The organism is Nakamurella multipartita DSM 44233 (assembly GCF_000024365.1).
Taxonomy (GTDB): domain Bacteria; phylum Actinomycetota; class Actinomycetes; order Mycobacteriales; family Nakamurellaceae; genus Nakamurella; species Nakamurella multipartita.
In genome coordinates, this window is sequence record NC_013235.1 from 4,925,322 (window position 1) to 5,386,694 (window position 461,373).

General features: G+C 69.7%; 390 protein-coding genes, 3 tRNA genes and 8 pseudogenes (1 of these 401 cut by a window edge). 198 read left to right on the forward strand and 203 right to left on the reverse strand.

The window, feature by feature from the left end:
* The 7 genes from NAMU_RS22040 to NAMU_RS22070 form a co-directional block, all read right to left on the reverse strand.
* On the reverse strand, window positions 1-31 hold the beginning of the coding sequence (locus NAMU_RS22040) for a SurA N-terminal domain-containing protein (protein WP_015749548.1). 854 nt of this gene lie to the left of the window's left edge; 31 of the gene's 885 nt are visible here — the first part of the coding sequence; its start codon is at window positions 29-31; its stop codon lies off the left edge, out of view.
* A 150-nt stretch (window positions 32-181) separates the two neighbouring features.
* Window positions 182-1,966: a sugar transferase gene (locus tag NAMU_RS22045; protein ID WP_015749549.1), complete on the reverse strand. Its 1,785-nt coding sequence runs from the start codon at window positions 1,964-1,966 to the stop codon at window positions 182-184.
* 286 nt (window positions 1,967-2,252) lie between these two features.
* Complete coding sequence (locus NAMU_RS22050) at window positions 2,253-2,711, reverse strand: adenylyltransferase/cytidyltransferase family protein (protein ID WP_015749550.1); 459 nt, start codon at window positions 2,709-2,711, stop codon at window positions 2,253-2,255.
* Window positions 2,712-3,187: 476 nt separating this feature from the next.
* Window positions 3,188-3,709 (reverse strand): hypothetical protein, encoded by a 522-nt coding sequence (locus NAMU_RS30120; RefSeq protein ID WP_015749551.1) that lies wholly within the window; start codon window positions 3,707-3,709, stop codon window positions 3,188-3,190.
* Window positions 3,710-3,812: 103 nt separating this feature from the next.
* Window positions 3,813-4,577 (reverse strand): CDP-alcohol phosphatidyltransferase family protein, encoded by a 765-nt coding sequence (locus NAMU_RS22060; RefSeq protein WP_041371307.1) that lies wholly within the window; start codon window positions 4,575-4,577, stop codon window positions 3,813-3,815.
* Window positions 4,578-4,747: 170 nt separating this feature from the next.
* Window positions 4,748-6,007, reverse strand: coding sequence for a DUF1972 domain-containing protein (locus NAMU_RS22065; RefSeq protein ID WP_083785925.1), 1,260 nt, complete (start codon window positions 6,005-6,007; stop codon window positions 4,748-4,750).
* 2 nt (window positions 6,008-6,009) lie between these two features.
* Window positions 6,010-6,321, reverse strand: a complete 312-nt coding sequence (locus NAMU_RS22070; protein ID WP_041369291.1) for a hypothetical protein — start codon at window positions 6,319-6,321, stop codon at window positions 6,010-6,012.
* A gap of 476 nt (window positions 6,322-6,797) precedes the next feature.
* On the opposite strand from NAMU_RS22070, the gene ppc reads away from it, so the two are divergent.
* Window positions 6,798-9,635: a phosphoenolpyruvate carboxylase gene (gene ppc, locus NAMU_RS22075; protein WP_015749555.1), complete on the forward strand. Its 2,838-nt coding sequence runs from the start codon at window positions 6,798-6,800 to the stop codon at window positions 9,633-9,635.
* A gap of 48 nt (window positions 9,636-9,683) precedes the next feature.
* Here the strand turns inward: ppc and NAMU_RS22080 are convergent, their stop codons facing one another.
* The 3 genes from NAMU_RS22080 to NAMU_RS30125 form a co-directional block, all read right to left on the reverse strand.
* Window positions 9,684-10,559, reverse strand: a complete 876-nt coding sequence (locus NAMU_RS22080) for a protein-glutamate O-methyltransferase CheR (protein ID WP_015749556.1) — start codon at window positions 10,557-10,559, stop codon at window positions 9,684-9,686.
* 81 nt (window positions 10,560-10,640) lie between these two features.
* Window positions 10,641-12,059 carry a polysaccharide biosynthesis tyrosine autokinase gene (locus NAMU_RS22085; protein WP_015749557.1) on the reverse strand — a complete coding sequence of 473 codons (1,419 nt, stop codon included), beginning with the start codon at window positions 12,057-12,059 and terminating at the stop codon, window positions 10,641-10,643.
* A gap of 139 nt (window positions 12,060-12,198) precedes the next feature.
* Window positions 12,199-13,251, reverse strand: coding sequence for a glycosyltransferase (locus tag NAMU_RS30125; RefSeq protein WP_015749558.1), 1,053 nt, complete (start codon window positions 13,249-13,251; stop codon window positions 12,199-12,201).
* Window positions 13,252-13,476: 225 nt separating this feature from the next.
* Here NAMU_RS30125 and NAMU_RS27750 point away from each other — a divergent pair, with 225 nt between their 5' ends.
* Window positions 13,477-14,880 (forward strand): hypothetical protein, encoded by a 1,404-nt coding sequence (locus NAMU_RS27750; protein WP_015749559.1) that lies wholly within the window; start codon window positions 13,477-13,479, stop codon window positions 14,878-14,880.
* Here the strand turns inward: NAMU_RS27750 and NAMU_RS28580 are convergent.
* From NAMU_RS28580 to NAMU_RS22105, 3 genes are read right to left on the reverse strand one after another with little or no spacing between them, the layout of a single operon-like run.
* Window positions 14,781-15,686, reverse strand: coding sequence for a glycosyltransferase family 2 protein (locus NAMU_RS28580; protein WP_245544941.1), 906 nt, complete (start codon window positions 15,684-15,686; stop codon window positions 14,781-14,783). The two genes, NAMU_RS27750 and NAMU_RS28580, sit on opposite strands and share 100 nt — an antisense overlap.
* A 53-nt stretch (window positions 15,687-15,739) precedes the next feature.
* Window positions 15,740-16,657 carry a glycosyltransferase family 2 protein gene (locus NAMU_RS22100; RefSeq protein ID WP_217180567.1) on the reverse strand — a complete coding sequence of 306 codons (918 nt, stop codon included), beginning with the start codon at window positions 16,655-16,657 and terminating at the stop codon, window positions 15,740-15,742.
* A gap of 23 nt (window positions 16,658-16,680) precedes the next feature.
* Window positions 16,681-17,841 carry a glycosyltransferase family 4 protein gene (locus tag NAMU_RS22105; protein ID WP_015749562.1) on the reverse strand — a complete coding sequence of 387 codons (1,161 nt, stop codon included), beginning with the start codon at window positions 17,839-17,841 and terminating at the stop codon, window positions 16,681-16,683.
* Window positions 17,842-17,976: 135 nt separating this feature from the next.
* On the opposite strand from NAMU_RS22105, the gene NAMU_RS22110 reads away from it, so the two are divergent.
* Window positions 17,977-19,149, forward strand: coding sequence for a glycosyltransferase family 4 protein (locus tag NAMU_RS22110; RefSeq protein ID WP_015749563.1), 1,173 nt, complete (start codon window positions 17,977-17,979; stop codon window positions 19,147-19,149).
* On the opposite strand, the gene NAMU_RS22115 is transcribed toward NAMU_RS22110, so the two are convergent.
* The 3 genes from NAMU_RS22115 to NAMU_RS29520 all read right to left on the reverse strand — a co-directional run bounded on the left by NAMU_RS22115 (window position 19,138) and on the right by NAMU_RS29520 (window position 26,184).
* Window positions 19,138-20,514, reverse strand: a complete 1,377-nt coding sequence (locus NAMU_RS22115; RefSeq protein WP_015749564.1) for a lipopolysaccharide biosynthesis protein — start codon at window positions 20,512-20,514, stop codon at window positions 19,138-19,140. The two genes, NAMU_RS22110 and NAMU_RS22115, sit on opposite strands and share 12 nt — an antisense overlap.
* Window positions 20,515-20,701: 187 nt before the next feature.
* Window positions 20,702-25,399 (reverse strand): PKD domain-containing protein, encoded by a 4,698-nt coding sequence (locus tag NAMU_RS22120; RefSeq protein ID WP_015749565.1) that lies wholly within the window; start codon window positions 25,397-25,399, stop codon window positions 20,702-20,704.
* A gap of 29 nt (window positions 25,400-25,428) precedes the next feature.
* Window positions 25,429-26,184 (reverse strand): hypothetical protein, encoded by a 756-nt coding sequence (locus NAMU_RS29520; protein ID WP_015749566.1) that lies wholly within the window; start codon window positions 26,182-26,184, stop codon window positions 25,429-25,431.
* Window positions 26,185-27,187: 1,003 nt separating this feature from the next.
* Between NAMU_RS29520 and NAMU_RS22130 the strand changes: the two genes are divergently transcribed.
* The 3 genes from NAMU_RS22130 (at window position 27,188) to NAMU_RS22140 (ending at window position 32,719) form a co-directional block, all read left to right on the forward strand.
* A complete protein-coding gene (locus NAMU_RS22130) occupies window positions 27,188-29,506 on the forward strand; it encodes a right-handed parallel beta-helix repeat-containing protein (RefSeq protein ID WP_138180400.1) in 2,319 nt (772 codons plus the stop codon).
* 177 nt (window positions 29,507-29,683) lie between these two features.
* A complete protein-coding gene (locus NAMU_RS29525) occupies window positions 29,684-31,213 on the forward strand; it encodes a fascin domain-containing protein (protein ID WP_138180402.1) in 1,530 nt (509 codons plus the stop codon).
* A 189-nt stretch (window positions 31,214-31,402) separates the two neighbouring features.
* Entirely contained in the window at window positions 31,403-32,719 is a 1,317-nt protein-coding gene (locus tag NAMU_RS22140; RefSeq protein WP_015749569.1) for a UDP-glucose dehydrogenase family protein, read from the forward strand.
* Window positions 32,720-32,959: 240 nt separating this feature from the next.
* Here NAMU_RS22140 and NAMU_RS22145 read toward each other — a convergent pair.
* Window positions 32,960-34,149 (reverse strand): IS3 family transposase gene (locus NAMU_RS22145; protein ID WP_086008611.1). Its coding sequence is split into 2 segments (ribosomal slippage): window positions 32,960-33,868 and window positions 33,871-34,149, totalling 1,188 coding nucleotides; the frame shifts between segments, so codons are not numbered across the junction.
* Window positions 34,150-34,225: 76 nt separating this feature from the next.
* Here NAMU_RS22145 and NAMU_RS31960 point away from each other — a divergent pair.
* Window positions 34,226-34,529 (forward strand): annotated as a pseudogene (locus NAMU_RS31960) (phosphoenolpyruvate carboxylase); the annotation flags it as partial.
* A 125-nt stretch (window positions 34,530-34,654) separates the two neighbouring features.
* Here NAMU_RS31960 and NAMU_RS30675 read toward each other — a convergent pair.
* A complete protein-coding gene (locus tag NAMU_RS30675; protein ID WP_015749570.1) occupies window positions 34,655-34,957 on the reverse strand; it encodes a plasmid mobilization protein in 303 nt (100 codons plus the stop codon).
* Entirely contained in the window at window positions 34,954-35,241 is a 288-nt protein-coding gene (locus NAMU_RS29540) for a BrnT family toxin (protein ID WP_138180404.1), read from the reverse strand. The genes NAMU_RS30675 and NAMU_RS29540 overlap by 4 nt, the downstream gene beginning before the upstream one ends.
* A 262-nt stretch (window positions 35,242-35,503) precedes the next feature.
* Here NAMU_RS29540 and NAMU_RS22160 point away from each other — a divergent pair, with 262 nt between their 5' ends.
* The 9 genes and pseudogenes from NAMU_RS22160 (at window position 35,504) to NAMU_RS22190 (ending at window position 48,874) form a co-directional block, all read left to right on the forward strand.
* Window positions 35,504-35,941 (forward strand): helix-turn-helix transcriptional regulator, encoded by a 438-nt coding sequence (locus tag NAMU_RS22160; protein WP_015749571.1) that lies wholly within the window; start codon window positions 35,504-35,506, stop codon window positions 35,939-35,941.
* 546 nt (window positions 35,942-36,487) lie between these two features.
* A pseudogene (locus tag NAMU_RS31965) lies at window positions 36,488-37,802 on the forward strand (UDP-glucose dehydrogenase family protein).
* 331 nt (window positions 37,803-38,133) lie between these two features.
* Entirely contained in the window at window positions 38,134-39,507 is a 1,374-nt protein-coding gene (locus NAMU_RS22170; RefSeq protein ID WP_015749572.1) for a glycosyltransferase family 4 protein, read from the forward strand.
* A gap of 311 nt (window positions 39,508-39,818) precedes the next feature.
* Complete coding sequence (locus tag NAMU_RS28585; protein WP_015749573.1) at window positions 39,819-41,693, forward strand: RCC1 domain-containing protein; 1,875 nt, start codon at window positions 39,819-39,821, stop codon at window positions 41,691-41,693.
* Window positions 41,694-41,965: 272 nt separating this feature from the next.
* Window positions 41,966-43,363, forward strand: coding sequence for an oligosaccharide flippase family protein (locus tag NAMU_RS27755; RefSeq protein ID WP_052308046.1), 1,398 nt, complete (start codon window positions 41,966-41,968; stop codon window positions 43,361-43,363).
* A 420-nt stretch (window positions 43,364-43,783) separates the two neighbouring features.
* Window positions 43,784-44,623, forward strand: a complete 840-nt coding sequence (locus tag NAMU_RS29545) for a hypothetical protein (RefSeq protein WP_015749575.1) — start codon at window positions 43,784-43,786, stop codon at window positions 44,621-44,623.
* Window positions 44,620-46,149, forward strand: coding sequence for an O-antigen ligase family protein (locus NAMU_RS28590; protein WP_015749576.1), 1,530 nt, complete (start codon window positions 44,620-44,622; stop codon window positions 46,147-46,149). Before NAMU_RS29545 ends, NAMU_RS28590 begins: the two co-directional genes overlap by 4 nt.
* A gap of 199 nt (window positions 46,150-46,348) precedes the next feature.
* Window positions 46,349-47,730 (forward strand): annotated as a pseudogene (locus NAMU_RS22180) (ISL3 family transposase).
* A gap of 20 nt (window positions 47,731-47,750) precedes the next feature.
* A protein-coding gene (locus tag NAMU_RS22190; protein ID WP_086008602.1) for an IS3 family transposase occupies window positions 47,751-48,874 on the forward strand; the annotation gives its coding sequence in 2 pieces (ribosomal slippage) (window positions 47,751-48,018 and window positions 48,018-48,874; 1,125 coding nt in all).
* 264 nt (window positions 48,875-49,138) lie between these two features.
* On the opposite strand, the gene NAMU_RS28595 is transcribed toward NAMU_RS22190, so the two are convergent.
* From NAMU_RS28595 to asnB, 3 genes are all read right to left on the reverse strand, one after another.
* Window positions 49,139-49,516, reverse strand: a complete 378-nt coding sequence (locus NAMU_RS28595) for a transposase (RefSeq protein WP_083785930.1) — start codon at window positions 49,514-49,516, stop codon at window positions 49,139-49,141.
* A gap of 126 nt (window positions 49,517-49,642) precedes the next feature.
* Window positions 49,643-50,629 (reverse strand): NAD(+) synthase, encoded by a 987-nt coding sequence (gene nadE, locus NAMU_RS27760; RefSeq protein ID WP_015749579.1) that lies wholly within the window; start codon window positions 50,627-50,629, stop codon window positions 49,643-49,645.
* On the reverse strand, window positions 50,626-52,626 hold the full coding sequence (gene asnB / locus NAMU_RS22200) for an asparagine synthase (glutamine-hydrolyzing) (RefSeq protein ID WP_015749580.1): 2,001 nt from the start codon (window positions 52,624-52,626) through the stop codon (window positions 50,626-50,628). Before asnB ends, nadE begins: the two co-directional genes overlap by 4 nt.
* Window positions 52,627-53,696: 1,070 nt before the next feature.
* On the opposite strand from asnB, the gene NAMU_RS29550 reads away from it, so the two are divergent.
* Window positions 53,697-54,386: a hypothetical protein gene (locus NAMU_RS29550; RefSeq protein ID WP_138180408.1), complete on the forward strand. Its 690-nt coding sequence runs from the start codon at window positions 53,697-53,699 to the stop codon at window positions 54,384-54,386.
* A gap of 209 nt (window positions 54,387-54,595) precedes the next feature.
* A complete protein-coding gene (locus NAMU_RS22205) occupies window positions 54,596-56,017 on the forward strand; it encodes an IS1380 family transposase (protein WP_015749582.1) in 1,422 nt (473 codons plus the stop codon).
* Between the two features lie 190 nt (window positions 56,018-56,207).
* On the opposite strand, the gene NAMU_RS31970 is transcribed toward NAMU_RS22205, so the two are convergent.
* On the reverse strand, window positions 56,208-57,464 hold the full coding sequence (locus tag NAMU_RS31970) for a Coenzyme F420 hydrogenase/dehydrogenase, beta subunit C-terminal domain (RefSeq protein WP_015749583.1): 1,257 nt from the start codon (window positions 57,462-57,464) through the stop codon (window positions 56,208-56,210).
* Window positions 57,461-58,624, reverse strand: a complete 1,164-nt coding sequence (locus tag NAMU_RS28605; RefSeq protein ID WP_245544943.1) for a polysaccharide pyruvyl transferase family protein — start codon at window positions 58,622-58,624, stop codon at window positions 57,461-57,463. The genes NAMU_RS31970 and NAMU_RS28605 overlap by 4 nt, the downstream gene beginning before the upstream one ends.
* A 561-nt stretch (window positions 58,625-59,185) precedes the next feature.
* On the opposite strand from NAMU_RS28605, the gene NAMU_RS29555 reads away from it, so the two are divergent.
* Window positions 59,186-60,505 (forward strand): hypothetical protein, encoded by a 1,320-nt coding sequence (locus tag NAMU_RS29555; protein ID WP_015749585.1) that lies wholly within the window; start codon window positions 59,186-59,188, stop codon window positions 60,503-60,505.
* Between the two features lie 1,164 nt (window positions 60,506-61,669).
* The gene (locus NAMU_RS31975; RefSeq protein ID WP_407669259.1) at window positions 61,670-62,875 is read left to right on the forward strand and encodes an asparagine synthase-related protein; all 1,206 of its coding nucleotides are present in this window, start codon (window positions 61,670-61,672) and stop codon (window positions 62,873-62,875) included.
* Here the strand turns inward: NAMU_RS31975 and NAMU_RS28615 are convergent.
* Window positions 62,868-63,902 (reverse strand): glycosyltransferase family 2 protein, encoded by a 1,035-nt coding sequence (locus NAMU_RS28615; protein WP_083785933.1) that lies wholly within the window; start codon window positions 63,900-63,902, stop codon window positions 62,868-62,870. The genes NAMU_RS31975 and NAMU_RS28615 overlap by 8 nt on opposite strands.
* The gene (locus NAMU_RS27765; RefSeq protein ID WP_052308047.1) at window positions 63,833-64,678 is read right to left on the reverse strand and encodes a glycosyltransferase family A protein; all 846 of its coding nucleotides are present in this window, start codon (window positions 64,676-64,678) and stop codon (window positions 63,833-63,835) included. Before NAMU_RS27765 ends, NAMU_RS28615 begins: the two co-directional genes overlap by 70 nt.
* A gap of 991 nt (window positions 64,679-65,669) precedes the next feature.
* Between NAMU_RS27765 and NAMU_RS22230 the strand changes: the two genes are divergently transcribed.
* The 3 genes from NAMU_RS22230 (at window position 65,670) to NAMU_RS29560 (ending at window position 69,702) form a co-directional block, all read left to right on the forward strand.
* Window positions 65,670-66,866, forward strand: a complete 1,197-nt coding sequence (locus NAMU_RS22230; RefSeq protein WP_217180570.1) for an IS701 family transposase — start codon at window positions 65,670-65,672, stop codon at window positions 66,864-66,866.
* A 290-nt stretch (window positions 66,867-67,156) separates the two neighbouring features.
* Window positions 67,157-67,978, forward strand: a complete 822-nt coding sequence (locus NAMU_RS22235) for a glycosyltransferase (protein ID WP_015749590.1) — start codon at window positions 67,157-67,159, stop codon at window positions 67,976-67,978.
* Window positions 67,979-68,385: 407 nt separating this feature from the next.
* Window positions 68,386-69,702, forward strand: coding sequence for a fascin domain-containing protein (locus NAMU_RS29560; RefSeq protein WP_138180414.1), 1,317 nt, complete (start codon window positions 68,386-68,388; stop codon window positions 69,700-69,702).
* Between the two features lie 169 nt (window positions 69,703-69,871).
* Here the strand turns inward: NAMU_RS29560 and NAMU_RS22245 are convergent.
* The 6 genes and pseudogenes from NAMU_RS22245 to NAMU_RS29565 form a co-directional block, all read right to left on the reverse strand.
* Window positions 69,872-70,813 (reverse strand): annotated as a pseudogene (locus NAMU_RS22245) (IS1380 family transposase); the annotation flags it as partial.
* Window positions 70,814-70,859: 46 nt separating this feature from the next.
* The gene (locus NAMU_RS22250) at window positions 70,860-72,629 is read right to left on the reverse strand and encodes a site-specific integrase (protein ID WP_217180571.1); all 1,770 of its coding nucleotides are present in this window, start codon (window positions 72,627-72,629) and stop codon (window positions 70,860-70,862) included.
* Window positions 72,630-73,355, reverse strand: a complete 726-nt coding sequence (locus NAMU_RS30680) for a hypothetical protein (protein ID WP_217180573.1) — start codon at window positions 73,353-73,355, stop codon at window positions 72,630-72,632.
* Window positions 73,352-74,608: a tyrosine-type recombinase/integrase gene (locus NAMU_RS22255; protein WP_041371323.1), complete on the reverse strand. Its 1,257-nt coding sequence runs from the start codon at window positions 74,606-74,608 to the stop codon at window positions 73,352-73,354. The genes NAMU_RS30680 and NAMU_RS22255 overlap by 4 nt, the downstream gene beginning before the upstream one ends.
* A gap of 78 nt (window positions 74,609-74,686) precedes the next feature.
* Window positions 74,687-75,166, reverse strand: a pseudogene (locus tag NAMU_RS22260) (IS1380 family transposase); the annotation flags it as partial.
* A gap of 317 nt (window positions 75,167-75,483) precedes the next feature.
* Window positions 75,484-75,900, reverse strand: a complete 417-nt coding sequence (locus NAMU_RS29565) for a hypothetical protein (protein WP_138180416.1) — start codon at window positions 75,898-75,900, stop codon at window positions 75,484-75,486.
* A gap of 537 nt (window positions 75,901-76,437) precedes the next feature.
* Between NAMU_RS29565 and NAMU_RS22265 the strand changes: the two genes are divergently transcribed.
* Window positions 76,438-76,707, forward strand: a complete 270-nt coding sequence (locus NAMU_RS22265; protein ID WP_015749595.1) for an acyl carrier protein — start codon at window positions 76,438-76,440, stop codon at window positions 76,705-76,707.
* A gap of 21 nt (window positions 76,708-76,728) precedes the next feature.
* Here the strand turns inward: NAMU_RS22265 and NAMU_RS31530 are convergent, their stop codons facing one another.
* The gene (locus NAMU_RS31530) at window positions 76,729-77,388 is read right to left on the reverse strand and encodes a CatB-related O-acetyltransferase (protein WP_148234215.1); all 660 of its coding nucleotides are present in this window, start codon (window positions 77,386-77,388) and stop codon (window positions 76,729-76,731) included.
* Window positions 77,389-77,694: 306 nt separating this feature from the next.
* Between NAMU_RS31530 and NAMU_RS28625 the strand changes: the two genes are divergently transcribed.
* The 5 genes from NAMU_RS28625 (at window position 77,695) to NAMU_RS22275 (ending at window position 82,863) form a co-directional block, all read left to right on the forward strand.
* Window positions 77,695-79,254, forward strand: a complete 1,560-nt coding sequence (locus NAMU_RS28625) for a class I adenylate-forming enzyme family protein (RefSeq protein WP_217180575.1) — start codon at window positions 77,695-77,697, stop codon at window positions 79,252-79,254.
* 118 nt (window positions 79,255-79,372) lie between these two features.
* Window positions 79,373-80,119 carry a hypothetical protein gene (locus NAMU_RS29570; RefSeq protein ID WP_138180418.1) on the forward strand — a complete coding sequence of 249 codons (747 nt, stop codon included), beginning with the start codon at window positions 79,373-79,375 and terminating at the stop codon, window positions 80,117-80,119.
* Complete coding sequence (gene acpS / locus NAMU_RS28630; RefSeq protein WP_083785934.1) at window positions 80,116-80,520, forward strand: holo-ACP synthase; 405 nt, start codon at window positions 80,116-80,118, stop codon at window positions 80,518-80,520. Before NAMU_RS29570 ends, acpS begins: the two co-directional genes overlap by 4 nt.
* 168 nt (window positions 80,521-80,688) lie before the next feature.
* Entirely contained in the window at window positions 80,689-80,961 is a 273-nt protein-coding gene (locus tag NAMU_RS22270; protein ID WP_015749600.1) for a PqqD family protein, read from the forward strand.
* A gap of 36 nt (window positions 80,962-80,997) precedes the next feature.
* Window positions 80,998-82,863, forward strand: a complete 1,866-nt coding sequence (locus NAMU_RS22275) for an ABC transporter ATP-binding protein (protein ID WP_015749601.1) — start codon at window positions 80,998-81,000, stop codon at window positions 82,861-82,863.
* A gap of 50 nt (window positions 82,864-82,913) precedes the next feature.
* Here the strand turns inward: NAMU_RS22275 and NAMU_RS22280 are convergent, their stop codons facing one another.
* The 5 genes from NAMU_RS22280 to NAMU_RS28645 all read right to left on the reverse strand — a co-directional run bounded on the left by NAMU_RS22280 (window position 82,914) and on the right by NAMU_RS28645 (window position 87,151).
* Window positions 82,914-83,855 carry an HPr kinase gene (locus tag NAMU_RS22280; RefSeq protein WP_015749602.1) on the reverse strand — a complete coding sequence of 314 codons (942 nt, stop codon included), beginning with the start codon at window positions 83,853-83,855 and terminating at the stop codon, window positions 82,914-82,916.
* Window positions 83,852-84,343, reverse strand: coding sequence for a lasso peptide biosynthesis B2 protein (locus NAMU_RS28635; protein WP_083785935.1), 492 nt, complete (start codon window positions 84,341-84,343; stop codon window positions 83,852-83,854). The genes NAMU_RS22280 and NAMU_RS28635 overlap by 4 nt, the downstream gene beginning before the upstream one ends.
* On the reverse strand, window positions 84,331-85,569 hold the full coding sequence (locus tag NAMU_RS31980) for an asparagine synthase-related protein (RefSeq protein ID WP_015749603.1): 1,239 nt from the start codon (window positions 85,567-85,569) through the stop codon (window positions 84,331-84,333). The genes NAMU_RS28635 and NAMU_RS31980 overlap by 13 nt, the downstream gene beginning before the upstream one ends.
* Window positions 85,570-85,576: 7 nt before the next feature.
* Window positions 85,577-85,726, reverse strand: a complete 150-nt coding sequence (locus NAMU_RS29575; RefSeq protein ID WP_015749604.1) for a lasso RiPP family leader peptide-containing protein — start codon at window positions 85,724-85,726, stop codon at window positions 85,577-85,579.
* Window positions 85,727-86,017: 291 nt separating this feature from the next.
* Window positions 86,018-87,151: a nucleotidyltransferase domain-containing protein gene (locus NAMU_RS28645; RefSeq protein ID WP_015749605.1), complete on the reverse strand. Its 1,134-nt coding sequence runs from the start codon at window positions 87,149-87,151 to the stop codon at window positions 86,018-86,020.
* A gap of 760 nt (window positions 87,152-87,911) precedes the next feature.
* Between NAMU_RS28645 and NAMU_RS22290 the strand changes: the two genes are divergently transcribed.
* Window positions 87,912-88,469, forward strand: coding sequence for a hypothetical protein (locus NAMU_RS22290; protein ID WP_138180420.1), 558 nt, complete (start codon window positions 87,912-87,914; stop codon window positions 88,467-88,469).
* A gap of 134 nt (window positions 88,470-88,603) precedes the next feature.
* On the opposite strand, the gene NAMU_RS22295 is transcribed toward NAMU_RS22290, so the two are convergent.
* Window positions 88,604-88,858: a hypothetical protein gene (locus tag NAMU_RS22295; protein WP_041369305.1), complete on the reverse strand. Its 255-nt coding sequence runs from the start codon at window positions 88,856-88,858 to the stop codon at window positions 88,604-88,606.
* 395 nt (window positions 88,859-89,253) lie between these two features.
* On the opposite strand from NAMU_RS22295, the gene NAMU_RS31985 reads away from it, so the two are divergent.
* The 5 genes from NAMU_RS31985 to NAMU_RS22315 all read left to right on the forward strand — a co-directional run bounded on the left by NAMU_RS31985 (window position 89,254) and on the right by NAMU_RS22315 (window position 90,629).
* Window positions 89,254-89,415 (forward strand): DUF433 domain-containing protein, encoded by a 162-nt coding sequence (locus tag NAMU_RS31985; protein WP_407669260.1) that lies wholly within the window; start codon window positions 89,254-89,256, stop codon window positions 89,413-89,415.
* Complete coding sequence (locus NAMU_RS31990; protein WP_407669261.1) at window positions 89,394-89,531, forward strand: DUF433 domain-containing protein; 138 nt, start codon at window positions 89,394-89,396, stop codon at window positions 89,529-89,531. Before NAMU_RS31985 ends, NAMU_RS31990 begins: the two co-directional genes overlap by 22 nt.
* Window positions 89,532-89,587: 56 nt before the next feature.
* The gene (locus tag NAMU_RS22305) at window positions 89,588-89,848 is read left to right on the forward strand and encodes an acetyl-CoA carboxylase biotin carboxyl carrier protein (protein WP_052308050.1); all 261 of its coding nucleotides are present in this window, start codon (window positions 89,588-89,590) and stop codon (window positions 89,846-89,848) included.
* Window positions 89,849-89,914: 66 nt separating this feature from the next.
* A complete protein-coding gene (locus NAMU_RS28655; protein ID WP_217180580.1) occupies window positions 89,915-90,238 on the forward strand; it encodes a type II toxin-antitoxin system VapB family antitoxin in 324 nt (107 codons plus the stop codon).
* Window positions 90,207-90,629 (forward strand): ribbon-helix-helix domain-containing protein, encoded by a 423-nt coding sequence (locus NAMU_RS22315; RefSeq protein ID WP_138180421.1) that lies wholly within the window; start codon window positions 90,207-90,209, stop codon window positions 90,627-90,629. Before NAMU_RS28655 ends, NAMU_RS22315 begins: the two co-directional genes overlap by 32 nt.
* A gap of 183 nt (window positions 90,630-90,812) precedes the next feature.
* Here the strand turns inward: NAMU_RS22315 and NAMU_RS22320 are convergent, their stop codons facing one another.
* On the reverse strand, window positions 90,813-91,040 hold the full coding sequence (locus NAMU_RS22320; RefSeq protein WP_015749610.1) for a hypothetical protein: 228 nt from the start codon (window positions 91,038-91,040) through the stop codon (window positions 90,813-90,815).
* Window positions 91,041-91,292: 252 nt separating this feature from the next.
* Here NAMU_RS22320 and NAMU_RS22325 point away from each other — a divergent pair, with 252 nt between their 5' ends.
* On the forward strand, window positions 91,293-91,598 hold the full coding sequence (locus tag NAMU_RS22325) for an AbrB/MazE/SpoVT family DNA-binding domain-containing protein (RefSeq protein WP_169312539.1): 306 nt from the start codon (window positions 91,293-91,295) through the stop codon (window positions 91,596-91,598).
* Window positions 91,599-91,713: 115 nt separating this feature from the next.
* Here NAMU_RS22325 and NAMU_RS22330 read toward each other — a convergent pair whose 3' ends face one another.
* Window positions 91,714-92,070: a TA system antitoxin ParD family protein gene (locus NAMU_RS22330; protein ID WP_015749612.1), complete on the reverse strand. Its 357-nt coding sequence runs from the start codon at window positions 92,068-92,070 to the stop codon at window positions 91,714-91,716.
* Window positions 92,071-92,237: 167 nt separating this feature from the next.
* On the opposite strand from NAMU_RS22330, the gene NAMU_RS22335 reads away from it, so the two are divergent.
* The 4 genes from NAMU_RS22335 to istB all read left to right on the forward strand — a co-directional run bounded on the left by NAMU_RS22335 (window position 92,238) and on the right by istB (window position 96,415).
* On the forward strand, window positions 92,238-92,819 hold the full coding sequence (locus tag NAMU_RS22335) for a type IV toxin-antitoxin system AbiEi family antitoxin domain-containing protein (RefSeq protein ID WP_015749613.1): 582 nt from the start codon (window positions 92,238-92,240) through the stop codon (window positions 92,817-92,819).
* 115 nt (window positions 92,820-92,934) lie between these two features.
* Window positions 92,935-93,786: a nucleotidyl transferase AbiEii/AbiGii toxin family protein gene (locus NAMU_RS22340; protein WP_015749614.1), complete on the forward strand. Its 852-nt coding sequence runs from the start codon at window positions 92,935-92,937 to the stop codon at window positions 93,784-93,786.
* Window positions 93,787-93,974: 188 nt separating this feature from the next.
* Complete coding sequence (istA, locus tag NAMU_RS22345) at window positions 93,975-95,627, forward strand: IS21 family transposase (RefSeq protein WP_407669262.1); 1,653 nt, start codon at window positions 93,975-93,977, stop codon at window positions 95,625-95,627.
* Window positions 95,624-96,415 (forward strand): IS21-like element helper ATPase IstB, encoded by a 792-nt coding sequence (gene istB, locus NAMU_RS22350; protein ID WP_015745763.1) that lies wholly within the window; start codon window positions 95,624-95,626, stop codon window positions 96,413-96,415. Before istA ends, istB begins: the two co-directional genes overlap by 4 nt.
* A gap of 196 nt (window positions 96,416-96,611) precedes the next feature.
* Here the strand turns inward: istB and NAMU_RS22355 are convergent, their stop codons facing one another.
* The 7 genes from NAMU_RS22355 to mfd form a co-directional block, all read right to left on the reverse strand.
* Window positions 96,612-97,427, reverse strand: a complete 816-nt coding sequence (locus NAMU_RS22355; RefSeq protein ID WP_015746597.1) for an ExeA family protein — start codon at window positions 97,425-97,427, stop codon at window positions 96,612-96,614.
* Window positions 97,424-98,905: a DDE-type integrase/transposase/recombinase gene (locus tag NAMU_RS22360; RefSeq protein WP_015746596.1), complete on the reverse strand. Its 1,482-nt coding sequence runs from the start codon at window positions 98,903-98,905 to the stop codon at window positions 97,424-97,426. Before NAMU_RS22360 ends, NAMU_RS22355 begins: the two co-directional genes overlap by 4 nt.
* A gap of 111 nt (window positions 98,906-99,016) precedes the next feature.
* Entirely contained in the window at window positions 99,017-99,430 is a 414-nt protein-coding gene (locus NAMU_RS22365; RefSeq protein WP_245544824.1) for a hypothetical protein, read from the reverse strand.
* Window positions 99,431-100,095: 665 nt separating this feature from the next.
* The gene (locus NAMU_RS22370) at window positions 100,096-101,538 is read right to left on the reverse strand and encodes an AAA family ATPase (protein WP_015749616.1); all 1,443 of its coding nucleotides are present in this window, start codon (window positions 101,536-101,538) and stop codon (window positions 100,096-100,098) included.
* Between the two features lie 251 nt (window positions 101,539-101,789).
* Window positions 101,790-102,017 (reverse strand): hypothetical protein, encoded by a 228-nt coding sequence (locus NAMU_RS22375; RefSeq protein WP_015749617.1) that lies wholly within the window; start codon window positions 102,015-102,017, stop codon window positions 101,790-101,792.
* A complete protein-coding gene (locus tag NAMU_RS22380) occupies window positions 102,018-102,569 on the reverse strand; it encodes an ADP-ribosyltransferase family protein (RefSeq protein ID WP_041369309.1) in 552 nt (183 codons plus the stop codon).
* A 159-nt stretch (window positions 102,570-102,728) separates the two neighbouring features.
* The gene (gene mfd, locus NAMU_RS22385; RefSeq protein WP_083786064.1) at window positions 102,729-106,244 is read right to left on the reverse strand and encodes a transcription-repair coupling factor; all 3,516 of its coding nucleotides are present in this window, start codon (window positions 106,242-106,244) and stop codon (window positions 102,729-102,731) included.
* Window positions 106,245-106,419: 175 nt separating this feature from the next.
* Here mfd and NAMU_RS22390 point away from each other — a divergent pair.
* The 4 genes from NAMU_RS22390 (at window position 106,420) to NAMU_RS22405 (ending at window position 109,569) form a co-directional block, all read left to right on the forward strand.
* Window positions 106,420-106,490: transfer RNA gene (locus NAMU_RS22390), tRNA-Gln, on the forward strand.
* Window positions 106,491-106,670: 180 nt separating this feature from the next.
* Window positions 106,671-108,182, forward strand: a complete 1,512-nt coding sequence (gene glmU, locus NAMU_RS22395) for a bifunctional UDP-N-acetylglucosamine diphosphorylase/glucosamine-1-phosphate N-acetyltransferase GlmU (RefSeq protein WP_015749620.1) — start codon at window positions 106,671-106,673, stop codon at window positions 108,180-108,182.
* Window positions 108,183-108,240: 58 nt separating this feature from the next.
* Window positions 108,241-109,215 carry a ribose-phosphate diphosphokinase gene (locus tag NAMU_RS22400; RefSeq protein ID WP_015749621.1) on the forward strand — a complete coding sequence of 325 codons (975 nt, stop codon included), beginning with the start codon at window positions 108,241-108,243 and terminating at the stop codon, window positions 109,213-109,215.
* Window positions 109,216-109,218: 3 nt separating this feature from the next.
* Window positions 109,219-109,569: a hypothetical protein gene (locus tag NAMU_RS22405; RefSeq protein WP_015749622.1), complete on the forward strand. Its 351-nt coding sequence runs from the start codon at window positions 109,219-109,221 to the stop codon at window positions 109,567-109,569.
* Here NAMU_RS22405 and NAMU_RS22410 read toward each other — a convergent pair.
* On the reverse strand, window positions 109,542-110,639 hold the full coding sequence (locus NAMU_RS22410) for an LCP family protein (RefSeq protein ID WP_015749623.1): 1,098 nt from the start codon (window positions 110,637-110,639) through the stop codon (window positions 109,542-109,544). The genes NAMU_RS22405 and NAMU_RS22410 overlap by 28 nt on opposite strands.
* 780 nt (window positions 110,640-111,419) lie before the next feature.
* Between NAMU_RS22410 and NAMU_RS22415 the strand changes: the two genes are divergently transcribed.
* The 3 genes from NAMU_RS22415 to NAMU_RS22425 are packed head-to-tail and all read left to right on the forward strand — an operon-like array spanning window position 111,420 to window position 114,642.
* Window positions 111,420-112,799: a DUF6421 family protein gene (locus tag NAMU_RS22415; protein WP_138180848.1), complete on the forward strand. Its 1,380-nt coding sequence runs from the start codon at window positions 111,420-111,422 to the stop codon at window positions 112,797-112,799.
* 42 nt (window positions 112,800-112,841) lie between these two features.
* A complete protein-coding gene (locus NAMU_RS22420; RefSeq protein ID WP_015749625.1) occupies window positions 112,842-113,561 on the forward strand; it encodes an SDR family NAD(P)-dependent oxidoreductase in 720 nt (239 codons plus the stop codon).
* Window positions 113,533-114,642: a threonine aldolase family protein gene (locus NAMU_RS22425; RefSeq protein WP_015749626.1), complete on the forward strand. Its 1,110-nt coding sequence runs from the start codon at window positions 113,533-113,535 to the stop codon at window positions 114,640-114,642. Before NAMU_RS22420 ends, NAMU_RS22425 begins: the two co-directional genes overlap by 29 nt.
* 115 nt (window positions 114,643-114,757) lie before the next feature.
* Here NAMU_RS22425 and NAMU_RS27770 read toward each other — a convergent pair whose 3' ends face one another.
* The 10 genes from NAMU_RS27770 to iolC all read right to left on the reverse strand — a co-directional run bounded on the left by NAMU_RS27770 (window position 114,758) and on the right by iolC (window position 126,511).
* Window positions 114,758-115,465, reverse strand: coding sequence for a M23 family metallopeptidase (locus tag NAMU_RS27770; protein WP_015749627.1), 708 nt, complete (start codon window positions 115,463-115,465; stop codon window positions 114,758-114,760).
* A gap of 5 nt (window positions 115,466-115,470) precedes the next feature.
* Window positions 115,471-116,478: a Gfo/Idh/MocA family oxidoreductase gene (locus NAMU_RS22435; protein WP_015749628.1), complete on the reverse strand. Its 1,008-nt coding sequence runs from the start codon at window positions 116,476-116,478 to the stop codon at window positions 115,471-115,473.
* A 129-nt stretch (window positions 116,479-116,607) separates the two neighbouring features.
* Entirely contained in the window at window positions 116,608-117,432 is an 825-nt protein-coding gene (locus tag NAMU_RS22440; RefSeq protein ID WP_015749629.1) for an ATP-binding cassette domain-containing protein, read from the reverse strand.
* Between the two features lie 7 nt (window positions 117,433-117,439).
* Entirely contained in the window at window positions 117,440-118,432 is a 993-nt protein-coding gene (locus tag NAMU_RS22445) for an ABC transporter permease (protein WP_322785898.1), read from the reverse strand.
* A gap of 142 nt (window positions 118,433-118,574) precedes the next feature.
* Window positions 118,575-119,588: a substrate-binding domain-containing protein gene (locus NAMU_RS22450; protein WP_015749631.1), complete on the reverse strand. Its 1,014-nt coding sequence runs from the start codon at window positions 119,586-119,588 to the stop codon at window positions 118,575-118,577.
* 477 nt (window positions 119,589-120,065) lie between these two features.
* Window positions 120,066-121,628, reverse strand: a complete 1,563-nt coding sequence (locus NAMU_RS22460; RefSeq protein WP_015749632.1) for a CoA-acylating methylmalonate-semialdehyde dehydrogenase — start codon at window positions 121,626-121,628, stop codon at window positions 120,066-120,068.
* A gap of 150 nt (window positions 121,629-121,778) precedes the next feature.
* A complete protein-coding gene (gene iolD, locus NAMU_RS22465) occupies window positions 121,779-123,692 on the reverse strand; it encodes a 3D-(3,5/4)-trihydroxycyclohexane-1,2-dione acylhydrolase (decyclizing) (RefSeq protein WP_015749633.1) in 1,914 nt (637 codons plus the stop codon).
* Window positions 123,689-124,624 carry a 5-deoxy-glucuronate isomerase gene (gene iolB, locus NAMU_RS22470; RefSeq protein ID WP_015749634.1) on the reverse strand — a complete coding sequence of 312 codons (936 nt, stop codon included), beginning with the start codon at window positions 124,622-124,624 and terminating at the stop codon, window positions 123,689-123,691. The genes iolD and iolB overlap by 4 nt, the downstream gene beginning before the upstream one ends.
* A 5-nt stretch (window positions 124,625-124,629) precedes the next feature.
* Entirely contained in the window at window positions 124,630-125,565 is a 936-nt protein-coding gene (locus tag NAMU_RS22475) for a Cgl0159 family (beta/alpha)8-fold protein (protein WP_015749635.1), read from the reverse strand.
* Window positions 125,558-126,511, reverse strand: a complete 954-nt coding sequence (gene iolC, locus NAMU_RS22480) for a 5-dehydro-2-deoxygluconokinase (protein WP_015749636.1) — start codon at window positions 126,509-126,511, stop codon at window positions 125,558-125,560. Before iolC ends, NAMU_RS22475 begins: the two co-directional genes overlap by 8 nt.
* A gap of 204 nt (window positions 126,512-126,715) precedes the next feature.
* Here iolC and NAMU_RS22485 point away from each other — a divergent pair, with 204 nt between their 5' ends.
* From NAMU_RS22485 to NAMU_RS22495, 3 genes are all read left to right on the forward strand, one after another.
* Window positions 126,716-127,453, forward strand: coding sequence for a GntR family transcriptional regulator (locus tag NAMU_RS22485; RefSeq protein WP_015749637.1), 738 nt, complete (start codon window positions 126,716-126,718; stop codon window positions 127,451-127,453).
* Window positions 127,454-127,523: 70 nt separating this feature from the next.
* Window positions 127,524-129,017 carry an aldehyde dehydrogenase family protein gene (locus tag NAMU_RS22490; protein WP_041369316.1) on the forward strand — a complete coding sequence of 498 codons (1,494 nt, stop codon included), beginning with the start codon at window positions 127,524-127,526 and terminating at the stop codon, window positions 129,015-129,017.
* 110 nt (window positions 129,018-129,127) lie between these two features.
* Complete coding sequence (locus NAMU_RS22495; protein ID WP_015749639.1) at window positions 129,128-130,351, forward strand: CaiB/BaiF CoA transferase family protein; 1,224 nt, start codon at window positions 129,128-129,130, stop codon at window positions 130,349-130,351.
* Between the two features lie 248 nt (window positions 130,352-130,599).
* Here the strand turns inward: NAMU_RS22495 and NAMU_RS28660 are convergent, their stop codons facing one another.
* From NAMU_RS28660 to NAMU_RS22510, 3 genes are read right to left on the reverse strand one after another with little or no spacing between them, the layout of a single operon-like run.
* Complete coding sequence (locus NAMU_RS28660) at window positions 130,600-132,822, reverse strand: alpha/beta fold hydrolase (protein WP_015749640.1); 2,223 nt, start codon at window positions 132,820-132,822, stop codon at window positions 130,600-130,602.
* Window positions 132,819-133,355 carry a VOC family protein gene (locus tag NAMU_RS27775; protein ID WP_245544836.1) on the reverse strand — a complete coding sequence of 179 codons (537 nt, stop codon included), beginning with the start codon at window positions 133,353-133,355 and terminating at the stop codon, window positions 132,819-132,821. The genes NAMU_RS28660 and NAMU_RS27775 overlap by 4 nt, the downstream gene beginning before the upstream one ends.
* 42 nt (window positions 133,356-133,397) lie before the next feature.
* On the reverse strand, window positions 133,398-136,553 hold the full coding sequence (locus NAMU_RS22510) for an AAA family ATPase (RefSeq protein WP_169312541.1): 3,156 nt from the start codon (window positions 136,551-136,553) through the stop codon (window positions 133,398-133,400).
* Between the two features lie 345 nt (window positions 136,554-136,898).
* On the opposite strand from NAMU_RS22510, the gene NAMU_RS22515 reads away from it, so the two are divergent.
* Together NAMU_RS22515 and pth are read left to right on the forward strand one after the other, a co-directional pair.
* Window positions 136,899-137,522 carry a 50S ribosomal protein L25/general stress protein Ctc gene (locus NAMU_RS22515; RefSeq protein WP_015749643.1) on the forward strand — a complete coding sequence of 208 codons (624 nt, stop codon included), beginning with the start codon at window positions 136,899-136,901 and terminating at the stop codon, window positions 137,520-137,522.
* Window positions 137,523-137,527: 5 nt separating this feature from the next.
* Complete coding sequence (pth, locus tag NAMU_RS22520; RefSeq protein ID WP_015749644.1) at window positions 137,528-138,115, forward strand: aminoacyl-tRNA hydrolase; 588 nt, start codon at window positions 137,528-137,530, stop codon at window positions 138,113-138,115.
* Here the strand turns inward: pth and NAMU_RS22525 are convergent.
* The 14 genes from NAMU_RS22525 to rsmI form a co-directional block, all read right to left on the reverse strand.
* On the reverse strand, window positions 138,112-138,942 hold the full coding sequence (locus NAMU_RS22525; RefSeq protein ID WP_015749645.1) for a tryptophan-rich sensory protein: 831 nt from the start codon (window positions 138,940-138,942) through the stop codon (window positions 138,112-138,114). The genes pth and NAMU_RS22525 overlap by 4 nt on opposite strands.
* 232 nt (window positions 138,943-139,174) lie before the next feature.
* Window positions 139,175-140,866, reverse strand: coding sequence for a fatty acyl-AMP ligase (locus tag NAMU_RS22530; RefSeq protein ID WP_015749646.1), 1,692 nt, complete (start codon window positions 140,864-140,866; stop codon window positions 139,175-139,177).
* Between the two features lie 118 nt (window positions 140,867-140,984).
* Entirely contained in the window at window positions 140,985-142,145 is a 1,161-nt protein-coding gene (locus NAMU_RS22535) for an esterase/lipase family protein (RefSeq protein ID WP_138180423.1), read from the reverse strand.
* Window positions 142,146-142,565: 420 nt separating this feature from the next.
* Window positions 142,566-144,419, reverse strand: a complete 1,854-nt coding sequence (locus NAMU_RS22540) for an ABC-F family ATP-binding cassette domain-containing protein (RefSeq protein WP_015749648.1) — start codon at window positions 144,417-144,419, stop codon at window positions 142,566-142,568.
* Window positions 144,419-145,372 carry a 4-(cytidine 5'-diphospho)-2-C-methyl-D-erythritol kinase gene (locus tag NAMU_RS22545; protein WP_015749649.1) on the reverse strand — a complete coding sequence of 318 codons (954 nt, stop codon included), beginning with the start codon at window positions 145,370-145,372 and terminating at the stop codon, window positions 144,419-144,421. The genes NAMU_RS22540 and NAMU_RS22545 overlap by 1 nt, the downstream gene beginning before the upstream one ends.
* Entirely contained in the window at window positions 145,369-146,277 is a 909-nt protein-coding gene (rsmA, locus tag NAMU_RS22550; protein WP_015749650.1) for a 16S rRNA (adenine(1518)-N(6)/adenine(1519)-N(6))-dimethyltransferase RsmA, read from the reverse strand. The genes NAMU_RS22545 and rsmA overlap by 4 nt, the downstream gene beginning before the upstream one ends.
* Before the next feature lie 172 nt (window positions 146,278-146,449).
* A complete protein-coding gene (locus NAMU_RS22555; RefSeq protein ID WP_015749651.1) occupies window positions 146,450-147,649 on the reverse strand; it encodes a resuscitation-promoting factor in 1,200 nt (399 codons plus the stop codon).
* Between the two features lie 358 nt (window positions 147,650-148,007).
* Window positions 148,008-149,294, reverse strand: coding sequence for a resuscitation-promoting factor (locus tag NAMU_RS31535; protein WP_015749652.1), 1,287 nt, complete (start codon window positions 149,292-149,294; stop codon window positions 148,008-148,010).
* A 530-nt stretch (window positions 149,295-149,824) separates the two neighbouring features.
* Entirely contained in the window at window positions 149,825-151,312 is a 1,488-nt protein-coding gene (locus tag NAMU_RS31540; RefSeq protein ID WP_015749653.1) for a ubiquitin-like domain-containing protein, read from the reverse strand.
* A gap of 278 nt (window positions 151,313-151,590) precedes the next feature.
* Window positions 151,591-152,433: a TatD family hydrolase gene (locus NAMU_RS22570; protein WP_015749654.1), complete on the reverse strand. Its 843-nt coding sequence runs from the start codon at window positions 152,431-152,433 to the stop codon at window positions 151,591-151,593.
* Window positions 152,430-154,265, reverse strand: coding sequence for a methionine--tRNA ligase (gene metG, locus NAMU_RS22575; RefSeq protein WP_015749655.1), 1,836 nt, complete (start codon window positions 154,263-154,265; stop codon window positions 152,430-152,432). The genes NAMU_RS22570 and metG overlap by 4 nt, the downstream gene beginning before the upstream one ends.
* 161 nt (window positions 154,266-154,426) lie before the next feature.
* Window positions 154,427-155,890: an NADP-dependent phosphogluconate dehydrogenase gene (gndA, locus tag NAMU_RS22580; RefSeq protein ID WP_015749656.1), complete on the reverse strand. Its 1,464-nt coding sequence runs from the start codon at window positions 155,888-155,890 to the stop codon at window positions 154,427-154,429.
* Between the two features lie 81 nt (window positions 155,891-155,971).
* The gene (locus NAMU_RS22585) at window positions 155,972-156,454 is read right to left on the reverse strand and encodes a GatB/YqeY domain-containing protein (RefSeq protein ID WP_015749657.1); all 483 of its coding nucleotides are present in this window, start codon (window positions 156,452-156,454) and stop codon (window positions 155,972-155,974) included.
* Between the two features lie 55 nt (window positions 156,455-156,509).
* Entirely contained in the window at window positions 156,510-157,361 is an 852-nt protein-coding gene (gene rsmI, locus NAMU_RS22590; RefSeq protein WP_015749658.1) for a 16S rRNA (cytidine(1402)-2'-O)-methyltransferase, read from the reverse strand.
* Window positions 157,362-157,384: 23 nt separating this feature from the next.
* On the opposite strand from rsmI, the gene NAMU_RS22595 reads away from it, so the two are divergent.
* Complete coding sequence (locus NAMU_RS22595; RefSeq protein WP_015749659.1) at window positions 157,385-159,064, forward strand: dolichyl-phosphate-mannose--protein mannosyltransferase; 1,680 nt, start codon at window positions 157,385-157,387, stop codon at window positions 159,062-159,064.
* A 15-nt stretch (window positions 159,065-159,079) separates the two neighbouring features.
* Here the strand turns inward: NAMU_RS22595 and NAMU_RS22600 are convergent, their stop codons facing one another.
* Entirely contained in the window at window positions 159,080-159,925 is an 846-nt protein-coding gene (locus tag NAMU_RS22600; protein WP_015749660.1) for a DUF72 domain-containing protein, read from the reverse strand.
* Window positions 159,922-160,251: a thiamine-binding protein gene (locus NAMU_RS22605; protein WP_015749661.1), complete on the reverse strand. Its 330-nt coding sequence runs from the start codon at window positions 160,249-160,251 to the stop codon at window positions 159,922-159,924. The genes NAMU_RS22600 and NAMU_RS22605 overlap by 4 nt, the downstream gene beginning before the upstream one ends.
* A gap of 179 nt (window positions 160,252-160,430) precedes the next feature.
* On the opposite strand from NAMU_RS22605, the gene NAMU_RS22610 reads away from it, so the two are divergent.
* Window positions 160,431-162,950 (forward strand): rhomboid family intramembrane serine protease, encoded by a 2,520-nt coding sequence (locus NAMU_RS22610; protein WP_015749662.1) that lies wholly within the window; start codon window positions 160,431-160,433, stop codon window positions 162,948-162,950.
* A 43-nt stretch (window positions 162,951-162,993) separates the two neighbouring features.
* Here NAMU_RS22610 and NAMU_RS29580 read toward each other — a convergent pair whose 3' ends face one another.
* Together NAMU_RS29580 and NAMU_RS22620 are read right to left on the reverse strand one after the other, a co-directional pair.
* On the reverse strand, window positions 162,994-163,761 hold the full coding sequence (locus NAMU_RS29580; RefSeq protein ID WP_015749663.1) for a hypothetical protein: 768 nt from the start codon (window positions 163,759-163,761) through the stop codon (window positions 162,994-162,996).
* 159 nt (window positions 163,762-163,920) lie between these two features.
* Entirely contained in the window at window positions 163,921-164,847 is a 927-nt protein-coding gene (locus NAMU_RS22620; RefSeq protein ID WP_015749664.1) for a cation diffusion facilitator family transporter, read from the reverse strand.
* Between the two features lie 247 nt (window positions 164,848-165,094).
* Here NAMU_RS22620 and NAMU_RS22625 point away from each other — a divergent pair, with 247 nt between their 5' ends.
* The 4 genes from NAMU_RS22625 to NAMU_RS22640 all read left to right on the forward strand — a co-directional run bounded on the left by NAMU_RS22625 (window position 165,095) and on the right by NAMU_RS22640 (window position 170,705).
* A complete protein-coding gene (locus NAMU_RS22625; RefSeq protein ID WP_015749665.1) occupies window positions 165,095-166,732 on the forward strand; it encodes a circularly permuted type 2 ATP-grasp protein in 1,638 nt (545 codons plus the stop codon).
* Window positions 166,726-167,700: an alpha-E domain-containing protein gene (locus tag NAMU_RS22630; protein ID WP_015749666.1), complete on the forward strand. Its 975-nt coding sequence runs from the start codon at window positions 166,726-166,728 to the stop codon at window positions 167,698-167,700. The genes NAMU_RS22625 and NAMU_RS22630 overlap by 7 nt, the downstream gene beginning before the upstream one ends.
* Entirely contained in the window at window positions 167,697-168,665 is a 969-nt protein-coding gene (locus NAMU_RS22635; protein ID WP_217180590.1) for a transglutaminase family protein, read from the forward strand. Before NAMU_RS22630 ends, NAMU_RS22635 begins: the two co-directional genes overlap by 4 nt.
* Before the next feature lie 225 nt (window positions 168,666-168,890).
* Window positions 168,891-170,705 carry an AMP-dependent synthetase/ligase gene (locus NAMU_RS22640; protein ID WP_138180425.1) on the forward strand — a complete coding sequence of 605 codons (1,815 nt, stop codon included), beginning with the start codon at window positions 168,891-168,893 and terminating at the stop codon, window positions 170,703-170,705.
* A 63-nt stretch (window positions 170,706-170,768) separates the two neighbouring features.
* Here NAMU_RS22640 and NAMU_RS22645 read toward each other — a convergent pair whose 3' ends face one another.
* Complete coding sequence (locus tag NAMU_RS22645) at window positions 170,769-172,076, reverse strand: L,D-transpeptidase (RefSeq protein ID WP_015749669.1); 1,308 nt, start codon at window positions 172,074-172,076, stop codon at window positions 170,769-170,771.
* A gap of 210 nt (window positions 172,077-172,286) precedes the next feature.
* On the opposite strand from NAMU_RS22645, the gene NAMU_RS22655 reads away from it, so the two are divergent.
* The gene (locus NAMU_RS22655) at window positions 172,287-173,030 is read left to right on the forward strand and encodes a DUF998 domain-containing protein (RefSeq protein ID WP_015749670.1); all 744 of its coding nucleotides are present in this window, start codon (window positions 172,287-172,289) and stop codon (window positions 173,028-173,030) included.
* Here NAMU_RS22655 and mmuM read toward each other — a convergent pair.
* Window positions 172,963-173,925: a homocysteine S-methyltransferase gene (gene mmuM / locus NAMU_RS22660; protein ID WP_015749671.1), complete on the reverse strand. Its 963-nt coding sequence runs from the start codon at window positions 173,923-173,925 to the stop codon at window positions 172,963-172,965. The genes NAMU_RS22655 and mmuM overlap by 68 nt on opposite strands.
* A 211-nt stretch (window positions 173,926-174,136) precedes the next feature.
* Between mmuM and NAMU_RS22665 the strand changes: the two genes are divergently transcribed.
* Both NAMU_RS22665 and NAMU_RS22670 read left to right on the forward strand, forming a co-directional pair.
* Entirely contained in the window at window positions 174,137-175,003 is an 867-nt protein-coding gene (locus NAMU_RS22665) for an SDR family oxidoreductase (protein WP_015749672.1), read from the forward strand.
* Between the two features lie 107 nt (window positions 175,004-175,110).
* Window positions 175,111-176,337, forward strand: a complete 1,227-nt coding sequence (locus NAMU_RS22670) for an aminotransferase family protein (RefSeq protein ID WP_015749673.1) — start codon at window positions 175,111-175,113, stop codon at window positions 176,335-176,337.
* 338 nt (window positions 176,338-176,675) lie between these two features.
* Here NAMU_RS22670 and NAMU_RS22675 read toward each other — a convergent pair whose 3' ends face one another.
* The 3 genes from NAMU_RS22675 to NAMU_RS22685 all read right to left on the reverse strand — a co-directional run bounded on the left by NAMU_RS22675 (window position 176,676) and on the right by NAMU_RS22685 (window position 179,445).
* Window positions 176,676-177,434 (reverse strand): CE1759 family FMN reductase, encoded by a 759-nt coding sequence (locus tag NAMU_RS22675; RefSeq protein WP_015749674.1) that lies wholly within the window; start codon window positions 177,432-177,434, stop codon window positions 176,676-176,678.
* Window positions 177,431-178,546 carry an LLM class flavin-dependent oxidoreductase gene (locus NAMU_RS22680; RefSeq protein ID WP_015749675.1) on the reverse strand — a complete coding sequence of 372 codons (1,116 nt, stop codon included), beginning with the start codon at window positions 178,544-178,546 and terminating at the stop codon, window positions 177,431-177,433. The genes NAMU_RS22675 and NAMU_RS22680 overlap by 4 nt, the downstream gene beginning before the upstream one ends.
* 113 nt (window positions 178,547-178,659) lie before the next feature.
* On the reverse strand, window positions 178,660-179,445 hold the full coding sequence (locus NAMU_RS22685; protein ID WP_015749676.1) for a lipoate--protein ligase family protein: 786 nt from the start codon (window positions 179,443-179,445) through the stop codon (window positions 178,660-178,662).
* 88 nt (window positions 179,446-179,533) lie between these two features.
* Here NAMU_RS22685 and NAMU_RS22690 point away from each other — a divergent pair, with 88 nt between their 5' ends.
* A complete protein-coding gene (locus NAMU_RS22690; protein ID WP_015749677.1) occupies window positions 179,534-180,340 on the forward strand; it encodes a serine hydrolase domain-containing protein in 807 nt (268 codons plus the stop codon).
* An 8-nt stretch (window positions 180,341-180,348) separates the two neighbouring features.
* Here the strand turns inward: NAMU_RS22690 and NAMU_RS22695 are convergent, their stop codons facing one another.
* Window positions 180,349-181,218: a hypothetical protein gene (locus tag NAMU_RS22695; RefSeq protein ID WP_015749678.1), complete on the reverse strand. Its 870-nt coding sequence runs from the start codon at window positions 181,216-181,218 to the stop codon at window positions 180,349-180,351.
* Window positions 181,219-181,284: 66 nt separating this feature from the next.
* Here NAMU_RS22695 and NAMU_RS22700 point away from each other — a divergent pair, with 66 nt between their 5' ends.
* Together NAMU_RS22700 and NAMU_RS22705 are read left to right on the forward strand one after the other, a co-directional pair.
* Window positions 181,285-182,538, forward strand: coding sequence for an MFS transporter (locus NAMU_RS22700; protein ID WP_015749679.1), 1,254 nt, complete (start codon window positions 181,285-181,287; stop codon window positions 182,536-182,538).
* A 32-nt stretch (window positions 182,539-182,570) separates the two neighbouring features.
* Window positions 182,571-184,124 carry an ATP-dependent DNA ligase gene (locus NAMU_RS22705; protein ID WP_015749680.1) on the forward strand — a complete coding sequence of 518 codons (1,554 nt, stop codon included), beginning with the start codon at window positions 182,571-182,573 and terminating at the stop codon, window positions 184,122-184,124.
* Here the strand turns inward: NAMU_RS22705 and NAMU_RS22710 are convergent.
* On the reverse strand, window positions 184,116-184,505 hold the full coding sequence (locus NAMU_RS22710) for an MmcQ/YjbR family DNA-binding protein (RefSeq protein WP_217180592.1): 390 nt from the start codon (window positions 184,503-184,505) through the stop codon (window positions 184,116-184,118). The genes NAMU_RS22705 and NAMU_RS22710 overlap by 9 nt on opposite strands.
* Before the next feature lie 125 nt (window positions 184,506-184,630).
* On the opposite strand from NAMU_RS22710, the gene NAMU_RS22715 reads away from it, so the two are divergent.
* The 5 genes from NAMU_RS22715 to NAMU_RS22735 all read left to right on the forward strand — a co-directional run bounded on the left by NAMU_RS22715 (window position 184,631) and on the right by NAMU_RS22735 (window position 189,904).
* Window positions 184,631-186,334, forward strand: a complete 1,704-nt coding sequence (locus NAMU_RS22715; protein ID WP_015749682.1) for an FAD-dependent oxidoreductase — start codon at window positions 184,631-184,633, stop codon at window positions 186,332-186,334.
* Complete coding sequence (locus tag NAMU_RS22720) at window positions 186,331-187,812, forward strand: ATP-binding protein (RefSeq protein ID WP_015749683.1); 1,482 nt, start codon at window positions 186,331-186,333, stop codon at window positions 187,810-187,812. Before NAMU_RS22715 ends, NAMU_RS22720 begins: the two co-directional genes overlap by 4 nt.
* Window positions 187,809-188,993, forward strand: coding sequence for an L-2-hydroxyglutarate oxidase (gene lhgO, locus NAMU_RS22725; protein WP_015749684.1), 1,185 nt, complete (start codon window positions 187,809-187,811; stop codon window positions 188,991-188,993). Before NAMU_RS22720 ends, lhgO begins: the two co-directional genes overlap by 4 nt.
* A 182-nt stretch (window positions 188,994-189,175) precedes the next feature.
* Complete coding sequence (locus NAMU_RS22730; protein WP_015749685.1) at window positions 189,176-189,523, forward strand: UBP-type zinc finger domain-containing protein; 348 nt, start codon at window positions 189,176-189,178, stop codon at window positions 189,521-189,523.
* A 108-nt stretch (window positions 189,524-189,631) separates the two neighbouring features.
* The gene (locus tag NAMU_RS22735) at window positions 189,632-189,904 is read left to right on the forward strand and encodes a hypothetical protein (RefSeq protein ID WP_015749686.1); all 273 of its coding nucleotides are present in this window, start codon (window positions 189,632-189,634) and stop codon (window positions 189,902-189,904) included.
* 54 nt (window positions 189,905-189,958) lie between these two features.
* Here the strand turns inward: NAMU_RS22735 and NAMU_RS22740 are convergent, their stop codons facing one another.
* Window positions 189,959-191,227 (reverse strand): threonine/serine exporter family protein, encoded by a 1,269-nt coding sequence (locus NAMU_RS22740; protein ID WP_015749687.1) that lies wholly within the window; start codon window positions 191,225-191,227, stop codon window positions 189,959-189,961.
* A 22-nt stretch (window positions 191,228-191,249) separates the two neighbouring features.
* Complete coding sequence (locus NAMU_RS27780; protein ID WP_015749688.1) at window positions 191,250-192,065, reverse strand: SAM-dependent methyltransferase; 816 nt, start codon at window positions 192,063-192,065, stop codon at window positions 191,250-191,252.
* Window positions 192,066-192,186: 121 nt separating this feature from the next.
* Between NAMU_RS27780 and NAMU_RS22750 the strand changes: the two genes are divergently transcribed.
* On the forward strand, window positions 192,187-192,927 hold the full coding sequence (locus NAMU_RS22750) for a hypothetical protein (protein WP_015749689.1): 741 nt from the start codon (window positions 192,187-192,189) through the stop codon (window positions 192,925-192,927).
* A gap of 18 nt (window positions 192,928-192,945) precedes the next feature.
* Here the strand turns inward: NAMU_RS22750 and NAMU_RS22755 are convergent, their stop codons facing one another.
* Window positions 192,946-193,728 carry an alpha/beta fold hydrolase gene (locus NAMU_RS22755; protein ID WP_015749690.1) on the reverse strand — a complete coding sequence of 261 codons (783 nt, stop codon included), beginning with the start codon at window positions 193,726-193,728 and terminating at the stop codon, window positions 192,946-192,948.
* Between the two features lie 235 nt (window positions 193,729-193,963).
* On the reverse strand, window positions 193,964-194,164 hold the full coding sequence (locus tag NAMU_RS22760; protein ID WP_015749691.1) for a hypothetical protein: 201 nt from the start codon (window positions 194,162-194,164) through the stop codon (window positions 193,964-193,966).
* A gap of 107 nt (window positions 194,165-194,271) precedes the next feature.
* Here NAMU_RS22760 and NAMU_RS22765 point away from each other — a divergent pair, with 107 nt between their 5' ends.
* Both NAMU_RS22765 and NAMU_RS22770 read left to right on the forward strand, forming a co-directional pair.
* Window positions 194,272-194,658, forward strand: a complete 387-nt coding sequence (locus NAMU_RS22765) for a DUF1304 domain-containing protein (protein ID WP_015749692.1) — start codon at window positions 194,272-194,274, stop codon at window positions 194,656-194,658.
* A gap of 14 nt (window positions 194,659-194,672) precedes the next feature.
* Complete coding sequence (locus NAMU_RS22770) at window positions 194,673-195,602, forward strand: aldo/keto reductase (protein WP_015749693.1); 930 nt, start codon at window positions 194,673-194,675, stop codon at window positions 195,600-195,602.
* A gap of 6 nt (window positions 195,603-195,608) precedes the next feature.
* Here NAMU_RS22770 and NAMU_RS22775 read toward each other — a convergent pair whose 3' ends face one another.
* Both NAMU_RS22775 and NAMU_RS22780 read right to left on the reverse strand, forming a co-directional pair.
* Window positions 195,609-196,025 (reverse strand): GatB/YqeY domain-containing protein, encoded by a 417-nt coding sequence (locus NAMU_RS22775; RefSeq protein WP_015749694.1) that lies wholly within the window; start codon window positions 196,023-196,025, stop codon window positions 195,609-195,611.
* On the reverse strand, window positions 196,022-196,927 hold the full coding sequence (locus NAMU_RS22780; RefSeq protein WP_015749695.1) for a LysR family transcriptional regulator: 906 nt from the start codon (window positions 196,925-196,927) through the stop codon (window positions 196,022-196,024). The genes NAMU_RS22775 and NAMU_RS22780 overlap by 4 nt, the downstream gene beginning before the upstream one ends.
* A gap of 72 nt (window positions 196,928-196,999) precedes the next feature.
* Here NAMU_RS22780 and NAMU_RS22785 point away from each other — a divergent pair, with 72 nt between their 5' ends.
* Entirely contained in the window at window positions 197,000-198,073 is a 1,074-nt protein-coding gene (locus NAMU_RS22785; RefSeq protein ID WP_015749696.1) for a TDT family transporter, read from the forward strand.
* On the opposite strand, the gene NAMU_RS22790 is transcribed toward NAMU_RS22785, so the two are convergent.
* A complete protein-coding gene (locus NAMU_RS22790; protein WP_015749697.1) occupies window positions 198,070-198,759 on the reverse strand; it encodes an ABC transporter ATP-binding protein in 690 nt (229 codons plus the stop codon). The two genes, NAMU_RS22785 and NAMU_RS22790, sit on opposite strands and share 4 nt — an antisense overlap.
* Window positions 198,756-199,811 carry an FtsX-like permease family protein gene (locus NAMU_RS22795; protein WP_015749698.1) on the reverse strand — a complete coding sequence of 352 codons (1,056 nt, stop codon included), beginning with the start codon at window positions 199,809-199,811 and terminating at the stop codon, window positions 198,756-198,758. The genes NAMU_RS22790 and NAMU_RS22795 overlap by 4 nt, the downstream gene beginning before the upstream one ends.
* A gap of 164 nt (window positions 199,812-199,975) precedes the next feature.
* Here NAMU_RS22795 and NAMU_RS31545 point away from each other — a divergent pair, with 164 nt between their 5' ends.
* From NAMU_RS31545 to NAMU_RS22810, 3 genes are read left to right on the forward strand one after another with little or no spacing between them, the layout of a single operon-like run.
* Window positions 199,976-201,160 (forward strand): ATP-binding protein, encoded by a 1,185-nt coding sequence (locus NAMU_RS31545; RefSeq protein ID WP_217180597.1) that lies wholly within the window; start codon window positions 199,976-199,978, stop codon window positions 201,158-201,160.
* The gene (locus NAMU_RS22805) at window positions 201,157-201,780 is read left to right on the forward strand and encodes a response regulator (RefSeq protein WP_015749700.1); all 624 of its coding nucleotides are present in this window, start codon (window positions 201,157-201,159) and stop codon (window positions 201,778-201,780) included. Before NAMU_RS31545 ends, NAMU_RS22805 begins: the two co-directional genes overlap by 4 nt.
* Before the next feature lie 46 nt (window positions 201,781-201,826).
* Window positions 201,827-202,909, forward strand: coding sequence for an adenosine deaminase (locus NAMU_RS22810; protein WP_015749701.1), 1,083 nt, complete (start codon window positions 201,827-201,829; stop codon window positions 202,907-202,909).
* Here the strand turns inward: NAMU_RS22810 and NAMU_RS22815 are convergent.
* Both NAMU_RS22815 and NAMU_RS22820 read right to left on the reverse strand, forming a co-directional pair.
* Window positions 202,885-203,403 (reverse strand): TrmH family RNA methyltransferase, encoded by a 519-nt coding sequence (locus NAMU_RS22815; protein WP_015749702.1) that lies wholly within the window; start codon window positions 203,401-203,403, stop codon window positions 202,885-202,887. The genes NAMU_RS22810 and NAMU_RS22815 overlap by 25 nt on opposite strands.
* 126 nt (window positions 203,404-203,529) lie before the next feature.
* Window positions 203,530-204,399, reverse strand: coding sequence for a LysR family transcriptional regulator (locus NAMU_RS22820; RefSeq protein ID WP_015749703.1), 870 nt, complete (start codon window positions 204,397-204,399; stop codon window positions 203,530-203,532).
* Between the two features lie 88 nt (window positions 204,400-204,487).
* Between NAMU_RS22820 and NAMU_RS22825 the strand changes: the two genes are divergently transcribed.
* Together NAMU_RS22825 and NAMU_RS22830 are read left to right on the forward strand one after the other, a co-directional pair.
* Complete coding sequence (locus NAMU_RS22825) at window positions 204,488-204,859, forward strand: nuclear transport factor 2 family protein (RefSeq protein ID WP_015749704.1); 372 nt, start codon at window positions 204,488-204,490, stop codon at window positions 204,857-204,859.
* A gap of 143 nt (window positions 204,860-205,002) precedes the next feature.
* Window positions 205,003-205,758 (forward strand): expansin EXLX1 family cellulose-binding protein, encoded by a 756-nt coding sequence (locus tag NAMU_RS22830; protein ID WP_015749705.1) that lies wholly within the window; start codon window positions 205,003-205,005, stop codon window positions 205,756-205,758.
* 19 nt (window positions 205,759-205,777) lie between these two features.
* Here the strand turns inward: NAMU_RS22830 and NAMU_RS22835 are convergent, their stop codons facing one another.
* Window positions 205,778-206,368, reverse strand: coding sequence for a TetR/AcrR family transcriptional regulator (locus NAMU_RS22835; protein WP_015749706.1), 591 nt, complete (start codon window positions 206,366-206,368; stop codon window positions 205,778-205,780).
* A 117-nt stretch (window positions 206,369-206,485) separates the two neighbouring features.
* Between NAMU_RS22835 and NAMU_RS22840 the strand changes: the two genes are divergently transcribed.
* Complete coding sequence (locus NAMU_RS22840) at window positions 206,486-207,508, forward strand: NADP-dependent oxidoreductase (protein WP_015749707.1); 1,023 nt, start codon at window positions 206,486-206,488, stop codon at window positions 207,506-207,508.
* A 4-nt stretch (window positions 207,509-207,512) separates the two neighbouring features.
* On the opposite strand, the gene NAMU_RS22845 is transcribed toward NAMU_RS22840, so the two are convergent.
* Window positions 207,513-208,130, reverse strand: coding sequence for a GyrI-like domain-containing protein (locus NAMU_RS22845; protein ID WP_041369330.1), 618 nt, complete (start codon window positions 208,128-208,130; stop codon window positions 207,513-207,515).
* 175 nt (window positions 208,131-208,305) lie between these two features.
* Between NAMU_RS22845 and NAMU_RS22850 the strand changes: the two genes are divergently transcribed.
* The 3 genes from NAMU_RS22850 (at window position 208,306) to NAMU_RS31995 (ending at window position 209,904) form a co-directional block, all read left to right on the forward strand.
* Complete coding sequence (locus NAMU_RS22850; protein WP_015749709.1) at window positions 208,306-208,887, forward strand: dihydrofolate reductase family protein; 582 nt, start codon at window positions 208,306-208,308, stop codon at window positions 208,885-208,887.
* 36 nt (window positions 208,888-208,923) lie between these two features.
* On the forward strand, window positions 208,924-209,385 hold the full coding sequence (locus NAMU_RS27785; protein ID WP_015749710.1) for a GyrI-like domain-containing protein: 462 nt from the start codon (window positions 208,924-208,926) through the stop codon (window positions 209,383-209,385).
* Window positions 209,386-209,652: 267 nt separating this feature from the next.
* A complete protein-coding gene (locus tag NAMU_RS31995; RefSeq protein WP_407669263.1) occupies window positions 209,653-209,904 on the forward strand; it encodes a helix-turn-helix domain-containing protein in 252 nt (83 codons plus the stop codon).
* A 117-nt stretch (window positions 209,905-210,021) separates the two neighbouring features.
* On the opposite strand, the gene NAMU_RS28665 is transcribed toward NAMU_RS31995, so the two are convergent.
* On the reverse strand, window positions 210,022-211,458 hold the full coding sequence (locus tag NAMU_RS28665) for a UvrD-helicase domain-containing protein (protein WP_015749712.1): 1,437 nt from the start codon (window positions 211,456-211,458) through the stop codon (window positions 210,022-210,024).
* Window positions 211,451-213,139 carry an ATP-dependent nuclease gene (locus tag NAMU_RS28670; RefSeq protein ID WP_169312542.1) on the reverse strand — a complete coding sequence of 563 codons (1,689 nt, stop codon included), beginning with the start codon at window positions 213,137-213,139 and terminating at the stop codon, window positions 211,451-211,453. The genes NAMU_RS28665 and NAMU_RS28670 overlap by 8 nt, the downstream gene beginning before the upstream one ends.
* 612 nt (window positions 213,140-213,751) lie before the next feature.
* Here NAMU_RS28670 and NAMU_RS29585 point away from each other — a divergent pair.
* Entirely contained in the window at window positions 213,752-214,504 is a 753-nt protein-coding gene (locus NAMU_RS29585; RefSeq protein ID WP_138180429.1) for a hypothetical protein, read from the forward strand.
* A 103-nt stretch (window positions 214,505-214,607) separates the two neighbouring features.
* Here the strand turns inward: NAMU_RS29585 and NAMU_RS22865 are convergent, their stop codons facing one another.
* From NAMU_RS22865 to NAMU_RS29595, 6 genes are all read right to left on the reverse strand, one after another.
* Window positions 214,608-215,336, reverse strand: coding sequence for a M48 family metallopeptidase (locus NAMU_RS22865; RefSeq protein WP_015749714.1), 729 nt, complete (start codon window positions 215,334-215,336; stop codon window positions 214,608-214,610).
* Complete coding sequence (locus NAMU_RS22870; RefSeq protein WP_015749715.1) at window positions 215,323-218,409, reverse strand: type I restriction endonuclease subunit R; 3,087 nt, start codon at window positions 218,407-218,409, stop codon at window positions 215,323-215,325. Before NAMU_RS22870 ends, NAMU_RS22865 begins: the two co-directional genes overlap by 14 nt.
* Window positions 218,406-219,641, reverse strand: a complete 1,236-nt coding sequence (locus tag NAMU_RS28675; protein WP_015749716.1) for a restriction endonuclease subunit S — start codon at window positions 219,639-219,641, stop codon at window positions 218,406-218,408. The genes NAMU_RS22870 and NAMU_RS28675 overlap by 4 nt, the downstream gene beginning before the upstream one ends.
* The gene (locus tag NAMU_RS22880) at window positions 219,641-222,073 is read right to left on the reverse strand and encodes a type I restriction-modification system subunit M (protein ID WP_015749717.1); all 2,433 of its coding nucleotides are present in this window, start codon (window positions 222,071-222,073) and stop codon (window positions 219,641-219,643) included. Before NAMU_RS22880 ends, NAMU_RS28675 begins: the two co-directional genes overlap by 1 nt.
* 246 nt (window positions 222,074-222,319) lie before the next feature.
* Entirely contained in the window at window positions 222,320-225,373 is a 3,054-nt protein-coding gene (locus tag NAMU_RS29590; protein ID WP_138180431.1) for a hypothetical protein, read from the reverse strand.
* 36 nt (window positions 225,374-225,409) lie between these two features.
* Window positions 225,410-225,904 (reverse strand): hypothetical protein, encoded by a 495-nt coding sequence (locus tag NAMU_RS29595; protein WP_138180433.1) that lies wholly within the window; start codon window positions 225,902-225,904, stop codon window positions 225,410-225,412.
* A gap of 412 nt (window positions 225,905-226,316) precedes the next feature.
* Here NAMU_RS29595 and NAMU_RS22885 point away from each other — a divergent pair, with 412 nt between their 5' ends.
* The 6 genes from NAMU_RS22885 (at window position 226,317) to NAMU_RS22910 (ending at window position 230,499) form a co-directional block, all read left to right on the forward strand.
* On the forward strand, window positions 226,317-226,652 hold the full coding sequence (locus NAMU_RS22885) for a hypothetical protein (RefSeq protein ID WP_138180435.1): 336 nt from the start codon (window positions 226,317-226,319) through the stop codon (window positions 226,650-226,652).
* Entirely contained in the window at window positions 226,649-226,858 is a 210-nt protein-coding gene (locus NAMU_RS22890; protein ID WP_015749720.1) for a hypothetical protein, read from the forward strand. Before NAMU_RS22885 ends, NAMU_RS22890 begins: the two co-directional genes overlap by 4 nt.
* Window positions 226,859-226,923: 65 nt before the next feature.
* On the forward strand, window positions 226,924-227,493 hold the full coding sequence (locus NAMU_RS22895; protein ID WP_041369336.1) for a hypothetical protein: 570 nt from the start codon (window positions 226,924-226,926) through the stop codon (window positions 227,491-227,493).
* Between the two features lie 80 nt (window positions 227,494-227,573).
* Window positions 227,574-228,134: an MT-A70 family methyltransferase gene (locus NAMU_RS22900; protein WP_015749722.1), complete on the forward strand. Its 561-nt coding sequence runs from the start codon at window positions 227,574-227,576 to the stop codon at window positions 228,132-228,134.
* Window positions 228,121-228,330 carry a hypothetical protein gene (locus NAMU_RS22905; RefSeq protein WP_015749723.1) on the forward strand — a complete coding sequence of 70 codons (210 nt, stop codon included), beginning with the start codon at window positions 228,121-228,123 and terminating at the stop codon, window positions 228,328-228,330. The genes NAMU_RS22900 and NAMU_RS22905 overlap by 14 nt, the downstream gene beginning before the upstream one ends.
* 459 nt (window positions 228,331-228,789) lie before the next feature.
* Entirely contained in the window at window positions 228,790-230,499 is a 1,710-nt protein-coding gene (locus NAMU_RS22910; protein ID WP_052308056.1) for a type IV secretory system conjugative DNA transfer family protein, read from the forward strand.
* On the opposite strand, the gene NAMU_RS22915 is transcribed toward NAMU_RS22910, so the two are convergent.
* Window positions 230,419-231,723, reverse strand: coding sequence for an ISL3 family transposase (locus NAMU_RS22915; protein ID WP_015746559.1), 1,305 nt, complete (start codon window positions 231,721-231,723; stop codon window positions 230,419-230,421). The genes NAMU_RS22910 and NAMU_RS22915 overlap by 81 nt on opposite strands.
* 188 nt (window positions 231,724-231,911) lie before the next feature.
* Here NAMU_RS22915 and NAMU_RS22920 point away from each other — a divergent pair, with 188 nt between their 5' ends.
* The 8 genes and pseudogenes from NAMU_RS22920 to NAMU_RS32000 all read left to right on the forward strand — a co-directional run.
* Complete coding sequence (locus NAMU_RS22920; protein ID WP_041369340.1) at window positions 231,912-232,517, forward strand: TraM recognition domain-containing protein; 606 nt, start codon at window positions 231,912-231,914, stop codon at window positions 232,515-232,517.
* A gap of 285 nt (window positions 232,518-232,802) precedes the next feature.
* Complete coding sequence (locus NAMU_RS22925; RefSeq protein WP_169312543.1) at window positions 232,803-233,564, forward strand: replication-relaxation family protein; 762 nt, start codon at window positions 232,803-232,805, stop codon at window positions 233,562-233,564.
* Window positions 233,561-234,619: a DNA-methyltransferase gene (locus NAMU_RS22930; protein WP_015749726.1), complete on the forward strand. Its 1,059-nt coding sequence runs from the start codon at window positions 233,561-233,563 to the stop codon at window positions 234,617-234,619. The genes NAMU_RS22925 and NAMU_RS22930 overlap by 4 nt, the downstream gene beginning before the upstream one ends.
* A 109-nt stretch (window positions 234,620-234,728) precedes the next feature.
* Window positions 234,729-235,109 (forward strand): hypothetical protein, encoded by a 381-nt coding sequence (locus NAMU_RS22935; protein ID WP_015749727.1) that lies wholly within the window; start codon window positions 234,729-234,731, stop codon window positions 235,107-235,109.
* Between the two features lie 244 nt (window positions 235,110-235,353).
* Window positions 235,354-236,082, forward strand: coding sequence for an antirestriction protein ArdA (locus NAMU_RS22940; RefSeq protein ID WP_015749728.1), 729 nt, complete (start codon window positions 235,354-235,356; stop codon window positions 236,080-236,082).
* Window positions 236,072-236,575 (forward strand): helix-turn-helix domain-containing protein, encoded by a 504-nt coding sequence (locus tag NAMU_RS22945; protein WP_217180601.1) that lies wholly within the window; start codon window positions 236,072-236,074, stop codon window positions 236,573-236,575. Before NAMU_RS22940 ends, NAMU_RS22945 begins: the two co-directional genes overlap by 11 nt.
* Window positions 236,576-236,646: 71 nt before the next feature.
* On the forward strand, window positions 236,647-237,321 hold the full coding sequence (locus NAMU_RS22950; RefSeq protein WP_015749730.1) for an ImmA/IrrE family metallo-endopeptidase: 675 nt from the start codon (window positions 236,647-236,649) through the stop codon (window positions 237,319-237,321).
* Window positions 237,318-238,130 (forward strand): annotated as a pseudogene (locus NAMU_RS32000) (recombinase family protein); the annotation flags it as partial. The gene NAMU_RS22950 and the pseudogene NAMU_RS32000, both read left to right, overlap by 4 nt.
* A 324-nt stretch (window positions 238,131-238,454) precedes the next feature.
* Here NAMU_RS32000 and NAMU_RS22960 read toward each other — a convergent pair.
* From NAMU_RS22960 to glp, 7 genes are all read right to left on the reverse strand, one after another.
* A complete protein-coding gene (locus NAMU_RS22960; RefSeq protein WP_041369343.1) occupies window positions 238,455-238,658 on the reverse strand; it encodes a hypothetical protein in 204 nt (67 codons plus the stop codon).
* Window positions 238,659-238,829 carry a hypothetical protein gene (locus NAMU_RS30135; RefSeq protein ID WP_169312544.1) on the reverse strand — a complete coding sequence of 57 codons (171 nt, stop codon included), beginning with the start codon at window positions 238,827-238,829 and terminating at the stop codon, window positions 238,659-238,661.
* A gap of 166 nt (window positions 238,830-238,995) precedes the next feature.
* A tRNA-Ala gene (locus tag NAMU_RS22970) sits at window positions 238,996-239,071 on the reverse strand.
* Between the two features lie 211 nt (window positions 239,072-239,282).
* Entirely contained in the window at window positions 239,283-240,116 is an 834-nt protein-coding gene (locus NAMU_RS22975) for a 2-phosphosulfolactate phosphatase (protein ID WP_015749731.1), read from the reverse strand.
* 25 nt (window positions 240,117-240,141) lie between these two features.
* The gene (gene sepX, locus NAMU_RS22980) at window positions 240,142-241,266 is read right to left on the reverse strand and encodes a divisome protein SepX/GlpR (RefSeq protein WP_015749732.1); all 1,125 of its coding nucleotides are present in this window, start codon (window positions 241,264-241,266) and stop codon (window positions 240,142-240,144) included.
* A gap of 169 nt (window positions 241,267-241,435) precedes the next feature.
* On the reverse strand, window positions 241,436-242,113 hold the full coding sequence (locus tag NAMU_RS22985) for a GNAT family N-acetyltransferase (RefSeq protein WP_015749733.1): 678 nt from the start codon (window positions 242,111-242,113) through the stop codon (window positions 241,436-241,438).
* Between the two features lie 5 nt (window positions 242,114-242,118).
* The gene (gene glp / locus NAMU_RS22990) at window positions 242,119-243,342 is read right to left on the reverse strand and encodes a molybdotransferase-like divisome protein Glp (RefSeq protein WP_015749734.1); all 1,224 of its coding nucleotides are present in this window, start codon (window positions 243,340-243,342) and stop codon (window positions 242,119-242,121) included.
* A 108-nt stretch (window positions 243,343-243,450) separates the two neighbouring features.
* Between glp and NAMU_RS22995 the strand changes: the two genes are divergently transcribed.
* From NAMU_RS22995 to mscL, 5 genes are all read left to right on the forward strand, one after another.
* Entirely contained in the window at window positions 243,451-244,050 is a 600-nt protein-coding gene (locus NAMU_RS22995; protein WP_015749735.1) for a 5-formyltetrahydrofolate cyclo-ligase, read from the forward strand.
* A 118-nt stretch (window positions 244,051-244,168) separates the two neighbouring features.
* Entirely contained in the window at window positions 244,169-244,528 is a 360-nt protein-coding gene (locus NAMU_RS23000; RefSeq protein ID WP_015749736.1) for an FmdB family zinc ribbon protein, read from the forward strand.
* A 41-nt stretch (window positions 244,529-244,569) separates the two neighbouring features.
* Window positions 244,570-245,787, forward strand: a complete 1,218-nt coding sequence (locus tag NAMU_RS23005; RefSeq protein ID WP_015749737.1) for a PQQ-dependent sugar dehydrogenase — start codon at window positions 244,570-244,572, stop codon at window positions 245,785-245,787.
* An 81-nt stretch (window positions 245,788-245,868) separates the two neighbouring features.
* On the forward strand, window positions 245,869-246,528 hold the full coding sequence (locus NAMU_RS23010) for an SAF domain-containing protein (protein WP_015749738.1): 660 nt from the start codon (window positions 245,869-245,871) through the stop codon (window positions 246,526-246,528).
* A 132-nt stretch (window positions 246,529-246,660) separates the two neighbouring features.
* Window positions 246,661-247,101, forward strand: coding sequence for a large conductance mechanosensitive channel protein MscL (gene mscL / locus NAMU_RS23015; protein ID WP_015749739.1), 441 nt, complete (start codon window positions 246,661-246,663; stop codon window positions 247,099-247,101).
* A gap of 55 nt (window positions 247,102-247,156) precedes the next feature.
* Here the strand turns inward: mscL and NAMU_RS23020 are convergent, their stop codons facing one another.
* Complete coding sequence (locus NAMU_RS23020; protein ID WP_015749740.1) at window positions 247,157-247,369, reverse strand: hypothetical protein; 213 nt, start codon at window positions 247,367-247,369, stop codon at window positions 247,157-247,159.
* A 70-nt stretch (window positions 247,370-247,439) separates the two neighbouring features.
* Here NAMU_RS23020 and NAMU_RS27790 point away from each other — a divergent pair, with 70 nt between their 5' ends.
* Entirely contained in the window at window positions 247,440-247,838 is a 399-nt protein-coding gene (locus NAMU_RS27790; RefSeq protein WP_015749741.1) for a hypothetical protein, read from the forward strand.
* On the opposite strand, the gene NAMU_RS23030 is transcribed toward NAMU_RS27790, so the two are convergent.
* A complete protein-coding gene (locus tag NAMU_RS23030) occupies window positions 247,839-248,333 on the reverse strand; it encodes a MogA/MoaB family molybdenum cofactor biosynthesis protein (RefSeq protein WP_015749742.1) in 495 nt (164 codons plus the stop codon).
* 209 nt (window positions 248,334-248,542) lie between these two features.
* Between NAMU_RS23030 and NAMU_RS23035 the strand changes: the two genes are divergently transcribed.
* From NAMU_RS23035 to NAMU_RS23080, 10 genes are all read left to right on the forward strand, one after another.
* Window positions 248,543-249,139, forward strand: coding sequence for a BioY family transporter (locus NAMU_RS23035; RefSeq protein WP_015749743.1), 597 nt, complete (start codon window positions 248,543-248,545; stop codon window positions 249,137-249,139).
* 134 nt (window positions 249,140-249,273) lie between these two features.
* Window positions 249,274-250,389, forward strand: a complete 1,116-nt coding sequence (locus NAMU_RS23040; protein WP_015749744.1) for an ANL family adenylate-forming protein — start codon at window positions 249,274-249,276, stop codon at window positions 250,387-250,389.
* Entirely contained in the window at window positions 250,386-251,573 is a 1,188-nt protein-coding gene (locus NAMU_RS23045; protein ID WP_015749745.1) for a thiolase family protein, read from the forward strand. The genes NAMU_RS23040 and NAMU_RS23045 overlap by 4 nt, the downstream gene beginning before the upstream one ends.
* A 2-nt stretch (window positions 251,574-251,575) precedes the next feature.
* On the forward strand, window positions 251,576-252,256 hold the full coding sequence (locus NAMU_RS23050) for an energy-coupling factor ABC transporter ATP-binding protein (RefSeq protein WP_015749746.1): 681 nt from the start codon (window positions 251,576-251,578) through the stop codon (window positions 252,254-252,256).
* A gap of 40 nt (window positions 252,257-252,296) precedes the next feature.
* Window positions 252,297-252,893, forward strand: a complete 597-nt coding sequence (locus tag NAMU_RS23055; RefSeq protein ID WP_041371393.1) for an energy-coupling factor transporter transmembrane component T family protein — start codon at window positions 252,297-252,299, stop codon at window positions 252,891-252,893.
* A 322-nt stretch (window positions 252,894-253,215) separates the two neighbouring features.
* The gene (locus NAMU_RS23060) at window positions 253,216-254,673 is read left to right on the forward strand and encodes a serine hydrolase (protein ID WP_015749748.1); all 1,458 of its coding nucleotides are present in this window, start codon (window positions 253,216-253,218) and stop codon (window positions 254,671-254,673) included.
* Between the two features lie 93 nt (window positions 254,674-254,766).
* A complete protein-coding gene (locus NAMU_RS23065) occupies window positions 254,767-255,576 on the forward strand; it encodes a DUF4397 domain-containing protein (protein ID WP_015749749.1) in 810 nt (269 codons plus the stop codon).
* A 9-nt stretch (window positions 255,577-255,585) separates the two neighbouring features.
* Window positions 255,586-256,389, forward strand: a complete 804-nt coding sequence (locus NAMU_RS23070) for a class F sortase (protein ID WP_015749750.1) — start codon at window positions 255,586-255,588, stop codon at window positions 256,387-256,389.
* A gap of 75 nt (window positions 256,390-256,464) precedes the next feature.
* On the forward strand, window positions 256,465-256,989 hold the full coding sequence (locus NAMU_RS23075) for an RNA polymerase sigma factor (RefSeq protein ID WP_015749751.1): 525 nt from the start codon (window positions 256,465-256,467) through the stop codon (window positions 256,987-256,989).
* Window positions 256,973-257,752 (forward strand): anti-sigma factor, encoded by a 780-nt coding sequence (locus tag NAMU_RS23080; RefSeq protein ID WP_041369350.1) that lies wholly within the window; start codon window positions 256,973-256,975, stop codon window positions 257,750-257,752. The genes NAMU_RS23075 and NAMU_RS23080 overlap by 17 nt, the downstream gene beginning before the upstream one ends.
* A 29-nt stretch (window positions 257,753-257,781) precedes the next feature.
* On the opposite strand, the gene NAMU_RS23085 is transcribed toward NAMU_RS23080, so the two are convergent.
* The 3 genes from NAMU_RS23085 to NAMU_RS23095 all read right to left on the reverse strand — a co-directional run bounded on the left by NAMU_RS23085 (window position 257,782) and on the right by NAMU_RS23095 (window position 259,908).
* Window positions 257,782-258,309, reverse strand: a complete 528-nt coding sequence (locus tag NAMU_RS23085; RefSeq protein WP_015749753.1) for an O-acetyl-ADP-ribose deacetylase — start codon at window positions 258,307-258,309, stop codon at window positions 257,782-257,784.
* Between the two features lie 29 nt (window positions 258,310-258,338).
* Complete coding sequence (locus NAMU_RS23090) at window positions 258,339-258,986, reverse strand: HAD-IA family hydrolase (RefSeq protein ID WP_015749754.1); 648 nt, start codon at window positions 258,984-258,986, stop codon at window positions 258,339-258,341.
* 67 nt (window positions 258,987-259,053) lie between these two features.
* Window positions 259,054-259,908, reverse strand: coding sequence for an SDR family oxidoreductase (locus tag NAMU_RS23095; RefSeq protein ID WP_015749755.1), 855 nt, complete (start codon window positions 259,906-259,908; stop codon window positions 259,054-259,056).
* Between the two features lie 162 nt (window positions 259,909-260,070).
* Here NAMU_RS23095 and NAMU_RS23100 point away from each other — a divergent pair.
* Window positions 260,071-260,146: transfer RNA gene (locus NAMU_RS23100), tRNA-Arg, on the forward strand.
* Window positions 260,147-260,501: 355 nt separating this feature from the next.
* On the opposite strand, the gene NAMU_RS23105 is transcribed toward NAMU_RS23100, so the two are convergent.
* Together NAMU_RS23105 and NAMU_RS23110 are read right to left on the reverse strand one after the other, a co-directional pair.
* Window positions 260,502-260,930, reverse strand: coding sequence for a pentapeptide repeat-containing protein (locus NAMU_RS23105; RefSeq protein ID WP_015749756.1), 429 nt, complete (start codon window positions 260,928-260,930; stop codon window positions 260,502-260,504).
* A gap of 159 nt (window positions 260,931-261,089) precedes the next feature.
* Window positions 261,090-261,683, reverse strand: a complete 594-nt coding sequence (locus NAMU_RS23110; protein WP_015749757.1) for a helix-turn-helix domain-containing protein — start codon at window positions 261,681-261,683, stop codon at window positions 261,090-261,092.
* Between the two features lie 288 nt (window positions 261,684-261,971).
* Between NAMU_RS23110 and NAMU_RS23115 the strand changes: the two genes are divergently transcribed.
* Together NAMU_RS23115 and NAMU_RS23120 are read left to right on the forward strand one after the other, a co-directional pair.
* Window positions 261,972-262,427 (forward strand): hypothetical protein, encoded by a 456-nt coding sequence (locus NAMU_RS23115; protein WP_015749758.1) that lies wholly within the window; start codon window positions 261,972-261,974, stop codon window positions 262,425-262,427.
* 172 nt (window positions 262,428-262,599) lie between these two features.
* Window positions 262,600-263,721, forward strand: a complete 1,122-nt coding sequence (locus NAMU_RS23120; protein WP_015749759.1) for a hypothetical protein — start codon at window positions 262,600-262,602, stop codon at window positions 263,719-263,721.
* Between the two features lie 97 nt (window positions 263,722-263,818).
* Here the strand turns inward: NAMU_RS23120 and NAMU_RS23125 are convergent, their stop codons facing one another.
* Window positions 263,819-264,451 carry a DUF5666 domain-containing protein gene (locus tag NAMU_RS23125; RefSeq protein WP_015749760.1) on the reverse strand — a complete coding sequence of 211 codons (633 nt, stop codon included), beginning with the start codon at window positions 264,449-264,451 and terminating at the stop codon, window positions 263,819-263,821.
* Between the two features lie 152 nt (window positions 264,452-264,603).
* Between NAMU_RS23125 and NAMU_RS23130 the strand changes: the two genes are divergently transcribed.
* Both NAMU_RS23130 and NAMU_RS23135 read left to right on the forward strand, forming a co-directional pair.
* Window positions 264,604-265,311, forward strand: coding sequence for a response regulator transcription factor (locus NAMU_RS23130; protein WP_015749761.1), 708 nt, complete (start codon window positions 264,604-264,606; stop codon window positions 265,309-265,311).
* Window positions 265,304-266,839, forward strand: coding sequence for a HAMP domain-containing sensor histidine kinase (locus NAMU_RS23135; RefSeq protein WP_015749762.1), 1,536 nt, complete (start codon window positions 265,304-265,306; stop codon window positions 266,837-266,839). The genes NAMU_RS23130 and NAMU_RS23135 overlap by 8 nt, the downstream gene beginning before the upstream one ends.
* On the opposite strand, the gene NAMU_RS23140 is transcribed toward NAMU_RS23135, so the two are convergent.
* Window positions 266,814-267,905, reverse strand: a complete 1,092-nt coding sequence (locus NAMU_RS23140) for a maleylacetate reductase (RefSeq protein ID WP_015749763.1) — start codon at window positions 267,903-267,905, stop codon at window positions 266,814-266,816. The two genes, NAMU_RS23135 and NAMU_RS23140, sit on opposite strands and share 26 nt — an antisense overlap.
* 170 nt (window positions 267,906-268,075) lie before the next feature.
* On the opposite strand from NAMU_RS23140, the gene NAMU_RS23145 reads away from it, so the two are divergent.
* Window positions 268,076-268,510, forward strand: a complete 435-nt coding sequence (locus tag NAMU_RS23145) for a phospholipase A2 (RefSeq protein WP_015749764.1) — start codon at window positions 268,076-268,078, stop codon at window positions 268,508-268,510.
* A 19-nt stretch (window positions 268,511-268,529) separates the two neighbouring features.
* On the opposite strand, the gene NAMU_RS23150 is transcribed toward NAMU_RS23145, so the two are convergent.
* Entirely contained in the window at window positions 268,530-269,801 is a 1,272-nt protein-coding gene (locus tag NAMU_RS23150; RefSeq protein WP_015749765.1) for a S1C family serine protease, read from the reverse strand.
* A 235-nt stretch (window positions 269,802-270,036) separates the two neighbouring features.
* Between NAMU_RS23150 and NAMU_RS23155 the strand changes: the two genes are divergently transcribed.
* Complete coding sequence (locus tag NAMU_RS23155; RefSeq protein ID WP_015749766.1) at window positions 270,037-270,579, forward strand: RBBP9/YdeN family alpha/beta hydrolase; 543 nt, start codon at window positions 270,037-270,039, stop codon at window positions 270,577-270,579.
* A 36-nt stretch (window positions 270,580-270,615) separates the two neighbouring features.
* Here NAMU_RS23155 and htpG read toward each other — a convergent pair whose 3' ends face one another.
* Entirely contained in the window at window positions 270,616-272,589 is a 1,974-nt protein-coding gene (gene htpG, locus NAMU_RS23160; RefSeq protein WP_015749767.1) for a molecular chaperone HtpG, read from the reverse strand.
* Window positions 272,590-272,675: 86 nt separating this feature from the next.
* On the reverse strand, window positions 272,676-273,881 hold the full coding sequence (locus NAMU_RS23165) for a saccharopine dehydrogenase family protein (protein WP_015749768.1): 1,206 nt from the start codon (window positions 273,879-273,881) through the stop codon (window positions 272,676-272,678).
* 133 nt (window positions 273,882-274,014) lie between these two features.
* Here NAMU_RS23165 and NAMU_RS23170 point away from each other — a divergent pair, with 133 nt between their 5' ends.
* The 3 genes from NAMU_RS23170 to NAMU_RS23180 all read left to right on the forward strand — a co-directional run bounded on the left by NAMU_RS23170 (window position 274,015) and on the right by NAMU_RS23180 (window position 277,119).
* Complete coding sequence (locus NAMU_RS23170; RefSeq protein WP_015749769.1) at window positions 274,015-275,541, forward strand: APC family permease; 1,527 nt, start codon at window positions 274,015-274,017, stop codon at window positions 275,539-275,541.
* Window positions 275,538-275,966, forward strand: a complete 429-nt coding sequence (locus tag NAMU_RS23175) for a universal stress protein (RefSeq protein ID WP_015749770.1) — start codon at window positions 275,538-275,540, stop codon at window positions 275,964-275,966. The genes NAMU_RS23170 and NAMU_RS23175 overlap by 4 nt, the downstream gene beginning before the upstream one ends.
* Window positions 275,967-276,123: 157 nt before the next feature.
* Entirely contained in the window at window positions 276,124-277,119 is a 996-nt protein-coding gene (locus NAMU_RS23180; RefSeq protein ID WP_015749771.1) for a LacI family DNA-binding transcriptional regulator, read from the forward strand.
* A 4-nt stretch (window positions 277,120-277,123) separates the two neighbouring features.
* Here NAMU_RS23180 and NAMU_RS23185 read toward each other — a convergent pair whose 3' ends face one another.
* The 6 genes from NAMU_RS23185 to NAMU_RS23210 form a co-directional block, all read right to left on the reverse strand.
* The gene (locus tag NAMU_RS23185) at window positions 277,124-278,125 is read right to left on the reverse strand and encodes an alpha/beta fold hydrolase (protein WP_015749772.1); all 1,002 of its coding nucleotides are present in this window, start codon (window positions 278,123-278,125) and stop codon (window positions 277,124-277,126) included.
* Between the two features lie 134 nt (window positions 278,126-278,259).
* Window positions 278,260-280,089 carry a glycoside hydrolase family 13 protein gene (locus NAMU_RS23190; RefSeq protein WP_015749773.1) on the reverse strand — a complete coding sequence of 610 codons (1,830 nt, stop codon included), beginning with the start codon at window positions 280,087-280,089 and terminating at the stop codon, window positions 278,260-278,262.
* 7 nt (window positions 280,090-280,096) lie between these two features.
* Window positions 280,097-281,293 (reverse strand): ABC transporter ATP-binding protein, encoded by a 1,197-nt coding sequence (locus NAMU_RS23195; RefSeq protein ID WP_015749774.1) that lies wholly within the window; start codon window positions 281,291-281,293, stop codon window positions 280,097-280,099.
* A gap of 57 nt (window positions 281,294-281,350) precedes the next feature.
* Window positions 281,351-282,304: a sugar ABC transporter permease gene (locus NAMU_RS23200; RefSeq protein ID WP_015749775.1), complete on the reverse strand. Its 954-nt coding sequence runs from the start codon at window positions 282,302-282,304 to the stop codon at window positions 281,351-281,353.
* Entirely contained in the window at window positions 282,301-283,896 is a 1,596-nt protein-coding gene (locus NAMU_RS23205) for an ABC transporter permease subunit (RefSeq protein WP_015749776.1), read from the reverse strand. The genes NAMU_RS23200 and NAMU_RS23205 overlap by 4 nt, the downstream gene beginning before the upstream one ends.
* 33 nt (window positions 283,897-283,929) lie before the next feature.
* Window positions 283,930-285,264: a sugar ABC transporter substrate-binding protein gene (locus NAMU_RS23210; protein ID WP_015749777.1), complete on the reverse strand. Its 1,335-nt coding sequence runs from the start codon at window positions 285,262-285,264 to the stop codon at window positions 283,930-283,932.
* A gap of 433 nt (window positions 285,265-285,697) precedes the next feature.
* Here NAMU_RS23210 and NAMU_RS28685 point away from each other — a divergent pair, with 433 nt between their 5' ends.
* From NAMU_RS28685 to NAMU_RS23235, 4 genes and pseudogenes are all read left to right on the forward strand, one after another.
* Window positions 285,698-286,258 carry a Rieske (2Fe-2S) protein gene (locus tag NAMU_RS28685; RefSeq protein ID WP_015749778.1) on the forward strand — a complete coding sequence of 187 codons (561 nt, stop codon included), beginning with the start codon at window positions 285,698-285,700 and terminating at the stop codon, window positions 286,256-286,258.
* 63 nt (window positions 286,259-286,321) lie between these two features.
* Window positions 286,322-287,080 carry a response regulator transcription factor gene (locus NAMU_RS23225; protein WP_015749779.1) on the forward strand — a complete coding sequence of 253 codons (759 nt, stop codon included), beginning with the start codon at window positions 286,322-286,324 and terminating at the stop codon, window positions 287,078-287,080.
* Window positions 287,058-288,662: a sensor histidine kinase gene (locus tag NAMU_RS23230; protein WP_169312545.1), complete on the forward strand. Its 1,605-nt coding sequence runs from the start codon at window positions 287,058-287,060 to the stop codon at window positions 288,660-288,662. The genes NAMU_RS23225 and NAMU_RS23230 overlap by 23 nt, the downstream gene beginning before the upstream one ends.
* 78 nt (window positions 288,663-288,740) lie before the next feature.
* Window positions 288,741-289,250 (forward strand): annotated as a pseudogene (locus NAMU_RS23235) (VOC family protein).
* Between the two features lie 13 nt (window positions 289,251-289,263).
* Here the strand turns inward: NAMU_RS23235 and NAMU_RS30140 are convergent.
* Window positions 289,264-290,265: a hypothetical protein gene (locus NAMU_RS30140; protein WP_015749781.1), complete on the reverse strand. Its 1,002-nt coding sequence runs from the start codon at window positions 290,263-290,265 to the stop codon at window positions 289,264-289,266.
* A 189-nt stretch (window positions 290,266-290,454) separates the two neighbouring features.
* On the opposite strand from NAMU_RS30140, the gene NAMU_RS23245 reads away from it, so the two are divergent.
* Together NAMU_RS23245 and NAMU_RS23250 are read left to right on the forward strand one after the other, a co-directional pair.
* Window positions 290,455-291,363: a DNA-3-methyladenine glycosylase family protein gene (locus NAMU_RS23245; RefSeq protein WP_015749782.1), complete on the forward strand. Its 909-nt coding sequence runs from the start codon at window positions 290,455-290,457 to the stop codon at window positions 291,361-291,363.
* A 98-nt stretch (window positions 291,364-291,461) separates the two neighbouring features.
* On the forward strand, window positions 291,462-294,293 hold the full coding sequence (locus tag NAMU_RS23250) for a BTAD domain-containing putative transcriptional regulator (protein ID WP_015749783.1): 2,832 nt from the start codon (window positions 291,462-291,464) through the stop codon (window positions 294,291-294,293).
* On the opposite strand, the gene NAMU_RS23255 is transcribed toward NAMU_RS23250, so the two are convergent.
* On the reverse strand, window positions 294,274-294,603 hold the full coding sequence (locus NAMU_RS23255; protein ID WP_015749784.1) for a hypothetical protein: 330 nt from the start codon (window positions 294,601-294,603) through the stop codon (window positions 294,274-294,276). The genes NAMU_RS23250 and NAMU_RS23255 overlap by 20 nt on opposite strands.
* A 206-nt stretch (window positions 294,604-294,809) precedes the next feature.
* Here NAMU_RS23255 and NAMU_RS23260 point away from each other — a divergent pair, with 206 nt between their 5' ends.
* The 5 genes from NAMU_RS23260 to NAMU_RS23280 all read left to right on the forward strand — a co-directional run bounded on the left by NAMU_RS23260 (window position 294,810) and on the right by NAMU_RS23280 (window position 301,692).
* Window positions 294,810-296,030 (forward strand): alpha/beta hydrolase family protein, encoded by a 1,221-nt coding sequence (locus NAMU_RS23260; protein ID WP_015749785.1) that lies wholly within the window; start codon window positions 294,810-294,812, stop codon window positions 296,028-296,030.
* A gap of 103 nt (window positions 296,031-296,133) precedes the next feature.
* On the forward strand, window positions 296,134-297,441 hold the full coding sequence (locus NAMU_RS23265; RefSeq protein ID WP_015749786.1) for a bifunctional glycosyltransferase family 2/GtrA family protein: 1,308 nt from the start codon (window positions 296,134-296,136) through the stop codon (window positions 297,439-297,441).
* Window positions 297,442-297,443: 2 nt separating this feature from the next.
* Window positions 297,444-299,549: a glycosyltransferase family 39 protein gene (locus NAMU_RS23270; RefSeq protein WP_015749787.1), complete on the forward strand. Its 2,106-nt coding sequence runs from the start codon at window positions 297,444-297,446 to the stop codon at window positions 299,547-299,549.
* Window positions 299,550-299,650: 101 nt separating this feature from the next.
* Window positions 299,651-300,412, forward strand: a complete 762-nt coding sequence (locus tag NAMU_RS23275) for a MerR family transcriptional regulator (RefSeq protein ID WP_015749788.1) — start codon at window positions 299,651-299,653, stop codon at window positions 300,410-300,412.
* Window positions 300,413-300,675: 263 nt separating this feature from the next.
* Entirely contained in the window at window positions 300,676-301,692 is a 1,017-nt protein-coding gene (locus tag NAMU_RS23280) for a type IV toxin-antitoxin system AbiEi family antitoxin domain-containing protein (protein WP_015749789.1), read from the forward strand.
* Window positions 301,693-301,824: 132 nt separating this feature from the next.
* Here NAMU_RS23280 and NAMU_RS23285 read toward each other — a convergent pair whose 3' ends face one another.
* The 3 genes from NAMU_RS23285 to NAMU_RS23295 all read right to left on the reverse strand — a co-directional run bounded on the left by NAMU_RS23285 (window position 301,825) and on the right by NAMU_RS23295 (window position 305,797).
* Window positions 301,825-303,027 carry a polysaccharide deacetylase family protein gene (locus NAMU_RS23285; protein WP_015749790.1) on the reverse strand — a complete coding sequence of 401 codons (1,203 nt, stop codon included), beginning with the start codon at window positions 303,025-303,027 and terminating at the stop codon, window positions 301,825-301,827.
* Between the two features lie 205 nt (window positions 303,028-303,232).
* Complete coding sequence (locus tag NAMU_RS27800; protein ID WP_015749791.1) at window positions 303,233-304,147, reverse strand: neutral zinc metallopeptidase; 915 nt, start codon at window positions 304,145-304,147, stop codon at window positions 303,233-303,235.
* 129 nt (window positions 304,148-304,276) lie between these two features.
* Window positions 304,277-305,797 carry a long-chain-fatty-acid--CoA ligase gene (locus tag NAMU_RS23295; protein ID WP_015749792.1) on the reverse strand — a complete coding sequence of 507 codons (1,521 nt, stop codon included), beginning with the start codon at window positions 305,795-305,797 and terminating at the stop codon, window positions 304,277-304,279.
* Window positions 305,798-306,360: 563 nt separating this feature from the next.
* On the opposite strand from NAMU_RS23295, the gene NAMU_RS23300 reads away from it, so the two are divergent.
* Both NAMU_RS23300 and NAMU_RS23305 read left to right on the forward strand, forming a co-directional pair.
* Window positions 306,361-307,674 (forward strand): citrate synthase, encoded by a 1,314-nt coding sequence (locus tag NAMU_RS23300; RefSeq protein ID WP_138180866.1) that lies wholly within the window; start codon window positions 306,361-306,363, stop codon window positions 307,672-307,674.
* 93 nt (window positions 307,675-307,767) lie between these two features.
* Window positions 307,768-309,147: a cryptochrome/photolyase family protein gene (locus NAMU_RS23305; protein ID WP_015749794.1), complete on the forward strand. Its 1,380-nt coding sequence runs from the start codon at window positions 307,768-307,770 to the stop codon at window positions 309,145-309,147.
* Between the two features lie 91 nt (window positions 309,148-309,238).
* Here the strand turns inward: NAMU_RS23305 and NAMU_RS23310 are convergent, their stop codons facing one another.
* The 3 genes from NAMU_RS23310 to pdxH form a co-directional block, all read right to left on the reverse strand.
* The gene (locus tag NAMU_RS23310; protein WP_015749795.1) at window positions 309,239-309,835 is read right to left on the reverse strand and encodes a hypothetical protein; all 597 of its coding nucleotides are present in this window, start codon (window positions 309,833-309,835) and stop codon (window positions 309,239-309,241) included.
* Window positions 309,836-309,904: 69 nt separating this feature from the next.
* Window positions 309,905-311,242, reverse strand: a complete 1,338-nt coding sequence (locus NAMU_RS23315) for an MFS transporter (protein ID WP_015749796.1) — start codon at window positions 311,240-311,242, stop codon at window positions 309,905-309,907.
* 4 nt (window positions 311,243-311,246) lie between these two features.
* Window positions 311,247-311,924, reverse strand: a complete 678-nt coding sequence (gene pdxH, locus NAMU_RS23320) for a pyridoxamine 5'-phosphate oxidase (RefSeq protein WP_015749797.1) — start codon at window positions 311,922-311,924, stop codon at window positions 311,247-311,249.
* 342 nt (window positions 311,925-312,266) lie between these two features.
* Here pdxH and NAMU_RS23325 point away from each other — a divergent pair, with 342 nt between their 5' ends.
* The 3 genes from NAMU_RS23325 to sepH all read left to right on the forward strand — a co-directional run bounded on the left by NAMU_RS23325 (window position 312,267) and on the right by sepH (window position 315,776).
* Window positions 312,267-313,379: a citrate synthase 2 gene (locus tag NAMU_RS23325; RefSeq protein WP_015749798.1), complete on the forward strand. Its 1,113-nt coding sequence runs from the start codon at window positions 312,267-312,269 to the stop codon at window positions 313,377-313,379.
* A gap of 124 nt (window positions 313,380-313,503) precedes the next feature.
* Complete coding sequence (gene serC / locus NAMU_RS23330; protein ID WP_015749799.1) at window positions 313,504-314,631, forward strand: phosphoserine transaminase; 1,128 nt, start codon at window positions 313,504-313,506, stop codon at window positions 314,629-314,631.
* A gap of 113 nt (window positions 314,632-314,744) precedes the next feature.
* A complete protein-coding gene (gene sepH, locus NAMU_RS23335) occupies window positions 314,745-315,776 on the forward strand; it encodes a septation protein SepH (RefSeq protein WP_015749800.1) in 1,032 nt (343 codons plus the stop codon).
* Here the strand turns inward: sepH and NAMU_RS23340 are convergent.
* A complete protein-coding gene (locus NAMU_RS23340) occupies window positions 315,713-317,032 on the reverse strand; it encodes a glycosyltransferase 87 family protein (protein WP_015749801.1) in 1,320 nt (439 codons plus the stop codon). The genes sepH and NAMU_RS23340 overlap by 64 nt on opposite strands.
* Window positions 317,033-317,502: 470 nt before the next feature.
* On the opposite strand from NAMU_RS23340, the gene NAMU_RS23345 reads away from it, so the two are divergent.
* Window positions 317,503-319,398: an ABC transporter ATP-binding protein gene (locus tag NAMU_RS23345; RefSeq protein WP_015749802.1), complete on the forward strand. Its 1,896-nt coding sequence runs from the start codon at window positions 317,503-317,505 to the stop codon at window positions 319,396-319,398.
* Window positions 319,395-321,245 carry an ABC transporter ATP-binding protein gene (locus tag NAMU_RS23350; protein ID WP_015749803.1) on the forward strand — a complete coding sequence of 617 codons (1,851 nt, stop codon included), beginning with the start codon at window positions 319,395-319,397 and terminating at the stop codon, window positions 321,243-321,245. Before NAMU_RS23345 ends, NAMU_RS23350 begins: the two co-directional genes overlap by 4 nt.
* A 28-nt stretch (window positions 321,246-321,273) precedes the next feature.
* On the opposite strand, the gene NAMU_RS23355 is transcribed toward NAMU_RS23350, so the two are convergent.
* The 5 genes from NAMU_RS23355 to NAMU_RS23375 all read right to left on the reverse strand — a co-directional run bounded on the left by NAMU_RS23355 (window position 321,274) and on the right by NAMU_RS23375 (window position 327,682).
* Window positions 321,274-324,063 (reverse strand): ATP-binding protein, encoded by a 2,790-nt coding sequence (locus tag NAMU_RS23355; protein ID WP_015749804.1) that lies wholly within the window; start codon window positions 324,061-324,063, stop codon window positions 321,274-321,276.
* Window positions 324,064-324,137: 74 nt separating this feature from the next.
* On the reverse strand, window positions 324,138-324,782 hold the full coding sequence (locus NAMU_RS23360; protein WP_015749805.1) for a hypothetical protein: 645 nt from the start codon (window positions 324,780-324,782) through the stop codon (window positions 324,138-324,140).
* Window positions 324,783-324,846: 64 nt separating this feature from the next.
* Window positions 324,847-326,067 (reverse strand): alpha/beta hydrolase family protein, encoded by a 1,221-nt coding sequence (locus NAMU_RS23365; RefSeq protein WP_015749806.1) that lies wholly within the window; start codon window positions 326,065-326,067, stop codon window positions 324,847-324,849.
* 180 nt (window positions 326,068-326,247) lie between these two features.
* On the reverse strand, window positions 326,248-326,811 hold the full coding sequence (locus NAMU_RS30685; protein ID WP_015749807.1) for a DUF2537 domain-containing protein: 564 nt from the start codon (window positions 326,809-326,811) through the stop codon (window positions 326,248-326,250).
* A 64-nt stretch (window positions 326,812-326,875) separates the two neighbouring features.
* Window positions 326,876-327,682, reverse strand: a complete 807-nt coding sequence (locus NAMU_RS23375) for a TrmH family RNA methyltransferase (RefSeq protein ID WP_015749808.1) — start codon at window positions 327,680-327,682, stop codon at window positions 326,876-326,878.
* Between the two features lie 523 nt (window positions 327,683-328,205).
* Here NAMU_RS23375 and NAMU_RS23380 point away from each other — a divergent pair.
* From NAMU_RS23380 to NAMU_RS27805, 4 genes are all read left to right on the forward strand, one after another.
* Window positions 328,206-328,652: a helix-turn-helix domain-containing protein gene (locus tag NAMU_RS23380; protein WP_217180610.1), complete on the forward strand. Its 447-nt coding sequence runs from the start codon at window positions 328,206-328,208 to the stop codon at window positions 328,650-328,652.
* Window positions 328,649-330,466: a PHA/PHB synthase family protein gene (locus NAMU_RS23385; RefSeq protein ID WP_015749810.1), complete on the forward strand. Its 1,818-nt coding sequence runs from the start codon at window positions 328,649-328,651 to the stop codon at window positions 330,464-330,466. The genes NAMU_RS23380 and NAMU_RS23385 overlap by 4 nt, the downstream gene beginning before the upstream one ends.
* A gap of 90 nt (window positions 330,467-330,556) precedes the next feature.
* A complete protein-coding gene (gene fabG / locus NAMU_RS23390) occupies window positions 330,557-331,303 on the forward strand; it encodes a 3-oxoacyl-ACP reductase FabG (RefSeq protein WP_015749811.1) in 747 nt (248 codons plus the stop codon).
* Window positions 331,304-331,593: 290 nt separating this feature from the next.
* Window positions 331,594-332,547, forward strand: a complete 954-nt coding sequence (locus tag NAMU_RS27805; RefSeq protein ID WP_015749812.1) for an endonuclease domain-containing protein — start codon at window positions 331,594-331,596, stop codon at window positions 332,545-332,547.
* Between the two features lie 191 nt (window positions 332,548-332,738).
* Here NAMU_RS27805 and NAMU_RS23400 read toward each other — a convergent pair whose 3' ends face one another.
* Window positions 332,739-334,700: a 3-oxoacyl-[acyl-carrier-protein] synthase III C-terminal domain-containing protein gene (locus NAMU_RS23400; RefSeq protein ID WP_015749813.1), complete on the reverse strand. Its 1,962-nt coding sequence runs from the start codon at window positions 334,698-334,700 to the stop codon at window positions 332,739-332,741.
* On the opposite strand from NAMU_RS23400, the gene NAMU_RS30145 reads away from it, so the two are divergent.
* Window positions 334,699-334,857: a hypothetical protein gene (locus NAMU_RS30145; protein WP_169312546.1), complete on the forward strand. Its 159-nt coding sequence runs from the start codon at window positions 334,699-334,701 to the stop codon at window positions 334,855-334,857. The genes NAMU_RS23400 and NAMU_RS30145 overlap by 2 nt on opposite strands.
* Before the next feature lie 72 nt (window positions 334,858-334,929).
* On the forward strand, window positions 334,930-335,751 hold the full coding sequence (gene fabG / locus NAMU_RS23405; protein WP_015749814.1) for a 3-oxoacyl-ACP reductase FabG: 822 nt from the start codon (window positions 334,930-334,932) through the stop codon (window positions 335,749-335,751).
* Between the two features lie 10 nt (window positions 335,752-335,761).
* Here fabG (NAMU_RS23405) and NAMU_RS23410 read toward each other — a convergent pair whose 3' ends face one another.
* The gene (locus tag NAMU_RS23410; protein WP_015749815.1) at window positions 335,762-336,253 is read right to left on the reverse strand and encodes a MarR family winged helix-turn-helix transcriptional regulator; all 492 of its coding nucleotides are present in this window, start codon (window positions 336,251-336,253) and stop codon (window positions 335,762-335,764) included.
* A gap of 111 nt (window positions 336,254-336,364) precedes the next feature.
* Between NAMU_RS23410 and NAMU_RS23415 the strand changes: the two genes are divergently transcribed.
* Entirely contained in the window at window positions 336,365-336,664 is a 300-nt protein-coding gene (locus NAMU_RS23415) for a DUF2530 domain-containing protein (RefSeq protein ID WP_015749816.1), read from the forward strand.
* A 72-nt stretch (window positions 336,665-336,736) separates the two neighbouring features.
* Here the strand turns inward: NAMU_RS23415 and NAMU_RS30150 are convergent, their stop codons facing one another.
* Both NAMU_RS30150 and NAMU_RS27810 read right to left on the reverse strand, forming a co-directional pair.
* Window positions 336,737-339,775 carry a sacsin N-terminal ATP-binding-like domain-containing protein gene (locus NAMU_RS30150; protein ID WP_015749817.1) on the reverse strand — a complete coding sequence of 1,013 codons (3,039 nt, stop codon included), beginning with the start codon at window positions 339,773-339,775 and terminating at the stop codon, window positions 336,737-336,739.
* A 10-nt stretch (window positions 339,776-339,785) separates the two neighbouring features.
* Window positions 339,786-341,000 carry a DUF3027 domain-containing protein gene (locus NAMU_RS27810; RefSeq protein WP_217180611.1) on the reverse strand — a complete coding sequence of 405 codons (1,215 nt, stop codon included), beginning with the start codon at window positions 340,998-341,000 and terminating at the stop codon, window positions 339,786-339,788.
* 130 nt (window positions 341,001-341,130) lie between these two features.
* On the opposite strand from NAMU_RS27810, the gene NAMU_RS23430 reads away from it, so the two are divergent.
* The gene (locus NAMU_RS23430) at window positions 341,131-343,281 is read left to right on the forward strand and encodes an MFS transporter (RefSeq protein ID WP_174299012.1); all 2,151 of its coding nucleotides are present in this window, start codon (window positions 341,131-341,133) and stop codon (window positions 343,279-343,281) included.
* Window positions 343,278-343,835, forward strand: a complete 558-nt coding sequence (locus NAMU_RS23435) for a DUF2771 family protein (RefSeq protein WP_015749820.1) — start codon at window positions 343,278-343,280, stop codon at window positions 343,833-343,835. Before NAMU_RS23430 ends, NAMU_RS23435 begins: the two co-directional genes overlap by 4 nt.
* 48 nt (window positions 343,836-343,883) lie before the next feature.
* On the opposite strand, the gene NAMU_RS32005 is transcribed toward NAMU_RS23435, so the two are convergent.
* Window positions 343,884-344,273: a cold-shock protein gene (locus NAMU_RS32005; protein ID WP_015749821.1), complete on the reverse strand. Its 390-nt coding sequence runs from the start codon at window positions 344,271-344,273 to the stop codon at window positions 343,884-343,886.
* Between the two features lie 175 nt (window positions 344,274-344,448).
* Here NAMU_RS32005 and NAMU_RS23445 point away from each other — a divergent pair, with 175 nt between their 5' ends.
* Window positions 344,449-344,709 (forward strand): hypothetical protein, encoded by a 261-nt coding sequence (locus NAMU_RS23445; RefSeq protein ID WP_015749822.1) that lies wholly within the window; start codon window positions 344,449-344,451, stop codon window positions 344,707-344,709.
* On the forward strand, window positions 344,706-345,083 hold the full coding sequence (locus tag NAMU_RS23450; RefSeq protein WP_015749823.1) for a VOC family protein: 378 nt from the start codon (window positions 344,706-344,708) through the stop codon (window positions 345,081-345,083). The genes NAMU_RS23445 and NAMU_RS23450 overlap by 4 nt, the downstream gene beginning before the upstream one ends.
* Before the next feature lie 46 nt (window positions 345,084-345,129).
* Here NAMU_RS23450 and NAMU_RS23455 read toward each other — a convergent pair whose 3' ends face one another.
* The gene (locus tag NAMU_RS23455; RefSeq protein WP_015749824.1) at window positions 345,130-345,750 is read right to left on the reverse strand and encodes an HAD family hydrolase; all 621 of its coding nucleotides are present in this window, start codon (window positions 345,748-345,750) and stop codon (window positions 345,130-345,132) included.
* A gap of 203 nt (window positions 345,751-345,953) precedes the next feature.
* Here NAMU_RS23455 and NAMU_RS23460 point away from each other — a divergent pair, with 203 nt between their 5' ends.
* Window positions 345,954-346,523, forward strand: coding sequence for a VanZ family protein (locus tag NAMU_RS23460; RefSeq protein ID WP_015749825.1), 570 nt, complete (start codon window positions 345,954-345,956; stop codon window positions 346,521-346,523).
* A gap of 3 nt (window positions 346,524-346,526) precedes the next feature.
* Here NAMU_RS23460 and NAMU_RS23465 read toward each other — a convergent pair whose 3' ends face one another.
* Entirely contained in the window at window positions 346,527-347,354 is an 828-nt protein-coding gene (locus NAMU_RS23465; RefSeq protein ID WP_015749826.1) for an HAD-IIA family hydrolase, read from the reverse strand.
* Between the two features lie 85 nt (window positions 347,355-347,439).
* Between NAMU_RS23465 and NAMU_RS23470 the strand changes: the two genes are divergently transcribed.
* On the forward strand, window positions 347,440-349,047 hold the full coding sequence (locus tag NAMU_RS23470; protein ID WP_015749827.1) for a GAF domain-containing sensor histidine kinase: 1,608 nt from the start codon (window positions 347,440-347,442) through the stop codon (window positions 349,045-349,047).
* Between the two features lie 34 nt (window positions 349,048-349,081).
* On the opposite strand, the gene NAMU_RS23475 is transcribed toward NAMU_RS23470, so the two are convergent.
* Together NAMU_RS23475 and NAMU_RS23480 are read right to left on the reverse strand one after the other, a co-directional pair.
* Window positions 349,082-349,783 carry a response regulator gene (locus NAMU_RS23475; protein ID WP_015749828.1) on the reverse strand — a complete coding sequence of 234 codons (702 nt, stop codon included), beginning with the start codon at window positions 349,781-349,783 and terminating at the stop codon, window positions 349,082-349,084.
* A gap of 111 nt (window positions 349,784-349,894) precedes the next feature.
* A complete protein-coding gene (locus tag NAMU_RS23480) occupies window positions 349,895-350,470 on the reverse strand; it encodes a DoxX family membrane protein (protein WP_015749829.1) in 576 nt (191 codons plus the stop codon).
* 193 nt (window positions 350,471-350,663) lie between these two features.
* Here NAMU_RS23480 and NAMU_RS23485 point away from each other — a divergent pair, with 193 nt between their 5' ends.
* Both NAMU_RS23485 and NAMU_RS23490 read left to right on the forward strand, forming a co-directional pair.
* Window positions 350,664-351,650 carry an LLM class F420-dependent oxidoreductase gene (locus tag NAMU_RS23485; RefSeq protein WP_041371445.1) on the forward strand — a complete coding sequence of 329 codons (987 nt, stop codon included), beginning with the start codon at window positions 350,664-350,666 and terminating at the stop codon, window positions 351,648-351,650.
* A gap of 7 nt (window positions 351,651-351,657) precedes the next feature.
* Window positions 351,658-352,206 (forward strand): hypothetical protein, encoded by a 549-nt coding sequence (locus NAMU_RS23490; protein ID WP_015749831.1) that lies wholly within the window; start codon window positions 351,658-351,660, stop codon window positions 352,204-352,206.
* 19 nt (window positions 352,207-352,225) lie between these two features.
* Here NAMU_RS23490 and NAMU_RS23495 read toward each other — a convergent pair whose 3' ends face one another.
* From NAMU_RS23495 to NAMU_RS31620, 4 genes are all read right to left on the reverse strand, one after another.
* Entirely contained in the window at window positions 352,226-352,660 is a 435-nt protein-coding gene (locus NAMU_RS23495; RefSeq protein ID WP_015749832.1) for a hypothetical protein, read from the reverse strand.
* Between the two features lie 16 nt (window positions 352,661-352,676).
* On the reverse strand, window positions 352,677-353,048 hold the full coding sequence (locus NAMU_RS23500) for an SHOCT domain-containing protein (RefSeq protein WP_015749833.1): 372 nt from the start codon (window positions 353,046-353,048) through the stop codon (window positions 352,677-352,679).
* Between the two features lie 10 nt (window positions 353,049-353,058).
* A complete protein-coding gene (locus tag NAMU_RS23505; protein WP_015749834.1) occupies window positions 353,059-353,484 on the reverse strand; it encodes a DUF6325 family protein in 426 nt (141 codons plus the stop codon).
* Between the two features lie 130 nt (window positions 353,485-353,614).
* Window positions 353,615-354,244 (reverse strand): helix-turn-helix transcriptional regulator, encoded by a 630-nt coding sequence (locus tag NAMU_RS31620; protein WP_015749835.1) that lies wholly within the window; start codon window positions 354,242-354,244, stop codon window positions 353,615-353,617.
* A 301-nt stretch (window positions 354,245-354,545) separates the two neighbouring features.
* Between NAMU_RS31620 and NAMU_RS23515 the strand changes: the two genes are divergently transcribed.
* Together NAMU_RS23515 and NAMU_RS23520 are read left to right on the forward strand one after the other, a co-directional pair.
* The gene (locus NAMU_RS23515; protein ID WP_015749836.1) at window positions 354,546-355,052 is read left to right on the forward strand and encodes a DUF1269 domain-containing protein; all 507 of its coding nucleotides are present in this window, start codon (window positions 354,546-354,548) and stop codon (window positions 355,050-355,052) included.
* 156 nt (window positions 355,053-355,208) lie between these two features.
* Window positions 355,209-356,672, forward strand: coding sequence for a DUF2252 domain-containing protein (locus NAMU_RS23520; RefSeq protein ID WP_015749837.1), 1,464 nt, complete (start codon window positions 355,209-355,211; stop codon window positions 356,670-356,672).
* 181 nt (window positions 356,673-356,853) lie between these two features.
* Here the strand turns inward: NAMU_RS23520 and NAMU_RS23525 are convergent, their stop codons facing one another.
* Entirely contained in the window at window positions 356,854-358,407 is a 1,554-nt protein-coding gene (locus tag NAMU_RS23525; protein ID WP_012814020.1) for an IS1182-like element ISNml3 family transposase, read from the reverse strand.
* Window positions 358,408-358,555: 148 nt separating this feature from the next.
* Between NAMU_RS23525 and NAMU_RS23530 the strand changes: the two genes are divergently transcribed.
* On the forward strand, window positions 358,556-359,305 hold the full coding sequence (locus tag NAMU_RS23530; RefSeq protein ID WP_041371449.1) for an IclR family transcriptional regulator: 750 nt from the start codon (window positions 358,556-358,558) through the stop codon (window positions 359,303-359,305).
* On the opposite strand, the gene NAMU_RS23535 is transcribed toward NAMU_RS23530, so the two are convergent.
* Window positions 359,277-360,434, reverse strand: a complete 1,158-nt coding sequence (locus tag NAMU_RS23535; RefSeq protein WP_015749839.1) for an XdhC family protein — start codon at window positions 360,432-360,434, stop codon at window positions 359,277-359,279. The two genes, NAMU_RS23530 and NAMU_RS23535, sit on opposite strands and share 29 nt — an antisense overlap.
* Before the next feature lie 91 nt (window positions 360,435-360,525).
* Between NAMU_RS23535 and moaA the strand changes: the two genes are divergently transcribed.
* From moaA to NAMU_RS30690, 4 genes are all read left to right on the forward strand, one after another.
* Window positions 360,526-361,596, forward strand: a complete 1,071-nt coding sequence (gene moaA, locus NAMU_RS23540) for a GTP 3',8-cyclase MoaA (protein WP_015749840.1) — start codon at window positions 360,526-360,528, stop codon at window positions 361,594-361,596.
* Complete coding sequence (locus tag NAMU_RS23545) at window positions 361,589-361,891, forward strand: MoaD/ThiS family protein (RefSeq protein WP_015749841.1); 303 nt, start codon at window positions 361,589-361,591, stop codon at window positions 361,889-361,891. Before moaA ends, NAMU_RS23545 begins: the two co-directional genes overlap by 8 nt.
* Before the next feature lie 38 nt (window positions 361,892-361,929).
* On the forward strand, window positions 361,930-362,658 hold the full coding sequence (locus tag NAMU_RS23550) for a hypothetical protein (RefSeq protein WP_015749842.1): 729 nt from the start codon (window positions 361,930-361,932) through the stop codon (window positions 362,656-362,658).
* Between the two features lie 264 nt (window positions 362,659-362,922).
* Window positions 362,923-363,870, forward strand: coding sequence for a hypothetical protein (locus tag NAMU_RS30690; protein ID WP_015749843.1), 948 nt, complete (start codon window positions 362,923-362,925; stop codon window positions 363,868-363,870).
* A 106-nt stretch (window positions 363,871-363,976) separates the two neighbouring features.
* Here the strand turns inward: NAMU_RS30690 and NAMU_RS23560 are convergent, their stop codons facing one another.
* The 5 genes from NAMU_RS23560 to NAMU_RS23580 all read right to left on the reverse strand — a co-directional run bounded on the left by NAMU_RS23560 (window position 363,977) and on the right by NAMU_RS23580 (window position 370,478).
* Window positions 363,977-364,675: a hypothetical protein gene (locus NAMU_RS23560; RefSeq protein WP_015749844.1), complete on the reverse strand. Its 699-nt coding sequence runs from the start codon at window positions 364,673-364,675 to the stop codon at window positions 363,977-363,979.
* Window positions 364,672-365,571: an ABC transporter ATP-binding protein gene (locus NAMU_RS23565; protein ID WP_015749845.1), complete on the reverse strand. Its 900-nt coding sequence runs from the start codon at window positions 365,569-365,571 to the stop codon at window positions 364,672-364,674. The genes NAMU_RS23560 and NAMU_RS23565 overlap by 4 nt, the downstream gene beginning before the upstream one ends.
* The gene (locus tag NAMU_RS23570; RefSeq protein WP_015749846.1) at window positions 365,568-365,993 is read right to left on the reverse strand and encodes a GntR family transcriptional regulator; all 426 of its coding nucleotides are present in this window, start codon (window positions 365,991-365,993) and stop codon (window positions 365,568-365,570) included. Before NAMU_RS23570 ends, NAMU_RS23565 begins: the two co-directional genes overlap by 4 nt.
* 82 nt (window positions 365,994-366,075) lie before the next feature.
* A complete protein-coding gene (locus NAMU_RS23575) occupies window positions 366,076-368,361 on the reverse strand; it encodes a glycoside hydrolase family 31 protein (protein WP_015749847.1) in 2,286 nt (761 codons plus the stop codon).
* A gap of 170 nt (window positions 368,362-368,531) precedes the next feature.
* Window positions 368,532-370,478 carry an ABC transporter ATP-binding protein gene (locus tag NAMU_RS23580; RefSeq protein ID WP_174299013.1) on the reverse strand — a complete coding sequence of 649 codons (1,947 nt, stop codon included), beginning with the start codon at window positions 370,476-370,478 and terminating at the stop codon, window positions 368,532-368,534.
* A gap of 114 nt (window positions 370,479-370,592) precedes the next feature.
* Here NAMU_RS23580 and NAMU_RS23585 point away from each other — a divergent pair, with 114 nt between their 5' ends.
* Entirely contained in the window at window positions 370,593-371,450 is an 858-nt protein-coding gene (locus NAMU_RS23585; protein ID WP_015749849.1) for an alpha/beta fold hydrolase, read from the forward strand.
* On the opposite strand, the gene NAMU_RS23590 is transcribed toward NAMU_RS23585, so the two are convergent.
* The 3 genes from NAMU_RS23590 to NAMU_RS23600 form a co-directional block, all read right to left on the reverse strand.
* On the reverse strand, window positions 371,440-371,817 hold the full coding sequence (locus NAMU_RS23590; protein ID WP_169312548.1) for a PH domain-containing protein: 378 nt from the start codon (window positions 371,815-371,817) through the stop codon (window positions 371,440-371,442). The genes NAMU_RS23585 and NAMU_RS23590 overlap by 11 nt on opposite strands.
* 123 nt (window positions 371,818-371,940) lie before the next feature.
* A complete protein-coding gene (locus tag NAMU_RS23595) occupies window positions 371,941-372,273 on the reverse strand; it encodes a GNAT family N-acetyltransferase (RefSeq protein WP_015749851.1) in 333 nt (110 codons plus the stop codon).
* 27 nt (window positions 372,274-372,300) lie between these two features.
* Window positions 372,301-372,738, reverse strand: a complete 438-nt coding sequence (locus NAMU_RS23600; protein WP_015749852.1) for a molybdenum cofactor biosynthesis protein MoaE — start codon at window positions 372,736-372,738, stop codon at window positions 372,301-372,303.
* A gap of 275 nt (window positions 372,739-373,013) precedes the next feature.
* On the opposite strand from NAMU_RS23600, the gene NAMU_RS23605 reads away from it, so the two are divergent.
* Window positions 373,014-374,264 (forward strand): IS110 family RNA-guided transposase, encoded by a 1,251-nt coding sequence (locus tag NAMU_RS23605; protein ID WP_015746517.1) that lies wholly within the window; start codon window positions 373,014-373,016, stop codon window positions 374,262-374,264.
* Window positions 374,265-374,275: 11 nt separating this feature from the next.
* On the opposite strand, the gene NAMU_RS23610 is transcribed toward NAMU_RS23605, so the two are convergent.
* The 3 genes from NAMU_RS23610 to NAMU_RS23620 form a co-directional block, all read right to left on the reverse strand.
* Window positions 374,276-374,746 (reverse strand): MogA/MoaB family molybdenum cofactor biosynthesis protein, encoded by a 471-nt coding sequence (locus tag NAMU_RS23610; protein ID WP_015749853.1) that lies wholly within the window; start codon window positions 374,744-374,746, stop codon window positions 374,276-374,278.
* Window positions 374,743-375,180 (reverse strand): cyclic pyranopterin monophosphate synthase MoaC, encoded by a 438-nt coding sequence (gene moaC / locus NAMU_RS23615; protein WP_052308241.1) that lies wholly within the window; start codon window positions 375,178-375,180, stop codon window positions 374,743-374,745. The genes NAMU_RS23610 and moaC overlap by 4 nt, the downstream gene beginning before the upstream one ends.
* 80 nt (window positions 375,181-375,260) lie before the next feature.
* On the reverse strand, window positions 375,261-376,244 hold the full coding sequence (locus tag NAMU_RS23620; RefSeq protein WP_245544947.1) for a LacI family DNA-binding transcriptional regulator: 984 nt from the start codon (window positions 376,242-376,244) through the stop codon (window positions 375,261-375,263).
* 366 nt (window positions 376,245-376,610) lie between these two features.
* On the opposite strand from NAMU_RS23620, the gene NAMU_RS23625 reads away from it, so the two are divergent.
* Window positions 376,611-378,137 (forward strand): PTS mannitol transporter subunit IICB, encoded by a 1,527-nt coding sequence (locus NAMU_RS23625; RefSeq protein WP_015749856.1) that lies wholly within the window; start codon window positions 376,611-376,613, stop codon window positions 378,135-378,137.
* Window positions 378,138-378,177: 40 nt separating this feature from the next.
* Window positions 378,178-378,615, forward strand: coding sequence for a PTS sugar transporter subunit IIA (locus NAMU_RS23630; protein WP_015749857.1), 438 nt, complete (start codon window positions 378,178-378,180; stop codon window positions 378,613-378,615).
* A gap of 119 nt (window positions 378,616-378,734) precedes the next feature.
* Here the strand turns inward: NAMU_RS23630 and NAMU_RS23635 are convergent, their stop codons facing one another.
* Together NAMU_RS23635 and NAMU_RS30155 are read right to left on the reverse strand one after the other, a co-directional pair.
* Window positions 378,735-379,334, reverse strand: coding sequence for a nucleotidyltransferase family protein (locus tag NAMU_RS23635; RefSeq protein ID WP_041369368.1), 600 nt, complete (start codon window positions 379,332-379,334; stop codon window positions 378,735-378,737).
* Window positions 379,331-379,507 carry a hypothetical protein gene (locus tag NAMU_RS30155; RefSeq protein WP_015749859.1) on the reverse strand — a complete coding sequence of 59 codons (177 nt, stop codon included), beginning with the start codon at window positions 379,505-379,507 and terminating at the stop codon, window positions 379,331-379,333. Before NAMU_RS30155 ends, NAMU_RS23635 begins: the two co-directional genes overlap by 4 nt.
* Window positions 379,508-379,680: 173 nt before the next feature.
* On the opposite strand from NAMU_RS30155, the gene NAMU_RS23640 reads away from it, so the two are divergent.
* Window positions 379,681-381,957 (forward strand): helicase-associated domain-containing protein, encoded by a 2,277-nt coding sequence (locus NAMU_RS23640; RefSeq protein WP_015749860.1) that lies wholly within the window; start codon window positions 379,681-379,683, stop codon window positions 381,955-381,957.
* A 404-nt stretch (window positions 381,958-382,361) separates the two neighbouring features.
* Here NAMU_RS23640 and NAMU_RS23645 read toward each other — a convergent pair whose 3' ends face one another.
* The 4 genes from NAMU_RS23645 to NAMU_RS23660 form a co-directional block, all read right to left on the reverse strand.
* Complete coding sequence (locus NAMU_RS23645) at window positions 382,362-383,423, reverse strand: IS30 family transposase (RefSeq protein WP_083785683.1); 1,062 nt, start codon at window positions 383,421-383,423, stop codon at window positions 382,362-382,364.
* A 97-nt stretch (window positions 383,424-383,520) separates the two neighbouring features.
* On the reverse strand, window positions 383,521-384,915 hold the full coding sequence (locus NAMU_RS27820) for an NADase-type glycan-binding domain-containing protein (protein ID WP_015749861.1): 1,395 nt from the start codon (window positions 384,913-384,915) through the stop codon (window positions 383,521-383,523).
* Window positions 384,916-385,185: 270 nt separating this feature from the next.
* Entirely contained in the window at window positions 385,186-385,647 is a 462-nt protein-coding gene (locus NAMU_RS23655) for a MaoC/PaaZ C-terminal domain-containing protein (protein WP_015749862.1), read from the reverse strand.
* Window positions 385,648-385,675: 28 nt separating this feature from the next.
* A complete protein-coding gene (locus tag NAMU_RS23660) occupies window positions 385,676-386,419 on the reverse strand; it encodes an LppU/SCO3897 family protein (protein ID WP_015749863.1) in 744 nt (247 codons plus the stop codon).
* A gap of 58 nt (window positions 386,420-386,477) precedes the next feature.
* Here NAMU_RS23660 and NAMU_RS23665 point away from each other — a divergent pair, with 58 nt between their 5' ends.
* Window positions 386,478-387,443: an aldo/keto reductase gene (locus NAMU_RS23665; RefSeq protein WP_015749864.1), complete on the forward strand. Its 966-nt coding sequence runs from the start codon at window positions 386,478-386,480 to the stop codon at window positions 387,441-387,443.
* A 22-nt stretch (window positions 387,444-387,465) separates the two neighbouring features.
* On the opposite strand, the gene NAMU_RS23670 is transcribed toward NAMU_RS23665, so the two are convergent.
* Window positions 387,466-390,051, reverse strand: coding sequence for a DEAD/DEAH box helicase (locus NAMU_RS23670; protein ID WP_015749865.1), 2,586 nt, complete (start codon window positions 390,049-390,051; stop codon window positions 387,466-387,468).
* Between the two features lie 76 nt (window positions 390,052-390,127).
* On the opposite strand from NAMU_RS23670, the gene NAMU_RS23675 reads away from it, so the two are divergent.
* On the forward strand, window positions 390,128-390,772 hold the full coding sequence (locus NAMU_RS23675; RefSeq protein ID WP_015749866.1) for a Pr6Pr family membrane protein: 645 nt from the start codon (window positions 390,128-390,130) through the stop codon (window positions 390,770-390,772).
* Between the two features lie 7 nt (window positions 390,773-390,779).
* Here NAMU_RS23675 and NAMU_RS27825 read toward each other — a convergent pair whose 3' ends face one another.
* Genes NAMU_RS27825 through NAMU_RS23690 form a run of 3 tightly spaced genes read right to left on the reverse strand, consistent with a single transcriptional unit; the run spans window position 390,780 to window position 393,187 of the window.
* Window positions 390,780-391,241: a hypothetical protein gene (locus tag NAMU_RS27825; protein ID WP_015749867.1), complete on the reverse strand. Its 462-nt coding sequence runs from the start codon at window positions 391,239-391,241 to the stop codon at window positions 390,780-390,782.
* Window positions 391,242-391,271: 30 nt separating this feature from the next.
* A complete protein-coding gene (locus NAMU_RS23685; protein WP_015749868.1) occupies window positions 391,272-392,069 on the reverse strand; it encodes an IclR family transcriptional regulator in 798 nt (265 codons plus the stop codon).
* 11 nt (window positions 392,070-392,080) lie between these two features.
* Window positions 392,081-393,187, reverse strand: a complete 1,107-nt coding sequence (locus NAMU_RS23690) for a D-2-hydroxyacid dehydrogenase (RefSeq protein ID WP_015749869.1) — start codon at window positions 393,185-393,187, stop codon at window positions 392,081-392,083.
* Between the two features lie 282 nt (window positions 393,188-393,469).
* On the opposite strand from NAMU_RS23690, the gene NAMU_RS23695 reads away from it, so the two are divergent.
* The 3 genes from NAMU_RS23695 to tkt all read left to right on the forward strand — a co-directional run bounded on the left by NAMU_RS23695 (window position 393,470) and on the right by tkt (window position 398,071).
* Window positions 393,470-394,894 (forward strand): MFS transporter, encoded by a 1,425-nt coding sequence (locus NAMU_RS23695; RefSeq protein WP_015749870.1) that lies wholly within the window; start codon window positions 393,470-393,472, stop codon window positions 394,892-394,894.
* A 51-nt stretch (window positions 394,895-394,945) separates the two neighbouring features.
* On the forward strand, window positions 394,946-395,698 hold the full coding sequence (locus tag NAMU_RS23700) for a fumarylacetoacetate hydrolase family protein (protein ID WP_015749871.1): 753 nt from the start codon (window positions 394,946-394,948) through the stop codon (window positions 395,696-395,698).
* A gap of 165 nt (window positions 395,699-395,863) precedes the next feature.
* Window positions 395,864-398,071: a transketolase gene (gene tkt, locus NAMU_RS23705; protein ID WP_407669170.1), complete on the forward strand. Its 2,208-nt coding sequence runs from the start codon at window positions 395,864-395,866 to the stop codon at window positions 398,069-398,071.
* Between the two features lie 63 nt (window positions 398,072-398,134).
* On the opposite strand, the gene NAMU_RS23710 is transcribed toward tkt, so the two are convergent.
* Window positions 398,135-398,905, reverse strand: coding sequence for a FadR/GntR family transcriptional regulator (locus NAMU_RS23710; RefSeq protein ID WP_052308066.1), 771 nt, complete (start codon window positions 398,903-398,905; stop codon window positions 398,135-398,137).
* Between the two features lie 194 nt (window positions 398,906-399,099).
* Between NAMU_RS23710 and NAMU_RS23715 the strand changes: the two genes are divergently transcribed.
* From NAMU_RS23715 to gndA (NAMU_RS23725), 3 genes are all read left to right on the forward strand, one after another.
* Window positions 399,100-400,497 carry a GntP family permease gene (locus NAMU_RS23715; protein WP_015749874.1) on the forward strand — a complete coding sequence of 466 codons (1,398 nt, stop codon included), beginning with the start codon at window positions 399,100-399,102 and terminating at the stop codon, window positions 400,495-400,497.
* A 98-nt stretch (window positions 400,498-400,595) separates the two neighbouring features.
* Window positions 400,596-401,153 (forward strand): gluconokinase, encoded by a 558-nt coding sequence (locus NAMU_RS23720; RefSeq protein WP_217181012.1) that lies wholly within the window; start codon window positions 400,596-400,598, stop codon window positions 401,151-401,153.
* A 22-nt stretch (window positions 401,154-401,175) separates the two neighbouring features.
* The gene (gndA, locus tag NAMU_RS23725; protein ID WP_015749876.1) at window positions 401,176-402,636 is read left to right on the forward strand and encodes an NADP-dependent phosphogluconate dehydrogenase; all 1,461 of its coding nucleotides are present in this window, start codon (window positions 401,176-401,178) and stop codon (window positions 402,634-402,636) included.
* Window positions 402,637-402,789: 153 nt separating this feature from the next.
* Here the strand turns inward: gndA (NAMU_RS23725) and NAMU_RS23730 are convergent, their stop codons facing one another.
* From NAMU_RS23730 to NAMU_RS23740, 3 genes are all read right to left on the reverse strand, one after another.
* Window positions 402,790-403,626 carry a permease prefix domain 1-containing protein gene (locus NAMU_RS23730; RefSeq protein ID WP_015749877.1) on the reverse strand — a complete coding sequence of 279 codons (837 nt, stop codon included), beginning with the start codon at window positions 403,624-403,626 and terminating at the stop codon, window positions 402,790-402,792.
* Window positions 403,608-403,949, reverse strand: coding sequence for a PadR family transcriptional regulator (locus tag NAMU_RS23735; RefSeq protein WP_015749878.1), 342 nt, complete (start codon window positions 403,947-403,949; stop codon window positions 403,608-403,610). The genes NAMU_RS23730 and NAMU_RS23735 overlap by 19 nt, the downstream gene beginning before the upstream one ends.
* A 91-nt stretch (window positions 403,950-404,040) precedes the next feature.
* The gene (locus tag NAMU_RS23740) at window positions 404,041-405,729 is read right to left on the reverse strand and encodes an MFS transporter (RefSeq protein WP_015749879.1); all 1,689 of its coding nucleotides are present in this window, start codon (window positions 405,727-405,729) and stop codon (window positions 404,041-404,043) included.
* Window positions 405,730-405,908: 179 nt separating this feature from the next.
* Between NAMU_RS23740 and NAMU_RS23745 the strand changes: the two genes are divergently transcribed.
* The 4 genes from NAMU_RS23745 to NAMU_RS23760 all read left to right on the forward strand — a co-directional run bounded on the left by NAMU_RS23745 (window position 405,909) and on the right by NAMU_RS23760 (window position 411,476).
* Window positions 405,909-406,727 carry a hypothetical protein gene (locus tag NAMU_RS23745; RefSeq protein ID WP_015749880.1) on the forward strand — a complete coding sequence of 273 codons (819 nt, stop codon included), beginning with the start codon at window positions 405,909-405,911 and terminating at the stop codon, window positions 406,725-406,727.
* A 288-nt stretch (window positions 406,728-407,015) separates the two neighbouring features.
* Complete coding sequence (locus tag NAMU_RS23750) at window positions 407,016-408,680, forward strand: DNA repair helicase XPB (RefSeq protein WP_015749881.1); 1,665 nt, start codon at window positions 407,016-407,018, stop codon at window positions 408,678-408,680.
* Between the two features lie 46 nt (window positions 408,681-408,726).
* Entirely contained in the window at window positions 408,727-410,391 is a 1,665-nt protein-coding gene (locus NAMU_RS23755; protein WP_015749882.1) for an alpha-keto acid decarboxylase family protein, read from the forward strand.
* The gene (locus NAMU_RS23760) at window positions 410,388-411,476 is read left to right on the forward strand and encodes an aminotransferase class V-fold PLP-dependent enzyme (protein ID WP_015749883.1); all 1,089 of its coding nucleotides are present in this window, start codon (window positions 410,388-410,390) and stop codon (window positions 411,474-411,476) included. Before NAMU_RS23755 ends, NAMU_RS23760 begins: the two co-directional genes overlap by 4 nt.
* A gap of 24 nt (window positions 411,477-411,500) precedes the next feature.
* Here the strand turns inward: NAMU_RS23760 and NAMU_RS23765 are convergent, their stop codons facing one another.
* A complete protein-coding gene (locus tag NAMU_RS23765; RefSeq protein ID WP_015749884.1) occupies window positions 411,501-412,220 on the reverse strand; it encodes a PIG-L deacetylase family protein in 720 nt (239 codons plus the stop codon).
* 93 nt (window positions 412,221-412,313) lie between these two features.
* Here NAMU_RS23765 and NAMU_RS23770 point away from each other — a divergent pair, with 93 nt between their 5' ends.
* Window positions 412,314-412,826 carry a hypothetical protein gene (locus tag NAMU_RS23770; protein ID WP_015749885.1) on the forward strand — a complete coding sequence of 171 codons (513 nt, stop codon included), beginning with the start codon at window positions 412,314-412,316 and terminating at the stop codon, window positions 412,824-412,826.
* A 6-nt stretch (window positions 412,827-412,832) separates the two neighbouring features.
* Here NAMU_RS23770 and NAMU_RS23775 read toward each other — a convergent pair whose 3' ends face one another.
* Complete coding sequence (locus NAMU_RS23775) at window positions 412,833-413,534, reverse strand: GntR family transcriptional regulator (protein ID WP_015749886.1); 702 nt, start codon at window positions 413,532-413,534, stop codon at window positions 412,833-412,835.
* 93 nt (window positions 413,535-413,627) lie between these two features.
* Here NAMU_RS23775 and NAMU_RS23780 point away from each other — a divergent pair.
* From NAMU_RS23780 to NAMU_RS23800, 5 genes and pseudogenes are all read left to right on the forward strand, one after another.
* Window positions 413,628-414,386, forward strand: a pseudogene (locus tag NAMU_RS23780) (LamB/YcsF family protein).
* A complete protein-coding gene (locus NAMU_RS23785; protein ID WP_015749887.1) occupies window positions 414,383-415,021 on the forward strand; it encodes a 5-oxoprolinase subunit B family protein in 639 nt (212 codons plus the stop codon). Before NAMU_RS23780 ends, NAMU_RS23785 begins: the two are co-directional and overlap by 4 nt.
* Window positions 415,018-415,884 (forward strand): 5-oxoprolinase subunit C family protein, encoded by an 867-nt coding sequence (locus NAMU_RS23790; protein ID WP_015749888.1) that lies wholly within the window; start codon window positions 415,018-415,020, stop codon window positions 415,882-415,884. Before NAMU_RS23785 ends, NAMU_RS23790 begins: the two co-directional genes overlap by 4 nt.
* Window positions 415,885-415,924: 40 nt before the next feature.
* A complete protein-coding gene (locus NAMU_RS23795; protein WP_015749889.1) occupies window positions 415,925-417,259 on the forward strand; it encodes an MFS transporter in 1,335 nt (444 codons plus the stop codon).
* Window positions 417,260-417,306: 47 nt separating this feature from the next.
* The gene (locus NAMU_RS23800; protein ID WP_015749890.1) at window positions 417,307-418,653 is read left to right on the forward strand and encodes an acetyl-CoA carboxylase biotin carboxylase subunit; all 1,347 of its coding nucleotides are present in this window, start codon (window positions 417,307-417,309) and stop codon (window positions 418,651-418,653) included.
* A gap of 28 nt (window positions 418,654-418,681) precedes the next feature.
* Here the strand turns inward: NAMU_RS23800 and NAMU_RS23805 are convergent, their stop codons facing one another.
* Entirely contained in the window at window positions 418,682-419,722 is a 1,041-nt protein-coding gene (locus NAMU_RS23805) for a zinc-dependent alcohol dehydrogenase family protein (RefSeq protein WP_041369375.1), read from the reverse strand.
* Window positions 419,723-419,894: 172 nt separating this feature from the next.
* On the opposite strand from NAMU_RS23805, the gene fdhA reads away from it, so the two are divergent.
* Window positions 419,895-421,124, forward strand: a complete 1,230-nt coding sequence (gene fdhA / locus NAMU_RS23810; RefSeq protein ID WP_015749892.1) for a formaldehyde dehydrogenase, glutathione-independent — start codon at window positions 419,895-419,897, stop codon at window positions 421,122-421,124.
* A gap of 80 nt (window positions 421,125-421,204) precedes the next feature.
* Here fdhA and NAMU_RS23815 read toward each other — a convergent pair whose 3' ends face one another.
* Entirely contained in the window at window positions 421,205-421,432 is a 228-nt protein-coding gene (locus NAMU_RS23815; RefSeq protein WP_015749893.1) for a hypothetical protein, read from the reverse strand.
* Between the two features lie 160 nt (window positions 421,433-421,592).
* Window positions 421,593-422,534 carry a DMT family transporter gene (locus NAMU_RS23820; RefSeq protein ID WP_217180617.1) on the reverse strand — a complete coding sequence of 314 codons (942 nt, stop codon included), beginning with the start codon at window positions 422,532-422,534 and terminating at the stop codon, window positions 421,593-421,595.
* A gap of 28 nt (window positions 422,535-422,562) precedes the next feature.
* Between NAMU_RS23820 and pdxR the strand changes: the two genes are divergently transcribed.
* The 5 genes from pdxR to NAMU_RS23845 all read left to right on the forward strand — a co-directional run bounded on the left by pdxR (window position 422,563) and on the right by NAMU_RS23845 (window position 433,933).
* Complete coding sequence (gene pdxR, locus NAMU_RS23825) at window positions 422,563-424,089, forward strand: MocR-like pyridoxine biosynthesis transcription factor PdxR (protein WP_015749895.1); 1,527 nt, start codon at window positions 422,563-422,565, stop codon at window positions 424,087-424,089.
* 191 nt (window positions 424,090-424,280) lie between these two features.
* Entirely contained in the window at window positions 424,281-428,279 is a 3,999-nt protein-coding gene (gene eccCa, locus NAMU_RS23830) for a type VII secretion protein EccCa (RefSeq protein WP_174299014.1), read from the forward strand.
* Between the two features lie 110 nt (window positions 428,280-428,389).
* A complete protein-coding gene (eccD, locus tag NAMU_RS23835; protein WP_138180449.1) occupies window positions 428,390-430,255 on the forward strand; it encodes a type VII secretion integral membrane protein EccD in 1,866 nt (621 codons plus the stop codon).
* Between the two features lie 45 nt (window positions 430,256-430,300).
* Window positions 430,301-431,680: a type VII secretion protein EccB gene (eccB, locus tag NAMU_RS23840; RefSeq protein WP_015749898.1), complete on the forward strand. Its 1,380-nt coding sequence runs from the start codon at window positions 430,301-430,303 to the stop codon at window positions 431,678-431,680.
* A gap of 81 nt (window positions 431,681-431,761) precedes the next feature.
* Entirely contained in the window at window positions 431,762-433,933 is a 2,172-nt protein-coding gene (locus tag NAMU_RS23845) for a bifunctional lysylphosphatidylglycerol flippase/synthetase MprF (protein WP_015749899.1), read from the forward strand.
* An 11-nt stretch (window positions 433,934-433,944) separates the two neighbouring features.
* Here NAMU_RS23845 and NAMU_RS23850 read toward each other — a convergent pair whose 3' ends face one another.
* Window positions 433,945-434,160 (reverse strand): hypothetical protein, encoded by a 216-nt coding sequence (locus NAMU_RS23850; RefSeq protein ID WP_041369379.1) that lies wholly within the window; start codon window positions 434,158-434,160, stop codon window positions 433,945-433,947.
* 26 nt (window positions 434,161-434,186) lie between these two features.
* Here NAMU_RS23850 and NAMU_RS23855 point away from each other — a divergent pair, with 26 nt between their 5' ends.
* A complete protein-coding gene (locus NAMU_RS23855) occupies window positions 434,187-434,726 on the forward strand; it encodes a CGNR zinc finger domain-containing protein (protein ID WP_015749900.1) in 540 nt (179 codons plus the stop codon).
* 7 nt (window positions 434,727-434,733) lie between these two features.
* Here NAMU_RS23855 and NAMU_RS23860 read toward each other — a convergent pair whose 3' ends face one another.
* Genes NAMU_RS23860 through NAMU_RS23875 form a run of 4 tightly spaced genes read right to left on the reverse strand, consistent with a single transcriptional unit; the run spans window position 434,734 to window position 445,643 of the window.
* Window positions 434,734-437,061 carry a transglutaminase-like domain-containing protein gene (locus NAMU_RS23860; RefSeq protein WP_015749901.1) on the reverse strand — a complete coding sequence of 776 codons (2,328 nt, stop codon included), beginning with the start codon at window positions 437,059-437,061 and terminating at the stop codon, window positions 434,734-434,736.
* Window positions 437,058-438,419, reverse strand: coding sequence for a DUF58 domain-containing protein (locus NAMU_RS23865; protein ID WP_015749902.1), 1,362 nt, complete (start codon window positions 438,417-438,419; stop codon window positions 437,058-437,060). Before NAMU_RS23865 ends, NAMU_RS23860 begins: the two co-directional genes overlap by 4 nt.
* A gap of 10 nt (window positions 438,420-438,429) precedes the next feature.
* A complete protein-coding gene (locus NAMU_RS23870; protein ID WP_015749903.1) occupies window positions 438,430-439,422 on the reverse strand; it encodes an AAA family ATPase in 993 nt (330 codons plus the stop codon).
* 11 nt (window positions 439,423-439,433) lie between these two features.
* Entirely contained in the window at window positions 439,434-445,643 is a 6,210-nt protein-coding gene (locus NAMU_RS23875) for a fibronectin type III domain-containing protein (RefSeq protein WP_015749904.1), read from the reverse strand.
* Between the two features lie 435 nt (window positions 445,644-446,078).
* Between NAMU_RS23875 and NAMU_RS23880 the strand changes: the two genes are divergently transcribed.
* The 3 genes from NAMU_RS23880 to NAMU_RS23890 all read left to right on the forward strand — a co-directional run bounded on the left by NAMU_RS23880 (window position 446,079) and on the right by NAMU_RS23890 (window position 448,576).
* The gene (locus tag NAMU_RS23880) at window positions 446,079-447,389 is read left to right on the forward strand and encodes a hypothetical protein (RefSeq protein ID WP_015749905.1); all 1,311 of its coding nucleotides are present in this window, start codon (window positions 446,079-446,081) and stop codon (window positions 447,387-447,389) included.
* A gap of 71 nt (window positions 447,390-447,460) precedes the next feature.
* Window positions 447,461-447,661, forward strand: a complete 201-nt coding sequence (locus tag NAMU_RS23885) for a PspC domain-containing protein (RefSeq protein WP_015749906.1) — start codon at window positions 447,461-447,463, stop codon at window positions 447,659-447,661.
* Window positions 447,662-447,688: 27 nt separating this feature from the next.
* On the forward strand, window positions 447,689-448,576 hold the full coding sequence (locus tag NAMU_RS23890) for a D-hexose-6-phosphate mutarotase (RefSeq protein ID WP_015749907.1): 888 nt from the start codon (window positions 447,689-447,691) through the stop codon (window positions 448,574-448,576).
* A 42-nt stretch (window positions 448,577-448,618) separates the two neighbouring features.
* Here the strand turns inward: NAMU_RS23890 and NAMU_RS23895 are convergent, their stop codons facing one another.
* From NAMU_RS23895 to NAMU_RS23910, 4 genes are all read right to left on the reverse strand, one after another.
* Window positions 448,619-449,800 carry a lysylphosphatidylglycerol synthase domain-containing protein gene (locus tag NAMU_RS23895; protein ID WP_015749908.1) on the reverse strand — a complete coding sequence of 394 codons (1,182 nt, stop codon included), beginning with the start codon at window positions 449,798-449,800 and terminating at the stop codon, window positions 448,619-448,621.
* 178 nt (window positions 449,801-449,978) lie between these two features.
* Window positions 449,979-451,289, reverse strand: a complete 1,311-nt coding sequence (locus tag NAMU_RS23900) for a nucleotide disphospho-sugar-binding domain-containing protein (RefSeq protein ID WP_015749909.1) — start codon at window positions 451,287-451,289, stop codon at window positions 449,979-449,981.
* Between the two features lie 7 nt (window positions 451,290-451,296).
* Window positions 451,297-453,435: a glycosyltransferase gene (locus NAMU_RS23905; protein WP_015749910.1), complete on the reverse strand. Its 2,139-nt coding sequence runs from the start codon at window positions 453,433-453,435 to the stop codon at window positions 451,297-451,299.
* A gap of 175 nt (window positions 453,436-453,610) precedes the next feature.
* On the reverse strand, window positions 453,611-454,279 hold the full coding sequence (locus NAMU_RS23910) for a nucleoside/nucleotide kinase family protein (RefSeq protein WP_138180451.1): 669 nt from the start codon (window positions 454,277-454,279) through the stop codon (window positions 453,611-453,613).
* A 317-nt stretch (window positions 454,280-454,596) separates the two neighbouring features.
* On the opposite strand from NAMU_RS23910, the gene NAMU_RS27830 reads away from it, so the two are divergent.
* Entirely contained in the window at window positions 454,597-457,239 is a 2,643-nt protein-coding gene (locus NAMU_RS27830; RefSeq protein ID WP_015749912.1) for a DUF6777 domain-containing protein, read from the forward strand.
* Window positions 457,240-457,407: 168 nt separating this feature from the next.
* Here NAMU_RS27830 and groL read toward each other — a convergent pair whose 3' ends face one another.
* Window positions 457,408-459,033, reverse strand: coding sequence for a chaperonin GroEL (gene groL, locus NAMU_RS23920; RefSeq protein WP_015749913.1), 1,626 nt, complete (start codon window positions 459,031-459,033; stop codon window positions 457,408-457,410).
* 272 nt (window positions 459,034-459,305) lie between these two features.
* On the opposite strand from groL, the gene NAMU_RS23925 reads away from it, so the two are divergent.
* A complete protein-coding gene (locus tag NAMU_RS23925; protein WP_015749914.1) occupies window positions 459,306-461,036 on the forward strand; it encodes a Mur ligase family protein in 1,731 nt (576 codons plus the stop codon).
* 10 nt (window positions 461,037-461,046) lie between these two features.
* Here the strand turns inward: NAMU_RS23925 and NAMU_RS23930 are convergent, their stop codons facing one another.
* The gene (locus NAMU_RS23930; protein WP_015749915.1) at window positions 461,047-461,337 is read right to left on the reverse strand and encodes a hypothetical protein; all 291 of its coding nucleotides are present in this window, start codon (window positions 461,335-461,337) and stop codon (window positions 461,047-461,049) included.
* Between the last annotated feature and the right edge of the window lie 36 nt (window positions 461,338-461,373).

Here is a 461,373-nt window from a genome sequence, read left to right on the forward strand (position 1 = left end):
TGAGCAGGAGTTGCTGACGACGGATTCTCACACCGGACACCTTCGCACATCGACCTCGAACGGATCGGGCCGGACATGGTGGGGCGGGCGGACCTTTCGGGACCGCCCGCCCGCCGGCTGGCTGCCGTACTTGCCCGCGGCGATCCGAGCCGTCCGCAGGGGCTCGACCGCAGCGGATCGATCAATAGGCCCCGGACGAGCCGAGGACCGCCTTGGCGGTGCGCCACAGGATGGCCAGATCACCGGTGATGGACCAGTTCTCCACGTAGTACACGTCGAGCCGGACGCTGTCGTCCCAGGTCAGGTCGGACCGGCCGGACACCTGCCAGAGCCCGGTCATTCCCGGCTTGACCAGCAGCCGTCGCAGCGCGTCATCGCCGTACAGGTCGACCTCGGAACGCAGCGGCGGGCGCGGACCGACCAGGCTCATGGAGCCCGCGACCACGTTGAACAGCTGCGGCAGCTCGTCGATGCTGAACCGGCGGATGAACTTGCCGACCGGGGTGATCCGGGGGTCGTTCTTCATCTTGAACAGGACCTGGTTGCCGGCGTCCCGCTGCTCGGCCTTGAGCGTCTCCAGGCGCGACTCCGCGTCGATCACCATCGACCGGAACTTGATCATCCGGAAGGTCTCGCCGTTGATCCCCACCCGGTCCTGCCGGAAGAAGACCGGTCCCTTGCTGGTGGCCTTGATCGCCACCGCGACCGCCAGCAGCACCGGCGAGAACAGGACGACCAGCGCGAGGCTGCCGAACACGTCGAAGACGCGCTTGACGATGCGGTTCGCACCCCGATAGGTGGGATGGTCGACGTGGATCAGCGGCAGCCCGGCAACCGGCTGGGTGTGCACCCGCGGGCCGGCGATGTTGGTCAGGGCGGGCGCCAGGATCAGCTCGGTGTCCGTGCCCTCCAGGTCCCAGCTGAGCCGGCGAACGGCGCTCGGGCCGAAGCTGGCGGACGCGGTCACCGCGACCGCATCGGCCCCCAGTTCGGTGGCCACCTCGGCGACGTCGGCCGGCACGCCGAGCACGGGCACCCCGGCGAAGTGGGTGGCGTCCGGGGCCGCCGGATCCGGGCTCACGCACGCCCCGACCACCCGGTAGCCGGCGCGTGGCGAGCGGGCGAGGTCGGCCACCAGTTCGCCGACCGCATGACGGTCGCCCACGGCAACCACCGTAGCCATCATCGCGCCGTTGTCCCGACGCCGGTACAACCAGCGGCGCCACACGTATCGGCTGGCCAGCAGCATCGTCAGGCCGGCCGGCAGCATCATGATGACGTAGCTGCGGGGCATGTCCAGGTCGAACAGGAACGATCCGATGGCGGCCAGCCCGAAGACGCTCAGCGAGGCCTGGATGACCCGCTTGTACTCGGTGGGACCGTGCCCGGTGACGGTGCCGTCCCGGCTGCCGGACCAGTCCAGGGCGAGCAGCCAGACCACGACGAGCAGCGCGGTGGCGGCGACGAACGCCAGGTTGGTCGGCTCGGAGGAAATCCGGGTGGGGATCGGCGGCGCGACGATGTGCACGCCGAAGGCCGCCCAGATCAGGCAGATCAGGTCGGTCAGGAACAGCTTGCGGGCGTAGCGATCGCTCCAGGTCCGTCGCACCCCTCGGGTGCTGGCCGGCGGGACCGTGACCGTCCGGCCGACCTCGAGATCCTCGTCCTGCTGGTCTCGGAACTGGCGGATGCTGAACTCGATCGTGTCTTCGCAGTCCTCGGCCAGACCGGCTGCGGACCGATCGGCGGCCGCCGGTTCGACGTTCCGTCCGGTCGTGGTCGACGCGGTGCCGCCAGCCGGCAGCCGCATGACGACCCCGTCGATCTCGGGCAACTCATTGGCGACCGAAGGCTGGACGGCGCTGCCCTGCACGACCGTGAGCACGGCGGGCGCCCCCGGACGACCGCGATGGCGCCGACCGGGCAGGCTCAGCTTGCGGCCCCCGGTCGGGTCGGTCAACGCCATGATGTGTCCTTACCTGCAGCACCAGATCGATCTGAACCGGACGGGAGACCGCGCTCCCCAAGGGGTGGGCTCGGATGCACTCGAACCCGCGAATCAGATAAATGTAACGCGACGTAATCAGCTGGGCCACAGCTTGGCCACATCATTACCCCTATCGTGTGACGCCGCCCACCCGCCGAGCATGTGCCTGTTGCAGGCAGTGGGGAGCGTACCCGAGTCCCCAACATCCGGTTTGACCAGGTTTGACCCCGCCGATCGCCGCAGGTCAGCACGTTCGGGCAGCCGATCACGCCGTAAGCCCGCCGGCCACATCGCGGTCCTGCTCGGCCACCACCGCCGAGAGCGCCCGCCGCAGCAACGTGCTGGAGGTATGCACCGTGTACGGGAAATAGACGACCTCGACGCCGACCTCGGCGAACTCGCGTTCCAGGCGCTCGCCCTTGGCCGTGCCGCGCCAGTCGTCACCCTTGAAGATCAGGTCGAACGGGGTGGTCCGCCAGGTCTGCACCTTGTCGGGGACGACCTCCAGGATCGCCTCGTCGACGAAGGAGATGTGCCGCACGATCTCCAGCCGCTCGGCCTGCGGCACGATCGGCGGGCGCCCCTTGGCCAACTCGCACATCTCGTCGGACACGACGCCAGCGATGAGGTAATCGCATTGGCTCTTGGCGTGCCGAAGGATGTTCAGGTGGCCGATATGGAACATGTCGTACACGCCCGGCGCATAGCCGACCCGCTGACGCATGCCGATCCCCCTCGTAAGCTCATCACTCAATGTCACTGCATGGGCCACTGTCAGTAGTCCGAAAGTGTGAATCTAGCGATCGAAGCCCCCGCTCCGATCACCCTGCGCTTCATAGTAGTCGCCCCGACCACGGAAGGGCCACCGATAAGCCTTCCGAGTTGAGAACTACCGGTTGTGGTGACTACAGGCGGTAAGAGGTCCGGGTGATACGGACGAATACCCCACTATCGTGGGAACGTCGGTATCATTCGAGTGAACAGGTCCCCCTAATGGCCCTCGAGACGCGCTTTCGCCCCGACCAGGCTCAGGGAGAGGCTGACCAGGCTCGACGTAAACGACTGCCGACGACCCGTTTGGCGGCGCCTGGCCACCTGAATGGCGCAACGGTCGATTCGGGGTTCCCCGAACGGGGACCCACTCACCCAGCGGTCCGAACGGGTCTCACCGGACCCACCCGGGCCGATCGAAGCGCTGGCTCAGGCGCAGCGGGCTTCCTTCAGGTCGGCCTCGAGCGGATCTCCGCTGGGCGACAGACCGGTCTGGCTCAGCTGCACGGTGACCGTTCCGCCGAGGGCATCGGTGACCGGGGTGGATGTCGTCTCCAACACCTGGAGCACGGCGTCCTCGCCCTTGCGGTAGACGTTGATCGCGACGTAGACCCCGTTGGGACAGGGACCGGAGGTGGTCACGTCCAGGGCCCAGCAGGAATCCGCAGCCGCGTCGGCACACTCGAAGGTCGAGGCGTCCTTGAACGTCGGCGAGACCAGCACGGCGGCCGCGGCCGTCGTCGTCGGCGGCGGCGTGCTGGTGACGGTCGCGGTGACTGTCGCCGTGGTGGGCACGGTCGTCGCGGTGGTCACGGTGACGAGCTCGGTCACCGGAGGCTGGGCGACCGACGGAGTCCCGGCGGTCGAACAGGCGCTCACCACGAGCACGGTCGCCGACGCGAACAGGAGCATCAGCCCCGCTCGGCGGCGCGATGATGCGGACTGTGTCATGCAGACCTCCCGCGTAGTCCCGACGACCGGGCCGAAGCCCGAGAGCGATTGCGGCAAAGCACGTGTCGAGCCGAGCTGGCCGACCGGGCGAGGTGCCCGGGGTTCAGCCGGCGGCGCCGTCGACGGTTCGCCCATCCAGGGCCCGCATGTCGCGATACCACTTGATGCTGGCCAGGAACAGGTAGCCGGCGCTGCCGGCGAACAGTAGCGCGTAGGCGGCGAAGAAGGCGACCGGCCAGGCCAGCAGCGCGAAGATCAGGCACAGAACGCCGTAATCGGTCGGGATGACCAGCAGCGAACGAACAGTGGAGGCCGACCGGCTCGGGTCGGCGACGGCGTCCTGGCCCGAGGCCAGTCCGCTGGTCCGGCGGAGCTGGTCGTTGAGGATCATGCCGAAGAACGACACGGCGGCGACCACGGTGAACCCGATCGGCACCAGCAGCCAGCCGGTTCCGGGCACCGCGGCCGAGCGGAACAGGAAGATCAGGACGGCCAGGTGCAGGCTGGAGATCTTGACCGCGTCGACCATGTGGTCGAGCCACTCCCCCGACCGCGACCCGCCGCCGCGGAGCCGGGCCAGCTGACCGTCGGCCGAGTCCAGCGCATAGCCCAGCACGAGTCCGGCGGTGACCGCGATCGCGAGCGGGATGGACGGCGGCATCAGCGCCAGGACAGCGATGGCCGCGAACGAGCACAGCGCGGATGCGGCGGTCACCGCATTGGGGGTCAGGCCGGCCTGATACGCCGCGGCGGCCAGGTAGCGGCCCAGCCGGCGGTTGACAAATCGTGAGTAGGCCGGCGCGCCCTTACCCGGCTTCTGCCGAGACTTCAACCGGTAGAGCGATTCTCGGTAACCCATCGAGGTCATCACCGGTGGCCGGCTGGACGCGATACGTCCGGCGACCGGCCGGGTCACTTCGTCGGTGGCGGACATGGCGGGCATGGGTCCTTCGGCTTCGGGCGCGTGGTCGGGGACGGGCTCGGCGGACGGCCGGCCGGGTGTCGGGGTCATGGGGCTCGGGGTCCCGATCGCGGCACTCATGCCGATCGGAGCGAGGGCTCCGAGCCGGTCCGCACGCGCACCGGCTCCGCCGACCCGGCGATGCCGATCTCCGCCAGCCAGGCATCGAGCGGGGCCGCGGCCACCGCGTCGGTCCGAGGACCGGCCAACGCCCGATCGCGTCCGGCCAGGCGAAGGCACAGGTCCTCGTAGCGGTCGGTCACATCGTCCCAGTCGTACTTGGTCGCCTGGATCCGAGCCTGGGTACCCAGTTCGACGGTGCTGGCGATGTCCAGTTCGGAGGCCTCGATCTGCGCGCGAACCCCGGCCACGTCGGAGAAGAACCGACCGGCCCCGCCCAGCACCTCACGGTTGAAGTTGACGTCGAACGCAGTGGTCGCGGCCGAGGCCCCGAGTGCCCGCAGCAGCGAGGGGTTGGTCCCACCCACCGAATGCCCGTGCAGGTAGGTGAAGGCGTTGGCGTAGAGCTGGTCCAGCAGCTGCTGGTCCCACACCCCACCGAGGAACCGCACCCGGCCATCGGCCAGTTCGTGCACTCGCTGGGTGTAGGCGTCCGCGTACGGCGCGGACCCGACGACGATCAGCGGGAGCTCGGCCGCACTGGCCGAGTAGCCCTCCACGATCATGTCCACGTGGTTCTCCGGCTCGAATCGGGCCACCACCAGGTGGTATCCGCCCGAGGTCAGGCCGAGCTCGGCCAGCCGGTGGTCGCCGACGGTGTCCAGGATCGGGGCGCCGTAGGTGATCAGATCGGTGGGCATGGCGAACTTGTCCAGGTAGTAGTCCTGGATGCCGACCGCGTCGGCGATCAGCGCGTCCGACCACTTGACCGCCAGTCGCTCGGCCATCAGGTAGTAACGACGGCCGGCGCCGCCCCACTTGTCGCGCTTCCATTCCAGCCCGTCCACGTGGGTGGCCACGGGGATCCGGGCCGCCCGCAGAGCCGGCAGGAAGGGCGCGTTGGCCGCGTTGAAGACCACCGCCGCGTCGGTCCGATGGCGGACCAGGTGCTGCACCGAAAGCGCCGTGTGGCTCAAGGTCTCCAGCGAGCGCTTCTTCAGGGCCCCGAAGTGCACCAGGGACATGCCCTTGTAGCTGTCCAGCTCCGCGCTGCGATCCGAGCCGCGGCGCCGGCAGTAGACGACCACCTCATGGCCACGCTCGACGAGCCGGGAGCCGACCTCCTCGACACAGGTCTCGAACCCGCCGTACCGGGCCGGCACCCCGCGGGTTCCCACCAGCGCGATCCGCAGCGGGCGGGCCTGCTTCGACTTCATGATCATTTCTTGGCCCCGCCCGACTGGTCGATACTGGTTGACGCGTGCATGGTGGTGCGATCGATTCGATCTGGGGACAGACCGGAGACCCGGCGGGTGGCCAGAACCAGGCCGACCACCAGGGACAGCGATCCGACCAACAGCCAGCCCAACCCGACCATGCCGAGCCCGAAGAAGGCCGGTGTGGCCGCCGCGGCGCTGTCCGCCGACCCGGTCGCGGACTCCGCGTGCGCGACGGTGGCGGTCAACAGCAGCAGGCCGGTCCCCCCGGACACGACCCCCAGCCGGCGCCCCAGCCGGCCCCGCGTCGACACCGCCGGATCGGTACCCCCGGAGCCAAGATCCCCCCGCTCCATGCCACACCTCCCGTTGACGGCCGCGGCAGCGCCGCAACATGACACACTGTGATCAGTTCCCCCCGCCCGCGTGGTCGTGTGGCCGGAGCCAGGCGAACCATTCGGACTAGTCAAAATCTAGCACCTTCCTCAACAGGGCGCACTCAGCGTGGCGGATGCAACTCAAGCTTAACCCGTTTAGGTGACCTGTTGGTCCAGCTTCCACATCACAATTCGTCCTGACTACGGAATGTCAAGAGTCGGACTCGGCGGGTCAAATACACCAGACGGGTCATTCGAGGCCGGCGGCCGAGACCTTCGCGGCGAAGCGTGACGACTCTCACCCCGTCTGGGCCCGGCCCGAGGCGGCCGCCGAGGCGGCGGCGGGTCGACCCGACCCTCGGTCGGGGTCTCGTGTCACATGCTCGTTACGACGGTGCGCGAGGATTTGGCGCATGACACAGATCTCGGACACGCTCGGCCAGTCTGCTGCACTCGCCGACGTCCCCCCGACCTCGCCCGGTGTCGATCGCGATGCGGCCCTGCGCGCGGACGTGCGGCGGGTCGGCTCCCTGCTCGGCCAGACCCTGGTCCGCCAGCAGGGACCCGAACTGCTCGACCTGGTGGAGCAGGTGCGCGGGCTGACCAAACAGTCCCGCGAGGCGGCGGCCGCCACCGAGCGGCAGTCCGCCACCCTCAAGGTGCGAGAGATGCTGGCCGCCCTCCCGATTGCCGTGGCCACCGAACTGGTGCGCGCGTTCGCCACCTACTTCCAGCTGGCCAACGGCGCCGAGCAGGTCCATCAGGTGCGCGAGCTGCGGGCGCGGGAGACCGGCGACGATCATCTGGCCGCCGTCGTCCAGGAGATCGTGACGACCCTGGGCACCGACGCGCTGCGCGAGGCGGTCGAGGCACTCGAGGTGCAGCCCGTCTTCACCGCCCACCCGACGGAGGCCAGCCGCCGCTCGGTGTTGCTCAAGCTGCAGGCGTTGGCGGACATCCTCGTTGTGCCCACCCCGGCCGGGTCGGCCGCGCGGACCCGTCAGGACCGCAAGCTGGCCGAGGTCATCGATCTGCTGTGGCAGACCGACGAGATCCGCCAGTTCCGGCCGACGCCGGTGGACGAGGCGCGCAACGCGCTGTTCTACCTGGAGGCCATCGTCGGGGACACCATCCCGGCCCTGACCGACGATCTGGCCGCCGCGATGGCCCAGCACGGGGTCGAACTGTCGCCCGAGGCCACTCCCCTGCTGCTGGGCAGCTGGATCGGGGGCGACCGGGACGGCAACCCGAATGTGACCGCCGCCGTCACTCGTGAGGTGCTGGCCCTGCAGCATCAGTCGGCGATCGCCATCGCGATTGGCAAGATCGACGAGTTGTTGCTGGCGCTGTCCAGCTCGACCGTCATCGCCGGGGCCTCCGACGAGCTCGTCGCCTCCATCCGGACCGATCTGGACCACCTGCCGCTGCTGGACCCTCGCGTCAAAGAACTCAACAAGGACGAGCCGATCCGGCTCAAGCTGACCTGTGTCAAGGCCAAGCTGATCAACACCCGGGCCCGGGTGAACGCCGGCCGGGCGCACGAGCCGGGCCGCGACTACGCGAGCAAGGGCGAGTTGCTGGCCGACCTGGCCATCGTTCATCGGTCACTGGAGCAGCACGGCGGCGCCCTGGCCGCCGCCGGCATCCTGGCCACCGCCCAGCGCGCCCTCGCCGTCAGCGGGCTGAACGTGGCCTACATGGACATCCGCGAGCACTCCGAGGCGCACCACCAGGTGATCGCGCAGCTGGTCGACCGGTTGGGTGAGCTGGACCGGCCGTACGACTCGATGAGCCGGCCCCAGCGCATGCGGTGGCTGTCCAAAGAGTTGACCTCGCATCGACCGCTGACCACCCTGCCGGCCCCGCTGGATGCGGCCGGGACCAAGACGTTCTCGGTCTTCTCCGAGATCAAGGACGCCCAGGCGACCTACGGGCCGGAGGTGATCGTCACCTACATCACCTCGATGACCATGGGGGCCGACGACATCCTGGCCGCCGCGGTGCTGGCCCGGGAGGCCGGCCTGATCGACGTCTACGGCACCCCCGGCGATCCGACCCGGGGCCCGTTCGCCGCCATCGGCTTCGCCCCGCTGCTGGAGACCGTCGAGGAACTGCGCAAGTCCGCCGAGGTGGTCGACGAGCTGCTCTCGGACCCCACCTACCGGGAGATCGTCCGGCTGCGCGGCGACGTGCAGGAGATCATGCTCGGCTACTCGGACTCGAACAAGCAGTCCGGGATCACCACCAGCCAGTGGGAGATCCACAAGACCGAACGGCTGCTGCGCGACCTGGCCGCCCGGCACGGGGTGTCGTTGACGCTGTTCCACGGCCGTGGCGGCACCGTCGGCCGCGGCGGGGGCCCGACCTACGATTCGATCCTGGCCCAGCCGTACGGAGTGATTACCGGAGCCATCAAGTTCACCGAGCAGGGCGAGGTGATCAGCGGCAAGTACGGGATGCCGGACCTGGCCAAGGAGAACCTGGCGCTGACCGTGGCCGCCACCCTGCGGGCCACCACCCTGCACACCGAGTCCCGGCAGACCGCGCAGGAGCTGCGGGACTGGGACCAGTGGATGGAGCAGGTCAGCGACGCGGCTTTCGCCGCCTACGTCGGGCTGATCGACGACCCCGACCTGCCGGCCTACTTCCTGGCCTCCACCCCGACCGAGCAACTGGGTCAGCTCAACATCGGCTCGCGGCCGGCCCGCCGGCCCGACTCCGGCGGCGGCATCGGCGGTCTGCGGGCCATCCCCTGGGTGTTCGGCTGGACCCAGTCCCGGCAGATCGTCCCCGGGTGGTTCGGCGTCGGCTCCGGCCTGCGTGCCGCCCGCGAAGCCGGCGGTGAGCAGATGCTGCGCACCATGCACCGCAAGTGGCACTTCTTCCGCACCTTCATCTCCAACGTCGAGATGACCCTGGCCAAGACCGACATGGGGATCGCGGCCATGTACGTGGAGTCGCTGGTGCCCGCACCGTTGCGACGCCTGTTCGAGGTGATCAAGGCCGAGCACGATCTCACCGTCGCCGAGGTCCTGCGGGTCACCGGCGAGGCCGAGCTCCTGGACGATCAACCCGCCCTCAAGCGGACCCTGGGCGTACGCGAGCCCTATCTCGCCCCGATCTCCTACCTTCAGGTCGACCTGCTCAACCGCATCCGATCGCAGGCCGACGAGCAGGTCGACCCCCAGTTGCGGCGGGCCATGCTGCTCACCATCAACGGCGTGGCCGCCGGGATGCGCAACACCGGCTGATCTCGCCGGGCTGGGTGGCGGACCGGCCCCCCAGCCCGTCCGGCGGCCTCAGGCCGTCGGCTGGACCGGGGCGCCGACGCTAGCAACAAGATCGTCGATTTCGGGGATGTTCTCGGTGCAGGCGACTGTTTGGAAGCCGGATCCGACTTTGCGGTAGAGCCCTCCCCGCGGCGGCATCCCCGGGATCCGCGAGTTGTCGACCACCAGGAAGTGGCCGCCTTCGGCCAAGCTCTCGTGGATAGCGCACAGCGCCCTGGTGATGTCCGCGTCACTGAAGTAGAGACGGCGCAGCAGGTTCGCGACCTTGATGACGTCAGGTTTTTCACCCGACCAGGTCGTGAAGACGTCGTGCACCCGGTAGGACACTCGCGGGTCGTCGGCCATCCGCTGGCGGACGCGGGGATTGAGCAGCAGGACGTCCTGCCCCGGGCGTCCGGCCGCCCGGGCCCGGGCGATGAGCGGCTGGTACAGGACCCGGACGGCGCGGGACTGGCTGGGCCAGGCCAGTAGCCAGTTTCCGACAATCAGAATGCATTCGCCCTGCTCGTCGAAGAACACGACATGACGCCACGACTTGCTGGCCTTGATGGTGAAGAACAGGTCGGCGATCACGAAGGCCTTGAAGTCGACGATGTGATCCATCAGGTCGATGGACGTCGAGCCATCGGAAGCACCGATGTCCACGATCAGACTGTCCCGAAGGTCGACGGACTCCGTGAGCAACGCGTCGGCCAGCGGGTGCCGGTTCGAGCCGGTGATTTTGATCGTTCCGCCCACGTGGACCGCCGACATCGCGGACTTGAATTCGTCGGCCGACACGTCCGGGTCCAAGACCGCACGCGGATCGACCCAGACAAATCGAGCTAGTGGTCCAGTAATGAAGGACGGCCAGCGTCCCTTGACCAGGCGAATCGGCGCAAGCATGCGTGAAGATTATCCTTTCGCGATGATCGCAGTGCCAACCTAGGTCTGGCCAACCGTCATCATCTCTGGCTGGCGTGGACCTCACTGCACCTTGGACTTGAATGCCGGCGCCGATGAAGCGACCGTTCCCTCCACGTCCCCGTCCCCAGCCTTATCGGGGTCTGCGTAATAGGTGCCTTGATACGAGTCGTACCCATCCGAGCCGTTGGCCGGCACCATGTTGAGAACGATGCCGAGGATGCGCGAGTCGACCGATCGCAGCGATCTGAGCGCGCTAAGGATCTGGCTCCGCTTCGTCTTCCCGTACCGCACCACCAGCAGACATCCGTCTGCCTGCTTGGACGCCACGGCCGCGTCCGTGACCGGCAGGAGCGGGGGCGTGTCGATGACGACGATGTCGAAATCCTGGCGGAGCGCACGAATCAGCGTCGACATGGCCACGCTGCCGAGCAACTCGGCCGGGTTGGGCGGGATCGGACCGCTGCCGAGCACGGACAGCCCACCGGGCCCCCATTCCTGAATGGCGTCCTCGATCGAGGCAGCACCGGACAGGACGCTGGTCAGCCCGATCGCGCGCTCCACACCGAGGTAGTCCGCCACCTTGGGTCGCCTGAGGTCGGCCTCGATCAACAGGACCCGGCGACCGGACTCGGCGAACGACACGGCCAGGTTGGTGGCCGTGGTGGACTTGGCTTCATGGGGGACCGACGAGGTCACGACCAGGACCTGGACCGGTCGGTCCACATCGAAGAACTGCAGGTTGGTCCGCAGTTGTCGAAATGCCTCGGCTCGAATCGAACGAGCATTGTCCTGCTGAATCAAGGGGGATCGTCGGGCTGATTTGTCGAATGGAATGGCGCCCAGGACCGTCTCGCCCGTCACGTCGTGCAACACCGAGACCTGACGGACGGTGTTGTCGAGCAATTCCCGGGTGACCGCGATGACGACCCCCAACACCACACCGAGGCCCAGGCCGACGGCCAGGTTGAATGTCCGCCGGGGCGATACCGCTTGCGGGTTCAAGGTTGGGCCGGAAATGACCCGGAGAACGACATTGTCCGGTCCGATCGGATCGACGTCGCCGACGATTTTGCCGAACTCCGTCGCCAGACCCTGTGCGATGAGCAGCGATCGTTCAGGCGAGGAATCGACGACGGTGGCGGTGAGCAACACCGTGTTCAGATCGGCGTCGCCGGAGATGCGCGACGCCACCTGGCTGGTGTCCAGGTCGACCCCGGTCTTGTCGATGACCGCCTGAGCCGTGACGTCACTGCCCAGCAGCCCCACGTAAGAGGTGATGCGGCGGGTGGCGAACTGATCGGCCGCCAACGCAGAGGTGCCATTCCCGGCGGGCGTGCTGACGAACCAGGTGACGGAGCTCGCGTACTGCGGAGTCGCCCGGAGCGTGACCAGGGCGGCAGCGCCGACGCCGAGCGCGGCACACAAGAGGATGATCCACCACCCCTTGCGCAGCGCTCGCCCGTACTGACGCAATTCCATCGCGCGATTCCCTCCTGACCACCGGCGGTCTCTTCGGGTTGCTTTCACCCGTTCGGCCGCAGTCTCGTCCAGTCTGACACATTTGCCCGGCGCCGCCCTGGGCGATCATTCCCGAGGGTCACGACGGGGTGCGACAACGTCAATTGCGGCTCATTGTCCGCGGGGCGAAATTCCACCGAACCCGCCGAACTGCAGCGCGGTAGGCGGCAGCATGAGCGGCACCGATCGTGGCCCATCCGCGGGCCTGCAGGTTTGGTGCGGTGGATCGCTGGCTGGCCGCGGATCGAAGACGGTGCAGCGCATCAGCCAGCGTGGCCGGGCTGACCTGCGGTTCAGCGGTATCCAGCAGCTCCACCCACCCCGGCCCGACCTCTGCGCCAAGGTCAGCCGTCGTCACCGATTCGGGCACGATGACAGGTCGGCCCAGCGACAGGGCCAGCAGGGCGGCGCCGGAATTAACCATCTCCCGGTACGGCAGGACGACCACCTCGGCGCTGGTGACCTCGGCCACGAGCCGGGCATCGCTCGCGTGTCCGAACTCGATGGTCACGCGACCATCACCCGCGCGGGCCGTTTCGATCGCTGCCGCCAGCTCGGCCGAGTGCGGTTGTCCGACGATTCTCAGACTCAAGTCGGGATCTGACAGCGCCACGAACGCCGAGACCAGCGCGGGGACCTGTTTGTAAGGGCGGATCATGCCAAAGAAGAGCAGCCTTCCGGAAACCTCGGTCTCCCGCTTCTGGCCGGCAAACCAATCGGCGTAATCCCCGTGCGGAATCAGCAGTGAGGGTCGGCCGAGCGACCCGATGGTCACCGCGCTCAGATCGATCGTCAGTGTGGTCCAGCGGTCGAACAACGCAAGGATCCATCGTGCACGACGGCTCCGCTGCTCATGCGGCGCGATATTGTGCATCGTGCGAACCAACGCGCGACGGGTCACCTTGATCCGTAGCAGCACCGCAAGGCTGAGGATCTGGTGGACCAGCGCCCGCATCGGCGTTCGTCCGTGGAGCAGGGTCTCGGGCCAGTGCACGTGGAAAACCTCCCACCTGCCCAGCAGGGCCCGGAACCACGAGAAGGTGACCACTTCAACGTCCTCGGGAAGGCTCGCGACGAGCTGAATCAGGTACGGGTTGGTCGTCGGGCGAGGCTCCGGAAACGACTGCAGCACTCGAATCCGCCGGTCGTCCATCGTCCCCTCCAACGGCCCACAGCCACGGTCATCACCGCACTGATGAGAACTGACAGTAGCGGCCCCGAACGATCGGTGACCGACGACGCCGCAGAGTCCGACCTGAATCCGGACCCGGATACGAGCGCCAGTGGGTCTCACCGACCAACCCCCACCGGCGTTGACTCGTAGACTCGCGCCAGCAGCACATGCGCCGGCCGGGGCCGAGCTGGTGGGGGGAGGGCAATGGACCACATCACGACGCGGCCCGGCTCGACGACGCACCAGCCTGATCCGACCACGATGGTCCACGCGCCGTCCCCAGTCCAACAGGTCGTTCAGTCTCCGGCCACGGCCAGCAGCGCCGGGACGGCCGCCGCAGCAATTGCCGATCCTGCCCGGCTCGTCGAGCGGACGATCGCGGTCCTCGCGGTCTTCGCCCTCGGCGTCCGCATCCCGATTGCCCAAGGGATCACCCCCGGCTATCTGGTCGCCATCGCGCTCCTGCCAGTGTGGTACGGCTCGGTCCGGCGGTACTACGGGGGCCGGTGGATCTTCTGGCTGGCGTTGGCCTGCATCCCCTTCGCCCTGTTTCTGGTGCAGCTCAACTCGGTCGGGCATACCTTCGCCGCGTCCGTGTTCGTCGGGCAATCCGTCCTGGTCGTCGGATTCATCTGCGGGCTCGGGCTCTTCCTCTGGGCCCAGCGGATCGTGACGCGCGGCTTGATCGGCGCCGCGTTCGGAGCCGGGATGTTGGTAGGTGAACTCGTCCAACCGGGGGACCTCACCGCCACCAATCCGCTGAAGTTCGCCGTCGCGCTGCCGGCTTCAATCATCGTGCTTTCACTGTTGGAGGGAAGCCGCCACCTCGGACGCCAGCTGGTTGCCGTCCTGGCTCTCGGCATCGGCGGAGCACTCGTGGACGCCCGCTCGTTCTTCGCGATCTGCTTGCTCACTGCGGTCCTGGTGGGGTGGCAGATGCGCCCCCGCACCAGCAAACGCTCAGCGTCCTGGGGGTGGACCGTCCTGCTGATCGCGAGCGCTGGAGCAGTCGTCTACTACCTGGGGACCACATTGGCCGTCGACGGCTACCTCGGCGAGCAGACCCAGCAGCGCAGCATCGCGCAGATCGACGCCAGCGGCTCGTTGCTACTGGGCGGCCGGCCCGAGCTGGGTGCGACCGCCGCGCTGGTCGAACGAATGCCGTGGGGCTTTGGTGCCGGTACCGTCCCCAACCTCACGGATATCAACACCGCCAAGACTGGGATGGCGGCTCTTGGCTATGACCCGAACAACGGCTACGTCGAGCGTTACATGTTCGGCACCGGAATCAACCTGCATTCGGTCGTCGGTGACACCTGGGCTGCTTTCGGCATCCTCGGGGTACTGCTCGCCCTGTCCATTCTTTATCTGATGGTCCGCGGAGCGGCTACCCGGATCGCGCAGCGGCAGGCGAGCGCACTGACAATTCTGCTAGCCAGCTATGGCCTGTGGAACACCTTTTTCAGCCCGTTTTACTCATCCCTGCCGATGCTCACGTTCGGCTTGGCCTACCTTCTGCTCCCGATCACCGGCAAGGACCGCGCCAGCAATGCGAGCAGACCGGCGGCCGAGCCGGCCAGCGTCCACATCAGAGGTTTCGGGGATTGAACGAGCTGACGGCGACCACCCCGATAAAGAATCCGCTTCGAGGCGCCGGGAGTGGCGACCGCCCATCTCAACCGATCCCGGCCAGGCAGGTGTTTGGCCGCGAAAAGGAGCCGGTTGCGGCAGTTGTAGTAATAGTAGAGCGGGGACTTGCCCGCCGATGCGGACGCGATCTGGGTTCCACCGGCGTCGTGCTGAGCTAGCACGCCGATCAGCACCCGTAGTCGGCCACCGGCCCGAACGCATCGCCGCGAGAAATCGACATCCTCCCAATACAGGAAATAGTCCTCATCGAATCCTCCGGCCGCCGACCATAGGGAATGGCTGAGCATCAGGCATGCCCCGGACACCCAATCCTGCGGCCCCAATTCCCCGGTGGGGCCCAGATTGGGAACGGCGCTGACGTCACCCGTGCGAGGGTCTGTCCGCATGCCCCGAAACCACAGGCGCCCGGCACCGTCCACGATCACCGGGCTGACCAGAACCATCGGATCAGCCCGGATGGCGTCGCGCAGGGCCGAGACCCCATCGGGATCAATCCGGGCATCGGGGTTGAGCACCAACAGGTGCTTGGCCCCGTGCGTCAGTGCGTGCCGCACGCCGACGTTGACGGCTGCGCCGAAGCCGAGATTGGTCGTCATCGGCAGGAACGTCCAGCCGGCCGCATCGGCGATCGCCGCGTTGGCGCGACGATCCTGCGCCGACCGGAAGTTATCGACGACGATGACTCGGCCCGGCGGGCCCGGCAGGGTCATCGCGGCCAGGTTGCCCCGCAAGAGTTGGGGAGCTCCAAAGCTGACGACGATCACCGCCAACGGGTCGTCGTCGGGCAGTGGCTCACACGCAGGCGACGGTGAGGTCGTCACGAGGATGCCGACGGCCGGGCGTACTCGGCAAAGACGATGCCCCACGCACCGGCGACCATGCCCAGGCCTCGCACCCAGGTTCGGGTGCCACGTGCGCGATGCGTCATCGATCGGGTGAGTACGCCGACCATCCAGCGCACACCGCCGGCGGCGATCCGTGCGATACCGCTGCCGGTGAGCCGCGCTCGCGTGCCCACCCGAGCAACCCGCCCGTGGCTCAGCGCGATGGACGTGCGGCTCCACGCGTTACCGAACCGATAGGACCGTCGGACCACCCATCGCCGGCTCACCCGAGAAGCGGGCACCACGTCGACCACCATGGCCTCGTCGCACCAGACCAGGGGGCCGGCGCCGGCCGTCAACTGGCGGGTGAACAACGTGTCGGATCCACCGGTGATGCCGAACCGCTCATCGAACCGGACGCCAAGTTCTCGGACGCGACGGAGTTCGAGGAGCAGGTTGTTGGTCGCGGCGACGTCGACCCGGGTGCCGGTGGTGTGGCGCTGACGGACAAAGAAGCCGCCCGCGGTGATCCAGGCATCCGGCTCGATCTCGAACTCCGAGATCACCGGTCCGACGACGCCGGCCGGACGGCTACGCCGATAGGTCTCCAGCAGCAACGACAGCCAATTCGGGCTCGGCCGCTCGTCATCGTCGATGAAAACCAGGAGGTCGGCGTCCGCCTCGTCCAAGGCTCGGTTACGGGCGGCGGCAATCCCCGGGCGCGGTTCGACGACCGCTCTGACCAGCAAGTGGCCGAACGCCGTTGCTGCCGCCGCCCCGGCGCCCGCGGCATCGTTATCGACCACCAGCACAGTGGCCGCCACGTCCACCGCTTCAACCTGCTCGATCAGGAGTGGGAGCACCGCGGCCAGATCGTCGGGCCGACGATAGGTCAGCACGGCCAGGACCACTGACGGACCGCCCGATGGGCTCGTCATGGTCGGACCAGTCCGGCAACCCGGGCCAGCATGTCGCGGCGGTAGCGGGCCGGTGCGAAACGCTCGACGGCGATCCGGGCGTCGCGTTCGGCCAGCTCGGCGAATCTCGACCATTCGGAAAGGATCTCGTCGATCCCGCCGGCCAGGGCATCGGCATCACCGGGAGGCACCGACTTCACGGCCGCGAATCCCTCGGTTGCCTCGAGTAGCCCCTGGATCTGGGTCACCACCAGCGGACGGGCGCCCAGGACGGCCTCGATCGCACTGTTGCCGAAAGACTCGTCGGCCTGCGACGGAACCAGCACGACGTCGGCCTGCGCCATTTGCCGCCAGATATCCGACACGAAGCCATGAAAACGCACAGCGTCTGCCACTCCCTCCAGCTGCACCAACCGCCTCAGTTCGTCAGCGAACCATTCATAGCCGGCAAACGAATCACCGACCACATCCAGACTGGCCGGCGTTCCTCGACGGCGCAGGTGCGCCAATGCCTGGATCGCGATGGCGGGACCCTTTCGGGGGGAAAGTCGGCCGACAAACAGCAACCTCGCCGATCCTTGGATTGCCGGTCGAGGTGGCACCGGAGAGGCGGGCCCGGCCACTCCGTTGTAAATGACCGAGGTCCGCGGTCCCAGGCGCGCGAACGACCTGGTCAGCACGTCCCGAGTCCATCGACTGTTGGCCACCAGCGCAGTGGCCAGCAGCAGGGGCGCGGCCATCACCCGTTGCCGAACCATGGAAACCGAACCTTCGGCCTCATGCACATGGACCAGGACCGGCCGGCGCAACATCCGCCCCAACAATGTCCACAACGGGATGGTGATCGTGTTGGCGATCACCACGTCTGGCTGGCAGCGACGAATCAACGCCGCTCCTGACGGGATTGCTCTGGCCGTGTCGCCGACCAGGCGCAACGCACCACGGGGGCTCAGGACGCTCTTGCGCAGGACCGGCGTCGGACACACCTGGACGCTGGCCCCCCGATGGACCAGGACGGCAACCAATGGGCCGGCCGCCGGAACACTGACCGTCACCGCCCAGCCCGCCTCCACCAGCGCGCCCACCGTCTCGAGCAACACCCGATCGGATCCGTACAAGTCGGCGCCCGGATGCACGACCAGCGCGCGACGGCCGCTGCCGGACCCGACGGGAGGCATCGACGTCATCGCACAGGCGGGCGTTCGCGAACCGGCACGGTTACTGACCGTAGCAGCAACGACGGAGCGAGTCGCGACCGGCAACCGGCGTCAGGACACCAGGCCGCTCTCTCCGCCGCCCCTTAGGCTTTCGGTATGGGGGCACCAAGCGATCAGTCCGACAACGGTCGGTCACCCCGGGCCGTCCTGGAACGGCGCGTTCGCCTCTATCGGACGCTGCGGACCGCCCACCTCGAGCGGGCCTTGGAGCTCACGCCGGCAACCATCGTCTATCGCGAGCGACGCTACGACTTCGATGATGCTCTGGCCGCCCGCCTGGACATCGTCCAGGCCGGCCCGCTGAAGGCTGCTCTCCTACTTCTGCGCGACCGAGTCGATGAGTTGGAGATCAACGAGCCCCTGATGCGCTCGTCGGCCCGGACGACCGCGGCTGCCCTGGTGGCGCTCCGGCTGCGCAACGCACTGGCCCGCCGAAGGACAGCGGTGGTCACTTACGCGATCGAGAACCTTGACCCCTTCGCGGTCCAAGCGAGCGGTCTGCGCTCGCGACTGCGCCGAACCATCGATCTGCTCTTAACCAAGCTGATCTGGCGAAACGTTGACCGCATTGCATTCGGCACCGCCGGCGCCCGCGAGCTCTACCGTGCGCGGTTGCCCGGCGGGCGCGCGTCGGCGACTTTGATCCCGGCGCTGCCTGAGCCCTGCGCCAGCTGCCCGGTGCAGGACGCGGACGGCCTGCGGGTGCTGTTCCTCGGCGCGTTGTCCGAACGGAAAGGATTCCCGTTGGTGGTGGCGGCGTGGCCGCAGATCCGCGGGGCCGCCAATTCCGCCAGCATCACCGTCATCGGTAAAGGACCGATGGAAGGGCTGGCCCGTGACTGGGCGGCCCGTGAGCCCGAGGTTGACCTGATCATCGACCCGCCGCGATCGATCATCCACCAGGAGCTGCTCCGAGCAGCCGTCCTGGTTCTCCCGTCCCAGCCCCAACCCAGTTGGCGCGAGCAGGTCGGCCTGCCGATCACCGAGGCATTGGCCCACGGTGTGCCGGTGGTGACCACGACGGAGACCGGTTTGGCCGACTGGCTCGTCGAGCATGGCCACGGCGTCATCCCCGCTACTGGAAGCGCCGCAGAACTGGCGGTGGCCGTGGCGACACAGCTGAAGGAGTCGTCGAGCCGGGCCAGCATCCTGGATTCGCTGCCCCGGCGCGATGGGCGGCTGGCCGCCGACGACTGGCTATTCCGAACCCAGGACGGCACTGTGACATCCACGGATGGGATCAAAGACGCGCGGCACTCACTCGAGTAATTCGGACGGCGCCGTGCCCGCCGTCCCAGCCCGGGCGGCGGCCCTTCGACGGTTCAGGTCCTTCGTGACATACCAGAGGTTCGGCAGCACCTGGCAGAGCAGCGCCGACGTTGCCCCGGCCCAGACTGGGCCGGCTGCGCCAATCCATCTGATCAGGACGATCGACAATCCGATGTTCAACGGCAGGAGGATCATGATCGGTATCACCTGAAATCGCAGACCCCGTTCATCCGTCATGTACATGCCCAGCGGGTATTTGGCCGCTTGCACGCTGACCAGGACGACGAACGCCAACACCAGGCTCAGCCCTAGGTGCAACTGACCACTCGAGACGAAACGCACCAGCAATGGTGACAACAGCGCCATGATCACGGCGATCACCAGGCCACCGACCATGAACATGGCGGACGGACGCAGCGGCGATCGGATGTGGTCGGACGACCTGGCTTTGGCGTAGATGGGCCACAAGGCCAACCCGGCCGCCGAGATCGTCTGCAGAGCGATGCCGAACAGTTGCGACCCGAGGTTGTACTGCGCCAGATCATCGGAACCGGCGAAGTTGCTCAGCAGAATCCGATCCATCTGGGTGGCCACCGGAAGGATGATCATCTGCACGAGCATCGGGCCGACCACGGCGATCACCGGGAGTTTGGGGACGGCCCGGATCCGCGGGATATCCCGGATGGATCGGGTCAGCATCGGCGAGATCAAGCGACCGGAGATGACCAAGCAAATGATCGACACCAGGGCCGCGCCGACGTAGGACAGTACCGCGAGGTCGTTGCCAACGGGCAAGCCCAGCCAGACAGCGACCAGGACGCACAGGAAGATGAAGGGTGCCACCACCGCCTGGGCGGCGACCTGTGTGCCGTTCCGGCCGAGTCCGACCAGGATCCGTTGACCGACTGTCAACGGCAGCCCGCAGCCGAAAATCACCGCACAGATCAGTACAGTGCTGCCCCCGTCAGGCATCAGACCCTGGCCGAGCAGCGCCGGCCACAGCTGCAACAGCGAGATGACGACGGCGACGGCGATGATCACCGGCCCGGAGATCAAGAGAATACGGAAGGCCGTCACGATCGTCCGGTGGACGGTGTCGTCGGTTCGCGGGTCGGCCGAGCCGGCAATCACGTTGAAGACCACGGCAGCGATGCCCAGGTCGGCGAAGGGCAGCAGGGCGGGCAGGCTGGCCAGCAGGCCGTACTGGGCGTAGGCGTCGATACCGAAGTGCGACAGGATCATGCGGCTGGTCAGGATGCCGAGAACCCCGGACGTCCCCATCACGAGGACCTTCATGATCGCCGTCGAACCGACGCTGCGCCACAAGCTGGGCGGGGCGGCCGGCGCGACCGGATCGGCGGTCATGACGGCTCCCGGGTGGGTCGGCGGAGCAACACCTGCACCGATGACTCCATGCCCACTGCCCCCTCCGCCTTGCCCGTTCCTTCGTTGCCGCCCGCCGCGGACTCGCTCACCCATCGTCCACCGCAGCGGCGCCGGGGCGGCCGCCGTTTCCGACGACCGCCCCGTTCCCTCATCGCGGTTCCCGAGACTACTGCTGGACGGCGCTCACCATCAGGTTGTCGAAACCGACGACGACCGGGGCGTTCGTTGCCGTGCCGGACAGGTAGGGGTAGAGGGCTACTCCTCCGGCCGCGACCAGCGGGCTGGTGGCGTCGGTCGCGGACACCTGCCATGCGGCCGGCTCGGTCGTGCCGGCCTTCCACAGCTTGCCCTTCAGGCTCACCGTCGATGTCCCGGTGACCTGGAACCGGACTGTCACCACATCACCGGCCGCGTAGGTGAGACCCGGAACGGTCACCGTCTGCAGGTTGGTGGAAACTCCACCGACCACCTTGACCAGTTGAAGCTGAACCGCTCCGGAAGCGAGGAACTTCGAGGTCGTGCGGTACTCGGAGTTGCCGACCCTACGGACGGATTCGGACACATAAACCCCACCCCCGGTCGCCGGCTTGTCCAAGGACACGTCCATGGTCAGGTTGACGTCCGCGCTCGACAGGGCCCCCAGGGTGGCCGATGGGCCTACTCCCGGAGCGGTCAATTTGACCTTTCCGCTGCCTCCCGAGACCGAGAAGTTCGCCGCGCCGCCGGAAACCGTCCAGGCACCGCCGTTGTCAGCTGTTCCCCACGCGTTGCTGATCGTTCGGCCAAAAGCGTCCGCGGCCAGTGAGGTGGGAGCAGGAGAAGTCACAGTCACGGGTTTGGTCACGGTGGCCGTCGCACCGCTGTTGTCGGTGACCGTCAGCGTGACCTGGTAAGTGCCCGCGGTGGCGAAGGTGTGCGAGGCGGTGGGCGTGGACACGATGTCGGTGCTGTTGTCGCCGAAGTTCCAGGCATAGGCCGCGACAGTGCCGTCGGGATCCGTCGAGATCGATGTGATCGAGGCGGTCAGGCCATCGACCGCGGTGGTGAAATCGGCGGTCGGCGGCTGATTGGCGGGCGGCGGAGCGGTCACGGTGACATCGCGGGTGACCGTCGCGGTGGCCCCATTGTTGTCGGTCACCGTCAGGGTCACCTGGCGGGTCCCGGCCGTGGCGTAGGTATGGGTCGCGTTTTCGGTCGTGATGGCTGGGGTTGAGTCGCCGAAGTCCCACGACCAGGCGACAACGGTGCCATCCGAATCCGTCGAGGTGGACGACAGGTTAGCGGTCAGGCCGTCAGTGGTCGACGTGAAGCCGGCCGTCGGTCGCACGTTGGGCGGCGGCGCGGTCACCTGGACGGGCTGCGACAACGTCGAGCTCACGCCCTTGTCGTCGGTCACCGTCAGCGTGACCGTCTTGGTCCCCGCGGTCGCATAGGTGTGCGAGCCGGTCGGACCGGTTGCCGTGGCCCCGTCACCGAAGTCCCAGGCGTAGGACGCGACGGTTCCGTCCGGATCCGACGATCCCGAGGCGTCTACGGTCACCGCAAGATGGACGGCCGTCGCGGTGAACGACGCCACGGGGGCCTGATTTGGCGACGTCACCGACAGCGTGTGGCTGACCTGCGCAGTTGCACCCTTGTTGTCCGTGACGGTCAGGGTGACCGTCTTGGTTCCACCGGTGGCGTAGGCATGACTGGCGGTCGCCCCGGTTCCGGTCGCGCCGTCGCCGAAGTCCCACGCGTAGGACGCGATCGTCCCGTCAGAATCCGTCGAACCCGACGCATCCACGTTCGCGGTCAACCCGCTGGTTGTCGAGGTGAACGCGGCGGTCGGCGGTTGGTTGGTGACGACACCGGTTCCGCGGTTGAAGTGTGTACTCACCTGGCCGGCGGTCAGGACGGTCCCGTACACCGACGCTTCGTCGATGGAGCCCGCGAAGAAGCCGCTCCCCGAGTTCCAGCTACTGTCCCCACCCACTCGCCAGTATCCCGTGTAGGCCTGCGCCGCGGTCTGCGGGTTGGTGCCGATCAGCTGGCCATCGACGTACAGCTTCATCCCGTCGGTGCTGGACTGGGTCGCCACCACCTGGTGCCACTTGCCATCGTTCAGCGTCTTGGTCGTGCTGATGGTGTTGGCCACCCCCGTCCAGGTGCCGAAAGTCAAGCGACCGTCGGCCTCCATGTACACGTGGCGGTCGTAGTTGCTGGATCGGCCGCTGTTGCTGCTCCCGAACCCGATGATCTTGCCCCCACTGGTGGTCGTGGTCTTGAACCACGCCTCCTCGCTGTAATTCGTCGGATTGACAAAGCTCCTGGTCCCGACCGTGGCCCCATCGGAGCCGTTGTAGGTCGTGGCCGTGTTGGCGACCCCGGCCAGTGCACCGGCCACCCCGCGGGTGAATCCACCCTGGTAGGAGCCGGTTTGGTCGCCGTTGCTGCTCGAATCCGCCGCGGTGGTGCCGGTCGACTCCCCCAGCCGCCAATACAGCTGCGCACCGTCGTTGTAGACCGCCGCGCCATAGGGATCCGCCGGCGCCGCCGGGAAGGTCGACGTCCGCCCGCTCGCCACCCACTGGGCGTCGATGACCGCTCGGGTCAGCTCCGTCGGGTAGAGAGCGACCTCGTCGATGGTGCCGTTGAAGCTCGAGCTCGCAGGCTGGTTGGGCCAGCCGCCAATGTTGTCGCCACCCAACCGCCAGTAACCACTGAACGGCTGGCCCGTCGTGACATCGGTCCGGCTACCGACCAGGCGGCCGTCGATGAACAGTTTCATCCCACCGGCACCGAGCGACGCAGTGACCTGATGCCACTGTCCGTCGTTGTAGCCGGCGTCGCTGTTGACGATGGCCACGGAACCCGGGTAGACACCGAAGAAGATGCGCCCGGCGTTGTCCATATAGATGTGCCGGTCGTAGCTGGTCGAGCCGCCGGTCTGCTTGTTGCCGAAGCCCAGGATCTTCCCGCCGCTGGTGGTGGTCGTCTTGATCCAGGCCTGCGCGGTAAAGGTGTTCGGTGCGTTCACGGCATTCGCGGTGGACGCGGTCACTGCGTTGCCGAAGGTCGTCGACGTGTCGCCGGCGACGGCTCCGGCCACCCCCCGGGTCAGGGTGCCGCTGGCCGCGGCATCCGTGAAGCCGGCGTTGTCGTAGATCGTCGTTCCGTCGGCCTCATTGAGCGGCCAGTACGTGCTCGCGCCGTCTGCAAGTACTCGCTGGGTGTAGGCGGTCGGCCCGGCACCGGCGGTCGCCGTGAACGTCACGTTCTCACTCTGGACCGTGTTGCCGTTGGGATCACTGACCTTGAGCCGGTACTTGTAGCTCTGCCCGGGGGTAAGCCCCTTGTCCAGATAACCCATCCCGGGTCGATCCCAGAAGGTGCTGTCCGCCGTAGTGGTGAAAACGGTCTGGCCGTCGCGGGTCAAGGTGTACGTCAGGGACTTGTCGTCCCGGTCGGTGTTCGCCTGCCAGGAGACCCGGGCAGCACCGGCGACGGCGACCACGGTCGGATTGATCTGCGATGCCGCGTACTGCGGACCGGACTTGTTCGAGGCGATGCTGCGGACCGCGAACCGAACCAGGCCCTGCTGGGCCGTACCGTTGACCGACGGGAACTCGCCCCCCAGAACGACGTAGCTCCCGTTGCCGGCCACCGTCCATGCAGCCTGGGTCTGGCCAGTGAAGGAGCCGACCGCCAGATCGGGGAACCAGTTGATCATGGCCGGGGCCGGGTTTCCGTACCAGTCGTAGTAACCCAACGGATCGTGCCCGATCGTGGTGTTCGCGCTCGTGGTGAAGGCCAGCGCATGGCGCATGTTGACCGACCACGGGTCGGACTGCGGGAAGCCGCCGATGTTGCCGCAATAGTGGGCATGGCTCACCGTGTAGACATTGCCGTTGCCCACCCAGGCGTCATAGGTGTCGCCGTGACAGTCCTCGATCCACTGAACGGCGCCGCTGGCGGGGTCGGCCTTGAAAGTGCCTTCCAGGTTGCCGCCGGGCCCGAAGGCATATCCGGTGCCGTAGATCGAGGTCCCATCGGTGGTCAGGCTGTAAATGCCCGCGTTCGCCCCGGCGTTGCGGACCACGGTGTTGGTGGCCCACGGGATCAACGCACCCGTCGTCGCGTCTATCTTCGCCAACCCGTAGGCCGGTGATCCGTTCACGTTCGCGAACGAGCCACCCACGATGATCGACTGCCCGTCCGGGGACAGCACCAAAGCTCGGGCGGTGGCGTCGGCCGTGGGCGCCCAGGACAGCAGCGCACCGTTGCTGGCATTGAACGCCGCAAGTCTGGGTCGTGCGGTCGCGCCAACCTTGGAGAAGGTCCCGGCCACATACACGGTCGTGTTCGTCGCGACGATCGAGTTGACGGTGGCGTCGATCGCCGGGCTGAAGTTGCTGATCAGCTGGCCGGTCGCCGTGTCGAATGCGGCAATCCGGTACCGGTTGACGCCGCCGACCTGAGTGAAGGTGCCGCCGACGTAGAGCCGCTTGCCATCGGGCGACACCGCGACCGTCTTGGCCTGGGCGTTCAGCGACGGATTGAACGAGGTGACCAGGTTGCCCGTAGTCACGTCGTAGGCCAGCAGGTTGTTACGGCTGGTCTGGTTGGTACCGGGAGCCGCACCGGCCGGCCGGGCATTGGTGAATTGGCCCGCGACGTACACGGTGTTGCCGACGACAGTCTGATCCCAGGCCACACCGTCGATCTGGACCGTCGGCAACGCGTCCGCACTCACGGTCGACGAGGTCGGATTCACGACGTTCGGCGTGTCGGCCGCGGCCGACGGCGCGAGCACGACGGTTCCGACCAATCCTCCGGCAACCATTGCTGCCGTGGCCGCCAGCGCCGTCAGCCGCTTCGACATCGAAGTCCGCACTGGTTTTCTCCCTCTAGTCACTTGGTATCACCGCTGAAGACGACGACCGGCGCGGCGGCGTTGTAGCTGACACTGATGGTGGCCGGGTTGGAGTAGCCGGCCGGCACGGTGAAGAGGTAGACCCCACTCGCCGAAGCGCCCGCATCGATGGACCCGGAGAAGGGGGTGGCCCCCGATGTCATAGGGACGGCGGGCGTGCCGGCGGCGTCCTGCAGGTCGACGACGACGTTGCTGACGTCGATCAACTGGTTCGACCCATTGGTGATCGTGACCTCGACCCGGATGCCAGGTCCGGCGACCTCACCGGGCATCTGAGCCACCGCTGAGATCGACTCGATCGAGGTCAGCCCGACAGCGATTCCGTTGCCGAAATCGCCGGCGGCGTCCAAGGCTACCGGCGCATTAGACGGCGCAGTCCCCGTCGGAACCGTCTCCTGGATGTTTCCGGCGCCCCCAGGCGCGGGCACCTGCGTCGTCGCCGGCGGCGGCGCTGAGCTGCTCGCGGCGTCCCCGCTTGCACCCACCGGGCGGTCCGAAGCGCCGTCGGTCGCCGTAGGGTCAACCCCGGCGTACGGCATGCTCGCCGACGTCACGGCAGCCGCGGCACCGTCAGACGACCGCGGTGCCTCGGTGCCCGTCGAGGTACATCCGGCCAGGACCAACAGCGTGCAGGCGCCGACCGCGGCGGTCCACCCTCGCTTGGTCGCCAGCAGGTGCGATCGACGTGCACCTGATCGGCGGCCCCCCCGGCCGTCGAACGCGGGCATGTTCATGTCTGGCAATCTCCTTCAGTCCCCGTGCACACAGTCCGGCTGGTCGCCATGGAGCCGAGCAGGCAGCCTGCTCCGCCACGTGATCCCCGAACTCCCCCACCAACGCAATCCGCCCCAGAGATATCTCAGAACGTAGTCGAATCCTAGCAGTCGTTACGCCGAACGTGTACCCCGACGGCCACAAAGTTCCGCGAGCGACCAGACCGTCACTCCTGGTAACTCACAGCGGGGCTGCTCGAGCCTGAACAGTCGTCTCGGGCCTCACGGACGGGCGAAAGGTCGACATGACGGGGTTTGAGTATCGCGACCCGACCTCCAGGCGCACACCATCAACCGGTGTCCGCAACCAACGGACATGCTTGCCAGTCGGTCGTTCACCAGGCCACTCCGCCCGGGCGGACAAAAGACTCATTCGGGGCTAGAACGGCCCAGCCTCAGGCTGAATCACCCGTTTGCACCGCAAGGGCAAATGAAGAACTCGCTCCGGCGGGTTCATCGATACCGACTTCGCGTCGTCGTCCTGGCCACCGACCGGCTCGAAGCCTGTCGGTAACCGTTGGTGATGATCTACTCATTCGGGCGAACTCTGGTTGAGCACCAGCGCTGATGGCGCCACAGATGTGAGTGAACAGGTGACTGACACCACCCTAATGGGCGAGCTAGAGTCCGCCGAAGCCCCCAATGAGAGCAACAGGCGGGCCGAGCCCGCACACCGGCATATTCCGGACTATGCCGCGGCCATCGGCCTTGCACGACGAAAGGCGATACCACCGTGCCGCTCGCTCCGACCCCCAGGCCGTGCAGCTCGACGCTCCCCAGCCGTCGGCGGTGGCTTGTCCTGTGCGTCTCGCTCCTGCTGTCGCTCAGCGCGTTCCCTTTCGGCCCGGCTCAACCCGCCGCGGCCGGCCCCACCGTTCCTGCTTGGCCGGCGGTCGCCACAGACACGTTCAACCGGACCACCACCGGCGGGTGGGGGCCCGCCGAAGTGGGCGGTTTGTACACCGTGGACTACAGCGGCCGTCCTCCGGCCGATCACTTCTCGGTCGTCCCAGGGAAAGGTCTGATCGACCTGCAGCCCGGCCTGGCCGCGACAGCATCGCTATCAGCTGTGGCAGCCAGCGATATCGAACTCCGGACGACCTTCGACCTTCCGACCGTAGGAGGTGTGTACTACTCGGAGGAACTGCGCCGCCGCAGCAACGGCGACGCCTATCGGGTGCAGGTCAAGACGATGAACAGTGGGGCCATCGTGCTGGCCATCGTTCGCCGAGCCAGTGGCACCGACACCGCCCTCACGCAATTCGTCCTGCCGTTTCGGATCGTGGCGAACCAGAGCGTCATCTTGCAGGCCCAGGCGGTGGGGGCAAACCCGGTCGCAATCAGTGCGAAGGCGTGGCTGGAAGGCGCCTCAGAACCGGCGTGGCAGGCCACGGTTCAGGACTCCGCTTCGGACCGGCTGAGCTCGGCCGGCACCGTCGGCCTGTGGGTCTACCTGTCGAGCTCGGCACCGCCGACCCGGGTACAGGTCGCCTCCCTGAAAGCCTGGGCCCCCATCACTCCGCCGGCGACTTCGACCCTAAACACTTCCCCAGCCACGACCACCAGCACCGCAAGTCCCACGACAAGCACGCCGACTCCGACCTCAACGACGACGGCTCAGACCACCACAACGAGCCCGGCCGGGACCACGGCGGCCCGTGGATCGGTCCCCGTCGGGAGTGCTGCCTATCCAATTCCCGCCGGTGCCGTCTACGTCGATGGGGCCAATGGCCGTGACTCAGCGGCCGGCGGTCTGACCAGCCCGGTCAAATCGGTTGGGGCCGCGATCGCCAAGGCTCCGAGCGGTGGCACCGTCGTTGTTCGAGCAGGTATCTACAACGAATCGCTTCTGGTCACCAAGACCCTGACCATTCAGGCGTACCCCAAGGAAGCCGTCTGGTTCGACGGTTCGGTTCCCGTCAGCAACTGGGTGCAGACCGGGAACCGCTGGGTCTCCTCGGGGTGGACGGTTGTACCTGACAACTCTCTGGGTGGCGGTGACTCCTACTCTCGCTTTGTCGACCCGGCCTACCCGATGGCCAACGAACCCGATCAAGTGTTCTACGACGGGTCCAATCTCACGCAGGTGACGAACGCATCGGCTGTAGGACCCGGAACTTTCTCCATCGACCACGCGGCCAAGACCATCACGCTCGGCAACAATCCGAATGGTCATGAAGTTCGGGCCAGCAATCTCGGTCAAGCGTTCTATGTCACTTCAACCGGCAGCACCCTGCAGGGCTTCGGAGTGCGCCGGTACGGCACGCCGTACCTCTTGAGCGGCGCGGTTCGGATGGGGAACGCCAACAGCACTGTTCGTGACCTCGTTGTCCAGGACAACGCCACCATTGGCGTGATGATGCGCAATTCCAATGACCGTGCCGAACGGCTCACGTCGACGCGCAACGGCATGCTGGGCCTGGGCGCCACGACAGCGGACGGGCTAACCATCGTGGATTCGGTCCTGACCGAGAACAACACCGAAAGGTTCAAACCGGCTCCCGTGGCCGGAGGCTTGAAGGTCACCCGCTCGCGCAACCTGACCGTCAGCAATGTCGATGCGAGCCGCAACTATGCCACCGGACTCTGGTTCGACGAGTCGTCGGTCGGGATCACGGTCGTGAACAGCACGGCCGACGCCAACAAGAAACACGGGATCGAGCTCGAGCTTTGTGAGCGTGGGATCATTGCCAACAATAGCGCGACTGGCAACGGTGACACTGGCGTGTTGATCTTTGACACGGGTACCGTTCGCGTCTACAACAACAGCATCGGCGGCAACACGCTGTTCGGGCTGCAGTTGAAGCAGGATCAACGACGCCAGGCCGATGCGAGCTTTGCCGGGCACGATCCACGACAGCCCGTCCCGGATCCCACCAATCCGTGGCTGACCCGAAACATCACGGTCTCGAACAATGCGTTCGGCAACGGAGGCTACTTCCAGTTCTACGGGTTGGACGGGAAGACGGGCATCGGCGTCGACAGCATGAACGTCACCATCACCGGCAACCTCTTCAATAACCGCGCCGCAAAGACGGACCCAACAATGGTCGGCTGGGGTGGGACCGACAACGCCACCGTGACCAGATACGAAACGCCGGCGGCACTCGCTGCCGCCAAGAACTCGACGTGGTTGAACCGGCTGACGGCCACGAGTGTGACGATCGGGCGGATGTCGGCTGACATCCAACAGGCCCAGGACGTTGCCATCGCCCTACCGGCCGACATCGCAGCCGCGGTCGGCGTGCCCGCCGGAACCAGGAGGCTGGGGCCGCTCTCGTAGCCGCGTTGGCCCGGTTGTCCTGGACAGGATCGACAGTCCCACGCCGGCAACCCCAGCCGCTTCGAGCCCGTCACTTTGCGTGAGCTACTCATTGCGGAAGGTGACTGGGTTGGTTACCGTTCGTCTCGGTCTTCGCATGTCGCCCTCCCCGGACGACCTCAGCGGAAAGGCACGAACGTGATCGCGAATCAACAACCGTCCAACACGGTGTCAGGTGCCGACGCCCTGAGCGCCTCTGCGGTGACCGGGGTCCGCCCGCGCAGCCGCCGAGCGTTCCTCCAGATGGCGAGCCTCGCCTCGGCAACACTGCTCGTCTCGTTGGCGACACCGTCGAGCGCATCCGCCGCCGGCCGGCACCGAGCTCCGAGCACACTTATCGGCCTTCGTTCAATGGCCAATATGCTCTACGTGACCGCAGAGAACGCTGGAAATGCGCCCCTCATCGCCAACCGGGCAGCGTTGAGCGGATGGGAAACCTTCACGGTGGTCGACCTCGGAAACGGACTAGTGGCGCTTCGAGCTGCGGCAAACGGCCTCTTCGTCTGCGCTGATAACCAAGGCAAATCTCCGCTCATCGCAAATCGCACGACCATCTCGACCTGGGAGTCGTTCCAACTCGTCGACAACCACGATGGAACAGTCAGCCTGCGGAGCCAGGCCAACAACGCGTTTGTCTGCGCTGACTCGGCCGGCGCTTCACCCCTGATCGCCAACCGCCAGGCAGTCGGCGACTGGGAGAAATTCATGTTGATCAGCGTGACCAACACCAGTTCTGGAGCGGTGGCCCCGCCCACCGCGCCAAGCAGGGCCCAACTTGTCCCAGGCACCTATCGGCCCAGCAGCAGCACAACAGGACCCGTGTCCGGGTCGACTCTACGGACCATCAACGGCAATCTGAATATCGCAGCTCACCGGCAGGTCGTTGAGAACGTTGAGGTCTGGGGCAGCGTCAATCTGGGCGCGTACGAGTCGGTGATCGTCCGCAACTCGATTATCCACGGCACCGCCGCGACCGGCGCGCTGACCGCCTGCATCGTGGGCGCCAATGACAACCTTCGCGAACTCGTGGTCGAGGACTGCCGACTGACCGGGCAGAGCAATCCCTGGTGCGAAGGGATACGAGGTGCCAACTACACGATCCGACGCAGCGAACTGGACAACCTCCCCGATGCACTATCGCTGACCTCCCCGTTGGGGAATGTCACCGCCGAAGCCTGCTGGATCCACAACGGGCTGTATCAGGAATGGAGCGCAACAACACCCGGAATGCCGCCGGCCAGCGGTTATTACACGCATACCGACGGAGTCCAATTCCACCGGGGATCGAACTATGTGTTCCGGGGCAACATGATCGGAGGCACTCGAGTGCCGGGTGCCCATCACACTGGCATGGCCGCCCAGATAGCCTCCGGCGACGACCTCTACAACTCCTGCTTCATGATCAAGCAGGAGGTCGATGACTCGGCCGCCAACCGGATCACCAACGTGTTGATCGAGAAGAACTGGCTCATGGGCGGGGCAGCATCGATCAACATCGCCTCCGGTCGCGGGAACAACTTCAGCTCAACCGTCATCCGCAACAATCGGTTCATCAGGTCGACCTGGGGTAGCCAGTTGTACATACTCCGCGGGCCGGGGCTGGCCGTCCTGGACAACAATGTGTTCGACGACACCGGTGAACCGGTGACGATCAGTCGCGGTGTGTAGCCGACCGCCCGAGGCGCGGCAGTTCAGCCACCCTATGTACGCAGAGAGCGTCTCGAGGTCGATCTCACCTCACCTGAAAGGGTGATGATGGAGGTGAGTTGTCAGAACACGTGCCGATTTGTGGCACTATCGGTGCACGGCCTTGCGCCGTTCGATTGAAATGTCTCTTCACCCGGGGGTAGGCAAGACATGACGACCATGACGGTCATCGGCTGTGGATATCTAGGGGCGGTCCACGCCGCGTGCATGGCCACCCTGGGCCATGACGTCCTGGGAATCGACGTCGATGCCGGCAAGGTCGACCAGCTCAATCGGGGCGTTCCGCCGTTCTTCGAGCCCGGCTTTCCCGAGCTGCTGGCCGAGGCCCTCGAGTCCGGTCGACTCCGATTCACCTCCGACATGTCGCAGGCCACGGGGCGGCGGGTCCACTTCGTCTGTGTGGGTACCCCGCAGAAGCGCAACGAGTACGCCGCCGACCTCGCGTACGTGGACTCAGCGGTCAACGCGCTGGCCCCCCACCTGTCGCCCGACGCGCTGGTCGTCGGTAAGTCGACCGTGCCCGTGGGTACCGCCGCTCGCCTCGCCGATGTGGTGACCGAGGCACAGCCCGGGGCGATGTTGGCATGGAACCCCGAGTTCCTTAGGGAAGGGTTTGCGGTGCAGGACACCCTGCGCCCCGATCGGATCGTGTACGGGCTGCCCGACGGCGTCCCCGGCGATGCGGCCAAGGCGCTGCTGGACGAGGTGTACGGGAATGCCCTCACAGCGGGCACACCGCTCGTCGTCACCGATTACGCCACCGCCGAATTGGTCAAGGCCGCCGCCAATTCCTTCCTGGCCACCAAGATCTCGTTCATCAATGCGATGGCCGAGGTGTGTGAGGCCAGCGGCGCCGACGTCACTAAACTGGCCGACGCCATCGGTTACGACCCCCGGATCGGCCGGCGTTTCCTCAACGCGGGCCTCGGTTTCGGCGGTGGTTGCCTGCCGAAGGACATCCGGGCCTTCATGGCCCGAGCGGGCGAGCTCGGAGCCGACCAGGCCCTGGCGTTCCTGCGGGAGATCGATTCGATCAACATGCGTCGTCGGGTGCGCATGGTCGATCTCGCCCGTGAGTTCTTCGGCGGCTCCATCGTGGGACGCCGCGTCGCGGTCCTAGGCCTGGCGTTCAAACCGAACAGCGACGACATCCGCGACTCCCCCGCTCTGAACGTGGCCGCCCAGATGAAGCTGCAGGGGGCCTCCGTGGTCGTCACCGACCCGCAGGCGGTGGCCAATGCACACAAGGCGTGGCCGGACCTGGAATACGCGGACACTGCACAGACGGCCGCCAAGGACGCCGACCTGGTCATGGTGCTCACCGAATGGGATGAGTATCGCAAGCTGGACCCTGTCGAGTTCGGCACAATCGTCGCTGGTAGGCGGGTCTTGGACGGTCGCAACGCACTGAATCGGGAAGTCTGGCGAGCGGCCGGGTGGAACTATCGGGCGCTCGGGCGTCAGTAGCCGAGCCGGTCGCGGACTCTTGAATCACTCCGGTTTATCCGGAGGCTCTGGCCCGCCTCGTGTTTTCTGGTGTCGTCCGGCGGTGGTTCTAGGACGCTCCTGAATTATCCGTATGTCGGCCCCTGTTGATCTTGTGGGTTCGGGATGATCTTGGTGTGCAGGGTCGGTCGCGGGATCAGCGTGAGTTGTTGGATGCCGGGGTCTGCCCCCGGTCTGGTTGACACTCGGGGTTTGCAGTAGTCAGGCCGCTTCTGCGGCCTTGTAGATCATCTCAAACTCGACCGGGGTGAGCTTGCCGAGGGCCCGCTGGCGGCGTCGTCGGTTGTACTTGGTTTCGATCCAGGTGACGATCGCGAGGCGGAGGTCGTCGCGGGTGTCCCAACGGCGGGTGTTCAGGACGTTCTTCTGCAGCAGGGAAAAGAAGCTCTCCATGCTGGCGTTGTCGCCGGCGCCGTGGGAGCGGCCCATCGACCCCACCAGGTCGTTGTTCGCCAGCAGCCGCTGGGTCCGCTTGGCACGAAACTGACCGCCTCGGTCGGAGTGACAGACTGTCCCGGCCGGGCTGCGGAGCGCGATCGCGTTGCGCATCGCGGCCCGCGCCAGGGACGACTTCATCCGGGAGTCGATGGAGTAGCCCACGATCTTGTTCGACCACACGTCCTTGATCGCGCAGATGTAGAGCTTGCCTTCGCGGGTGGGGTGCTCGGAAATGTCCCACAGCCACACCTTGTTCGGGGCGTCGGCGAGGAACTCGTGACGTACGACGCCGTGCTCGTCGACGACCGCGAGGAGGTCGTCGTGTGGCGCGGGGCCGGTCGAGCCGGTCTTGGAGCGCTTCTTGTGGTGGCTGGCAGTGATGCCGGCGATGCGGCACAGGCGGTGCACCCGGTTCTCCCCGACCTGGATGCCGTGCTCGTCTTCGAGTTCGTCGGTGAGGAACCTGTAGCCCAACGTCGCATCGTCGCCATGGAGGTCGTAGAGCTTGTCGATGAGGTGGGCGTCGTCGTAGTCCCGCTGGCATACGGGGTCGCTGAGCCACTTGTAGTACCCGGCCCGCGAAAGGCCGAGCACCCGCAACGTCACCGCGACCGGCACCCTGATCGGGGCGCCGGTCGCAGCCATCTCTCGGACGAGCGGGAAGACTATTTTCCCGGCAGGTTCGCCTGCGACAGGTAGGCCGCTGCCCTACGCAGGACCTCGTTCTCCTGCTCGAGGAGGCGGTTGCGCTTCTTCAACTCGCGAAGCTCAGCACGGTCGACGTCGGTGAGACCGGGACGGCGACCGTCCTTGATGTCGGCCTGCTTCATCCAGTTCGCGAGCGAGCCTTCGGAGATGCCGAAGTCCTTCGCGATCTGCGTCAGCGTCGCCTGGCCCTTGCGGGCCACGGCCACGACGTCGTCGCGGAACTCCTTGGGATAGGGCTTAGCCACGAAAGACATCCTTCCGTCTGAGGCCGAAACCTCAGAGGTCAGGTGTCAACTGAACTCGGGGCAGACCCCCTCGCTGTACGTGTCGGCGCTGGTCCCGGCCGAACTGCGGCACCTGTTCGACGTCATCCGCGCCGAACACGACCGCACCGTCGCCGAGGTGCTGCGGGTGACCGGCGAGGCCGAACTGCTCGACGACCAACCCGGCCTCAAACGAACCCTGTCGGTCCGCGAGCCGTACCTGGCTCCCATCTCCCACCTACAGGTCGACCTGCTCGGCCGGATCCGCAACCTGTCCGACGACGACGTCGACCCCGGCCTGCGACGGGCCATGCTGCTCACCATCAACGGGGTCGCGGCCGGGGATGCGCAACACCGGCTGACCGGCACGCGCTCGGTAGGTTCTGCGCCAATTTGGCGCGAGGTGTCGTTGTCAGGGTTCCGCCAAATCAGCGCACACTGCAGGCTCCGGCCGGCCCGCGCGCCCGCCCAACCCGCCTTTCCGGCACTACGCGACGAACCGGCGGATCAGAGCGACATCGGCGCTAAGGCGTTCAACCGCTGAAGCCAAGGACTCCGGCCGACTGGCGGTCAGACCGGTGGTGATCCACGTCCGAAGCAGTGTCGACACCGGCAGCCCGGCTTGTTCGGCCAGCACTTCGACCTCGGCCGCGTCCTCCGGGGTCAAACGGACGGCAACCACCACCGACTTGTTCGGCCGGGTGGAGGAAGCGCCAGCCGGCATGGGATCCTCGGCCGTTACGTCCGCCTCAGTCGCGATGTCCTCAATCTCACGGGCGATGCCACTCATGGCCTGTTCCCTTCCTGATAAGTCCGTCGATCAGCGCTGTTGGCCCGCCAACTGTTCGCTCCCCACCATCCTGCCGACCCGTCCCGGCGCACCAGGATCACTACCAGCACGGCTGCCGATGTTGGCGAATAGCCGAACAGTCGCGCACTCTTTCCCGAACGACTCTTGGGATCCGGGTCGAACAGGAGCGCGTCCGGGTCGTTCAATGCCTCCGTGGCTTCGGCAACGGTGATCTGGTGCTTGGCCCACATGTGCGCTTCGCCATGCGTCCAATCAACATCCACCTACCCAAGTTTACGTTCGCAAACGCGTGTTGACAAGGACGAGGCCGAGCTGCTCGACGACCAACCCGGCCTCAACACAGCCAAGCTGCTCACCATCAACGGAGCGGCAGCAGGGATGCGCAACACCGTCTGACCGGCACTTTGACGCCTTTTACAACACAACACTACTGTTGTGTTGTGCTGGAGGTTGTGTCGTGTTGCCACCTCTTGATGCCGCCACCGGGAACCTCCCCGTCGCAATCGACCTTGTGGAGGAGCTGAAATGATTGCCAACGAGCGCCAGTACAAGATTTCGAAGAAGGAGCTCGAGAAGTTCGAGAGCGCGTACGCAGCGGCCCTTGCCAGCGCACCCGACCCCGGTGTTCATCGGCGTCTTCATCAAGCAATGCAGGAGGGCCTGGCCTCTCAGATAGACGACTTGCGCTCGCAGATCAAACGGTACGAAGCACTGAGAGCAGGCGATGTGAGAGGGACGGTCCTCACATCCATAGTCGCACTACTGCCTGCGTTGATCGAGGCCAGGATCGCGGCCGGGCTGACGCAGCTGGCTCTTTCGCAACTACTGGGAGTGGCCGAGCAGCAGGTGCAGCGCTGGGAGGCGACGGGCTATGCGGGTGTGAGTGTCGAAAAGGTCCAGGCAATCGCAGACGCAGTGGGACTGTCCGTCAGGGAAGAAGTCAGCTACACGGTGTCTGCCTGACCGTTTCGGGCCGCGCTGTGCCCAAGTCTTGGTCGATGGCGGGCGGCAGACTACTCATCCGCGGGGCCGACTCAAGGAATGCGACGAACTCCTCGTCGGTCAGCTCGATCACTCCGTCTGGGTCCGGACCAGGGGCAGAGGCAGAGGATCTCTTCCAGCGTGCGGACCTCATCGCTCGGGCACGAGCCATCGAATAGCCGCAGCTCCAGATCCTCGCCAGCCGGGTACCACCTCCTCGTGTCGCCGCCATGGCACTCCTGCTGCAGGCCACGCCACGCCCCGCCGATGCCGCTGCTGACACGCCTATCGGCGGCTACGAAATGATGATCGCCGGGCACGTACGGTCAGCAGGCCTGTGTCGATCCATCAGTGCAGTGGCGAGCGAGATGCGCAACACAAAGTCATCGCCACAGCGAGCGTGTTACGCTATTCGAGTGATATGCTGATCCTCTTTCCGGAGAAGTAGTCGTCATATGGCACCTATTAGTACACGGCCTTGCGCCGTTCGATTGACAAAGCGCTAGTCACGGGGGCACACAAGACATGGTGACGATGACCGTGATCGGCTGCGGCTACCTGGGTGCGGTGCACGCCGCCTGTATGGCCGAGCTCGGTCACGACGTGCTCGGTATCGACGTCGACGCCGCCAAGATCGCCAAGCTGAACGACGGGGTCGCCCCGTTCTACGAGCCGGGATTTCCCGAGGTACTGGCCCGCCAGCTGGCCGGCGGCCGGCTCCGGTTCAGCGCGGACATGGCCGACGCGCAGGGCCGGCAGGTGCACTTCGTCTGCGTCGGCACCCCCCAGAAGCGCAACGAGTACGCGGCCGACATGGCCTACGTGGACGCCGCGGTCACCGCGCTGCTGCCGCACCTGTCAGCCGGCGACCTGGTGGTCGGCAAGTCCACCGTCCCGGTGGGCACCGCGGCCCGGCTCGCCGGCCTGGTCGCCGACGCCGAACCGGACGCCCTGCTGGCCTGGAACCCGGAGTTTCTCCGTGAGGGCTTCGCGGTCGAGGACACGCTGCACCCGGACCGCATCGTCTACGGCCTGCCGGACGGCAAGGCAGCGCAGCGAGCCCGCGCACTGCTCGACGAGGTCTACGCCACCCCGTTGGGCAAGGGCACCCCGCTGGTGTCCACCGACTACCCCACCGCCGAGCTGGTGAAGGCGGCGGCCAACTCCTTCCTGGCCACCAAGATCTCGTTCATCAACGCGATGGCCGAGGTCTGCGAGCGCCAGCGGCGCCGACGTCACCCAGCTGGCCGACGCCATCGGCTACGACCCGCGGATCGGCCGACGATTCCTGAACGCGGGGCTGGGCTTCGGCGGCGGCTGCCTGCCCAAGGACATCCGGGCGTTCATGGCCAGGGCCGGTGAGCTGGGCGCCGATCAGGCGCTGGCGTTCCTGCGGGAGATCGACTCGATCAACATGCGCCGCCGGGTCCGGATGGTCGACCTGGCCCGCGAATCGCTCGGCGGATCGATCGTCGGCCGCCGCATCGCCGTGCTCGGGCTGGCGTTCAAACCGAACAGCGACGACATCCGCGACTCCCCCGCACTCAACGTCGCCGCGCAGATGCGGCTGCAGGGCGCCTCCGTGATCGTCACCGACCCACAGGCGGTGCCCAACGCACAGCGGGCCTGGCCGGACCTGGAATACGCCGACTCACCCTTCGACGCGGCCAAGGAGGTCGACCTGGTGATGGTGCTCACCGAATGGGACGAGTACCGCAACCTCGACCCGGCCGAACTGGGCAAGGTCGTCGCCGGCCGCCGGATCCTGGACGGCCGCAACGCGCTGGACCCGCAGGCCTGGCGGTCGGCCGGCTGGAGCTACCGGGCGCTCGGGCGACGGTGATCAACCCCGACAATCTGATGATCGATCGGATGGCATCGCAACATCTAGTCTGTTCGCACTTCGTACAATTCTAGCGGCGGGTGCCGCGGTGACACTACTCCTTTTAGGTGCACGGGTTCCACATCTCGACTACACTGAGCTATAGTACGTGTGAGTTGGCTGTGACAGGCTGACTGACGACTTGGCTAACCACCCTGGGTGAGGTCACGTCTTTCCCGCCGTGCCTGACCACACTCGCTGGAATCGGACGCCGATCCACTCGGAGGGATGATCGATGACCTCGCGTTCTGCTACGGCTACCGACGAGGCCTGCGTGACGAAACGGTTGAGAGTGTCTTCCGGTAAGTCAGGCCCCCCTCGGGTGCTGATCATCGTCCAGAATCTGCCAGTCCCTCTGGACCGGCGGGTGTGGCTGGAGTGCCAAGCGCTCAAGGCGAACGGCTACTCGGTCAGTGTGATCTGCCCGAAAGGTCCAGGCGACCCATCCCGCCAGGTTATCGACGGGATCGCCATCTACAAATACCGACCAGCGCCGGGCGCCAAGGGTTTGGGTGGCTTCGCTTTGGAGTTCATTTACTCGTGGCTGCGCACCGCAGCGCTGTCGATCCAAGTACGACGCGAGCGGGGGTTCGACGTCATCCAGGCGTGCAATCCACCGGATACCTATTGGTTGCTGGCCCGACTGTGGCGTCTGGGTGGCACAAAGTTCATCTTTGACCAGCACGACCTTAATCCTGAGCTATACCTTTCCAGGTTCGGAGAGCCGAAGGCCCTCGGCGGCAAACTGCAACTACGGGGGTTGCGCTGGCTGGAGCGGATGACCTACCACACCGCCGATCACGTCATCTCCACCAATGAGTCCTATAAGCGATTGGCCATCACGCGAGGCGGGAAGGCCGACAACCACGTCACCGTCGTCCGCAGTGGTCCGGACACCCGTTCGATGCGTCCCGTCTACCCTCCTACATTCATTCGCAGTGGCGCCGACAAACTGCTCGTATACCTCGGGATCATGGGCCCGCAAGATGGTGTCGAGATGATTCTGCACGTCGCCGACGATCTGATTCATCGGCGCGGGCGGACGGGGCTGCGGGTGGCTCTACTTGGATTTGGCGATTGTCTGGAGGATTTGAAGCGCCAATGCACCGAACTCGGTCTTGACCAGCACGTCATCTTCACCGGTCGAGCCGACAGAGCCATGATCGCTGACTACCTCAGTGCAGCCGACGTCGGGCTGTGCCCAGATCTCAAGACCCCACTCAACGATGTCTCGACGATGAACAAGACCATGGAGTACATGGCCTACGCGTTGCCGTCCGTGTCCTTTGATTTGATCGAGACTCGGGTCTCCGGCGCCGACACTGTGACATATGTGCCTTCCGGCGACAAATCGGCCTTCGCCGACGCTATCGAGGAGTTGCTGAACGATTCCGATCTCCGCGTATCGCGAGGAATCGCGGCGCGGGCTCGCGTCAGCAAAGTCCTGGATTGGGCTCCCCAGGCAAGTAGATACGTGAGCGTCTTTGACGATCTGACGGGCAAGTCAGCTGACCCGAGCGCGCACGTTGGGCCCGGTGACCAACCTGCCCCCCCGAAAGGTCGGACTTTCGTCGACTTGGAAGCTGAGGCCGAACTCAGGCGCTTCATCATCGAGCGGACGGGTTTGCCGGCCAACGATGCAAATCCGGCGGTCACGGTCGCCTGACTGAACCTGACCGACTCCAACATCGAGAGCGACAGCGGCGCGGCTACACGCGTCCTTGCGTTCTCTGACGGTCTCTCATCGATCGCCTGAATGGGGCTATCGTCGCCGATCGCGCTCGACCGTACCGACAACGGTCAGGGGTCAAGTAGTCTCTCCAGAGAGAGCTGATCACTCTTTAGGCTTATGCCCCGCCCGCCGTGTCGTGTTTCTTGCTAACTAGGCGTAGTCTCACGTGCAAACGGGGGATGCGCACTCGAGATGTCTGTGCACCAGCCTCGGAGGGTCGGTACATCCAGCCACGGAGGAATTGAATGGCATTGGGGATCTCTCGCCGCACGACACCCGTCAGGACGCGGCTACTATCGGTTGCGGCTGTGCTTGCCATGCTTGGCTCGGTCCTAGTCGCGCTCGCACCCGCGGCAGGCGCAGACCCGCAGCCCAAGACAATCGTCGCGTGGGGTCGAAACACCTGGGGCGAATCCAACATTCCGACTGGGATGAGCGATGTCAAAGCGATTTCGACAGCCGCGCACAGCCTCGTTCTCAAAAATGACGGTACGGTTGTTGCTTGGGGAGACAATGAAGCTGGCGAGACCAACGTTCCGGCCGGATTGTCCGATGTTGTTGCAATCGCCGCTGGCGGATTCCACAGCCTGGCGTTACGTAGCGACGGCACAGTCGTCGCATGGGGCGCGAATGTCTACAATCAATCGTCGGTACCCGCCGGCTTGACCGACGTCGTGGCGATTTCCGGCGGCCGGTATCACAGCCTGGCTTTGCGCGGGGACGGCACGGTCGTGGCCTGGGGTCAGAACAACTACGGTCAATCGAACGTCCCTGCCGGCCTGAACGATGTAGTCGCCATCGATGCAGGCGGCACCCACAGCCTCGCTCTGCGAAGTGACGGCACCGTCGTTGCGTGGGGCAACAATGCAAATGGACAGGCCACCGTGCCTGCTGGGTTGTCCGATGTCGTTGCAGTGGCCGCCGGATGGAACCATAGCCTGGCGTTGCGTGGGGATGGCACCGTTGTGGCCTGGGGCAGCAACGCCGACGGTCAGGCAACCGTTCCGGCTGGGTTGTCCAATGTGGTCGCCGTGTCCGCTGGCGCCACACACAGTCTCGTTGCGCTGGCTGATGGCACGGTAGTGGCCTGGGGCGGCAACGCCTATGGCGAGACCAGAGTTCCGGTCGGCCTGAGTGGAGTCACCGCCATCACCGGCAAGGCCATGAACAACATGGTTCTGGCCGATGACCCACCGCCAACCCCGGTCACCAACCTCGCCGCCCCAACCGTCACCGGCAGCAAGGTCCGTCTGACCTGGCAGTATCCCGCACAAGCTACCGATCGGGACATTCAAAGCATTGTTGTTCGTCGGTCGGCCGGCGTCACTCCACCGGCATCGCCGACCGATGGCGACAACATCCCTATGAGCAGACCACTCGTCGAATACACCACCGACATCCACTCCCTGCTGCCCGGCCAGCAGTTCACCTACGCCGTGTTTGCCATTGACAAGGCCGGAAATGTTGGTGCTCCCGCTAGCATCACAGTCCCCGCACAGTTCCCGAGCCCAGTGACAAGTGCGCAAGCCACCGCAAACAGCCCATTCGACATCTCGCTGACCTGGCACAACCCGACCGATGTGCCGTTGACGAAGGTTGTCGTCCGACGTGCGGACGGGGCAACTCCTCCACCGACGGCGACCTCTGGAAAGGGGATCTCGCTGTCACCGGCGCTGGCCGAATCGACCGAGAACGGCGGCCTACTGCCGAATCATCAATACAGCTACTCGATCTTCGTCAGGGATGGAATCGGCAACGACAGCGAACTCGGTCCCGAGAGCACCGTCACAATTACCACCCCGGCTGATCTGACACCCCCGCCCCCGGTCAGCGATCTTCAACTCCAGGCGAGTACTTCGACCACCGTCACCTTGGCTTGGGTCAACACTGCCTCGCCCGACAATGATCTCAACCGAATTGTCGTTCGCCGATTCGATGGTGCGACGAGCGATGTTTCCCCCACCGGGGGGCGTAACATCGGGGTCCGTCCGACGCTGGGTGAGTCGACCACTGATGGGGCAGTAGTCACGGGCCGTACCTACACGTACGCCGTGTACGAGCAGGATCGGTCAGGGAACTCGAGTACGCCTGCCGTGATCACCGTTTCAGTGCCGGCGTAGGATCTAGGCCCTGGGGGGACGGTACGTCGCTTGTGACGCACCGTCCCCCCAGGGCCTGACCAAATTTGTCCCAGCATGCTGTGGACTTGCAGTTGTCAGGCGGCCGGGTGAGGGACTGTTCGGGTGCTGGGCAGTTTTTGTGTGTAGCTACACTTTGGCAGAGTGGCAATTCTGAACGGCAGGGTCATGTGAACAGGTCGGCACCGGGGAGCACGAAGCGGACCAACCTTCGCGGAGCTGCGGCATGGTCTTACGCACAGAACCTCGGCCGTATGGCAATCACCAGCGGACTGACCCTTATCCTTGCCGCCTTCCTTGGCCCGAGGGTGTTTGGCGTCATGTCTCTTGCTCTCGCATTTACTGGCCTCATCGAAATGCTGCAGAAACAAGGGCTAGCCCCAGCAATTGTTTCTCGAAAAGAACTTACCGGGCCCCAGGCGGACACGGCATTCTGGTTGGTCGTCGGTATAGGGATGATCCTGACGGGCATCGGAGTCGTGATTGCGCCGGTTTGGGCCGGCATGAACGATCTTCCGGAACTCGCCGGAGTCGTACGCGTCCTCGCGTGTGGCATCCCGATCACCTCGCTCGTGGTCGTCCAGGAAGCCTTGCTAACCCGGGAACTCGCGTTCAAAGCGCTTGCCGTTCGTACCTGGGTCTCAGCCGCAATTGGCGGGATCGTCGGCGTGGTCGGGGCATTGTTGTCCTGGGGTGTTTGGGCTCTCGTCGCGCAGCAACTCACCACCTCCGTGGTCGCTGCCATCGTGCTCTGGGGAGTGGCCACTTGGCGACCGCGGCTGCGCGTTGACTTGGCCGCGGCCCGAACACTTTGGAGCTATTCGATGCGCTCGGCCGGTGGCAGCATCGGAGTATTTCTGGGCGGTCGGTTGGATGTGTTGATGGCCGGCCCGCTGTTCGGCCCCGTGATAGTTGGCCTCTACAGGATGGCCAACCGACTGACAACGCTTGTCGTCGATATTTCTGCCCGATCCATGCAGGCGGTAGCGCTGCCCGGACTCTCGGCGCTGCAAGATGACATACCAGCCTTCCGTGACCGCCTACTCTCCATGACTCGTGCGACCACGTTGCTTTGTATGCCGGCGCTGGGGATCGTCATCGGAATGTCTGACAGCATCGAAACCATACTCGGTGCGGAGTGGCACGGAGTGTCGTTGGCCATCCGTTTGGTTGCCATCGGTCAATTGGCAACGTCCGGATCACTGCTGATCGGGCCGGCTCTCCAAGCGGTCGGACGCCCAGGGCTTACCTCGCTCCTTGCCTGGTGCTGGGTCGGCACCAGCGCCCTAGCCATCGCAGGAGCGGCTGCATTCGGATCTTCAGCGCTGGTGTCGCTTTGTGCCGGCTTGAGCCTGAGCGCGATCATCAGCACCACCTCATTCGTCGCGGTCGGCATGCATATCTTCCGGTTCAAAGCCCGGAGAATGTGGGTAGCCTGGTTCCCCGGAATGGTCGGCGGGATCGCTGGGGCGCTCAGCTCCGCGGCAGTTGCCGCCGTCATCGCCGGCGCCCACAGCTGGGCGCGAGCCGTACTGGCGGGCGCGAGCGGGCTCGCCATGGCGGCCATCGCCGTTCTGCTGGCCGCACCCGACCTCAGGAGGGCGCTGCGAAGCCAAGTTCGACGCCGTCGGCAGCTTGCGCGTACGGTCTAGTGACCTGTCCGCTGACTTTATGCGGTGGATGGCCCGTCCTCAGGTGACTTGTCAACGATGTCCTTAGCCGGTGCTCCGGTGTTCCGCGCCCAGGTGGCCGTCGCCTGGGTGAGGTCCACCAACTCGAGGTTGGCCTGAAATGCAGCACCGTGGAGCTCCTGGCGTCGGTAGGCCTCACTACGTACAGTTGCCGCGCATTTCTGACACGTGATCACCGTTGACGGAGCCCGCCGGCCGGCCCCTTGACCCAGACCGGGACCGGAGCCATTCGGCGGTGACTTGTGTCACCTTCTGTCAGAGACGCCTCCGCTCTCCCACCCGAAATGACGATACCTCTCACCCATTCAGCGGGGTACTATGGGTTCGTCGCGACCATTCGAACTACAGGCTGTGGTCAGACAGTGACATCGGGAGGGTCCGTTGGACGTCTGGGGTATTACGATCGCGGCACTTCGACGGTGGTATATCTTCCTGGCAATCTTCGCACTCGCGGGGTTCGGTGCCTACTCCGCTGGCAAATCGGCGCATCCTGAGTACGAAGCGTCCGCATCTGCCTTGCTCACTCCCCCGCCTACGGTCGCACCGGTCGCTAACCCATTCGGGAATGTCGACGGAGCCAACCAGGCGCTCGCCATCATCCTCAACGGTCCAGACACCGAGACAGCACTCGCGCAACAGGGCCTGATCCCATCGTTCACCGTGACAAGTCAAGCACGAAGCTCGATCTTCAACATCGGCGTTCGCGGCGAGAACCCGAACCAAGTGGTCGCCACCGCGCAAGCAGCGCTGGACATCGCCACGACCCAACTCAAACAGCGTCAAACGGCCGGTGGGGTACCCGACGCCAACCAGATCGGGCTGCAGGTGTTGTCAGCACCGGTGATCACGAACGTTGTCACAGACGGCGCCCTTCGGGTTCAAGCAGTGATTCTCGTGCTCGGTGCTGCGGTTGCCTTGGCAGTCGCGGTATTATTTGACGACATTGTCGGGCTGCTTCGTCGGCGACGTCGGAACAAGAAGGTCGCCGCCCAGTCTGATTCCGCGGTACCGGGCCATCGCGAAATCACCGGCACGACGGCTTCACGTGTTCCAATGCCGCAGAGTGGGCCGACCGAAACCGGCGCCACTCGCCAATCCAGGCGTCTCCGGCCCCGAGATCCGGCGCCATCCCGCGGACCGGCCGGCGGGTCTACCAGCACGTCATATCAGCCCGCTGTCCAGGCCATCGGTTCCTCGTCCGCCAGCGGTTCCCGCCGGTGAGCAGCGGCGTACTCGACCGCCCTCGTACCAGCACCGGAACTTGGCAGCCGACCATCCTGCGCAAGCACCATGTAAGCAACGACACGGTGCTGCTGCTGCGGTCCTATCGGATCACCACTTTTGGCATTCTAATCGTCTTTCTCGCTCTGCAGTTCTTGATCCCCGCGCGGCTGGTCGTTAGCGGCATGGGTGCCGCGGGGCGCCCATCTGTCGCAGTTGGGATCTTGCTGGTCTTCCTCTGGGCCCTAGCCGCACTGCGTCCAAAAGGGTTGCCTGCAGGTCGGCAGCCGATCCGATGGCTAGTCGGCATCTACGTGGCCGTGCAATTGGCCACATATGCGGTCGGATTCGATCGCGGACCAACCCAGATCGAGGCCAACAGCGCAGACCGTTGGTTGATATTCACATTTGCGATGGCCGGTGTGGCGCTGGCCGTCTGTGACGGACTTGTAACACGACGTCAGCTTGATCTGCTGCTCCGCGCGATGGTGGGATTCGCGGCCGTAATGGCGATCGTCGGAATATTGCAGTACGCCCGAATTGTAAATCTCGTCCTCTACATCCGGATTCCTGGGTTGACGGCCAACAGTCAATTGCTCATACAGGGAGCCCGTGGTGACGGTGATTTCGCGCGGGTGGCCGGAACAGCGACACACTACATAGAATTTGGCGTAGTTTTGGCCATCATGCTTCCACTGGCGTTGCACTACGCCCTGTTTTCCAAACGAGCACGTTGGGCCCGCGTGCTCTCCTGGGTGCAGGTTGGTCTAATCGTCTCTGCGATTCCAATGTCCATATCGCGATCGGCCATGCTAACCACCGCGGTTGTACTCCTCCTCATGCTCTTTGTGTGGAAGTGGCGCTTACGTTACAACGTGATCGTCATAGGATCGATCGCACTAGTGACGTTCCATCTTGTCAACCGCGGCCTATTAGGGACCATCTGGGCGCTCTTCACTAATGTCAACAACGACCCCAGCATTCAGCACCGGCTCTCCGATACGGCCACGGTGGTTCAGCTTTTTGAATCGCGACCAGTCTTGGGTCGCGGCGCTGGGATGATCATCCCGGAGCAATACTTGCTGCTGGACAACCAATTCTACGTTACGTTGCTAGCAAGCGGTGTTGTTGGTGTCGCCACACTCGCAGCACTCTACTTGGTTCCCTATTTCCTAGCGCGCAGTATTCGACTGCGGACCCCCTGCGAGGCCGACCGGCACCTCGCGCAAGCGCTGGCTGTAACATTTCCTGCTGCGATGTTGGCCGCCGGAACATTCGATGCCTTCTCGTTCGCAACCTATGTCGGCGTATTCTTTGTCCTCATAGGGAGCGTGGGGGCGCTATGGAGATTTACCCGTGGCTCCGTGCCAAAGGGCGCTCCTCAGCCGCTATATTGGTCGCCAGACGACCGGTTCGTATGCGCGCCGCTCATGGCCCTTGATCATCCTCGCTGGAGTTCACCGTTCTTGCGGACTTCCGCCGCAAGAACAAAGAGTGAATCGGAAAAGCAACTAACGAGAGTGTAACATCCTAGCCAGTAAGCACTTCGTGGCCCAGGCCAATAGTGTCGCGTGAGGTCCGATTTGCGCTGACAAGGCCCCCCGCGACCGGTCCACGTGTTGTGAGAGTCTTGCCGCCCGTTGGACGGGCAGGGAGGCTCGGAATCGGGGTCTTCGGACTTGATAGGGCTCCGGGCCTCCGACCTGCGGCGGCGTGTCGGGTGAGATGAGGGCTCGTGGCCTTCGAAACTGGTTGTTCTCTACGCAACCTGCCGAAGGACCACGAGCATGGACCAGAGTAGTTCGCTGCTGTTGGACATCGACGGGCTGGTCGTCGACCAGGTCGTCCGCGACGACGTCGGCCGACGGGTCGTGCACTGCTCGACCGACCCGCAGCTGGCCGGCTGGTGCCCGGAGTGCGGTGAGCAGTCGAGGTCGCCGAAGGCGTGGGTGACGACCCGCCCGCGGGACGTCCGGCTGGGCGAGGATCGGCCGATCCTGTTGTGGCGCAAACGCAAATGGCGCTGCCAGGTCGACGGCTGCGAGCGGAAGGTGTTCACCGAGTGCCTGCCCGAGCAGATCCCCGCCCGGGCCCGGATCACCACCCGGGCCCGCCGACTGGCGGCCGAGGCGATCGGCGACCACACCCGGCCGGTGTCCGGTGTGGCGGCCGAATTCGGCATGGACTGGCGCGTTGCGCACGACGCGTTCGTCGCGCACGCCGCGCAGGTGTTGCCCGAGCAGCCGCCGCCGGTGACCGTGCTGGGCGTCGACGAGACCCGCCGCGGCAAGGCCCACTACGAGACCGACCCCACCACCGGGGCGAAGACCTGGGTGGACCGCTTCGACACCGGCCTGGTCGATCTGAGCGGCAACGGCGGGCTGTTCGCGCAGGTCAACGGCCGCACCAGCAAGGTCCTCATCGAGTGGCTGCAGGCGCAGGACCCGGACTGGCTCGCCAACATCACCCACATCTCGATGGACACCAGCGCGACCTACGCCCGGGCCGCCCGGCTGGCCCTGCCCGATGCTGTCGTGGTCGTGGACCGGTTCCATCTGTCCGCCCTGGCCAACAAGGCGGTCACCGACTACCGGCGGGAGTTGGCCTGGGCGCTGCGTGGCCGGCGGGGCCGCAAGAGCGACCCGGAGTGGGCGCAACGGAACCGGCTGCTGCGGGCCGCGGAGTCCCTGACCGACGACGAGCTGGCCAAGGTGCAGGATGCGATGCGTCGGGCGGACCCGTCCGGCGGCCTTGAGAAGTGCTGGCAGGGCAAGGAACTGCTCCGCAAGCTGCTCAAGCTGGCTGGCACGAACCCGGACCGCGGACGGATCTTCAACGCGCTGACCGCGTTCTATCTGCATTGCGCCGACTCCGGGGTCGCGCAGCTGCGGCGGCTGGCGTGGACGGTGCACGCCTGGCAGAACTCGATCATCGCCGGGCTGCACACCGGGATCAGCAACGGCCGCACCGAGGGCTACAACCGGATCGTCAAACACATCGGCCGGATCGCCTTCGGCTTCCGCAACCAGGACAACCAGAAGCGCCGGGTACGCTACGCCTGCACCCGGAAATCCCGGGCGTCAACCAGCCACGCGAAGCCCTGCTAACTCTGAAGAGCCCGGAATCGATGGCTACGAGGAAGCGGCATACGCCGGAGCAGGTCGTGCGGAAGCTCGCGCAGGCCGATCGGATGCTCGGCGAGGGCAAAGAGGTCGCTGATGTGTGCCGGGAGCTGCAGGTGTCGGAGCAGACGTACTACCGGTGGCGCAACCAGTTCGGTGGACTGAAGGCCGACGACGCGAAGCGGTTGAAGGACCTGGAGAAGGAGAACTCCACGCTGAAGCGGCTGCTCGCCGACGCGGAGCTGGAGAAGGCGGCGTTGAAGGAGATCGCCCGGGGAAACTTCTGAGCCCGGCACGCCGCCGCGCCGCCGTCCACCACCTGATCACGGTTCTCGGGGTGAGCGAGCGGTTCGCGTGTCGGGTGACCGGGCAGCACCGAGCCACCCAACGCCACCAACCGCCGGCGCAGACGCCGGCCGACCCCGACGCCACGCTCCGCAACTGGCTGCGGGCGTACGCGGCCAAGCATCCGCGGTGGGGTCACCGCCGCGCCTACCACGACGCACGCGCCGACGGTTGGGCGGTGAATCACAAGAAGGTGCAACGGCTTTGGCGGGAGGAAGGACTGCGGGTGCCGCAGCACCGCCGCCGCAAACGCGTCGGCACCAGCACCACACAGGAGCGGCCGACAGCAGACGCCCCGAACATCGTCTGGGCCGTGGACTTCCAGTTCGACGCCACCACCGACGGGCGGCCGGTCAAGATCGTGTCGCTCGTTGACGAACACACCAGGGAGACGTTCGGCGGTCTCGTCGACCGCTCGATCACCGCCGATCGGCTCATCGATGAACTCGACAGGGTCGCCGCGGTTCGCGGCTACCCGGCGGTGCTTCGCTGCGACAACGGCCCCGAACTGGCGTGTGCGGCGATGGCCGACTGGGCCGGGCAACGCGTCGGTCTGTCGTTCATTCCGCCCGGTGAACCGTGGCGCAACGGGTACATCGAATCGTTCAACGGCCGGCTCCGCGACGAATGCCTGAACATCAATCAGTTCTGGTCGCTCACCCACGCCCGAGTCGTCATCGACGACTGGAAGCTCGAGTACAACCAGCACCGCCGGCACTCAGCGCTGGGCTACCAGACACCGGCTGGATACGCTGCCAGCTGCACCCACCAATCCACCAACTGACTCTCAAACCAGGTGGACCAGTTCAAGGGGTCAGGTCAGCGCTTCTAGCCTTCTTCCCTCGCCGCTGGCCGACACACTGTTAACCTGTGTTGGCCAGTTCGCGCGCTGTCATTTTCGGGCTGACCCTGTCGGGCATCGCAAACCCAGCGCAACGCAATGCTGCGACCTTTACTATCTGTTCTTCTCGTCAAGCTTGCTGATGTTGGTCTGGGTGATCAACACCTTGGCCAGGATCTCGTCAGTGGTCGCGGTCCACACGAAGGGTCACGCGTGGCTGTTCCAGTGCGTGATGTAGTCCCGGATCCGGCCGATCAGTGCCTTCACCGATGCGAACGTGCCGTGGCGGATCGACTGGCGGGTGACGACAATGCCGAACCAGTTCTCGATCTGGCTGAGCCAGGAGGATCCGACCGAGGTGAAATGGAAGTCCACATTGGGGTTCTGGGCCAGCCAGGCTTCGACGTCTCCGCTTTTGTGGGTGGACAGGTTGCCCAGTACGACGTGCACTCGCGGCCGCTGTACGGTTCGACAGCGACCTTTGACGAACGCCAGGAAGTCGGCCCCCTCCCGGGTCGGCTTGCCACAGCACGATCCGCGGCCGTGGTCGCGGATCGTGCTGTGACATCCCGGCCCGTTCAGCATCCACCACCTGCAGCTACGACCGATCCTCCGCGTCCACCCACCCAGTCAACAACACAAGCAGTCAAGCCAAATCCTAGTCGACCTAGTGTAGTCAGAAGCGTGCGCAATCCCGGACTTTCTGAAAGTTCAGACGATTTCCTGAACCGGCGCAGCCAATTCAGGCGGAAGATGCATATACCGGGTTGAACGGCGCTTCTGATCGATGTCACCGTAAACTCGGCGTACCTGCTCAGACGTCAGGCCGACAGCCGCCGCCACGTCGCTGACTGGCACGTCGTTGTTCTTTCCATACAACACGAGGTCCATTTTGTCGTGCGGTAAAGAAAAATAGAACTCCTCCTGGGATTGAGGTAGAGAATATGTGTCGGTTGTTGATGGTCTCGCTATGACGGCCTTCGGAACACCCAGATGCTTCGCCAAGGCATAAACTTGCGATTTATAGAGGTGAGCGATGGGTTTAATGTCGGCCGCCCCGTCGCCGAGCTTAACGAAAAATCCCTGGTCGTACTCCAAACGGTTTGGCGTGCCAGAGGTAGCATAGTTTAGACGATCTGCATGGTAGTACTCGAACGCCTTACGAACACGCTGCTTGAAGTTTGTAGCAGCCACGATTCCCAGGTAGGCGTTCTGAGACAGACGATAAGAAGTCTCCAGGCCGGACGGATCGACGACAACGACCGAATACAGCCGGAGCTGATGCGAATCAACTACCGACGGAAGGACGATCTTCGATCGAAAGCCAGGTCCGTACTCGGGGCACACTAACCGTATTGCATCATCACGGCGGCGGTATGCTCCAAATGCCTCGAGTGGCGCCGTGATGTCCTCAACCACAGAATCGATCCCAAAAGTGTCCGAAACCGACTGGCTGATAGCCAGCGTTTCGTTCGAAGACTCTCGCTCAGGCATGTGGAGCCCGAACACTCGTTCCGGCCCCAACGCGCGGACCGCAAGGGCCGCGACGAGACTTGAGTCGATACCTCCTGACAGTGCAACTACTAGACCATGTCGCCGGACGCTGGCAAGATAGCTCGTTATGGACAAACGAATGCGCTCAAACTCGTACTCGAGGTCGAGAGTCAGAACGTCGGGCCCGAAAGCCGCCGCGGTCATGAAAAGCTCCCATCATTTACTAGATTGTCGATAACCGTTGTAGGGCTTGAAATGCGGGGGCCGTCGCCCTTGTGCTGACCTCCTTGTACAACAAATATCTCGTGCAGGAGCTGCGTTGATAGCACGGCCATGATCCGCATATTGTCGGTATTGCTCATTCGCAGTCCTTGTGTTCGCTGGCATTTTGCGACGAGCGCTTCGACAACCCTAGGCTGGAAGATGCCTGCGTCCTCGACCGCCGACGGGGACAACAACTCTGCCATCCAATCCGGTCTGGTACCTGGACCAAAGAACGACGATGCGTCGGGTGCACGGTAAGGCTGTTTGGGTCGGGTAAGGATGGACTCGGGAACAATGTCTTCAAACGCGCGCTTGAGGATGTGCTTCTCATCGAGTCCGAGCATTTTATGTCTTGCCGGCAACTTCGCAGCGAACTCGACCACGTCCTTGTCCAGAAAGGGAAAACGTCCTTCGACCGAGTTCGCCATCAGCATCCGGTCACCTTGCGATGCAAGGATGTAGCCTGGGAGAAGTGTCGTTGCCTCGAGCCATTGTGCACGACTAAGCAGGTCCCACCTGTCAGCGCCCGCTGACATCCGCGCGAGCAGCGGCGCGATCGGGTCGACGATGGAAGCGCGAAGATCGGGGCTAAGAAGATGGAGCAAGACTGCGGTTGAGTTCCAGCGAGGACGGTGCGATAAGGCAAGATCACTTGCCGTAAGGTCCAAGCCAAAGAATTGTCTCGCAAACGACGGTGCCGCTGTGGGTGATCGATGTAACCACGGGTATAGGAGCTCCACTCCGCGATCACGGACCTTAGATGATGGATCGCGCAACCAGAACTCCCGGAGTCGCGCTTCTCGGAAGATGTCATAGCCGGCCAGCACCTCGTCGGCCCCCTCGCCGGTGACAACCACCTTGTACCCCGAGTCGGCGACTAGGCGCGATAACAGGAAAAGTGGTGCCGGCGCCGACCGGAGCAAAGGATTCTCCGCGTGAAATACCACGTCCGGAAACACGTCCGCGATGTCTTTCGATTCGACAACGACTTCGTGGTGTTCGGTCCCTAATCTCCCCGCAAGTTCTTGCTGGTACTTCCCCTCATCGAACTCACGGTCAGCAAATCGAAGCGAGAAGGTCCTAACAGGCGCGGATGTGACCGACGCTACAACGGAGGCTGTGATGGTGGAGTCCAGGCCGCCCGATAGGTAGGCCCCGACGGGCACATCTGAACGTTCGAAGCGCAGGCGCGTTGCCGCCTCAACAAGGCGCCGAAGCTCGGTCGCGTTCTCTTCAATATCCTGGAGGACTTCTCGTCCCGCGTCGGGAAAATTCAAATGCCAGTACTGCCGTGTCCGCTCGCCGTGCTGATCGATCAGCATGTAGCACCCGGGTGGAACCTGTCTTATTCCGGTGAATACCGAGACGGGCGCTACCGTCGACCAAAGTGTCAGCGCCTGGCCAAGTCCCTCCGGATCAATACCACGCGCGACATCAGGATGCGCGAACAGGGCCTTTACCTCGGACGCGAAGATGATGTCTGATCCAGCTCTTGAAGTGTAGAGTGGTCGGACGCCGAGTCGATCTCGACTGAGGATCAATCGACGCGTGCGAGATTCCCAAAGGGCGAGCGCCCATTGTCCGTTGAACCGCTCGAAGGCGTCAGGTCCCCATTCTTCCCAGGCATGGACGATGACTTCGGTGTCGCTCACCGTTCTGAACCGATGACCGAGCGTCCGTAGCTCGGCCGCCAGTTCAAGGTAGTTGAATATCTCACCATTGAACGAGACCCAAACCGTGCCGTCCTCGTTTGCCAGAGGCTGCGCACCGCCTGCAGTGTCGATAATGGAGAGCCGTGAATGACCGAGTGCTATCCACCGGTCCCGGTAGTACCCGCTGCTGTCTGGACCCCTATGGCTCAACCGACCGATCATGCTGCAAATCAGATCGCGGTCTGGCGCGTCACGGAAACTGAGGATGCCCGCAATACCACACATTAGCGGCCAGCCAAATGCCTGCGCACGGTCGCTTCGAGGGAATCTGGGTCGCAAAGATGCTCAGGATCAAGTTCGTTGTCCGTCAGTACGATTCCAAAGGAATGTTCGACCGCGACGGCGATCGCGATTGCGTCATTTGCGGAGCCGCCCTTGATGAGAGGGAGTATCTCTGCCAGTCGGTGACGTAGCGGCTCCTCCACTTCCTGGACTCCTGCATCGTCTGCCGGGCGCGCAGATGCGCAGGGACCTGACGGATCAACCTCGGTCATGCCTCATGCCTCTTTGACTGGCCGTCTCTGGACACAGTTTGATTCATCCCCCTGCTTTGGCCATTCACCTCGATAGAGAGATAATGTACCAGATACGCGCACAACCACGAACCCGCTTCGAACCCGGTCGGCGGTCAGACAACCAGTTGGTGGGCCGCTGACGAGACGGGAGTAGGCGTGTTGACTGCCGGTAGTCGACATGGCACTGCCCGATAGGTCCGCGACCTAAGACATGGTGGTCGTTGATCGAGTGGCGACCTCGGTGGAAGCCCAACTCGCAACCGGACGAAGCACTGCGAACGGACGCAAAGACCCGTTGCCGAGCGTTGGCGTACCATGGAATCCGTCGCAACAGAGTCGGCGGCCGAGAGCGACTTGTTCCCCCAAATTCGGCCCTATCCGATGCTTCGAAGGACAGGGACTGTGATCAAAGCCGCTAAGGGTAGCAGCCATCGTGCTCGAATTCGCAAGCTTTGGATTGCTGGGATAGTCGCCTTGGCGCTCGTTGGTAGCACGATAGTCGTAGCGATGACACACAAGATGGCCTCCAGTTCTGGTGCGCAGTCCGAGGTGAGCCCTAGCGAGACCGAGACATCACAATCATCGGATGCGTCGGCTTCGTCACCGAGCCCATCATCATCATCACCGTCTAAGGAAGCACGCGGTGTTCCGCCCCCTTCCGCTGGATTTCCGCCAAATCTAGCGGGTTTTCCGTCACCGGAAAACACTGGTCCGCGATCGACGGGTCCTGAAATTGCTGGGCCGATAGCGACGTCAAGCTCAGGCCAAGTGATTGAAGACGTGACCGTGGACGGGAATATCACCATCCAACATGACGATGTTGTCGTACGCGATGTGAGAGTGATGGGCACCGGGAACTACATGATTAACATCCGGCCAAAATCGGATGGCGCTTGCCCGGCCAATATTCGAATAGAGTTTGTTGAAATTGACGGCGAGAATGCTCCGTCCGAGGCAATAGCGGTCTACGGAAGTGAAGCGAACTGCGGATTCACCTTTGATCATAGTAAGATTGTCGACACTGGCCGCGGTATTCGTATGGGTAGCAATGTAGCCGTCTCGAACTCTTACATCTACGTCAACAGGACATGGGACGGCGCGCATCGCACGGCATTGAGCGATAACGGCGGATCCAACCTGCAGATCAAAAATAATACGCTCTTCTGCGAACTTCCCGGGTGCTCGGCTGCGCTGAGCCTGTATGGAAGTCTAGCCCCTATTGAAAACGTTTTGATAGAGGGCAACTTGATGTCGACCACCGGACAGTACTGTATTCACGGAGGATCTGTTTCCTCTAAGGACTTTCCAAGCGGGTCCAATATACGGATTGTCAATAACCGGTTCTCGACGTCGCTTGGTGCGCGCTGTGGGAAAGCGGGCCCCGTGGCAAGTTTCGATGACGGCCAGGACGGCAACGCGCTTAGTGGCAACGTTTGGCACGAGAATGGAGAGCCAGTCGGTACCGAATAGCGAATAGCAGGCGGTCAGATGCGCACGATCCAGCAATCCGCTACTCGGAGGGAAACTACAAATGCAACGACAAACACTAGCCTCGACTTTGCGTGGGTGAGTCGATGAGTGTGGTCGACACGGCTGGTGGTATGCGAAAGTGCCTGTCTCGTAACGGATAATCGAACTTGTCTAAGGTTCCGATGTCCGCAGGGGAAGGCACTTTCTGGGTGAAGACTACAGCGATGGTCCCGCGGGTCAAGGTCAGCGCCGACGGGGCGGGGGTGGTGTCCCACGCCGGGGTCGGCATGCTGCGGGAACTGGCCGATCTGACCGGGCAGGTCAGCGCGGTGCTGGCGGACACCTACAAGGGTCCCTGGCTGCATGATCCGGGCCGCATGTACGCCGATCTGGCGGCCGCGGTCGCCGACGGCGCGGACAGCGTCTCGGGGATCGGCACACTGATCGACCAGCAGGCCCAGCACGGGCCGGTGGCGTCGGTGACCACGGCGTGGCGGCTGATCGACGGCCGGGTCGACGCCGCCCACCTGACCGGGGTGAAGCAGGCTCGGGCCGTGGCCCGGGAGGTGGCGTGGGCGGCCGGTGCGGCCCCACCCGCGGGGGTGGAGTTGGTGATGGACGTGGACGCCACGATCACCATCGATCATTCCGACGGGAAGCAGAACTCGGCTTCCACGTGGAAGAAGACCTACGGGTTCCACCCGTTGCTGGTGTTCCTGGACCGGCCGGATATCGCCGGCGGCGAGGCGCTGGCCGGGCTGCTCCGGGCTGGCAACGCGGGCAGCAACACGACCGCCGATCACATCGCGGTGCTGACCGAAGCGCTGGCCGCGTTGCCCGAAGCGTACCGGCCCCGGCCCGACGACCCCGCCGGCGCCGACGGTCCGCGGTTGCTGATCCGGTCCGATTCTGCCGGTGCCACGCACGGTTTCGCCGCGGCGTGCCGCAAGGCCGGGGTGAGCTTCTCGTTCGGGTTCCCGGTCACCGCCCCGGTCCGGGACGCCGTCGCGACGCTGGTCGAAGCCGAATCGGTGGCCGCCGAGCGGGGCTGGACGGTGTGGTATCCGGCGATCGAGCGCGACGGGAGCGTCCGGGACGGGGCCCGGTTGGCCGAGGCCACCGGCCTGGTCGACCTGTCCGCGTGGCCGCCCCGGACCCGGCTGATCCTTCGGAAGGAGCGGCCCCACCCGGGCGCCCAGCTCACCTTCGCCGACCAGGACGGGCATCGGGTCACCGCGTTCATCACCGACACTCCGATCGGCGCGGTGCCCGGCCAACTGGCCGGTCTGGACCTGCGGCACCGGCGGCACGCCCGGGTCGAGGACCGCATCCGGCAGGCTAAGGCGACCGGGCTGCGCAATCTGCCTTGCTTCTCGTTCGCGTCCAACAGTGCCTGGTTGGAGATCGTGCTGACCGCGACCGACCTGCTCGCCTGGTGCAAGCTCATCGCGTTCATCGACGAGCCCGACCTGGCCTGCTGCGAGGTCGCGACCTTCCGCTACCGGGTGCTGCACGTCGCCGCCCGGATCGGCCGCGCCGCCCGGAAGACGCACCTGCGGATCGACCGGACCTGGCGGTGGGCCACGGCGATCGCCACCGGCTGGCACCGCATCCGCGCCGCCTTCACCTGACACCCGGCCCCTGTCTCAACAACCCGAAAGGACCCGTCCCGGCGGTGGAACCGGCGGCCACCCGAGCCGACACTCGGACAATCGGGCAACCCGAAACACCGAAACCCCTGCTCTGAAAGCCTTCTCAGGCCAGCGACCACCGATCCAGGCCTACCGTGCAAGATCGAGGCTAGCGGGGTCCAGGTTCGGATCAATGAGTTTCGACATCAGCGCTTGCAGCAGCTGATTCGGGTTCGCGAAGTCGCTTGACACGAATCCGCTTGAGTGTCCCTAGTACCGACGAGAGCTTTTGGCGGGGCGTAAGGCGCAGCCATAGACGGAACGACGGTAGGTTGCTGAAACTTGGTGCCGCCACTCCCGCAATTCGGAGCGTATGGATTCTGCCCCACAATGCGCCCCGGGTAGCCTCCAAGTTTGGTTGAGACGCAGGCAGTAATTCGATCGGGATCGGGCCGCCTTCAAGCGCACCATCGGCCAACGCTTTGGTCAAGGCGACCCGGCCACGTTCAGTGCGAACGACAACTAGTGAACGACCGGGCTCGTCGTCCGAGATTTTCCGATACCAGGGATCGCCAACGGAAAGGTCAGCGAATTCCCCCGTGTGGTCCGGGCAGATCATGCAACGCCATTGGCGGCCCTTGCTCAGGGTACCGTCCCATGCTTCCGCGTATGTTGCAGCAGCTCGATATCCACTCCTGGTCTCGACCCGAAAGTTCCCGGGCCAACCGTCACCGCGGTAGTCCAATCGACAGACCGACTGAGGTTCGACCCCTAGCGACGTGATCATCTTCTCGGTTGTTCGTGTTGACGGTGTTCCGGCGCAAAATATTGCGATCGTCAAGCCAACCTTGTCATCCAGTTCTGTTCGCCGGCCAGCGGCAGCCCGCGTACCAGCCACGTCGCAAGGCTTGCCGACCACAACGCACGGTCCCGCTGCGCCCTCGACTAGGTCTAGCCGCTCCCCCGGGCTGGCCGGGGAGTACCTAGAGCCTGCGGATTCGAAGACGGCATCACTGGTCGTGTTGAGCACTGTTTCGTTGAGCAAGGGCGCGTCTGGACGCGCGCGTACCTGCAGCACCCCAACGGCAGCCCCTGACTCGAGCGCGTGTGCAGCTAGAGCCGAAACAACCCCCCCGGAAGACCCCCGACGCCGCACTCTCGGATCGGTGGACCAACATTCGAAGAGGTCAAGCACCGGCCCCCAGGTCCCCTTGAACGGCGCACCGGCAAGCTCGTCTGGCGTGTGAGCCAGCGCGCGTCCAGGGCAAACTTCGACAGCGTCGCCACGGACGCCACCGGTGATCGCGACGATCGGTAACGGACGGCGTCCAACGTTGGGGAGCTCGTGCATTGCAAGTCGCGGTTCAAGGTACGTACAGACACCGCAGCCGGTGCACAGATGCGCATTTACCACAGACTCGATCGAGTCGAGGCGCTTGCCGATCATGCGATCGTGCCTGGTATGACACCCATCGTCCAGGAGTGCACGGCGCCGAGTATGTCCGTCATCTGGTCGCGTGCGCGCTGAACAACCGGCGGGGCTGACCGCGCCAGGATTTCTCTGGTGAGTTCGCGGCGTGCGAATGCATCGAGCATGAGCCTGACGGCTTCTTCGCCCTCGGCACTTCGCGCGTCTGCGATCTCGCTAGCGAGACCACACGTCTGAAAGACACCACCGCTCTTGTCGCTATAAGCGAAACCAAAGGTTGGAATCTGCTGCGACAGCCCTGCGATCGTCGCGTGCATTCGGCTTCCGACAAGCCAATCGAGACGCGAAATGCACCACTTTAATTCTGCGGCGTCCAGAATCGCAGGCAGCGTGACAACTCGCTCTCGTTCGGTCGGTGTGAGCTGGGCCGACACCGCATTGATCGCGTTCATGTCGCTCTCCCCTGAACCGTCCGCTCTATGAACATGAGGGACGAACACGATCACGACACCATCAGCGATCAGCTTACGGACGAGCATCACAAATACAGAGATGTAGTCGCCGAGGATCCGAAACTGGCGCTGCCCTTCGGGGGTACTCAACAGCCCGCTGACGTTGATCCCCACCCGTACGATCGTCTCATCAGAGAGGCTCGCTTCGAGCCGGGAGTCCAGGTCGGGGCGCTGAGAGGGAAGCGCGAAGGCCACATCCACTCCGGATCGGCAACGCGCGTGGTCAACTCCGCGTCCAGCCAGCTCAAGTAGCCGCACGTGGCTCCGAGGGTCACGGGAGTAGGCAAGGGCGGCACCCCTGACCAGTCTCTCGGCCTTGCGACGGCCGGCTGCCGTGTCAAACGGTCCATAGGTCTGCGGCATCAGCACCAGAGGCGTGCCTACCCGCAATGCCGCTTCCTTCGGTGCGCTCACTGACGCTAGTCGGTCCCATCCATACATGTCGGTGAAGCTGTCTCCCCCCGAGATGTCAAGGACTGCATTCGCGCGCGCGAGACGGATGGCGACGTGATTCCCGCCCGAGCCCAGTGCCTGATCCCAACGGACTCGCGCCCAGCTCTCGGGACGGTGCAAGCGACGTGATCGGCGGACCCCGACTGCTTCAACGACCGTGTGCCCGTGCCAGACTTCGTCGGATCGGCGGACACCCCAGCCGTCATCGAGCATTGCAACGAGAGCTTGCTCACCCGCACGCGACGCCCAGTCATCGATTCCGCCGACCACCGATCGGCCCAATGCTTGAACGCCGCGGTTTCCGTTGCTCAACGGTGCTCCGGCGAGGACAAGTTTGACGACGCTCACCCGGCCATTATCCGTGCTAGATCGACCTTGGCCAGCTCGCCAGCATCGGCGGCTAGGCAAGCATCGCGAAGCTAGTCGTTGTAGTCAGACACCCACTACAGGTCAACGTGACCTTCGTCATGATTTCAGCCTCCGACGGCGTCGCGTATACCTCCTGAACGGCTGCTTTGGCTTCGGCGACCGCGCCGCTGGTGGGTGTTCCTCTACCTGTTCGCTGACTGTAACTCGCCGCGCACGATGAGTACTGATACGGTCACGTCTTCATAACGGCAACCACCAAGGGGGCGCCCTTCAGGGTGTGGTGAGCACTGAGAGCGAGCTTCCGAGCTCGGTAGAGTGAAACGAGGACGTCTGATCGTGAGAAGTGTCGTACATCGCATAGGCCCCACCCGATGGCCGATAGTCGCTCTTGGAGTGGCACTCGGCATGGTCGTACTGATGTTTGGGTTTACTCCAGCGTCAGCTGCTCCCGCGAGAGCCCAACACTCTGGCGACATCATCGTCGACGACGCGGGCGCTGTGGTCGAGAACCTAGACATCACGGGGTCGATCTTCGTCAAAGCCAACAACGTTACGATCCGCAACGTCACTGTTCGCTACAAGTACTACCACTCGATACGGATCGAGCCGGGCACCAAGGGTACGCGGATCTATGACACCGACGTCCAATGCCTCGGTGACCGCACCAACGGCGTGGTCTTCGGCGGCTATTACGCCGAGCGGGTCCACGTGAATGGATGCCGTCACGATTTCCTTTTCTCCGACGAGAATCCCGCCACTATTGTGGATAGCAGCATTGATGGAGTGCCGTATTCCAACGTATCCGGTACCACGAACTCATCGTCGACCGCCTCGACCACAAGGACATCGACGCCGACATCAAGCGCACCGACGACAACCAGCAGATCGACAACCAGTTCCCAAGCACCGAGCACTTCCGCGGCGTCTCCGGTCATTGATGCTGCGTGGCCCACCCCAGATTCCACCGGCCCACGACAGTCATCGCAACGCACCACCGGAAACCTCTCCTCATCCGCCGCCGGAGAACTCATCTCCCGCGTCACGGTCGCCGGCCGCCTCACAATCCGCCACGACAACGTCACCGTACGTGACGTGACAGTGAACGGAACCGGCACCTACATGATCCAAGTGCTCAAGAAATCAGACGGCACCTGCCCACGCAACGTCCGCATCGAGTACACCGAGATCAACGGCGCAAACGCCGCAGAAAATGACATCCCGCTGTACTCACCAGACTGCGGATACGTCTTCGACCACGGCTACATCCACAACGTCGGCCGCACATCACGACTGGTCAACGACACAACCATCAGCAACTCCTACGTCTTCTCGAACCGCACCGGATCCTCAGGCGCACACCGCGGCGCCGTCGGCACCAACGGCGGCAACAACAACCAGATCATCAACAACGTGCTGATGTGCGAGGGCGTCGGCTGCTCGGCAGCCATCCCAATGTACGGAGACTTCATGCCCGTAACAGGCCTGCTAGTCCAACACAACCTGCTAGCCACCACAGGCTCCTACTGCGCATACGGCGGCTCCGTCGACTCAAAGCCCTACCCGAACGGATCAAACATCCGCTTCATCGACAACCACTTCTCCACACGATACTTCCCAACCTGCGGACGATACGGCCCCATCATCGGCTTCGACAACGGAGTCCGCGGCAACGTCTGGACCGGCAACGTCTGGCACGAAACCGGCCGAGCAGTCAGCGCCAACTAAGCAGAACGAGTTTGCACTTGTTCCGCAAATAGCCAAATCAACCATAGGAGACTTAAAAAAGCCTCCTATGGTTGATTTGGTTTTGTGAACTCAAACAACGCCCGATATGGGTGGCTGAAAGGCAGGTGCGAGATAGACGGGCCAAGGGGCACGGGCAGTTGTGCTTCGGATAGCGGTCGTCTGCCCGGCCAGGGCGACAGAAGATCATCCGACGTGGGCTCCGCCCAGACCTGCGCCATCTACGTAAGGTACTGTGCGCGCAAGCACTCAAGAGACAAGCGCCGGGCAGAGGGCCCGACCATGAACCGGTTTTTCACCGCCGGTAGCCTACGCCAAGGACGGTGGCCTCGGGTTCCAAGGCGCGTGAAGTGAGGCTCATGCTGAGAGGTCATATGCCTGACAGGTCACCGACCACCGTGGTGCCGGCTGATCGCCAGCACGGGTGACACGGCACTAATCGAGCTTGATTCGCACCTAGGCTAGGGGGTTGGAGTGTCCCATGAGATCCTGCTCATCGCGGGTGGCTCAACTTCATCCGCACAGGATCATCGACGCCGGGTACTTGAGCACACTGCGTTACTCGTGCCGGGCGCAGACACATGGACCATCCATGTTAACAGCCACGTGAGCGTAGCGCTCGTCACCACCGTGCCAAGCAATGGCACCGTCGCTTACGCCGATACCGACGAGCGTGGGAGACTCATCATTCTTGGCGCATCCGAGGATGCCGTCAAGGCAGCACGGGACGGTCGCCAGGAGAGCCATCTATATGGAGCCGAGGCCGGTCATATCAAGGTCACACTTGGCAGCAATGGAGAGTTGGACATCACCTGTGACGGGGTTGGCTCCCTACCCTCGTTCTGGTCGTCGAGTCAGGGTGAGTTCCTATTCGCCACTCACCTAGCCTCAATGGTTAGTCTCGGAGTGCGCCCGATTCCGGACGAGGCTGGCATGGTTGAGTACCTTGTAACATTGCATCCGTTGAATAATCGGACCGTCCTGCGAGACGTCACATTACTTCCCGGTGGCGGGCGGATAACTTGGGCACCGAACTCGCGCCCACGCTTGAGCGTCAATAGACTTTATCTTCCCTCGGACGACCGCATGAGCGATGATGGCGCCATTGCCGAATTTGAGACCGTTTGGTCAACCGTGATGGTCGATATGGCCGGGCGCATTGGTACGAAGAGAGCTGGTCTTGGCCTTAGTGGTGGACTGGACAGCCGAGCGATCGCGGGCGGATGCGTGGATCACGGATTCCGACCTGCGACGTTTACCTATGGCAACGTGCACACGAATGAAGGGCGGGTGTCTTCACATGTCGCCGAGGTTCTCGGGCTCGACCACACCATAATACCGGTGCGACAGGACTGCTTACTCAGGGACACGTCCAGGGCCGTTAGCCTACTCGACGGCGCGCATAGTCCAGCAGAGATGTACGAATTGTGGTTCTGCGATGTCCTTAGAAACTTTGCCGACGTCGTTATCAATGGTCTCGACGGAGATGTATTCTGGGGCAATGACAAGGCCCTAGGGGTCGTCGGGTCAGACGGCATTCTCCACGCCCAGCTTCGCCGGTATGGTCCGGAGCTTGCCAGGCTTCGAGAATTCCTCGCTCCGGACTTCGGAAATTGGGCTACGGATCAATTTACGCGGAGTCTAGACGAGTCTATGACCGAGTGGGATCTGTCCTCGCGGGCTGACATGGTGGTATTCTGGCGAATTTACAACCGTCAGCTCAGGTGGGGGAACGCTCTCACTACCGCCCTACGGCGCTCGGGCCTACGAACAGAGCTTCCTTTCCGCGATTCTCGGTTCCTACGCTTCAGCGCCAGACTCACACCCGCACAGCGACGGAATGGTCAGCTCTACCTTGAAACGCACCGGAGACTCTTCTCGCAGATCTCAGGGATCGCGCGTAGTAGTGATGGGAACGCACCCGACCACCTGGATCATGTCTATTGGTCTGGAGAATCCCCTTATACTAGACAACTGGCGCGTTTGGCAATGCGGCACCCAGTATCGGCGGCGCGACGAGCGGCTCGCCAACTCGAAAAAGTGGCTGTGAACAGATCCCCCGATTGGTTGCCACTGGTTCCATGGAAGAATCGTAGCGTCTCGCGCTCTTCTATTTTTCCCGCGGATCTCTGGTTGAGGACCAGTCGCATCTACCGAGAACGACTGCTTGAATTGCTCGAATCGTCGCCAACTCTCTCCATCTTCTCATCGCTTGCCATAGACCAGTTCGCTGACAGCATCAGGAGTGGTCAGGCGAATAGTGGGGCACTCCTGCTCGCAAAGATTGCGACATTGCAGGCTTGGTTCGCGGATTACTCTCGGCGAGAGGCTTCCCGCCAATTGCTCACATGAGCGCAGGCGTGGACAATTCAGCAGGAGGGTTGGGTCCAACCTTCAGTAGAGCCTTAACCGCAGCGCGATGAGTGGGTCGGCCTAAGAGGCTCCTCACCGCTTCATTCCCCAACACGACCAACCAATAGAATAGGCTAGGAACCAATGAGTGACGCTTTCGGTAGAGTCGAGTCCGGTTGATCGCGACCAAGCTCCATAGGTATGGCGAGGTGCTCATTGAACCTCCGGGGTGCCTGACCTCCGCACTCATGACAAGGCAAAGGCGAGAGCCGGCATCTGCAAGGCGCAGCGCATAGTCAGTCTCCTCCGAGTAGAGCCAGAACCGCTCGTCCCATTCACCGATCGCATCGATGGTTGCCCGAGAGACAAGCATCGCTGCTCCAGTGGCCCAATCGGCGGTTGCGCCGTCGCAGTAGTATGCAGGATTTCTGATCATATCCCCGAGCTTGGGAAAGCGTGCTGCGCGATGCCCGCCGAGAAGAGCCTCTCCGACTGCGCGCATGATCGTGGGTTCGCGGCGAAGAGAGAACTTGAGGGTTCCGTCTACGGCCAGCACGGCTGGCACTGCAATCCCAACACCTGGAGCGCTTTCGACGGCGTCAAGCAACCTCACGACGCTGCCGGGCGAAGGAACTGCGTCAGGGTTGAGAATGTAGACCCCCCGGGAGCCTAGACCATTTCGCAGGGCAATGTTGATGCCACCAGCGTATCCTGAATTCGATCCTGCTTCGATCAGTCGCACCCACGGTGCTCTCTGCTTAACGATCGCGGGCGTGCCATCGCTCGAATCGTTATCGACAATGACGACGCGGCAGGTCGCGATCGATTCCAGCGCAGACGGCAGCGCAGCCAGCAATGCTTCGATAACAGCGGAACTGTTATAGGTAACACACACGACGACGACATCAGGTTCTGATGAACCAGTAGCCATCAGGTTCGCGGGCGGGGGCAACGAGGTTACCACTTGGCTGGCCGCCCCATAGCGAGCCTGATTCGGCGGCTTACCAACTTTAGTTTGCGTCGCCATCCGGAGTAGGTCCGGGGATCAAGCGATGCGGTTTGTAGCACTATGGCGCTCTGCTGAAGTTGAGCTGTCCACTGCTCGACCGTCATGACTCCGTTGGCTCTAGCGGACAACGGCATTCGATCTAATAGATCTTGGTCGCTATGGATCAATGTGTGCGGTGACCGCGGATCATCCATGTGATCCTCGGGCACGAACGGATAATAGAAGCCATTAACCGCGCCTGCCTCGGCCAAGCGCATGCAGTATCCTGTGAAGGACTCGCTTTCTCCGAGTGGCCCATTCGCATCGACCCTTGCGCGTGGCATCAGGTAGCCACTCCCTTGGACCCAGTTGTTGCGCATCAATGAGTGACCACCAGCAAAAGCCTGGATCTTTCGGCGCGCTAGCTCGGGTCGAAAATCTTCCTCGGGATGTCGCCAGCTTCCAATCACCCCAAACTCTGGGTTTGCCATGTGAGCTGAAGCGAAGGTGTCGAGCCAGCCGGGGGAAACAAGGCAATCGTCATCGACTTTGGACACGAACCGCGCCCGTGAATTCTGCCACAGCCAGTTCGTTGGCTCACGTAGCCGAACATTTTCACGACTGTGGTGATAATGTGCAACGCGGTCGTCAGAAACAAAGGGGCGAAGCGCCTCAATCGTCGCCTCGTCGTCGCCATTGTGCCACAGCCAAACCCGATCGTCATCGCCGAGGGTCTCAAGCAAGCGAGGAAGCGAGAGGCGGATGTACATCGCGCTGCGATACGTGATCATGACGATGTCGGCACGGCCGCCCATATATCCACCTCGTTCGGACTCGGGCCGGCGTCGCGACGAACCCGGCGAGCAGTTTCGAGCGTCGAGATTACCTTGCCCCGCGGTCAAGTTGGCGAACCAGCGCTCCAGGCCCGATTGATCCAAGTCCAGGTACTCCGGGGACCGCGCTAGCCGTTGGGGCAGGCTGTTGATCACTGTACCGCCCGGTGGGCCGAACGCGGTGAACGGGCTCGTGATACCGGATCGGGCGAAGTCAGGTCGCGCTCCAGCACGCGGCGTCACCGAAAGGCACGTTGTGATCGGGCTGACGCCCAACTCTACGAGGTCGCGTTCCCCACGGCACGTCCGCGGCCTCCGATGAACTAGCGGAGAACCGATGTGAGCTGAGGGCGAACCGACGCCGTCGGGCCCTTGTGCAGGTACCGTGGCTCTGTGCACGCCTGAACCGGTCCTTGCGATGCAGGTCGAGCCCGAACGCCAGCCAGATCCAACCGACCGACCGCGCACGCCGACAGATCGGATCTAACTGCCATCTCTTGCCTTACGAGTGCGTCGCATGCGCCAGTATGAGCAACCACCTACCCAACATGGCCGATGTCGATCATTCGGCTCGCGGAGCGTCGCACAGGCACAGGCCACCTAGTACTACAGGGCGTGATCTTCTAAGGTTGTGACGTTTCCGCAGGTCGTCGCGCTGTCGGCTCCTCCTCACGGGGGCCTGCCGTCGGGCTCCGTCCAGTCGGTCGCTCAACACCCGCTGACCGTCCCCCAGTCGCCGGGAACTGCGCTGGGCAACCTGTTCGTCGCGGCCTTGCCCTGGCGGCCGATCTTGACGGATTCCGGACACCCGCCGATTTCGAAGCGCCAAAACCGGCGACGTCGATCGTCGACCTAAGAATGAAAGTCGCGGTGTTTCTTTCGGCGCGCCTGCGATGATTCGACCGGACAAATGAAATCCTTGGGCATGCCGGTAATTCGTGTGTCGGAGCAGCCGATTGTGTACGATGGCGCGGTGACCCGAGCCGACCTGGATACATGGAATGCCGGCCTGGAGGACCTGCTCGCCCGGATGACCCCGATATTCTATCGAACCGAATCACGAAGACACGCCGAACAATACCTGCGTGGTCTGCTGTCGCCGCTGCAACGCAAGAACGGGTGGACGATCGCCGAACACGTCGGCGAATCCGAGCCCAAGGCCTTACAACGGTTCCTGAACATCTCACCGTGGGACGTCGAGCAGTTGCTGGTCCTGAACCGTGATTATGTCATGGGTCATCTGGCGTCTCCGGAGGCGATCCTGGTCGCCGATCCGACCGGGTTCGCGAAGAAGGGCAAAAAATCGGTCGGTGTCCAACGACAGTATTCGGGGACGTTGGGGCGGATCGACAACTGCCAGATCGCGACCTTCCTGGCTTACGTCACTCCCGGCCGGGACCGGGTGCTGATCGATCGGCGGCTCTACCTGCCGGAGAAGTCCTGGCTGGCCGACCCGGCGCGATGCGCAGAAGCGGGAGTGACTGCCGACACCGTGTTCCGGACCAGACCGGAGCAGGTCATCGAGATGATCAAGGTGGCCCGCGCGGCCGACGTGCCGTTCGCCTGGTTCACCGCGGACGAGGAATTCGGACAGAACCCGGGGCTGCGGGAATACCTCGAAAACACCGGCATCAGCTACGTGATGGCCATCCCGAAGAACACCACGTTCACCGACCACACCGGCCGTTCACGTCCAGTCTCAGAAATTCCCCTTTCGTTGAAGCCGACCGCCTGGCAACGTCGCGCCTGCGGCATCGGCGCGAAAGGATACCGCGTCTACGACTGGGTCCTGATCGAAACCGACGACCCTTCCAACCAATTCATGATCCGCCGCTCGACCGACAACGGTGAACTTGCCTTCTACCACTGCCACAACCCGAACCGCACCGGATTCGGTCAACTCGTCACCGTGGCCGGCGCTCGATGGCCGATCGAGGAATGTTTCGGCGCCAGCAAGAACGAAACCGGTCTTGATCAATACCAGGTCCGAAAACACAACGCATGGCATCGCCACATCACCCTGGCCATGCTCGCCCACTCCTTCCTCACGATCACCGCACATCAGGCCAAAAAGGGGGATCCGGACCACCACCCGACGGTTCCCCCGGACTCGCCGAAAAGCTCCGGCGCCTCATCGCGCTCACCGTCGCCGAAATACGTCGACTCCTGAACATCGACCGGCGAAACGACGCCGCCGTCAACCGTGCACTGACCTGGTCGACCTGGCGGCGGGCGCATCAGGCCGTCGCCCGCCGCTGCCACATCCGCGCCCGGCTGGCCCGTCAAGTCCTAATGATCTAGCCCTGTAGTACTAGACGACGACACAGTCCCGAACCGCTGTCGCGTTCGCTCTTTTGGTTGGCCGGAGGCCGAGAGCAAACTGGCAGTGACGCCTAGCGAACTGGTTGGCTCGGCAAACGCGGTTCGGTCGGTTGGGGTCAGACGAAGGATACTGCCTTCATGGTGAGCATCGTCATCCCCGCGCACAACGAAGAGCGGGGCATTCCTCGCTTGCTGGAAGCCCTCGGCGTACCGAACGAAGGGTCGTTTGAGGTGATTGTCGTCGCTAACGGCTGCAACGATGCCACCGTGGAGATCGCGACCAAGTTGGGCGCAACCGTCATCGAGACGCCGGAGCCGTCGAAGATTAAGGCTATCGCCCTGGGTGATACGGCCGCCACGACCTTCCCACGGTTGTACGTCGACGGCGACGTCATGATCGACACGGACAGCGTGGTGGCACTCTGCGAGCGGCTGACAGGCGGGGTCCACGCTGCCGGACCCGAGAGGATTCTGCCAATGGGGGGAGTGTCGTTGCCAGTCCGCTGGTACTACGACATCTGGGGGCGCCTCGACGGAGTACGGACGGAGCTATATGGACGCGGCGTCATTGCAGTCGATCAGATCGGGCACGCACGATTGGCGGACTGGCAGGATGTGATGGCGGACGATGGTCTGATTGCGATGAGTTTCGCGCCGCATGAGCGGGTGGTTGTGCGCAACGCCCGCGTGACGATCTGGCCACCGAAGACCTATCGAGATCTTCTCCGTCGGCGGATCCGGGTTGCGACAGGCAACGCGATGATGGCCGGCCAGCCATCGTTCGAACGTCCTTCGGGCGCCTCGGCAAGATGGATGCTCCGCCTAGCCGTGACGCAGCCGGTGCTCCTCCCCAAGATCGCTGTCTTTGCTGGGACCACCGCGATCGTCCGTCTTCGAAAGAGACTGTCCCGGCGCACTTCCGACCGAGTCTGGTTGCGCGATGAGAGTAGTCGGGTCTGATCGGAGAATCGTTCTCATTGGTGACCGTGACCGCACGACAATGGGCTGACTCGGTGCTGTGACCACCTGGTTGATGGCCGCCAGAAGTCGATCGGCCGCCGACCCACCACGACAGCAGACCGCGCTGACCACGACGGGAACGCGAACGTCGAATGCCCGTTGCTCCTTGTACCGAACCGCTCCACTTGCGTCGGGCTGGAAGTGACGTTCTCTTTGATCACTCATAGTGACGTAGCAATCGCACTCGGTAGTCGCTACCATGCGGTCAGCGTTGTCGTCCGGCAACGCCGCGAGGGGGGCCAAAGTTGCGTGCCGATGCGAGTTCGGGTACACGAACCAAGCTCAATCGACGTCATCTGAGATGTCTGCCCGCCTTTTCTTGCGCAGCGCTCATTTGGATCATGTGCGTGACGGCTGGATCCGCAGACGCTGTCGCGCTGCACGAACGCCCCCTCACGAGTTCAGCCGGGATTCAGAACGAGCGTGGTGAACCGACCAACGGAGCGGTGGCTCTCAGAGCGGAAGTCAATGGCCGCTATGTAGTCGCAGAGAACGCCGGCCAATCGCCCCTGATCGCAAACCGCTCTGCGGTCGGCCCGTGGGAAAGCTTCGACATGATCCAGATCAATAGCACAGATATCGCGCTGCGCGCCCAAGCCAATCGCAAATACGTCTGCGCTGAGTCGGGCGGTGCGAACCCCTTGATCAGTAATCGTGACGCTGCCGGCGCTTGGGAAACATTTCAATTAATTCACAATTCCGACGGCACTGTAAGCCTAAGATCACGCGCCAATGGTCGCATCGTCACGGCTGAAAGCGCCGGAGACGCACCCCTCATTGCGAATCGTACGGACGTTGGCCCTTGGGAAAAATTCACGCTTGTCCAGTTAGGCACTTCTCAGCCAAACCCCGGCGGAGCGGCGTCTCCGGTCATTGATGCTGCGTGGCCCACCCCAGATTCCACCGGCCCACGACAGTCATCGCAACGCACCACCGGAAACCTCTCCTCATCCGCCGCCGGAGAACTCATCTCCCGCGTCACGGTCGCCGGCCGCCTCACAATCCGCCACGACAACGTCACCGTACGTGACGTGACAGTGAACGGAACCGGCACCTACATGATCCAAGTGCTCAAGAAATCAGACGGCACCTGCCCACGCAACGTCCGCATCGAGTACACCGAGATCAACGGCACAAACGCCGCAGAAAATGACATCCCGCTGTACTCACCAGACTGCGGATACGTCTTCGACCACGGCTACATCCACAACGTCGGCCGCACATCACGACTGGTCAACGACACAACCATCAGCAACTCCTACGTCTTCTCGAACCGCACCGGATCCTCAGGCGCACACCGCGGCGCCGTCGGCACCAACGGCGGCAACAACAACCAGATCATCAACAACGTGCTGATGTGCGAGGGCGTCGGCTGCTCGGCAGCCATCCCAATGTACGGAGACTTCATGCCCGTAACAGGCCTGCTAGTCCAACACAACCTGCTAGCCACCACAGGCTCCTACTGCGCATACGGCGGCTCCGTCGACTCAAAGCCCTACCCGAACGGATCAAACATCCGCTTCATCGACAACCACTTCTCCACACGATACTTCCCAACCTGCGGACGATACGGCCCCATCACCGGCTTCGACAACGGAGTCCGCGGCAACGTCTGGACCGGCAACGTCTGGCACGAAACCGGCCGAGCAGCCAGCGCCAACTAACCTCGATTCTTCATGCCGGTGATTCGGCTGCCTGGGTCTGATCCAGAGCCCTCGCGGGGCAGTGATTTTGGCTTGCGGGCGGCGTTTGGTGACCGAGTGTCGGCTCGGGTGGCCGCCGGTTCCACTTCCGGTGGTTGGACTTTCGGGTCGTCGGGACGGTTGAGCGGGGTCAGGTGAACGCGACGCGGATGCGGTGCCAGGCGGCGGCGATCGCTGGGGCCCAGCGCCAGGTGCGGTCCAGGCGCAGCCGGACCTGTCGGGCGCCACGGCTGATCCGGGCGGCCACGTGCAGCACCCGGTAGCGGAAGGTCGCGACCTCGCAGCAGGCGAGATCGGGCTCGTCCGGGAAGCCGATGAGCTTGCACCAGGCCAGCAGGTCGGTCGCTGTCAGCACGATCTCCAACCAGGCGCTGTTGGACGACCAGGAGTGGCAGGGCAGATTCCGAAGCCCGGTCGCCTTCGCTTGGCGGATGCGGTCCTCCACCCGGGCGTGTTGTCGGTGCCGAAGGTCCAGCCCGGCCAGTTGACCGGGGACCACACCGATCGGGGTGTCGGTGATGAACGCGGTGATCCGGTGCCCATCGGCGTCGGTGAAGGTGAGTTGGGCCCCGGGGTGAGGCCTTTCCTTGCGCAGGATCAGCCGGGTCCGCGGCGGCCAGGCGGACAGATCGACCAGCCCGGTCGCCTCGGCCAACCAGGCACCGTCCCGGATGCTGCCGTCGCGCTCGATCGCCGGGTACCACACCCTCCACCCCTGCGCGGCGCCCAGCTCAGCGGCCTGCGCCAGGACCTCGACCGCGTCCCGGACCGGCGCGGTGACCGGGAACCCGAACGAGAAGCCGATCCCGGCGGCCCGGCACTCGGCGGCGAAACCGTGGGTGGCACCGGCGGAATCGGATCGGATCAGCACCCGCGGGCCGGTCGGGTCGTCGGGCCGGGGGCGGTACGCCTCGGGCAACGACGCCAACGCCTCGCCCAGCACCTGGATGTGGTCGGCGGTGGTATTGCTGCCCGCGTTCCCGGCCCGCAGCATCCCGGCCAGGGCCTCGCCGCCGGCGATGTCGGGGCGGTCCAGGAACACCAGCAGCGGGTGGAACCCGAACGTCCGTTTCTTCTCTGCACCAACCAAACCGGACATATCAGCTGGTATGGGGCGGTCAGTTCGGCGTGGTCCTTCCGTTCACGGCTCGCCCGGCGGAATCGCCGAAGGACGGCAGGCCGAGCGGGACGCTGCGGCGGTCGTCGGCGATCTGATCGACCTGCTCGAGCTTGTGCCGGGCGGCGTGCAGGCTGACCTGGAGTCCTTCGACCTCACCGAGCCACCCCTGCTGGCGGGCCTCGGCGATGCGGGCGATGAGATTGTCGCGGATCTCGACGAGCCGGTTACGTTTGTCCGGGTCCGGTCGCATGAGCGGGCATCTCAGGCATGCGTGTTCGTGGATGCAGGGGGTGGCGTAGGAGCGGCCGCAGGTGCCGAGGGCGAGTTTGCGGTGTTGGAAGTGGCCGAGGAACTCGTCCCATTCCTGCTCGGTCGGGACCCGGTATTCCTCGGCCGGACGCAGGGCGCGTCGGCGGGCGATGAACGCGCGGTGCCCGGTGATGACTTCCTCGGGGTAGACGGCCTTGTATCCCATGGTGGTGTTGATGTCTCGATGGCCGGCGACGAGTTGGGCGATGTGCGGGGGCATGCCGTGCAGCACGGCGTCGGTGATGAACAGCCGGCGGAAGTCGTGCGGGGTGAACCGCAGCGGTTGCCCGGCGGCGTCGGTGATGCCGGTGCCGTGCAGGGCCTGGGTGAGCCAGTCGGCGATGGTGCCGCCGGGGATGGCACGCTGCTCGAGGCTGAACCGACGCTGGAACAGCAGCGGCATCGGCGGGTTCCAGATCCGTTCATGGGAGTCGTAGGAGGCGACGCAGCCGACCGAGCCGTCGGGTCGGCGGATGCGTGTGATGATCGCGGCCAGCATATCGGCAAGTTCTGGGCTGACCACCAGCAGCCGTTCGGTGTCGCTCTTGGACGGCGCGATCTGCAGCAGCGGAACCAGTTCCCCGGTGTCGGGCAGGGTGTACTGGATGAGACTGTGATGGGACAGCTCGCTGAGCTCCTCGATGCGAACGCCGGTGTGTCGCAACGTTTCCACCGCGGCCCAGGTCCAGAACGCGCGGTCCTCCTCACCGGTCAGGTCGCGTCGCTTACCACCGGTGCTGGGTTCGGCCCAGACCCGTGCCGATCCGCTGCCGGTCACGGTGCGGCGCAATTGCTCGCCGGCGGTGGTGAAAGTTGCGCCGAGGTCGGTGTCGCGGGCGGCCTGCAGCCGGATGGCGGCGTCGACGCGGGTCGCGTGCACCTGCCGGGCCAGAAGAGGCAGGACCGGCAGCCGTTCCCGGGTCCGCTGGTCCATGCGCGACTTGCGGGACCGCAACTCCTTCTGCCGGGCCAGGTCCTCGGCGCGGATCGGACACGGCGCGGCCCATGGTGCCCAACGGCCCGGTTCCTCCATCGCCCACTGCGCGATGTCCAGGTAGAAGGCGCGGACCGCGGCGAGGTTGTCCGGCCCGGCCGCGCGGCGCTCCCGCACCTGGCCGACCTGCCCGTCCGGGCCGACGACCCGCCGGGTCTTGACCATCACGCGTTGCTTCCACGCGGCGGCGACGTCGGCAGGCAGGTGCAGCGAGTCGATGCCCGGGTGGTGCCGTTCCAGGTCGCGCCAGAACAAGCCGCCCAGCACGGCGGCCAGACCCGTCAGGCTGTTGTGGTCCAGCGTCGGCTGCCGTTCCTGCAGATACGCGACGAGCAGATCACGCACCGGCCGGCAGGCGATGCCGTGCCGGTCGATGAGCTGGGCCGGGCTGAGCTGGCCCTGGGTGGTGAACGCGCGCATCCGCGGCGGGGCGTCGGGGCCGAACACCCCCATCGTGTGCAGCAACTAGTAGAACCCCATGGCCGCGTTGCGGCGCACCGACCGGCCGTCGACCGCGGCCGACAACTCCAGGCAGTCGCCGATGGTGATGTCACGCAGGGCACCACCCTTGACCGCCAGAATCGTCGCCGCGCGGCGAAGCGCTGCCTTCCTCATAGTCCGGCCGGCGCCGGAGCTGTCGCACAACGCGGTGAGCTCGGCGAACCCGGCCGGGTCACGCAGCCGGGCCATCAACGGCACCAGGTTCTGCGGCGCCCGCGGAGTGAGCACCCACCCCATGCTCGGGCGGATCACGTCGGCGCCCACCAGGACCTGCGCGCACACCCGAAGGCCACTGCACACCGTCACCGAGTCGGCGCTTCGGCCCGGCCGTGCGGCCAGCACCGGCCGCACCCAGTCCGCGTTGCCCATCGCGTCGGCGCCGCTGGAGCGCCACCGCGCCTGCCAGGTGTCGCCGGGATGGCCGGACAACCAACCCAACACCCACCGCATACCGCGTTCCCGCCGATGCAAACCATCACGGCTGTCTGCGATGTCGGCGGTGAACGGCGGCGAGAGCAGCCGCGCCGACACCGCCTCGGCAGACAGCTCGGTCGCCGGCCACATCGGCACACCGGGCCGGGGTGGATAGGAGCTCCGCAGCCGCTGCATGTCCGGGCCGATCGCCGCGGCGGCCGGGCCCGACGTCCCCCGCTCCGCCGTCACGTCGTCGGAGGTGACCGAGGCGGTCATCGGGTCCGACCGGCGAACAGCACGTCCAGCGTGTCCTGGGCATACCCGCCGAGGCCGGCCTCACCCGGCAGTGGGCGAGCAGGATGCTCAACCTGCTGCTCGCTACGGCGATGGTGGGCCAGCATGCCGGCGATCACGTCGCCCGGCCGGGCCGTGAGGTAGATCTGCGTGGTGGACAGATGGGCGTGACCGAGGACCCACTGCACATCGGTCAACGGCACCAACGGGTCTCGCGCCATCCGATACGCCGCCGTGTGACGCAGATCGTGCAGGGTCCAGTTCGCGCCCAACGCGCCGGCCGCCCGGCCGAACATGGCCCGCGCCGCCGGATACGTCAACGGCCGCCGAGGTCGGCGCAGCGTCAGCCACAGCGGATCGTCCCGACCCGCGGGCGTCGTGTCGTCCAGCGTCGCCTGGTAGAGCCGCAGCCACACGAACGCATCCGGCGAGGCCGGCAGCTGCTGCACCGCGCGGCTGCCCTTGCGGACCACCGTGACCAACTGCTGGCCCGGGTCGACATCCCCGCGGCGGACGCCGAGCAGCTCCGCCGACCGCGCCCCGGTCGACACCCACAGCGCAACAAGGGCTCGGTCCCGGTGCGAGCCCAACTCGGCGAACAGCCGGTTGAACAACTCATCCGGGATGGACCGCGGGACCCGCCGCGGCGCCCGCGGTCGATACAACCCCACCCGCTCGTTTCGGAACGGCTCCATCGGGTTGTGGTGCGCGTTCGCCCGCCCACTGCTGCGCTCCCGCACCAGCGGGAACGGGTTCACGATCGGCCCGGTCCCAGCCTCCCGGTGGAACTCGTAGAACCCGCGCAGCACCGTCTCCGAATGGGCCCGGGTCGCCACCGCGTACCGATCACCCGGCCCGGCCCGCCCGGTCACCGCGTTGGGCTGACCGCGGACCACCCCGTCACCGGCACTCGACGGTTGGGAGGGCTTTTCCCGCAACGACAGCCAGCGACAGAAGTCGCGGGCCTCCACCCGGGTGGCCTGATCCCACGACACGTCGATCGCCCAACCGAACCGAAACCAGCGCAGCAGGTCCATCTCATACGACCGCTGCGTGGCCGCCGACCGCCCCGACGCCTGCAGGTCCTGCAGGAATGCGCGGACCGCCCCGACCACAGCACCGCCGGCATCGAGCAGCCGGACCGGCTCCCACACGTCATCGACCGCGACGACGGACCCCGCTGCCGGCACCACCAGCGACGCGAGATCACGTTCTCCACCAAGGGCATCGGCCATGCCCGGGACCATAGGTCGACGCCCACCGCCCTCTCGGCAACGCCACGCCCGGCCGGTGCGTTAGTTCGGTCAACAGGACCACGTCGCCGCCGCGTTCTCCTTCCGGTCGGAGTGGTCGATGGTGATCGTGGCGTCCACGTCCATCACCAACTCCACACCATCGGGTGGGGCGGCGCCGGCCGCCCACGCCGTACACCTCGCCGCCGCCCGAGCGGCCTTCACGGCGGTCAGGTGGGCCGCGTCGACCCGTGCGTCGATCAGCCGCCACGCCGTGCTGACCGAGGCCACCGGCCCGTGCTGGGCTTCCTGATCGCCAAGGGCCCCGATCCCCGAGACGCAGTCCGCGCCGTCGGCGACCGCCGCCGCCAGGTCCGTGAACACCCGCCCCGGGTCGTGCAGCCACGGTCCCTTGTAGGTGTCGGCGAGCACCGCGCTGACCCCGCCGGTCAAACCGGACAGATCGGCCACCTCGCGAAGCAGCCCGACGCCGGCGTGCGAGACCACGCCGTCGCCGTCCGCGCTGACCTTGACCCGCGGGACCATCGCGATAGTCTTCACTCAGGAAGTGCCTCTCTCGTGCGGATGTCGGAACCTTCAGCAAGTCCCATTATCCGTTACGAGACAGGCACTTTCGCCCATCAACCGGTCGTGTCGAGCAGGCTCAGACACTCATCCGTGAACGATCCAGGCTAACTACAGCCTCCTTTTTTGACTGTTGGAGCGCGTCACCGCAGCGCCACGGTCTCGGCCAAACAACTGCCCGCCGCCGGTTGCGGGAGGTCAGCACCAGAATAGAGCTCGGCCATCGCCTTGCACAGGCATCGCTCCCCTGCCAACGGGCCAAATGCATCCGACCAACCCGCGGCCGTCAGCGATTAGGGACACAGGACGTTCGGAGTCAATGCCTCGCCGTATTGGCCAGCACCTTTCTGTTCGGCATGCCCGAGGTACTCCCCGGTTTGATCACAGCTAAAGTCGACCCGTACAACATTGCCAAAGCGAACCCAGAGTTCGGTCGTGATTTGCCGGGCACTCATCGTCGACCAGCCACCACCGACTGCCACGTGAACACTGCGGATATGGTTCCCGGCAGCGTCATCTAACTCCGTGGCTGACACCGCCTGCCAGCTTGCGTCGGTCGCAGTGCTTGTCACGACCGATGCCTCCGAAGCTGCAGTCTGAACGATCAAGCTCGACGTAGCCTCACCTACGGTTTGGTCCGCAATCGGCGCCTGGTTAAACACCACACTAAACATGAAGATCAAGGCCAGGGCGGCCACGGTGCCGATCAAGACTTGCAACCAAAGAGGCAGACGCCGCGTTGAATCCGGCCCTTCTGAGACAGCCATCTTGTTGCGCCTCCAAGGCGGGTCTTGTGCCCATACCCTTGAGCCTAGAGCGTAGCGAGCGACCTCGACACCGCGGGCGACGTACCACCGCGCCGCTCGCGACCGGGCGGGTGCGGGCCCCAGCCGGGGAGCTGCTCAGCCGGCTCGCCCAGGTGTTCACGCCCAACTGCTGGCCGCGGGAGCGACCCAAAGAGGTACAGAATCCAATCGCCGCAGCCAACAGGGGTGGCTTTCGAGACCGTTGTCGGATAGAAGACATCATCGCGTCGGGCCGCTGGGGCTTGAGCGACAGCACACCGCCGGCCGAGGCAACCTTGGGCGGCGATTGAGGTCGTGCCTGGTCGGAGACCACCACTTGTGGACTCAGCCCGACCTCCGTGTGAGTCCACCGATGGGCGGACCAGATTGCCGAACCGCCAAGGTAGGATGGTAGGCCGTTGCATCCTCGGCCGACAGTCCGCAGAACACTAGGCAGGTACCATGGAATCAAGAGTCGCTGCTGACATCAGACAGTTCATCATCAGTACGTTCCTGTTTGGGGATGAAGCACGCATGCCGGCCGATACTGACTCTCTTCTGGAGACCGGTACTATCGATTCCACGGGAATTCTCGAATTGATCGAATTTCTCGAATCAGAATATCTGTTCAGTGTCGCCGACAGTGAGACTGTGCCGGAGAACCTCGGCAGCGTGGCCAACCTGGTCCGATACGTCGGAGAGAAGGCTGGTCAGGCCGCTGACGTCAGCTGACGCCGGCGATTCGACGACTGATCATTCACCGGCGCCAGCGGAACCATTGTGAGGATCAAATGCCTCTATAAAGCGCTGGATATCATCCGACATCATGAGGTCTAGGGTGGCCGAGATTCGACCGATGGGCCAATTCCACCAGGAAATTCGCTGGAGCGCAGCAATCTGATCAGCAGGGAACCTGAATCCAGCCACCCGACTCGGGTTGCCCGCCACAATTCCATACGGTGGAATATCATGCCGCACCACACTGCCGGCGCCGATCACAGCTCCATCGCCAATTGTGACACCTGACAGGATAAGCGCTTCATTCCCGACCCATACATCGTTCCCAATCGTCACCGATCCGCGCGTCGCGGATGTCCGCGACGCGAGATTTCCCGAAGAGTCTTGGAACTCCGGATACGCGGGGAAGCGATACGTTGAAACAAAGTCCGTCCGGTGCTCGCCGCCTAGCAAAATATGTACGCCGTAAGCAAGCGAACAGAACTGACCAATTTGTAAGGTGGCACCCGGCGTCCTGTTCGATACCGTGAGGTGGCCCCAAGTATAGCGACCGATCTCGAACTGCTCGAGGTCCTTGCGCTGATCCAGTCGGGTGGCGGCCGGTAGAGCAGAAGCTGAACCACGCTGCAGTAGGCGTCGCGCCCGCGTGACCAAGGATGACGGAATGCCGGTCACGCTGAATGCCGTCCCATACCGACGCGACCAAACTCTGGGCTCTCAGCAAACGCCGACCATGCCATCTACGTACCTTTCCGCAAGCTAGTTTCCCGGAGAGTCACTCGACCACTCCTTGTGAAGCACCTGACACTCACGGTGAGAACCTGGCGGCGCACGCCTCACCATTCGTCCGTTTCACCCCTATAGAGTATCCCCTCGTCACGATGATTGCCGACGATCGAAGAAGTCGGTATCCTGTGAGAGGGGTCACGAGCGTTGGCGTTCGCTATTGTCGCGCGTTGGCCGTTGAGGATCTTGGAGCGCATGTCGATGATGAACACCGCAGAGTATCTGCTTTCGCGAGCTGATTCGAGCTCGATCGCCATAGTTGACGGTGAGTCGACATTCACTTATGGACAGTTGCGCGCGACGGTTTCGCGATTGAGCGCCGACATTGCAGCTGTCGGCACCCGACCCGGAGAGCGCGTCGGGATCCTGGCCCGCAACTCGTTCTTCTGGGTTACGGCCTATCTCGCGACAATGTACTCCGGCCGAGTTGCCGTGCCCCTGCCGACCACCAATACGCCTGACCAGATGCGTCGTCACTCCGAGTTGGTCGATATTCAATCCTTCCTGGTTGATCGTCCTCAGATCCGACGATTCGCGACCGTGCTCGACCATAGCCCCACCATAGAGGATCCAGGTATCTACGACGGCTCTGACAGCGACGAGTGGGCACCGGTTCCTGTCGAACCAGACTCGGATGCGGTATTCCAACTCACGTCAGGGACCACCGCAGCGCCCAAGGCCGTGCGGGTCACCCACGCCAACATCCAGGCGAATACCGCATCAATCATCGAGTATCTTCGACTCGATGCGGACGATCGCATGTTGGTCGTGTTGCCCTTCTCCTACTGCTTCGGAGCGTCGCTTCTCCACACCCACCTATGTGTGGGTGGCAGCGTAGCGCTGTGTCATAGCCTGACATTCCCGGAGACGGTGATCGACGCTATTGACACGCACGGGTGCACCGGATTTGCTGGAGTGCCCTCGACATACCAACTACTATTGCGCGCGAGCTCCCTTCGGCACCGTCGGCTACCTACCCTGCGCCACCTCCAGCAAGCCGGCGGAAAGCTACCACCGAATATCGTTGATGACCTCGTCAGAGCGCAACCGCATGCCCGCACGTTCGTTATGTATGGACAGACGGAAGCGACTGCCCGACTCTCTTATCTCCCGCCTCAGGAGATCGAACGGCACCGCGGCTCGATCGGGAGGGGAATTGCCGGAGTCACCCTCCAGATATTGGACAGCGACGACCACGAGGTCGCATTTGGCGAGGTGGGAGAACTCGTGGCGACCGGGCCAAGCATTACCAAAGGATACTGGAACGATCCGGTAGCAACCGCAGAGAAGTATCGGGGCGGCGTTCTGCGCACAGGCGACCTCGCGACCGTCGATGAGGATGGGTTCATCTATATAGTCGACCGCCTTGGTGACTTCATCAAGTCATGGGGCTTCCGAGTATCGAGCCATGAGGTCGAAGATGCCGCCCTTCAAATCGCTGGTGTCTTTGCCGCGGCCGCTGTGGGAGTGCCTGATGAGGACGCTGGCGAGGCGATCGCACTCTTTGTCGTCTGCGACTCGGAATCAGTCGCCGATGGTCAAATTCTAAGTGAGCTCAGAGGCCGACTGCCCAAGCACATGGTACCGAGGTGGGTGCAGTCGCTGCCGGAGCTGCCACTAAATGCAAATGGAAAACCGATAAAAGCCGAACTTCGAGAGCTGTCGAGGTCCTTTCGGGAACGGCCACCCGGGCCGCGCGAAACCGGACGCAGATCTGCCGCGTCATCAAATACCGCAGGGATGAGAGGTCGCTAGCGTGACTAGACGGAGGAAACTTTGGCTGACCGCTGTTGCGGGGGTGGTCGCTATTGGCCTAGCCGGCGCATACCTTGTCCGGCCAGCGTCGTCGGTCGTACGCCAAGAGGCGTACCAGGTGCCGACGGCAACTGGTAGCCAGCTCGAACGGGCGGCAAGCTTGAAGATTTTCTTCGCGCACCAGTCGGTCGGTAGAAATATGATTGAAGCGGTTCCCGCGGTCTACGCCGCGGCCGGTATTCAACCCCCAGAAATTATCGCCTCTGACCAGGCTCAACTTGCAAGCTCCCATGGATATATTCAGCACGTCCTGGTCGGAAGGAATGGTGATCCACTCGGTAAGATCAACGAATTCGACCGGCTTATTCGCTCGGGAATTGGGAGCCAGGTCGACGTTGCTGCTCTCAAGCTGTGCTATGTCGACTTCCGTAGCGGAGACGACACGGAGAGAGTATTCGAAGCCTACAGCAACACGTTAGCCGCCCTTCAGCGGGACTTTCCATCAGTTACGTTCCTGGCAATCACTGTGCCGCTCACCACCGAACAGGGAATCCTCGGTCGGACAAAAGAGCGCCTCGGCTTGGGCGACCCCTACGGTCCTCAACACAACGTCACCCGCGAAACCTTCAACGCGAAGATCCGGGCTGAGTACGCGGATACCGGGCGGCTGTTCGATATCGCAGCCATGCAGTCGACGTCCTCAGACGGGATTCGTCTCGTTCGCACCTTTGCAGGTGCTGAATATTTTTCAATGGAGGAGGCATCTGCGAAAGATCCAGGGCATCTGAACTCGACGGGCTCCGCGCTTGCTACGAGCGCCTTTCTCAGGACGATCGCCGGCGCCGCGGCGGCTAGCGCTCAGTGAACGTCGCCATCGGGACCGACATCGTCGAGGTTTCTCGAGTGGCACGACTGCTTGCTAGCGGCGAGCAGCGCTTCATGCGCCACTGGTTCACCGACGAGGAAATCACATATTGCACGTCAAAGGCATTCCCCGCCAGGCATCTGGCAGCACGGCTCGCAGTGAAGGAATCCATGCTCAAGGCGTTGCGGTGGCGGTGGGCCAGTGCAGCGCGGTGGCCGGAGATCAGCGTCATGCCAAGTCCTGACGGTGCGCCTCTCGTTGAGGTTGCCGGTTCAATCGCTGAAGTCGTCCGGGTGCGCGGATTGCGCTGGACGGTGTCAATGGCGCATGAACGGGAATGGGCAACGGCGACGGTCGTCATGTGGAGCTCCAGCATTGGTGGGACGCCGATGGCGACCTAGTTTCATGCACTTCCCGAATCCCGCCCCACAAATAGGTGCGCAGAGGCTAGCTCGTTATTGCGTCCCAGACCCTGTCTATTGATCGCGAAGCCGATCCGAACCACCACCCGACTGCGGAACTGCTATAGTTGGCGAGTCGCCGACGCGGCGAGGAAGAAGGGGGTGCGGATGAGCATGACCGAGGAAACGATACGCATTCGACCAGACGATATTGTCTGGCAAGACCTCGACGGGGAATTGGTCATCCTGGACTTGAAGCGATCGGCCTACCTGGCCACAAATGCCACCGGCACCCTCCTGGCAAAGTATCTGACCGAACCTCGAACATTGGCCGAGCTGGCAGACCACTTGGTGGCCGAGTTCGGGATCGATCGGGAACTGGCGCTCGCCGACGCGCAGGCATTCGTCACGCAACTCCGAGAGAAGCATCTGCTTGCCTAGTATCAAGGTCTCGTTCCGAATGACGCGCTTCCGCCGATGAGCAACGACGACGAACCAGCGCCACTCGACCCCATCGAACTACGTCTGCAAGCGAAAGCTGGTCGTCGCAGCGCTGGCCGCCTTGGGTCACTTGTCCACAAATCGACACGGCTAATGTGGCAGGCAGGCCCTCGCAAGTCAATCGTCCTTACCTGCATACAGGTCATCAACGCAGCGCTACTTGCAGCCCAGGTCGTAGTCGTTGAGCGACTGGTTTCTGTGGTCATCGACCTGTCCTCCGGCGCAACCATGCGGGATCTGCTTCTGCCACTCGTGGCATTTGCGGTGTTGACCGCGATCACCACCGTCATCGGCTCGGTCCAAACGCAGATAGGCCGATTGCTAGCAGAATCAGTGGCGCGTCTGATGTGGCGCTCGGTGTCCGGTGTGGCAGCAGCTGTGACGCTACGTCATTTCGAGGCTCCCGACTTCTACGACCTCTTGCAACGGGTGCAAAGCAATGCCACGCGCCCCTTCCAGGTGACTCAGGCCCTTTTGCGCATTCTTGGTGGCCTGACCGCGACCGTCGGTGTCGGTGCCGTACTTTTCGCGATCCATCCCATCCTCGTCCCGCTACTGGCGGTTGGGGGTCTGCCGCTGATCCTTACCAACCGTGCCGAGAGCAGGCTCGAGTTCAAATTCGCCGTCGACCAAACCACTAACCAACGCGAACGCGCTTATCTCACTTTCTTACTGACTGGGAGAGTCGAAGCCAAGGAGATTCGCGCATTCGACTTGGGTGGACAATTCGCTGATAGACTGGACCGCCGACACGACGAGTACATCACGGCCATGCACGCGCATGTTCGTCATCGGCTGCGGCTCAATCTCGTCGGCAATCTGCTGAGCGCGATCCTCCTGAGCTGCACCATGATCATCGTTGCCTGGTTCATCGCAGATGGCCAAATCGACGTTAGTCAAGCCAGCGCCGCGATCGTGGCGATTCGCATGCTACAAGGCCAACTCCAGACGCTGCTCGGCGGAGTCCAAACCATCTTCGAGTCGGGCTTGTTCTTGGATGATGTCGAGTTGTTCCTTCGACTCGGCGCTGAGGCAGAGCGCGATGAGGACGGCGCACAACCGCCGTCAGAATTCGAGACAATCACGGTCGATAATCTCGGATTCCGATACCCTGGAAGCACCCAGCACGCACTCCGCAATGTGAATATGCATATCCGGTCCGGATCACTTGTGGCTTTGGTCGGAGAGAATGGCTCGGGAAAGACGACATTGGCCAAAATCCTAGCTGGCCTCTACGACTGCGAGGAAGGGGCCGTGCGATGGGACGGTGTTGATACTCGCGAGTTCTCGAGAAAGGCTATCCGATCGCGGGTGGCGGTCATCTTTCAGGACTTCGCACGTTACGCATTTACGGCGAGAGAGAACATTGCTACCGGAGATGGTGCGCATCCCATCAATGATGATCGGGTGGTTGCGGCGGCGCGATCTGCCGGGGCCGACGGATTCCTGTCTCGCCTCCCGAAGCAATATCATACTATTCTTTCCAGACTGTTTCGTGGAGGACGGGACCTCTCCGGCGGACAATGGCAGCGTGTCGCTATCGCCCGAGCTTACTATCGAGACGCACCTCTGGTCATTCTCGACGAACCAACTGCATCGCTCGATGCTCGTGCTGAGCACGACCTCTTCGCGTCGTTGCGGGCAGTCCTGAAGGGCAGAACCGCCATATTTGTTTCCCACCGCTTTTCGACGGTCCGTACGGCAGATCTCATCGTTGTGCTGCACGCCGGGCAGATTGTTGAGTCCGGATCTCACGACGAACTAATGGCACGGGGCGGCCGATATGCCGAGCTCTTCCGTCTTCAGGCTGCCGCTTACCTAGCAGATGTCGACGAGAATTAGTGCTGACAACATCTTCACAGGCACACGGCCAGCAACAATCGATAGTGAGATTACGAGCCGAATATCCGGACCTCGTCCGGCCTAGCGGCCGCGTCGGCGATAGTGCTGGCGATATCGTTGCGAAAGGGCGGTCCCCAGGGAACCTTGGCGCCAAAAACCGGAATCGTGTCAGCCACCGCGCTTGCTAGTCCGAACATCGTGCGAATGACTTTTGGATCCTGCCAGCCCAAGAGTCGCGGATACCGCATCAAGGAGACATGTGCCTCCGGCTTGCTTAGGCGGAACACCTCCAGCACGCTTTCCCGGTTGGGAAGTGGAATGAAGATGGCGTCCAGGCGGCGCTCGGACATCGTGACGTGCTCGGAACGCAAGGGAACCACTAGTCGTGCGTCCGCGCTCGTCCGGAATGATCCAACCGCCAAGGCTCGCGCCGCCTCGCGTAGTCTCACTTCGGGAGACCCGACCGCGACAGTTACCGGACGCTGACAAACGACCGGTAGCACGTCGTCGGTCAAGAGTTCGGCGCCCTGTTGGCACATCAGCGCCGCCAGTGTCGACTTTCCCTGACCCGACCGACCCAGGAATGCGATGGTTCGACCGTCCGCGCACGTGACAGCGCTCGAGTGCATCACGGGAATATCATCGAGATAGAGGAGGAGAGCTGGGATGGTCCCGGTGGCCATCACCTGCGCCATACCTAGGTCAGCATCGGGCAGCAGCGCAATCCTAATACTGTTTCTCTCAGCGTTGACGAAGATGTCGCACAGGCCATAGACCCTCATGGTCAATTCACCATCGGGCAAGCGTCCAACCGAGTACCAGCGGCGACCACGCGCTTGGTAATCGAGCAGTATCTTTCCCGGCGGCAGTTCAGCTGACTGGGAGGCCAGCTCCTCCAGTCGCAACCGGAGGTTGGGCTTGTCGGAATCAGTTGGCAGATGCAGTGGAAAGTCGGCATCTACGGCCCAGCCGTACATTCGGTAGGTGGTCATGAGACGGTCGCTGACTTTGCGGACACCCATTGCGCGTTGAAGTCTAGAGACGCATCTGGATCCAGGCTGACCCCGTCGATCTCCAGCCAGGCATGCGCCTTGAATCCGTCAGCGGTGCGCAGAACTCCAATCCGCACGGCGTGATCTCTGCGGCGCATCAGGCATGCGCCGATAATTGAGCGCCGCAGGCATGTCGAATTAAAGGGACCGATATCTAGGACCCGCCAGGCGATCGCTAGAGCACGGCGCTCCCGGTCAGTTAGGCGAAGTTCGGCATGCGAACTATCTGGCACGCCCGGCCCGCCTTCGAGCCGTACCCGAATCCTCAATAGATTCGCCGTCCGCTGAATGGCGATCGTTCGGAGAAGGAGTTCAACCATCGGCGCCAATACTGCAGCGCGCATGGCGACCATAATATCTGAAGCTGTTAGTCTGCGCAGCCGCGAAAGGACACGGCGGAACGAGAGTACTCGAGTCACGGCGAACATCTCAGAGAGTCTATTTCACTGGCGTGCTCGGCGGTCCAGGCGACATGAAGAAGGAAATCAGCCTGTGGGGCGGGAGATTCGCTGAGCCACTCCGCACGTAGCTTGTCGGCGTGAATTCGAGTCGTATCGATGCCTGATCCAGTCCAGGACTTCGCAAATTCGCGCTCCCCCGGACCCCATCGCGTTTCATTGAAGGATGCCTTCGTCGTGCGGGAAATGACCTGTCGAGGTAGGAGATCACCCACGAGATAGTCAAAGGTGAGGCTTCGACTGCCAAAACCAAACGGACCGCCCTCTCGAGCCAGCGCCGCGAGGAACGCCGGCTCAACAAACGGTGTGATCGGGCGGAGATCTAGCTCAGCAATCGTGGATTTGACATTTGTAAACAGCACTTGGGCGCCAGGCGACTGCAGTACCGTCCGCGTTCGGATATCCCATCGCAAAGGATCCTTCTGGTGCAATGCGGAGCGCAATTCTTCGGCTCCAGCGTCGGTATACCAGGATGGTACTTCGATCGACCACCGTCGCCGAAGCACAGCGCGTCTGCTTGCTCGAAGTACACTCCGGCGCGGTGGCCAGTTATGGGTCAGCTTCCTGAGCGGCGCTGCACGCCCTCCGGCGACGACGTTATCGCCACCCTCCCCGCTGACGAACGACGAACCTGACTCCAATCCGGCTAGCAGCGCTCCCTGCAATTGGGCGGCTTCCGGCCAAACGAGCCCATGTCGCCGCATGGCAGTCGTGGCTGTCTCTCCAAGCAACCGCTGTTCGTGGTGGATTCGGACGACAATCCGCTCGGTCATCCCGAGATAATTCAGCACGAGCTCCTGCCATTGGGCCTCGTCAGAACGCGGTGCATGGGGGTATACCGCAGTCACTGGAATCGGGGGCGGCAGTCCATCCCGACGGGCGACATGAGCCGCGACTGCGAGCAGGGCCGATGAATCGCGTCCACCCGAAAATGCCACATAGCATGGGCTCGCCACGAGCGCACCTCGAAGCGCATCCTCCATGACTTGCCTGGCGGTCCTGGAGTCGGTGGGTCGGCTGACCACAGGCGGTCGCCCTCGGTCCTCGAACGGAAACGCGAACTGTTCCTCGACCGAGGACAGCCTGGCAAATGTGACCGCGTCCGGCGCTGTCAAGGATCTCCCCCAATCGACACTGATGGTGGTGGCGGACGTTCGTCTGCCACCACCATCAGCTTCGGTCGACATGCCAGTCATGCTGGCGTCACGAGCCTACCGAAGGATCACCCCACGGATCGGGGATCGAGTGTCCCCAGAACTGGAAGGTGTCGCGTTCCGGACCCCACTGGATCTGACCCAGAGTGAGGTTCTCGACCGATCCCAGCTCGGTGATGACGGGCGAGACGTATGCCATGATTCACCTCCCCCCAGATCACGAACGGACTCACGCGAACCGGATCAAAGGGTCAGTCCGGCGGCGCAATGCAAAGGGTAGCGGCTGGGTGGCCAACCTACGCGCCGGATCACCCGATGTCACCAGCACATCACCCATTCGGTGACGCAACGTGGCCAGACCCGCGTCAAAGTCGTCGTTATGGTTGGCAACTGCTCACGTCTGATCACGATCATCGGGCGGTCGAGCCTTTCGGCCGCACGGCGCACAAGGACAGCACGCTGGTGGACGGAGTGGGGTGCCACATGTCCGCTACCTCTGACTCGAAGCCTCGACCGTGCGCAGAAAGCGGTCATAGGTCGCTGCGGAGGCGGGGACTCGGCCATGGTCGACTTGCGCATCACGCCGAACCCGGTCGGCGACGCCGAGAGCGGCATGCTGAACGGCGACGGAGAGCGTTGCCCGGAATGAAGCCCGCACGGCCCGGGCACCAAAGCGACTGAGGTCGTGGACGTGGCGCACCTGCGCAACCGGGGCGACCCGGTCGACAGCTGAGAACATCCCCCGCAGAGGGGCACTAATCCCAAGGGAATCGCTCAGGCCTTCGGGCAGTGGCGTTCCTAGATTCGCTTGAGCGCGATGTAGAACGAGCCAGACCTGAGCCTGGGCTCGCCATTGATGAGCCCGTTCGATCACCGTCTCCCAGTTGGTGACACTTCTCGCCACTGAATCCGTATCAACCAGTTGCAGCAGGCGAGCGGAGCCATCAAGCGCCGCATGGAGACATGTGTGGACGACCGTGTCCTCAGGGTTCAGCGTTGGAACGCTGGTGAGACCCACCGTCGCGGTCACGCGGCGTGAGAGGAGTCCGTCAGTCTGGATATCGAAGAGATCACGCCGGACGGCGCTATTGATCATCGACCAATGCAGGTCGAGCTGCAGTCCATGAGGACTAAGCCAATGCATTTCACCCGGCGGCCGGTCACGGGACAACATGTCGTCATAGTCCAAGAGCCGCCAGCCAGCCGCGCGCAGTCGCTCGCACGCGTCACGGAGCGCGCGCGGGTGTATCAACACATCGATGTCTGTGAAAGTTCGGAGTCCTGGCACAGGGTGGTGGTTCATGGAGAGGACCAGGCCCTTGAACGTCAGCCATGGCAATCCATCCAAGGCTTGCCTGATCGAACCCAATGTCAGCGTGGCCTTGAAAGTGGTCGCCAGCGCGCGATCACGATCCTCTCGGACCCGCCCCGCGACGACGTCATCGAGGCCGCGAGTCGCTACATATGCCAGGGGCGCGATCCGGTGCAGCCGCGCAGCGTCCACGAACTCGTCAATCTCCGTGGCGGACAGACCACTAGGTGGCCATGTCGCACGACACGCGGACAGCAGCGCGCGGGTGACTGACGGGTTCCGGGATGAAGCTCGACGGCGCCGAACGGCCATCCGATTACCCCCTCAATGACCAGAAGCTGCCTGCGTGACACGGGCACCGGCGCTCAACAACTGGCATCCAGAAGGCACGATCCTCGCATGTTCAGCCGCGCTCCGGTAATCACGTGGGGTCGGGTAGCCCGGCTCGGCCACGGAGAAGACACCGGCACGAGCGCGATCGCGAGTGGCTTGAGCGGTACCGACGTCACCGGTCGGTCCTTCGATCCCCTCGGCGACTCCTACCGCGTGCACAGCCGTCGGAACTCGACTCGCGCGCAGGTTCCCTCGCTCAGCTCAGTGATCAGCCATGTACTGGTCGGCCAGCTTCGCCAGACCATCGCGGCTCCGCCCCAGCTCCTAGCCACCGGCTAACGCAACGGCCTTCTTGAACGACCTCATCGTCTCCCGACCGAACAGACAGAAGCCGGTACCTCGCGTGCCGGCTCTGCGCGCCCCAGAGGTCGATCCAGCACCACGGATGTGGTATTTGGTCCCGAACGCCGACGTCCGAGGATGCAGAGTCCGTCCTACTCTTGCAGGACCAAGACGCGCCGGTTAGGCCGTTCAGGGTCCATGTGGAGGACTGCCGCACATCGCAGTGCCATTCAGGTATCGATCAGGGGGTCTTTGTTCCGCTGAACGAGTGAGCTTTTACTTCCACTGGCCGCTCGGTCTGTGTACTCTATGTGCAGAGAATGAGAATGTCGAGCGGACCAGTTCCCCGTTGCAGCCCGATGGTGACACCTTGGCATCGGAAGGGATGGTTCCCGACGTGAAGCGTCCACTCGCCGCGTTGGCGGTCCTGCTTCTCGGCACGCTGATCGTCAGTTGTGGTTCCGATCCCCAACCGGTCGCCGCGACGCCGAGTACCACGGTCGTCACCACCACGGTGCTGTCCAAGACCACGTCGGTGTCCAAGACGACGGTCACCACCACCGTGACCGCAACCCCCGGCGCGGGGCCGGCGACACTCAGCAGCGGCGGCGCCGTCACCGTGCCCGCCGGGTTCGACGCCTACGGGGTGTTCTTCGGCGGCCGATTCGCCGACATCACCGACGCCGAAAACACCGAGTGCGGCGCCAGCGCCTGCTGGCCGGTCGAGGCCTGGACAGCGATCGAATGCCCGGCCGGCATTCAGGTCAAGCTCACCGTGTACGACGGCCCGGCCGACAACGATGCCGCACCGGTGCTGCAGACCGTCACCCAGAAGCTCAAGCCGGCAGGCAGCATCGAGGCCGGTAGCACCACCCGAGTCCTGGTGAAGGCATCCCGGGCCAACGCGACGTCGGACCGGCTGTCCGCCGAACTCACCGACGTCGCCTGCGCGTAAGCCCGCGCTTTACACCTCCACAACCTTCTGGCGCCCCTCCCAGATGCGCCCAGAACTCGTTCCAGGTCCACCGCGGCCGGGCCCCGCCACAGACGATGCCTATCGATCTTGAGGCCCGCTCGACGCGACTTGTGTCACCGAATTGAACCCCAATCAACCCTGATATAGACCAGTTCCGCATCGCGGTCGGCACACTCAATCCTTCCGATACCGGCGATGTCGTCTTCCGGCTCAAGGACTCGGACAACCATCCCGGCCTCCGCTCCACTGGTGACCAGCTCCGTCGGGACCGGGGTCAATCCATCAGGCGTTCGAGCATTGAGATCGATCTGCGCCTGCAACTCCGGCCCAGCGCTGACGCGAAGGGCGCCCCGGATGTGGTCATACATGGTCATCCTTCCCATGCCGGTTGCTCCTGCGGCCAGCGTCCATGACTGCGCGAGCGGGACAAACCAGATCTCGCAGACGCAGTCCCATGTGACTCAGGAAGCCAGCCAGACCCTACCGAGCGATCGGCGGGACGGCCCCTCGACGACGTCCGGCCTCGCCGTCACCAAGTCCCCCACACTGCACCGGCCGCGCCTGACCGTGACCGGGTGATTCCGCGATAGCGTTCGGCCGCAGCCTCCTGTTGAACGACAGGCTCCAGCCAGCGCGGGGCGGTTCAGGTCGCGCGGTTCAGCGACTGACCTCCTCGATTGTCGAGTGCTGGCCGGCATCCCAAGGGCCGACTACCGCCCCGGTCGAGCCGACCTACAGGCGGAAGGCGTGCGACGCTGGACCGATGACGAGCACGGGTTCCCGCCTCGACCGGATCTCCGTCGACCCGGAGATCGTGCACGGAAAGCCCGTGATCCGAGGCACCCGCGTCACGGTCCAGGTGTCCTCGAACTGCTCGCCGCGGGCGAGACCATCGACGAGCTTCTGTCGGAATACGACGAATTGACGGCCGACGACGTCCGTGCCGCCCTCGAATACGCCGCATCAGTGGTCGGTGGTGCACAGGTCATCCCGCTGCGGCGGAATCACCGAGCCAGCACCCCGGGCGGTCGCCCGTCCTGATCACGGATGGTGTCCGTGCGCTCGCCCTCCGTGCTGGTCACCGATAGGCTGCGCCCATGAACGCAGCGGCTGCGAGCTCCTACGTGGTGACCTCACCGTTCGTCGGCGTCTTTCAGCGGAGGCCGGCGCCGGACTCGGCCCCATTCGTCGAGCCGGGGAGCGTCGTTGCGGAGGGTCAGACCGTCTGCGTCGTCGAGGCGATGAAGCTGCTCAATGAGATCGAGGCCGAACAGGCCGGCGTCGTGGAGCAAATCCTGGTCGAGGATCTCGCACCCGTCGAGTTCGGTCAGCCGCTGATGAGGGTCCGAGCGTCGTAGCCTCGAGCATGCCGCGAACCTGTCGGCGACGCTCGACCTTGCCAACAGCGGAGGTGACTCGTGTCGGTGACGCAGATCGATGTGGACGATGAGGCGCTGGCCGAGGTGCTACGGCGCTCGGGTCTGGCGACGAAGAGCGACGCGGTGAACGAGGCGCTGCGCCACTATGCGGCCACACTGCGTCGCGCCGCCGGGTTCGACGGCTACATCCAGCGGGCCCAGGGGTGGGACTACGAGGGCTGGAAGGAACTGCGGGCCCAGGACAAGGCTTGGTACCCCCTGAGCGGGCCGCCCGCGACAACCGGTCCGGGTCACGACCGGCCCGGCAGCGCCGCCGACGCCGGGCCAGACTGGAGCCATGGCGAGTCCGACCAACGTCCGGTTCAGTGAGCCCGTGCGCGCGGCGCTCGCACGATTTGCACACCGCACCGGTCAGCCCAGGTCCGCCGTGGTCAACACCGCAGTGTCCGAATGGTTGGCGATGCAGGCCCACCCGCGCGTCCGGTTCGTCACGCTTGAGACTGGCGAGCGCCGAGCGGCGCTGGTGGACGGACCTCAGGTCTGGACGGTCGCCGAGGCCTGGCTCGACCACCCACCGGCTGATCGAGACGCCGCGAGACTCGGTGAGGTACTGGGACTCTCGCCGGTCTCCACGGAAGCCGCGCTGGCGTACTGGGCCGACCATCGCCCGGAGATCGACGGGATCATCGAACGCCATCGCACCGCTCAGGACGAAGCCCTCGCCGCGTGGGAGCAGCGCCAACCACCTGCGCCGGGCTGAGACATTCCGCCGCCAAGCGTCGTACGGTCCACGCAACGGACCGCGACGTGCAACCGCCACCGGCACTGGACGCATGGGAAGCGTGAGCGCGTCGGGAGAAACCTGGAACTGGTCCTGCGAGCTCAGCGAAGACGACGAGATCCACGACTGGGGCCGAGGCGTTCACCCGCAACCCGGCCGAGGTCAGGCGTTGGCACGGTCGAGTACTACGGCGAACTCGCTGCGCTTCAAGTCGCGGATGAGCGCGGACGACGCCGCATTCAGCTTCAGCCACTCGCGGATGGCCTTCACGACGACATCCTTCGGCTCATCCGGCACGCCGAGGTGCTGCCGAAGCACACCCACCACATGGATCGGCTGCCGAGCGTTGGGCGCGCGGAAATCCAGGTCCTCCGTGAAACGGACGCTCACCTAGACCTGGTCGCGCTGCTGTTCTTCCCAACCCGGCGACGGGTAGGGCGCGCCGGCCCCGCGGACGTTGCGCGCTGTCGGTGGACGTCGCACGGCGCATGCGTGGTGCAACGTTCACTCTTGTGGTGCGACGTGGCCCGGGACTTCCCGGTAGGCGGGTAGGCGGACCGTCCCACCTCGACCGGGCGCGTGACATGTGTGCCGGCTGTTGCTTGCACTGGACCCAGCCCTTGGCGGTAAGCCTTGTCCTCGTTGTGGCTGCGGCTGTTGCACCAGGCGAGCCGGCTGCTGATCGAGTCCAGACAGGGCCGTGATCACCTCGACCGGATCGGTCAGATCACCGTCCCTATCGACGTCCGTCGACGCCTTCACCTGGTACCGGGCGGCAAGGTGTTGTTCCTGGAGAAGCCGAACGGCGAGGTTGTGGTCGCCAAGGCGGCGCTTGCTGCTCTCGCTCAGGCGCAGGAGGTGTTCGCAGATGCGGCTGCTGACTTCGGGGTGGCCGACGCAACCGACGTCCAGGAGGTCATCGATAGCTTGCGGGGGCCCGGTGCATGACACGTGTCCTCGTCGACACGAACGTCGTCATCTCCGCCCTACTGTTCCCGACCTCAGTTCCTGCGCAGGCTCTCGCGATCATCCTTGGTGTGGTGGCGGAACACCGTCGGCGCGCTCACTTCTTCGCAGCTGTCCGAACGACGGCGCCCCCCTTGCCGTCGCCGACGATCCAGGTATCACCGGCCGCGGTGAATTCGGCTGCGAAGTTCAGCTCGCCGATGCCGTCCGCGATGCGTTCATCCCACTCCGCCCGCACGACTGCCTGCCCACCCTCGTTCAGTGACGCGTAGGGACCGAGCCCGGCCAGCACCCGCTGAACCTCCCGGATGCTGACATCCGGGGACGCCTCCAGTTCCCGGCCTACCCGGGCCCAATGGGCGATCTGCTGCGCCGTGCTGCGACTCGCGACGGCCGCCGCGCGCCTGGCGGCCTCGTAGAGGTCGTCGGGTAGGCGGGTAGGCGGACTGCTCACAGTGCGAATGTAGCTAATTGCTACCGATCCGTACCCGACCCTGGTGATCCCTGGTCGACGGGCCGGCGGACCGGCTGCAACAGCCGCAGCCCACCCTTCTTGTTGAACAAGATCCTAGCCAGGATGGGCGTTCCTGAGTAGGATTATGTACACATCGAGGGGGAGCCGTGCCCGGATCGTCGGACAGAGAGCTGCCGAACACGTTCACCGCGGCGCAAGCCGAGCAGAGCGGATTGTCACGTCGCGGTCTTGCGTCATTGCAGCACGCAGGTGAGGTCGAGCGGATCGGCCACGGCCTGTTCCGGCGCACGTCCGCACCTCTGGTGGACCTGGACCTGGTGGAGATCGCGGTGAAAGCACACAAGCCGACCCTGTGCCTGGTCTCGGCGCTCGCGCGGCATGATCTCACCGATCAGATCCCCGCCAAGCACGACATTGCGGTTCCGCGCGGACAGTGGCAGCCGAAGGTGTCGGCACCGGTGCGCTGGCACAAGTTTGACCCGGTGACCTTCGATGTGGGCCGCACCGAGATCACCGTCGACGGCGACTACACGATGGGCCTGTACGACGCCCCGCGAAGCATCATCGACGCCTTCCGCATGCGCACTACCCTCGGACCGGACGTCGCCAACGAGGCATTACGACGGTGGCTTCGCCAAGGTGGACAAGCGAATCTGCTCCTGCGTCACGTCAAGTCCTTCCCGCGTACCCGGACCGCCGTGCTCACTGCACTGCAGATCCTGCTCTGATCCGGCCGAGCCGTGCTGACGGCGGCCATCGTCACTGGGAGAAGTCATCACCAACAAGCCCACTCGATCGACGGTCAGCGGCCGGGCCTACCTCGACCTGCAGAAACGGGCCAGGGTGGACGGCCGCATCGCCGCCGAGTACTTCAGGCTGTACGCGTTGGAGGGGCTCCTGCTGCGGCTCTCGCACTCCGTCCACCGCGACCGGTTCGTGCTCAAAGGCGGCGTGTTGCTGGCCGCCTACCAGCTCCGCCGGCCTACCACGGACATCGACTTCGCGGCCCTGGCCACCTCCAACGACCTTGAGGAAATCCGGCAGACCGTCATCGAGATCGCCCGGACTCCGCTCCCGCCCGACCTCGACGACGGTCTTGTCTTCGACCTGGGCGCGGTCACCGCAAGAGTGATCCGCGACCAGGATCAATACAGCGGCGTACGTGTACGACTGGGCGCCCGGCTGGTCACTGCCTGGGAACTGTTCCACGTGGACGTCAACGTCGGCGATCCCATCTGGCCGGCCCCCGCCGACGTCGAACTACCCCGGTTGCTCGACCAGCCGGCAATCCCGCTGCGCGGGTATCCGATGGAGATGGTCCTCGCCGAGAAGGTCGTCACCGCGCTACAACTGGGCATAGCCAGCACCCGGTGGCGGGACTACGGCGACATCTACCAGCTGACCGGCCGATACGACTTCAACTCAGGGCTGGTCCGAGATGCCGTCGCCGCCGTCGCCGCCTATCGCGAGATCGAACTCACGGCCTTGACCGACGAGCTGGCGGGCTACGCCGAACTGGCCCAGACCAAATGGTTCGCGTGGCGATCCCGGCAGGACCTGATCGATCGGCTACCGGCCTCCTTCACCCAGGTTCTTACCGCGGTCGCCGGCTTCGCCGACCCGGTGCTCAGCCCGACCGACGACGTCGGGTCAGCCCGATGGAGCCCGCAGACCCGATCCTGGGTCGACGTCTGACATATCGGCACGGCATTCCGCCCGCTGGATTGGTTGTGTCAGGTTTGAGTGGCCCCGCCGGAGCAGGGAATCGCAGGTTTGAGTGGCCCCACCTGCGACTCTCCGGGCAGGTTCTGTCAGGTTTGGGTGGCCCCACCTGATCGTCGTCGGAGGCGACGACGTCAGGAGGAGACGTGAGGTCCAAGGTCATGCTGTTCGAACAGATCCGGCGGGATTCCCGGGTGGAGGGCTTGTCGGTGCGGGCGTTGGCCAAGCGCCACCATGTGCACCGTCGAACGGTGCGGCAAGCGTTGGCGTCGGCGGCGCCGCCGGAGCCGGCCCGGCGCAGGTGGCAGTCCCGCAAGATCGACCCGTTCGTGACCGCGATCGACGCAATGTTGCGGTCGGATCTGACGGCCCCGCGCAAGCAGCGACACACCACGGTGCGGATCCTGGACCGGTTGGTCGAGGAGCATCAGGCGACCGGGTTGTCGTATTCGACGCTGCGGGCCTATGTCGCCCAGCGGCGGCGGGAGATCTGGGCTGAGGCGGGCCGGCCGTTGGCGGAGGTGTTCGTCCCGCAGACGCATCAGCCGGCCGCCGAGGGTGAGGTCGACTTCGCCGAACTGTGGGTGGATCTGCCCGCCGGTCGGACGAAGTGCTACCTGTTCACGATGTGGTTGTGCTTCTCGGGTCGGTCGGTGCATCGGGTGTTCCCGACTCAGTCGCAGGAGGCGTTCCTCGAGGGTCATATCGCCGCGTTCACCGAGCTGGGTGGTGTTCCAACGGTGCACGTGAAGTACGACAACCTCAAGTCCGCGGTCTCGGCCGTGCTGTTCGGCACCGACCGGCGGCGGACCGAGAACGAGCGGTGGGTGCTGTTCCGTTCGCACTACCAATTCGATGGGTTCTATTGCCTGCCCGGCGTCCACGGAGCCCACGAAAAGGGCGGTGTGGAGGGCGAAGGCGGCCGGTTCCGGCGCAACCATCTGGTCCCGGTGCCGAAGGTGAAATCGTTGGCCGAGCTGAATGTTCGGCTGGCCAAGGCGGACCGGGCCGATGACCACCGGCGGATCAACGGCCGGGTGCGCACCGTGGGCGAGATGTTCGCCATCGAGCAGCCCCTGCTCCGGCCGTTGCCGACCGAGGTGTTCGAACCGGGCCTGTCGTTGAACCCGCGGGTCGACCGGCACGCCCGGATCATGGTGCGTAACTGTCAGTACTCGGTGCCAGCCAAGTTCATCGGACGCCGGGTCCGGGTCCACCTCCGGGCGGGTGAGGTGATCGTGTTGGATGGCCGGACCGTCATCGCCACCCACGAGCGGTCGGGCCGTAAGGGCGCCCAGGTGTTGGACCTGGATCACTACCTGGAGGTGCTCAAGTACAAACCCGGCGCCCTGCCCGGGGCGACCGCCCTGGTCCAGGCTCGCGCCTGCGGGGCGTTCACCAGTGCGCACGAGGCGTTCTGGGCGGCGGCCCGCAAGGCTCACGGCGACGCCGCCGGCACCCGGGAACTGATCGACGTGCTGCTGCTGCATCGGCACATGCCGGCGGTCGACGTCGTCGCCGGGTTGACCGCCGCCCTGCGAGTCGGCGCGACCCAGGCCGATGTGGTGGCCGTGGAAGCCCGCAAACAGCAGCGTGGGGCCACGCAACCCGAGCATCCCGTCGGTCAGGACGACAGTGCCGGGCAGCGGGTGGTCAGTCTGACCGAGCGGCGGCTGTCCGACCCGACCGCGGTGATCGCCGGGCTGCCGCCGGATTCCCGGCCGTTGCCGTCGGTCGACCGTTACGACGAGCTGCTCACCCGCCGCAAGACCGCGCCGCCGGCGGCGGACCTGTCGAAAGGCAACGTGTCATGACCGCACCGATTCGCCGCCGCCGCGGCCTGACCGAGCAGGCCGCGTCCGCGGCGATCGACACGGCCTGCCGGCAACTACGCCTGCCGACCGTCCGCGGGCTGGTCACCGACATGGTCACCGTCGCGGAGAAGGAACAACTCACCTACCAGGGATTCCTCGCCGAGCTACTCCTGGCCGAATGCGACGACCGGGCCCGTCGCCGCTCTGTCCGCCGGGTCAAGGCGGCCGGCTTTCCACGAGAGAAGTGGCTGGCCGATTTCGACTTCGACGCGAACCCGAACATCAACTCGGCGACCATCCACACCCTGGCCGGATGCGGCTGGATCCGCGCCGGGCAACCGTTATGCCTGATCGGAGACTCCGGCACCGGCAAGTCGCATCTGCTGATCGGGTTGGGCACCGCCGCCGCGGAGAACGGGTTCCGGGTGAAATACACCCTGGCCACCAAGCTGGTGAACGAACTCGTGGAGGCCGCCGACGACAAGATCCTGGCCAAGACCATTGCCCGATACGGACGGGTTGATCTTCTCTGCATCGATGAACTCGGCTATATGGAACTCGACAAACGCGGCGCGGAGCTACTTTTCCAGGTTCTCACCGAACGGGAAGAGAAGAACTCCGTGGCCATCGCCTCCAACGATTCCTTCTCCGGCTGGACAAAAACGTTCACCGACGCCCGCCTCTGCGCCGCGATCGTCGACCGGCTCACCTTCGGCGGGAACATCATCGAGACCGGAACCGACTCCTACCGGCTGGCCCGGACCAAGGCCCAACAAGCCGCCAGCTAAGACCCATCAACGTCAAGCTCCAGGCGGGGATCCGCTAAACCAACCTCGCCCACGGGTGGAGCTGTTGACCGGCGCTCTACATGGCGATGTTGGCATCGTCGTTGTTGACGATGGTCTGGGTGTTGAAAGGCCCCGCCCGGTGGTGGTGGGCGGGGCCTTGGTGGTCATGGCGGCGGGGTCGTCGTCAATGTGAGGGTCATTCGCCTCCTGTTTCGGCGATCGCGGCCCGGGCTGATTTCTCGTCGACGATGGCCTGGTTGCGGGCGAACGCCGCGGTCAGGGCGTTGATCGCGAGGTTGTTGATGGCGCGGGGGTAGCCGCGGGCGGCGTTGTGGATCAGGGTGGTGGCGTCGCCGCTGAACAGGGTGTCGCTGCGGCCGGCGATCTTGAGGTGGTGGGTGAGGTAGTCCGCGGTTTCCTGGTCGGTCATCCCGGTCAGGGTGCAGCGCACCGAGATCCGTTGGTCCAGCGCGGCGAGCACGCCGAGGCGCAGCCGGTGCCGCAGGGTGGGTTGCCCGACGAGCAGCGCGGCGAACGGGCTGCCGGAGTCCATGTCGTGGTTGGACAGCATGCGCAGTGCTTCGAGTTGCTGGTTGTCCAACAGGTGCGCCTCATCGATCACGACCACGGGGGTGCGGCCGCGTTCGGCGTGTTCGGCCGCGAGGGCGTCGGCGGCTTGCGGGGCCAGGATCGAGGTGTAGAACGACGGGGTCCGGCCCAGGGCGGCGACGATGTGGTGGAGCATGCCGCGGACCCCGACGGACGGGTTGGGCAGGTAGATGACGACGTGCCGGCTGCTGTCCAGGGCGGCGGTGGCGGCGCGGACGGCGACGGTCTTGCCGGCGCCGACCTCGCCGGTGATCACGCCGAGGGCGTGTTGGTCGACGCACCAGCTGATCCGGGCGATCGCTTCGCCCAGTCCGCGGTGCCGATGCAGCATGCCCGGGGCCAGGTTCCGGCCGAACGGCATCCGGGTGAAGCCGTAGTGGGCCTGAAGGCGTTGCACGCTCACCGGGCCACCGCCTGACCATCGTCGTTGCCGTCGTTGCCGTCGTTGCCGTCGTTGCCGTTGAGGTCGGCCAGGGCGTCGTCGATGCTGCGCTGCCCGGGCAGCTCACCTGGGTAGAGGGCGTGATAGTTGATCTTCTGGTCGGCACTGATCTGTTGCTGGTGGTCCTGCGCGACCAGCGCCAGGTAGTCGATCCCCGTCCGCGGTGTCGTTGCCGGTTCAGGGGTCTCGGGTCTGGCCTTGGGATGGGTGTGCCGGGTGATCCGATGCGGCACCGCCGGCCCGTGGTCCCGGCCGTCGTAGCGGACCCGCAGGGTTTCCAGATCGAACGGGGAGAACACCAACTCGACTTTCCGACCGACCAGCCCCGCCTGAACCTGGTAGGTGTTGCCGTGCAGCGACACCGTCGCGGTCCTGGTGACCACGCGTTGTTCGGACCACAGGAACGCCTCGGTCAGATCCGCGGGGGTCGGCATCGCCGGAGACCGGCCGGCCCGCTGCCACCCGTCGGTCCAGCGTTGCAAGGGGCTCTGCCCGGTCTCGGAATGCACGTGGTGGTGATAGGACGCCTCGACCCAGGCGGTGAACAACCCGTTGAGTTCCAGCAGGGCGCCGGCGGGGGTCATCCCGGTATCCCGGATCTGGTCGGCGGTGCTGTCATCGATCTCGACCAGGAACTGGTCGCGCACGCTGCGGAACCAGCGTTCGATCTTGCCCCGCCCCTGCGGCTGCCCCGGACGGCTGTGGACGAGCCGGATCCCGAGCACCGCGCAGGCCCGCAGCAGCCAGTTGTCGACGAACGCGGACCCGTTGTCGACGTAGACCGAGCCGGGGACGCCGCGGCTGCCCAACGCGGGTTGCAGGGCCGCGGCCAGCCGGACGGTGTCCTCGGCGAACCCGAACCGATACCCCACGGCCACCCGGCTGTGGTCGTCCAGGAACGCGAACAAGTACGTTTTCCGGCCGGCGACCCTGGGCCCGTGCAGGGCGTCGCCGACCCACCGTTCGTTGCAATCGGCCGCTTCGAACCGGCCGAACACGGCCGGCCCGGCGCCGCCGGGCACCATCAGGTCCAGCCGGTGGAAATGCCGCAGCAGCGTCGTTTCCGACGGTGACCAGCCGGTCGAGGATCGCAGGATCCGGGCGACCTGGGCGACCGTGCGGGCCGGGTTCTCCCGTTTCAGACCGGCGGCCAGCTCGAACACGCCGGTGTCGATCCGGGTGCCGGGTTCCCGGGGCGACGGGCACAGACCTTCGAACCCGCCGGCCCGGTACCGGCGGATCCACCGGTCCAACGACTCCCGCGAGTATCGGACCCGGCCGCCGAACGGGCCGTCGTGTTCCCGGTCGGCGATCGCCCGAACGACCCGTCCGCGTTGCTTGGTCGACAGGCCCGGTTCCAGCGCCGGGCAGATCAACTGATATCGGAACAACGCGATCTGCTGCGCCCGTTCCCGCTGCTTGACCGTGTCCACACTCATCAACCACACCCGTCCTCGTCGTCGCTTCACCGCCCGGCAGGTGTTGCCGGGCAACGGCCTTCGCGACGATCCCGGACCAACACCGGTGACGTCAGGGGCAACTCGTGTTGATCAACACGGTGTCGAGAGCCGGGGCCAACCCGGGGACAGGAGCCGGCCGCCCGAGGACGCACAGGCGACCTGTCCGGCCGTCACTGTGCCGACCAAACCGGCCGACCCGAACCGGGACGCGATCGCCACCCAGGCCGCGGCGACCGCGGCCACCACGTCCCGCCAGGCGTCGCCAGTCGCGTCCGGGGCCGGCTGGTCCACCCCGGCCCGCCGGGCAGCGACGGTGAAGTGCACCCGCACCGGCTCCAACCGGGTGCTCATCCGTCGCAACCAGCCCCGGACCGTCGGCGCCGGCGCCCCGACCAGGACGGCGACCGCCCGGTGCCCGTGGCCGGCCGACCGGGCGACCAGCGCCGCCCAGATCACCGCGGCCGCGTCGGCCCGCCGCAGCAGCACCGTGACCGGCAGCAGCACGTGCGTGATCAGGCACGACGAACACCTGGCTCGGCGGGGCCGCAGTAACCCGACGCCTCGGACGTCACGCCGGCGAGCCCACCCCCAAGGGGCCAGCACACCTGGGCAGACCGGGCACGGCACGCCGCCGCCCGTCAGCCGGGACTCGACCAGATCCTGATTCGCCTCTACCGTGACCAACGGGTGCCTCCGTGCATCCGAGCACGGCCCTCCCGCACAGGTCTTCCCGGACACGTCGGCGGGAGGGCCGTTGTCCATTTCCGATGCTGGTCACACTGACGGTGACGACGACCGGACTCAACCCGCCAGCACACCCGCGCACGTTCGTCGGCAGCACCCATGACGAAAGACAGGTCAGCGGCCGTCATCCAGAGCGGTGGTCAACAGGAGCCAACCAAACCTGACATGGTGGGGCCAACCAACGTTGACAAACCCACTGGATCGACCACCACACCCGCTCGCCTGCTTGGGCCGTGTCGGCGATGGGCGCCAGGTTCAGACCGAAGAAGCTTCCCCAGCCGGTCGAGGCGTTCGCCGATGCGGCTGCTGACTTCGGGGTGGCCGATGCCACTGACGTCCAGGAGGTCGTCGATAGCTTGCGGGGGCCCGGTGCATGACGCGGTCGGCGCTGACGCCGACCTCCCGGATCACCGTCGCCAGGTTCGTCAACGGCCGTCGGCGGCCCAGGCAGAGAGCAGATCCCGTGCTGAGTACGAGATCGCGGTCTCGGGCGCCGCACCCGAAGGGCAGACGGCGACCAGTTCGGCACCCTCCGATCGGGGAACGGCCGCGGCCAAAAGCGCGCGGAGTTCGTCAGCGGTGACTCCGCCTCGCTCTCGCCATTTCACCGTGGCGAGAAACACGGATCGATCCCGGCTCATGCCAACGGCGTCGACTTCGACCTTCCCATTTCTGGTCCACCATGGCCGAACATCCTCGACGCTCGCGAATCGGGCGTCATCTCGAGCCAGCAGACTCAGGGCGTGGCGAACCGTCGGTTCGATCAGTGTGCCTCGCCAACTCCGCCAATCACGCTCGAACGCGGCTGTCGCGATGTCGCCTCTTCCTCGACCGATGGCGCCCAGATTCCGCTCGACGTAGCGGAACCAGAATCGAAGATAGGTGTCTGCGACGCGGTACCGACGCAGCCTGCTCGAGCTTGCCCAGGCAGGCTCGTCAATCTCGATGAGTCGCTTGGCAGTGAGCTGCGTAACGGCCCGAATAGCGGCCGTCTCCTCGGACTTCGTGGCCGTGCCGGTCGCACTGATCCCTGCTGCGACCGCACCCAGGTTCAGTTGACCTCGCTCAGCGGAGCCAACCGTCGACAGCACGCGGTATGCGGCCGTGCTGTCGGCAATTTGCGCGTCCAGGTTGAGTCGCGCCGTCACGACCAGCGGCGACGTCGCTTCCTGCAGGGATCGTGTCACCCACTCGTCGACCGAGCCACCGCTGATCACGAAGTCCGTGAGAAGCCGCGGGTATCCACCGGTCACCAGATGCGTGTCGAACACGTCGAACGCGCTCGCCGCGGGCAGTGCAAATGCAGTTTCTGCGGGGTTCAGCGGAGGCACGACGATCTCGCTGAATCGCCCGTAAAGGGGTCGATCGTGTTGAGCGAGCCGCTCCATCATGGCGATGTCGGATCCGATGAGCACGAGGAAGACGGGCAGCTTTTCGAGTGTGCGATCCCAGACCGACTGCACCGTCGCCTCAAGACTTGCGGTGTCGCCGTCCGCTGCCATCCAGGGAAACTCGTCGAGCACCACCACGACCGGACCGTCCGATGCGGCTACCGCCACTCGTCCGAACCACTCCCGCCAGTTCTGTGCAGGAAATGTGGGCTCATCCACTCCGGGCAAAGGATTCGCCGACGTCCCAAATGCTTCGGACGCGACGATCAACTGCTCCTGCGCCGGCTGTCGGTACAGCCCGGTGGCGAACACATAGGGCGTCTCACAATTCTCGACGAATCGTTCGACAACAGTCGACTTGCCCATCTGGCGGCGCCCGCGAATCGCGACCATTCTGCCGCGACCATGCTCGCGGACCGCTTGCAGCTCCGAAGTGAGCCGGGCCATCACGACCGGGCGGGGGATGAATGACGGCATCCTGTATGCCTACACACTCGTAGGCTACATGCATGATGGCTATCTGCGCGTAGGCGGAGGAGCTGCCGGTCTGGACCCGTGATCCAGGCACCCGGCAACGGCGCAGGTCGTCCCGTTCGTGGCCTGAGGTCCGTCCTCAGCAGTGAAGTTCATCGCGGACGCACGGTTGTCGTGCTTCCTTGTGGCACTCCGGCTCTGACCAGCCTCGACCACGACTCAAGCCGAGGTGTTCACCCGCAGCCCGGCCGAGGTCAGGCGTCGGCATGGTCGAGTACCACGGCGAACTCGCTGCGCTTCAAGTCGCGGATGAGCGCGGACGACGCCGCATTCAGCTTCAGCCACTCGCGTATGGCCTTCACGACGACATCCTTCGGCTCATCCAACACACCTAGATGCTGTCGTAGCACGCCCACCACATGGATCGGCTGCTGAGCGTTGGGCGCACGGAAATCCAGGTCCTCCGTGAAACGGACGCTCACCTAGACCACCTCGACTTCCAGTATCGGTACCTCCCCAGCGTACGACGCCGCACCGATTCGCAGGGCAATCGGCCCGATGAGCAGCAACTCGCGCTGGTACCGAAGGGCCGAATCACCAGCCAACGAGATCCACGCTGCATGTACCCCGGCGGGGAGTCGGATGCGGAACAGGACCGGACCACCCGGCAGCGGTGGTCTGGTGAACTCAGCCACCGCCACGCGAGGATCCAGCGTTACCGCGAAGAAGCCATCGAGGGTCAGTACCTCACCTCGAAGAGTCGGAAGGCTGTTGATCCCCACGCCGAACACGTTTTGGCACGACCGGATGCCACGCCATGCCTCGACATCCTGCGGAAGTTCGCCGGCGAGCACCGCGTTCGCCAAGGCGCTCGCTTCAGCAAGCGCAGCGTCGTCACCTGCACCGTCTCGCACCACCGCCTGAATCGAGCGATAGCGCCGATCCAAGCTCTGCCAGGCGTGGATGGCAGCGCGCTCAGCGTCGCTCAGCCGTGCGAGCCAGGGCTGATACGCCTGGTCAAGCAGCGCGGCCATGCGTCGCGGGCGAGCCCGGTCGCCGGGCAGGCCATGAGTCGCGCTCGGCACAGGCCGCACACCTCCCGCTCCCACTTCACCGCCCGCAGGCGTAGCGAGCGGGGCCAGCTGGGATCCGACCGACGACGACCGGCTTCCTCGATCAACATCCTCGACGCGTCAGCGCGCTGACGCACCCGCAGGCACCGGCGCGATGTCCTCGAGCACCCGGCCCAGGTACGTCAGCAGCTCCCGATCCCGCAGCGCCGCCGCCCCGATCCGGCCGCCCGCGGTGGGCGGCTTCAGCGTCAGCACCGACGCCGCCGCCCGGTACTTGGACCCCGGGTACAGCCGGGCCATCCGCAGCTGCCCCGACTCGGGCAACACGATCGGCGCGATCCGCAGCCCCGGCGGCCCCAACGTCACCTCGGTCACCCCCACCGACCGGCACACCTGCCGGAACTCGGCCACCGCGAGCAGGTTCTCCACCTGTTCGGGGATCGGCCCGTACCGGTCCGTCAGCTCGTCCCGCACCGCCGCCACCTCCTCCTTCGACGCCACCCCGGCGATCCGCCGGTACGCGTCCAGCCGCAGCCGCTCGGCCGGGATGTACTCGTGCGGCACGTTGGCGTCGATCGGCAGGTCGACCCGCACCTCGACCGGCTCCTCCTGCAACTCCTCACCGGCGGCCGCGGCGGCCTTCTTGAACGCCGTCACCGCCTCCCCGACCAGCCGCACATACAGATCGAACCCCACCCCGGCGATGTGCCCGCTCTGCTCGGCACCCAGGATCGACCCGGCCCCGCGGATCTCCAGATCCTTCATCGCCACCGCCATCCCCGCCCCCAGATCCGAGTTCTGCGCGATCGTGGCCAGCCGGTCGTGCGCTGTCTCGGTCAACGGCTTCTCCCCCGGATACAGGAAGTACGCGTACCCGCGCTCCCGACCCCGGCCCACCCGGCCCCGGAGCTGGTGCATCTGCGACAGGCCCAGCACCTCCGCGTGATCCACGATCAACGTGTTCGCGTTCGAAATGTCCAGGCCGGTCTCCACGATGGTCGTGCACAGCAGCACGTCCCATTCGCGGGCCCAGAACCCATCGATGATCTTCTCCAACCGGTCCTCGTTCATCTGCCCGTGCGCCACCGCGATCCGCGCCTCCGGCACCGCTTCCCGGAGCCGGCGGGCCACCGACTCGATGTCGGCGACCCGGTTGTGCACGTAGAACACCTGACCCTCGCGCAGCAACTCCCGCCGGATCGCCGCCGCCACCAGCTTCTCGTCATACGCGCCGACATACGTCAGGATCGGATGCCGCTCCTCCGGCGGCGTCGCGATCGTCGACATCTCCCGGATCCCGGCCAGGCTCATCTCCAACGTCCGCGGAATCGGCGTCGCCGACATCGTCAGCATGTCCACGTGCGCCCGCAACGCGGTGATGTGCTCCTTGTGCTCCACGCCGAACCGCTGCTCCTCGTCCACCACCACCAGACCAAGGTCCTTGTAGCGGATCGACGGCTGCAGCAGCCGGTGGGTGCCGATGACGATGTCCACCGACCCGTCGGCCAACCCCTTGACGGTCTGCGCCGCCTGCTCGTTGGACGTGAACCGCGACAACCCACGCACCGTCACCGGGAACGCCGACATCCGCTCCGAGAAGGTGGACAGATGCTGCTGCGCGAGCAGCGTCGTCGGCACCAGGATCACCACCTGCTTGCCGTCCTGCACCGCCTTGAACGCCGCCCGCACCGCGATCTCCGTCTTGCCGTACCCCACGTCGCCGGAGATCACCCGGTCCATCGGCACCGCCCGCTCCATGTCCGCCTTGACCTCGTCGATCGCCGCGAGCTGATCATGCGTCTCGGTGTAGGGAAAGGCGTCCTCGAGCTCGCGCTGCCACGGGGTGTCCGGCGCAAACGCGTGCCCAGGTGCGGAGGCCCGCGCCGCGTACACCTGGACCAGCTTGGCCGCGATCTGCCGGACGGCCTTACGGGCCCGGCCCTTGGTCTTGGCCCAGTCGGCACCACCCAGCTTGTTCAGCGTCGGCACCTCGCCCCCGACATAGCGGGAGAGCTGGTCCAGGGCGTCGGTGGGCACGAACAGCCGGTCGCCGGGCTGGTTGCGCTTGCTCGGGGCGTACTCGACGACCAGGTACTCACGGGTGGCGCCGCCCGAAGTGCGCTGCACCATGTCGACGTACTTGCCGATGCCGTGCTGCGAATGCACGACGTAGTCGCCGGGTTTGAGCGCGAGCGGGTCGACCGCGTTGCGCCGACGCGCCGGGAGCCGGGCCGCCGCGGCCTCCGGATTCACGCCCGTCGAGCCGGTCAGATCGGCCTCGGTCAGCACGGCCAGGCCCGATTCGCGCAGTACGAACCCGTGCTCGAGGCGCCCGCAGGTCACGGTGACGACGTCACTGCGCGGCGGTTCGGTCAGCTGCTCGGCCACCACGACGCCCATGTCGGCCTCGGCCAGCCGCTCCCCTGCCCGGGCGGCGGTGCCGGCCCCGGCCACCACCACCACGGTCGATCCGCCTGCGGCCTGCCGCTCCCGGGCGTCGTGGATCGCGGACGCCAGCTCGCCCCGATAGGCGGGTGCGCCCAGCACGGCCGGGCTGTCCGACTCCTGCAGCGCCTCCCCGGACTCGAAGGAGGCCACCCGCCAGATCGGCAGCTCGGCGTCCCGAACGACGTCGAGAACCTCGGCCAGCGACCGGTAAGCCGACGACCCGAGGTCGATCGGCGCCCGGCCGCCGGTGGCCGCCGCCATCCAGGATGCGGCCAAAAACTCCTCCCCGGTCCGGACCAGGTCCGCGGCCCGGGTCCGGATGCGCTCCGGATCGGCCAGCACCACGTGCGTGCCGGGCCGGACCAGGTTGGGCAGCAGCTCGAGATCGTCCCCGACCAGTACCGGGATGAGCGATTCCATCCCCTCCACGGTGATGCCGTTGGCCAGGTTGTCCAGCATCTGGGCCAGGGTCGGATCGCCGGTCTGCTGGGCGGACAGCTGCGCGGCGCGCTCCCGCACCTCGGCCGTCAGCAGGATCTCCCGGCAGGGCGGGGCCACGACCTGCTCGACCGCACCCAGGGACCGCTGGTCGGTGACCCCGAAAGTGCGCAAATCGGAAATCTCGTCACCCCAGAACTCGACCCGTATCGGATGGTCGGCGGTGGGCGGGAAGATGTCCAGAATGCCGCCGCGGACCGCGATTTCGCCACGCTTCTCGACCATGTCGACCCGGCCGTAGGCCAGCGAGACCAGCCGGTCGACCAGCTCGGTCAGGTCAACTTCCTGGCCCACCCGCAGGGTCACCGGCGCCATCTCGCCCAGATGCGGAGCCATTGGCTGGATCATCGACCGGATCGTGGCCACCACCACCGCGGGGTAACCGCCCGGGTGTTCCTCCGGGTGCGCAAGACGGCGCAGGGTGGCCAGCCGGCGGCCGACGGTGTCCGCGCGGGGCGAGAGCCGCTCGTGCGGCAGGGTCTCCCACGACGGGAACAGGGCCACCCGGTCGTCGCCGATCAGGTCACCGATCGAGGCGACCGCGGCTTCAGCCTCCCGGCCGGTCGCGGTCACCAGCAACACCGGCACGCCGGCGTCCGGGTAGCCGGCGGCCAGGGTCCCCACCACGAACGGACGAATGGCGGGGGGACCCGTCACCCGATGGGTGATCGACCCCGTGGCTTCGTTCATCGCGGCGAAGAAAGGGTCCGCCGATACCGCCGCCAGCAGACCACGCAGGGAACCCGAGCTCACGACCACTCCAGACCACGCCAAAAGCCCCTCGCCGAGGCGACGAGGGGTTGTCAGGACAGGCTACGCCGAGCACCGGTCAAGGACGGACCGCGTGAGAGGATGGCCACTGCGATCCGCCGTGGTGTAACGGCAGCACCTTGGATTTTGGTTCCAATGGTCCAGGTTCGAATCCTGGCGGCGGAGCGCCCGAGCAGGTCCGGGGCCGCCCAGTGACGCGCGGCGTGTGGTCAGGTGGCTGACGAGCCCGGACTACCATCGGGCAGGTACCTCGCCGCGGCGGTGGAACGCCGGCGAGAACATTGTCGGACCCGTCGTCGACCAGGCCACCACAGCCGCGAAGCCGTTTCGCAGGAGGAATGAGCCGTGCCCCCCAGGCCAGCCGACCCCACCACCAGCTCCGCCGCCACTGCCTCGGGCATCGCCGCGGTCATCGTGCTGGCGGCCGGGCAAGGCACCCGGATGCGCTCCCGCAAGCCCAAGGTGCTGCACGAACTGGCCGGAAAGCCGCTCATCTGGCACGCCCTGAGCTGCGCGGCCGCCCTGCGGCCGACCGCGCTAGTGGCCGTGCTGGGTCACGGGCGCGACGACGTCGGCGGCTACCTGACCGGCGCGGACGACCTGCCCACGATCACCACCGCGGTGCAGGACGAGCAGAAGGGCACCGGCCACGCGTGCGCGTGCGCGCTGGAGGTGACCGGCCCGCTGTCGGGCACCGTCATCGTGACCTATGGCGACGTGCCGCTGCTGCAGACCGCGACCTTGCAGGCCCTGGCCGACACCCACGCGAGCAGCGGCAATGCGGTCACCGTGCTGACCGCCACCGTCGACAACCCGACCGGCTACGGCCGGATCATCCGCGACGAGGGTGGCAATCTGCTCGGCATCGTCGAGCAGAAGGACGCCGACGAGGCCCAGCGGGCAATCCGGGAGATCAACTCCGGCGTCTACGCCTTCGACGGTGCCGTGCTGACCGACGGCCTATCCCGGCTGTCCGACGCCAACGCCGCCGGCGAGCGGTACCTGACCGACGTCGTCGGCATCGCCCAGGGCGACGGCCGCCGGGTGGGCAGCCTGCACGCCGCCGATCCGGTGGAGACCGAAGGGGTCAACGACCGGGTCCAGCTGGCCGAGATGGCCCGGGTGCTCAACGCCCGCCTGGTCCGCCGGGCCCAGTTGGCCGGCGTCACCATTCACGACCCGGCGACCACCTGGATCCATGCCGATGTCACCATCGGCACGGACACCGAGATCCTGCCCGGCACCCAGTTGCGGGCCGGCACCTCGATCGGCCAGGGCTGCTCCATCGGCCCGGACACCACACTGACCACCTGCACCGTCGCCGACGGCGCCTCCGTGGTCCGCTCGCATGCCGAGCAGGCGACCATCGGTGCCGGCGCCAGCGTCGGCCCGTTCAGCTACCTGCGCCCGGGGGCAGTGCTGCAGGAGCGCACCAAGGCCGGTGCGTTCGTCGAGATCAAGAAGTCCACCGTCGGGGCCGGTTCCAAGGTTCCGCACCTTTCTTATATCGGGGACACCACCATCGGCGCCGGGGTCAACATCGGCGCGGGCACCATCACCGCCAACTACGACGGTGACCACAAGTACCCGACCGTGATCGGCGACCAGGTGTTCGTCGGCAGCGATTCCACACTGGTCGCGCCGGTCACCCTGGGCGACGGCGCCTACGTGGCCGCCGGGTCCACCATCACCGGCGATCTGGGCCCCGGCGCCCTGGGCGTGGCCCGCGGCCGCCAGCACGTCGCCGCCGGCTGGGTGCTGCGCAAACGCGTCGGCACCCGGGCCGCTGCGGTCGCCCAGGCCGCGCTGGCCGACGAACCTGTCCAGCTCCCCACCCGGGACGAGCCGACCACATGAGCGTCCCGAGCAGCACCGCCCCGAGCATCATCGCCAAGGCCCAAGGAGATCGTCCGGCGTGAACTCTCTGTCGATCACCACCCGCAAGAGCCTGATGCTCTTCTCCGGTCGCGCCTACCCGGAGCTGGCCGAAGAGGTGGGCAAATACCTCGACGTCAGCGTCACCCCGCAGTCGGCGTACGACTTCGCCAACGGCGAGATCTTCGTGCGGTTCGAGGAGTCGGTCCGCGGCAGCGACGCCTTCCTCATCCAGTCCTGCGGCGTCCCCATCAACACCTGGGTGATGGAGACGCTGATCATGATCGACGCACTCAAGCGAGCGTCGGCCAAGCGGATCACGGTCGTGCTGCCCTTCTATCCCTATGCCCGGCAGGACAAGAAGCACCGCGGTCGCGAGCCGATCTCCGCCCGGCTGATCGCCGACCTGCTGCGCACCGCCGGCGCGCAGCGGCTGATGACCGTCGATCTGCACACCGATCAGATCCAGGGCTTCTTCGACGGCCCGGTCGACCACCTGTTCGCGCAGCCGCTGCTGACCGGCTACGTGGGCGCGCGCTATATCGGCGACAACCTGACCGTCGTCTCCCCCGACTCCGGCCGCGTCCGCACCGCCGAGCGCTGGGCCGACCGGCTCGGCGGGGCGCCGATCGCCTTCATCCACAAGACCCGCGACCCCAGCCGGCCCAACCAGGTCGTCGCCAACCGGGTGGTCGGTGACGTCGCCGACCGCACCTGCATCGTCGTCGACGACATGATCGACACCGGCGGCACGATCTCCAAGGCCGTCAAGCAGGTGCTGGAGGCCGGCGCCAAGAAAGTCATCGTGGCCGCCACCCACGGCGTCCTCTCCGACCCGGCGGCCGAACGGCTGGCCAACTCGGGCGCGGTCGAGGTGGTCCTGACCAATACCCTGGACATCCCGCCCGCGCACCAGTTCGAGCAGCTCACGGTGCTCTCGATCGCCCCGCTCATCGCCAAGGCCATTCACGAGGTCTTCGAGGACGGCTCGGTCACCTCGCTGTTCGACAGCTGATCATTGAACGTTCCGGACTCGTGGCGGTGGTGGGTCGACCCGCTGCTGCACGAGGAGCCTGGGGCGTCGATCCTCGCCCTCGTGGCGCTGGCGCTGATGGTGGTCGGCGCGATCGGCACGATCCGCACCGGCCGCTGGTCCAGCCGAGGCATCCTGCTGGTCGGCGCGGTGCTCTGGCCGCTGCCCGATCAGTCCTGGCAGGGCCCGGTGGTCGCTGCCCTGGGAGGTGGGCACGGCATTCATCTGACCGATCTGCTCAGCGTCGTGGCCGGCGTCATCGCCATCCTTCCCTGGCCCAGGCGGCGCCGCCGGGATGACGGGACCGGTCAGCCGACCCCGGCGGGGATCGGCTGATCGGCGATCAGCGCATCGAAGTAGGCGTTGATCCCGGCGCCGGCCCGCAGCCCGTCGGTCCCGGAATCGGGCACCGTCGGGACGGTGTAGTCGTTCACCTGGGCGTCCCCCGTGCCGCGCAGCGCGACGGCCAGCTCGGCCAGGTCGGACACGGTCACATTGTCGGTGACCGCGTTGTCGATGATCGTGTGCAGCGTGCTGTTGAGCCGAGCGGGGTCGCCGACCAGGTCGCTGCTGATGGCCTTCGCCAGCATGGCGCTGAGCAGTTGCTGCTGACGGCCGATTCGGCCCAAGTCACCGGTGGGATCGCCGGCCACCCGACGGGCCCGGACCAGCGCCAGCGCCTGGTCGCCATTGACCAGGCGGGTACCGCCGGCGTCGATGATGGTCTTCCCGTTGTCGACGACCGGCCCGGGGAAGGTCATGGTGACGCCACCCATGGCGTCCACGATCTTCTTGAAGCCTTCGAAGTTGAACACGATCAGTCGATCGATCCGCACGCCGGTCAGCGCCTGCACGGCCTTGATCGTGCAAGTCGGGCCGCCGACCGCGTAGGCATTGGTGATCTTCCATTCCGAGTACGGGTTGTCGAAGTCCCGATCGGACAGGCTGCCGCTGGAGTAGTCCCAGGCCTTGCAGGTGGGGGCGGTAATCATCAGATCACGAGGAATGGAGACCAGGTCGACACGCTGCCGGTCCGCGGAGACGTGCGCGATCATGATGACGTCGGACTGTGAGGTGCCGGTGCCGGGCGCGGTCTGGCTCGGCGGCCGGGTGTCCAGTCCGAGGATGAGGATGTTCTCGGCCGCCCCCGCGGTGTCCCCGGGGTCGGCTGTGCCGTCGGACTGCGCGGCCGCTGCGGACACGGGCGCAGTGCGGATGTTGGGGTCATCGGGGTACAGCGCCGCCACGGCGTTGCTCTGCAACTGATCGTCCGCCTGGCCCAGCAGCCACCATGCGGTGCCGCTGGCCGCCATGACCACCACCGCCAGCCCCGCCACCAGCGCGCGTCCCACCGCGACGGCCGACCGACTGATCCGCCGGGGTCGCCCTCCCTCGTTCACCGCCATGACTCTCACTCTACGTGTGCATTCAGACCTCCCTATCCCTCGATATGACGATCACGGTGCCCTTTCGAGTGACGCAGCTAGCGATCCCGCCACCCTCGGTGTCGAACCCGTCGCGGCCGAGGGGGTCTGATCATCGGGTGGCGTCACTCACGACCTACGCCCCTATGGTCAATTGACCGCAAGACTTCCTGTTGTTAGCCTGATGAGAAAGAAATTCTTGTTTCGGATTGCGGCGAGGAGGGCGAGACGATGAGCGCGTTTCCCAGCGTGATGGTGACGGCCGGCGACCACGATCCGGCCGCGGACGGCATTGCCGGTCGGGCGCGCACGGTCCTGGCCCACCACGGTTACCGGCTCGTCGAGGACGCGGCGGCGGCCGATGTCGTGGTGGCCACCGGGCCGTCGGCCGCGACGGCCATGCTGAGCGCCGCGACCACCGGGCTGGTTTTGATCGGCACGACCTGGCCGGCCCCCGTGGCCGACGTCCTCACGGTCGCCGGGATCGAGCCCGATCGCACCCTGGGCGAGGGCATGGGCAGCGCCGGCTCCCTCCAGGCCGCCGGCCCGGCGCCCGAGATGGCCGGCGTCGACCTGCTGGCCCGGGTCGACCCGGTCACGCTGACCGCGACCGGCACGCTCGCGGTGCGCAGCCCGGCCTTCCCGTTGCTGCACTCGATCGGCGACTCCGGTCGGGTCGTGGCCGCCGGATCTGACGACGGCAACCGTAGGGTCGTCGTGCTGGCGATCCAGCCCGGTTCCGGGCCGTCGGCCGACGAGCTGTTGTTCAATGCGGTCACCTACGCGGCCGGTCGTGCGTCGACCGCTCGTTCGGCGACCCGCTCGGCCGCGACGAGCCGAACCGCCGACCATCCCGCGTGGCAGCGACTCAAGGCCGCCGTCGGCGACCTGCAGGCCGTGCAGGCGACCGACGGGGCGATTCCGGACGCCCTGGCGCACGACGCGGCCCGGGCCGCCGTCGGCGTGATCACCGATGCCGTCGTCGAACTGGCGCCTCGGTTCCCGCACGACGCGGACTACCTGGCCGCCCTGGTCAAGGACCTCACCCGCTGGCAGGACAGTAGTTTCGCGGTGCCGGACTTCCTGGACTCACTGGTGGCGTTCCACCCCGAGCGCGACCGCACCGACGGACGCGAGCACCTCGTCCTCTTCCCGATGTACACCCAGAACGGCAGTCCCGACCGGCACCTGGAAGCCGTTCTCGTCCAGGTGATCTGGCCGGACTTCATCGCCGATCTGCAGGCCGGCGACTACTCCAACCAGCTGTACGTGCCGATCCGCTTCCTGGACTTCACTGCCGGTTACGACACCAACTCCGCGGTGCTGTTTCCGGAGACGGTGGCCATGCGAGAGGTCCCCAAGTTCACCTGGGGCGCCATCTTCGCCGACCGGGAGGCCGCTCGGTTCCGCCGGGTGGTGACCGCGGCCGCCGAGATCACCAGCCTGGCCATGCCTCCGGACGCCGCCCGACTCCTGGTCGACCAGCAACTGACCGAGCAGACGTTCGTGATGTGGGATCTCATCCACGACCGCACGCACATGCACGGGGATCTGCCCTTCGATCCGTTCATGATCAAGCAGCGGATGCCCTACTTCCTGTACTCGTTGGAAGAACTGCGCTGCGACCTGACCGCGTTCCGGGAGTCAGTCGCCCTGGAGCAGCAGGGAGTTCCGCACGCCCGCCTGGTCCAGTACGCGATCCTGTTCGACCGCATCTTCCGCTTCCCGATCACCGGCAGCCGGGTCCGCAACTACGACGGGCTGGGCGGGCAGCTGCTCTTCGCCTGGTTGCACCAGCACGACGTGCTGCACTGGACCGACAACCGGCTCTCCATCGAATGGGACCGGGTGGCCGAGCAGGTGCTCGATCTCGGCCGGCAGATCGAGGATCTCTACTGGCGATCGATCGATCGGCCCAAGGTGAACCACTGGCTGGCCGCCTACCGGTTGGTGTCGGCCACGCTGGAGCCGCATCCGGCCTCGGTGTGGGCCCGTGGGGCCGACGGGCTGGCCCTGGACGGCCCGCCCAAGGGGTTGACCGACGCCGTGCTGCCCGACGAGTTCCCGCTGTCGATGTTCTACGAAGCGCTCTCGCGCAAGCTGGCCCCGGTCATCGCGTCCACCAAAGGCATCACCGGGTGATGCCGGCGCATCCTTGCGGCCCTCGGCCCTAGAATCCGGCCGATGACTATTGATCTGCGCGAACTGGTGGTCGTGGTGACCGGCGCGACCGGTCCCGCCGGTGGTGCCGCCTGCTCCGCGTTGCGCGCGGCCGGGGCCACCGTGGTCGCCGTCGGGCATTCGCCGAGCCGGCTGGCTGCGCTGGCCGACATCGTGCCCGGCTTGCTGACCGAGTCGGTGGACCTGGCCGATCTTGACGCGGTCACCGCGCTCGCCGCCCGGGTGCGCAAGGGACAGGGTCGGGTCGACGGGTTGGTCCATCTGGTCGGCGGCTACCGGGGTGGCGACAGCTTCACCGCCAACAGTGAAGCGGACTGGCAGTTCCTCTCGTCGGGACTGATCGACACCTTGCGCCACGTCACGCTGGCCTTCCACGACGATCTGATCTCCGCGCCGGCCGGCCGGGTCGCCATCGTCAGCGCCCGCGCCGCGGGCAAGCCGTCGGCCGGGTCGGCGAACTACGCCGCCGCGAAGGCCGCCGCCGAGGCGTGGATGCTGGCCCTGGCCGACTCGTTCCGCTCCGCCACGGCGGCATCGCCGGACGGCGCGGCGGCGGTCATCTTCGTGATCAAGGCGCTGGTCACCGAGCAGATGCGCGCCCAGTCCCCGCAACGCCGATTCCCCGGCTTCACCGACGTGACCGACCTGGCGGACCGTATCGTCGAGCTGTGGGCGGCCGACGCACCGGATCTCAATGCCGCCCGTATCACCCTCGACCTCTGATCCCGACCTCGAAAGTTGCTCTGACGTGGATACTCTGCACGATCCGAACCGGCGCGGTTTCGCGTCCGACAACTACGCCGGTGCGCACCCGGAGGTCCTGGCGGCGATCGCCGCGGCCAACGGGGGGCACCAGATCTCCTACGGCGAGGACGTGTACACCGCACGGCTGCACGAGGTCCTGGTCGGCCATCTGGGTGAGGGCATCGAGGTGTTCCCGGTCTTCAACGGCACCGGCGCGAACGTCATTGCCCTGCAATCAGTTTCGCCTCGCTGGGGAGCGGTCATCTGCAGCGCGACCGCACACATCCACAATGACGAGAACGGCGCTCCGGAGCGGATCGGCGGGCTGAAGCTGCTGGCCGTCCCGACCCCGGACGGCAAGCTGACCCCGGAGCTGATCGACCAGCAGGCGCACGGGCGCGGCGACGAGCACCGGGCCCAGCCGTTGGTCGTCTCCATCACCCAGACCACCGAGATGGGCACCTGCTACACGCCGGCGGAGATCCGGGCGATTGCCGACCACGTGCACGAGTTGGGGATGGCGCTGCACGTCGACGGCTCCCGGATCGCCAACGCGGCCGCGACCCTGGATCTGCCGCTGCGCGCATTCCTCACCGACGCCGGCGTGGACATCCTCTCCTTCGGCGGGACCAAGAACGGTCTGCTGTTCGGCGAGGCCGTCGTCGCCCTGCGGCCCGAGGTGGCCCCCGGGCTGATCTACCTGCGCAAGATGAACATGCAGCTGGCGTCGAAGATGCGGTTCGTGTCCGCACAACTCATCGCCCTGCTGGAGGGCGATCTGTGGCTGCGGTCGGCAAGCCACGCCAACGCGATGGCGGCCCGGCTGGCCGCCGCGGTCGGCGAGGTGCCCGGGGTCCGGATCACCCAGCCGGTCCAGGCGAACGCGGTCTTCGCCGTGTTGGATCGCGACGTGGCCAACCGGTTGCGCGAGCGTTTCCGCTTCTACGACTGGGATCCGGCCACCGGTGAGGTTCGCTGGATGTGCGCGTTCGACACCACCGAGACCGACGTCGACGCCTTCGTCGCGGCGCTGATCGAGGAGTCGCGCGCGGCTGCGTGAGGCGCGTCGGTCGCCGATGATCCGCTCTCATCCTGCTGTTGATCATGGGAAGAATGCCGTTCTGACGCGGGCATAACGGCCTTCTTCCCATGATCAACAGCAGGTGGCGGGGGCTCTACGAGGTCGCGTTACCCGAGACGTAGGTCCCGCCTTCGGCCGGCACCCCGTTGGGATCCTGGGCGAGCACGTCCGGGTCGGTGAACGAGATCGGCAGCGACGTGGTGTACCAGTCGGCCCGGACGGTCTGCTCGACCTGGAAGTGCAGGTGTGGCACACAGCCGGTGAGCCCGGTCCGCCCGGAGAGCCCCAGTTGTTCGCCCCGCACGACCGGCTCCCCCGTCCTGGCCTTGGTCAGGATCTGCGGGTCCACTTCGCTCAGGTGCAGGTACAGCGCCGAGGTGCCGTCGCCGTGGTCGATCCGCACCAGATTGGTCTGGTTTCCCATGCTGTCACTCACCAGATAGCCCGGAGGCTGGTCAGCGACCGGCGCCAGCCCGCCACAGTGGTCCGCGGGCCAACTGCCGACCGCCAGCCCGACGATCCCACCACGGGCGGCCACCACAGGCGTACCCTCCGGCAGGTCGAAATCCCAGGCGTGCTGGCCGTCCTCGTCCCGGTGGCTGCCACACCCCGAGGAACACGCACCCCACTGGTCCACGATCAACGGCCCCTGCAGCACCGCGAAACTGCTGCCGCCCGGCCACGGCAGCAGGTAAGAGGTGTCGGGCCGGGAATCGGACCCGCAGGAGACGAGAAGGCCGGCCAGGAGCACCCCCGCCAGGGCGGCTCCCGACCGGCGCCAGCGCGCTCCGGCTCCGATCACCGACGTCAGGCGTACAGATCGGGCTGATCGCCGAGGTCGACGGCCACCCGCTCGCCCGAGTGCAGGGCTTCGACGGCCGCATCCGAGACCACCGCAGCGGCATAGCCGTCCCAGCTGCTCGGGCCGAAGGTTCCGCCGTCGCGCACCGCGTCGATCCACTCCTGGAACTCGACGTCGTACGCGCCGATGAACCGCTCCCGCCAGTCGGCGGGAACCTCATCGGCGACCAGGTTGTTGCGGCGCAGGGTGACCGGGCCGCCTGCGCCCAGCGAGGCGGTGCCGGTCTCACCGACGACCTCACCACGGATGTCGTAGCCGTAGCGGATGTTCACGTTCGTCTCGATGTCGACCAGGGCGCCGCCGGCCATCTCCAGCAGGATGAACAGCGGGTCCTCCAGTTCGCCGCCCAGGCTGTTCTTGCGCGGCTTGAACACCCGGACACCGATGATCTCGTCACCGAGAAGCCATCGGCTCACGTCGATGTCGTGCACCGCCGTGTCGGTGATGGCCATCTCCCGGGTGTAATGACCGGGCACGCTCGGGTTGCGGTGGGTCGAATGCAGCATGGTCGGGGTGCCGATGTCGCCGGAGTCGATGACCGCCTTGAGGGCACGGTAGGCGGCGTCGTAGCGGCGCATGTAGCCCACCTGCACCAGACGGCGGCCGAACGCCACCTCCGCATCGATGATGCGCCGGCACGCCGCCTGCGTGGTGGCCAGGGGCTTTTCGCAGAACACCGGCTTGCTGGCCGCGATCGCGGCCAGCACGTACTCCTCGTGGGTGGGGCCCCAGGAACAGACCACGACCGCGTCCACAGCCCGATCGTCGATCAGTTCCTGCCCGGTGCCGTGGGCGGTGGCGCCGCCGGGCACCGAGCCGGCGACCCTCTTAGCCTCGTCCAGGTTGACGTCGGTGACCGCAGTGACGGCGGCCCCGGCCAGCACGGTGGTGAGCCGGCGGATGTGGTCCTTGCCGATCATGCCGACACCGATCACACCGACATTGACAGTCACAAGGTGGTTCCTTCCTCGGAAAACCGGAACAGCGGGTGGTGCCGCCGCTGGGAGCGCCGGAAGCGCCGGAGACGTTGTCGAACAACGCATCCGGCGCTCCGGCAGCACCTCGGGGCCGCGATCACGGCGTCAGCGTTGGGTGGCTTGCAGCTCGTGGCTCAGTTCGGCGAGCTCGCGGCCGCCGGCCATCTCGGCCGTCAATTCCTCCAGCGTCACCTCGCTGCGGTGCTTGTCCAGCACACACCGGCCGAGCTTGAGGATGATGAAGTGGTTGCCGACCAGGTAGGCGTGGTGCGGGTTGTGGGTGATGAACACGACGCCCAGGCCGGCGTCGCGGGCCGCGGCGGTGTACTTGAGCACCACCCCGGACTGCTTGACCCCCAGCGCCGCGGTCGGCTCGTCCAGGATCAGCACCCGGGCCCCGAAGTACACGGCGCGGGCGATCGCCACGCACTGCCGCTGGCCGCCGGACAGGGTACCGATCGGCTGGTTGATGTCCTTGACCGTGATGCCCATCTTCTTGAGCTCAGTGTCGGCGATCTCCCGCATTTCCTTGATCTTCAGCGGGGCCAGCGGCCAGTTCCCGGCCCGCAGTTCGGATCCGAGGAAGAAGTTGCGCCACACCTCCATCAGCCCGACGACGGCCAGATCCTGGTAGACGGTGGCGATGCCGTGATCCAACGATTCCCGGGGCGAGGAGAAATGCACCTCCTTCCCGTCGACCTTCAACGAACCCTCGGTGTGTCCGTGCAGCCCAGACATGATCTTGATCAGGGTGGACTTGCCGGCACCGTTGTCGCCGAGCACGCACGTCACCTCACCGGCCCCGACGGACAGATTGATCCCGGACAGCGCCCGGATCGCCCCGTAAGACTTGCCGACCTGGTTCATCTCGATCAGCGGCTCACCCTTGCGCAGGGTCGGGTCCGCGTGATCGCTCAGTGTGTCAGTCATGGTTGGCTCAGGCCTTCCGACTCGTGGCGTACTTCTTGACCGAGAGATTCACGGCGACGGCGAGCAACAGCATCACGCCAAGGAAGGCCTTGAACCAGTTCGGGTCCCACCCGGCGAAAACGATGCCCTGCTGGGTCATGCCGAAGATGAACGCGCCCAGGGCGGTGCCCACGGCGGAGCCGTACCCACCGGTCAGCAGCGTGCCGCCCACCACCGCTGCGATGATGAACAGGAATTCCTGCCCCACACCGCCGCCGGCCTGGATCGTGTTGAACGCGAACAATTGGTGCATGCCCGAGAACCAGGCCAGGAAACCGACACCCATGAACAGGCCGATCTTCACCCTGTTCACCGGGACGCCGACAGCCCGGGCGCTGGCCGCGTTGCCACCCACCGCGAAGATCCAGTTGCCGATCCGGGTGCGGTTCAGAATCCAGGTCGCCAGCAGGACGAACAGGAACCACCAGATGACGGTGATCTTGACCTCGACCCCGAAGATGGTGAAGGACGAGGAGAAGAGCGCCTTGGCCGAGGGGAAACCCTCCATGTCGGAAACGTTCTCGGTCGACACAGCCCCCGTCACCAGCTTCGTCACACCCAGATTGACGCCCTGCAGCGCGAAGAACGTGCCCAGCGTGATCAGGAACGACGGAATTCCGGTCCTGACCACCAGGTAACCATTGATGAACCCGACGAACAGCGAGAAGATCATCGCCAGAATGACGCCGACCCACAGGTTCAGGTTGAATTGGTAGGACAGCATGGCGGCTGTCAACGCATAGGTCACCACCGCGACACCGGCGGAGAGGTCGAACTCGCCGCCGATCATCAGCAGACCGACCCCAACGGCAACGATCCCGATCAACGAGGATGCGTACAGGATGGTGGCGAGCGCCTCCGGCGACCGGAACGCCGGGGCGACCGCGAAGAAGAAGATGTAGATCACGACGGCCGCAATCAGCGCGCCGATCTCCGGGCGCGTGAGCAACCGGGTCAACAAGGTGGGCGACGACGACGGCGGCTGTGCCGCGGCCGCGGGCGACGACGACGCCGCCGGGGTCCTGCTCGGAGACTGACTCACGACGTGCTCCCTAGCTGGGTGGTCCGAGGGGGGGTTGGATCGCTCTGCCGACGCACCGTGATCATCGGGTGTTGTTGGCGACGTAGGTCATGATGTCGGCGATATTGCTGCTGTCCACGAAGGAGGGGCCGGTCAGGACCGGAAGTCCACCACCCAGATCGTTCCGGTTGGTCAGATAGAACCACAGCGAGTCCACTGCCATGTAGCCCTGAAGCCAGGGCTGTTGATCGACCGAGAATTCGATCTTGCCGTCCTGGATCTGCTTCGCCACGTCGGCATTGAGGTCGAAGGTGACGAGTTTGGCCGAGCTTCCGGCATCGCTGATCGACTGCTGAGCAGCCAGTGCGTAGGAGGCACCCAGCGCGACCACGTAGTCGATCGACGGATCCTGCTGCAGCTTCGCGCCGATCGTCGAGGTGACGGACGGGATGTCGGTTCCGTCGACCTGGATGTTCTCGGTCCCGGGCGCATTGGCCTTGACGCCCGCGCACCTGGCCTCCAACGAGACCGAGCCCTGCTCCTGAATCACACACAGGGGGTGCTTGGCACCGGAGTCGGCGATCCGCTTCCCGACTGCCTCGCCGGCCACTGTCTCATCGGAGCCGAAGTACATGATCGCGCCGAGCTGCTTGTACTGGTCGATGCCGGCATTGAGGCCGACCACCGGGATGCCGGCATTGGTGGCGGACGCCATCGCGCCTTCCATCGCGGCCGGGTTCACGAAGGTGGTGGCGATGCCATCGACCTTGCTGTCCACGGCGTTCTGGACCAGAGTGGCCTGACCGGGCGCGGTGGGGTCGGCCGAGTACTTCAAGTCGACGTTGTCCTTGGCCGCCGCCACCTTGGCACCGGCCTGGACCTTGTCCCAGAACGAATCACCAGGGGCTTGATGGGTGACCATCGAGATCGTCAGCCGGGGGGTGTCGGCCACGGCGCCGCCACCCGCTGCCGCAGCGGCGGAGGCGGCAGCCGCATCGGCGGCTCGCTTGCCGCCGGTGGCGCTACAGGCGGTGAGCGCGAGCAGGCCGACCGCCGCGACGGCGGTCAGCCCGACGGCCTTGTTTCGAATCGTCATCGATTCGGGTCCTTTCGTTGCGGGACACCGAGTCCCAGGGGATGCGATGGCTAAGGCCGGTTCCCGTGAGGGTCGGCCGGGTCGAGGGGCGATCAGGAGGAGCCAGGATCGATGATGATTCTCGAGCGGCTCGACACGGGACCCGGGCTGCCGCGCCGGGCGGCCCGCCGGCCGCCGACATCGTCGCGGGAACCGGTCGGGGTGGTGACCGGCAGCCCATCCAACGGGAGTTGACTTCCCGTCATCGGTGTGGCGCCCATCAGGTCCTCCGTTGGCGATCCGCTTCGATCGAACGTGATCAGCGTGGCCTGCGCCACTAGAAAAGTCAATACTTTGTTCTGACATTCTGACGTCTTGCCCACTCGTGATCGGACCCCGGGCGAGGTGCCCCGAGCGGCCCGGCTCGACCGGCCGATGGGTCGCCGGGGTCGCCGAGGTTCCGGCCCCGCACGGGTGCCGGAACGGGCGTGTGGGACGTCAGATGTTCTGGGGGAAACCGAGGTTCAGGCCGCCATGGCTGGGGTCGAGCCAGCGGGTGGTGATGACCTTGCCGCGGGTGTAGAAGTGGAAGCCCTCGGTGCCGTGGGCGTGGGTGTCGCCGAACAGCGATGCTTTCCACCCGCCGAAGCTGTAGTAGCCGACGGGGACGGGCACGGGCACGTTGATGCCGACCATGCCGACCTGGACCTCGTTCTGGAAGCGGCGGGCGGCGCCGCCGTCGTTGGTGAAGATCGCGGTGCCGTTGCCGTACGGGTTGCTGTTGATCAGGTCCAGACCCTGGTCGTAGGAGTCCACCCGCACCACGCTGAGTACCGGCCCGAAGATCTCGTCGGTGTAGATGCTCATGTCGGGGGTGACCCGGTCGAACAGGGTTGGGCCGAGCCAGAACCCGTCGGCCGCGCCGTCGAAGTGCTGGTTCGGGTTGCTGACCCGGCCGTCGATGACCAGTTCGGCGCCGGCATCGACCCCGGCCTGGACGTAGCCGGCGACCTTGTCCCGGTGCGCGCCGGTGACCAGTGGTCCCATGTCGCAGCCGCGGCGCCCGTCGCCGGTGCGCAGGGTGGCGACCCGTTCACCGATCTTGGCGATCAGCTCGTCGGCCACCGCGTCCACCACCACCAACGCCGAGATGGCCATGCACCGTTCGCCGGCCGAGCCGAAGCCGGCGTTCACCGCGGCGTCGGCGGCCAGGTCCAGGTCGGCATCGGGCAGCACCAGCATGTGGTTCTTGGCCCCGCCCAGGGCCTGCACCCGTTTGCCGTTGTCGGTGCCGGTGGCGTACACGTACTGGGCGATCGGCGTGCTGCCGACGAAGCTGATCGCCTTGACCCGCGAATCGGTCAGGAGCGCGTCCACCGCGACCTTGTCGCCGTGGAGCACGGTGAACACCCCATCGGGCAGGCCGGCCTCCTTCCACAGGTCGGCCAGCCAGTTCGCCGTCGAGGGGTCCTTCTCGCTCGGTTTGAGGACCACCGTGTTGCCGGCGGCGATCGCGATCGGGAAGAACCACATCGGCACCATCGCCGGGAAGTTGAACGGGGAGATGATTCCGACGACGCCCAGTGGCTGCCGGATCGAGGAGACGTCGACCTTGGTCGAGGCGTTCTCGGTCAGGCTGCCCTTGAGCAAATGGGCCAGGCCGCAGGCCAGCTCGACGATCTCCTGGCCCCGGGTGATCTCGCCCAGGGCGTCCGAGAGGACCTTGCCGTGCTCGCTGGTGATAATCTCGGCGGCCTCGTGCTTGCGGGCGTTGAGCAGCTCGCGGAACCGGAACAGGATCTGGGTGCGCCGGGCCAACGAGGTGTCCCGCCACCCCGGGAACGCCGCGGCCGCCGAGGCGATCACCGCGTCCGCGTCGGCCTCCGAGGCCAACGCGACCTGCTTGGTGACCTGGCCGGTGGCCGGGTCGTACACCGGCGCGGTGCGGGACGAGGTGCCGGCGAAGGGGGCCCCGTCCTTCCAGTGCGGCAGCACCCCGCCGGTCCCCCGTACCTGCTCGGCCGCGGCCGGAACCGCCTCAGGATCGCTGATCGTCGTCATGGCGCATGACATCCTTTCGGGACTGCCCACGCGGATTCAGCTACCCCCGCGCGGATGAAGTCGTTGACTGTGGTCACTGCTGTCACATTTGGTGCGAGTTGATCCGCGCCGGGGTAGTTGATCCGCGCGGGAAGCCGGGTGGGGGCACGGCTACAGGTAGGGCTTCTGGTCGGCGCGGGACTTCTCGTAGCGGATCCGGGCGTCCTGGGTGAAGTCCAGTGTGGAGACCTGCGCGACGGGCACGTCCCACCAGCCGTCGCCCTTGGGCGAGTGGAACTCCAGGTCGGTGTCCACGTGGACCAGGCACGGCTCGTCGCCGGCCTTCGCCGCGGCCAGCGCATCCTTGAGCTCGGCGAGGGTCCTCGTCCGGTAGACCGTGACACCCATGGACTCGGCGTTCAGGGCCAGGTCGACCGGCAGCTTCCCGCCGTCCAGCCGGCCCGATTCGGCGTTGCGGTACCGGTACTTGGTGCCGAACCGCTGCACCCCCAGCGACTGGGCCAGCGCGCCGATCGAGGCGTACCCATGGTTCTGCAAGAGCACCACGATGATCTTGATGCCCTCCTGCACCGCGGTCACCAGCTCGGTCGGCATCATCAGGTACGAGCCGTCGCCGACGGTGACGAACACGTCCCGCTCCGGGGCGGCCAGCTTGATCCCGATCGCTCCCGGAATCTCGTAGCCCATGCACGAGTACCCGTACTCGACGTGATACCCCTTGCGTTCCCGGGTGCGCCACATGCCGTGCAGATCGCCGGGCAGCGAACCGGCCGCGCAGACCACCACGTCGGTCGGCTCCATGGCCGCCTCGACCGCGCCGAGAACCTCGGCCTGGGCCAGGAACTCGTGGGTCTCGCCGTACCCGCTGTGGTGAGAGGCCACCACCTCGTCGTCCCACGCCTTGGCCCGGGCGGTGACCTCCGCCTGGAACTCCGGTCCGGACGAGTACCCCGACAGGGCCTGAGCCAACGCCGGCAGCGCCCGCTTCGCGTCGGCCACCACCGGGTACCCGGCCAGCTTGAACGCGTCCAACCCGGCCACGTTGATGTTCACGAACCGCACATCCGGGTGCTGCCAGATCGTCTTCGACCCGGTGGTGAAATCGCTGTACCGGGTGCCGATCCCGATCACCACGTCGGCCCGGCGGGCGAAGTGGTTGGCCGCCGGGGAACCGGTCGCGCCGATCGCGCCCAGGTTCAGCGGGTGGTCGAACGGCAACGATCCCTTGCCGGCCTGGGTCTCGCTGATCGGGATGCCGGTCGCCTCCACGAACGCCCGCAGCTCGTCGTTGGCCTCCGCGTAGGTGACCCCGCCCCCGGACACGATCAGCGGCGCCTTGGCGTTGCGGATGATCTGCGCGGCGGCGGCGATCACCTCGGGCTCGGGCACCGGACGGCCGATCCGCCAGACCCGCTCGGCGAACAGCTCCACCGGCCAGTCGAACGCCTCGGCCTGCACGTCCTCCGGCAGGGCCAGCGTCACCGCCCCCGTCTCCGCCGGATCGGTCAGCACCCGCATCGCGCCCAGCAGGGCCGCCGGCAACTGCTCGGGCCGCCACACCCGGTCGAAGAACTTGCTCAGCGGCCGGAACGCGTCGTTGACCGAGACGTCGTACCCGAAAGGCTGTTCCAGCTCCTGCAGGACCGGCGAGGCCACCCGGGTGGCGAAGATGTCGCTGGCCAGCAGCAGCACCGGCAACCGGTTGATGGTGGCCAGCGCGGCCCCGGTCAGCATGTTCGACGAGCCCGGGCCGACCGACGCGGTCACTGCGAACGTCTCCAGCCGGTCCTTCTGCCGGGCGTACCCGACCGCAATGTGCACCATCGCCTGCTCGTTGCGACCCTGGTGATAGGGCAGCAGCTCCGGCTCCGCCAGCTCGGCCTGCAGCAGCGCCTGCCCCAGACCGGCCACGTTGCCGTGCCCGAAGATGCCGAAGCAGCCGGCGAACAGCTTGCGCCGCACACCGTCCCGCTCGCTGTACTGATTGCCCAGGAACTTCACGACCGCCTGCCCGACGGTCAGTCGGACGGTCTGTCCCGCGTGCGACGCTGCTGCGCTGGTCACCGTGGTTCTCCTGCTTCCTGCTCGGGGGCCGTGTAGAAGGGCAGTCGGGGATCGGTCGGCCGGTCCGCCCAGGTGGCGCGGACCCAGCCGTGGTGGGGGTCGTCGCTGATGCCCCAGGCCCGCTCCTGGCCGGGGCCGGCCATCACGTTCAGGTAGTACATGTGGTGCGAGGGAGCGGCGATCGACGGGCCGTGCCAGCCGTGCGGCACCAGGACCGTGTCCCGCTCGGTGACCTCCGCCAGGAGCTCGACCGGCCGTTCGGCGGTGCCGTAGACCCGCTGGTAGCCAACGGGTGTGGCCGCCCGTGCGGCCGCTGCCGAGGCCGGTGCGGCGGAGGCGAAGCGGAAGTAGTAGATCTCCTCCAGCTCGGTCTCCGAACCGTCGATGCCGCCGGCCTCGTCGTGCTTGTGCGGCGGATAGGACGACCAGTTGGACGCCGGCGTGAGCACCTCGGTGGCCAGCAAATTGACGCATTCCAGGCCGGCGCCCATGCCGAAGTTGTTGACCTGCCGGGTGTGCGAGCCACTGCCGCGCAGCGACACGTCCACCCCGGCGGCCGGCTGGTATCGAAAGGGCAACGCCCGGTCGGCCCGCGCGCCGCACAGGGCGATCTCGCCGGCTCGGGTGCCGGTCAGCGTCACGGCGGAGTCGATGGGCAGGTAGGCGGTGTCGGTGACGGCGGTGAACACGCCGGCCCGTCCGGCCAGCGTGAGGGTCTGCCCGCCAAGGGTGACGTCGACGCCACCGGTCAGCGGCAGCACGATCCACTCGCTGTCGCCGGTGCCGAACTCGACGTGCTGGCCCTCGTCCAGGGTGATCACCCGCAGGCTGGAGTACCCCCAACCGGCCGTCTCGGGCGTGATCACCAGGTCCCAGATCCCGTCGGCCGTCGAGCCGGCCGGCCGGTACAGCCCGTCCCTGTCCTGGATCATGCCCGTCACCGGACCATCGACGCAGCCGTGTCGACCGCGGCCGCCACGTCGTCGTCGGCGGGGCAGAGCAGGGTGCGGCCGACAACCAGACCCCGGACCGAGGGTAGGGCCAACGCGGCTCGCCAGGAAGCGTAGGTCTCCTCCGGACTGGTGTCCGGGTCGCCGCCGAGCAGCAGGGTGGGCAGCGTGGTCGAGTCCATCACCCGGTCCATCTCCGGCACCACCGGCAGCTTCATCCAGGTGTAGGCCGACGTCCGGCCCAGCGCGCTGCAGACGCCGACCGACTTGATGACCGCGTCGGCCGACAGGTCGTTGCGGACCTTGCCGTCGACCCGGGAGGACCAGAACGGTTCGACCATGGCAGCCAGGCCGCGCTCGGCCAACTCGTTGACCGCCCGCGCGGTCTGCTCCATGGTCGCCGCGGTGCCCGGATCGTCCAGAGCGATGCGGGTCAGAGTCTTGCCCCCGTTGAGCCGCATGTCGGCGATACCCCGTGCGTCGTACCCGGTGAACCGGTCGTCGAGCTCGAACACGCTGCCCTGCAAGCCGCCTCGGTTCATCGACCCGAACACGACCTTGCCCTCCAGGGCGCCCAGCAGCAGCAGGTCCTCCAGGATGTCCGGGCTGGCCAGCAGGCCGTCGACACCCGGCCTAGACAAGGCGATCTCGAGCCGCTCCAGCAGCTGGATGCGGTTGCCCATGGCCAGCGGCCGGTGGCCGACACCGTTGGCGCCGCGGGCCGCATGGTCGGCGGCGATGATCATCAACCGGCCGTCGCCGTCGGCCAGGCCCCGAGTGGTCCGCGCGTCGGCGGCCCGCTTGATCGCGCCCGGATCCTGCACCCGGATCTCGGTCAGCGCCCGGTACCGCTCGACGTTCGTCGACCCCGACACCGGGGCGGGTGCCGTGGCCGTAATCGTCGTCGTGGTCGCCTCAGGCATGAGCCACCTCCGCGATCAGCGCCTGCACCTCGGCGGTGGTGGGCATGGCCGTCGAGCATTCGCGCCGCGTGGCCACGATGGCCCCGGCGGCGTTGCCGAACCGCAGGATGGTCTCCAGATCCCAACCGGAGAGCAACCCGTGACAGACGGCGCCACCGAAACTGTCGCCCGCGCCCAACCCGTTGACCACCGCCACCGGGGTCGGCGGAACCTCGACGACCTGATCCTTGGTCATGCCCAGCACGCCCTTGGGACCCTGCTTGACGATGGCCAGCTCGACCCCGGCGTCCAGCAGCGCCCGCGCCGCGCGCCGGGGCTCGGTCTCGCCCACCGCGATCTCGCATTCCTCCTTGTTCCCGATGGCCACCGTGACGTGCGGCAACGCGGCCCGCACCTGCGCCGAGGCGGTCTGCGGATCGCTCCAGAACATCGGCCGGTAGTCCAGGTCGAGCACGGTGAGCGGGCGGCGGGCCCGGGCCGTCCAGGCGGCGTGGTGGGCCGACCGGCTGGGTTCGGCGGACAGCCCGGTGACCGTGGCCCAGAAGATGTCGGCGTCCGCGATCGCGGTCAGATCGAGCTCGTCGGGCCTGATCACCAGGTCGGGAGCGATCGGCAACCGGTAGAACAGCAGCGGGAAGTGGTCCGGCGGGTACATCTCGCAGAACGTCACCGGCGTCAGCAGGTCGGCCACCTCGGTGATGTAGACGTCGTCGACGTTCATCTCGCGCAGGGCCCGGTGCACGAACCGGCCGAACGCGTCCGGGCCGGTGCGCGAGATCAGCGCCGTCCGCCGGCCGTGCTTGGCCGCGGCGATGGCCACATTCCCGGCGCTACCCCCGACGGACTTGCTGAACGTCTGGACGTCTTCCAGTCCGACGTTGTCCTGCAAGGGATACAGGTCGACGCCGACCCGTCCCATGGTCACCACTTCGAAATGCTGAGCCACTGCCAAGTTCCTTCCGTCCTGCACGCGTGGGTGACGCGTCGGGTCACGCGGGGCCGGCCCGGTGGTACCGGTGGCCGCGTGGCCTGCCGTCACAAACTCTGACCCGTCCCGACCCTGCTGTCAAGACTTTGATAGGACATATAGTCATATTCATGTCGGGCTGACATGCACTACGATCCAGACAACCAGAACCGGGGAGGACCGATGTCCGCGCTCACTGTCGACCTCGATCGGTCCAGCCCCGTTCCGCTGTACTACCAGGTGGCCCAGCAGATCGAGCACGCGATCAACGACGGGCAGCTGTCCCCCGGTGATCGCCTGGACAACGAGATCAGCCTGGCCGAGCAGTTCGGGCTCTCCCGGCCGACCATGCGCCGGGCCATCCAGGAGCTGGTGGACAAGGGGCTGCTCGTGCGCAAGCGCGGGGTCGGCACCCAGGTGGTGCACGGCCAGGTCAGCCGCCCGGTCGAGCTGACCAGCCTGTACGACGATCTGGCCGGCCACCACCAGGGCCCCCGCACCGACGTGCTGACCAACGAGATCGTCCGGGCCGGCGACGAGGTCGCCGCCGTCCTGGCGGTTCGCCCGGGCAGCAACGTGCTGCACCTGCGCCGGCTGCGGTTCGCGCACGAGGAACCGCTGGCGATCATGGAGAACTACCTGCCCGAGGACCTGATCGGCATCGGCGAGATGGATCTGGCCGGCCGCGGCCTGTACCAGCTCATGCGGACCAAGGGCGTGAACATCCGGGTGGCCAAGCAGAAGATCGGCGCCCGGACCGGGACGCCCGAGGAATGTGCCCTGTTGGGCGAGAAGCGCGGCAGCCCGGTCCTGACCATGGAGCGGGCCGCGCACGACGATTCCGGACGGGCCGTCGAGTGGGGCCGGCACGCCTACCGGGCGAGCCAGTACTCCTTCGAGGTCACGCTCGTCGAGCACTGATCGACCGCGGTCGCCGGTGCTCCGGCCCTGACGACGACGCTGAGACTGACGCGCCCAGCGGGCGCGCGAGATGGAGGATTTCGTGGCAACGACGCTCACCGCCGCCCCCGAGAGGGCGATGCTGATCGGGGGCGAGTGGGTCGCCGGCGTGGACGGGATCTGGACCGACGTGGTCTCCCCCGGCCGCCGCGGCACCGTGCTCGCCCAGGTCCCCGAGGGCAGCGCCGAGGACGCGGACCGGGCGGTCCGCGCGGCGCGGGCCGCCTTCCCGGCCTGGCGGGCCCTGCACTTCAAGGACCGGCAGAAGATCCTGCTGCAGATCGCCGACGCGCTCGAAGAGCACGCCGAGGAGCTGGCGCAGCTCACCGCGGCCGATACCGGCAATGCCCTGCGGACGCAGGCCCGTCCGGAGTCGCAGACCCTGGTCACCCTGTTCCGCTACTTCGGCGGCGTGGCCGGCGAGTTCAAGGGCACCGTGCTGCCGGCCGGGGACGACCAGCTGCAGTACACCCGGCGCGAGCCGCTGGGCGTGGTGGCCGGGATCCTGCCGTGGAACTCGCCGCTGATGATCGCCGGGATGAAGACTCCCGCCGCGCTGGCGGCCGGAAACACCCTGGTACTCAAGACCGCCGAGGACGCGCCACTGACCATCCTGCGGATGGCCGAGATCTGCTCGCAGTTCCTGCCGCCGGGCGTGCTCAACGTGATCACCGGCCGCGGCCCGGTGGTCGGCGAGGCGCTGCTGGTGCACCCCGACGTGGACAAGGTCTCGTTCACCGGATCCACCGGGGTCGGCCGGCACGTCGCCCAGACGGCCGGGCAGCGCCTGGCCCACGTGTCGCTGGAGCTGGGCGGCAAGAGCCCGAACATCGTCTTCCCGGACGCCGCGAGCGCCGAGAACATCGAGGCCACCGCGGCCGGCGTCCTGCTGGCCATGCGGTTCACCCGACAGGGCCAATCCTGCACCGCCGGCTCCCGGCTGTTCGTGCACGCGGACGTCTACGACACCTTCCTGGCCGCCCTGGTGGAGAAGGTCTCCGCGCTCAAGGTCGGCGACCCGCTGGACGAGGCGTCCGATATGGGCTCGATCATCAATCAGAAGCAGTACGAATCGGTGCTCGGCTACATCGAGAGCGGCAAGGCCCAGCCCGGCGTGGACGTCGCCCTGGACGGCACCACGCAGGACTTCTCCGGACTGGACGGCTACTACACCGGGCCGACCATTCTCGGCTCGGTGGCCAACGACTGGCGGATCGCCCAGGAGGAGATCTTCGGCCCGGTACTGGTGGCCATCCCCTGGCGGGACCGGGACGAGGTCATCGCGATGGCCAACGACTCGCACTACGGCCTGGGCGCGTACATCTGGTCGAACAACCTGACCGACGCGCTGGACACCGCGCACCGGGTCGAATCCGGTTGGGTGCAGGTCAACCAGGGCGGCGGGCAGGTCATCGGCCAGTCCTACGGCGGCTACAAGTCCAGCGGCATCGGGCGCGAGTTCTCCATCGAGGGCGCGCTGGAGTCGTTCACCCAGATCAAGCAGATCAACGTCAAGCTCGGCTGATCCGACCCCACCCCACCCCCCCCAACCCTGGAGTTGATCATGGGAAAAGGGCCGGAATCCGAGTCGGATAACGGCATTCTTCCCATGATCAACTGGAATTGGAGCGCACCGTGAACGGCGGTCCCCTGTCCGACATCGTCGTCGTCGACCTCACCCGGGCCCTGGCCGGACCGCATGCCGCGATGATGCTGGCCGACCTCGGCGCCCGGGTGATCAAGGTGGAGACCCCGGGCGGCGGTGACGACACCCGGGGCTGGGGTCCGCCGTTCGTGGCTCGCAGCGAGACCGGCCTGACCACGGAAATTCCTTCCGCGGAAGGCATCTCGACGTATTTCCTGTCCTGCAACCGGAACAAGGAATCGATCACCCTCGACCTGAAGAGCGCCGCCGGCACGCAGGCGCTGACCGAGCTGGTCCGGCGCGCCGACGTGCTGCTGGAGAATTTCCGGCCGGGCGTGCTGGACCGGCTGGGCTTCCCGCTGGACCGGCTGACCGAGCTCAACCCGGGCCTGGTGATGCTGTCCATCTCCGGCTTCGGCCACGACGGCCCCGAGGGCGGGCGGGCCGGCTACGACCAGATCGCCCAGGGCGAAGCCGGTCTGATGTCGATGACCGGCCCGGACCCGCAGACCCCGACCAAGGCCGGGGTGCCGATCGCCGACCTGCTGGCCGGCATGTACGGCGCCTACGGCGTGGTCGCCAAGCTGACCGAGCGGGCCCGCACCGGCCGCGGTGGCCTGGTCCGGACCTCGTTACTGGCCAGCGTCGTCGGCGTGCACGCCTTCCAGGGCACCCGCTGGACGGTGGCCGGCCAGATCCCGCAGGCCGAGGGCCCGCACCACCCGTCGATCTGCCCGTACGGCCTGTTCCATTCGGCCGACGGCACCGTGCAGATCGCGGTGGGCTCGGAGGGGCTGTGGCAGCGGCTGGCGCCGGCCTTCGGGCTGCCGCTGGATGCCCCCGGGTTCGCCACCAACGCCGACCGGGTCCGCAACGGCCCGGCCGTCCGGGCCGCGGTGAACGAGGCCTTCGCCGCCCACACCACCGCGGACCTGCTGGCCACGCTGGCCGAGATCGGCGTGCCCAGTGGCGAGGTGAAGAACCTGCAGCAGGTCTACGACTGGGAGCAGGCCCGGTCCCAGGGCTTGCTGATCGATGTCGAGCACCCGGTGCTGGGCCCGGTCCAACTGCCCGGGCCGCCGCTGCGCTTCTTCGACGGCGCCGGCCAGGAGTGGCACCGGGAGCACACCGCTCCCCCGCTGCTGGGCCAGCACACCGACGAGGTCCTGGGCTGGCTGGCCGACGCGGGCGACCCGATCGACGGCACCGGCTGACCCGTCCTCGCCCGTCCGCCGGCCCCGGTTTCGCCGGCCCCAGGTTCGCCGGCCTCGGGTTCGGCGGCCGGGTTCGCTGATCAAAGCCGGGTCAGCAGGCCGAGTATGCGCATGCTCGCGCGGGTTTGATCAGCGAAGCGCAGGCTCGGCCCCGGGTCCGCTGATCAAAGCCGCGCCAGCACGCCGAGTATGCGCATGCTCGCCCGGGTTTGATCAGCGAAGCGCAGGCTCGCCCCCGGGTTCGCTGATCAAAGCCGCGCCAGCAGGCCGAGCATGCGCATGCCCGCGCGGTTTTGATCAGCGAAGCGCGCCGGGGGACCCGTGGTCGCGACGACGACCGGCGCGGAAGTGAGACGGTTGACGGCGTCATCGAAGTCGGACGCCAGGTGGGGGTAGGCGGCCGCGCAGGACGGCTGGGCCGCGCAGGCGGCGAAGATCGCCGCGAACGAGCTCGCGGGCGCCGACCACCAGTGCTGCACGATGTTCAGGTTCGGCGGCGACACCGAGTCGAGCACCACGCTGCGGATCCCCTCCGGGTGGTCACGCAGCAGCACCGCTGCCAGCTTGCTGCCGTAGGAGACGCCGTAGACGTCCCACTGATCGATGCCCAGGGCCACCCGCAGATCGGCGATGTCGGCGGCGTTCTCGGCGGTGTTGTACGCGGAGAGGTCGACCCCCGCCGCCGCCCACCGGTCCCGGCAGGCCCGCACCGACTCGACCTCGTGGGCCGTGGCCGCGTCCGAGGAAAACGGCATGCTCGCCAAGTCGTTGACGGCCGTGTCGTACTCCGGGCAGTTCAGCAACGGGTCCGAGTGCAGCGTGCCGCGCTGGTCGACGAAGTAGACGTCGCGGTCCGCGTTCACCCCCTGCCTGGTCATCGCCGCGTAGCTGATCGAACCGGCCCCGCCCGGACCGCCGACCAGCACCACCAGCGGATCGGCGGCCGGGGTGGCCGAGACGGCCGGCGCGCGGGCGACGAACACCTTGATCGTCCGACCGTTCGGCCGGCTCCGGTTCTCCGGCACGGTCAGGTACCCGCAGGTCATGGTCGACGGGAAGTCGAACGCCGGCAGACCAGCCATATTGGGCCTGGGACAGGGACTTTCCGCGAAGGCCGCCGGCTGCGTGGCGGTCGATTCGGCCGCAGAGGTCGTCGCCGCGGCACCACCCGGCGGGTCGAGGTAGATCAGATCCAGGACTTTGACCATGAGTGAGTTGGCGGTCTGGGCCATCGTGTCGACGTTGACGGCCTGGTTCGTCCAGACCACGAGCGTCACGCCGTTGGCCTTGTCGACGCCCATGAAGGAGTTGTAGCCGGCGGTCTCCCCGCCGTGGTAGGTCAGGGTGATGTCGCCGATCGTCTGCCGGGTGATGCCGTCGCCGTACCACTGCCCGGCGGGGTTGTCCGGATTCTCCACCTGGGGGCTGTCCGCCCAGAGCTGCTGGTAGTGGTGGTCGAGCACGGCGCCGCCGGTCAGCGCGTCCATCCAGGTCGCGAGATCGGAAGCGGTGGAGACGACCCCGCCGGCCGCGAAGGCGAACGAGTGGTTGACGCCGGTGACGTCGGTCGGTGACCAGCCGCCGGCGTGAGCGGCGGCGACCTGCTCGGGCGTGTACTGCGGTTCCCCGAACAGCGCGACCGACGAGCTGCCGTACTGATAGCCGTGCGCGTAGGGCTCGGGCAGGGTGGTGTCCGAATCGGCCGGGAGCGCGGTATCCGTCATGCCCAGCGGACCGAACAGCCGCGCCTGGAACGAGTCGGCCAGCGACCGGCCGTCGACCTTTTCGATGATCATGCCGAGCAGCACGTAGTTCGTGTTGCTGTATTCGAACGCGGCGCCGGGCGCGAAGTTGACGGGTTGACCGAACGCGATGTCCAGCAGTTGCTGGGGCGCCCAGGCGCGGGCCGGGTCGTGGTCCAGGCTGTCCGCGATGATCGGCGAGTTGGTGTAGTTGTACAGGCCGGTACGCATTTGCAGCAGTTGCGCGACGGTGATCGTGTCGCCGCCGGGAACGCCGGCCACGTAGGCCGAGACCGGATCGTCCAGGCGCAGTTTGCCCTCCTGCGCGAGCTGCAGGATCACCGCGGACGTCATCGTCTTGGTGTTCGAGGCGATCCGGAAATGCGTTCTCGCATCGGGGGTCTGCGAGGTGCCCAGTTCGGTGGTGCCCGACCCGACGGTCACCTCCCCCTGCGGGGTGCGTACCAGGACCACGGCGCCGGGGATCAGCCAGTCCGTGATCGTTGTGTCGACCAGGGCCTGCAGGGCGGCCGGGTCGACGGTCTTGAGGACCGCGGCCGGGGCTCCGGCGGACTGCCCGGCTGACTCGGCCGGAGACTCGGCCGGCGACTCGGCCGGCGACTCGGCCGGCGACGACGCCGGGTCACCCGAGGCGCCGCTGCAGGCGGACAGGGCCAGCAGGATCACCGCGGCGATCGCGCCGCCGGACCGTCGGGTGGGGTTGGTCATCGGGGCCGTCCTCGCGGTGGGGAAGGGTGGGTCGAACCGCCGTGCAGCACCTGCCTGGCTCGCTCGACCCAGTCCGGGTCGACGATCTCGTCTCCGTCGCGGAGCATCGACGGGTCGAAATCCGCGTTGAAACAGTTGATCTCGCCTTGCAGCCCGTCGGGGTCGGCAAAGCGGAGGGACAGCATCGGGCCCAGTGGCCGGATGTCGCCGCTGGACGCGTCGGCGGCGAGCAGCCGATCGCGGATGGTGGTCAGCGCCGCGACGTCGGGAACGGCAAAGCCGAGGTGGTCCAGGCGGCCCCGTTCGAACATGGCCGAGGACCACCCGTGGGCGGCCGGGTCGTACCCCGCGATCTCGAACGCCTGGATCATCACCGACCCGGCCACCAGGACGGCCTCGCGGGCGTGCGCCGGGCCGAACACCACCGTCGTGCGCAGCCCGATGACGTCCTCGTAGAAGGTGCGGAACCGGTCGAGGTCGGCCGTGACGACCGCGACGTGGCTGATGCCGCACGGGCCGATCGCCTGGGTCACCACACCCGTACGGCGTTCACCCGGACGGAACGAATTGTTCCGTCAATCCGCGTCGGCGCGGACGGACCAGGTCAAGGCCGCGCCCGGCGTGGGCAGGTAAAGACAGTGCCGGCCGGTGCGCACCGCATCGTCCAGATGGGCGCCGAGCAGCGGGGCCTGGCGACCGATGGCGGCGATGGTCCTCCGGAGGTTGCGCACCACATTGACCCGCGCGCGTTCCGCGTCCGAACCGGTCGGCCGGTCCCGGCTGCCGAGCCCGACCGCTCGCCGCAGCTCGCGCAGCAGCATTTCCATCTCGGCGTGCGCCCGTTCGGCGCGCACCACCTCGTGCCCGGCATCGGCCTCGTCGACCTCGGCCTGCAACCGGTGCAGGCGACGCCGGTATTCCCGCTTGGCCTGCGCGTCCAGGGCCGGACCGAGGTCGGTGGCGGCCGGCGCGCCGGGTCCGCCGGCGAGTTCGACCGCGGCCACCTCGACGCCGGGTGCGCGCAGGAGACGGGCCAGCTGCCCGGGACCGGGGCTGTCCAGCAGCCGGGCGTCGCCCAGCGGCGTCCGCAGCAGCCACCCCGACCCGTCGCGGCGCATCGACGCGGTTCCGGCCGGGCCGGCCGGCACCCCGCTCGGCATGCCGGCCCGGTCCGCCGGGCGATCCGCCCGGCGGACCTCGATGGTCAGGGCGAGCGCATCGGCCTCGGCCCGCAGCACGTCGGGTGCCCACTGCGCTGGGCCCTCCCCCGCGGCGTCGACGGCGTCGGCCAGGTGGTCGAGGCAATGCACCAGCAACGGCGGCGACGGCATCGACCGGGCCAGCGCAACGGCGTCCCCGGCGTGCCGGACGGCGGCCGCGGGATCCCCGGCGAGCAGGGCCAACCGGGCCAGGACGTCGTCAACGGGCAGGCCGGCACTGTGTCCGCCGCCGACGTTGAGCAATCCCGCGTAGGGCAGCAGCGCCCGGTAGGCCGGCGTCGCGTAGCCGGCCGCGCCGGCCCGGGCCACGATGTCGCTGAACTCGCGGAGCAGGTGGTCCCCGGTCCACGAGCGGAGCAGCTGTTCGGGCCGGGAACCGAAGCGGTGCAACACCTCCTGCACCCCGGCCGGGTCGCCGAACAGTTGCGCGCCATACCCCTTCTGCACCTGGAAGACCGGGGACGGCACGTCCCCCAGCATGTCCATGGTGATCCGGTGGATCTCCTCGGCGCGCGGGTCGGGCCGGCCGTACAGATCGAACAGCATGAGCTGGTGCAACGCCTCGCAGCCGAGCACGACCACCGGCTCGATGCGACCGGAGCCCACCTCGACGGCCTCCAGCATGGACGCCCGGGCGGAGAGCAGGCTGCCGTTCAGCGCGAGCAGCGTGGTGCGTTGCACCCGCGTGATGTACCGCCACCACGGCGAGGGCAGCAGCGCCGCCAGTACCTCGGCCCGACCGAGAGCCTGTCCGGCGCCGCCGATGTCGCCGTCGTTGAGCAGCAGCCCGGAGCGCCGCTGGTGCCCGGAGATGGCCAGGTCCGATCGGCCGGCCCGTTCCGCGAGGCGGATCGCCTCGTCCGTGGCGACCATGGCCGCGGCCAACGCCGTGGGGCTGGTCGCCGGTCGGACCGAGTCGAGCAGCAGTTCGGCGATCAGCTCCGGATCAGCGAGGGATCGGGCCACCGCGACGGCCTCGGCCGACCAGGCGGCCACCCGCTCGGTCGCCTCGACGTCGGCGCCGCCGATGATGGTGAGCCGGCCCAGCAGGGCCGCGCGAAGGCGGCGTTCCTGAGCCGGCAGGGCGTCGAGCGCGTCCTCGAGCCGCCGCATCCGGGCCAGGTCCGGGACGAACGCTGAGGCCCACAGGTTGGCGCCGATTTCCGCCCGGGCCCGGGCGACCGGGTCCGCGGACGTCCGGGCCAACTCGGCCGCCTCCTGGTACAGACCCAGGGCCGGTTCGAGATCACCCAGCCAGCTGAGGATGTCGGCCAGGTCCACGGCCACGTTGGCGCGCAGCTCGGGCCGGCCGGCCCATCGGCCGGCGGTCTCGCGAGCCTCCCAGAGCAGTTCGGCGGCCCGCGCCGGCGCTCCGGCGGTGATCAATTCGACGGCGACCAGGCGCGCCTGGTCGACGGTGGCGGCGGCCGCCTCTCCGGTCGCGTCCTCCGCGCTCCCCACGGCAGCCCGTAGCCCGTGCCCGACGGACGCCGCCCGGCCGTCGATGCCGCCCACCGTCCGCCACGCCGCGGCCAGCCGACCGTGCAGCTCGGACAGGTCGACGTCCTGCTGGGCCGCCTCCGCCAGCAGCGCGTGGTGGAAGCGGACGCCGTCGGCGGACACCGCGTCCAGCACACCTCCGACCACGGCGGGCCGGAGCCGGGCGGCCAGTTCGTCGGCGGGACAGGCGCACGCGGCCGCCAGCACGGACAGCGGCGCGCCGGGGCCGCCCACCGCGGCGACTGTCAGCGCGTTCCTGGTGTCGGCAGCGAACCGGGCCAGCGACCGCCGCAGCACCTGCCCGATCACCGCGTCGCCGCTTGGAGCCCGGACGAGTTCCTTGACCAACAGAGGATTCCCACCGGTGCGGGCCAGCAGCTCGGCCGGGTCGATGGCGTCGACGGGGCGCTGCGACCCGGCGGCGTCCTGCGCCACCAATCGACGCACCCCGTCGATGTCCAGCCCGCCGAGCCGGATGGGCCGGGCGACCCGGCGCAGCCCGTCGATCGCCGGCGTGTCCGGCTCGTGGTCGCGGCTGGTGGCCAGCAGGGCCACCGGCGCCTCGCCGAGCGCCCGGGGCAGGCGTTCGAGCACCCAGATCGCGATCGGGTCGGCCCAGTGCAGGTCCTCCAGCACGACCAGCGACGGCCCCCCGGCGGCCAAAGCATCGGCCAACGCCTCCAGGTGCTCCCACCGGCGTTCCCCCACGGGCAGTGCGGGGTCGCCCCGGACCGCGAGGCCGAGCGCGCGGTCCACCTCCCGCCAGAGCTGCATCGGCCGCCGGGACGACGCGTCGGACTCACCGCGGAGCACCCGAAGGCCGACCGCGCGGGCGAGCCGGGACGCTTCGTCGGCCAGCCGGGTCTTGCCGATCCCGGCCTCGCCCATCAGCAACGCGATCGTCGGTCGACCGGTCCGGGCGGCCTCCAAGACCTGCCGGATCCGGTCGAGTTCGGCCTCCCGACCGATCAGGGCGTCGGCCCCGGCCTGGCCCGTGCCCGGCAGAGTCATCGACATCACCGTCCCGATCCGGCCCCGGCACGCCGTCGTGCCGGCGGGCGACCCACCGCGGGCCTGCCCGAATGGTCACGAGTCGTCCGCGGCTCATGATCTCCGCTGAGCCGGACGATGGCAACGCCCCGAGCCGACCGGTTGGTCCACCTCCGGCCCGCCGGGTAGAGTGGAACGGTTGCCTCGGCGAGGGCGGCCCGGTGCTCATGGGAGCAGTCATCCGGGTCAGCCGTGATCGACGCGGTGGGTGTGATTCCCGCGCGTCGCTGCGCGGTCGAATCTCCCGCCGCGGTCGCATCGTTGTTCGTCACGTGGATCGTCACCAAGTAGTCGAGGAGTACAGCTGTGTCCGAGGTTCGCCTCATCGCCGAGACCCGTACTGAGTTCGGTAAGGGCTTCGCCCGCCGCATCCGCCGCGCCGGCAAGGTTCCCGCCGTGCTGTACGGCCACGGCACCGACCCGCGTCACCTGTCCCTGACGGCGCGGGAGTTCGCCGCCGCCATCAAGGGCGGCGCCAACACCGTGCTCACCCTGCAGCTGGAGGGCGGCGACGAGCTGGCCCTGCCCAAGTCGGTCGTCCGGCACCCGTTGCGCGACTACTTCGAGCACGTCGACCTGCTGCTGGTCCGTCGCGGCGAGAAGGTCACCGTCGAGGTCCCCGTCATCGTCGAGGGCGACGCGGAGTCCGGCACTCTGGTGCTCAACGACCTGACCACGCTGTCCATCGAGGTCGAGGCCCTGAGCATCCCCGACAGCCTGTCGGTGGACCTGACCGGCGCCGTCGCCGGCACCCAGATCCTGGCCGGCGACGTCACCCTGCCCGCCGGCGCCTCGCTGATCACCGACGCGGAGGCCCTGGTGGTCGCCGTGACCGTCGCGCCGACGGCCGAGCAGCTCGACGCCGAGACCGAAGAGGCTGAGGCCGAGGCCGGCGTCGTCCGGGACGAGCCGCAGGCCGAGTCCAACTGACCGTGATGGTCGGTGCACCCGGCGACGGGCCGTTCCTCGTCGTCGGTCTGGGCAATCCGGGCAAGCAGTACGCGGGCAACCGGCACAACGTGGGCGCGATGGTCGCCGACGTGCTGGCCGGCCGGCTCGGGGCCGGTTTCAAGTCGCACAAAGCGGGCGCCGATGTCGTCGAAGGACGGCTCGGCGCCCGCCGCGTCATCCTGGCCAAACCCCGCTCTTACATGAACCTGTCCGGCGGGGCGACCGCGGCCCTGGCCAAGTTCTTCAGCGTCGTGCCGGCCCGGGTGATCGCCGTGCACGACGAGCTCGATCTGCCGCCGTCCACGATCCGGGTCAAGCAGGGCGGCGGCGAGGGCGGGCACAACGGGCTGCGCTCGATCTCGGCCAGCCTGGGCACCAAGGACTACCTGCGGGTCCGCTTCGGCATCGGCCGACCGCCCGGCCGGATGGATCCGGCCGACTTCGTGCTGCGGGACTTCTCCGCCGCCGAACGCAAGGACCTGGGCGTCGACCTGGAACACGCCGCCGACGCGGTGGAACTGCTGGTCGAGCAGGGCCTGGAAGCCACCCAGAACCAGCTGCACGCGCCCTAGGCGCTCGGCGTGGCGCGGCGGGCGCGCACGAACCCGAGCACCCCGGCGACGACGAGCACCGCGGCCACCACGATGGCGGCGACTGCGGTGATGGTGGATGCGGGCTCACCGGTCAGCCGGCCCACCGCGATCCAGCTGATGCCCCAGGCCATGGCCGCGGGGATCGCCGGGTTGCCGTTGCTGCGCGCGATCAGCAGCAGGCCGATCCCGAGGGCGACCAGCAGCACCAGCACGGCGGCCGCCCCGGCGAGGCCAGGCTCGGGGGTGACACCGCCGGCGACCAGCGCCGCGGTGATGTTGGCGCAGGTCGCGACGCTGACCCAGCCCACGTACAGGCCAAAGGTGCCGTCCACGATCACCGCATCGAGCACCCCACCGGCCCGGGTCCGGGCGCGCCGGCCGATCAGCAGGCCCAGCACCACTACCAGCGCCACGATGACGACGACGCTGGCCGCGAGCCACCCGGCCCGCACCACCAGCAGCCACGCCGCGTTGAGCAGCATGGACGCGGCGACCAGCCAGCCGATCCGGCGGTGCAACGGCGCGTGCAGCTGGCCCGGCAGCCACTGCCACACCGTGTAGATCGCCAGCCCCAGGTAGATGACCGACCAGATGCCGAACGCCGGCCCGGCCGGCGCGATCAGCGTGGCGTCGGCGGACAGCGCACCGCCGGCCGCCTGGGCCACCGGTGGTCCACCGAGCACGCCGGCGCCCACCAGGCTGCCGAACAGACAGGCCACCTCGCTGACCGTGACGACGGCCGCGCGCAGGATGTCGCGCCGCCCGTCCACGGCGGTGACGGGCTGGGCGGTGGTGGCGTGGGACACGGGATGCGGTCTCCTCGGGATGCGGCCGGCCCGATTAGGGTTGATCGGGTCGGTCGATCAGTTCCCCGGACCGACCGCCCCGACACCGGTTCCGCCCAACCCCTTCGCCCGCCGACTTGCCACAAACGGACCGCTGCCGGCGGGCCAGCGGTCCGTGTGTGGCAAGTCGGCGCCCGGCGGGGGCGGGCAGGCAGGGCGAGCAGGCGGGGGAAGGGCAGGCAGGCGGGGCGGCTCAGCCGGGCAGCGGCAGACCCTCGGGCGCCGGGGGCCGAACCGGCAGCGCCTCGGCCGGCGGTGGCGTGATCAACCGGGCCGCGGCGGAGCGCTGCAGCTTGCCGGACGGAGTCTTGGGCAGACTCCCGACCGGGAGCACCGACACCGTCGCCGGGCGGGCGCCGATCTCGGCGGTCACCGCCGACCGCACGGCCTGCCGGATGCGCTCGGCCGCGTCCTGGTCACCGGCCTCGCGGGACTCGACGGCCACCGCGAACGATTCGCGACCGCTGGGCGTCGTCCACCGCACCGCGACCGCGTTACCCGCTCGAACGCCGTCGATGCTCTGGGCCACCCGCTCGATGTCGGTCGGGTAGATGTTGCGCCCACCCATGATGATCACGTCCTTGACCCGGCCGCAGACCACCACCTCGCCGTCCACCAGGTAGCCGAGATCCCCAGTGTCCAGCCACTTGTCGGCATCCTGGGTGGCCACCGGCCCGTCCACGGTCAGGTACTGCTCGGTGATGCACTCGCCGCGCAGGTGCAGCACCCCGACCTCGCGGTCGCCGAGCACCGCGCCGTCGCGGCCCCGCACGGCGACCTCGATCCCGTCCAGCGGCGGGCCCAGCACCGGGAACGAGCGGCCCGATTCGGCCGGCACCGCCCGCCGGGCGATCTCCAACGCCTGCGCGTCGACGGTGTCCACCTTGAGCGGGGTGCCCCAGGGGTGGAAGGACACGGCCAACGACGCCTCGGCCATGCCGTAGGCGCAGACCACCGCGGTCTCCGGGAGCCCGAACGGTGCCCCCGCGGCCAGGAAGGCCCGGACCGCGGCGACGTCGATCGGTTCGGCCCCGTTCAGCGCGAACCGCATGCAGGACAGGTCCAGGCCCAGCTCCCGGGTGGTCGGCCGGGCCAGCACCCGCGCAGTCAGCGCGAAGGCGAAGTTGGGGGCGGCGGTGATGGTGCCGCGGTACTTGCTGATCAACGTCGGCCAGATCAACGGCGAGGCCAGGAAATCGGTGGGGGTGACGGTGACCAGCTCGATGCCCCGGCACATCGGCAGGGTCAGGAAGCCGACCATGCCCATGTCGTGGAACAGCGGCAACCAGGACACCATCACCTCGCCCGGCCGGATCTGGGCCGCCTGGCACATCGCCTCGATGTTGGCCCACAGGTTGCGGTGGGTGATCCGCACGGCCTTGGGGGTCGAGGTCGACCCGGAGGTCAGCTGCAGCAGGGCCGGCAGGTCCTCGCCGATCTCGACGTCCGGAGCCGGACCGCCGGGCTCGGCCAGCAGATCGTCGACGGTCAGCGCGAGCACGCCCGAACCGTCCAACAGTTCCGCGAACTCGGTGAACGGGTCGCCCAGCACGGCTGCCTTGGCCCCGACCAGGGACAGCACCGCGGCCGTGTCCTGCGCGTAGGTCATCAGATTGGTCCGGGCGGTGGGCTGGTGCAGCATCGTCACCGAGGCCCCGGCCAACCAGGCCGCCTGGGCGATCGGGGCCACCTCGAACGGCTTGGCGGCCAGCACCGCGACCGCGTCACCCGGCCCGATCCCGTGGGCGGCCAGCACCCGCGCCCCGGCGCAGGCCTTGGCGTGGACATCGGCCCAGGACGTGCGAACCGGCTCATGCGGCTCGCCAGTGGTCATGCCGGTGGGGCCCTGCGCCGCTGTGCACAGGGCGTCGGAGAACGCGCTCATACCTGCCACGGTAGGGCACGCGCCGGTCGAGGCCGGTGAGGTGCGATGACGGTGAGCCGGTGACGGGCGCCCGGCACGCTGAGACGACCGGTGGCGGCGGCCGGCAGACCCGGTCCCGTCAGGAGGTGCAGGGCTCGCCGGTGGGCGGGCCGCCCTGCTGCACGGACCGCACGAAGCCGGTCACGTCGGCCATCACGTCGTCGTTCCAGGTCAGCGCGGTCTGCCAGTCCAGGCCGAGCTCGAGGGAGATGTAGATGCTGTGGGTCAGCGGGTAGCGGCTACAGGTGCGCAGCGGGGCGGTCTGCTCCGGCAGCCCCTGGGCGGTGGCCGAGTACTGCGAGACCAGCCCGTCGAACGGCCAGATCTGCGGATCGCCGGCCGGTTCGGTGAGGTAGCCACCGCCGATCAGGTGGACGGGAATGGTGTCGAGCACGCCCAGCTGGGCCGCGTTCCAGCCGCCGTCGCCGAGCAGGTAGCTCGCCAGCTGCTGCCGGCCCAGCCCCAGGTCGCCCTTGGCCTCCTCCCGCATGACGGCCACCAGGTTCAGGCACACGGCGTTGTCCAGGCAGGTGGATTCGGGCAACTCGCCGAACACGATCCGGAACGGGACGGCCCCCTCCCACGGAGTGCCGACGGTGGTCAGCGAGCCGACCCGCACCGGGCTGCCCGTGTCCCGCAGGATGCGGGTCGCGGCCCGGGCCCACAGCCCGCCGTTCGAGTGACCCACCCAGTCGATCTCGGTCACGCCCTCGGTGTCGTGCAGGTAGTTGACGAAGTGGGCCAGATGCTCGCCCCCGTTGTCGATGTCGCCGTTGGACAGGATCGTCATGAAGGCCGGCAGCGGGGCCGGGCAGTCGCCGAACGCGCCGAAGGAGGTCGGGTCCGGCTCGATCACGGCACTGCGAGCATTCATGGCCGGCGCCGTGTAGACCTGCTGAGCGTCGGCCAGCAACGCCGCCCGCAGGGCGGTGTCGGTGTTGCCGGCAGCCAGGCCGGTGGTGCAGGCCTGGGTCGGGGTGGTGAACGGGCTCACCGCGTCGCCGCCGGAGACGATGACCACCGCGCGGTGGTCCGCCGTGGCCCCCGCGGAGGCCGAGACCGCCGAGACCGCCGTCGCCGCCGCCGAGACCGCCGGGGCGGACGAGGACGCCGCGGACGGCGACGAGCCGCAGGCCGTCAGACCGGCGACGAGCACGGCGGCCAGCACCCCGGGTAGCACGGGCCCGGTGGACATCGAGCGCCAGGGCCGGCGCAGCCGGGGGCGCGGATCAGGACGCACCGGTCACCGCCTTCGGGTGCCGCACTGGCCCGGCGCCGGCCGTCCGGACACCGCCGGGCAGCGGTGACCGATCCGCCGATCGGATCGATGGCCGCAGGCACCGTCGATTCGCCATTCGTTCCGCTGCCCGCACCACAGCCGAATCCGCCGAAATCCCCCGATCCACATTCGATGAGGGTAAATGGTGCACGCGCGGTTCGCGGGTTGATTCAACCGAATCGACCCGAGGCGGTGACGGTCCGAAAGTCGTTGCCCCACTGCGGGGTTGCTGATTGACTCAGGGTCACCGGCCGGGCCGGGAAATACCGGTACGGCCACACCGACCGAGTGACGTCGAATGCGCCGACAATGCACACCGTCAGCGCGTTGGCGAATCCCCGGAATTCGGGCCGGCCGGGCCGCGCTGCCCGGCCGGCCCCATCAGCCGTCGAGCGTCTCGGCCAGTTCCAGCCACCGCGTTTCCAGGTCCGCGATCTCGCGTTCCAGCTGACGCAGCTGGTCGGTCAGGGCGGCCAGACCTACGTAGTCACTCTGGTCGTGCGCGGCGAAAGCGGCGTGCGCCTTGGTGACGTCGGTCTGCAGCTTGGCCATCTTGCGATCGACCGCGGCGAGTTCCTTTTCCACCAGCCGGCGTTGGGCGCCGGCGGCGGCCGCGGGCTCGGCCGGCCGGCTGCCCTTGCCCGAGGCCGGCACCCCGGCCGTCGAGTTCGCCGGCGGACCGGCCGGACTCGCCGGCGCCCCGATCGCCGAGCTGGCCGTGCCGACCGCGAGCGCCTTGCGTTCCAGGTATTGCGCCACCCCGCCGGGCAGGTGGGTCAGCTGACCGTCGCCGAACAGCGCGAGCACCGAGTCGGCGACCCGCTCGATCAGGTACCGGTCGTGGCTGACCACCAGCAAGGTGCCCGGCCAGGAGTCGAGCAGGTCCTCCAACGCGGACAGGGTGTCCACGTCCAGGTCGTTGGTCGGCTCGTCCAGGATCAGCACGTTCGGCTCGTCCATCAGGATGCGCAGCAGCTGCAGCCGCCGACGCTCCCCACCGGACAGGTCGGCCACCGGCGTCCACTGCTGGGCGCTGGTGAAGCCGAACCGTTCGGCGAGCTGACCGGCGGTCAACGTCTTGCCGCCCAGGTCGACCGAACCGGCGACCTCGCTGACCGCCTCGATCAGCCGCAGCTGTCCGGGCAGCTCGGCGACCTCCTGGGACAGGTAGCCCATCCGCACCGTCGAGCCGATCCGCACCACGCCGGAATCGGGGGCGCGGGACCCGATGAGCAGCCGCAGCAAGGTCGACTTGCCCGACCCGTTGGCCCCCACGATGCCGATCCGGTCGCCCGGACCGACGATCCAGTCGACGTTCTCGAGCAGGATGCGCCCCGGCGGGGTGCCCGGCACCGCGGCCGTCGCCGCCTTCAGTTCGATCACGTCCCGGCCAAGCCGGCGGCGGGCAAAGGCGTGCAGCTGCACGGTGTTTCGCGGCTCGGGCTCGTCGGCGATCAGCGCCTCGGCGGCCTCGATGCGATATCGCGGCTTGGACGTGCGGGCGGGCGGGCCGCGCCGCAACCAGGCCAACTCCTTGCGGGCCAGGTTGCGGCGCCGTTCCTCCGCGGCCCGGTCCAGCCGCAGCCGCTCGGCGCGGGCGAAAACCCAGTCGGAGTACCCACCTTCGCGGGAGAGCACATCGCCGTCGACGACCTCCCAGGTGCGGGTGGCGAATGCGTCCAGGAACCAGCGATCGTGGGTCACCGCGACCACGGCACCGCGCCGCCGGCGCAGATGCTCGACCAGCCAGGCGATGGCGTCGATGTCCAGGTGGTTGGTCGGCTCGTCGAGCAGCAGCAGGTCGGCATCGGCGACCAGGGCCGCGGCCAGCACCACCCGGCGCTGTTCCCCACCGGACAGTTCGGCCACCAGCGAGTCGAGCCCAAGCCCGTGCAGGCCCAGGCCGTCCAGGACCGCGCGGACCGCGCTGTCGGAGGCCCAGGCGTGCTCGGCGTCGCCGAAGGCGGCCAGCACGGCCGAGTGCACGGTCGCGCCGGCCGGCAGGTCCACGGTCTGCGAGACCAGGGAGACGGTGCTGCCCCGGGGCGAGGAGATGCGGCCGCTGTCGGGGGCGTCGAGCCCGGCCAGCATGCGCAGCAGGCTGGTCTTGCCCGAGCCGTTCAGGCCCAGGACGCCGATGCGCTCGCCTTCCTGCACGCCGAGCGAGACCCCGTCGAACAGGGCGCGGACGCCGCGGACGAGGCGCACGTTCTCGGCGTTGATGACGTTGGCCATCAGCCGGTCCCTCCGTTGGGCAGGACCCGGGCCCCCGGGGCTGGGCCGGCGGCCACCCGCACGGATCGGCAGGTTCCGGACCCGGCCAGTTCGGCGGCCACCGCGCCGGCCGATTCCGCGTCGGCGCACAGCAGGGCGACGGTCGGCCCCGATCCGGAGACCAGCCCGCCCAGCGCGCCCGCCTGCTCCCCCGCCCGCAGGGTGCGGCGCAACCCGGGGGCCAGTGAGATCGCGGCGGCCTGCAGGTCGTTGCCCAACGCGGCGGCGATCTTGGCCGGCTCGCCGCTGGTCAGGGCGGCCAGCATGGTGTCCACCGGGCGCACCGGTGGGGGCCCGCCGCCCTGGGCCCGCAGCCGGTCCAGCTCGGCGAACACGGCCGGGGTGGACAGGCCGTGATCGGCGATGGCCAGCACCCAGTGCAGCCGGGCCCGGGTCATCACCGGGGACAGCAGATCGCCCCGCCCGGTGCCCAGCGCGGTGCCGCCGGCGAGCGCGAACGGCACGTCGGCCCCGATCTCCCGGCCGATCTCGATCAATTCCTGCCGCTGCACCCGCAGCTCCCACAGGGCGGCGCAGCCAACCAGCGCGGCCGCGGCATCGGCGCTGCCGCCGGCCATCCCGCCGGCCACCGGGATCTGCTTGGCGATGTCGATGGCCACCGGGCCACCGGACTTGGTGCGGGTGGCCAGCAGCCGGGCCGCGACCCCGGCCAGGTTCTTGGCCCCCACCGGCACGCCGTCCGGCGGCGTGGTGCGCACCGCGGACCGGCGGGCCGGTCGCACGGTGAGCTCGTCGGCCAGGTCAACGGCCTGGAACACGGTCACCAGATCGTGGTAGCCGTCCTCGCGCACGTCACCGACGGCCAGGTACAGGTTGATCTTGGCCGGCGCCCGGACCCGCACCGACGGACCCGCGGGCGCAAGCGCCGTCGGGCCGGAGTTCGAGGCCATCATTCGTGGGCGGCCGCGTCGATGAGTTCGCGCGCCTGCGCGATCCGGGTGAACTCGGCGATGCCCAGCACCTCGCCGCGAGCGCTCGGGTCGATGCCGGCCCGGGTGAGGATCTGCTCGGCGAAGGCGGGGCTGCCGGCCCAGTCGGCCAGCGCGGCCCGCAGGGTCTTGCGGCGCTGCGCGAACGCGGCGTCGATGACGGCGAACACGGCGGACCGGTCGCCGGTCCGCGCGGTGGGTGACCGGTCGAAGGCGACCAGGGCCGAGTCGACCCCGGGCACCGGCCAGAACACGGTCCGGCTCACCGAACCGGCCCGGTGCGCGCGCCCGTACCAGGCGAGCTTGGCGCTGGGCACCCCGTAGGTCTTGGAGCCCGGGTCGGCGGCGAGCCGGTCGGCGACCTCGGCCTGCACCATGACCAGGGCCCGGCGCAGGGTGGGCACCTCGGCCAGCAGATGCAGGATCACCGGCACGGCCACGTTGTAGGGCAGGTTGGCCACCAGCGCGGTGGGGTCCGCCGGCGCCATCCGGTCCGGGTCGGTGAGCGCCAGCCGGTCGGCGGTGATGGTCAGGGCGTCGGCGGTGATCACGTTGAGCGCCTGGTAGCGCCCGGGGGCATGCGCCCGGACGGTGGTCGGTAGTAGGGCGGCCAGCCGCGGGTCGATCTCCACCGCGGTCACCGCGGCCGCCGCGTCGACCAGGCCCAGGGTCAGCGACCCCAGGCCCGGGCCGACCTCGAGCACGTGATCGGTCGAGCGCAGGTCGGCGGCGGCGACGATCCGGCGCACCGTGTTGCCGTCGTGCACGAAGTTCTGCCCGAGCGTCTTCGTCGGCTGCAGATCGAGCACCTCGGCCAGCCGCCGCACCTCGACCGCGCCGAGCAGCGTCACCGGCTCCTGTTCGGTCACACCGCCACCTTTCCGGCCCCGCTGCGCGTCGCCTGCCTCACAGCGTTCATCCTCACACGTCCGGGGAGCTGTCCGGCGCCGGTCCCGGGCCCGACACCCGGGCGTCATCGGGCCGACATGACGAAGGGCCCGACCGGTCGGTCGGGCCCTCATCAAAGCGGTGCGAGGTGGATCAGCCGGCGGGCGGGCCGCTGGCGGCGTAGCCGCAGAGCCACGGCTCCAGCCCACGGGACTGGTAGAGCAACTTGGCCCGCGTCAACTGCTCCTCCGGGGAGGCATCCCCGGGGTTGCCCGAGCCGCCGACCGAGGCCCAGGTGGGCAGGTCGAACTGGAACAGGCCGTAGGTCGACAGGTAGCCGGCCGGGTTGTTGACCGCGTGCGGGTTGTTGGTCGACTCGCAGTAGGCCAGACCGTCCCAGTTCACGCCGAACTCGGTGTCGTGGAAGAACACCCGGCTGCCCTGCCAGTCCAGGGTGGACTTGGTGCCGACATGCACCTGGTTGGGGGTGGCCTCGAGCACCGTGGTGCGGGACAGCTCCTGACGGCCGGTCTCCACCCCGTTGGTGGTGGTGACCTGGGTGACGACCTGCTGCTGGCCGGGGGTACCCGCGGCGACGACCTGGGTGGTGCCCTTGTCCAGGTTGGGATCCTCGACGGTCTGGTCGGCCGGCGCGACCGCGACGGTGTCGGTGGTGGTGGTGACGGCGACCCGGGTCACGGTGATCGCGGTGCCGTCGGTGACCGGGGTGGTGCCGGCCGGGTCGACGGTGTCGGTCGCGGCCAGGGTGATGCCCTGGGCGGCCAGCACGTCGGCGACGGTCTGTCCGCCGGACTGGACGGTGGTGGCCGGAGCCCCGCCGACGGCCAGGCTGACGGTGTGCAGGGTGGAGGCGGTCAGGTCCAGACCGTCCAGCGGGATCTCCCGGGACCGGTCCGCGGACAGCTGGTAGGCCGACGGATCCTGGCCGAGCTGCAGCAGGGCCTCCTCGACGGTGTCGGCGGTCGTCCACAGCTGCTGCGTGGTCCCGTTGACCGTCAGGGTCAACAGCCGCGCGCGCTCCAGGGCGATGTGCGAACCGTCGGAGATGGCGGTGTCGGCGGCCGGCGCGAGCACGTCGTGCTCACCGGCGGACAGGCCCGCGGCGGACAGCGCACCGGCCACCGAGCCGGACAGCGTGGTGACCTGCTGGTCCTGGCCGTCGACGGTGATGACGACGTGCTTGGACATGGCGGCGGCGGTGGCGCCACCGACAGCCACGACACCGAGCGCGGCGGCCACGCCGACCAGCACCAGCTTGCGGCGCAGGCCCCGGCGGGCCGGCTGCTCGTTCGGCCCGGACGGGGCGTCAACGTTGTCTATTTGTAAGGTCACGGCTCTTCCGATGTGTTGTCAGCGGCATCCGGGCAGGGCACAGTGGGGCAACCGCAGCGATGTGGTCCCCTAGACCCTCAACACATCGAACAGGCGAATCTCGATCGCACCCGCTGCCACCTGGTGGGTCGTGGTCGAGCGCGGTGCCGCCTTGTCCTGCGACGTCCCCGGTGGGTTTGACTTCCCATCCCGGCTTCTATTACAAAACAATAACGGCGCTGGTCAGCGCCCGCAAGGGTCATGCGTGGTCTATCAAGCATGGCATATCTCACAATGCCTTCGATACGCACGAAAAATGCCCCCGCCGATGGCGGGGGCATTTTTCTAATTCTTTACTTTAGCCGATCAAAAGACTCGATCAGCCGGCGTAGGCGCAGGCCCACGGCGAGGAGCCACGGCTGGCCGCGACGTTCTCGGCCACGGCGATCTGCTGCTCCTTGGTGGCCAGGTCGGCGCGCGGGGCGTAGGCGGTGCCGCCGCCGCTGGCCCAGGTGGAGTTGTCGAACTGCAGGCCGCCGTAGTAGCCGTTACCGGTGTTGATCGACCAGTTGCCGGTCGACTCGCACTGGGCGATGCCCTCCCAGTTGATGCCACTGGAGCCGGAGGAGGACACCGGGGCCGCGCTGGAGCTGCTCGAGGAGGAGCTGCCCGAGTTCGAGCTGCTCGAGGACGAGCTGCCCGAGGACGAGCCGGTGCTGGCGGAGGAGGTGGAGACCGGCTTCTTGGTGCCGACGGTGATGACGGTGGCCTGGGCCGGGGTCACGGTGGTCCGCGAGACCTCGGTCTTGGCGCTCTCGGCCCCGTTGGTGGTGGTCACCTCGTAGGTCACCGAGTCGGTACCGGCCGAACCCTGCTGGGTCACGGTGCTGACGCCGCGCTCGACCGAGCTGTCCTCGACGGTCTGGTCGGCCGGCTGGGCCACGGCGACGTCCTCGGTCACGGTGGTCTTGGCGACCCGGGTGACCGCGACGACCAGGCCGTTGCTCAGCGGGGTGGAGGCGTCGGGGCTCACGGTGTCCAGCGGGCCCAGCACGATGCTCTGCTCGGCCAGCAGATCGCCGACGGTCTTGGCCGCGGAGGTGATCGGAGCGGCCGCCGCGGCACCGTCGGAAACGGTGGCGCTGAAAAGGGTGTCGGCGGTGACGGCGAGGCCGTCCAGCGGGATCTCGCGGGACCGGTCGGCGGAGAGCTTGTAGGCCGAGGGATCCTGGCCCAGCTCGGCCAGCGCCTCCTCGACGGTGCTCGCGGTGGTCCAGACCTCGCGGGTCTGCCCGTCGATGGTCAGGGTCAGCAGGCGACCGTGCTCGACGACGATCTGCGAGCCATCGGAGATCGCGGTGTCCAGCGCCGGAGCGACGGTGTCGTGCTCGCCGACGGTGACGCCGGCGGCGCCCAGGGCGCCCTCGACGGAGCCGGAGAAGGTGCCGACCTCCTGGGCCTGGCCGTCGACGGTGACCGTGACGTCCTTGTGGGCGGCCAGGGCAATGCTGCCGCCGGCCACCAGGGCCACGACGAGCGCCGCGGCGCCGACGAGCGCCGGCTTGCGCAGGCTGCGGCCGGTCTTCACCGCGGTGGTGGAGGTTTCGGTCTCGGCGGACTCGGTGGTCGGCTCGAAGATGTCGGTCGAGTTATCGGTGGCAGTCAAAGTAGTTAGTCCGTCTGTTCGAAGGTCCCGGGGCAGGGCCAACCCAGGGCTGAATGATCACTGAAAGTCGTCGTGATAACATTCCGGCGATTCGGTCCCGTCCGGCACCGCGTATTTACGGTGATCATGACGATTGATGACTCGAAGTCGTCCGTTGCGCCCGGTTTGGTTCGTTCCCATCCCAGCTGCTATCACGAAACGATAAACGAGCGGCAACGGTTTGGATACCCCTGTGCTTGAACTGTGGCGTAGCTGACACTTGCCCACGAATACAAACGTGATGGCGGTCACATAGACAGGAAGGGTTTTTGCCTTCCTTTTACCCAGCCTCATTCCCAGGCAAAGTGAATCGATCAAGTAGGTGCGGGCGGCAGGCCTCGTCAGCGCTTTTCAGGAGCACGATTCGAACGTCCGTATCGGCCAGCCGGGTAAAGTCGCCCGGACCCGTGCGGAATGGTGCCGACGACGGCATCATTACTGCGGACAATTCCGCTTCCCGGAAATTACGGGTACCGGCCTGGGCCGGTCATTCAGCCGGCCGCGTAGCCACAGGCCCAGGGCGAGAGCCCACGGGCGGCATAGACCTTCTCGGCAATGGCGATCTGCTGGTCCTTGGTGGCCAGATCGGCCCGCGGGGCGTAGGCGCCGCCACCGTTGCTCAGCCAGGTCCCCGAGTCGAACTGGAGCCCGCCGTAGTAGCCGTTGCCCGTGTTGATCGACCAGTTGTTGCCCGACTCGCACCTGGCGATGGCATCCCAGTTCACGCTCCAGCCCCCGGTCGGCGCCGGAGCAGTCGCGGCGGGCGCCGGAGCCGGCGCGGCGGACTGGCTGGCCGGGGCCGAACTGGCCGGGGCCTGACTGGCGGGAGCCGCTTGCGCGGCCGGCGCCGGCGCGGCCGGCTTGGTGCCGACGGTGACGATCCGGGCGCGCGGCGCCGTGACCACGGTGCGCGCGGTCTCCTCCCGGGCTCCGGCGACGCCGTTGGTGACGGTCGTGCGGTAGCTGACCTCGGCGACGCCGGCTCGGCCGGGCTGGCTCACGGTGGTCGTACCGGCGGCCAGCGAGTCGTCGGACACGGTCTGGTCGGCCGGCTGCTCGATGGTCTCGGTGACGGTCTCGTCGACGTAGGAGATCCGGGTGACGGTCACCTGCAGGCCGTTGCTCACGCCGGTCTCGACCGCCGGGGTGACCGTGTCGTCCGGCCCCAGGGTGACCCCGGCCGCGGACAGCACCCCGCCCACGGTGGTCTGGTCGGTGGGCGTGGACGTGGCCGGGTCGGCCCCGACGGCCAGGGTGACGGTGGGCAGCGTGGTGATGGTGATGGCGGCGCCGGCGGTGATCGGCTCGGACGCGGCCGGACTGACCCGCTGATCGGCGCGCAGGGTGATGCCGGCCTCGGCCAGCAGCTCCCCGACGGTGCGGCTGGTGCCGGTGACCTGCTGCGACGACCCGTCGACGGTGACCGTGACGGTGTGCAGGGTGTCGGCCGAGACGCTCAGCCCGGCCAGCGGGATCGGCCGGCTCCGGTCGGCTGAGAGCCGGTACTGGGCCGGGTCCTGGCCGAGCTGCTGCAGGGCCTGCTCGACGGTGCCCGCGGTGGTCCAGACCTGCCGGGTTTGCCCGTCGACGGTCAGGGTGAGCAGCCGTCCCCGCTGGATGACGATCTGCATGCCGTCCTCGAGCGCGGCATCGAGCCCGGGCGCGACGGTGTCGTGCTCACCGACGGCGAGCTGGGCATCGTCCAGCGCCCCCTGCACCGTGCCGGACATGGTCCCGACCTGGGTGGCGGCCCCGTCGTCGACGACGGTGACCGTCTTGTGCATCGCCAGGGCGATGCCCACCGCGACGCCCAGGACCAGCACCAGCACCGCCCCGGCCACCGCGGCGATCCGGCCCCAGGACCGCGGGGTGGACGGGGCCCAGTGCCGCCCGCTCGACGGGCCGGTGCCGGCCGGCGGCGCGTCCTCGTCGGTCGAGGGCAGGCCGGAATCGGCATCGGTGTCGGGCGCTGCGGTCACGGCACCTCCACGGTCGTCGGGACCGAGAGGGGGCGGTCACGCCCGGGTGCGCCCACGTGTGCGGGCACAAAAAAACAGGGCCTGTCCCCGACGGATCGGCCGCTGTTCCCCAAGCCGATCGATGTCGCCGACAGGTCCTGCCCCTGACGCAACCAGGCTTCCCCGACCCGGCTGTTATCACAGGAGGGTAACGGTGGGAGCACAGGAAGGCAACCGCCGGCGTGGCGATGGTCACTGAGTGGACAGTCCCGCTCCGCGCAACCGGCCGGCGGGCCGGCTCACCCGGGGAAGCCGAACACCGCCTGGGCGTTCGCGCGGACCTGGTCGCACAGCTCGAGCACATCCTGCCCGCGCAGCTGGGCCAGGGCCCGCACCGTGTACGGCAGGGCGAACGGCTCGTTGCGCTTGCCGCGGTGCGGATGCGGGGTGAGGAACGGGGCGTCGGTCTCCACCAGGAGCCGATCGGCGGGCACGATCTGCGCGGCGGCGGCCAGCTCGCGCGCATTGCGAAAACTGACCGGACCGGCGAACGAGAGGTAGTAGCCGGCGTCGGCGCACAGCCGGGCCATCGCCTCGTCCCCGGAGAAGCAGTGGAAGATCACCGCATCCGGCGCACCCTCGCGGTTCAGGACGGCCAGCACGTCCTCGTGCGCGTCCCGGTCGTGGATCATCACCGGCTTGCCCACCCGCTTGGCCAGGTCGATGTGCCAGGCGAACGCCTCGTCCTGGACCGCGTGCGGGGCGGCGTCCCAGTAGTGGTCCAGGCCGGTCTCGCCGATCGCCACCACCCGCGGGTCGATGGCGAGCGTCTCGATCTCGCGGCGGGCGGCGTCGTCCAGGGTGTCCGCCCGGGTGGGATGCAGCGCGACCGCGGCATACAGCTCCGGATGCCATTGGGCGGCCTGCACGGCCCAGCGGGCGGCGGCCAGATCGTCGGCGACGGTGACCACCCGGGTCACGCCGACCGCGGCGGCCCGGGCCATCGCCTCGGCGACATCGTGCTCGTCGCGGCAGCCGCAGGCGTCCAGGTGGGTGTGCGCGTCGGTGACCGGGGCCGGCAACGGCTCCGGCGGGGACGCGAGGGGCCGACCCGCCACCGCGGGATGCGGCTCGCCGGTCATGTGACGGGCGCCCACTCGGGACCGGTCTCGCCCAGGCCGGGATCGAGCTTGGTGAACAGCGGGGTGGGCTTGCTCAGCGGCCGGCCGACCTCGATGTCCCGGCGGGCCCAGACGGCCTGCTCGTGGGCGTAGTCACCGGTCAGCACCGGGTAGTCCACCACCTCGGGCACCCCGACTCCCTCGACGTCGTCGTCGAAGTCGGTGACCATCCGGATCTCCGGCTGCGCGGCCCACACACCCGCCCCGCCCAGCGCCTCGAACACGGCCTGCGAGGAATGCGGAAGGAACGGCGTCAGCAGCGTTTTCGCGTCGTCCACGACCTGCAGCGCGGTGTGCAGGACGGTGCCCTGCCGCTCCGGATCGTCCTTGAGCTTCCACGGCTCGGATTCGGAGATGTACTTGTTGGCCAGCCCGACCACCCGCATCGCCTCGGCCGAGGCCGCCTTGAACCGGCTGCGGGACAACAGGTCCCCGACAGTGGCGAAGGCCGCCTCGGACGCCCGGAGCAGCTCGACGTCGGCGTCGGTGCGGGCCGTGCCCGCCGGGATGCCGCCGAAGTTCTTGTGCGCCATCGATACCGACCGGTTGACCAGGTTGCCCCACTCGTTGGCCAGCTCGAAGTTGTTGCGCCGCACGAACTCTTCCCAGGTGAAGTCGGCGTCCTGGTTCTCCGGCCCGGCCGCGGCGATGAAGTAACGCAGCGAGTCGGGGCCGAACTCGCGCAGGAAATCACCGACGTAGATCACGGTGCGCCGCGAGGTGGAGAACTTCGAACCGCTCATGGTCAGGAACTCGCTGGACACCACCTCGGTGGGCAGGTTGAGCGTGCCGAACGAGCCCGCGGATCCGCCGTGCTCGCCCCGCCCGTCGTAGGCCAGCAGCTCGGCCGGCCAGATCTGCGAGTGGAAGGTGATGTTGTCCTTGCCCATGAAGTAATAGGCGCGGGCCTGCTCGTCGCCCCCGTGCCACCAGCGCTGCCAGGCGTCGGGATCCGGTTCGCCGTTCTTGCCGAACCGGCGGGCCCACTCGATCGACGCGGACAGGTACCCGATGACGGCGTCGAACCAGACGTACAGCTTCTTGTCCGGCCGGTCCCGCCAGCCGTCCAACGGCACCGGGATGCCCCAGTCGATGTCGCGCGTCATCGCCCGCGGCTTGAGGTCGTCGAGCAGGTTCAACGAGAACCGCAGCACGTTCGGGCGCCAGTCGGTGCGGGTGCGCAGCCACCCGCCCAGGGCGTCGGCCAGCGCCGGCAGGTCCAGGAAGAAGTGCTCGGACTCGGTGAAAACCGGCGTCTCACCGTTGATCCGCGAACGCGGGTTGATCAGGTCGATGGGATCGAGCTGGTTGCCGCAGTTGTCGCACTGGTCGCCGCGGGCCCCGTCGTAGCCGCAGATCGGGCAGGTGCCCTCGATGTACCGGTCGGGCAGGGTGCGGCCGGTGGACGGGGAGATGGCCGACATCGTGGTCTTGGCGACGAAGTAGCCGTTGCGGTGGACCGTCCGGAACAGCTCCTGCACGACCGCGTAGTGGTTGCGGGTGGAGGTGCGGGTGAACAGGTCGTAGCTCAGGCCCAGCCCGTGCAGGTCCTCCACGATGACCCGGTTGTACCGGTCGGCCAGCTCCCGGGCGCTCACGCCCTCCTGGTCGGCCTGCACCAGGATCGGGGTGCCGTGCTCGTCGGTGCCGGAGACCATCAGCACGTCGTTGCCGGCCATCCGCTGGTACCGGGAGAAGACGTCGGCGGGAACCCCGAAGCCGGAAACGTGGCCGATGTGCCGGGGCCCGTTGGCGTACGGCCAGGCCACCGCGGTCAGAACGGGCGTGCTCATTCCGAGCACCCTATCCCGCGCCCGACCCGCCCCCGGGCCGCCCTCACCCGCTGCTTGGCGCGCGGCGCCCGCCGGCGGGCTGATCATCTCGGCGGTTCGGGTGGTGCTTTGTCCGTTTCTGCGCCGCGTTGATCCGCCCGCCCGGGGCCGGGGGCTGGGGTTCAGGCGGTTTGGGTTTCGGTGCGGTCGCCGGACCACAGTGTGTGGAAGGTGCCGGGCTTGTCGACGCGCTGGTAGGTGTGGGCGCCGAAGAAGTCGCGTTGGCCCTGGATCAACGCGGCCGGCAGCCGCTCGGAGCGCAGCCCGTCGTAGTAGGACAGGGCGGCGGCGAACCCCGGGGTGGGCAATCCCGCGGTGGCCGCACCGGCCACGACCCGCCGCCAGGAGTCCTGCGCGTTCGCGATCGCGTCGGTGAAGTACGGCGCGAGCAGCAGCGACGCGGGCAGCTCGATCCCGGTGGAGACGTCGTAGGCCTCGGTGATCCGGTTGAGGAACTTCGCGCGGATGATGCAGCCGCCCCGCCAGATCCGGGCCACCGCCCCGACGTTGATGTCCCACCCGTACTCCGCCGCGCCGGCGAAGATCTCGTCCAACCCCTGCGCGTAGGCCACGATCTTCGAGGCGTACAGGGCGATCCGCACGTCCTCCACGAACGCGTCCACATCCGCGATCGGCCAGGTGCCGTCCGGGCCGGGCAACACCCCGGCCGCGGCCGCCCGGTGCGCCGCCGCCGAGGACAGGCCGCGGGCGAACACCGCCTCGGCGATCCCGCTGACGGGGATGCCCAGGTCCAGCGCGGTCTGCACGGTCCAGGTACCGGTGCCCTTCATCCCGGCCGCGTCCACCACCACGTCCACGAACGGCGCCCCGGTCTCGGCGTCGACCTGGGAAAGGACCTGCGCGGTGATCTCGATCAGGAACGAATCCAAATCGCCCTTGTTCCACTCGCCGAAGATCTGCCCGATCCGGGCGGGGGACAGCCCGGCGCCGCGGCGCAGCAGGTCGTAGGCCTCGGCGATCAACTGCATGTCGGCGTACTCGATGCCGTTGTGCACCATCTTCACGAAATGCCCGGCGCCGTCGGTGCCGATATGCGTGCAGCACGGCGCCCCGTCGACATGCGCCGAGATCCTCTCCAGGATCGGACCCAACGACTCGTACGACTTGGCCGACCCGCCCGGCATGATCGAGGGCCCGTTCAGGGCGCCCTCCTCCCCACCGGAGACCCCGCACCCCACGAAATGGATCCCGCGTTCGGCCAGCGCGGCCTGCCGGCGGCGGGTATCGGCGAACTTGGCGTTCCCCCCGTCGATGATGATGTCGTCCGGCTCGACCAGCGCGGCCAGCTCCTCGATGACCGCGTCGGTCGGCTCACCAGCCTTGACCATGATCAAGATCTTGCGGGGCTTGGCCAACGACGCCACGAAATCGGCGGCCGACTCCGACGGCACGAACACCCCGTCCCCGCCGTGCTCGTCGATCAACGCCTTCGTCTTGGCATACGAACGGTTGTGCACCGCCGTCACGAACCCGTTCCGGGCGAAATTCCGGGCCAGGTTCGACCCCATCACCGCCAACCCCGTCACACCGATATCGGCCAACGGGACAGATGCAGCATCACTCATGACGAAAGCCTCCGGGCGCGATCGAACGACAACGCCCCTGAGCCTCTCGCACGAAGATGAACGCCGCGAGACGGGGTCCGCTCACCCGGCCCCGGACAATGCGAGCTTGACCGCGGCGGCGATCCGCGAGCCGTCGGCGCGACCGGCCGCCCGGGCCTGCACGTCCTTGATCACCGGGCCCATCTGCCGCATCGTCGGCGCGGCGCCGGTGCTGGCGGTGACCGCCGCGACGGCCGCGGCGACCAGGTCCTCGACCTCGGCATCGGTCAGCTTCTGCGGCAGGTAGCCGGAGAGCACCTGCGCCTCGGCCCGCTCCTTGGCCGCCTGCTCGTCCCGGCCGGCCCCGGCGAACGCCTCGGCCGCCTCGCCCCGCTTGCGGACCTCCTTCTGCAGCACCGTCACGATCTCGGCGTCGGAGAGCTCCTTGGCCTGCGGGCCGGCCACCTCGGCGGTGGTGATGGCGGCCAGGGCCAACCGCAGCGTCGACGTGGTCAGGGTGTCCCGGGCCTTCATCGCCGCGGTCAGATCCGCACGCAGCCGTTCCTTCAAACCCTGGTCACTCATGTGTGCCTCCGTGTGTCACAAGCCGCCGGCCCGGTCCGGACGCGGCGGAATTCTGCTAGCGGGTGGCCACCGCCGCGGCATAGACCGCGCGGCGGGGCAGGCCCAGTCTGGCCGCGATCTCGTCGACGGCGTCCCGCCGGGTCCGGCCGGCGGTCACCAGATCCTGGACGAGACCGGCCAGCTCCGCCTCGTCGGGCGGCGCCTGGGCGATGACCGGGGCCCCGCCGACCACCAGGGTGATCTCCCCGCGCAGCCCGCCGTCGGCCGCGGTCACCAGGTCGGCCAGGGTGCCCCGGATGACCTGCTCGTAGGTCTTGGTCAGCTCCCGACACAGCGCCGCCGGACGGTCCGGCCCGAACGCCCGGCCCAGCGCGGCCAGCGCGTCGCCGATGCGGTGCACCGACTCGAAGAACACCATGGTGCGGCGCTCGGTGGCCAGGTCGGCCAGCGCCCGGGCCCGCTCGCCGCTCTTGCGTGGCAGGAACCCCTCGAAGCAGAACCGGTCCGAGGGCAGCCCGGACAGGGCCAGCGCGGTGATCACCGCCGACGGCCCGGGCACGCAGGTGATGGGCAGGCCGGCGTCCGCGGTCGCGGCGACCAGCCGGTAGCCGGGGTCGGACACCGACGGCATGCCGGCGTCGGTGACCAGCACGACGGTCTGCCCCTCCTGCATCCGCTCCAGCAGCCCGGGAATGCGGGCCCGCTCCACCGCTTCGTAATAGGACACCAGCGATCCGGACACCGCGACGTCCAGATCGGCGGCCAATCGGCGGAACCGTCGGGTGTCCTCGGCCGCGATCACGTCGGCGCCGGCCAGCGCGTCCCGCAACCGCGGCGACGCGTCCTCCGGCCGACCCAGCGGTGTGCCGGCCAGCACCAGGCCCCCGGGCCTCACACCACCTGTCATGGGCTCACCCTACGATCGTGCGCATGTCCGCCCCGCCGTCCCTGGCCGACCCGGCCACCGAGGACGACATCGCCGCCGCGCGGTCGGCCGGGGCGACCGCGCCGGACACCGAGCCCGAACGCCCGGATCCGGCCGGCACCGTCGTCGCCATTGGCGAGGTTCCGGCCCTCACCCGGCCGGTCCGGCCCGCCCGGACCCTGCGCCCCGCTCCGCCGACCGACCGGGCCCGCGGCTGGGTCGTCACCGGCGTCGTCACCCTGATCGCGGCGATGGTCCGGCTGGTCAACCTGGGCAGCGCCACCGACGGCGGCACCCCGCTGTTCGACGAGAAGTACTACGCGATCCAGGCCTGGGAGATGCTGCGCAACGGCGGCGTCGAGGACAACCAGGCCTTCGGCGTGGTGGTCCACCCACCGCTGGGCAAGCAGCTGATCGCGATCGGCGAGTGGCTGCTGGGCTACAACGCGACCGGGTGGCGGCTGGCGTCCGCGGTGGCCGGCATCGTCTCGGTGCTGCTGATCGTCCGGGTCACCCGGCGGATGACCGGGTCCACGCTGCTGGGTGGGATCGCCGGCGTGCTGCTGATCTGCGACGGGGTCAGCCACGTGCAGTCCCGATCGGCCCTGCTGGACATCTTCCAGGCGGTGTTCGTGCTCGGCGCGTTCGCCTGCCTGATCGCCGACCGGGATCAGGTCCGGGCCCGGCTGGCCCTCGCGGTGGCCGACGGCAGCCTGACCGGCACGAAAGCCGGCCCCCCGATGGGCGCGCGCTGGTGGCGATTCGGCGCCGGCGTGCTGCTCGGCCTGACCACCGCGGTCAAGTGGTCGGGCGCCTACTGGATCCTGGCGTTCGTCGCGTTGTCGCTGATCTGGGACATGCAGGCCCGGCGGGAGGCCGGGGTCCGCCGGCCGGTCCGCGCCGGACTGCGCCGGGACCTGCTGCCCTCCATCTGGTCGCTGGCCGTCGTGCCGGTGCTGGTCTACGTCGGGTCCTGGTGGGCCTGGTTCGCCTCCGAGACCAGCTGGCCGCGGCACACCCTGGTCGCCGAGCCGAGCAACCGTTCCGACTGGAAGAGCGGGTTCCTCTACGACGTCGCCTCGGCCTGGTCGAACTCGCTCTGGCAGTGGACCTGGAAGATGCTCGACTTCCACGCCCACCTGCTCACCCCGACCGACCCCAGCAAGCGGCACCCGTGGGAGTCCAAGCCGTGGACCTGGCCGCTGGGCACCCGGCCGGTGCTGTACTACTCCCCCGCCGACGCCCCCTGCCCGGCCGACCCGGCCACCGAATGCGTGCGCCGGATCTTCCTGATCGGCACCCCGGCCCTGTGGTGGATCTCGCTGTTCGTGCTGATCTGGGCGCTGTGGAAGGCGATCGGCCGGCTGGACTGGCGGTACGCGGCGGTCCTGGTCGCCTACGGCGCCGGCTACCTGCCCTGGTTCACCAACCTGGACCGGCAGATGTACTTCTTCTACGCCACGCCGCTGGCCCCGTTCCTGGTCATCGGCATCACGCTGGTGCTCGGCGACATCCTGGGCCGACGCGGCGCCGGCATCGAACGCCGGCTGACCTCGATCGCCGTGGTCGCCATGTACGTGGGGCTGGTGGTGGCCAACTTCATCTGGCTCTGGCCGATCCTCAACGGCGAACCGATCACCCATGAGCGGCTGATCATGGAGACCTGGCTGCCATCCTGGGGGTGAGCCGGCCGGCCCGGCTCAGCCCGATTCGAGCCGGCGGGCCAACCGCAGCGCGTCGTGCGGGGCGTGCGCGTCCCCGTCGTTGTAGAAGTAGACGACCACCTGGGTGACCCCCGGGGTGTCCGCCCAGCCCCGGACCCGGTCGGCCCACCAGGCGATGCCCTCGTCGGAATAGCCGCTGCGGTACATCTCGCGGTCGCCGTGCAGCCGCACGTAGACCAGCTCGGCGGTCACCTGGTCGACCCAGGTGTACCGGCCGGCGGTGTCGGCGACCACCAGCGCCACCCCGAACTGCCGGCACAGCTCGTAGAACGAGTCGATGGCGAACGAGTCGTGCCGCACCTCGACGGCGTGCCGCAGCGGCGCCGACGCATCGGCCACCGTCAGCGTCGGCTGCTCGCCGAACCGGTCCAGGATGCGGTCGACGCCGCCGCCGGCGAGCCCGGTCGCCGCCCCCCACGTCCGCGGCAGGGCACCCAGGAACGCGGCCATCCGGTCCGGCCGGTAGCCGAGCATGGGCGGCAGTTGCCAGAGCACCGGCCCGAGCTTGTCGCCCAGATCGAGCAGGCCGGAGGCGAAGAAGGCGGCCAACGCCTCGTCGATGCCGGCCAGCTTCTTGAGGTGGGTGATGAACCGGCTGCCTTTCACCGCGAAGACGAAGCCGTCGGGGGTGGTGTCGCGCCACCGGGCGAACGAACTGGGCCGCTGCAACGAGTAGAACGGGCCGTTGAGCTCCAGGGTGTCGAAAACCCGCGAGACGTACTCCAGCTCGCGGCGTTGGACCAGGCCTGACGGGTAGAACGCGCCGCCGCGCCAGTGCGGGTAGCGCCAACCGGACAGGCCGATCCTGATCGAGGCCGTCACGGAGCGGGCGGGGCTCCCAGGGCCGCCTCGATCCGGGCCACCTTGCCGGTGAGCTCGCCGGTGTGGCCGGGCCGGATGTCCGCCTTGAGCACCAGGCTGACCCGGCTGCCGTAGTGCCCGACCACCTCGCAGCACTGCCGGACGACGGCCATGCACTCGTCCCACTCTCCCTCCAGGGTGGTGAACATCGAGTCCGTGCGATTGGGCAGGCCCGACTCCCGGACCACGGCGATCGCCGCGGCGACGGCGGCCGAGACCGAACCGGAATCGTCGACACCGCTGCGCTCACCGCGGCCGGCGGGGGCGACCGAGAAGGCAACCAACATGCCGTCACGGTAACCCGCGTCCCGCATCAGGACAGGTCGCGGGCGGCTCCCTACGATGGACGCGGACGTTGCCGCGCCGGGGCGCGCACGGACCACCGTCGACGACCGCCGGGCCGGACGATGGTCACCGACCTCCCCGTCCGCCCACGTCGAGGACGCAAGACAGGCAGGCTGAACCAATGGACGCACCGGTCAAGGACTCACCCCCGGCGGCCCAGGGCCCCGCCCGGGTGTCCCGGATCCGGGCCTTCCTGCTCGCCCAGGTCCATCAGGCCCGGCGCAGCCCGGTCACCCTCGCACTCGTCGCGCTGATCTGGGTGTTGGGCGCCGTCACCCGCAGCCTGGTCGACGGCCCGTCGGCCGACGCCGACGCCGGTGACGACCTGCTGGCCCAGGTCGGCGCGGGCGTGCAGTCCCTGTCCGACGGGCACTACTGGACGCTGCTCACCTCCGCCCTGTTCGCCACCGACCTGGCCACCTACGTGGCGTCGTCGGTCCTGCTGCTGGTCGTCGGGACCCTGTTCGAACGCCGGCACGGCAGCCTGCGGATCCTGTGGATGGCCGTGGTCATCCAGGCGATCGGCGCCGGCCTGGGGGTGCTGGCCATCGCGGCCGGCTCGCTGCTCGACTGGACCTGGGCCAACGACCTGGCCGCCGAGTTCGCGGTCGGCCCGTCGATGCTGATCGCCGGGCTGCTGATGGCGTTCAGCGGCGGCTGCTCGGGCCTGTGGCGGCGGCGGATCCGGCTCACCGTGCTGACCATCTGCGTGGTGCTGCTGCTCTACGGCGGGCAGGCCACCGACGTGCTGCGGATGGGCACCGCGCTGACCGGCCTGGTCGCCGGCGTGCTGTTCCTGCATTCCGGCGAGCGTCACTTCACCGCTCGCTCCAGCCGCCGGGAGACCCGGATCCTGGTCGCCCTGGTGGTCGCGGCGACCGCGCTGGGCCCGGTGCTGGTCGCGTTGACCGGCGGCGGCAGCATCGACGCCCCGTTCGCCGCGGTCGGCCTGCTCTACGTCGGGATCGACGTGGAGTCCGGGGTCTCGTTGGGCGTGGCCAACACGATCATGGCCCTGCTGCCGGCCCTGCTGGTGCTGGTCATCGCGGCCGGGTTGCGCCGGGGGCGGGCCTTCGCCTGGTGGGCCGGCATCGTCATGCACGTGCTGCTGGTACCGATCGGCCTGGTCTTCATGATCGCCTACTTCCAGTCGCTGGAAGAGCTCGGCGACGACCTGGTCGACGACGGCTTCAACTACGTCGCCTACCTGCTGCCCCTGGTCCTGGTCCCGTTGGCGATCCTGATCGTGCTGCTGGCCACCCGCCGGGTGTTCACCGTGCACGCCCCGGTCGGCACCTACCGGCGCTTCGGGTTGCTCGTGCTGAGCACCTTCGTCGTGTTGTGGGCGCTGTACGTCCTGGTCGGCGTGCTGCTGCCGGGCAGCTTCGTGATCGGGGTGCCGCCGGACGGCGGCACCCCCACGGTCGGCGACTTCATCCTGGACTTCCCGTTGCAGCTGTTGCCCAACGGCTACGACGAAGTGATTGGGCCCGACCTCACCGCGTCCGGGGGCTTGGCCGGCCTGGTCGCCGACTGGGCGCCCGTGGTGTTCTGGGCGGTGGTGCTGATCGGCATGCTGCGCACCTTCGTCACCGCCCGGGTGCTGACCCGGGATGCCGACCGGGCCCGGGCCCGGGAGATCCTGCAGCGCTGCGGCATCAGCACGCTGGCCTACATGACCACGTGGGAGGGCAACAGCTACTGGTTCTCCGCCGACGGCGGTTCCTACGTGGCCTACCGGGTCGAGGGCGGCGTGGCCATCACCACCGGCGACCCGGTCGGGCCGGCCGGCGACCTGGAACGCACGGTCGACGAGTTCATCGCCTTCTGCCACGACCACTCGTGGACGCCCTGCCTGTACAGCACCACCGAGGCGACGAAACGGGCGACCGACCGGCTGGGGTGGCCGAGCCTGCAGGTCGCCGAGGAGACGGTGCTGCGGCTGGGCGAGCTAGCCTTCAGCGGCAAGAAGTTCCAGGACATCCGGTCCTCGATCAGCCGGGCCCGCAAGGCCGGGATCACCGCCGAATGGATCGTCTTTCCGGACGCGCCGCTGGCCATCCGGGACCAGATCGAGGCGATCTCCGAGGAATGGGTGTCGGACAAGGCGCTGCCCGAGATGGGCTTCACCCTCGGCGGCATCGACGAGCTCAACGACCGCAACGTGCGTTGCCTGATCGCCGTGGACGCCGACCGCACCGTGCACGGGGTGACCAGCTGGATGCCGTCCTACCGGGACGGCCAGCGGGTCGGCTGGACCCTGGACTTCATGCGCCGCCGCACCGAGGGCGAGGTCAAGGGGATCATGGAGTTCCTCATCGGCACCGCCGCCCTGGACGTGCAGGCCGAGGGTGCCGAGTTCCTGTCCATGTCCGGCGCGCCGCTGGCGCAGGCCAACCCGGACGCCGAGCTGACCGGGGTACAGAGGCTGCTCGAGTACATCGGCAAGACCATGGAGCCGGTGTACGGCTTCCGCTCATTGCTCAAGTTCAAGGCCAAGTTCCAGCCCGAGTACGAGCCGATGTACATGTGTTATCCCGAGTCGGCGGCGCTGCCGCGGATCGGCCTGGGCATCAGCCACGCCTACCTGCCGCAGCTGACCCTGGGCCAGACCGTGCGGATGGTCGGCGAACTGCGCTGACCGGCCGCACACCGGCGGTCGGTGGAACCGGCCGCCGGACCGCTCAGCCGCCGGCGGCGGCCACCGCGGCCGCGAGCTCGTCCCGGGTCATCGTCGACCGGCCGGGCAGGTCCAGTTCCTGCGCCCGCCGGTAGAGCGCGGCCCGGCTGGGCTGCCGGGCCGGCGCCGCGCCGGCACCGCCGGCCGTGGCCGCCGACGCGGTGACCGCCGCCCGCCGCGGGGCGGGTCGGGGGGTGGGCCGGCGACCCGCCGGAGCCGCCGCCTCGGCGGTCGCCGACGCCTGCGCGGAAGCGGGCCGAGCCGCAGTGGCCCGAGCTTGGGCGGCGGGCGCCGCGGTGTCGGACAACGCCGGGACGGCGGGGGCGGACTCGGCGACGACCCGGGCCGGCTCGGCGATGCGGGTGGGCTCGATCGGTTCCGTGGGCACCGGCGCCGGCGCCGAGATCGGTACGGCCGCGCGGCCGGCCGGGGCCGTCTGGGCGGCCTTGACCGAATCCTTGGCCTTCGCCTTGGGCTTGGCGGCGTCCTTGTCCTTGTTGGTGTTCTTGACCTTGGCCGAGCCCTCGCCCTTGTCCGAGTCCTTGCCCCTGTCCTTGGCCTTGCCCTTGGCCGAGTCCTTGCTCTTGGCCAGCGCGCGCCGCGCGGCGGCCTTGCGCTTGGCCGCCCGTTCGGCCTTCTCCGCGGCCTGGCGAGCGTCCTTCTTGCGCAGCCGAGCCTTGCGGGCGGCGTCCTGCTTCGCCTGCTTGGCGGCCTTCTTGGACTGCTCGCGCTTGCCCGCCTTGCCCTTGGTCGCGGACTTCTTCTTGGCCACGGGTTCCCTCCAGACGGACACCCCGCGCCTTGCGTCGGCGCGGTGACGATGTGCCGGTGACGATGAGCCGGGGCCGACGAGTCGGCCCCACGTGATCAGAAGCTCATCACATCCACCGGTCCCCGGCCAGGTAGACGCGGCCGTGACGGCCAGGAAGGGTCAGCCGGCGGGGCGGGTCGGATCGTCGATGTCCGGTTCGATGTACATCACCCGGGCCGCCGGCACGGCCGCCCGGACCCGGGCTTCGAGCGCGTTGATCGCGGCGGCCACCGCCGCGGCCGACTGGGTCGGCGTCACCGCCACCTTCATTGCGACCAGTAGCTCCTCGGGACCCAGATAGAGCGTCTTCATGTGGATGATCCGCTGCACGTCCGCCCCCGCGGTGGCCGCGGCCCGGATCGCCTCGGTGTCCGCCGGGGAGGCGCCCTCGCCGACCAGCAGGCTCTGGGTCTCGATCCCGAGCAGCACCGCGACGGCCACCAGCAGCAGGCCGATGCCGATCGTGCCGACGCCGTCCCACACCCCGTTGCCCGTCAGGACCGCGGCGCTCACCCCGACCAGGGCCAGGGTCAGGCCGAGCAGTGCGGCGATGTCCTCCAGTACCACGACGGGCAGCTCCGGCGCCTTCGCCCGGCGCACGAACTGCAGGATGGAGATCCCCCGCCGCTGTTCGGCGGACTCCCGCAGGGCGGTCCGCAGCGAGAACGACTCCAGGCCGATGGAGATGAGCAATACCGCGATCGGCAGCCACGGCACCTCGATCGGCTCTGGGTGCTCGATCTTGTGCACGCCTTCGTAGATGGAGAACACCCCGCCGACGCTGAACAGGATGATCGAGACCAGGAAGGCCGAGACATAGCGTTCGCGGCCGAAGCCGAACGGATGCTCCGGCGTCGCCGCCCGGGTCGAGCGGCGGCCGCCGATGATCAGCAGCACCTGGTTGCCCGAGTCGGCCAGCGAGTGCACCGACTCGGCCAGCATCGAGGTCGACCCGGAGATCAGGTAGGCGATGAACTTGGTCACCGCGATGCCCAGGTTGGCCAGCAGCGCGGCGATGATCGCCCGGGTGCCGCCCTCGGTGCTCACGTGGGGATCCGTTCGGCCAGGGTCGGGTGTGCGCTCACCCGGCCAGCCTGCCCCATTCCCGCCGATCGGCCGCCGGCGACGGCCACCGTCCTGCGACAGCGGGGCTTGATCAGTGCCTGATCGGGAGCTGATCGGGGCCTGATCGGGCCTCATCGGGGTGGTCGGGACCCCCGCCGGGCCAACCGGCGCGCGGTCGGACACAATCCTGTTCATGCCGTCGCAACATCGTGGTCCTACGGTCCCTGCCATGGCGGATCTGTTCGAGGATTACCCGTTCGCTCGGGCCTGGGATGAAATGTTCGCGGCACCCGGAGAGATCCGGCCCGCGTACGAATCGGTGTTCGCCGCGCTGCAGACCATGGACGCGGCCGACCTCAAGGCCCGAGCCGACATCATGGGCCGCACCTTCCTGGACCAGGGCATCACCTTCGCCCTGGGCGGGGTGGAGCGGCCGTTCCCGCTGGACCTGATTCCGCGGATCGTGACCGCAGCCGAGTGGCAGACGGTGGAAAAGGGCGTCCCGCAGCGGGTTCGGGCACTGGAGGCGTTCCTGGCCGACGTCTACGGGCAGGGCCGGATCTTCACCGACGGCGTCGTGCCCAAGCGGCTGGTCACCACCTCCCCGCACTTCCACCGGCAGGTCATGGGCATGAGCGCCCAGGACGGCGCCCGGGTGGTGATCTCCGGGGTCGACCTGATCCGGGACGAGAAGGGCGAGTTCCGGGTCCTGGAGGACAACGTCCGGGTCCCCTCCGGCGTGTCCTACGTGCTGGAGAACCGGCAGGCGGTCGCCCAGGTGCTCTCCGAGGCCGGCGCCGACCAGCTGGTGCGGCCGGTGTCGGAGTACCCCGGCCAGCTGCTGGCCGCGCTGCGCGCCGTCGCCCCGTGGAACGTCACCGATCCCAACGTGGTCGTCCTCACCCCCGGCGTCTACAACTCGGCCTACTTCGAGCACACCCTGCTGGCCCGGGAGATGGGCGTCGAGCTCGTCGAGGGACGCGACCTGATCTGCCGCAACAACCGGGTCTTCCTGCGTACCACCTCCAGCGAGATGCCGGTACACGTCATCTACCGCCGGATCGACGACGAGTTCCTGGACCCGATGCAGTTCCGGGCCGACTCGCTGCTGGGCTCCCCCGGCCTGATCAACGCGGCGCGGGCCGGCAACCTGACCATCGCCAACGCGGTCGGCAACGGCATCGCCGACGACAAGCTGGTCTACACCTACGTTCCGGACATCATTCGCTACTACCTGAGCGAAGAGCCGATCCTGCAGAACGTGGACACCTACCGGATGGAGGTGCCCGACCACCGCGAGTACGCCCTCGAGCACCTGGCCGAACTGGTCCTCAAGCCGGTCGACGGATCCGGCGGCAAGGGCATCGTCATCGGGTCCCGGGCGGATCGCGCGGTGCTGCGCAAGGCGCGGGAGACCATCCTGGAGAACCCCCGCGGCTGGATCGCGCAGCGCGAGATCGCCCTGTCCACGGTGCCCACCCTGATCGGCGAGAAGATGCGACCCCGGCACGTGGACCTGCGGCCGTTCGCGGTCAACAACGGGCGCAGCGTCTGGGTGCTGCCCGGTGGCCTGACCCGGGTCGCGCTGCCCGAGGGCGAGCTGGTGGTGAACTCCTCGCAGGGCGGCGGTTCCAAGGACACCTGGGTGCTCGGCGGACCGATCCCCGAGCCCGAGCCGCAACCCGCGGCCGACGCCACCCAGGTGATGAACATGCGCGACCTGTCCTTCCACCAGCCGATCAGCCCGCCCGAGGACAATCTCGGCTTCCGCACCCAGCACGAACAGCAACAGCAACAGTCCGGCGGTGTCCGGGAACAGAACGTCCTGGCACACAGCGCCCGGGAACTGGAGGAACCGCAGTGCTGAGCCGGATCGCCGAGTCGCTCTACTGGCTCGGCCGCCACGTCGAACGGGCCGACTGCACCGCCCGCATCCTGGACACCTACCTGCACCTGCTGCCGGCCGGCTCCTGGCAGGCCGACCACCAGGTGATCCGCTCGCTGCTGGACTCGATGGGCCTGTCCGACGACGAGACGGTCGGCGCCGGTAGCCAGGCCGATTCCGGCCAGCTGGTCCGGGCGCTGGTGTTCGACAGCGAACGGGCCTCGTCGGTGGCCGGCGCGCTCACCGCGGCCCGGGACAACGCCCGCGGCGTGCGGGACGCCATCCCGCTGGACGTCTGGGAATGCCTGAACGTCACCTGGCACGGTCTGCGCACCCGGGAGGCCGGGGGCGCCGGACCGCACGTGTTCCTGCGCTGGGTCGGTGAGCGGTGTGCGATCGCCAACGGCCTGGTCTCCGAGGTGATGACCCACGACGAGGGCTGGCAGTTCCTGGTCCTCGGGCGGTCGCTGGAACGCGCCGACATGACCATCCGGTTGCTGGCCGCGGCCGAGTCCGAGACCGGTTCGGTGCCGCCCTGGCGGGCCCTGGTCAGCGCGTGCGGCGGCTGGGAGCCCTACGTGCGCAGCTACGGCGGCAGCATCGGGCAGCGCACCGCCTACGAGTTCGTGCTGCTGGACCGCATGTTCCCGCGGTCGGTGATCCGGACCCTGAACACGGCCGAGTCCTGCCTGGGCGAGCTGGAGGCCATCGGCTCGACCCGGTACATGGACCCGCGCCGCGACCCGTCGTCGGCCCGGCGGATCGTCGGCCGGACCCGGACCGGCCTGGACTACCGCACCGGCGCCGAACTGGCCGCCGACCGGGAACAGATGCTGGCCACCCTGCAACGGACCGTGTACAGCGCCCACACCGCGGTCACCAAGTCGTTCTTCCGCCGCGAGGACGCGGTGACCTGGGCCAACATCGGGGCGGACGGAGGCGCGGCATGACCGAGGGGCTGGAGAACCAGATGAGCGCCGGGGATTCGCTGGCGCAGTACCAGACCGCGATGGCCCCGATGCCGGAGATCTGGCGGCTGCTGATCGTGCACCGCACCGTGCTGACCTACCCGGACACGGTGACGACCTCGTACAACGAGGTGCGGATGCAGCCCAGCGACGAGCCCGGCCAGGCCGTGCTCTCGGCCCGGCTGGAGATCGACCCGTTCGAGGGCGTGCTGTCCTACATCGACTACTTCGGGACCCGGGTGTCGGCGTTCGACATCCACCGCCCGCACCGGCACCTGGCGGTCACCGCGACCACCACGGTGGAGACCTTCCCGCCGGCCGGCAGCTGGCCGGGCGCCGAGGCCGCCGGCTGGAGCGTCGTGCCCACCCCCAGCAGCGCGATGAGCTGGGGCGAACTGGCCGGCTCGGACTGCGAGGATCGGTTCGAGGAGTTCCTCAGCCCCACCCCGCTGACCGAGCTGGACGACGAGCTGACCGGGATCGCCGCCGAGATCAAGGACAGCTCCGGCGATCCGCGGGAGGCCGCCCGCACCGTCTGTGAGTGGGTGCATCGGACCCTGACCTACGAGGTCGGTGCCACCGGGGTGCACACCTCGGCGGTCGAGGCCTACCTGGCCCGGCGCGGCGTCTGCCAGGACCTCTCGCACCTGGCCATCGGCATGCTCCGATCGATGGGCGTACCCACCCGCTACGTCTCGGGGTACCTGCACCCCGGCGAGAACATCGAGATCGGCAAGGCCGTCGTCGGCGAGTCGCACGCCTGGATCGAGTGGTTCGACGGGTCCTGGAACCGCTTCGATCCGACCAACCTGACCGCGCCCGGCCAGGCGCACGTCGTGGTCGGCCGCGGGCGCGACTACCGCGACGTGCCGCCGGTCAAGGGCGTCTACGCCGGACCGGACGCGACCGGCAACGAGGTGACGGTGCGGATCACCCGGCTGCGCTGACTCCTCTCGTCGAACCCGGCCCGCCCGAGGTGGGATCGGCGTGTGGTCGGAGCCGGATCGTCGCCGGGTGCCCGCAGGTTCCGAGCCTGAATGGGCCCGGCGTCCGTTTTCGCCCGGTCCCGCAGGGGCGCAGGTGACGCACGCCACGTAAAGTCGGACATCAGACAGTTGCGGGGGCAGCTGTCCGTTTCCCGCAGCCGGCCCGTCGAGGAGGACGTCCACTTCATGACTGCAGCCCTGACCGAACGAGCGCCATCGTTCGGGCACCTTTTCGTCGATCGGATCGAGAAGACGCCGAACCGGGAAGCGTTCCGCTACCGCGTCGGCGACGCCTGGAAGTCGATGTCCTGGGCGCAGACCAAGGTGCGCGTGTTCAACATCGCGGCCGGGCTGATCAGCCTGGGGGTGCAGCCGCAGCAGCGGGTCGCCATCGCCGGCACCACCCGCATCGAATGGCTGCTGTCCGACCTGGGCATCCTGTGCGGGGGGATGGCGACCACCACCGTCTACCCGACCACCGCCCGCGAGGACGTCGCCTACATCCTGAGCGACTCCGAGTCGGTCGTGCTCATCGCCGAGAACGCCGAGCAGGCCAACAAGGCCCTGGACTCGGACCTGCCCGACCTCAAGGCCGTCGTGCTGTTCGACGACACCCCGGCCGACGTGCACCGGCACGAGGGGGTCGAGGTCATCACGCTGGCCGACCTGGAGCAGCGCGGCGCCGCCCTGCTGGCCGAGCAGCCGGCCGCGGTCGACGACCGGATCGCCGCCTGCGGGCCGGAGGACCTGGCCACCCTCGTCTACACCTCGGGCACCACCGGCAAGCCCAAGGGCGTGCGGCTGGTGCACGACAACTGGGTGTACGAGGGCAAGGGGGTCGCCGCCCTCAACATCCTGGGCCCGGACGACGTGCAGTACCTGTGGTTGCCCCTGTCGCACGTGCTGGGCAAGGTGCTCTCCGCGGTCCAGCTCGAATTCGGCTTCAGCACCGCAGTCGACGGCGACCTGACCCGCATCGTGGAGAACCTGGGCGTCATCAAGCCCACCTTCATGGGCGGGGCGCCGCGCATCTTCGAGAAGGTTCGGGCCAAGGTCACCCTGACCGCGCAGGGCGAGGGCGGCCTCAAGGCCAAGATCTTCGACTGGGCGATCGGCGTCGGGGTCAAGGCCTCCCGGATCCGCCAGCAGGGCGGGCAGCCCGGCTTCCTGCTGCGGCTGCAGCTGGCGATCGCCGACAAGCTGGTGTTCAGCAAGGTCCGGGCCCGGATGGGCGGCCGGATCCGGTTCTTCGTGTCCGGCTCGGCGGCGCTGTCCGCCGAGGTGTGGGAATGGTTCGACGCCGTCGGCATGACCATCCTGGAGGGCTACGGGCTCACCGAGACCAGTGCCGCCGCCGCGGTCAACCTGCCCGGCGACTCCCGCATCGGCACCGTCGGCCCGCCGCTGCCCGGCACCCAGTTCAAGATCGCTGAGGACGGCGAGGTGCTGATCAAGGGACCGGGTGTGATGCGCGGTTATCACAACCGGCCTGATGCGACCGCGGAGGTGTTCTCCGACGGCTGGTTCCATTCCGGCGACATCGGCGAGCTGACCGACGGGTATCTCAAGATCACCGACCGGAAGAAGGACCTGATCAAGACTTCGGGCGGCAAGTACGTCGCCCCACAGAAGATCGAGGTCATCTTCAGCGCCGAATGCCCGTGGGCCGGACACATCGTGGTGCACGGCGACGGGCGCCATTTCGCCTCGGCGTTGATCACCCTGGACGACGAGATGATCCACGAGTGGGCCGAGAAGAACGGCCTCGGCGGCAAGACCACCGAGGAGCTGGCCCGCGATCCCCAGGTCTACGCCCTGATCGACGAGCACGTGCAGAAGCTGAACAGCCAGCTGGAGCGCTGGGAGACGATCAAGAAGTTCATCATCCTGCCGCGCGACCTGACCATCGAGGACGGCGAGCTGACCCCGTCGATGAAGGTGCGCCGCAAGCTGGTCGAGCAGAAGTACATGAGCGAGCTGGACTCGCTGTACAAGGGCTGACGGCCCGCCCCGGCCCGGCCGACGGCCCCCGGTTCCGCCCGCGGAGCCGGGGGCCGTCGCCGCTCAGGCCTGCTGCACGTACTGGTCGAACGGCAGCTGGAAGTCGCCGTAGCCGTCCCAGACCTCAAGGTTCGGCCCGACGGTGTTGCGGATGATCACCGGGTCACCGGGGATGAACGTGTCGTAGAACCACTTCGCCGCCTCGGTGGAGACGTTGACGCAGCCGTGCGAGACGTTCTCGTAGCCCTGCGAGTCCACCGACCAGGGCGCCGCGTGCACGAACTCGCCCGAGGAGGAGATTCGGGTCGCCCATTGCACGTTGGTCCGGTACGCCCCGGCGCCGGTCAGGCCCCAGGTGCTGCTGTCCATCAGCTTGTTCTCGTACTTCTCGGCGACCACGTGGATGCCGTTGTACGTCGGGTACTTGTCCCGGCCCAGCGACACCGGGATCTCCCGGATCACCTGGCCGTCCTGCTTGACGACCATCGTGTGGGTGTTGTCGTCGACCTCGGCGATCATCGACCGGCCCACGGTGAACCCGAAGGTCAGGTCCTCCTGGCCGTACAGGCCATTGCCCAGGTTCTTGCCGTAGATGTCCACGGTCACCGCGACCGTGGTGCCGGGCTGCCAGAACTCCGCCGGGCGCCAGCGCACCTCCTGGTCGTCGATCCAGCGAAAGCCCCCGGTCTGGGCCGGGGTGGTGGTCACCGTGATCGCCTGCAGGGCCGCCGCCCGGTCGGCCACCGGCTCGTCGAAGTGGATCGCGATGGGTTGACCGACGCCGACCGTCATTCCGTCGGACGGGAAGGAGTACGCCCTGGTCTTGTTGTCCGGCACCACCGTGGTGAAGGTGCTGGTGGATTCGGTCAGGGTGCCGGCGCTGTTGCGGGCCGCCGAGGTCAGTGTGTAGGTCTTGCCGTAGCCGAGCTCGGTCTGCGCGGTCCAGGAGAGCTGGTCGGCGGCCAGGGCGCCGGGGATCTCGACCCCGTCCGGATTCGTCATCCGGACCGACTCCAGGGTGCCCTTGGCCACGGTGACGGTGACCGGAGCCAGCGGGTCGACACCCTCGGTGCCGTTGGCCGGCGCCGCGCTGACCTCGGCGGCCGGCGGAGGGGGCGGCGGCGTGGACGACGACGGGCTGCTCGTCGCGCGTCCGGTGGCCGCCGATCCGTCGGTCGGGGCCGCTGCGCTCGAGCTCGGGGCGCCGGACGACGGCCGGGCCGAGTCGGCCAGCGTCCCCAGCACCGATCCGGACGAGCTGCCCGTCGAACACCCGGTGACCGTGGCCAGCAGGACGACCGCCAACCCCACGCCGGCCCCGCGCACCCGAACTCTTCGCCTGTTGTTCACGACCTTGAGACCCTTCGTCATGACCCACCCCCTGGTTGTCAATTCTGCCCAGCCCCGCCGGGCGGCCCCGGACTCATTCGCGCGCGCCCCGGCGAACTTCACCCATCTGTGATGTGCCGGCCCGGGTGATCTCCCGCTGGTCACAGCTCTTGCACAGTCGGGCACCGGTCCGCGTCCGTATCGTTGACGTGTCTGCTACTTGCCTCTTCAAGGAAAGGACTCCACCGGCCGATGAATGAATACGTCGCGACCGCGCCCCGGACCGCGGGCGACGAGGCCGGCGCGGCGTCGTCGTGGCCCCGGGCGCTGGCCGCCCTCGGCCTACTGGGGCCGCTGGTGGCCGCCGCCCTTGTCGGGGCCCTGCACGTGCTGCCGGAGACGGAGGCCATCTCCCCCATCCGCCGCACCATCAGCGAGTACGCGCTGACCGACACCGCCTGGGCGTTCAACGTCGGGGTGGTCGCGCTCGCCCTGGGGTCGTTGGCCATCCTGATCGCCACCGCCGCCGCCGGGCTGTCCCGGGTCGGCTCGCTCGGCCTCGTCCTGGGCGGGGCCTGGGTGCTGGGCCTGCTGGCCGTGGTGGTGTTCCCCAAGCACGACTGGTCGGTCGGGCCGAGCACGGCCGGCCATGTTCATCGGGTGGCCAGCCTGGTCGCGTTCGTGTGCCTGCCGGTCGCAGTCATCCTGCTGACCCGGCGCCGGGCCGCGCCGGTCACCAACCGGGCCTCCCGCAGCGCGTTCTGGCTGGCCGTGGCGTCCTTGATCTGGCTCGGTGTGCTGATCGGCGCCTGGCTGATCAGCCCGGTCACCGGAATCCCGTGGTACCGCGCCCTTCCCATCGGGCTGGTCGAGCGCGGCCTGGTGCTGTGCGAGGTCGCAGCGGTGGTCGCGGTCGGGGTGTGGGTGCTTACCGCGACGAGACCGAACCCGGCGTTCCGGCCGGCCAACCGGGCGCGGATCGCGCCAGCCGCCTGATCGCCTGCGGACCGACCCGGCAACACCCGCCGACCAACCGGGCTCCCGAGGCCACCCACACCGCCGCGTGCTCGGGCCCGAACGTCGCCCGGCCGGCCCAGGCCCGGGCCTGGGCATCCCAGTCCTCGCCGCTGTTGGGGTACACCACCGCAGGTTTGCCGGAGTTCTCGGCGGCCGCCGCGACCAGATCGGCCGCCTCGGCCGACTCGACGCAGTTGACCCCGACCGCGATGACCTGGTCCACCCCCGCAGCCATCGCGAACACCTCGTCGACCCGCTCCCCGGCCCGGGTCCGGCCGTCCTGGCAGGTCAGCGACAGCCAGGCCGGGGCGTCCAGGGCCTGGATCTCGGTGAGCAGGGCCTCCACCTCGGCCGCGCACGGGATGGTCTCGATGGCCAGTACATCGCCGCCGGCGTCGGCCAGGATCTCCAGCCGGGGCCGGTGCCAATCCCGCAGCTGGCGGACCGTCAGCCCGTAGTCGCCCCGGTACTCCGACCCGTCGGCCAGCGCCGCGCCGTACGGGCCGACCGACGTGGCCACCCAGCGGGGACCGGACCCGGGTGCAGTGGCCTCGTTGACGCCGTCGGCGGCGGCCGTGCGGGCCAGGTCCACCGACCGGCGCAGGGCCTGCTCGGCCTCGACCCGGCCGAGCCCGATGGCCGCCAGTCCGGGCAGCGAGGCCTGATAACTGGCGGTGATCGCGACCTGCGCGCCGGCGCGGAAGTACTCGCGGTGCGCCGCGGTGATCGCCCCCGGGTTCTGCACCAGCAGCTGGGCCGACCACAACGCCGAGGTCAGATCGTGCCCGTGGGCCTCGAGCAGGGTGGCCAGGCCACCGTCGAGCACCAGCGGACGGTCGGCCATGGCCCGGGCCAGGCCGGCGGCCGCCGTCACGACCCGCCCCGGTCGGTCGGTGCCGTCCTGACGCTCACCCGTGCGCCCAATGCCATGGGGCGATGGTAGGCGGCATCGAGGCCGGCCCGGCGCTCCCCCGGCCGGCCATCCTCCGCGGCCGGGTGCGTCGCGGCGGCGGCGCCGCAACCCGGATGCCACACTGCTGGGCGTGAGCAGTGCGGGGCCTGAGCCCGACCCTGGACCCGGCGCCGTGAGCTCGCCGATCGCCGTCACCGGAGCCACCGGGCATCTCGGCGGGGGTGTCGCCGCCGCCCTGTCCGCGGCCGGCGTGCGCCAGCGGCTGATCGTGCGCTCCCCGGAGCGCGCGCCGGTCCTGCCCGCGGCATCGGTGGCCCGGGCCAGCTATGACGACGCGGGCGCCGTGCGGGCGGCCCTGGCCGGCGTCGACACCGTGTTCATGGTCTCCGGGGCCGAGGAGCCCGACCGGCTGGCCGGGCACCGCACCTTCGTCGACGCCGCCGTGGCCGCCGGGGGGTCGCGCCTGGTCTACACCTCGTTCTTCGCCGCGGCCCCGGACGCCACATTCACCCTGGCCCGCGACCACTGGCACACCGAGGCGCACATCCGGGCGTCCGGCCTGCGGTTCACCTTCCTGCGCAACAACCTCTACGCCGATCAGCTCCCGTTGTTCGCCGGCCCGCAGGGCCTGCTGCGCGGTCCGGCCGGCGACGGCCGGGTCTCCGCGGTCGCCCGGCGCGACGTCGTCGACGTCGCTGTGGCCGTGCTGCTGGCCGCCCGGTCCGGACCCAGCGAGCACGACGGGCGCACCTACGACCTGACCGGTCCGCAGTCGCTGAGCCTGGCCGACGCTGCCCGGATCATCACCGAGGTCACCGGGCGCGCGACCCGTTATCAGGACGAGACGCTCGAGCAGGCCTACCGGTCCCGGTCCGGGTACGGCGCGGCGGGGTGGCAATTGGACGCCTGGGTCAGCACCTATACCGCGATCGCCACCGGCGAGCTGGCCCCGGTCACCGGGGACGTGCCGCTGGTGGCCGGTCACCCGGCGACCAGCCTGGCCGCGCTGCTGGCCGGTCCGGACGGCCGATCGGGCTGACCGCCGCCGGCGATCGGGGCGGGCCCGGATCCGGCCGGCGCCGACGGTACGGTCGATGCTCGGCGGGCGCACCGACCCGTCACGGACGTCGGCACGAAGGATCAGGCATGGGTGCGCTCTGGCACGGGTTCGCGAACATGGGCACGGTCGAGCGCGATGGCGCGTTCGCCATCAGCCGCGGTGAGGGCGCCTACGTCTGGGACACCGCCGGCACCCGCTACCTCGACGCCACCGCCGGGCTGTGGTTCACCAACGTCGGTCACGGCCGGGCGGCGATCGCCGACGCCGTCGCCGAGCAGATCCGGCGGATCGCGGCCTACTCGACCTTCGGCGACTACGCGGTCGACACCACCCTGGCCCTGGCCGAGCGGCTGGCCGGGATCGCGCCGGTCGCCGGCAGCAAGATCTTCTTCACCTCGGGCGGCTCCGACTCGATCGACACCGCGGTCAAGCTGGCCCGGCGGTACTGGCGGGAGGTCGGGTCGCCGGCCAAGGAGATCGTGGTGGCCCGGCAGAAGGCCTACCACGGCATGCACGTGGCCGGCACCGCGCTGGCCGGCATCCCCGGCAACCACGACGGGTACGGCGAGCTGATGACCGACATCGGGTCGGTCGACTGGGACTCGGGCAAGTCGCTGCTGGAGTTCATCGAGCGGGTTGGCGCCGACCGGATCGCCGCCTTCTTCTGCGAGCCGGTCATCGGGGCCGGCGGCATCTACCTGCCGCCGGAGGGGTACCTGGCCGAGGTCCGGCAGATCTGCCGGGAGCACGACATCCTGTTCGTCGCCGATGAGGTGATCACCGGGTTCGGCCGGCTCGGCGAATGGTTCGCCTCCACCCGGTTCGACCTGCAGCCGGACATGATGACCACGGCCAAGGGCCTGACCTCGGGGTACGTGCCGATGGGGGCGGTGTTCGTGGCCCCGACCGTGGCCGCACCGTTCTTCGACCCGACCGGCGAGGCCTGGTGGCGCCACGGCTACACCTACATGGGCCATGCGGCCGCGGCCGCCGCCGCCATGGCGAACCTGGACATCATCGAGTCCGAGGGGCTGCTGGCCCAGGCGACCCGGCTGGAGGGCACCCTGCACCAGCGGTTCGCCCCGCTGGCCGAGCATCCGGCGGTGGCCGAGGTCCGCAGCGGCGTCGGCGCGCTGACCGCGGTCCAGCTGGCCGACCCCGCGGCCGCGATGGGCCTGGCCAAGAAGCTGCGCGCGCACGGCGTGGCCACCCGCGCCGTCGGCGCCGGCGCGGTCCAGATCTCCCCGTCGTTCGTGATGACCGACGAGCAGGTCGACGACCTGGTCGCCGGCTTCCGCGCCGCCCTCGGCTGACCCGGTTTCCCGCGCGGATCAACTTCCCTGGCGCGGATGAAACTGCACCGAATGGGACTGGTGGGACCAGAGTCAACGACTTTGGCCGCGCGGAGGGTGGGCCCGTCGTGAGGGTGGGGCCGTCGCGAGGGTGCGGCCGTCGCGAGGGTGCGGCCGTCGCAAGGGTCGGGGCCGTCGCGGGGTGGCACGGTTTCCGGCCCGAACGCCCCGACGCCGCTCCCGCCGCGTTCGTCCACCCCCCGCGCGGATGAAGTCGCACCGAATGGGACTGGTGGGACGGGAGTCGATGACTTCGGCCGCGCCGGGGAAGATGATCCGCGCGGGAGCAGGGGTGAGGGTCAGGTGCGGTGCAGGAGCTGCTCGAACGGGATCAGGTTGTCGAAGGGGTCGGCGTCGCGGCGGCGGCGGGCCTCTACCAGCGACGGCTCGGGACCCAGATGGACCCGGGCGGCCCGCGCGACGGCGTCGGCGGCCAGCTCGTCCTCAGGATCGAGCGAGACGTCGACCAGGGCGGGAAGGGCCGGGGTCGGGAGAACCCGGGCCTCGGCGGCGCCGGCCAGCGCTCGGACCAACTGAGCCCCGGCCTGCTCGACCCGCCGATCAAGCGACGCGCCGGACTCCGGGTCGGCCCCGAAATCGGCGGTCGCGGCGAACACGCCGGTGGCCACCGGCTCGGCCTTGAGGTAGGCGAACAGCGGCCGCAGCGCGTGGTCGAGCACCAGCGAGTGCCGGGCCGAACCGCCGGTGGCGGCCAGCACCACCGGCTTGCCGGTGAAACCCTGCGGGTCGGCCACGTCGAAGAACGACTTGAACAGCCCGCTGTAGGACGCGCTGAACACCGGCGTGACCGCAATCAACGCATCGGCGCCCTGCACCGCGTCCAGCGCCGTCTGCAGCGCGGCCGGCGCGAACCCGGTGACCATCGCGTCGGCGATCGGTCGGGCCAGCGCCCGCAACGGCACGTCGACCATCTCGATGCGCAGGCCGCGCCGGGCCCCGTCCCGCCGCACGGCCTGGGCGAGCCGGTCGGCCAACAGCTTGGTCGACGACGGCTCACTCAGGCCGGCCGAGACGACGGCGACCGTGACGGTGCTCATGCCGACACCTTCTCCGACTCCTGGGCCGACCGATGGGCGGCCGCGTCCCGCGCGGCGACCAGCGAGGCGTGGGTCGGGGCGTCCGGCACGTGGGCCGGCTTGAGCGCGGCGAACTCCTTGCGCAGCACCGGCACGACCTCGCCGAGCAGGTCCAACTGCTCCAGCACGGTCGACAGCGGCAGGCCGGCGTGGTCCATCAGGAACAGCTGCCGCTGGTAGTCGCCGAACGACTCGCGGAAGGTCAGAGTCCGGTCGATGACCTGCTCGGGGCTGCCCACGGTCAGCGGCGTCATCTCCGAGAAGTCCTCCAGCGACGGGCCGTGCCCGTACACCGGGGCGTTGTCGAAGTACGGCCGGAACTGGCGGACGGCGTCCTGGGAGTTGCGGGCCATGAACACCTGGCCGCCCAGCCCGACGATCGCTTGGTCGGCTGAGCCGTGGCCGTAGTGCTCGAACCGGCTGCGGTACAGCCCGATCAACCGCTGGAAGTGGGTGGTCGGCCAGAAGATGTGGTTGGCGAAGAAGCCGTCGCCGTAATAGGCGGCCTGCTCGGCGATCTCCGGGCTGCGGATCGAGCCGTGCCAGACGAACGGCGGCACGTCGTCGAGCGGACGCGGGGTCGAGGTGAAGCCACGCAACGGGGTGCGGAACTGCCCCTTCCAGTCCACGACGTCCTCGCGCCAGAGCCGGCGCAGCAACGCGTAGTTCTCCACGGCGAGCTCGACGCCCTTGGTGATGTCCTGTCCGAACCAGGGGTAGACCGGCCCGGTGTTGCCGCGACCCATCATCAGGTCGACCCGGCCGTCGGCCAGGTGCTGCAGCATCGCGAAGTCCTCGGCGATCTTCACCGGGTCGTTCGTGGTGATCAGGGTGGTCGAGGTGGACAGGATCAGCTTGTCGGTCCGGGCCGCGATGTAGCCGAGCATGGTCGTCGGCGACGACGGCACGAACGGCGGGTTGTGGTGCTCGCCGGTGGCGAACACGTCCAGCCCGACCTCCTCGGCCTTGCGCGCGATGGTCACCATCGCCTTGATGCGCTCGTGCTCGGTCGGCGTCCGCCCGGTCGTCGGGTCGGTGGTCACGTCACCGACGGTGAAGATGCCAAATTGCATGACGCACTCCCTCTGGTCGCTCCGCGAAACCTCGGTAGTTGAAGTATCAACTGGTTCCGCCCCGGTCAACCGCGCCCCCCCTGCTCTTATTCCACTCCATGCCGACGCATGGATCAGGCCCAGTCGCCGGGCACCCGGTGCCGGTCCGCCCGGCCGGCCGCGTCGGTCAGCACGCCGTCCGGCAGCTCGCCGGGCACCAGCTCGCCGCGGCGGGCGTAGGCGGCCCTCACTGAAGCGGCGACGTCGGCCACGGTGACGCCTGGAGCGGTGTCGCTGACCGCGCCGACCGTCGACGGGTCCCAGTCCAGGCCCAACGCCCGGTACACCTGCACCAGCACCGAGCGCACCGGCTCGGGATCGGTGACCAGGATGACCGTGCCGAACAACCAGCCGCCGCGGACCAACCGCTGGGCGGTGCCGACCAGCTTGTGGCCGTGCCCGTCGTTGATGCTGAACTCGCCCGGGCAGTACTCCCCCGGCACCGGACCCAGCCGGGCGTCGGCGCCGACCGCGCGCAGCGCCTCCACCAGCAGCTCGCCGAAGCCGGTGAACCGGGCCCGGATCTCGGTGCGCTCGTGCGGGTCGGCCGCGACGTGATCCAGGCACAGCGATGCGCGGTGATAGCCGGCGGCGCGTCCGCCGGGACCGCGGCGGACCGGCTCGAACCCGGCCGCCCGGGCGGCGGCGGCCGCGGCTGCGATCCCCTCGGTCGCACAGTCGCGGCCGCTGAACGCCAGGGTCGGGCCCGGCCGGTACAGCCGCAGCTGCTGTTCGGACCCGCCGCCCGCCGCGACCGCCGACAGCAGGGCCGGACCGAGCGCGATGTCCAGCAGCGGAGCCCGCTGCTGCGCGGTGTCGTCCAGCAGGGTGATCAGCTTGCCGTCATCGATGTCGACCACGGGTGCGATGCTGACACACTCGCGCCGGCGGCGACGAAGGCGGCAGCGCGGGCGTAGGGCGAGGGATCTCGCCGGAAGGACGGGTGTGATGGATCTGAAGGCGGAGATCGCCGACTGGCCGGTCGGGTCGGCGTCGGTCGCGGTGATCGGGCCCAGCGGCGTGCTCGACGTCCTGGACGACGGGGCCGTGCACCGCTGGGCGTCGCTGACCAAGGTCATCACCGCCCTGACCGTGCTCGACGCCAGCGTCGAAGGGGTGATCAGTCTCGACGACGAGGTGGGCCCGCCCGGGTCGACGCTGCGGCACCTGCTGTCCCACGCCTCGGGCTTGGCGCCGGACTCGGACCGGGTGATGGCCCCGCCGGGCACCCGGCGCATCTACTCCAACCACGGCATCGACGTGGCCGCGCACCATCTGGAGGCCAGCGGGGACCAACGGTTCCACGACCACCTCGAGGAGCGTGTGCTGGACCTGCTGGAGATGGCCGACACGAGCCTGGTCGGGCCGCCGGCGCACGGCGCCCAGGGCTCGATCGAGAACCTGGCCACCCTGGCCTGGGAGCTGCTGCGGCCCCGGCTGCTGATGCCCGAAGTGGTCTGGCTGGCCTCCACCGTCAGCTTTCCCGGCCTGTCCGGCGTGCTGCCCGGATTCGGCAAGCAGCCGAGCAACGACTGGGGCCTGGGCTGCGAGATCCGCGACCACAAGAGCCCGCACTGGACGGCTCCGGAGAATTCTCCGGCCACCTTCGGCCACTTCGGCCAGTCCGGCTCGTTCCTGTGGGTCGACCGGGAGGCGGACCTGGCCTGCGTCTCGCTGTGCGACACCGCGTTCGGCCCGTGGGCGGCCCAGGTCTGGCCGCGGCTGTCCAGCCGGGTGCTGGAGAACTACGGCTGAGCCGGCCGTCACCCCCAGGGCAGCGGGCCGTCCCCCCGGCCGACCAGGCTTGCGGTGAGCAGCCCGTCACCGGTGACCCGCAGGGTGCAGATCACCGACTGCCGGCTGGCACTGACATCCGGCGGCACCGTGTTCGGGTCGTCCGGTCCGGCCCTGACCTGCAGCAATCCGCCGGCGGTCGGATCGCTCGACCCGGTCCGCTCGGCGACCAGCCGGGCACAGGAATCGGTCAGCCCGGCCAGCTCGTCGATGCCGATCAAGGCGACGCCGAACACCTCGACGTCGTGTGGCTCGTCGCAACCGACCCGCCATCCCGCCGGCGAGCGGCTGTCCTTGCACCAGCCGGCGCGATCCGCCGCCGGCCCGGGCGTCCGGTCGCGCACCGACCCGGGATAGCCGCGCTCATCGGGGGTCAGGGCGCAGGCAATCCATTGCTGGCCGGCGGCGGTCTGGACGGCGTCGGGCCCGACCAGCACCACGTCGTCGGCCACGACCGGGGTCCAGGGCATGACGTCCCACCCCAGGTAGGCCCGGACCGCGGGCCGGCACGAGTCCGGATCCGGCGGCGCCTGCGGCTGGTCGCCGATGGTCGGGAAGGTGCGCCCGTCGGCCGTCACCGACACGATCTCCCCGTAACCCCACGTGGTCGAACAGGCACCGGTCGGCGCGGCGGCGACCGCCAGCCCCCGGGCCGTGAGCGGCGACCCGGCCGGCACCGGTCGACCGGTCAGGCAGTCGCCGACCGCCGGCGGGGGCGGGATGGGGGCGGGCACGGCCACGCCTTCAATCCGCCGGCCCGGGCCGAGCACGGCCGGCACGAGGGCGGCCGCGATCAGCGCGACCGCCAGCACGCACACACCCCAGGCGCGCCTGCTCATACCGCACCCTAGGCTCCCCCGCTCGGTGAACGGGCGGGCGCGTGACAGGCTGACCGCACAGCCTGCTTGCCCGCACCACCCCGCGCGACCCGAGGACTTCCCATCAGTAACCCCACCGCCCACCCCGGCACGGACCACCCGACCGATCACGATCGACCCGACGCGGTCTCGGCCGCGGCCATCGCCACCCTGTGCACCTACACCTGGTTCCTCTACGGGCTCGGACCCTCGATCCCGCTGTTCCGCAACGAGCTCGGGGTCTCCAGCTCGGTGGCCGGGCTGCACTCGCTGATGCTGGCCGCCGGGGTGGTGATCTGCGGTTTCACCGGCGTCACGCTGGCCAACCGGTGGGCCCGGTTCGGCCTGGCCCGCCGGGCGGTGCTGGTGCTGGGCGGCGCGATCGCCCTGTTCTGCGCCGGCTCGCTGGCCAGCGGCGCCGAACTGGCCATCACCCTGCCGACGATGCTGGTGATCGGGCTGGCCGGCGGGCTCGCGGTCAACACGGCCACCACCGTGCTGCAGGCACACCACGGCCGGTCGGGCCCGGCGGTGCTCACCCTGGCCAATGCGGCCGCCGCCGGGGTAGGGCTGGTCACCCCGCTGGCCGTCGGCGCGGCCACCGCGCTGGGTCTGACCTGGCGGGCCGCGCTGATCCTGGTCGTCCCGTTCGCCCTGGTCGCGTTCACCCTGGTCGGCCGGCAACGGGCGGTCCCGGCCTACGCGGCCCGGCCCGCCGGTGGTGGCCGGTTCACGGTGCGGGGCTTCCCCAGCACCTACTGGCCGGCCGCGCTGGCCGTGGTCTTCGCGGTGGCCGTGGAGTTCAGCCTGGTCACCTGGACGCCGGATCTGCTCGTGCAACGCACCGGCATGTCCCCGGGGACCGCGTCCGGCCTGGTCTCGGCGGTCGTCGGCGGGATGGCGCTGGGCCGGTTGATCACCGCACCGCTGGCCCGTCGCTGGTCTCCGCTGTCGTTGTTCCTGGCCGGCGTGGGCGTGACGGTGGCCGGCTGGGGCCTGACCTGGCTGTCCGGATCGGCCGTGCTGTCGGTGACGGGGCTGCTCATCCTCGGCATCGGGCTGGGCGGCCAGTACCCGTTGGGCGCGTCGTTGACGATGGCGGCCTCGGGCGGGCGGCCGGACCGGGCGATCGCCGTGCTGGCCGTCGGCGTCGGGTTGTCCTCCGGCCTGGGCCCGTTCGCGCTGGCCACCCTCTCAGATGCGGTCGGCGTGGAATCGGCGTTCCTGATCATCCCGGTGATGGCGTTGGCCGCCGGCGCCGGTGTGCTCGTCTCGGCCCGCCGGACGGCCGCCGCGGGCTGACTGTCGGACCCCTGGGTCAGGATGGTCCGGTGATGTTCGTCGAGCTCGCCACCACCTCCGCCGCGGTCGGCGCCACCCGGTCCCGACTGGCCAAGCGGGCCCTGCTGGCCGCCGCGATCCGGGCCGCGGAGCCGGATGAGATCGGCCTGGTGGTCACCTACCTGTCGGGTTCGCTGCGGCAGCGGCGCACCGGGGTGGGCTGGGCCTCGTTGAGCGAGGTACCCGCGCCCGCCCCCGAGCCGACCCTGTCGGTCGCCGCGGTGGACGACGCGTTCGAGCAGATCGCGGCCATCGGCGGAGCCGGGTCGGCCGCGGCTCGGGCCGCGGCCGTGCAGGCCCTGTTCGCCCGGGCCACCGCGGACGAGCAGCGATTGCTGCAGGCCTTGGTATTCGACGAGATCCGTCAGGGGGCGCTGGACGCGCAGGTACAGGACGGGCTGGCCGAGGCCTTCGGGGTGCCCGCCGCGGCGGTGCAGCGGGCCGCCATGCTGCTGGGCTCCACCGCGACCGCCGCCCGCCTGCTGCAGACCCAGGGGCTGCCGGGATTGCAGTCGGTCGGCCTGCAGGTCGGGGTGCCGGTCCGGCCGATGCTGGCCGCCGCCGCCCCCGACCCGGCCGCCGCGGTGGACAAGTCCGGGCTGCCGGCGCTGGTCGACACCAAGCTCGACGGGATCCGGGTGCAGGTGCACAAGGACGGCGACACGATCGCGCTGTACACCCGCACGCTGGACGAGATCACCGACCGGCTGCCGGAGGTGGTGCGGGTGATCGCCGACCTGCCGGCCCGCCGGCTGGTGCTCGACGGGGAGGTGCTGGCCCTGGACGCCGCCGGCCGTCCGGTGGCGTTCCAGCTGATCGCCTCGCGGACGATGACCAAGTCCCCGACCGATGGACCGCCGCTGCCCCTGACGCTGTTCTGTTTCGACCTGCTGCACGTGGACGGCCGCGACCTGCTCGACGAGCCGCTGTCCGAACGGGCCGCCGTGATGAACACCGTGCTGCCCCCGTCGCTGATCGTGCCGCGCACCGTCGCCCCCGACCTGGCCGCGGTGCAGGCGGCCTTCGCCGGCGCGGTCGGCGCCGGGTTCGAGGGAGCGGTGGTCAAGAAGCTGCACGCCCCCTACGCCGCCGGTCGACGCGACTCCGGCTGGATCAAGCTCAAACCGCGGCACACCTTCGACCTGGCCGTCATCGCCGCCGAGTGGGGGTACGGGCGGCGCCAGGGCTGGCTCTCAAATCTGCACCTGGCCGCGCGCGACCCACGGACCGGTGAGCTGGTGATGCTCGGCAAGACCTTCAAGGGCCTGACCGACGCGACCCTGACCTGGCAGACCGAACAGTTCCTGGCCCGCGAGGTCCGGCGCACCAAGAGCACGGTGTTCGTCGAACCGCCGCTGGTCGCGGAGATCGCCATCGACGGGGTGCAGGCCTCCACCCGCTACCCCGGTGGCATCGCCCTGCGCTTCGCCCGGGTGCTGCGGTACCGGCCGGACAAGACACCGGACGAGGTCGACAGCCTGGACGCCGTCGTCGCCCTCGGCGCGGCCCCGGCGGGGCCGGACCCGGACGCGGCCGGGTCAGCCTGAGATGCCGGACCCGGATGCCCGGCGCCGCCCCGCGGTGACGGTCGCGTGCGCGTCGCCGACGATCTCGGCGATGTCGTCCCAGTCCTGCTCGACGTCCAGGTACACCCCGATCCAGCCGCGACCGCCGACGTAGGGCGGGCGGAAGAAGCGCTCCGGGTCCGCTGCGATCCAGCGCTGCTGGGCGCCCTCGGGCGCGGCCGCCCAGAACGCGAACCGGTCGTCGTGATGATGGTCGGCCAGCGTCGCGAACTGGCGCGTGACGAACCAGGCCGGTTCGCCGTGGCTGAGCCGTTCGCTGGCCCCGGTCTGCGCCAGGCACAGCTCCCGCAGCCGTTGCCGGCACTCCGTCGCGGAATACCGGACCATCGGCGAGCGCTCCATCTGCCGACGGTAGTCCGTGTTCGCCACTGCGGTATTCACGACCGGTGTTCGCCGACGACAGAACACGCATTCGCCCAACTGTGGCAACCTCATCCCGACCGCCCCATCACGCCGGAAGGACGTCGATGACGTCAGCCTCCCCCGCCCCCGCGACCGGCCCCGCGTCCGGCCAAGCCCGCATCGGCATCCTCACGGTCGACGACGATCCCAGCGTCTCCCGCGCGGTCGCCCGCGATCTGCGCCGCCGCTACGGCAAGAACTACCGGATCATCCGGGCCGAGTCCGGCCAGCAGGCGCTGGACACCCTGCATGAGATGAAGCTGCGCGGCGACCAGGTGGCGCTGCTGCTGGCCGACCACCGGATGCCGCAGATGGACGGTATCCAGTTCCTGGAGCGGGCCATGGACATCTATCCCAAGGCTCGCCGGATCCTGCTCACCGCCTACGCCGACACCGAGGCCGCGATCACCGCGATCAACGTCGTCGACCTGGACTACTACCTGCTCAAGCCGTGGGATCCGCCGGAGGAGAAGTTCTACCCGGTCATCGACAACGAGCTCGACCAGTGGAAACGCAGCGACCACACCCCCGTGGCCCAGACCAAGGTGGTGACCACCCGCTGGTCGGCCCGGTGCAGCGAGGTCAAGGACTTCCTGGCCCGCAACCAGGTCCCCTTCCGCTCCTACCTGTCCGACGACGCCGAGGGCGAGCGGCTGCTGGCCGCGGCCGGGGTCACCGCCGGCCAGCTGCCGGTGGTGATCACCGCGGACGGTCAGGTGCTCGTCGAGCCGAGCGATTCCGAGCTGGCCGGGCAGGTCGGGCTGACCACCGACCCGGCCGAGGACTTCTACGACCTGATCGTCGTCGGCGCCGGACCGGCCGGCCTGGGCGCGGCCGTGTACGGGGCGTCCGAAGGCCTGCGCACGGTGTTGATCGAGCGGCTGGCCACCGGCGGGCAGGCCGGACAGAGCTCCCGGATCGAGAACTACCTGGGCTTTCCGGACGGGGTGTCCGGCGCCCAGCTGACCGAGCGGGCCCGCCGGCAGGCGCTCAAGTTCGGCGCCGAGATGATCACCACCCGGGACGCCTGCGCGGTCGAGGTGAACGGCTCGGCCCGCACGGTCCGGTTCGCCGACGGCGGCAGCATCGACGCGCACACCGTGATCCTGGCGACCGGGGTGTCCTGGCGGCGGCTGGAGGCGCCCGGCCTGGACGAGTTCACCGGCCGCGGCGTGTTCTACGGCTCCGCCCTGTCCGAGGCCCCGGCCAGCAAGGGGCAGGACGTCTACATCGTGGGCGGGGCGAACTCGGCCGGCCAGGCCGCGGTCTACTTCAGCCGGTACGCCCGCTCGGTGACCATGCTGGTGCGCGGGCCGTCGCTGGCCGCGTCCATGTCCTACTACCTGATCAAGCAGATCGAGGGCATCGAGAACATCACCGTGCGGCCCTGCACCGAGGTCGTCGCCGGGCACGGCACCGACCACCTGGAGGGCCTGACGCTGCGCGACAGCGCCACCGGCCAGGAGGAGCAGGTCGCCACCGGCCTGCTGTTCGTCTTCATCGGCGCGGCGCCGCGCACCGAATGGCTCGACGGGGTCGCGGTGCGCGACGCCCGCGGGTTCGTGCTGGCCGGCCCTGATCTGATGCTCGACGGCGAGCGGCCGGTCGGCTGGGAGCACGACCGCGACCCCTACCTGCTGGAGAGCAGCGTGCCCGGCGTGTTCGTCGCCGGCGACGTGCGGGCCAACTCGGTCAAGCGGGTCGCCTCGGCCGTCGGCGAGGGCGCCATGGCCGTCACCCTGGTCCACCGTTACCTGGAGACACGATGAGCGAGCAGCTGATCCCCACCGAGCCGCAACGCTGCAGCCCCGACGAGCTGCGCACCCTGTTCCTGTTCGAGAAGCTCACCGACGAGCAGCTGGACTGGCTGTGCACCAACGGCTGGGTCAAGCTCTTCGAGCCGGGCCCGGTGTACGCCGAGGGTGATCCGGCGACCTGCTTCTATGTGCTGATCGAGGGCACCATCGCGCTGTCCCGGCGGGTCGGCCCGGACGACGTGGAGACCACTCGCACCTCCCAGCCCGGCGTCTACGCCGGCGCCTGGCGTTCCTACCTGGGCGAACGGGCGCCGGAGACCTACAACAACACGATGCGGGCGGTGGCGCCGTCCCGGTTCTTCGTGCTCGACGCCCCGCTGTTCGCCCAGGCGATGCGGGAGTGGTTCCCGATGGCCGTGCACATGCTGGAGGGCCTGTTCTACGGCATCAAGAGCACCAACGACGCGGTCAACCAGCGGGAGCGCCTGCTCGCGCTGGGCTCGCTGTCGGCCGGCCTGACCCACGAACTGAACAACCCCGCGTCGGCGGCCGTGCGAGCCACCGCGGCGCTGCGGGAACGGGTCGCCGGCATGCGGCACAAGCTGGCCATCATCTCCACCGGCAAGTACGCCATCAACCTCGAGCCGCTGGTCGCCCTGCAGGAGGAGGCGGCCGCGCTGGTCGCCAAGGCCCCCACGCTGTCCCCGATCGAGGTCGGCGACGCCGAGGACGAGATCGGCGAGTGGCTCGACGAGCGGGAGATCCCCTATGCCTGGGACATCGCGCCGACGTTCGTGCAGGCCGGCATCGACGTCGGCTGGCTGGAGAAGGTCAGCGCCACGGTGCCCGAGGGCACCCTGGACGGCGCCCTGAAGTGGCTGTACTACACGGTCGAGACCGAGCTGTTGATGAATGAGATCCACGACGCCACCACCCGGATCTCCACCCTGGTCGGCGCGGCCAAGCAGTACTCGCAACTGGACCGGGCCCCGTTCCAGACGGTCGATGTGCACGAGCTGCTGGACAGCACCCTGACCATGCTCAGCGCCAAGCTGGCCGGGCTGCAGGTGGTCAAGGAGTACGACCGCAGCGTGCCCGCGATCCCGGCCTACCCGGCCGAGCTGAACCAGGTGTGGACCAATCTGATCGACAACGCGCGGGACGCCATGGGCGGGCAGGGCACGCTGACCGTGCGTACCTCCTCCGACGGTGAGTGCCTGACGGTGGAGATCGGCGACACCGGACCCGGCATCCCACCGGAGATCCAGGGCCGGATCTTCGAGCAGTTCTTCACCACCAAGCCGGTCGGCGAGGGCACCGGACTTGGCCTGGACATCTCCTGGCGGATCGTGGTCAACAAGCATCACGGGGACCTGACCGTGCTCTCGGTGCCCGGAGACACCCGGTTCCGGGTCCGGCTGCCGCTGACCGGGCCGCAGGACAGCGCGACCGCGCTGGCCGGCGCGGCCGACGAGCCGACCGATTCGTGACCGACGTCCTGATCGCCGGCGCCGGCATCGTCGGGCTGGCCACCGCCTACGAACTGTCCCGGCGCGGGCACTCGGTCACCGCGCTGGACAAGGAACCCGAGGTCGCGGCCCACCAGACCGGTCACAACTCGGGCGTCATCCACTCCGGCCTGTACTACGCCCCAGGCAGCCTCAAGGCCACCCTGGGGGTGCGCGGGGCCGAGTCGATGCGCGACTTCGCCCAGGAGCACGGGGTGGCCGTCGACATCTGCGGCAAGCTCGTCGTGGCCACCACCCAGGCCCAGGTGCCGGCCCTACTGCGGCTACTGGACCGGGGCCGGGCCAACGGGGTGCCGGTGCGGCTCATCTCGCCCGAGGAGGCCCGCGAGTTCGAGCCGCATGTGGCCTGCGTGGCCGCGCTGCGGGTGGACACGACCGGCATCGTCGACTTCCGCGGGGTCTGCGCCGCCTTGGCCCGGCTGATCGGCCAGAACGGCGGCCAGGTCCGGCTGGGCACCGAGATCGTCGGCATCGACGGGCGTTTCGACGGGGTGACGGTGACCACCACGGCCGGGGAGTTCACCGCGGCGCAGTTCGTCAATTGCGCCGGGCTGCACTCGGACCGGCTGGCCCGGCTGGCCGGGCTCGACCCGGCGGTGCGGATCATCCCGTTCCGCGGGGAGTACTTCGAGCTCGCCGCCGCGCAGGAGTACCTGGTCACGGGGCTGATCTACCCGGTGCCGGACCCGACGTTGCCGTTCCTGGGGGTGCATCTGACCCGGATGATCGCCGGTGGCGTGCACGCCGGGCCGAACGCCGTGCTGGCCCTGGCCCGGGAGGGGTACACCTGGGGCGCGGTGGACCGCCACGACGTCAGCGACAGCCTGGCCTGGCCGGGGCTGTGGCGGCTCGGCCGGCGGTACTGGCGCACCGGCATCAGCGAGGTGGCGCGCTCGGTCTCGGACAAACGGTTCCTGGCCAGCCTGCGCGAGCTGGTGCCGGAGCTGCCCGACGGCTGCCTGCGACCCTCGCACGCCGGGGTGCGGGCCCAGGCGCTGCACCGCGACGGCCGGCTGGTCGACGACTTCTACTACGAGCGCGGCATCCGCCAGGTGCATGTGCTCAACGCCCCGTCCCCGGCGGCCACCGCGTCGCTGGAGATCGGCCGGCGGATCGCCGACGAGGTCGAGGCGCCGTGGTGACCCCGACCCGCACCTGGACCCACCCCAACCGGACACACCCCGACCGGACACACCCTGACCGGACACCCCCAGCCGGACCCACACCCCGGCCGGAGTTGATCATGGGAAGGATGCCGTTCTGACGGTGTCAGAACGGCATCCTTCCCATGATCAACAGCACACGAGAGAGGCAGGACAGCGTCATGAGCCAGATCGCCGGCATCGACCCGACGGCCACCCCCAGCGGCAACGGCTGCGCCGAATGTCTGGACAACGGGGGCTGGTGGTTCCACCTGCGCCGCTGCGCCCAATGCGGGCACATCGGCTGCTGCGACAGCTCGCCCGCGCAGCACGCCAGCGCGCATTCCCGCACGTCCGGGCACCCGCTGATCCAGAGCTTCGAACCCGGCGAGGACTGGTTCTGGAGCTACCCGGACGAGCAGTTCTACCAGGGCCCGACGCTGGCCCCGCCGCACCACCGCCCGCCGAACCAGCCGGTGCCCGGGCCCGCCGAACACGTGCCGGCCAACTGGCGCAGCCAGCTGCACTGACCGGGCAGGCCACCCCGTCGGTTGCCCGGGCCGACCGGCCGGGCATAGCCTGCGAGTCCGTCCGGTCGCCATTCGGGCGTGCCGGTGGGAACCGAAGGGGGTCCCGTCATGGGTCTTGATGATTTGGTGAACCAGGCCAAGAACCTGCTCGGGCAGAGCGAGGACAAGGCGCAGAACGCAGCCGACGCCGCCGCTGCGGGCGACAACAAGGCCGCCGCCGCCGATGCCGGTGCGGCCGCCGGTCTGATCGACAAGGCCAAGGAGCTGCTCACCGACGAGCGGATCGATCAGGTCGCCGGCGCGATCAAGGGCAAGACGCCCGACAACATCGACACGGTCGTCGATCAGGTCGCGGAGAAGGCCAAGCAGTTCAACGACTGACGTATCGACCCGGCTTCGGCTCCGATCGGGGTCGAAGCCGGGGTCGGGCCGGCGTCAGCGGGCGAAGGCCCAGCGGCGGTCGGTGAGCATCCGGGCCAGCGCCAGTCCGATCGGCAATGCCATCGTGACCAGCGCGGCCTGCGCGAATGTGCCGACCGCCGCAGCCGCGTCACCCTGCGAGACCGCGTAGACCCCGCGGTAGAGCAGCACGCCGGGCACCATCACCAGCACCGCCGGGACCGACAGGGTGATCCGGGGCACCCGCAGCATCGGACCGGCCGCCGCGGTGAGCAGCCCGACCAGCAGCGCCGCCAGGGCGGCCGCCGCCTGCGGCGGCACCTCCAGCCGCACCAGCTCCAGGCGCAGCACGTTGGCGACCATGCCGATCAGCCCGGCGGCCAGGGCCATCCGCCAGGTGCCGTTGAACATCAGCGCGAACCCGGCGACGCCGGCGAAGCTGGCCGCCGCCTGCAGCGGGATCAGCACGGGCAGGCTCAGCACCGGGCCCGGCAGGGTGGCCGGGGTCAGGTCGAACGCGATCGCCACCGCCCAGACGGCCAGCGCCGCGGACAGGGCGATGAGCACCGCGTAGGTCAACCGGGCCACCCCGGCGGACAGGTCGAGCCGGGCCAGGTCCAGCCCGGCGGTCACCAACGGGAAGCCCGGAATCAGGAACAGCACCGCGGCGACGTAGCCGGCCTGGTGGGCGGCCACCGGTTCGTCGATCAACCGCAGCGATTCGACGAAGCCCAGGAAGACGAAGCAGGCGGCCGCCGCGGCGACGATCGTGGCGCCGAAATGGTTGAAGTGCCGGCCCAGCAGCAGGCGGCGGACCAGCTGGCCGGCCCAGCCACCGAGCAAAGCCCCGGCCACCTCGTACGGTCCCCCGCCGATCAGGAAGCAGAACGCGGCGCAGGCCAGGCCGGCCCAGAGCCCGCCCAGCAGCACCCCGAGCCGGGGCGGCTGGCCCTCGATCCGGTCCAGCGCGTCGGCCACCACGTCGACCGGCACCGGCCGTGGGCGGCGTTCGACCTCGACGGAGAGCGCCTCCAGCGCGGCCAGCCGGGAGGCGTTGACGCCGACCGTGGCCACCTCGGCGACCTCGGTGCGGAAGCTGCGACCCCGGTGCGAGGTCGAGGTGATCTCGGTCAGCGTGACCTGCGCGTGGTGCCGGTCGATCCCGAGCGCGGCGGCGATCCGAGCCATCGTCTCCTTCACCCGGTAGCTGCCGGTGCCCGCGGACAAGGAGAGCAGCCCGGCGCGCAACACCACCCCGGACTGCCGGATCAGCAGGAGTTCGTCGTCATCGGGCTGCGTGGGCACCTCGTGATCATTGCCGACCGGCTCAGCGGCGGCGGAAGACCAACCGGTGATGCTGCAGCAGCCCCCGCTGCAGGACGTCCTGCAGCGCGTGCCCGCCCACCAGCATCTGCGACCACCGGTGGTGGGGCGCCGCCCGGCGCAGCAACGGCTGGCCCGCCGCGATCAGCCGGTCCCGGGGCCGGCCCAGGTTCTGGTAGCCGGACAGGTCGGTGTCCTCGACCAGGTCGAATTCGGCCCGATCGGCCAGCCGGATCAGCGCCGATCCGGTCAGCAGGCTGTCGTAGTGCCAGCTGCGGCGCACGGTCTGCACGCTCGGCTCGTCCGCGTCGGCTCCTTCGGCCAGCAGGTCGTCGATGATGACCAGCCGGCCACCCGGCGCCAGCACCGCGGCCGCCTGGCTCAGGTAGCGATCGGCGGCGGGCGCATGGATGAACGCCTCGATCGAGTAGGCCAGCCCGAACGTCCCGAGATCGGCCGGCAGGTCGCAGAAGTCGGCCTCGACGAAGCGCAGCCGGGCGGCGTCCGCGGACCGGGCCGCGATCCGGCGGGCGATCCGCACCTGACGGCCGCTGATCGTCACCCCGACGAGGTCGGCCCGGCTGCGCGCGCCCAGGTACCGCATCGCCGCGCCCACCCCGCAGCCCAGGTCGAGCACCCGGCCGCCGTCCCGGACGCCCACGGCATCGAGCTGCTCATCGACCAGCCGGTGCGCGAAGTCCAACGCCTGGGCCCGCCCGCGAACGCCGGGGCCGTGCAGCTCGCGGTGGATGGCCTGGCCGCTGCCGACCAGCAGGAACTGCCAGGTGTTGGCCTCGTAGAACTCGCGGACGCGGCTCACACGGGCTCCCGGGGGGTCGATCGCGGTGGCCCCGGCCGGAATCCGCCGAGGCTGGACGGCCCACCGTAACCGGGGCCGGCGGGCCTACCCTGGATGCACCGGCCGAGATGGGGCGATCACCATGCTGATGCTGGAACACCGCGGCGCGATGACCCATCGGCACCCGGCGGGTCGGCGACCCGGGCAGGTGTCCGGGTCCCCGGAGCAGGCCGTGCTCGACCTGCAGCGCAGTGCCGGCAACCGGGCGGTGGCCGCGTTGCTGGCCGGCTCGCGGCCGACCGTCCAGCGGTACCAGGTCCAGGACTGCGGATCGGGCGCGGGCGCCGCCCATCCGGCCTCCGCGGTGTACGCGGCGCACGGCCGGGCCCGCACCATGCTCTCCATCGCCGAGACCGAGAGTGCGACCCCCAGCGACCCGACCGTGCGGGCACTGGCCCGCAAGTACTTCAAACTGACCGTGCCGGCGATGACCAACCGGGACAAGCGGCTGTGGTTCGGCCGGGTGCGCCAGGTGCTGGCCGGAATGAGCCGGGGCCAGGACGGCACCACCTACGAATGCGAGCCGCGCCAGTCCTGGAAGGACGGGTTGTGCACCGAGGGCACGATGGCGGTGACCCTGCTCAACATCCACCTGTGCCCGGCCTGGTGGAAGCTGACGTCGGTGGACGACCGGGCGTTCGTCCTGCTGCACGAATGGGCCCATAAGTACGGCCCGTCGGTCCATCAGATCTTCGAGACCTACTGCGACGCAAGCGAGTTCGCCACCCAACCGGCTGAGGATCTGGTCGCCGAGCCGGACGCCTACGCCAGCTACATCTTCGAGCTGGTCACCGGGTCGGCCCCGTCGTCGACGGTCTGCTGACCGCTCGGTCCGGCCCGGTCAGGCCGCCCGCCCGGCCAGGAACGCGGTGATCCGCGAGCCGAGGTCGCTGGCCGACGTGACGATCTCCAGATGCCCGCCGGGCACCAGGGCCAGCGTCGCCCGCGGGATCAGGTTGGCCAGGATCATCGCGTTGGCCGGCGGCACGATCGGGTCGTCCAGGCCGCCGACCACCAGGGTCCGCTGCGCGATCAGCGGCAGGAACGGCAGGCTGGTCCACCACATGACGGCGGAGAGCTGGTAGAGGTAGCCGCGCAGGTCGGTGGGCTGGTGGGTGCGGGTGAACGCCGAGCGCTTGGCCTCGGCGCCGGGCGCGGCCGAGATCACCTCGGCGATGACGGAGGCGTCGGTGGCGTCGGCCAGCTCCCGCGGGATGAGCATCTCCCGGAACGCCTGCGGGGTACCGGGCACCGACAGCGCGCCGGTGCTGGTGCTGACCAGGATCAGGTTCCGCACCCGGGAGCCGCGCTGCAGGGCGAACTGCTGGGCCAGGGCGCCACCCCAGGAGTAGCCCATCAGGTCGACCTCGTCGTGCCCGAGCTCGTCCAGCAGTTCGTCGAGCACCCCGGCCAGCTGCGGCAGCCCGTAGGGCAGGGTGACCGCCGGCGAGGCGCCCACCCCCGGCGGGTCGAAGCGGATGACCTCGATGGCCGGGTCGAGCGCGCTGACCAGCGGGTCAAGAATGCGCAGGCTGGCCCCGATCCCGTTGCACATCAGCAATGGCCGCCGCGACCCGTCACCGGGGCGCACGTCCACGTGCAGGTCCACATCGCCGATCTTCAAGGCCGAGCGCTCCTGTCCGGCGCGCGGGCCGGGACAGCGGCCGTGCGACCGCGTCGTGGTCGTGGGACGTTGATCATTGTCACACCCGGTGGGCCGGTCGAGGCGCGGCGCCACACCCGGCACTGCCAGCCCGGGCGGGCTGATCAACTCGGCGAAACTGGGTCCGGTATGACCGTTTTCGCGCCGAGTTGGTCAGCCCGCCGGCGCCGGCGCGCCCATGGTGGCGCGAACCCGGTCAGTCCTCGCTGCTGCTGCGCCGGGCCAGGTAGGCCAGGGCGTCGGGGTCGGTGGCCACCAGGCGGTCGGCCTCCTCGCCGCCGTCGCAGCGACGCAGGGACACGGTGACCGCCCCGGGTCCACGGGCCAGGACGAGCCAGGATCCGCCGGCGTCCGCCCAGCGGCGGATCCGGCCCAGGTCGCCGGTGTGGTCGGTCACGACCGCGACGGTAGCCCCGTCGGTGAGGCCCGCACCAGGCCCCCAAGCGGCCGCCCGCCCGGTACGGAATGCTGGGTCGGGCACGCAGTGCACGGAAGGAGGCCGTCGTGGTGGTCCTGGCTCTGGTGGCCGCCGCACTGGCGGCACTGATCCACGTCTACATCTTCTATCTGGAATCGCTGGCCTGGGCGGCGCCGGCCACCCGTCGCACCTTCGGCACGTCCGAGCAGGAGGCGCAGGCGACCCGGCAGCTGGCGTTCAACCAGGGTTTCTACAACCTGTTCCTGGCCGTGGTCGTGCTGGTCGGCAGCGGGTTCGTGGTGGCCGGGTCGACCGCCATCGGGGCGACGCTGGTGTTCGCCGGCGCGGGTTCGATGGTGGCGGCGGGACTGGTGCTGGTGCTGTCCGACCGGAGCAAGGCACGTGCCGCCCTCATCCAACTGGCGGCCCCGTTGGTCGCCGTCGTGGCCCTGGCCATCGGCCTGGCCGGCTGACGAATCGGGAGATCATGAAGCGCATCACTCTTGGCCAGACCACCGCACCGAACGTCGTTCTCGGCCTGATGCGGATCGCGGACCGAACGGACGAGCAGATCCGCAGCCTGATCGGCGCGGCCCGCGACGCCGGGATCGACTTCTTCGACCACGCCGCGGTCTACGGCGACCAGCTGCACGGCTGCGAGCGCCGGTTCGCCGACGCCATGCAGCTCACGCCGTCAGCCCGGGCCGAGATCACCCTGCAGACCAAGGCCGGGATCGTGCCCGACGGGCCGTACTTCGACTTCTCCTACGAGCACCTGATCACCTCGGCCGAGGACTCGCTGCGGGCCCTGCGCACCGACTACCTGGATGTGTTCCTGCTGCACCGGCCGGATGCGCTGGTCGAGCCGGACGAGGTGGCGCGCGCGTTCGACGAGCTGGAAGCGGCCGGCAAGGTCCGGGCCTTCGGCGTCTCCAACCACACCCCGCGGCAGATCGACCTGCTCCGGACGGCGGTGCGCCAGCCGCTGGTCGCCAACCAGCTGCAGCTCTCGATCACCCACGCGCCCATCATCGGACAGGGGGTGGCCACCAACATGGCCGGCGTGGACCAGTCGAGCACCATCGACGGCGGCGGCGTCCTGGACTACTGCCGGATCAACGGCATCACCGTGCAGGCCTGGTCGCCGTTCCAGGCCGGGTTCTTCACCGGGGTCTTCCTGGGTGCGCCCGAATACCCCGAGCTCAACGCCGTCATCGACCGGCTGGCCGCGGCCTACGACGTGCCGCCGATCGCGATCGCCACCGCGTGGATCACCCGGCACCCGGCGAACATGCAGGTGGTGCTGGGCACGACGAACGCCGAACGGGTGGCCGGGGCGGTGCAGGGTTCGGACATCCCGTTGACCCGACCGGAGTGGTACGAGCTGTTCCGGGCCGCCGGCTACCGGGTGCCCTGAGGCCGGTCAGTCCGGCTGGTAGCCGCGGATCAGCTCGGCCTGCCGGCGCAGCCGCGTGGCCGCGTCCGTCTGCCCCAGACCGTGGTAGGTCTGCGCCTCGGCCGTCCACTCGTCGACCTGGGTCCGCAGGATCTCGTGCAGGTCGGCCAGGGTCAGCTCCCGCCGCGGCACCTCGGTCGAGCCCAGCCCGACCGCGGCGGCGGCGACGTGCTCGCTGGTCACCAGCGGAGCGGCGGCCGGCCATGGGGTCGACGAGTGGGCCGGCAATGGGGTCGGCACCGGCACGGCTTCGGCGTTGTCGAAGGCGGCCAGCACCACCCGTAGGGCGGCCACGTCGTCGGGTCGCCGCGCCTTCATCGCCGTCTTGAGATCGGCCCGCATCCGGGCCCGTAGGGCCGCGGCACCCTCGTCCGCCGCGGTCATCGGGTCCGCCGGTCCCGGCCGGAGGCAATCATGATCAGCTCACCCACCGGCCCCGACGGCTGAGCCGGCCCGGCCCAGACCGCCCGCAGGGAGCGGTGCAGGCGCAGGTCCATCGGCACGGCCACCAAGGTACCGGCGTCGATCATGGCGGCTACCGCGAGCCGGGACAGCACGGCCAGGCCCGCCCCGCTGGCCACCGCCACCCGGACCGTCGCGTTGCTGCCCGCCTCCTGCACCGGCTCGATCGGCGGGAGTCCGCGGCTGCGCAGCGCGTGGTCCAGGGCCACCCGGGTGCCGGATCCGGCCTCGCGAGTGACCAGCGGCCAGTCGGCCAACGCGGTCAGCGGGAGCGGACGGCGCCGGCGGGTCAGCGGGTGGCCGGGCGGGGCGACCAGCAGCAGCTCGTCCTCGCCGACGACCCGGTGATTCAACCCGCCCGGGGCGTCCGGGCCCTCGATGAAACCGACGTCGCACTGTCCCCGCATCAGCTGGCCGATCACCTCGGTCGAGTTGCAGACCTCGGTCCGGATGCGCAGGTCGGCGCGCCGCCGCCGCAGGTCGGCGACCCACCCGGGGACCAGGTTCTCGGCCACGGTGTGGCTGGCGGCCAGGGTCAGGGTGCTGGGCCCCTCGCCCAGCGCCTCGACCCCGTCGGCGAGCCGGCGGGCGGCGGCCAGCAACTCACGCGACCACTCGACGACCACCAGGCCCTGGGCGGTCAGGGTGGCGCCGGTGGTCGACCGGTGGATCAACGGGAGTCCGAAGCGGCGTTCGAGCCGGGCGATCGACCGGCTGACGTTCGGCTGAGCCATCCCGGTCGCCCGGGCGGCGGCGGCCAGACTGCCGTGGTCGGCCAAGGCCACCAACGCCTCCACCGCGGCCAGATCCGGCCAATCCGCCATATCCACAGGATATGGCCCAGGTAGCGAATCGACGACTACCGGGCCGGCCCCGGCGGGCCGAAACTCGAAGACATGACCACCACGCTGCTGCCCCACCGCCCGACCCGGACCGCGCTGCCGGCGGTCGGGCCGGCCTGGTACGGCGCCGTGATGGGCACCGCGATCCTGACCACGCTCACCCAGACCCTGGTGCCCGGGCTGTGGGTGGCCCAGGTGTTACTGGTGCTGTCCTGGCTGCTGCTGGTGGGGCTGACCGCCGGATTCGCCGCCCACACGCGGCGCCACCCGGGCACGCTGGCGGCCAGCGTCCGGGTCGGGGCGCTGCCGTTGTGGGGCATGGTCTCGATGGGGATGCTGGCCGTCGGATCGGCGACGGCGGCGGTGCTGCCGGCGTGGGCACCGGCGCTGGCCGGCGTGGCCGTCGGGTTGGACGCGGCGCTGTGGGTGCTGGGCACCGCGCTGGGGTTGGCCACCGCCGTCGGCTTCGCCACGCTGCTGGTCCGGTCCGACGCCGGTGCGCCGACCACGGTCTGGGGCCTGGCCGTGGTGCCGCCGATGGTCTCGGCGACGGTCGGCGCCGGGCTGGTGCCGCATCTGGCCCCCACCCTGCAGGTGACGATGCTGCTGGTCACGGCGGCCTGCTTCGTACTCTCGCTGACCCTGGGCGCAGTGATCTTCGCGGTCGCCTACCACCACCACTGGCGGGTGGCCGGGCTGGCCGTCGCCGCCAGCACCACCGCCTGGATCCCGCTGGGCGTGGTCGGCCAGTCGACCGCGGCCGCGCAGGCGATGGCCGGGTCGGCCGGGCCGCTGCTGCCGGCCGGGCCGGCCGGCCTGCTGCAGGACCTGGCCAACGACTACGGCGTGCTGATGCTCGGCCTCGGGGTCCCGCTGGCCGCCTGGGCGGTGGCGATGACCGTCCGCGGGTTCCGCCGGCGGATGCCGTTCGTGCCCGGCTGGTGGTCGCTGACGTTCCCGATCGGCACCCTGGCCCTGGGCGCGCACCTGCTCGGGGTCGGCAGCGGGATGACCGGGTTCCTGGTCGCCGGGACGGTGCTGGTGCTCGTGCTGGCCGGGACCTGGACGCTGTGCGCGGTGGCCAGCGTCCGCGCGGTGCTCCGGAGCCGGGTCGCCGGCGCCCGTTAGGCGGCTGCGGGCGTGCTCACCCGGCCGTCGACCAGCTGCACCGCCTCGTCCAGCTGCGGCAGGTGTTCCAGGTCGTGGGTGACCAGCAGGGTGGCGGTGCCCCGCTCGGCGGTGAGCCGGACGATCAGCTCGACGACGGCCGCCCCGGCCACCGAGTCCAGCGCGCTGGTCGGCTCGTCGACCAGCAGCACGGCCGGCTGGTTGACCAAAGCCCGGGCCAGATTGACCCGCTGCCGCTGCCCGCCGGAGAGCTGGTGCGGGCGCCGGCCCTCCAACCCGGCCAGGCCGACCGCGGCCAGCAGTTCGCGGGCCTGCTCGCGCACCGCCCCCCGGCGGCCCCGGGACCCGGCTTCGCCCAGTTCGTTCATCACCTGCACCTGCTCCAACGCGGTCAACGACGGCAGCAGGTTGGCCTGCTGGAACATGATGCCGATCCGGGTCCGGCGCAGCCGGGACGCCTCCGCGGCGGACAGGCCGACCGCGTCGACGCCGTCGATGACGACCCGGCCGGCGTCCGGCGCGACCAGGGTGGCCGCCACCGCGAGCAGGCTGGACTTGCCCGAGCCGCTCGGTCCGGTGATGCCGGTGACGGTGCCGGGCCGGCCGGTCAGGCCGACCCGGTCCAGGGCGGTGACCCGTCCGTCGCCGTCGGGGTAGGTGAGGGTGACGTCGTCCAGGGTGATCATCGGTTGCTCCCGAGTGCGGTGAGGGGGTCGGCGGCGGTGACCGGGCGCAGCGCGACGGCCGCGCCGATCAGGCCGAGCACGACGAGCAGGGCGGCCGGTCCGAAGATGGTCAGCGGGGTGAGCAGGAACGGCACCGCGGCCGGCATCGCCGACCCGACGGCGGCGACCACGGCGGTGCCCACGCCGACGCCGAGGGCCAGCACCACGGCGGCCTGGCCGATGCTGTCCCGGCGCAGCGAGCCGGTGGAGGCCCCCAGGGCCTTGAGGATCGCCACATCGCCCCGGCGCTGCATGCCCCAGACGACGAAGAACGCGCCGACCACCAGGGCCGAGATGGCCAGCAGCAGTCCGATGATCAATCCGAGGGAGCCGATCTCCGAGCGGAACGCGCCGATCTGCGGCAGCGCCTGCAGCGGTCCGGCGGACTGGGTGCCGGTGGCCGTATCGATGGCCGCGACGTCGGCGTCGCCGCGGACGATCAGCGCCGTCGCCGCGCTGCCACCGGATCCGAGGGTCCGGCTGATCTGCTGCCAGTCGGCCAGGGTCGTCCACACCACCGGGGTGTGCGAGTACCAGGCGTCGGGCGTGATGGCCGCGACGGTGTAGGTGGCGCCGGCGATCTCGACCGGGTCACCGACCGCGGCGCCGAGCGCGGCGGCCGCCGGGGCGGAGAGCGAGACGGTGCCGTCGGCGGCCGGCACGGCCGGGTCCAGGGTGCTGGGCCCGCCGAACAGGGCGACCCCGGTGCTGGTGGCGCCGTGTGCGGCTCGCAGCTGGCTGATGCCCAGCGGGCTGACCTGGGCCGGGGCGGCCCGGCTGGTCCATTCGGCGGTCTGGGTGTCGGTCAGCGACGAGTCGGCGAAGGACTGCGCCCCGGCGGCGGTGACGATCCGGGTCGCGTCCAGGCCGAGCACGGCCGAGACGTTCTGGGCGGCCAGGCCGCCGGTGAGCCCGGTCAGGAAGCCGACCAGGACGGTGATGAGGGCAACGACGCCCGCGATGAGCGCGAACCGGCCGCGGGCAGCCCGCAGGTCGCGCCAGGCGACGAACACGATGATGGTCCTTTCCACAGGTACTGCATGAGGTCTCCAGCCTCGTCAGCCGGGGCCCGGCCGGCATCGCCCCGGGGAACGCTCTGCGCCGCGCGCAGGGTGCACCCGCGGGTCCACCTTTCGATGGATTCGCCGCGGTGAACGGGTCCGATACCGTGGGCGCGGTGCCCGTGTCTCACCTGAGCCCCGTGTTCGTGGGGCTGCGCACCGGGCTGCACGTGCTGGTCGCCGGCCTGGCCCTGTTCGTGGTCGCCCAGGCCTGGTCGGCCGGCCGCCCGTCCGCCGTCGCGATCACGCTCGTCGCCGCCGCCTTCCTGGTGGTGTACGCGGCCGGCTTCGTCACCCGCGCCGACCGCAACCGGATCCGGTTCTGGAGTCGCATCTGGGTGGCCGCACTGTCGGTGCTGTGGATGGCGCTGATCTGGCTGACCCCGGAGGCGGCCTACCTGGCGTTCCCGTTGTTCTTCCTCTACCTGGAGGTCATGCCCGGCTGGCGCGGGCCGTTCACCGTGGCGCTGGCCACCGTGGTGGCGATCCTGGGCAGCGGCTGGGCCGGCGGCTGGACCGCCGGCGGCATCCTCGGCCCGATCATCGGCGCGGCGGTGGCGATCCTGATCGGTGCCGGCTACCACTCGCTGCAACGGGAGGCGGCCGAGCGGGAGCAGCTGGTCGCCGAACTCGTGGCCACCCGGGCCGAGCTGGCCCACCAGGAACGGGCGGCCGGCGCAGCCCAGGAGCGGGCCCGGCTGGCCCGGGACATTCACGACACCCTGGCCCAGGGCCTGTCCAGCATCCAGATGCTGCTGCAGGCCGCCGAGCGGGCCGACCCGACCGGTCCGTCGGCCGGCCACGTCCGGCTCGCCCTGGCCACCACCGCCGACAACCTGGCCGAGGCCCGCACTCTCGTGCGTGAACTCACCCCGGCCCCGCTGGCCGACGCCGGCCTGGTCGCCGCACTGCGCCGGCTCGCCCAGACCCAATGGCAGCGACCGGATCTGGCCGTGACCATCGAGGCCGACGAGGCGCTGGACCTGCCGATGGCGACGCAGACGGCGCTGCTGCGCCTCGCCCAAGGGGCGATGGCCAACGTGCTGCAGCACGCCCGGGCGACCCGGGCCACCATCGGCATCAGCCGCCGGCCGGCGGCGGTGCGGCTGACGGTGCGCGACAACGGGATCGGTTTCGACGTCGACCACTGGCAGCCACCCGCCGGCGGGCCGGATTCGTTCGGCCTGGCCGCCGCCCGCACCCGGGTCGAGCAGCTCGGCGGCACCTTGGAACTGACCACCGCGCCGGGGCGGGGCACCACCGTCACCGTCGAGCTGCCCGTCGCGATGGTGACGGCATGATCCGGATCCTGCTGGTGGATGACCATCCCGTGGTCCGCCTGGGCCTGCGGGCGTTGTTCGACCAGGAGGACGACCTGACCGTCGTCGGCGAGGCCGGCACGCCCGAGGAGGCCGTCGCCGCGGTCCGCGAGCTGCAACCCGACCTGGTGCTGATGGACCTGCAGCTGGGCCGGGCCGGCAACGGGGCCGACGTCACCCAGGCGATCCGGTCCGGTCCCGACGCCCCACCGGTGCTGATCCTGACCAACTACGACACCGACGGCGACATCATCCGCAGCATCGAGGCCGGGGCCAGCGGCTACCTGCTCAAGGGCGCCCCGCCCGACGAGCTGCTGCTGGCCGTGCGGTCGGCCGCGGCCGGGGAGAGCGCGTTGGCCCCACCGATCGCGTCCCGGTTGCTGGAGCGGTTGCGCACCCCGCAGACCAGCCTGAGCCCGCGGGAGATCGAGGTGCTGGAGCGGGTGGCCGCCGGCCGCAGCAATGGGGAGATCGCCCGCGAGCTGGTGATCACCGAGCAGACCGTCAAGTCGCACCTGGTGCACATCTACACCAAGCTGGGCGTCTCCTCGCGGACCGCGGCCGTCTCCCTGGCCCGGGAGCGGGGCATCCTGCGCAGCTGACGTCCGCGCCATCACCGACGAAACCACCGCCCACCAGGAGGATGTCGTGCCCGCCGACGAGAAGTCCCTGAGCGCCTACATCGCCGGCCTGCCCAAGGCGGAACTGCATGTGCACCACGTCGGCTCGGCCGGCGTGGACGCGGTGGCCCGGCTGGCCACCCGGCACGCCGGGTCGACCACGGTGCCCCAGGACCCGGCCCGGCTGGCCGAGTACTTCGCCTTCGACGACTTCGCCCACTTCATCCAGGTCTACCTCTCGGTCGTCGACCTGATCCGCGACCCGCAGGACATCGCCGACCTGACCTACGACGTCGGCGCCGGGCTGGCCGCCCAGCAGGTCCGGTACGCCGAACTCACGCTGACGCCCTACACCTCGGTGGTCCGCGGCATTGCCGCCGAGGCCTACTGCGAGGCGGTCGAGGACGCCCGGGTCCGGGTCGAGCGCGACCACGGGGTGGTGCTGCGCTGGTGTTTCGACATTCCCGGTGAGTCCGGGGTGCCGGCCGCTGCCCTCACCCGGGACATCGCGCTGGGCCTGCGCCCGGAGGGTCTGATCGCCTTCGGCCTGGGCGGACCCGAGATCGGCGTGCCCCGAGCGCAGTTCGTCCCCTTCTTCGACGAGGCCCGGGCGGCCGGGCTGCGCAGCATCCCGCACGCCGGGGAGACCACCGGGCCGGAGACGGTCTGGGATGCCCTGCACCTGCTGGGCGCCGACCGGGTCGGCCACGGGATCGCCGCCGCCGACGACGAGCGGCTGCTCAATCACCTGGCCGAGCAGCAGATCCCGCTCGAGGTCTGCCCGACGTCCAACGTCTGCACCGGGGCGGTCCGCTCGCTGGCCGAGCATCCGCTGCCCCGGTTGGTGGCCGCCGGGGTGCCAGTGAGCATCAACTCCGACGATCCGCCGATGTTCGCCACCACCCTGGGCCGGGAGTACGAGGTGGCCGCCGACCTGCTGGACCTGGACCACCAGGGCGTGGCCGAGCTCGCCCGCGCCGCCGTCCGGCAGTCGTTCCTGGACGGGCCGGGCCAGCGCGCCCTGCTGGCCGAAATCGACGCCTACGACGCCGCCTGGCCACGCGATCGGGCGGGCGCGGTGGCCGATCACACCAGCCCGGCCAGCCGGTAGAGCACCAGCGATCCGGCCACCGCGACGTTGAGGCTGTGGCCGGTGCCGACCATCGGGATCTCCACGGCCAGGTCGGCCCGGTCCAGACCCTCCGGCGGCACCCCGCTCTGTTCGTGGCCCAGCAGCATGACCGTCCGCTGCCGGGCCACCGGCAGGTCGGCCAGCCGGACCGACTCGTCGGTGAGTTCAACGGCGACGACCATGCTGCCCGTCGCGCGGTGCCCGTCCAGCCAGGCGCCGACGTCGCGGCCCACCCAGTGCACACAGCTCGGCCGGCGCAGGGTGTTGCCCTGGGCCAGCGCCTCGGGCACCCAGGGCAACCGGGGCACGGCCAGACAGGCGCCGACCGCGTCGCAGGTGCGCAAAAGGGTGCCCAGGTTGACGCCGTACTTGGGCCACAGCGGGGCCGCGATCAGGTGGTCCCAGCAGGAGTGGGTGCCCCGCCGGCGTTGCCGGCGCAGGTCGGCGCGGCTGCGCAGCCGCGGCGCGCTCATCGGGGCGGGACGGTGACCGTCCCCTCGGGGTGCACGGTGGTGCCGGACTGGTTCATCGCAGACGGTGCTTGGCGGCGCACCGGGGCCATCGACGGCGCTGATTTCAGCGAACGGAACGGGCCGCCATCATAAGTCCGGATCGAGCTGCTGCAGAAGGGCGCGGGCGGCTCGGCCGGGCCGCGCCGACCAGAGAAGGCCGAACCGGGACCGGGCCAGCGGGTCGTCGATCGGCAAGGCCACCACGTCGTCCCAGCCGGCGCAGGTCGTCGCGCTGAGCACGCCGACCCCCAGATCGCGGGCGGCCAGCATCCGCACGGTGGCCGGCGCCGACACCTCCCAGCGTGGGTCCGCCGCAGCGCCGGCGCGGGCCAGCACGGCATCCAGGGCGGTCCGGGCGCCGGTGCCGGCGGGCAGGGCGATGAGGTCGACGACGCCCAGCTCCCCCGGGTCGACGGCGGCCCGATCCGCCCACCGGTGGCCCGGCGCGACGATCGCGACCAGGGCGTCGTCGATGACGATGCGGGAGGGCAGCCCGGGCGGCGGCTCGCCGGCCCACCCGGCGACGGCGATGTCCAGGCGGCCGTCCCGCACGCCGGCGACCAGGTCGTCGGAATTGCCCTCGTGCAGGCGCAGATCGACCCCGGGGTGCCGGGTGTGCAGCGCCGCCAAGGCGTCCACCAGCCGCGGCCAGGCCAGCCCGGTGACGGTGCCGATCCGCAGCGACCCGACCACCAGCCCGCGCAGGTCGTGGGCGGTGGCACTCACCTGCGCCACCGCGGTCAGCACCGACCGGATCGCCGGGAGCAGCGCGCGCCCGGCCGGGGTCAGGGTCACCCGGCGGGGCGATCGGTCGATCAGGCTGACGCCCAGTTCCCGCTCCAGCTTCTGAATCTGGGTGCTGACCCCCGACTGGCTGATCCGCACCGCCTGGGCGGCGGCGCTGAAGGATCCCTCGTCGACGACGGCCAGGAAGTACCGCAACTGATGCAGCTCCATAACCCAGGAAGATAGTTCTGATCTGATCTTGATGTTGGACAGATAGTTCGCGGCGGCCGAGGCTGGAGTTCGACGAGAGGAGCGCTCCATGAACCAGACCGAGACGAACCAGACCGAGGCGACCAGGACCGCGGCAACCACCTACTTCGACGCCTGGCGGGCGCGGGACTTCGAACGGCTGCGGACCGTGCTGGCGCCGGACGTCGACTTCGTCGGGGTCATGGGCACCGCGACCGGCGCCGACGAGTGCATCGCCGGGCTGCGCGGGATGGCCGAGTCGATCATGACCGACCTGGTCCTGCAGGCCCGCGTGGTCGAGGGCGCGGACGCGATGACCTGGTTCGACCTGATCACCGCGCGCACGCCGCCCATTCCCACGGCGAACTGGAGCCACGTCGAGGACGGCCTAATCACCCGGATCCGGGTCACCTTCGACCCACGGCCGCTGTTCGGCACCTGACCGGGCTGCACCCGATCGGACGCCGGCATTCGGGTGAAACTGCGGTGCAAGCGTCCATCGATCCTGTGACTCTTTCCACCTGCCTGGTCACGGTGGGCAACTTCATGTCACTCTCTGGATTTACTCGTCCGTCCAGCCGGTCAATGGCGACCGGAGTTGAACCGATCAATCCGGAGTTCTCGTTGCTGACCGAATCCACCACGCCGCTCGCCGGTGCCCGCCGGCCGCGCCGGCGCACGGCCGTTGCCCTGCTGATCGGGGCCGTCGCGGCCACGCTGCTGCTGGCCGCGCCGCCGGCCGCCGCGGCGACCAGCGGCAAGGCCACCCACTATGAGGCGACCGGGGGGAGCACGACGAACGGCAACTGCTCGTTCCCCGCCCTGCCGGCCGACAAGCTCTACGTCGCGGTCAGCCCGACCGAGTACGCCAAGGGTGCGGCCTGCGGCACCTACCTGGACGTGACCGGCCCGCGCGGAACGGTCCGCGTCGTGGTCATGGACAAGTGCCCCGAGTGCGCGACCGGGCACATCGACCTGAGCAAGACGGCGTTCGCCAAGATCGGCGCGCTCAGCGACGGCATCATCCCGGTCACCTACAGCACGGTGAAGAACCCGACCGTCCCGGCACTGAACTTCCGGTTCAAGAACGGCTCCTCCCGGTGGTGGTTCGCGCTGCAGGTGCTCAACCACGGCAACCGCCTGCAGTCGGTGTCGGTGCAGGTCAACGGCAAATGGGTGGCCGCGACGCTGGCCGACTACAACTACTGGATCTACCAGCCGGGCGCCGGTCCCGGGCCGTACACGCTGCTGGTCAAGGACATCTACGGCCAGCAGGCGATCGTCTCCGGCGTCACCATGTCGCCGACCCTGGTGCAGACCACCACCGCGCGACTCAAGTAGGCCGGCGATCCGGGGCCGGTCAGCCGGCCGGCTCTGGATCGACCAGCGTCAGGGCGGCGTCGAGGCACCGCGCGGCCTGCTCGGCGTCGACCCGGATCAGGGTGAACGCAGCCACGACCTGCCCGGTACAGGCATCGGCCAGGCACGCCCGCGCGGCCGGGTCCAGCTCCGGCCGGGCCGCATCGACGCCGCGACTGATCGCGGCCCGCAGCTCGGCACAGTAGGCGCCGACCGCCCGCGCCACCGTGTCGTCGCCGGCCAGCGGCGCGGATGCCGTGTTGAGCAGCAGGCAGCCGTGATCCGCCGGCAGCGTCCCGCTGCTGCGCAATGCCGTGCGGAGCCCGACCAGGTAGTCGACCAGCGCAGCCGGCTGCACCTGCGGGGCGGTCAACGGCTGCCACCGCGGGCGGGCGACCTCGTCGAGATAGCTGGCCACCGCGGCGTCGAACAGCCCCCGCTTACTGCCAAAGCTGTGATAAATGCTCGACGCGCTGAGCCCGGTGGCCTCCTGCAGCTCGGGCAGGGATGCCGATTCGAAACCGCGGGTCCAGAACACCGCGCGGGCCGCGCGCACGACCTCGGCGGGGTCGAAGGTCTTGGTGCGACCCATCGCGGGCTCCCGTCGCTCAGACTTGTGGAATGTTCGCTCCAGTATATATTGGAGTGGTCACTTCACAAACCTGATGACCGGCTCACGCCGGCCCGTACACATGGCAAGGGAACTTCGATGTCGACCGTTCGCAGCACCCAGATCCAGCTCGTCACCCGTCCCTCGGGGTGGCCGACCCCGGAGAACTTCCGCACCGTCACCGTCGAGTACGGCGACCTGCAGCCCGGTCAGGTCCGGGTGGTCAACGAGTTCCTCTCGGTCGACCCTTACATGCGCGGACGGATGAACGACGTCAAGAGCTACATCCCGCCCTTCGCCCTGGGCGAGACGATGACCGGCGGCGCGATCGGCCGCGTGGTGGCCTCCACCGCCGACGAGCTGCCGGTCGGCGCCGTCGTGCTGCACCAGTACGGCTGGCGCGACGTGGTCCAGGAGGACGCCGCCGGATTCCGGCTGGTGCCCGAGGTGCCGGGCGTCCCGCTGTCGCTGCGACTGGGCATCCTGGGCATGACCGGCCTGACCGGCTACGTCGGGTTGACCGCCATCGCCGAAATGAAGCCGGGCGACACCGTCTTCATCTCGGGCGCGGCCGGCGCGGTCGGCACTGCAGCCGGCCAGATCGCCCGTCTGCTCGGCGCGAAGCGGGTCATCGGCTCCGCCGGCTCGGCCGAGAAGGTCGCCAGGCTGACCGAGCGCTACGGCTACGACGCCGCGTTCAACTACAAGGACGGCCCGGTCGCCGACCAGCTGGCGGCCGCCGCTCCGGACGGCATCGACGTGTTCTTCGACAACGTCGGCGGCGAGCACCTCGAGGCCGCCCTCGACGCGCTCAACCCGGGTGGCCGCGTCGCGCTGTGCGGCGCCATCTCCGCCTACAACGAGACCGGCCGACCGGCGGGTCCCTCCAACATGTCGAACATCATCACCCGCGGGCTGACCCTCAAGGGCTTCACCCTCGGCGGGTACTTCCACCTGAGCGGCGAATTTTCCGAGCGGATGACGGAGTGGTTCTCCGCCGGCGAGATCGCCTACGACGAGACCATTGTCGACGGCATCGAGCACACGGTCGACGCCTTCCTGGACATGATGCGCGGGGCCAACACCGGCAAGATGCTGGTCCGCGTCGGCTCGTCCGACTGAACGCTCAGGCGTCCGCGACCGGCTGCCGCAGGATGGTCCGCAGCTTGGCCGGCTCGACCCGTCGGGCGTCGCTGAGATAGATCTCGTGGTGCTTGCCGGTCATCCGCAGGTCGGCGGCCGGGATGAACCCGTGGTGCAGCTCGGCCAGTACCTCGGCCTCCGCGTCATAAGGCCCGACATGCAGCGTCTGGACACACCGGCCCTCGTGCAGGGTGTCCAGACGCAGCGCGTCCAGGCTCGACGAGGGCGGCGCGGTGGCGGCGACCGTTGCTCGCGCGGCTTCGACCATCGCGCCGGTGATCCACTCCGGCGCCATGATCATTACCGTCCAGTCCCACTGCGACTTGTCCCGCCGCGCGGTGAACGCGGCCATGTCCGTCGCCCACCACAGCGCCTCCAGCGGCGGCACCACGTAGTCGCGGCCCAGCTCACGCTTGCTGGCGAACTTGAGCTTGTAGGCGACGGGATACAGCGCCGCGAGCGCGCCGGCGTACGCCGGCGCCGTGTTCGGGTCGCCGTGCCCGTCGATCATCAGGTACTGCAGATCCGGCACGTCCACGATCCGGAACTGCCCGCGGCGGGCCTGGTAGCAGTCCAGCGTCTTCTTGAAGTCGATCTTCATCGGTGACGGGCACACGTCGGCTCCAGCGCAGCGATGTCGGCTCCGGACATGCCGTCGATGATGGCAGCTTCACCCCGACCCGAGCGGCCCGCCCTGCCGGGGCCGATGAGTCCAGGCTCGCCGCGCGGTCACAGTGAGGGAACGCTGACCTGACGCGCCGGACCGAAGGACAAGCATGGGCAAGCTCATCTACTCGATGATCACCTCGCTCGACGGGTATACCAAGGCGGCCGAGGGTGACCTCGGGGACGGGGGCGCCGACGACGAGGAGGTGCACACCTTCATCGGGGACACCTTCCGCCCGGTCCGCACCTTCCTCTACGGCCGGCGGATGTACGAGACGATGGTCTTCTGGGAGACCGCGCACACCCTGCCCGACGCCCCACCGTTCGTCGTGCAGTTCGCCCGCGACTGGCAGACGGCGGACAAGATCGTCTACTCCACGACGTTGGACAGCGTGTCCAGCGAGCGGACCAGGATCGAGCGCACATTCGACCCGGACGCGGTGCGCGCCCTCAAGGCCGAATCCGATCACGACCTGTCCATCGACGGTCCGACCCTCGCCGCCCAGGCAATCAAGGCGGGCCTGGTGGACGAGTACTACCTGTTCCTCACCTCGACCGTGGTCGGTGGCGGCACCCGGTTCTTCCCGGACGGGGTGCGGCTGGAGCTCGACCTGGTCGAGCAGCGAGCCTTCGCCAACGGTCTGATCGCTGCCCGGTACCGCACCCGCTCGTCGACCGAGTCCGGATCATGAGCTGTCGACGGCCGCGGTGTGGCTGACGTTCCAGCGATGACAGACCCCGTCACAGTGCTCACTGTCCACCCCCGCTCGTTGGCAGCAGTGCGGTGCGAGGTCGCGCCGGGCGAGGTCAGCACGGCGTGGGGTCCGGCGATCGGCAAGGTCTGGGATTTCATCCGCAGCCGACCGGGGCTATGGACCGACGGCCACAACATCTTCGTCTACCACCACCCGGATCAGCCGGGCGCACCGATCGTGTGCGAGTTCGGCGTCGAGGTCACTGGCCCTTTCCCGCCCGTGGGCGACGTGTACGCGACGGCGACGCTCGGTGGCGAAGCGGCTGTCGCCGTCCACCGCGGGCGGTACGACCGCATGCCGGAGACGTACCGAGCGATCACTGAGTGGATGGCGGCGAATCGGCGGGAGTCGGCCGGGCACTCGTGGGAGATCTACGGCGACCCGACACCGGATCCCTCTCGCACCGAGACGACGATCGTGCACCTGCTGAAATAGCGCGACCGACGAGAAAGGCCCGGATCCACTAACGCGAATCCGGGCCTTCTGCTGGTGGAGCTCCTGCGAACGTACTCAAAACATCTCCCCACCGTTTCGTCTACGCTCCGTCACCTGGAACGCCATCTGGCGACGGACCGTGACGAATCCGAGCCCGACCCGCGACCCACACCCGGCTTCATCCACAAACTGGACCACCGCTTCCCACCCGAAGTCCTCCAGCAACTTGCTGCCGACTACGAAGCCGGCCACAGCACCCGCCAGCTCATGCAGACCTACGGACTCGGCAAGGGCGCTGTTCTCCGTGTCCTCAAAGAGGCTGGTGTCGAGATGCGCCACCAAGGCCTGAACGACGAAGACCAAGACGAAGCCGTCCGCCGCTACATCCAAGGCCAATCTGCTGCCCGCGTCGCCGATCAGCTTGGCTGCTCCCCCGACCATGTCCTGGCCTGTGTGCGCCGTGCCGGTCACCCCGTCAGGCCCCGCGTCGGTGGCCGCCAACGCAAGCAACCTCAGTGAGGCTTGTACTTGTCCTGCTCCTCGGATCCGACCAAGCTGACAATGTGCTTCCGGAGCGCTTGGTTGGTGAGGCGGGCCATAACTGCGCAGACCCCCCGAGAATTCAAATCGAATGCGTTAGGTGTATCGCAGAGTTTGAGATGAACTAAATACTGTTAGCGTCCTGCAGGCTCGCGTGATTGCGACATAGAGATTCTCGTAGTCGCCCAGACCGTCAGCATCGGCCACTATCACATGATCGAACTCAAGACCCTTGACCAGCAATGTTCGGGACACGCTTCGACTACTCGCCTGACGACCAACCCGACGGACATGATCTCGGATACGCGCCAAGTGGGGAGGGGTTGGCTCATCTCTCGTATCGGCGTCCAGAGCCAATACTCGCTTCGTGTCATGCCAGGCTTCCAAGCGAATCAACCTTATACCCCTGACGGCCTCAATCGCTTGCATCGCTTCAACAACAGATCGATGACTCGGGGACTGGACGACTCTATCAAGAGACACTAACACCTCGGCCAAGCCGGTTCGGCTCAGGTGGCCTACTGCTTGGAAACGGTTGAGTTTTCCTAGGATCGCCGCGTCGAGCCCTGCGAGGCCAACGAAGCAATCTTTAGCGAACTTAGCGAGCAAGCTAGCCCAGCTTCGTCGGTCTCGCGCGGAATCCAACTTAGTCAAGAACTGCTCCATGAATTTTCCTTGCAGCTCCTCCATCACTCCAAAGCCGTAGACCCGGCCGGCGATGCTCGCGCAATCAGAAGGCCATTTGCCGATAATCAGTACACTTCCACCTAACGACACCAATCGTGACGCTTCAGTGGCGAGGTTGGCGTAGTTCGGCTGGCGTTGGTACCAGGAAACCCCAACGACACTGGTGTCTATAACCAATGGGTTGTGGCGCAGCAGGCCGGGCCGTACATCTAGCAACCATTGTCCGAGCGCGGGATTCACGGCTGCCCAACGCCAAGGTGTATGAGTCAATGTTACTGGAGGGAACAATTGACTGAGGTTGTCGTCCCAGGCGATAAGATCCTCGTCACCGAACCTGAATATGCCCTGCAACCGATCACCCAGAACACACGCCTTGGGGATGGATACACAAAGCGCTCGAATAAACTCATGCTGTGATACGACGCAGTCCTGGTATTCGTCTATCACGAGATAATCGAAACTGGCGGCATGCACGGCCTGTATCGCATCCGATAAGACGACGCGAGTAGCGCCTTCAACGTAGTCCTTGCTTCTCGACCAGTTTGGATCCTGAGGTATGTTTACACCAGCGAGCAGCGGGTAGCTGCGGACGAGGTCGAAGGCCCAGCCAGCAATCGTGTCAACATGGACCATATTTCGCGGTACGCCGAAGCGTTGGAGCCGTCGCCTAATAGCATCGACCCCAGCATGAGTATGCGTTAAGACCAGAGTCCGGCGTCCTGTTTCGGCACCTACAGCAGCTAAAGCGGCGACGATCTGTGTCTTGTCGGTGCCCGCAGGCATTTCGACCGATGCGGGCAAACTCCCGACTATCTCGTGAGCAACCGCGGATAGCGCTTCATCCATCGGAGTCGAAACCCTCTGAAGGCATATCTTCGAAGTACAGGTATGATCTGAGCCCCGACAGCTTGCTCTCAAATGTACTGCCGACGATAGATGGCCAATGTCCATGGACCCATTCACCCAGGATGATAGCGTCGTCTACAGTCTTGAACCATTTGTACTTCTTGGCTGCTTTGGAGATACCCTCGCGAGCCGCATCGATCGGGACGCCCTGATCCAGCCATTCTGAAACTGACGTCGTGCTGACGCTATCTGTCATTACTCGGTTAAGATCGGCTATGACCGTCTCCTCATCAACGCGAACACGGCCTGCCAACACAAGCAGATCGGTCAAGAGGCTTGCGTCCATAGAGGCGACCAGCTGGTCTTCGGTTGCAAGTCCTGCCTCCCAACGCACTACCAACGAACCGGCACGCGCAGTAGCTTGAACCGCGTTGTCAATCGACGGGTCGTCATGATCCACGAATAGAGCAGTCGAGTACCCGAGCCCCTGAAGGAGCTTCGCACGAGTAGGAGCCGTAGAACCGCCCCGACCATCCTGGATGGTAGACCCAAGAGCAGCAAGCGGAGCATAACCAGCAGAACTCCGTGTCTCGTCCCATTGGCGAGTCAATCCCAAGAGAAGGCCGTGTTCGGTCTTACCTTCTGCGACAACAATTCTTCTAGCTAGAAATGCGGACGGTCCGGCGCGAAGGCCTGCCTGCACACCTTCCAATCCCGCAGAAACACTTTTGGCATCAACCTCCCCTCGAGATGAACGGACTATCACAAGGTCAGTTGCTTGTAGTTGTTCGACCGCAATCGACGAGTGCGTCGTGACAAAGATCTGGCATTCAAGCGGGTTTTTTGCGAAGTGACGAAGGAGGTGTACGAGCCGATGAGGCTCCAGCCCGTGCTCTATCTCGTCAATAAGTAATACTGCGCCTTTCTCGACTGCCATTTGCTGGGTAGCGATGCCTGCCAAGCGGCGCGTACCGAGGCCGTAGTTCGTCATCGGCACATTACCCTCGAACAGTGCGAGATTACCGCCGCTCGTTGTCAATGAGTTGTCGAGTCCTGGGCGCATGTTCGCGAACGAGCCGGTCCCGAGCTTGTTCACTTCATCTTGAATCTTACCTGTCAGGGCCTGCAGCTCGGGCGTCACGGAATTGAAGACTGCCTCGCGTGCAGCTCGCACTGCAGCTGCCAAAGTTCCTGTTGCCCCGTGGGTGGAGTCGGTGAGCCGTGACAATGCCGAAGCCTTCGACCATCGGAGCTGGATGTCGATTCGATCATCAGCTTTGAAGACATCGAATCGACGCCTCACGCCGGCGCCAATCGGTGCAAACTCGCCTTCGTGGTCAGGTCGGAAGATCGTCCATGACGGCTCAACATCCTTGCTAAGCTTCAGTTGGATGATTACGCAAGGCAAGAAGTCGCCTTGTGGATCATGCTGGTACTCACCGTCCGAGTTTACTCCACTCAGATGAAAGCCGAGCAGGCTATGCTGCAGCATTTCTGCGGGCAGATCGGAAACGGTAACCCTGATGATTATTGAGGTTGACGTGTCCCCATCGTAGAAATCCGTATCATTGATAGAGAGGTTCCAGCGGTCGGTCAACGCCAGGTGAATTGCTTCCAGTAGAGTGGTCTTGCTGCTGTCACCTGGGCCAATCAAGCAGAAGAACGTCTTGTCTGCAGGCACTCGCCAATCTGCCCGCTTGATACCCTTGAAATTCTCGATTTCGACTCTTCTGATTCGCAATGTTGCCGCTCCCCCGGTAGTCTATGTGAGCTATTATTGCATCATTCCGACTTGTACGCATGTTGCGACATCTACAACATAACCGGGTCGCCCCGGGAGGGGGTACCAATGCATCACAGCACAAGTGCGCGACTCGGCTTGATCCATGTGGCATAGTTCCGTTGTGAGCAGTGCAGGCCCCGAGGCCTACTCGACATGGCCCGCGCTACCGGCGCGTCATGAATCTTATTGTCAGTAGTCTGACATGACCGAGCGAACCGATGACACGGCGCAGGGCGACCCGGGCCGGCCGACCGTGATCGCCTGTGACGAGTCGGGTAGTGAAGGTGACCGGGTGTTCGACAGTGCAAACCGAGTATTCACTCACGCCGGCGTGCATCTAAGTACCGAACAGGCCCGGGTCATACTGAGCGAGCTGCGCGGTCGGCTTCGCGTGCGCAGAGCGGCGAATTGAAGGCTCGGCATCTGCTACGTGGTCTTTACGCACGAGATGCCCGTCACTGGCTGTTTGGCGAAAGCGGACCGCTGGCTGGCAATACGACAGTATGGGTTTTGGATAAGGAATTCTTCCTGACGAGCAAGATCATTGATCTTCTCGTCGAGCCGATCGCTCACGAATCTGGCGTCGACTTGTACGAGAATCGCGGTGCACGGCAAATCGCGTACGACTTCCATTCTCTTGGACCGCGATCCTTCAGTTCCACGGACTGGGATAGACTCAAGGAAGCCTTTAATAGCCTTGCTCGGATCAACCAGAGGGCGGGTGGCAAGGTTACGGTAGATGAATTCATGAACCTACTCGGAGATCTCAGATTCAAATGCCGACGCCGTCGGATGCAGGAGATCATAGAGCTGTTGCTCCGATCGAGGCAGCACGCCGCGAGCATAGCTCAGCAAATTCCGTCAATGGATCCGCTCTTTGCCGGCATTCCAGCAACTGCATACGAGTGGTTCCATCGGCTTCGTGTTCCACTACAAATAGTCCACGATGAGCAGAATGCATTGACCTCAGAACGCATTAGTCAGATGGTCAGTACCCTTACTGGCAAACATGACCTCAGCAAGTACGCGCCACCTATAAAGATCGCATCCTTTGAACTTGCCGACTCCAAGACCGACGTGCGGTTGCAATTGGCGGACATTGCTGCTGGGGTCGTGCGGGTTTATGCCGAACACATCATTCAGCCAGTGGGTCAACCCGAAGTTTCGTTACCCGTACAGTCGATTCAGAGGTTGATCCTTAATGACTCGGTGACCTCATCTCAGGAAGATTACACTCAGCTAACTGGCCGGCCCGGCGGTTAGTAGCGTCTGCCATGGCGATATCCTCAAACTAGTAGAGGAGGCTCCAAGAACTTGGCGTCAAGCTGCCTCGACCGACCCATCACGCTTCAACCAGATCAATGGATTAGCCCGCGGCCCACTCTTCGTGGCCCATCGGCGCATCGGTCAGCAGGTCGCGCCGACTACGCCAGTCGGGCAAATGCTTGTCCATAAGTTTCGTGAAGGTTTCGCCGTGACCGCGTTCGAAGTAGTGGGTCATCTCATGGACGACGATGTACTCGAGGCAGTCCGGGTGCTTCTTGGCAAGTTCGACGTTAAACCACAGGTGCCGCGACTCGCGGTTGCACGATCCCCACTTCGTCTTCATACGCCGGACTGTCCATTTCGGCACGGTCACGCCCAGCTTGGTCTCCCACGCGGGAATCAGATCACCCAACTGGTGGCGCAATTGGGCGCGGTACCAGCGGTCCAGTAGGAGACGACGCTGCTCTTCCGTGGCGCCCACGGCGGCGAACAGAACGAGTCTTTCACCGTCGACTTCCAGGTGCCCGTGGCCGGGTCGTTCGACGACTTTTAGGCGACGGCGCACCCCCCACACGTAGTGTGATTCGCCAGCTACCATCTCGCGTTCCGTCTGCCGGACGACGGATTGGAGCTGATCGCGCTGCTGCTTGATCCACGGCAAGCGTTGGATCACGGCGAGCCGCACCCGGTCGTCGTCCAGCTTCAGTGGCGCAGCGACGCGCACCCGTCCCATGGGCGGGTAGACGCCGATGTGCAGGTTCTTGATGTCCTTGTAGACGACATCGACGTCGATGCCGCGGACAGTGAGGTAGGCGCTAGTGGTACTCATGGCGTGCCTTCACCAGTTCGAACAGTTCGTCCACCTGGTCGAAGTCAGCGGGCAGCGCGCGCTTGATCGCGTTGCGAACAACTTTCTCCTTCATCCGGTTGCCGACCCACCCGTCCGGTTTGGTGTTCCAGAGGGCCGTGTCGACTTCGATGGCCAGCGCATCATTCGGGAAGAAGAAGTCGACCAGCGCGCGGCGGGCGCCGTTGTCCGCCCAGGCCGGGTACTTGGTGTCCGACTCTTTCGTACCGAGTTGTTTGGCGGCGTCGAGCAATCTAGCGAGGTACTGCTGGTAGTCGATCGCGCTCTTCCGGCGTTCTTCAATAATTGCGTCGAGCAACTCACTCATCTTGTCGTAGTACTTCGGATTCATTGCGCGCTCGTCGACGATCACCTTGCGCATGTTGTTCGTGATGGTCGCAGCGACCGCCTCGGGATCCTTCTTGATGCCCGCGGGCAACTTGTCGATGGCCCCATCGCCGAGCCTCACGATCAGGTCTATGAGGCCGGTGTCATCGAACTCTGAGACCACTTCGGACGCGCTGGCTTGGATGTAGGTGTCGAGCAGGAACCGCATGCCGGCCTCGTACTGCTTGAAATCCACGTCCTCACCGGCGCCAAGCTTGACCTCGGCCCGAACGTTGACGTAGTGCGCGATCTCCTCCTTGATCGCCGCAGCATCGGTGTCGCTATAGCCGGCATCGGCCATCTCGTTCGCGAGGTTGCCGAAAGCGCGGGTCACGGCAGCGACAGCCTTGTACAGCTCGACGCGTTTGGGTTCGTTGGCTTTGAGCTGTTCGGCGTTGCCGTGCTCCATGGCGCAGAAGTACTGCTGGTACTGCAGCGTGCCCTTCGGCGGCAAGACCGGTTCGACCAGAGCACGGATCCGCTCCAGAGCCTCGTCGAGGTCTTCCCGTGCCTTCTCGATCCGGTCCGACAGCAGACCGTCGATGTCCTGCTTCTCATAGCCATCAAGTGCACCCGACGTGTAGTCGGTGATGGCACTTTCGAGCGAGTTGAACAAGTCTTGGTAGTCAACGATGTAGCCGTAGTCCTTGTCGTCGCCGTCGAGACGGTTGACCCGGCAGATCGCCTGGAACAGGCCGTGGTCGCGCATCTTCTTGTCGATGTACAGGTAGGTGGCACTCGGCGCATCGAAGCCGGTCAGTAGCTTGTCGACCACGATGAGCAGCTGCATCTGGCCCGGGTTCTCGATGAACTGCTTCTTGACGGCCTTCTCGAACTCTTCGACCTTGTTCACGGCGGTGTCTTCGGGCTCGTTGAAGTAGTCGGCAAGCATCCGGCGGTAGATGTCGTACTGACGGATCTTCTCGGTCTTGCCCTCGCCGGAGTCTTCCTTGGCGATGTCGCCCGGGTGTGGGACGTAGCTGGTGATGATCGCACACTTGCCCTTGAATCCAGCGTTGCAGAACAGTTCATAGAACTTGCACGCCTGGTAGATGCTGGATCCGACCAGCATCGCGTTGCCGCGGAGGTCCATCAGGCGCGGCTTGGTCGCCATGTCGAGCAGGATGTCGTTGACGATCTGCTTGGAGCGTGGCTCGCTGGACACGACCTTCTGCATCGTGCCCCAGCGCTTCTTGAGCTCCGCCTTGGACAGGTCGGTCATGCCTTTGGTCTTGACCTCGAACCACTTGTCGACCTGGGCGGGCGAGGTGAGCTGCTGGTCGATGTTGCGGGCCTCGTAGCGCAGGTCGAGCACCACGCCGTCGCTGACGGCCTCATCGAACTTGTAGGTGTGTATGAACGTACCGAACGTCTCGATGCTCGTTTCCTTGTCGGTCTTGAGCAGCGGCGTGCCGGTAAAGCCGATGAACATCGCCTCCGGCATGAGTTGCTTCATGGCCTGGTGCATCTTGCCGGATTGGGTGCGGTGCGCCTCGTCGACGAACACGAACAGGTTGCCCTTGGCCTTGAAGTCCTTCGGAATCTTGGCGTTGAGTTCCCTGATGAAATCCTCGCCGGCCTGGTCGAGCGCCTTGTCGTCGTCCGAGCCGCGGAACTTGTGCACGAGCGAACAGATGAGCCACTCCTGCGACTTGTTGAGGGTATCGAGCAGGTCGGCGCCGCTGGTCGTGCGATAGATCTGCTCATTGACGCCGTTGAAGACCTTCTCAATCTGCTCGTCCAACTCGGTTCGATCGGTGACGAGAAGGACACGGGCGTCCGGCTGATGCTCGCGAATCCACTTCGCCAGCCAAACCATCGTCAGGCTTTTGCCCGAGCCCTGGGTGTGCCAGATGATGCCCCCTTCACGTTTGGCAATGCGTGCCCGGGCGGCTTTGACGCCGAAGTACTGGTTATGCCGTGGACCCTTCTTGACCCCCGCGTCGAAGACGATGAAGTCGTGGATCAGTTCGAGAAAACGGCCTCTGTTGCAAAGTTGGAGCAGGGCGCGATCAAGCCGGTCGGCGACGTTGGACGGTTCTTTCCATTCCAGCCAGTACTTCTCCGGCGTATCGATCACGCCGTAGCGGAGGCCTTCGACATCATTGCCGGCGAACACGAACTGAACAGTAGAGAAGAATGGGCGGATGAACTCCGGCCTCTGGTTGCCTATCGTTTGCCGGATGCCTTCGCTCACCCCTACAATCGATCGCTTCAGTTCGATGGTGGCGAGCGCGATGCCGTTGACGTAGAGCACGATGTCTGGGCGCTTGGCGTAGTGACCCAGGACCGTAACTTCCTCCGCGACGGCGAAGTGGTTTGCCTCGGGGTCTTTCCAGTCGATGAGCCAGACCGTCTCGGTCTGCTCGCCCACACCCGGCCTCACCTTCACGCCGTAGCGCAGCAGCTGGTAGACGTCCTTGTTCGCTTCGTACAGGTCGTGCCCAACGCCGACCGAAGCGGCCTTGCCGAGCTGGTCGAGCGCGCGGTTGATCAAGTTGCTGTCATAACCGCGGGCTGTCAGATTCTGTGTCAGCAGGCCAACCTCGATATTCGAGTTGCCCTCGCGATGCCCCCAGTTGCCCAGATACTCATAACCGAGCTGCCCACCGAAAAGCTTAACCACACGATCCTGCGCCTTGCGCTCGAGCTGACCGACGTCGCTCATGTCGCGGCCTCCGTCGGCAAGCGCGTATGTCCAGTCAGGAGGCGCTGCATCATTCCGGTCTTGAAGGCGCGAGCCTTCATCAGACGCTCCTCCAACGCTTCGAGTTGTCGATCGGCGTCAAGCAGTGCGCCGGCGATCGCACGCTGCTCATTCACCGACGGGAGCGAGAGCGCGAAATTTCGCATGTCAGTGGCATACAGGTGGTAGACAGTGGACCCGCGCACGAGCTGGAGCACTTGGTCCGCGTGATGCCGAATGGCGTGAGCGACGAACGGGCCATGAGCATGTGCCTTGTCAGGTCGAATGATAAGGATGTCGCCGCCCAATACGACTCCGGCGCCGTGGATCGCACTGGCTTTAGCCAGTCCGCGTGGTGTCACATCGGACGTAGGCATCAGGACATCGAGGTCCTCAGACACGACCACGCGTCCGGTAGGCGTTGTTCGGCTGAAAACCTGACGGATTTCGGGACCGTAGAACGTGAATAGCTCACCGTAATGAATACACAGGGTCGAGCCAGAAGATGTCAGAGCCGCCTTCGGAAGTCCCGCACCCTTGCTGAAACGTGCGACAGCTCCGAGCGTTGTCTCGCTCCATGCCTCGTTGAAACCTGGGAGCCGCGTTCGACCCGTAAGGAGATGCTGCATCATGCCTTGCTTGATCGCCTGCCTCTTGGCGATAAGGTGCTGGATGGAATCGATCACTTTCCGGACATCTTCAAGCGCGGCAACAATACGGTCCTGCTCCAATTTCGACGGTAGCCACACGGGTAATGCCGAAAGAATGCTTGTATTCAGGTTGGGCATGGTCCCGCCAACGGCATTGTCGACGAGCCATGCCTGCGCCGACGTCCCTCCAAGGTAGTCAGCGACGTACGCCGGATTGACCGTCGTCCGGTCACTTCCAAATCGAGCCGCGAGGCAGCCTGTCCCGCAGAGCCAACCCGCCTCTCTCGTCCGCACGAGGGATCGACGACCAACGTCTCCTCTCCTGCTGAAAATGATGTCGCCCTCCCGCAGAGCATGGCGACGCAGTCTGTGAGCGTCCTCAACCCCGATGCGCGCAATGCCAGCCTCCCGGATTTCGTTGTCTCCGAGATTCACCGGCATTACGAGTGGTTTGCCGGTGAACTGGTAGTCACTGGCGTGAAGCTGACTTCCGAAGGGCCCGGTTTGGAGGACGCCCCCGGTGGCCTTAACAACAGCTCCGAGCGTAGTGAGATCGCCGCTCATCAACGAACTCCCATTGCGGCGAGGTGTTGGGAGACAAGCACTTCTGACGCCCTCAGTTCGGCGTCGAGGTCGTCGACGGTCTCCGCGTACCGCTCGCCGAGCTGCTGGATCCGTGCGACCAGGTTCTGAGTGAGTCCGGTGACTTCGCTGGCTACGCCCTCCGCGATGGTGGCGTGCCACTTGTCGTCGAGCACGAGGCCTTTTATTTCGGGCAGCGTCAGATCGCCGTACTTCTTGAGGGTGGCGGCGTCAAGTGCGGCCTGGGCATCCTTGGCCGCCTTCCTTGTGACGGCTTCATAGTTGTACAGGCCGAGCAGGTGCTGCAGCGCCTGAGTCTCCTCGGGTTCCGCCCCTTCGTGCTTGGCAACCTTCAGGCGAGCACTCACCAACGCCTTGCTGATCTTGTCGTCGTCCATGGCGTCAGCGAGTAGTCCGTCGTCGACGGCGTGCTCCTCGATGTATTCCTCGACGGCGCGAGCTGCCTCATCGGCAACGAGGCTGAGCTCGTCAACCTTGGCCTGCTCGTTGGCAAAGAATCGGGCCACGACGAGGGCCGGCGGGATGAGATCCATCTTGTACTTATTGGCGCCACGGCCGGAGCCGACGACGAGGTCGGGGGTTTCTGAGAGCTTGCGCTCCTTGTCCTCGATCGCCTTGCGTGGCTTCGCGGCGTCGAGCCACCCGTCGTTCATCACGAGGAACACGTCGTCGTGCATGGTCTCGTGCCAGTAGGTCATGAGCTGCTCGTATACGTCGTACTCATCGAGCAGTGCCGTGTCCTTGAAGCGTGCCAGCAGGTCGTCGGCGATGCGGGAGATCAGCTCGTTCGGGACCGTTTGCTCGTTAATGGCCTGCAGAATCGGTCGATGTGTCACGAACCAGTCATCGACTGCGCTTCGGACGTCTGCGGCGAATTTGGTGAACTCGTCGGAGTCGAGTACTGATTGCTGGACGTCGCTGACGTCAATAGTCAGGTCGCTGTAGCCGGGCCGGTTCGGTTTGAACAGGGTGGCGCGCAAGCTGGGGAAGGCATCCCAGTAGACACCCAGGGCGTCCAGGTCGCGGTCCGGGATGCCGCCATGCAGGTGGGCGTGCAGGTCCTGGAGGTCTTCCGGTTCGGATGAGTCGATGTAGCGCGGGATGTTGAGGTTGAAGTCGTTCTTCGGGTCCGAGATTTCGGACAGCGGAACCATGCGGGAGTAGCGTTCGACCTCGAGCTGCTTGTTGAAGGTGTCAACGATCTTGTGGATGTCTTGGCTGCGTAGGCGGTTCTTGTTGCCGTCCTTCATGAACCCCTTCGAGGCGTCGATCATGAACACGCCAGTGCGGGCGACAGCATTCTCCTTGTCGAGGATGACGATGCACGCGGGTATTCCAGTTCCATAAAAGAGGTTAGGCGGCAAACCGATGATGCCCTTGATGAACCCTTGCTTGAGCAACCGCTGCCGGACCGTCGCCTCGGCGTGGCCACGGAACAGCACGCCGTGCGGCAGGATGATCGCGGCTTTCCCGACGCTCTTGAGGGACTTCAGGGCGTGCAAAAGGAAGGCGTAGTCGCCGTTCTTCTCCGGCGGACGACCGTATTCAAATCGGCCGTAGTCGTTTTCGAGCCCATTGCTCCAGGACTTCAGCGAAAACGGCGGGTTCATGACCACAAAGTCAAAGGTCCTGAGGTGGTTACCACTCACGAACTGCGGATTGGTGATGGTGTCGCCTTTGGCGATGTCAGCGATCTCGTTGCCATGCAGGATCATGTTCATCTTGGACAGCGCCCAGGTAGCGTTGTCTTTCTCCTGGCCGTAGATCGTCATGCCGCGCGGCGCTTCGGAGGCAGCTTTGAGCAGCAACGACCCGGAGCCACAGGTCGGGTCGTAGACGGTCTTGTCCTGCCTGGTCCGGCTATTGATACCTACGACCTTCGCCAGGATCCGGGAGACCTCGGCCGGCGTGTAGAACTGGCCCTTGCTCTTGCCCGACTCCGTGGCGAAGTGTCGCATAAGGTACTCGTATGCGTCGCCAAGCAGGTCGTCGCCCTCAGCACGGGAGCCGCGGAAGTCCAAGTCGTTGAAGATCGTGACGAGCTTGGAGAGGCGGTCTTGCATCTCTTTGCCCTTGCCAAGCTTCTCTTCGTCATTGAAGTCGGCCTGGTCGATGACGTTCCGAAGGCCGTTGGCTTCGGCCAGCTTGGCAATTATCTTGTTGAGCCGGTCGCCGATCTCTTTGTCGCCCTTGGCGGCGAGCATGTCATCAAACGAGCCACCTCTCGGGACATCGATCAAGGTGTTCGGGTCTGTCTTGGCCTTGTCCGACACATACTTGACGAACAAGAGCGTGAGAATATAGTCCTTGTACTGGCTCGCATCCATGCCACCGCGCAGCTCGTCGCAACTCTTCCACAACGAGCCGTACAGATCTGACTTCCTTAGTACCACGTCACATTCTCCACTGTCTGACCATCCTCGACGAAGATTGTATCGCAATACGAATTCTCATATATGCGCTATTATACCGACAAGCAGCACGTTCGAGAAGCCGACACGCCCCAACAACCGACCTTCAGGGGCGCACACCCGCTCGGATGCTGGGTGCCGGCCCATTCAGCTCGTTGTCCGACTTCCTTGAGGGATGCGTGGCGTCTCCTTTGCGATTCGAAATCGCGCACATTTGTATCCGCAAGCTCAAATCGCAACAAAACAACGAAGCTCTGGCTGAGATCCAACCGAAGCGTCGATCGCCTGCAGCCAGTCTTTTCGGCCTAGTCGTCCTGAGACTCTTCGACCCTCGGCGACTAGCCTCCTCCTCAAACCGGCCCTGACGCCATCCAGATTGCTTGCACAAGCCGCAATCGCCATCGAACGGGCATACCAATATGGAGAATGATGGTCATGTTTAAATTTCCACGCAATGTTTCGAACCGTCAGCGGCATCAGCCACGGCCGCTCGAACATCGCGTGAACTGCTTGGCTTTCCTCGCTCGCCTGGCCGGAGTTCGAAAGGGCCAAATCTTCCGGCCTTACACCGTCAACGTACATCAACACAAAGCCCACGAGGGAATTCAGCGCAATTTGACTGATCCCAAATGTGGAATGCTTCGACTCGGCAAGGCTCTTTTCAAATTGATGCATTTCGCCGACCTGATGCTCCGGCACATCGTCAATCGACGAAAATGGAAAGAGGCGAGACCGCTGCTCACCAAAATCGAAGGACAGGCCACCTTCCACCGAGGTCGCCCAACGCTCGCAGTCGACCATCGTTCGCCTCAATTCCTCATCGATGACGTATTGGCCGTATTGCGGGTCGTACAAGTGTTTCGCGATGTTGTACTCCCGAAGTATGGCGCGGACTCTCTCGAACATCGGTATATCCAACAACCGGAATCTCCTTGGGCTTACGCCCAGGCGCAAGTCGTACCATGCCATGAATTTCGCCAGGTTGTCGCGAAGCAGTTCGTCCACGAGATCTAGCCGGCCTGCGCGTAGGGAGCCCTGAACGGCGGCAATTGTGCAGCGCATGCCCCAAGCGGCCGACGCTGGCAAGCAGCCTATTGTGCGGAACCTTTCGATACATTCGCGCAGAGTAGACACGCCTTGCAGGGTTCTCCCTGTACTGATTTCGCACATACCGATTACGGCCGATCGTTTCGCAAGCCGTATCAAATCATCGAAAGAATGGCGCCGCAGGTCGTGCGTGTTCAGGTGTAGCTTGACCGACTCTGCGGTCCGTGTCATAGTTGTGTAATCGACCTCGGCATGGAGATTGTCCCATCCGCTCGATGAGAACCCACGAATCGCATCAGCTTCCTCAGCGTTCACCTTAATCACGTCGAAGTAGCTAGAATCCATCCGAGGCCTAAAAGATTGAGTGACCCAGCCACGGGCAAAGCACTCAATTGACATTGCTCTGAGCCCGGGGCGGATTTCGGAGCTGTTGAAGCGTTGCTGGGCCTGCAGATTCGTATCGACAATATCGGCGGTTCCGGCGAGGTTGTCCCCGAGCTGACGGAATGATCGCAATGCTACGGCGGTCAAAAACTCGTGGGTGTCGAGCTCAGCAGTGGTCTCCGGGGGTTCCTCAGCTATTGCTTGGAGAGCGAACCCGATTTGAACCGCTTGCAAGGCGATTTTCGCCGGGAGCGGGTCGCCGGGCACCCAGTACCACTCCTTCACTTCACCGAGAATGGCGTTGCCGATCGCACGTGCAACGGCGTGACGATTGACCGGTGTTAAGCTGCGCAGAACTGCCCGAGTCAGGTCGTGAATCATATAGACGTTTTGGCGGAAGTGAACCAAGTTGAGGTTTGTAAGAACATTGATTGCCTGCCGCAGTGCGAGCTGCGATAACAGGGGCATCCGAGGCGATTCCGACGACGGCGCCGGCGCAATGATTGTTGCTCCCCAGCGAACTTGGGCAGCGATGTCATCTGCCAACGTGTCACTCGCCGCGGGTGCTACGGGCGATTCATTCCGAGCGGCAAGCCAGACTCTATCGAGCGGTTCCGCGGCTATATAGAATTCAGTGTGAACAATTATCTCTAACAACAAATGCGTATCCTGCTGGGCGGCAAGGCGGTTCAGGACTCGTCGGTAAACTGCCGTGAGGGCTACCTCAGGCGCGGGTGCGCTCAATTCGAGCGCCTTTGCTAGATCGGCGTCGCTTCTGATCTCTGTGCAGAACCGACGAATTTCGAGTCCGTATTGAACTGCAGCGCGGCAAGCGTGGTCGATCGCGAGCGGTCGACAATACAGCGTGGTAGCAACTGCGAGCGCCACGACTTCGGTACATTCCGGGACTATGGATATTACTAGCGCCACTGCTTCGGTTACAGACATGTCGTGGACGTCGACGGTTGCTGCATTCGGGAAAGGACTCCGCGTCTGGCTCGTCGCGATCACCTGGATGCCGGAATCGAGCATCACCTCGATGACTTGACCGGACACTGTAAGGTCATTGGCGTTATCAACGTAAACAATGATTGAACGTCTGAGCGGGACTAAAGACTTGGCAAGGCGCAGAGCTAGCGCAGCGAGATGACCCTCAGATGATAGGCTGGACTGCTCCAGCGCGATTGCCAAGTCGTCATGTAGAAGCGCGGGCGTGTGTGCTCTGATGGTGACCGAGTTCGAGACTGCTGCCAGTAGGTGTTGGACGACGCTTGTCTTGCCCGTTCCGGCGTCCCCTGTCACCCAAATCAGCGGGGCTTTCGAAGCGATCGCATTCTGAATATTCCCCTCGAGGTCTGATCGCGACACATAGCCTTCTTGCTCGGGTTGACCCAACTTCATATTGGATTGATGGATGCAAAGGTCGAGCAGTGCCTCAGCCAACTTGCGCCTTACGGATTCAATATCGCGGCGGCCAGTCTTGTCACCGACATGTGTAAAGGCACGCTTCCGGATTTCGGCGATTGTGTTGTCATAATGCTTTCCTGGTAGGTGATCCACGTCGAGGTCAACTAAGCCGAGCAATGCGGCAGCGGTCCACTGCCACGAGGCATTACCGTGGGGAATCGGTTCTAGGGGGAGACGGGATATCGCCAGCTGAAGAACCGCCTCCAGCGACTCAGTGTTGAACGCCTCACCCTGCAACAGAATGTTGACTATCCGACGAAGAGTCGGGAGCAGGAGTGGCCCGGCTGTTCCAAGCGGCTCCAAGCAACGGCTTATTCCTCGACGGGCAAGATCGAGGAGTTCCTCTTCGATTGCCGTCAGAGCGAGGTCTGGTTCGGGCGTCACGATGCTAAGTATCGCATGAACGCGGTCGTACGATTGTTACTGGTTCGATAGTCGGGCGTTTCGCGATACCAGCATATGTAGCTCATTGGCGATGTCAGCAGCGAGATTGTTGTCTAACGTGCCGGCTCTAAGCGACATGATCAGCGCATCGGCTGCGAGCTCACTCGTTACATTATCTGCATCCCTCATTAGGCCGACCCATAAGATTGACAAGTCCTGCATGCGCGCAAACCGGCTTTCCTCCGTGGCGCCCGGATCATCTTGTACGCCGACGGCCAGTTCCCGCAAAGATTCGGCGACCAACTGCCGGCTCTCTGGCGACCGACTTCGCGCGAGCCGTTCATAGACGACCCAGGCGCGGGTGGGGTCCGAATTAGGGAGTCTCTTGAAATCTCGGGTTAGTGCGTCGATAGAAGCGCTATCCGGATCTTCTGACTCCAGCTTCTGGCTGAGCAGGTCGATTTCGTCGGCGTTGAGGGATCCGATTAGTTCGTATGAATCTTCTGATGCGGATTGTTGTTCGTGCTGCATTTGATTGTGGTTTACGTTCTCAGAAATAGAGTAATCGAAACCCGGTTTGCCGTCAATGCGCTATTCGGATGGAATTGGGGGGTGAGAGCTCGGACTTCCACTCCATACTTCTTGAATAGTTGACGGACAGGTTGGCGGGCGTCAGCCTGTTCGCCAAGTTGTCCGTCAAATCCTTGCGTGCCAAAGCGCGATTTCTCTAGTGTCTTGCTCATGCCGGCACGGTGGTTTTTTGCATCTATCAGGAGGAGCGAATGTGTCCGAAAGACTGATTCGTAAACGTTCGGTTTCAGAAGCCGGGCTGGCCGGAGTTACACGCCAGCGCATCGAGTGTTCTCGCTGTGGTCGTCTTGTTCCAGCGATCCGTTTTGATTCTCACCTTTGCATGTATTCCGAGTAGATTGGGTGACCTTGCATGTCAGACATCGAGTTGTATTCGGCAGTGACCGGCCTTCGTGGTCGCTCCGAGCGCGCCCTCATGCGAGCCGTGGCGAACGTCCAGGCCGGTACGGTTGTCCAGATCGCCCGCATCGACGCGGCCGCCCAACGTCATGGAGCGGTCGCCGACGGTGTCACCGCCGTCACCGGCCGCGCCCTGCAGCATGTCGCGATGATCTCCCAGGCTGAACAGCAACTTGCTCAAACCGTGCCGCACGCCTCAGGTCGGCTGTCGGCTATCGCGGACGCACACGCCCTGGCCATGCAGGCCACCGTGATCGACGCGGCCCGGGCGCTGGGACGGTTGGCGTGATCACCGCGCTACTGGTGCTGCTCGGCCTGCTGGTTGTGGCGCTCGTCTGTTTGTGGCTTGCCGCTCGCCACGAGGAGCGCGAGCGCCAGCGCCGTGAACTGCATCGGCGGCTCATCGTCCAGGCTGCCGAGCAGCGGATGCAGGCCATTGACCGGGCGGCGCTGAGTGCCATGTTCGACGCGGTCCGCGGGCGGTGGCCGTCGTGAGCGCCCCGACCCGAAAGCCGCCTCTCAGTGGCCGCCGCCCGCCAACGCGGTCTGCCAAGCGTCGCTTGCGGTTCATCCAGTCAAGCGCTCGCCCTGCCGACTCGTCGCAGCTGCTGACGGCTCGGGCGACGCTTTCGTCGTTCGTCGAGGAGCGCGCGCACCGAGCGGCGACCGAGAACGGCTTCGCCTGGCGTCCCGATTCGGGTGCACCGGACGGATACCCGGAGTTGTTGGCCGCCTACACGCTGAGCCGGTCGACCGGTGAACCGCTGCCCGTGTCCGACCAATTCTGCGACGACACCGTGTATCTCGACCCGAAGACCAACATGGCCTTCCGCTACTGGCACGACGTTAGCCATGTCCGCCTCGGGTTGAGCTTCGACCTGGTCGATGAACTCGAACTGGCGAACTGGCACCTTGCCGAACTTGAGCAGCACACCGGACAACCGAGGGACAGCATGGCCTGGCACCTGCTGCACGCCGATCTGGTCGGCCAGATTTACGTCATGGCGTTGGTCGGGCGGTTTCCGCTCAATCAGGGGTCGTTCGCAAAGGACTGCGCGGTCCGCGGGTTTGACGTCGGTGTGCTGGCCGAGTGTCGCCAGCGGCTGGACGACCAAAGGGGAATTCAGTGAGCAGCCGCTCGGTGCAAGCCACTCGTGGACGGCCGCGCAGTCGCGTGGACTCGCGCCATCCGGCCGTTAGCCGGCCGCGGATGCTGCCGCCGAAGCCGCCGGTCGAGACTGGCTGTGCTGTCACGACCGACGCTCCGGGCCAGTACCGCACCATCCTGGCCGACCCGCCCTGGGACATCCCGCAGAACCGGGGCGGTCGCGGGGTTGACCGCTACTACCCCCTTATGCAGCTCGACCGGATTGCCGGGCTGCCGGTGACGCAGTTCGCGGCTAACGACGCCCATCTATGGTTGTGGACGACCAACGCGTCCATGCCGGACGCACTCGAATTGCTCCGAGCGTGGGACTTCACCTTTCGTTCAGTCCTGACGTGGATAAAGCCCCGCTTTGGCATGGGGCAATACCTCCGCACCCAGACCGAGCACGTCCTGCTGGGCACCCGCGGCAAGGCCCCGATGCAATTCCGAGCACAAGGGTCGTGGTTCTACGCGCCGCTCCAGGAGCATTCCCACAAGCCCGAGGAGCAGTACGCAATCATCGAGCGGTGCAGTCCCGGGCCGTACCTCGAGTTGTTCGCCCGGCGGCCACGACCGGGCTGGCACGTCTGGGGCAACGAGGTTGACTGCGATGTCTCCCTCTGAGCCGGGACGCGGCTTGTTCGGCCTGCCCGGGCGGCTGCTGACCGGCGCAATCGTGCTGCTGTTGGCCGCATGGGCACTGTCCGAGGCGGTCCGGCTCATCACGCCCGTGTGGGTGCAGTTGGTGGTCATCGGCGGGGTGCTGCTGCTGGTTGCCGGCGGCATCGCGTGGTGGCGGCAGCGGCGCAACGGCTGGTAGGAGTCAGAAATCCTGGCATTCCCGCGCCAGCAAATCAGATAAGCACCTGTTCCGCTCGCTGTTGTGGAATAGGCTTGACGCATTGACCATTGAACACATTCAACGTTATTATTGAAACAATGCCATTGTTGAATGTATTCAACGCTGGGTGGCGACCAATTCAGTAAATAGAAGGGAGGGCGGAGCTATGCCGAATACACAAGATATACACAACACGAAACGCGGAGGCGGCCGGCCCGACGGCCGGCGACAGCAGCTCCGGAATATCTCGGTGCGCTCCGTTCGCCGCGACCCGCCGGACGTGCGCAAGCTCGGCCGGGCGATCATCCGGCTGGCGTTGGCCGAAGCCGAGGCGGAACGGGCCGCCCAGGCGGCGCACACTGCCAGTGCATCGAGCGAGCCGGCGCCAGTAGAAACGGCAACGGCCAGCGACGGCGTCGCCTCGGCGGAGGCTCGCCCATGAGCAGCGACAACCCCATCCAGTGGTACCGGCAGTTCTGGCCTCGGCCGCTCCGAGAGGATGTCGCCGTCCGCCTGGCGGAAGGCTGGGCCAGCGACCAACGCAGCCCGGTCGTCGTGCTCGAGGCACGCTCGACCGCCGGACAGGTGTCGTATTTGCTCGGTTCGCCGGCATCCGACGTCAGCGTGGTCCGCAGCAGCTTGCTCGGCCTCTGCCCGGACATCCAGCTCGTGCCCGAACCCCGGCCGAACCATCCGGCCGACGCCCAGCCACCGGCCCGGCCGACCGCACAGCTCGGAGCGAGCCTGCGGGCATCGACCCGGCACCGGGCGCTCAAGGGAGACGACTTGCCCGGACGATCCCGTGCCGTCTTGGCGGCACTGAGCCGCACCGGTAAGGACGAGCATCTCGTCCTGCAGCTGGTACTCGGTCCGAGGCGCGTGCCACTGGCCGTTCCGAACCAGTCGCCGAGCAGCATCGTCATGCCCTGGTGGCAGACCGCCTGGTATGGCAATCGTGGTCAGGTCGACCCCGAGAAGCGGGCGGCCCTGCGCACCAAGGTTGCCGAACACGGCTTCGCCTGCAGCGTCCGCATCGGGGCGAGGGCCGCGACGCCCCGGCGACGCGAACATTTGGTGCTCGGTGTGCTGGCCGCGATGCGGGGCGGCGAGACACCCGGCCTGCGGCTGCGGCTGACCCGCGAACCGGCCCGACGGATCGATGACGTTTTCCAACCGTGGCGCTGGCCACTTCGGCTCGGCGTCCATGAACTGCTGGCCATCGCCGGCTGGCCCATCTCCGGCACCAACGACGACGACCTGCCTGGCCTTCCGGCCGCCCATCCGGCACCGTTGCCGCCCAGCCGTCCAACCGCTACTCGAGCAAAGACTGACCTCGATTCAGACCGCGTTCTGGCCGTGTCGGCGGCACCGGGGACCAGCGTGCCGCTGGTATTGCCCATTGCTGACCAGCTCCGGCACCTGCATGCAATCGGGCCGACTGGTGTCGGCAAGTCGACAATGCTGGCGCACCTGGCCCTCGCCGACATTGCTGCCGGACGGGGGCTGGTCGTCATCGACCCGAAGGGTGACCTGGTCGACGACATCCTGGCCCGTGTACCCGACCATCGGCGTGACGACATCGTGGTGCTCGACCCGGCCGACCGTGACCGACCGGTCGGTTTCAACCCACTGGCGACTAATGGAAACCGGGCCGCGGCCGAGCTGGCCGCCGACGGCCTGCTCGCCGTCTTCCACCAGCTTTGGGCCGACTCCTGGGGGCCACGGACCCAGGACATCCTGCACGCCTGCCTGTTGACGTTGACCAGACGCGGCGACGCCTCGCTCGTCATGCTGCCGCTACTGCTGACCAACCCCGGCTTCCGCCGGTCGCTGGTCCAACAGGCCATTCGCGAGGATCCGCTGGCTCTCGGCCCGTTCTGGGCCTGGTACGAACACCTCAGCGACGGCGAGCGGGCCGCAGTCATCGCGCCCGTCATGAACAAGCTCCGCGCCTTCTTGCTCCGTCCCACCATGCGGGCCGTCCTCGGCCAGGTCACGCCGGTCTTTCGGCTGCGCCAGGTGTTCCTTGAGCGCAAGGTGCTGCTGGTCAGCTTGAGTAAGGGGGCTCTACGCAATCAACCTGGGTCGGTGTGGTCGGATCCGTGCCGGTTGTTGATCTTGCCTGATGAGGCCGTGGTTGAGAAGTAGTCGCAGACGGTAGTTGGCGAACGATCGGTAGCCGCGGGCGATCCGTTTGGTGTTCTTGATCTTCAGGTTGAGGTTCTCGGTGGGTCCGTTGGATAGGGCGGGGTTGTCGAACCGGGCCAGGTACTCGGTCCGCCACGCGACCAGAGTGCGCCCGAAGCGGGCGATCTCGGGAACCGGGCAGGTCTTGGCCAGGGTGATGACCTGCTCGGCCGCGGCGCGTCCGGCGGCCCGGTCGGGGTTGGCGTAGGCCTGCATGACGTTCTGCGCGACGAGCCAGGCGGCGGTGATCTCCTCGTGCGTGTCCGCGTCGGTCAGTGCGGCCCGCAGTCGGACCAGTTGCCGGTCGGTGAGCCGGTCGTAGCGGCGCCGCAGGATCCGTCGTACCCGGTACAGCGGGTCGCCGGCCCGGCCGCGGTGCCCGGTGGTGTCCTGCTGCACGCGGCGGCGGACCTGGTCGACCGCGAGAAGCACGATCTTGACGATGTGGAAGGCGTCCAGCACGCGCGTCGTCGCAGGTAGATGCGCCGAGAGCGCGGTGGCATAACCGCGGAACGGGTCCAGCGACGCGGTCAGAACGGCGGACCGCCAGGCCTCGTCGCGGTCGGTCAGCCAGTCGCCCAGGACTCGGCCGGAGCGGCCCGGTACGACGTCCAGCAGCCGCGGTGGGCGGCCCGGGGTCAGGTCGGCGACGCCGGTGGCGTACTGGGTGTGCCGGGTGCCGGTGGCCCGCAGGAACGAGGTCTCGTCGACCCCGACCGCGCTCACCCCGGCCAGCCGGTCCGGGTCCTCGACCAGCGGGGTGCCGCGGTCAACGACCTGGGTCATGATCGTGTGCCAGGACACGCCGAGTTGGGCCGCGACCCGGGACACGGCCCGGTCGTGGTGGCCGACCTGCTCGAACGCCCACTGCTGCGCACGGTCGGTGAGCACCACACGCGGGGCGATCGCGTCGTGTTGCTCGGTCCAGGTCTTCTTCTCGCACAACCCGTATCGACACTCGAAAATCCGCTTGCACCAACGGAGAACGACCGGCACACCGCCGGCCGGCAGGTCCCGCACGGTCACCGTGCGCCGGTCCTTGACTCGGGCGACCGCGCCGCAGGTCGGGCAGCCCGTCGGCTCCCGCCGCGTTTCCACAAGCAGGTGCCATTCGTCGTCGAGCACGTCGCTGGACACCACCCGGAATCCGGGCAGCACGAACACACCGGTAACGTCATCGCTCACCTGGGGCCTTCCTCACGGGTCGCATTCACTTGGCGGTGAACACGGATCGTGAGGACCCCAGGCCCCACATCAGCGCATCTCAGCCCCGGCGTGTCGCCCCGGGATCAAACCCCCACCCAGCTTCAAAGCGAAGAGCCAGTAAGGGTCTCGTCGGTCCGGAGGCCGCCCAACTGCTGGGGTCGCTCATCGTGGCCGGGCTGTGGCAGGAGACATTGCAGCGGGCGGCTATCCCCGCCGCCAAACGCCACCCCGTGCACATCATCGTCGACGAGGTGCAGGACTACCTGCACCTGCCGACCGACTTGTCCGATGCGCTGGCCCAGGCCCGTGGCCTGGGGGTCGGCTTCACCCTGGCTCACCAGTACCTGTCCCAGTTGCCGAAGGACACCCAGGCGGCCGTCCTGGCGAACGCCCGCTCCCGCGTCTGCTTCCACCAATCCACCGACGATGCCCCGATCTTTGCCAAGGGTCATCCCGAACTGCAACCGGCCGACTTCACGGCACTCGGTGCCTACCAGGTGTACGTCAGCATGCACGACCATCGGGCCGAGTCGAATGCCAGCCGTTACGTCTTCGGCCGCACGCTGCCGCTGGGCGAGCCGGCCACGACATCGCACGAGATGCACGAACGCAGCCGGAAGCGTTGGGGCCGGCCGCTGAGCGACATAGAGGCGGCCTTCGCTGAACTGGTCGAGGGCAACGACCGGACGTCCGGGCAGGCCGTCGGCCGCCGACGAATCACGAAATCGAGTAACACCGGTACGGCTTCGGAGGACCCCGGAGGCCAGGTATGACCGGCCGGTTGGACAGCGATGGCCACGATGGCCAGCAGGACGGTCTACCGGCCGCCCTACCGTCCGAGACGCCGAGCGTCGGCCCATTTCCACCGGTCAGCGCCCCCGGAGGGCCGAACTACGGGCGGGAAGGTAGAGCACCCGGTCATCCATTCCCGGGTGCCGGTACACCCCGGCAGGGCCCGAACGCCGGGCGCGCGCCGGTCGACCGGACGTGGGCCTGGCACTACCGGTCTCCGCGATCTGCTCGCCCAGCTGTCTTCCCGGGACCGGTTCGTGCTCACCTTGATCCACGACCACAAGTTCCTGACCACCCGCCAGTTGCAAGCTCTGGCCTTCACCCACCACGCATCCGAGCTGTCGGCTGCCCGCACGACTCGCCGGGTGCTGCAGCGGCTGCACCGCGAGCGTCTGCTGGCATCGCTGCCACGGCGGGTCGGCGGCATGTACGGCGGGGCCGAGAACCCGACCTGGCACCTCGCACCTACCGGGTACCGGCTGCACTATCTGGCATCAGGCGGAGCTGACGACGAACTGCCGCGGCGCATCCGGGAGCCGTCAGAACGCACGGTCAAGCACTGCTTGGCGGTGGCTGATGCCCGCATCGCGGTCGAAGAGACGGCCCGGGAGACAGGCGATGTCTTGGTCGTCCGAATCGTGACCGAACCGGACAACTGGCGGCGCTACACCGACTCCATGGGCACGACCGAGGTCCTCAAGCCCGACCTGGAACTCGTCACCCGGACGTCCGACGAGCACGGCCACTACGAAGACCGCTGGTTCCTGGAGGTCGATCTCAGCACGGAGCACCCGCCGGTCATCGTCCGCCAGTGCCAGCAGTACGAGGCGTACCGGCGAACCGGCCAGGAACAAGACCGCACCGGCGTCTTCCCGCTCGTGGTCTGGGTCGTCCGGACGACAGCCCGAACGCAACGGCTGGCACGGGCCATCCGGGCAGCTCGCCGGCTCGACACCGGGCTGTTCCGGGTCATCACCGGCGAACAACTCCCGGCGCTCATTCGTGGCGGTGTGGGAGGCGAGCTATGACCGGCCGCACCGAACCTAGGCGGCTGCTCATCGGCGACGCCCTGACCGAACTCCGCACCCTGGCCGACGCTTCGATCGACATGGTGCTGACCAGCCCGCCGTACTTCCGGTTGCGCGACTACGGACAGGGCGGCCAGATCGGCTTGGAACCGCACGTCGACGACTGGGTGCAGCGGCTGCTGCCGGTTATGCGGGAACTGCGCCGGGTGCTCCGGCCGACCGGCAGCCTGTGGCTCAACCTCGGCGATACCTACGCCACCCATCTACGGGAAGGTGCCGAGCGCAAGAGCCTGCTGCTTGGTCCGGAACGACTGGCGCTGGCCATGGCCGCCGACGGCTGGATTCTGCGCAACAAGATCGTCTGGGCCAAGACCAACCCGCGGCCAACGTCCGTGCCGGACCGACTGGCGTGCACCTGGGAACCGGTCTACCTGTTTGCTGCCGGACCTAGAGCATTCTTCGACATCGACGCCATCCGGCAACCGCACCGGACCCGGCCGCCACAGGTTCGACAGACCGGGAAGCACGGCTGCTCCAGGCCCGGTGCAGCCCGAGGCAAGTATCTCGGCCCGAACAGTGATCGGCTCGGCGGCCTGACGGCGCTCAAGGCACAAGGCAGAGTCGGGCACCCGCTCGGCAAGAATCCCGGCGACGTCTGGCAGCTCGCCACCGGCGGCTTGCGGATCGGCAGCCACCCGGCGGTGTTCCCGCCCGCCTTGGCCGAACGGGCCATCCTGGCCGGTTGCCCGGAACGACGCTGCAGCAATTGCCGGACGGCTTACCGGCGACTGGTCCGTCGAATCGGAGCAACCGCCGTACGCGGCGCACTGCGCCGCCAGTGCAGCTGCACTGGTAAGGGTTTCGAGCCGGGCGTCGTGCTCGACCCGTTCCTCGGTGCCGGCACGACGGCGCTGGCGGCTGAACGGCTCGGCCGCGACTGGGTCGGCATCGAGCTGAACCCGGACTACGCCGCGCTGACCATTGAGCGGCTGCGGCAGGAGCGAGCGACCAAGGCGGTTCAGCCTGACCCCAACCGGAACCACGGGCCGCCGTAGCCATTGGCTGTGGCCCGGGCCTTGCCCGGTGTCACGGGTCGTCGAAGCCATCGCGGCGTGCGAACAGCGCACACCCCTTCGACCACCCGGAGCACCGAGGAGGAGCCCCATGTCCGTCACCGACAGCGGCAACGGTCCCAACCGACCGGCAGGCGTCAAAACGCTGGCCATCCGGCTGGAACCGGACCTGCACGCCGAGCTGACGCTCATCGCCCAACTGCGAGAGCAGACGATCACCGACGAGATCCGGGAAGCCATCGAGACGCACATCGTGCGGATCAAGAGCGACCCGACGTGGGCCAACAAGGCCGACGACGTCCTCGCCGAGATCGAACGCCAGGCAGCCAAGCAACGCGACGCCTTCGCCCGGCTGTTCGGCACCGCCGACCAGCCTGACGAGCAACCGTCGACCGATGCAGCACCCAGCCAACCGGCCGAACCCGCCCCCGGCGGACGCGGACGACGGCGCAGCAGCGCCAGCGACAGCTGACCGCAGCGGTCATCTGTCCGGGAATCCGGCCGGTCCCGTCACTGGCGAATGCCAGACCACGGACCGGCTGGCCAACCGCTGGACCGGCAAGTAGCGGACACCCGGCACCACCCCGTGTGCCACACCAACCAGGGGCAGGAGAGCGGCTTCGAGATCAGACCCGGCAATCCCGGATCCCGATCTCGCCACCTCTCCTGCCCCGCTCACCCTGAGCAGATCAGTAGCCCACGAAAGGAGGAAAGCTATGGAACAGCAACCACATTCAGAGAACGAACAAAGTGAGGGCGACGAGCCGGATCGTGCCGGATCGATGGTCGGCGACGCGGATGTCGCCACGCCGACGGCGGTCGAACAATCAATCGGGGCCGCGGCAGAGGCGGACAGCCCGACCGAGACTGTCGAGGCGGAGCGGCGGCCACCCGAGCCTCCGAGCGTCTACGTTGCCAGCCTGGCCGACTTCAACGTCGGCAAGCGGCACGGCACCTGGGTCGACATGACCATGCCGCTGGAAGACATCGAGCTGGCCATCCGACAGATGCTAGAACGTTCACCAGTCCTCCAGGCCGAAGGTGAGGACTACGGCGACTGGGCCATCCACGACTCCGAGCACTTCGGCGTCGTCACCGTGCATGAACACGACGACCTGGACATGCTGCACGACCTGGCTGAAGGCATCGCCGAGCACGGGGAGGCGTTCTCATCCTGGGCAGAAGCGTTCGAAGGCGAGCCGGATCGGTGGCCGTTGTTCACCGAGGCCTACCTGGGGGAGTACGACAGCCTGACCGCCTACGGTGAACATCTCTGGGCGGAGATGGGCTGGCAGCAAGTGGTCGATGACGTGCTGCCGCCGGAAGTGGCGCGCTACACCACGGTCGATGCCGAGCAGCTGGCACAGGACTTGTGGCTGGAGGGGTCAATTCAGCTCATGCAGAAGCCGGGTGGCGGGTGCTGGATATTCCGCGGTGACGTCTGAAAACAATTCTCAGGTAAGCCTGGGCTTTGTTGTGGAATACACACTTTCATTGATTCTGTTCAACGAGGGGAATATAATCGGGGGTATCGAAGGAGAATTTCTGATGCCACAGCTCAGCTTTACCCAGCAAGAGGAACTCGCCGACCTACTCAGGGGCCGGCGCCACGAACTCGGCCTGTCTGCCAGCGAAGTCGCCCGGCGCGCAGACATTACACCTGCATCGGTGACACGCTTGGAGAACTGTACCAACCCACGGCCATCCGTCGAAACACTGACCGCCATCTGCGCGGTGCTGGATATTCCTGTTGCTGACATGCTGGCACTGGTCAACGTCATGCCGGACAGCCAGTTGCCCAGCTTCACGCCGTACCTCCGCACGAAGTACCACAGGATGCCGGATGAGGCCGTACAGGAGATGAGCGCCTACTTCGAGCGGCTCGCCAAGAAGTACCGCATCTCCGATGGACCTGCCGACGGCGAAGACGAAACGTGAGATACCCGGCTGGCTGCCTCTTCATATGTGGCAGGTGGCTATCGAATGAACAAGAAGGGAGGGGAAACAATATGACGAGAGAGAATGAACCCGAAACCATGGTGCCATCGGTACTCACGAGCTTGCGGGCCTTGACACCACAGCGCCCCGCGAGCTTCACGGAAGCCCTACGCGTTGCTGAACAGCAGGCCGCGCGGTTGCTTGGCCGATTCGACATCCGGCAGTGGCCGGTGCCCGAGACAATTCTGCTGGAGCTGCCCCGCATCCAGGTGGAGCAGCGCTTCGACCTGCCGACCAGCGGCTGTAGCTTCTGGGAGAGCGACCGCCGGACGTGGGTCATCCAGGTGAACGGCAACGAGCCCAGCACGCGGCAGCGCTTCACCCTGCTGCACGAGTACAAGCACATCGTGGACCACGGCCGGGTTGAGCTTCTGTACGGCGCCGGACAAGAGGCACTGGTCCGCGCCGAGCACGCCGCCGACTACTTCGCCGGATGCGCCCTTATTCCGCGTGGGCTGCTCAAACGAGCCTGGGGCGAACGGTTGCAACAGGTTGCCGCCCTGGCGGCGGCATTCGATGTGTCGCTGCAGGCAATCAACGTGCGACTTGCCCAGAGCGGCCTCACCGATGTCGCACCGCGGTGTGCTCTTGGCCGCGAACCCGCGTCGAGCCGCCCAGTCAGTTCCCGTCGCTACCAACGTCCTGCCCACCCAGACTTTCCGCACTTGGAGGTTGTTGCAACATGAGTCCGCGCCGCAAGCGCACGATCCCCGAGGATGCCGCCAAGAACGCTGTCTTCTACCTTCGCGTATCCAGCGCGGGTCAAGTCAATACGGACTTCGACCCTGAAGGGATCTCCATACCGGCACAGCGAGTCTCCTGCCAGCGAAAAGCTGACCAGCTGGGATTGAAGGTAGTTGACGAGTACGTCGAGCCTGGCCGAAGCGCCACCGAGATGACAAAACGCGTCCGGTTTCAGGAAATGATGCGGCGTATCAAACGCGAGCGAGATGTTGCCTATGTCATTGTTTACAAGCTGTCCCGAATGAACCGCAACCGGCTTGACGACGCTTTCGTGATGGCCGACCTCCAGTCGTGGGGAACCTCGCTCATTTCGGCCACCGAGAACATCGACGAGTCCCCGGAAGGCCAGCTGATGCACGGCATGTTGGCCGCCTTCAACCAGTACCGATCACAGTCCGACGGTGCCGACATCCGGTACAAGATGGGTGAGAAGATTAAGCGCGGCGGCACCGTCGGTCGTGCTCCCCTCGGTTACCGAAACACCCGTGTTGAGTACGAAGGCCGACAGGTCAACACCGTCGAAGTCGACGAAGTCCGGGCACCGCTCATCAAGATGGCCTGGTCGCTCTACGCCACGGGCGAGTACTCCCTCGAGCGGCTCCAAGCGTCGATGGCTGACCAGGGACTGACTACCCGGTCGACCGCCAACCGGCCGCCGCAGCCAGTCTCGTTGAACAAGCTGCATCAGATGCTGCGAGACCCGTACTACACGGGAGTCGTCACCTATCAGGGCCAGACCTATCCCGGTCGTCACGAAGCGCTCGTCAGTCCGGCGCTCTTCGAACGGGTGCAAGAGGTTCTCGCCTCCCGCTCCCAGAACGGTCTGCGGGACCGCATCCACGCGCACTATCTGAAAGGTGTGCTGTTCTGCGACCGCTGCTACCAGCGCCAGCGCACGAGCCGCTTGATCTACACCGAGGCGACCGGTCACGCAGGCAAGCGGTACTCCTACTTCGTCTGCCGCGGACGCCAGGACGGAGTCTGCGACTTACGGCATCTCCCAGTCTGGCAGGTCGAGCAGTACATCGAACAGCACTACCCGACCGTGCAACTGCCGGACCAGTTCATCGCCGGCCTACGGGTCTGGATCGCCAAAGCGATGGACGACGAACAGCGGACGCTGCGCGAACTCCACGCCAGCGTGAAGCGGCAGCTTGCCAGGCTGGACGCCCAAGAGGAGGGCCTGCTCGATCTGCTCGCAGACCGTGAGTTGGCCACCGACCGCGTTCGAGTCCGCCTCCGCAAGCTGCAGGCGGAGCGTCAAAGCGCCGAAGACCAACTAACCGACAGTGACGACCAGTTGGCTCAAGGCGCAGACATCCTTCGTCGCTACCTGAACCTGCTCGACGAACCAGCGCGGCTGTACCTGCAATCTCCGGACAATGTCCGACGTCTTCTCAACGATGCGTTCTTCGAACGGCTGTACCTCGATGATCTTGGGGTGGGGCACGATGAGCGCACCCGGCCGCTCCTGGACATCCAGCGGGTCGCCGAAGCAACTCCGGAGGAACCAAACCAAAACAGACCCGACGCGGAGGTCGGGTCTTTCGCGGGAACCGTGATCGGCCCACTCGGGGGTTCCATCGACGCGGTCAATGGTTCGAATAGGACGGTCGTGGTGGAGCTGCGGGGAATCGAACCCCGGACCTCTTCGATGCGAACGAAGCGCGCTACCAACTGCGCTACAGCCCCAAGGCCTCGGCGTGAACCAAGGCCGCGACTACTTTAGCAGCGCCGGAGCGCCGTCTGCGCCACGGTCGAACCCGGCCCGGGGCAGCAACGCAGCACACAGCTCCTCAGCCACGCACGCAGCTCCACCAATGTGAATGCCGCTCCTGCCCGACGGGGAGCGGCGATCACATTCGTGGAGCGGTGCGAGTGGGCGGCGCGGGCCGGAAACGGATCAGCTCGAGCCCGCAGCCCGGAAGGACTCCCCGGCCAGCAGCGGCACCCGGCGGGAGGCGTCGATCTCGGCGGCGACGGGGATCTCGTCGCCGTGGCCGTCGTTGGCCAGCTCCAACCCGGACGAGCAGGCGGCCAGGCCCATGGCCAGGTTGCGGCCCACCCCGCGGTAGGCGGAGCGGGCGGCCGCGGCCTCCGGTGACATCGGGCCGGCCCCGGCCACGGCCAGGGCGTCGATGACCAGGCCCGCGCCCCACAGGTCCTCCACGGCCGGACGCAGCGCCTCGCCGGGCCACCACTCCCCCGCGGCGACCACGGCAATCGGTCCACGGACGGCCTTGACCGCCCACTGGGCGCAGGCGGTGGCGTTGCGCAGGCAGGCCCCGATCACCGGCACCCCGGTGCCGGCAAACTGCCGGGCGATGGTGGCGCCGTTGGGTGAGGGCAGCACGAGCCGGGATCCGCGGGTCAACGTGCCGTCGGCCACGGCCCGGCGCACGGACAGCGGCGAGAGGCTGATGCCGGTCTCACCGGCTTCGCGCCGGCCGACGGCCAGCATGGCCCCGCGGCCGGCGGCGAACGCGGCCGCGGAGGCGTCCCGGACGCGGAAGGGATAGACCTCGACGTCGGCGTCGATGGCGACGGACAGGGTCGTGGTGAACGACAGCACGTCGATCACGATCACCGCGGCGGCGCCGGCCGCGATGGCGGCGGCGCCCTGCGGGCCCCACTCGAAGCGAAGAGCGAAACCGTTCTGGCTGGCTGGATCGATCGCCGGCACCGTCTGCTTCTTGGACGCCGCCACGATCACCGTCCCGCGACCCGGGGCGGACACGCCCCGGGCGCCTCGACGGTCGGCCTCACTGACCCGAGGCCCGCCGATACATCACGGGCGGATCGTAGGCCTCGAGATGGTCGAAGGTCGGGTCGTCATCGTCCAGGTCGACGACGGTCCGGCCGGGTCCGGCGGCGGAGCGTCCGGCGCGAGCCGGCGGGCGGCTGCGGCCGTACTCGGGACGGATCTGCCGCGCTCGTTGCAGGCGCTCCATCCGCCGCTGGCGGATCTGCGCCTCGATCTTGACCTGCCGGCGCAGGTAGGCCAAGTACAGGACCAGCAACCCGAGGCTGACCACCGCACCGATCCACAGCCAGCTGGCCAGCAGGATCGCGGTGAGCGTGAAGACGACGGTGGCGGCGGCCAGCACCAGGCTGACCCGACGCCGCTGGCGGTACTTGTAGGCCCGGGTGGCCTCGGCGGCCTCCGGGTCGTACCCGCCGCGGCCGCGACGGCGCGGCGTCGGGCGCAGCGCCTCGTCGTCGACCTCGGTGCGGTGCAGCGGAGCGGACGACGCCGCGGCGTGCTCCGACCATTCCTGCTCGTCGACCTCCGCGGGGATGCGGGGCCCGGCCTGTAGGTCCGGAGGCGGCGGGAAGGCAGTGACCGATTCCGGCTGGGATTCGGCCGGCTCGGGAGCATCGGCCCACAGCGCGGTCTGCACCGGCGCACCCTGGATCGAATCGTCGGGCAGCGGTGCGGTCTGCAGTGCGGTCCGGGTCGACTCCGCCTCGGCGTCCCACGCCGGCTCGCCCTGGTCGAACTCGCCGGCCGGGTCGGCCTCGGGCCGGGACGCGGGGCGGTATCCGGCGTGGGCGGCGGCCCACTCCTCGGCCGCGTCGGCCGGCTGACCCGGATCGGCGGCGCCGACGCTGACCAGGGTGCGCTCGCGACCGGTGGTCGCGGTCTGGGTCACCGGGACCGGTGCGGTCGTCTCCGCCTCGTCACCCGCGGTCGCCGACTTCTCGGTGCCGCTCACCCGCTTGGGCCGACGCTTCAACGTCGCCTGGGCCTGCCGCAGGACGCGGAACCCGTTGCCGCCCGACTGCGCGCGCGGCACCTTGTCGCGCCGCTTGGCGACCATGGGCACCAGCACCACGAGCCAGGCGACCACCAACAGCACCACGATCAGCGACGTGGGGATACTCATCCGGAGGCCCTCCTCCGATCAGCGTCGCACTCGTCACGCGACGACGGAAATGACTCGTCAAGTGCACGCTAGAGCGCCGATTGCGCAGGTCCCGGTAGGGACACACCCTTGGCGGCAGAATCCGGTGACGGATGGGAGCAGTTGACTCTCGTCCCACCCGTCACAGGGGTCAGCGGGGGCCGGGAGCCGATCCGGAACCCGAGGCCCGCCATCGGCCGAGCAGCTGGGGCAGCCCGTCCGGCAGCTCCTCGACGGTCAGCCCGTAGAGCAGGTGGTCCCGCCAGGCCCCGTCGATGTCCAGGTAGCGCAGCAGCTCTCCCTCGACCCGGAATCCGAGGTGCTCGACCACCGCGCGCGAAGACAGGTTCTGCGGCGAGATGGTGGCCTCCACGCGGTGCAAACCGACCGGACCGAAGGCGTGCGCGACGATCATCGCCACCGCCCCGGTGGCCACTCCCTTGCCCTGGAACCGGGAGTCGACCCAGTAGCCGACCCAGGCCGAGCGCAGCGCCCCGCGCTGGATGCCGCCCAGGGTGACCTGCCCGGCGAACGCGCCGTCGACGGTGATCGCGAACGGGACGACCTCGCCGCGCCGGGCCCCCATCCGCAGCAGCGAGCGGTGCGAGTGCCACATCGCCCGGCTGTGCCGCTGCTCCCAGGTCAGTTCGCTGGTCGCGTCCCACCGCTTGATCAGCGCCTCGTCGCGGAGCCGGGCGCGTTGCCAGTCGGCGAAGTCGCGTCGTTGCAGCGGACGGCCGGCGACCTCGCCGCTGATCGTCGCCAGCGGCCCGAGGGTGGCCGGCCAGCCCGGGTGGGTCCCACCGGCCGTGAATCCAGCCGGAGTCATCGCCGTCAGGCCCGTTGCGCCAGGAACGACACCGGAACCTCCTGACCCACGGGGACCGAGGTGGTCTCCTCGTCGACCAGCACCAGGCAGTTGGCCTCGGCCAGCGAGGCCAGCAGGTGGGTGCCGCTGCCACCCAGGATGTGCACCAGGTAATCGTCCTCGTCGTCGCGCATGAGCTGGCCGCGCAGGAACTGGCGGCGACCCATCGGCGAGGTGATCGGCTCCAGGCAGCGGGCCATCACGGTCCGCCGGTAGGGATTGCGCCGGCCGAGCATGATCCGGATCAGCGGCCGGACGATCACCTCAAACACGACCAACGCGGACACCGGGTTGGCCGGCAGCAGGAACGTCGGCACCCGGTCGGTGCCCAACAAGCCGTAGCCCTGCGCTGACCCGGGCTGCATGGCCACCCGGGTCAGGTCCAGGGTGCCCAGGTCGGACAGGGCCTCGACGACGAGTTCGGCGCTGCGACCGCCGGCCGCGCCGGAGATCAGCACCGCCTCGGAGACCAGCAACCGGGCCTCGACCAGCTCGCGCAACCGGCGGGGATCACCCGGCGCGATGCCGACCCGGGTGGCGTCGGCGCCGGCGTCGCGGGCGGCGGCGGCCAGCGCGAACGAGTTGACGTCGTAGACCTGCCCGGGCCCGGGCGTGCGGGCCACGTCCACCAGCTCGTCGCCGATGGAGATGATGGACAGCCGGGGCCGTGGGTGCACCAGCACCTTGTCCCGGCCGACCGCGGCCAGCAGGCCGACCTGGGCGGCTCCGATGAACGCGCCGGAGCGCACGGCCACGTCACCGGGCTGCACGTCCTCACCGGTGCGGCGCACGTAGCTGCCCGACTCGACCGGCTTGATCACCGAGACCCGCGCGCCGCCACCCTGGGTGTGCGAGCGCGGGACGACCGCGTCGGCCAGCGTCGGCAGGGCCGCTCCGGTCGCCACGTAGACGGTCTGGTTGGGCTGCAGCCGGTGCGGGGTGCGGGCGCCGGCCTCGATCTCCCCCACCACCGGCAGCACAACGGGATGACCCTCGGCGGCGATGGCGACGTCGACCGACCGGACCGCGTACCCGTCGACGGCCGCCTGATCGAACGAGGGCAGGGCGGAGGAGGCGACCACCTCTTCCGCGCACAGCAGGCCTTGAGCCTCGGAGATCGCGGTGCGCACCGGAGGGGGCGTGACCGCGATCGCCAGCACCCGCTCGAGCTGTTCGGCCACCGACCTCATCGCGGCGCCACCGACGCAGGACCGACCAGGGAGTTCATGGTCGCCAACGGTAACGCCCCGGGCGACCGCGTTCACGCCCCGACACCGCCGCGGCCTACCGTTCGAGGCATGCTCGCCGGTTCGCAGAACGTCGCCGCCGCCAAACGGGCCCTGCGGCCCAGCCTGCTCGCGGCCCGTCGGGCCCGCCCCGAAGCCGATCGCGAACGGGCCCGCGCGGCGGTCGCCGTGCACCTGACCGACGACCTGACCGGCGCCGGATGTGTCGCCGCCTACCTGCCTTTGCCCAGCGAACCCCTGGGCCGAGATCTGCTGCGCACCCTGGCCGCCCGGACCCGGCTGCTGATCCCCGTGGTCACCGGGGCGGCGCCGCTGGACTGGTGCCTGTTCACCGAGACGACCCGGCCCGGCCAGCTGGGCATCGAGGAACCGGACGGGCCCCGCCTGGGACCGCAGGCCATCGCCGACGCCGACGCCGTCCTGGTCCCGGCCCTGGCGGTCGGCCCGCACGGGCACCGGCTGGGGCGCGGCGGCGGGCACTACGACCGGACCCTCGCCCTGCGCGGGGAGCTGCGCGGCCCGGCCCGGGACCGGCTGATCGCCGTCGTCTACGACGACGAACTCGGCCTCGACGTGCCGCACGACGACCTGGACCGGCCGGTCACGGCGGCCGTCACTCCCTCTCGGGGACTGATCAGCCTGCCCCACTGAGCGAACACCGACCGCCCGCCATTTGCGCACGCCACGGGTTCGGGCGCATCATCGGATCTGGCACTGGGCACTGTCGAGTGCCAAAGAGCATCGTGACGACACCGCGCCCGGAGGACCCGTGCCCACCTATCAATACGCGTGCACCGAGTGCGGCCATCGTTTCGAGGCCGTGCAGGCGTTCACCGACGACTCGCTGACCACCTGCCCGGTGTGCAGCGGCCAGCTGCGCAAGGTGTACGGCTCGGTCGGCGTGGTCTTCAAGGGCAGCGGCTTCTACCGCACCGATTCGCGCAACGGCAAGACCGCCACGGCCCCTCCGGCCAGCGGCGACAAGGCCGACAAGCCGGCCGCCGCCAAGGCGGACAAGCCGGCGGCCAAGTCCGACTCCTCCTCCGGCGGATCGAGCGATTCCGGCAGCTCGAGCAAGCCGGCCGCCAGCACGAGCAGTTCGAGCTCCACGGCCAAGGCCGCCAGCTGAGAGTGCGACCCGCCCCGATCCGCGACCGCTGGCGTCGCCGGATGGGGCTGGTCGCCGGCCTCGCCGTCATCGGCGCGCTGGCCGCCTGTTCAGGGGCCGGCGCACCCCTACCGGCCAGCACCACCATCGGGCTGAGCGCGCCCGCTTCGGCGGCCACCTCGCCGACCGATCCGCCGACTGACCCGTCGGCCGTGCCGTCCACGGTGTTGTCCACCGTGCCCTCCCCCGCCGGCACCGTGCAGGTGAGCACCGTGGCCACCGGCCTGGCCTCACCGTGGGGCCTGGATTTCCTGCCCGACGGGCGAGCCGTGGTCACCAGCCGCGACACCGCCACGATCAGCCTGGTCGACCCCGACGGCACCATCACGCCGGTGGGCACCGTCGACGGGGTGGTGCCCGGTGGCGAGGGCGGGTTGCTCGGGATCGCCGTCTCCCCGGCGTTCAGCACCGACCACCGGCTGTACGTCTACTACACCGCCGCACAGGACAACCGGATCGCCACCGTCGAACTCGTCGACGGGGCAATCGGCAATCAGCAGGTCGGCTTCACCGGCATTCCCAAGGCCGGCATCCACAACGGCGGCCGGATCGTCTTCGGCCCGGACGGGCTGCTCTACGTCGGCACCGGGGACGCCGGGGACCGGCCCCAGGCCCAGGACCCGGACGCGCTCGGCGGCAAAATCCTGCGCCTGGACTCCCAGCTCCGGCCGGCCGCCGGCAACCCGGACGATCCGGTCCTGGCCGGCGGCGCCGGCTACAGCCTGGGCCATCGCAACGTGCAGGGCCTGGCCTTCGACGACCGGGGCCGGCTCTGGGCCGCCGAGTTCGGCCAGAACACCTGGGACGAGTTGAACCTGGTCCAAGCCGGCGACAACGACGGCTGGCCGGTCGTCGAAGGAATCGGCGACAACCCCGACGGCGTCAATCCCGAATTCGTCAACCCGCAGCGGCAGTGGTCGACCGCGGACGCCTCCCCCAGCGGCATCGCCTTCTGGCAGGGCTCCATCTGGATGGCCGGCCTGCGCGGGCAGCAGCTGTGGCAGATCCCGCTGACCGAGTCCGGGGCGGAATCGACCGGGGAGTCGAACGGGGAGCTGACCGGGGAGCCGGTCGGCCATCTCAACGGCGTCTACGGCCGGCTGCGGACCGTGGTCGCCGCGCCCGACGGCAGCCTGTGGCTGATCACCTCGAACACCGACGGTCGCGGCGACGTCCGGGACGGCGACGACCGCATCCTGCGCCTGCAGCCGGCCGCCTGACCGGGAGTTGTCCACAAGGTTTGTCCACAGCAATCCGGACGGGCCGACCATGCTGCCCGGGCGCGGCCTACCGTCGCGACGATGAGCACGCGCCTGCACCGACGCCCCGGGCCAGACCTGCGGCCGACCCCGCTCGACCGGGTACGGCAGCGGTGGGCCGACCGGCGGCGGGGCGGCCGGTGGCCGCGGAATCTGCGCCGCCTGCTGGCGGCGGCCCTGGTGCTGACCGCGGCCGCGTTGCTGCTCCTGCCGACCCCGCCGGTTGCGGGCACCCCGGTGCTGGTGCTCACCCGGGACCTGCCGATCGGCGCCGTCCTGCTGGCCACGGACGTGACGACCACCGCGGTGCTGCGGCCTCCGGACGGCGCGCTGACCGACCCCGGCCCGGTCGCCGGCCGGGTGCTGTCCGGTGCGGCCCGCCGCGGTGAGGTGCTCACCGATGTGCGTCTGGTCGATCCGATCGGACCGGCCCCCGGCCCGGGGCGGGTGGCGGTGCCCATCCGCCCGGCCGACGCCACGGTCATCGACCTGCTCCGACCGGGGATGCACGTCGCCGTGGTCGCGGTCGACGACGCCGGCGGCGCCACCGCCCTGGTGGCGGACGCCGTCGTGCTGCTGGTCGGCGACGCGACCGCCCGCCGCGACGAGCAGGCGCCGGTCGTCCTCGCGGTCCCGCAGGATTCGGCCGATCAGGTGGTCGCGGCTGCCCTGACCGGGACCCTGGCCCTGCGCTTCATCTGATCGACCCACGCGGACGGTACTGTCGCTGCGTCATCTCGGGGGGCGCGATGTCGGGTCGTCCCCGGTCAGGTCCGGCGTGCGGACCACGCCGACCTGACTTACCCGCGGGGTGCCAGCTCCTGAGGAGGGGACATGATCAAAGGATTCAAGGACTTCATCCTGCGCGGAAACGTCATCGACCTGGCCGTCGCGGTCGTCATCGGCGCGGCCTTCACCGCCCTGGTGACCGCCTTCACCGCGAACCTCATCCAGCCGGTGCTCAACGCGTTCGGCGGCGTGGAGACCGGCTCCATCGGGTTTTACATCAACCCCAGCAAGCCCGAGTCGTACGTCAACATCAGCGCCATCCTCAACGCGATCATCACCTTCCTGATCACCGCGCTCGTCGTCTACTTCGTCTTCGTCGCGCCGATGAAGAAGATCCAGGATCTGACCGCCCGCAAGAAGGTCGCGGTCAAGGCCGACCCCACCGAGGTCGAGCTGCTCATGCAGATCCGCGACCTGCTGCAGGGCCTGGAGGGCGCCCCGGTGGCCAAGGCCGACGGGCCGGCGGCCAAGCCGGACGCCGGCTGAGCGTCCGGCGCCCACCGATCAGTTCGGCCGAACAGTTCGGCCGATCAGTTCGCGTTCAGCCGTGGTGCGGCGGCCGGTTCTCCAGGTACCAGTGATCCTGGTCGGCCGGCCGCCCCGACCGGCGTTCGTCGCCCGTCGTCTCGGGCAGCACATCGCCAAAGATCTCATCGAGCCGCCGCCGGCGGCGCGCCTGATCGGCCAGCTCGGACGGGCTCGGGTCACCCTCGCCGGCCGCATGGTCGGGTCCGGTTTCGCCGGGTAAGTTCATCCCGCCAGCATTCCACCGCCGGCGAGGTCGCCGGTCGGCCCCGTCGCCGGCCCACCTCCAGGAGCCACCCGTGGGAATGATCGACAAGGCCAAGGGAACCGCGGACGGGCTCGGCCAGAAGGCCCAGGACGCCGCCGGCGAGGCGATCATCAAGGCGGCGCAGACCGCCGGCCCGGTGTGGGACAGGACCAAGGATCTGGCCGGCGACGCGGTGATCAAGGCCACCCAGGTCGCCGGGCCGGTGCTGAACAAGGCCGGCGAGGTCGCGGCGCCGGTACTGGGCCTGGCCGCGCCGGCCGTGGACAAGGCCAAGGCGGTCGCCGGTGACGTGGCCGGGGCCGCCCTGCAGACCGCGGGCCCGGTGGTGGAGAAGACCAAGGCGGTGGCCGGCACCGCCGGTCAGCTGGTCGGTGGAGTGGTCAGCGAGCTCAAGGACAAGGTGCTCGGCAGCGACAAGCCCGCCGGCTGATCAGACCTCGGGGTCGCTGAGCTGGTCGATGACGTGGATGGCCAGCGGGGTCAGGGTGGCCATCCCGTCCCGGATCGCGGCCCGGGACCCGGCGATGTTGGCCACCAGGGTCGACCCGGAGACCCCGACCAGACCGCGGGAGATGACGGCGTCGGTGACGCCGGCGGCCATCCCGGACCAGCGCAGGGCTTGGGCGATGCCCAGCAGCTCCCGGTCGATGACCTCGCCGGTCACGTCCGGGGTGACGTCCCGGGGCGAGACCCCGGTCCCGCCGACGGTGACGACCAGATCGACCCCGCCGATGACCGCGGTGTTCAACGCGGTCCGGATGGCGACCTCGTCCGAGGGCACGGTGACCGATCCGTCGACGACGAACCCGGCCTCCTGCAACAGCTCGGTGACCAGCGCGCCGGCCCCGCCGTCGTCCTCGCCGTGCAGGGTGTGATCGGTGATGGACACGATCAAGGCACGACCGCTGTGATGGCTGGTGGACACTGCCGGGCCTCCTGGTGATGGCCGCCGGGCACGAAACGAATCGGCGGCGAGGGACTGCAGATCACCCTATCGACCGCCCGGCGCACCGGACGAGCGGGGAGGCCCGGCACCCGCTACCGTCCGATTTGTCGCAACCTCTAAGCTCGACCGCGGCCCCTGACCCACCACCCGGGACCCGACAAGACCCGACATTTGAGAAGGATCGATTCATGGCGAACCGCAAGAGCACGGCGCGAGATCTGGCCCAGATCGCGATCTTCGCCGCACTCATTGCCGCGCTCGGCCTCCCGCCCGCCATCACGGTGGGCGGGATCGGTGTGCCGATCACCCTGCAGACCCTGGGCGTGATGCTGGCCGGCGGCATCCTCGGCGCCCGCAAGGGCTTCCTGAGCGTGCTGGTCTTCCTGGTGCTGGTCTCGGCCGGACTGCCGCTGCTCTCCGGCGGCCGCGGCGGACTGGGGGTCTGGGCCGGGCAGTCGGCCGGTTACCTGGTCGGCTGGCTGGTCGGCGTCGTCGTCATCGGGGCGCTGACCGCCAAGATCCTGCCGCGCTACCCGCTGTGGCAGGGCATCGTGGTCAACATCGTCGGCGGGGTCGTGGTGATCGGCGCCATCGGCATGCTCTGGTGGGGCATCCGCTTCGGCTGGCCGGCCGCGACCGGCGGATTCATCTTCCTGCCCGGTGATGTGCTCAAGGCCGTCGTCGCCGCCGTGGTCGTCAAGCAGGTGCACCGGGCCTACCCCGGGCTGATCCCCGGTGTCGCCACCAACAGCCCCCAGCCGCCGACGCAGAAGGTCGCGCCCTGACCGACCCGGCGCTGGTTCCGGGGCGCACCGACGACGCCCCGGCCATCACCCGCGGCGGCCGCACCTGGACCTACCGGCAGTTCACCGATCTGGTCGAGCGCCGGGCCGGGCAGGCGGCGCCCGGCCCGCTGACGGTGGCCGGCCCGGAGCTGCCCGCTGCGCTGGCCTGCGTCTTCGCCGCGGCCCGGGCCGGTCGGCCGGTGCTGGTCACCGATCCGGACGGGACCGGCCCGGGGCCGGCCGACCTGCCCCCCCAACTGCCCGCCGGCACCTTCCTGGTGGTGATCACCTCCGGCACCTCCGGCCATCCTCGGCCCGTCCTGCGCACCGCCGCGTCGTGGACGAGCTCGTTCGCACCGTTCAGCGCGCTGACCGGCATCGGGCCGCGGGACCGGGTGCTGCTCACCGGCCCGCTGCACGCGACGATGCACCTGTTCGCGGCCGTGCACGCGTTGGCCGTCGGCGCCCACCTCATCGACGATCCGGCGACGGCGACCGCGACCCATCTGGTCCCGTCCCGGATCGGGGCGCTGCTCGACGAGCTCGCCCCGGACGCTCCCCTGCGCACCCTGGTGGTGGCCGGCTCGGCCCTGCCCGACCGGCTGGCCGAGCGGGCCGTCGCCCGCGGCCTGGCCGTCACCGAGTACTACGGCGCGGCCGAGCTGTCCTTCGTCGCCGCGCGCCGGATACCCGGCCCGCTGGGCCCGTTCCCCGGCGCGCAGGTGCAGGTCCGCGACGGCGTGGTGTGGGTGCGCTCGCCGTTCCTGTCCCTGGGCTATCCGCCCGGGGTGGCCGGGCCGTTCCGGCGGGACGAGCAGGGTTTCGCCACCGTCGGCGACCTGGCCGCGCCGGACGGCGACGGCTTGCGCATCCGCGGCCGCGGGGACGCCGCGATCACCACCGGGGGCGCCACCGTCCTGGTCGAGGATGTCGAGGACGCCCTGCTGCAGTTGCCCGGGGTGGCCGCGGTCGCCGTCGTCGGCACCCCGCACCCGCGGCTGGGCCAGCTGGTGACCGCGGTGCTCGAGCCGGCCCCGGGGGGCGACCTGAGTTCGATCCGGACCGCCGCGCAGGCGGTGTTGCGGGCGCAGTCCCGGCCACGGCGCTGGCTGCTGGCCGACCGGCTGCCCCGCACCGGCGGCGGCAAGGTCGCCCGGCACCGGGTGGCCGCGGCGCTCGCCGCGCTCGACCAGGGCGATCCCCCGCCGGCGCGGGCGCCGATCCTGCGGCCGCTACCGTCGTCCCGGTGACGCGCCCCCAGCTCGGCCGTCCGGTGGTGGTCGCCGGGCGCCGCACCCCCATCGGCACCAGCGGGCACGCGTTGGCCGCGGTCGACGTCGTCGGCCTGGCCGCGCCGGTGCTGGCCGCGGTGGCCGGCGCGGTCGCCGCTCTGGGCCGGCCCATCGACGACGTCATCCTGGGCAACTGTTTGGGCCCCGGCGGGGACATCGCCCGCGTCGCCGCGCTGGCCGCCGGCCTGGGCCAGAACGTGCCCGGGGTGACCGTGGACCGCCAGTGCGGCTCCGGCCTGGACGCGGTGCTGCAGGCCGCCGCCCGGGTGCGGGCCGGCGACGCCGAGCTGGTGCTGGCCGGGGGCGCCGAATCGGCCAGCAGCGCGCCGTGGCGATTCTGGCCGCCGTCCGGCCCGGACGGCTCCGACCGCAATGACGGCCCGCGGCGCTACACCCGCGCCCCGTTCGCCCCGTCCGGTTTCCCCGACCCGGACATGGGCCAGGCCGCCGACGCGGTGGCTGCCGAACTGGGCATCGATCGCGCCGAGCAGGATCGGTACGCCGCCCGTTCGCACGCCCTGTCCTTCGCCGCGGTGGCCGCCGGCCGGTTCACCGCCGAGCTCGTGCCGCTGCCCCAGCTGGGCGCCGACCAGCGTCCCCGGCCCGGCCTGGACGAACGCCGGCTGGGCCGGTTGCGGCCCTCGTTCTCTCCGGACGGCACGGCGACCGCCGGCAACTCCTGCGGGGTGTCGGACGGGGCCGCCGCGCTGGCCGTGACCACCGAGGCGGCGGCCCGCGCGGCCGGCCTGCCCTACCTGCGGATCGTGGGCTCGGCGGTGGCGGCCGGGCGTCCCGACCGGCCCGGTCTGGCGCCGGCCCCAGCGGTCCGCCGGCTGCTGGACCGGACCGGGATCGCGGTGGCCGACCTCGCCGCCGTGGAGATCACCGAGGCGTTCGCCTCGGTGGTCCTGGCCACCACTCGGGAGCTCGGGTTGGACGAGAGCCGGGTGTGCGCCGAGGGCGGTGCGATCGGACTGGGTCACCCGTGGGGCGCGTCCGGCACGATCCTGCTGCTGCGGTTGATGTCCCGGCTGCTCGATCCCGCCGCCGCGGGTTCCGCCGGTTCGGGTCTGGGCCTGGCCACGTGTGCGATCGGTGGCGGTCAGGGTCTGGCCATGGTCCTCGCCCATCCGGAGGCCTGAGCGTGGCCGAGATCAGTTTTCGCGGCGTGCAGCACCGCTACGGCGACCGGGTCGTGCTGGGCGGGGTCGACCTGGTGCTGACCGAGCAGCGGGTCGGCATCGTCGGCGCCAACGGCTCGGGCAAGTCCACGCTGGCCCGGATGATCAACGGGTTGATCTCGCCGACCGCCGGTTCGGTCACCGTCGACGGGCTGGACACCACGTCCAAGGGCCGCGAGGTCCGGCGGCGGGTCGGGTTCGTCTTCACCGATCCGGACAACCAGATCGTCATGCCCACCGTGGCCGAGGACGTGGCCTTCTCGCTGCGCCGCTCCGGGCTGAGCAAGCCGGAGATCGCCGACCGGGTGACCCAGACGTTGAGCCGGTTCGGCCTGGCCGGCCACGCCGACCACCCCACGCACCTGCTCTCCGGCGGCCAGAAGCAGCTGCTGGCCCTGGCCGCCGTCCTGGTGACTGGTCCGGACGTGATCGTGGCCGACGAGCCGACGACCCTGCTGGATCTGCGCAACGCCCGGATGGTCAGCAACCTGCTCGGCAGCCTGCCCGAGCAACTGGTCCTGATCACCCACCACCTGCACCTGCTGGACGGTTTCGACCGGGTCGTGGTGCTGGACCGGGGTCAGGTCGTCGCCGACGGGACGCCGGCGCAGGCCCTGCCCGTCTACACGGGACTGCTGGAATGAAGCGCGCCATGAGGACACCTCCGAGGACCCCGCCGTGTCGATGATCGGCCTGTACCAGCCGGGATCCTCGGTGCTGCACCGCCTTCCGGCCGGCGTCAAGCTCCTCGGCCTGCTGCTGGCGGTGGTCGGCATCGTGCTGCTGACCGCGCCGTGGCAGCTCGGGGTGGCCGCGCTGGCCCTGGCCGCGGGGTTCGCGTTGGCCCGCATCCCGGCCCGGGTGATCGGCCGTCAACTGTGGCCGATGCGCTGGTTCGTGCTGGCCATCGGCATCTTCCAGGTGATCTTCGCCGGCCCGGAGCGCGCCGTCATGGTCTGCGGGACCCTGCTGCTGACGGTGGCCGTGGCCGCGCTGGTCACCCTGACCACCCGGGTCACCGCCATGCTGGATGTGTGCCAGCGGCTGCTCGGCCCGTTGCGCCGGGTGGGGGTCGATCCGGACCGGGCCGGCCTGGTGCTGGCCCTGACGATCCGGTGCGTGCCGCTGATGGCCGAGATCATCGGCGCGGTGTCCCAGGCCCGCAAGGCCCGCGGCGCCAGCTTCTCGATGCGCGCGCTGGTGGTTCCCGCGGTGGTCCGGGCCCTGCGCCGGGCCGACGCGATCGGGGACGCGTTGACCGCCCGCGGCGTGGACGACTGAGCGCCCGCGACCACCACCCGAGCCCCTCCTCCGGCGACCCCGGCCCGGACGGCCCGCCCCGCATACAGTGCTGGGCAATAACGGACCGCCCACCCACCCCACCACTGGAGTCCGCCGTGATCCGACGCCGCTGGTCGGCCCTGCCCGCCGCCTTCGCCGTGACCGTCCTGGCCGCCTGCACGTCGAGCTCGACGGCCGCCACCGAACACTCAGCCGACCAGTCCAGCGGGTCCGTCCAGTCCTCGGCCCAGGGCTCGGCGCCGTCCGCTGAGTCAGCGGCGCCGATGAACCCGGCCGCCGCGCCCGGGTACCGGCCAACGACGTGTGGATCGGCTCGGCCATCCGCAAGATCGACGGCCTGGCCGCCAGCATGCAGGAGCAGACCAACATCCCCGGGATGGCGGTCGCCGTCGTGCACGACGGGCAGATCGTCTTCGCCAAGGGCTACGGGGTTCGCGAGGTCGGCCAGCCGGAGCCGGTGGATGCCAACACGGTGTTCCAGCTGGCGTCGCTGTCCAAGCCGATCGGGGCCACGGTGATCGCGCAGGAGGTCGGCAAGGGCACGGTGGCCTGGGACACCCCACTGATCACCCACCTGCCCGAATTCGCCTTGGCCGACCCGTATGTCACGCAGAACGTGACCATCGCCGACATGTACTCGCACCGCTCGGGGCTGCCCGACCACGCGGGAGACCTGTTGGAGGATCTCGGCTACGACCGGGCCTACGTGCTGTCGAAGTTGAAGTACGAACCGCTGGAACCGTTCCGGGCGATCTACCACTACACCAACTTCGGGATCACCGCCGGCGCCGAGTCGGTCGCCCGGGCGACCGGGGTCGACTGGGAAACGCTGTCCGAGCGGGACATCTACGGCCCGCTGGGGATGAGCAACACCAGCTCGACGTTCGCCGACTTCGAGGCCAACCCGGATCGCGCGGTCGGCCATGTGCTCGTCGACGGTGAGTACCAGGCCAAGTACGTGCGGCAGCCGGACGCGGAGTCCCCGGCCGGCGGGGTCAGCTCCTCGGTCACCGACGTGGCCACCTGGCTGGCCATGGTGCTCAACGAGGGCACGACCGCCGACGGCACCCAGCTGGTCGACCCGGCGGCGTTGAACGCCGCGCTCACCCCGCACATGCGGTCGGTGGAGGGCAGCCTGATCCCCCCGAGCATCACCGGCCGGGCCGGCTTCTACGGGTACGGCTTCAACGTCGGCAACGACGCCACCGGACGGGTGCGGATCGGCCATTCCGGCGCGTTCGGGCTCGGCGCCGGCACCACCTTCCTGGGCATCCCCGACCTGAACCTGGGCATCGTGGTGCTGACCAACGCGGCGCCGATCGGCGCGGCCGAGGCGCTGAGCCAGGAGTTCGCCGACCTGGCCGAGTTCGGCAGCATCCAGCACGACTGGCGCCCAATCTACGCCGGCGCCTTTGCCGCGGGCAGCGACCCTGTCGGCTCGTTGGCCGGGCAGAGCGCACCGGCCAACCCGGCGCCGGCCGCCGCGAATTCGGCCTACGTCGGCACCTATCAGAACGATTACGTCGGCCCGGCCACGGTCAGCGAATCCGGCGGCGGCCTGGTACTGACCCTGGGCCCGGACAACCAGCAGTTCCCGCTGGCCCACTGGGACGGTCAGGTGTTCACCATGGTGCCGACCGGGGAGAACGCGCCCGATGGCAGCATCTCCGCGGTCACCTTCGAGACCACCGGCGAGACCGCGTCGACGATGACGATCGAGTTCTACAACAAGGAGGGACTGGGCGTCTTCCGGCGCTGACTTTTTGCGAATGACCCGGCGGGCGCATCCGATTCGACCGGCGGGGCGGTAGCTCCAACGACCCCAACCGCCCGCCGGATCGAGGAGCACCCCATGAGACGCATTGCTGCCGCCACCGCCGCCGCATCGCTTGCCGTTGCCGCAGCACTGGTCGGAGCGTCGCCCGCCGCTGCCGCCGACACTGCGGAAGTGTATGTCGTGCACGGTGTTCCGGGCCTGACCGTCGACGTCTACGTCGACGGCGCACTGGCCCTGGACAACTTCGCACCCGAAACCGTCGCCGGCCCACTGGATTTGCCGGCCGGTAGCCACGCCGTGGCCATCACCGCGGCCGACGCCGCCGACGATTCCAACCCGGTCCTGTCGGCCACCGCGGACCTGGCCGCCGGCAAGAGCTACTCGCTGGTCGCGCACCTGTCGGCCGACGGCTCCCCCACGCTGACGCCCTACGCCAACGACATCTCGACCGTCTCGGCCGGGCAGGCCCGGCTGGTCGTGCGGCATGACGCGGCCGCTCCGGCCGTGGATGTGCGGGCCGGCGGCGCCGTCGTCCTGTCCGACGTGACCAACCCGAACCAGGGCGGCCTGACCGTGCCGGCCGGCACGGTCAATGCCGATGTCGTCCTGGCCGGCACCTCCACCGTGGTGATCGGCCCGGCCGACGTGACGCTGGCCGAGGGCTCGGCGACCTTCGTGCACGCCGTGGGCAGCGCCGACGACGGCACGCTGACGCTGGTCTCGTTCGTCATCCCGGGCCTGCACTCCGCGCCCGGCGGGGTCCCGGCCGGCACCGGTCCCGCCGACGACCCGGCCGCCACCGTGCTGGTGGCAGCCCTGCTCGTGGTCGGGCTGGCCCTCGTGGTGGGCGGATCGCGGCGGTTCGTCGCGACCCGTACCCACTGAGGTCGCGTCATGACCCCGGTCGCCTCCGAGCAGGGCGCACGCCCGCCCGGGGATCAGCGACCGGACCACTCCCGCCGCCGGGCCGCCACCAGCCTGGCGGCGGGAGTCCTGCTGATCCTGGCGGCTGGCCTGCTCTGGTGGGTCAGCCGCCCGGAACCGGCCGGCCAGACGGTGAGTTCGGTCGGTGCCTCGGGGGCGCTCGAACTCACCGGGCCGACGTCCGCCGGCTCGGCCTCGCCGGTCGAACCGATCGCGCCGGCCGAACCCACCGAGCCGGCCGCACCTTCCGCGCCGCCCAGCCCGGCGGCCGCCCCCGCCGCCCCACCGGCCGATCAGCCCGCCCCGGCCGCCGCCCCGGACCCGGTCATCGCCGATCCGACCCGGCTGCAGATTCCCGCGTTGGCCGTCGATGCGCCGGTCGAGCCGGTCGGGGTCGCCGACGACGGTGAGATCGAGGTGCCCGGTGACGTGGCCACCGTCGGCTGGTACCGGTTCGGACCGGCGCCGGGTGCAACGGGATCGGCGGTGCTGGTCGGTCACGTCGACGACTACCGCCAGGGTGCCGGCGTGTTGGCCCGGATCGGCGACCTGAACCCGGGTGACACCATCGCCGTCGCCGGCCCGGATGGGACCGTGCGGCAGTTCTCCGTCGTCGCCCGGGAGCAATGGGCCAAGGCCGACACGCCGTTGGATCGGCTGTTCGACCGCGGCGGCGAGGCCCGGTTGGTGCTGATCACCTGCGGTGGTCGGTTCGACCAGGCCAGCCTGAGTTACGACGACAACATCGCGGTCACCGCGGTGCCGGTCGCGTGATGACCTACGCTCAGCTACGTGCCGGAAGCCAGTTCACCCACCCGGGGACCATGGTCCGGGGCGGATGAACGCTGGGTGGAGCGATTTCAGGCCGGGGATGAGCGGGCGCTGCGCGAGGCGTACGACCGCTACGGCGGCATGGTGCTGCGAGTGGCCATGCTGCGACTGGGCAACCATCACGACGCCGAGGATCTGGTCCAAATGGTCTTCGTCCGGGCCTGGCGGTTCCGGACGGGCTTTGACCCGTCGAAGGGATCGTTGGGATCGTGGCTGCTCGGCATCACGCGGCGGTTGATCGCCGACCGCTACGCATCACTGGATCGGGACAAGCGCATCATCGCGGCGGCCGAGAAGGTCGCCCCGGCGGAGAGCGAGTCCGCCCCCGCCGACCGGGTCGTCGACCGGGTCGTCGTGGGCAACGAGCTCGACCTGCTCCCCGAGGAGCAGCGACGGGTGGTTCTGCTCGCGTTCTACGGTGAGCTGAGCCATTCGCAGATCGCCGCGACCACCGGCTTGCCGGTGGGCACGGTCAAGAGTCATATCCGGCGCGCCCTCATCCAGCTGCGCAAGCGTTGGGAGGTGGATGGTGCCACATCCTGACGCCGACGACCTGGCGCTGATCGCGTTGGGCGAAGACCTCGGAACCGACGTGCAGGCGCACGTCGAGGACTGCCCGGTCTGTACCGACCAGGTCGATACCTTCCGCGACACCATCGATCTGGCCGGGCTGTCCGACTACGGCCGGGACGCGCCGGCCCCCGGCCCGCACGTGTGGGATGCCATCGCCACCGAGCTCGGCTTCGCCCGGGACGGCGCCGCCGATGCGCCGGCCGAGCCGGATGGGCCGGGTGCGCCCGCGGAACCGGCCGTGGCCGAGCCGATCCCGCTGGCCCCGCGCCGGACCGCCGGCGCCGCCCGCCGGCGGCCCCGGTGGGCGCTGCCGTTGGCCGCCGCGGTCATCGGCATCGCCGTCGGCGCGGGCACCGTGGTGCTGGTGCAGAACCGCGAGGACGCCGCCACCGTCGAGGCCGTCGCCCCGCTGGACCCGGTGCAGGGCGGCCCGCTGCCGGTGACCGAGGGACAGCTGGGCACCGCTGAGCTGGTCGCCGGCCGCACCGGGCAACAGGTCCGGGTGGACGTCCCCGGCCTGCCGGCCACCGACTCCACCGCGTACGAGGTGTGGCTGTTCGGCGGCGATGGGCGGATGGTCTCGCTGGGCACCCTGGCCGACGGGAGCGGTTCGTTCACCGTGCCCGCCGGCATCGACACGAATGTGTACCGGACCGTGGACATCTCCGACGAGCCGCCGGACGGCAATCCGACGCACTCGGGGATCAGCCTGGTCCGCGGCACCTTCGCCTGACCCGTCCCCGTCCGGACAATGGCCTGGTCCTACCGGGCGTCGTCGTCGCGCTCGTCGGACACGCGACGGGCCAGTGTGAGCGTCGCCTCGTCGTACAGGACCAGAGTGGCGGTGTGCACCGCGGTGTCCGCGGTCCGCAGGACGTACAGGGCCTGCCGGATGGCGTCGTCCTTGGGCCACCGGTAGATGCCGCTGGACACCAGCGGGAACGCGATCGATGTCGCCCCCAGTTCGTCGGCCACCGCCAGGCTGGTGCGGTAGCAGGACTGCAGCAGGTGCGTCTTGTCCTTGGTCGTGGCGTAGGTGGGTCCGACGGTGTGGATAACCCAACGGGCCGGCAGCCGGCCGGCCGTGGTGGCCACCGACTCCCCGGTCGGCAGCCCGTCGGGGAAGCGGGTCCTTCGTAGTTCCCGGCATTCGGCCAGGATCTGCGGACCGCCGGCCCGGTGAATCGCCCCGTCGACCCCACCGCCGCCGAGCAGCCGATGGTTGGCCGCGTTGACCACCGCGTCGACGTGCTGCGCGGTGATGTCACCCTGAATCAGCTCGATCTGCACGCCTTGCCGGTACCCGTCGCCGGCCCGGTTCAGCCCGGGATGCTGACCCTGATCCCACCGTCCACCAGCTGGAAGTCGATCTGGTCGAGCGAGGCGACGGTCGGCGCGTCCAGCGCGTCGTGGGTGGTCAGCACGCCGACCACCGGGCAGCCGGCGGCGGTCGCACTGGTCACGCCGGCCGGCGCGTCCTCCACCACCAGGCACCGGGCGGGCGGGAAGCCCAGCCGCGCGGCGCCGGCCAGGAACGGAGCCGGGTCGGGCTTACCGACCTCGACGTCGTCCGCGGTGACCACCACCGCGGGGCGGGGCAGGCCGGCGGCGGCGATCCGGGCGCCGGCCAACCGGACCGTGCCGCTGGTGACGATGGCCACCCGCTCCGGCGGCAGCAGGCTCAGCACCGCGACCGCCCCCGGCTGGGCCACCACCCCCTCGGTGTCCCCCGACTCGGTGGCGATCATGAACTCGCTGACCTCGGCAACCTCCGCGGGCGGCATGTCGGGCTCCAGACGGGCCAGCACCTGCTGCACAGGGACGCCGTGGATGTGCGGCTCCACCTCCGGCCAGGGCCGGCCGATCCGCTCGGCCAGCTTGCGCCAGCTGCGGTGCACGCTGCCGGACGAGTCGACCAGCGTCCCGTCCAGATCGAACAGCACGGCGTCCACCAGCCAACTTCTCACGCGCACTCCCTCGCCGCCCCGGATTCGTCGGGCCGAACTGTACGGGCCGAACGCGACGGGGGCTGGATCAGCCGATGGCCTGCCGAAGGCCGGCCAGCAGCGGCGTGGTGGGCCGGCCGATCAGCTTGGCCAGCTCGCCGGTGGTGTCGGCCAGGGCGCCGTGCGCGATGTCGTCGTCCAACTGGGCAACGAAGCCGGCGGTCGCCGCGTCCAGACCCACGCCCTGCAGGATGCCGACCAGGGTGGACCCATCGACGCTGCGGTAACTGACCGGGGCACCGATGATCTCGCCGACGGCGGCCGCCAACTCGGTGTAGTCCCAGGCGTGGTCGCCGCCGAGCTCGTAGATCCGCCCCTCGTGACCGGCCCCGGTCAGCACCACCGCGGCGGCCGCGGCGAAATCGTCCCGGCTGGCCGACGCGACCCGCCCCTGGCCCGCCGCCGCGACGACAGTGCCGGTCTGCCGGGCAGTCTCGATCACGCCGAGGTAGTTCTCGGTGTACCAGTTGTTCCGCAGGATGGTCCACGGCAGGCCGCTCGCGGTCAGGTACTCCTCGGTGAACTTGTGGTCCGGGGCCAGCACCAGGGTGCTGGTGGTGGCCCGCGGCGCGGAGGTGTAGACCACCCGGCCGACGCCGGTCGCCACGGCCGCATCGATCACGTTCCGGTGCTGCTCGACGCGCTGACCGACCTCGCTGGAGGAGATGAACAGCAGCGTGTCCACACCGGCGAACGCCGCACGCAGCGCGGCCGGATCGGTATACGCGGCGGTCCGCACAGTGACGCCCCGATCGGCCAGCGGCTGCGCCTTGGACGGGTCGCGAACCACCGCGACGACGTCGGCCGGGGCGGTGGTCGCCAGCAGGTGATCGAGGACGAGCGCACCGAGATGTCCGGTGGCTCCGGTGACGGCGATGGTCATGGCAGTTCCCTTCACGGAATACATGAGCGTTCAAGCTTGCTCTTGCCGCAACAACCGTGACCGCGACATTGTTCCGCCGGGCGCATCCTGCGTGAGGGCCGACCGACCACCGGTAGGCTGAATCCGCTCCACGGACCGGCCGCCCGGCCAACCGCGGAGCGGGCCCTCATAGCTCAGGGGATAGAGCATCGGTTTCCTAAACCGTGTGTCGTAGGTTCGAATCCTACTGGGGGCACCACCGCTGACCTGCGCGAACAGGCTAGCAATCCCCGCCGAACGCCGCGCGCCAAGCTGGCCCGCACCCTGAGGCGGTCACCATGAGTGACCGGATCGAGCTGGTCCGGCCACTGCGACACCGTCCAAGGCGTGGTTCAGATGCTGGGCCGAGGTCACCTCGACCTTCCGGATCGAGGCTTCGTTCGGACGGCCGAAGGCGACCTGTGACTGGCCGATGTGCTGGGCGGCCAGCTGATGCGGCTGGGCGCTGTGGACCGTTCACCCGCTGATGATGTCGATTGAGCCGATCACTCACATGCGAAGCGGGCGGGCGAACGCGGCCGACGTCGTCGCTTCAGCGAGAGCACCGATCATGGTCAGTTCTCGGCCCGCTCCGGCCGCCAGCCCCTCACCGCAAGGACCGTGATGTCGCGCAGAAATGCGCCGCTCAGGAGGGCGCCGGTGAGATCGGTACGGCCGACGTCCGCGCGACCGGTATTCAGCGCGCCCAGATTGGCGCCGGTGAGATCGGCGTCTCGCAGGTCCACATCACGCAGATCGCATCCGCCGAACCGTGTGTACCGCAAGGATGATCCGCGAAGATTCGCGCCGCGAAAGTTGCAGAGCCGGAAGAACATGCCGTCGAGCACCGCCTGCCGAAGATCGGTTCCGATGAAGCTGCAACGGTCCAGCGAGGCCTGGTGCCCAATCGCGAGGGACGTGAGTTCGAGCCCGTCGAAGGTGAGGCGGGAACGGGAAAGGCCTTGAGTCCACCCCAGCGTCTTCCGAGCTTCCGAGCTGTCCATCGGCACGATGATGCCACTGCGTGAATCCCCTGGCGTGTCTTGAGGGCGCTTGCGGCGCCACGATCATCCTTCACCTCTGTCCGGCGGGGCATGGCGTCCCGTGGCGCCCGAAGTCGCCGATTTTGGCCCCGGACCGGACGGCACCTCCCAAGATCGAGATCAACGGGGTGTCGTTCTGACGGTCATGCGTTCGCCGGGTCGCCCGAAGATGCTGAGAATCTCGGCGGGTGCGTCACCTGTACTGCCGAACCAATGCGGCACCTTGGTATCGAATGCGGCCACGTCACCGGGTCCGAGCACCATGTCCTGGTCCCCCAGGAGGAAGCGCATGTGCCCGGACAGCACGTAGATCCATTCATCGCCGTCGTGGGAACGTGTTTCCGGGGTGACATTGCTGGTCGGGATGATGATCTTCCAAGCCTGCATGCCGTCCGACTGCCGCGTCAGCGGGATCACCGTCCGGCCCTTGACCCGGCCAGGCTTGAGCCGCAGTCGTGGATCACCCTCCTCGGGCGCCGCCACAAGGTCATCCAACGGCACCCGATAGGCGTGGGAGAGCGCGAGCAGCAGCTCCAGGGTGGGCCGCCGCTGCCCGGTCTCCAGCCGCGACAACGTGCTCTTCGAGATCCCGGTCGAGGCTGAGACAACGGTCAGGGTCAACCCCCGCTGGGTGCGCAGTCCCTTGAGGCGCGGCCCGACTTGCCGCAGCGCGGTGGCGATCCTCGCCGCCGAAATATCGTCCACGAGGCCCATCAGACTCGAATTTCCCCGAAACAGCAACGTTCGTAGGCGAACCGGTCGGTTCTCGCGACCCTTGAGTCATGAATCAAGACGGCGTCGACATCGGAGGAGGCGCTGCCGGGCCGGCCCAGCACTCGCCGCTGGTAGCCGACCTCGCTTGCGGGCCCGGACGATCACACCCTCGATCGAAAAGTGCCTGGGAGGAACCGTCATCCCGTGCCGGCGGTACCAGAAGCTCTACAGCGGGATGGTTTTCGCTCCTCCGTCTGTCCAACGAGACGACACCGAAAGGAACCTCTGATGTCGAACATCAGCACACCGCTCGAGACGCCCGGAAATTCCACGTCTGCTGGCACCCTCCCGGCCTTCCGGCTCAATCTGATGCGCGGCGGCTATCTCCTGATGGCCGTCGGGACATTGGTCGTCAAGGGACCCATGCTGCTTCAGGTGTCCTCCCTGCCGGCGATCGAGGGGGCGGAATTCTGCATCCTGATTGCTCTGGCATTGCTCTCGTTCCTCGGCGTGCGCTACCCGATCGGGATGCTGCCGATCCTGATGTTCGAGGTCATGTGGAAGGTCCTGTGGCTCGCCCTGGTCGCGGCGCCGCTCCTGATCGCGGGTGACCTGGACGGAGCGACCGAGAGCTTGCTGTTCAGCATCCTGTTCGTGGTCCCCATCATCGCGGTGACTCCGTGGGACTTCGTATGGAAGCGATTCGTCACGACCGGCGGCGAGCGCTGGAGGCCAACCCGCTGACGCGACCCAGTGATCATTGCGAGCAACATTGGCGCCGTCAGTCAAGCTCGTCCCGGCGGATCGGCTGCAGCCGTTGCCTTCTCAGCCGCCGCGACGGTCGTCCTGGACTCGGTCGCCGCGCCGTCACCTACGTCGCTGGGTAGAGTTATTCTCCGGTATCTGGGGGTGCGCGATGACAGTGCTGTTCGACGGCCAGGTGGACGTCGCGTATGCGCAGGTGTACCTCCAGGGTGGAGCTGACTTCGCCAGCGACCTCGACCTTTCTTTCGGTGGACAACGGAACGGGCTGTGCGGGGCTGCTCACGAAGGAATGCTCTTTCTCCTGACCGGATCGCAGGACGGGACCGTCCCATTCCGTTTGGAGTTACTCAGCAAGGAGCCAGCAATCGACGCAAGCTGGGAAGAGATCGTCGAGGCCGGATTCTCGCCATCGGCAGCGGTTGCCCTGTGCGATTGGCACGGAACCGCGTACCCGCTGGCCGCTATCCGGCCGGGTACGTACCGGGTTCGCTACTGCGTCAGCGGAATGGACCGTGCGCACAACCCGCCCGAGCACGGCCCGGCCGGAGATCGGTACCTGCTTCAACTGTGGCCGGCCGCGCCCGGTCCTGATGCGATCATCAAACAGACGAGCGAGGCAGCGGACTACGCGCACCGCGCGATCGAGCGAATTCCGATCCCGCCGACACCAGCGGAACGCGCCGCGGCCGCGCATCACGCTCAGCTGATGGCAGATGAGGCGAGTCGGGAGGCTATGCGCCGCCTCGACGATCGGCGATGGGGTGGCCGACCACCCAGCGAGCGGCAGCGAGCCATCCGGGGAAACGTGCTGGGCATCGCCCGCCTGGACCGGCCGTTGGCCGATGCGATCAGCGAGACCGACGCTGACACGCAGCGCGAGATTGCCCGGTGGGCAACCCGCCGGGCGTATGACCGAGCGGGCCTGGCCGAGCGGGCTTGGGTGGCGCCGGCCCTCGCGGCGATGGACGCCGGGCGGCCACCACCACCGCCATTCGACGACATCACTTCGGCCTTCGAACGTCTGCATGTCGAATCTGACATTCCAGGCCAGGCGTTCGCGACGATCGTGGTTGGCACTTCCGATGATCTGATCCCGGCCGTAGAGCCAACCTATGCCGCATTGCCGGCTTTTTTTGCCGCAGCAGAGGCGGATGCCGCGCAGGCGGTCTTCGACGCCCTGTACGCGGCGGTGGTGACCTTCGGGAGTCGTTATGTTGAATTTCTGACTGAGCTCCGGCGGGCATTCCCGGCCGTTGACATCAGCGGTGAGTGAGGACCGCTTTCTCGCATCCGTCCAGAAGCCCACGACCCGCCTCGACCGGCCGAGGCAGGTCGAGGCGGGCGTGTGGTGACCGTACGACGGCCGGCGGTCAGCTCGTGGGGGCGACCGTCGTCGTGCTCGGAGCCTGCTCGGCGCCGCTGGGCGGGGCCGGCAGCGAACCATCGGTAGGCGGGGTCGGCGGGGTCGGCGCGGAGCCGTCGGCGGGCGGAGCCGGCGGTCCGGCCGGACCACCGCCCGGTCCGGCCGCGCCCGGCGCCGGCGGCTCGGGCGCCGAGGCGATGACCCTGGCGGCCAGCGACGTCCCGTCGGTGTCGACGGTCCCTTCGGCGTGGATCCGCTCCCCGACCGCGACGGGCAGCGACACCCCGTCGCCGTAGGTGGTGTCACCGGACAGGTGGATCGTCCGGGTGAAGCCTTCCGGGTCGGTGATCAGGATGCTGCTCGAGGTCACCGAGGACACCGTTCCGTCCAGGTGCGGCTTCGGGGCCGGCGGGGTCGCCGAGCCGTCGCCGGATCCCGACTGCGCGCCCGCGACCGACGGTGCCGCCTGTGCTGACGGGGCCGACGGGGACGCGCTGGTGCTCGATCCCTGGCTGGTGGAGTTGCCCCCGTCGTCGGCCGCGGCGGCGGCCGCCGCCCCACCGATCAGGACGGCCGCGGTGGCGGCCACGATGGTGATGCCCCGGACGGAGACCCGTCGGGGGCGGGAGGTGTCGTTCATCAGGTGTGCCCTTTCCGTGCAAGTGGACCCGATCCGCATTGTTCGAACCGGCTCCACCCACCCTGACCGGCCTTGCTGAAGGCGAGCTGAATCCGACCCCGCCGGCGACGGTCTTCAGCGAACCCTCAGCCGGGCCCGGCATAGTGGATCCGGTGAATGCTGCCGGTGTCCGCATCCTGGTCGTCGAGGACGACGATCTGCTGCGTGCGGTGATCGCGGAGTCGTTGCGCGACGCCGGCCACCTGGTGGAGGTCAGCGCGGACGGGATGGCCGCGGCGGCCGTCGCGGACAGCTTCCGGCCGGACCTGGCCGTGCTGGACGTGATGCTCCCCCACTGGTCCGGCCTCGAGCTGGCCCGGGCGCTGCGCGGTGGCACCGACGTCCCGGTGATCTTCGTGACCGCGTTGGACGGCGTCGACGACCGGCTGGCCGGGTTCGACGCCGGAGCCGATGACTACCTGGTCAAGCCGTTCGCGGTGGCCGAGCTGTTGGCCCGGGTCAGCGCGGTGCTGCGCCGGTCCGGCCGGCTCTCGGCCCAGTTGATCGAGGTCGGCGACCTCATCGTCGACGACGACGCCGGGGTGGTGCAGCGTGCGGGTCAGGAGATCGACCTGACCGCGACGGAACGACGCCTGCTGCTCTACCTGGCCCGGCACCGCGGCCGGGTGCTCTCGAAAACCCAGATTCTGACGCAGGTCTGGGGATACGACGCCTACGACCCGAACCTGGTCGAGGCCTTCATCTCCGGGCTGCGGCGCAAGCTCGACCAGCACGGGCCTCGGCTGATCCACACCGTCCGAGGCGTGGGCTACCGGCTCGCCGCGCCCGTGCCCGCCGCCGCGGCCGACCGCGATGACTGAGTCCGCGACGACCGACCGGCTCACCGGGTCGAGCCAGCCGCCGCCGCGGAACGAGACGCCGGAGCAGGACCGCCCGGTCCGGACCGGGTCACTGCGGGCTCGGGTCGTGGTGTCCGTCCTCGTCCTGCTGGCGATCATCCTCGTGCTGCTCGGCGTCGTGGTCACGACCATGCTCGGCACCTCGCTGCGGGACGATCTGCGCCAACGCCTGCAGGACCGGGCCGGCTACGCGGTCGTCCTGCAGCAGCAGGGGGTGACCGGCCAGACGCTGGCCGATCAGATGTCCGGCGGCGGCATCTTCAGCACCTTCACCGCCGGTGGGCAGGAGTACGTCGGACGGCCCGACGCCGCGCCCCAGGAGCAGACCCCACCGACCGCGCCCACCCCGGGCAACCCGCCGGGAGGTGCGCCGCCCCTGCCGCAACCGGCGGTCGAACCCGAGGTCGCCTTCACCGAGTCGGCGGGGCAGCTGACCGCGCAGGTGACGCTGCCCGGCGGGACCCTGCAACTGCAGGCCAGCGAGAACGACATCGAGCGGACGCTGTCCACGCTGCGCACCATCGAGATCGTCGCCGGGGTGACGGCGCTGGTGATCACCGGCCTGGTGCTGATCCGGCTGGTCGCCGTCGCGCTTCGCCCGCTGGACCGGATGGCCTCCCTGGCCCGCCGGATCGGCGCCGGCACGCGCGGTCGCCGGCTCCGTCCGACCAAACCCACCACTGACCTGGGCCGCACGGCCGTCGCGTTCGACGAGATGCTCGATGCCCTGGAGACCGCCGAGGCGACCGCGCAGCAGGCCCAGGAGCGCATGCGCCGGTTCCTGGCCGACGCGTCCCATGACCTGCGCACACCGCTGGCCGGCATCATCGCCGGCTCGGATGCGTTGCTCCGAGCCGACTTCGACGAACTCGATCGGGCCGAGCGGGAGCAGCGGTTGGTCGCGATCGTGCGGCAGTCCCGGCAGGCCGCCCGGCTGGTCGACGACCTGCTGTTGATGGCGCGGATAGACAATCACGCGGCCAACCACCCAGCCAACCCCGCAGCCAACCCCGAGACCCGTTCGGAATCAGTCGATCTGGTCGAGGTGGTACGGCAGCAGGTGGACGCCGTCGCGCTGCGCCGGCCCGATCTGCGGATCGGCCTGCGCCCGGTCGCCGAGAACGTCAGCGTGCGGATCGACCCGGACGAGGTGGGACGGGCGTTGGCCAACCTGCTGGAGAACGCGGCCCAGGCCAGTCCCTCGGGCGGGCAGGTCACCGCGACCGTCGCCGTCGCACCCGGTCCGTCCGGGGCGCATGCCTACGTCACCGTCCAGGACGACGGGCCCGGAGTGCCGGACGATCAGCGCGATCGGATCTTCGAGCGGTTCGTCCGGCTGTCCACCGATCGGGGCGGCGGGGGTTCCGGGCTCGGTCTGCCGATCGCCCGCGCCATCGCCCGACGAGCTGGCGGCGACGTGGTCTGCCGGCCCCCCGCGGCGGGGGTCGGCGCACGGTTCGAGCTCAGCCTGCCGCTGGCCGGTCAATGACCGGCGCCTGGTCCGTGGGGTCCGCCCCGGCCCAGGCGGCCAGCAGGAGCCCGGTCAGGTTCTGCTCCGTCACGCGCGTGGGGTTGGATGGTGGCGCGATCGCCACCACATCGGTGACGGCGACCGGGATGTCAGCTTCGCGCAGGCCCAGATCGCGCAGGCTGCGCGGAGCGTGGAGCGTCCGGCGCAGCTCCTGCAGACCGGCCAGGGCCGTCGGGCTGCCGAAGGCGGTGGCCAGTCGCTCCGCCGCGTCCGGGGCGTTCGGCGCGTTGAACGCCAGAACGTACGGCAGCACGGTGGCGTGGGTCTGGGCGTGCGGCAGGTCGAACCGCCCGCCCAGCACATGGCAGATCTTGTGGTGCAGGCCCGAGCCGGCCGAGGCGAACGCGGTCGCCGCGAGATAGGCACCGTAGAGGGCTATTTCGAGTCCGGCTAACCCCTGCGGCGCCGTCGCGACCAGTGGTAGCCCCTGGTGCAGGGCTCGGGCGCCCTCGGCGGCGAACACGGCGTTGATCGGGTCGGCCGACGGCGCCCACAACGAGTCGACGCAATGCGCGAGCGCGTTGAGCCCGCTGGCGACCGACAGGTCCACCGGCAGCCCGCGCAGCAGGGTGGCGTCGTAGACGATCGCCCGGGGCAACACGACCGGATCGATGCCCGTGGTCTTGCGCCCGGCCTCGGTCAGTCCCCAGACGGCCGTCGCCTCGCTGCCCGCGTAGGTCGTGGGCACCGCAACGATCGGCACGCCCGTGGTCAGGGCCACCGCCTTGGCCAGCCCGGTGGTCGACCCGCCACCGACCGCCACGATCGCATCCACCCGGTGCGCGGCCGCGGCCGCCCGCGTCCGTTGCGCCACCTCGACCGGCACGTGCATGACCACCTCGTCGTGCCGCAGCACCGGCGACAGTTCGCTGGTGACCTTCTCGGCCAGCGCGGCGGCCGCGGGCCCGGCTATGACCATGACCCGCCGGGCGTTCAGCCTGTCGACTTCGGCCCGCACGGCGTCGGGGGCACCCCCGGTCGCGAACCGGACGCACTGCGGCAACGACTCATGAACGAAGTGCACGGGGTCAGTCTCGGCGCCGCATCCACTTTCCTCAAACGAGCAGCAACGCCCGACGCACACCGGGACCGGAACCGCAGGTCCCCCCGATAAGGGACAGTTCCGGGCCACCGGACCGGCCGGTGCGCGCGCTACGTTTCGGCGGTCATCGTTGTCGACCTGGGGGGCCGCACATGAGCACACCGACCATCACCGATGCCGACACCCGACCTCAGCGGCGCCGCGTCGCCGCCTTGGTCGTTGCGCTGCTGACGATCTCGCTGTCGGTCGTGCTGGCCCCGTCGGCCGCGGCGGTGCCGGCCGGGTACCGGCCCAACGGGTGCACGTTCTCACCCGACCGCGGCGTGGTGCCCGTCTATTACGACTTCAAAGAGGCGTGCAACGCGCACGACTACTGCTACGACGACCTGTGGTACGGCGGTGGCGAGAACGGTCGCGCTGCCTGCGACACCTACTTCGTCAACCGGATGAGCGGGTGGTGCAACAACTATTACCGCGCCTGGTATCTGAGTGTCCAACGCGCCCAATGCGGTGGCGTCGCCCAGGCGTACTACCGGGCCGTCCGGCTATTCGGCGGACCTTATTTCAACAATCCCAACCTGAACTAGCGGACCCGCTCGACGCGGCTCAGGCGGCCGGACCCTGGGCCAGGGTGACGGTGGCCGAGTGCTTCGCCCCGGACGAATCCACCCAGGTCACGCTCACCCGGTCGCCCGGGTTGTGCGCCGCCAGCGCGGTGCTCAGCCCGTCGGCACTGCTGACGGCCCTGTCGTCGATGCCAGTCACCGTGTCCCCGGCGGTCAATCCGGCCTGCTCGGCCGGCGAGCCCGACACGACGCCGCCGATCAGCGCGCCGGCGGTGCCGGTGCTGCTCGATCCGGACCGGCTCCGGCCGGTGCCCGTGCCGGCGGTGGCCGCGGACTGCACCTGCACGCCGAGGAAGGCCGGGTAGCCGATCCGGACCCCGTCGGACTCGTCGCCGGTGATGATCTGCTTGGCGATGCCGAGGGCGGTGTCGATCGGGATGGCGTAACCGTTCTCGCTCTGCCCGGCGACCACCTCGGCGGCGGTGTCGATGCCGACGACCTCGTCGTTGGCGTCGAACAGCGGCCCACCGGAGTCGCCGGACTGGATGTCGGCGGTGGTCTCGATCAGCCCGGTCAGCGTCTCACCGGCGGCCGAGCCCTCGGCCTGGGTGGTGATGGTCTGGTTCAACGCGGAGACCACCCCGGCGGCCGCGGACGGGGTTCCCCCGTCGCCGCCGGCGTTGCCGACGCCGACCACCGACTCGCCGACCTGCAGGTCGGCGGAGGTGCCGAAGTTGGCGGTGGTCAGGCCGGAGGCGTCACCGAGCTGCAGCACCGCGATGTCGTCCTGCACGTCGGTGCCCACGACCGAGGCCTGGTAGGTCTGGCCGGTGGTCACGATGGTGACGGTGATCGACGTCGAGCCCTCGATCACGTGGTTGTTGGTCAGGATCTGCCCGTTCGAGGTCAGCACCAGCCCGGTGCCGGCCGCCGCGGCGTCCTGGTAGCCCAGCACGGTGTCGATGTAGACCAGCCCGACCTGCTGGTTCGCCGTCGGCGCTTGACCCGAACTGCCGGACGAGTTGCCCGACGAACCGCCGGAGTAGCCGTTGCCGGTGGAGCCCCCCGATCCGCCGAACGGATCCACCCCGTAGCCGCCGTACCCGCCGTACCCGCCGGAGCCGGAGGAGGACCCGCCGCCGTACGGGTTGGGCAGCGAGGCGGTCGCGGCGAGACCCTGGACCGCCGTCGGGGTGCCGGCCACCGCCGTGGTGCCGCCGAATGCGGCGGCCAGGCCCAGCGCGGCGGCCACCCCCAACGCTCCCGCCGCCATCAAAGGCTTCCGGCCACGGTGCTGCACGGCTTGTTCCACGACGTCCTCCTGGGTTCACGCTGATCGAAGACCAGGACACCCTCGGTCGCTGCGGAACGGTTGTGCGGGTCATCGGGATCCGATCGCGGCCAGCCATGAATCGCCTGTGACCGGTCCGGGCCACCGGGGAGCGGGACTCCTTCGGCCTCCCTCCGCCGGCGAGTGGGCCCGTGGTCTCTACTGTCGGCCCGGACGGGAACGGGGGCGTCCCCGGCGAGTGGTGAAGGAGAAGTCCGTGTTCACGGTGATGGTGCCCGGCATCGACGGGTCCGACGAGGTCCACTGGCAGTCGCGATGGCAGCGTGAGCTCGGGCCGGCCGCCGGACGGATCGAGCCGTCGTCGTGGAGCCGGCCGGAGCTGGCCGACTGGCTGACCGCGATCGACCGCAGCCTGCCCGACGGTGAGCCGGCGGTGCTCGTCGCCCACAGCCTTGGCTGCCTGGCCGTCGCCGGCTGGTTGGCCGGGCGCTCGCCGGGAACCGTCCGGGGCGTGGTTCTGGTCGCGCCGCCGGACTCGCGCGGCCCGCGGTTCCCGGCCGCCGCCGCGCCCACCTTCGTCGGGCTCGACACCGGCCCGCTGCCGGTGCCCGGGCTGGTCATCGCCAGCGACGACGACCCCTACGCCTCCCGGTCGGCCGCCGATCGGCTGGCCGCCGGGTGGGGGGTCCCGGTGGTCGGGGTCGGCGCCGCCGGTCACCTGAACTCGGCCAGCGGGCTGGGCGACTGGCCGCTCGGCCGGGCGCTGGTCACCGCGTTCCGCGCCGGCCTCGGCGGCTGAGCAAACCCGGACCCGGCACCGCCGGCCCGGGCTCGGCTAGCCCAGCGAGGCCTGCAGGCGCTGCGCCACCTGGCCGACGAAGGCGGCCGGGTCGGCCAGCTCGCCGCCCTCCGCGATCAGCGCGAGACCGTAGAGCACATGCGCGGTCTCGGCCAGGGCAGGATCGTCCGGGCGCTGCCGGTGGGCATCTCGCAGGCCGGTGACCAGGGGGTGCTGTGCGTTGAGCTCCAGGGTGCGCTTGACCGTCGGCGGTTCCTGGCCCATCGCCCGGTACATCTTCTCCAGGGTCGGCGTCAGGTCGCCGGGATCGCCCACCAGCACCGCCGCGGACGTGGTCAGCCGGTGCGACAGGCGCACCTGCTTGACGTCGTCGATCAGCGTCGCGGTCAGCCAGCCCAGCAGGTCACCGAAGTCCTTGGCCGTGTCGTCGTCGACATCCTCGCCGCCCAGGTCGATCTCGCCCTTGGCGATGGACGCGAACGACTTGCTGTCGAAGTCGCTGACCGCGTCCACCCAGATCTCGTCGATCGGATCGGTCAGCAGCAGCACCTCGTAGCCCTTGGCCCGAAACGCCTCCATGTGCGGGGACTTCTCCAGCGCCGAGCGGGATTCGCCGGTGATGTAGTAGATGTCGCTCTGGCCCTCGGGCATCCGGGAGACGTAGTCGGCCAGCGTGCTCGGCTGCTCGGCGTCGTGGGTGGAGGCGAAGGTCAGGATCTCCAGGATCGCCTGCCGGTTGTCCGGGTCGGCCAGCAGACCCTCCTTGACCGCCCGGCCGAACTCGGCGTTGAACGTCGCGAACTTGGCCGGCTCGTCCTCGCGCAGGGTCTTGACGGTGGACAGGACCTTCTTGACCAGCCGGTTGCGGATCAGCCGGATCTGCCGGTCCTGCTGCAGGATCTCCCGGGAGATGTTCAGGGACAGATCGTTGGCGTCGACGACACCCTTGACGAAGCGAAGGTACTCGGGGACCAGGGCCTCGCAGTCGTCCATGATGAAGACGCGCTTGACGTAGAGCTGCACGCCCCGCTTGGCGTCCCGCCAGTACAGGTCCATCGGCGCATGGCCGGGGATGAACAGCAGGGCCTGGTATTCGAAGGTGCCCTCGGCCGAGAGCCGGATGGTCTGCAGCGGCTCCTGCCAGTCGTGGCTGACGTGCCGGTAGAACTCGGTGTACTCCTCCTCGGTCACCTCGCTCTGCGACCGGGCCCACAGCGCCTTGCGGGAGTTGACCACCTCCGGCTCCGGCACCGCCTCGACCACCTCGGTCTCGGTGTCGGCGTCGGTCTCCGCGTCGGCACCCTCCGCGGCCTCGGCGGCCGGCGGGGCCGGCGGGGCCGGCGGCGTGATCGGCGCCATCCGGATCGGCCAGGTGATGAAGTCGGAATAGCGCTTGATGATCGTGCGCACGGCCAGCGGGTTGGCGTAGTCGTGCAGCTCGTCCTCGGTGTCCTCGGGCTTGAGGTGCAGGGTGACCGAGGTGCCCTGCGGCGCGTCCGGCTCGTCGGAAACGGTGTAGCTGCCCTCGCCGGTGGACTCCCAGCGCACTCCCTGATGCGCGCCGGCCTTGCGGGTGATCAGGGTGACCTTGTCGGCAACCATGAAGCTGGAGTAGAAGCCGACGCCGAATTGGCCGATCAGCTCGGCCGACGCCTGCTCGGACTGCCCGGACTCCCGGGCCTCACGCAGCTTGGCCAGCACCTGGCTGGTGCCGGACTTGGCGATGGTGCCGATCAGGTCGACGACCTCCTCCCGGCTCATCCCGATGCCGTTGTCGGCGACGGTCAGCGTGCTCGCGGCCGGGTCGGTGGTCACGGTGATGTGCAGGTCGTCGGTGTCGACGTCCAGGTCCTTGTCCCGGAAGGCGGCCAGCCGCAGCTTGTCCAGGGCGTCGGAGGAGTTGGAGATCAGCTCCCGCAGGAACACGTCCTTGGACGAGTAGATCGCATGGATCATCAGCTGCAGCAGTTGGCGGGCTTCCGCCTGGAACTCGATGGTCTCGGTGGTCATCGCCGAAGCATCCCCTCTGGTGGTGATTCGCGACGACCACCCTATTTGTTGGCCCGCGGCGCCCGTCGACCGACCGGGCCCCCGGCTCACTGCTCCCGCATCCCCCAGGGCGAGCCGTACTCGGTGACCAGGTCCAGGAACGGCCGGGCCGGCAACGCCTCCGGCCCGAGCACCCCGGCCCCCGACCAGGCACCGGCCGCCATCAACTCCAGCGCGACCACCGGATTGAGCGCGGTCTGCCAGACCACCGCCTGCGCCCCGTACTCGCGCATCGACCACTCGTTGTCGACGACGTGGTACAGGTACACCTCGCGGGGGGCGCCGTCCTTCCCGGTGCCCTTGACCCACAGCCCGGCGCACGTCTTGCCGGTCATCCGGTCCCCCAGGGTGGCCGGGTTGGGCAGCACGGCGGCCACCACATCCCGGGGCGAGACCGAGACCGGGCCGACCCGGACCGGCTCGGTCCGGTCCAGACCGAGCTTGTGCAGCACCCGCAGGACCCCGATGAACTCCTCGCCCAGTCCGTACTTGAAGGTGACCCGCCCCGCGTCGATCCAGCGGGGCATCAGCAGCACCTCTTCGTGCTCGACGTTCACGCACTCGACCGGGCCGATGCCGTCGGGAAAGTCGAACACCTCCGGTTCGCTGAACGGTGGTGTGGTGAACCAGCCCCGCCCCTTCTCGAAGATCACCGGCGGGTTCAGGCACTCCTCGATGGTCGTCCAGATGGAGAAGCTGGGCGCGAAGTCGTGCCCGGCCACGGTCAGGTTGGCCCCGTCGCGCACGCCGAGCTCGTCGATGCCGGCGAACAGCTCGTCCGCGGCGTACCGGGCGAACACGTCGGCCATCCCCGGCTCGATGCCGATACCGACCAGGGCCAGCCGCCCCGAGCGCTCCCAGTCGGCGGCCAGCGCGAACTGCTCGTCGCCCAGCTTGACCCCGGTCTGCGCGTACGGGTCGGTGGGGTGCGGCCGGGACAACGACATGGCCATGTCCAGGTAGTCGATGCCGGCGGCCAGGGCGGCCCGGAACAACGGCATGACGAATCGCGGATCGGTGGCGTTGACCAGCACGTCGCAGCGCCGCTCGGCGATCAGGGCGGCGACCTGCTCGGAATCGGAGGCGTCCACCTGGGCGGGAACGAAGCGCGGATCGCCGGTGGCGGCGGCTGCGGCCGCGGCCCGCTCGGCGTCGTAGTCGGCCACCACCATCACCGCGAAGAACGCTCGACGGGCCGCGATCAACGCGATGGCCCCACCCACGCCACCCGCTCCGACCAGCAAAACCCGCATGACGGCTCCTCCCCGACGAGAAAATCTCACGGACAGCGACCCCGGACCGCGCAAATGGGTCGGTTCGGTGTCATTATCAGGCCCTACGCGGGGAATCGCGCCCGGAAGGGCCTGAGCCCAGGAGGCACCCAGGATGGCGTCCCACACCGACCCGAGCGAGGAATCACCGGCCACCCTGAAAGCCGGCGCCATCGGCTTCGTCAGTTCGATGTCCATCGGCCTGGCCGCCACCTCACCGGCCTACTCGCTGGCCGCGATCATCGGGCCGGTCGTCGCCCTGGTCGGGGTGTACGCGCCGGGCGTCATGCTCGCCTCGTTCGTCCCGATGCTGCTGATCGCCTCGGCCTTCTACTACCTCAACCGGGTCGACTCCGACTGCGGCACGACCTTCTCCTGGGTGACCCGGGCGATGGGTCCGTGGCTGGGCTGGTTGGGCGGCTGGGCCATCGGCATGACCGGGGTGCTGGTCGTCGGGTCGCTGGCCAACGTCGGCGTCACCTACCTGCTGCTCGCCTTCGGCCTGGACGACCTGGTGGAGAACCAGTGGCTGGTGCAGATCCTGACCATCGCGCTGATCCTGCTGATGACCGCGATCTGCGTGATCGGCACCGAGCTGTCCGCCCGCCTGCAGGACGTGCTGATCATCGCCCAGGTGCTGGCGCTGCTGGTCTTCGCCGTCGTCGCCCTGGTCGCCGCGCTCAACGGGACCAGCGAGTTCGACTCGATCACCCCTGAGTTCTCCTGGCTGAACCCGTTCGGCGCCGGCGGGGCCGCGCTGACCAGCGGGCTGCTGCTCGGCGTGTTCGCGTACTGGGGCTGGGAGTCGGCGGTCAACCTCAACGAGGAGACCGAGGGCGCCTCGTCCACCCCCGGGCGGGCGGCCATCGTGTCCACCCTGGTCCTGCTGGTCACCTACGTGTCGGTGGCCGTGGCCGTCGTCGCCTACGCCGGTGTGGACTACCTGGCCGAGAACGCCAGTGAGGAGGAGGCCATCTTCGGCTCGCTGGCCGACAGCGCGATGGGCGGGTGGTCGTGGGTGCTGCTGCTGGCCGTGGCCACGTCGGCCATCGCCTCGACCCAGACCACGATCATCCCGGCGTCGCGCACCGGCCTGTCGATGGCCCGCCGGCACGCCATGCCGCGGTCGTTGGCCCACATCCACCCGCGCTTTCGCACCCCGGACGTCTCGACCTGGACCGTCGCGGTCATCGCCATCGTCTGGTACGTGGTGGTCAACCTGCTGTCGGAGAACGCGCTGTTCGACTCGCTGACCGCGTTGTCGCTGCTCATCGCCTTCTACTACGCCCTGACCGGCCTGGCCTGCGCGATCTACTACCGGCGCGAGCTGACCAAGAGCGCGAAGAACTTCCTGCTCATCGGGGTCGGCCCGGTGGTCGGCGCGGTCCTGCTGTTCTGGCTGCTGGTCGAGTCGATCATCGACATGTCCAACCCGGAGAACTCCTACTCCGGGGTGGCCTGGCTCGGGGTGGGGCCGCCGCTGGTGATCGGGGTGTTCATCTTCCTGGCCGGGGTGGCCTTCATGATCTTCTGGCGGCTGCACGACGGGCGTTTCTGGCAGGAACGGCCGGGGGTGGCCGACCCGGTCCTGGCCGCCGGCGGCACCCATCCCACCGGTGACGAGCAGGAGACGGGCCGATGAGCATCGTGCTGGGTTACGACGAATCCCCCGGGGCGCAGCGGGCCCTGGCCCAGGCCGTGGACATCGCCCGGTTGCTCGGCGAGACCCTGGTCGTGGTCTACGCCGACGAGCCCCCGAGCCGGATGGGCGAGGAGTTCACCGCGCACACCGAGGCGCTGGCCGAGCGGGGCCGGCATGCGCTGTCCGACGCCACCGCCATCGCTCAGGCGGCCGGTGTCTCGGTCAAGGTGGAGCTGGTCTCCGAACGGCCCGCCCAAGCCCTGCTGGACGTCGCCGACCGGTGCGACGCCCGGCTGATCGTGGTCGGCACCTACGGCGAAAGCCCGTTGCGCAGCGCGATCCTCGGCTCGACCCCGCACAAGTTGCTGCACTGGTCGAGCCGCCCCGTGCTGTGCGTCCCGCCACCCGCGCAGGAGCCCGGCTGAGCGGACCGGCTGCGCCGAACGCCCGTCTGGGTGCCCGGTCTGTCCCTACCACCTAGGCTAGGGAGCATTGACCGATGTCGAGACGGGGGTCTCGCGTGCTGAAGGGTAAGCGAATCAGGTGACGCAGCCGCCGAATGCGGCGGGCACTCCGGCCCGAGTGACGCTCCGCGACGTGGCCGAACGGGCCGGCGTCTCCCGGACCACCGCGTCATTCGTGCTCAGCGGCCGGCGGGACATGCGCATCTCGGCCGACGCCGAACGCCGGGTCCGGCAGGCGGCCCGCGAGCTGAACTACCGGCCGAGCCTGCTGGCCCGCAGCCTGCGCACCAACCTGTCGCAAACCATCGGCCTGCTGTCGGACCAGATCGCCAGCGAGATGTTCGCCGGCGAGGTCGTCCGCGCCGCCCTGGCCACCGCGGTCCGCCACGAGCACCTGCTGTTCGTCGGGGAGACCGGCGGCGATCCGGAGGTCGAGCGCAACATCATCCAGGGCATGATCGACCGCGGCGTCGGGGGCTTCGTCTACGCGTCGATGTACACCCAGGTGGTCCGGGTCCCGACCATCCTGCGCAAGCTGCCGGTGGTGCTGCTGAACTGCTCCACCCGCGGCAAGCGGTTGACCAACGTGGTGCCGGACGAGGTCGAGGCCGGCCGCCTGGTCGCCGGCGAACTGCTGGCTCACGGGCACCGCGACCGGATCGTGCTGGTCGGCGAGCGCACGACCCAGGCGGTGGCCGGGCACGACCGGCTGACCGGGATCCGCGAGGCGTTGGCGGCGGCCGGCGCCGAGCTGGCCGGCCTGGTCGACTGCCTCTGGTGGCCCGACCACGCCTACCGGGCGGTGACCGAGTACCTGGCCCGGGGCCACCGGCCCTCGGCGTTCATCTGCCTCAACGACCGCATCGCCTTCGGCGCCTACCAGGCGATCAGCGACTTCGGGTGGTCCGTGCCGCAGGACGTCTCGGTGATCTCGTTCGACGACTCCGACCTGGCCAGCTGGCTGCGGCCGGCCCTGACCAGCGCGGCCATCCCCTATTTCGAGATGGGGCGGCGCTCGGTGGAGCTGCTGATGGCCCCGCCGGCCGACCCCGAGGTGCACCGGGTCCCGATGGAACTGACCCGACGGGTCTCGGTGGCCCCGCCGGCCGGGTGACCGGTCAGCCGGCGGTACGGGCCGGTTCGGGCGCCCCGGCCAGGTCCTCGGGGCGCAGGTCCTTCGGGATGCGCAGCCCGACCCGGGCGGCTTCGCCGGCCCGGCCCCGGCGCAGCGCGGTCCGCCACTTCTTGGCGTCGTAAACCGACGGCGCGGTCGCGGCGATGAAGTCGTCCAGGATCTGGACGAACTGATCCGGCTTCTCCTCATGCGGAAAGTGCCCGGCCCCCGGGATGACCTCGATCCGGGCCGCCGGGATGACCGCGCGGGCGCGCTGCGCATGCACCACCGGCAGCACCGTGTCCCGGGAACCCCAGACCAGGCAGGTCGGCATCTCCCGGGCCAGGTAGGCCCGGTCGGTCATGCTGACGACCTGCCCCTTCCAGTCCACGACGGCCCGCAGCACGTGGAGGAACGCGTCCCGCTCGGCCGGGTCGGCCTTGCCCTTCAGCACGCCCAGCGCGCCAGGGATGTCGGCGGTGCCGGGCAACCCGATGGCGTGGGCGCGACCGCCGACCAGCCGCAGGGCGGCGTAGACCGGCGGGGTGGCGGCCACCGCGAGGGCGGTCGAGCCGCCGGGCAGGGTCAGCCCGCGCAGGATCGGGTTCACCTCCGGGCCGAGCCCGCCCGGGGCGACCATCACCAACCGCTCGGCGTACTGCGGGAACTGGTAGGCGAACTGCATGGCCACCCCGCCACCGAAGCTGTGCCCGACCACCGTGACCCGGTCGATGCCCAGAATGGCCAGCAGGTCACGCATGCCGTTGGCGAAGCCGCCCAGGCTGTAGTCGGCCCGCGGCTTGGCCGAGTCCCCGTGCCCCAGCAGGTCCGGCGCGATCACCGTGTACCGGCGGGACAGGTGCTCGATCACCGGGTCCCAGGTGTGGTGATCGCAGCCGACGCCGTGCAGCAACAGCAGCGCCGGGCCCCGGCCGGCCAGCACATAGGCGCGGCGGTGCCCGTGCACGGTGCGGGTCTGTACCCGCAACGACTTGCGACCGGCCACGGCAGCCCTCCCGGAGGTGGGGAGCGAAGTTGTCAGGACCGTCAGAAACGGTCTGATCAGGCAGACTAACCCCGGTCCCGGGTCCGGGGCCAGGGCGTCACCCGCCCCGGGCCGTTCTCACCCGTCCGGGCTGGTCAGGCCAACCGCCACACGCCGACGCCGGGCCCGTCGCCGGGCACGATCAGGGCCCGTTCCGACGCCTGCAGCGCGACCTCGCCGTAGAGGGTCTGCGGGGCCTGCGCGGCGAGCCGACCGGGCAACACCGCCCCGGCCCACGGGGCGCGGGCCACCACCACCAGCAGCCGTTCGTCGGCCGTCTCCCGCAGGTAACCGATCGCGTCGTCGGTGCCGATCACCCAGCGCAGCCCGCCGGTCCGCAGGGCCGGGTGGGCCCGGCGCAGGGCGATCAGCTCGCGGAAGCCGGTCAACGCCGCCTGGTCCCAGTCCTGCGGGCGGGCCCACGGCATCGGGGTGCGGGCGTGTTCGCCGTCGAGGGCCTCGAACCCGAGCTCCTCCCCGGCGAAGATCATCGGGGCACCCGGGTAGGTCATCTGCAGCCCGACCCCCAGGTGCACCGCGACCGGGTCCCGGGTGACGGTGCGGAACCGGGGCGTGTCGTGCGAGGCCAGCAGGTTCCAGTGCCGCAACGCCACCTTCCACGGGGTGCTGGCCAGAAAGTCGCGCATGGTGGCGATCGTGTCGCCGCCACCGCGCCGGGGAATGCGTTGCGGCATGCCCAGGAAGCCCAGGCCGTTCTCGGCGGCGGTCAACCAGCTCCACACCGGCCGGGTGAAGCCGGCGTAGTTCATCGCCCCCTGCCAGCCGTCGCCGATCAGGTCGGTGGAGAAGTCGTGGCAGTGCTCGGCCAGCAGCGCCGACCCCGGCCGGACCGCGTCCAGCGTGCCGCGCAGCTCCCGGGCGACGTCGTGCCCGTGGTCGAACGGGCCGTACCGGCCGGTCATGTTGGCCACGTCGATCCGCCAGCCGTCCAGGTCGTACGGCGGCCGCAGCCACCGGGCCACCACCGAGTCGTCCCGCCCGAACAGCCGGTCCCGCAGTTGGGTCGACTCCAGGTTGAACTTGGGCAGGGTGGGGTGGTCCATCCAGGAGACGTAGTCACCGCGCTCGTCGAAGTAGTAGAACTCGCGTTCGGGACCGCCGGCCCGGGCTGCCCGGAACCAGGCGTGGTCGTCTCCGGAGTGGTTGGTGGTGAAGTCACCGATCACGTGCAGGCCGCGGGCGTGCGCCGCGGTCGACAGCCGGGCCAACGCCTCGTCCCCGCCCAGCAACGGGTCGACGCAGTCGAAACTGGTGGCGTTGTACCGGTGGTTGGACCGGGCCGGGAAGATCGGCGTCAGGTAGATCGCGGTCGCCCCGAGCCCGGTGATGTGGTCCAGATGCTCGGTGATGCCGTCCAGGTCGCCGCCGTAGAACTGGTGCGGGGTGTCCGGCCCCCGATGGATCACCGGGTCGTCCCAGCCGGCCGACACCGCCCAGTCGGGCACGGCGCGCTCCGCCCCGGACCGGGCGAACCGGTCCGGGAAGATCTGGTAGACGATCGAGTCCGGGCCCCAGTCGGGCCCGGGATCGTAGGTGGTCAGCCGGAAGTCGTGCCGGTCGGCGACCTCCCGGGAGTACTCGCCGCTGCCGTTGAGCCAGGTGTACCCGGCCGGGCCGCGGTCGAGCAGCACCCGGTACTGGGTGACCGGGTTGTGCACGGTGACCTCGGCGGTGTACCAGTCCTCCCCGTCCACGTGACCGCTGCCGGTGGCCCGGACATACCGGGGTTCGGCGTCCTCGACTACCCGCAGGTAGACCGCGTCGACGCCGGCCGACCGGGGCACCCGCACCCGCAGGGGCACCCGGTCGCCCGCGGCCGGGGTCTGCGTCCCGACGTAGAGCGGTGAACCATCGTGGTGCGGGCCGGGTTCGCCGCCCGGAACCGCGGCGTGCTGATTGATCACGGGTGGATCAGGTCCAGATGGCCAGCGATGTCTCGGGATCGAAATAGTGGACGCGCTCGACGTCGACGGCCACCTCGATGTCATCGCCCATCCGCACCCGGGACCGCGGTGCGAACGAGGCCACCCACGTCACCCCGAGCTCCGGCCCGACGCGGAGTCCTTCGGCCCCGGCCTCCTTCTCGATGAGCTTGGTGTCCGCGGTCTCCACCCGTTCACCGGGGAAGGTGAAGTGCACGACCAGCTCCGACCCCAGGGCCTCGGTCAACGTCACCTTGCCCTTGATCCGCCGGGTCTCATCGGCGTCGCGGGCCAGGTTGGCGTCCTCCATGTCCTCACTGCGGACGCCGACGACCACCGGCTTGCCGACGAACGACTTGAGGGCGGGCCGTGCGGAGACCACGGACTCGGGGATCTGCAGGCCGGTGTCGCCGATCTTCACCTCCAGACCGTTGGCACCCTGGGTGATGTGCCCGGTGACCAGGTTCATCGGCGGCGAACCGACGAACTGCGCGACGAAGATGTTGACCGGGGTGTCGTAGCAGTCGCTCGGCGAGCCGAGCTGCTGCAGGATTCCGGCCTTCATCACCGCCATCCGGTCGCCCATCGTCATGGCCTCGGTCTGGTCGTGCGTGACGTAGAGCGTGGTGGTGTTCAGCGAGCGCACCACGGCGGAGATCTCGGCCCGCATCTGCACCCGCAACTTGGCGTCCAGGTTCGACAGCGGCTCGTCCATGAGGAAGACCTGGGGTTCACGCACGATCGAGCGCCCCATCGCCACGCGCTGACGCTGGCCGCCGGAAAGCTGCTTGGGCTTGCGGTCCAACAGCGGGGTGAGCTCGAGCATGTCGGCCGCCTTGGCGATCCGCCGCTCGATCTCGTCCTTGGGCATCCTGCGCAGCTTGAGGCCGTAGGCGATGTTGTCCCGCACGCTCATATGCGGGTACAAGGCGTAGGACTGGAACACCATCGCGATGTCCCGGCCCTGCGGGTCGACGTCGTTCACCCGCCGCCCACCGATGAGCAGGTTGCCGGTGGAGATGTCCTCCAGACCGGCGACCATCCGCAGCGCGGTGGACTTGCCGCAGCCGGACGGGCCCACCAGGACCAGGAACTCGCCGTCAGCCACGTCGATGCTCAGGTCGTGAACGGCGTGGAAGCCGTTCTCGTAAACCTTGTTGATCTTGTCCAGTACCACGGGTGCCATGGACGCTCTCCTGGGTCGCGTGTCGAGAAGAAGGATCTAGGTGCGGGTCGGCGCCGGTCAGCCCTTGACGGCGCCGGCGGTCAGGCCGGTGGTCAGGGAGCGCTGGGTGATCCCGAAGACGATGAGCATCGGTACCGCCGCCATCAGGCCACCCGCAGCCATCAGACCCCACTGCTGACGCAGTGGATCGGCGACCAGGCCGCGCAGACCGACGGCCAGGGTGGTGTTGTCGGGGTCGGGCAGAATCTGCTGGGCCAGCGGCAGTTCGTTGAAGGTGGCCGTGAAGCTGACGAAGAACACCACGACCAGGATCGGCAGGGCCAGCCGCATGATCAGTCCGAAGAAGATCTTGACGTGGCCGGCACCGTCGATCCGGGCCGACTCGTCGATATCCACCGGGATCGTGTCGAAGTAGCCCTTCATCAGGAAGGTGTTCACGCCGAGCGCCCCGCCCAGGTACACCAGCAGCAGGCCCCACACGCTGCGCAGACCCAGCGCCGGGAACACGTCGCCGATCTGCTGCAACAGGATGAAGATGGCCGTCAGCGCCAGCACCGCGGGGAACATCTGCACGAGCATCAGGGTGAGCAGACCCATGCGGCGACCCTTGAACCGCAACCGGCTGAACGCGAACGCCGCGGCTGCCCCCATGAACAGGGCCAGGAACGAGTTCAGCACGGCCAGCAGCAGCGTGTTGCGGAACCACACCGCGAACGGCCACTGGGAGCTGCTCAGCAGCGTGGTGAAGTTGTCCAGCGAGAAGTTGCTGGGCAACAGGCAGGTCAGCGCGGCCAGCCCGGTCTTGGACGGCGGGCAGGCCGCCGTCAGGGTGTTGCCGCCGGAGAAGGCCAGATTGATGACGTACAGGGCCGGGAACAGCGCCCAGATCACCATGATGATCGCGACGATGTGCCGCCAGCCGACGATGCGCATCCACCGCCCGAACGGCATCTTGTCGGCCTTGATCTTCGGTTCGGTCCCCGTCTTGGCGGCAGAGGTGTCGACGCTCATCGTCCGATCTCCTCAAGTTTGCGGGTGAGCCGGAACCCGTAGGCCGACACCGATCCGACGATGACGAAGATGAGCATCGCGATGGCCGAGGCCAGGCCCATCTGCTGGTTGGCCGGGGTGAAGGCCACCCGCAGCGTGTAGTTGATCAGCAGGTCGGTGGACCCGCCGTTGATGGCCGAGCCCGAGAACGGGCCGCCGCCGGTCAACAGGTTGATCAAGGTGTAGTTGTTGAAGTTGAACGCGAACGTGGTGACCAGCAGCGGGGCGGTGGCCACCAGCAACAGCGGCAGCACCACCGTGCGGAAGGCGTGCCGGCTGGACGCGCCGTCCACGAACGCCGCCTCCTTCAGGTCGGCCGGGACCGAGGTCAGCGCGCCCGAACAGACCAGGAAGAAGTACGGGAAGCCCATCCACAGGTTGACCATCAGCACCGAGAACTTGGCCAGCCAGGGATCGTTGAGCCACTGGATGTTGGCCCCCAGGATCTGGTTGACGATGCCGAAGTCGGCGTTGAGCATGCCCTGCCAGACCAGCGCGGTCAGGATGACCGGAAGCCCGTACGGGATGATCAACAGCACCCGGTAGATGCCCTTCCCGCGCATTCGGCGTTCCTGCAGGATCAACGCCAGGGCGAGCCCGAGCGAGAAGTTCAGGAATGTCGTCAGGATCGCGAAGGCGAACGTCCACAACAGGATCGGCAGGAACGATTCCCGGATCGTCTGGTCGGTCAGCAGTTTGACGTAGTTGCTGAAGCCGACCCCGACCGTCCAGCCCGGGTTGAGCCGTTGACCGGTGGTGGCGTTGATGAACGCACCGTCGTCGTTGTTCGCCAGATAGACCTCGCCGGTCGCCGTGTTGATCATGGCGTCCTGCGCCTCGTCGTACGTGAAGCCGGATCTGGCCTCGCGGGCCCGGGTGATCGAGATGGCCCGTAGGTAGGTGCCCTCGTCCGCGTTGACCGGTGGACTGAGGGCATCCCACTGCGCCTTGAGGTCGGGATTGCCCGAGAGCGAGGCCAGATTCAGGCTCTGGTAGCCGCTGACCCCGGTGACCCGGTCGCCGTCGCGCTGCACGTCACCGGCCGGGACCTCGGTCAGTCCCTCATTGGTGCCGATCCGGACCTGGTTGGTCGCCGGATCGGTGACCAGCATGGACACGGTGCCGTTCTGCTCGATCGGCACCACGGCGTACTCGGTGCCGCCCTCGACCGGCACCACGTTGCTGGCCTGGATGGCCACGATCGCCGCGTCCTTGCTGTCCAGGTGGCCCGTGCCGTAGTTGGTGAACGACAGGTAGGCGGTGAACAGCATCATGAACAGCTGGTAGACGATCAGGAAGACCAGACCGGGGATCAGGTACTTCAAGGGCAGGTTGCCCTTGGTGAAATAGACCGCGTTGACGGCGATCAGCACGATCGCGAAGAACACGACCGCCGGCCACCACCCGGCCGTCCAGGCCTGGGCCAGACAGTAGATCAGCAGGGCGTCGATCAGCCCTACCAGAATGATCTTGATGATCAGGTTGCCGGCGCCCGGGGAGCGGGAGGCCGGAGCCTCCCGCTCTTCCTGGACCGCCGGAGCGGTGTCGGTCATGTCGCCGTCGATCCTCTCGCGGTGTGTTCGACGTCAGTTCAGGCTGGCGTTGCGCTGATTGATCGACGTGGCGGCGTTCTGCATGGTGGTCGTCGGATCGGCGCCACCGGCCACCTGGAACTCAGCCAGGCCCCAGTCCTCGAACACGTTGGACATCTGCGGGATGGACGGCATCGGGATGCCCTGCTGGCCGTACTCGCCGAAGGCCTTGATGATCGGGTCGGCGGCAGCCGTCTCGAACGAGGCCTTCCATGCCGGCGGGCGCGGGTCGACCGCGAACATGGCGTCCATGAACTCGGTGGTCTGGACCTCGTCGGACAGGAAGGTCGAGGCCAACACCGGGTTCTTGGCGTTGTTCGGCTGGAAGAAGGCCCGCACGCCGATGAACGGCTGCGACTTGTACTGGCTGCCTTCCCAGTTCGGGATCGCGCAGACCATCAGGTTGTCGCCCAGCGCCGCCTTGGCGTCCGGAATCGCCCAGGGACCGGTGATCCAGTAGGGCGACTTGCCGGTGGTGAATGCTTCCTTGGCGATGTCGAAGCTGACGTTGGCGCCGAAGATGCCCTTGGCGGTCAGGTCCTGCAGGCGCTTGGCCGCGGCGATCGCGCCTTCGCTGCCGATGCCCATGTCCTTGGCGTCGAAGGTGCCGTCGGCGTTCTGCTTGAACGCGTACCCACCGTCGGCGCTGAACAGCGGCTGCCAGTGGTAACCGTCACCGGTCGCCCCGATCTGCATACCGATGCCCAGGCCGGACTGCACGGTGCCCGCGGCAATCAGCGCCTCGGCGTTGCTCACCGCCTCGTCCAGGGTGGCCGGGCAGGTCGGCGAGAGGGCCTTGTTGGTCAGCAGGGCCACGTTCTCCATCGCCCACGGCACGCCCACGGTGGCGCCGTTGTAGGTGACGCCCTGCACGGCGGCCTGGATGAACTTGTCGGTGTTGGCGCCCAGGTCGACCGGGGCCAGAATGCCGTTCTGCTGGAACCGGCCGATCTGGTCGTGCGGGCCCTCGAAGACGTCCGGGACGTCACCGGTGCTGTTGCCCTGGATCAGCGCGTTCTGCAGCTCGGTCCCGCCGTTGAACATGCGCACGACGCAGGTGACGCCGCTCTCGGCCGCCCACTTCTCGCACAGCGGCTGGATGGCCTTGGCGGTGTTGGCCGAGTTGTCGGCCCAGACAGTGAGGGTGGAGGCCCCGCCCGCCGCGCCGCCACCGGTCGCGGCGGCCGAACCGGAGGCCGCCGAGCTGGCGCCGGTCGCGGCCGAGGAGGCCGCGCTGGTGGTGCTTGATGAACTGCTCCCGCTGCTACACGCGGAGATCACGAGTGGAACGGCGGCCAACGCGAGGCCGATCTTGAGCATTCGACGCATGAGTGCCCCTCTGCACTGAGGTTTGGATGGAGCGGAGCCGAGGCCGTGTCCGACGGAGCCCGACATGAATGGACGTTGTGACAGCGATCAGAAACCTCTGCGAACCGCATCGCAACTCGGCGACACGCCCGAAAATCGGCCTACCGAACCCCGGTCTGTGACCTCATTCGGCATGAAATTTGCTGTGTCGCAACACGTTCCAAGCTGAACCGGTATAGCAGCCCTCAGTCGGGCACCCATCGGCCCCGTGGAGGATGTTGCCGAACTGTGATCTACCGCCGGCACAGCCCGCGGGCGCACGCCGACGGCTCATTGAACCTTCACAGGTTCAGCGACGTGAGCCATGGGTCAGGATCTGATCAAGATCAGTCAGGATCAGACACGCATCACCACCCACCTGCCTCACCCGCCGCCGTACCGGAGGAAGCCACCCATGACCGAGTCGCACCCGCCCGCCAGTCCCCTGCCCCGCCGGGCCATGCTCGCGGCGTCCGGCACTGCCGTGCTCGCCGTCGCGGCCGCCTGTTCGGGCGGCACCTCGACCGCGACCACGCCCGCCTCGTCCACCGCCGCCGCCACCAGCTCCAAGGCCTCGCCGGCGGCCTCATCGAGCGCGGCCACCACGTCCGCCGCCACCTCGTCGGCGCCGGCGAGCTCCGCGGCCACTTCCGCCGCCACGTCGGCGACCACGTCGGCGGAGGCCGCCGCCCCCACCGGGACGCCGCTGGCGTCGGTGGCCGACGTGCAGGCCGCGGGCGCCCTGGTCGTCGGCGACGGGTCCAACCCGTACCTGCTGGCCTACTCCGGCGACACCGTCGTCGCGCACACCGCGATCTGTACTCACCAGCAGTGCGCGATCGCGGCCAGCGGCAACTGCCCGTGCCACGGCTCGGAGTTCAACGTCACCACCGGAGCGGTGATCAAGGGCCCGGCCCAGCGCCCGCTGGCCGAGCTGCCGGTGACGATCAGCGGCGGTCAGGTCTACCGGGCCTGACCGCACAGCTAAGGCACAGGATCGCCCTAGGCCAGTCACACAGCGAGCACCCAGCATTGAGTCATGACCGCACCGAGCCCGCTGTCCAGCACCGCCGTCCCGGCCGACCGCGCCGCCCTGCGCGGTCCGGACGGGCGGCCCATCCGCGTCCTGGTCGTCGACGACGAGCAGTCGCTCTCGGAGCTGGTCAGCCTGGCCCTGCGGTACGAGGGCTGGGAGGTGCGCTCGGCGCCGGACGGCCTGTCCGCGATCGCCGCCGCCCGTGACTTCCGGCCCGACCTGGTCGTGCTGGACGTCATGCTGCCCGACATCGACGGACTGGAGGTGCTGCGCCGGCTGCGCGCGGACATCGAGCGCATGCCGGTGCTGTTCCTGACCGCGAAGGACGACGTCAGCGACCGCATCGCCGGCCTGACCGCGGGCGGCGACGACTACGTCACCAAGCCGTTCTCCATCGAGGAGCTGGTGCTGCGGCTGCGGGCCCTGCTGCGCCGCTCCCACCTGGCCCTGACCACCGACTCGTCCACCATCGTGGTCGGCGACCTGGTGCTGGACGAGGATTCCCGCGAGGTCCGCCGGGGTGACGACCTGATCAGCCTGACCGCGACCGAGTTCGAACTGCTGCGATTCCTCATGCGCAACCCCAAGCGGGTCATGTCCAAGGCGCAGATCCTGGATCGGGTCTGGAACTACGACTTCGGCGGCCAGGCCAATATCGTGGAGCTCTACATTTCCTACCTGCGCAAGAAGATCGACGCCGGACGGGAACCGATGATCCACACCATGAGGGGTTTCGGTTATGTCCTCAAGCCCGCCACCTGAGGCGGCCAGCGGCACACTCCTGGACGCCGGACCGGCCGACACCGCGCCCACCGAGCCAATCGTCGGGTCCGACCCGGCGGCGGCGTCACCCACCCGGCGGCGGCACTGGCTGCGCCCCCGCCGCCCGCTGACCCTGCGCAACAAGCTGGTCGTCGGCATCATGGCGCTGATCGTCGTGGTCTGCGCCGTCGTCGGCGTGACCACCGAGTTGTTCCTGAGCCGGTACCTGATGCGGCAGCTGGACGCCCAGCTGCAGACGGCCAACGAATTCGTCTTCGGCCCGGTCGAACGATCGGCCGGCTCCCTACCGTCCTGCTCGGCCGCCTCCCGCCCCGGCGGGCCGGGCGGCTTCGGCCAGTCCGCCTACAGCCTCACCGGCGTGATCGTCGACGGGCAGGTGGTCAACGCCTGGACCGTCACCCCCAAGTCGTCCACCGGCTGCACGCCCCTGTCGGCCGACGCCGACGCCGTGCTGCTCTCGATCGCACCCGCGGCCGCGCCGCAGACCGTGACCATCCCCGGTCTGGACAGCAGCTACCGGGTCGAGGCCTCCACCCGCAACGGGGTGACGGTGGTCAGCGGGCTGTCCACCGCCCAGGTGCAGGGCTCGTTGTTCCAGCTGGCCATGATCCTGCTGATCGTCACCGGGGTGGCGCTGATCGCCGGTGGCTTCGCGGTGGTCTGGATCGTCCGGCGCTCGCTGCGACCGCTGGACCGAGTCGCGGCCACCGCGCGCCAGGTGACCACGCTGCCGCTGGACCGCGGCGAGGTCGATCTCGGGGTGCGGGTGCCGGAGCAGGACACCGACACCCGGACCGAGGTCGGTCAGGTGGGCGCCGCGCTCAACCAGATGCTCGGACACGTCTCCGGGGCCCTGAAGTCCCGGCAGGAATCGGAGACCCGGGTCCGCCAGTTCGTCGCCGACGCCTCGCACGAGCTGCGCACCCCGCTGGCCTCCATCCGCGGGTACGCCGAGCTGGCCCGCCGCGACGAGCACGACGCCCAGACCGTCGGGCACGCGCTGCGCCGGGTGGAGTCCGAGTCGGCGCGGATGTCCACCCTGGTGGACGACCTGCTGTTGTTGGCCCGGCTCGATTCCGGCCGGCCGCTGTCCGCGGACCAGGTCGACATGAGCATGTTGATCATCGACGCGGTGTCCGACGCCCGGGTCGCCGGCGCCACCCACCGCTGGCAGCTGGACCTGCCCGAGGAACCGGTCACGGTGATCGGCGACGGCGCCCGGCTGCATCAGGTGCTGACCAACCTGCTGGCCAACGCCCGCACGCACACCCCGGCCGGCTCCACCGTGCGCTGCGGCCTGCGCACCGAGGCCGGTCCGGGCGGGACCTGGGCCGTGATCACCGTGACCGACGACGGGCCGGGCATCCCCGCCGCCCTGCAGCCGGAGATCTTCAACCGCTTCGTCCGCGGTGACTCGTCCCGCTCGCGGGGGGCCGGGTCGACCGGCCTGGGCCTGGCCATCGTGGCCGCCGTGGTCGGCGCCCACCGGGGCACGGTCACCGTGCAGAGCCGGCCGGGACGGACGGTGTTCACGGTCCGGCTGCCGGGCGCGACGGGCTGATCGACGGGCCCCCTCGGGGTCATACTGGGGCCGCGTCCGGAGCGGACCCGCCTGTCCGGCGCAGGAGGAGGCTCAGCGATGACCGGCGATGCCAGCACCCGGGATCGAGAATCTTTCGAGCGGCGGCGGGCGGTGCTGCGCGAGCAGTACCTGCAGCCGGCAGCGAGCCGGCCGCCGTCCTCGGCCCGCGGGTTGCACCACACCGCGCTGCTGTCCAGCGATGTCGAGCAGAGCATCCGGTTCTACCAGGATCTGCTGGAGTTCCCGCTCACCGAGCTGATCGAGAACCGGGACTACGCCGGCTCCTCGCACTTCTTCTTCGACATCGGCAACGGGAATCTGCTGGCGTTCTTCGACTTTCCCGGCCTGGACGTCGGCCCTTACCAGGAGGTGCTCGGCGGGCTGCACCACATCGCCATCAGCGTCGCGCCGGAGAAGTGGAACCGATTGCGGGACAAGCTCAGCGCCGCCGGGGTCGACCTGGTGGAACACAGCGACGTGTCGCTGTAGTTCCGGGACCCCGACGGCGCTCGGATCGAACTGATCGCCGATCCGCTCGGCGAGATGTACGGCTCGAAGGTGCTCTGACCCGCTCGGCCGCTCAGGAGGTCTGCGGCGCCTGCCCGCTGCCGTTGGGCGGGCTCATCCCGTCCGGGGGCTGCATCCCGTCGGGGGCCGGCATCCCGCCCTGACCGCTCTGACCACTCTGACCGCTCTGGCCGAACCCGCCGGTGGCGGAGGTTCCGGACAGCACCGAGGTGGCCGTGACGGTGTCGCCGTTGACGGTGCCGGTGACCCGCACCGTGGTTCCGGTGGCCAGCCCCGACACGTCGACCCCGGACCCGATCGCGTAGGTCGAGGTGTAGCCGTCCGTGCTCTTGACCGTCATCGACGTGCCGGACAGCTCGGTGATCTCGCCGCTCTGCAGGCGCATCGTCTGCGTCCCGTCGCCACTGGACACGACGAAGTCGCCGTGCAGGGCGTTGAGCAGCGCGGCCACGCCGGCCATCCCGCCCCGCTCGGTGCCGGATCGTCCGCTGCCCTCGCTCCCGCCCGAGCCGGGCATGCCTCCACCGAAACCGGCCTGGGTGGTGGAACTGTCGCTGGAGGAAGCGTTGGCGGCCGTCACCGCCGCCACCCCGCCGATCCCGACGACGGCGACCAACGCCCCGCCCGCGGCGATCTTCTGCCAGGGCTTCCACCGGGACGGGCCCTGCTGACCCCCGGTCTCACCCCCGGCCGGTGGCGGCGCACCCCAGGTCGGGGGCGGGCTGGCCGACGGCCCGCCCGGCGGCGGCGCGCCCCAGTTGGCCGGGTCGACCGACGGCGGGGGGGACCACTCCGGCGTGCCCCATTCCGGCTGCGCCCCGGTCGGGGCCGGCCCGGACGCCGGCGCCCCGAACTGGCCGGTCGGCTCATCCGACGCCGGTCGCGGACCGGGGCCGTAGGACTCGGGTGAGGTCGCGAACGGGGAGACGTAGGCCCAGGTGCCCGTCACGTCAGCGGAGTGATGGTTGGCCGGATCGACCGGCTGGTCCAGGGGCTGATCGGTGGGCTGGTTCCGGGCGGTCGGTTCCGGTTGCTCGCCGTCGTGGCGCGTCATGCGTTGCTCCTTCGTCACCAAGGTGGTGGTCAACTTGAATGCACGGTCCCGGCGGTCATCGCCCGACCAGCCCCGAGCGTGCGTCAGCCGGCTGTCCGGAAGCTGTGTGGACTGTGACGGAGCCATGAGCCGGGCCGGCGCCGTCGATGGCCCGCTATGGGGCACAGTGGCCGGGTGAGAGATGGGCCCGTGGCGAGCACCTGGACCCCGCCGCATCCGGTGGAGCCGGCGCAGGTGCTTGGGCCGCTGCGCCGCGGCAGCCACGATCCGACGCTGCGCTTCGAGCCGGGCGGCATCTGGCGCACGTCACTGACCCCGCTCGGGCCGGTCACGCTCCACCTGGCCACCGACCGGCGGCCCGAGATCCGCACGACGGCCTGGGGTCCCGGGGCCGAGTGGGCGACCGACCAGGTGCCCGAACTGCTCGGCGCGGACGACGACTGGTCCGCGCTGGACACCGACGGCCACCCGGTGCTGCGGCGCAGCCGCACCGCCCATCCCGGGTTGCGGATCCCGCGCACCACGCTGGTCTTCGAGGCGCTGGTGCCCGCAGTGTTGGAGCAACGGGTGGTCGGCGCCGACGCCCGCCGCTCGTGGCGGGAGCTGGTGACCCGCTTCGGATCGGCCGCCCCCGGGCCGGCCCCGGCCGGCATGCGGGTGCCGCCGTCGGCGGCGGACTGGAGCCGGATCCCGTCCTGGGAATGGCACCGGGCCGGGGTCGATCCGGGTCGCGCGGCCACGGTGCTGCGGGCGACCCGGGTGGCCGACGGTCTGCAGCGCACCATCGAGCGGGGCCGCGGCGGCCCACCGGTCACCCGCGCCCTGCGCACCGTCACCGGGATCGGCGTCTGGACCGCGGCCGAGATCGTGCAGCGCGCGCACGGCGACCCGGACACCGTCAGCGTCGGCGACTACCACCTGCCGGCCCTGGTCGGGTGGGCGCTGGTCGGCCGCCCGGTGGACGACGACGGCATGCTCGAGCTGCTCGAACCCTGGGCCGGCCACCGGCAGCGGGTGATGCGCCTGATCGAGACCGGCGAGGTCCGCAAACCCCGGTTCGGGCATCGGGCCGCCCGGGTCGACCACCGCCGGCACTGACCCCGGGCGGCGTCGGCGCGGCCCCCTCGCCCGCCGCCGGAGGGCACGATTTGGCGACCGCCCGGCCGGATCGCCGCCGACCCTCCTACCCTGGGCCGATGCAGATTCGGGATCTCGGCCCACTCGTCGTGGAGCGAGACGGATTGCCGGTCGGCCTCGGCGCCGGCCGGCTGGCGGCGGCGCTGAGCCCGCTGGCCAACCGGGTCGGCGAGGTGGTCGGGACCACGGCGCTGGTCGAGGCGGTGTGGGGTCCCCACGCCCCACCACGGGCGCCGCAGCTGCTCGAATCGGTGATCTGGCGGCTGCGCAAGGAGCTCGAACCGGGCCGGGCCGCCCGGGCCGCGCCGGTGCTGCTGCGCCGCGAAACCCTGGGGTATCGGCTGGATCTGCCGCCCGACGCGGTCGACTCCACCGAGCTGCGGACGGCCGCCCCGCAGATCCGCGGGTGGGCCGCGGACGGTCGATCGGAGCAGGTGCTGGAGCGCTCGGCCGGGGTGCTGAGCCGGTGGCGGGGCGAGCCCTACGCCGACCTGACCGACCACGGCTGGCTCGGGCCGGCCCGTCAGCAGCTGGTCGACGCCCGCATCGACATCGCCGAGCTGCGGGTGCAGGCCCTGCTCGACCTCGGCCGCCCGGAGGACGCGATCGGCGAGCTCGACCCGCTGCTGGCCGAGCATCCGCTGCGCGAACGACTGTGGGCCCAGCGCATCGCCGGCCTGTACCGGGCCGGCCGGCCGGCCGACGCGTTGGCCGACTTCACCCGGGCCCGCGCGGTGCTGGCCGACGAACTGGGCATCGATCCGGGCCGGGAGTTGCGCGAGCTGCACCGGCGCATCCTCGAGCAGGACCCCGCGCTGGACCTGCGGCCGGCCACCCGACCCACCGTCGTCGTGTCCGACCTGCCACGCGGCCGCACGTCGCTGATCGGGCGCGACGACGACCTGGCCACCCTCACCGGGGAGCTGGGCCAGGTGCGGCTGGTCACCCTGGCCGGGCCGGGTGGCGCCGGCAAGACGCGACTGGCCGTGGAGGTCGGCCATGCGGCCACCCGATTCCCCGACACCCGATTCCCCGACGGTGTGCACTTCGTCGACCTGGCTCCGGTCCGCGACCGGGACCTGCTCGTCGTCGCGATCGCCGGCACCCTGGAACCGGCCGGGCAACCCGGTCGGCGGCCGATCGAGGTCGTGACCGCCCGGCTCGCCGACGCGGACGCCCTGCTGATCCTGGACAACTGCGAGCAGCTGATCGACGCGTGCGCCGAGGTGGTCCCGGAGATCCTCGACCGCTGTCCGCGGGTCCGGGTACTGGCCACCAGCCGCGAGCCCCTGGAGCTGCCCGGCGAGTACGTGCACCGGCTGGGCCCGCTGCCGGTGGCGCCGGCCGGCGCCGTTCCCGGCCCGGCCCAGGAACTGTTCCTGGCCCGCACCGGCGGCACCACCGGGCCCGACCCGGCCGATCCGGACGGCGAGCTGGTCCGCCGGATCTGCCTCGCGGTCGGCGGTCTGCCGTTGGGGATCGAGCTCGCCGCCGCCCAGGCCGACACGTTCGCACTGAGCGAGATCGTCGAGGCGCTGGAACACAATCCGGCCGAGTTGGCCCGCCGAGGCACCGGACCCCCGCGTCAGGCCTCGCTGCGGGAGACCGTCGACTGGGGCTACCGGCTGGCCCGTCACGACGAGCAGGTCCTGCACCGCCGGCTGGCGGTCATTCCCGGACCGTTCACCCTGGACGTGGCCACCGCCCTGTGCGACCTGGCCCCGCTCCGGGCCGATCGGGCCATGAGCCTGGTCGGTGGCCTGGTGCACCGGTCACTGCTGGTCGCCGCCCGCCCGACCCGCGGAGCGTCCTCGTTCCACCAACTGGCCCCGATCCGGGCCCATGCCGCGTCCGTGCTCGACGACGCCGAGCGCGCGGCCATCGAGGCGGTCCGCGACCGGTGGCTCAACGGACGGATCGCCGCCGCACCGGTCGACGGGGCGGGCCAGGCGGCGTTCCTGGACTGGCTGGAGGGCAACGCCGCCACGCTGCGGGCCAGCCTGGATTCGACCCTGCACCGCGGCGGGGATCGCACCGCCCCGTCCATGGTGCTGGCCCTGCTCGGCGGTTGGTTCGAACGGGGCCGGCTGACCGAGGCCGCGCACTGGGTCGAGCGGCTGCGGGCCCGGCCGCGCGGGCGGCACCCCCTTGACGACGCCCTGGTCGACGTGGCCGCCGGCGCCGTGCTGGCCCTGGAGCATCACCGGGACCCGGCGGCCGAGCTGCTGCGCTCCGCGCTGCCCCGGCTCGAGTCCGCCCCGGCCGACTCGACCGCACAGGTGGCCTCGGCGCTGCGGATCGGGGCGGTGGCCGCGTGGACCGGCGATCTGTGGGACATTGCCGCCGACTACCAGGACGCGGGATTGCGGTTCGGCCACGTGGCCGGCCTCCCCCACCTGGAGCTGGCCTGCCGGGCCATCCGCGCCGCCAACTGGTCCTTCGCGGGCGACCGGGCCGCCGGGATCGCCGAAGCCGGCGAGGTGCTCCAGACGGCCAAGACGACGGGCAACGACCTGGCCGCGCTGTTCGCGCTCGTCGCCCTGACGGTGACGGCACTGACCCAGGGTGAGCCGCAGGTCGCCCTGGGCTATTCCGACCAGCTGCTGCTGACCCATCGCCGGATGGGCACCCTGGCGGTCAGCGACACCATCGAGACCCGGGCCTCGATCCGCCTCGGCGCCGGTGACCTCCCGGCGGCCGTCCGCTGCCTGGGGGCCTCGGCCGGCCTGAACCGGCGGTTGGGTCGGGACTGGCCCTGGCACGAGTTCACCCCCGCGGTGCTCGACGAGCTGCGGCAGCGGCTGGAGCCGGCCGAGTTCGACCGGCACTGGGCCAGCGGGGAACGGCTCGGGCGGGGCGACCCGGAGCGCTTCACGCCGGACTGGATCTGACCGGTGGGTATCCGCTCGGCGCACCGGGTGTGATCGGCCGCGCCGCCCGCAGCGCCTGCAGCGCGGCTTCCTCGTCGGCCCGCCGGGCGCCCTCGTCGCCGCTCGTCCGGGCCCGATCGGCCGCCCGCCGGAAATGGCCGGCCGCGGCCTGGTACTCGCGGCGGGCAGTGCCGGCGTCGTCGGCGTCCAGGGCCCGATCGGCCCGCTCGATCGCCCGTTCACCGGCCCGGCGCTCCCGGCGTTCGGCATCGGCATCGACATCGGCATCGACATCGCCCGGGGTCGGATCGGAGTGCTGGGACACGGGCATCGCCCCTCTCGGCGTCGTGGGGTCGGGGTGCGTCGACCCGGACCGATCCGATCGTGCCGGGCGGCACTGTCACCGCACTCGCACGACGGCGGGCGGTCGGCCCGGCGTGAGAACCGCGATGAGAGTCGCGTGACAGTGGCCGGTGGCAGGGTCGTGACCATCAGATCTGTGCACCCGGCCGAACGCCACGAGACGAGGGACATCCGATGACCAAGCTGCTGCTCGACGACGATCTGCTCGACGCCCAGCTGATCCGCGCGGTGGGCGCGACCAGCCATCAGGGGGCCGACCTCGGCGAGGTCGTGCAGGCGGTCCGGGGACTCGACGAAACGGACCTCACCGCCTGGTACGAGGCCTGGAACACCCTGGGCGAGCGGACTTTCGAGCTCGGCGAGCAGCAGGAGGCGGCCGGCCACCGGATCAGCGCCCGCAAGGCGTTCCTGCGGGCCTGCACCTACCTGCGCACGGGTGGCTCGATGCTGTACAGCACGCCGGTCGATCCGCGGATGGCCCTGAGCAATACCCGGCAGACCGCCGCGTTCCGCCGGGCGGCCGCGCTGATGGACACCCCGGTGGAGGTCGTGCAGATTCCGTTCGAGGACACGACGCTACCCGGGTACTTCCTGCGCGCGGCCGACGAGATCGGAGTGCGCCGGGCCACCCTCATCGGTTTCGGCGGGTACGACGGCACCTGCGAGGAGTGCTATTTCTACTTCGCCGCGCCGGCGCTGGCCCGCGGGTACAACGTGCTGATCTTCGACGGGCCCGGCCAGGGTGCCGCCCTGCTCCAGCAGGGTCTGCCGATGCGGCCGGACTGGGACGCGGTGATCACCCCGGTGGTCGATTTCCTGCTGGCCCGGCCCGATGTCGACCCGAACCGGATCGCCCTGGCCGGCCTGTCCCTGGGCGGCTTCCTCGGGCCGCGCGCGGCGGCCAAGGAACACCGGCTGGCCGCCCTGATCGCGGACTCCGGCGCCTATGACATGTACGCGGGGGCGATCGCCCGGCTGCCGGAGTCCATCGCCAAGGGCTACGAGGCGGGGGACGCGGACGCGCGAGCCGCGCTGGCCCAGATCCTCGATGGCATGGCCGCGAAGCCCACGGCCGGCTGGAGCATGCGCCGCGGCGTCGTCGTGCACGGCGTGACCGACCCGCTGGCCTACTTCGACACGATGAAGGACTTCCGGCTCAACGGCTACGCGCAGACCATCACCTGCCCGACCCTGGTGACCCACGCCGAGGGCGACGCCGTCGGGGCCAGCGCACCCCAGACGTTCGAGGCGCTGACGGTGCCGGACAAGCAGCTGATCACCTTCACCGCGGCCGAGGGCGGCGGGGACCACTGCGAGGCCGCCGCCCGGACACTGTTCGACACCCGCGCCTTCGCCTGGCTGGACGAGCGGCTGCGTCCGGACGTCCTGGCCTGACCGTCGGGGCCGGCCCGGATCGGGTGACCGGGCCGGCCCCGACATAGCAACCGCACAGCCGTACCCGGAGGGCCTCCCAGGTCGATGCCGCACCGTCATCGGCATGAGTGCGTTCACGCTGACCGATGGCTGGGCCGGGGATCTGGACCCGGACGGCGAGCCGGAGCCCCCCGGTACCCGGTCGACCCGGGTGACCCTGGACGTCGTCGTCCCCGTCTACAACGAAGAACTCGATCTGCCGCGCAGCGTGGCGCGGCTGCACGACTACCTGAGCTCCCAGGTCCCGATGAGTTTCCGGATCACCATCGCGGACAACGCCTCCACCGACCGGACGGCGGCCATCGCCGACGAGCTGGCCCGGCAGCACCCGCAGGTGCGCGCGGTCCATCTGGGCCAGAAGGGACGCGGGCGAGCGCTCAAGCAGGTCTGGTTGGACTCCGACGCCGACGTCCTGGTCTACATGGACGTGGACCTGTCCACCGACCTGTCCGCCCTGCTGCCGGTGGTCGCGCCGCTGGTCTCCGGCCACTCGGACCTGGCGATCGGCACCCGACTGCACCGCGGGTCCCGGGTTATCCGAGGACCCAAGCGGGAATTCATCTCTCGCTGTTACAACCTGATCCTGCGGGGCACCCTGGCGGCCCGCTTCTCCGACGCCCAGTGCGGGTTCAAGGCGATCCGGCGCAACGTCGCCCAGCAGCTGCTGCCGCTGGTTCAGGACACCGGCTGGTTCTTCGACACCGAGTTGCTGGTGCTGGCCGAACGGTCGGGCCTGCGGATCCATGAGGTGCCGGTCGACTGGACCGACGACCCGGATTCCCGCGTCGACATCGCGCAGACGGCCAAGGACGACCTGCGGGGCGTTTGGCGGGTGGGCCGGGCCCTGGCCAACGGCTCGCTGCCGCTGGCCGACGTGCGCCAGCAGCTGGGCCGCGCGCCGCTGGAACCGGCCACCCCCGGGGTGCCCAGCGGGATGACCAAACAGATCGTCCGGTTCGCGGCGATCGGCGTCGCCAGCACGCTGGCCTACCTGGTGCTGTTCTTCCTGTTCCGGCTGGGCGTCGACGCCCAGGCAGCCAACTTCCTGGCCCTGGCCATCACCGCCGTCGCCAACACCGCCGCCAACCGCCGGATCACCTTCGGCATCCAGGGCCGCACCGGAGCCGTCCGGCACCAGTTCCAGGGCTTCGGCGTCTTCCTGCTCGGGCTGGGCATCACCAGCGGTTCGCTGGCCCTGCTCACCGCGATCACTGCGCAGCCCAGCGTGCCGGTGGAGATCGCCGTCCTCGTGCTGGCCAACCTGGTGGCCACCGCGGTCCGGTTCGTCCTGCTGCGCAGCTGGGTATTCCGCCGCGCCGCCGAGCCCGCCGCGTCCCCGACCCGCATCCCCGTCACGACCATCGAGGAATAGCCATGTCCACCCTGACCGACGGCCCGGCCACCGCGGCCCCACCCCCGCTCCCCCCGACCCCGGCCGACGGGCCGCGTCCGGGGCATCCACGCAGTTGGGCGGGTCGCCTGTTCCTCGGCCCGGCCGACGACCCCCGGTGGGCCCGCCCCGCGCTGTGGGGCCTGCTCGCCGTCACCGCGGCGCTCTACCTGTGGAACCTGTCCGCATCCGGCTACGCCAACGACTTCTACGCGGCGGCGGTGAAGGCCGGAACGCAGGACCTCAAGGCCTGGCTGTTCGCCTCGCTGGACTCGTCCAACGCGATCACGGTCGACAAACCGCCGGCCTCGATCTGGCTGATGGCCCTGTCCGGCCGGATCTTCGGGTTCAGCTCGTGGTCGATGCTGATCCCGCAGGCGCTGCTCGGGGTGGGCACCGTCGCCCTGGTCTGGGCGGCGGTGCGCCGCTGGTCCGGGGACGCCGCCGGCCTGGTCGCCGGCGCGCTGGTCACGGTGACCCCGGTCGCCGCGCTGATGTTCCGGTTCAACAACCCGGACGCGCTGCTGGTCTTCCTGATGACGCTGGCCGGCTACTTCGTCGTCCGCGCCGTGGAGACCGAGCGTGGCCGCAGCGCCCTCCGCTGGCTGCTGCTGGCCGGCGTCGCCCTCGGGTTCGCCTTCCTGACCAAGATGCTGCAGGGCCTGCTGGTGCTGCCGGCGTTCGCGCTGGCCTACCTGGTTGCCGGGCAGTCCCGGTTGTGGACGCGGATCTGGCACCTGCTGGCCGCCGGTGGCGCGCTGATCGTGTCGGCCGGCTGGTACGTGCTGCTGGTCTCGCTGTGGCCGGCCGATTCCCGGCCGTACATCGGCGGCAGCACCGACAACTCGTTGTGGCAGCTGGCGATCGGCTACAACGGCCTGTCCCGGATCTTCGGCCGGTCCGCCTCGACCGCGACCGGCGGCGGCGCACCCGCCGGCGGTGGCGGCGGGTTCGGCGGCAACGCCGGGTTCGGCGGCTCGACCGGCCTGGGCCGGATGTTCGGCACCTCGTTCGGTACCGAGATCTCCTGGATGCTGCCGGCGGCCCTGATCGGCCTGCTCGCCGGTCTCTGGTTCACCCGGCGCTTCGCCCGTACCGACCGGATCCGGGCGGCGCTGATCCTGTGGGGCGGCTCGCTCGTGGTGTCCGCGCTCGTCTTCTCGTACATGGAAGGCACCGTCCACCCGTACTACTCGGTGGCGCTGGCGCCGTTCATCGCCGCCACCATCGCGGTGTCCGGTCGCGAACTGTGGCGGGGGCGGGACAACCACGTCGTCCGCGCCGTGCTGGCGTTGATGATCGCGGCCACCGGCATCTGGTCGTTCCTCCTGCTGTCCCGGGATTCGAGCTGGCTGCCCTGGCTGCGCTGGGTGGTCCTGACCGGGGCGCTGGCCGGCGCGGCCCTGCTGGTGGTCTCCGCCGGCGCCTGGCGTCGCTTCGCGATCATCGGCCTGCTCGTCGGCTCGTTGACCGCGCTGTCCGGCGCGGCTGCCTGGACCGTGGCCACCGCCGCCACCGCGCACAGCGGCTCCATCCCGACCTCGGGACCGTCCGGGTCCGGCGCCGGCGGCTTCGGTGGCGGGCGCGCCGGTTCGGGTGGTCTGCCCGCCGGAATCGCCGACCTTCCGGCCGGCGACCTCCCGACCGGCGCGCTCCCGGACGATCTTGCTGCCGGCGACCTGCCGACGGACGGGTCCTTCACTCCGCCCACCGGCGGCCTCAGCGCCCCACCGGGCGGCGGCTTCGGCGGCGAGTCCACGACCGTGAACTCCGACCTGATCGACCTGCTCAACGCCACCACCACCCGCTGGTCGGCGGCGGTGTCCGGGGCGCAGTCCGCGGCCCCGTACATCCTGAACACCGACACCGCGGTGATGGCCATCGGCGGCTTCTCCGGCGACCCGTACCCGACCCTGGCCCAGTTCCAGCAGTACGTGACCGACGGCGACATCAGCTACTACATCGCCGGCGGCGGAATGGGCGGCGGCCGGGGCGGGAACTCGGAGATCGCGCAGTGGGTGGAGGCGAACTTCACGGCCTCCACCGTGGGCGGCGTGACCGTCTACGACCTGCGGCCGGTCGCGAGCTGAAAGATTCCCGCGAATCGGCTTGACCCTGACGTCGCGTCAGGTTGCATCCTCGATGAGGCCCGGGAGAAAGGAACCCGGGCCCATCGAGGGGATGGCAGCAGATGAGTTACTCGGTCGGCCAGGTGGCCGAACTGGCGGGTGTGACGGTCCGGACGTTGCACCACTACGGCCAGATCGGCCTGCTGGAACCGCAGGACCGCACCGGCGCCGGGTACCGCCGTTATTCCACGGACGACCTGGACCGGCTGCACACCATCCTGTTCTACCGGGAGCTCGGCTTCTCCCTCGATGACATCGCGACCATCCTGGCCGATCCGGCCGCCGGTCCGGGCGCCCATCTGCGACGGCAGCGGGAGCTCCTGACCGAGCGGATCAACCGGCTCACCGCGATGGTCGCCGCCGTGGACAAGGAATTGGAGGCCTACACCATGGGTATTTCCCTGACGCCCGAGGAGAAGTTAGAGATCTTCGGGCCGAACTACAGCGAGGACTACGAGACCGAGGCACACCAACGCTGGGGCGACACCGACGCCTGGAAGCAGTCCCAGCAGCGGACGTCGACGTTCACCAAGCAGCAGTGGATCGAGATCAAGGCGGCCGGTGACGAGCTCAACCGTCGTCTGGCCGAGGCGATGACCAGCGGCGCCGCCCCGGACAGCCCCGCGGCCATGGACCTGGCCGAGGAGCACCGGCGCTCGATCGAAACGTTCTACGACTGCGGGTACCAGATGCACCGCGGGATCGGCGACATGTACGCCGCCGACGAGCGGTTCACCCGCACCTACGAGGACGTCGCCCCCGGGCTGGCCCAGTGGCTCCGGGACGCGATCCACGCCAACGCCGACCGGGCCGAGGCCCGCTGAAGCTGAAGCTGAGGCTGAGCAGCCGGTGGCAGCGGCTGTTTCGGCCGGGCGTAGGGCTGGCGCGCTGATCCAAGGTTCCCCGAGCCGGACATTTCCGGCGCGGAATCGGCACTTCGATCAGCGCGCCGGCTGGGGCCGGCGGCCGGGGCACCAGTCCGCGGCGCGGGCCGGCCAGGCGGGGCGCGCCCAGTTGTCCACAGGACTTGTCCCCAGCCGGCGGGGATCGTCCCCGATCCTCGCCGGCCGTGCGCCAGGCTCGTCCGATGCGCCGGCCCACCGACCTTCCTCCTGACGTTCGGCACCTGTTGGCCGTCGGCGACGACCTGGTCCGGCGCCGCGACCTGCTCGCACTGGGGGTCCCGCGGAGCAAGCTGACCCGGCTGGTGCGGCAGGAGTCGTTGGCGTCACTGGCCAACGGTGTCTACGCCGACCCGGCCACCGTCGCCGCGCTCGGCCCCTGGCCCTTGCTGCGGCTGCGCACCCGGGCGCTGTTGATGGTCAGCCCACCGAACACCTACGCCGCCGACTGGTCGGCGGTCGTCGTGCACGACCTGCCCACCGCCGGCGAGCCGCCGGCCGTGCCCAGCGTGCTCCGCCCGCGATCGTGTCGCAGCGGGTCGAACCGAACCATCAACGGCCGCACCCGGTTCGCCGCGGTTCCCGACACCTGGCTCGGCGACCACCACGGGGTCGCCTCGGTTCAACCGGCCTTCGCCGCCGTCGACATCGGCCGCCGGGCCGGTCGGCTGGCTTCCCTGATCGTGGCCGACGCGGTCGCCGCTCGGGACCACGGCCGGGACTCTTTGATCGCCGCCCTGCAGGACATCGACGGCTGGTCGGGGGCCGGGCGGGCGTCGTGGGCGGTGCGGCACTGCGATCCCGACGTGGAGTCCCCGTTGGAATCGGCCGGCCGGCTGGCCTTCATCCGGGGAGGGCTGCCACCGGCGCGGACCAACGAGTGGGTGGGCGAGCATCTCCCGGTCTTCCGACTGGACCACTACTGGCCGGAGCAACGGGTCGGCGCCGAGGCCGACGGTCTGCGGAAGTACCTGAGCGACCCGGCCGCGACGATCCGTCAGGAGAAGGAACGCGAATGGCGGCTGCAGCGGATGGGTATCCGGGTGATCCGGTACGGCTGGGCCGTGGCGGTGGGCTCGCCGGACCTGCTGGCCCATCGGGTGCGGGAGCTGCTGGCGGCCCCGCCGCTACCCCCCGGTCAGCTGCTGACCTGGTCCAACCGCGACGGGCGAGCCCTTCGCGGCCTGGGTCGTCCGGCCTGAGCCGCCGGGCCCGAGCAGGTTGACCCGAGCCGCTTGGTCGCGCTGATCCAAGGACCACCAATTCGGGCGAAACGGGCGACAAATCAGTACTTGGATCAGCGCGGCGCCCCATCAGCGACGCGAGGTCCGGACCTACGGGGCCTTGGCCGCCACCGGATCGCGGTTGAGCAGCTCCTGCAGCACCGCCGGGTCCTGCATCTCCATCCAGGCGATGACGTCCTGGTAGGTGGCGCAGTAGACGTCGGGCTGGCCGCACTTTTCCTTCATGAAGTCCATGGCCGGCGGGTTGAAGGAGTCGCCGTTCCACTTGTTGAAGTGGTTGGCGATCAGGATCGGCGCCCGGTTGCCGTTGTACGCCTGGTCGAACATGTACTCGTAGGTGCCCTTGACGATCGAGCGCAGCTCGGGCGCGGTGTCGGGCTCGTCCTTGGCGCCGTTGAACTTGGCCCAGAAGTTGTAGTCCATCGCCGTCGTCATGCCGTCGAAGCCGGGCGAATAGACCTGGGGCATGTAGAACTCCCAGATGCCGTCGACCTTCTGCGGCCAGTAGATGCCGTTGCGCGGCGCCGGCATCGACGAGTCGTAGGTCATCCCGTGCGCCTTCCAGGCCGGGATCAGGGTCTTGAGCGAGCCGGTCAGGCAGGGGGTGCGGCCACCCTTGATCGACTCCGGCGGCACCGTCAGGTCGGGCGCGTCGGTGTAACCGTTGATCTCTTTCCAGTTCTTCACGAAGCCGAAGAACTGGTCCAGCTCGTCGTTCCAGTCGGCCGTCGTCCACTGGTTGCCGCCCGGCGGGGCGTCATCGCAGAAGTGCCCGTTGTAGTGGGTGCCGATCTCATGGCCCTTGGCGTAGGCCGTGTTCAGGTCGTTGACCTCGGTGACGATCTCGGACTCAGGGCCGCCGTAGCCGATGGCCGCCTTGCCGGTGGCGTGACCCGGGCCGGTGTAGGCGCCGGCGTTCTTGCCGGCGTCGCCGAGCAGGTAGATCCCGGACAGGAAGCCGGTGAAGCGGGAGTTGGTCTGGTCGGCCACCGCCATGAACTCGTTCCACCGCTGGTGCGAGCCGGCGCCGTCGAACGAGAAGATGATGAACTGCGGCGGAGTGTCGCCCGGCTCCAGTTTGGTCATCGGCACGTTCGTCGGCGGCCGTTCGGACGGGACCGACACCACCGGAACGGTGGGTGCGTCGGTGTCCTCGGCGAACACGTCGACCGACGTGCTGGTCGCCGTGGCCGACGATGCCGTCGCCACCTCACTGTTGCCCTGGTAGATCAGGACCCCGGTCACCGCGGCCAGGGCCACCACGACCCCGACGACCAGCAAACGCGAACGCATGCACCCCTCGATTCGACTCAACCGTGCAGCGTGGTCCGGCGGCGAGGCCGGGCGGCCGACCGGACCCGGTCGGCGAGCTGCACCGACTCAGGACGTCCGGCGGTGGGCCCGGGTTGCCGACGCGCGACGCTGCCCGGGTTCGAGGGTGCCACGCGGACGGGCCCGCCCCGGGGACGTCGGGGCGGGTGTCCGGCGGAAGATCCGGTCAGCCGGTGGGGCCGGGACCGCCGGTGGGCGGCGGGACGATGGCCGAGGTCGGGACCGTCGAGGGATCGACGTCGATGGTGGACGGCGCCGTCGAGGCCGACGGGTCGACCAGCACGTCGTGGCAGGCGTTGACGCCGCCGTTGCGGCCCAGGGTGAACCACTGCACCCGCTGGAAGGCGTCCCCGTGGTCGGCGGTCATCGTCCACGGCATCTGGTCGGACAGCGCGCTGAGCGAGGTCACCAGCTCCTGCTCGTCACCCGCGTCGAACTCCAACGTGCCGTCGGCGACCGCCCCGTACAGCGCCGCGGCGCCCAGGCAGTCGGCCTGCAGTTCCTGGGCCTGGGCCACCAGGCTGCTGTCCAGCCGGGCCTGGATGGCATGACCCCACTCGTGGGCGATCACCAGGTAGACCCACGAGTCGCCGATCTGATCGGCCCCGTTGACCAGCAGGCTGGCGTCCCAGGCGACCGAGTCGTTGTCCGGGCAGTAGAAGGCGTTGTAGGCCTCCAGCGGTTCCCCGCCGCACTGCGGTGCGGTGTCCGGGTCGGTGCCGTCGTACAGGCCGACGACCGTGGGCGGGGTGTAGGTGCCGGTGTAGAAGTCCGACCAGTGGGCGGTCCAGTAGCCGTCGACGACGGTCTGCGCGCCGTCGATGTCGCCCTTGAGCTCCTCGATGGTGACCCCGCTGTCCAGCGTCAGGTCGGTGGCCGTCGCGGTGGACCGGCTCGTCGTCGGGGTCGTCCGCGGACTCGAGCTGGACGACTTGGTCGTGGTGGTGGCGGTGCTGGTCGTGGGGCCGGCGGCGCCCTGGCCCACCGCCGCCGTGCCGGTGACCCCGCCACAGGCGGCCAGCACGAACACCAGACCGGACGCGGCGGCGGCCGTGACGGCCGTCCTGACCGATATACGCATGATTTCCTCCAGCGAGCTGATCATTTGAGCGGCCGGTCACCCGTTCGGCGGTCGGCACGCCCACCCAGGAGCACCGCCGCCGCCGCGGCGATACCCCCGGGTTTCGACCGGTTCGGAAATTCTTGGCGCCTACAGCTGCTTGATCAGTTCCCGCTTGAGGATCTTGCCGCTGGGGCCCAGCGGCAACGTCTCGACGAACTCGACCCGCCGGGGCACCTTGTGCCGGCCCAACTTCTCCCGGGACCAGGTCATCAGGGTGTCGGCGTCCAGGTCCTGTCCCTCCGGCGAGCGCACGACGACGGCGCAGATCTCCTCACCGTGGGTGGCGTCGGGCACCCCGACGACGGCGACCTGGGCGATCCCGGGGTGGCTGGCCAGCACCTCCTCCACCTCGCGCGGGTAGACGTTGAACCCGCCGCGGATGATCAGGTCCTTCTTCCGGTCGACGATCGAGAGGAACCCGTCGGCGTCCTTGACCCCCAGATCGCCGCTGCGGAACCAGCCGTCGACCACGGCGGCCGCGGTGGCCTGCGGGTTGTTCAGATAGCCGGCGAAGATGTTGTGGCCGCGCAGCACCACCTCGCCGACCTCGCCCTGCGGCAGCAGCGCGATCCGGTCCTCGATCGCCGGGTCGGCGATCTCCGCTTCGGTGCCCCAGATCGCGCGGCCGACCGTGCCCGGCTTGCGGCCGAACACGGCCTGGTTGAAGGTGGCCACCGGCGAGGTCTCGGACAGCCCGTACCCCTCGTAGATGTCGGCCTCGAACACCCGCTTGAACGCGTCGATGACGGCCACCGGCAGGCTCGCCCCGCCGGAGACCGCCCGCCGCAGCACCGGCCGACGCTCGTCCTCCCGGGCGGCGGCCAGCAGGCCGATGTACATGGTGGGCACGCCCATGAACACGTTCACGCTCTCGCCCACGATCAGCTCGAGTGCGGCCGCCCCGTCGAAGCGCGGCAGCAGCACCAACGTGCTGCCCGCGTAGAAGCCGGCGTTCATCGAGCAGGTCTGGCCGAACGAGTGGAAAAGGGGTAGGCAGCCCAGGATCACGTCCTCGGGCGTCAGATCCAGCACGGTCGTCGCGCTGATCATGGCGTTCATCGCCATGTTCAGCTGGGTGAGCACCGCACCCTTGGGCGAGCCGGTGGTGCCCGAGGTGTACAGGATCACCGCTTCGTCCGACGGTTCGCGCTGGACGTAGGTGCGGATCGGCTCGACGTCGGCGGCCAGCAGGTCCAGCCGGTCGACGCCCTCGGGCCCGCCGAGCACCGCCAGCACCGGCACCCCGGCCTGCTCCGCCCCGGGCAGCCCCTGCGCCAGCAGCGGCCCGGCGGCGACCAGCAGCGAGGCCTGGGAGTCGGTCAGCACGAAACCGATCTCCCGGGCGACCAGCAGCGCGTGCACCGGCACGACGACGGCGCCCAGGGACAGCACGGCGTAGTAGACCCGGGGAAAGTCGGGCACGTTCGGCAACAGGAGGGCCACCCGGTCGCCCGGGCCGACGCCGCGCTCGCGCAGCACCGCGGCGTACCGGCGAGACTCCTGCCACAGGGTGGCGTACCCGATCCGTTGCGGCCCCATCACCACCGCGTCCCGATCGGGGTAGCGCGACGCGGATTCGGACAGGATGGCCGCCAAGCTCAGGCTCATGCCGTCACCCCCTGCGGGGCGCTCGCGCGCTCCACGCCCCTTCCGGGTGCGACGGCGCGGACTCGATGATTCGCTCGCTGGCGCTCGCTCATGCCGTCGCCCCCTGCGGGGCGTTCGCGCGCTCCACGCCCCTTCCGGGTGCGACGGCGCGGACTCGATGATTCGCTCGCTGGCGCTCGCTCATGCCGTAGGGACCTTTCGTGATCAGGTCCGACGGGCACCGTTGCCCGCCGGCCACAGCGGCGACCGGGGGGTCGGCCCCGACCCGAGCACCTGGCGACCACTGTGTCTCATCCAGGTTACTGGCCGGTAAACCTTCGCCGCGTCCCCCGAATGAGGCGCTCGTCGCCCCGCCCGTGGACAGGAGCATTCCGTCCGACCAGTAATCTCGTCAGCAACGAGCGCCACCTCGACGCGCCGGCAGTCGGCCATCTCGGCCCTGCCTGGCCGATTGCCACCCTGACGAACGAGAGGCGAATACCGCGATGACCAAGGCCACCGACGCCGCCCCGACCCCGGCGAACCCGCCCGGATCCGCCGAGGCGACGGGCACCATCCAGTTCATGCCGCCGACCGAGGCCACGCTCGAGGCGCCGGCCACCGGCTCCCTGGAGTACGGCGGGCAGAAGCTGGACCTGAAGGTGATCCCGGCCACCGAGGGCGCCTCCGGCATGGAGATCTCCAAGCTGCTGACCACCCTGGGTGTCATCACCCTGGATCCGGGGTTCACCAACACCGGATCGACCACGTCCAAGATCACCTACATCGACGGTGACGTCGGCATCCTGCGCTACCGCGGGTACCCGATCGAGCAGCTGGCCGAGCACTCCACGTTCCTGGAGACCAGCTACCTGCTCATCCACGGTGAGCTGCCCACGACCGCGGAGCTGGACTCGTTCACCAAGCGGATCAGCCGGCACACCATGCTGCACGAGGATCTCAAGCGGTTCTTCGACGGCTTCCCCCGGGACGCGCACCCGATGCCGGTGCTTTCCAGCGCGGTCAGCGCGCTGTCGACGTTCTACCAGGACTCGCTGGACCCGTTCAATCCCGAGCAGGTCGAGCTGTCCACCGTGCGGCTGCTGGCCAAGCTGCCCACCATCGCCGCGTACGCCTACCGCAAGTCGGTCGGCCACCCGTTCCTGTACCCGGACAACTCGTTGAGCCTGGTCGAGAACTTCCTGCGGATGTCGTTCGGCTTCCCGGCCGAGCCGTACGAGGTCGATCCCAAGCTGACCAAGGCGCTCGACCAGCTGCTGATCCTGCACGCAGACCACGAGCAGAACTGCTCCACCTCGACCGTGCGGCTGGTCGGCTCGTCCAACGCCAACCTGTTCGCCTCCGTCTCGGCCGGCATCAACGCCCTGTTCGGCCCGCTGCACGGCGGCGCCAACCAGGCCGTGCTGGAGATGCTGGAGGGCATCAAGAAGGACGGCGGTGACGTCGGCCACTTCGTCAAGCGGGTCAAGGATCGCGAGCCCGGCGTCAAGCTGATGGGCTTCGGGCACCGGGTCTACAAGAACTACGACCCGCGTGCGGCCCTGGTCAAGGCCACCGCCGACGAGGTGCTGGCCTCCCTGGGCGCCCAGGACCAGCTGCTCGACCTGGCCAAGCAGCTGGAAGAGGTGGCGTTGTCCGACGACTACTTCATCTCCCGCAAGCTGTACCCGAACGTGGACTTCTACACCGGCCTGATCTACAAGGCGATGGGCTTCCCGACCCGGATGTTCACCGTGCTGTTCGCGCTGGGCCGGCTGCCCGGCTGGATCGCCCAGTGGCGCGAGATGATCAACGACCCGGCCACCAAGATCGGCCGCCCGCGGCAGGTCTACACCGGGTACACCGAGCGGGACTACATCCCCACCGAGCAGCGCTGACCGTCAGCCGCTGATCCGAACGACCCCGGTGCCCGTCCGGACCGTCCCCGACCTCACGGTTTGGGGCCGGACCCGGGCGGGCACGGTCGTGCCATGACCTCGACCAGCCTGCTCTGGTTCCGCCGCGACCTGCGGTTGGGCGACCACCCGGCGTTGGCCGCCGCCGCCGACCACAACCACCGTGTGCTGGGGGTTTTCGTCGCCGACGACGTGCCCCTGGACGCCTCCGGCTCGCCCCGGCGGGCCGTGCTGGCCCGGACCCTGGCCGCCCTGGCGCAGGCCATGGACGGTCGGCTGCTCATCGCCCACGGGCGCCCGCGGTCGGTGCTGCCCCGGCTGGCCCGGGCGGTGGACGCGGACGTCGTGCACGTCTCGGCCGATTACGGGCCGTACGGGCGGCGGCGGGACGAGCAGGTGCAGCGGGCCCTGCAGGATGCCGGCGTCGAGTGGGTGGCCACCGGCTCGCCCTACGCGGTGGCCCCCGGGCGCGTGCGCAAGAGCAACGGCGAGCGGTACGCGGTGTTCACGCCCTTCTACCGGGGCTGGACCGACCACGGGTGGCGCAAGCCCGCCCGGTCCGGGTCCGGGGTCGACTGGGTCGACCCGGGCGAGGTCGACGGGATCACTGCCCACGACCCGCAGGAGTACGCCCGCACGGTGCCGGCCGGCATGTCGTTGCCGGAGGTGGGCGAGCAGGCCGCGCTCGATGGCTGGCGCACCTTCCGGGACGAGGCCCTGGACGACTACGACGGCGACCGGGACCGCCCGGATCGCCCTGGCACCAGCCACATGTCGGTGTACCTGAAGTGGGGCTCGATCCATCCGCGCACCCTGCTGGCCGATCTGGCCGGCCGCCGCTCGACTGGCGCGGCCAGCTACCGGCGCGAGCTGGCCTGGCGGGAGTTCTACGCGGACAGCGTCTTTCATCTGCCCGAGTCGGTCTGGACCTCGGTGGACCCGGTGATCGACCGGATGGCCTGGGATTCCGGCCAGCCGGCCGAGGAACGCTTCGAGGCGTGGCGGGCCGGGCGGACCGGCTACCCGTTCATCGATGCCGGGATGCGTCAGCTGCTGGCCGAGGGCTGGATGCACAACCGCCTGCGGATGGCCACCGCCTCGTTCCTGATCAAGGACCTGCACCTGCCCTGGCAGCGCGGCGCCGAGCACTTCCTGGAGCACCTGGTGGACGGCGACTACGCGTCGAACAATCACGGCTGGCAGTGGGTGGCCGGATCGGGCGCCCAGGCGGCGCCGTTCTTCCGCATCTTCAACCCGCTCACCCAGGGCGAGAAGTTCGACCCGTCAGGGGATTTCGTCCGCCGGTACATTCCCGAACTACGGGACGTGCCGGGTCGCAAGGTGCACCGGCCGTGGGAGCTGGACGGCGGGGTCCCCGCCGGCTACCCGGAGCCGATCGTCGATCACGCCGACGAGCGGGCCGAGGCCCTGCGCCGCTGGCAGCAGCGCGGCTGACGCCCCGCTCCCCCGCCCCCGGCCTCCCTCGTGGTGTTGATCATGGGAGGAATGCCGTTATCCGGGACGGATAACGGCATTCCTCCCATGATCAACTGCAGGTCGGGGGTCGGCGGGGGTCCCCGCCGACGGCGCGGGACAGGGCCCGGCCGAACTGCAGCAGGCGCTGCATCTGGGCCAGCCCGCCGTCGGTCACCGACTTGGAGAACCGGTAGGTCTCCACGTACTGCAGGGTGCGCGTCTGGTTGGCCTCGGCGAGTTCGGTCACCGACTTCTCCGGGGTCTGCGTGGACAGGTACAGCTGCACCGCGTTCATCGACCGCGACCCGTCGGGCTCGGTGCGGAACCGGTGCCGCAGGCCCTGGTCGACCACCGCGGTCAGCGGGACGGTCCGCAGGGAGGAGGCGAACATCAGATCGTCCGGGCGGTCGTCGTCGACCTCATCGTCGCCGTGCCACAGGATCAGCCGCCGCCCGTCGGTGACTGCCACCTCCTGCCACAACGCCTCGCCCCAGGGCTGCGCACTGGTCACCAGCTCGCAGGTGAAGGAGAGCACGTCGGCCGGGTCGAGCACGCCGGACAGCTCCTCCAGGGCGACGTCGGGATCGCGGAGGTAGGCGCGGACCGCGTCGTCCAGTTGTGCGTACGGAGCCCAGTCCTGCGGGACGTGGGGACGCGGAGCGATCATCGGACCTCCTCACCGCAGATTGTGCCCGAGCCGGGTCGGCCCGGCGCAGCCCGGCCCGGGCCGCGCCGGTCAGTCATGTCGGCGGGTGTCGTAGCGCACCAGGGACCGGCCGAGGGTGGCCGCCAGCAGGGTCAGCACGATGGTCGCGATCCCGCCCGCGACCACGGCGAACGTGGTCGAGGTGGCCGCGGCGACCAACCCGTGCACGAAGTCGGCGACCCGGGGCCCGCCGGCCACCACCACGGTGAACACCCCCTGCATCCGGCCGCGCATCTCGTCGGTGGCGTTGACCTGCAGGATCGTCGATCGGTAGACCGCGCTGACCAGGTCGGCCCAGCCACCGACGGCCAAGTAGATCGCGGCCAGCCAGAGGATCGAGGTGGTGCCGTACAGGGCCATCGACGCGCCCCACACCACGATGGCGGCGATGATCGCAATGCCCTGGCGGTGCACCCGGTGGATCCAGCCGCCGGTCAGGCCACCGATCAGCGCGCCGACGGCCAGCGCGGCGTTGAGCACGCCCAGTTCGAAGCCTCCGCCGACGGCGCCGCCGAAGGTCTCCTGGGCCATCTGCGGGAACAGCGCGCGGGGCATGCCGCAGACCATCGCGATGATGTCCACCACGAAGGTCATCAGCAGCAGCGGCTTGAGCCGCAGGTAGGCCAGGCCGTCGATCACCTTGGCCCGGCCGCGCCGCTCCCCCAGCGGCGGCACCGGCGGCAGCTTGATCACCGCGTACAGGATGCCGACCAGGGTCAACGCGTCCAGGAAGTACAGCCAGGGCACCCCGATGATCGGAATCAGCATGCCCACCAGCAAGGGGCCGACGATGACGCCGATGCTGAACACGGTCATGCCCAGCGCGTTGGCCGACGGCACCAGCTCGGCCGGCACGATCCGCGGGATGATCGCGCTGCGGGTCGGCTGGTTCACGGCGAAGAAGCCCTGCTGGACGGCCAGCAGGGCGAACACCGTCCACACCGACTCGTTGCCGATCAGCGCGGCCAGCCACAGGCCGATGCTGGTCACCGCGATCCCGACCGAGGTCACCATCAGCAGCTTGCGCCGGTCGTAGGTGTCCGCGATCGCGCCGCCGAGCAGCCCGAAGACGACCAGCGGGACCAATGCGACCAGCGAGGCAATGCCGACCCAGGCCGAGCTGCCGGTCAGGTCGAACACCTGCTGCTGCACCGCGACGGTGGTCACCATGGCCCCGACCACGGTGAAGACCTGACCCAGGAACAGCCGCCGGTAGGCCGGGATGGACAGCGGCCGCAGGTCCGGTCCGATCCGTCGCCAGTTCCGGTTCGGCCGATCGGTCACCGCGTCGGCAGCGGGTTCGGAGGCGGACGCCGTCCGCGCGTCGACGTCGGGGGCGGGGTCCGGGTTCGGCGGCCCGGCGGTCATGCCGTCACGGAGCGAGCCGCTCGATCACCCAGTCACCGGCGCTGTCCCGGCGGTACCGCAGCCGATCGTGCAGCCGGGCCCGCCGCCCCTGCCAGAACTCCACCGTCTCCGGCACGATCCGCCAACCACCCCAGAAGTCCGGCAGCGGAACGGGATTCGTCGCGTCCATGACCGGGTCGGCGCCGCCGAAGCGCTGCGCCACCTCGTCCTGCAGCGATTCCAGCGCGGCCCGGTCGGGCAGCACGGTCGACTGCGGGCTGGCCCACGCGCCCAGCCGGGAGCCACGCGGCCGGGTCGCCCAGTAGGCCTGGGCCAGCTCATCGGACACCCGCTGCACCGCCCCGCGCACGTGCACCTGGCGTTGCAACCCGATCCACGGGAAGGTCGCCGCGGCCCACGGGTTGGCCTGCAGGTCGCGACTCTTGTCCGAGCCCAGGTTGGTGTAGAACACGACGCCGTCGGCGTCCACGCCCTTGCACAGCACGGTCCGGCTGGCCACCTGGCCGGTCGGCGCGGCCGTGGCCACCACCATCGCGTTGGGCTCGGGCAGTTCGGCGGTGATCGCGTCCTGCAGCCACCGGTCGAACTGGGTCACCCAGTCGGCGGCCAGATCCTCCTCGGCCAGCCCGGCCAGCGAGTACTCCGCCCGCATCGCGGCCATCCTGGTCACGCCCTGCTCCATGCCCATCCCACGCCCCGTCCCAGGCCTGATCGCAGGCCCCTTGCCGTTCGTCGTACTCGTCCGCCCGGCTCGCTGCGGCCCGGCCAACCCGATCAGACGCTACGCCGCGTGCTGACGGCGCCCTCGGGACCGATCCAGAAGGTAAAGGCGTGACCAAGACCACCTTTCCGGCCCTGGTTCTTTCGCACCCTGCGCGGGCATTGTGAACTGACGGCGACGCTCACCCTCGCCCCCGCTCGTATTCGGCCCCCTTCAGCCGGAATTCGGCGGGACCCCGGCTTTCCCGCTCGACCCATCCCCGGCGCATCGTCGCTCCGGTTCACCCTCGGCGTGGAGGTACAGATGGCAACCAACGGCTCCGACTTCGTTCCCGGCCTGGAGGGCGTGGTCGCGTTCCACACCGCCATCGCCGAACCCGACCGGGACGGCGGGTCGCTGCGCTACCGCGGCGTCGACATCGAGGGTCTGGTCGGCCGGGTCGGCTTCGAGGACGCCTGGGCGTTGCTGGTCGACGACGAGTTCGGCGCCCGGCTGCCGGTGGAGACCGCCGGCCCGGCGTTCCGCTCCGGCGACGTCCGGGTGGACGTGCAGGCCAGCCTGCCGCTGCTGGCCCCGGCCCGCGGGTTCGGTCCGCTGCTGGACATCACCGACGAGCAGGCCCGCGACCACCTGGCCCAGACCACGGCCGCGGTGCTGTCCTACGCGGCCCATTCGGCCCGGGGCGAGCGCCCGGCGGTCTCCGCCCGTGACCTGGAATCGTGTTCGACCGTCGTCGAGCGCTTCGTCACCGCCTGGACCGGCGAGGCAAACCCGTTGCAGGTCAAGGCGTTGGACGCCTACTGGGTCTCGGCCGCCGAGCACGGGATGAACGCCTCCACCTTCACCGCCCGGGTGGTCGCCTCCACCGGTGCGGACGTACCGGCCAGCATCACCGGGGCGATCGGCTCGATGTCCGGGCCGCTGCACGGCGGGGCCCCGGCCCGGGTGCTGCCCATGGTCAAGGAGGTCGAGGCCAGCGGTGACCCGCACGGCCTGGTCACCCGAATCCTGGACAACCACGAGCGGTTGATGGGCTTCGGACACCGCGTCTACCGGGCCGAGGACCCTCGCGCCCGCGTGTTGCGCCGGACCTGCCGCGAGCTGGACGCACCCCGCTACGAGGCGGCCGCCGCGCTGGAGCAGGCCGCCCTGGCGATCCTGCGCGAGCGCCGCCCGGACCGGGCGATCGAGACCAACGTGGAGTTCTGGGCCGCGGTCATCCTGGACTTCGCCGGGGTGCCGGCGGCGATGATGCCGGCCATGTTCACCTGCGCCCGCACCGCCGGCTGGAGCGCGCACATCCTGGAGCAGAAGCGGCTGGGCCGGCTGGTCCGCCCGTCCGCGGTCTACGACGGGCACGGCCCACGGGGCGTCGACGCGGTCGCCGGCGTCCCGGCCCTGGCCGCCGCGGTCTGAGCCCGACCCACCGCCGGCGGCAAATCCGCTCCGCCGGCGATGGCAAGATTGGGGCCGACTCGGCCGCCGGTCAGCTCAGGCCCGGTCGAGAGTCCGAATTGTCACGCAAGGAGACAGCGCCGCCATGGCCGACAGCAGCACCATCGTCCTGCCCGCCGATCTGAAGCCGGCCGACGGCCGGTTCGGCTGCGGCCCGTCCAAGATCCGCCCGGAGGCGCTGGCCGCGCTGGCCGGCTCCGGTACGTCGGTGCTGGGCACCTCCCACCGGCAGGCGCCGGTGAAGAACCTGGTCAAGCGGGTCCGCGCGGGCGTGGCCGACCTGTTCGCGCTGCCTGAGGGCTACCAGGTCATCCTGGGCAACGGCGGCACCACCGCGTTCTGGGACGCCGCCGCCCTTGGCCTGGTCCGCAACCGGGCCCAGCACCTGACCTACGGCGAGTTCTCCAGCAAGTTCGCCACCGTCACCCGGCAGGCGCCGTTTCTGGCCGACCCGGTCGTCGTCTCGGCCGACCCGGGCGATGCCCCCGACAGCGTCGCCCACCCGGACGTGGACGTCTACGCCTGGGCGCACAACGAGACCTCGACCGGGGTGGCCGTGCCGGTGCGCCGGCCGGCCGGCGCCACCGACGACCAACTGGTGCTGATCGACGCGACGTCCGGCGCGGGCGGCCTGCCGGTGGACATCGCCGAGACCGACGTCTACTACTTCGCCCCGCAGAAGGTGTTCGCCTCCGACGGTGGCCTGTGGATCGCGATCGCCTCCCCCGCCGCGCTGGACCGGATCGCCGAGATCGCGGCCACCGACCGGTGGATCCCCGAGTTCCTGTCCATCGCCACCGCGCTGGACAACTCGACCAAGGACCAGACCCTGAACACCCCGGCGGTGGCCACCCTGTTCCTGCTGGCCGACCAGCTGGACTGGCTCAACGGCCAGGGCGGCCTGGACTGGGCGACCAAGCGCACCGAGGACTCCTCCTCGCGGCTCTACGAGTGGGCCCAGGCGCGGGAGTACACGACCCCGTTCGTGGCCCGGCCCGAGCTGCGCTCGCAGGTCGTCGGCACCATCGACTTCGCCGAGTCGGTCGATGCGTCCGCGGTGGCGAAGGTGTTGCGGGCCAACGGGATCGTCGACACCGAGCCCTACCGCAAGCTCGGTCGCAACCAGCTGCGGATCGGCATGTTCCCGGCCGTCGAGCCGGCCGACGTGTCCGCGCTGACCGCCTGCGTCGACTACGTGGTCGAGCGCCTGTAGGGCGTCTGTAAGGACCCGCTCGCGCACCGGTCGGCGCGCCTGGGCGGGCCGGCCGGTGACGCGCGATACGGTCGCCCGGACGCTTGAAAAGTGCTGCGGGGAGGAGAACACCGATGCGCGCGCTTCGGGTGCTGGGACTGGCCGAGGACGGCGAGAACCTGCTTTGTGAAGACACGGTGACCGGCGAGGTCTTCTCGCTGCGCTCCGACGAACGGTTGCGGGCCGCGGTTCGCGGCGAGCTCCGGGGTACCGGTCAGCGGTCGGTGGAGACCGACCCGCAGCTGCGCCCCCGCGAGATCCAGGCGCGCATCCGGGCCGGCAAGACGATGGCCGAGGTGGCCGCCGAGGCCGTCACCAGCGTCTCCCGCATCGAGAGCTACGCCTACCCGGTGATGCTCGAGCGAGCCAGCATGGCCGACAAGGCGCGCGCCGCGCACCCGATGGTGGACGGCAACCCCACCCGAAAGACGCTCGAAGAGATCGTCACGGCCACCCTGCGCCAGCGCGGGCACGCCGAGGGCATGCGCTGGGACGCCTTCCGTCCCGACGACGGCGGCTGGCTGGTCGTCGTGCACTGGCACGCCGGACGCAGCGACAACCACGCGACGTGGGAGGTGCACACCGGACCGCGCACCACCACCCTGCGCGCCGCCGACGACGCCGCCCGCGAACTGCTCGATCCCTCGCCCCGCCCGCTGCGCACCATCGCCGAACCCACCGCCGGCGCCGCGCTGGCCGACAGCAGCGCGTTCGACGCGCTCTTCGGTGAGCCGGTGCGATCGGCCGTCGCCGGCACCGGCGGTGCCGGTCCGATGGGCCCGGCCGCCGGTGATGTCCGCGCACCCGAGACGAGCCGGCACCCCGCCGGGACCCGTCGCTCGCCCGATTCGGCTCCGGCTCCGAGCCCGGCCGGGTCGGCGTCGCCCGTGGCCACCCCGGCGCCGGCGGCCAAGCCGGTCGTTCCGCCGGCTGCCACCGCCCCGGTGCCGCCGCCCGCGCACCGCGAACCGGAACCACAGCCGGCCCGCCGGCCCGCGGAGATGACCGGGACCGACCAGGCGGCCCGGCCGGTGCGCCGCGGTCAGCGTCCGGTCATGCCGGGCTGGGAGGACGTCCTGCTGGGTGGTCCGTCCAGCAAGTCCTGAGGTGAGCCGGTCGACCGCGCCCGCGCGGTCGACCGCAACCCACGCCACCCGGGTTCGACCAGCCCGAGCACCAGCACCCCCAGGGTGACCAGCACGGCCAGGAACTCGGCGAACGCGACCAGCGGCAGCGCCACCGGCGTCCGGTTCCACAGGAACGGCGCGTAGCTGAGCACCGAGCACAGGTTCACCACGAGAGCGACCGGCCAGAACCGGCGCACGTGGAATGCGGCCAGGACGGTCAGCACGTCGGCGAGATAGAAGTAGCGTTCGTGCATCTCGGGCAGGAAGAACGGGACGGCCAGCACCAGCGCGGCGGCCAGCAGGACGATCTGACCGGTGGACAACGGCCCGGCCCGCCAGGCCAGCCAGGTCGCGCCGATCAGGATCGCCGCGGCGCAAGCGGCCCCGAGGATCACCCACCCGGTCGAGCCGTTCACCCACTGATACAGGGTCGGTGCGTTCTTGGTCCAGGTGCCCAGCCCGGTCGACTGGGTGGACAGCCCGCCCCCACCGCTGCGGCCGGCCGCGCCACCCGTGCCGCCGGTGCTGATCTGGTTCGGGTAGACCATCAGCAGGCTGCTCAGGCTCCGCCCGGCCAGCCACGCGGGCACCAGCATGGCCGCGAAGGCGGCCGGGATGGCAAGCACGGCCACCAGCCGCTGGCGGTTCACCAGCATCATGATCAGCAGCACCGGCAGGAAGAACACGGCCTGCAGCTTGAATGACAGCGCCAGCCCGAAGAACAGGCACGCCCACCAGGGGCGGGCTCGCAGCAAGAAGTACAGGCTGCCCAGGACGAACGCCGCGTAGATCGAGTCGCACTGGCCCCACACGCCGCTGTTGATCAGCACCGATGGTGTGAACAGCACGACGGCAAAGGCGAGCACCGCCGTCCAGGAGCCGAACGAGCGCCGGACGATGAGGCCGGCGAAGCCGGCCAGCACCAGGTCGAACATGACCGAGATCAGCTTGATGGCCACGATCTTGGGCAGCGGCAGGTAGGTCGCCGCCGCCAGCAGGTACAGGTAGGGCGGGTTGTAGTTGCCGATCTCGCGGCCGACCGCGGCGAACCCGCCCCCGTTGGCCAGCGCGTCGTACCAGGGGCTCAGGAAGACCCGGTAGTCGCTGTTGACCTCGTTCACGAACAGCAGCCGGACCGCCACCGCGGCCACCGCGGTCAGCGCGATGACGCCCGGCAGGAGCAGCCGGGGCCGGGTCGAGGCGGCCGGCGGCGGCGCGGGGGCACGGAGCGGCACGGGATGCTCCCAGGGTTGGCCGCCGTCCGGGCGGAGGTGGTTGCTGACCCGGCCATGCTCGAGCGGCAGGCTGTGACCGGGCCAAGAGTCCGCTGGGAGAAGCCCGACGGCAGACCGCCGGATCACGCCCACAGCTGGGGGCGTGATCCGGCGGTCCGGATCGGTCGGGCGTCCACACTCGGCGCGAGCGGGCGCTCGACGGGGGCCAGTCGGTCAGCTGGACGGCGGGCGGCCCATCAGGTGGCCACACATGCGATTGTGACCGGCCTCACACGGTACTCCCAGGTGCCTGGGGTGCTCAACTGTCCTCGCTCCGTCATCCCCGCTCCTCGATCTCATCCGGCCGTTCCGCCCGGCCGCAGGGGCCCGCCGGGAGAGCTGAACGGGCACGGGCCGCTCCGGACGACCCGGTCCCCCGCCCCGAAAACCGAGTGTCACTGTCGGACCCCGGACGTAACGTGGCGGTCGCCATGGCGCAGACGTCCACCGGGAACCCCACCGGAACCATTCGCACCGACCACCGGCCCACCGAGCCGGGGCCGGGCGCGGCCGCGCACGTGCCGGCGGTGGCCAGCCTGCGCCGGCTGCTGCCCTACGCCCGCCCGGCGGTCCCGGCACTGCTGCTCAGCGCCCTCGCGGCGCTGGTCGCCACCCTGTGCGGGGTCGCGTTTCCGCTGGTCATCCAGGACATCATCGACGGCCCGATCACCGAGGGGAACCTGTCCGGGCTGTGGGCGCCCGGGGCGGTCCTGCTCGGGTTGGGGGTCGCCGAGGCGGCGTTGTTCTGGGCCCGACGGATGCTGTCCGCCCGGCCGACGATGCGGGTCGAGGCCGGCATGCGGGCGGCCATCTACGAGCACCTGCAGCGGCTGCCGGTGGCCTTCCACGATCGGTGGCCGGCCGGTCAGCTGATGTCCCGGGCGGTGGCCGATCTGGCCACCATCCGCCGGTTCCTGGCCTTCGGGCTGGTGTTCCTGTTCGTCAACCTGGCCACCTTCGTGGTCGGCGTGATCATCCTGCTCGTGTTGAGCCCGCCCCTGGGCGCGATCGTCGCGGTGATGGCGGTGCCGTTGGTCGGGCTCTGCTTCTTCTACGAGACCCGCTATCAGGTGCTGGCCCGGCGCAGCCAGGACCAGGTCGGCGACCTGGCCACCATGGTCGAGGAGTCGGTGCTGGGCATCCGCATCCTCAAGGCCTTCGGCCGCAGTGGACACCTGGCCCGCCGGTTCGCCCGTGAGGCCGCCCAGCTGCGCTCGACCGAGATGACCAAGGCCGGCGTGGTGTCCAAGCTCTGGGCGTCGGTCATCGTCGTGCCCGAGCTCGCCTTCGGTCTGGCCCTGTTCCTGGGCATCGGCCAGGTCGCCTCCGGCGCCCTGACGGCCGGCACCCTCGTCGCCTTCTTCGGCGTCGCCCTGAGCCTGCGCTGGCCGATCGATTCGATCGGCTGGTTGCTGGCCATGACCAACGACGCGGCCAGCGCGACCGAGCGGTACTTCGAGGTGATGAGCGCCCCGGTGAGCATCACCTCCCCGGCGCAGCCGGACCGCTCGCAGGCGGCGCGCCGCGGCCACCTGCGGTTCGAGTCGGTGCGGTTCCGGTTCGCCGACACCCCGCCGGAGCGGGGCGATCTGCTGCGCGGGGTCGACCTGGACATCCGGCCCGGCGAGACGGTGGCGCTGGTCGGCGCGACCGGGTCGGGCAAGACCACGCTGACCGCCCTGGTGAACCGGCTCTATGACGTCACCGGCGGCCGGATCACCCTGGACGGTACCGACATCCGGGCGATGGAGCTGGCCGACCTGCGCCGCCGGATCGCGATCGCCTTCGAGGAGCCGACGCTGTTCTCGGCCTCCGTCCGGGAGAACGTGCTGCTGGGGTTCCCCGACGGCACCGACGAGGACGTCTGGGCGGCCCTGCAGCTGGCCCAGGCCGACTTCGTGGCCGAGCTGCCCTGGGGCCTGGATACGCGGATCGGTGAGCAGGGTCTGTCGTTGTCGGGTGGACAACGACAGCGGCTGGCCCTGGCCCGGGCGGTGATCGGGCGGCCCGAGGTGCTGGTACTGGACGACCCGCTGTCCGCGTTGGACATCCACACCGAGGCCAAGGTCGAGCAGGCGCTGCGTTCGGTGCTGTCCGCGACGACCGCGCTGGTGGTCGCGCACCGGGCATCCACCGTCCTGCTCGCCGACCGGGTCGCGCTGCTGGCCCAGGGCCGGATCGCCGCCATCGGACGGCACACCCAGTTGCTGGCCGACCGGCCGGACTACCGGGACCTGCTGACCAGCGCGGCCGTCAGTGACCCTGTCCCGACGGCCGCCGATGGCCCGGTCGCCCGGTCGACGCTCCGGCGGGAGGGACCTCGATGACCAGCACCCCCCTGCCCGATCTGGCTCCGGATGCCGACGATGCCTGGCGCGGGGTCGCCGCGGAGGACACCGACGACGTCTCGACCGGCACCGGGGTGCGATTGCGCGCCCGATCCCGCCATCTGCTCCGGTCGCTGATTCGGCCGTACCGGTGGTGGGCCGCCCTGGCCGGCCTGGTCGTGGTGCTCAGCGAGCTGGCCTACCTGGTCGGCCCGCTCGCCGTCGCCTACGGCCTGGACACCGCGGTGCCCGCCCTGGCCGCCGGTGACGGCGGGCCACTGGTCACGGCCACCCTGGCCTACCTGGCCGCCGGGATCGTCAACGCCGCCGGCAAGGCCCTGTTCGTCCGGCTGTCCGCCCGGGTCACCCAGGCGGTGCTGCTGGAGCTGCGCGGGCGGGTCTTCACCCACGCCCAGTCGCTGAGCCTGGCCTTTCACGAGCAGTACACCTCGGGTCGGCTGATCTCCCGGTTGACCAGCGACCTGGACGCCCTGGGCGAGCTGGCCGGCGAGGGGTTGGAGGGGCTGATCTCCGGCGTCCTGTCCGTCGTCGCGATCAGCGTCACCCTGCTGGTCCTGGACGTGGACCTGGCCCTGGTGGCGCTGGCCGCGTTCATCCCGATCCTGCTGGCCACGCGGTGGTTCCAGCGCCGGTCCCGGTGGATCTACCGGCGGACCCGCCGGCTGATCGCGGCCGTCATCGTTCAGTTCACCGAGACCATGAACGGGCTGCGGGCCGTGGTCTCGTTTCGCCGCGAGGACCGCAATCGGGACATCTTCGGGGCCCTGAACGACGAGAACGCGCAGGCCAACGGGGACGGCCTGGTCGCGCTGGCGGTCTACACGCCGACCGTGCGGCTGCTGGGCAATCTCAGCCTGGTCGCCACCATGGTGCTGGGCGCCGTCCAGGTCATCGACGGCACGCTGGAGATCGGCGTGCTGGCCGCCTTCCTGCTGTACGTGCGGCGGATGTACGACCCGCTGGACGAGCTGGCCATGTTCTACAACGCCTACCAGGGTGCAATCGCCGCGCTGGAGAAGATCTCCGGCCTGCTCGAGGAGGTCCCGGGGGTGCCGGAACCGGCCTCGGCGCAGCCGCTGCCCGAGCGGATCGCCGGTGATGTCCGGTTCGCCGACGTCGCCTTCGCCTACACCCCCGAGGTACCCGTGCTGGCCCCGCTGGACCTGCACATCCCGGCCGGCCAGACCGTCGCGGTGGTCGGCGCAACCGGCGCCGGCAAGTCGACCCTGGCCAAGCTGCTGGCCCGGTTCTACGACCCGTCCGTGGGCACCGTGCTGCTCGACGACGTCGACGTGGCCACGGTGGCCGCCGCGGATCTGCGCCGGGGCGTGATCATGGTGACCCAGGAGTCCTTCCTGTTCTCCGGGTCGGTGGCCGACAACATCGCGCTGGGCCGGCCGACGGCGACCCGGGCCCAGATCGAGGCGGCCGCCGATGCGATCGGCGCCGGCGAGTTCATCCGGTCCCTGCCCGAGGGGTTCGACACCGATGTGCGCAAACGCGGCGGCCGGCTCTCGGCCGGTCAGCGGCAGCTGGTGGCGTTCGCCCGGGCATTCCTGGCCGACCCGGCCGTGCTGATCCTGGATGAGGCGACCGCCTCGCTGGATCTACCGGCCGAGCGCGCGGTGCAGCGGGCCCTGGGCACGGTGCTCGACCGGCGCACCGCGGTGATCATCGCGCACCGGCTGTCCACGGTGGCCATCGCCGACCGGGTGCTGGTGCTGGACGGCGGCCGGATCGTCGAGGACGGTTCGCCGGCGGACCTGCTCGCCGGCACCGGCGCCTTCGCCACCCTGCACGCGGCCTGGCGCGACTCCCTGGTCTGAACCGGCGTACCGCCACGGCCGGGGGGTATCAGCCCGTCTGGGCCGTGGCCGCGGCGGCCACCTCGACGCGGGAGCGCAGCCCGGTCTTGTCCAGGATGTGCGAGACGTGTGACTGCACCGTGCGCGGCGAGACGAACAGCCGGGCCGCGATCTCCCGGTTGGTCAACCCTTCGCAGATCAGGTCCGTGATCCGCCGTTCGGTGGCGGTCAGGGCGGCCCACCCGTCGGCGCGGGTGCGATGCGCCTGGCGCGATCCCCGTCGCACCCCCAGGCGACGCAACCGGGCGAGCAGCCGGTCGCGGTCGACGGTGGCCCGCACCCGCTCGTACCCGGCGAGGGCTTCCTCCATCGCGGCGACCGCGCGGGCCCGATCACCGTGGGCCGCAGCCGCGCAGGCCAGCTCCTCCTGCGTGAGCAGCACCCGGTTGGTCAGTCCCCGGTCGCGAAACGCCCGGTCAGCGCGCTCGAGGTCGGCCAGGTCCGAGCGCACCGCACCGCGGATGAACTCCAGGACGCCGGGCGGGCGATGTCGGGGGTCTAGCCGCCGCACGTCCTCGACGACCTGCTCGACCAGCGCGGGCCGGTGGGCGATGAGCCCCAGCCGCACGATGTCGATCGCGAACTCGGCGCCCCCGAACCCGGGACGGGTCCGGGCGCGGGTCCAGTACGCCTCGCCCAGGGCCGCCGCGTGCTCGATCGCGCCCTCGGCCTCCAGGATCGACATCTCGGCCACGTCCATGTCGCCGCGGCCGAACTGATCGGGGAGCCGGCGGGCCCGGAACTCGGCCAACCGTCGGCGGGCCGCCCGCAGGTGGCCGCGACGGGCGTCCAGATCGATCCGGACACCGACCGCGATCGAGGTCCATCCGGTTCCGGTTTCCTCCGCCACCTCCAAGGCCGCGTCGGATTCGGCGACCGCGCCGTCCCAGTCACCGGCCGCCCAGGCGGCCCCGGCGGCGACGAAGCCGAGGAACGGCGCCACCCACGGCCGTTGCGTGCGTGCCACGGCGGCACGGGCCCGCTCGACCTCCTGCACAGCCGCGGCCGGCCCCTGCACGTCCAGCCGGAACAGCGCGGGCCACACGTTCGAGGTGCCCGGGCCCAACTCGCCGGCCGGTGCGGGGCCGGGCGACGTCGTCGCGAGCGCCAACGCGCGGTTCGCGTCGCCCTGCACGTAGGCCAGCACCGACGCCGTCATCACCAGCGTCGCGGCCGCCGCCTGGTCGTCCGCGGCCAGCGCCTGGGCCCGCAGGGCGTCCAGGTCGGCGAGCCGGTCGAAGCGCCCGCCGAGCAGCAACAACCACTGCCGCTGGGCCTCCAGGCTCCGGCGCACCGGCGGCGGCAGCTGTTCGATGGACAGGGTCCGGCCCATGCTGTCCAGGGCGCCGTCCACGTCGGCGCGGTTGATCTGTGAGGTGATCAGGACCCGTTGCAACCCGGCGGCGACCGCCGGGTCCCGTACCTCGCCGATGCGTTCGCGCACCAGGCGCTCCGCGGCCGCCCCGCGGCCGGTACGGAACAGCTCGTCGGCCCGCTGCAGCAGCACCCGCTCGGCCGCCGGGTCGTCCCGGGTGGTCAGCCCGTCGGCCAGGGCCAGCAGGTCGACCGCGACCTGGGGGGCGAATGTCCCGCTCGCCGCCACGGCCGCATTCAACGCGGCCAACAGGTCCTTCCCGTCGGCGTCCCGGTCTCGATCGGACGTCGCCTGCAACAGGTGCTCGGCAATCAGGGCCGGGTCGGCCCCGCGGCCGGTCAGCACGGCCGCGACCCGCCGGTGCAGGCGGCGTCGGTCGGCCTCGGCGGCGCCCTCGTAGGCCACCTCGCGGTACAGGTCGTGCACGAAGTCGACCGTGCCGTCGAGCCTGCCGTCGACCGCATCGATTTCCGAGAGCACCAGCGCGACCCCCGCGCGCACGGTCTGGTCCACGGCCGGGGCCAACGCCTGCGGTGTGCTGTACAGCAGATCGGCGAGATCGCCGAGCCGGGCCGCGGTCCCCCAGACCGCCAGCGCGGTGAGCAGTTCGGTGCCGGTCTCGTCCACGCCGGCCAGGTGGGTACGGATCAACGAGTCCAGGGCGGTCCCGCGCATGCTCACGCCGGGCGCGATGTCGACCGCGTCCCGGCCGGCCGGCTGGAGCCGGTCGCCGCGTTGCAGCTCACGGATCAACTCGGTGAGGAACAGCGGGTTGCCCCCCGCCCCGTCCAGCACGCGGCGCAGCCGGGGCCCCGGCCACCGGCCGAGACGGTCCCGGACCAGCCCTTCGGCCATCATCGGGTCCATCGGCGGCAACTCGACACTGGTCTCGACTTGGCGGACCAGCAGCTCCAGCTGCTCCGGCCAGGGGGTCGGCCGGGTGGACAGCACGACGGTCAGCGGCAGGGACCGGCCGGCCCAGACCATCCGGCGCAGGCCGGCCAGGGAGGCGGCGTCGGCGTGGTGCGCGTCGTCCACCCACACGACCACCGGCCCGGCCGCGCACAGCTCGTCCACCCGGTCGAGCACGGTGTCCGCGGGGTCGTCACCGGACGGCACCGGCCCGGTGAGCTGGCCGAGGACCGCGAAGGGCTCGTGGCGCCGGCGCTCGTCCCCGACCGCCCGCAGCGTCGTCACCGCCGTGGGCGTGGGTGGCGAGGCCGGGTGGGTGACGTCGTCGAGCAGGGACCGGATCAGAGAGGACTTGCCGATGCCGACGGGTCCCCGCACGCACAGGCTGGTCCCGACCCGGTCCGCGGTCGCCAGGCCGATCCGGGATCGCAGCAGCTCAACGACGGCAGCCCGATCCGGCGTACCCCCGCCGCCGCCATCGAGTCGCGCCATCACCCGGCAGAATAATGGGTGATGCGCGCCGCCCGGGCCCGGCGAAGCGGACCGGGCCCGTTAGGTGCGACCGGTCACCCGGTCGGCCCTGCGGGCGCCGTCGTTGCGGCCGGCGCCTGGGTACCCCGGACCTGCGCGCGGACCTTGTCCGGGTAGCCGATCGTGAACTTCACCATGGCCACGATGACGACGATCGGGATCACCCAGTTCAACAGCAACTCGCCGGTACCGGCACTGCCGAGTCCGTCGCTGTAGAGGTCCAGGGCGGCCACCATCAGGCTGCAGATGCCCATCACGACGATGGCCACGCCCCACGCCGCGCTGAGCACCCGGTTGATCTTGTTGAACGTCGGCGAGCCCCAGTAGGCCTGCGGCGTCGACTGCCGGGCGAAACGCTCGGTGAACGGTGCGAACGGCACCAGGGCCAGGATGAACAGGCCCAGGAACAGGCCGACCCCGGGCACCGCCCACTGGTAAAGCCAGGCATCGACGTCGGGGCCGCCGACGAACCCGACGACGGTGATCGCCCCCAGCGGCAGCAGCATGCCCACGTTGAGCACCGACGGTGGCCACACCGACTTCTGCGCGACCATCGTGCCGAGCACGAGCAGCACGCCGATCAGCCCGCTCCAGGCGACCGAATCGGCGGCGATGCGGTGGGACAGGAACGAGAAGGCGATCCACGGAATGAATCCCAGGATCAGGGGAAGCGGCTTCATGGCAGCACCTTTCGGACGGGGAGCGATCGGGTGAACGGATGGGCGCCGACGCGGTCGGCGCGGATCAGCGCGAGCGGGCGGTGAGCCGGTCGGCGAGCCAGTCGAGCATCGGCTTGTTGGTCAGCTGCCGGCCCAGCGGCTCGCAGTGCCAGTTGGCACCCTCGTCGGCCGTGCCGGCCAGGAGCTGCTTCTCGCCGGTCAGCGCGTCGTACAGCTGCTGGCTCTGACCCGGCCAGAACTGCTCGTCCGCGGGATCGGTGATCAACAACGGCGTCCGGATCTGGCCCACCACACCCCTCAGGTCGTAGGCCATCACCTCGGTGAAGACGTCGAAGGGGTCTTCGGCCAGGCCGTACGGCCGGGCCCGGAACAGGAAGGTCCGCTCGGCGTCCGGATCCGCGGACATCTGGGCCATATACCCGTTGAAGGTGTCCTTGTCACCGCTGCGCAGCAGGCCCACCAGCTCGGGCGGGAGGTGTCCCAGCCAGGACGTCGAGACGTCCATCACCCCGGGGTCGGCGACCGCGGCGACCAGCCGGTGCTCGAAGGCCAGGGCCCGCGGGAGCCAGTAGCCGGCCTGGCTCACGCCGTATCCGACGAGGGTGTCGGCCTCCACGTCCGCCCGGCCGACCAGCGCGTCGATCACCGGGGTCAGCACCGCTTCCCAGTCCGGCCGGAACGGGATGCCCCGCTCGAACAGCATCGACTGCTGACCGGGCCCGTCGTAGAGGAACACGTTCCAGCCCCGGGCCAGGGCCTCGGCGGCGCCGTTGGCGACCAGCGCCGTCCGGGACCCGTCGCTCCCGTTCGTCATGACCAGGGTGGTCCGCCGCGCGCCGGAGGCGTCCGGACGCAGCAGCCAGCCCGGCAGGGTCGTGCCCGCATAGGGCACATCGACCCGGACATGGGCGCCGGCCGATGCGTCGATCCACGCCTGCCAGCAGTGCTCGGACGCGGCGAACGTCGGCCCGAGCACCGACTGGTCGGCCAGCCCGTCCAGGGCCCCCAGCGCGACGGCGAAGTAGTCGGCCGCGGCCAGGTACGCCCAGCCGGCCGTGGCCGGGTGACCGGCGGCGGTGGCCGCGTCCGCCCGGGCCTGCAGGTCGCGGGCGGTGGCCGACCACTCGTCGAACCAGGCCTGCGGACCGCCGCCGCCGATCCGGTCCAGCGTGGCCAGCACCAGTCCGACGTCCCCGACGCCGGTCGCCGCCCGACCCAGCGCGCAGCGCGCCTCGAAGTCGAACCCCGCGTCCGCGCTGAAGGCGCCCGCCGCTGTCCAGTTCATGTCCCGCTCCCCCGGTTGTTCTGCCCGGTTGTCCGGCCTGGTCGTCTGTGGCCGATCCGGGTCTGTGGAACGGCACGGATCGATCCTGTCCCCGCCGGTGACCGGAGACATCCGCACAGTGGCGGATATCGGCGGCGCGGACCGGGTGGACCCGACTCGGCGGTGCGCCTGGGCCGCGGGTTACTGCACGAGCAGCGCGGCGATCCATCCGCCGACAACACCGACCGCGGCGCCGGCGGCGAACCACCGCAGCACGGGCAGGTTCCGGGACAGCCACATCGCGGGCACCAACCCGCCCGCCACCACCAGGTTGAGTACGACGGCCAGCAGCGGGCGGTCGGCCAGCCCGGCGGACAGCACCCAGATCGCGACGCCGGCCAGCACCGCGGCGAACGCGGCCAGCGGCAGACCGGTCGCCCAGGGCGTCGGTTCGGCGGCTTCGCGCCACTGGGTCACCCAGGCCCACTCCGCCGGCTCGTCGTCCGCATCGCGCTGGTCCCCGGCCTCGTCGTCGTTCGACCCGGCGCGGTCCGGCACTGCGGCCCGCGCGCCCGTAGGGTCCGGCGAGTCGGGCTCGACCTCGACGTCGGGCGTGCGGTCGGCGACGACATCCGCGTCGCCGACGACGCGCAACCGGGACCGACGAGCCTCGCTATCGACCGCACGGTCGGTCTCGGCACTGGCAGGCTCGGCGCCGGCCTGCGCGGTGCGGGCGACCGGGGTGGGCTCCGGGCGATCGGTCACCGGGGCACCCGCACCGGGGCGGCTGTCGAACTGCGCACCGGCCCAGTGTGCCGCACCGCCGGGGTCAATCGGGGTCCGGATCGGTCAGCGCGGCGAAGGCGATGGCCGCGGCGGTGGCCACGTTGAGCGAATCGATCCCCCGGTGCATCGGGATGCGGACGCGCAGGTCCGCCGCCGCCATCGCCGCGTCGGTCAGGCCCGGCCCTTCCGAGCCGACCAGCAGCGCGACCCGACCCGACACCCGGGTGTCGGCCAGCCGGCACTCCCCGGCCGGCGTCAGTGCGATCAGCTGGAACCCGTTGCGCCGCAGCAGGTCCACTCCTTCGTCGAGCCACGGCAACGGCGCGAACGGGACGTGCAGCACGGTGCCCATGGACACCCGCACGCTGCGCCGGTAGAGCGGATCGGCGCAACCGTCGGCCAGCAGGACGGCCCCGATGCCCAGTCCCGCGGCATTGCGGAAGATCGACCCGAGGTTCTCGTGATCGCCGACCCCTTCGAGCACGGCCACCGAGCGCGCTCCGGCCAGCAGGTCGGCGGCGGGCGGGTGCGCGACCCGGTCCGCGGTGGCCAACACGCCACGATTGAGATGAAATCCGATGACCTGGGCCATCAATTCGGCGTCGACCACGTAATAGGGCACATCCACGTCGGCCAGGTCGTCGGCCAATTCCTCGAATCGGCGGGCGACCCCGATCAGCGCCCGCACCGGATAGGTCGAGGCCAGCAGCCGGCGCACCACCACCGTGCCCTCGGCGATCACCAATCCCCGGCCGCCGGGGCGGTCCGGCCGCCGGTCCGCCCGCTTCAGGTCGCGGAAATCGGCCAGCCGCGGATCGTCGGCATCGCGCACCTCGATGCGCGTACTCATGCCCCGGCCGCCGCGTCGGGGCGATGCTCGATGTTCACCTGGCCGACCTCCCGGCGATCATCCTGCCGGGTCCCCGGACCGGCCCCGGCACCGGGCGCAATCCCGTTGCCGGACGGGCGATCCCGCTGGACGGAAGCGGGTCGATGAGCCATCGTGGGTGCTTGTGTCACCCGTGACCGATCTCACAAAGTGTGATCGTCGTCACAGAAATGACGGAATCGTTAGCCGGTTAGCTACCTCGCTGCTAACTTGCGGATCGGAGTTAACCGGGAGTCACCGATCAACGCCCACGGGGCGAGGAGACGCAATGCGCAGCACCGGAACGGCACCGCCGCCGTCACCACGGTCGGCCCTCGTGTGCGTCCTCGCCACCGGCCGGCCGGAGATTCGTCCGGTGCTGGTCGACCCGGCCGTTTCTACCCGATTGTGAATCCCTCGTCACACTGTGAGCTGCGCACAAAGGCCCTGACCAGGCCCAATCGCGCATAGGCTGGAATTAATGAACCATTCATGGTCCGAGTCGATGTCACTCGGAGAGATGATTCGCCGGCAACGAGAAATGGCCTCGCTGCCGATGCGACAACTGGCGGCAATGGCCGGGATCTCCAATCCCTACCTGTCGCAGATCGAACGGGGCCTGCGGGATCCGTCCGATCAGGTACTCAATGCCATCGCCGACTCGCTGCAGATGTCCGCCGATTCGTTGCGCCCGCCGGCTCCCGAGCCGGACCTGGACAACGACCCGCCCCCGGTGGTCAGCGCGATCCGGTCCGACCCCGACCTGACCGGCCAGCAGCGCAAGGCGCTCGAGGAGTCCTACCTGGCCTTCCGCCAGGTGACCCTCGAACGCCGCCGCCGCGGTCGGCGCAACGGAGTCGCCGCGCCGGTCGATAGCCACGGCGATGCCGAGATCGACATCCCCACCCATGCCCTGCCCACCACCACCGCCGATCGAGGAGATGCCCGATGACCACTGCGGAGACCAAGCCGCTGGACCTTTCCTGGGACGAGGTGGGACCCAAGCCGCGGCCGGAGCCGACCGTGGAGGCCTCCGCGTGGGATGAGCTGGACAAGCGGGTGCGGGCCAGCATCTCGGAGGTGCTCAACCGGGCCGAGAAGCAGTTCTCCACCACCCCGCTGGGTCGCATGGACGCGGTCGCCGCGATCCCCGCCTTCACCCGCACCGCGATGGCCCTGGCCAGCGAGCCCAACCTCGCGCTGCAGGTCGGCACCCGGTACGTCACCGGCATCCTGCGGGCCTGGGCCACCGCCGGTGCGCGGTCGGTCGGCGCCAAGGTCGACGGCCCGATCGAGGAGAAGAAGGACAAGCGGTTCGCCGACCCGACCTGGAAGGACAACGCCGCGTTCTGGCTGCTCCGGCAGGAGTACGAACTGTGGGAGCAGGCGCTGGAGGACCTGGTCGAAAGCGCCCCGATCAGTGACGAACTGCGGGTCAAGGTCTCGTTCCTGACCCAGGCCATCACCGACGCCATGTCTCCGACCAACTCGTTCCTGACCAACCCGGATGCCGTCCGCCGGGCCGTCGAGACCGGTGGCGTGTCGGTCTACAAGGGTGCGCAGAACTTCCTGCACGACCTGGCCGAGAACAACGGGATGCCCCAGCAGTACCAGAAGGGCGTCTACGAGGTCGGCCAGAACCTGGCCGTCACCCCCGGCAAGGTGGTCTTCCGCAACGAGCTGATGGAGCTGATCCAGTACAGCCCGACCACCGAGCAGGTGTACGAGATTCCCCTGCTGTTCAGCCCGCCGTGGATCAACAAGTACTACATCATGGATCTCTCGCCGGGCCGCAGCCTGGTCCAGTGGGCGGTCGACCACGGCCACACCGTGTTCCTGATCAGCTACCGGAACCCGGACGAGTCGATGCGCTCGGTCGGCATGAACGACTACCTGCTCGACGGGCCGATCACCGCGCTGGACGTGATCCGGGACATCACCGGCCAGGAGAAGTGCAACCTGCTGGGTCTGTGTCTGGGCGGCACCCTGACCATGATCTCGCTGACCTACCTGGATGCCATCGGCAAGGATCGGATCAACAGCGCGACGTTCCTGAACACGCTGACCGACTTCTCCCAGCCGGGCGCCCTGGGCGTGTTCACCGACGAGGTGAGCGTGACCAAGCTCGAGGAGCAGATGAACCAGACCGGGTTCCTGCCGGCCGACAACATGGCCAAGACGTTCAACCTGATGCGCGGGAACGACCTCATCTGGCACTACGTGGTCAACAACTGGATGAAGGGCGAGCAGCCGCCGGCCTTCGACCTGCTCACCTGGAACGCGGACTCCACCCGGATGCCCGCCGTCATGCACGCGTTCTACCTGCGCTCCTGCTATCTGAAGAATCAGCTGGCCAAGGGTGTGATGGAGATCGCCGGTGAGACGCTGAACATGAAATCGGTCGATCAGGACCTTTACTTCCTGGCCGCCGAGCAGGACCACATCGCGCCCTGGCGCAGCTCGTACAAGGGCGCGCTGATCCCGACCGGCAACGTCCGGTTCGTGCTGTCCAACTCCGGCCACATCGCCGGGATCGTCAACCCGCCCAACCCCAAGTCCAAGCATTGGGCCGCTGACCTGGACGAACTCCCGGAGAACCCGGACGAGTGGCTGGCCTCGGCCACCATGAAGCCGATCACCTGGTGGGAGGACTGGGCCACCTGGATCTCCGAGCGGGCCGGCAAGAAGATCGCGCCGCCGCCGATGGGTGGCGACACGCACCCTCCGTTGGAGGATGCGCCCGGGTCCTACGTGTTCGGCAAGTAGCCGTTCGCCAAGCCCTTCCGTGGGCCGGGGCGATATTCTCAGGCCCGCCGTCCTTTCGTTTCCCGACTCAGAAAGTCAGGTATCACGCACGTGTCTGCGAAGTACAGCGTCTCCAAGGCGATCATCACCGGCGGGGCCCAGGGTCTGGGTGCCGTGATCGGTGAGCGTCTCGCGAGCGAGGGGATCTCCGTCAGCCTGCTCGACATGAACGAGACCGGCGCCAAGGAGACCGCCGAGAAGCTCACGGCGTCGACCGGGACCCCGGTGTACGGCTTCAAGTGTGACGTCACCGACCGGGCCCAGCTGCGCGAGGCGTGGCAGGCCGCCGCCGACGCCATGGGTGGCCTGGACACCTACATCGGCAACGCCGGCATCACCCGCGACAAGATGTTCCACAAGCTGACCGACGACGACTGGGACCTGGTCATCAAGGTCAACCTGACCGGCGTGTTCGAGGGCCTGCGGGCGTCGGCCCCGTGGCTGCGCACCGAGGGCGCCGGCCGCGTCGTGCTGATCTCGTCCGTGGTCGCCAAGATGGGCAACCTGGGCCAGATGAACTACATCGCGGCCAAGGCCGGCGTCGTCGGTCTGGTCCGCTCCGGCGCGACCGAGCTCGCCCGGTTCGGCACCACCGTCAACGGCATCCGCCCCGGCTTCATCGAGACCGCGATGACCAAGGCCATGCCCGAGGCCGCGCAGGCCAAGATGGCCGAGAACCCGCTGGGCCGGGCCGGCCAGCCGGAGGACATCGCCGGCGCCGTCGCGTACCTGTGTTCCGATGACGCCGCGTTCGTCACCGGCCACATCGTCGACGTCAACGGTGGCCTGGACATGTAGTCCCCGCACCCCGACGAAGGCCCCGCACATCCGTGCGGGGCCTTTGTCGTTCCCGGTCGGCCACGCCGGCCTCGCGCCTGCGCACACCACCCCGCGCCTGACCCGCGCCGTCCCCCCCCGCGACGCCCACCCCGCGCCGTCCCCCCCGCGACGCCCACCCCGCGCCGACTTGCCACAAACGCACCGCAGAACCGCCTGCAGCGGTGCGTTTGTGGCAAGTCGGGGGTACCGGTGGCCTCGCCAATGTGGACAACTCCGAACGGCGTGACGTCAGGCATCAGGATGAACCCATGCCTGCCCGTCAGCCGATCCCCGACTGGCTTCGCGCCCAGCCCTTTGCCTCGTTCGACCATCCGCTCGGCCGCCGCCGCATGGCCGGGCCCGAGTTCGTGCCGGTCTTTCATGGTGTCCGCGCCGTCGCCGGTGGACCCGGGGACTGGCGGGGGCTGCCCGACGAGGAGGCGCTGCGGGTCCGCTGCCAGGCCCTGCTGCTGGTCGCCGGCCACGGCACGTTCTTCGGTGGCCTGACCGCGGCCCGGTTGTGGGGCCTGCCGCTGCCCCACCGATGGACCGCCGATGAGCCGCTCCACACCCTGACCTGGTATCCGGATCAGGCCACCAACCGGGCCGGGGTCATCGGCCGGCAGATCAACGACTGGAACGCCCACCGGGTCGAGGTGCTCGGATTGCCGACGGTGGACCTGCCCACGTTGTTCTGCCATCTCGGGATGCTGTTGAGCCTGCCGGATCTGGTTGCCGTCGGGGATGCGATGGTCCGCGCCCCCGCGGCGGAGGGCTCGGCGGCGGCGCCTGCGCTCGTCGGCCTGCAGCAGCTGCACGAACGGGTCTCGCGGTACCGGGTGCGCGGCAAGCGCAATGCGCTGGCCGCAGTGACACTCGTCCGGCTGGGCGCCGAGTCGCGGCCGGAGTCCCTGCTGCGACTCTTGATCGTCGACGCCGGACTCCCCGAGCCCGAGCTCAATGTCGTCGTGGGCGGGGAGCACGGCGAATTCCTGGCTCGGGTCGACATGCTCTTTCGGGCCTACCGGGTGGTCGTGGAATACGACGGCGATCAGCACCGCACCGACCAGCGGCAGTTCGACCGCGACCTGGGACGGCTGGACGACCTGGCCGCCCAGGGCTGGCGGGTGGTCCGGATCGGCGCGAGGTCGCTGTTCCGCGACCCCCAGGACGCGGTGAACCGGATTCGCCGGGCCCTCGTCGCCGGCGGCTGGACGCCCTGATCACCCCCGCCCGACCCGCAACCGGACCCGCCCAGCCCTCGACTTGCCTCATCCGCACCGCTGACGCGCGCGCAGCGGTGCGTCTGAGGCAAGTCGGCGCCAGATGGGGCGGGCGGACGCGGGCGGGCACAGGTACGGGCGGGCGCGGCGGGGCGCCGGCCGGAGCCGGTCGGCGCCCCGCCGCGTGCCGGTTAGCTGAAGGCGGTGGCGGCCGAATCCGAGCCGGTCTCGCCCGGATCGGACCGGACCGCCTCGACGATGGCCACCTCTTCGGTGCCGGAGACCACGACGGACGGGTCGATGGTCATGATCGTGTAGCCACCGACCGACCCGGCGCCGAAGCCCGGCGCGAAGATCTTGGTCGGCTTGCTGATCACGCCGTCGGCGACCGCGTCGGCGATGGCGATCGGGATGCTGGCCGACGAGGTGTTGCCGGCCCGCTCGATGTCGAAGTAGATCAGGTCGGGCGACAGGCCCGCCTTCTCCGCGAGCTGGATGACCATCGTCTTGTTGGCCTGGTGCGGCACGACCAGCTCGACCATGTCCCAGGCGGATGCCTTCTCGCCCAACGGGTCGGCCGTGTTCTCCAGCTCGTTGATCATCTGGGCCAGGTACCGGCCGGCCAGCGCCTTGACCTCGGGCCCGAACACGGTGATGTTGTTGTCGAACGCCGCGTTCGGCCAGATGATCGAGTTGACCTGGCTGACCGGTCCACCGGCGTAGGAGTTCATCAGGTCGATGTCGGTGTCCTCGCCCTCCGCGGCCGGCGCGATGACGAACGCCGCGGCGCCGTCACCGAAGATCATCCGGGACGGCCGGACGGTGCCGATCTTGTCGGAGAACTTCTCGCCGCAGACGAGCAGCACCGGTCGCTGCACCTCCTGCAGCAACCGGATGGCCTCGGACAGGCCGTAGGGCAGCCCGGCGCAGGCGGCGGTGATGTCGGCCGACATGTGGGTCTGGTGCATGCCCAGCTGGCCGGAGAGCCAGGTGCCCATCGACGGCATCGCCCGCGGGTTGGTGCAGGAGCAGAAGATGACCGCGCCGATCTCCTCGGGCTGCCGGCCGGACCGCTGCAGGGCGGCCTTGGCCGCGTCCAGGGACAGCTCGTCCAGGCCCCGCTTGGAGTACATGCGGGTCTCGATGCCGGTCTTGTAGCTGATCTCGTCGGCCGTCATCGGCGACCAGCAGTACGCCGTATTGCGGATGAGATCGTCATTGGAGCAGAGGATCTCACCACGGACGACGGCCAGCGCCTCGATCTTGGGCAGCACCTTGAACTGCTTGCGGATGTCGATCGCCGGGTACGGCCGGATCGGCTCCTTGGTGACGATCTCCGGCTGCACCGAGGCGACCCGGGGGCCGATGTTCGCCCGCGGTGCACCCTTGACCGCGTCCAGGAACCGCTCGACCTCGCTGTTCTTGGGCTTGAGGACGACCACGACATCGTCGGGCTGGAGTTCGCTCAGAGTGGCCAGCCGCACCGCGGAGCGGTCCCACAGGTACTGGTTGTGCAGCACCATCGACCAGCGCCGCAACGCTTCGAGCTCGGCGACCTCCTCCTGGGCGTCGACGATGTCGGCGAAGGAGAAGGCCGGGTAGTCCGGGTCGAAGTCGCCCAGCACCCAGGTCAGCTGGCTCGGATCGGCCAGCGCCTCGGACACGGTCGGCTGCACCGCGACCAGTGCGCTCGCATGGTGCAACCGGTTGCTGAAGATGTCGAACAGGGTGTCCCAGATCTTCTGCTCCGTCTCGGTGTCACCGGCCGACGGGAGGTCGGTCCAGGCCTGCGCGACGGCGCCGACCTTGGACTCCTTGTCCTGCCACGGCACCACGACCGGCAGGAAGACGTTGCCGCGGTTGCGCGGCACGTCCCGCCAGCGGGTCGGCACCTTCTCGTACATGGTCATGGCGAACCGGTTGACCCAGAACAGGTTCAGCGCCACGTCCCGCATGAGGTGGGTGCGGTCCTTGTAGTGGCTGTTCGCGATCCGCTCGCCGATCTCGGTGCCCGACGGCGCCTTGGTCTCGAAGTCCCGGCGAATGACCTGGTCGAGCTGCTTCTCGGTCTCGATCACCGAGAAATCGAGATCGGGAATGAAGTTGGACGGGAAGACCAACCGATCATGGCGATTGATGACGAACGGCTGCATGCCGCGCTCCTTTGCCGCTGACTACTACCTGACGAACATGTCGGTGCAGTTCCCGGTCACCGGAAACCCGACGCCCATCCTCCCGCAACGCGTCCGGGAGCGCTCGTACACCGACGGCCCCCCGGACGTGACGGAGCACGTCACATTCGGTGACTGAGCGGAGCGGACGCCGCTGGGCCAGAATCGGCGCAACCGTTGCCCGGGTCGCACGCGCCAAGGATGGACATCGATGACCGCCTCCGCACAGGCCGCCGGTACCGCCGGATTCGGATCCAAGCTGGCCGGTCGGGTCGCCCTGGTGACCGGCGGCACCCGCGGCATCGGCGCGGCGATCAGCCGCAGCCTGGCCAACCAGGGCGCCACTGTCGCCGCCGGCTACGGCCGGGACGCCGAGCACGCCCAGGAGTTCCTGGCCCAGATCCGGGCCGAGGGGGTCAACGGTTCCATCCACCAGGGCAACATCGGCGTCGGTGACGACTGCCGGCGGGTGGTCCGGGAGGTCGTCGAGCAGCACGGCTCGCTGGACATCCTGATCAACAACGCCGGCATCACCATCGACAGGACGGTGTTGAACCTGACCGACTCGGACTGGGAGAAGGTGCTGGCGGTCAACCTCTCCGGGGCCTTCTTCCTGTCCCAGGAAGCGCTCAAGGGCATGGTCGAGCGGGGTACCGGCCGGATCATCAACGTCTCCTCGATCATCGGCGAGGTCGGCAACATCGGGCAGGCCAACTACGCCGCGTCCAAGTCCGGCCTGTTCGGCCTGACCAAGACGTTGGCCCGGGAGGCCGCCTTCATGCTGCACAAGTCCGGCAAGCTGGAGGGCAACCCGATCGGCATCACGGTCAACACGATCACCCCCGGCTACGTGGAGACCGAGATGATCGGCACGGTGCCGCAGAAGGTGATCGACGCGATCAAGGACAAGATCCCGATGCGCCGCTTCGCCCGGCCCGAGGAGATCGCCCGGGTGGTGCACTTCCTGGCCGCCGACACCTCCGGTTACATCACCGGTCAGGTGTGGGGCGTCAACGGCGGCATGGACATGTGAGACCCGCCGGTCAGCCGACGGGCTGACCCTCGGCCTGATCCGCGGTCTCGTCGATGCTCTCGTCGTCGGCCACGCCGTCGACGGGCGCGGCCAGCCGGTCGAGCAGCCCGCTGGCCCGGGCCAGCAGCTGCCGATCCTCCTCGCCCAACGCGGCCAGCTGGCGGACCAACCACAGCTCGCGGGCCCGGATGTGCTCGCGCAGCCGCCGGTCGCCCTCGTCGGTGATGGTGACCAGCACCTGCCGTCCGTCCTTGGGGTTGTCGGTGCGCCGGATCAGGCCCAGCGCCTCCAGACCGGTCAGCACCCGGGTGATCGACGGTGGCCGGACCTGCTCCTTGGCGGCCAGGTCGCCCGCGGTCAGCGGGCCCTCCCGCCAGATCACGCTCAAGGCGGACAACTGGGTCAGGGTCAGACCCTCGGTGGGTGCCTCCTGACGCAGCCGGCGCGTCAGCCGATGAACGGCGAGGCGCAGCTCGCTGGCGAGTGCATCGACGTCCGGCACGTCGGCCAGCGTAACCCACCGTGGTCGCAGATGGGGCCAACTGGGACGTTCCGGACAAAATCTACGAGGTCGACGTCCTCGCGTACCGGCCGACGCTCGTAGGCTCGGCGGGTGACATCCGAACGATCGGCGCCTGCCCCCGCCCCCTACCAACCGCCGGCGCTGCCGCCGGTGACGACGGGGGTCTGGCACGTCGCGGTGCCCGGCACGATCATCTGGCTGGTCGCCTTCGTGGTGCTGCTGTTCTTCATCCCGCAGCTGCAGAGCAACGACGCCATGATCTGGCTGTGGACCTGTCTGGCCGGCTTCCTCACCGGCCTGCTCGGCCTGTCGGTCTACGGCTGGCAGCGGCGGGCGGCCCGGCTGGGCAAGCGGTCGGCCAATCAGATGGCCCTGGACGAGAAGTTCTGAGCCGATCGGCCGACCCAGGCTGACCAACTCGGCGCCGAACCGGACATCTCAGGCGCGAATTCGCCGAGATGATCAGCCCGGCCGACCGGGGGAATCGGCTCCGGCCTCAGCCAGGGCGGCGCCGTCCTGGGCCGCGGAGGCCACCGCCAGCGCCCGGGACGACCAGCGGCCGGCGGCCCAGGCGGCCACCCGGCCCAGTGACTCGCTGGACCCGTCGCTGAAGTAGCGACCGGCCTCGCCCCACCAGCGCACCGGCGTCGCCTCGTGCTCGGCCACACTCACCCGGACGGCGTCGGCCACCGTCAGCGAGACCGCCTCGGGGTCCAGGCCGACGGCCTGCGCGGCCCGGGCCCAGCGGCCGAGCGCCGCCGCCGGGGCCGGGCCGGACGTACGAACCGTGCCGGGCCCCAGCGCGGACACCAGCGGCAGGTCCAGGACCCGGGCGACAGCCTGCGGATGGGCGCCACCAGGCACCAGCCGGCCGGCGTCGACGACCTGCACCCACCACGGCTCGTCCAGCACACTGGCCAGCTGCGCGTCGACGACGGCGCCGGTGACCGTGCGCACCCCGTCGGGCAGATCGACCTCGCGCTCGCCCAGGGCCGCCACCACCGCTGCGGTCAGGCCCGGCACCTGGGCCGCGGCGATCGTCCGGCCCGGGTCGGCCAACCGCTCCAGAAGGTCATCGGGGTCCTGCGCGGCGACGGTGGCCAGCTCGGTGCGCACGCCGATCCAGCGGGCCAGCCCGGCGTCGAGTCCGGCGGGCGCCGCGTCGTACAGGCCGGCCAGGTCGGTGGCCGAGGCCAGCCGCCACTGGTCGGGCGGGCGGCCGTCGACCAGGGCATGACGGCTGATCCACCAGCCGCTGTAGGACGGTCCGGCCGCGGTGGGCGCCAGGCATTCCCGGGCCCGCCGGTCGGCGGCGATCAGCGCCAGCGCCTGTGGCCACCGGTCCTCGTCGATCAGGTCCAGATCGGCCAGCGCACGGAAGGCGCCGTCGGTCGAACCGGCCTGCGCCCACTCGTCCAGGTCCGGCAACCGGTCGGCCAGCGCGTCCGGCACCGGCTCGGTGACCGTGACGACCGGAATCCCGTCCCGCACACCGGCCCGGACCAGCAGATCCCGCCCGTACCGGTCCAGCCACCAGTTCCCCACGACCACCTGGTCGACGTCGGGCTCGAGCAGCTCGGCGAACGGGGCCCCGGGCACCAGCAGCTCGGTCGCCGGCCAGGGGTTGCCGTCCTCGTCGGTCACCACCAGATCGGCCAGCAGGGCGGCCCTGGGCTCGCCGCCGGCCGCCAGCAGATCCAGCACGACGCCGGCCACCGACCGCACCTCGTCGGGGTCCGGGTCGACGTCCTCCAGCTCCCGACGGAGCTCGCCGACCCGGTCGGCCAGCGCCGGGTCGGCCAGCACCGCGGACGGGCCGGCCGGTGCGGCGCCCAGCCGGGTCAGCAGCGGGTGGGCGGCGTCCGGGTGCACCACCCGCAGGTCCTGCACCACCTCCCCGAGCCGGCGGGCCAGGTCGCCGCCGATGCCGCTGGCGCCGTCCGAGAGCTCGGTGAGCACCAGGCACCCGCGGGCGCCGACGGCGCGCCGGCCCCCGACCAGGGGGACCGGGATATCGGCCAGGTCGTCGGGACGGGGGCGGGGATCGGCCGCGGCCGCGGCCCGGTAGATCTCCCGCCAGAACGCCGGCGGCCGGTCGAGACCGGCCAGGGCCGCACTGACCTGGGACCAGGTCAGGGTCGCCGTGCCCAGCGGGCGGAGCCCGGCCAGCGCGGCCGGCGGCAACGGCGGCAGCAGGCCGGGGACGGCCTGCCCGATCGCGGCCGCCCCGTCGGCGTCCACCCCGGGCAGGACGCACGCCTGGCCCGGGGTGACCAGGTCACCGGCCGCGGTATGCAGCAGCGGCGTGGCCTCGGCCCGGCGCACGATCGCGGCGCGCAGGGCGGCGTCCACCGGGCCGGCCGGGAAACCGGCGGTCGGCAGCAGCCGCCACCGCTGCGCCGGGTCCTGGGCCTGGACCAAGTCGAGGTAGGCGTCGGCCGCCCGTTCCAGCAGGTAGTCGCACAGCGGTCCGGGGGCCAGCCGGCGCCGGGTGTCGTCGACCGGCAGAGTGGCGACCAGCCGGGCCGGCAGCGACAGCGGCTCGTCGGTCGGGGTCGGCGCGCCGATGCAGGACCCGCCGGCGTCGGTGCCGGACAGCACGTCGAGCGGGTCGGGGGTCGGTCCGTCCAGCGGCCGGATCCAGTGCACCGACCAGCGGGTCCGGCCCCGCTGTTCGACCGGCCGGCCGGCCAGCAGCGCGGCCGGCACCTCGCCGGAGCGGGTGATCACCCGGTAGCCGGTGCGGCGGCCGCCGTCATCGATGACGACCGTGCCGTCGGGGCCGGCGGACCGGGTGACGACCCGGTCGGGCAGATCGATCTCGTTCAGGTCGGGCAACGCCCACAGCAGATCCGGGGCGGTGTCCGGGTCGGCCAGCAGGGCGCCGACCTCGGCCCGGGCCGGTCCGGTCAGCGGCAGTCGCACCTCGGTGCTGAATCCGGGGGGCGGCGGTTCCTGCTCCGGGTCGGCCGGCCAGGGCAGGCGCAGGACGGGCACGTGCCCGCCGCGTCGCTCCAGCTCGGCGTCCAAGTGGGCGGACAGTCCGCGGACCGCGTCCCGGGTGGCCTCCGCATCGAACCGGATCCCGCCGGTCGTGGAGATCACCCGGGGCGCCTGCGTCCAGCTGAGCACCGCGGTGAAGCCGACCCCGAAGAAGCCGATCGAACCGGCGCTGTCCCGCTTGGCCGACGCGCGCAGCGACGCCAGCCCGGCCACCCCCGCCGCGGTCAGCGGGGCGCCGGTATTGGCCACCCGCAGCTCGCCGTCGATCAGCCGGATCCGCAGCCGGGCCGGAACGTCGGCGTCCCGGGCGGCGTCGACGCCGTTGGCGGCCAGCTCGACCAGCGCCCGGCCGGCGTACCCACCGGCGGCCAGCAGATCCTCGGCGTTCGCGTCCTCCCGGAAGCGGGCGCCGGACGCGGCCCACCCGGCCAGCACGACCCGGCGCAGCCCGGCCGTGTCGAACGGGTCGGGGAGATCGGTCGGATCGGGGTGGGTCACCGGGTGCTGGTCAGGAACCGGCGGCGGGCGGTTCGGCCGGCTCGAGGACGACGGCGTCCGCGGAGTGCACCGTGACCTCCGAAGACTCGACCGTCTCCGCGCTGGCCGGCCCCTCTGTGGCCGGCTCCGCGGTGGCCGGTTCCACGGAGGCGGTCTCGACGAAGGCCGGCTCCGCGATGACGGTCTCGACGGCCTCGACGACCTCGACGAGCTCGACTGCGGCCGACTCCTCGACGGCAGTCCCGGCGTCGACCTCGTCGGTCACAACCTCGGCGGTGACCTCGACGGTGCTGCCCTCGACGGTGCTGTCCTCGGCGGTGCTGTCCTCGGCGGTGCTGCCCTCGGCGGTGCTGTCCTCGGCCGGCTCGACGGTCGTCGCCTCCGGGGCCGCTGGCGCTTCCTCGACGCCCGGCCGGGCGTGCACCTCCAGGGTCAGCTCGTCCATCACCACGGCCGTGGTCGCCGAGATCATCGGCGCATCGACGACGGTCTCCGAGTGGGCGCCGCACCCGTAGGCGGCATCGACCACCCGGCCGTCGGCCGGCGAGAACTCGTTGGTGCAGGCACCGAACGCCTGCCCGAGCAGTCCCTCCAGGCGGATGTAGAAGCCGCAGGTACCGCAGGCCGCCGGGGCCTGCTGGGCCATCGGCTCACCCGGGCCGAACGGCCCGTCGTGCCACCGTGTGGCGGCGTCGTCGCGGCCGAGCCGGCCGAGCACCCGGACCCGCCCGAAGCCGAATTCGTACTCGACCTCGCGCACGGCCGGATCGTCCGAGTCGAGATAGCCGGGCACCAGCCGGTCGTCCTCCGGCGTGGTCGGCAGCAGGTCGCCGACGCCCAGATCGCCCGCGCGAACCCGCTGATCCCAGGGCACCCAGGCCGGCGCCAGCAGCGCGCCCTCGCCCGGCAGCAGCACGACCTCGCTGATCGTCGGATGGGTGGCCTCGACCACCGCGATCGTCACCAGCCAGTACCAGCCGCGGTAGCCGCGGTCGGTCGTGGCGAACGACGCGCTGGTGGCCACGGCGTCCTCGGCCCGGGCCCCGAGGTAGTCCCCGACCGCGGCCTCGATGCCGGCCTCCTCGACGGCGGCGGCGCGGGCCATCGCGATCAGCTCGTCGGACAGCACCACGACAGCGTTCGGCTCCCCCGATTCGCCGGCCGGGGCGCCGGCATCCGTCGCGCTGTCGCCAACAGCCACTTCTTCCACAGCCACAAAGCTCACACCGGTCATGATGCCGCAAGCGAGGGCAGCACCGGCACCACGTACCGGTACCGGATACCGAACGAACGACCGGGCCAGGTCCGGGCCCGGCGGGACCGGTGGTGTCGGGGGAATGCGGCAGGATGAATGGGTGCCCTCCTCCGACCACGATCCCCGCTGGGAAGCCCCCGCTTCCCCGCCGGATCCATGGCCGGACGTACCCCCGGCGGCCCCCGGGGCGGTCGGCGAGCAGCCGACCACCCAGCTGCCCCGGCACCCCAATCCGGGGGCCTATCCGTATCCCTACCCGGCCCCCGGTCCAGCCCCGAGCCAGCCCGCCCCGCAGCAACCACCGAGTCCGCCGGCGGCCGGTTGGCCCTCCGGCGCGCCGGCCGGACCGGCGGGCACCGGGGACGCCGTCGCCGGCCAGGCTCCGGCGGATCGGTACCGGCCGGCTCCCCGGGGCAGCCACCTGCCGCCGTACCAAGGTCCGTTCACGCCGCCGGGCGGGCCGAAGACCCCGGACACCGCAGGGCCGGCCGACGCCACCATGCCGGCCGACGGCGCCGGACGCGGGCGGCGGCCCAGCGGGCCCAAGAAGCTGACGGTGACCCGGGTGGCGGCGTTCCGCAGCCGGGAACTGACCACCAAGGGCGTGCAGATCTTCCAACGCGCGGCCACCGCGGACGGCGCCGACCGCTCCGGCCTGACCTCGCTGACCTACGCGGTGATGGGCAACTACGCGGTCGACGCGGCCCTGGCGGTCGCGCTGGCCAACACGCTGTTCTTCGCCGCGGCCAAGGCCGAGTCCAGCGGCAAGGTGCTGCTCTACCTGTTGATCACGGTGGCCCCGTTCGCGGTGATCGCGCCGCTGATCGGCCCGGCCCTGGACCGGCTGCAGCACGGCCGGCGCATCGCCCTGGCCGCGTCCAGCTTCGCCCGGGCGGTGCTGGCCATCGTGATGGCCGTCAACTTCGACTCCTGGATCCTCTACCCGTGCGCGCTGGGCATGCTGGTGCTGTCCAAGTCGTTCGGGGTGCTCAAGGCGGCGGTCACTCCCCGGGTGCTGCCGCCGGACATCACGCTGGTCAAGACGAACTCCCGGCTCACCGTGTTTGGCCTGCTGGCCGGCGGTGTGGCCGGTGCGCTGGCGGCCGCGCTGTCCTGGGCCTTCGGCAGCACCGGCGCGCTGATCTTCACCGCGATCCTGAGCGTGGTCGGCGGCTGGTTGTGCCTGCGGATCCCGGCCTGGGTGGAATCGACCGCGGGCGAGGTGCCGGTCGACGGGGTCAGGGCGCGGACCCGGCGCGCGTTCCCGCTGTCGATCACGACGACGCTGTGGGCCAACGGCAGCATCCGGGTGGAGACGGGCTTTCTGGCCCTGTTCATCGCGTTCGTGATCAAGAGCGAGTACGCCGACGCGAGCGCGTTCACCCAGCTGCTGCTGCTGGGCGTGGTCGGCGTCGCCGCCGGCCTCGGCGGATTCCTGGGCAACGCCATCGGCGCGCGCCTGCCGCTGAGCAAACCGGACCTGGTCTCCATCGGCTCGCTGGCCGCCGTGCTGCTGTCCACGGTGATCGCCGCGCTGATCCCGGGCCTGACCACCGCGGCCATCGTCGGGCTGGTCGGATCCACCGCGTCCTCGTTGGCCAAGGTCTGCCTGGACTCGGTCATCCAGCACGAACTGCCCGAGGCCAGCCGGGCCTCCGCTTTCGGGGTGAGCGAGACAGCCCTGCAGCTGTCCTGGGTGTTCGGCGGGGTGGTGGGCCTGCTGCTGGGCGGGGTCTGGACCTTCGGCCACGACAGCGTGTACACGATCGGCTTCACCGTGGTCACCGTGTTCCTGGCCGTCGGCCTGACCCAGAGCTGGCTGTTGCGCAAGGGCCGCTCCCTGTTCCCGTGGCTGCGGGCACCCAAGCGCAGCGGCAAGTCCCGCAAGACCGCCGCCGACACCACCGCGACGATGCCGGCCCCGAAGGATGCGACGTCACGGTGGTCCCCGCCGCCCCCCGCCTTCGGGCAGCCGCCGTGGGCCACCGGTCCCCGGCCGGCCGGGTCGGCGCCCGCGGGCCCGGCCGGATACCCGGCCGCTCCGGGACCGGCTCCCGCATCGCCCTACGGGTCCCCCGGCTACCCGCCGCCCGGCTGGGTGTCACCGTCGAACCCGCCGGCGAACCAGCCCGGTCCAACGTCGCAGCCGCCCACCGCCTACGGTCATGGCGCCCCGCACCCGACCGCCGATCAGCCCCGTCCGGCCCCCCGCGACGCCGGGTCCACACCGAGGAAGACCAGGGATCCGTGACCGACCTTCGACCGCTGCGAACCGAGACCGAGCGCGCCGGACGGCGCCCGCGCCGCTGGCTCGTCCTGGTGGGCGGGGTCGGGCTCACCCTGGCCCTGACCGCCTGCACCGCACCGCTGCCGGACGTCACCTTTTACGGCAACCGCGCCGCGGTCAGCTCCGGACCGACCCGCTGGTGCACGCTGGACTACACGGCCCAGACGGTCAACTGCACCGAGACCCCGGCCGACCAGGCCCCGCGGCTGAGCCTTCGGCCCGGCCAGCCGGTGCAGATCAACGTGCCCTCGGCGGTCGCCGACCAGCCGTGGACGGTCTACTTCGGCTACATCAACGAGGCCGGCGAGTTGCAGACCGGGCGCAGCGAGATCTTCAGCGACGGCCGGCTGGCGTACACCCTGCACCCGTTCAACGAGACCGACCAGTTCGTCTACGTCGAGGTCCGCAGCGGATTCGAGCTGACCCCGGGCACCGCCGGGGGGGTCGAGTACGCCTCGACCCAGGGCTGGTCATTGCGGGTCGATCCGGCCGCGCCGGCCGCCGGCACGAACGAGTGAGCCGAGGGTCCCGACGGGGACCCCCGGCTCAACCCGGAATGAGATCGGTCAGGCGTCGAAGTCGTTGGCCACGGCCCGCAGGACCTGGGCGATCCGGCCACCCAGCGCCCGGTCCGGGTACCGGCCGCGACGCAGGTCGGGCAGCGCCTTGGACTCCAGGAGCTTGATCATGTCGTCGACCAGGCCGTGCAGCTCCTCGGCCGGCCGGCGGGTCGCCGCCACCACCGAGGGCGGCGCCTGGAGCACCTTGACCTGCAGCGCCTGCGGGCCGCGACGGCCGTCGGCGACCCCGAACTCGACCTTCTGCCCCGGCTTGAGGGTCGCCACTCCCGCCGGCAACGCCGACGAACGCACGTGCACGTCGTCCCCGCCGCCGTCCTGCGCGATGAAACCGAAACCCTTGTCGGCGTCGTACCACTTGATCTTGCCGCTCGGCACCCAACTCACCTGTCCTGATCGGGGGCGAAGACCGCCCGGGTGCCACATCCCCTGAGAAAAGCACCGAACTGCCAGCTTACCGGCGCGCCGAGGGTGCCCGATCCCACGCAGGGTGCCCGGTCCCACACACCGCGGCCGGGGTGCGGGACGGACCCGCGGCCCTATTCTGGGTGCCATGCCATCTTCGTCGGGGGTCCGGACGTCCTCGCTGCTCGTGCGCCTGGGCGTCGGCTGCTTCGCGCTCGGGCTGATCGCCATCGCGGTCGTCTTCGGGTTGTTCGCCACCGGCGCCCACGACCTGCCGCTGTGGCTGAACCTGGCCGCCATGCTCGCCCCGGTCGGCTTCGGCCTCGCCCTGATCGGCCTGTTCCGGCAGGCGCGCCGGCCCCGGCGCGGCCCGGTCGCGGCGGCCGCGGCGGAACCGGCGGCCCGGTGACCGCCGGCCCCGGGCCGATGGTGGTCCAGGTCGCCCAGCACGTGGCCGACCTCGACCGGGCCACCGCGTTCTACACCGAGACCCTCGGCCTGCCGCTGATCGCCCGGTTCGGCCCGTTGGTCTTCGTCGACCTCGGCGGCACCCGGCTGCTGCTGGACGAGTCCGCGCCGCCGGCCCTGCTCTACCTGCGGCTGGACGGGCTCGACCGGCAGATCGCGCACCTGCGCCAGGCCGGGGTGGAGATCGTCGCCGAGCCGCACGACATCTTCACCGACGACGACGCGGTGTTCGGCGGGCAGTGGAAGGTCGAATCGCAGGCCTTCATCCGTGACTCCGAGGGCAACCTGCTCGGGCTGGTCGGCCACCGCGGCTGACGGGTCCCGCGCGCTCGGACCGGGGTTCGGATCGAACCCGACCGGCCTAGTGCACCGTGGCCACCAGGTAGGACGACAGCCAGGCCGGGAACCGGGAGAGGTCGGGCAACACCACGTCCGCACCGGACGCGGCCAGGTCCTCGGCACTGTTCGGCCCGGTGGCCACCGCCACTGCCATCGCGTCGGCCGCCCGGGCCGCGGTCACGTCACCGATGTGATCGCCCACGTACACCTCGGCGCCCAGCTCCCGCAGCGCGGGCGCCTTGCCGGTGCTCCACACGTCGCCGACCACCGCGGCGACCTCGATGCCCAGGGCGTCCAGGTGGCTGACCGCGTTGGCCGCGAACTTGCCGGTGACGACGACGGACCGGCCGCCCCGCTCGGCCACCGCCCGGACTGCGGCCATCGCCCCCGGCAGCGCCACCGTCCGGGGGACGGCGAGCTCGGGGGTCAATTCGCGGTAGCGGCGCACCAGGTGGGCCACCGTCGCGTTGTCGAGGCGGTAGCGGGCCAGCTCCTGCTGCAGCGGCGGGCCCAGGCGGGTGACGAAAGCACGTCCGTCGAGCGGGATCCCGGTCTCGGCGGCCAGCACGTCGAACACTTCGACGATCCCCGGCCGCGGGTCGATCAGCGTCATGTCCAGGTCGAAACCGACGGTGAAGCTCATGCCGGCCGCCCGTGCACCGCGACCCCGGGAAGGTCTGCGTGGTGTCGGTGCTGTCGTCGGTCGGCCTGGCTCACCGGATGAGGGTAAAGGCCCCATCGTCCGATCACGGGCGCTCGGTGCACCCTGAGGCCGGACGGTGATACAGATGTTACGCGGGGTCAGATGACGGTCGGGCGCGTCGAGGCCGTCGTTACGATGAACCGATGCCCCGACGGCCCGCGCCCGCCGAGCCGTCGTTGCGGCGGCTGCGCCTGGCCTGTGTCGCCGCGCTGGTCGCGTTCGTCCTGATCATCGCGGTCATCACCATGTGGCCCGGCCCCCCGGCGCCCGGCGGTCAGAGCTGGCTGCGGGAGTACTTGCAGCGGGCGCACGCGCACGGCCTGCCCCGCTGGATCTCCTTCGGCAAGATCGAGTTCGCCTCCAACATCGTGATGTTCGTCCCACTCGGGCTGTGCGGCGCCCTGGCCCTGGCCCGGCACCGCTGGCTCGTCGTCCCGGCCGCGGCGCTGGCCTCGGCCGCCATCGAGACCATCCAGCTCGTGGCCCTGCCGGCGCGCTACGCGACGGTGCGCGACGTCGTGGCCAACACGACCGGCGCGCTGATCGGCTACCTGCTGGCCCTGGCCACCCTGGCCTACCTGCGCCGGCGGGCCCGCGCCCGATCGAGTGTGCAGCAACCGCCCTTATCCGCGCCGATAGGGACCGTTTCTGCACACCCGACCGCCGGACACCCGACCGCTGGACGCCCGACAGGGCCGACGCGGCCCCGCTGACCCCTACCAGACCGGGGAGATCACCCGGAACGGATCCTCGGTGTGCCCGATCAGGTCGGCCACCGAGTTCAGGATCAGGGTCGGCCGGAACGGGTACTCGGCGACGGTCTCCATGGTCGAGATGCCGGTCATCACCAGCACCGTCGGCATGCCCGACTCCAGGCCGGCGATCACGTCCGTGTCCATCCGGTCGCCGATCATCAGGGTGCTCTCGGAGTGGGCGCCGATCGCGCGCATCGCCGAGCGCATCATCAGCGGGTTCGGCTTGCCGACGAAGTACGGCGTCCGGCCGGTCGCCTTCTCGATCAGCGCGGCCACCGCCCCGGCCGCCGGCAGCACGCCGGCCCGGCTCGGGCCGGTCGGATCAGGGTTGGTGGACACGAACCGGGAGCCGCCCAGGATCAGCCGGATCGCGGTGGTGATCGCCTCGAACGAGTAGGTCCGGGTCTCCCCCAGCACCACGTAGTCCGGGCTGCGGTCGGTGAGCACGTAGCCGGCCTCGTGCATCGCGGTGGTCAGCCCGACCTCGCCGATGACGAACGCGCTGCCGCCGGGCCGCTGATTGTGCAGGAACTGGGCGGTGGCCAGGGCCGAGGTCCAGATCCGCTCCTCGGGGATGTTCAGGCCGCTGGCCAGCAGCCGGGCCCGCAGGTCGCGCCGGGTGTAGATGGGGTTGTTGGTGACGACGATGAAGTTGGCGTTGCGCTCGGTCAGCTCCGAGATGAAGGCGTCGGCCCCGGGGATCGCATGCTCCTCGTGGACCAGGACGCCGTCCATATCCATCAAGTAGGACCAGTCCGTGGGAATCTGGGTGTCAGTCACGCGCTCCATGATTGCGTGCGACGGGGCTTTGCACACAACTGGGCGCACCTGACGGACCGACCGAGCCGGCGCGACCATCGGTGAGAGGGGCTCGATGACGCAGGCCGACCCGGACGTCACACCGTCGCTGCGCGCCGTCTTGGAGACGGTCGGCGCCATCGCCGCCGACCTCGACCTGGACGTGACCCTGCAGCGCATCATCGACGCCGCCGCCGAACTGGCCCGGGCCCGGTACGGCGCCCTGGGGGTGCTGGAGGAGTCGACCGGGGCGCCGCTGTTGCGCGAATTCGTCACCCACGGCATCAGCCCGACCGAACGGGCCCTGATCGGCGACCCGCCGGTCGGGCACGGCGTGCTGGGCCTGCTGATCGACAACCCCGAGCCGGTGCGGATCGACGACCTGGCCAGCCACCCGCTGTCCTCCGGTTTCCCGGCCAACCATCCCGCGATGACGACCTTCCTGGGCGCCCCGATCCGGATCGGCAACCGGGTCTTCGGCAACCTGTACCTGACCGAGCGGGCCGGTGGCGGTCCCTTCACCGACGACGACACCGAGCTGGTGGTCGCCTTCGCCGCGGCCGCCGGAGTGATCATCGAGAACGCCCGGCTCTACGAGCGGCTGTCCCGCCGGCGGCGCTGGTTGGAGGCCGCCGCCGAGGTCAGCCGCATTGTGCTGGGCAACCAGGACCGCCGATCGACCGATGTGGCAACCCGGCTGGCCCTGTCGGCCGGAGAGGCGGACGGCGCGGTGATGTTGCTGGACGCCCACGGCGTCATCGCCCCCGGCGCCCAGGACGGCGGCCTGCGGGTGGCGGCCACCGCCGGCGCCCCGATCGAGGACCCGTTGGCCGATCCGCGCGCCGAGCAGGTCTGGCGCACCGGGGAACCGGTGCCGCCGCGGCGCACCGGGGACCTGATGGTTCGCTTCGGCAGCACCAGCCGGATCAACGGGGTGCTCTGGCTGCACTGGTCGCCCGAGCGGATCGACCGGGTGCACGACTCCACGATCGAATCGGCCCAGGCCTTCGCCGACCAGATGGCCCTGATCCTGGAAGTCGCGGTGGCCCAGGACGACCGGGCCCGGCTGGCCGTGTTCGAGGACCGCGACCGGATCGGCCGCGACCTGCACGACCTGGTCATCCAGCGGCTCTTCGCGGTCGGCCTGACCCTGGAGAACACCGCCCGGATCGCCGGCCCGGGACGGATCGCGGACCGGGTCGACGCGGCCGTGGACCAGCTGGACCAGACCATCAAGGACATCCGTCGGACCATCTTCGAGCTGGCCAACCCGGATCGCCCGGACGACCTGTACGACGACGTGCAGATCGCCGTCGGCGACATGCTGCCCTCGTTGGGCTTCCGGCCGTCGGTCACCCTGAACGGGCCGCTCAACAGCGCGGTCCCCGAGCAGGTGCGCACCCACCTGCTGGCCGTGCTGCGGGAGGCGTTGTCCAACGTCGGCCGGCACGCCCGGGCCAGCAGCGCCACCGTGACGCTGTCGGTGGACAACGCGCCGGAGCCCAGCGTCGAGCTGGTCGTGGAGGACGACGGCCGCGGCCTCGAGGCCGCACTCGACGGCACCCTGGCCGGCAACGGCCTGCCCAACATGCTGGCCCGGGCGGACGCATTGGGCGGCACCTGCACGCTGGGGCGGGGCGAGACCGGCGGAACGAGGGTGGTCTGGCGGGTCCCGCTGCGCTGACGCGCGGCCGAGGGCCGGTCCTGATCAGATGGGCCTAGTCGGGCAGGTGGTGCTTGGCCGCGAACAGCGCGGCCTGGGTGCGCCGCTGCAGACCGAGCTTGGCCAGCAGGCTGGAGACGTAGTTCTTGACCGTCTTCTCGGCCAGGAACATGGCCTCGGCGATCTGCCGGTTGGTCATCCCCTCGCCGATCAGGGCCAGCACCCGTCGTTCCTGCTCGGTCAGCGGAGCCAGGGCCGGGTCCAGCTCCGGACCCTTGCGCACCCGCTCCAGCACCCGAGCGGTGACCGCCGGGTCGAGCAGGGACTGCCCGGCGGCGACCCGGCGCACCGAGTCCACCAGGTCGCTGCCGCGGATCTGTTTGAGCACGTAGCCGGCGGCGCCGGCCATGATGGCGGCGAACAGGGCCTCGTCGTCGTCGAAGGAGGTCAGGATCAGGGCGCGGATCTCGGGGTTGCGCGAGCGCACTTCCCGGCACACGTCGATCCCGGACCCGTCGGGCAGCCGGCCGTCCAGCACGGCGACCTGCGGCCGCAGCGCCGGGATCTGCGCCAACGCGTGGGAGACCGAGCCCGATTCGCCGATGACCTCGATGTCGCCGTCGCTTTCCAGCAGGTCCTTCAGACCCAGCCGGACGATCTCGTGGTCGTCGAGCAGGTAGACGGTGATCTTCCCCCCGCTGGGCGCGGGTGCGGGCGTGCCCACGGCGTAGTCCCCTGTCACGTTGTCCCCTGTCATCGTCTCGCTCGTCCCGTCCTACCGTACGGACATGACGGACTCCCGCCGCCCCCACGAGGAGGGGCGGCGGGAGTCCGGTTGATCTACGCGGGTTTGTCCGCGATCAAGTGCTCAGCGCAGCCAAGCCTGGCCACCGGTCACGCGTGCCCACCACGGCGCGATCCCGAAGTAGCGTCCGGCTCCGATGACTGCCAGCACGATCAGCACCAGCGCGTAGATCAAGTGATAGTCCATGAACGGGTTCGTCGAACCGCTGGCCTCACCCGACGAGGTGAACTGAGCGAACGGCCATTCGGCCGCCCACATCAGGAGCATCATCAGGGACCCGGCGACCGCCGAGATGTTCATGAACACGCCCAACATGACGGCCAGGCCGACACCCAGCAGTCCCAGCATGAACAGCGTGTCCGCCCACCAGGTGCCCGCGATCGAGTTGTACGCGGACTGGAACGGACCGATGTCGACATTGGACAGGAAGCCCTTGGTCGGAGAGCCACCGTTGATCCAGGCCCGAGCACCCGGGGTGGCGTAGCCCAACCCGAAGAGCTTGTCCAGGAAAGCCCACAGGAACACGAACCCGATGGACAGACGCAGCAGCGCGATCGCGATGGCGCCGCCTGAGGTGATGGTGACGGGCGTGGCCTCGGTTCCCAGGACCGGGGCGTGGCCAGTGGTGCCAGCGGCCATGATGGTCATCTCCTTGTGACTGCCGATCCCGACGCGGTCTCGGACATCTCCAATGGTCGTCATCGGTCGGGCACAGCACCCGGGCCGAAGGTCCTGATCTGACGGGACGTTGGCGTCATCCTTGATCTCGACCGGTCCCGACGGGCCTCGAACTGCCCCCGCGGAGCCGACGCCGTACCTTGACCGCATGACGATGCGGTTCGGAGTCTTCATCCCCCAGGGCTGGCGTTTCGATCTGGTCGGCATCGAGCCGGCCGAGCAGTGGGCGGTCATGTCCCGCCTGGCCCAACGGGCCGAAGCCGGTCCCTGGGAGTCGCTCTGGGTCTACGACCACTTCCACACCACGCCCATCCCGTCGCAGGAGCCCACGCACGAGGCGTGGACGCTGATGGCGGCGTTCGCGGCCAGCACATCGCGGATCCGGCTGGGTCAGATGTGCACCTGCATGTCGTACCGGAACCCGGCGTACCTGGCCAAGGTGGCGGCCACGGTGGACATTGTCTCCGGTGGCCGGGTCGAGATGGGCATCGGCGGCGGCTGGTACGAGCACGAATGGCGGGCCTACGGCTACGGCTTCCCGCCGGCCCGGGAGCGGCTGCGGGCCCTGGACGAGGGCGTGCAGATCATGCGGCAGGCCTGGCGGGACGGGGTGGCCACGCTCGACGGCCGGATCTACCAGGTGGACGGGGCCATCGTGCGGCCCCTTCCCCTGCAGGAGGGCGGGATCCCGCTGTGGATCGCCGGCGGCGGCGAGCAGGTGACCCTACGGATCGCGGCCCAGTACGCGCAGTACACCAATTTCGACGGCACCCCCGAGGGCTTCGCGCACAAGTCGCAGGTCCTGGCCGAGCACTGCCGCCGGCTGGGCCGCGACTACGACGAGATCACCCGCTCGGCCAACTACAACGTGATCATCGGCCGCGACGAGCGTGAGGTGGCCGACAAGCTCGATCGGTTGCAGGAGCGCTATACCGCGCTGATGGGCGAGCAGAAGGCGGCCGCGCAACTCGGTGCGTTCCGCGGCATGCCCGGGGTGGGCACGCCGGAACAGATCGTGGCCAACCTCTCGGCCCTGAACAAGGCCGGCATGACCTACGCCATCACCTATTTCCCCGAGCTGGCCGACGACACCTCGAGTCTGGAGCTGTTCGAGTCCGAGGTCGTCCCGGCGCTGGTCTGACCGCCTGATGACGGCGCCCTGGGGGTCGTTCACGCCCGACAGCGCGCTGCGGCCGGGTCGTTTCGACCCGGCCGCGCTGATCGTGGTCGGGCTGGTGCGGGGAGCGGCCCCGGTCCTGTTCGTGCTCGGCGTGATGAACGGGCTGCTCACGGTCGGCAACCACCTCGAGTCGTTGCCCGCGATCGCCACGCCGATGCAGGCTTTTCGCGCGCTGCTTTCGCCGTTCGCGCCGGCCGCCGTCGCGGTGCTGCTGCGGTTCGGTGGCGGCCTGCTGGCCTTGGCGTTGGCCTACCCGCTGAGCCGGCAGGTCACCGGATCGGTCATCGGCCCGGACATCGTCAAACGGCCGCTGCGGGTCTGGCAGGACCGGCTGCACCTGGTCCGTGCCTACCGGTCGATGCGCTGGACCTCGCCGGTGCGCACCCAGGCCATCGTGCGGCTCGGCCGCACCGGGTACGTGCTGCCCTGGGTGGGCACGATCCTGACGATCCAGTTCTGGGTGTCGCTGGTCGCGCTGCTGGTGGTCTCGTACCTGCTGGTGCGGGGCGGTGGGTGATCTCAGCCGGCGCGCCCGGTCAGGATCTGGGCCACCTGCTCGATCGCCGCCGCCTCGGCCAGGGTGATGACCTCGTCCGTATCCCGGTCCGGGGCCGCTTGGCCACGCCGATGGCCACGTCGACCAGCCAGGCCCGAACCTGCTCGGCCTGGTCCGCGGGCAACCGGTCGAGCAGGGGCAGCACGCCGCGCAACTGCTCCTCACCGACCGACCGGAGCCGGTCGGCCTCGTCGGCGCCCACGCTGGGCACGCCCGATCGGCCGGCGATCAGCTTGCGTCGGGTGGCGGCCAGCAGCTCGGTGGCCGGCCCGGCCGTGACCGGGGCCGCCCCGCCCCGCATGGCCACCACCTGCCTGAGCAACCCGAGGGTGGAGGCATGGTGGGCCGACCACACGCAGTAGGTGGCCCCCATCGCCGCCCGCGCGACCAGGGTGACGTCCTCGCGTGCGGGCATGCCCTCATCGTGTCATTCAGATGCCCAGCAACTTCGCCTTGGCCGCGGCAAATTCGTCGTCGGACAGGATGCCCTGCTCCTTGAGGCTGGCCAGCCGCTGGATCTCGTCGGCGATGTTCGACCCGCCGGCCGGGGCCGCGGCCGGCGGAGCCGGCTGCTGGTACTGGGGTTGCTGGTATTGGGGCTGCTGGTACTGGGGCGGCTGCTGGTACTGCGGGTCCTGGTACTGGGGCTGCTGCTCCGGCGCGCTCTGCTGCTGCTGCTCGTACTCCTGCGCCTCCGCCTTCTGGTTCCAGCGGTTCACCTGGCGGCGCGACACCCGGTTGGACACCGCGGTCGCCGTCCCGGCCACCACCGCGGTCCGGGCCATCATCCCGAGCAATCCCATGGCCGGGCCCTCAGCTCTCGGCGCCGGACAGCGCGGCCAGCACGGCCTCGCGGGGCACCCGCGCCTGGTCCAGCACGACCGCACCGGAACCCTCGAGGGCACTGACAAACGGCGCCGCCCAGGTGTTCTCCCAGCAGATCACGGCGATGGAGGAATTCGGCTCGAGCACGTCGGTGAGCTCGGCGACGTCCTCGGCGTCCAGCAGGCCGCCGGGCACGTCGCCGTCGATGCTGGTGAACAGGGGGCCGTACTTCTCGGTGATCCCGGCCAGCTCCAGCGACCCGACCTCACCGTCGGCGGTGCGGTAGGCGAACAGCAGGTCCAGCACCCGAATGGTGCCGGAGGAGATGAGCTGCTCCAGGGCCGGCAGGATCGCGCCGTTGAACTCGTTCCCGGGGAAGGCGACTTCCAGCACGTCGACCGGTCCGATATCCATTCCCTGCTCCTTCGTTGATCACCCACGCACCGGCGGACACCGGTGGGTCCCCAGATCTCACCGAAGGTGACCGGTCCGGGCATCGTCCGATCAGGATGAGCCGCCGGTCCCCGCGGCGGGCACCGGCCGGTCAGGCGACGAGTTCGAACCGCATCCCCAGGGCCACCGCGTGCGCGCGGTCGTTGGCCCCGAGCTTGCGGAACAGCCGGCGAGCATGCGTCTTGACCGTGTCCTCGGAGACGAACAGCTGCTTGGCGATCTCGAGATTGGAGAACCCGTCGGTCATTCCACGCAGGATCTGCAATTCACGGTCGGTCACCGCCAGGGACGGTCGATGCTCGATCGGGCGCCCGTCCCACCCGGTGCGCCGGCTGCGGGACGAGCCGTTGAGCGCGGTGTCGCCGTTCTGCTCGAGGATGACGAAACCACGGGCCCCCGCGGCGATCGCGGCGCTCAACGCGGCCGGATCCATCCGCGTTCCGACGGCCACGACCCGGGCGGACGGGCAGACGCGGTGCAGCCGTTCGATGACCGCGATCGCCGGACCGGCCGGGTTGCGCACGGCCACGAAAACGATGTCCGGCGCCCGGGCGACGAACAGTTCCAGCAGGTCATCGGCGTCCTCGGCCAGGTCGAGGCAGGCCCCGGGGACCGACTTGGCGACAATCTGGGCGATCGATTTGGCCAGCCCCGACTCGTCCCAGAGCAGAGCCCGGTCGACCGGCCGCCAGCGCGGTCCGACCGTTGCAACATTGCTCATTTGGCCCCCTCAGCACCACCGAACGGCACCCGAACAGCCCGACTGTTCACGTGAACGCCGTGACTACAGAGAGTAGACCACTCTTACGTTCTGCAATCAACTCGACGCGGACGGTGATGTCACCCTGCTGGCATGAGGAGCCCCCGAGCGGGCTGTGCTTAGATCGAACGGCCGCGTGAGCCGGATTTCGGCTCCGTCCGCTCCCGACGCCGAGGTCGGGTCGTGCTCGCCCGTCACTCGCTCGATGCACGGTCGTTCCTCGGCACCGGTCCCTGTTTGTCGACCGCTCCAGGAGGAGACCATGTCCGAGCTGATCGTCATCGGTTACGACAACCACGACCAGGCCACCGAGGCCTACAACGAGGTCCTGTCGATGCAGGGCGACTTCGTCGTCGAACTGCAGGGACTCGCCATCGTCAACGTGGACGCCGAAGGCAAGAGCCACGTCGAGACCCCGCAGAAGATCGTCGGCATGAGCGCCGCCTCCGGCGCGCTGTGGGGCATGCTGATCGGCCTGCTGTTCTTCGTCCCGTTCTTCGGCCTCGCCCTCGGCGGCCTGATGGGCGCCCTGTTCGGCAAGCTCGGCAAGTCCGGCATCAACGACGAGTTCCGCTCGCAGGTCAACTCGTTGCTCGAGCCGGGCAACGCGGCGGTGGTGATCATGGCCTCGAAGATCACCGACGACAAGTTCGCCGACCGGATGAGCAAGTACGGCGGCAAGCTGCTCAAGACCTCGCTGTCCGAGGAGGACGAGAAGGAACTCGCCCACGAACTGGGCGAGGCCGGGGTGCCCAGCACCACCGCCTGAACCGACCCGATCGACCGTTTCGCCGATGGACCGGCGACCGTGGCCCGCGCCCGGTCGGCCGGTCCATCGTCGTTTCCCGGCCGGTCGTTGGTTCCCCGCCCCGGTCGGGCCCTGGCTAGTACCGCGAACCAGCGGCACACTGGCCGGGTGCCACCGATGTCGCTGCCGGGCCGGGTCGTCCCCGCCGCGCCCCGGCCGGCCGAGTTCGCCCGCGGCGCCCGGTCGCAGCGATCGACCACCGAGCAGCGGCAGGCCGCCGGCCGGGCCGCCCGGACGATCATGCCGTTGGCCGACCACGCCGACCTGGGTCCCGGTGACCGGGACCCGGTCGCGCTGCTGGAGGAGCAGGCGGCCACCCGGGTTCAGCGGCTGATCCCCATCCGGTACGGGCGCATGCTGGCCAGCCCGCTGACCTTCCTGCGCGGCGCGGCCCGGCTGATGGCCGTCGACCTGGGCGCCGGTCCCGACTCGGGGCTGCGAGTGCAGCTGTGCGGCGATGCCCACCTGAGCAATTTCGGCTTCTACGCCACTCCGGAACGCCAGCAGGCCTTCGACATCAACGATTTCGACGAGACCCATCCGGGACCGTTCGAATGGGACGTCAAACGGCTCGCGGCCAGTGTCGCGATCGCCACCCTGGTCAACGGCTTCGCCCCGAAGAAGGCCCGCACCGCGGCGCTCGCCGCGGCGGCCGGCTACCGCACCGAGATGAATCGGCTGGCCGGGTTGGGCACCCTGGCGGTCTGGTACGCGCACCAGGACGTCGACGGCATGCTCACCGACATCCGTTCCGAGGCCGGTGATGTCGCCGCCGAGCAGCTGGGTTCGGACGTGGCCAGAGCACGCTTCCACGACAGCAATCACGCCCTGCGCAAGCTGTGCACGACGGTGGAAGGGCAGGTCCAGTTCCGCAACGATCCCCCGCTGATCGTGCCCGCCGAGGAGCTGCTGCCGGCCTGGGGTCAGAACGTCGACGACGCCTACGACCTGGTCGGCCGGCTGGTGCGCGCCTACCGACGCGGGCTGCAAAGCGACCGCCGGTACCTGTTCGATCAGTTCACCGTGGTGCAGCTGGGCTTCAAGCTGGTCGGCGTGGGCAGCGTCGGGACCCGCGCCTACGTGGTGCTGTTGGACGGCAGCGACGCGCAGGACCCGCTGATCCTGCAGGCCAAGGAGGCCCAGCCCTCGGTGCTGGCCGACCAGCGGCCCGCCCCGACCCCGCGGCCGGCCGACGAGGGCAATCGGGTGGTGCACGGTCAGCGGCTGCTGCAGATGACCAGCGACATCTTCCTCGGCGCGGTCCGGGCGACCGGGATCGACGGCGCCCGCCGCGACTACTACGTCCGTCAGCTGCGCGACGGCAAGGGATCGGTGGACGTCGACCGGCTGCGGCCCCGGGCGATGGCGTTCTACGCCCGGGTCTGCGGGCAGACGCTGGCCCGGGCGCACGCGCGGTCCGGGGACCGGGTGGCCATCGCCGGCTACCTCGGCTCCGCGGCGACGTTCGACGAGGCGATCGCCGACTTCGCGCTGGCCTACGCCGATCGCAGCGTGGTCGATCACGCCGCGCTGCGGCAGGCGGCGGCCGACGGGCGAATCGCGGTGCGCGAGGGCGTCTAGGACGCTCCTGAATAACGGTCACTTGTGGGTTCGGGAGTTCGCTTTGGGACAGTGGGAGCGTTCGCGCGTGATCGGGCTGTCAGGCGTGGTCCTGAGTCGTCGCCCGGCCCTGGATGATTCTCCTGACTGATCGGAGGGACGGGCCGTTGCTCACGGCCCGGTGAGGTCTCGTGCCGGCCGGTCAGGCCGGTGCAATGGTCCACGTCCCGCTCACCCGCGTCAGCCCGAGGGTGAGCATTCGCCTGAGGTTGATCGCAGCGGCGCGGTGGTGCCACCAGTGGTCGTTCTTGGCGACGCCGCGGTAGCGGACTTTGCGGTTGCCGCGGACCAGCCAGGAGATCGATCGTTCGACCATCGGCCGGTGCCGTCGGTAGACCTGTTGGAAGTCCTCGGTTTCCGCTTGTCGACGGGCCGCCCTGAGCAGGCTTTCGTACTCGGTCAGCTTCAGCGATCGACCGGCGTCGCTGGTCGTGCATTGGGCCCGGAGCGGGCAGCCGCGGCAAGCCGCTCCGAAGGTGACGGACCATTGCGCGGTGATCGACCGGGTCACCCCGTTCGGGCAGGTGGCCGTCCTGGCCTCGGGGTCGACGGTGAAGTCGTCCAGGGTGAACCCGCCCGGCACGGCCGACCGCAGCGGGAACGGCTTGATCAACGCGATGTGCCCGGCATGGTCCAGTTCGGCCCGCGCGGATCCCGATCCGTACGCCGAATCGGCCAGCACGTGCAGCTTTTCGGTCTCCTGTGCCAGCAAGGTGGGTCCAACCTCGGCGTCGCTGTTGCCGCGTCCGCTGGCCATGGTCACCGCGCAGGCGGTGACCAGACCGGTGTCGGGTTCGACCGCGATGTGTGCCTTGAACCCGTCCTGCCGCCGGTGGACGGTCTTGTGGGCGTGCCGCGCCTCCGGGTCCACGGTGGAGATCACCCGGTCCGGGGCGACCCGCTGCGCGATCCGCCACCGTCCGTCGGTGCCGTCCGAGCCCTCGACCGGTTCCACGTCCTGCCCGGCGACCAACGCCAAGAGGGCGACCGCGTCCGCCGCCTTCGGTCCGAGCTCCTGGTCGGGCAGGTGTCCCAGCACCCGATGCGCGTCGGTGACCAGCGCATCGACAAGGGCCTCGCGGGCCTGCTGATCGTTCCAGGCGATCGCCGGTTTGCCCGGGTCGTCATAGTCGTGAGCCGAGCAGTGCTCGCCGACGACCTCGGCGGCGCCGGGTACCTCGCGGCGGACCCGGCGGATCGCCGCGATCAACTGGGTGACCGTGTCCTGGGTGGCGACCGCGTCGTCCAGGATCGTGGAATCCAACGCTCGCCTGCTCTTTCCAGCCAGCACCCCGGTCTGGTCCACGACCTGGCGGACCGCGTCGAAGATCCGGTTCGGCGACTGCGAAGCGGCCAGCCGACGCCGCCAGTACGTCAATGTCGTGGCATGGAACGCCGCAGCGGTCACCGGTAACCCGCACGCTGCCTTCCACCGCAGATCGAACGTCACCGAGTCCACCGTGTCCGCGTCGGACAGGCCGTGCAGAGCCTGCAGCACAATCACCGACGCCATCACGTCGGCCGGCACTGACGGGCGGCCCCGACCCGACGGAAACAGATCCGCGAACATGCCGTCCGGGAACACCTCCCGACGGTGCGCGGCCAGAAACGCGAACACGCTGCCCGGCTTGAGCAGCCCACCGACTACCGACTCGGCATCCAACAACTCACGCTGATCCCGCGACCGACCCTGCACACCAAGATCATCCCGAACCCACAAGATCAACAGGGGCCGACATACGGATAATTCAGGAGCGTCCTAGATCCGGCCGGCGCCGGGGCCGGCACTTCCACGGACCGGAAGGGCCGGACGGCCGGACGGGCGGGACGCCATGCTGGCGGTCATGAACGGGACCGTCTCGCGCAGCGTGACCGCGAAGGCGCTGGCCGTTCTGGGCACCTTCGACCCCGGCCACACCCGGCGGACGCTGTCCGAGATCGCCACCGCCGCCGAGCTGCCGCCGTCCACCACGCACCGCCTGGTGGCCGAGCTGGTGGCCTGGGAGGGGCTGACCCGCGGCGCCGACGGCCGGTACGAGATCGGGCGCCGGATCTGGCTTCTGGGATCGCTGAGCGCCCTGTCCCGGGAGCTGCGAGCGATCGCCCTGCCGTTCATGCAGGACCTGTCGGCGACCACCGGGGAGAACGTGCACATCGCCGTGCTGGACGGCGACCGGGCCCTGTACATCGACCGCATCTCCGGCCGGCGGGCGGTGCCGGTGGTCAGCCGGCCGGGCGCCCGGCTGCCCCTGCACGCCACCGGCGTGGGCAAGGTGCTGCTGGCCCACGGCGACGACGGGCTGCGCGAGCGCACCCTGCGCAGCCTGCCGCGGCTGACCCCGTTGACCGTCGTCGAGCCCGGGCGGCTGCAGCGCCAGCTCCAGCAGATCCGCGAACGCGGGTACGCCACCACCCACGAGGAGATGACGGCGGGCTCCAGCTCGCTGGCCGTGCCGGTGTTCGACCGGGACGGGCGGGTGGTGGCGGCCCTGGGCCTGGTCACCGCCAGCACCCGGCGGGAGTTGATCCGGCTGGTGCCGGCGGTGCAACTGGCCGGGCGGGGCGTCAGCCGGATGCTGGGTTCGACGCGCTGACCCGGTCGGCGACCGGATGGGTGTGGTGGATGGCCCCGTCGGTGTGCGACAGCGGGCGCCCGGCGCCGTCCCAGCGCCGGGCGACGATCTCGGCGGCGATCGAGACGGCCGTCTCCTCCGGGGTCCGCGCGCCCAGATCCAGCCCGATCGGCGAGGCCAGCCGGTCCAGCTCGGCGCCGGTCAGACCGGCCTCGCGCAGCCGGGCCAGCCGGTCGTCATGGGTGGCCCGCGACCCCATCGCCCCCACGTAGGCGACCGGCAGCCGCAGCGCGTCGACCAGCACCGGCACGTCGAACTTCGGGTCATGGGTGAGCACGCAGATCACCGTCCGCCCGTCCAGCGCCCCGGCCTCGACCTGGGCCCGCAGGTACCGGTGCGGCCAGTCCACGATCACCTCGTCGGCGTCCGGGAACCGGCGGGCGGTGGCGAACACCGGCCGGGCGTCGCAGACGGTCACCCGGTAGCCCAGGAACGAGCCGATCCGGGCGACGGCGGCGGCGAAGTCGATGGCCCCGAAGACCAGCATCCGCGGCGCCGGCGCGAAGGAGGCGACGAAGACCGACAGTCCCTCGCCCCGCCGCTCGCCGTCCGGCCCGTAGGTCAGGGTGGCCGTCCGGCCGCTGGCCAGCAGGCCCCGGGCGTCGTCGCCGACCGCGTCGTCCAGGCGGGCACTGCCCAGGCTGCCGGCCACATCGGTGGTCCAGACCACCAGATGGCGCCCCACCTGGTCCGGCCGGCCGGCCGTCACCGTGGCCAGGGCCACCGGCTCGCCCGACTGGATCGAGGCGGCCAGCGGACCGAAGTCCGGGAAGCCGGTCCGCGACACCGGCTCGACGAACACGTCGATGATCCCGCCGCAGGTCAGGCCGACCGAGAAGGCGTCGTCGTCGGAGACCCCGTACCGCTGCGGCACCGGGACGCCGGAGGCGACCACCGACTGGGCCAACTCGTAGACGGCGCCCTCGACGCAGCCACCGGAGACCGAGCCGACCGCGGTCCCGTCCGGGCCGACGAGCATGGCCGCGCCCGGTGGGCGGGGGGCGGAGCGGAAGGTGCCGGTGACGGTGGCCATTCCGACGGTTTCACCCGCGGACCACCAGCGCAGCAGATCGGCCAACACCTCACGCATGGCGTTCCTCCTTGCACCCCCTCTCCACTATGACTGATCCGGCCGACTTCCTCATTGGCCTGCGCCGACCCGCCGCGGCTACATTGGCCAGGTGACCGCGATCGCCCTGGGCCTGCCCCGTATCGGGGGTGCCATCCCGGCCGTCCCCGACACCAGTCGCCGCGGCCAGTCCCCCCTGCTGATCGACCGGCACGGCCGGCGGGCCCGGGACCTGCGCGTCTCGTTGACCGACCGGTGCAACCTGCGCTGCACCTACTGCATGCCGGCCGAGGGCCTGAACTGGCAGCCGGCCGACGAGTTGCTCTCCGACGACGAACTGGTCCGGGTAATCGCCCTGGCGGTGGAACATCTGGGCATCGAGGAGATCCGGTTCACCGGCGGCGAACCGCTGCTGCGCCGGGGCCTGCCCCAGCTGATCGCCCGGGTGGCCGACCTGCGGCCACGCCCGGAGATCTCGTTGACCACCAACGGCATCGGCCTGCACCGCCGCGCACAGGAGTTCGTCTCGGCCGGCCTGGACCGGATCAACATCTCCCTCGACTCCCTGGACGCGGACACCTTCGAGCGGCTCACCCGGCGGCGCCGGCTGGACGACGTGCTGGCCGCGCTGTCCGCCGCGGCCGCCGCCGGCCTGCAGCCGGTCAAGATCAATTCCGTGCTGCTGCGCGGGGTCAACGAGCACGAGGCGCCGGACCTGCTGCAGTTCAGCCTCGACCACGGCTATCACTTGCGGTTCATCGAGCAAATGCCGCTGGACGCCGGCCACATCTGGTCCCGGGAGCGGATGGTGACCGCCGACGAGATCCTGGACCGGCTGTCGGCCCGGTTCACGCTGACCCCGGACGCCGGTGCCCGCGAGGGCGCCCCGGCCGAACTGTTCCAGGTCGACGGGGGCCCGGCCACCGTCGGCATCATCGCCTCGGTGACCCGGCCGTTCTGCGGCGACTGCGACCGGACCCGGCTCACCGCGGACGGCCAGATCCGCACCTGCCTGTTCTCCCGGGGCGAGACCGACCTGCGGGGCCTGCTGCGCGGCGGCGGGACCGACGAGCAGATCGCCGAGCTGTGGCGGGCCACCACCTGGGGCAAGCTGCCCGGCCACGGCATCGACGATCCGTCGTTCCTGCAGCCCGACCGGCCGATGAGTGCGATCGGTGGCTGACTCCGACACCCGCCGCCTGCAGGTCACCATCCGCTACTTCGCGGCCGCCCGGGCCGCGGCCGGGCTGACCGAGGAGACCCTGCCGGTCGCCGCGTCCGAACCGGACGATCCGGCCGGCCACCTGACCTCGGTCGGTGCGGTGGTCGCCCTGATCGCCGAACGGCACGGGTCCGCGCTGACCCGGGTGCTGCCCCGATGCTCCTACCTGCTCGACGAGGTCGCCGTGCACGGGCCGGCGACGCCGGTGCGCGACGGTCAGGTGCTGGACGTACTGCCGCCGTTCGCCGGGGGCTGACCGGGCCATGACCGGGCCGATGGGGCACTGATCGGGCGATGACGGGCCCGCCCACCCGCCGGGACTGGCGGGACCAGCTCGCCGAGCTGCCGGTGCCGCAGCGGCTGCAGTTGCTGCGCGCCCATTCCGGCTTGCCCGGGCCACGGGCCAACCTCACCCTGCTGGACGCCGCCGCCGACCTGGCCGATCCGGCCTTCGTCGCCGCCCTGCTGGCTGCCGACGACGAGTACCTGACCAGCTGCGGCGCCGCCGGGCTGGGCACGCTGGCCGCCGCGGGGGGCGCCGACCCGCAATGGCCCGCCCGGTTGCACCAGCTGGCCCGGGACGAGCGGTGGCGGGTCCGCGAAGGCGTGGCAATGGCCCTGCAGCGGCTCGGTGATGCCGACCGGGCCGATGGCGGACGCCGGCTGGCCGAGCTGACCGACGCGTGGTCGGCCGAGCCGGATCCGCTGGTCCAGCGGGCCGTGGTGGCCGGTCTCTGCGAGCCGCGCCTGCTGCGGGCACCGGCCGAGGCCGCGCGCGCGATCGAGCTGTGCCGGCGGGCCACCGACCTCCTGGTCCGGCAGGACCCGGCCACCCGCCGGCACCCGGACTGGCGCACCCTGCGTCAGGCCCTGGGTTACTGCTGGAGCGTGGCCGTCGCCGCCGATCCGGCGGCCGGGCGGCCGGCCTTCGCGCGGCTCGCCCAGTCGACCGACGACCCCGACGTGGCCTGGATCGTCCGGACCAACGCAAGCAAGCGACGACTGGCGAAACTGCTGGTCTGAGCACCGTGCGTGACGCTCCGTCGCGCGTGTCCGCTACCGATGCCCGGCACCCGGGGCTACCGTCGTCAGTGGGCTGTGCGCGCAATTCGTGCCCGGCCGATTCATCACCGACCAGGAGGTCCGACCGTGTCCCAACCACCTCCCGGAGGCTCGCAGCCTTCGGGTGACCCGCCAGACGCAGGGGCTCCGTCCGGCTCGTCCGGACCTGGCAGCGACGCCACCGGGCACGGCTCGACCGGCCCGATCCCCACCGCCCCACCGTCGATGGCCAAGAACCCGCCGTCCGGGGCCGATCCGTACGGGCCGCCGGCCGGCTCAACGCCGCCCCCGACCAGCTACCAGCAGGTGCCGCCCGGGTACCAGCAGGGACCGCCGCCCGGCTACCAGCAGGGGCCCCCGCCGGGCTACCAGCCGGGACCGCCCCCCGGGTACCAGCAGGGACCGCCCCCGGGTTACCAGCAGGGACCCCCGCCCGGCTACCAGCAGGGACCGCCGCCGGGCATGCCGCCGGGCCAGCCCGATTACCAGCAGGGACCGCCCCCGGGTTACCAGCAGGGACCCCCGCCGGGGTACCAGCAGGGACCGCCCCCCGGCTACCAACCGGGACCGCCCCCGGGCTACCAGCAGCAGCCCGCCTACGGGCAGCAGCAGCCGGGATACCCGCCGCCGGGCACCTACGGACCGCAGGGGGGCCAGCCCGGCTACGCCGGCGCCTACCCGCCCGCGGGGGGCCCGAAGCCGTCCTTCGACGTCTCCAAGCTGACCATCGCCGGCTGGGGCGTGCTGGGGTCGGCGCTGTTGACCCTGATCGCCAGCTTCTTCCCGTTCTGGTCGGTCACCGGAACCGGCACCATCATCGAGTTCACCGTCTCGTTGAACGGCTGGTCCCTGTGGTGGTGGCTGCCGGTGCTGCTGGCCACGGCCGTGGGCGTCGTCTACGCCCTGCAGCTGTTCGGTGTGCTCAAGCCGAACCAGGTCAAGGGCGACTGGCTGGTCTACGGCGCGGCCGCGTCGTTCGTGCTGATGCTGATCGTGCTGGTGCAGACGTTCCTGTACGGCGGCTCCGCACTCGGCTACACCGGGTACTCGCACGGCCCGAGCTTCGGGGTGTTCATCGCGGTGGTCACCACGGCCGCGCTGACCTACTTCATGGCGCTGGTCGCGCAGTCCGCCGGGGCCAAGCTCCCGTTCAAGGTGCCCGGCCCCGCCTGATCACCTGAGCCCAGATCGCCGGCACACAGATCGCCGGCACACACGAAAGCCGCGACCCCACCCGGGGTCGCGGCTTTCGTCGTCCGGAGGGCGGGCGGGTCGTGACTCAGACGGTGATCCGCCGGATCGTCAGGTACCCGCCGAGCGAGATGCCCACGGCCAGCAGCACCAGCAGCAGGCTGGCCCCCACGATGTTCAGGTCGGCCAGCAGCTGCCCCACCCGTGACCAGGCCTGGCGCCAGGTGACCAGGATCGCGGCGACCACCCCGGCCACGGTCAGGCCGGCGAAGAAGGCCACCGTGCCGATCAGACCGAACCGGCGGTAGATCAACCCGGACCACAGGCCGAACAGGAACACCGCGGTCAGCAGGGCGAAGTTGGTCAGCAGTACCTGGTACCAGGGGCCGTTCAGAATCCAGGGCACCCGGAAGAAGTGCCCGTTCATCCACCAGCCATCGGTGAGGCCCTCGAGCCACCAGAACACGGTCAGCGCGCCGGCGTACAGCGCACACAGCCCGACGACCAGCGCGACGGTGCCCAGGTAGTAGGTCCGCCGGCTGACCCCCAGGGTCAGCGCGAACGGCAGGAACTTGGTCGCCGCCTGGACGCCGATCACGGCCATGAACACGTAGATGGTCAGCAGGGCCCCGGTGTAGAAGCCCTCCTCGGGCGGATCCGGGATGACCGCCCAGATCGCCATGTTCAGGGCGAAGGTCAGGGCCAGGACACCCCAGACCAGCCAGGTGTAGGAGTACCGGTCGACCAGGTGCAGCCGGGCGACCCGGGCGATGGCGGACGTGGTCATGCGCTGATCCTTTCGGTGAGGTCGGCGCCGGCCGGGCCGCCGGCCGTGCGGACCACGAACTCCTGCAGCGAGACGGGCTCGATCTGCAGGTTCATCTCCCGGGCCCGGGCCTGGGCCAGGTCGTCGATCGGGCCACCCACGGTGGCCGAGGCCAGTGAGCCGATGCCCTGCCGGGTGAACACCTCGCGGTGGCGGGTGAACTCCTCGACCGCGCGTGCCGATCCGCTGACGGTCATCGCGCGGCCGCGCAGCTCCTCGCTAGGCGCGTCGACCACGATGCGACCCGCCTTGATCACCACGACGTGTTCGAGCAGGTTGGCGACCTCGTCGATGAGGTGGGTGGACAGCAGGATGGTGCGCGGGTGTTCGGCATAGTCGGCCAGCAGGCGGTCGTAGAAGATCTGCCGGGCCACCGCGTCCAGGCCCAGGTACGGCTCGTCGAACAGGGTGACCTCGGCACGCGAGGCCAGCCCGATGACGATGCCGACGGCCGAGTGCTGGCCGCGGGAGACCTTCTTGATCCGGCGCGCCATGGGTACATCGAAGTCCGCGATGAGCTGGTCGGCCAGCTCGTGGTCCCAGTTCGGGTAGAACCAGGAGGCGGCTTCGATCACCCGCTTGACCTTGATGTCGGGGTAGACCTGGCTCTCCTTGACGAACGACATCGTGCGCAGCACATCGTCGTGCTCGACGGGGTTGCGGCCGTGCACGCGGACGGTGCCGGTGGAGGCGAACTCCTGGCCGGTGATGATGCGCATGAGGGTGGACTTGCCGGCCCCGTTGCGGCCCAGCAGCCCGGTGATGCTGCCGTCGGCGAAGCTCACCGAGACATCGTCCAGGGCGTTGACGCCGCGATAGCGGCGGGAGACGTGATTGAGGACAACAGCGGCGGTCATGATGCCTGCCCTTCGGGGGTGGTCGGAAGCGGTGAGAGGTCCGGGGGGCCGGGCGTCTGGCGGATCAGGTCCACCAGCTCCTCGGCGGTGATGCCGAGCCGGCGGGCCTCGGTGACCAGCGGCTCGATGTACTGCTCGGCGAATTCCTTGCGGCGCAGCTGGATCAGCCGCTCCCGGGCCCCGGAAACGACGAACATCCCGATGCCGCGGCGTTTTTCCAGCACGCCGTCGTCGACCAGGACGTTGATGCCCTTGGCCGCGGTGGCCGGGTTGATCCGGTAGAAGGCGGCGAACTCGTTGGTCGAGGGCACGCGCGCGCCCTCGACCAGCGAGCCTTCGACGATGTCCGCCGCCAGCCGCTGGGCGATCTGCAGGAACAGTGGCGTTCCCTCGTCCAGCACGAGCACCTCCGAAGGCTCCATGGTTGACCACCTCAGTGGTTAGTTACTCCACTAATGTACCCATGGACATGGCTTCGCACAACCCGTTGTCCGGACCCCGGGATCAGTCGAGCGCGCTCAGGATCTCGACCACGGCCGATTCGACGGCCCGCGGCAGGGCCAGGGCATGCAGGTGACCGATTCGCGCCCCAGCCGGTCGATCCGCGGTGACCGCCGCCAGCGCCTGCACCTTGAGTTCGTGGTCGAGCCGGGCCCGATCGAGCCGGTCGAACAATTCCCGGCCCGGATCGGTGACCGGGGCCGCGCCCAGGTCCAGCACCACCGCCTCGCCCGGCGCCGCGGTCACCGGGTCCGAGCCGTCCCCGCCCGGCGAGCGGACGGTCCAGGTCCGGCTCGCCGGCAGCCCGTCCAGTTGCCCCTGGGCCGGGCCGATCGTCACCCGCCCGGTGGCGGCGTCGTAGCGGATCGGCGTGCGGGCCACCCGGCCGGCACCGTCGTCCTCGATCAGCTCGTACCGCCCGTCCGCCCCGGGGACCACCAGCAGCTCCAGCTCGGTCGGGTTGACCGGGTCGTTGTCCGGCACCGCCGCGGCGTCCAGCGGCACGATGGCGCCGGGCGCGGCGAACACCGGGATGTCGGCCAGGGCCCGGTGCACGACCAGCTCCCGGTCGCCCGAATAGCGCCGCCCGCAGGCGATGTCGACCCATTCCCCCGGTGGCAGCCACACGCGGACCGCCCCCAGCCGGCTGATCGGATCGGCCGGGGTAGTGATCGGCGCGACGATCAACTCGGTGCCGAACCGGAACTGATGGGATACCCGGTAGGCGGGCGCGCGGTCCGGCTGCTCCCAGTACATCGGCCGGACCAGCGGGGTGCCCTGCGCGGCCAGGTGATTCATCGTGTGCAGGTACGGGACCAGCCGGTGCCGCAGCCGCAAGGACTGCGTCATCACCGCCGCGGCGTCCGGTTCGAGCGTCCACGGTTCCTTGTGGATGAACGGGTTCGCTCCCGAATGCAACCGCAGGATCGGCGAGAAGACGCCGTACTGCACCCATCTGGCGGTCAGCTCGTCGTCCTTGGCGCCAAACATGTGGCCGCCGATGTCGTGACTCCACCAGCCGTAGCCGATGTTGGCCGCGGTGGCGGTGAACTCGGGCTGGAAGTTCAACGATGCCCAGCTGATCACCGTGTCCCCGGAGAAGCCGACCGGATACCGGTGGCTGCCGGGTCCGGCGTACCGGGAGAAGGTCAACCCGGGCCCGGCCCGGACGCTGTCCAGGAAGTGGAAGTGGTTGAGCATCCAGAGCGGGTCGATACCGATGACGCGCGAGTGCGGCCCGGACTGCCAGTCCAGCCACCAGAAGTCGACGCCCTGCCGCTCCAGATCGCGGTGCAGCACCTCGAGATAGGCGGCCAGGAACTCGCGGTCGGTGACGTCGAAGGCGATCGGCTCCCCCGCCTGCGCGTCGCGACCCAGCGCCGTGGCCATCGCCGGGTAGGCATCCTCGAAGGCGCGGACCCCGTCGGCCGGGTGCACGTTCAACGTGATACGCAACCCGTTGGCGTGCAACCATTCCAGCAGCTGTTCGGGCTCGGGGATGAGCTCCCGGTTCCAGGTGTACCCGGTCCAGCCGGAGCCGTGTGCCGCATCGACATCGACCAGATGCCAATCCATGTCGATGACGGCGACCGAGAACGGCAGGCCCTGCGCGCGGAACCGCTCGATCAGCTCGGAGTAAGCCTGCGCGGTGTACCGGTGATAGCGGCTCCACCAGTTGCCCAGCGCCCACCGCGGCAGCACCGGCGGAGCCCCGCTGACCGCATACAGCGCCCGGACCGCGGCGGCGTAATCGTGCCCGTAGGCGAACAGGTACAGGTCGGTGCGGCCCGGCGGTCGGGGCGCGACCCAGCCGTCCGGTTCCAGCAGCAGGCTGGTCGAGTCGTCCAGCAGGGCGAACCCGAACCGCGAGGCCACCCCGGGTTCGAGCGGGACCCGTCCGTCGGCGTTGTCCAGCGTCCGGGCGGTGCCCCCCAGGTCGGCGGCCGGCTCGCCGTACCGCCAGACCGAGTGGTAGGTGCTGATGTTGCCCCGCACCTGCACGGACAGGCCGCTGGTGGTGAACGGGCCACGGTCGTAGACCAGGTGCAGCCGCTCGGTCACGATCTCCAGCGCGGCGTCGGTCTCGCGAACGGTGAACGCCGGCACCGGCAGGTCCCGGTGCAGCGCGAACGCCGACGCCCGGTCCTCGAACACCCCATCCTCGGCGTACTCCAGGCGCAGCAAACCGTCGGTGAGAACAGTGATCCGGTACCGCGATCCGGCGACGACCGCGCGCGGGTCGGCCAGCGGGGAGACGGGCAGCGGATCGGGCAGGCGGTGGCCGGGCATCGGTTCATCCTGCCCTGCCCTGCCCGCCCGCGGCTGGCCCCCGGCGCGCACCCCCACCCGACCCCCACCTGCCGCCGACCCTGCGCCGACTTGCCTCAGACGCACCGCTGGCACCGGCGCAGCGGTGCGTTTGAGGCAAGTCGGCGCGGGGTGGGGCGGGGCGCGGGGGGTCAGGCGGGCGCGGCGGCGTCCTGCATGGCCTCGGCGGCGTCGACGACCTCGCCCACCTGGTGCTGGAACTGGGTCCGGTACAGCTCGGCGTACAGGCCGCCCTGGGCGACGAGCTCGTCGTGCGTGCCGGTCTGCACCACCCGGCCGGCGTCGACGACGACGATCCGGTCGGCGCTGCGGATGGTGGACAGCCGGTGCGCGATGACCAGCGACGTGCGCCCGCGCAGGGCGGCGGCCAACGCCCGCTGCACCGCCACCTCGGACTCGGAGTCCAGATGCGCGGTCGCCTCGTCCAGGATCACGATCGCCGGCGCCTTGAGCAGCACCCGGGCGATCGCCAGCCGTTGCTTCTCCCCGCCGGAGAGCCGGTGCCCACGGTCACCGACCACGGTGCCAAGCCCCTCAGGCAGCCGCTCGACCAGGTCCCAGATCTGCGCCGCCTGCAGGGCCGCGACCAGTTCGTCGTCGGTCGCCTCCGGTCGCGCGTAGAGCAGGTTGGCCCGGATCGTGTCGTGGAACAGGTGGGCGTCCTGGGCGACGACGCCGATCGCGCCGCGCAACGACGGCAGGGTCACCTCGCGCACGTCGAGGCCGCCGACCAGCACCGCGCCGGTGTCCACGTCGTAGATCCGCGGCACCAGCTGCGAGATGGTGGTCTTGCCCGCGCCCGACGGGCCGACCAGGGCGACCAGTTCCCCGGCCCGGGCGGTGAAGCTGACCCCGTGCAGCACGGGGTGCCGCGGGCTGTGGTCGTTGACGGCCACGTCCTCCAGCGAGGCCAGCGAGACCTCGTCGGCGCCCGGGTAGGCGAAGTGCACGTCCCGGAACTCGATCGACTGGTCGCCCGCCGGCAGCTCGACCGCGTCCGGCTTCTGCGTGATCAGCGGCTTGAGGTCGAGCACCTCGAAGACCCGCTCGAAGGACACCAGCGCGCTCATCACGTCGACCCGCACGTTGGACAGCGCCATCAACGGCCCGTAGAGCCGGCTCAGCAGCAGGGCCAGCGAGACCACCGCGCCCGGCTCCATCGCCCCGTTCAGGGCCAGGGTGCCGCCCAGCCCGTAGGTCAGAGCCTGGGCCAGGGCGGCGACCAGGGTGAGCGCGACGATGAACACCCGCCCGTACATCGCGGTGGTGATGCCGATGTCGCGGACCCGGCCGGAGCGCTCCCGGAACGACTCGGCCTCGACCTCGGGCCGCCCGAACAGCGCGACCAGCAGGGCACCGGAGACGTTGAACCGTTCGGTGGTGGTCGTGTTCATGGAGGCGTTGAGGTTGTAGCCCTCCCGGGTCAGCTGCTGCAGCTTGCGGCCGAACCGGCGGGCCGGCAGCACGAACACCGGCAGCAGGATCAACGAGAGCAGGGTGACCTGCCAGGACAGGGTGAACATCACGGCCGCGGTCAGGATCAGCCCGATCACGTTGGCGACCACCCCGGACAGGGTCGAGGTGAACGCCTGCTGGGCGCCGATGACGTCGTTGTTGAGCCGGCTGACCAGGGCGCCGGTCTGGGTACGGGTGAAGAAGGCCAACGACATCTGCTGGACGTGCTCGAACACCTGGGTGCGCATGTTGAAGATCAGGCCCTCGCCGATCCGCGCGGAGTACCAGCGGGTACCCAGCGAGAGCAGGGCGTCGACCACGGCCAGGGCGCCGATGGTCAGCGCGATCATGACCACCGCGCGCACCGTGCCGTTGCCGCTGATCTGGTTGACCACGTCACCGGCCAGCAGCGGGGTGACCACCCCGATGACCGAGGAGACGACGGTCAGCAGCAGGAAGACCACCAGCTCGCGGCGGAACGGCCGAGCGAAGGAGACCACGCGGCGCAACGTGCCCTTGGCCAGCTTGTGCTGCACCACCGAACTGTCCTGGTGCATGGTGCGCCAGGCACTGGCGCCGCCCATCCGGCCGCCGGGTCTGGTCATGGGCACACTCCTGGGCATCGCACGGTCATCGACAGATCGGGCATCAACACATCACGCTTCAAACCGATACAACCCCGCCGCGGTACCGTCGCCTTCCCTGCGCCTTTGCGCCGACGGCGAACGGAGTGCTCGATGGGTTCGGACCAGCAGGTTGCGGTCGCCGACGGCCGCGTCCTGGGTTACCGCTGGTACGGCGCGGCCACCGGGCCCGTCGTGCTCAACTGCCACGGCGGCTTGGTCAACGGCCTGGACGTCGCTCCGTTCGACGCCGCGGCCGGCAAACTGGGCGTGCGGCTGCTGTCCCCGGACCGGCCGGGTCTGGGCAGCTCGACCGCGGCGCCCGGGCGCACCACCGGCGACTGGGCCACCGACGTCCGTGCCCTGCTGGACGCCCTGCAGATCCAGCGGGTGGCCGTGCTCGGCTGGTCGATGGGCGGTCAGTACGCGCTGGCCTGCGCGGCCCGGCTGCCCGACCGGGTCACCCGCACCGCCGTCGTCGCCGGTTGCCGACCGTTGGACGACGCCGGCGCGTTCGGCGAGCTCAATTCCATGGATCACCGGCTCACCCTGCTGGCCCGGCACCATCCGCAGGTCGCCGGCACCACCTTCCGGGTGCTCGGCGGGGTCGCCCGGCACACCCCCGACGTGTGGGCCCACCTGACCCTGCGGGCCGCGGTGCCCAGCGAGGCGTCCACCCTGGAGGCATTGCCCGACCCGGGCATCGCCTCCGCCGCCGCGGCGGCACTGGAGGGCGGAACGGGGATGGTCGAGGAGTACCGGGCCTGGGTCCGGCCGTGGGGTTTCGAGTTGGCCGAGATCACCGGTCCGGTGACCTTCTGGCACGGGGACGCCGACCAGCTGGTGCCGCCGGCCTGGAGCCGGGCGATGGCCGCCGCGGTGCCGCAGGGCCGCCTGGAACTGATCGCCGGGGCCGGACATTTCCTGGGCTACACCCACACCGCCAACATCCTGCGCGGTCTCACCGGGTGATCGGGGCGGCGGATCCACCCGCCACCGCAGCACCGCCCAGCCGCCGGCGCTGGTACTCCAGCAGGGCCACCATCGACGCCGGGCTCTCGTCCGCGCGCGGCCGGAAGAACATGGCAGCAATCCGTCGCCCGGACACCAAGTGCACGTCGACCATGCTCGTCCCACGTGCCGCGAAATGGTCGATCTGCGACCAGGCCAGCCGGTGCCGCCGGCCGAGCCCGGTTCGCAGGTCGACCCCGGACGGGCGGACCACGATCCGGTTGATCTGGGCCAGGACGGTGTTGGCGATCAGGCCCAGCAGAATGAGCCCGAAGAACGTCGCCACCCAGCCGGACAGGCGGGTATTGGACAGGTTCACCACCCTCAACGGCAGAAGAGCAGCATCAGCAGCAGCTCCCGGCTCCCCCTCGGATTGCGCAGGACGATCAGGTCGCGCTCTTCCCCCATGCCCGGCGCTGTACCCGGACACCGAGCCCGACAATCGGCCGGATCAGCCCTGGGGGATGTCGAACGCCGCCCGCTCGGCGGCCGGCACCAGGTCCTGGTACTCGGCGTGCCGCTGGATGAATCGCTTGACGAACGGGCAGTACGGCAGCACGGCGGCGCCCCGGGTGCGCATCTCGTCCAGGGCGTCCTTGATCAGCCAGGACGCCAGCCCGCGACCGCCGAACTCGTCACCGATCTCGGTGTGCACGAACGAGTAGCGATCCTCGCGCACGCGGTACTCGGTGAAGCCGGCCAGCACGCCGCCGGCATGGATCTCGAACCGGTGCTGCTCGGGGTTGTCGGTGACGGTGATCGCCGCGTCGTCGGTGGAGGTCATCGGGGTCCCTTCTGTTTGCTGGTCACGTCAGGCCGAGCCGACCCATTCGTCGCTGCCGTCGCTGAACACCTGACGCTTCCACACCGGCAACCGGCGCTTCACCTCGTCCACCAGGTCCATGCAGGCCTCGAACGCCTCCCGCCGGTGCGCCCCGGAGGCGGCCGCGGCGAGCGCGATGTCGCCGACCCGCAGCAGGCCGACCCGGTGCGACACGGCGACCGCGATCACCCCCGGCCGGGCGGCGATCTCGGCGGCCACCTCGGCGACGATCGCGGCCGCCGTCGGGTGTTCGTGGTAGTCCAGCTCGGTGACCCCACGCCCGTCGTCGTGGTCACGAACGACGCCGGCGAAGCTGACGGTGGCACCGGCCGCGGGGTCCTGGACGGCGGCGTAGTGCTCGGCCGGGTCCAGCACCTCGCTGGTCACCCGGGTCAGCCCGACCCGGCCGGCCACGGCCCGGCTCACTGGTGCACCATCCTTAGGTCATCAATCCTCGAGGGGTTGGTGATGCGCCCGAGGTGCCGCCCGGTCATCGCCCAGCTCGCTGGACACGGTTGATGTCCACGATGAGATCTGCGAGATCTGGCGGTTCCCCGGGACGTGCCGACCGTCGACAGGGCTGAGCGCCAAAGCTGCGTGCCGCGAGCGCCGATCAGTGAGCGAACCGGCAGACACGTCCCGGCACCATCGGCACCGTACGAGGGCGCCTCCCCACTGGGACTAGCAGCGAGGAGGCTGACGTGAAGTCTGCCAGCAACACCCTGCCCGACCAAGCACCCCAAGACCTGACCGCAGGCCTGGACTGGGCCCGCGACGACCACGCCGTGTCGATCGTCAACGACCGCGGCCGCGAGATTGCCCGGCACACCATCGAGCACACCGCCGCCGGACTGATCGAACTCGTGGCCGTGCTCACCCGCGCCGGCTGCCAGGAGGTCGCGATCGAACGCCCCGACGGGCCCGTGGTCGACGCCCTTCTCGGCGCCGGTGTGACCGTGGTCGTGATCAGCCCGAACCAGGTCAAGAACCTGCGTGGCCGGTACGGCTCGGCCGGCAACAAGGACGACCGGTTCGACGCCTACGTGCTCGCCGACACCCTGCGCACCGACCGGTCCCGGCTGCGGCCACTGGTGCCCGACGCACCGGAAACCGTCGCGCTGCGCCGAATCGTCCGCGCTCGCCGCGATCTGGTCGCCCACCGCGTGGCCCTGGCCAACCAACTGCGCGCCCACCTTCGCCTGGTCTTCCCCGGTGCGGTCGGCCTGTTCCGGCAGATCGACTCGCTGATCACTCTGGCGTTCCTGACCCGTTTCCCGACCCAGGACAAAGCCGACTGGCTCACCCCGACCAGACTCGGCCGGTGGCTGTCCTCGGTCGGCTACTCCGGACGCACCGACCCGGCCGCGTTGCACGCCCATCTGACCGCCGCACCCCGCGGCGCCGCCGGCGACCAGACGGCGTACACCGCGATCACCGCATCCTCCGTTGCCCTGCTCACCGCGATGGTTACCCAGATCAAGGCTCTGGAAGCCCAGATCAGCGCCCAGCTCGACGCGCACGCCGACCAACACATCTTCACCAGCCTGCCCCGCTCGGGCCGCGTCCGGGCCGCCCGGCTGCTCGCCGAGATCGGCGACTGCCGAGCCAAGTTCCCCACCCCGGAAGCGTTGATCTGCCTGGCCGGTGTCGCCCCGTCCACCCGCCAGTCCGGAAAGATCCGCGTCGTGGCGTTCCGATGGGCCTGCGACAAACAACTCCGCGACGCCGTCTGCGACTTCGCCGGCGACTCGATCAAGGCCAATCCCTGGGCAGCCGATCTCTACCGAAGAGCCAGAGCACGAGGTCACGACCACCCCCACGCCGTCCGGGTCCTGGCCCGTGCCTGGCTGACCGTCATCTGGCACTGCTGGCAGGACGGCGTGCGCTACGACCCGGCAGAACACCGGGCCCTGCAACGCCTCCTCAACCAAGATCAAAAAAGGGCGGCTTGACACAGGGCTTCTCATCGGTGGTCCCCGCCGCGGATCTGATCCAGCGCGTGGTCCAGCACCCGGTCCAGCACGACCAGTCCGTCGCGGACCCCGCCGGTCGACCCGGGCAGGTTCACCACCAGGGTGTGGCCGGCCACCCCGGCCAGCCCGCGGGACAGGATCGCCGAGGGCACCTGCTCGCTGCCCTGGGCGCGGATCGCGGCGGCCAGGCCGGGGATCTGCAGGTCCAGCACGGCCGCGGTCTCCTCCGGGGTCGTGTCGGTCGGCGTGATCCCGGTGCCCCCGGAGGTGATCACCAGATCGGCCCCGATCGCGTCCCGCAGCGCCGCCCCCACCTCGGCACCGTCGGCCCGCACCCACGGCCCGGTGACGTCGAAACCTCTTTCGCTCAGCCATGTGTGGATGACCGGGCCGGTCCGGTCCGGGTAGATCCCGGCGGCCGCCCGGGTCGAGGCGATGATCACCACCGCGGTCCGGCTCATCGGTCGCCCGGCCGGGTCCAGGAGCCGGTCTTGCCGCCCTCCTTGCGCTCGACGCGGACCGCGTCGAGCACGGCGGCCGGGTCGACCGCCTTGACCATGTCGTGCAGGGTCAGGCCGGCCACCGCGACGGCGGTCAGCGCCTCCATCTCGACCCCGGTGCGATCGGTGGTCCGGACCCGGGCGGCGATGCGTACCTCGGCCGGCCCGACGTCCAGCTCGACGGTGACCCCAGAGATCGCGATCGGGTGGCACAGCGGGACCAGGTCGGGGGTGCGCTTGGCCGCCATGATGCCGGCGATCCGGGCCGTGGCCAGCGCGTCACCCTTGGGCAGGGCACTCTGCCGCAGCAGGTCGGCCACCTCAGGGGTGGTCCGCAGGACGCCGGTGGCCAGCGCCTCCCGGGCCGAGACGTCTTTGGCCGAGACGTCCACCATGCGGGCGGCGCCGGTGGCATCGACGTGGGTGAGCGTGGGCGGTTCCGGGGCAGGCACGAGGGCGATGGTAACGGGGCCGATCAGGCGGCCGGTCCCATGCGGGCCCGTTGGCAGCAGCCGCGACGGACCAGGGTGACCGGCAGCACGACCTGCCGGGGCAGCCGCTTGTCGGGCTCGTCGATGCGCCGGAACAACCGCTGCGCGGCCTGGTTGCCCAGCTCGGTGGGGTCCTGCTCCACGACCGACACCGGCGGGGTGAGGGCGTCGGCCATCGGGAAGTCGCCGAATCCGAGCACCACGATCTCGCTGCGGCCGGCCGCGTGCAGCTGGCGGACGATCGGCATCGAGCAACTGGGATTGGCCGAGAAGATCGCGGTCGGCGGATCCGGCAGGGCCAGCAGCCGCGGCACCACGGGCACCCGGTGGGCTCCCCAGGACACCAGGAACGGGTCCATGCCCACCCCACCGTCGAACAGGGTCAGCTCGTAGGTGGTGCGACGGCGGGCAGTGGTGGGCACCGTGATCGAGTCGCCGGCGAAGGCGATCCGGCGGTGCCCGTGGTCGAGTAGGTGGGTGATGGCCAGCCGGGTGCCGCCGTTGTCGTCGTGCACCACGTAGGCGGCCGAAAGCTTGCGGGGGCGGCGGTCCAGGAACACCATGCTGGTGCGTTCCCGCCACGGCTTGAGATAGGACTGGTCATCGGCGACGGGGGCAAGCAGCAGCCCGACCACGTTGCGGGCCAGCAGGGCCTCGACCGCCGCCTGCTCGCCGTCCGGGTCCTCGCCCAGGCAGGTCAGGTACATCGCCACGCCGCGGTCCCGGGCGATCCGTTCGACCGCCTCCACCACGTAGCCGAAGAAGCCGGTGACCGCGGGCACCGCGACCCCGATCGCCGCGTCCTGGCCGGAGCGGAAGCTGCGGGCCATCACGTTGGGCACGTACTGCAGCTCGTCGACGGCCTGCAGGACGCGGGCCCGGACGTCGTCGGAGACGTAGCGGTCGTTGTTCATCACCCGGGAAACGGTCTTGGCGCTGACCCCCGCCACCCTGGCCACGTCGCGCATCGTGCTCACCGGCCGAACCTCCCGCGGCGACCCAGCCCGCTGATGCGGCGCTCCCGAACCCAGTGCCGATTGCCGGCCATCCGCCGGCGCTCGTCCGGCGTCAGTATGTCACCGATGACAGGAGCCGGTCTGTCACCGGTGACAGAAATTTGAAAAAGTTCTCTGTCACCGGTGACATAACCGCTCCGGATGCCTTACAGTTCCAACCGTTGAGACCTGCGTCACCGTCGGGGCCCGTCGCCGAATGGGTTCGGTCGCGCCGTCCTGACCATCGAAAGCCCTTCCGGGACAACCTGAATGGGCAGCAGAAGCTCGTTCGCGGACCACCTTTGACGATCCGCGCCTGCCCGAGGAAGGGGACCAGTTGTGAGTACCGAAGCGGCGCCCGCCAGCAAGACGTCGAGTACCCGAGTAGCGGTCCAGAAGTTCGGCACGTTCCTGTCCGGGATGATCATGCCCAATATCGCGGCGTTCATCGCGTGGGGTTTGATCACTGCTCTGTTCATCGAGAAGGGGCCGTTCCCGATCGCGGTGATCGGCGGGTTCGGTGTCGATGCGGACGGGGTGGCCAATCCGGGGTTGGTCGGGCCGATGGTTCGGTACATGTTGCCGATCCTGATCGCCGCGCAGGGCGGCCGGATGATCTACGGGGTGCGTGGCGCGGTGGTCGCGGTCGTCGCGACGATGGGCGTGATCATGTGCACGCCGCAGCCGATGTTCCTCGGCGCGATGGTGATGGGCCCGTTGGCGGCCTGGCTGATGAAGAAGTTGGACTCGGTCTGGGACGGCAAGATCAAGCCCGGTTTCGAGATGCTGGTCAACAACTTCTCCGCGGGTTTCCTGTCCGCCGGGTTGGCCATCGCCAGCTTCTACGTGTTCGGGCCGATCATCGAGGGTCTGTCCTCGGCGTTGGGCACCGGGGTGGACTGGCTGATCTCGCACAGCTTGTTGCCATTGGCCAGTTTGATCATCGAACCGGCCAAGGTGTTGTTCTTGAACAACGCGATCAACCATGGGGTGCTGACCCCGCTGGGCATCAACCAGTCGGCCGAGACCGGGCAGTCGATCCTGTTCCTGCTGGAGGCCAACCCCGGTCCGGGTGTCGGTCTGTTGATCGCGTACTCGATCTTCGGGACCGGCCTGGCCAAGAGCACTGCCCCGGCCGCGGCGATCATCCAGTTCTTCGGTGGGATCCACGAGATCTACTTCCCGTACGTGCTGATGAAGCCGCTGACCCTGATCGCGACGATCGCCGGCGGCATGGTCGGCATCTTGACCCTGACCATCTTCAACGCCGGATTGCGGGCGCCGGCCGCGCCCGGGTCGATCATCGCGGTGTTGATCCAGACACCGGGCAGCAGCCTGGTCGGGGTGTTGTTGTCGGTGACGTTGGCCGCGGTGACCAGTTTCGTGATCGCCTCGATCATCCTCAAGGCCAGTAAGAAGACCGAGGAGAGTGGTGATCTCGCGCAGGCCACGGCCAAGATGGAAGGGATGAAGGGCAAGAAGAGCGCTGTTTCCGGGGTGCTCACCGACATCGAGGCGCAGAAGGAGGAGGCCGACGAGGCCCGCGAGGCCGCGACCCGGTCGGCGCCGATCCACAAGATCGTGTTCGCCTGCGACGCCGGGATGGGTTCGTCCGCGATGGGTGCCTCGGTGCTGCGGAACAAGATCAAGAAGGCCGGGTTCGCCGACATCACCGTGGTCAACGTGGCCATCGCGAACCTGGTCGATGATGTCGATCTGATCGTGACCCATCAGGACCTGACCACCCGGGCTCGGGACAAGGCCCCCCACGCCCAGCACGTCTCGGTGGCCAACTTCATGAACAGCCCCAAGTACGACGAGATCGTCGAGGAACTGCGGACCACCAACGCCGCCGCCTCGAGCTGACCACGCCGCATCCCTGCGCCCGAATCAAGGAGACAACCACGTGAGCGACATCCTGACCGCGTCCCAGATCAAGACCCCCGGCACCGCCACGAACAAGGACGAGGCGATCCGGGAAGCCGGTCAGATCCTGGTCGATTCCGGCGCGGTCGGCCCCGAGTACATCGACGCGATGTTCGAGCGGGAGAAGTCGGTGTCCACCTACATGGGCAACTTCCTGGCCATCCCGCACGGCACCAACGAGGCCAAGGACTCGATCAAGGCCTCCGCCCTGTCGGTGGTGCGCTACGAGAACCCCATCGACTGGGACGGCAACGAGGTCCGCTTCGCCATCGGCATCGCCGGCTACGAGGGCGGCCACCTGGAGATCCTGGGCAAGGTCGCGATCATCTTCTCGGACATGGACGAGGTCGACAAACTCGTCGCCGCCGGATCCAGCCAGGAGATCTTCGACCTGCTCAACGCGGTCAACGAGGACTGACGTCCGACAGCGTGACGCGGGGTTCCGGGGCCGCGTCACGCAGGGTCTGCGCAGGTCGCACCGTCATCCCGACGGCGCGGCCTGCGCAGTTCCGTCTGTCCGGCCGCTGCCGCGGACGATCAGCGGTGGTCCACGTCGCGGCCGCTGGCCAGGTCGCCGCATTCGACCGGCCCCGGTGGACGGTCCTGGAAGTAGCGGCGGGCCCCCTCATCGGCACTCGCGGTGGCCAGGACCCCGGCCCAGTGGTCCCGGCCGATGAGCACCGGGTGTCCCGGCCGGCCGTGGTACACCGCGCGAAGCAGAACTGACCGCGCCGCCGGGCCGGTGCCGGCGCGATCCCGGATCCGGCCGATGACCGGTGCGCCCACGTCGGGCAGGTCGACCAGCATCACCAGCACCGCGTCGCATTCGTCGCGAGGGTCGAGGTCGCCATCGGCCAGGGCCTGCAGGCCGGCCCGCAGGCTGCTGCCCATGCCCTGCGCGAAGTGCTCGTTGCGCACCGCGATCACGCCGGGGGGCAGGCGGGCGATCACCTCGTCGGCGCGGGCGCCGACCACCACCAGCAGCGGGTCGCAGCCGGCCAGCGCGTCGACGGTGCGGGCCACCCAGGGGCCCTCGCCCGTGTCCACCAGGGCCTTCGGCATCCCGTAGCGGGTGCCGGAGCCGGCCGCCAGCAGCAGGCCGGCGACCCGGGCCGGTGGCTCGTCCGGACGGGTCAGCGGTTGATGACCGTGGTCGGGTGCACGTACGGCGTGTGCCGCAGCGGGAACTCCACGTCGCCGAACGGGGACAACGCGCCCTGCACGTCGGTGTTCAGCTCGGTGACCGGATGCTGGCCGTCGGGCAGCACCGGCCAGGTCGGATCGACGCCCTTACCTCGCTTGGCGGCCACGGGGTCCTCCTAGTTGAGCCGTACGGGTCCGGCTTCGCTCGTCGGCGCAGGTCCGGCGGGCGGTGATCCACCCAGGGACATTCTGGACCACCGCCCCGGAACCGCTCAACCGGGCGGCGGTGCGGTGGCCGTCACGGCTCGGGCCCGGGTCGCGAGTCACTACGGTGGATGCGATGCCCTCGACCCTGGACTGGCTGCGCGCCCGCGACGACCACGAGCTGGTCGCGCTGCTGCGTGCGCGCCCGGACCTGACCGTGCCTGCCCCCAGCGACCTGGTGGTCCTGGCCGGCCGGCTCAACAACGGCCCGTCGGTGTGGCGGGCGATGGAGAGCCTGAACCACTTCCACATCCAGGTGTTGCAGGCCCTGGCGGTGCTGGACGCCGAGAAGCGGGCGGTCCCGCGGACCGTCCTGAGTCAATTCCTCGGGCCGGACGCTCCCGACGAGGCCGTGGACACCGCATTGGCCGAACTGGAGTCGCTGGCCCTGGTCCGCGGCCGGGACCAGGTCGTCATGCCGTCCGCGGTGCTCGCCGTGCTGGGCACCTACCCGGCCGGGCTGGCCGCGCCCGGGTCGTTGTCGGTCGAGCAGGCCGCGGCCGCGGTGGCCGAACTCGACGACGCGGCCCGCTCCATCGTGCAGCGGCTGGCCACCGGGCTGCCGCGGGGCACCACCGATGCGCGCTCCGCGGTGGGCCGGGCGGTCAAGGGTCTGGTCGCGGCCGGCCTGCTGCGCTGGATCGACGCGGACACCGTCGAGCTGCCCCGGGAGGTCGCCCTGGCCGTCCGCGGCGACCAGCCGATCGGGCCGGTCCAGGTGCAGCCGCCGGCCGACGGCGTGGTGGCCCACGGCCGGTCGACCGTGGACGGCACCGCCGCCCTGCAAGCGGTGGCCGCGGTCGACCGGATCCGCGGCCGGCTCGATGCCATCGGGCGCACTCCCCCACCCGCGCTGCGCTCGGGCGGGTTGGGCATCCGCGAGCTGCGGCGGCTGGCCAAACTGACCGGCGACGACGAGCACACCTGCGCGCTGGACGTCGAACTGCTGGCCGCGATGGGCCTGATCATCTCCGACCACCCGCGGAACCGGGCGGTCGAGCTGTGGATGCCGACCTCCGACGCCGACGACTTCCTGGAGCTCAGCGACGAGGCGGCCTGGGCCGAACTGGCCGCGACCTGGGTCGACCTGCGGCGCAACCCGGCCCGAGCCGGCGGCCGCGACTCGATGGACAAGGTGCTCAACGCGTTGTCGCCCGAGCTGTCCTGGATCCGCGGGCCGGTGGACCGGCGGTTCGTGCTGACGATGCTGGCCGAGCTGGCGCCCGGGTCCGGGCTGAGCCCGCAAGGTCTGGCCGACCGGTTCGCCTGGCGCTCGCCGCTGCGGCCGGCCGAGCACCGGGCCGGCGTGCTGGACGCCACCGTCACCGAGGCGACCGCGCTGGGCGTCATCGCCTTCGGGGCGCTGAGCACCGCCGGCCGGGTCCTGCTCGAGCAGACCCCGAAGGACGCCGCGACGGCGCTCGCCGAGGCGTTGCCCGAGCCGGTCGACACCGTGCTGGTGCAGGCCGACCTGACCGTGGTCGCCCCCGGCCGGCTGGTGCCCGAGCTGGCTGCCCGGCTGGCCCAGGTGGCCGACCTGGAATCGGCCGGTTCGGCCACCGTCTACCGGGTCACGCCCCAGTCGGTCCGGCGGGCGTTGGACGCCGGCGTCACCACCGCCGAGGTGCACGAGATGTTCCACAGCCACTCGATGACCGGGGTGCCGCAGGCGCTGGACTACCTGATCGACGACGTCGGCCGGCGGTACGGGACGCTGCGGCTGGGCGGAGCCAGCACCTACCTGCGCAGCGACGACCCGGCCCTGATCGACCAGGCGATCGCCTCCGCGGCGGCGCTGGGCATCGACGTCCGCCGGCTGGCGCCGACGGTGGCGGTGTCGATGGCCGAGCTGCCGGAGCTGATGACGCACCTGCGCTCGGCCGGGCTGGTGCCGGCGGCCGAGGACGGCTCGGGGGCCCTGCTCGACCTGACCGCCCAGCCGCACCGGGTCAAGCAGCAGCGGGTGGCGCTCAAGCACTGGCGCGAGCCACCGAGCGCATCGGCCGAGCAGCTGCTGGCCCTGGTCGATCGGATGCGCAGCGCCGACCGGGAGATCCCGGTGACCGCCGGCGCCGGCGGCGACACCTCCTCGATCCTGGCCGAGCTGCGCAACGCGGCCGCCCACCGGCGCACGGTCTGGATCACCTACGCCGACATGCAGGGGGCCAGCATTCGCTGGCTGGTCGACCCGATCACCGTGTCCCCGGGCAAACTCGTCGGGATCGACCGGCTGCGCGGTGACGTCCGCAACTTCGCCCTGCACCGGATCGTCTCGGTCGCCACCGCCGACGCCACCGACGCCGACGCCGACGCCGACGGTCTGCCGGACCAGCCGGATCCCGACCCGGCGTAGATCCTCGAACCGGTTGACCGCCGGTTCGCGCCCGCGCGTTAGGCGCCCGCGCCGGTTGGGTCGGCACCCGCGCCGGTTCGCTGACCGGAAAATAGGTACGCATGAGGCTGGTGGTGCTGCTGGTGCACATTTTCACGCCTCTGTGGCGTCACCGGAAGGGACAGGGTGACTGATCAAACCCGCGCCCGGGCGGGGGATTCGCCCGGTTCAGCACGGGAAAGATCAGCGAAGCAGCTTGCCGGTTGCCGGTTCGCTGACCGGAAAATAGGTACGCATGAGGCTGGTGGTGCTGCTGGTGCACATTTTCACGCCTCTGTGGCGTCACCGGAAGGGACAGGGTGACTGATCAAACCCGCGCCCAGGCGGGGGATTCGCCCGATCCAGCACGGGAAAGATCCGGAATGTCAAGTGGTGGTTGCAACTGTCAACTCCTGCAGCACTTCTGCTGGGGTTCGGTACCCCAGGACCTTGCGGGGGCGGCTGTTGAGCAGGTCCGCGACGTGATCGAGTTCTTCCTGACTGATCGTGCGGAAGTCGGCGACGCCGCGGGGGAAGTAGTAGCGGATGAGCCGGTTGGTGTTCTCGTTCGTTCCGCGTTGCCAGGGGCTGTACGGGTCGGCGAAGTACACCTTGATGCCCGTGGCGATGGTGAAGTCCACGTGCCGGGCCATCTCCTTGCCCCGATCCCAGGTGAGGCTGCGGTGCAGATCGGCGGGCAACGCGGTGATCTTCGAGGTCAACGATGCGTTGACCGCAGCTGCGGTGCGTCGTCCGCCGGGCAGGCCGCAGATCAGGGTGAACCGGGAGGCCCGTTCGACGACCGTAGCGATCGCCGAGGATTTGCCGACCCCGATCACCAGGTCACCCTCCCAGTGCCCAGGGACCCTGCGGTCATCGGCTTCGGCGGGGCGCTGTGTAATCGGGACGGCATCGGAGATTTTGCCTCGCAACGACTCCGGACGGTCGCGGGTACTTCGCCTGCTCCGTTCGATACGAGCCTCGGTCTGCAGCGCCAGCCGCAGACTGCCGCGGCCGCCGACGTACCACGCGTGATAGATCGTCTCGTGGGACACACGTAAGCCTGGCTCATCGGGATGCTCACGGGCCAACCGGCCCGCGATCTGCTGCGGTGACCACCCCCGCCGCAGATCCGACACCACCCTTTCCCGTAGCGCGGTGCCCGGCGCGAGCTTGCGCGGCTTGGGTCGAGGAGCCCGCGCGCAAGACTGCGAATGAGCCGCATGCGGCCGATACCCGTACGGCGAGGGAAGGCTGTTGCGCTTGATCTCGCGACAGATCGTTGACCGATGCCGACCAAGCTGGCGACCGATCGCCGCCGCCGTCGCGCCGGCCAACAACAGATCGGCCAGCACGATCCGCTCCTCCACCGTCAACCGAGCACCCGGCACAAGATCACTCTCCCCAGCTGTCACACCGACGTTGCAACAGATACTGGAACCCACCATCAGCGAAGCAGCACACCGGACGCTGGTCCGCTGATGAAACCCGCGCCAGACCCGCAGAATCGCCCGGTTCAGCGCGGCAAAGATCAGCGAAGCAGGGTCAGCCGCCGGGGTGACCCAGCACTTGGATTTCCGAGATCGCGGTGAAGTCACGTTCTCCTGGCGCCGAGGTCGCCGTAATCACCACGGTGAGGGAATCGGTGACCACGTCGACCGACTGCATCTGCATGTCCGGGGAGTCGGCCAAGTCCTGGTGGACAGACGTGCCGTTCGCACCGACCCAGTCCACCCCCACCACACGGCGGTTCTGGGCGAACCGGTCAACACCACTGGCCGCATCGACCTTGGCGTACCCCGGCACGATGCCGACCGCGGTCACCCGCACCGGACCGGAGAACGTGAGCAGGATTCGCTGCCCGGTGGCATCGCCGGTGGCCCGCCACGCTGTCTCGAGCACCCCGTCGGCGACGTTGGCCGCCGGGTAACTCACGGTGTTCCCGGCGTCGTCGGTGCCGTCCGGGGCCACCGCACTGGCCTGGGCCGCGACGATCGGAATCAGGACCGCCGGCCCGGCGTCGGCGCTGGCAGAGGGGGCGCCCCCCGTTGACGATGTGATCGGTGAGGCCGCCACCATCGGTCCGCGCTGGCTGGTGGACCCGATTCCGACCAACGCGAAGCCCAGGGCCGTGGTGAGCACGAGCCACGGCGCGAACGCGCGCGCGGCCGCCGGCCAATTGACCACCTGATGGATGTGCAGGAAGGTCGGCCGGGAGTGGAATCCGATGCCGTCCCGTCGCAGGCAGGACAGCTCGTAGACGCACAAGCCGGCAAAGACGAGCCCGCCGCCCAGGCTGAGCAGGGCCAGGCGGGTGTCCATGGAGGTGGTCGCCGTGGACGTCCCGGCGACCCCCTCCACCACCGTCACGGCGGCGACCGCCAGACCGACGAAAGCCGGCAGGAACGGATGGACATCGGCGGCCCGGAACGAATATCGGACACCGAGAATGACCGCCCAGACCGCGGCGGGCCACAACGGCAACGACGCGAAGATCATCAGCAGCAGCACCCAGTTCTGCCGGCCGGGCGCATCCCCGATCAGCGAGCCGAACGCGATCAGGGCGAAGGGGGTGATCAACACGGCCAGCACCGTCAGCCAGGGCCGCGCGGCGGCGACGGCCACGGCGGAACGGTGGCCTGGCCCCGACTTCACGATCAGCAGCACAACGGCCACCGCGAAGCACGGAACGGCGATGACGAATTTGTAGAACGGCGCCAAGACGGCCGAATTCAGCAGGGACGACACGTCGACCTGATCCTGGCCCGCGAGCAGCACCGCGACCAGGGCCAGGTAGCCGAGCCAGGCGCGCCAGGATTGCAGGGTCTCAACCCGAGGATCGCGGTCGGCCTGCGGCGTCAACCAGACGGAGACGCAGGCACACGGAACCACAAATGCCGGCACGACGAAGCGCGCGAACAAGGCAACGATCAGATTCACGGGTCCCCCACCGCAGCCGCTCCCCCGAAACAGTGCGCCGAACCATGCCCGCCCAGGCCGTCGCGGGCAACCGCCAAGCGTGTGGGCAACCGGGTGATCACGGCCGTGCCACGCGCCGCCGCGGGCAAGTCCGCTGATCAAATCCGCGCCAGACCTGCAGAGACGCCCGATTCAGCGCGGCAAAGATCAGCGAAGCAGCACACCGGACGCAGGTCCGCTGATGAAACCCGCGCCAGACCGGCAGAAACGCCCGGTTCAGCGCGGGAAAGATCAGCGAAGCGGCGGGTGGGGTGGGCCCGGGCGACGCCGAACCAGCGCCTCGACCGTCGTCTCCAGCACGGTGACGTCGCGCTCGTCGACGAGCCGGCCCCGGGTGACCACCAGGCCCCGGTCGGGCTTGGTCAGCTCGACCCGCTCGATGATCAGCGACGCGGTGAGCAGACCGGAGCGGACCGGCGCCGGGAACTCGGCGACGACGCGGCGGCCCGCGATCACCGCCCAGTGCCGGTAGGCGCCCAGCACCGAGAGCCGCTGGAAGATCGCCACCGAATGCACCCCGCTGGCGATGACGTCCCCGAAGAAGCCGGCCTGTGCGGCCACTTGGTCGATGTGGAAGACCTGCGGATCCCACTGCTGCGCGAACTCGATGATCTCCTCGACGCCGACCCGGTAGGTGCCCAGGTCGAGCACCGACCCGACGGCCAGGTCCTCCGCGTACCGGGTGTCGACCACACGCTCTCCCTCGCTCCGGCCGGGCCGGCTACGGCAGCCCCAGGCAGATCACTTCCCGGTCGTCGCGGTGCACCAGGGTGTGCAGCGTGCCCGACGGGCAGTCCCGGGAGCTCACGGTATCGCTGAGCACGGCGATCACCCGGAACAGCCCGTTCGGGGTGGTCCCGGTGGCCGACGTCCGGCAGGGGGCCTTGCCGACGTCCTCGGTGGTTCCGGCGTACAGGCAGTCGCCCACGCGGGCCAGGTAGTTCAGGCAGAGCACCGCCTGCTCCCGGGTGACCAGGACGACGTCGGCGGCCGCCGCGTAGCACCGGCTTTCGTCGGTCGTCTGCTCGAACCGGGCGGCGACGACGAACTCGGCGTCGGGGGCCGAGCAGTCCAGGCCGATCGCCGACGTGCCGCCGGCCGAGGTCAGGCAATCACCGGGTTGCAGGGCCGAGGACGACGACTCGGGGGTGCCCGAGGACCACAGGGACGCCGCCACCACGACCAGCGCGACCACACCCAGGCACACGACCATCAGAATCGCCCGGCGCCGGGGCTTGCCGTCGTCGAACGAACCCAGCACGGCCTGCGGGACGGTCGGTGGGCCGGACGAAGCCGGATCGAGCCACGGGTCGGCGGCCGGGACCGAGGCCGGGACCGAGGCCGGATCCGGGGCCTGGTCCGCGGGCCCGCGGCCGATCGGGCGCACCTGCTCGACCGGAACTCCGCCGGGGCCGACGCGCAGGGCGCTCCACCCCGTGCCCGGATCCTGCGGCTGGCCCTGCATGCGGTCCAGCGTCCCACGACTGCGCGGCCGGCACCGGGGCGCCGGATAGCCTGCGGGCATGGGACAACCAACATTGCGACGGCTGGGCCGGTCGGGCCTGGCCGTCTCGGCCACCGGCCTGGGCTGCAACAACGTGGGTCGCCCGAAGACCGCCACCGCGGACCTGGACGGCACCCGGGCGCTGATCGACGCCGCCCTGGACGCCGGGATCACCCTGTTCGACGTCGCCGACATCTACGGCACCCCACCCGGTCGCAGCGAGGAACTGCTGGGGGCCGCGCTGGGCAAGCGGCGGGCGGACGTGGTGGTGGCGACCAAGTTCGGCATGGACATGCACGGGCAGGACGGCCCGGACTTCGACGCCCGCGGCTCCCGCTGGTACGTGCGCCGGGCCGTGGAGAACTCGCTGCGCCGGCTGCAGACCGACTGGATCGACCTGTACCAGCTGCACCAGCCCGACCCGGCCACCCCGATCGGGGAAACCCTGGCCGCGCTGGACGAACTGGTCGCCGAGGGCAAGGTCCGCTACGTGGGGCACTCGAACTTCGCCGGCTGGCAGCTGGCCGACGCCGCCTGGACGGCTCGGGTCGAGCACCGCGTCCCGTTCATCTCGGCGCAGAACGAGTACTCGCTGCTCAACCGGGGTCTGGAGGCCGAGCTGTTGCCGGCCGCCCGGGAGTTCGGGCTGGGGGTGCTGCCGTTCTACCCGCTGGCCAACGGGCTGCTCTCGGGCAAGTACACCCAGGGCCAGGCACCCGAGGGCAGCCGGCTGCAGGCAATCAAACCGCAGCTGCTGCAGACCGCCCCGTGGGAGCGGCTGACCGCGCTGCAGACCTTCGCCGACGAGCGCGGCGTCACCATGCTGCAGGTCGCGTTCGGCTGGCTGCTGGCCCAGGCACCGGTGAGCGCGGTGATCGCCGGGGCGACCACCCCGGAGCAGATCCGGGCGAACGCCGAGGCCGGGTCGGCCTGGACCCCGACCGACGACGACCTGGCCGAGCTGGATCGGATCTGCCCGGCCTGACCGCCGCGCGCCCGGCCGCCGGTCAGCCGGTGGCCGGGCCCAGATCCAGGATGGTCAGCACCGGCTCGCCCTCCTCGTCGGAGGCGGCCAGATCGATCTCCACCGACAGACCCCAGTCATGGTCACCCGCCGGATCGTCGAAGATCTGCCGGACATGCCACTTCTCGGGCATCCGGTCGACCAGTACCAGGCCGGCGGCCCGGGCCGCGGCCCCGATGCCCAGGGCGTCGTACTCGGCCCAGTAGCCGTGCATCGCCGACTCCCAGGAGTCGGCCCGCCAGCCCTGGCTGCCGTGCAGCTCGCCCAGCGTGGCGTAGTCGTCGCGGGCCAGCAGCTCGACCCGGCGGAACAGGGCGTTGCGCACCATGACGGTGAAACCCCGTTCGTTGGCGGAGATTCCGCGGGCGGCCAGCGGTGGCCGGACCTCGGCGCGATGACCGGGCAGGATCAGCTCGTCGACGTCCGGATGGGCCAGCGCCTCCCATTCGTCGAGCAGGCTGGAGTCCACCCCGCGGACGAGTTCGCCCAGCCACGAAGTGATGTCGGTCAGCTCCTCGGTCCGGGCCGCGGTCGGCACGGTGCGGCGCAGCGCCCGGTAGGCGTCGGCGAAGTAGCGCAGCACGACACCTTCGGAGCGGGTCAGGCCGTAGAAGGCGACGTACTCGGAGAACGTCATCGCCCGTTCGTACATGTCGCGGATGACCGACTTGGGTTCCGGCTGGTACTCGGCGACCCACGGCGCCCCCTTGCGGTAGGCCTCGTAGGCGACCTCGATCAGGTCGGCCAACGGCTTGGGATAGTCAACCTCCTCCAGCAGCGCCATCCGGTCGTCGTACTCGATGCCCTCGGCCTTCATCGCCGCCACCGCCTCGCCGCGGGCCTTGAACCGCTGCGCGGACAGCACCGGGCGCGGCCCCTCCAGCGTTGCCTCGATCAGCGAGATCGCATCCAGCGCATAGGTATCGGCCTGCTGGTCGAGGATGTCCAACGCGGCCAGGGCCAGCGGCGAGAGCGGCTGGTCGAGCGCGAAGTCCAGCTGCAGGTCCATGGTCAGCCGGTACCGGCGGCCGGTTGCGTCCGGCTCGGGCAGCCGCTCGACGATCCCGGCCCCGATCAGTGCCTTGCCGATGGCGATGGCCCGCAACGCATGTCGCAGCTGCCGGGCCCGCGGCTCGTGACTGCCCTCGATCAACCGGCGCATCGAGGCGAACGCGTCGCCGGGTCGGGAGACGACGCCCAGCACCATCGCGTGCGAGACCCGGAAATGGGAGGTCAACGGTTCCGGGTCGGCCGCCACCAGCTTGTCGAAGGCGGTCTCGGACCAGCCGACGAACCCCTCCGGCGGCTTGCGCCGCAACACCTTTCGCTTCTTGGCCGGGTCGTTGCCGGCCTTGGCGACGGCCCGCTCGTTCTCGATGACGTGTTCGGGGGCCAGCACCACCACGTCACCGGCCACGTCGAAGCCGGCGCGCCCGGCGCGCCCGGCGATCTGGTGGAACTCGCGGGCCGAGAGCAGCCGGGTGCGCCGGCCGTCGTACTTGCTCAGTGCGGTCATCAGCACCGTGCGGATCGGCACGTTGATGCCCACGCCCAGGGTGTCGGTGCCGCAGATGACCTTGAGCAGGCCGGACTGAGCCAGCTTCTCCACCAGCCGCCGGTACTTGGGCAGCATGCCCGCGTGATGGACCCCGATGCCGTGCCGGACCAGCCGGGACAGGGTCCGGCCGAAGCCCGGGGAGAACCTGAATTCGCCGATGACCTCGGCGATCTCGTCCCGTTCGGCCCGGGTGGCCACGGCGATGCTGGACAGCGCCTGGGCCCGCTCCAACGCCGCGGCCTGGGTGAAGTGCACGATGTAGACCGGCGCCCGCTGGGTCTCCAGCAGGTCCTGCAGGGTCTCGGTGAGCGGGACCAGCGTGTAGGAGAAGTGCAACGGGACCGGGCGGGGCACATCGGTGATCACCGCGGTCGACCGGCCGGTGCGCCGGGTGAGATCGTCGGCGAAGAACTTCACCTCGCCCAGGGTGGCCGACATCAGCACGAACTGGGCCCGGGGCAGCTCCAGCAGCGGGACCTGCCAGGCCCAGCCGCGCTGCGGGTCGCCGTAGTAGTGGAACTCGTCCATCACCACGACCCCGGCGTCGGCGTCCGCACCGCCGCGCAGGGCGACCCCGGCCAGGATCTCGGCGGTGCAGCAGATGATCGGGGCGGCGGCGTTGACGGCCGAGTCGCCGGTGATCATCCCGACCGCGGACGCGCCGAAGATCTCGACCAGGTCGAAGAACTTCTCCGAGACCAGCGCCTTGATCGGCGCGGTGTAATACGAGCGCCGGCCGGTGGCCAGCCCGGTGAACAGCGCGGCGGTGGCGACCAGGCTCTTGCCCGAGCCGGTGGGGGTGCCCAGGATGACATTGGCGTCGGCGACGATCTCCAGCAGCGACTCCTCCTGGTGCGGGTACAACGGCAGCCCCCGCTCGCCGGCCCAGGTCGCGAAGATGTCGAACAGCTCGCCCGGGTCGGGCTGGGTTCCGGTGGGCTGCCAGCCCAGCGGGGTGTCCCAAGAGCTCTCGCCGTCACGCGTCGGGATCAGGTCGGCGAGGGTGGTCATGCGGTCCAGCTTGTCACGAGGCGGCCGCCGGCCGGCCCTCTACCATCGGGGCCACCCGCCCGCCGTTGGAGGCTCGATGGACCCCGCGCCCGTTCGCTCCGCCACCCCCACGGATCGCAACCGCGCTTTGGTGGTGGCCTGGCGGACCCTGATCGCCGGCTTGGCCTGGTGGGGGCTGCTGGCCGCGCTGGGCGGGGAGCTCGGTCAGCTCAAGTACTTCTCGCAGGTCACCACCCTGACCGTGGCGCTGGCCGCGACGGCCGGGGTGATCGGCGGCCTGCTCGCGATCGATAGCCCCGGCTGGCCGCACACCCTGGCCTGGTGCCGGGGCGCGTCCACCACCTACGCGATCGTCACCGCGGTGATCTACCAGACGCTGCTGTCGGGCAACCTGTCGGCGACGTCCAGCCTGCTTGAACACGCCGTGGTGCCGGCCCTGGCCGTCATCGATTGGGTGGTCTTCGGGCCCGGGCCGGCCGGGCGACGGCAGGCCTGGTGGACGGCGCTGACCTGGCTGATCCTGCCGATCTGCTACCTGGGCGTGTACACGCAGGTCCGCGACCGCACCGGCCGGCCGCTCTACCCGTTCCTGGACCCGACCGCCGGCGGCCGGTTCTGGCTGTGGGTCGGCATCATGCTGGCCGTGTTCACCCTGGTCGGGTTCGCCGTGTGGGCGGTGGGCCGGCTACGGTCGCCGGCCCGGTCCACGGCTCCGCGGTGACCCGGGTTCAGTCGCCGGAGACGCCCCAGACCGCGTAGGCAACGGGTACCCCCGCCCGGAACAGTGGCGTGTAGTACCCCGACCCACGCACCGCCGGCACCGCGTCGGGCCCACAGTTGGCCGGGTCCACCGAGCGGAAGAGCTCCTCATCGGGCCGATCGGTGCCGAACATGAGCCGAACCTCGTCCTCGTTCAGACTGATCAGCGTCCCGAAAATGTCGTTGCCGGCCGGCCGGACTCCCGGCGGCGCGACCTGCCAGATGTCCAGGATCGTATGCGTCCCCTCGCAGGCCAGGTCCTCGTCCTGCTCGAAGAGCGCCGACAACTGCTCCATCGTGCTCGGTCGCGGCACCTCCTCGTCGCCCCAGTAGTAGTCGCCGGACGCCAGCACCTCGCGGTGCAACCGGCCCAGCCACACCGTCGGATCCTCCGAGTACGGCGTGACGTAGGACCACCCTGATGCGCCCATCGACGGCCTCCGTTCAGCGGGTGCCGACCATCATGCCGACAGCAGCCGGGGCCGGGTCAGCCGGGCCGCCGCTTCCTGCAACGCGCTCAGGATGGTGGTGCGCTCGTCGTCGGAACCGGTCGGATGCACGATCGACACCCCGAGCCCGAAGGACGGGTTGCCCGAGCCGGACCCCGGGACGAGGACGGCGATGCCGAGCACCGTCGCGTGCACCTCCCCCTCGTCCAGCGCGTACCCGCGCTGCCGGGTGGCGGCCAGCTTGGCCTGCAGCTGGGCGATGGTGCCGGTCGAGCGGTCGGTGAAGCCGACGAACTCGCGCGGGTCCCAGTAGAGCGCGGCCACCCGCTCGGGGGTCAGCTCGGCGAGCAGGATGGTGCCCACGGCCGTCGCCGACGCCGGGTACCGGTCGCCCACGCTCGCCGACAGCGGGAACCGTTCGCGCCCTTCGTGCACGGCCAGGTACAGCACCCGGGCGCCGTCGAGCATGGCGATCTGCACCAGCTGCCGGCGCAGGATCGGGGACTCCTCGCACACCCGGTAGAACTCGCGGATCTGGTCGAACCCGGACAGGTAGGCGCTGCCCAGCTCGACGGTGCGCCGGCCGAGCAGGTACCCGGCCGCGGTGCGGCGGACCAGGCCGCCCTCCTCCAGGGCCGCGCACATGTTGGACACCGAGGACTTGGCCAGGCCCAGACCGCGGGCGATCTCGGACAGCGTCAGGGTCTGGCCCCGCTGCTCGGCCAGCAGGTCCAGGATGCGAATGGCCCGGGTGACCGCCGGGGCCCCACCGGCGCGTTCGGACTCCGGCCCGTCGGGCTTGTCGCTCATGACCGGCCCGATCAGTAGAACTCGACGGTGTTGACCCGGTTGATCAGCTCGCGACCATCCAGGAATCGGGACGCGTTCCGCGCGAAAAGCCTGGCGATGAGCCGATCCTCGGCCGAGTTCAGGGCCGCCGTATGCGGGCTGATCAGCACCTTGGGGTCGGTCCACAACGGGCTGTCGGCGGGCAGCGGTTCGACCGCGAACACGTCGAGCGCGGCGAAACCGATCCGTCCGTCGGCCAGTGCCTGCACCATCGCCGGTTCGTCGATGACGGTGCCCCGGCCGATGCTGACCACGGTGACCCCCGGCTTGACCTTGGCGAACACGTCCCGGCCCAGCAGCCCCTCGGTGGCCGCGGTGCCGGGCAGGCTGACCACGATGCCGTCGACCCCACCCACCACGTCGAGCAGGTCATCCGGATGGATGACGGTGTCCACGCCGGCGACCGGGTCGGGGTGCCGGCTGGTGCCGATCACGGTCGCGCCCAGCGCGCTGAGCTTGGCCGCGGTGGCCCGGCCGATGCTGCCCAGACCGACCAGCAGGATCTTCTGCTGGGACAGCAGGCCCATCTCCCAGCGGCCGGACCACCGCTTGTCCTGCTGCTGCTGGCGCAACCGGGGCAGCGTCTTGGCGCCGGCCAGCAGGCCGAACACGGCGTACTCGGCGAGCGGTTCGGCGTGCACCCCGGCCGAGGTGCTGAACGCGATCCGTTCCAGCGCCTCTCCCGGCAGCCCGGCCGCCTTGACCTGGGCGCCGCCGCCGGCCGGCATGGTGTGTACCCAGCGCAGGCCGGGGTTAGCCGCGACCGTGCGGGCCAGGGCCGGCGGCTTCTCGTCGGGCACGCCGTAGAGCACCTGGGCGGAGTCCACCAGGGCGTCGAACGCGGCCTGCTGCGGCGAGGTGCGGGTGAACGCGGGGTCGCCGCTGTGGTCACCGGGAAAGCGCTGCGGCGCGAGCAGGCTCTGATCACGGATGAAGTCGATGCGGGGTTCGGCCGCCACGATCTCGGCGATCAGCTCTTCGCTGATCGGGGTAGAGGCGACCACGCGGAGCCGAGCCGGCCCGGCGGCCGCGTTCGCTCCGGCGAACGCCGTTCGGGGGGATTCGGTCGATGACGTCATTGGCGTAGCCCTCTCGGTTCTCGATGTCCCGGCAATCGTAGTACTTGTTCAGTTGCTTGAACAGGGTCTTGCCGGTTGAGCGATCACTCCCCTCATTGACAACAGAGCGTGATCCTCGGGCCACCCGTTCAGAGTATTGAACCATCAACCCTGCGATTCGTACTATGAATCTGCTCAGCGGGGATCACCTCGCATACTTTTCCTTCGCATGACGGTGCCGTCCCGACCGGCCGTCCAGGCCCCGGAGCAACGATCGCGAAGCCTCGCCACAGGAGCCGAAGCATGTCCGAGCAACCCTCGTCAGCAGTCCGCGGCAGTGACGATCCCGAGTACGCCGCGAACCTCAAACGCGCCACCCTGGCGGCCTCCGTGGGCTCGGCCCTGGAGTACTACGACTTCGCCCTCTACTCGCTGGCCTCGGCCCTGATCTTCGGGAAGATCTTCTTCCCGGGCCTGGGCGACGCCGCCGGCACCGTGGCCAGCCTGGCCACCCTGGCCATCGGCTTCCTGGCCCGACCGATCGGCGGGCTGTTCTTCGGCACGCTGGGCGACAAGCTGGGGCGCAAGTGGGTCCTGATGATCACCATCGCGCTGATGGGCGGCTCCAGCTTCCTCATCGGCGTGCTGCCGACCGCCGACCAGATCGGCGTCTGGGCGCCGCTGCTGCTGGTCTTCCTGCGCATCTGCCAGGGCTTCGGAGCCGGTGCCGAGCAAGCCGGGGCGACCGTGCTGATGGCCGAGTACTCCCCGGTCCGGCGGCGCGGCTTCTTCTCGGCCCTGCCGTTCGTCGGCATCATGCTCGGCACCCTGCTGGCCTCCGTGGTTTTCGTCGGCCTGGGCCAGGTGCCCCAGGAGGCGCTGCTGAGCTGGGTCTGGCGGATCCCGTTCCTGGCCTCGATCCTGCTGATCGGCGTGGCCGTGCTCATCCGGCTCCGGCTGCAGGAGAGCCCCACCTTCGTCAAGCTCGAGAAGCAGGAACAGGTCGCGCACAACCCGCTGGGCGAGGTGTTCCGGCGCTCGACCCCGAGCGTGCTGCGCGGCATCGGCCTGCGCATGGCCGAGAACGGCGGCTCGTACATCTATCAGACCCTGGCCATCACCTACGTCAGCAAGCTCGGCGTGCAGACCTCGGTCGGGCCGCTGGCCGTGGCCGTCGGCGCGATCCTCGGCCTGGTCACCATCCCGGTGTCCGGAGCCCTGTCGGACAAGTACGGCCGGATGCGGATCTACCGGATCGGCGCCCTGGTGCAGCTGGCCCTGGCCCTGGTCGCCTGGCCGTTGCTGTCCACCGGCAACGCGGTGGTGACCGTCGTCGTCATCGCCATCTCCTACGGCGTGGGCGTCAACATCATGCTGGGCGCCCAGTGCGCCGCCCTGCCCGAACTGTTCGGATCACGGCACCGCTACATCGGCGTGGCGGTGGCCCGCGAGTTCAGCGCGATCATCGCCGGCGGCATCGCGCCGTTCGTCGGGGCCCTGCTGCTCGGCTGGTTCGCCAACTCGTGGATCCCGCTGGCCGTGTACGTGATCGTGCTGACCATGATCACCCTGGTCACCACCTTCTTCACCCCGGAGACCCGGGGCCGGGACCTGACCCTGCTCGGAGACGCGCTCGCCGACAGCAGCCAGGAGATCGCCGCCCGTCCCGCGCCGCAGACCTCCTCCTTCCGCGACCACCACGACACCGAGCGCCCGGTCGCGGTCTGATCCCCGGCCGGCTCGGAAGATCGCAGTACTCGGGAAGAAGCAGAGGAAGCCATGCGCATCGCCCGCATCGCCACGGCCGACGGTCCCCGCTCGGTGCTGGCCGACGGCCCGGACTGGATCGAGATCGCCGACCCGTTCGCCGGCACCCTCAGGCCGACGGGACCCCGGCACCCGGCCGCCACCGCCACGCTGCTGGCCCCGGCCCGGCCACTGGTGGTGCTGGGCATGGCCCACAACGGCGCGCCGGGCGACCGCGACCGGCCGCGTCAGGCCTTCCTCAAGTCGCCCCGGACGGTGGTCGGTCCGGGCGACAGCATCGTGGTGGACGATGATCTCGGCCAGATCAACGTCGAGTGCGAACTTGCCGTGGTCATCCGCCGGCCGTGCCGGCACCTGACCGCCGATCAGGTGCCGGACGCGATCCTGGGCTTCACCGTCGGCAACGACGTCACCGCCGTCGACCAGATCGCCCTGGACGAGAAGCTGACCCAGGCCAAGAACGGCGACGGGTTCACCCCGCTCGGACCGTGGATCGAGACGGACCTGGACAGCAGCGATGTGGCGATGTCCGTCCGGATCAACGGCCGGACCGTCGCCTCGGCCAGCACCCGTCAGCTGGCCTGGGACATCACCGAACAGTTGGTCTACCTCACCCGCTACCTGCCCCTGGGGCCCGGCGACGTGGTGCTGACCGGCGCCCCCGGGACGTTCCACCCGGTCAAGCCGGGGGACCTGGTCGAGGTGGCGCTGGGCGGCATCGGGTCGCTGGCCAATCCGGTCGTCAGCCGACCGCGCACCGGTTGAGGGCACCACCGCGGGGTACCTCCATACTGAGCTGTCCCATCAGCCGTCGTGCCTGGCCGACCGAGATCTCCATTCCTTTCTTGTACGAGCTTGTATAGAGTTGTCTCCACTTGTATAGCAGTTCCGCCCATTGCACCCACCATCGATCCCGAGGTGTCTTCAACTGTGCCCACCACCGAACTCGATTCCGCTGCTGCTGCTGATATCCCTGCGTTGACGACGGCGCATGTGCCCGATGACTGGTCGGAGTTGGACCGGCGGGCGGTGGACACCGCGCGGGTGTTGGCCGCGGACGCGGTGCAGAAGGTCGGCAACGGGCATCCCGGCACGGCGATGTCGTTGGCGCCGACCGCGTATTCGTTGTTCCAGCGGGTCATGCGGCACGATCCCGCGGACCCGCACTGGGTGGGCCGGGACCGGTTCGTGCTGTCCTGCGGTCATTCCTCGTTGACCCTGTACGTGCAGCTGTACCTGGGCGGGTTCGGCCTGGAACTGGCCGACCTGGAAGCGTTGCGGACCTGGGGATCGCTGACCCCGGGGCACCCGGAGTACCACCACACCAAGGGCGTGGAGATCACCACCGGCCCGCTGGGCCAGGGCCTGGCGTCCGCGGTCGGGATGGCCATGGCGGCCCGCCGGGAACGGGGCCTGTTCGATCCGGACGCCCCGGCCGGGCAGTCCCCGTTCGACCATTTCATCTACGTGCTGGCCTCCGACGGTGACATCGAGGAGGGCGTCACGTCCGAGGCGTCCTCGATCGCCGGCCGGCAGCAGCTGGGCAACCTGGTCGTGATCTACGACCACAACGACATCAGCATCGAGGACGACGTCAACATCGCGCTGAGCGAGGACGTCGCCGCCCGCTACGAGGCGTACGGCTGGCATGTGCAGCAGGTCCAGGGCGGGGAGAACGTCACCGGCATCCTCGAGGCGATCGAGAACGCCAAGGCGGTGACCGACCGGCCCTCGTTCATCGAGCTGCGCACGATCATCGCCTACCCGGCGCCGACCCTGATGAACACCGGCAAGGCCCACGGCTCCGCGCTGGGCGCACCCGAGGTCGCCGCGGTCAAAAAGATCCTCGGGTTCGACCCCGACCGCAGCTTCCAGGTCGAACCCGAGGTGATCGCGCACACCCGGGGGCTGCTCGATCGGGGCGCCGCCGCCCGAGCGGACTGGCAGACCGGGTTCGACGCCTGGACGGCCGCCAACCCGCAGCGCAAGGCGTTGTTCGACCGGTTGACCGCCCGCGACCTGCCCGACGGATGGACCAAGGTGCTGCCGTCGTGGGACGTCGACCCCAAGGGCATCGCGACCCGCGCCGCGTCCGGCAAGGTCCTGAGCGCGTTGGGCCCGGTGCTACCCGAACTGTGGGGCGGCTCGGCCGACCTGGCCGAATCCAACAACACCACCATCGAGGGCGCCGACAGCTTCGGCCCGGTCGATGCCGCGACCAAACACTGGAACGCCCAGCCCTACGGGCGGACCCTGCACTTCGGGATCCGGGAACACGCCATGGGCGCGATCCTGTCCGGGATCGTGATGCACGGCCCGACCCGCCCCTACGGCGGCACCTTCCTGCAATTCAGTGATTACATGCGCGGCGCGGTCCGCCTGGCCGCGCTCATGGGCGCCCCCGCGATCTACGTCTGGACCCACGACTCGATCGGCCTGGGCGAGGACGGCCCCACCCACCAGCCGGTGGAACACCTGGCCGCGCTGCGCGCGATCCCCGGCCTGAGCGTGGTCCGCCCGGCCGACGCCAACGAAACCGCCTACGCCTGGCAGGCCGTGCTGGACCGCCAACACGACTGGTTCACCGGCCCGGTCGGGCTGTGCCTGACCCGCCAGGCCGTGCCCGTCCTGGCCGGGACCACCGCCGACGGCGTCGCCAAGGGCGCCTACATCCTGGCCGACTGGGACCCCACCGCCGAACGCAAGGTCATCCTGATGGGCTCGGGCAGCGAGGTCCAACTCGCCGTCGCCGCCCGCGACGCCCTGGCCGCCGACGGCATCAGCGCCCGCGTGGTGTCCGTGCCCTGCCTGGACTGGTTCGAACAACAAGACGCCGCCTACATCGAGTCCGTGCTGCCCACCGCGGTCACCGCCCGGGTCAGCGTGGAAGCCGCCATCGCCCAACCCTGGTGGCGCTGGCTCGGCGCCCACGGCACACCCGTCTCCCTCGAGCACTACGGCGCCTCCGCCGACGCCACCACCCTGTTCACCAAATTCGGCATCACCAGCCAAGCCGTCGCCGACGCCGCCCGCGCCAGCCTGGAGGCGGCCCGGACCAATCAGGGACCCAGCAGCACCCCGAACTCCGCGGCGCTGGATCATGCCGGGGCGGACGACCCGGCTCCCACCAGCAAGTAGCCCGGGCCGAGTGAAGGATCGGCGTCGCGACGCGGCGGCGATCCTTCACTGGCCGGCTCCCGGTCAGCCGCGGGCCAGCACCGACGGCAGCGGCTGCGGACGCGGGGTGGGGTCGGCGTCCCCGTCGTCGTGAATTTCCCTGATCGCCGTGGCGGTTTCGGCGACGATGGCCAGCATGGCCGCCTCCGCTCCCGCCGGGTCGCCGCCCTGGATGCACGAAGCGACCACGCCGTGCAGGCGCACCGCCTCGGGCTCGGCGACATGCGGCATCAACGCGTGCCGGGTCCGCCCGGCCAGCACCTCGGCGACCACGTCGGCCAGGCCGGCCAGCATCGGATTGCCCGCGGCCAGCAGCAGGGTCCGGTGGAAATCGATGTCGTGGCCCAGGTATTCGGCGTGGTCGGCCGCCTTGGCCGTCGCCGACATGCCGATCACCGCGGCGGTGAGCGCCCCGCACTGGGCCGGGGTGGCCCGGGAGGCGGCCAGCCGGGCCGCCAGCGGCTCGATCGCCGACCGCAACTCGGACAGGTACTGCAGGTGGTCGAGCCGGTCCCGGCTGGCCAATCGCCAGCGAATGATGTTGGGATCGAACGGATTCCACTGATCGGGCGGGAGCACGGTGATGCCGACCCGGCGGCGCACGGTGATCAGGCCCATCGATTCGAGCACCCGCACGGCCTCGCGGACCACGGTCCGGGACACCCCCAACTGCTCGGCCGCGTCCTCGGCGACGATCCGGCTGCCCGGCGGCAACGCCCCGGACACGATGTCCCAGCCCCAACGCTGGACGACGGAGTCATGCAACTGCCTCGGTTCGGCGTTCCCATCCAGCATGTGATCAGTATGCCCGGAGGCGTTCATCCGGAGCATCACTACCCCTCCGGACGGTTATTCGTATGTTTTATAGGCTCGATCTCTTGTAAACATGTGCGTTGTCTGTCAGGATTGCTGCATTGAGATGAGGACGCCCTGCGGCCTCCGCACCACCCGGACATGACCTCTCTGCCCGTCCCGACCCTGGAGGCTCGATGATCGCGCCACTGCTCATGGCTGCCCCCGACCCGGTGGTCCCCACCGGATCGGATGCTCAGCTGATCCTGGCCGCGCTCGGCGGCATCGCCCTGATCGTGCTGCTGATCACCTACTTCAAGCTGCACGCGTTCCTCTCGCTGATGATCGGTGCGATCGCGGTGGGCATCGCCGCGGGCATGGGTACCACCGAGGCGGTCACCGCGTTCGCCAAGGGCTTCGGCGACACCATGGGCGGAGTCGGCATTCTCATCGGTCTGGGGGCGATGTACGGCAAGCTGCTGGCCGACTCCGGCGGCGCCGATCGCATCGTCGACACCCTGGTCAACCGGGCCAGCCCCCGCTCCCTGCCGTGGATGATGGCCCTGGTCGGTGCGCTGATCGGGCTGCCCATGTTCTTCGAGGTCGGCCTGGTCCTGCTGATGCCGGTGATCATCCTGGTCGCCCGCCGCTCCGGACAGTCCCTGATGCGGATCGCCATCCCCACCCTGGCCGGCCTGTCGGCGATGCACGGCCTGGTGCCGCCGCACCCCGGTCCCCTGGTCGCCATCAGCGCGCTGGGCGCCAACCTGGGCCTGACGCTGGCCTTGGGCGTCCTGGTCGCCATCCCGACGGTCATCATCGCCGGCCCGGTCTTCAGCACCTTCGCCGCCAAGTGGGCGCCGGTCCCCGTCCCCGACCTGTTCGTCACCGCCGAGGACGAGGGCCAGGACGTGACCAGGCGGCCCCGGCCCAGCTTCGTCGCCGCCCTGATCAGCATCCTGATCCCGGTCGCCCTGATGCTGGCCAGCGCGCTGTGGGACGTCGTCGCCCCCGGTTCGGACTCCGTCGCCCGATCCGTCGTGCACTTCCTGGGTCTGCCGGCCATGGCCCTGCTGATCGCCGTCATTGCCGGCATCTTCATCCTGGGTCGCGGCGGACAGATGAACCGTGAGGCCATCGCCAGCACTTTGGAGACCTCACTGCCCCCGATCGCCGGCATCATCTTCATCGTCGGCGCGGGCGGCGGTTTCAAGCAGGTGCTGATCAGCACCGGCATCGGCCAGGTCATCGCCGACGCGGTGCAGGGGTCGGGCCTGTCCGTGCTCTTCCTGGCCTGGGTTGTGGCCGTGCTGATCCGGGTGGCCACCGGCTCGGCCACCGTCGCCACCGTCACCGCGGCCGGCATCCTGGCCCCGGTCGCCGCCGACCTGACCAGCCCGCACGTGGCCCTGATGGTCCTGGCCATCGGTGCCGGCTCGCTGTTCCTCTCGCACGTCAACGACGCCGGCTTCTGGCTGGTCAAGGGCTACCTGGGCACCAGCATCGGGCAGACGCTCAAGACGTGGACGGTAATGGAATGCTTGATCTCGGTCTGCGGCCTGATCGGCGTCCTGCTGCTGTCGCTGGTGGTGTAGGCGCCATGTCCGTACAAGCAGCGTCCCCCACGATTGGAAAGCAGGGTGGCCCGGTGGTGGTCGAGAAAGAGCAGACGCAGCAACCCGTCCTGGTGATCATGGGCGTGTCCGGTTCCGGAAAGTCCACCGTGGCCGGCATCCTGGCCGGCCAGCTCGGCTGGGATCTGGAGGAGGGCGACGACCTGCACCCGGCGGCCAACGTGGCCAAGATGAGCCAGGGCATCCCGCTCACCGACGACGATCGCTGGCCCTGGTTGGACCGGGTGTCCTCGTGGATCACCGAGCACACCACGGCCGGGATCCCCGGCATCATCACCTGTTCCGCGCTCAAGCGGATCTATCGGGACCGGATGCGCGGCGAGAACGTGGTTTTCGTGCACCTGACCGGGGACAAGGACACCATCGGCCGCCGGATCTCGGCCCGGCAGGACCATTTCATGCCCCCGGCCCTGCTCGACACCCAGATCGCCACCCTGGAACCGCCCGGCCCCGACGAGAACGTGCTCGAGGTCGACCTGGGCCGCAAGCCGGCCGAGGAGGCCGCCGAGATCATCGCGCGGCTCGGCCTGACGCCCGAGTCCGGTTCCAGCGCCCTCGGTTCCGCTCACCCCGGCACCTCGTCGGCCGCGCCGCTGGGCGATCTGTTCAAGCCCTGACCCCACCAAGACTGGAGACTCGATGAGACAGACTGCCCCCGCGAAGGCCGATATCGGTGTGACGGGGTTGGCGGTGATGGGGTCGAACCTGGCCCGGAACTTCGCCCGGAACGGGTTCGTGACGGCGGTGCACAACCGGTCGTATGCCAAGACGGCGGCGTTGATCGAGGAGCACGGCGGGGACGGGGTGTTCGTGCCGTCGGAGTCGGCCGCCGATTTCGTGGCGTCGTTGGCCAAGCCCCGCAAGATCTTGATCATGGTCAAGGCCGGTGAGCCGACCGACGCGGTCATCGAGGAGCTGGCCGCTCTGGTCGAGCCGGACGACATCATCATCGACGGTGGTAACGCCAAGTTCGCCGATACCCGCCGCCGGCAGGCCGCGCTGGCCGAACGCGGCATCCATTTCGTGGGCTGCGGGGTCTCCGGTGGGGAGGAGGGCGCCCTGAACGGGCCCTCGATCATGCCGGGCGGGTCGGCGAAGTCGTACGAGTCGTTGGGTCCGATCCTGGAGAAGATCTCGGCTCAGGTCGACGGGGCGCCGTGTTGCACGCATATCGGCACCGACGGCGCCGGGCATTTCGTGAAGATGGTGCACAACGGTATCGAGTACGCCGACATGCAGTTGATCGCCGAGGCCTACGACCTGCTGCGGCGGGGCGCGGGGCTGTCCCCGGCCGAGATCGGGCAGATCTTCGGCGAGTGGAACAAAGGTGATCTGGATTCGTTCCTGATCGAGATCACCGCGCAGGTCCTGGCCCAGGTCGACGCCGACACGGGCAAGCCGTTCGTGGACGTGGTGGTGGACGCGGCCGGGATGAAGGGCACCGGCACCTGGACCGTGCAGACCGCGCTGGACCTGGGCATCCCCGTCAGCGGGATCGCCGAGGCGGTCTTCGCCCGCGGCCTATCCTCGGCGGCGGCGCAGCGGGCGGCCGCGGCCGGGGTGCTGCCCGGCCCGGACGGCACCTGGCCGATCGCGGATGTGGACGCGTTCGTGGAGGACGTGCGGATCGCCCTGTACGCCTCGAAGATCGTGGCCTACGCGCAGGGGTTGGACGAGATCTTCGCCGGCGCGGCGGAGTACGACTGGGACATCAACGTCGGGGCGGTGGCCCGGATCTGGCGGGGCGGCTGCATCATCCGGGCCAAGTTCCTCAACCGGATCACCGAGGCCTACGACAACACGGCCGTGGACGCCACTCCGGCGTCGCTGCTGCTGGCCCCGTATTTCACCGACGCGATCGCGCACGCCCAGGACTCCTGGCGGCGGGTCGTGGCCGGCGCGGCCACCGCGGGTTTGCCCACCCCCGGGTTCGCCGCCGCCCTGTCCTACTACGACGGCCTGCGCTCCCAGCGGCTGCCGGCCGCGTTGATCCAGGGCCAACGCGACTTCTTCGGCGCCCACACCTACCACCGGGTGGACAAGCCCGGCACCTTCCACACCTTGTGGTCCGGCGACCGCACCGAAACCCAGACCGCCTGAACCCCCAGCCCCCGGCCCCTGGCGGGCTGATCAACGCGGCGCAGAAACGGACAAAGCACCCCCCGAATCGCCGAGATGATCAGCCCGCCGGCGGGGGCCGCCGGATCGGGTGGGCCCGGGCCAGGCTCAGCCCGGGGCCGCCCGACGGGGCGATCAGGCCACCGCCACCCTGGACGGGTCGGTGACGGGTTCGGTGCCGTGGTCGGTGACGAGCCAACGCCCGACGTCGAGCAGTCCGATCACCATGCCGGCGGCCACGACCGAGAACCCGACGGCCTCGGCCATGGGGAAACCGCCGTACTCGTCGACCGGCCCCAGGCCGACGCCGCTGAGCAGCACGAAAACCATGAACCCGGCGAACCATCCGATGGGCGCCGCCCACGTCAAGCGGCCGAACCGCTCCACGGCCCGGGTGACCGCCAGGGTCGTCAGCAGGAATGCCGGGCCGAGGAACAGGCCCAGCACCGGCCACATCCAGGTCACGCCGGCCATTCCGATCAGGCCAAGGAGGGCGAGCCCGATGGCGACACCGGAAGTCGGTCGGGGCCATCCGACGCGCGCGAGCATGCCGAGCATCACGATCAGGGCCAGCAGTGTCGCGCTCGCGGCGACCACCGAGTAAGCCACGAATCGGTCCTGGGACCAGGGCGCGAACAGGCCGCTCTCCCACCACTTCAGGACCGCGGCGGCGATCCAGAGCGGCGCGGCGAGGAAGGCGACGGCACCGGCGGTACGCGTGAAGGCCGTGGGCATGACAACCCCTCCGGATGGTGATGTCGAGAAGACCCGATGAATGATGGCCGGATCACCGAAGCGAACCAGCGTGCGGCGCTGGGCCTCTCGCTCGTCGACCCCGGCGGCGGTCAGGTTTGCGGCGGTCTCGCGCAGATGGTCTTCGACCTCGTCGATGACGTCGTCGACGTCGCCGCGCCACCGGATCTGCCGCCGGAGATCGGCGAGATACCCGTCGATCAGGTCGGATTCGGCCATGGCTGGACCCCCTTCAGCACGGCGGCGATCGCGTCGGAAAACTCCTGCCACTGGCTGCGCTCGTGCACCAGGGCCGCGCGCCCGGCGTCGGTGAGGCGGTAGGTGCGTCGACGCCGACCCGACAGTTCGGTCCATTCGCTCTGCGTCAGTCCGGCCTTCGCCAGCCGGTGCAGGACCGGGTAGACGGTGCCCTCGGGCAGATCGAACGCCTCACCGCTGCGCTCGCGCAGGGCCTCGATGACGGCATAACCGTGCAGCGGGCCGGGCGCGAGAACGGCCAGGACGAGCAGATCGAGGTGGCCCTTGAGTGCCTGCCCTTTCATACCTAGCAACCCTAGGCCTAGTCTTACTGGGCGTCAAGCGAATTGTCCGTTGTGGATGGCCTCGCCGGCCGGAGTGGTCGCGCCCGCCTGCTCAGCAGTCGGCGCAACAGAGCCGATCGTCCGGCCCGCTGCGCGGCGACGGGTGGGCCGGCGCGGGCGGCCGCTCCGCCTCGCGACCGACCGCATCCGCGGCCGCCGCGTCGCCGGAACTCGCACCGCCATCGGCGGCCGGGTCGCCGCCGGCCGCCGGCCGGGGCTGCCGCAGCGCGAACCAGGACACCACCGCGATGATCACCGCGATCACCGTGGCCACCGCGCTGACCACCTGCAGGCCGGTGACGAACGCGGTGGCCGCCGCGTCGACCACCGCGACACCCTGCGCCGGCGGCAGGGATGCGGCCGCGACCACGGCGCCACCCAGGGTGTCGCTGGCCGCGTCCGCCGCGGCGGACGGCAGTCCGGCCGGCAGCGTCGTGGCCAGCTGCCCGCGGTAGATCGCGACGCCGACGCTGCCCAGGATCGCGATGCCCAGGGCCCCGCCCAACTCGGCCGCGGTCTCCGAGATGCCGGAGGCCGCCCCGGCCTTCTCCGGCGGGGCGGTGCCCACGATGAGCTCGGTGGTCAGCCCGAACACCGGGCCCAGGCCGACCGAGATGATCACCGAGGAGGTCACGATGATCCACAGCCCGTCGGTGACCCCGACCTGGGTCAGCAGGCCCAGACCGACCGCGGACAGCCCCAGCCCGGTCGCGATGATCGTCGCGGGCTGCACCCGGCGAACGATGCGCGGGCCCAGCTGGGAGCCGACGATGAACCCGGCCGCCGAGGGCAGCGACCACAGGCCGGACTGCAACGGGGACAGGCCGACGATCAGCTGCAGATACTGGGCCAGGAACAGGAAGTAGCCCACCGAGATGAACACGGCCAGGAAGTTCACGCTCAGCGCCGTGCGGAACGAGCCGATGCGGAACAGGCTGACGTCGATCATCGGGTCGGTCAGCCGCCGCTGCCGGCGGATCCAGATCAGGCCGATCACCAGCCCGCCGACGATCAGCCCGACCGGCAGCGGGGTCACGCCGTCCTGGGCGATCTCCTTGAGCCCGAAGATCATCGCCAGGACGGCCGCCACCGACATGAGGACGCTGAGCAGGTCGAGCCGGCCGGCCCCCGGATCCTTGTATTCCGGCAGCACGATGGGCCCCAGAATCAACAGCGCCACCATCACCGGCAAGGCCAGCAGGAACACCGCGCCCCACCAGAAGTGCTCCAGGACCAGACCACCGAGCACCGGGCCGACCGCGCTGCCGGCCGAGAACGCACCGATCCAGATGCCGATCGCGACCGACCGCTGCCGCGGGTCGGCGAACATGTGGAAGATCAGCGACAGCGTCGACGGGGCCAGGGTCGCCCCGGCCAGGCCGAGCAGGGCGCGGGAGACGATCAGCATCTCCGGAGTGGTGGAGAACGCGGCCAGGATCGAGGTCAGGCCGAAGGCGGCGGCGCCGATCAGCAGGAGCTTGCGCCGGCCGATCCGGTCACCCAGGGTGCCCATCGTGACCAGCGCCCCGGCCACCAGGAACCCGTACACGTCGATGATCCACAGCAGCTGCGCGCTGGACGGCGCCAGCTGCTCGCTGATCTGCGGGATCGCCAGGTGCAGCACGGTCAGGTCCATCACGTACATCAGGCAGGCCAGGGCCAGCACCGACAGGCCGACCCAGTCCGCGGTGGTGGCGCGGCGGGGGGGCGTCCCCGGTGTCGTCATGTCGGCGCTCGTCATCACAGCGTCCCTTCGGCCTGGTTGTCGCAGGTGTTGACGGATCAAGCCCGCTGAACTCATCGGTTCGCCGATGCATCGCGGTAGTCCTGTCCGGGAACCCAATCACGGACCTGCGACAGTGCCGCTACCGTCCGATCCAGCTCCCGACCCGTCCCGACCGACAACCTGAAGGACCACCCATGACCCGTCCGTCCGGTTCCGACCGCGGCACCGTTGTCCGGCTACCCGTCCCCGCGACCACCACCGACCGCCTGCGCACGGGCGCCCTGCTCGCGGCCACCGCCGCCCAGGTGCTGGTCCCGGTGATCGGCCCCCTCCTAGGTCAGCGGCCGGTCGGCGAGGTCTCCAAGGACACCCCGAGCATCGTGACGCCGCCGGACTGGGCGTTCGGGGTGTGGGGGCCGATCTTCGCGGCGTCGGCCGGCGCCGCCGTCGTGCAGGCCCTGCCCGGCCAGCAGACCAGCCGCACGGCCCGCGAGGCCGGCTGGTGGCTGGCCGCGGCGGCCGCCGGGAACGCGCTGTGGGAGTTCGTCGCGCAGTCCGGCCGGTACCGGGCCACCCCGCCGATCCTGTGGGGCATCGTCGCCGCGGCCGGCGCCGCGCACGTGGCCGGGCAACGCAGCGAGCCGACTGCGGCCGGGCGGCTGTCGACCGGCAGCAACGGGATGCTGCTCGGCTGGACCGGGCTGGCCGCCGCGATCAACACCGCGGACGTGCTGCTGGACGTCATCAAGGTCGACCCGAACAGCCGCCGGGGCCAGGCGATCTCCCTGGGGCTGATCGGTGGGGCCGCGGCCGGCGTGACCGCCGTGGTCGGGGCCAGCCGGCGGGGCGCCGCCGCCGTCGCGGCCACCACCAGCTGGGGGCTGTCCACCCTGGCCGCCACCACCCCCCGCACCTCGGTGCGGACCACCGGCTGGGCCGGGGTCTCCGCGGTCGCCGGTGGGCTGATGACCCGGATCGCCAAGGGCCGCCGGGCTCTGGACCTGCTCGGCTGACCCCGGGCGAGCCTCCCCCGCCCGCCGACTTGCCTCAGACGGACCGCTGGGCCGCGCTCAGCGGTCCGTCTGAGGCAAGTCGGCCGGGGGAGGGGCGGCGCGGCGGGGAAGGGCGCGGCGCGGCGGGGGAAGGGGGCGGGACGGGCGCAGGGGCGGGCGGGGCGCGGAAACCGGGGCGGGCCGGACGCAGCGCGGGGCGCGCCGGCGGCCGGGTCGGGCACACTTGATGGGTTGTGCCCAGCCCGCCCCACCACGGGCGGCGGAACCACCAGCCGTGAAGGACCGCCCGTGACCGACGGACCGTTGATCGTCCAGTCCGACAAGACGCTGCTGCTGGAGGTGTCCCACCCGGACGCCCCGGCCGCCCGCGCGAATATTGCCCCGTTCGCCGAACTCGAACGCTCCCCCGAGCACGTGCACACCTACCGGATCACCCCGCTGGCGCTGTGGAACGCGCGGGCCGCCGGGCACGACGCCGAGCAGGTGGTCGACGCGCTGGTCCGCTGGTCCCGGTTCCCGGTGCCGCAGGCCCTGCTGGTCGACGTGGTGGACACGATGAGCCGCTACGGCCGGCTGGTACTGCAGGCCAACCCGGCGCACGGGCTGATCCTGGCTTCCCGGGACCGTGCCGTGCTCGAAGAGATCATGCGGCACAAGAAGATCGCCCCGATGCTGGGTGTGCGGATCGACCCGGACACCGTGGCGGTCCACCCCTCCCAGCGCGGCCATCTCAAGCAGCAACTGCTCAAGGTCGGCTGGCCGGCCGAGGACGAGGCCGGCTACGTCGACGGTGAGGCCCACCCGATCGCCCTGGACACCACCGACTGGTCGCTGCGCTCGTACCAGCAGGAGGCGGTCGACGGGTTCTGGGACGGTGGGTCCGGCGTGGTGGTGCTGCCCTGTGGGGCCGGCAAGACGCTGGTCGGCGCGGCCGCGATGGCCAAGGCCCAGGCCACCACGTTGATCCTGGTCACCAACACGGTGTCCGGCCGGCAGTGGAAGCGGGAACTGATCGCCCGCACCTCGCTGACCGAGGAGGAGATCGGCGAGTACTCCGGCGAGCGCAAGGAGATCCGGCCCGTCACCATCGCCACCTATCAGGTGATGACCCGCAAGTCCGGCGGCCAGTACCGGCACCTGGACCTGTTCGACTCCCGCGACTGGGGGCTGGTCATCTACGACGAGGTGCACCTGCTGCCGGCGCCGGTGTTCCGGATGACCGCGGACCTGCAGTCCCGCCGGCGGCTCGGGCTGACCGCCACCCTGGTCCGCGAGGACGGGCGCGAGGGTGACGTGTTCTCGCTGATCGGACCCAAGCGGTACGACGCGCCGTGGAAGGACATCGAGTCGCAGGGCTGGATCGCGCCGGCCGAGTGCACCGAGGTCCGGGTCACCCTGACCGACCACGAACGCCTGACCTACGCCACCGCCGAGCCCGAGGAGCGGTACAAGATCGCCTCCACCGCGCGGACCAAGCTGCCGGTGGTGCGCACCGTGCTGGACCGGCACCCCGGCGAGCCGACCCTGGTCATCGGCGCCTACCTGGACCAGCTGGAGGAACTGGGCGAGGAGCTGCAGGCGCCGATCATCCAGGGCTCCACCCGCAACGCCGAGCGTGAGCGCTTGTTCGACGCGTTCCGGGCCGGCGAGATCAAGACCCTGGTCGTGTCCAAGGTGGCCAACTTCTCCATCGACCTGCCGGACGCCACCGTCGCCATCCAGGTCTCCGGCACCTTCGGCTCGCGGCAGGAGGAGGCGCAGCGGTTGGGCCGGCTGCTGCGACCCAAGGGCGACGGGCGGCAGGCGCACTTCTACTCGATCGTCAGCCGGGACACCCTGGACACCGACTACGCCGCGCACCGGCAGCGGTTCCTGGCCGAGCAGGGGTACGCCTACCGCATCGTGGACGCCGACGACCTGCTCGGCCCGGCGATCCCGGGCGGCGAGGAGTAGCCGGGGCCCGGTCACGGGCCCGCCAGGGTCTGTTTGACTGGCGGTCGTGCAGACCTACACCGTCGCCGACCACCTCGTCGACCGGCTGGCCGAGCTCGGCATCGACCGGGTTTTCGGCGTGCCCGGCGACTACAGCCTCGCCCTGCTCGACCACATCGTGCACCACCCGTCGGTCGCCTGGACCGGGACGACGAACGAGCTCAACGCCGGCTACGCCGCCGACGGGTACGCCCGGCTGCGCGGAATGGCCGCGCTGTGCACTACTTTCGGTGTCGGCGAGCTCAGCGCGATCAACGCGATGGCCGGCAGCTACGCCGAACACGTGCCGGTGGTGCACGTGGTGGGCGCGCCCGCGCTGGTCAAGCAGGCCCAGCACCGGCCTGTCCACCACACCCTGGGTGACGGCGAATTCGGCCATTTCACCGCGATGCACGCCGACATCACCTGCGCCCGGGCCAGTCTCACCGAGGTTAACGCGGTCGCCGAGATCGACCGGGTACTGACCGCGGTCCGCGAGCAGCGGCTGCCCGGCTACCTGGTCGTCCCGGCCGACGTGGCCGAGGCGCCGGTGCCGCGGGCGACCGCCCCGCTGGCCCCGAGCGCGGACGGCACCGATCCGGAGGCGCTGGCCGCCTTCACCGACGCCGCCCGCGCCCTGCTCGACCGGGCCGCCACCCGGGCCGAGATCGGCGTGCTGGCCGGCCTGCTCGTGCACCGGTTCGGCGCGGCCGGCCCGCTGACCGACGTGCTCGCCGCCGGGGTTCCGCACGCGGTCACCCCGTGGGCCAAGAGCCTGGTCGACGAGTCGGCGCCGGGATTCGCCGGCACCTACTCGGGCGCGGCCGGCAGCACCGAGACGACCCGGCGGGCCGTCGAGGACGCGGCCGCGCTGATCCTGGCCGGCGTGCAGTTCACCGACCTGAACAGCGGGCTGTTCACCCAGCGGATCACCCGGTCCCGCACGATCGACCTGGGCCCCCGCGTCGCGTGCGTCGGCGCCGCCACCTTCGCGCCGATCGAGCTGGCCGACGCGCTGGCCGCGCTGGCCCCGCTGGTCGCGGACCGGCCGGCCGCCGACCTGGCCGCGGCCCCGCCGTTGGATCCGGAACCGCCGGCGCCGGACGGCGACCCGCTCACCCAGGCCACCCTGTGGCAGGAGGTGGCCGACCACCTGCGGGCCGGCGACATCGTGCTGGCCGACCAGGGGACCTCGTTCTACGGCATGGCGCCGCACCCGATCCCGTCCGGCGTCACCTTCGTCGGCCAGCCGCTCTGGGCCTCGATCGGGTACACGCTGCCCGCGCTGGTCGGTGCGTGCACCGCGGCCCCCGGGCGGCGCGGGGTGCTGCTGGTCGGGGACGGCGCGGCCCAGATGACGGTGACCGAACTGTCCACCGTGCCGCGGCTCGGGCTGCGCGCGGTCGTGCTCGTCGTCGACAACGACGGTTACACCGTGGAGCGGGCCATCCACGGCCCGGACGAGCCGTACAACGACATCGCCCGCTGGGACTGGACCGCGCTGCCGGCGGCGTTCGGCGCGGCCGGCGCGACGGCGGTGCGGGTCGAGACGGTCGGCGCGCTGCGGGCCGCCCTCGCCGCCGTCCCGACCCGCGCGGCCGGGCTCACCCTGATCCAGGCGGTGGTGCCGCGCGACGACGTGCCCGACCTGCTGGCCACGCTGACCCGGGTGCTGGGCGGGAAGACCCGATGACCGGACCGGTCACCCGGCCCGCGGCTCGGCCGACCGTCGCGCAGGCCGCCACCCTGTGGGACGCCGCGCCCGGCTACCTCAACACTTCCTCCTACGGGCTGCCACCCCGGCCGGCCTGGGACGCCCTGCAGGCCGCCCTGGGCGACTGGCGCACCGGCCGGACCAGCTGGGAGGGCTGGGCGCGCAGCGTCGAGCAGTCGCGGTCGCGATTCGCCGACCTGCTCGGCGTGCCGGCCGCCACGGTGGCCACCGGGGCGTCGACCTCGCAGCTGCTGGCCCCGGTCGCCGCGGGCATTCCCGACGGCAGCGTCGTGCTCGTCCCGGACATCGAGTTCACCTCCAACGTCTTCCCGTGGGCGGTGCACGCCGACCGCGGGGTGCGGGTGATCACCGCCCCGACCGACCGCTTCCTGGACGCCATCACCGGGGACGTCGACGTGGTCGCCTACTCGGCCGTGCAGTCGGCGACCGGCGAGGTGGCCGACGTGACGGCGATCGGCCGGGCCGCGCGAGCGGTGGGGGCGCTCACCGTCGTGGACGCCACCCAGGCGGTCGGCTGGTTGCCCGTGGACGTCGACGCGGCCGACCTGCTGGTGAGCCACGCCTACAAATGGCTGTGCAGCCCGCGCGGCACCGCGTTCGCGGTCCACCACCCCACGCTGGCCGAACGGCACCCCGAGCTGACGTTGAAACCGTTGGCCGCCAACTGGTTCGCCGCACAGGACATCCACGGCTCGTACTACGGCCGGCCGATGAAGCTGGCCGCCGACGCCCGCCGGTTCGACATCTCCCCGGCCTGGCACTGCTGGGTCGGCACCGACCCGGCGCTGCGGGTCCTGGCCGAGGTCGGGGTACCGGCCATCCACGCGCACAATCTGGGCCTGGCCACCACCTTCCTCGCCGCCCTGGACCAGCCGCCGTCGGACTCGGCCATCGTCAGCGTGGCCGCGGGGGACGCCGCGGTCGACCGGTTGCACGCCGCCGGCGTGCGGTTCGGCCTGCGGGCCGGCCGGGTACGGGTGGCGTTCCACCTCTATTCGACGGAGGACGACGTCGAGCTCGCCGTGCGGGCGCTGCGCGGCTGAGCTGAGCCAGACCGTGCGGGCCGCTCAGGCCAGCAATTCGTAGGCGACCGCCGGCCGGCCCCCGAACCGGGGCGCGCTCATCTCGGCGAACCCGCGCAGCATCTGCGCCACGTCGGGCGCGTCGTCGCCCAGTCCCTCCAGGTACCGCCGGTGCGCGTTCAACGAGGCGATGCCGGACTCCAGGGTGTCGGTCACGTCGACCGCGTGGGCGGCGCGCGGGGAGGCGGCCAGCGCGGTGTAGCGCGCCTTCCACGGCGGCAGCCCCTCGTCGACCAGCTCCCGGAAGACCCAGCGGTTGCCGGCATCTCGCACGCCGTCGACGGCGGCCAGGCCGACCGCCCGGTGGTCGGCGTAGTCGATGCCGCCCCAGGCCGGTCGCGGGTCCGGGTTGGAGGCGACCACCAGATCGGGGCGGCGGCGCCGGATCACCCGGGCGATGTCCCGGCGCAGCGGCAGCCCGTACTCCACGACCCCGTCCGGGTAGCCCAGAAACTCCACCGATTCGACCCCGACTTCGGCCGCCCCGGCCCGCTCCTCGGCCTCGCGCAGCGGGCCGCACTCGGCCGGGTCGAGCCCGTCGATGCCGGCCTCCCCGGAGGTCACCAGCAGGTAGGTGACGGTCTTGCCGGCCCGGGTCCAGGCGGCCACCGCACTCGCCGTGCCGTACTCCAGATCGTCGGGATGCGCGGCGATGCACAGCGCGGTCTGCCAGTCGTCGGGGAAGGGCTCCAGGGTGTCGGTCACCAGCTCATTCTGTCCGGTCCGGGCGCGTCCGGCGCCTTATCATCGGCGTCACATCCAGCGTCGCCCGAGCCCGCCGACCCCCGGGGAGTGCCCGTGACCGAGCCCGCCCCCGGCAACCGTCCGCGGCGTCGCCGCTGGCCGTGGGTGGTGACCGCCGTCGTAGCCCTGGCCGGGGCCGCGGTCTTCACCCTGCTGACCAGCCCCCGCAGCGACACGGACTTCGTCGGCGTGGCCGACACACTGTGCGACGAACTGCGGATCGAACGGCTGTCGGCCGTGGCCGGGGTGCCGCTGACCCCCTCACCCGAATCGACCTCCACCACGTGCCTGCTGGTCGCCGATCGCCCGCAGGGCCAGGCCTGGCTGTCGTTCCGGATGGCGACGTTCAACAATGTCGACACGTCCAGCCCGTACGGCTGGAACGCCGACGCCTCCGGGATCGAGGGCCTCGGGTGGAAGGCGGCCGGCCAGTGGCCGGACCTGTCCCAAGCCCGGATCATCTCGCTGTTCGGCAACAAGTCGGCGGCCGTGACGATCGACTCCGCGAACAACGACTTCGGCGACGCCGCCATGGCAGTGGCGCTGCTCAACGAGTGGCTGGCCTGACCGGCCTCAACCGGCGGCCCGCAGCACCTCCCGCTCGGACCGGGCCAGGTAGTCCTCCATCGCCGCGGCGGCATCCTCCAGCCGGCCTTGTTCCAAAAGCGTGCACAGCGCGTCGTTGTCGTCGACGAAGGCCTCGTAGAAGCGCGGGTTGGCCCGCGCGGTGTGAAAGACCAGCCGCATCTCGGCCAGCATGTGCGCCATCAGCCGGTCCAGCCGGGCGCTGCCGGCCAGCGCGACGACGGCCCGGTGGAAGTGCTGGTTGGCGTTGGCCACGCCCGCGGAATCGTCGGCGGCGCGGGCCCGCTGCCCCTCGGTGACGGCCGCCCGGGCCCCGGTCGCGTCGAGACCGGCGACGGCGTAGCGGATCGCGCCGACCTCCAGGATCCGGCGGGCCCGGTAGATGTCGCGGATGGCCGGCTCGTCCAGCACCGCGACGAACACCCCGCGGTTGGGCGCGCGGACCAGCAACCGCTCGGCCCCCAGTTCGATGAAGGCCTCGCGCACGGTGTTGCGGGAGACGCCGAGGGCCTCGCCGATGGCCTCCTCGGGCAGCCGCGACCCGGGCAGGAACTGCCCGGCGCTGATCTGCTCGCGCAGCGCGTCGGCCACCCGGGCCGCGGTCGGCTGGGCCACCACCCGGATCCGCGCCTGACCGAGCGCCGCCAGCGCGCCGCTGGCCGACTCCTTCGCCTTCCCTATTTCCAACACGCCCGAAGTTTACTACATTGTGATCTGAGGATTGTTCAACAATTCCCACATTGGTCGTAGAGTCCTGGCCAACCCCACGAAGGGAAATCCCGTATGACGCAGATCGATCTGAACAGCGATGTCGGTGAATCCTTCGGCCGCTGGACATTGGGTGACGACGCCGCTCTCACCCCCCTGGTGACCAGCGTCAACGTCGCCTGCGGCTTCCACGCCGGCGACCCGAGCACCCTGCGGCGCACCTGTGCGGCCGCCGCCGAACACGGCGTCGCCGTCGGCGCCCAGGTCGGCTACCGGGACCTGGCCGGCTTCGGCCGCCGGTTCATCGACATGGAGCCCGAGGAGCTGACCGACGAGGTCATCTACCAGATCGGCGCCCTCCAGGCGCTGGCCACGGCGGCCGGCACCACCGTGCGCTACGTCAAACCGCACGGCGCCCTCTACAACGCGATCGTGCACCACGAGGAGCAGGCCGCCGCCGTGGTCGAGGCGGTGCGGGCGGTCGACCCCGGCCTGCCGCTGCTCGGCCTGCCCGGGTCGGTCGTGCTGGAGTTGGCCACCGCGGCCGGGCTGCGGACCGTGCGCGAGGCGTTCGCCGACCGCGCCTACACCCCCGCCGGCACCCTGGTCTCCCGTCGGGAACCGGGCGCGGTGCTGCACGACCCACAGCAGGTCGCCGCCCGGATGGTCCGGTTGGTCACCGAAGGGGTGATCACCGCCGTCGACGGGAACTAGGTCACCGTGGCCGCCGAGAGCATCTGCGTGCACGGGGACAGCCCGGGCGCGGTCGACATGGCCCGCCAGGTGCGGCTGGCCCTGGAAGCGGCCGGCGTGCGGATCGGATCCTTCACATGAGCCGGCCCACCCTCCGACCGGCCGGCGACCGGGCGCTGCTGCTGGAGACCGGCGACCCGCAGACCACCGTCGGCGTCTGCGCCGTCCTGCGGGAGGCCGGCCGGCCCGAGATCGAGGACCTGATTCCGGCGGCCGCCACCGTGCTCGTCCGCCTCGCCCCGGGCACCGACCTGACCGCTGTGGGGGACTGGCTGCTGGCGACCGCGGCCACCGCCGAGTCGGCCGGCACCGACCGGACCGAGGCCGGGGAGCTGGTCATCCCGGTCCGCTACGACGGGCCCGACCTGGCCGACGTCGCCGCCGCGACCGGCCTGTCGCCGGCCCAGGTGATCGCCGCCCACACCGGAACTGCTTGGCGGGCCGCGTTCGTCGGCTTCGCCCCGGGTTTTGCCTACCTCATCGGCGGGGATCGACGGCTCGCCGTACCCCGGCGTGCCCAGTCCCGGACCGAGGTGCCGGCCGGGTCGGTGGCCCTGGCCGGGGAGTTCTCCGCGGTCTACCCGCGCCGCTCCCCCGGCGGCTGGCAGCTCATCGGCTCCACCGACGTCACGCTCTGGGACCAGGCGGCCGACCCGCCCGCGGCGATCCAACCGGGCCGCTGGGTGCGCTTCGTGAACGAGGAGGACCGGCCATGACGCTCACCGTGCTGCGACCCGGGCCGCTGGCCCTGCTGCAGGACGGCGGCCGCCGCGGGCACGCCGCCGACGGCGTCGGTCGGGCCGGCGCCGCCGACCGGGCCTCGCACGCCCGGGCCAACCATCTGGTCGGCAACCACCCGGGCGCGGTGGCGGTCGAGGTCACCCTGGGCGGGTTGGTCGTCCGGGCCGACCGGGATCTGACCGTCGCGGTCGCCGGCGCGCCCGCCCCGGCCGAGATCGACGGTGACCCGGCCGCCCACGACACCGCGGTCGCGTTGCGCCAGGGACAGACCCTGCGGCTGCGCGCCCCCAAGGTCGGTCTGCGCAGCTACCTGGCGGTGGCCGGCGGCCTGGACGTCCCCCTGGTCCTCGGCTCGGCCAGCACCGACACCCTGTCCGGCCTCGGCCCGGCCCCGCTCGGCAAGGACCACGTCCTGACCGTCGGGCGGAACGGCGGCCAGCCCGAGCCCGCCGGCCCGGCCCCGGCGGCCACCCCGATGGGCGAGCCCGAGACCACCCTGCGGGTGCTGTTCGGCCCGCGCGAGGACTGGTTCACCGACCCGACCGCGCTGACCGCCGGCCGCTGGCGGGTGTCCCCGCAGAGCAACCGGGTCGGCGTCCGGCTGGATCGACCGGACCCCGACACCCCGGCCTTGCGCCGCGCCGATGACGCCGAGATCCCCAGCGAGGGAATCGTTCTGGGCGCCATCCAGGTCCCCCCCAGCGGGCAGCCGGTGCTGTTCCTGGCCGACCATCCGCTGACCGGCGGGTATCCCGTCGTCGCCGTCGTCCTCGACGAGGACATCGACCGGGCCGCGCAACTGCGGCCCGGTCAGCACCTGCGCTTCGCATCGGTCTGACCGGACCCACCCGGCCGACCCCCCACCCCGGAGGTACGAGATGCCCGCTCCCACCGCACGACCGGGCCGCGGCCCGCTGATCAAGGCGTACGCGGCCAGCCTCACCGGCACCGCCCTGGAGTACTACGACTTCGCGGTCTATTCGGCCGCCGCCGCCCTGGTCTTCCCGCAACTGTTCTTCCCCGGCGAGGACCCGCTCACCGGCACCCTGCTGTCCTTCTCCACCTACGCGGTCGGGTTCCTGGCCCGCCCGGTCGGCGGGATCGTCTTCGGCCGGCTGGGTGACCGGGTCGGCCGCAAGAACGTCCTGGTCTGGACGTTGATGCTGATCGGGGCGGCCACGCTGCTGATCGGCCTGCTGCCCGGCTACGCCTCGATCGGGGTGGCCGCGCCGATCATCCTGGTCATGCTGCGCTTCGCGCAGGGCGTCGGGGTCGGCGGCGAGTGGGGCGGCGCGGTGCTGCTGTCCAGCGAGTACGGCGATCCGGCCAAGCGCGGCTTCTGGGCCTCGGCCGCCCAGATCGGCCCGCCCGCCGGCAACCTGCTGGCCAACGGTGTGCTGGCCGTCCTCGCCGCCGCGCTGACCGAGGACGCGTTCCTGAGCTGGGGCTGGCGGGTGGCGTTCCTGATCTCCGCGGTCCTGGTCGCCTTCGGCCTGTGGATCCGGCTCAAGCTGGAGGACACCCCGGTCTTCCAGGCCATCAAGGAGAGCGGCGAGCGCCCCAAGGCGCCGATCAAGGAGGTCTTCGCCACCCAGAAGCGGGCGCTGACCGCCGCCGCGCTGGCCCGGGTCGGCCCGGACGTGCTGTACGCGCTGTTCACCGTGTTCGTTGCGACCTACGCCACCCAGGTCCTGGGCATGACCCGCAGCCAGGTGCTCACCGCCGTGCTCATCGGCTCGGCCGCCCAGCTGGGGTTGATCCCGCTGGCCGGGGCGCTGTCGGACCGGATCAACCGGCGGCTGCTCTACGCCATCGCCGCGATCGGCTCGGCCATCTGGGTGCCGGTGTTCTTCCTGATCCTGGGCCAGCCGTCGATGCCGCTGCTGATCCTGGGGGTCGTCATCGGCCTGGCGTTCCACGCCCTGATGTACGGGCCGCAGGCGGCGTACATCGTCGAGCAGTTCGACATCCACCTGCGCTACGCCGGCAGCTCGCTGGCCTACACGCTGGCCGGGGTCATCGGCGGCGCCATCGCCCCGTTGGTGTTCACCGCGCTGCTCGGCGCGTTCGGCTCCTGGGTGCCGATCGCGCTGTACCTTGCGGGCTGCGTCGCGGTCACCCTGGTCGGACTTCGCCTGGGCCGGGACCCGCAACCGCAGGAGGAGGAGCACGTGCTGTCCGCCGCCCACCGTCCGGCCGCCACCACCTCCTGACCCGACCGGCCTGCCTCTGCCGACCTGAAACCCGAAGGAAGACAAGCGTGTTCCAGACCTTGCTGATCGCCAACCGCGGCGAGATCGCCCGCCGCATCAACCGCACCGCCCAGGCGATGGGCATCCGCACCGTCGCCGTGCATTCCGACGTGGACGCCGACCTGCCGTTCGTCACCGAGGCCGACGAAGCGGTGCTGCTCGGCCCGGCCGCCCCGGCGCAGTCCTACCGCAACGTGGACGCGATCCTGCGGGCGGCCAAGGACACCGGCGCGGAGGCGATCCATCCCGGCTACGGATTCCTGTCCGAGAACGCCGCTTTCGCCCAGGCGGTGGTGGACGCCGGGCTGATCTGGGTGGGCCCGTCGGCCGAGGTGATCGAGCGGATGGGCGACAAGATCAACGCCCGCAACCTGATGCAGGACGCCGGGGTTCCGGTCTCCGCCGGCACCCGGGAACCGGTGGGTGATCCGGCGGCCGCCCGGGCCGCCGCGGAGGCCATCGGCGCGCCGATCATGGTCAAGGCCTCGGCCGGCGGCGGCGGCATGGGCATGGCCGTGGCCTACGACATGGACCAGGTGGTCGAGAAGATCGCCACGATCAGCGCCTTCGCCGAACGGACCTTCGGCGACGGATCGGTGCTGCTGGAACGGTTCCTGCCGGTGGCCCGGCACGTCGAGGTGCAGATCCTGGGCCTGCCCGACGGGCGGGTGCTCGCGCTGGGCGAGCGGGACTGTTCGGTGCAGCGGCGCAACCAGAAGGTGGCGGAGGAAACCCCGTCCCCGGGCGTGGGTCCCGAGCTGCGCGCGCGGATGCTGGAGGCGGCGGTGCGGGCCGGGCAGGCGGTCGGCTACGTCGGCGCGGGCACCGTGGAGTGCCTGGTGGACGAGGCCGCGCAGGACTTCGTCTTCCTGGAGATGAACACCCGGTTGCAGGTCGAGCACACGATCACCGAGGCCGTGACCGGGATCGATCTGGTTCGCGAGCAGCTGCTCATCGCGGCCGGCGAGCCCATCGGGTTCGATCCGGACGCGGTGCGGTTCACCGGCCACGCCATCGAGTTCCGGGTCAATGCCGAGGATCCCAAGCGGTTCCTGCCCGGCCCCGGCCCGGTCCGCGAGTGGGTGGAACCGGCCGGTGACGGCGTCCGGGTGGATTCCGGCTTCGCCGCCGGGACCACCGTCACCCCGTCCTACGACTCGCTGATGGCCAAGCTGATCGTGCACGGCGACGACCGCGCGCACGCCCTGGAGCGGGCCCGGGCGGCGGTCGCCGACTTCGTGGTGGCCGGCCCGAAGAGCAACCTGCCGTTCTTCGCCGAACTGCTCGACCACGAGGAGTTCGTCTCCGGGCGCTACGACACCGGCATCGTGGGCCGCATGCGGGCGCGGGCCTGACGCCCGCGGCCCGGCCCGGACCCGCCGGTCAGGGCCGGGCGACCACGATCCCGGCGGCCGCCGCGGCCGGGTCGCTCATGGCCACCAGCGCGTCGCCGGCGCCGGCCAGGTCGGTCACCGACCCGACCAGCTGCGCCGGCCCCAGCCGTCCGGCGGCCACGAGGTCCAGCATCGGCGGGTAGCCGGCGGCCGCCATCCCGTGCGAGCCGACAACCGTGAGCTCCCAGGCGATCACCCGGTCCCAGGGCAGCGGGGCGGCGGCCGCGGCCCCGAGCATGAGCCCGACCTGCACGTGGGTGCCCCGCCGGCGCAGGCTGCGCACCGCGGCGTCGGCGGTGCCGGCCGAACCCAGCGCATCGACCGACACCTGCGCACCGCCACCGGTGGCCGCCACCACCTGGGCAACCTGGTCGAGCGGGTCGGCCGACCGGACGGTGCCGGCCGCACCGAACTCCCGGGCCCGGTCCAGGGCGGCGGCCGACCGGTCGACGGCGGTGACCCGGGCGCCCAGCGCGACGGCGATCATGATCGCGGACAGGCCCACGCCGCCGCACCCGAACACCGCGACCTCGGTGCCCGGACCCACCTGCGCGTGCCCGGTCAGGGCCCGGTAGGCGGTGGCGAACCGGCAGCCCAGGGCCGCCGCGGCCACCGCGTCCACCTGATCGGGCAGGCCGACCAGGTTGAAGTCGGCCGCCCGGACCACCACGTACTCGGCAAAGGACCCGGGATGGGTGAACCCCGGCTGGTTCTGGTCCGGACACACCTGGGCGTCGCCGGCCCGGCACCAGGCACAGGTCCCGCAGCCGTTCACGAACGGCGCCGTCACCCGCGCTCCGACCGCGAAACGGCCGACCCCATCCCCGATCTCGGCGACCGTGCCGGCGAACTCGTGCCCCGGGGTCTGCGGGAGCGGGACGATCTCGTGGCCCTGCCAGGCGTGCCAGTCCGACCGGCAGACGCCGGTGGCCTCGACCCGGACGAGGGCACCGCCCGGCGGGCAGTCCGGGACCGGCACCCGGTCGATCCGGGGCAGGGCGCCCACCTCGTCGTACCGCAACGCCCTCATGAAACTCGTTCTCATTTCATCACTCTCCGCTACTCGGCGCACACATCATGCCCAGGCAACGACCATCCATTTGCCAGATGCGCACTCCGGGCAAGTCCATAGAGTGGGAAGGGCAACGTGACCTGACCGTGACCAACGGCTCGTCACCCCACCTCAACGATGAGGAGAGCGCATGTCGAACAACCGCGCCGTGACCTATCAGGGCCCGATGAAGGTGGCCGTCCAGGACATCGCATACCCGACCTTCGAACTGCAGGACGGACCCGGCGTCAATCCCCTCAACGTCGGCCGCAAGGTGCCGCACGGCGCCATTCTCAAGGTCGTCACCACCAACATCTGCGGCTCCGACCAGCACATGGTCCGCGGCCGCACCACCGCCCCCGAGGGCCTGGTGCTGGGCCACGAGATCACCGGTGAGGTGATCGAGACCGGGCCCGGCGTCGAGTTCATCCAGGTCGGCGACATCTGTTCGGTCCCCTTCAACATCGCCTGCGGCCGCTGCAAGAACTGCAAGGAGGGCAAGACCGGCATCTGCCTGAACGTCAACCCGGATCGGCCCGGTTCCGCCTACGGGTACGTGGACATGGGTGGCTGGGTCGGCGGGCAGGCCGAATACGTGCTGGTGCCCTACGCCGACTGGAACCTGCTCAAGTTCCCGGATCGGGATCAGGCCCTGGAGAAGATCCTGGACCTGACGATGCTCTCGGACATCTTCCCCACCGGGTACCACGGCGCCTACACCGCCGGCACCACCACGGGGTCCACCGTGTACGTGGCCGGCGCCGGCCCGGTCGGGCTGGCCGCCGCGGTCTCGGCCCAGTTGCTGGGCGCGGCGGTGGTCATCGTCGGCGATCTCAACGAGGACCGGCTGGCCAAGGCCCGCTCCATCGGCTGCGAGACGGTCGACGTGTCCAAGGGTGACCCGAAGGACCAGATCGAGCAGATCCTCGGCGTTCCCGAGGTCGATTGTGCCGTGGACGCGGTCGGTTTCGAGGCCCGCGGGCACGGCAAGGACGCCAGCCACGAGGCTCCGGCCACCGTGCTGAACTCGATCATGGACCTGACCGCCGCGGGTGGCGGACTGGGCATCCCGGGGCTGTACGTCACCGGCGACCCGGGCGCCGTCGACGACGCCGCCAAGATCGGTTCGCTGTCCATCCGGCTGGGTCTGGGGTGGGCGAAGTCGTTGTCGTTCACCACGGGTCAGTGCCCGGTGATGAAGTACCACCGCGGCCTGATGAACGCGATCCTGCACGACAAGGTCAAGATCGGTGACGCGGTGAACGCCACCGTCATCGGCCTGGACCAGGCGCCGAAGGGATACGCCGAGTTCGACTCCGGGGTCGCCCGCAAGTACGTCATCGACCCGCACAACACGACCGGAAAGGTCAGCCCGAACTAGCAGTCCAGCACCACGCACCGACTGCGGGGGAGGGCGAACCCGCCCACCCCCGCAGTCGGGTGCGCGAGCGTGCCCGCCCGTCAGGGCCCGCCGCCGCTCGCCGGTCGCACCCCGATGCGGAAGCCGGCCCTGACCAGCCTGGCCCGTTGCGAGGCCGCCAGCGCCGCGGCGAGCCGGGCCTGCGCGGCCGTCGCGACCTTCTGCAGTTGTGCCAGCTCGGTCACCAGCGCCAGCCGATCGTCGTCGGACGTCGCCTCGAGGGCGGCGAGTTCCGCGATCATGGCGTCGAGCTGTTCGAGATTGGACATGTGTTCGATAATTCCAGCTGCGGGCCGGCGGCCGCATCGATCGGCACAGTTCAGAGGCTTCTCACCGTTCGGCGGCCGGTCCGTGACCCCGGCCCATTGGGCACGCATCTGGCCACCCAGGTCGAGCAGATCGGCGCGTTCTGGCACTGATGCGCGTCCGTCAGGCGAGATCCACCTCAGCCGGCTGCGGCAGCGGGGCCGGTGGATCTCGCCGGGCACCGGCCCGGGTCGTCAGCAGGCCGGCAGCCAGCCCACCCACCACCACCGCGATTCCCAGCCACACCCCCGGGCCGGGCCAGGCTGCGCCGAGCAGCGCACCGCACAGGGCAGCACTCACCGGCGCGATTCCGGTGATCAGGCCGGCCGGTCCGGGGCCGAGCGTCCGCACGGCCGAATACCAGAGCACGAACGCCGCCGCGGTGACGGCGACCGCCAACCAGCCCACGGCGACCCACTGGCCGGCCGACAAGGAGAACACCGCGCGCGGGCCTTCAACCGTCACCCCCAGGCCCAGGAACATGATCGCGCCGAGCCAGACCGAGTGCAACGACACCCCGTACGGTCCGTGCCGGCCGAGCACCGGCAACGCCAGCAGGGTGAAGCCGCATTCGCAGGCCAGCGCCACGATCGCCCACAGCACCCCGGTCGCGTCGGTGGTCCCGGTACCGACCACGAGCACGCTGCCGCCGGTCACCACGACGGCCGCGACCGCGATCGCGGGGGCGGGCCGGTGCCGCTGGGCGAGCGGGCCGAGCACGCTCAGGAAGATCGGCGCACAGGCCACGGCCACCGCGATGACGGCCGGCTCGGCATGGGCCACCCCGCGGACCACGGCGATGTTGAACACGACCAGGCCACTGAGCGCGACCCCGGCGAGCCAGCCCCATTCGCGGCCGCGGGGGCACCGCGGCCGCTGCCCGGCGACCGCCAGGATGCCCAGCAGGACGATGGCCGCCAGCGCGTAGCGCACCGCCTGGGCGGTGAACTGCGGGGCGTCGATCAAGGTCTGCGACACCCCGACGCTGCTGCCGACCAGGGCCATGCCGGCCCCGCCGGCAAGCACCGCCGGGGCCGTGCTCGGGCGCATGGTCGGTGTGGTCACCGGTCCACTCTGCGGCAAGAATGGCCCGATGGAGGAGTCCATTCCGCACCCGTCTCACAGGTCCAAAGGCGCATCCGACTTCCTGTCCCTGCGGACGGACGAGGCTCCGGCGGGCGGCAAGGCGGGATGGTTGGCCGACCGGATCCGGGCCGCGGTGGCCGACCGCCGGCTGCGGCCCGGGGACCGCCTGCCGGCCGGCCGGACCCTGGCCGCCGACCTCGGGGTGTCCCGGGGGGTGGTCACCGAGGCCTACCGCCGGTTGCTCGACGACGGGCTGGTGGTCACGGCCGGGCGTGGGGGCACGGTGGTGGCGGCGGCCGGAGCGGCGGTGGCACATCCACCGCTTCGTTCCCCCGGCTCCGCGGCCGCCCGCGCGGACCGGCAGACCCCGGTGACCGAGAGCCGGCCCGGCGGGTTGTTCGGCGAGACCTCGGCGGACGTCTTCACCGCGTTGCGGGCGGCGCCGGCCCGGTTCGACCTCTCACCCGGGCTGCCCGACCTGACCGCATTCCCCCGAGCCGCCTGGATGCGGGCCGAGCGAGCGGTGCTCGACGACCTGACCCCGGCCGCGTTCGGCTACGGGGATCCGGCGGGCACGCCGAGGCTGCGGGCCGCGGTCGCCGGCTGGCTCGCCCGGTTCCGGGGCATCGCCGCCGATCCCGACGAGATCGTCATCGTCGCCGGCGTCGCGCAGGCGCTGGCCCTGCTCGCCCGGGCGCTCACCCGACGGGGGCAGCATCGAATCGGGGTGGAGGATCCGGGATCGCTGGGCGCCCGCCGCCAGCTGCAGCACTGGGGGATGACGACCGTGCCCGTGCCGGTCGACCGGGCCGGGCTCCGGGTGGACGCGCTGCGGGATTCGGGCGCCGCGACGGTGCTCGTCTCCCCCGCGCACGAGTTCCCGATGGGGGTCGTGCTCGACGGCACCCGGCGGCGCGACCTGACGGCCTGGGCCGCCGACGGCGGGCTGATCGTCGAGGACGACTACGACGCCGAACACCGCTACGACCGGCCGCCGGTGACCGCGCTGCGGGCAGCGGTGCCGGACCGGGTCTGCTACACCGGCAGTGTCTCCAAGATCCTGGCCCCGGCGCTGCGGATCGGCTGGCTGCTGCCGCCCCGCGACCTGCTGGGCGAGGTGATCGCGGCCAAACGCGAGGCCGACCTGGGCAACCCGGCGTTGCCACAGTTGGTGCTGGCCCGGCTGATGGATCAGGGGCACCTGGAGAGCCACCTGCGGATGGTCCGTCGCCGGCACCGCCGCCGACGCGACGCCATGGTCGATGCCCTGGCCCGGCACCTGCCGACCGCCACCGTGCACGGTGCCGCCGCCGGGCTGCATCTGACCGTCACCCTCGACGCGCCGCCGTCGGCGCCCGTCGACGACCGGGTCATCGCCGCGGCCGCGCTGGCGGCCGGGGTCAAAGTGCAGCCGCTGTCCTGGCATCGGATCGCGCCGGGGGCGGCGGGGCTGGTGCTGGGCTACGCGGCCACCCCGGCCGGGCGGATCGAGGAGGGGGTGGCCGCCCTGGCCGCGGTGATCGGGCGGGCCTGACCGACCCCGGTCAACCGGTTGTGCACAGCCCGCACCTTGCCCGACCCTCACCCGACCCGGTTATCCACAGGCGCCGTTCGCCGGACCTTGGCCGTCTGCCCTGCGGTGTAGCTTCGGCCGCGGTGAACCATTGACGAGGGGGTTGCGGTGATCGTTCCGGGCCCGGCCCAGGCCGGTCGGGAGGGTTCGCCGTGACTGCTGCGGTCTTTCGCCGGCCGCCGCGCCGGGAGCCCCCGGCGATGACCGTGGGCACCCTGGATCTCCGGCCCCCGCCGACGATTCCGCCGCGGTCGAGCGGCGGCCCGGGTGCCGTGCTGGTGTTGCTGCCGGCGCTGGCCGGCCTCGGCGCGATGGTGTTGATCTTCACCGCCGGCGGATCGGGCCTGCACCTGCTGGCCGGTGTGCTGTTCGGCGTCTCCATGGTCGCGGTCGCCGCCGGTCAGCTGGTGCGGGTCGGCGGTGATCGTGCCCGCCGCATCGCGGGCGCCCGGCGCGACTACCTGCGGCACGTGGACCGCACGCGGCAGCAGGCCCGGTCCGCGGCCGCCGCCCAGCGGCTGGCCCTGACCTGGGTGCACCCGTCCCCGGAGGTGCTCGGCTCGCTGGCCCGGACCAGCCGGCTGTGGGAACGTCGGCCGGCCGACCCGGACTTCGCCGTGCTGCGGCTCGGGGTGGGCGAGCAGCCGTTGTCGCTCACGCTGACCGCCCCCGAGCAGATTCCGGACGACGTCGATCCGGTCGCCGCCATCGCCCGGGACCGGTTCGTGCACGCATTTGGCACGGTGCCCGACCTCCCGGTCGCGGTGGCCCTGCGCTCGTTCGCGACGATCCGGCTGGAGGGTGACCTGGCCGCCGGCCGGCGGCTGGCGGCCGCCCTGCTGCTGCAGGCGGTCTGCTGGCACGCCCCGTCCGAGCTGCGGATCGGGGTGTGCCTGCCGCCGGACGGCGGGCCCGACCGGTTGCGGTCCTGGGACTGGCTCAAATGGGCTCCGCACCTGGCCGATCCGAGTGGGTCGCCGACGCAGCCGCCGGTGCTGGCCGTGGCCGGCAGCCTGCCCGAGCTCGAGTCGGTGCTGGCCGACGAACTGGCCGGCCGGCCGTGGGCCGAGGCGAACTCCGGCCCGCTGGTGGATCGCGCCCACCTGCTGGTGCTGGTCGACGGGGACGGCCGGGCCGCCGCCGGCGGTCATCTCGGCGGCCCCCAGGGTCTGCTCGGGGTGACCGTGCTGCAGATCGGCGAAACCGGTGAGCTGCCGGCCGACCGGAGCCTGCGGCTGCGGGTGGTCGGCGGTGACGTGCTCACCGTCGCCGTGGACCGCACCGGTGCGCAGCTGGTGAGCTACGTCGGCGTCCCCGACCAGGTCAGCCCGGCCGCGGCCGCCGCGACCACCCGGGCTATCGCCGGCCTGCGGCTGCCCGGGGGCCCAACTCGGGAACCGGTGATCAGCAGGACGACCGGGCTGACCGATCTGCTCGGCGTGGCCAACGTGCGGGCCCTGGACCCGGCGGTGAGCTGGCGCGCCCGCCCGCCCCGCGAGCGGCTGCGGGTGGCCATCGGCGTGGGCAGCAACGGTCAGAGCGTGGAGCTGGATCTCAAGGAGGCCGCCGACGGCGGGATGGGGCCGCACGGGCTGGTGGTCGGGGCCACCGGGTCGGGCAAGTCCGAGCTCCTGCGCACGCTGGTCCTGGGCCTGGCCATCACCCACCCGCCGGACGTGCTCAACCTGGTCCTGGTCGATTTCAAGGGCGGGGCGACGTTCACCCGGCTGGATGCGCTGCCGCACACCTCGGCGGTGATCACCAACCTGACCGATCACCTGGAGCTGGTCGATCGGATGAAGGACGCCCTGGCCGGGGAGTTGAGCCGCCGCATGCAGGTGCTGCGTGACGCCGGGGATTCCGCCTCCCTGCGCGACTACGACCGGGCCCGGGCCACCGACCGGCCCGACCTGCCCGCGCTGCCCACGCTGCTCGTCGTCGTCGACGAGTTCAGCGAACTGCTGGCCGCCAAACCCGAATTCCTGGACACCTTCATCACCATCGGGCGGCTCGGTCGATCGTTGGGGGTGCACCTGCTGCTCGCCTCGCAGCGGTTGGAGGAAGGGCGGCTGCGCGGCCTGGACACGCACCTGTCGTACCGGATCGGTCTGAAGACCTTTTCCGCGGCCGAGTCCCGGATCGTGCTCGGCGTCGAGGACGCCTACCGGCTGCCGACCGCGCCGGGCAATGGCTACCTGCGGTTCGACACCAGCGAACTGGTGCGGTTCAAGGCGGCCTTCGTCTCGGGCCCGGTCCGCGACCCGCAGCCGGACCCGGACGCCGGAGGGTGGGCGGCGCCGCAGGTGTTCCGGCTGGCCCCGCCCGGCCGGCCGGCGGACGCGCCGCGGACCGTCGCGGACCCGGGCGACGCCGCCGGGGACCCCGCCCCGGTCCCGGTGGCCGGGCCCAGCCTGCTGGAGATCGCGGTCGCCCGGCTGGCCGAAACGGGGGTGCCCGCCCACGAGGTCTGGTTGCCCCCGCTGGACCAGCCACCGTCGCTGGACCGGCTGCTGCCGGCCACCCGGCCGGCGACCGGTGCCGGCTTCGGCCCGGTCCCGCTGGGCTGGGTGGACCGCCCGCTTGAACAGACCCGCAGTCTGCTGGAACTGGACCTGTCCGGCGCGGCCGGACACGTCGCGATCGTCGGTGCCCCGCAGAGCGGCAAGTCGACCGCCGTCCGCACCCTGATCTGCGCGCTCGCCCTCACCCATGCGCCGGGCGAACTGACGGTGTACGGCCTGGATCTGGGGGGCGGTTCGTTGGCCGCGCTGGCCGGGTTGCCCCAGGTGGGTGTGGTCGCCGGGCGGTCCCAGCCGGACCTGGTGCGCCGGACCGTGGCGGTCGTGGAGCGGGTGCTGGCCGAGCGGGAGCGGGCCTTCGCCGCAGCCGGTGTGTCCGGCGTCGCTGAGTGGCGGCGGACCGCGGCGCAGGGTGGCGGGTCGTTGGCGCCGGACGGTTTCGGCGACCTGCTCCTGGTCGTCGACGGTTGGGCCGGCCTGCGCGAATCCTTCGAACCCCTGGAGGCCCGGCTGACCTCCGTCGCCGCGCGCGGGCTGAACTACGGGGTGCATCTGGTCCTGACCGCGTCCCGCTGGGGTGAACTCCGGCCCGCCCTGAAGGACCTGATCGGCTCCCGGGTCGAGCTGCGGCTGGGTGATCCGCTGGACTCGGCCGTGACCGCGCGGGCGGCGGCCACCGTGCCCGCGGACCGGCCCGGGCGCGGGCTGACCCGGGACGGATTGCACCTGCTGACCGCGGTGCCCCGGATCGACGGCCGGCCCACCGCCGTGGGCCTGCCGGCGGCCACCCGCCAGTTGGTGCAGGTGGTCCGGGATCGCTTCCCGGGCCGGTCGGCACCGGCTGTGCGGACCCTGCCGACCACGCTGCGGGCCGCCGATCTGCCGGTCTCGGGCGGCCGGGCCGACCGAGCCGGGGTGGTGCTGGGCGTCGACGAGGACCTGAGGCCGGTGCGGTGGAACCCGGCTACCGATCAGCACCTGATCGTCTTCGGCGAGGAGCAGTCGGGGAAGAGCACCGTGCTGACCCGTCTGATCCGGGAGGTGGCGAACCGGCCCGGATCGGATGCGGCCCGGTTCCTCGTCCTTGACCCCGACCGCCGCCTGATGGCGTTGCCCTGGCGGCCCGGTCACCTGATCGGGGCGGCCGCCACCGGCCGGAACGCCGCCGCCGCCGTCGCCGCCCTCGCCCCCCAGCTCGAGCGGCTCGCGGCCCGGCCGCCGGCCAGCGACGCGACCCCGGACGAGGCCGGCCGGCCACCGTCACCCGGGATCTACCTGATCGTCGACAACTACGAACGCCTGGCCGGGTCGAACCCGCTGGCCCCGCTGATCCCGCTGCTCGACCACGCGGCTGACCTGGGCCTGCACCTGATCGTGGCCCGGCAGGCCCGCGGCGCGGCCCGGGCCGGCTACGACGGCGTCTACGCCACACTCAAGGACGTGGGGACGCCGGCCTTGCTGCTGTCCGGCCCCGAGTCGGAGGGCCCGCTGATCGGTCGCAGCCGGATGCTGCCGCAACCGCCGGGCCGGGGGTTCTGGGTACCTCGCCGGGGCGCCGACCGGCTGGTGCAGATCGTGCTCGACGAGGGGACCGCGGTGGCCGACACCGACCCGGACCAGGGGGATCGATGATGCCGCCGCCCGATCGCCCCGATGATCACCGGCCCGGCCCACCCGCGGTCATACCCCCACCGGCGGGCCATGACGAGGCCGCCGACGCGGGGCCGCGGCGGCCGCTGCTGATGGACCCGCCGGGGGCCCGGCGGGCCGGCTTCGCACCGCCCGCCGCGTTGTCCGAGGCCCCCGACGCCGAGCCGGCTCTCGCCGGCCCCGGCGCCGGCCGCGACCTCGGAGCCGTCCCCGGGTCCGGCCCCGGCTCCGACCGCGACCGCGGCTCCGAACCCGGCCCCGACCCCGACCTCGTGCCCGGGTCCAACTCCAGCCCCGGCGCCGGCCCCGGCCGTGACCCGGCGACCGGACGGGCGAGCGTCGCCCGGCCCGCCGGCCGGTCCGCGCGCGCGGACGGGTCGGCGCGAACCCCGGCCAGCCCGTGGGCCCCCGCCTCCGGCACCCCGGCCGTCCGCCCGGGTCGGCCGAACACCCCGTCCCGGCTGGCCGGCCCGACACCGGTGCTCGACACCGGCCCGGCCGACCGGGCCGCGCGTCGGCCCCCGGCCGGTCAGCGACCCGGATCGCCCGGCCCCCCGGCGGCGACCGAATCGGCGTTCGGGCCGGTCAGCCGGATCGTCACGGTCAGCGTCCGCACGCCCTCGTCCCGGGTCGACCTGGCCCTGCCGGACCGGACCACCATCGCCGAGGTCCTGGAGACCGTGCTCCAGGTGGCGCCTCGCTCCTTGCGGGAACAGGCCCTGGCCCACGGCGGCTGGATCCTGCGGACCGCGGCCGGGCGCCGGCTGGCCGGGTCGACCACGCTGCTGGACGAGCGGCTCGGTGACGGCGCCACGGTGTTCCTGACCGGCGCGGACACCGCCGAGCCCGAGATCGTCTACGACGACGTGGCCGACGCGGTCGCCGACACGGTGCGGGCCGATCCGGGCCGGTGGCCGGCCGCCGCCGGGCGGGCCGTCGCGATCGGGGCCACGGCCGCCTTCGCGGTGCTGGCGGTGGTCGCGGTGCTGACCCTGGGACCACCCTGGGCCGCCCCCGCGGTGGTGTTGGCCGCGGTCGCCGTCGCTACTCAGGCGCTGGCCGCCCTGGTGGCCAGGCGCCTCCATGACGCCGGGGTGGCCCTGACCCTGGGCCTGGTGTCGGTCGGCGCCGGTGCCGCCGCGGCGGCGACGGCGGCGGCGGGTTCCGCTGCATTGAGCGGGTGGGGGCCACTGCCCTGGTTGCTCGGTGTGCTCACCGCGGCCGTGCTGGCCGGCACGGCCACCCTGGCCATCGGCGCGCGGCCCACCACGCTGGCGGCCGTCGTCACCGGGGCCGCGCTGCTGGCCCTCGCCCTGGCCGCGGGGGCATCCCTGGAGCTGACCGAGCTGGGTACCGCCGCCCTGGTCGCCGGCCTGGCCGTCTGCCTGATGCCCCTGGTGCCGGCGGCGGCACTGCGGCTGACCTCCTTCGACCCCGAGCCGCTCCCCCGCGGCGCCGACCAGGTTGATGCCACCCGCCCGCCGGTCGACATCGGTGACGTGCGGACCCGGACCGTGCGGGCCGTGCGGCTGCTCACCGGCTTCGTGCACGGCCTGGCCTGGCCCGCGCTGGCCGCCGGGGTGCTGCTGGCCTTCGGCGGGCAGCCGGCCGGCCAGGCGCTGGCGGCCGTGGTCGGCGCCGCGATGCTGCTGCGGGGGCGGCTGTTCCCCACCGTGGGCGAGCGGCTGCCGTTGGTGCTGGCCGGGCTGGGCGTGCTCCTCGCGGTCCCGGCCGGGATGCTCACGACGAGCGCGTCGCCGGCGGTGGCCGCCGGTGTCGCGGTGGCCGCCGGGATGGCCGCCGCGGCCGGCGCCGTCATCGCGGCGGGCCGGATCACCCGGTCCCCGGCCCGCGCCCGCGCCGCCGAGATCCTCGATCTGCTGCTCACCATCGCGACGATCCCGCTGGTGGCGGCCGTCCTGGGGGCCTTCGACTTCGTCCGCGGACTCGGGGGCTGACCCGGTGCGCACGGTGCGCGAACCCCGGACCGGGCGGGCCGGCCGGTGACGGCCGACACCCGCGACGAGGTCGCGGCGCAGCGCTTCCACCGGCGGCGGCTGAGCGCGGCGCTGCTCCGGGGCGACCTCGATTCCTCGGCCGCCCCGCTGGCCCGGCTCGGCGCCGGCGTGTATGGGGGCCTGGCCGTCACCGTGCTGCTGCTGGCCGTGGCCGGCATCATCGGGGTGCTGCGGCCCGGCGGCTCGACGGCCTGGCAGGAACCCGGCGCGTTCGTGGTCGACGACGACACCGGCGCCCGCTACGTCTACCTGGACGGCGTCCTGCATCCGATCCTGAACTACGGCTCGGCGCGGCTGCTGCTGGGCGACCGGCTGCATGTGGTGACCGTGTCCTCCGCCTCGCTGGCGCAGGCGGTGCGCGGCCCGATGATCGGCATCCCGCTGGCCCCCGACTCGCTGCCCGACGCGGCCGACATCGTGGGCGTGGACTGGTCGGTCTGCGCGGTGGGCCGGGCCGCCGACGGTGCCGACCTGCGCACCGAGACCCGGCCGGGTGCGGTCGCCGCCGGCAGCGCCGTCCCGGACTCGGACGGGTACCTGGTCCGCACCGAGACCGGGCGCACCGCGCTGATCTGGTCCGGTCGGGCGCATCCGGTCCCCGACCAGTGGCTGGAGGCCCTGGGTTACCGGAACCCGGAGCCGATCGCGGTCGCGGACTCCTTCGTCGCGGCCCTGCCGGCCGGGGCGCCGCTGGCCCCGGTCACGATCGCCGGCCTCGGCGAACCCGGTCCCGCCCTGCCCGGATCCCTGACCCCGACGATCGTCGGCACCGTCTACGCCGACCGGACCAATGCCTTCTACGTGATGACCCGGGACGGGCTGGCCGGCCTGACCCCGTTGCAGGCCCAACTCCTGCTGGCCGACCCCGCCCTGACCGCCGCCTATCCGGGCAGCAGCCCGACCCCGCTGAAGGTCAGCCAGGCCCAGGTCAGCGAGGCTGCGCCCACCCCGCTGCCGGCCGCGGACCGCACGGTGGCGGCCGCCCCGGCCACCGCCCCCGCCCTGGCCACGCTGCCGCCCGGCGAGCAGCAGATGTGCGTGCGCTACCTGGGCAGTGCGGTGACCGAGCTGGTGGCCGGACCGGCCGAGGCGACCGGCGCGGCCGCCACCGGGTCCGGCCCGGTGCGGCTCGCACCCGGCACCGGTGCCCTGATCGCCGAACCGGCCGGCGCCGACGGCACCGGCATCACGGTGTACCTGGTCACCGACGCCGGCATCCGGTATCCGCTGTCCGGGCAGCGGGCCCTGGAGACACTCGGCCTGGCCGGCGCCCCGGTCGCCCGGCTGCCGGCCGAACTGATCGCCACCCTGCCGGTCGGGCCCACCCTGGACCCGGCCGCAGCCGCCGCCCCGCCGGCGCCCTAGCGCGGCGGGCCCGGCTCGATCAGGGCCGGTGTCGGCGTCGTGATCATCAACCGGGCCGGGCCGGCAAGATACCGTTCCGCCATGACCCCGGTCGAGAACGGCGGCACGCCGACCACCTCCGTCAGTCCGGTCGCCCCCGACCGGCCGGCCGAGCCGGCGGCTCCCCGGCCCACCCCGACCTGGCTGCGGCTGATCAAACGGCTGCCGTTCACCACCACCTACGTCGTGCTCACCCTGGTGCTGGCGGTGGTGCTGGGCACGTTGTGGACCACCATCGAGGACAAGTCCTGGTACCAGGATGTCGCCTTCGGCCTGCCGGCCTTCGAGGACGGCCGCTGGCTCACCCTGATCTGGGGCATGTTCTTCGCCCTCGATCCCTTCTTCTACGTCTACGTCGCCGGTGCGTTCGCGCTGATCACCGGGTTCTCCGAATGGCGGCTGGGCACCGCCCGCACCGTCGTGATCTGCGTTCTCTACCAGTGGGGCGCGGTCCTGATCACCGCCCTGGTCTTCCTGATCTTCCGCAACTCCGGGTGGGAATGGGTGCAGGCCCGGGCCGCCGAGACCGACGTCGGCTTCTCCGCCGGCATGCTGGCCGCGGTCAGCGTGGCCAGCGCCACCGTCCGGCCGCCGTGGCGGCTGCGGCTGCGGTTGGCGATCTGGGGCTACGTCCTGTTCTCCGTCCTGTTCGTCGGCCAGATGGCCGACGCCGAACACTTCATCGCGGTCGTGCTGTCGATGCCGTTCTCCACCCGGCTGGCCGGCCCGCACGCCCTGCGCGCCCGCGCCCTGCCCACCCGGCACGAGCTGCGGCTGCTGGCCGCGATCGGCGTGCTGGTCATCGCCACCCTGACCCTGCTGGCCAACCTGCTGCCGGACCGGCTGACCCCGCTCGGCCCGTCGCAGGACACCCCCGAGTCGTGGTGGGTGCTGATCATCGAGCTGGCGTTGTTCCTGTTCGTGGCCAACGGCCTGCGCCGCGGTTACCGCTGGGCCTGGTGGTGCACGGTCGTCCTGTGCGCCCTGATCGTGCTGCTGGCCCTGGTGGTCGGGCTGGTCGCCATCCTGCTGGCCGTCGACCCCAGCGCGGGCGAGCTGGACGTCGACGGCGGGCTGCCCGAGTTCTTCGCCCAGTCGCTGCTCTACCTGATCTACATGGTGATGCTGATCGCCGGCCGGGGTGCGTTCCGGGTGCCGCGGCGCAGCAAGCGGCGGCTGGCCTCCGGCACGTCACACGCCGACACCGCCAAGGACCTGCTGCGCCGGTGGGGCGGGGACACGATCTCCTGGATGACGACCTGGCCGGAGAACCGGCACATGATCACCGCCGACGGTCAGGGCTACCTCGCGTTCCGCAAGCACGCCGGGGTGGCCGTCGCCCTGGGCGACCCGGTCGGCCCGCCCGGGTCCACGGCCGGGATCATCGACGACTTCATCGCCATGTGCGACAAGGCCGCGCTGGTGCCCTACATCTTCAGCTGCAGCCGGACGACCACCGAGGTCACCGATGGGCTCGGCTGGTCCAGCGCCCAGGTCGCCGAGGACAACCTGATCGACCTGCCGACCCTGGAGTTCAAGGGCAAGAAATGGCAGGACGTGCGCACCGCCCTGAACAAGGCGCCCAAGGAGGGGGTCAGCTTCCGGATGGTCAGCCTGGCCGACGAGCCCTGGTCGATGGTCCGCCAGGTCGAGGAACTGTCCCAGCAGTGGCTCGGCGACAAGGAACTGCCGGAGATGGGCTTCACCCTGGGCGGGGTCACCGAGGCCCTGGACCGGGAGGTCAAGGTCGGCCTGGCCGTCGGCGCCGACGGCAAGCTGCACGGCGTGACGTCCTGGATGCCGGTCTACGGGCCGCAGGGTCACGTCCGCGGCTGGACGCTGGACCTGATGCGCCGCGCGGACGGCGGGTTCCGGGCCACGATGGAGTTCCTGATCGCCTCCTCCTGCCAGTGGTTCAAGCAGGACGGGGCCGAGTTCGTCTCGCTTTCCGGCGCCCCGCTGGCCCGGTCCGCGGGTGACGCGGACGGCGAGACGCCGGTGGAGAAGTTCCTGGACACGTTGGGCGAACAACTCGAGCCCGTCTACGGGTTCCGGTCACTGCACGCGTTCAAGGGCAAGTTCCAACCGCGGTTCTCCCCCATGTACATGGCCTTCCGGGACGAGGGCGACCTGCCCCGGATCGGTATCGCCATCACCCGCGCCTACCTGCCCACGGCCGGCCTGCGGGACATGATCTCGGTGGTCAAGCACTGACCCCGGCCTGATCAGGGCGGGGACACCGCCCGGCTGAGTGCGGCCGGCGGTACCTGCGGGTGCGGTTGCCGGTCGACCCGGCGGCTGCCGCAGTCCGGGCAGATCACGTAACGGATCAGGCCCGTGGAGGTCCGGTGCGCGGACTCGGTCAGCCAGGCGTGCTCGTGCGTCCGGCCCGGCGCCGGTGGGGTCTCGGGTCGGCTGTGCAGATCGTGGTGAACCGTCATGACGATCACGATGCTGTAATGGTCTTATGCATCTCAACCCTTACGGCGAGTACGCCGTGCTGCTCGCCGCGTCCCTGGCCAACGACTGGCCGGCCGACCGCGCGGGGATCGTCGGGCGGACCCGGGCGTTCGGGATGACCATGACCTTCCGGGCCGCGCCCGACGACCATGCCCGGACCCGGCGGGTGCTGGACGAGTGGCTGACCGTCGTCGACGCGGGCGATCCAACGCGGCGGGCCGAGCTGCTCAACCGGCAGATGGCCGCCGTCGCCGCCTACCCCCGGCTGACCGACCACGACGGCGAGGGCTGGCACCTGCACTACCGCGACGACGACCGCCCGCTGCCCGACGTGCTGGCCGCCGTGGTCAGCGTCGGCACCGCGCTGCACCTGACCACCCGCGGCATGCACCGGCTCGGGCGCTGCGCGGCCGGGCAGGACGCCGGTGACCCGTGCGCAGCGGTGGTCGTTGATGTCACCCGCAACGGCCGCCAGCGCTACTGCTCGGTGCGGTGCGCCAACCGGGCCGCGGTCCGCCGGCACCGGACGCGGGAGGCCGCCCGGTGAGGCGCGGTCAGCGGTCCCGGCGGCGCAGCGACGCCAGGGAGAGCCGGGCTCGCCACCGGCGCCAGAAGCCCAGCCCGCCGAGCAGCTCGGCACTACGGTCGTCCACCTCGCGCCAGTAACTGCGGGCCCGGTCCTCCTCGACCGGGGTCGGCGAGAACTGGGCGGCGTCGGCCGCCGGGGCCAGCCAGTCCACCTGCAGCACCCCGGCCCCGGACAGGTCACGGGCCGCCTCGGTGCGGGTGTGCCACGGGGTGGGGCGGTAGCCGGTGTCCACCGCGGTGTCCAGCAGCTGCTGCCAGCCACCGGTGATCCGGTCGGCCGGCGTCGGGGCGGCCAGCCGGCGCCGCCGCCGGCGGGACTTGATCAGCAGGATCGCCACCACCGGCGCCGCCACCAGGGCCAGCACCACCGCGGTCCAGGCCAGCATGGTCAGCACCAGTGCGGGCAGGAAGGTCGGTGATTCGGCCGGGGCCGGCGGGTTCGGATCCTGCGGCTGCTGCTCGGCCGAGTCGGTGTCGGCGGTGTCCGGCGGGATCTGCGGCAGGGCCGGCGGCTCCTCGACCGAGACCGCCCGCCGTTCGGTCTGGGCCCGCTCCTGGACGTCGGTCACCGGCTTGTCCGGCGAGGGGGTCGGGTCGAACGCGACCCAGCCGAAGCCGTCGAACGGGACCTCGACCCAGGCGGTGATGTCCTGCCCGCGCAGCTCGACCGGGGCGTCCCCGCTGGGCGTGCCGGGGACGAAGCCGACCACCACCCGGGCCGGGATGCCCAGTGAGCGCACCATCACCGCCATCAGGGCGGCGTACTGCTCCTGGTCGCCCAGCATCGACCCGCTGCCCACCATGCCGGTCAGCCGGTCCAGGCCGTGCCCGGCCGGTGCGGACGGCTCGCCGGCGCGGCCGTGGCTGAAGAACCCGTCCCGGGCCAGGCCGGCCCGGATGGCCTCCACCTGGGCGGCCGGGGTGAGCGCCCCGGTGGTGTACCGCTCGGTCTGTGACCGCAGCAGGTCGGGCAGGGTCACGGCGGCGGGCAGGGCGACCGGGCTCGGCCGGGCCCCGGCCAGCTGGTCGACGGTGGGCTGCGCCGCGATCCCGGCCACCACCCGGTACTGATCACCCGGCTGCCACCCGCCGGGCAGCAGCCCGGTGGCCTCGCCCGCCGAGTACCGCAGGTCGGCGGCCAGGTCGTCGGCCCGCGCGCCGCCGAAGTCCAGGCGCTCGATCGCCCCCGGCAGGGGCAGGAACCGGCCGGCGTAGTCCCGCACCTGCACGGTCACCGGCACCGAGGCGGTGGCCGCCGCACTCGGCCGTTCCGGACCGATACGCACGAACGCACCGGCGGTGTCACTGAGCCGGAACTGCCGGCCGTCGTAGTCGTCCAGGCTGGCCAACCGCAACCGGGCGCCGGCCGGCAGCCCCTGCACGACGAGCTGGACATCGTCGGCGTGCTGCTTGGTGAAACCACGGAACTGAGCCAGCGGGCTCTCGAACGTCGACGGGTCGACCGGCGCCCGCACCACCTCACGCAGGGCTGCCCGGTCGGGGGTCCCCGCGGCGGCCACCAGCCCGCCGACCACGGCCGCCACCGCCAGGATCGCGCCCGCGACCAGAAGCCGGCGCAACCCCAGCGCCCCGTCCGCGCCGGCCACCCGGTCCGCGGCCAGCTGGGACGCCGCGGCCGCCCGTTCGGCCCGGCGGGCGGTCCGGCCGCCGATCCAGCTGACCCATCCCAGCCCGCCGACCAGCAGGGACCCGCCGACCACGACACCGGTCCAGGGATCGAGCGTGACGTCGGCGAACAGGGCGTAGGCGACCGCGGCGGCGGCCGGCCCGACCAGGGCCAGGGCGGGCCGGCGGGTGCCGGCCAGGACCGCGGCCAGGGTGGTGCCGGCGGTGGCGATCAGCAGCGGTGGCACCAGCAACCCGCCCGCCACCCCGGTCGGGGTGGCCACGGTCAGCAGGTCGCGCCAGCCGTCCACCGCGCCGGCCAGGACCGCCGCGATCGCGTCGGCCGACGGCAGCACCCCCAGCACCCGGGACTGCGGCGCGACGACCAGGGCGCCGAGCACCAGCACACCGGCCCCGATCACGGCCGCGGCCAGCCATCGGGTGAGCGCCGAACGCCCGGGCCAGCGGTCCAGCACCGCGAAGACTGTGGCCGGCACCGCGGCGCCGACCGCCGCGGCGGCCACCGGCGCCGGCGACCCGTAGGCGGGCACCAGCAGCATCGAGCCCACGGTCACCAGGCCGGCCAGCACCGCCAGATCGGCCGCGCGCCACCACCGGCCGGTGCCGACGACGCGGCTGCGGCCCGGCCCGCGAACCCGCCCGCTCATCGCCGGACCCCGCGCAGGGCCAGCGGTAGCTGGGCCACGTCCTCGACGGTGACGACGGCCCCCGTGCTCAGCGGCGCCAGCGTGGCCGGGTGCGGTGAGTCCGGCACCCGGGCCCGCACCGCCAGCACGGTCGCGCCGGTCGGGCCCAGCCGGGCGGCCGCGCGCAGCCGGGCCGGCTCGACGGTGGACCCGAACACCAGCACCACCAGGGAGGTGCGCGGGTGCCGGCGGGCCACCTGCCGGGTCATGGCCAGCAGGTCGGGCGAACCGGCGACGGTGCGCACCGGGCTGAACCGGTCCAACACACCCTGGTCCGAGGCGGCGCGGATCGCCGAACCGGCCGCGTCGACCACGACGTCGCGGTGGCGCCGGACCAGCTCGGCCACGATCGAGGCCGCGCAGCTGACCGCGACCTCGAACTCCGGCGAGGTGCCCGCGTCGGACCCGTCGCCGGCGGCCCCCGGCGACCAGCCGGCCGCGCGGTAGTCGTCCGGGTTGCCGGCCAATACCACCGCGACCAGCGACCGGTGCGTCTGCAGGAACTCGCGGACCTGCAGCGTGCCGCTGCGGGCGGTCGACTTCCAGTGGATGAAGCGGCGGTCATCGCCCGGCACGTAGTCGCGCAGCGTGTGGAACGACAGGTCGCTGGCCGTGCGGATGGCCGACTCCTCCCCCTCCAGGTCCCGGGCCCGGCCGGGCAGCGGGTCGGGCAGCTGCACCGTCCGCGGATGCACGTACACCTGCTCGTGCACCGGCCACTGGACCACCCGGCGCAGCAGGCCGAACACGTCCCCGCGCACGGCACGGGCGGGCCCCAGCTCGATGACCCCCCGGCGGTGCGTGGGCAGCGGGATGACCACCGGGTGGGCGGCCCCGCCCGGCAGGGACGGCACCCGCACCTGCGCGGGCAGGCCGTCGACGTCCAGCTCCAACCGCAGCGGCAGCATCCGCCGGCCGGAGACGTTGCGCACCCCGACCCGGGCGACCGCCGGGTCACCGACCACGAACCGGGTGCGGGCCAGATCCAGATCGATCGCGACCGGTGAGCGGCCCAGCGCCATCGCCACGGCGACCAGCATCACCACGGCCAGCCCCGCGGCCAGCCCGGTCCATTCGCGCCACCCGGTCAGCCAGCCGACCAGGGCGGCGCCGACCAGCACCGCCAGCGCCACCCGGCCGCGCCGGGTGACGGTGGCCCACGCCGCGGCCAGCGCCGACCCGTCCAGCCGGGCCCGGGCCGGCCCGGGCGGCGGGGGCACCGGCGGGGGCACCGCGTGAGGCACCGCTGGAGGCACCTCCGCCGCCGCCGGGCCCAGGGCCGGGACCGGGGTCGGCCGGCCGCCGCTCGCCTCGCTCATCACCGCCGGCTCACGCCTGACCCCTCGGTGGGGGCACCCGCCGGAGCACGTCGTGGACCACGTCGGCCGCCGTCAGACCGCCGTACTCGGCCTCCGGATCGATCGAGATCCGATGGGCCAGAACCGGTTCGGCCAGGGACTTGACGTCGTCGGGGACGACGAAGTGCCGGCTGCGGGAGGCCGCCAGCGTGCGCGCCGACCGCAACAGCGCGATCGCGCCCCGCTGGGACACCCCCAAGGTCACGCCGTTGGCGGTCCGGGTGGCCTCCACGATCGCGGTGATGTACCGCATGATCGAGATGTCCACGTACACCCGGGCGGCCTGATCGACCAGGTTCGCGACCGCGGCGGGGGTGAGCATCGGCGTCATCACCGGCCGGCCGGCCCGGGTGCCGACCGTCGCCAGGATGGCCAGGGCGGCCTCCGCGTCGGGATGACCGACCGAGGTGCGGATCAGGAACCGGTCGAGCTGGGCCTCGGGCAACCGGTACGTGCCGGCCTGTTCGATGGGGTTCTGGGTGCCGATGACCATGAACGGGGACCCGACCGGCCGGGTCACCCCGTCGACGGTCACCGCGGATTCCTCCATCACCTCCAGCAGCGCGGACTGCGTCTTGGGCGAGGCCCGGTTGATCTCGTCGGCCAGCACGATCGAGGCGAACACCGGCCCGGGGTGGAACTCGAAGGCGCCGACCGACTGATCCCAGATGGTCACCCCGGTCACGTCGGAGGGCAGCAGGTCCGGGGTGAACTGGATCCGGGACGTGGTGCCGCTGATGGTCGCGGCCAGCGCCTTGGCCAGCGTGGTCTTGCCGGTGCCGGGGACGTCCTCCAAAAGCAGGTGACCCTCGGAGATCAGGCAGATCAGGGCGAGCCGAACGGCGTCCGGCTTGCCGACCAGCACCTCCCCGATGGCATGCACGACCGCGTCGAACAGCCCGGCGAACTGGGCGGCGTCGGTCGCCTCCAGGACCGGCGGGCCGGAGCCTTCGAGAGTCTGCACGGGTCTTCCTTCTAGTTGCACGAGGGGATCTTCGAATCCGGGTTGGTCAGTACCGGTTGTCGGTACCACTTGCCGTCAGTGGCCAAGTACCACTGATTGAGCGTCTTGAACGGGATCGGCGCCGGGTTGCCGGCCGGGAACTCGGGGTACGCCGGGCCGGAACGCACGCACAGCAGGCTGGCCGGGGCCGGGGCCGGGACCCAGTGGGCCGGGTCGCAGTCGGCCTCCAGGCGCCACTCCCCCGGGTAGGGCTCGTCGGCCGCACAGGTGCCCGGCAGCGGGGCCAGGCTCTGCGTGGCCACCACGAAGGCCGTCGCCGTCGACCCGCTGGCGCTGGCCTGCCGGCAGTCCTGGCCACCGCCGGTGGCCACGCAGTACCGCACGGTCACGGTGATCGACGAGCCGTAGTCCAGGTCCCGGCGCCAGCTGCCGGTCAGGCCGCTCACCGCGGGCGAGTCGGTCGCCGCACCGGTGATCTGCACGCTCTGGCTGAGCACCGGGCGCCCGTTGCCGCCGGGGAACGTCCAGGTCACCGACATCGAGCGACCCCATTTCTCGGTCGGGGCGACGACCACGGTCGGGTCGCTCAACGAGCCGAACGGCCGGCCGGTGACCGGATCGCCGGCCGGTCCGCACCGCACGTCCTCGCCGAAGCCGGACTCGCCGTTGCAGGCGCGGACCTCGACCGTGTAGTCGGTGCCGTTGGCCAGCGAGCCGATGGTGGCCGACGTCGACGGGCCGGCGCCGGTCCAGGAGCCGCCGTCGACCCGGTACTGGTAGTCGGTGATCGGCCGGCCCGGCGAGTCGGCCGGCGACCAGCTGGCGGTCAGCGACGAGTCGCCCGGGGTCAGGGTCAGGCCGGTGACGGCGGCCGGTCGGGCGAACGGGGCGACGGTGGCCGGGCCGGCCGGCGGGCTGTCCCCCCGCGGGTTCTGGGCCACCACCGCGACGGTGACCGGGTCGTTGCCGGTGACCGGCACGAAGGCGGTGAGCCAGTCGGCCCCGCCGGTGGCGGCGACCTGATCGCCGACCAGCAGACGGTAGGACTGGACCGCCTCGCCCCCGTCGTCGGCCGGCGGGGCCCAGCTGACCTGGACCCCGCGCCGACCCGCGTCGTAGACGAACTGGGCGGTCAGGGCGGTCGGCGCCCCGGGCACGCCGGACGGGATGATGGCGCCGCTGGGTGCGGACCAGTCCGAGGCGCCCTGCTGGTTGCTGGCCCGCACCTGGAACCGGTAGACCGCGGCCGAATCCAGACCGGACAGCACCGTCGGGCTGGTCGCCGGCTCGATCACCTGCACCACCTGGTCGCCCTGCAGCACCTGCAGGGCCATGGCCGTGACCGGGGTGAAATCGCCGGTGGGCACCGCGAAGCCGACCGCGACCTGCCCGCGGGCCCGGTACTCCACCGATGGCGCCGCGGGCGTCACCGGGGTGGTGTCGGGCACGATCACCGCGGAGGCCGCCGAGGGGTCGGACCGGCCGACCGCATTGGTCGCGCTGACCACGAAGACGAAGGCCTGCCCGGGGGTCAGCCCACCGATCACGCAGGTGCTGTCGCTGCCCGGACAGTCCTGGGTGATGCCGCCCCCGCTGACCGTGTAGCTCTGCACCGGGGACCCGTTGGCCGCCGACGGCGCCCACTGCAACTGCACGCTGCGGGCGGTGACGGTGCCGGGCACGGCGGCCGGCACGCCCGGGGCGGAGGGGCGGTCCTGGATCTGCACCCGCAGGGTGGCGGTGACCTGCCGGTCGGGGTCCCGGGTCCCGTCCAGGACGTCGGCGGCGACCACGATCTCGCCGACGAACCCGGCGGCCGGGGTGAGCGTGACGGTGCCCCCGCTGACCGTGGGTCCGGTGGCCACGCCGGCGGCCCCGTCAACGACCCGGACGCCGGTGATGCTCAGGCCCAGGCCGACCGGGTCCAGGCTGCCGGTGAGCAGGTCGACCGCGATCTCGACGCCGCCGCCGGCCTGCCCGACCTGCTGATCGACGACGGTGGGCAACGGCTTGGTCGATCCGGTGACGGTGACCGTCAGCGTGGCCTTGCCCTCCTTGCCGTCACCGTCGCTCACGCCGACGGGCAGCTCGATCCGGGTCCCGCGCGGGGTGTCCGCGGCCGCCGTCACGGTGATGACGCCGCCCTGCAGCCGGGCATCCACCCCGGCCGGCGCGGTCCCGATGGCGTAGCTGATGCCGGCCGCCTGGCGCTCGTCGTACGTGGTGGTCAGCGGCCGCAGATCCAGCGCGGCGGAGGTACCCGCCTCGACCGCCAGGTCGGCCGAGTCCAGCCGGGGCGGCGGCACCAGCCGGGGCGTGATGCGCACCGGGATGCCGAGCACCACCGGTGGTCCCGCCCCGACGGCAATCGGCACGTAGACGGCGGCCGACCCGCCGGCGTCCGACGGTGCGGTCAGGGTCAGCGTGCTCGGCGAGCTGCGCACCACCGTGCCCTGGGTGACCCGGGGCGCCGGGTCGGCGGCGATCGTGACGGCGTCCTGGCCCGTGCCGCCGACCACGACGTAGTCCTCGATCGCCACCTCGACGCTGCGTCCGGCGTCCAGCTCGACCGGCCCGACCCCCGACCGCAGTTGCGGCCCGTACAGCTGGTTCCGGGGCGGCACCACGATGAACGCACCGGCCCGGCCGCCGGAGGCGTCGGTGACCTGGTAGGCGATGACCTGCCGGACCGTGGACACACCGACCCGGATGGTGCGCGGGTCGACCAACGTTGCCGCAGCCGCCGACACCGGGTCCACCGACACGGTCAGCTCGCTGCCGCGGCCGCTGCGGTTGACCACCGACCCGGTCAGATCGACCTCGACGAATGCGTCGCCGGTGAGCGGGTCGGCGGTCAGGTCGCCGGGCTGGACGAAGGCGTCGCGGGCGACCGGCTCGAGCATCGGCGCGTCGGGCGAGACGGTGACCCGCACCGATCCGGAGGCGGTCAGGCCCTTGGCGTTGACCACGGTGTACCGCACGGTGCCCACCGTCGGCTCGGCGGGCGCGGTCAGGATCAGGCCGCCCTCGTCGACCTGCACGTCCAGGCCCGCGGTGGCGGTGAACGCCGGGTCGGCCAGGGCCACCGGTTGGCCCCCCGGGTCGACGACCGAGGCGAGCGGGTCGATCCGGATGCTGGTGCCCGGGCGCAGCGACGCCGCCAGATCGGGCGCCACCGGTGGGCGGGCGGCCACCGATGGGGTGACCACCAGCACCGTGACCTCGCCGGTCACCGTCGCGCCGCTCGGGTCGGCCGCGACGTAGGTGAGACGGTCGACCCCCGGGGTGCCGAACGCCGTGTAGGACAGGGTGTCCGGGCCGGCCACCCGCAGGTCGCCGAGCGGGGCCTCGGGCTGTTCGATCGATTGCAGGGTCACCCAGTCGCCGTCGGGGTCGACCCCGGCCACCGGGATGGTGACGGTGATGGCGCCGCCCGCGAACACCCGGGCGGTGACCGGCGGCGGGGCGTCCGGCGGCCGGTTCTCCTGCTCCCCGGCGGTCACCGTGATGGTGACGGTGCCCGCGGACTGGGCCGGTTGCCCGGCCTGGGCCGACCCCGAGGAGGCGAGGTAACCGAAGCTGATCTGACCGGCCGGCGCATCGGCCGGGGCCAGGTAGCGGATCGCGTCGGGGGTGACCAGCACCCGGCCCGGCAGGGCGTCGACCTGGGCCTGGTCGACCGTGACGGTGACCGGGGTGCCGTCCTGGCTGGTGGTGAACCGGGTCACCGGGATGGTCACCGCGTCACCGGCGCGGACGGTGGCCTGCACCGGGGCGGTCAGCGGCGGCGGCACGATCCGCGGGGTCGGCACCGGCACCACCCGGATCAGCCCGGTCGGCGAGTCGGTCCCGTCGAAGACGGTGTAGGCGAGCTCGACCGGCGCGCGCAGCGGGCGGGAGCCGCCGATCCGGACCAGGTGCAGGTCCACCACGGCCGCGGTGACCGGCGTCGAGCCGGTCGGGTCGGCCTCGACAACCTGCTGCACGGCCAGCCCGCGGCCCTGCGGGTCGGTGTCGTTGGCGGTCGGGTCGATCACCGTCTCCCCGTCGGCCGGCAGGTAGGCGACGTCGAGCATCGGCACCACGGCCGCCTGGGCCCCGTCGGCGGCGGCCACGTCCACCCGCAGGACACCGGTGGTCCCCCGGCCACCGGCGGCCGCCTCGAAGGTGAAGTAGTAGCTGCCCGGTTCGGCGGCGGTGACCGACACCGTGCCGGTGCGCGGGTCCAGGCGGGCGGTGGCCGCGGCGGCGGCCCCCTCCGGTTGCACGGCGCTGATCACCAGCGGTTCGGTCGAGCCGCTGACCACGCTGCGGCGCAGGTCGACCACGGCCGGCCGGCCCACGACGGTGCGGCCGAAGGCCGGGTACACCACCGGCATGCTCGAACCACCCGGTCCGACCGAGACGGTCAGGGTCCCGGTCGCCTGTTCCACCCCGTCGGAGACGACGAACTCGACCGGCACGTCGGTGCCCACCCCCGAGCCGGTGTTGCGGTAGGTGATGGTGCCGTCCGGGCGGAAGGACACCACATCGGCCCCCCCGGTCGCGGCCGAGACCAGGAACAGGTCGTCGCCGGTGGGCGAGACCATGTCGTCCAGCACGTTGTAGGAGACCGTGCCGTCGACCTCGGCCGGTACGGCCGACCGGCGGACCCGCTCCGCCGGGGCCGTCTCCCCGGCGGGCACCACCGCGATGCTGACCGACGCGCTCGCCCGGTCCCCCACGCCGTTGCTGACCTCGTACTGGATCGGCGGCAGCGCGGTGGCCGGGCCGGCGACCGTCACCTGCAGGGCGGTGCCGTTGCCGACCACGGCGACCGATCCCAGCTCGGCCGGCAGCGGCGTGACCGCATCGATGACGACCGTCGTGCAGTCGACACTGGGGTCGTTGTCCAGCACCCGCAGCACGGTGGACCGGCCGGCCCGGACGCCGAACCGGTCGTCGGCGACCCGCGGGGCCCCGACCGGGACCGCGGTGCAGTCCGGTGGCAGCCGAGGCAGTTCGTCGGAGCTCGTCGGCTCCTCGACCGTGACGGTGGTGTCGACCGGGCCGTCCGGGGTGACGTCGGACCAGTTGTCGACCGGCCGGAACCCGTCGCTGGCGATCCACGACCGGCCGCTGGCGGCGTCGGTGAGCACGACGGCGGCGCCCCGCGCCCGCAACGTCAGAGCGCCGGCGGTCACCGGGCCGGCCACCGTCACCGGGTTGGCCTGGTCACCGCAAGCGGCCAGCGCGGTGATCGGCGCGAGCGCACCCCGGCCGACCCAGGCCGCGTACCGGCACCCGGACACCGTCACCGGGGCGACCGGCACGCCGTCGGCGGCGGCCAGGGTGCGCACCGCGCCGCTGGTCAGGTCCACCGCGAGCAGGCCCGCACCCGAGGCGATCAGGACCTCGCCGGAGGCCGGCCCGGCCTCCTGCAGGACGGCGCCCGGGATCTCGGGCAGCGCGATCCGCCGGCCCGGCACCCGCAGGGCGGAGTCGGCCAGGTCCAGCACGACCGGCGTCTCGCCGACCGTGGTCAGTTGGATGTCGCCGGCGGCCGCCACGGGGGCATCACCCGGGCGGCCCAGCGACAGCGGGCCCTCGCCCAGATCCAGGGTCGTCGGGTCGGCGCCCGGGGTGACCGCGACGATGCCGTCCGCGCCGGGACGGGTGGCGAAGGCGGTCCCGCCCGGGCTCACGGCCAGCACCGTCTGCGGGCCGACGGTGGCGGCCGGGTCGACCGTCTCGGCGTCGACGGTGCCCAGGTCCTGGGCGAAGCCCACCCACAGCCGGCCGTCCACCCGATCGGTCACCGCGATGGTGCCGCCGCGCAGCGCAACCTGGGCATCGTTGGGAATGGCCGCGCGGGCCCCGAAGGTCACTGTGGCCGTGTCCAGCACCTGCAGCTCGTGCTTGTCCGGGTCGACCACCACCACCTCGTCCGCGGGCCGGCCGGTCGAATCCTGCAGCACCTGGGACTCCCCGCGCAGGGCCGCCGCCGAATCCAGCTCACCGATCCCGGTGTTGATCCGACCCACGTACGCCTGGCCCTGGTTCTTGAGCACCCAGACCGTGCTGTCCACCGGCTCGGGCGGTACCTGGGCGAAGCCGGGCCGCTGCCAGGCCACGATCACCCCGGCCACCAGCGCGACACAGCACACGGCCGCCCACGCGATCCCCAGCGGGGAGCGGCGGATCGGGGTCGTGCGGCGCCGAGGGCGCGGCCCGTTACCCACGCCGCCTCCTCGAATGTCCCGCCCACGATTCCCCCGCTGCCCACCCCGGTGCTGACGACGCGGACCCGGTGCAGCGCCCCGGCTCACATGATGCCATCCAAATGGGTCTCCGTCATGACTGTCTGCGATCATTCCGACGACTTATCCGCCTGATTTCCCGGTTCAACGCTCCAACCACCCGATGTTGTTTGGTCCATTAGCGCCGATTTCACGCACTTCATCACTTCACGTAGCGACCGGGTGGGTGCGCCCGCGCTGATTATCGCCCGGCCGGACTCCCTCCGGACGGGGTTGTGGACAACTTCGACATGCAAGGCTGGCCGAGTGCCCTGCTGTTCTCCCGGCTGTTCTCCCGGCTGTTCTCCCGGCTGTTCTCCCGGCTGTTCTCCCGCTCCCCGGCCGTACCGCCGCGGGCGGTGGCGGCTGGCTGCGGTCGTGCTCCCGGCGGCCCTGCTGGCCGGAGCCTGCACCTCGGTCCTGGACCGCTCGGCGCTGCCGTCCGGCGACCCCCGCACCGGCGGCTCGGCCGTGGTCACCGCCTCCGCGCCGATCACTCCGGTCACCCCGGACGGCCTGATCGCCGGGCCGGGTGTGAGCGATTCCGAGATCGCCCTCGGCATCCTGGCCGACCCCGGAACCGACCGGGGCTTCACCGCCGGCGTGCACCTGTGGCAACGCTCGGTGAACACCTCCGGCGGGGTGTGCGGCCGGACCGTCACCACCGCGGGGCAGGGGAGCGACGACATTTCCGCGGACGCCGCCACGGCCTACCGGCAGATCGGCCCGTCGACGCTGGGGCTGCTGGCTCCGACCCCGCCGGCGGGCGGGACCCTGACCGCCTCGATCGCGGCCGACCAGATCCCGCTGGTGACCGCGACGGCCACCTCGACCCAGCTCAATCCGTCCGGCCCGCTGGTCGCCGGGGCCACCGCGGACATCCTGATCATCAACGGCCTGGACCACCTGCGGGCGGCCGGCGTGATCGACCGGGGCGCCACCGTGGGAGTCCTGGACGACGGGTCCGGCCTCGCCGCGAATGCGCTGGCCGGCGCGCGCTGGTGGGCCGCGCAGAACGAGGTCACGCTGGACGTGCGCCCGGCCGGCGGTGCTGCGGTCGACGGTGGTGCGCCCGACGGTGGTCCGGGCGACGATGGTGAGGGCGACGGTGGTGAGGGCGACGGTGGTGCGGCGCCGGACGAGGCCGGGTGGACCGGTGTCGCCGCCGTGCTGGTGCCGGCCGATCCGGCCGCGGTGAGTGCGCTGCTCGCCGGCTCGACGCTGCCGGTGCTCACGCTGCTGGACGGGTTCGAACCGGGCGACTGGACCGCTGCGACCGTGGACGCCGCGGACGGGCGGCTCTTCGTGGCCACCCCGGCCCCGGCCTACGGATCGGACTACCCGGCCGCCGTCACGGTCGCCTCGGTGGCCGCCGCCGCCGGGACCGACGAGGCCGGGCCCCGCACCCTGGACGGGTATGCGGCCGGGTCGACGTGGGGCCGGCTGATCACGCAGGCGTGCGCCGACCGGACCCTGACCCGGGCCGGCATCCGGCAGGCCGCGAGCACCGTCGGGGCCGCCCCGGCCGGCTCCCTGTTCGGGCCCGGTGAGCTCAGCCTGGTGGTCGGGTCCGGCCTGCCGGCGACCCGGGTCTCCTCGATCTCGGTGGCCCAGCGCACCGCGCCGACCGGGCTTCGGTCGCTGACCTGGCTCGAGTCGGCGCCGGGCATCGAGGACTACCTGCCCTGATCGGCCATTCGGGGGCGGCTGGGGGTTTGTCCCCGAGGCGGGCGGTCCCCGGCCGGCGAAGACTGGATGTCATGACCACACCGGAACGTCCCTATCGGCGCCTGACCCTGTCCACCACCGACAAGATGATCGGGGGTGTCTGCGGGGGCATCGCGGCCTACTTCAACGTCGACCCCACGCTCATCCGGCTGATCGCCGTGGTGCTCGCGCTGGTCGGCGGCGGCGGCATCATCGCCTACCTGCTGGCCTGGTTGATCATGCCCAAGCCCTGATCCGGGCCGCGCGGTAGCCTGCCGGGCATGACGCAGCCGCCCTCCTCCGATCTCACCCTCCCCGACGGCGTGCGGGTCGTCGCCGGACGCGGTGGGCTGCTGGCCGTGCAGGTCGACGTCCCGGCGTGCCGGGGCGAGGTGTACCTGCACGGCGGGCACGTCACGTCCTGGAGCCCGTTGGGCCGGGAAGTGCTGTGGCTGAGCCGGGACGCGGTGTTCAAGCCCGGCACGGCCATCCGCGGCGGCGTGCCGATCTGCTTTCCCTGGTTCGCCGGCGGCCCCGACGGCGGCCTGGCCCCGGCCCACGGATTCGCCCGGACCACCGAATGGGCCCTGGTCGGGGCGACTACCGACGGCCAGTGGGTGGAACTGATCCTGGCCCTGACCGACTCGGAGCAGACCCGCGCACAGTGGCCGCACTCGTTCGCCGTCGACTACCGGGTCCGGATGGGCGAGGACGAGCTGGCGCTGTTGTTCACCGTCACCAACACCGGGGACGCGCCCTTCACCTTCGAGGAGGCGCTGCACAGTTACTTCGCCGTCGAGGACATCAGGTCCACCGAGGTGGACGGGCTGGAGGGCGCGAGCTACCTGGACATGGTGCCGGGGGCCGACCGCGGCCCGCACGTGCTCGACGGCCCGATCACCTTCACCGGGGAGACCGACCGGACCTTCCAGAGCACCGGGGCCACCGCGGTCATCCGGCGCGGCCCCCGGTCGGTCACGGTCGCCCGCGACGGGTCGAGCAGCGCGATCGTCTGGAATCCGTGGGTGGACAAGGCCGCCGCCATGGCCGACTTCGGCGACGACGAGTGGACCGGCATGGTCTGCGTGGAGACGGCCAACGTCAAGGCCGACGCGGTGACCCTGGAGCCGGGGGCCACGCACACGATGACCGCCTACATCACGATCTGACCGGCGCGGCTGTTCTCGCCCCACCTCAGTCGACGGGCCCGGCTAGCGGCTGGGCGCGATGGCCTGCCGGCGCCGCCACCAGCCCAGCGTGAACAGTCCAGGGATCAGCGGCAGCAGCAGCGTCGCCGCCCGCCAGATGACCAGCGCGGCGACCAGGTCGGCCGGGTCGGCAACGCCCTCGGCATTGATCAGCACGATCAGGCTGGCGTCGAGCACGCCCAGCCCGGCGAACGGGAAGATCGTCAACGGGTAGAGCGTGAGCATGGCGGCCAGCACGGCCAGGTAGCCGATGTCAGCACCGGGAATGCCGACGAACCGCAGGCAGACGATGACCACCAGCGAGTCGACCACGATGAAGCCGAGCATCGTCGGCGTGGCCCGGGTCATCCGCGACACCAACCCCGATGACGACTCCTTCTGGAACCGCACCACCGCGGCCGCCCAGGCGTCGGGGTCGACGGTCGGCCGCAGCCGGCGGACCACCCGGGCCGCCAGCCGCCCGACGTTGCCGGCCGCCCGCTCCCCCTTGGCGATCATCACCATGGCCCAGACCAGCAACGCGGCGGCGACCAGCCCGCCGAGGGCCATCCAGACCTGGATGCCCTCCACCGGCAGCACCAGCAGCGTGACCCCCAGGCCGAGGACCGGCGCGACGAACCGGGCCAGGTAGAACACGATGGTGTCCAGGACCAGGGCGGCCGCACCCCGGGTCGTTTCCACCCCGAACGAGGTGAGCATCGACAGGCGCAGCACGGTGTCCGCCGGCGGCGGGGTGAAGGTCTGGATCAGGGTGCCGGACAGCGCCGTCTGCAGCGCGTGTGGCAGGGACAGGCCGGGGATCAGGATCGGCAGGGTGGCCGCGTTCACCGACTGCCGGATCGCGATGAGCAGCACCACGACGGCGATCTCCCACCAGGTCAGCCGGGCCAGCGCGTCGCCGACCTGGGCCCAGTCGACGGCCCGCAGCGCCTGCACGGCCAGGTAGATCCCGCCGGCCACCAGCGCGATCTTGACCAGCATGACCAGCCCCCGGCGCCACCGGGCCCGGCCCTCGGCCGCGGGTGGCGGCTGGGGCACGGTCGGCGGCTGGGGCACGGGTGGCGGCTGGGGCACGGGTGGCGGCTGGGGCACGGCCGCCGGCTGCGGCACGGCCGCCGGCTGCGGCACGGCCGCCGGCTGGGGCACGGTCGGCGGCTGCGGCACGGTCGGCTCGGCCTCACTCACCGGCCCATCCTCGCCGATCCGCCCGGGCCGGCCGCGCCCCGCCTCGCTCTACCCCGCGCCTGGCCCCGGCCCCCGCTTCGGCTCCGGCCCCGCGCCGCCCCCGGCCCCGCGCCTGCCCCGCTGTTGATCATGGGCTAATGGCCGTTCTGGCGGAGCCAGAACGGCCATCAGCCCATGATCAATTCCCGGTTGCGGCGGGCGCCAGCGCCTGCCAGGCGATCTGCCGGCCCGGTCGCTCCCGCAGGCCGGCGCCCAGGTCCGCGGCGACCCGGGCCTGGTCGCCGTCGAGCAACTCGGCCAGCGCCGCCCGCAGCTCGGCCGGCGAGGCGGCGTTGGGGTCAAGGGCGATGCCCACGCCGGCGTCGACGATGGCGGCGGCCCCGGCGAACTGGTCGGTGGAGAACGGCAGCACCAGCATCGGCACGCCGGCCATGAGGGCCTCGGTGACGCTGTTGTTGCCGCCGTGGGTGACCGTCACGGCGGCGTGCTCGAGCAGCGCGACCTGCGGCAGGAACTCACGGACCAGCCAGTGCGGCGGCAGCTCACCGAGCACCGCCCGGTCGGCCGACCCGACGGCCAGCGCGACCCGCACCGGCAGCGCGGCCAACGCCCGCGCGACCCGGGCCAGCACATCGGCCCGGACCGACAGGAAGCTGCCGAAGCTGACGTAGACCAGCGGCCGGGACGGGTCGGCGGCCAACCAGTCCGCGATGTCCGGCGGCGTCGGCTGGGCGCGCACCGCGGAGCCCAGGAAGGCGTGCGACGGCAGCAGCGCCGTGCGCGCCGGGTCGTGCAGCGCTGCCGGGTAGTTCAGCAGCACCTGGCCGGCGTGTTCGGTGAAGGCGTCGACCGACGCCGGGGCCTGCGGGGCCAGCTCGGCCAGGGCCGCGTTCCACTCCGCGGTGAACCCGTCCCGGACCTCCCGACACCGCTGGTGCAGGGTGGCCAGGTCGTCGGGATCGGGGGTGAACACGGCCGGCCAGGCCGGTGGATAGCCGTAGACCTCGTCGCCGACCGGCAGCGCGGTGGGGTGCCCGAGGACCACGTCGGCGTGCGGGACGCCGCCGGCCAGCAGGGCCAACCGCGCGCTGAAGGCCAGGTGGTCGACGAGGACGTGGTCGGGCCGGACCTGGTCGACCACGGCCAGCACCCGGCGGGCGGTGGCGACCGGATCCCACAGCAGGTCGGCCCGGCGCGCGTCGGCCTGGTACTGCAGCGTGGGCACCATGCCCCGCTCGGTCGCGGCGAAGAATCCGCGCAGCGCGTCGTCCTCCCCGGCGACCTGCTCCTGGGCGCGGATCACCCCGGGGTTGGAGCCGCGGCCCAGCCGCAGGTCGGTGCGGGCGAAGCCGAAGTCGGCGGTGATGGCGGCCGTGGCCGGCCCGCTGGCCACCACCACCCGCTCGCCGGCATCGCGCCAGGCGGTCGCCAAGGTGGCCAGCGGCAGCAGGTGCGAGGCGTAGTCGGGGCTGATCACCAGCAGGGTCACGGTCGTCTCACCCCGCCACCGGCGCGGTGACGCCGGCATAGACCTCGGCCAGGGTCCGGGCCATCGCCTGCAGCGTGAACCGGTCCGTGACGGTGGCCCGGGCCCGGGCCAGCCGCTCGTCGACGCCGGGCTTGCCCGGCAACTCCAACGCGGCCGCGAGACCGCCGGCGACGGCCCGCGGCGAGCGGGTGTCGACCAGGAACCCGGTCACCCCCTCCTCGACGTAGGTGGCCGGGCCACCGCCGTCGGGCGCGACGACCGGCAGACCGGCGGCCAGCGCCTCGATCACGGCCAACCCGAACTCCTCCTTCAGGCTCCCGCAGACGTACACGCCACCAGGCGCGACGGAACCGGGCAGGCCCAGCTGGGCGGCGGCCATCCACGCGGCGATCACGTCGTTGGGCCGATGGCCGGGCAGCAGCAGTCCGGCGGCGGCGTCCGGGTGCTGGGCGATCACCCCGGCGATCCGGTCGAGCTGGTCCCGTTCGTCGACCGACGGCCGCTGCAGGTCGCCGCCGACGATGAGCAGGTTGCAGCGGTCCCGCAGGGCCGGGACGGCCGCCCACGCCTCGACGACGGTGGCCATCCCCTTCACCCGATGCAGGCGGCCGACGCTGAGCGCGAGCGGCAGGCCCCGGCGGTGCTCGGGCAGCGCGGCGACCAGGTCGGCCAGCTCGTTCAGGGCTCGCGGCTCACCCAGGCCGGGCCCGGCGAAGCGGACGACCTGGGCCCGGGCCCGGTCGCTGACCGCCACGTCGATCCCCTCGGGCACGACGGTGGACCCGCCCGGATCGGTCCGGATGTCGATGCCCAGCAGGTCCCGCAGCTGTTCGCGCAGGTCCGGCCGGGGGAACAGGGCCCGGTGCTGCGCCCCGGCGGCCAACCGGGCGACCAACCCGGTCCGGAACCAGTAGTGCTCACGCTCGTCGACCGCGCCGAAGGTGGCCCGGGTCAACGCGCCCGTCATGTCCAGGGCGTGGATGACCGCGTGCGGATCCGGGGCCAGCGTGAACACGGTGGGGATGCCCAACCGGGTGGCCACCGCGGCCGCCGCCATGCTGCCGACGTCGGCCATCCGCAGGTGCATCACGTCGACCCGGCCGTGCGAGGTCAGGGCCCGGCGGATCCCCCGCTCCGCGGCCACCGAGACCGGCCAGGCGCTGGCCGCGTCGGTCGGTTCGGCCATCAGCGGGACCGGGGAGAGCACGTGACCGGTGGACGGGTGGATCAGTGCGTCGACCGCGGCGTCGACCGTGCCCCGGGACAGCGTGAGCACCCGGGAGATCCCGGGCTCGGCGGCCAGCGCGTCGCCGAGCCGGACCAGCATGGTGGCGATGCCACCGTTGTCGCCGGCTCCGGCCCGGCTCAGCTCCCGGTCGAGGTCGGCGTGCAGGAACAACTGGGCCACCGCCAACCCCGGCCCGGTCGACCCCCGGTCGTCGGCCACACCGGCCAGGTCGAACGCGGCCAGCCGGGCCACCCCGGCCAGCTCGCCCTCGCTGCGGGCCAGCCGGTGGATCAGCTCGGCCCCGGCGCCGGCCGTCCTCCGGTCGCCGATCGCGGCGATCGCGGCCTGCCGGGGGCGCGACGACTCCCGCTCGTCGGCCGCGGCTCGCAGCAGGACGGCGTCGGCGACCGGGCCCGGCACCAGGCCCATCGTGTCCATCAACCGGGCCCGGCGGTCGGGGTCGTCCGTCCCGAGCAGCGCGCCCTCCAGGGCCAGCGCGATGTGGTCCGGGGTGACCTGGGCCCAGCGGCGCAGCGCCCGCTGATTGATCACGGTGGCGAAACCGCCGTCGGCGATGCCGGAGATCAGCCGGCCGATGGCGTCCAGCCGCGGCACCCGGGAGCCCAACGCCCACGCCGCATGCTCCCGCAGGAACGTCCGCGGGTCCGAGAGCAGGGCGGAGAGCACCTCACCGGCGCCCTCGTCGAAGACCGCGCCCAGACCGTGGACGGCGGCGATGGCCATCAGCTGGTCGTCGGCGTCCTGGACCGCTCGGGTGAGCACCTTGACCGTGTAGGGGCCGCCGTCCCGCCCGGCCGCCTCGGTCAGCGACTCGGACGCGCGGATCGCATCGAGCAGGAAGGGCGCATCCCGGACCTTGGCCAGGGCGTCGTGCAGCGAGAGCGAGATCAGGGACATCGGTGCTGGCTTCTTCCAGGTCGGGCGCGTGCTGGGTGCCCGGGCAAGCCGGAGCGCGGTGTGTCCGGTACCCATGACGACCGGTGATCACACCAGCCGCCGCCCGGCACTGAGCACTACCGCGGGCGGCGACCACCCGGATGCACGAACCCGGAGGGCCTGCGGTCGGCCCGAGCTAGCGGCGTGCGGCCACCCGCCAGCCGTCGGCGGCGTTGTGCACGAACAGGTCGGCCCGGTCCGTCCCCTGGTCGATCAGCACCGCATTCGGCTCGTCGACGGTCAGCACCCATTCGCGCGCGACGTCGGGATCCTTGCCGAAGTGGATGTGCCGGGCCACCAGCCGCTGCTGCCGCACGGCCGGCTCGGTCAGCACCGACCAGACCTCGTCCACCGCGGCCCACGCGGCCCGCCAGGAGGGGGTGTCCAGCAGCAGGTAGTTGCCCTCGGTGATGATCAGCCGCGCCGCCGGCGGCACGACCAGGGCGGCCGCGATCGGCTGCTCGAGGTCCCGTTCGAACCCGGGCACATAGATCCACTCGTCCGGGGCCGCCTTGATCCGGGCCAGCAGGTGGGCATAACCGTCGGCGTCGAAGGTGTCCGGGGCGCCCTTACGGTCCAGCGACCCGAGCCGGCGCAGTTGCGCGTCGGCCAGATGGAACCCGTCCATCGGCACGTGCGCGACCCACTCGTCGCCGCACCGCCGACGCAGGTGCGCGAGCAATTGGTCGGCCAGGGTGCTCTTGCCCGACCCGGGGGCGCCGACGATGCCCAGGATCGCCCGCCCGTCCGCCGGTACCAGCGCCTGCGCGCGGTCAGCCAGTTCGTGTAGCCCGTCTCCACTCACCGCGACAGTGTCGCGCACCCGGGACCCCGGCTCGGCACCACGACCGGCCAGCGCCCCTGCCGCCCACAACCCCACCCGTCGAGTGTGCGGAAACGGCCCTTATCCACGCCGATAGGGACCGTTTCTGCACACTCGACCCTCCTGGGGTGGCACGCGTCACCATCGGGTGAAAAAGACGGTTTCGCCACCGGATTCCGCGCTGCGAAGACTGCCGGACGGCCGCCGCTGCCGGAGTCGAGAAGAATCGGCCGGACAGCGTCCGACGTCGCCCATCACCGTCCCCGGCTCCTGCGAGTTCGGGCCCAGGAGGAACCGCCGTGTCCCACTCGTTCGCCGACCCGTCCGCACCGACGCCCCCGCCCCGTCGCGGGCCGACGCCCGTGGTCTGGGCGGCGATGATCGTCGTCACGGCGCTGGTCGTCGGCGGCGCGACCTGGTTCTTCACCTCACGGTCCTCCTCGGCGGTCGAGGCGACCGCCGAGCGCGCCGACGCGGGGGCGGTGACGCTGGAGGCCTTCGGGTCCACCGGCGCCGACCCGTTCGTGCCGGCCGAACCGATCACCGCCACCGCCCCGCAGTGGGCGGCCAGCCCCCCGGCGCCGGCCGGCGCCGACCCGTTGCTGGTCGACGGTGACACCCCCCTGCTGTACGGGGGTAGCCCCACCGGCAGCACCGCGCTGTACGGCGGCAGCAACGAGCAGCGCATGTGCGACCCGGAACAGCTCGTGGCGTTCCTCGCGGCCAACCCGGCCAAGGCCACCGCCTGGGCCTCGGTGTTCGGCCGCTCCACCGACGAGATCGCCGGCTTCGTCCGATCCCTGACCCCGGTGGTGTTGCTGCGCGACACGGCGGTCACCAATCACGGCTTCGCCGGCGGCGCCGCGGTGGCCCGCCCCGCGGTCCTGCAGGCCGGCACGGCCGTCCTGGTCGACGAGTTCGGGGTGCCCGCGGTCCGCTGCGCCTGCGGCAACCCGCTGCTGCCCCCGCCGGTCACCGAACTGCCGTCGGCCGCGTTCGTCGGCGAGCGGTGGGCCGGATTCGATCCGGCCGCGATCCTCTCCGTCCGCGCCGCCGACGCCCCGCTGACTACCTTCACGTTGGTCGACGTGGTCACCGGGCAGCCGCTGGCGTTGCGGGCCGGTGCGGTCGCGCAGACGCTGGCGGCCGTCGGCGAGGCCGGGGTGGCGCTCAGCGCCGATGGCGTGACCTGGCATCCGGTCGCGGGCTCGCCGACCGGCCGGCAGATCGCCGCCGGCGACGGCGTCCTGGTGGTGCCCGGCACGACCACCATGGCCAGCGCCGACGGCGGGCTCACCTGGTCGGCGGTCGCCGGCGCGCCGGCCGACGCGACGTTCGCGGCCTACGACGGCCAGCAATGGCGGCTGTTAACCGAGCCGGACCCGTACGGGATCGTCGTCAACGGGCAAGCCCCCACCCTGCGCGTCGTCCTGCACTCCAGCCCGGACCTGACCAGCTGGACATCGCAGGAGGTCTCGGTGCCACTGGAGGCCCTACCGCCCGCCGAGTACGCGGCCACCACGTACGTCGACGTGGTGAGCCTGGGGGCCGGTGACGCGCGCACGGCCGTCGGCGTGCTCGTCGCCGATCACGAGGGCACGCACCGGCAGTACCTGCTCTCCAGCACCGACCTGGCCACCTGGCAACCGATCACCCTGGACGCGGCCGTGCTGCCGACCGTCGCCTGGGACGGCCAGTCCTGGGCGATGGCGGCGTTCCGCTACGACGGCGCCCTGCGTGACGGCATCTCACACGGCCTGACCGGCCGCCCGCCGGCCGACCTGAGCTCGGTCACCCTGGCCCCGACCACCGACGACGTCGGGCTGGGCTCGCTCGACCACAGCCCGGCCGCGGGGTGGATCGCCGCCGGCTGGCGCGGTGCGGACTGGCAGGACCCGGGGCTGTACACCAGCGCCGACCTGACGACGTGGACGCGGGTGAGCGAGCTGCCCGGCCACGGCTTCGACGTCGCCGTCGTCTCCGCCGGATCGGCCGGCCCGCCCGAGCTGACCGGGCTCCCGACGCTCGCGGCGCCGGTGCTGGTGACCGGGTCCGGCTGTCCGGTGCTGGCCGACCTGCAGCCGATCGTGACGGCCGGGCAGCTCACCTGCGCGGCGCTCGCCCGGGTGCTTTTCGACAGCTCCGGGCCGCAGACCGGCGGCCAGAAGGTGGCCCCGCGCTGGCACCACTGGGGTTGCTCGTGGGATGTCATCCCCGAGGTCGAAGCCGGCCGGTCACCGGCCCTGAGCTGCTCCGGAGCGGACGGCTCGCTCCAGGTCGACTACTGGCCGGCGGACAAGGCACCGACCGGCACCGCGACACCGACGGCCACTCCCGGCGGCGACTGCGTGCACACCAACCGGTACGGCACCTTCGACTACACGCTGTTCAGCGGCTCGATGGCCTGCGCGGAGCGGATCGCCGTCCTGGACGCCTACTTCGACCGGCGCGATCAGGGCGACTACGGGCCGGCCGCGGGCTGGGTCTGCCTGTCCCCCAGCGGTGAGGACCTGGCCTACAGCTGCAACGGCAACGGGGTGGTCATCCGCGCCGTCCCGGCCGGTGCCGGGGGTGCGGCGGGCGGGTCGGCGGGCGGCGCGAGCGGGACCGATGCCGGGATCACCGTGTCGCAGCCGATGACGACGCCGGCCTGCGACGGGACGCCGATCGTCATCTACGCCTCGGCGGTGACCCCCGGCCGTTACCAGGCCGACGTACAGGCCGCGTTGGACGCGCATCCCGGCTCCTCCTGGGTCCGGACCGACCGGTCGTGCTCCTCGTTCGCCCAGGCCACCGCGGACGGCGGACCGATCTACGCGGTGTTCAAGCCGTTCGCCTCCGTGGCGGACGCCTGCGCCGAGATCGCCGCCGTCGGCGACTCGGCCGGCCGCCGCCTCCTGGACAACGGCTCGCCCGGCACGTCGGTGTACTCCTGCTCCTGACCCGCCCGGCCCCCACCCCACCTCGTCGAGTGTGCAGAAACGGTCCTTATCCGCGCGGATAAGGACCGTTTCTGCACACTCGACGCCTTTGGGGGCGGGAACGCCGAAGGGCGGCCCCGTGCGGGACCGCCCTTCGGTGTGGAACGGGTACAGCGGGAAGACCAGGACTCAGAAGTCCATGTCCCCGCCGGGCATACCGCCGCCGGCCGGCGCCGAGGCCTTCTCCGGCTTGTCCGCGACCACGGCTTCGGTGGTCAGGAACAGCGCGGCGATGGACGCGGCGTTCTGCAGCGCGGACCGGGTGACCTTGGCCGGGTCGATGATGCCGGCCTTGATCAGGTCCTTGTACTCGCCGGTGGCGGCGTCCAGGCCCTCGCCCGCGGGCAGACCCTTGACCTTCTCCGCCACGACGCCGCCCTCGAGGCCGGCGTTGATCGCGATCTGCTTGAGCGGAGCCTCGACGGCCACGCGCACGATGTTCGCGCCGGTCGCCTCGTCCCCGGTCAGCTCCAGGCCCTGGAAGGCCACGATCGCGGCCTGCAGCAGGGCGACGCCGCCACCGGCGACGATGCCCTCCTCCACGGCAGCCTTGGCGTTGCGCACGGCATCTTCGATGCGGTGCTTGCGCTCCTTGAGCTCCACCTCGGTGGCCGCTCCGGCCTTGATGACCGCAACGCCGCCGGCCAGCTTGGCCAGCCGCTCCTGCAGCTTCTCGCGGTCGTAGTCCGAGTCGCTCTTCTCGATCTCGGAGCGGATCTGGGCCACCCGGCCGGCGATCTGCTCGGCATCGCCGGAACCGTCGACGATGGTGGTCTCGTCCTTGGTCACGACGACCTTGCGGGCCTGACCCAGCAGGGACAGGTCGGTGTTCTCCAGCTTGAGGCCGACATCCTCGCTGATGACCTGGCCACCGGTGAGGATGGCGATGTCCTGCAGCATGGCCTTGCGGCGGTCACCGAAGCCGGGGGCCTTGACGGCAACCGACTTGAAGGTGCCACGGATCTTGTTGACCACCAGGGTCGCCAGGGCCTCGCCCTCGACGTCCTCGGCGATGATCAGCAGGGCCTTGCCGGACTGGATGACCTTCTCCAGCAGCGGCAGCAGGTCCTTGACCGAGGAGATCTTCGAGCCGTACAGCAGGATGTAGGGATCCTCGAGGACGGCCTCCTGACGCTCCTGGTCGGTGGCGAAGTACAGCGAGGTGTAGCCCTTGTCGAAGCGCATGCCCTCGGTGAGCTCGAGCTCGAGGCCGAAGGTGTTGCTCTCCTCGACGGTGATGACGCCTTCCTTGCCGACCTTGTCCATCGCCTCGGCGATGAGCTCGCCGATGGAGGAGTCGGCCGCGGAGATGGAGGCGGTGGCCGCGATCTGCTCCTTGGTCTCGACCTCCTTGGCGTCCTTGAGCAGCTGGGCGGAGACGGCCTCGACGGCCTTCTCGATGCCCCGCTTCAGACCCATCGGGTTGGCGCCGGCGGCCACGTTGCGCAGGCCCTCGCGGACCAGCGCCTGGGCCAGCACGGTGGCGGTGGTGGTGCCGTCACCGGCGACGTCGTCGGTCTTCTTGGCAACTTCCTTGACGAGCTCGGCCCCGATCTTCTCGTACGGGTCCTCGAGCTCGATCTCCTTGGCGATCGACACACCATCGTTGGTGATGGTGGGCGCGCCCCACTTCTTCTCCAGGACGACGTTGCGGCCGCGCGGCCCCAAGGTCACCTTGACGGCGTCGGCGAGGGTGTTCATCCCCCGCTCGAGGCCGCGACGCGCTTCCTCGTCGAAAGCGATCAGCTTGGCCATGAGGTGTTGTTCCTCCAGATTCGCCGAACCGGAGAGCCGGTCGGACTCACGGTTCGGTCAGCAGCATCGGGATGGTGCTCGGCCGGCATAGGTGCCCGCGACGGACGAAAACCACCGGCAACCTCGGATATGCCGAGCCCGCCCGTGGCTTCTCACCCCACCGACCTGGCACTCGTTGGTTCCGAGTGCCAATCCAGGTTTAGCACTCGACCGCGGAGAGTGCAAGGTGCCCGGCCCGCGCGGGCGAGCCCGCGCGCAAATAGGGTCACCCCATGGCGCAGACAGGTGCTGACCGGGAGCCCGACCCGTCCGGCCCGATCGAATTGCGGGTCCTCACCGGTCCCAACCTGTACTTCCCGCGGCCCGCGGTCAAGCTGACCCTGGACGCCTCCGGCGTGCTGGCGGCCGATCCGGCCCGGGTGGTCGCCTGGCAACGGGCGTTGCGCGTGCGCGAACCGACCGTCGGCCTGCCCCGCTCCCCGGCCCGGGCGGTGGCCGCGGCCGAGCTGGCCGCGGCCGTGGTCCGCCGGGCCGCCGGCCGGCTGCGCACCCGGGTCGCCGCGGTCGGCCGCCCCGGCGACGACGACACCGTGGTGGTGGCGTACCCCTTCCGGCATCGGCGCACGGCCGAGCTGTTCGGGGCCGCGGTCGCCGAGGTCTTCGCCGCCGTCACCCTGCGGGACGAGGACCCGGGCCACGCGCTGGACCAGGTCCGGCCGGCCCTGGCCGGGCACGACCCGGGCGAGACGATCGCACCGCTGCGCCCGTCGATCCCGGTCGTCGCCGTCACCGGCACCAACGGCAAGACCACCACCACCCGGCTGATCGCCCACCTGGTGAAGGCCGGCGGCCGCATCCCGGGCTGGTCCTCCACCGACGGCATCGTCATCGACGGGGTCGAGGTGGAAAGCGGCGACTGGTCCGGACCGGGCGGCGCCGCCCGGGTGCTGGCCGATCCGAGCGTGCAGGTCGCGGTGACCGAGACCGCGCGCGGCGGCATCCTGCTGCGCGGCGTGGGCACCTCGGTCAACGACGTCTCGGTGGTCACCAACATCAGCGCCGACCACCTGGGCCTGCTCGGCGTGCACACCCTGGACCAGCTGGCCGAGGTCAAGTCGGTGATCGTGCGGATCACCAAGCCCAGCGGCTGGACCGTGCTCAACGCCGACGACCCGCTGGTCCGGGCGATGCGCTCGGTCTCCCGGGCCAAGCCGTGGTTCTTCTCCCCCGATCGGGACAACCCGTACCTGGACGACGCCCTGGAGGCCGGCGGCCGGGCCATCACGGTCATCGACGGGCAGATCGTGATCCTGGGCCGCGGCCACGACCCGACCGACGTGATCGCCCTGGCCGACGTGCCGTTGACGATGGCCGGGGCGTCCCGGGTGAACACCGCGAACGCGCTGGCCGCCACCGCCGCGGCGATCGCCATCGGGGTGCCGCTGCCGGCCGTCCGCGAGGGCCTGCGCACGTTCACCACCGGCGCCGCGCACAACGCGGGCCGGCTCAACGTCTACCGCCTGGGTGGCCGGGCGGTGGTGCTCGACCTGGCCCACAACGAGGCCTCGCTGGAGTCGCTGCTGGCCGTGGCCCGGGCGTTGACCCTGCCCGGCGGCGAGCTGGCGGTGGTGCTGGGCACCGCCGGGGACCGGCCGGACGAGGCCATCCACGCAATGGGGGCGATCGCCGGGCGATCGGCCGACCGGCTGCTGGTCGCCGGCCGGACCAAGTACACCCGCGGTCGTCAAGCGGGCGAGATGGAAGCGATCTGGCGGGCCGGCGCGGCCGAGGCGGGTGTGGTCGACGTGACCGAGTCGGCCGACGAACTGAGCGGCCTGGTCGCCGCGCTCGATGCGGCGGTGCCGTTGCCCGACGGCTCGGTGGTGGCGGTGTGCGCGCTGGAGCAGCGGGCGGAGCTGGTCGCCGAGATCGAGCGCCGCGGCGGCGGGGAGATGTCACCCGATGAGGTGGCCGAGCGCGTCCGGGCGGCGGCCGCCGGATAACCCGTTCGGATCAGCGCCGGCGGGGCGAACCCACGTACATCAGCCGGGCGGCATCCCGGAGCAGCTGACCGTGCACGGCGTCGACGTGGTCGGCGACGGCGGCGGCCGAGGACCCCACGACCGGGGGACTGAATCGCCCGTGATGCACCCGGTCACCCGGACCGGTGATCATCCAGTCGACGGAGCGAGACGTTCCCGCCTCGGACAGGTGACGCACGAGGGTGGCGGCGGCGGCATCCGGCGTGTCGGTGACCGCGTCGAGGCCGGCGGTGCTGCAAAGTGAATACTGCACAGAACTCATCCGTGATCCTCCCCAATGCGCGGCGGGTAGCACCGG

Coding starts and splice junctions, on each gene's coding strand:
- NAMU_RS22045 (WP_015749549.1), bottom strand. CDS start 1,966: ATGGCGTTGACCGACCCGACCGGGGGCCGCAAGCTGAGCCTGCCCGGT.
- NAMU_RS22050 (WP_015749550.1), bottom strand. CDS start 2,711: ATGCGTCAGCGGGTCGGCTATGCGCCGGGCGTGTACGACATGTTCCAT.
- NAMU_RS30120 (WP_015749551.1), bottom strand. CDS start 3,709: ATGACACAGTCCGCATCATCGCGCCGCCGAGCGGGGCTGATGCTCCTG.
- NAMU_RS22060 (WP_041371307.1), bottom strand. CDS start 4,577: ATGACCTCGATGGGTTACCGAGAATCGCTCTACCGGTTGAAGTCTCGG.
- NAMU_RS22065 (WP_083785925.1), bottom strand. CDS start 6,007: ATGAAGTCGAAGCAGGCCCGCCCGCTGCGGATCGCGCTGGTGGGAACC.
- ppc (WP_015749555.1), top strand. CDS start 6,798: ATGACACAGATCTCGGACACGCTCGGCCAGTCTGCTGCACTCGCCGAC.
- NAMU_RS22080 (WP_015749556.1), bottom strand. CDS start 10,559: ATGCTTGCGCCGATTCGCCTGGTCAAGGGACGCTGGCCGTCCTTCATT.
- NAMU_RS22085 (WP_015749557.1), bottom strand. CDS start 12,059: ATGGAATTGCGTCAGTACGGGCGAGCGCTGCGCAAGGGGTGGTGGATC.
- NAMU_RS30125 (WP_015749558.1), bottom strand. CDS start 13,251: ATGGACGACCGGCGGATTCGAGTGCTGCAGTCGTTTCCGGAGCCTCGC.
- NAMU_RS27750 (WP_015749559.1), top strand. CDS start 13,477: ATGGACCACATCACGACGCGGCCCGGCTCGACGACGCACCAGCCTGAT.
- NAMU_RS22105 (WP_015749562.1), bottom strand. CDS start 17,841: ATGCCTCCCGTCGGGTCCGGCAGCGGCCGTCGCGCGCTGGTCGTGCAT.
- NAMU_RS22110 (WP_015749563.1), top strand. CDS start 17,977: ATGGGGGCACCAAGCGATCAGTCCGACAACGGTCGGTCACCCCGGGCC.
- NAMU_RS22115 (WP_015749564.1), bottom strand. CDS start 20,514: ATGACCGCCGATCCGGTCGCGCCGGCCGCCCCGCCCAGCTTGTGGCGC.
- NAMU_RS22120 (WP_015749565.1), bottom strand. CDS start 25,399: ATGTCGAAGCGGCTGACGGCGCTGGCGGCCACGGCAGCAATGGTTGCC.
- NAMU_RS29520 (WP_015749566.1), bottom strand. CDS start 26,184: ATGAACATGCCCGCGTTCGACGGCCGGGGGGGCCGCCGATCAGGTGCA.
- NAMU_RS22140 (WP_015749569.1), top strand. CDS start 31,403: ATGACGACCATGACGGTCATCGGCTGTGGATATCTAGGGGCGGTCCAC.
- NAMU_RS30675 (WP_015749570.1), bottom strand. CDS start 34,957: ATGAGTGGCATCGCCCGTGAGATTGAGGACATCGCGACTGAGGCGGAC.
- NAMU_RS22160 (WP_015749571.1), top strand. CDS start 35,504: ATGATTGCCAACGAGCGCCAGTACAAGATTTCGAAGAAGGAGCTCGAG.
- NAMU_RS28585 (WP_015749573.1), top strand. CDS start 39,819: ATGGCATTGGGGATCTCTCGCCGCACGACACCCGTCAGGACGCGGCTA.
- NAMU_RS27755 (WP_052308046.1), top strand. CDS start 41,966: ATGGCAATCACCAGCGGACTGACCCTTATCCTTGCCGCCTTCCTTGGC.
- NAMU_RS28595 (WP_083785930.1), bottom strand. CDS start 49,516: ATGCTGAACGGGCCGGGATGTCACAGCACGATCCGCGACCACGGCCGC.
- nadE (WP_015749579.1), bottom strand. CDS start 50,629: ATGACCGCGGCGGCTTTCGGGCCCGACGTTCTGACTCTCGACCTCGAG.
- asnB (WP_015749580.1), bottom strand. CDS start 52,626: ATGTGTGGTATTGCGGGCATCCTCAGTTTCCGTGACGCGCCAGACCGC.
- NAMU_RS31970 (WP_015749583.1), bottom strand. CDS start 57,464: ATGATCGGCAAGCGCCTCGACTCGATCGAGTCTGTGGTAAATGCGCAT.
- NAMU_RS28605 (WP_245544943.1), bottom strand. CDS start 58,624: ATGCTCGATGACGGCTGGGGTGTCCGCCGATCCGACGAAGTCTGGCAC.
- NAMU_RS29555 (WP_015749585.1), top strand. CDS start 59,186: ATGGTCGTACTGATGTTTGGGTTTACTCCAGCGTCAGCTGCTCCCGCG.
- NAMU_RS31975 (WP_407669259.1), top strand. CDS start 61,670: ATGGCCGGGCGCATTGGTACGAAGAGAGCTGGTCTTGGCCTTAGTGGT.
- NAMU_RS28615 (WP_083785933.1), bottom strand. CDS start 63,902: ATGGCGACGCAAACTAAAGTTGGTAAGCCGCCGAATCAGGCTCGCTAT.
- NAMU_RS27765 (WP_052308047.1), bottom strand. CDS start 64,678: ATGGGCGGCCGTGCCGACATCGTCATGATCACGTATCGCAGCGCGATG.
- NAMU_RS22235 (WP_015749590.1), top strand. CDS start 67,157: ATGGTGAGCATCGTCATCCCCGCGCACAACGAAGAGCGGGGCATTCCT.
- NAMU_RS30680 (WP_217180573.1), bottom strand. CDS start 73,355: ATGACCGCCTCGGTCACCTCCGACGACGTGACGGCGGAGCGGGGGACG.
- NAMU_RS22255 (WP_041371323.1), bottom strand. CDS start 74,608: ATGGCCGATGCCCTTGGTGGAGAACGTGATCTCGCGTCGCTGGTGGTG.
- NAMU_RS22265 (WP_015749595.1), top strand. CDS start 76,438: ATGGAATCAAGAGTCGCTGCTGACATCAGACAGTTCATCATCAGTACG.
- NAMU_RS28625 (WP_217180575.1), top strand. CDS start 77,695: ATGTCGATGATGAACACCGCAGAGTATCTGCTTTCGCGAGCTGATTCG.
- NAMU_RS22270 (WP_015749600.1), top strand. CDS start 80,689: ATGAGCATGACCGAGGAAACGATACGCATTCGACCAGACGATATTGTC.
- NAMU_RS22275 (WP_015749601.1), top strand. CDS start 80,998: ATGAGCAACGACGACGAACCAGCGCCACTCGACCCCATCGAACTACGT.
- NAMU_RS22280 (WP_015749602.1), bottom strand. CDS start 83,855: ATGACCACCTACCGAATGTACGGCTGGGCCGTAGATGCCGACTTTCCA.
- NAMU_RS28635 (WP_083785935.1), bottom strand. CDS start 84,343: ATGTTCGCCGTGACTCGAGTACTCTCGTTCCGCCGTGTCCTTTCGCGG.
- NAMU_RS31980 (WP_015749603.1), bottom strand. CDS start 85,569: ATGACTGGCATGTCGACCGAAGCTGATGGTGGTGGCAGACGAACGTCC.
- NAMU_RS29575 (WP_015749604.1), bottom strand. CDS start 85,726: ATGGCATACGTCTCGCCCGTCATCACCGAGCTGGGATCGGTCGAGAAC.
- NAMU_RS28645 (WP_015749605.1), bottom strand. CDS start 87,151: ATGGCCGTTCGGCGCCGTCGAGCTTCATCCCGGAACCCGTCAGTCACC.
- NAMU_RS22295 (WP_041369305.1), bottom strand. CDS start 88,858: ATGTATGACCACATCCGGGGCGCCCTTCGCGTCAGCGCTGGGCCGGAG.
- NAMU_RS31985 (WP_407669260.1), top strand. CDS start 89,254: ATGACGAGCACGGGTTCCCGCCTCGACCGGATCTCCGTCGACCCGGAG.
- NAMU_RS22305 (WP_052308050.1), top strand. CDS start 89,588: ATGAACGCAGCGGCTGCGAGCTCCTACGTGGTGACCTCACCGTTCGTC.
- NAMU_RS22315 (WP_138180421.1), top strand. CDS start 90,207: ATGGCGAGTCCGACCAACGTCCGGTTCAGTGAGCCCGTGCGCGCGGCG.
- istA (WP_407669262.1), top strand. CDS start 93,975: ATGCTGTTCGAACAGATCCGGCGGGATTCCCGGGTGGAGGGCTTGTCG.
- istB (WP_015745763.1), top strand. CDS start 95,624: ATGACCGCACCGATTCGCCGCCGCCGCGGCCTGACCGAGCAGGCCGCG.
- NAMU_RS22360 (WP_015746596.1), bottom strand. CDS start 98,905: ATGAGTGTGGACACGGTCAAGCAGCGGGAACGGGCGCAGCAGATCGCG.
- NAMU_RS22370 (WP_015749616.1), bottom strand. CDS start 101,538: ATGCCGTCATTCATCCCCCGCCCGGTCGTGATGGCCCGGCTCACTTCG.
- NAMU_RS22380 (WP_041369309.1), bottom strand. CDS start 102,569: ATGGCCGCGCTGCTTGACCAGGCGTATCAGCCCTGGCTCGCACGGCTG.
- mfd (WP_083786064.1), bottom strand. CDS start 106,244: ATGAACGAAGCCACGGGGTCGATCACCCATCGGGTGACGGGTCCCCCC.
- NAMU_RS22410 (WP_015749623.1), bottom strand. CDS start 110,639: ATGGCGGTGAACGAGGGAGGGCGACCCCGGCGGATCAGTCGGTCGGCC.
- NAMU_RS22420 (WP_015749625.1), top strand. CDS start 112,842: ATGACTATTGATCTGCGCGAACTGGTGGTCGTGGTGACCGGCGCGACC.
- NAMU_RS22425 (WP_015749626.1), top strand. CDS start 113,533: ATGCCGCCCGTATCACCCTCGACCTCTGATCCCGACCTCGAAAGTTGC.
- NAMU_RS22440 (WP_015749629.1), bottom strand. CDS start 117,432: ATGACTGACACACTGAGCGATCACGCGGACCCGACCCTGCGCAAGGGT.
- NAMU_RS22450 (WP_015749631.1), bottom strand. CDS start 119,588: ATGACGATTCGAAACAAGGCCGTCGGGCTGACCGCCGTCGCGGCGGTC.
- NAMU_RS22460 (WP_015749632.1), bottom strand. CDS start 121,628: ATGACGACGATCAGCGATCCTGAGGCGGTTCCGGCCGCGGCCGAGCAG.
- iolB (WP_015749634.1), bottom strand. CDS start 124,624: ATGATCCAGGACAGGGACGGGCTGTACCGGCCGGCCGGCTCGACGGCC.
- NAMU_RS22475 (WP_015749635.1), bottom strand. CDS start 125,565: ATGCCTGAGGCGACCACGACGACGATTACGGCCACGGCACCCGCCCCG.
- NAMU_RS22485 (WP_015749637.1), top strand. CDS start 126,716: ATGTCCGCGCTCACTGTCGACCTCGATCGGTCCAGCCCCGTTCCGCTG.
- NAMU_RS22490 (WP_041369316.1), top strand. CDS start 127,524: ATGGAGGATTTCGTGGCAACGACGCTCACCGCCGCCCCCGAGAGGGCG.
- NAMU_RS28660 (WP_015749640.1), bottom strand. CDS start 132,822: ATGACCAACCCCACCCGACGGTCCGGCGGCGCGATCGCCGCGGTGATC.
- NAMU_RS22510 (WP_169312541.1), bottom strand. CDS start 136,553: ATGACTCTGCCGGGCACGGGCCAGGCCGGGGCCGACGCCCTGATCGGT.
- pth (WP_015749644.1), top strand. CDS start 137,528: ATGGTCGGTGCACCCGGCGACGGGCCGTTCCTCGTCGTCGGTCTGGGC.
- NAMU_RS22530 (WP_015749646.1), bottom strand. CDS start 140,866: ATGAGCGCGTTCTCCGACGCCCTGTGCACAGCGGCGCAGGGCCCCACC.
- NAMU_RS22540 (WP_015749648.1), bottom strand. CDS start 144,419: ATGGCCAACGTCATCAACGCCGAGAACGTGCGCCTCGTCCGCGGCGTC.
- NAMU_RS22545 (WP_015749649.1), bottom strand. CDS start 145,372: ATGATGGCCTCGAACTCCGGCCCGACGGCGCTTGCGCCCGCGGGTCCG.
- NAMU_RS22570 (WP_015749654.1), bottom strand. CDS start 152,433: ATGACCGGCGAGCCGCATCCCGCGGTGGCGGGTCGGCCCCTCGCGTCC.
- metG (WP_015749655.1), bottom strand. CDS start 154,265: ATGAGCACGCCCGTTCTGACCGCGGTGGCCTGGCCGTACGCCAACGGG.
- gndA (WP_015749656.1), bottom strand. CDS start 155,890: ATGAGTGATGCTGCATCTGTCCCGTTGGCCGATATCGGTGTGACGGGG.
- NAMU_RS22585 (WP_015749657.1), bottom strand. CDS start 156,454: ATGAGTGACCAGGGTTTGAAGGAACGGCTGCGTGCGGATCTGACCGCG.
- rsmI (WP_015749658.1), bottom strand. CDS start 157,361: ATGACAGGTGGTGTGAGGCCCGGGGGCCTGGTGCTGGCCGGCACACCG.
- NAMU_RS22595 (WP_015749659.1), top strand. CDS start 157,385: ATGTCCGCCCCGCCGTCCCTGGCCGACCCGGCCACCGAGGACGACATC.
- NAMU_RS22605 (WP_015749661.1), bottom strand. CDS start 160,251: ATGTTGGTTGCCTTCTCGGTCGCCCCCGCCGGCCGCGGTGAGCGCAGC.
- NAMU_RS22610 (WP_015749662.1), top strand. CDS start 160,431: ATGGACGCACCGGTCAAGGACTCACCCCCGGCGGCCCAGGGCCCCGCC.
- NAMU_RS22625 (WP_015749665.1), top strand. CDS start 165,095: ATGGCGGATCTGTTCGAGGATTACCCGTTCGCTCGGGCCTGGGATGAA.
- NAMU_RS22635 (WP_217180590.1), top strand. CDS start 167,697: ATGACCGAGGGGCTGGAGAACCAGATGAGCGCCGGGGATTCGCTGGCG.
- NAMU_RS22640 (WP_138180425.1), top strand. CDS start 168,891: ATGACTGCAGCCCTGACCGAACGAGCGCCATCGTTCGGGCACCTTTTC.
- NAMU_RS22645 (WP_015749669.1), bottom strand. CDS start 172,076: ATGACGAAGGGTCTCAAGGTCGTGAACAACAGGCGAAGAGTTCGGGTG.
- NAMU_RS22655 (WP_015749670.1), top strand. CDS start 172,287: ATGAATGAATACGTCGCGACCGCGCCCCGGACCGCGGGCGACGAGGCC.
- NAMU_RS22670 (WP_015749673.1), top strand. CDS start 175,111: ATGGGTGCGCTCTGGCACGGGTTCGCGAACATGGGCACGGTCGAGCGC.
- NAMU_RS22675 (WP_015749674.1), bottom strand. CDS start 177,434: ATGAGCACCGTCACGGTCGCCGTCGTCTCGGCCGGCCTGAGTGAGCCG.
- NAMU_RS22680 (WP_015749675.1), bottom strand. CDS start 178,546: ATGCAATTTGGCATCTTCACCGTCGGTGACGTGACCACCGACCCGACG.
- NAMU_RS22690 (WP_015749677.1), top strand. CDS start 179,534: ATGGATCTGAAGGCGGAGATCGCCGACTGGCCGGTCGGGTCGGCGTCG.
- NAMU_RS22695 (WP_015749678.1), bottom strand. CDS start 181,218: ATGAGCAGGCGCGCCTGGGGTGTGTGCGTGCTGGCGGTCGCGCTGATC.
- NAMU_RS22705 (WP_015749680.1), top strand. CDS start 182,571: ATGTTCGTCGAGCTCGCCACCACCTCCGCCGCGGTCGGCGCCACCCGG.
- NAMU_RS22710 (WP_217180592.1), bottom strand. CDS start 184,505: ATGGAGCGCTCGCCGATGGTCCGGTATTCCGCGACGGAGTGCCGGCAA.
- NAMU_RS22715 (WP_015749682.1), top strand. CDS start 184,631: ATGACGTCAGCCTCCCCCGCCCCCGCGACCGGCCCCGCGTCCGGCCAA.
- NAMU_RS22720 (WP_015749683.1), top strand. CDS start 186,331: ATGAGCGAGCAGCTGATCCCCACCGAGCCGCAACGCTGCAGCCCCGAC.
- NAMU_RS22730 (WP_015749685.1), top strand. CDS start 189,176: ATGAGCCAGATCGCCGGCATCGACCCGACGGCCACCCCCAGCGGCAAC.
- NAMU_RS22735 (WP_015749686.1), top strand. CDS start 189,632: ATGGGTCTTGATGATTTGGTGAACCAGGCCAAGAACCTGCTCGGGCAG.
- NAMU_RS22750 (WP_015749689.1), top strand. CDS start 192,187: ATGCTGATGCTGGAACACCGCGGCGCGATGACCCATCGGCACCCGGCG.
- NAMU_RS22770 (WP_015749693.1), top strand. CDS start 194,673: ATGAAGCGCATCACTCTTGGCCAGACCACCGCACCGAACGTCGTTCTC.
- NAMU_RS22775 (WP_015749694.1), bottom strand. CDS start 196,025: ATGACCGCGGCGGACGAGGGTGCCGCGGCCCTACGGGCCCGGATGCGG.
- NAMU_RS22780 (WP_015749695.1), bottom strand. CDS start 196,927: ATGGCGGATTGGCCGGATCTGGCCGCGGTGGAGGCGTTGGTGGCCTTG.
- NAMU_RS22785 (WP_015749696.1), top strand. CDS start 197,000: ATGACCACCACGCTGCTGCCCCACCGCCCGACCCGGACCGCGCTGCCG.
- NAMU_RS22790 (WP_015749697.1), bottom strand. CDS start 198,759: ATGATCACCCTGGACGACGTCACCCTCACCTACCCCGACGGCGACGGA.
- NAMU_RS22805 (WP_015749700.1), top strand. CDS start 201,157: ATGATCCGGATCCTGCTGGTGGATGACCATCCCGTGGTCCGCCTGGGC.
- NAMU_RS22815 (WP_015749702.1), bottom strand. CDS start 203,403: ATGAGCGCGCCGCGGCTGCGCAGCCGCGCCGACCTGCGCCGGCAACGC.
- NAMU_RS22820 (WP_015749703.1), bottom strand. CDS start 204,399: ATGGAGCTGCATCAGTTGCGGTACTTCCTGGCCGTCGTCGACGAGGGA.
- NAMU_RS22825 (WP_015749704.1), top strand. CDS start 204,488: ATGAACCAGACCGAGACGAACCAGACCGAGGCGACCAGGACCGCGGCA.
- NAMU_RS22830 (WP_015749705.1), top strand. CDS start 205,003: ATGGCGACCGGAGTTGAACCGATCAATCCGGAGTTCTCGTTGCTGACC.
- NAMU_RS22835 (WP_015749706.1), bottom strand. CDS start 206,368: ATGGGTCGCACCAAGACCTTCGACCCCGCCGAGGTCGTGCGCGCGGCC.
- NAMU_RS22840 (WP_015749707.1), top strand. CDS start 206,486: ATGTCGACCGTTCGCAGCACCCAGATCCAGCTCGTCACCCGTCCCTCG.
- NAMU_RS22845 (WP_041369330.1), bottom strand. CDS start 208,130: ATGAAGATCGACTTCAAGAAGACGCTGGACTGCTACCAGGCCCGCCGC.
- NAMU_RS22850 (WP_015749709.1), top strand. CDS start 208,306: ATGGGCAAGCTCATCTACTCGATGATCACCTCGCTCGACGGGTATACC.
- NAMU_RS27785 (WP_015749710.1), top strand. CDS start 208,924: ATGACAGACCCCGTCACAGTGCTCACTGTCCACCCCCGCTCGTTGGCA.
- NAMU_RS31995 (WP_407669263.1), top strand. CDS start 209,653: ATGCAGACCTACGGACTCGGCAAGGGCGCTGTTCTCCGTGTCCTCAAA.
- NAMU_RS28665 (WP_015749712.1), bottom strand. CDS start 211,458: ATGGATGAAGCGCTATCCGCGGTTGCTCACGAGATAGTCGGGAGTTTG.
- NAMU_RS22865 (WP_015749714.1), bottom strand. CDS start 215,336: ATGAGTACCACTAGCGCCTACCTCACTGTCCGCGGCATCGACGTCGAT.
- NAMU_RS22870 (WP_015749715.1), bottom strand. CDS start 218,409: ATGAGCGACGTCGGTCAGCTCGAGCGCAAGGCGCAGGATCGTGTGGTT.
- NAMU_RS28675 (WP_015749716.1), bottom strand. CDS start 219,641: ATGAGCGGCGATCTCACTACGCTCGGAGCTGTTGTTAAGGCCACCGGG.
- NAMU_RS29595 (WP_138180433.1), bottom strand. CDS start 225,904: ATGCAGCACGAACAACAATCCGCATCAGAAGATTCATACGAACTAATC.
- NAMU_RS22885 (WP_138180435.1), top strand. CDS start 226,317: ATGTCAGACATCGAGTTGTATTCGGCAGTGACCGGCCTTCGTGGTCGC.
- NAMU_RS22900 (WP_015749722.1), top strand. CDS start 227,574: ATGCTGCCGCCGAAGCCGCCGGTCGAGACTGGCTGTGCTGTCACGACC.
- NAMU_RS22905 (WP_015749723.1), top strand. CDS start 228,121: ATGTCTCCCTCTGAGCCGGGACGCGGCTTGTTCGGCCTGCCCGGGCGG.
- NAMU_RS22910 (WP_052308056.1), top strand. CDS start 228,790: ATGAGCAGCGACAACCCCATCCAGTGGTACCGGCAGTTCTGGCCTCGG.
- NAMU_RS22930 (WP_015749726.1), top strand. CDS start 233,561: ATGACCGGCCGCACCGAACCTAGGCGGCTGCTCATCGGCGACGCCCTG.
- NAMU_RS22935 (WP_015749727.1), top strand. CDS start 234,729: ATGTCCGTCACCGACAGCGGCAACGGTCCCAACCGACCGGCAGGCGTC.
- NAMU_RS22940 (WP_015749728.1), top strand. CDS start 235,354: ATGGAACAGCAACCACATTCAGAGAACGAACAAAGTGAGGGCGACGAG.
- NAMU_RS22950 (WP_015749730.1), top strand. CDS start 236,647: ATGACGAGAGAGAATGAACCCGAAACCATGGTGCCATCGGTACTCACG.
- sepX (WP_015749732.1), bottom strand. CDS start 241,266: ATGAGTATCCCCACGTCGCTGATCGTGGTGCTGTTGGTGGTCGCCTGG.
- NAMU_RS22985 (WP_015749733.1), bottom strand. CDS start 242,113: ATGACTCCGGCTGGATTCACGGCCGGTGGGACCCACCCGGGCTGGCCG.
- glp (WP_015749734.1), bottom strand. CDS start 243,342: ATGAGGTCGGTGGCCGAACAGCTCGAGCGGGTGCTGGCGATCGCGGTC.
- NAMU_RS22995 (WP_015749735.1), top strand. CDS start 243,451: ATGCTCGCCGGTTCGCAGAACGTCGCCGCCGCCAAACGGGCCCTGCGG.
- NAMU_RS23005 (WP_015749737.1), top strand. CDS start 244,570: ATGGGGCTGGTCGCCGGCCTCGCCGTCATCGGCGCGCTGGCCGCCTGT.
- NAMU_RS23010 (WP_015749738.1), top strand. CDS start 245,869: ATGAGCACGCGCCTGCACCGACGCCCCGGGCCAGACCTGCGGCCGACC.
- mscL (WP_015749739.1), top strand. CDS start 246,661: ATGATCAAAGGATTCAAGGACTTCATCCTGCGCGGAAACGTCATCGAC.
- NAMU_RS23020 (WP_015749740.1), bottom strand. CDS start 247,369: ATGAACTTACCCGGCGAAACCGGACCCGACCATGCGGCCGGCGAGGGT.
- NAMU_RS23035 (WP_015749743.1), top strand. CDS start 248,543: ATGGCGAACCGCAAGAGCACGGCGCGAGATCTGGCCCAGATCGCGATC.
- NAMU_RS23055 (WP_041371393.1), top strand. CDS start 252,297: ATGATCGGCCTGTACCAGCCGGGATCCTCGGTGCTGCACCGCCTTCCG.
- NAMU_RS23065 (WP_015749749.1), top strand. CDS start 254,767: ATGAGACGCATTGCTGCCGCCACCGCCGCCGCATCGCTTGCCGTTGCC.
- NAMU_RS23070 (WP_015749750.1), top strand. CDS start 255,586: ATGACCCCGGTCGCCTCCGAGCAGGGCGCACGCCCGCCCGGGGATCAG.
- NAMU_RS23080 (WP_041369350.1), top strand. CDS start 256,973: ATGGTGCCACATCCTGACGCCGACGACCTGGCGCTGATCGCGTTGGGC.
- NAMU_RS23095 (WP_015749755.1), bottom strand. CDS start 259,908: ATGACCATCGCCGTCACCGGAGCCACCGGACATCTCGGTGCGCTCGTC.
- NAMU_RS23105 (WP_015749756.1), bottom strand. CDS start 260,930: ATGGACAGCTCGGAAGCTCGGAAGACGCTGGGGTGGACTCAAGGCCTT.
- NAMU_RS23110 (WP_015749757.1), bottom strand. CDS start 261,683: ATGGGCCTCGTGGACGATATTTCGGCGGCGAGGATCGCCACCGCGCTG.
- NAMU_RS23115 (WP_015749758.1), top strand. CDS start 261,972: ATGTCGAACATCAGCACACCGCTCGAGACGCCCGGAAATTCCACGTCT.
- NAMU_RS23120 (WP_015749759.1), top strand. CDS start 262,600: ATGACAGTGCTGTTCGACGGCCAGGTGGACGTCGCGTATGCGCAGGTG.
- NAMU_RS23125 (WP_015749760.1), bottom strand. CDS start 264,451: ATGAACGACACCTCCCGCCCCCGACGGGTCTCCGTCCGGGGCATCACC.
- NAMU_RS23135 (WP_015749762.1), top strand. CDS start 265,304: ATGACTGAGTCCGCGACGACCGACCGGCTCACCGGGTCGAGCCAGCCG.
- NAMU_RS23145 (WP_015749764.1), top strand. CDS start 268,076: ATGAGCACACCGACCATCACCGATGCCGACACCCGACCTCAGCGGCGC.
- htpG (WP_015749767.1), bottom strand. CDS start 272,589: ATGACCACCGAGACCATCGAGTTCCAGGCGGAAGCCCGCCAACTGCTG.
- NAMU_RS23165 (WP_015749768.1), bottom strand. CDS start 273,881: ATGCGGGTTTTGCTGGTCGGAGCGGGTGGCGTGGGTGGGGCCATCGCG.
- NAMU_RS23170 (WP_015749769.1), top strand. CDS start 274,015: ATGGCGTCCCACACCGACCCGAGCGAGGAATCACCGGCCACCCTGAAA.
- NAMU_RS23175 (WP_015749770.1), top strand. CDS start 275,538: ATGAGCATCGTGCTGGGTTACGACGAATCCCCCGGGGCGCAGCGGGCC.
- NAMU_RS23195 (WP_015749774.1), bottom strand. CDS start 281,293: ATGGCACCCGTGGTACTGGACAAGATCAACAAGGTTTACGAGAACGGC.
- NAMU_RS23200 (WP_015749775.1), bottom strand. CDS start 282,304: ATGAGCGTCGACACCTCTGCCGCCAAGACGGGGACCGAACCGAAGATC.
- NAMU_RS23205 (WP_015749776.1), bottom strand. CDS start 283,896: ATGACCGACACCGCTCCGGCGGTCCAGGAAGAGCGGGAGGCTCCGGCC.
- NAMU_RS23210 (WP_015749777.1), bottom strand. CDS start 285,264: ATGCGTCGAATGCTCAAGATCGGCCTCGCGTTGGCCGCCGTTCCACTC.
- NAMU_RS28685 (WP_015749778.1), top strand. CDS start 285,698: ATGACCGAGTCGCACCCGCCCGCCAGTCCCCTGCCCCGCCGGGCCATG.
- NAMU_RS23225 (WP_015749779.1), top strand. CDS start 286,322: ATGACCGCACCGAGCCCGCTGTCCAGCACCGCCGTCCCGGCCGACCGC.
- NAMU_RS23230 (WP_169312545.1), top strand. CDS start 287,058: ATGTCCTCAAGCCCGCCACCTGAGGCGGCCAGCGGCACACTCCTGGAC.
- NAMU_RS30140 (WP_015749781.1), bottom strand. CDS start 290,265: ATGACGCGCCACGACGGCGAGCAACCGGAACCGACCGCCCGGAACCAG.
- NAMU_RS23250 (WP_015749783.1), top strand. CDS start 291,462: ATGCAGATTCGGGATCTCGGCCCACTCGTCGTGGAGCGAGACGGATTG.
- NAMU_RS23255 (WP_015749784.1), bottom strand. CDS start 294,603: ATGCCCGTGTCCCAGCACTCCGATCCGACCCCGGGCGATGTCGATGCC.
- NAMU_RS23260 (WP_015749785.1), top strand. CDS start 294,810: ATGACCAAGCTGCTGCTCGACGACGATCTGCTCGACGCCCAGCTGATC.
- NAMU_RS23265 (WP_015749786.1), top strand. CDS start 296,134: ATGAGTGCGTTCACGCTGACCGATGGCTGGGCCGGGGATCTGGACCCG.
- NAMU_RS23270 (WP_015749787.1), top strand. CDS start 297,444: ATGTCCACCCTGACCGACGGCCCGGCCACCGCGGCCCCACCCCCGCTC.
- NAMU_RS23275 (WP_015749788.1), top strand. CDS start 299,651: ATGAGTTACTCGGTCGGCCAGGTGGCCGAACTGGCGGGTGTGACGGTC.
- NAMU_RS23280 (WP_015749789.1), top strand. CDS start 300,676: ATGCGCCGGCCCACCGACCTTCCTCCTGACGTTCGGCACCTGTTGGCC.
- NAMU_RS23285 (WP_015749790.1), bottom strand. CDS start 303,027: ATGCGTTCGCGTTTGCTGGTCGTCGGGGTCGTGGTGGCCCTGGCCGCG.
- NAMU_RS27800 (WP_015749791.1), bottom strand. CDS start 304,147: ATGCGTATATCGGTCAGGACGGCCGTCACGGCCGCCGCCGCGTCCGGT.
- NAMU_RS23295 (WP_015749792.1), bottom strand. CDS start 305,797: ATGAGCCTGAGCTTGGCGGCCATCCTGTCCGAATCCGCGTCGCGCTAC.
- NAMU_RS23300 (WP_138180866.1), top strand. CDS start 306,361: ATGCCGCCGACCGAGGCCACGCTCGAGGCGCCGGCCACCGGCTCCCTG.
- NAMU_RS23305 (WP_015749794.1), top strand. CDS start 307,768: ATGACCTCGACCAGCCTGCTCTGGTTCCGCCGCGACCTGCGGTTGGGC.
- NAMU_RS23310 (WP_015749795.1), bottom strand. CDS start 309,835: ATGATCGCTCCGCGTCCCCACGTCCCGCAGGACTGGGCTCCGTACGCA.
- NAMU_RS23315 (WP_015749796.1), bottom strand. CDS start 311,242: ATGACCGCCGGGCCGCCGAACCCGGACCCCGCCCCCGACGTCGACGCG.
- pdxH (WP_015749797.1), bottom strand. CDS start 311,924: ATGGAGCAGGGCGTGACCAGGATGGCCGCGATGCGGGCGGAGTACTCG.
- NAMU_RS23325 (WP_015749798.1), top strand. CDS start 312,267: ATGGCAACCAACGGCTCCGACTTCGTTCCCGGCCTGGAGGGCGTGGTC.
- serC (WP_015749799.1), top strand. CDS start 313,504: ATGGCCGACAGCAGCACCATCGTCCTGCCCGCCGATCTGAAGCCGGCC.
- sepH (WP_015749800.1), top strand. CDS start 314,745: ATGCGCGCGCTTCGGGTGCTGGGACTGGCCGAGGACGGCGAGAACCTG.
- NAMU_RS23345 (WP_015749802.1), top strand. CDS start 317,503: ATGGCGCAGACGTCCACCGGGAACCCCACCGGAACCATTCGCACCGAC.
- NAMU_RS23350 (WP_015749803.1), top strand. CDS start 319,395: ATGACCAGCACCCCCCTGCCCGATCTGGCTCCGGATGCCGACGATGCC.
- NAMU_RS23355 (WP_015749804.1), bottom strand. CDS start 324,063: ATGGCGCGACTCGATGGCGGCGGCGGGGGTACGCCGGATCGGGCTGCC.
- NAMU_RS23360 (WP_015749805.1), bottom strand. CDS start 324,782: ATGAAGCCGCTTCCCCTGATCCTGGGATTCATTCCGTGGATCGCCTTC.
- NAMU_RS23365 (WP_015749806.1), bottom strand. CDS start 326,067: ATGAACTGGACAGCGGCGGGCGCCTTCAGCGCGGACGCGGGGTTCGAC.
- NAMU_RS23375 (WP_015749808.1), bottom strand. CDS start 327,682: ATGAGTACGCGCATCGAGGTGCGCGATGCCGACGATCCGCGGCTGGCC.
- NAMU_RS23380 (WP_217180610.1), top strand. CDS start 328,206: ATGTCACTCGGAGAGATGATTCGCCGGCAACGAGAAATGGCCTCGCTG.
- NAMU_RS23385 (WP_015749810.1), top strand. CDS start 328,649: ATGACCACTGCGGAGACCAAGCCGCTGGACCTTTCCTGGGACGAGGTG.
- NAMU_RS27805 (WP_015749812.1), top strand. CDS start 331,594: ATGCCTGCCCGTCAGCCGATCCCCGACTGGCTTCGCGCCCAGCCCTTT.
- NAMU_RS30145 (WP_169312546.1), top strand. CDS start 334,699: ATGCCGCGCTCCTTTGCCGCTGACTACTACCTGACGAACATGTCGGTG.
- NAMU_RS23400 (WP_015749813.1), bottom strand. CDS start 334,700: ATGCAGCCGTTCGTCATCAATCGCCATGATCGGTTGGTCTTCCCGTCC.
- fabG (WP_015749814.1), top strand. CDS start 334,930: ATGACCGCCTCCGCACAGGCCGCCGGTACCGCCGGATTCGGATCCAAG.
- NAMU_RS23445 (WP_015749822.1), top strand. CDS start 344,449: ATGCCATCTTCGTCGGGGGTCCGGACGTCCTCGCTGCTCGTGCGCCTG.
- NAMU_RS23455 (WP_015749824.1), bottom strand. CDS start 345,750: ATGAGCTTCACCGTCGGTTTCGACCTGGACATGACGCTGATCGACCCG.
- NAMU_RS23460 (WP_015749825.1), top strand. CDS start 345,954: ATGCCCCGACGGCCCGCGCCCGCCGAGCCGTCGTTGCGGCGGCTGCGC.
- NAMU_RS23465 (WP_015749826.1), bottom strand. CDS start 347,354: ATGGAGCGCGTGACTGACACCCAGATTCCCACGGACTGGTCCTACTTG.
- NAMU_RS23470 (WP_015749827.1), top strand. CDS start 347,440: ATGACGCAGGCCGACCCGGACGTCACACCGTCGCTGCGCGCCGTCTTG.
- NAMU_RS23475 (WP_015749828.1), bottom strand. CDS start 349,783: ATGACAGGGGACAACGTGACAGGGGACTACGCCGTGGGCACGCCCGCA.
- NAMU_RS23480 (WP_015749829.1), bottom strand. CDS start 350,470: ATGGCCGCTGGCACCACTGGCCACGCCCCGGTCCTGGGAACCGAGGCC.
- NAMU_RS23485 (WP_041371445.1), top strand. CDS start 350,664: ATGCGGTTCGGAGTCTTCATCCCCCAGGGCTGGCGTTTCGATCTGGTC.
- NAMU_RS23490 (WP_015749831.1), top strand. CDS start 351,658: ATGACGGCGCCCTGGGGGTCGTTCACGCCCGACAGCGCGCTGCGGCCG.
- NAMU_RS23495 (WP_015749832.1), bottom strand. CDS start 352,660: ATGCCCGCACGCGAGGACGTCACCCTGGTCGCGCGGGCGGCGATGGGG.
- NAMU_RS23500 (WP_015749833.1), bottom strand. CDS start 353,048: ATGGGATTGCTCGGGATGATGGCCCGGACCGCGGTGGTGGCCGGGACG.
- NAMU_RS23505 (WP_015749834.1), bottom strand. CDS start 353,484: ATGGATATCGGACCGGTCGACGTGCTGGAAGTCGCCTTCCCCGGGAAC.
- NAMU_RS31620 (WP_015749835.1), bottom strand. CDS start 354,244: ATGAGCAATGTTGCAACGGTCGGACCGCGCTGGCGGCCGGTCGACCGG.
- NAMU_RS23515 (WP_015749836.1), top strand. CDS start 354,546: ATGTCCGAGCTGATCGTCATCGGTTACGACAACCACGACCAGGCCACC.
- NAMU_RS23520 (WP_015749837.1), top strand. CDS start 355,209: ATGTCGCTGCCGGGCCGGGTCGTCCCCGCCGCGCCCCGGCCGGCCGAG.
- NAMU_RS23530 (WP_041371449.1), top strand. CDS start 358,556: ATGAACGGGACCGTCTCGCGCAGCGTGACCGCGAAGGCGCTGGCCGTT.
- NAMU_RS23535 (WP_015749839.1), bottom strand. CDS start 360,434: ATGCGTGAGGTGTTGGCCGATCTGCTGCGCTGGTGGTCCGCGGGTGAA.
- NAMU_RS23550 (WP_015749842.1), top strand. CDS start 361,930: ATGACGGGCCCGCCCACCCGCCGGGACTGGCGGGACCAGCTCGCCGAG.
- NAMU_RS30690 (WP_015749843.1), top strand. CDS start 362,923: ATGGCCAAGAACCCGCCGTCCGGGGCCGATCCGTACGGGCCGCCGGCC.
- NAMU_RS23560 (WP_015749844.1), bottom strand. CDS start 364,675: ATGACCACGTCCGCCATCGCCCGGGTCGCCCGGCTGCACCTGGTCGAC.
- NAMU_RS23565 (WP_015749845.1), bottom strand. CDS start 365,571: ATGACCGCCGCTGTTGTCCTCAATCACGTCTCCCGCCGCTATCGCGGC.
- NAMU_RS23570 (WP_015749846.1), bottom strand. CDS start 365,993: ATGGAGCCTTCGGAGGTGCTCGTGCTGGACGAGGGAACGCCACTGTTC.
- NAMU_RS23575 (WP_015749847.1), bottom strand. CDS start 368,361: ATGCCCGGCCACCGCCTGCCCGATCCGCTGCCCGTCTCCCCGCTGGCC.
- NAMU_RS23580 (WP_174299013.1), bottom strand. CDS start 370,478: ATGCCCAGGAGTGTGCCCATGACCAGACCCGGCGGCCGGATGGGCGGC.
- NAMU_RS23585 (WP_015749849.1), top strand. CDS start 370,593: ATGGGTTCGGACCAGCAGGTTGCGGTCGCCGACGGCCGCGTCCTGGGT.
- NAMU_RS23595 (WP_015749851.1), bottom strand. CDS start 372,273: ATGACCTCCACCGACGACGCGGCGATCACCGTCACCGACAACCCCGAG.
- NAMU_RS23610 (WP_015749853.1), bottom strand. CDS start 374,746: ATGAGCCGGACCGCGGTGGTGATCATCGCCTCGACCCGGGCGGCCGCC.
- moaC (WP_052308241.1), bottom strand. CDS start 375,180: ATGGTGGACGTCTCGGCCAAAGACGTCTCGGCCCGGGAGGCGCTGGCC.
- NAMU_RS23620 (WP_245544947.1), bottom strand. CDS start 376,244: ATGCGCGACGTGGCCAGGGTGGCGGGGGTCAGCGCCAAGACCGTTTCC.
- NAMU_RS23640 (WP_015749860.1), top strand. CDS start 379,681: ATGCCCTCGACCCTGGACTGGCTGCGCGCCCGCGACGACCACGAGCTG.
- NAMU_RS23645 (WP_083785683.1), bottom strand. CDS start 383,423: ATGGTGGGTTCCAGTATCTGTTGCAACGTCGGTGTGACAGCTGGGGAG.
- NAMU_RS23660 (WP_015749863.1), bottom strand. CDS start 386,419: ATGCAGGGCCAGCCGCAGGATCCGGGCACGGGGTGGAGCGCCCTGCGC.
- NAMU_RS23665 (WP_015749864.1), top strand. CDS start 386,478: ATGGGACAACCAACATTGCGACGGCTGGGCCGGTCGGGCCTGGCCGTC.
- NAMU_RS23670 (WP_015749865.1), bottom strand. CDS start 390,051: ATGACCACCCTCGCCGACCTGATCCCGACGCGTGACGGCGAGAGCTCT.
- NAMU_RS23675 (WP_015749866.1), top strand. CDS start 390,128: ATGGACCCCGCGCCCGTTCGCTCCGCCACCCCCACGGATCGCAACCGC.
- NAMU_RS27825 (WP_015749867.1), bottom strand. CDS start 391,241: ATGGGCGCATCAGGGTGGTCCTACGTCACGCCGTACTCGGAGGATCCG.
- NAMU_RS23685 (WP_015749868.1), bottom strand. CDS start 392,069: ATGAGCGACAAGCCCGACGGGCCGGAGTCCGAACGCGCCGGTGGGGCC.
- NAMU_RS23690 (WP_015749869.1), bottom strand. CDS start 393,187: ATGACGTCATCGACCGAATCCCCCCGAACGGCGTTCGCCGGAGCGAAC.
- NAMU_RS23695 (WP_015749870.1), top strand. CDS start 393,470: ATGTCCGAGCAACCCTCGTCAGCAGTCCGCGGCAGTGACGATCCCGAG.
- NAMU_RS23700 (WP_015749871.1), top strand. CDS start 394,946: ATGCGCATCGCCCGCATCGCCACGGCCGACGGTCCCCGCTCGGTGCTG.
- NAMU_RS23710 (WP_052308066.1), bottom strand. CDS start 398,905: ATGCTGGATGGGAACGCCGAACCGAGGCAGTTGCATGACTCCGTCGTC.
- NAMU_RS23715 (WP_015749874.1), top strand. CDS start 399,100: ATGATCGCGCCACTGCTCATGGCTGCCCCCGACCCGGTGGTCCCCACC.
- NAMU_RS23720 (WP_217181012.1), top strand. CDS start 400,596: ATGGGCGTGTCCGGTTCCGGAAAGTCCACCGTGGCCGGCATCCTGGCC.
- gndA (WP_015749876.1), top strand. CDS start 401,176: ATGAGACAGACTGCCCCCGCGAAGGCCGATATCGGTGTGACGGGGTTG.
- NAMU_RS23730 (WP_015749877.1), bottom strand. CDS start 403,626: ATGGCCGAATCCGACCTGATCGACGGGTATCTCGCCGATCTCCGGCGG.
- NAMU_RS23735 (WP_015749878.1), bottom strand. CDS start 403,949: ATGAAAGGGCAGGCACTCAAGGGCCACCTCGATCTGCTCGTCCTGGCC.
- NAMU_RS23740 (WP_015749879.1), bottom strand. CDS start 405,729: ATGACGAGCGCCGACATGACGACACCGGGGACGCCCCCCCGCCGCGCC.
- NAMU_RS23745 (WP_015749880.1), top strand. CDS start 405,909: ATGACCCGTCCGTCCGGTTCCGACCGCGGCACCGTTGTCCGGCTACCC.
- NAMU_RS23760 (WP_015749883.1), top strand. CDS start 410,388: ATGACCGGACCGGTCACCCGGCCCGCGGCTCGGCCGACCGTCGCGCAG.
- NAMU_RS23785 (WP_015749887.1), top strand. CDS start 414,383: ATGAGCCGGCCCACCCTCCGACCGGCCGGCGACCGGGCGCTGCTGCTG.
- NAMU_RS23790 (WP_015749888.1), top strand. CDS start 415,018: ATGACGCTCACCGTGCTGCGACCCGGGCCGCTGGCCCTGCTGCAGGAC.
- NAMU_RS23795 (WP_015749889.1), top strand. CDS start 415,925: ATGCCCGCTCCCACCGCACGACCGGGCCGCGGCCCGCTGATCAAGGCG.
- NAMU_RS23805 (WP_041369375.1), bottom strand. CDS start 419,722: ATGAGGGCGTTGCGGTACGACGAGGTGGGCGCCCTGCCCCGGATCGAC.
- fdhA (WP_015749892.1), top strand. CDS start 419,895: ATGTCGAACAACCGCGCCGTGACCTATCAGGGCCCGATGAAGGTGGCC.
- NAMU_RS23815 (WP_015749893.1), bottom strand. CDS start 421,432: ATGTCCAATCTCGAACAGCTCGACGCCATGATCGCGGAACTCGCCGCC.
- pdxR (WP_015749895.1), top strand. CDS start 422,563: ATGGAGGAGTCCATTCCGCACCCGTCTCACAGGTCCAAAGGCGCATCC.
- eccD (WP_138180449.1), top strand. CDS start 428,390: ATGGACCCGCCGGGGGCCCGGCGGGCCGGCTTCGCACCGCCCGCCGCG.
- NAMU_RS23845 (WP_015749899.1), top strand. CDS start 431,762: ATGACCCCGGTCGAGAACGGCGGCACGCCGACCACCTCCGTCAGTCCG.
- NAMU_RS23850 (WP_041369379.1), bottom strand. CDS start 434,160: ATGACGGTTCACCACGATCTGCACAGCCGACCCGAGACCCCACCGGCG.
- NAMU_RS23855 (WP_015749900.1), top strand. CDS start 434,187: ATGCATCTCAACCCTTACGGCGAGTACGCCGTGCTGCTCGCCGCGTCC.
- NAMU_RS23860 (WP_015749901.1), bottom strand. CDS start 437,061: ATGAGCGGGCGGGTTCGCGGGCCGGGCCGCAGCCGCGTCGTCGGCACC.
- NAMU_RS23865 (WP_015749902.1), bottom strand. CDS start 438,419: ATGAGCGAGGCGAGCGGCGGCCGGCCGACCCCGGTCCCGGCCCTGGGC.
- NAMU_RS23885 (WP_015749906.1), top strand. CDS start 447,461: ATGACCACACCGGAACGTCCCTATCGGCGCCTGACCCTGTCCACCACC.
- NAMU_RS23890 (WP_015749907.1), top strand. CDS start 447,689: ATGACGCAGCCGCCCTCCTCCGATCTCACCCTCCCCGACGGCGTGCGG.
- NAMU_RS23905 (WP_015749910.1), bottom strand. CDS start 453,435: ATGTCCCTGATCTCGCTCTCGCTGCACGACGCCCTGGCCAAGGTCCGG.
- groL (WP_015749913.1), bottom strand. CDS start 459,033: ATGGCCAAGCTGATCGCTTTCGACGAGGAAGCGCGTCGCGGCCTCGAG.
- NAMU_RS23925 (WP_015749914.1), top strand. CDS start 459,306: ATGGCGCAGACAGGTGCTGACCGGGAGCCCGACCCGTCCGGCCCGATC.
- NAMU_RS23930 (WP_015749915.1), bottom strand. CDS start 461,337: ATGAGTTCTGTGCAGTATTCACTTTGCAGCACCGCCGGCCTCGACGCG.